We start from the raw sequence: 323,495 nt of genomic DNA, 5'->3' as shown, positions 1-323,495 counted from the left end.
TCACACCGGTTGTGACCGCAAACGCACTGTTCGTCGTCTCCATCGCAAATCTCGCCGTCGGTACCTGGCTGCTCATCCGCGCCCTCCGGCGTTCCTAGACCGGCCACGCCGGCGCACGCACGCCGGTCCGCCTACGCGCGTCGAGGTCTGCGGACACCGTCGCTCCAGCGGCCGCCCATATGGTGGCTTCATGATTCAGTCCGGACAAGCGTCTCTCGTGGTACTCGCGACAGAAACTGCGCCCGATGACGTATCCGTGAACGGGCACCTCGAGCTGGGCCTCTTAGCCGCTCGCTGGAGGACCCGCTCACGAGCTCGGTTGTTTAGGCGTTAGCCCATGCGCGGCGTTGACTGCAAGGCCACGGTTCGCGGTGCCTCAGGACTCGAATGGCAGAACGCTTGACTGAAGCCAAGTCTCATATTCGCCTTCAGGCCACGATTCGCCCGATTCAACGAATTCACGCTTCACCACTCCGTCGACGAGAGACATCACGCAGTGCTGTTCGCCATGACGCATGGCCTCGAACTCGACGGGGATCACCACAACCCAGCGTCGGTCAGCCGACCGTTGACCCAAGACGGCGCTGGCCTCGTCAAGCTTCACCGTCCCCATCTCCGCATTTCCGGCGCACGCGCTGACCAGATCTGCCCGCGCTTCCTCGCTGAGGGAACTCGTGCTCTCCGAGGGAGCTGTTCGTTTCGGGCTGGCTTCGGTCTCCGCCGCTGGCGTGCTCGGCGCGCATCCGGTAGCACTGATCAAGATCCCGGCACCGAGACCAAGCATCAATGCGCGGTATATGAGGGAACGGTTAGTGCGCATTTGCATCTCGAATCTGGGTGCTTCCGGTCAGGTGTCTGAACTATCCCAACCCTAGCCATCGCGCCGCGTTGCAAACCGGGCGTCTGACAGTACCGCCCATAGCGAACGACGCGAATCTCACCCGTGCAATGAATCGTCCAGCGCGCTTCCAACGCTGATTACAAAGATCTGCGGTTCCTGCCCGTGGGCTGCCAAGGAGATTCGTCCGGAACCCCGATAGTCCAGCTGGGCTCCGCGCTCAGCAGGGTCCTCAGCGAGGACACCGTTTACTCCCGGTCCTCCGCCGACTGCTGAGCTCATTGACTGTCATTGTCCTGGTCGAGGAATACCCCGACTCGATCACGGTCGAACACGAACTGGAGGGCGCTGCCTCTCGCATAGCGGGCGCTGAGTTTCTTCCGGTGCGCTGCTGTCGACAAGCAACTCGATTGTCGCCGGGAAGTCGCCAACCCGGCAACCCCAGGCGACGAGTCCGGAGAGCTCCCAGTTGTTCGGATCGTCGTCCTCTTCGTCGGGCACCTGGTCCGATGCGACGACGGTGAAGCAGTCGGTGCCGGGGCCACTGAATCCCGTCGCGGTTCCGAAGAGGGTCAAGCCGTAGAACTCGTAGACGACCGAGCTTGGTCCCGCGCCGAACCAGGTGCTGGGAACCTCGGCCGTCGCGGCCGGATTGAGCGTGGCGATCTGCACGGCATCTGAAGAGACCGATGCCGGCGCCATCCATGTCAAGGCGAACGTCGCTGCCGCCGCCAGCGCTGCCGCTGCCAGAACGGTCAGTACCCAGAGCCACTTTTAGCCATGGCGTCAGCACGCCTGAGCCGGAGAACCGCCCCTCATCCGCTCCATTCGTCGAAGGCTCGGCCTGCGGATAATCGGCTGGCGGTTGACGAGCCTCGATGACCGGCGCCGGCTCGGGTGATCGTTTCGGAACCCGAGGCTCTGGCGCCTTGCCATCGCCATGCGCGGCTTCCGCGCCGCTGGACGATGGCCGCGCATTGATCCGAGCTTCCAGCTCGAGCAACCTCGCAATCCGTCGGGATCCTGGTCGATGTCGGCCGAGGGGCCATACGCGCGCGCACGGAGCACTTGCAATTCGTCGAGAGTGGCGGTGTCCATCCGTTGCATCGTCTCACGCTCGCTCAGGACTACTCGCACACGACTCCCTGACCGCTCTCACCTCGCGGGGCACTTCCGACCGCATGATGCTGGGAAGAGCACCGCCTTTGCCGGGCGCCCGCCCGTCGGCCGACCGACTTTCGAACGGCGTGAGGCGTGCGGTTCATCCACCTGGTGCAGTGTTCATCTCCTCGGCAGGATGGCGTTATGCAGTTCACCGGAGTTCTCCCTGAGGATGCGCCCGACCCACGTCTTGAGCGCGAGCAGTTAGTGAAGACCATGCCAATCCCAGTCATGGAGTTCGCTCCTCAGGCCGCTTTAGAGTTCCCCGATTTCAGCGTGACCACGACCGGGAACGGGAGTGGTCTCGACGAGATGTCCGTGAGCATTTCTGCGACGCTGTGGCGCAACCCCGTCGACAAGTCTGATCCGGTGAACCTCGCGGAGCTCGATGACACCACCCGTCGGTCGATTGAGGAGATTCCGCCGTGGCCACGACCGGCCTGGCTGATCGAGCATGTCGAGCGCATGCGATACCCCGTGCTGATGGAAGCGGTCCAGACCACCTGGCAGCGCCAGGATTCCGAGCGCAGCACGCTCGACGCGCGGTTGGTGCACCACGCCAACCACATCCTCATGAACCAGTTCCGTGACGAACTCGGGCTCGGCGTCCACGACTGGGACTCGCCAGCCTTCACCTCCGAGCGGGTAGTCCGTCACGGCGTCCAGGTCCTGATCGACGGAGCGTGCTTGTCAGGTGCGGAGATTGACACCGATCCGTTTGTTTACGCGGTCGGCGCGAAGCTGCCGACCGGTGGCACCCTGACTGTGGTCGTTCCGCGCGAGCACCTGCCGCACCTCACTCTCGAGTTCGTCCAGCGCCCATCTACCTGACGGTCATCGAGACGCCCCGTAGTCCATCCCTCGTCGAGCTGAGTCAGGCGAGAGATCTCAGCAGCAGCCCGCGACTTCTACTAACCGTCCAGACGAGTACCCCTGCCAGCAGGAGCGATGTCAGCAGCGCCGTGATGTGTGTGATGAGTGAGAGTGTCCCGCGCTCGGGGAGTAAGAAACCGTAAGGCACCCAGCCGTCGGTGGCGCCCCGCAGTAAGACGACGAACAGCCAGCAGATCGGATAGGGCAGCACCAACCAGAGAGCCTGCCAGGGTTGCGGCCGACGATCTCCTACCAAGATCCAGTCAAGCAGCACGATGATCGGGAAAACGGCGTGAAGGAACGCGCTGACCCAGGCGGGCGCGCTGCCGGTGCCAGGGACGAGGGCGTTGTAGATGACTGCTACGACGAGGATGCACGCGGTCGCCACCGCTCGGGCAGTCGTTAGCCAACGTGGCACCTGCCGGCCGGACAGCATGAGAGCGCCAGTTGCTATGAGCACCACGCTCCCTAGCAGTGTGGTCAGGTTCGTGAAGTAGCCGAAGTAGTCGAATGGATTCCCGTCTCCGGCGGTGACACGAAGCGAGTAAGCGTAGAGAACAATCAAGGATGCTAGGAGGCCCGTCACGACGCGGCCCGACGCGACCGCGACCGCACTTGATTCACGCGTTTGGGTAACCATCACTTGAGCAGACTAATTGGCGTCGCCATGCGCGATAGCGGACCCAGGACCGGGCGTCGCCTGCGACCCATGCGGCCCTTGGGTCGGGGGTACTATGCGTCGGTGATGTTCGCGCCGAGCTACTCCTTGGTTCCCGCGATGTGCGAACTGTCCCAGGGGCGGAACCTCCGATGACTTATTCGGCGGCTAGCTACCAGGAGCTTCGCGATCGCATCGAAGCGGTGCTGATCTCAACCACGCAGTCGCTGCGAGCGGACACAGTCACGTTCGTAGTAGAACTCCTCGAAGCCAACGAATTGGGCGTTGCTCTCGAGACGATCGTGGAGGAACTGGCGGAGGCGGAAGCCCGATCCCGCGGGCGGTTGCAGCGGAACTGCGGGAGATCGCTTCCATAATGGCGATGGACTCCCACCCGGCCGGATTACTGGAGCCTTGGACGGTCGAGTAGGCGACGTCCTAGGACGGCTTGGGGTGACGGGCAAGATTTACCAACGGGCGATCGACGGCCACTGCGGACGGACTCATCGAGCCGTCTCATCAAGGGATCGTCTAGGCGCCCGATAGCGGACCGGCTTATGCGACGGAGTTTGGATGTGGCTCTTCCCAGCCTCGCGGCGGGAGGGGAATTGTCACTGAGATTGTTGCCGGAAGGACAATCGCCTCAGGGCGAATCAGTTCGTTCGCGATGTTCATGACGCCGTGGGTTGCTCGACGAGCTGGGGGCTGAGGGCTTCCCGCAGCTGACGTTTCGCGGCTTGGTAGCGACTTCGCGCGGTGGATTCGGGGATGCCGCACAGTTTCGCCGCATCGACCAGGCTGAACCCGTCCCAGTGGACGAGCCGGATGATTTCGGCGTGATGGTCGGCGAGTCTGTTGACGGCGTCGCGGACCTCGAGTCCGGTGTCGGCAGGAGGGCCGACTGTAGTCCCGGTCGCGAGCATGTCGCGCAGCCGATTGGCCAGCCGCACGCGCCGTCGGCCGCTTCGTTGGGCGTTGGCGAGGACGTTTCGGGCGATACCGAACAGCCACATGCGCGCCTCTTCGGCTGCGGCCGGCAGGTTGTTCGCATGCCGCCACGCCGCCGTCATCGTCTCCACGAGGAGATCAGGTGCCTCGTCGCGGCTCACGCGGTACTCGAAGTAGGCGAGCAGATCCCCGGAGGACTGAGCGATCGCGCGCACGACGGCCTCGTCGTGCTGACCGCGGCTATTCACTGTCGTCCGTACTGCAGTTGATCTGGCTCGACGCGGAGAAGCCGGCCTTTTGCAGCGCAGCCTGGTCGATGCCGCTGTCTGTCAGTCGCTCGAGCGCGTAGTCGTGTGCGACTCGGTTGATGGCGATCTCGTAGAGGACGGAGTCGGGTTGAACGTAGGGTTCGATCCCGTCGGCTCGCTGCTGCTTGTAGAAGTCCTCATGAAGCCGTCGTTCGCTTTCCACCGCTGCGGCGATGTCTGATTTGGCGAGGACCTGGTCCTGACCCTGCGCGTCACGGAGCGCACGCTCGATCTGTGGATCGTCAGACTCAATCCGTCCAACGCGGATCTCGCAGGTGTCGCCGGTGGGTGAGGTGAACAGGTAGACCCCGTCGGGTTCCTGAGCCCACCACGCCCAATCGTCGAAGGTGACGGCGGCCGCCGCGCCGACCGTGCCGAGGATGACCGCCGCAGAGACACCGATCCCTGCCAGCGCCCACCGTCGCGGCATCTTCCGCGTGCCAAGGGCCGGTCCGGTCGCGCGAGCAATCCGCAGGAACTCCTCCTCGATCTCGGTCGTGATCACCGTCCTGACCGGCGCGGACTGACTGATGAGTCTGTCCAACCCGTCGTGCTCGCCGCGTTCGTGATCATTCATAGCTGAGATCCTCTCGTGCCTTCCCTCATACCCCGCACATGTCCGGCCGATATCGAAACGTCCAAGTGAACCGACCAGAATATTTTGCTGGCTTGCTGGACGGCGTTTGGTACCACGGCGGTGCGGGGTCACTTTCGGTTGCTGTGCAACGATTCGAGCCGAGGCGGGAATGAGTAGTCGAGCACTGAGGAGGATGCATTGACCCGGATCGATCTCGACTGCGCACTCGAGTCCATGACGGAAACTCTGCCGACGCCGGCCATGGCAGAGGCCCTGCGACTAGCGGATGCCACGATGCCTTCGCGTATTAGGCGTGGACGAGCTCCGCGCGCGCGGTGGGTGCTCCCGGTGCTCGTTGGTGGCGCGATCGCACTGACCGCGGGCGCCGGGACGGCAACCGTCGCCATCTCCCACTGGGCTGGCGTGAGCATGCCCCTGGAGAACGTGCGCAACACGCAGCCCATCCCGGTGAACTGGACGACAGAGGCCGGCCACGAGGAGTCCTGCAGAGCATGGATCGAACTACGCAACCCCCAACCCGGCGACCGCGCCACCCTCGACGCGGCGATCGCCGCGCGCGACTGGTCAGGACTCGGGCAACGTCTCTACGACGAAGGCCTCGCGGTGTCCGGCGACCGTGACGGGGAGAGCCGTGTCGCTGAGGGGCTGACTCCAGAGCTACAAGCATTCGCCCAGGAGACGTTCCCTGGCATCGCGTGGTTTGGAGAGCACGTCACCGCAGACGGCCGAGCTGTTGACGCGACAGGGTTCACGTGCATCTCGGAGACGCCCTGATGCGCCCCGATGACCGTCGCGCCGCCCGTGTCGAAGCGGCCGTCAAAGCACACTCTCCTGACGTCCTGGCCTACTTCACCCGGAGAGTCGAACCCACGGCCGATGCTGCCGATCTCCTAGCCGAAACACTGCTGGTGCTGTGGCGGCGATCCGCGTCGCTGCCCGCCGCAGATGACGAAATCCGCCCATGGATGTTCGGGGTCGCCCGCAACGTGCTGATGCACCACCACCGCCGCTCCACACGACAACGAGCCGTCACAGATCGTCTCCGCGCCATCCTTTCGGTCTCCCCGACGCCGGATTCGCCGATCCCGCTGAATACGACGAACTCCACCAAGCCCTCGCCACGCTCCCCTCAATCGACCGCGACATCATCACGCTCATCCACTGGGAAGGATTCTCGCTGGTCGACGCCAGCCGCATCCTGCACATGAAGGAAGGCACCCTTCGGAGCCGATACCACCGAGCTCGAGCCGTGCTCCGTGCGCAGCTCGAAGACTTCACTGCACCCGCCGTGGCCGGACGATGACGCTTCGACCGAGTTCGAACAGAACCACCTAGCAGTCGCACTGACGGGGGTCCCCCTCCGGGCGCGATCCATCAGGGTAGGGCGTCCAAGATCAGCCGGTGGTCCCAATGGTCGCTGATGACGGAGGCCAGCCTGCTGTCCGGGCTGGTAACACAGTAGGGAGTTTCGTCGACGCTAAGTACTCGGAGTGAGACTGGCGTGCCGTAGAGCCCCCATGGCTGGACGACGTTCGCGAGTATGCCCTCGATTTGCAGGTCGGCATACTCCGGGGTCCACCACACTTCGAGAACGTGTTGCAGGTTCGCGGGGTCGAATCCAACCCAGACTCCGTAGGTCACCGTGTGGCCGCCGGTGAGCTGGACTGGGAGCAACGCACGAACGAACGCACCGACGCCCTGGACCTGCATCAGCACTGACTCATTGGCGTCCGTACCGCTCATCCACACATCTGGTGAATCAGTCGATGCGATTCGCAGGACGGGCTCGGGCTGAGTGAAGCGGATGTGGCGGTCGTGTACATCCAACGGCGCACCACACTTCGCGCACGTATCGATCGTCATTCCGCTGAACGTAGCAGCGCGTCGACATCGGTTCGAGCACCCCTCGTAGATGGCCCCTAGACCGGTCCATGATCGCGCGATCATTACGACTGGCGCAGATTCACGGCCCGTTGGTCAGGGCCTTGTAACGTAGCGGGTGATGTACTCGTCGAGTGGCAGAGCGGTCCGTCGCCTGACGCTGAATGCGACGCCGCCCCACAGTCCAATGCTTTGGTGGTTCGCGAACTCGGGGCCGGCTACCAACCGGCTCCCGTCAGCAGTCATCGCGGCTGTAGCCTCTTGGTCCTTCGACAGGCTGCTCGGAACGAGGACGAGGCGTTCGCGGAGACCGTTCGAACCATCCACGATGCCGCGGGCCGCCGTGAGCGATGGGTCGCGCGGCCGCTCGACGATGCCGTGCTCTCGCTGATATTCGGCCACCTCGAGACGGCGTCGTTCGAGGATGTCCCGATGTCGCAGTGACATGCTCGATTCGATCCGAACGGACCGTCCAAGCCGTCGCTCGAGGGCGTGAGAGCCGATCCAGATGACCTGCGGGGAATTGTCCGAGACCCAGGCCCAATCGAATGTCTTCGGGTCGGCATAGACCCTGAGGAAAGCTTCCTCTCCCTTTCCAAGTACAGCGCCGATGCTGTGGAGTTCGCGGGCAGCAGCGATCCCCGCCTTCTCGAAGGCATCCGCAAGCACCAGCGCTTTTCGGGCCGCAGTCTCTTCCCACCGGAGAATGAAGTCTTCATCCTGTTGAGCAAGGACGGACACTGCGATCTGTATCGTCCGGTCCCACATGCGACCGCCGAGAGAGTCGATCACAGGCCAGAATTCGTCGTCCTCGAGCGGTCGCAAACCGGAGACATCGATCACCTCCGCTGGAGGCTCTTCGCGAAACACGTTCCCGTCAAACCAGCTCCGCGGGTCAGCTTGAGCCTGTTCCGGAAGCGCGCCGTCCCACAGCATGATCGGCGCGTCCGAAGACCCGGCGAATGCCCCCTCCGCGACGACATCGCCATCGACGTGCTCTCGAGTGCTCGCAGGCCACGAAGGATCCTCATAGATCACCGTGAACTCTTCAGTGCGGGTTCGAGCGGTCGAAGTGACAGTCCTCACCACCGAGCCGCGAAGCGCGTAGACCAAGACGTCAACCACACGCACACTCTAGGGCTCAACCGGGCCTTGCTCTCTCCGATTCTGTGATGCACGAACACCGGTCCCTTTGCGGGCTTGAGTCTCCGTCGAGGCCGCGGTGCTAGTTGCGGCAGGCCTCTTCGGGGCAGCCGTTCCAGCGATCGACGAAATGCTTGACGATGGCGAGCCCGATTGACAGTTCGTAGTCGTCGGCGCACTCGCCGTTGACCATCGTGGCGGAGTCTTCGACCTGAAGAGTGAAGAACCGGCATATCCAGCCGTAGCCGATGAGGCGCTGCGCTACTTTCACGACCTGCTTGTGGGTGATGCGTTGGGGGTACTTACGCCGAAGCACGCGCCGTGCCATCTCGAGGATGTCCTCAAAGGAGCGGCCATCTGGCGTCGACCACACATCCGGCACGAGGTCCGGCGCGGTCGGCGCGAGTGGGGCTTCGATCGTGGATGGCACCCGCACATTATTGGTCTGCCACAAGATGTCAGGAGTCGTCCCGGCAGGGTCTGTGGATAACTGCCGCGTCCATCACCCGACCGGTGGGGCCATCGGCGGCTGGAGCGCCGCCTTGCAAACCTCAGCACCCAACAACGGCAGCGTCAGTTAGCCGGTCGACGAGGGCGCGGACTCCGGTCCCTCACCGAGCGTTGGTTTCCGGTACCAACGATTACTAATCGCGGATCCTCACTCGCGCCTCAGTAGGTGGGGTGCAGGACCTCGGCCCGCTCTCGAGGAGCGAAGTTCGCTTCGAAGTCGCGCTCGTTCGGGATCCAGACCTCCCGCCAAAGTCGCGAATGATCGCGCCCAAGCTCGGCGTCGCGTTTCATTCCTCGCGCTTGCGCTGTGGCCAAGTCGACGTCGCACCAGATGGTCAGGTCGAGGTAGTCGATTGCCTCCGGATGAAAAAGACCGACGAGGTCGACCACCATGACGTCGCCGAGTGGGACAGGCTCGGGCTCGCCGAGGGCTCGGATGCCCCAGTCGAAGCGGCGGAAGTTGCTCGCGGACCGCTCGCGAAACGGGAGGAGGACCTCGTCCATGAGACGAGTTCGTTCCACGCCATCCCAGTCAGTCGACCGCTGATGAGATCGCACGGGGTCAAGGAAGTCATCTCCTCGCATCCGAACACTCTCAGGGACGATCTCAACGAGTTCGCGGGCGAGAGTGCTCTTTCCCGAGCCGCCGTAGCCGGATACCCCGACAACTAACGGTCGCCCACACTCAGCAACGCGCTGGGCGATTAACTCGCCGATGCTGTGAAGTCCCATCGATCCACACTAGGGAACGCGCCCGGCCTCGCCGCACGCAACCGGTCCTGATCCGGGCACCCCGCCGGGGGGATCGAGTCATTTCCCTGGTGAGTCTCTTCGTGCCAGTGTGGGCCAGGTGATGGATGGACTGCGTGCGGGACTGATGTGGCCGGGGACGGAGGCGATGCTGTCCCTATTCGTCGTGCGTCGAGGTCCGGCCGATCTTGAACTCACGGTCGATGCAGCGCCGGCTCCGAGACCCGACACCGTCCGACAGTACGAGATGATGCCCGGCGACAGTGGTTCCACCATCGGTGAGGTCCGCGAGTACGACCTGCGGTTCAATGAACTCCCGCCGGACTTGACTGGTCTCGTCTCCGCGTGGTTGGAATCGGCAATCGGTGGTGGCGCCGAGGTTGCATGGTTCGGGTTTGAGGGATCGTTCTCCTATGAGGATCTTCTGAGTGATGACATCGCGAGCTCTATCTTCGCGGTGGCGTCCCGGTCGGGGATCTACCTCGCGCTCGATGACGACTTTCGGTCGAGCTCGGAGTGGGTAGAACGCCTCGGAGAGATCAGGCGTGAGCTTCACTGGCAGTGAGGGCACTCAACCATCTACGACCGTTCGGAAGCCGGTCCGCTGGCGCGCGAGCTTGCTGCCTATACGCCCCGAAAGATGCCGTCCTCCGCTGCCGAAGCGAATTCCTCCCAGTCCATGTTGGCCAGGTTGAGATTGTTGTCGACAGCCCACAGTTCCGACGTCACGCATCGGAAGGGGTCGCGACGCTCCATTAGGTCGATGACGAGCGCGGGGTGGTCAGGCGCTGACAACGTGATCTCGTCCGCAGCGAACATCACCATTGGCGAATCGTCAGAGCGCGGTACCGCGTCGCGAAGGGCACCGCAGCTCACGCCGTACCAATCTGGATCATCGACGCATACGAGCCAGGGGCGGAAGCCATCGGAGTTCTCGGTTTCCACCTCGCTAGTCAATGTCGCCCACGCTTCGTCGTGTGTGGGTGAGAGGCGGACGAGGAGTGAATCTGATGTTGACGGGAGTTCAGCCATGCGCTCATTGTGGCGTGTAGTGCGGCCGTCCCGGCGAAGCAGCCACAACGCGCGTGGCTGACCGTCGACCGGTCCTCGAACGACCGTTTGAACGAGCTTCGGCGCTGATGGCTATTCGTCGCACTTCCCGCCCGCGGTGGGGAAGGTCAGAGACGCGGTGCCGCGGACGACGCGCTGTTGCCCGTTCACCTCATAAGTGAGTTCGACGGCAGTAAACCCTCCGGCAGCGTCCCCGGTGCGTTCCAGAGCGAGCGCGACGAACCATGTCTCGCCACCGTCATTTCGGACGACCGTGCCCTTGAGTGGGACGCGGGCATCCCACGCCTCGTCGCCGTCGGCGACGAAGGTCGACCCGACACCCAGGTGCGTGCCATCCGGCAGGAGTACTGCCCGCGCCGCGGCCTGTTCGATCACGCGTACGCCGTCAGCATTGACCAGGTCGGCACGGACGAGAGTGACGTCCGGCGCTCCTTCACTGAGCCGAAACGGTTCACCGTGCGTGATCGGCTGAGAGAAGTCGCTGAGACAGAGGGCGGTGCTCCCGCCCGAGTTCCCCGCGCCGAGAACGAGCTCAGGGCTTGGAGCGCACGCGGCCAGCAAGACCACGCCGCTCGCCACTGAAGCAGCGACCGCCATTGATCGCATCGAGGACAAGGGTTCCTCCTTTGTCGGTAGCGCCCGGCGCCGGCTCCTCGTCGCCCGTGGCATGGTCGCCAGGCGGATCTGCACGAGGCGCTCCATGGACGCACAGTATTGCGCGGCCACGGAGGGCGGCGTACAGCTGTGGATAAGGACAGCGCGACGCCTCAGTCCACCCTCACGGCTGTCAGAAAACGGGCGCTCGGAAGCGGGTCGCTGATCGTGCACCTCGTGAGTGACTTGTCTCGGGATACACCGGGCCGCCTAGCTTCGGCAGCTCGGCAGCTCGTGGCGAAGCGAGATCAGGGGAAGACGGTGATCGCTGCCACGAAGAGGACGATTACGGCGACAGTCGCGGCGATGATGCCCCAGTTGACACGCCGGATGATCGGTCCACGTGCCGAGTCGGGGGCATCCCGGACTCGTTCGCGAAGCTGCTTCGCCCAGCTCGAAGCAACGGACTGCGCGCCCGTGGAGATCCGCGCGTCATCGGCGTTTCGCACGAAGTGGCCGCCTTGGGTGGCAGCGTCGGTTCGGCGCCACGCCTCGACCGCGATGCCGTCGCCTGAGATGGCAGCGGCGGTCACGATACTGTCGTCGCTTAGCGAGAGGGTGAACTTCCGTCCGCTCTCGATGTCGGAGATCTCGTGCAACGGGACCCGCCAGGTCATCAGCGCGTTGCGCACCGTGATTGCCGTGTCGTCGATGTCCACGCGTGGCCAGCCCCAGATCGCCCAGGCGAGCCACGACGCTGCCGTGACCAGCCCGAACATCCGCCATGCTGACCATTCCGGCGGCGCGATCAAGGCAACGGCGAAGATCGCTGCGACTTCAAGCGGCAAGCCGATCGTGAGAATCGTCGAGACTCGGCTTCGCGAGCTCAGTTCTGAGTTCGCTGCGCTGCTCCGACTGCTCGTCATGTCGCCATCGTAGGGGGATCATCGGCCGAGCCAGTTGGCAGTGGGTGACCAACACTCCAGCGGTCCGTTGAATCCCGACCCCGGCGGGCGGGGTCACAAGCCGATTCCTCATTGCGACGCCGAGGGTAGGTTGCTCGTATGACTGAGTGGACCTAGGGACGTTCCATGACGGACTGGACGGATCAGTCGGAGGTGGAGAAGCTTCTAGCGTTGCTTCCCGTCCACGAACTGCATGCGCTCAGCGCGGCCGAGCAAACCGATCGCCGCATCGCCGCGTACAACCTGTTTGGCATCAAGGCTGTCGCCGACAGCGGAGGCGTCTCATTTGAGCCCGCTGTCGGTGTGCTCGATCAGCCGCTGCTGGCAGCGCTCGACATCCTGTTCACGCGGCGTTTCCCAGTTGCTCCCGCCACAGACTGAGGAGCCCGAGTGGAATCCGGAAGCCTTTCACGAACGCTTCCGCTCGCGACACCCGACGAGGCGCGCGAGGCCGAGTGCACGAATACCCCGCGCGATAACCTGCCCGATGAACGTGCGCTAATCGCGCGTGACCTTGGACGCGTCCATCCGCTTCATGAGCGCTTGCCGGCTCAACTTCGTGCGCGAGCTCAACGCGGCCCAACTCTGTCCGCTGCGCCGGAGCATCTGCACCAGAGCGTCGCGCTCTCTGAGCATCCGGGACTCCTCGCGATGGAGCTTCTCCAGATCTCTAGACAGAGTGCTCAGGCGAACCAGTGCTGCGCGTTCGGACACCCACTTGCGAGCGAGACGACGCTCGAAGGCTGCCTTCGATTCAGCTTCGAGCCGCGCTTCTTCCGCCCGCTCGAGCGCCTCGATCTCGCGTGTCTGAGCGAGTTCGCGCTTGGCACTACGGCGTCCGCGAGCCATGTAACCAGGTTGTCACGCGATCCCAGTGTTGCCAAGGGATCCCCGCGCCTCACTGAAGAGTGCCTGCGTGCATTGCTGTTTTCGCTCCTGGAGTTGGTCTGGATGTCGTTCGTCCTTGCTCCAGGGGGTGTCGCGCGCGCTTAGGGCGCCTCGGCGGGCATGTCATCGCACGGGCTAATCGGGCGGAGCGCGTTACGACACTGTGGAAGCGAAGGCCACGGTTTCGCGGCCTCCCAGCGGAGTGATGATTGCGCCATGGGTTCCGCTGGAGCAGTCGTAGGCGGGTCGACCTGAAAGCGAACGGAGTGGTTGCGTCAAGTAGGGCGTATCCGGGAAGGGTAGATGGATAACGTTGCGCCATGCCATCGGTAACGGACTGGATCTCGAGCATCGGCTCGCTTGTGGGTGCGCTGACAGGTGTGGGCGCATTGATCGTCGCGGTGCTGAGTTACCGGAAGTCGAACCGAGCTTTGGCTGCGGACGCGCGGACTAGGGACGCTGTTGGCTCGACCCTGGCTGCAGTTGAGGCACTGGGTCGCGCGGGACAGTTCGATGCGATGCTCGACGCGGCGCTGAAGCGCCGTTCCGACGCCGAGACACACGGCGTGGTCGTGGAGGAGGGGTACCTCATCAGTCGCGAGCGACCCGAAGGTGGAGAGAAGCGGGACGCATACGTGATCGCACTGGAGAGGGCACGGCGCGAGCTCGGTCTTGCTTAGCGGCGGCCCGCGGGCTTGCCCCGCACGCTGGCCGACGGCGAAACGACGCATGGCCCTGCCACTCTCGATCGATTACGTCGAAGCGATACGCGTTCGTATCGTCCTGCCCGTGTTGTCTTTCTGCGCCCTGGTCCATCGGCTACCTATTGGGGTTCAGCCGATGGAAGCCCCGGCTTCGGCGAAGCGGCGCGCCAGCGCGGTGAAGGCGTCCGCGAGCTCCGGCGGGCCTACCACCTCCACATCGGCATCGAATCGGCCGATCGTCGCCGCCAGACCAGCCCAGGACCACGCACCGAGGAACACCCGGCATCTACCATCCGGAAGCTCGTCCACCACACCATCATCGACATAGGGGAAGACGTCCCGGGCGGAGAGGTCGAGGATCACCTCGCCGATGCAGGGCCACACGTCCGCGCCGTTCGAGCCCTTGAACCGGCCCGCGACGAAGGCGCGAACATCTCCACCGGGCAGGTCGCGCGGCTCGAAGCGAGGACCGGTGTGGGTGCGCGGCGTGATCCTGTCGGCTCGGTAGATGCGCCAGTCCTCCCGATCGAGATCCCACGCCACCAGGTACCAGCGACCCGAACGAGTCACGAGATTGTGCGGCTCGACCCGGCGCGGCGGCCGCAGCGGACCATCAGCGCCAGGACGATCGGTGGCGTAGTCGAAACGCAATACTTCGCGCGTGCGAGCGGCGGCCCCGATGGCGACCAGCACGTCGGTGTCGACCGACTGCTCGTTCGTCCCACGTGATTCCGGGACCGCGGTGACCCGGAGGGCATCGATGCGGTGCCGCAGCCGGGCGGGCATCACCTGCCGCACGGTCGCCAGAGCGCGCGACGCCGGCTCCTCGAACCCGGTGCCCGCCACCCCCACTGTCTGCAGTGCGACCGCGAGAACGATGGCCTGATCGTCGTCGAAGAGGAGTGGCGGCAGCTCGGAGCCGGCATCGAGGCGGTACCCGCCATCAGGACCCTTTATGGCCCGGATGCGGTAGCCGAGCTCGCGAAGCCGGTCGACGTCACGGCGCACGGTGCGGTCGCTGATGCTCAGCCGCTCAGCCAGCAGCCGCGCCGGCCAGTCCCTCGGGGCCTGCAGGAGGGACAGCAAGGTGAGCATCCGAAATGACGTTGCCACTTCTTCATCATGCTCGAAGAACCGGACAGAAACTGACCGCCTCTCCTGACAGTGTCGTCACTGCACCGGGAAGCCTCGCCGGTGCCTCACTACAACAGGAAGTGGCTCAACATGACCAGATCACTCGCACCCCACCTCAACTTCGACGGCAACGCCCGCGACGCCCTCTCCTTCTACGGCACCGTTCTCGGCGCGGAGCCGGTCATCCGCACCTACGGCGAGTTTGGGATGCCCGCCGGGCTGCCCGACACCGACAAGGTCGTCTGGGGCCAGGTCGCCACGCGTGACGGCGTGCGGATCATGGCCTACGACGTGCCGACCCAGCAGACCGACAGGGCGGCCACCCAGCACGGTGCAACCCGCCGCGAGAACGGGCTCACCGTCACCGACCAGCCGTACTTCCTCGCCCTGAGCAGTGCCACGCTCGACGACGCCGCGGCGCTGTGGAACACCCTCACCGTGGGCGCTACCGTGCTCGAACCGCTCGCAGCCTCGGCCTGGTCGGCCGGCTTCGGGATGCTCACCGACTCGTTCGGCGTCACCTGGGTCATCGACGTACAGAGCGCCGACGACTACTCGTGACACTGTCGGGCCGGGCGTCTCCGCGGCGCCCGGCCGCCACGCTCCGCACCGTGTTCAGGGCCGGGGCAAGCCGCAGGTCCTTCCCGATGTATGTGTCCGAGCTGTCGGACGCCTTCGCTCCACGGCCCCGAGCCTGCGAACGCTCAGCCACCGGCTGCCGTTCAGCCTGTGTACGGCCGGACGGCGGACCATGCGGGGTCCTGTTCCGAGTGAACCTTCCCGTTTGACTTGTCCGCCCACGCAGTGATGGCATCGGCCGTGTTCTGGTCTTCGCCGTCGACGTAAACGTGGAACGCGCGGCGGCCCTGCGTGGTGTCATGTGCGATCAGGACTCCCCGCGTGTGAAGCACATCCTCCAGCCCGTCTTCCAACTCGCGTAGCGAATCGAGTGCTTCAGCGTCCGCGGGCAGGCCGTTGTCGGCGGATGTGAAGTGACTGGTGAGCGTCAGGTGCTGATCGAAGACGGGGTAGTCGATCCAGCGGACCCCCCTGCGGAAGCTCGCGAGGGAGGTATACCCGTCGGGATTCTGCCAGTGCGCCAGCACCCATTCATCCCGATCTCTTTGCTCCGTCAGGGCCGCGACCGCATCGAGGAGTTCGCTGCCGTCCGATGGTGTGGGCGGTGCGACCGTGAGTGCCTCGATTTCACCCAACCACCGTTCCACGTCGTCCTCGCCAAGGAGCCAATCAAGCAGAAGAAATGAGATCTGCATCCTCGCGGCTTCGGGTATGTCACCGAACTGAGGGTGATAGACCCCGACGTCGACACGCATGCGGTCGAGATGAGGTCGCACACGGAACCCGGTCGTTGACAGATTTACGCGCTCGTCGCCGATCTCGATAGTGCTGGAGAGCGCATCTGGTTGAGGTTCCTGGCTTGCACGGAATTCCCATGTTCCATCGGCGGCGGGTGCCGCCCGAAGCCACCGCTCGGCTAGGGGGCGGATTTCTGCTTGACCACCAGCAGACACAGTGAGCCGGTGCTCGGACTGTGAGCCGGCACTGAAGTGCCAGGCGAGTCCATCGTTGATGGCCATGACTCGCCGGTTCAGTTCGTCGAGCATCGGAGATGCCGTGTGTGGGCTGACTGAGTAACCCTCGCGTCGCCACCATTCCCAAAATGCGTACACGGGATGCAGGGTGCCGGCAGGCGGGCGACGACGGAACAGTGGCATGCAGCCATGCTTTCATCTCAAAGAAACGACGACGGGCTGCTGTCCACAGCTCGCTAACGGACCCTGACGCGGGCGACGGAGATGAGAAGAGTCAGGGGCCGACAGAGGGGCCCGGCAAGGCGCTGAGTGACGAAACGCAAACGCCGACAAGCTCATATGATCACGACGTGGACGAGAACACCGCGCGATCGATGCTCGGTCTGACGAGCCAGCGACTGCTGACTACCGGTCGGGTCGAGGTGGCGTACGCCACCGCCCGTGAGCGGACTAGCGAAGTGCTGACCACAAGGTCTGATGGTGCGGCCTACCAAACGTGCGTATTGCGGCTCGGTGAGGCCCGCGCAGTTCTTCTGAACAAGGCAACCCGTTTGCCGCCGAGGGGAGACGCGCTCGTCATCCTCACGGTGATCCAGTTCTTCCTCGGTGGCTTCGTTCTCTTCGCCACCGCGCTCGCTCTCGTGGTGGGCTCCACCACGGATTACGACACCGCCTTGTCGATGGTCGGTTGGCCGATTGCCGCACTGGTCGTGGCGGTCCCGTCGATGCTGATCGTTCTACTGGTCGGGCTTCCGCTTCGGCTAGTTCCCGCCCTCAGAGCACGCTGGCTGAGAAACGGGGAGATTACGGTCGCCGGGGTGGTGATCGGCCTGATAGCAAGCATTGGCGTCATCGCTGCCGCCCCCGTGATCCCGGTGGTCGACGAGATCGGCTTATACGAGGCGAGGGACATCAACTGGTGGGCGCAGCTTGGCGCCTGGTTACTGTTCGCGTTCTCGATAGCCCACTTCGTCTGGCCGCTCAGATGGGTTCGACCAGTCTGAGTTCTCCCGACACGGTGGTTTTTGGTTGGCGCGCGTGATCGACCGACTTTGGAGCAACTAGCGCTCGGCTGTTACTCGCTCGATCTCTCGCCTGGTTCGGACGAAGGGTTGCGGGGCCCGTTGAGTGCGACCCAGTACCGCTCGAAGGTGCCGGACGTGTTCTCCAGAACCCCGCCCGCCTTCAAGATTGTTCGCCGGGATGCCGGGTTATCGGTCTCGCAGACAAGGAGGGCGTTGGCGATGCCCTGTTGCTGTGCATGATCGAGGCATAGCTCGAGCGCCGCCGTCGCGACGCCGCGACCGCGCGCGGAGGGTCGAATTCCGTATCCGACGTGGCCCCCGTCGGCGAGCAGGACATCGTTCAACTCATGGCGAAGGTGGATTGATCCGAGGACGTGAGAGGGCGCCGCGTCGTCCACGATCCACCACACTGTCGCCGGCACGAATCCGTCTTGGCCTTCGGTGCGCTGCCGGATCTCTCGGTTCAGCCATCGATCAAAGACATCGGGCAGGCGTAAGTGGAGGGGATCGAACCCGAACGTTGAGAAGCCGTGGAGAACCGCCCCGTCGAACTCATCGATCGCGTCGATCCATGACGGCCAGCGTGAGTGATCGGGCAGCACAAGCGAAACCATATGGAGAGCATATGGACGGCAGTGTCAGGGCGCCCAGCGGGACCCGCACTCGTGCGGTGGCGAACCGCATTGGCGGGCGAGGGTTCGCTTCTATCGGCAGGAAGCGAGGTATTCCGCGAACGGCTCTCCGGCGTACGCGGTGGCGTCGGCGACAGTCGTGAAGCCCCATCGTTGCCGCAGTCCAAGGCATCCCCGTGCGAAGTCCACCCAAATCTCAGCATCTCGTTGAAGGTCGCCGGGCGCGTTGGATGCCACGCGAGTGAGGAATTCCCGCCAGTCGCGGATGATCCAGTGCCGGTCATCATCTGGAAGGCGAACATCCACGGCGGGTGTTCCGTAGTCAACGCCCAGCAGTTGCAGGCCGATAGGGTCAGCGCCTGAGAAATCGACATCACTGAGTGCCCAGGAACCAGCCCCCTCCTCGACGCGGCGCGCACCGATGGTGAGGTTGTCGACGCGCCCGGCGAAGCGCACCCGGATGAGATCGGACCGGCCGAGGTCGGTGGCGCTGAACTTCGCGCGGCTCAGGTCGACGTCTATCAGCTCGACGTCGCCCACCAGGCGGCGGACATCGGCGCCCGACATCTCGATGCGCTGCCATCGCGATCGCGTATGCCCGCCGACCGTACTGCCGATCTGTGCCGACCGCAGCGACGCACGATGTGCGGAACAATCCGACACCTCGACGGCCCAGCAGCGGAGGTCGTCCAGCTGTGCGTCGTCGAGCACGCAATCCGCGACCTGAAGGTTGAACCAGCTCATCCCGGACAGGCCCGCACCGGTGAGGTCGAGAGCAGACCATTCACCTTCGCGCGCGGTGACCCGCTCTAGCATCGGATCGTGCGTGGCAGTCAACAGGTCCACCTGCAGGCCCCGGAGATCCACGCGACCTTCCACACGGCCGAAAGGCGAGACCGTCCGCAGGCGGCCCACTAGAAGCTCGGTGGCTATCTGTCGAGCAGCCGCCCGGGCCTCCGGCTGTTTCCACCGCTCACGCCAATTGCGCAACGCGTCCAACCGGCGCATCCGGCCCCCATTCTTCCGAACGAAGACTACGGCTACCCACACCATCAGACGAGCAGCGCCACCTCGATCGACCGGGCGCTGTCGGCCCGCTCATGGACTCGTTGCGTGCCGTAGCGCCGCCGACAGGTCCAGCTCACGAGGACTTGAGCGTTAGTGAGGACGTAGAGTGCCAAGTGTGGAAGCGGATCAGATAAGCGTCACTGTCGAGTCCGGAATCGATTGGGTGAGCTCAGTCCTGATCCCAGTGGCCGCGATCCTGGTCAGTTCCGGAATCGCGCTGTACCTAGCTAGCCGCGAAAGGCGTGCAAGTGAAAGATCTCACCTGCGGGCGGAGGGTGCGCGGCTCGTCGAGCATCTCACGGAACTGCAGCGGACGGCCGGGACGGGCGACCTCGCCGGAGCTCGGACGGCCTCGGCAGACTTTTCGGGCGCGCTCAACACCTTCACCGCCTACCTCGGAAAACAGGACATCGCCGTCGCGCAATTCCTAACGATCGTGATGAGCCGAGCAATCGCCACGGGAGATCTAGCAACCATTGGCCGCGCCGCTCTTTTCCTAACCAGCGCCGTCGATGGGTGGCTTCGCGACGAGGTCTCCACGAAGCATTTCGCTGACAACATGCCATCAGACACCGAAGAGGCCTGGGTATCTGGTACCGATCTGTCGGCATGGCCCTCGGTGTTGGACGGAAGCGATCCACGCTGGAACGGGTGACTCAGTCACTTGGGCCGATCGCGCGCCGGTGCGCGCCCGCCTGCCCGTAATAGGACCCTCGAAGGCGCACTCTCGTGCCCAACGCCTTGTCGCTAGCACTTCTCTGCTAGCGAGGCCGACCGGTCGAAACGCATCAAGCCTCACCGGATGGGCGATGCGCACACGGCGCAGGTCCCGTCGACGACCAGCTTGTGGCCGTTGATTGAACAGTCCCAGCCCAGCCCCGGAATTGTGGCCTGGCGAGCCGCGAGGGCGGTTCTGGCTCGCGCGCAGGCGCCGCAGGGATCAGAGGTACCGTCTGGATGCTTGCGGCAGAAAGGGGAGTCGGCGTTATGCGTGACGTCACGCTTTACGTAGGCGCTCTTGCCGTTGGCAGCAGATCTTAAGGAGCCTGAGCCTACGTCCGCCGTGACACTACCCGATGCGTTATGCGTAACGTCGTGCGACACCGACGATGCTCGAGGGATGGCGGTTGTCCCGGAGACATCGATGCCACGACGGCGGTCGCGGTGGGCCTTCTGGCGACGTCGGGAGGCTTCACGGTAGCGCTGCACCTCTTCGGCGGTGGACTGTCGCAGGCCGTCGGACCAGCCGACAAGCGTGAAGCCTTCATCATCCCGATGCCAAAGTCCCGCGTGCTCGAGCTCCTCGAACGCGGCGGTGTCATCGCCGTCGGGATGCAGGTACTTCGTGTAGCGGAGCGGAACTATTCCGTCGGTTCCCTGACCGTTGCACCACATGAGCGCGCCTGCGAGGACGCGAAACGCTCGATCGCTCAGGTTGTCGATGCGTATGCTCCCCAGCCACTCGGAGGGGAGCCGGGCGTCGACCATGATGCCGTTGCTGCGTACTCAAGCTTCGACAGCGAAGATCCGGAGCAACGCCGCACGGGGGATCATGCGCCGCGGGCCGAGCTGGACGCTGGGGATGGTCCCTCGGTCGACGCCGGCCTTGATCGTGCGGTAGTCGACTCCAACAAGCGTTGCAGCGTCCTTGAATGTGAGTGCGAGGGATGTATCTGACCGGTTCATCTTCCTGTCCAATCTCTGAGCCACCTATGTCAGCACGCGCCCACACCGTAGCACGGATGTGAGCCAGATGTGTCATGAATGTGTCATGACATGCCTTGTCCATCGTTTGGCGGCCTGAGATACTGCCCTCATGGTGGATCTTGCGGTGGCCGACGTCAGCGACAACCGAGTCGAGGTGGCTAGCGGGGTGCGAATCCCGGCAGCGTGGACGGCGATTCTCGAAGGGGAGCCCGATGTTCCCGGCACGATCCGCGTGGACATCACATTCGATCGGCAGCTCGGGCGCAGCGCTGCGGCTCTCGTCAGCGTCGGACGCAAGGCGGAAGGCGATGAAGTGACGAGCCTCACACTTCGCGAAGTACGGGTTCAGTGGGCAGTGCAGGCGACTGGCCTGATGGTTTCCACAGTGTCCACCGATACCGACCACTCCGAGTCCGGCGCGGCGTACCTTAAGCGCATGCGCGACCGAGCCGAGCGGACGACGGACGAGATGATCGCCGACGCGGCGACCATTTATCGCCTGGCGGCGGCGGTGAGCATGCCGCCTTTGAAGACTGTCGCCGACAATCTTCACGTGAGCCAGAGCACCGCGACACGGCTCATGAATCGCGCGCGCGTGGGCGGACTGGCGGAAGGCATCAGGTTGCCGAGGGTTGATGCCACCGGACCGGTCGTCGGCGCACCAGGGCCGACAGGGCCGTCGATCGGCTGAGGAGAAGCATGATGGCTCGACGGGTGAATCACGAAGGCACGCTGTCGCAGTACGCGACGCCCTCGGGGGAGATCCGTTACCGCATCGCCTACTGGGTCGTCCGTCCGGACGGCGAATTGGTGCGCCGCTTCCGCCGTGGTTTCGAAACCGAGCGGCTGGCGCGAGAGGCGCTGGCCGACCTTCAGGTCGACATCCGCCGAGGCGCTCACGTCGAGGAAACTCGCGAGACGCTGAACGCCTATTCGGCGAAGTACTTCGACGGGCTGCGGGTGCGTCCCACAACTCTCGCCGGCTACCGCAAGCACTACCGCGTCCACGTCGAGAATTCGTCGCTCGGGCGCACGCCATTGTGCGACGTGTCGAAAGACCAGCTCAACCGCTACTACCGGCAGCTCGAGCGTGACGGACGGAAGGACCGCGGGCATTTCGGCGAACCGCTGGGCCCTGCGACCATCCGCCACGTCCACGTGCTGGTGTCTCAGATCCTGCAGCATGCGCTCGAAGACGGTCTCATCAGGCTGAACCCGGCCAAGCGTGCGTCGCCGCCAACGAAGATCGATGCGGCGCCGCCGGAGATGATGACCTGGTCGGCCGAGGACGCTCGGCTCTTCCTGGAATGGTCCCAGTCCACCGGCGACTACCTCTGGCTCGCCTGGCTGACGCTGCTCGGCACAGGGATGCGCCGCGGTGAGATCCTCGGTGTCCGATGGAAAGACGTCGACCTCGAGAACAACGTCATCACGATCGCGCGAGCGATGTCGTACGTGAAGGAAGCGGGGAAGAAGCCGATCATCGACTTCCGTCAGACCAAGAGCGGTCGCGTGCGCAACGTCGACATCGACGCGCGGCTGGCTCACGCGCTGCGAACGAAGCGGGATCTTCTGCGGGCTGTCGCGCCCGAGCTCGCTCGCGGCGAGCAGCTGATCTTCTGCAACAGGTTCGGTCGGCCGCACAACCCCACCCAGTTCTCGCGGCAATGGCGAGAGCGAGTGAACTCAGCGGCTGACGCGCATCCCGATCTCGACCGGCTCCACCTCCACGAGCTCCGGCACACGCACGCGACACTGCTCCTGCGCGCCGGTGTGCATCCGAAGATCGTCTCTGAGCGACTCGGGCACGCCGACATCCAGACCACGCTCAACACCTACTCGCATGCGGTCCGCACCCTACAGCGCGGCGCCGCCGACCTCGTGGGGGAGCTGCTGGCCCCCGTTCAAGTCGAGGCGATCTCAACGACCTAGGTCCGCAGAGCCTCAGACGGGTCCTTTCTCCGATCTCAGCCAATCAGCGATCGGGCGGGGCGAAGTCCCGGGACCGTGGAATACCGGAGTCGCGAAGCGCCGAGGATATGCCGTCGAAAGCCCGGGACGCAGCGCTGCTCGATCGCTATCCTCTCGCCGCGGAGAAAGAGCCAGCGCGCGTCGGCGTGCTCGATTTCGACTCAGAGTCGTGTCCGAAAACCGCTAGCTCCAGTCGTGTCATGAGCCAGCCATGTCGCAACAGGCCAGTTCCACACGATTCGCGAACCGCGGAAAATCAGGCCTCTGGAGGGGCCGAAATCGGCGTTAACTGTGCCAGTAGGTGTGTCACGCGACCTGGACAGACGAAAAACCCCTTGAAAACACTGGGATCGGAGCGGCGGAGGATAGGGGATTCGAACCCCTGAGAGCTTTCACTCAACACGCTTTCCAAGCGTGCGCCATAGGCCACTAGGCGAATCCTCCGTGGCCCCGGAGGGCCGCAGACCATCCTACCTGGTCGCGGGAGCGCCTCCTGCGTACACGCTTCCCGGGCGGACGATGAGTGACCGGGGGGCGATCACGGCCAGGATGCGCCGGGCGGCGGGCGCGGTGGAGAGGAGCTCGGCGCGCACCTGGGTGGCGGCATCCAGTGCCGCGTCGCCCATCCAATAGTCGCGGCCGCCGGACGGAGCATACGACGCCCGTTCGATCGCGGTCGCGAGGGTGTGCATGGCGTCGGGCGAGACGCCGTGCTCGGCGATCAGGCGCTGGGCGAATGCACGCGGGCTCTCACTGGCCGGTACCGCGATGCCGACGTCGATCGCGGCATCCTGCACGATCGTCCACGCCGACGCCGCATCGCCTCCGCGCGCGGCGACCGTGAGCTGGCGGCGACGAAGCTCTCGTACGAGGAAGGGCAGGGCGAGCAGAAGCAGGATGAGCAGCACGACCCCGAGCGTGGGGAGCGGGTTCACCCCGCCGAGCGGCGTGCCGGGCAGTGCCTCGTCGCGCGGATCGATCGGTCCGTTGGGGCCGGCCTCGGTGCTCGCCGAGGGTGTCGGCGTGGCACCGGGTGTCGCCGAGTTCGGATCGTCGGGGTCGCCGGGCAACGCGGACGCGGGCGAGAACTGCGTCGGCACCCCCAGCCCGGCTGTCGGTTCGAACGGGATCCACCCGACCTCTTCGAAATAGACCTCGGGCCATGCGTGCAGGAGCGAACTCGACACGGAGTACACGGTCTGCTCCTCGAACACGTCGGTCGTGGCGACGCCGGGAAGGTACCCCACGACGATCCGCGAGGGCATGTGGAGCGTGCGCGCCATCAGTGCGAAGGCGGACGCGAAGTGGATGCAGTAGCCCTCCCGCCGATCGAGGAACTCCGCGACGGCCTCGGCGCCGCTGCCGTCGAATCCGTCCTCCACCGGTGCGTCGAGCGAGTAGCGGAATGCGCCGCCGCGGAACCACTTCTGCATCGCGATCAGCCGGTCGTAGTCGTTGGTGGCGTCTGCGGTCACCTCCGCGGCGAGCTGGCCGATGATGTCCGGAGTCCCCGGAGGCACCGACGTCGTCTCGTCGCGCAGCTGAGGACCGCCCGCGGTGTCGGCGCGGATCTGCTCGAGCGTCGGACGCGGCTGATGCGAGACCACCGTGTAGGTCTGGCCCTGTGTCGTGCCCGACTGAGAGATCACCGTCCGGTTGTAGGGCACCGCGCCCCACCGCCCGTCGAGCCCCGTGACCTCGACCGCCGGGTAGGAGATCGGCAGCCACAGCGATGCGAGGTTCACGACCTCCACATCGGTCGTGTACTCCGACACCCGCACGTCGTCGGTCACGCTCACGGCGCCGAGGCCGAACTCGCTGTCGAGGGGCACGGTGCGCACGCGGTCGGGCTCCCACACGCCGCCTTCGAATCGCGACAGCGTCGTGGCCCGGAGGTAGGGCGGCGCCGGCGCGTCGGTGCGCACCCGCAGCACCTCGACCTCCTCCGGACGACGCAGGTCGTCGCCGAGCTGGAGGGTCGCATCGATGCCCGGGCCCGGCCCCAGGCCGGCGCCGGCGCGCACGCCGGGCTGAGGGAGGAGGGGGGTGGCCACGACGGCGACGACGACGGCGATCGCGCCGATGCCGACCGCGGTGGCGGGGACGCCGGCGGTGCGCTCGGATGCCCGCTCCAGCGGGCGCTCGCGCGACCGCGTCTCCGCGCGGATGAGGAAGAGGATCGCGACGGCGAGGAAGACGAACGCCATGACGTCGACCTGGCGGGGAACCGCGATCGCCGGGATGAGGGACACCGTGACGATGCCGATCGACGCGAGGAGAGGCATCCGTGCGGTCAGCACGACGTGATCGACGATGATCGCGAGCAGCCCCATGGCGCCGACGATGAGGAAGGCGAGGGCGGGACCGTCGTCGAGCGGTGCGGCGCCGAGGATGATCTCGCTCATCGCGTCGTCGATGAGCTCGGGCACCGCCCGGATCGTCTCCGGCGTCGGCACCACCCACAGGAGCGCGGTGTCGCGCAGGAAGACGCCGGTCATCACGGCCACCCACACGCCGGCTTCGATGAGGCTCACCGCGACCGCCGGCAGGCGGAAGCGCCGCGCCCCGTAGCCCGCGGCGAGCACGAGTGCGGCGATCACGACGGAGCCCAGGAGCCACCCGCCGGGCTTGACGACCCGCAGCACCGGCAGGAGCGCAGCGATGAGGGCCGCCAGGAGCGCGAGCGTCAGCACCCGTTCGCCGCCGCGACGACCGGTGCGCGGATCCAGTGCGTCAGGCGCCGACATGGCTCACCCCCCGCCCGACGGCGTTGCCCCACGCCGCGGCCAGGTCGCCGTCCGGATCGATCGCGCCGACCCGCCAGCCGTGGTCTGCGGCGCGATCGAGCGCGTCTCCGATCGGAGACACGGAGAACAGCATCGGCAGGGTGCTGTGATGAGCGACCGGAGCGATCGCATCGGCATCGGACGGGTCGAAGCGCCCCACGATGACGATGACCGGGCCGGTCATGACGCCCGCGAACAGTCGCGTGAGCCGGGCGAGACTTTCGTCGCGCCGTGCCGTGAGCGTGGCGAAGTGGGTGAGCATCCCTTCGACCTCGGCCATGTCTCCGCCGTCGATGCGCTCGGCGAGCAGGGTGCCGTCGGAGTCGAGGACCTCGACCGCGTAGCCGTCGTGGACGAGCCGGGCGACAGCGGACACGCAGGCCGACACCGCCGCCTCGAAGCCCGGGTCGGTCCCCGGCGCCTGCATCGCCTCCGTCGCCCAACGCAGCACGCCGCGGTCGAGCACCACGCTCGCCTCGGGGGTGGACTCCTGCTCCTCCTGACGCACCATCAGCTCGTCGCGATGGGCGGTCGCGCGCCAGTGGATGCGGCGCATCGAGTCGCCCGGCGCGTACGGGCGCGCGACGAGATTGTCGGCGCCCTGGCCGAGCTGATTCGTGGTGGTGTGGAGCGTGCCGCCGGTCTCGCCCGCGAAGTCGGTGAGCGGGGGCAGGTCGACGAGGGCGGGTGCGACGGTGACGGGCGTGCGCTCGCCGAAGAGCGTCCGCCGCCGCGCGAGCCCGAACGGGTCGGTCGAACGCACCGACAAAGGGCCGATCGAGTGGATGCCGCGCCGGGCGCCCGTGAGCGAGTAGGACAGATCGACGACCCGCTCACCGCCGCGGAGACCCGAGCCGAGCGCCGGGAAGACGCCGTCCGCCTTGCCGCGAAGCCCCTTGGGGAGCGTGTCGTGCCAGGTGCCCGGAGGCGTCGGGACCGCCGTGCGGACGCCGACCCGGACGGTCACGGTCGAGTCGCGGCCGACGGTCACGACGTCGGGCGCCAACGAGCGGGTCACGACGTCGGAGCGACGGGTCAGATAGAGCGAGGCGATGCTCGCCCCGATCACCGCGAGCAGCAGGATTCCGAAGTACATCAGCTCCGCGATGCCGAACTCGTTCGCCACCACGAAGCACGCGATCGCGAGGATGAGCGCGCCCGTGCCGCGAACGGTCAGGGGCCACAGGCGTCTCATCAGGATCTCCGTCACTCGCCGGTCATGCCGGCCGTCACTGACGGGGCGCGATGGGCACGCGCACGCTGGAGGCGATCCGCTCGAGGATCGTGGCGATCGCGTCCGATGCGCCGCGGGCGCGGGCACCGCCGGCCGAGCGCGTCGGGATGAGCCGGTGCGCGAACACCGGGGCGAGGAGGGCGGTGACGTCGTCGGGGATGACGAAGCCGCGCCCGTCGAGCGCGGCCCACACCTTCGCGGCCCGCACGAGCTGGAGGGTCGCTCGGGGGCTCGCGCCGAGGCGGAGATCGGAGTGGATGCGAGTCGCGTGGGCGAGGGCGACGGCGTAGTCCTCGATCGGCGGCGCGACGTGCACGGACCGGGCCCACGTGACGAGGTCGGTGATCTGCGCGGCCGAGACGACGGCGGCGAGCTGGTCGAGCGGGTTGAGCGTGTCCCGCTGACGCAGCATGAGCGCCTCGGACCGCTGGTCGGGGTAGCCCATCGAGATGCGCATCATGAAGCGGTCCCGCTGCGCCTCGGGCAGCGCGTACGTGCCCTCCATCTCGAGCGGGTTCTGCGTCGCGACGACCAGGAACGGCTCGGGGACGTAGTGGGTGCGACCGTCGACGGTGACCTGACGCTCCTCCATCGCCTCGAGCAGAGCGGACTGGGTCTTGGGGGAGGAGCGGTTGATCTCGTCGGCGATGACGATGTTGGCGAAGATCGCGCCCTGCTTGAACTCGAACTCGCGCTCGACGGGGTTGAACACGCTCACCCCGGTCACGTCGCCGGGGAGCAGGTCTGGCGTGAACTGGATGCGGCGGACCGTGGCATCCACCGAGGCGGCCAGCGCCCGCGCCAGCATCGTCTTGCCGACGCCCGGAACGTCCTCGATGAGGAGATGCCCCTCGGCGAGGAGGCAGACCAGCGCGCTGCGGACCGCTTCCGGCTTGCCGTCGATCACGCTGCCCACGGCACCGAGGATCGCGTCCGTCGTGCGTGCGAAGTCCTCTGCGGTGAGCGCAGCCGAAGCCTCGGTCGTCGCGGTATCGGTCATCGCGCCCTCCCTGGCCGCCCGTTCGGGCGGGTGAGCCGGTCAAGCGGGCCACATCGCCCGCCCACCCGTTGATCGTAACAACGGACGGGCCGCCGCGGGCCTGGGAGATCACTGCATGGTCATCGCTGTCGGCGACCGCTCACGACCGGGTTAGACTGGTGTCAGCTCTCCGCGAGGCGGCATCCAGGCCAATTCCCCCAGGACGGAAACGTAGCAAGGGTAACCAGGCTCTGCCGGGTTCGCGGAGAGTCTTAAACTTCCGGGCGGAATGCCCGATCCGCGCGTCGGTGCGCGAAGGGGCCGTCCAGGACCGCCCACTGCAGCAGCATGATCGTCTTGGCGTCCTGGATGCGCCCGTCGCGGATCATCCCGAGCGCCTCCTCGATGTCGGGCTCGAGCAGCTCGATGTGCTCGCCCTCCTCGGCGAGTCCGCCGCTCTCGCCGGAGCGGGTCGAGCCGTCGTACGGCGCGGCGAAGAAGTGGATGCGCTCGGTCACGGACCCGGGGCTCATGAACACGTCCCAGACGTGCTCGAGCTCGCCGATCTCGACACCGGTCTCCTCGGCGGCCTCGCGCCGGATGGCCGTGGCCGCGTCGTCCTCGTCGAGCAGGCCGGCGGCGGTCTCGACCAGCATCCCGTCGGGATGCCCGTTGACGTAGACGGGGTAGCGGAACTGCCGCGTGAGCAGCACCGTGCGCCGTGCCGGGTCGTACAGCAGGACCGTGGCGCCGTTGCCGCGGTCGTAGGTCTCGCGCTGCTGCGTCTCCCACTCGCCCGAGGGGGCGCGGTACTCCAGCGTCGTGCGTCGCAGCACATGCCATCCCGCAGCGAGGAGCTCCACATCCGTCACCCTCACGTCGGGGTTGCGGTCGAGCGCGCGCCCCTCCTGATCCAGTCCCGTGCGGCCGCGGTGATCTGGCACGTCGATGCCGGGGCGAGGGGCGCTCATGCGGGTGAGCCTAGCCCGGCCGCCGCTATGGGCTTGCTGTGCGAACGGCCGTCGCCTGGCCGGGGCATCCTGCCGCCCATAGGCTGGACGCGTGGCGCACAGCATCTTCATCACGTCGGCGGAAGGCCACTCGGGGAAGTCCACGGTCGCGCTCGGTGTGCTCGATGCACTGAGCCACGCCACTCCCCGCGTGGGCGTGTTCCGCGCGATCGCGCGCTCCACCGTCGAGCCCGACTACGTGCTCGAGATGCTGCTCGACCACGACGGCGTCGACCTGCCGTACGACGAGTGCATCGGCGTCACCTACGACGACGTGCGCCACGATCCGGATGCCGCGCTCGCCGTGATCGTCGAGCGCTACAAGGCCGTCGAGGCGCAGTGCGACGCCGTCGTGATCCTCGGGAGCGACTACACCGACGTCGGCAGCCCCGCCGAGCTCGCGTACAACGCCCGGATCGCCGCGAACCTCGGCGCCCCGGTGCTCCTCGTGCTGGGCGGTCGCTCGGCCCAGAGCCAGACGCAGCCCGAGCAGCTGGGCTCGTCGCTCCCGCGCACGTCCGCCGAGATGGGGCAGATCGCCGACCTCGCGCTCACGGAGCTCGCCCACGGCCGGGCCGAGCTCTTCGCCGTCGTCGCGAACCGCGCCGAACCGGCCGATGCCGACGAGACGATCGCCGCGATCCGCCGCTCGGTCCAGGCGTCCGTCCCGCCCGAGAAGGCCGATGTGCCGGTGTGGGCGATCCCCGAGGACCGCTTCCTCGTCGCCCCGTCGATGCGCGGGATCATGCGCTCGGTCGGGGGCGAGCTGCTCTCGGGCGACCCGGACCGGCTCACCCGGGAGGCGCTGGGGGTCGTCGTCGCAGGCATGTCGATGGTCAACGTGCTGCCGCGCCTGCTCGAGGGCGCGGTCGTCGTCATCCCCGCCGACCGCTCCGAGGTGCTGCTCGCGACGCTGCTCGCGAACGCGTCGGGCACGTTCCCGTCGATCTCGGGCATCGTCCTCAACGGCGGCTTCGAGCTGCCCGAGCCGATCACGCGCCTCCTCGACGGACTCGGCTCCAACGTCCCGATCATCACGACCGACCTCGGCACGTACGAGACCGCCGCGCGCATCATGGGCACGCGCGGCCGGCTCGCGGCCGACTCGCAGCGCCGCTACGACACGGCGCTCGCGATCTTCGAGCAGAGCGTCGACACCGACGAGCTGCTCGCGGCGTTCGGCGTCGCGCGCGCGACCGTGGTGACGCCGCTCATGTTCGAGTTCCAGCTGATCGAGCGCGCCCGCGCGCAGCGCAAGCGGATCGTTCTGCCGGAGGGCGATGACGACCGCGTGCTGCGAGCCGCAGCGACGGTGCTCAAGCGCGGCATCGCCGACCTGACGATCCTCGGTGAGCCCTTCGAGGTGCGCGCCCGGGCGATCGAGCTCGGCATCGACATCCAGGGCGCCGAGGTGCTGTCGCCCCTCGACGCGGTGCACGTCCACAAGTTCGCCGAGGAGTACGCCCGGCTGCGCGCGCACAAGGGCGTCACGCTGTCGCAGGCCGCCGACACCGTGACGGATGTCTCGTACTTCGGCACGATGATGGTGCACCTGGGTCTCGCCGACGGCATGGTCTCGGGCGCCGCGCACACGACGGCGCACACGATCCGGCCGGCGTTCGAGATCATCAAGACGAAGCCGGGGGTCTCGGTCGTGTCGAGCGTCTTCCTCATGGCGCTCGCCGATCGTGTGCTCGTCTACGGCGACTGCGCTGTGATCCCGGATCCGACGTCCGAGCAGCTCGCCGACATCGCGATCTCCTCGGCGGCCACCGCCGCGCAGTTCGGGATCGACCCGCGCGTCGCGATGCTGTCGTACTCGACCGGGGAGTCGGGCTCGGGCGCCGAGGTGGAGAAGGTCAGGGATGCCACGGCCCTCGTGCGCGAGCGGGCGCCCGAGCTCCTGGTGGAGGGCCCGATCCAGTACGACGCCGCCGCCGACGCCGCGGTCGCCGCGGCGAAGATGCCGGGTTCCGAGGTGGCGGGTCGCGCGACGGTGTTCGTGTTCCCCGACCTCAACACGGGCAACAACACCTACAAGGCCGTCCAGCGGTCGGCCGGCGCCGTGGCGATCGGACCCGTGCTGCAGGGCCTCAACAAGCCGATCAACGACCTCTCGCGCGGCGCGCTGGTGGACGACATTGTGAACACGATCGCGATCACGGCGATCCAGGCGCAGGGAGAATGACGGTGTCGCTCGTCCTGGTCGTCAACTCCGGCTCGTCGTCGTTCAAGTATCAGCTGATCGACATGGAGGGCGAGTCCACCCTCGCCTCGGGGCTGGTCGAGCGCATCGGCGAGCCGATGGGCCGCGCGACGCACACCGTGGTCGCGCCGCCGTCGGACGGCCCGGCGCCGACCATGCTGAACGCCACTCACACGCGCGAGCTGCCGATCCTCGACCACACGGCCGGGTTCCAGGTCATGCTCGACGCGTTCGCCTCCGACGGCCCCGCCCTCGCCGACCGGCCTCCCGTGGCCGTCGGGCACCGCGTCGTGCACGGCGGCGCCCGGTTCTTCGAGCCGACCCTGATCACGCCCCTCGTCGAGATCAACATCGACGAGCTCTCCGTCCTCGCGCCGCTCCACAATCCCGCGAACCTCGCCGGCATCGTCGCGGCGAAGAAGGCGTTCCCCGACGTGCCGCACGTCGCGGTGTTCGACACGGCGTTCCATCAGACCCTCGCTCCGCACGTGTACACCTACGCGATCGACGCGGGGATCGCGGCATCCCACCGCATCCGCCGGTACGGGTTCCACGGCACCTCGCACAAGTTCGTCAGCGAGGCGGCGGCCGCGTTCCTCGGGCGCCCGCTCGAAGATCTGAGGCAGATCGTCTTCCACCTCGGCAACGGCGCGTCCGCGACCGCGATCGACGGCGGCCGGTCGGTCGAGACGTCGATGGGGTTCACCCCGCTCGAGGGGCTCGTGATGGGCACGCGCTCGGGCGACCTCGACCCGGCCGTCCTGTTCCATCTCGCGCGCCGCGAGGGCATGTCGATCGACGACCTCGACGATCTCCTCAACAAGCGGAGCGGGATGCTCGGGCTCGCGGGATCCTCGGACCTCCGCGACATCCGCTCGGCCATCGCGGACGGCGACGAGCAGGCCCTCCTCGCCTACGAGGTCTACGTCCACCGCCTGCGCGCCTACGCCGGTGCGTACCTCGCGCAACTCGGCGGCGCCGACGTGATCTCGTTCACCGCCGGCGTCGGCGAGAACGCTCCGCTGGTGCGCTCCGCGGCGCTGGAGACCCTCGGCTTCGCCGGGGTGGAGATCGATCACGAGCGCAATCTCGCGCCGGGCCGCGGCATCCGGATCATCTCGACGGATGCCTCGGCCGTCACGGTCCTCGTCGTCCCGACCGACGAGGAGCTCGAGATCGCCCGCCAGACCCTGAGCGTCGCGCGCTCGTAACCTGCCGTCGCTACCCTTTGGAGGTGCCCATGGACGCCCTGCCCGATCTGACCGCCTACGACGCCGTCCTGTTCGATCTGGACGGCGTCCTCACTCCCACCGCCGAAGTGCACATGCACGCCTGGCAGACGATGTTCGAGGAGCTCTTCGCCTCGTGGGGCATCGCACCGCCCTATACGGAGCGGGACTACTTCGACCACCTCGACGGCAAGAAGCGCTACGACGGCGTCGCCGGCCTGCTGCGCTCGCGCGACGTCGAGGTGCCGTGGGGCGACCCGTCCGATCCGGTGACCGCCGACACCGTGTGCGGCATCGGCAACCGCAAGAACGTCGTGTTCGAGAAGGTGCTCCGCGACGAGGGCATCGCCCCGTACCCCGGTTCGCTCGCCCTGCTCGACGCGCTCGCCGCAGCGGGGACCGAGGTGGCCGTCGTGTCGAGCTCGAAGAACGCCGAGGAGGTCCTCGCCGTGGCGGGCATCCGCGATCGGTTCCGCGTCGTCATGGACGGCGTCATCGCCGAGCGCGACCACCTCGCCTCCAAGCCCGCGCCCGACGTGTTCGTCGAGGCCGCGCGGATGATCGGGGTCGATCCCGCGCGCAGCGCCGCCGTCGAGGACGCGCTGAGCGGGGTCCGCTCCGCCGCGTCCGGGGGCTTCGGCCTCGTCGTCGGAGTCGACCGCGGCGCCGGTGCCCAGGCGCTGCGCGATGCCGGCGCGCACGTCGTCGTCGAAGACCTCGCCGAGCTCGTGCCCGCAGTCGGCGCGGCATCGGGCCCCTCCGTCCCCGGATCACCGACCAGCACCGAGGAGAGCACCGCATGATCGATCGCGACCGGTTCCCCGTCGATCCCTGGCGGCTCGTCGAGACGGAGTTCGATCTCGACGACACCGGGGTGACCGAGACCCTGTTCGCCGTCGGCAACGGCTACCTCGGCATGCGCGGGAACCACCCCGAAGGGCGGCACGCGCACGAGCACGGCACGTTCATCAACGGGTTCCACGAGACGTTCCCGATCCGCCACGCGGAGCAGGCGTACGGGTTCGCCGAAGTCGGCCAGACGATCATCAACGCGCCCGACGCCAAGGTCATGCGCGTGTACGTCGACGACGAGCCGCTGTCGCTCGACGTCGCCGATGTGCGCGAGTACGAGCGCGTTCTCGACATGCGCGACGGTGTGCTGCGCCGGCACGTGCTGTGGACCACGCCGTCGGGCAAGGACGTGCGGATCGAGTACGAGCGGATGGTGTCGTTCGAGGAGAAGCACCTCTCCGTCATGACGGTGGACGTCACCGTGCTGAATGCCGACGCCCCCGTCACGGTGAGCTGCCAGATCCTCAACCGCCAGGACGGCGAGGACGTCTACGGCGGCACGCCGACCGCTCCGAAGCGGGCCGGGTTCGACCCGCGCAAGGCCGACCGCATCCAGGAGCGCGTGCTGCAGCCGCAGGAGTACTGGCAGGACCGGCTGCGCTCTGCTCTGTCGTACCGGGTGACCGATTCCGGCATGACGATCGCCGTCGTCGCCGACCACCTCGTCGAGACCGAGAACCCGTACACCGCGCGCACGCTCATCGAGCCCGACATCGCCAAGAACGTGTTCCGCGTGCAGGCGAAGGCCGGTGTGCCGGTGCGGGTGACGAAGCTCGTCAGCTACCACACGTCGCGCGGCGTGCCGGCGCGAGAGCTCGTCGACCGCTGCCGGCGCACCCTGGACCGGGCCATGACGGTCGGCGTCGAGGCGGTGCACGTGGAGCAGCGCGCCTGGCTCGACGGCTTCTGGGAACGCTCGGACGTGCGGATCGGCGGACACGACGACCTGCAGCAGGCGACGCGGTGGTGCCTCTTCCAGCTCGCGCAGGCGTCCGCCCGCGCCGACGGACAGGGCGTTCCCGCCAAGGGCATGACCGGCTCGGGCTACAGCGGCCACTACTTCTGGGACACCGAGATCTACGTCCTGCCGTTCCTGGCGTACACGACGCCGCTCTGGGCCCGCAATGCCCTGCGCATGCGGTACCTGATGCTTCCCGCCGCCCGCAAGCGCGCGTTCCAGCTCAACGAGCACGGCGCGCTCTTCCCCTGGCGGACGATCAACGGGGAAGAGGCATCCGCCTACTACGCGGCCGGAACCGCGCAGTACCACATCAACGCCGACGTCAGCTTCGCGCTCGCGAAGTACATCCGGGCGACGGGCGACAGCGAGTTCCTCTACCGCGAGGGCGTCGACATCGCCGTCGAGACCGCACGCCTGTGGGCCACGCTCGGCTTCTGGCGCACCGTCGACGGCGCGGGGGAGGAGAGCTTCCACATCCACGGCGTCACGGGCCCCGACGAGTACACGACCGTCGTCAACGACAACCTGTTCACGAACGTCATGGCGCGCTTCAACCTCCGCTTCGCCGCCCGCACGGTGCGCGAGATGGCCGAGGTCGACGGCGAGGTCTATCGCAAGATGGTCGACCGCCTCGGTCTCGACCCGGCCGAGCCCGAGGGGTGGGAGAAGGCCGCCGAGGCGATGCACATCCCGTTCAGCCCGGCGCTCGGCATCCACCCGCAGGATCATGTGTTCCTCGAGCGGGAGATCTGGGACCTCGAGAACACGCCGCCCGACAAGCGGCCGCTGCTGCTGCACTTCCACCCGCTGGTGATCTACCGCTACCAGGTGCTCAAGCAGGCGGATGTCGTGCTCGCGCTGTTCCTGCAGGGCAACCACTTCTCCGACGAGGACAAGCTCGCCGACTTCGAGTACTACGACCCGCTGACCACCGGCGACTCGACGCTGTCGGCGGTGGTGCAGGCGATCCTGGCCGCCGAGGTCGGCTACCAGGACCTCGCGCTGGAGTACTTCCGGCAGTCGATCTTCGTCGACCTCGCCGACCTCCACCACAACGCCTCCGACGGCGTCCACGTCGCCTCCGCGGGCGGGGTCTGGACGGCGCTCGTGGCGGGCTTCGGCGGCATGCGCGACCATTTCGGCGAGCTGTCGTTCGACCCGCGCCTGCCCGCGGACTGGCCCGAGCTCTCGTTCGTGCTCCACTGGCACGGCACGCGGCTGCAGATCACGATCACGCGCGACGAGCTGACGGTCGCGGCATCGGACGGCGATCCGGTCGGCTTCAGCGTGCGCGGCATGGGCTACGTCGTCGGCGCGGGGGAGACGGTCTCGGTGCCGCTCGACGGGCAGGGCCATGTCATCCCGGGCCGGCCGACGCTCGGCCAGCTCACCGACGTGCGGCGCGAGGACGGCTCGTACCTCTCGGCCTCCGTGCCGACGGTGACCTCGTCGATCCCGATCATCGTCGGGGCGGCGGACGTCGAGCACGGCGCGGACGCGTGATCCGGGCCCAGCCGATGTCACACGCACGTCGTAGGCTGTGGGGGTGACCACAGCCCTCTATCGCCGCTACCGACCCGAGTCGTTCGGCGAGATGATCGGGCAGGCTCAGGTCACCGAGCCGCTCATGACGGCGCTGCGGAGCGATCGCGTCGGGCACGCGTACCTCTTCTCGGGCCCGCGCGGCTGCGGCAAGACGACGTCGGCGCGCATCCTCGCTCGCTGCCTCAACTGCGCCGAGGGGCCGACCGACACCCCGTGCGGGAAGTGCGACAGCTGCGTCGAGCTCGGGCGCGGCGGGGGCGGATCCCTCGATGTCGTCGAGATCGACGCCGCCTCGCACAACGGCGTCGACGACGCCCGAGATCTGCGCGAGCGCGCCGTCTTCGCGCCGGCGCGCGACCGCTTCAAGATCTTCATCCTCGACGAGGCGCACATGGTGACGCCGCAGGGCTTCAACGCGCTGCTGAAGCTCGTCGAGGAGCCGCCCGACCACGTCAAGTTCATCTTCGCGACGACCGAGCCCGAGAAGGTCATCGGCACCATCCGCTCGCGCACGCACCACTACCCGTTCCGGCTCGTCCCGCCGGGCGCCATGCTCTCGTACGTCGAAGAGCTCTGCACCCAGGAGGGCGTCGAGGTCGAGGCGGGCGTGCTGCCGCTCGTCGTCCGCGCCGGTGGCGGTTCGCCGCGAGACACGCTCTCCCTCCTCGACCAGCTGATCGCCGGGTCCGAAGAGGGCGGGGTCCGCTACGAGCGCGCGGTGTCGCTCCTCGGCTACACCCACGCCGAGCTGCTCGACGAGGTCGTCGACGCCTTCGCCGCCGGCGACGCCCAGGGCGCCTTCGCTGCGGTCGACCGGGTGGTCCAGACCGGCCAGGATCCTCGTCGGTTCGTCGACGATCTGCTCGAGCGCCTGCGCGACCTCATCGTGGTCGCCGCGACGGGCCAGGGCGCCGCAGCCGTGCTCCGCGGTGTCTCGGCCGAAGATCTCGTGCGCATGAAGGGCCAGGCCGACTCCTTCGGCACCGTGCGCCTCTCGCGCACCGCCGACCTGGTGATCGCCACGCTCGACGACATGACCGGCGCCACCTCGCCCCGCCTCCAGCTCGAGCTCATGGTCGCCCGGGTGCTCGCCAGGGGAGCGGATGCCTCTGCCCCCGCAGCGCCCGCCTCAGTGCCCCCGGCTGTCGCCGCGGCCGCCCCCGCTGCGCGAGCGGCCGAGGCGCCGACGCGCACGGTCGAGACGTCGACGCGCGGCACGGAGACGGTCTCTGCCGCACCCTCCGCGCCTGCCGCAGCCGCTGCTCCTTCCGCGTCTGTGGCTCCTTCCGCACCGTCGGCTCCGGCCACGGCTGCCGAGCCGGCGGCCGAACCCGCCGCGGCGACACCGGCCGCGCCTCCCGTCCCGGCCGGCCCCGTCACGCTCGCACGCATGCGCGACGCGTGGGCGGAAGTGCTCGGCCGCCTCGAAGACATCAGTCGAACCTCCTGGCTCCTCGCGTCCAACGCCGAGGTGGCCGGCCTCGACGACGACGTCCTGACGCTGTCGTTCGCGAGCCAGGCCGACGTCGCGAAGTTCAAGCAGCGTGCCGCCGGCGGCGGGCCCAGCGAAGACCTGCGCCAGGCGATCCTGGCGGTGCTCGGCATCCGCGTGAAGTACCTCGCCAAGTTCGACGGCGACGGCACCGGCGGTCCCGCGTCGGCCACCGCGCCGGCGGCTCCTCCCGCGCCCGCGCGCGCCATCGGCGGCGGATCGGCCCCGGCCCGCGCCGCCGCGCCGTCCTCGGCCGCACCGGTCACCGAGTGGGCTGTCGCGCCGATCCCGACCGACGCCGATGCGCCGCCCCCCGACCCCGGCCCGGCCGCGCTGTCGACCGCCGGCCAGTTCGCTGTCGACGACGAGCCTGAAGACGCCGCGCGGGCACGCATCGCGACGCTCGCACCCGTGCGCGAGGGCGATGTGCTTCGCGCCGCCGACGTCGAACCGTCGATCGAGCCCGACGACGAAGACGCCGCCGCGGCCGACCAGCCGGATGCCGCGGTCGACCGCCCGGTGCCGCCGGTGGTCGCGCCGCCCCTTCCGCCCGTGACCACCATGCGCAACGGCGGGGTCCAGCGCTACGGCGAGGCCGTCGTGCGGCAGATGCTGGGCGCGACGTTCGTGCGCGAAGAGCCGTACGAGCCGCCGACGAGGTTCAACTAGGCCATGTACGACGGCATCGTCCAAGACCTGATCGACGAGTTCGGCCGGCTGCCCGGCATCGGCCCGAAGTCGGCGCAGCGCATCGCGTTCCACATCCTGCAGACCCCGAACTTCGATGTCTCCCACCTCGCGACACTGCTCGCCGAGGTGCGCGACAAGGTGCGCTTCTGCGAGGTCTGCGGCAACGTCACCGAGCAGGACCGCTGCTCGATCTGCCGCGACCCGCGCCGCAACGCATCGCTCATCTGCGTGGTCGAAGACGCCAAGGATGTCGCGGCCATCGAGCGCACGCGCGAGTTCCGCGGGCTCTACCACGTGCTCGGCGGCGCGATCAGTCCCATCGCGGGCATCGGACCCGACGACCTCCGGATCACGCAGCTCATGCAGCGCCTCGCCGACGGCACGGTGCAGGAGGTCATCCTGGCGACGAACCCCAACCTCGAGGGCGAGGCTACGGCGACGTATCTGAGCCGTCTTCTGCACACGCTCGAGATCTCCGTGACACGACTGGCGTCGGGCCTCCCTGTCGGCGGCGACCTCGAGTACGCCGACGAGGTGACTCTCGGCCGCGCGTTCGAGGGTCGCCGCTCTGTCTGACGTCCGCCCTAGATTGGCGGTCGTGCGCATCGTGCCGGCGCGCCTCGCCCTCCAGCCTTGTCCCATGTGGGGAATGACATGAACGCCCTCGTCCCGCGCTTCGACACGCGCGCCTGGATCCTGTTCGGCGCGATGGCGCTGCTGTGGGGCATCCCGTATCTGTTCATCAAGCAGGCCGTCGACTCGTACTCTCCGGCGTCGGTGGTGGCAGGGCGCACCCTTCTCGGCGCGCTGCTCCTGCTGCCCTTCGCGCTGCGGCAGAAGGCGCTGCGCCCCGCGTTCGCGAAGGTCGGCTGGGTGCTCGCGTTCGGCGCGATCGAGATGGCCGGGCCCTTCCTGCTCCTCGGGCACGCCGAGCAGACGCTGCCGTCGGGGCTGACCGGGCTCCTCGTCGCGACGGTGCCCCTGTTCGCGGCGGTCATCGCGCTCGGCGGCGGCGACCGGTCGGTGCTGCGCCCGTCCCGCGCGATCGGCCTGTTCGTGGGCTTCATCGGCGTCGCGATCGTGGTCATGGGCCCCGGGCTCGCCGTCGAGGGCGGCGGTGGGCTCATCGCCATCGGCGAGGTGCTGCTCGTGGCGCTCTGCTACGCGATCGCACCGTTCATCGTCGCCCGCAAGCTCCAGGATGTCCCGTCGCTCGGCACCATCACGATCGCCCTTCTCGCGGTCGGGCTGTTCTACCTGCCGATCGCGCTCCTCACCCAGCACGAGGTGCCCACGATGCAGAGCACCGTCGCCCTCGTCGCGCTCGCGGTGCTGTGCACGGCCCTGGCGTTCATCGTGTTCTTCGCGCTGATCGCGCGCGTCGGGCCGGTCCGCGCGCCGCTGTTCACCTACGTGAATCCGGTCGTCGCCATCGTCCTCGGCACGATCATCCTCGGCGAGGAGATCACGCTGGGCCTGCTCGTCGGCTTCCCGCTCGTGATCCTCGGATGCTGGCTCGCCGCCACCGGGGGAACGATCCGCGTGCGTCCGGCGGCGGGCGATCTGCCGCCCATCGCCCCCGGCTGACGACGCTCCGCGTGCGCGCCGACACATGGCCAGCACAGCATGAGGGCGTCCGTAAGATGGATCCTCGGGCGCGGCATCCGATCGCGCCGGTGACACATGAGTGCCGCGCGGCGGCATTTCCGGGAGTTCGAACGTGGCGCTGATCGTCCAGAAGTACGGCGGATCATCCGTCGCAGACGCGGTGAGCATCAAGCGGGTCGCGAAGCGCATCGTCGACGCGCGCCGCGCGGGGCACGACGTCGTCGTCGCGGTGAGCGCCATGGGCGACACCACCGACGAGCTCCTCGACCTCGCCGCGCAGGTCGCGCCGATCCCCGCGCCGCGCGAGCTCGACATGCTGCTCTCGAGCGGCGAGCGCATCTCGATGGCGCTCCTCGCCATGGCGATCCACTCGATGGGCTTCGAGGCGCGGTCCTTCACCGGCAGCCAGGCGGGCATGATCACGGATGCCACGCACGGCGCCGCCCGCATCGTCGACGTCACGCCGATCCGCCTGCGCGAAGCGCTCGACGAGGGCGCGATCGTCATCGTCGCGGGCTTCCAGGGCTTCAACCGCGACACCCGCGACATCACGACGCTCGGCCGCGGCGGATCCGACACGACGGCCGTCGCGCTGGCGGCGGCCCTCGAAGCCGACGTGTGCGAGATCTACAGCGACGTGGACGGCATCTTCACCGCCGACCCCCGCGTGGTGCCGAAGGCGCGCAAGCTGAGCACGGTGTCGTCCGAGGAGATGCTCGAACTGGCCGCGAACGGCGCCAAGGTGCTGTACATCCGCGCCGTCGAGTACGCCCGTCGTCACGGGGTGCTCATCCACTCGCGCTCGACGTTCAGCTCGGGCGTCGGGACCTACGTGCTCGGCCCGGGGATGACGCTCCCCGACGGCGAAAAGGGAGAAGACATGGAAGAGCCGATCGTCGCGGGAGTCGCGACCGACCTCAGCCAGGCCAAGGTCACGGTCACCGGCGTTCCCGACGTGCCGGGCAAGGCCGCCGAGATCTTCAAGGTGGTCGCCAAGTCCGGCGCCAACGTCGACATGATCGTCCAGAACGTGTCGGCGGCGACCACGGGCCGCACCGACATCTCGTTCACCCTCCCGAAGACCGACGCCGCGACCGCGCTCCGGGCCCTCGCGGGCGACCAGGCCGAGATCGGCTTCGAAAGCCTCGTCCACGACGACCAGATCGGCAAGCTGTCGGTCGTCGGCGCCGGCATGCGGACGCACTCGGGCGTCTCCGCGACCCTGTTCGAGGCGCTGAGCGTCTCGGGCGTCAACATCGAGATGATCTCAACGTCCGAGATCCGCATCTCCGTCGTGGTGCGCGGCGACGACCTCGCCGAAGCCGCACGAGTCGTGCACACCGCCTACGGGCTGGACGGCGACGACGACGCCGTGATCCACGCCGGCACCGGCCGCTAGCAGTTCTGGCGCGAATCCTGCGCTGTCCGGCGGTCCACGGACGGTAACACCGACCGGACCGCGCGCCGTCGTCGGTAGAATCGACCAATCCCGCGCACCGATGGCGTCTGCGCGCCCGCTCCGCAGCAAGGATCGATCTCATGACCCGCATCTCCGATTCAGGACTCTCCGTCGCCGTCGTCGGCGCCACCGGCCAGGTCGGGACGGTCATGCGCGAGATTCTCATCGAGCGCGCCTTCCCGATCCGTGAGCTGAGGCTGTTCGCCACCGCCCGTTCGGCCGGCACCGCCGTGGAGTTCGCCGGCGAGACCGTGATCATCGAAGACATCGCGACGGCAGACCCTGCCGGCATCGACGTCGCCCTCTTCTCGGCCGGCGCGACCGGCAGCCGCGCCCACGCTCCCCGCTTCGCCGAGGCCGGCGCGCTCGTGATCGACAACTCCAGCGCATGGCGCATGGACCCCGACGTGCCGCTCGTCGTCAGCGAGGTGAACCCGCACGCCATCGCCGAGGCCAAGAAGGGCATCGTCGCCAACCCCAACTGCACGACGATGGCCGCCATGCCGGTGCTCAAGGTGCTGGATGCCGAGGCCGGCCTCGAGCGCCTCATCGTGTCGACCTACCAGGCCGTGAGCGGCTCGGGTCTCGCCGGCGCGCAGGAGCTCCTCGGCCAGGTAGAGGGGGTCCTGGCGCAGGGGCACACGCTCGACCTCGTCCACGACGGATCGGCCGTCGACTTCCCGCAGCCTGAGAAGTACGTCGCGCCGATCGCGTTCGACGTCATCCCGCTCGCCGGCAATCTCGTCGACGACGGCTGGAACGAGACCGACGAAGAGAAGAAGCTCCGCAACGAGAGCCGCAAGATCCTCGAGCTGCCCGACCTCCGCGTGGCGGGAACGTGCGTGCGCGTCCCCGTGTTCACCGGGCACTCGCTGTCGATCCACGCCGAGTTCTCGCGCGACATCACCCCCGACCGTGCACGCGAGATCCTCGCCGCCGCGCCGGGCGTGGCGCTCGAGGAGGTCCCGACGCCTCTCCAGGCGGCGGGGACCGACCCGAGCTACGTCGGCCGCATCCGCGCCGACCAGTCCGCGCCCGAGGGCAGGGGCCTGGTCCTGTTCATCTCGAACGACAACCTCCGCAAGGGCGCCGCGCTCAACGCGGTGCAGATCGCCGAGGTCGTGGCGGCCTCGCTCGGCGCACACGCCTGAGCGCGGTATCCGGCGCTTGCGGAACCGTCAAGAACCGCAGGTCTTTCGTGCGTGGAGGACGCCACCGGTCGGTGGCGCTTTCGCGCGCGCCTAGAATTGTCGGGTGACCGAAACGCCCGACGACGCCCTGCCCCATCCCGACGACAGCGATCTGCCCGCGGGCACGGTCGACGTCCTGCTCATCGGCGGCGGGATCATGAGCGCGACGCTCGGGACGCTGCTGCAGGAGCTGCAGCCGACCTGGAAGATCGCGGTCTTCGAGCGGCTCCACGACGTGGCGCTCGAGAGCTCGAACGCGTGGAACAACGCCGGGACGGGGCACGCCGCGCTCTGCGAGCTCAACTACATGCCCGAGGGCAAGGACGGGTCCGTCGACCCGGCGAAGGCGATCTCGATCAACGAGCAGTTCCAGCAGAGCCGTCAGTTCTGGTCCACGCTCGTCGACGAGGGTGTGCTGGATGCCCCGTCCACGTTCATCAACTCCGCGCCGCACATGACCTTCGTGCAGGGTGAGAAGGATGTCGCGTACCTCAAGAAGCGCTACGAGTCGCTGAAGCAGGAGCCGCTGTTCGCAGGCATCGAGTACAGCGAGGACTCCCGCGTCATCAACACGTGGGCGCCGCTGCTCATGCAGAAGCGCCGCAAGGGCGAGCCGTTCGCCGCCACGCGCGTGCCGGCCGGGACCGACGTCGACTTCGGCGCGCTCACGCGACAGCTGTTCGCGCACCTCGCCGAGAACGGCGCCGATGTGCGCACCAACACCGAGGTGCGTCGCCTGAAGCGCCTCGACGACGGTTCATGGCGTGTGAAGTACCGCCGGTCGATCGGCCGCACCCCGGGCGAGATCCGTGCCAAGTTCGTGTTCGTCGGCGCCGGCGGCTGGGCGCTCAAGCTCTTGCAGCGCTCGGGCATCCCCGAGATCTCGGGTTACGGCGTCTTCCCGATCGGCGGCCAGTTCCTCAAGACGACCAATCCCGCCGTCGTTGCCCAGCACAAGGCCAAGGTGTACTCGCAGGCATCCGTCGGAGCCCCGCCGATGTCGGTCCCGCACCTCGACACGCGCGTCGTCGACGGCGAGGCCTCCCTCCTCTTCGGCCCCTTCGCCACGTTCAGCCCCAAGTTCCTGAAGACCGGCTCGCTGTTCGACATCGTCGGACAGGTCCGCCCCGGCAATATCGGCCCGATGCTCAAGGTCGCGTGGGACAACCCCTCGCTCATCACCTACCTCGTCGGAGAGCTGCTGAAGAACCACGCCAAGAAGGTCGACAGCCTGCGCACGTTCATGCCCACCGCGAAGGACGAGGACTGGGAGCTCATCCAGGCCGGCCAGCGCGCGCAGGTCATGAAGAAGGACCCCGACAAGGGCGGCGTGCTGCAGTTCGGCACCGAGGTGGTCACCGGCGCCGACGGCTCCATCGCCGGCCTGCTCGGCGCATCGCCCGGCGCATCGACCGCGGTCTCGATCATGCTCGGGCTCATGAAGACCTGCTTCCCCGGGCAGATCGACGGGTGGGAGCCCCGCCTGCGCGAACTCATCCCGAGCTACGGCGAGACACTGAACGATCGCCCCGCGGTCGCCGACGAGACGCTCACCGAGACGGCGGAGACACTCGCTCTCACGGCGTGACGCCGGCGCCCCCTAAGGTGGGGGTCATGCGGGTCTGGGGGAGCTCGACGCGGCGCACATGGGTGCTCGCGGCAATGCTCGTGCTGGTCCTCGCCGCGGCCGCCGTCGTCGTCGCCGTGCTGCGCGCCGGTGCGGGCGCCCCGCCGTCGTTCGCTGTGCGCGGCTCCGATGCGGGTCGTGCGGCAGCCCAGCTGGCGGCCGACGTCGACGACTTCTCCTTCGACTCGTTCGAGGCCGACTACTGGCTGGTGCGCGGGGTCGGCGGCACCAGCAATCTGCTCACCACCGAGACGATCGTCGCGCGCTTCCCGGAATTCGACCAGAACAAGGGCATGGTGCGCGCCCTTCCACTCGTCGAAAGCGGGATCGGCCTCGGAACGTCCGTGCGCTCCGTCACCGGCGCAGATGACGCGCCGATCCCGTGGTGGACCGAGACCGACGGCGAGTGGCTCTACGTCTTGACGGGCGACGACTCCTACGTCCGTGGCGCGCAGACCTACGTGATCACCTACGCGATGCACGACGTCGTGCTGCGCTACGAGGACACCGACGCCGACGAGTTCTTCTGGGACACCGTGGGCACCGATCACGCTCAGCCCTTCGACGCCGTCACGGCACGCATCCATGTGGCCGAGGACGCTGCCGCCGGGCTGCTCGACGGTCGCGCGTTCTGCTATGTCGGCGGCGCAGGTTCGACGGAGCGGTGCGCCCTCGACGGTCCGCGGCAGGACGGACCGTGGCCCGCCGCCGTGACGGCGTGGGGGTGGACGGTGGGCGCGACCGCCGGTCTCGATCCGGAGGCCACGGCGAGCGGCGTGTCGTTCACGGCGGCCGAGACGGCGCTCGGCCCCGACGAGAACATCACCGTCGCCCTCGGCTTCACGCCGGGGACGTTCGCCGCGCAGACCCCACCGCCTCCGCCCCCGTATCCCTGGTGGCTCTGGATCCTGCCGGGCCTCGCGCTCCTGTCGGGTGCGGGCGGACTGCTCTTCCTCCTGAGCGTCAGGGTCGTCGCGCGACGCAATCCCGACGACGACCCCGTGATCGTCCAGTACACCCCGCCGGCGGACGAGTCCATCACGCTGTCGGCGGGCGTGCTCGACGTGCCGGGTCGCGCCCTCGCCGCGCACGTGGTCGACCTCGCCGTGCGCGACAAGGTCGAGATCCGCGCGACCGGCGACCGCGACGAGCCCGACGACTTCGAGGTCGTGCTGCGCGACCGCGCGGGACTCGGGCATGACGACAAGCGCGTGATCGACACGCTCTTCGGGAAGGAAGCCGGACCCGGCGCCGACATCGATCTCGGCGCGTTCGCGCGCAAGCCCCCGAGCCGCGCCGTCACCTATGTGCGCCGCATCGACGAGTTCACGAAGCAGCGCGGCTATCGCAGCGCCCTGCCGTCGTGGATCGGCGCGACGCGGGGCCTGTTCCAGCTCGGCGGCATCGCGCTCGCCTTCGCCCTGATCTTCTTCGGGGACGGGTTCTTCGCCGTGATGCCGGACGCCGGAGCCCTCGGCGGACTGATCTACATCGCCGCGATCTTCAGCGGATTCTTCGCGGGCTTCTTCCTGCCCTTCATCAGCCTGCCCGCGTCCACCCTCACGCGGGCCGGCGGAGCGCACCGCACGTACCTCGACGGGATTCGCGAGTACCTGCGGCTCGCTGAGGCCGACCGACTGCGGGCAGCGCAATCGCCACGCACGGCCGACCTGGTCTCCGCCGGGACGCGGCCCTACGGCGACGAGCCGAACACTCCGGACGCCGAGGTCGTCAACGTCTACGAGCGGCTGCTCCCTTACGCGGTGCTCTTCGGCATGGAGCGCGAGTGGGTCGACGTCATCCGCGCGGCGACGCCGGTCGCGGCATCCACCGCCCGTCTGTCACTGTTCGACGCGGTGACGTCGGACTCGATCTCGGATGCCTCGCGCTCGATCGGTCGACTCGCCGCAACGCCCGTCTCGAGCGGGCGCTCGAGCTCGAGCGGATCGTCGTCGAGCTCGGGGTGGTCGTCGTCGGGCGGATCGTCGGGCGGAGGCTTCTCGGGCGGCGGGGGAGGCGGCGGCGGGTTCGGCGGGCGGTGAGAGCGGGCGGGAGGGTGCTCGCGACGGGCTACGCTCGGCAGGTGGCAAAACTGTACTTCCGCTACGGGGCGATGAACTCCGGAAAGTCGACATCGCTGCTGCAGGCCGCGTACAACTACGAGGAGCGCGGCCAGCACGTGCTGCTGGCCAAGCCCGAGATCGACACCAAGGGCGCCGATCAGATCGACAGCCGGCTCGGAGTCCGGCGCACGGTCGACTTCCTCATCGCGCCCGACGCGGACCTGCGGGCCTTGTTCGCCGAGCACCGGGCCGCGGTGCGGTCGCGGGCCGAGGACGCCATCATCCCGGAGTCCGCCGCCACGGGCGCCGCGCCCGATGTGGCGTGCCTCATGATCGACGAGGCCCAGTTCCTCACGCGGGCCCAGGTGGACGACCTGCTGCGCATCGTCGTGCTGGATCGCATTCCCGTGCTGGCATACGGCATCCGCACGGACTTCCAGACCCAGGCGTTCCCGGGCTCGCGGCGCCTGCTCGAGCTCGCCCACTCCCTCGAGGAGCTGAAGACGATCTGCCGCTGCGGGCGCAAGGCGCTGTTCAACGCGCGTCTCGTGGGCGGCCGATTCGTGTTCGACGGGGACCAGGTGGCGATCGACGAGATGTCGACCGAGCGCGTCACCTACGAGTCGATGTGCGCGGAGTGCTATCTGCGCGAGTCCGGGGGTCGGGTCGGCTGACCCGCCGTCTCGGGCCGGGCGCGCGTCGCTCTAGGCTGGATGGCATGCGAGTCCTGCTTGCCGGCGGCGCCGGTTACATCGGAGCCCACACGGCCGTCGCCCTCCTCGAGGCCGGACACGAGGCCGTGCTCCTCGACGATCTCTCGAACACGTCCGCCGTCGCGGCGCAGCGGGTCGCGCAGATCACCGGCAAGGCGGTGCCCCTGGTCGTGGGCGATGCCGCCGACGATGCGGTCGTCGCTGCGGCGTTCGACGAGCATGGGCCGTTCGACGCGATCGTGCACCTCGCGGCCTTCAAGGCCGTCGGCGAGTCGACGCAGAAGCCGCTCGAGTACTACTCGAACAACCTCGACACGACGTACGCACTGCTCCGGGTGGGCATTGCGCGCGGCATCCGCTCGTTCCTCTTCTCGAGCACCGGCACGGTCTACTCCGACCCCGCCGACCTGCCCTTCACCGAGGACTCGAAGACGAGCATCGACCTCTCCAACGCGTACAGCAAGTCCAAGCGCATGAACGAGGTGGTCCTCGCCGACGTCGCGCGCGTCAACCCCGACCTCGACGTGACGGTCCTGCGCTACTTCAATCCCGTCGGTGCACACCCGAGCGGCCTCATCGGCGAAGACCCGACGGGCATCCCGAACAACCTCATGCCCTACGTGCAGCGGGTCGCGATCGGCGCGCTCGAGCGGGTCGGCATCTTCGGCGACGACTACGACACCCCGGACGGCACGGGCCTCCGCGACTACATCCACGTGGTCGACCTCGCGGCCGGGCACGTCGCGGCGCTGGAGAAGGGCGAGCCGGGCTTCGCGGTCTACAACCTCGGCACGGGCAAGCCCGTGAGCGTGCGTGAGCTGATCGCCTCGTTCGAGCGCGCAGCCGGCCGGGCACTGCCGACGGAGATTCTGCCGCGTCGAGAAGGAGACGTCGCTGCGACCTACTGCGACCCGGCGAAGGCCGCGCGCGAGCTCGAGTGGACGGCGAAGCTCACGATCGACGACGCCTCCCGCGACGCGTGGAACTGGCAGTCCCAGAATCCCGACGGGTTCGCGGGCGCCTGATCAGGCGGCTTCGGGCGCACGCCCGGAGCGTCGCCGGGGGAGGGGCACGAGCATCGATGTCGTGCGCTGGTACTCGGCGTAGGCCGGGTACTTGGAGGCGGTGATCGACTCCGTGAAGATCGTCGATCCGATGAACAGGATCGTCAGCAGCGCTGCGCCGAGGATCGTCCAGTTGAGCGCGCCGCCCCATACGCCCAGCCCGGCCGACACTGCGGCCGTCGCGCCGAGCGCGTAGAACGCCCACCACTGCGCCTGCTCGAAGAAGAAGTTCGGGTGACGGCTGTGGGCGAAGAGCCCCGTCGTGGCGAATCCGGGCTCGAGCGTCCCGCCCGCAGCCCGCTTGGCCTTGTGGAACTCCCACTGCTGCTGGTCGGCGATGAACTCACCGACCAGGAAGGCGGCGAAGAGCGCGGCGAACGCGGCATCCCATCCGCCGAAGGGGAGCGGATGCTGCCACGCGATGTAGGCGGGGAGCGTGATGAGCACGAGCAGCGCGTTCTGGTACAGCACGATGAAGAAGATGTTGAACAGCTGGAACTGCCACGGCTTCATCCGCCCGCGCAGGATCGCCCAGCGGTAGTCCTCCATGCCGGTATAGCCGCCCTTGCGGGCGAAGTTGAAGGTGAGCCGTGCACCCCACGCGGTGACGAGGACCGCCATGACGACCAGCCGCACCGCGTCGTCGCCCGCGGCGATGCCCGCGATCGCGAAGATCCAGACGTAGACGACCGGGACCACCGACCAGATCCGGTCGACCCAGGACGTGTCCTTCGTGATGAGCGATGCGATCCAGCAGAATGCGCAGGTCACTCCGAAGACGATGAGCACGAGAAGGAGGGGATCCATGGCCTCACAGTAGTGGTTGCATGTGGTCCGACCACACGCTACTGTGGTCTGACCATAGGAGGTGGCCGTGTCCGAGACCCGCGCGTGGCAGGTGGTCCTCGAGCGCATCGAATCCGACCTGCTCGAGGGAAGTCTGCGCCCCGGCGACCGCCTGCCCCCGGAACGCGAGCTCGCGTCGACGCTCGGCGTCGGCCGGTCGAGCGTCCGTGAGGCGCTCCGCGTGCTCGAAGTCATGGGGCTCATCCGCACCGGCACGGGTTCGGGGCCGTCGTCGGGCGCGATCATCATCGCCACGCCGCAGGGGGGCATGTCGGCCCTCCTGCGGCTGCAGGTGGCGGCTCAGGGGTTCCCGCTCGACGATGTCGTCCGCACGCGTCTCGTGCTGGAGTCCGCCGTGGTCGACGCCCTCGCTGCAGATCCGGCGCGCGACACGGGCGACGCCCGCGCCATCGTCGACGCGATGGACGCCGCGGACCTCACCCCGGCCGAGTTCCTCGCCCTCGACGCGCGGCTCCACCTGGCGCTGGCCGAGGCATCCGGCAATCTCGTCATCGCGGCGATGATGGCCGGCCTGCGCACGGCGATCGAGTCGTACGTGCAGGCCGGTGCGGAGGGCATCGCCGACTGGGATGCCGCGGCCTCCCGCCTGCGTGCCGAGCACCGCACCATCCTCGACGCCGTCGACGCGGGCGACGCCGGCCGCGCACGCACCCTCATCCACGACCACATCACCGGCTACTACGCCGAAGCGGGCCTCGCCCGCGCGAACGACTGACGGAGAACACACGACGATGGTCCAGCGACAGCTTCCCAACCCGGCCGAACTCCTCGAGCTGATGAAGTTCAAGAACCCGGAGCTCGACGGGCGCAAGCGCCGCCTCGACTCGGCGCTCACGATCGCCGACCTGCGAACGATCGCCAAGCGCCGCACGCCCAAGGCGGCGTTCGACTACACCGACGGCGCGGCCGAGGGCGAGCTGTCGCTGTCGCGAGCACGTCAGGCCTTCGAGGACATCGAGTTCCACCCCGGCATCCTGCGACCCGCCCCCGACGTCGACACGTCGGTCGAGATCCTCGGCGGACCGAGCGCCCTGCCCTTCGGCATCGCACCCACCGGCTTCACTCGCCTGATGCAGACCGAGGGCGAGGTCGCCGGGGCCTCCGCGGCCGGTGCCGCCGGCATCCCGTTCACCCTGTCCACGCTCGGGACAACCTCGATCGAGGGCGTCAAGGCCGCGAACCCCCACGGCCGCAACTGGTTCCAGCTGTACGTGATGCGCGATCGCGAGATCTCGTACGGCCTCGTCCGTCGCGCTGCGGAGGCGGGGTTCGACACCCTGCAGTTCACCGTCGACACGCCGGTCGCGGGAGCGCGCCTGCGAGACAAGCGCAACGGGTTCTCGATCCCACCGCAGCTGACGGTGGGCACGATCATCAACGCGATCCCGCGCCCGTGGTGGTGGTACGACTTCCTGACCACTCCGAAGCTCGAGTTCGCGTCGCTTTCGACGACCGGCGGAACCGTCGGCGAGCTGCTCAACTCTGCGATGGATCCGACGATCAGCTACGACGACCTCGCCGTCATCCGCGACCTCTGGCCCGGCAAGATCGTCGTCAAGGGCGTGCAGAACGTCGAGGACTCGGTGCGCCTGGTCGATGCCGGGGTCGACGGCATCATCCTGTCGAACCACGGCGGCCGCCAGCTCGACCGCGCGCCCATCCCGTTCCATCTCCTGCCGAAGGTCGTCCAGGAGGTCGGCAAGGATGCGACCGTCATGGTCGACACCGGCATCATGAACGGCGCCGACATCGTCGCCTCGATCGCGCTCGGGGCCAAGTTCACCCTCATCGGGCGTGCCTACCTGTACGGCCTCATGGCCGGCGGCCGCCAGGGGGTCGACCGTACGATCGCGATCCTCCGCAGCGAGATCGAGCGCACGATGCAGCTCCTCGGAGTCTCGACCCTGGCCGAGCTCGAGCCCACGCACGTCACGCAGCTGCAGCGGCTGGTGCCGGTGGCGACGGCCGCTCCGGCGCGGGCTCCGCGCGCCCGTGCGTCGACGAAGAGCTAGCCGGGTGCCGGCGGTCGTCGGGACTCGGGTTCCGGCGGCTGCGATCCGTCGGATCGACGCCGCTCAGTCGCGCCCGGGCAGCGTCGGGATGAGCTGCTCGAGGAACGCGGCGGTGTCCTCCCAGCCGTCGACGGCCTGGCAGTCGACGCCCATCGCCAGGACGGGGTAGTCGTTGCCGTCGGGGTCGAGGCGGTCGCCGATGAAGAGCATGTCGTCGAGGGGGATGCCGGTCTGCTCCGAGAGCTGACGCATGCCGTACGCCTTGTCGATGCCGCGGCGCGTGATGTCGACCGAGGTCGAGCCGCCGGAGCGGACCTCGAGGTCGGGGATGCGCTCCGCCACCGCGGCGCGGAGCGAGTTCTTCTTCTCGCCGGTGGGGTCCCACGCGGTCTTGGCGTCGAGCGGCGCGAGCTGGCCGAGTGCGGAGAAGGTGATCTGCGAGCCGCGGTCTTCGAGGATGTCGCCCCAGGTCTCGGCCTCCCACAGGCCGAGGCGCCGGGCCTCTCCCTCGACCGCGTCGAGGGCGCGCGACTTCTGGTCGTCGGTCAGCGCGTGGGCGTAGACGGTCGAGACGCCTGCAGGGGTGATCCGGTAGTACTGGGTGCCGCACGTCGGGAGGAGGTGGAGTCGCGAGAGCGCCTCGGGGGAGGCGGCCGGGAGCCTGTCGACGACCTGCATCGTGAACTGCGCGAGCTGGCCGCCGGAGATGATCGCGACCTCGACCCGATCGGCGAGGGCGACGAGCAGGTCTCCGATGCGAGGGTCGATCGCGCTCTTGGACGGCGCGAGGGTGTCGTCGAGATCGAAGGCGACGAGGCGGGGCGGGATGCCGGCAGTCACGGTCGGAAGCTCCTTGCTGGTCTAACGGAAGAGGCCCCGCCTTGCGGCGGAGCCTCTTCATGGTCGGGGTGACAGGATTTGAACCTGCGGCCTCGTCGTCCCGAACGACGCGCGCTACCAAGCTGCGCCACACCCCGTTTTGCAACCCTCCGAGTCTAACCGATTGCGGAGGGTGCTTCGAACCGTCGTCTGCGTCGGCACGAGAAGAGGGTCGCGCCGACGGTGAGGACGACGATCCCGACGCCTGCGACCGCCCGCGTTCCGTCGGCGGGCGCTCCGGTCCGCGCAAGTCCCTGCGGAGTCGGAGCGTCCTCCGTGGGTGGCGTCGGCGGTGTCGAGCGGCGGGGGACAGCGGCCGCAGGCGTCGACGCGGGCGTGGGCGTGGGCGTGGGGGTGGAGGCGGGCGTCGGCGGGGTCGTCGTCGCGGGCGTCGATGTGGGAGCGGGCGTGGGCGTCGGGCTCGGGACCGGTGCGGGGGCGCTCACGACCCGGGACGTCTCCTGCTCCACCCCGCAGACCCCGAGATGGACCACGGCACCGCCGACGTCGGCAGCGCGCTCCTGCCAGTAGTACGTGCCCGGTTCGGTGACGGGCGGCGATGCGACGGTGACCTCGCCGCGCTTCGTGACGCGCTGCGCGGGCGCTTCCCATACGAGGTTCTCCGCGACGCAGACGTCTGCCGCCGGGATCCCGTCGACGGCGCGGTACAGCGACGAGGAGATGTCGAGGCCGCGCGCGGGGACCGGGCCCTCGATCATGATCGTGTCGCTCACGGTCTCACCGGCATCTGCTCTGCGCTGCGCGCGGGACGAGACCGAAGGCACCATCGTGACCTGGTTCGCGACCCCGAAATGCTCGGACCACAGGTAGCGGCGGGGGAGCCGCAGCGCCCCTGGGTCGGGCTGTGCGTCGGCCCGGATCGTCCATACGGCGCTGTAGAAGCCGGGCTCATCCATCTCCCAGTCGGAGGACACCCGGTAGGCGGCCTCCGGACCGACGGATCGGTCGGTGACGAGTGAGAGCTCGCCCACGGGGACGGCGTCGGTCGGGATCTTCCGAGACGGCGCCGGTTCGTCGTCGGTGCGGTAGACGGTCGCCGAGGCGACCAGCGGGAGGTACCGGCCCTTGCCGTCGCGTGGCCACTCGCCGGAGTCGACGCGGAACGTGACGTCGTCGACGAACACGCCGCCGGGCGAGTACGCCGCCCCTGCCTGGGTCGTGATCGCCGGAACGAACCCCGCCGCCCGCGGTGCGGCATCCGCTCCCTTCGCGGCGAAGGAGTGCTCACCGCCGGGCCCGGCGGTGTCTTGCCCTCCGGGCGTCGTGAAATGGCGCACGGCGGCCGCCATACCGGTGGAGAAGCGGCCGGTTCCTCTCACGGTGTGCGGCCGCCCCGGCGCGGCGGTCGTGCGGATGTCGTAGGCGACCCCCGGCACGGCTCTCGTGAGCGTGGCCGTCCCCGACCGGACGAACACGGCGCCCGCGAGTGTGATCGATCCGGTCGCCTGTGCGCTCTTCGTGCGGAGCTCGACGGTTCCCGCGCGATGATCCTCGGCGTCGGTCGTGAAGATCAACTCTCCGCCGGCGGTGGTCGCGCCGGCTCGCCTCGCCTCGTCGTAGTAGGCCACGGCCCGCTTCTGAACGGCGATGTTGTGCTCGGGCGCAAGTGCGGAGAACGTCCAGTTGACCGCGCCGGCGAGCGACGATCCCCGGTATCCGTAGTGGTGGAGTGCGGCATCCCAGTCGGCGATCGCCTTCACCGCCCAGGCGACTCCTGCCGCCTGCACCGGGTCGCTCGTCTGCCCGTACTTCGTCACCAGGAGGTTGATGCCCGCCAGCTGTCGGGGACTGAGCCCGAGCACCGAGGAGCGGATGCCGTGGTCCGTCGTGGCGCCGGTCGGCGCGGCTGCACCCGGCAGGATGCAGTAGGTGTGGACGCCGTCGACGAGCATCGAGCCGTGCCAGCCGTACGGCGACACCGGCGCCCACGCGCCGAAGCCGGACCCGCGTGCGGCGGCGTGGGCGCCGGACACCGGAACGAGCACGGATGCCGCGAGCAGCGCGGCGACGAGCGCCAGGACGGCGAGGCGGATGCGGGGGAAGCAGGTTCGGGCGCCGTGCGGCATGAGGACTCCGATCGTCTCGAGACGACCACGAGCATCGCCCGCGCGCCACGAGTCCCGGGGGCAGCCCGGAGACTCTGTCGATCAGCGCCCGAGAGGGCACGCCTGTGGAGGAGCCGCGCAGCGCTGCCCACCTGGGCCGTCGGGCCTCGGCGAGACGGTGCGGACTCAGCCCGCCGCGGTGAGCGTGAGCAGGGATGCCTCGGGCCGGCACGCGAAGCGAACGGGCGCGTAGATCGAATGACCGAGGCCGGCGCTCACGTTGAGCGGGACGGTGCGTCCGTGGCTCCACTCGCTCAGCCCGCGGGCCTGGCGCAGCGGGATGTCGCAGTTGGCGACGAGGGCGCCGAACCCGGGAACGCGCACCTGACCGCCGTGCGTGTGGCCGGCGAAGATCGCATCCGCGCCGTCGTCGGTGAAGGCGTCCAGCACGCGTCGGTAGGGGGCGTGCGTGACGCCGATCGTCAGGGCGGGAGCCACGTCTCCGCGAAGCTCCTCGAGCAGGTCGGGGAGGGCGTCCAGCCGGTCCCAGCCGCGGTGGGCGTCACTCACGCCGAAGGCGTCGATGCGCATGCCCGCGGCATCGAGCGACCCCACGGCGTTGTTCAGATCCAGCCACCCGAGCTCGTCCGTGAGGTAGGAGTCGAGGGCTTGCGTGTCGAGGGGCTCCCAGCTCGGCTCCTCGCTCGCCTTCGAAGGCCCCACCAAGTACTTGAACGGATTGCGCGGCGAGGGCGCCGCGTGATCGTTGGAGCCGTGGACGAAGACGCCGGGGATGCCTCGCAGCGGGTCGAGCGCCGCGCGCAGGCCGCGAAGCCCCTCGGCGTGTCCCAGGTTGTCGCCGGTGTTCACGACGAGGTCGGGCTCGAGCTCGGCGAGCCGGGCGATCCACTGCTGCTTGCGGTGCTGCCACGGTGCCATGTGCGCGTCGGAAAGGTGCAGCACGCGGAGCGGAGCAGACCCGGCCGGCAGGATCGCGAGCTCATGCCGGCGGACCGTGAAGAGGTACCGCTCGACGCCGATGCCCCACACGGCCGCCGCCACGCCGACCGCCCCCACCACGCCGAGCGTGGTGAGGGCGGTGCGCGAAGTGCTGGGAGGCACTAGTCGTTGCCGCCGCCGTTGCCGCCCCCGCAGTCCCTGCTGACGTAGTTGACGCTGATCGCCGAGTTGCGGTTGGTGACCGTGCCCGCCTTGGGATCGGTGCTGCCCGCGGTGCCCTGCCGGTCGGCGTCGTCCCTCTGCTTGCAGTTACCGGGCTGGACGTTGCCGAATCCGGCCTGTCGGAGCTCGGAGATCGCGCGGTCGAGACCCATGCCGGACACGTCCGGCACCGTGAGTCCCTGCCCGTTGCTGGGGCTGATCGTGACCGGCGTGCCGCCCGCGACCCTCCCGGGCTCCGGACTCTGCGCGGCGACCAGGCCCTGCTCCATGTCGGAGTCGACCGCCGTTCCCTCGGTCACCTCGAAGCCGGCGTCCTGCAGGGTGCGCTTGGCCTCCTCCATGGACTTGCCTCGGACGTCGGGCAGCTCGGTGAAGACCTGGCGCGAGAGGTTGCTGTCGGGTCCGGGGAACTGGGCGCCGGGGTACAGCTGGTTCGCGAGTCGCTGGACGTCCTGAGCGAGGATGTAGCGCAGCTGATTGAGCGCGCGCCCGTTGTGCCAGGTCTTGGCCATTTCGATCGCGCCGTCGGCGTTGCCGAACCATGCCGCCGTGGCGACGCGCGTGCTCGACTCGATGAGCCAGGTCTGCGTCTCCTGGTGCGTGCCCGTCTTGCCGATGAGCGGCGTGCCGTCGTACGGGTTGCCCTGTGCTCCGGTGCCGCCGTTCATCACGCCTGCGAGCGCGTACGCCGCGGTCGCGGCGACCTTCGGGTCGATGGCCTGCGAGCAGGTGCGCTCGGGCTTGGGGAGCTCGTTGCCGTCCGAGTCGGTGACGCGGTCGATCGCCTGCGGCTGGCAGTAGATCCCGTTGTTCGCGACCGTCGCATACGCGCCGGCCATCGCGAGCGGAGACACGGCGTCGGAGCCGATGACCTGGTTCGCACCGGTCATCACGATGTCCTCGCCGGTGCCGAGGGTCACGCCCATCTTCTTGGCGGCCTTGCCGATGTCGCACAGGTCGAGCTCGGCGGCCATGCCGACGAATCCGGTGTTGAGCGACTGCCGCGTGAACTGCATGGGCGTGCCCGTGTAGCCGCTCTGCCGGTTGAAGTTCCGCGGCGACCAGTCCGCGTTGTAGTACACGCCGCCTTCGACACACGTGTCCTTGAACTGCTTGACGACGCGGTCGCGGCCGTTGACCACCTCGTTGACCGAGTGCCCCTTCTCGAGCCAGTCGATGAGGGTGAAGAGCTTGAACGTCGAGCCCGCGCTGAAGCCCGTGGACTCGCCGAACCGGCGGTCGCCGGCGTAGACGATCGGGGTGTAGTTGTTGTCGTCGGTGATCGACTCGCTGAACTTCGTGTTCTGCACCATCGCGAGGATGCGTCCCGTCGACGCCTCGATGCTGACGCCGGCGCCGCCGAACTTGCCCCCGGCGACCGACGTCGGCGCGATCTCGGTCATCGTCGACTGCGCCTCGTTCTGCAGGCGCATGTCGAGCGTCACGTAGACGTTCAGGCCGCCGCGACGGAGGTTCGCGAGGCGCTCCTCGTCAGTGGCGCCGAAGGCAGGATCACGTTCGATGACGTAGCGCACGTACTGGCAGAAGTACTCCTTGCCCTTCGCCGCCGCGCAGCCCACCTTGGGTTCGGTGATCTTGGGGGTGATGGGCTCGATGACCGCCGCGTCGTACTGCTCCTGCGTGATCTTCCCGTCGTCGAGGAGCCGGCTGAGCACGTAGAGCTGGCGGCCCTTCGTGGCGCTGTAGCCGTCCGCGGCGGCGAGATACTGCTCCTGCGTGATCGCGCCGCTGTCGAGCATGGTCGTGAGAGCCGCGATCGTCTTCGGGTCGACGTCGTCGATCAGACCGTCGGGCGCCTTGTTGTAGGTGTTGCCGTCCTTGTCGGTCATCGACCCCGTGGTCTTGTCGATGCGGTACGAGTTCGGGTTCTGCACGATGCCGGCCAGCGTCGCCGCCTGCCCGAGGGTGAGGTCCTTCGCGGCGACGCCGAAGTAGTACTTCGAGGCGGCATCGATGCCGTAGGTGGTGCCGCCGAAGTTCGCGATGTTGAGGTATCCGAGCAGGATGACCTCCTTGTCGTACTTCTGCTCGAGGGCGATCGCGTAGCGCATCTCCTGGAGCTTGCGCTGGATGCCCTCGTCGCCGACGGCGGTCGTCGCCTGCGTCCAGCAGTCGAGCTTCGCCTCCTCGGTCTCGGCCTGTGCTTCGCAGCGCTGCACGAGGATGTTCTTGACGTACTGCTGGCTGATCGTCGATCCGCCCTGGGTCTCGCCGCCGCCGCGGATGTTCGAGAGGACGGCGCGGGTGGTGCCGATGAGATCGACCCCGCCGTGCTGGTAGTAGCGCGGGTCCTCGCTGGAGAGGATCGCGTCGTACATCACCGGCGCGACTTCGTTGTACTCGACCGGCGAACGGTTCTGGTCGTAGAACTGCGTCATCTCGACGTAGCCCTCTTCGGTGGGGGAGTTCTTCACCCAGAGAGTCGTCGGCAGCATCAGCTTGTCGATCTCGAGGACGCTCGGCAGATTGTCGAACATCGTGATCGCGCTGCTCGCCGCGGCACCGGACAGGGCGATGGCGGGCGTCACCGTGGCGGCGATGAGCACGCCCGCGACTGCGCTGAGGCCGACGAGGCCGGTGAGTCCACCGAGCACACTCCTAGCCGTTCGATTGGTATCAGGCATAGGGTTGATCGTAAGGGAACTACCTGGGCGATTCCCTGACGGACGTGCGCCCACCAAGGTGTTTCTCAGCCTTCACCAGCCGATTCCGCTCGCCGACTCAAGGAGCCGCGATGACGACGTGGGAGTATCTCACCACGCCCCTTCTGATCCACAACACCGCTGCGATCCTCAACAACTGGGGCAAGCAGGGATGGGAACTGGTGCAGGTCGTGCCGGGTCCCGAGGGCGGCCTGGTGGCCTACCTCAAGCGCCCGAGCGGCGGTGGCCAGGCCAACGCGGGACTGGATGCCGCGGCCGAGGCCGCCAAGCAGTTCGAGGGGAGCTGATCCCATGACGATCTCCCAGAAGCTCGCCGAGCTCGGAATCGACCTCCCCGACGTCGTGCCGCCCGTGGCGGCGTATGTGCCCGCAAAGGCGCACGGCGACCTCGTGTTCACGGCGGGTCAGCTGCCGATCGTGTCGGGCGCCCTGCTCGCCACCGGCAAGGTGGGCGACGGTCACGGGCTGGTCCCGGCCGCCGACGCCAACGCCTACGCCCGCCAGTGCGCCCTCAACGCGGTCGCTGCGGCCGCGGCCGCCGTCGGCGGTGTCGACCGGCTCACGGGCGTGGTCAAGGTCGTCGGGTTCGTGGCATCCGTGCCCGAGTTCACCGGCCAGCCGGGCGTCATCAACGGCGCGAGCGAGGTGCTCGGCGAGATCTTCGGCGAGGACGGCCGCCACGCGCGGTCCGCGGTGGGCGTGCCGGTGCTGCCGCTCGACGCCCCCGTCGAGGTCGAGGTCGTCTTCTCCTACGCCTGATCGCGTCGCGCGCGATCGAGCGCGTCGACGAGGGGGCGCGGCATCCGCTCGATCGCCGTCGCGTCGACGAGGATCCGGGCGTAGCGCAGCTTTCGACGCGCCCCGCTCGACAGCCAGCGCCGCAGCTGGGCGTGGATGTCGCGTCCCCGCCACCCCGGCTGCTGCTGCAGCGTGCGGAACGACGGCAGGTCGCCCTGCTCGGTGAGGCACTGCTCGACGGCGTCGGGTCCGGCCGCGCGGAGGAGCTCGTCTTCGAGGTCGTCGACACAGGCGAAGAATCCCGCGTCCGCGGGAGGCGAGGCCGCGCCGATCAGGCCGAGGCCGGACAGCGCCCGCCGCACGACCTCGGACTCTCCCACGTCGAAGAGCCCGGCCAGGCGTGCCTCGGGGTGACGGGAGGCCAGGGCGCGCAGCATCCGTGCCGTCCCGTGCGCACCTCCCGTCGGGACGACCCGGATCCCGTCGGGCGCGAGGTCTCGTCCCAGCCGGCGCGCGACCGCCTCGACCGCGATCCGGTCGCTCACCCCCTCGACGAGGACGGCGCCGGCGAGATCGTCGATGTCGTCCAGCCCTGCAAGGGCGGTATGGGCGACGAGTGCGGCGGCGGGGCCGTCCGGATAGCCCTCGAGGGCCCGCCGGGCGAGTTCCCGCCGCCGCTCCCGCATCACCTCACCTGTGCGGAGATGACGCTCATGACCGCCGTGTCGGCGAGCGTCGTGGTGTCGCCGACCTCGCGCCCTTCGGCGACGTCCCGCAGTAGCCGCCGCATGATCTTGCCCGAGCGCGTCTTCGGCAGCTCACCCACGATGTAGACGTCGCGGGGACGGGCGATGGGACCGATCTGCTCGCCGACCCAGGCGCGCAGCGCCTGCCCGAGCCCTTCGACCGTGTGCACGTCGAGATACGACTGCTTGATGATGACGAAGGCGACGACGGCCTGGCCGGTGGTCTCGTCGGACGCGCCGACGACCGCCGCCTCGGCGACCGCCTCGTTGCCGACCAGCGCCGACTCGATCTCGGTGGTCGACAGCCGGTGGCCCGACACATTCATCACGTCGTCGACACGGCCGAGGAACCAGACATCGCCGTCGTCGTCGAGTCGCGCGCCGTCGCCCGCGAAGTAGTAGCCCTGCTTCCGGAACTTGTCCCAGTACGTCTCCACGAAGCGCTCGGGGTCTCCCCAGATGCCCCGCAGCATGCTCGGCCACGGCTCGGTGATGACGAGGAGTCCGCCGTTGCCGTTGCCGACGTGCGTGCCGTCCTCGTCGACGACGTCGACGGAGATGCCCGGGAGCGGCACCTGAGCGGCGCCCGGCTTGGTCTCGGTGACTCCCGGAAGGGCGGAGATCATCATGGCGCCCGTCTCGGTCTGCCACCAGGTGTCGACGATCGGGGCGGTCTTGCCGCCGATGATCTTGCGGTACCACATCCACGCCTCGGGGTTGATGGGCTCGCCCACCGAGCCGAGCAGGCGCAGCGACGACAGGTCGAACTTCTTCGGGATCTCGCGCCCGAGCTTCATGAACGAGCGGATGGCGGTGGGCGCCGTGTAGAGGATCGTGACACCGTGCTTCTCCACGAGCTCCCACCACCGACCGGGGTGCGGTGTGTCGGGGGTGCCCTCGTACAGCACCTGCGTCGCGCCGTTCGCGAGCGGACCGTACGCGACGTAGCTGTGGCCCGTGACCCACCCGATGTCGGCGGTGCACCAGAAGACGTCCGACTCGGGGTGGATGTCGTGCACGACCTTGTTCGTGAACGCCGCCTGCGTCAGGTATCCGCCCGAGGTGTGAAGGATGCCCTTCGGCTTCCCGGTGGTGCCCGAGGTGTAGAGGATGAACAGCGGGTTCTCCGACGGGAAGGCCCTCGCCTCGTGCTCGGGCGATGCCTGCGGCACGACGTCGTGCCACCACACGTCACGGCCCTCGGTCCATTCCACGTCGTTGTCGCCGCGCTTGACGACGAGCACGTGCTCGACGCTCTCCTGCACGCCGGTGCCGCGGTCGCCGAGCGCCATGTCGACGGCGGGCTTCAGCGGCGACACCTTCCCCTTGCGGTAGCCGCCGTCGGCGGTGATGACGAGCTTCGCGCCGGCGTCGTCGATGCGCGACCGGAGGCTGTCGGCCGAGAACCCGCCGAACACGACGGAGTGGATCGCGCCGATGCGGGCGACGGCGAGCATGGCCGCGATCGCCTCGGGGATCATCGGCATGTAGATCGCGACGCGGTCGCCGTGACCGATGCCGAGGCCCTCGAGGACGTTCGCGAGGCGCTTGACCTCGTCGGTGAGCTCGGCGTAGGTGACGCGGCGCTCGTCGCCGGGCTCGCCCTCCCACAGGAGGGCGACGCGATCGCCGTTGCCGGCCTCGACGTGCCGGTCCAGACAGTTGTACGCGACGTTGAGCTCGCCGTCGGCGAACCACTGGGCGAAGGGCGGATTCGACCAGTCGAGCACCTCGGTGAAGGGCTTGTGCCAGTGAAGGTCGCGCGCCTGATCGGCCCAGAATCCCGCGCGGTCGGCGGCGGCGCGCTCGTAGAGCTCTGCGGTCGCGACGGCGTTCGCGGCGAAGTCCTCGGACGGCGCGAACCGCCGGTCCTCGTTCAGCAGGTGATCGATCTGGCTGCTCATTGAGCGCGCTCCTTTGCGGGCTGGAGGGGATGCCGGAGGCTCCGGCGAGTCTGTCAGGAAATGTACTGAGCGGCCTGTGAGGTCACTACCCCCGTTAGTGGGTGGCGCGGAATTGTTCGACTCGACCGATATATGAGTGAGAAGGCTCTCATGAACTGTTTTGCGAGGACCCCTTCCTCGCATATGCTGTCGAGCGGCCGAACATCGATTCTGGCATTGCGGCACCCAAATCACCCCCCGAAGTGGTGTGTCGCGCGTGGCGGCATCCCATTCCCCCCATGGGATGCCGCCCCTGTCTTTCCCGGCCGATCGTCGGTTCCGACGGCTCCTCCCCAGGCGTCTCCCGACGCCGCAGGTCCCCGATGGTGCCGGCCCGCCGGTGCGACGCCGGGGCGCCTCCTTAGCGTCGATGCATGCCCGATCCGTTCGTCGTCCGCCCGCGGGCTTCGCCGCCGCCCGCAGACATCCGTTCCGCGCTCGTGCCGGCCCCGAGCGGGCCCGACCCGGACCGGGCGGGATGGATGCCGGTCCCGCCTCCCGGACGGCGGCCGGCGCGGCCGAGGCATCCGTCGATCGATTCGCTCGCGGAGTATCTCGACGACTCGCGCGTCACCGACCTCTTCCTCAACGGCGCCGCGGGGCTCTTCGTCGACCGCGGCGACGGACCCGTCCGCGCCGGCGGGTGGCAGCGCACCGAGGAGGAGGTGCGCGACCTCGCTGTCGCCCTGATCGGGCTCGGCGGGCGCCACATCGACGACGCGACGCCATGCGTCGACGTCCGCCTCGAGGGAGGCATCCGCGTGCACGCCGTCCTCCCGCCGGTGTCGGCCGACGGGACCGCGGTCTCGATCCGGGTGCCGAGGCTGGACCGGCCCGACCTCGACGATCTCGAGGCATCCGGCATGTTCGACGACTCGACGCGCGCGCGTCTGGACGACCTCGTCGCTCGGCGCGAGAACATCCTGGTCACGGGGGCCGCCGGCGCCGGCAAGACGACGCTGCTCGCGAGTCTGCTCAGCGCTGCTCCGGCGCACGAGCGGATCGTGACGATCGAGGACGTGGCCGAGCTGCGGATCGACCACCCCCACCATGTCCGGCTCGAGGCGAGGCAGGCGAACCTCGAAGGCGCCGGGGCCGTCGGGCTGGCCAGGCTCGTGCGCGAGGCGCTGCGCATGCGCCCCGACAGGCTCGTGGTGGGGGAGTGCCGCGGCGAAGAGGTGCGCGAGCTCCTGTCGGCCCTCAACACGGGGCACGACGGCGGCGCGGGGACCCTCCACGCGAACGGCCTTCGAGACGTCCCCGCACGGCTCGAGGCACTGGGGGCGCTCGCCGGTCTCGACGACCACGCCGTCGCGCGCCAGGTGGCCAGCGCGATCGGATGCGTCGTGCACGTCGAGCGCCGTGCCGACGGCGCGCGTCGCATCTCCGGCTTCGGGCGTCCGGTCGTCGACTCGTCCGGCCGCCTCGCGATCGAGGACTCGGCATGAGGCCGGCGGCGAGCCCGGCCGACGCCGGGGCGGCCGCGGCCGAGACCGTCCTCCGGCTCGCGGTGCTGCTGCAGGCGGGGGTCGCACCGGCGGCGGCGTGGGGGCACCTCTCCGACACGGGGGATCCCGCGGCCGCGCGCATCGCGGCGGCCTCACACGACGGGATGCCGCTGCCCGATGCCATCGCCGCGGCGGGTCCTGCACCGGGCCGTCCCGCCCGCAGATCGGGCGCCGCCGCAGAGGGGCCGGAGCGGGTGTGGGCCGACGTCGCGGCGGCGTGGCGAGTGGCCACGGGCGTCGGAGCTCCGCTCGCCGAGACGCTGCGCGCGGTGGCCTCCGCGCTCCGCGACGCGCAGGAGGCGGCCGACGACGTGCGTGTCGCCCTCGCCGAACCCGCGGGAACCGCCAGGCTCATGGGCTGGCTGCCGCTCGTCGCCGTCGGGCTGGGGGCCGCTCTCGGGTTCGACACGTTCGGCGTGCTGTTCGCACAGCCGTTCGGCATCGCCTGTCTCGTCGCCGGCGCAGCTCTCATCCTCGCCGCGCAGCGGTGGAACGCGGCGCTCGTGCGGCGGGCGCGTGCCGAGGGAGGCGTCCCCGGGATCGGGGCGGAGCTGCTGGCCATCGCACTGAGCGGCGGGGTGTCCATCGAGCGCGCGACGGCGATCGTGAGCGCCGCGGGCGCGCCGGCGGATGCCTCGACCGACCTCGTCCTCTCCCTCTCGCGCACCGCGGGTGTTCCGGCGGTCGAGCTCCTCCGCGCCTCTGCGGCGCTCTCCCGTCACCGCGCCCGCATCGAGGGCAGGCTGCGTGCCGCGCGTCTGAGCTCGCGGCTCCTGCTGCCGCTCGGCGTGTGCACGCTCCCGGCGTTCCTCCTGCTCGGCGTCGCACCGATGATGCTGAGCGTCATGTCGACGATGCCTCTCTCCTTCTGAGCCTCATCCATGCCACCGACCGTGCCCACCCACCGAATGACAGGAGTCGAAAGTGACAGTTCCCCCTCTCTCCCCGCGCCGCGCCGCGAAGCTCTTCGCCGACGTGCACGCAGACGACACCGGCGCGGCGACCGCCGAGTATGCGATTGCGACGATGGCCGCCGTCGCATTCGCGGGGCTTCTCGTCGTGATCATGCGCAGCGACGAGGTGCGCGGCATCCTCACCGAGCTGATCCGCCGCGCGCTCACGGTCGCATGACCCGCCGCCGACTCGGCGACGACGGATCCGTCGTCGCCGAGTTCGCGGTCGCGTTCCCCGCGATCGTGCTGGTGCTGCTGCTCGGCCTCGGAGTGCTCGGTGCCGGCGCCCGGCACGTGCGGCTGCAGGATGCCGTCGCCGATGCCGCGCGGCTCGCGGCTCGCGGCGAGTCGTCCGAGCGGGTCCTCGCCGCCGTCGCGGCCGTCGGGCCCGGCGCGACGGCCGCGACGCACACCGAGGGCGAGCTCGTGTGCGTCACCGGGTCCGTCCGCGCGGGCCTGCCGATCACGCTCACCGCGACCAGCTGCGCGCTGGCGGGCGGCCTCTGATGGCGGGAGCCGCCGTCGTGGTCGGCATGGTGGGAGGCGCCGCCGCCCTGACCGTCGCGCTCGCTGCGGTGGGATCGGCGGCCGTCTTCGGCCAGCGCCTCGCCGGGGCGGCGGATGCCGCAGCCCTCGCGGCCGCCGATACCGCCTCCGGTGCCGTGACGGGCGTACCCTGCGAACGAGCGGCCGAGGTCGCGGCCGTCGCGGGCGTCGCGATCGACGAGTGCGAGGTGGAGGGGCTGATCGCGACCGTGACCGTGTCGGCGCGCTTCGGCGCGTTCCCCGTCGCGGCGTCTGCGCGTGCGGGCCCGCCGTCATGAGCGAGGGCTCACAGCGACCACTCCGGGAAGACGCGTGTATGGTTTGCGTCGAAGAAAGGACGCCCCCGTTGGCAGAAGGCAAGAAGCTCGTCATCGTCGAGTCACCGACGAAGATGAGGTCGATCCAGGGCTACCTCGGCGATGGCTACGAGGTCCTCAGCTCGGTCGGGCACATCCGCGATCTCGCGGACAAGAAGGACATCCCGGCCGACAAGAAGCAGGCCTACGGCAAGTACTCCATCGACATCGACAACGGCTTCGACCCCTATTACGTCGAGAGCGAGCGCGGCCGCAAGACCGTCGCCGAGCTCAAGCGCGCGCTGAAGGGGGCGGACGAGCTCCTGCTCGCCACCGATGAAGACCGCGAGGGCGAGGCCATCGCGTGGCACCTTCTTCAAACGCTGAAGCCGAAGGTCCCCGTCAAGCGCATGGTGTTCCACGAGATCACCAAGGACGCGATCCGCGCGGCCGTCGACAACACCCGTGAGCTCGATCTCGCTCTGGTCGACGCCCAGGAGACGCGTCGCATCCTCGACCGCCTGTACGGCTGGGACGTCAGTCCCGTGCTGTGGTTCAAGGTCCAGCAGGGCACCTCGGCCGGTCGCGTCCAGTCGGCGGCGACCCGCATGGTCGTCGAGCGCGAGCGGGAGCGCATGGCATTCGTCTCGGCTTCCTACTGGGACATCGAGACGCTCGCGGTGAAGGATGCCGAGTCCTTCGCGGCTCGTCTGGCCCGCGTCGACGGCGCCGGACTCGCTCGCGGAACCGACTTCGACGACCGCGGTGTGCTGAAGAAGGCCGTGCTCGTCCTCGACGAGGATCAGGCGCGCGAACTGGCCGCCGCGATCGAGGCGGCGGCCGAGGCATCCGTCTCGAGCATCGAGGCCAAGCCCGGCACGCGCAGCCCGCGCGCCCCCTTCACCACCTCCACGCTGCAGCAGGAGGCAGGCCGAAAGCTCTCGATGAGCGCGAAGCACGCGATGAGCGTCGCCCAGCGTCTCTACGAGAAGGGCTTCATCACCTATATGCGCACCGACTCGACCGCGCTCAGCACGCAGGCCATCCAGGCTGCGCGCGAGCAGGCGGTCGCGATGTACGGCGAGAAGGCCGTGCCGCTCAACCCGCGCGTCTACGCCAGCAAGAGCAAGAACGCCCAGGAGGCGCACGAGGCGATCCGTCCGTCGGGCGACACGTTCCGCACGCCGGCATCGGTCGCGGGCGAGCTCGACCGTGACGAGCAGCGGCTCTACGACCTCATCTGGAAGCGCACGATGGCCAGCCAGATGTCCGACGCGAAGTACGAGACCACCACGGTCACACTCGCCGTCGATGCCGGCGACCGCCGCGCCGAGTTCACGGCGTCGGGAACGGTCTACACCTTCAAGGGCTTCCTCGAGGCGTACGAAGAGGGCAAGGACGAGAAGCGCGGCGACTCCGACAAGGCCGATGACCAGGCGCTGCCCGTGCTCGCCGTCGGCGACGTGCTGCGGCTCAAGGACGTCGAGCCCAAGGGGCACGCGACCAGCCCGAAGCCCCGCTACACCGAGGCGAGCCTCGTCAAGGCGCTCGAGGAGAAGGGCATCGGCCGACCGTCGACCTTCGCGAGCATCATCGACGTGATCCTCAATCGTGGCTACGTCACCAAGCGCGGTCAGGCGCTGATCCCGAGCTGGCTGGCGTTCAGCGTGGTCCGCCTGCTCGAGCAGCACTTCGCCGACCTCGTCGACTACGACTTCACCGCGGCGCTGGAGGACGACCTCGACGCCATCGCCCGCGGCGAGCAGAAGCGCGAGGACTGGCTGAAGGACTTCTACTTCGGCTCCGACGACCAGGTCGGCCTCCGCAACATCGTCGACAACCTCGGTGAGATCGACGCCCGCGCGCTCAACTCCACTCCGATCGGCGACGTCGCGACCCTGCGGTTCGGCAAGTACGGCCCCTACCTCGAGCTGCCCGATCCGGCGAACCCCGAGGGCGAGCCGCGTCGCGTCAACATCCCCGAAGAGCTCGCGCCCGACGAGCTCACGCCCGCCAAGGCGCAGGAGCTCATCGATGCTCCCGTCGCCGGCGACCGCGTGCTGGGCGAGAACCCGGCCAACGGCAAGCTCGTCCTCGTCAAGGACGGCCGGTTCGGCCCCTACGTGCAGGAGGCCGACCCGCCTGCGGCGGAAGAGGTCGACGAGGAGACCGGCGAGATCGTCGCGGCCCCCGAGCCCGCTCCGAAGAAGCGCGGCGCGAAGAAGGAGGCGGCGCCCAAGCCCCGCACCGCCTCCCTGTTCAAGTCGATGACGGTCGACACCATCGACCTCGACACCGCGCTGCGCCTGCTCGACCTGCCGCGCGTCGTCGGAGTCGACCCCGAGTCCGGCGCCGAGATCACGGCCCAGAACGGCCGATACGGTCCGTACCTGAAGAAGGGCACCGACTCCCGCACGCTCCAGAGCGAGCAGCAGCTCTTCGACATCACCCTGGACGAGGCGCTCGCCGTCTACGCGCAGCCGAAGTACGGCGCCCGCGGCGCCAGCAGCGCACTCAAGGAGTTCGAGGCCGACCCGGTCAGCGAGAAGCCGATCAAGGTGAAGGACGGCCGGTTCGGCCCGTACGTCACCGACGGAGTGACGAACGTCACGATCCCGCGGGGCCAGACGCCCGACGACATCACGTACGAGATCGCCGTCCAGATGCTGGCCGACAAGCGCGCGAAGGGGCCGGCGCCCAAGCGGACGACGACGCGGAAGGCACCGGCGAAGAAGGCCCCGGCGAAGAAGTGACCGGGAGTGAGGGCCGCCGCCGCGGGCTCTTCGTGACGTTCGAGGGCGGCGACGGTGCGGGCAAGACCACGCAGGCGTCGCTTCTCGAGGAATGGCTGTCGGATGCCGGCCGCACGGTGGTCCGCACCCGCGAGCCCGGAGGAACCGACGTGGGCGTGCTCATCCGCGACATCGTGCTGCATCACCGCGGCGGGGTCTCGCCCCGGGCCGAGGCGCTGCTCTACGCGGCCGATCGTGCGCATCACGTCGAGACCGTGGTCAGGCCGGCCCTCGAGCGCGGTGACGTCGTGATCCAGGACCGCTATCTCGACTCCTCGGTGGCCTACCAGGGCGCGGGGCGCGTACTCGGCCGCGACGAGGTGCGCAGTCTGTCGCTCTGGGCGGCCGAGGGCCTCCTTCCCGACCTCACCGTCCTCCTCGACCTCGACCCGGCGGTCGCGCGAGACCGCCTCGACGCCGACGACAAGCCGTTCGACCGCCTCGAGGCCGAGCGGGAGTCGTTCCACACGCGCGTGCGCGAGGAGTTCCTCGCGCTCGCCACGGCCGAGCCGGGTCGGTTCCTCGTGCTCGATGCGACGCTGCCCGCCGAGGACCTCGCGGGTGCGGTGCGCGCTCGCGTGGGCGCCCTGCTGGGCTGAGCTCGCTCAGGTACGGGTCGGTGGTCACGGTTAGGCTGACACCCATGGAATCCACGGCGACCGCGACTGCGACGACAGCGCCCGCCGAGGTTCCGTGGGGCGCGGTCTGGGGGCAGGACGACGCGGTCGCGGCGCTGCAGGACGCGGCATCCGACCCCGCAGCGCTCACCCATGCATGGCTCATCACTGGCCCGCCCGGATCGGGCCGCTCGACGCTGGCGTACGCCTTCGCAGCCGCCCTGATCGCCGAGCCCGGCGACGAGCAGGCGATGCGCCAGGTGCTCGCCGGCACGCATCCCGACCTCACGGCCCTGCGCACCGAGGGCGTGATCATCTCGATCAAGGACGCCCGTGCGCTCGTCGAGCGCTCCTACTTCTCGCCGTCCCTGGGGCGGCACCGCGTGATCGTGATGGAGGATGCCGACCGCATGGCCGAGCGCACCTCCAACGTCCTGCTCAAGGCCCTCGAAGAGCCGCCCGAGCGCACCGTGTGGGTCCTCTGCGCACCGAGCGACGCCGACCTCCTCCCGACGATCCGCTCGCGCGTCCGCACGCTGCGCCTGCGTGAACCGGACGTCGCCGACGTGGCGCGCCTGATCGTCGAGCGCACCGGCGCCGATCCCGCCGTCGCCGAGCAGTCCGCGCGGCACGCACAGCGCCACATCGGCATGGCGCAGCGACTGGCGACGGATGCCGCAGCCCGCGCCCGCCGCGACGACACGCTGCGTGCCGTCCTCCGAGTGCGAGGCGTCGGCGACGTCGTCGAGGTCGCCGGCCGCATCGTGCAGGCCGCGACCGACGACGCCAAGGCCCTCACCGCCGAGCGCGACGAGACGGAGCGCTCGTCGCTGCTGCGCACCCTCGGCATCGCCGAGGGGGCGGCCGTGCCGCCGGCCGTGAGATCGCAGCTCTCGGCCCTCGAAGACGATCAGAAGCGCCGCGCGACCCGCAGCCTGCGCGACGGCATCGACCGCGTGCTGACCGACCTCGAGTCGATGTTCCGCGATGTGCTGATGCTCCAGTTCGGCCGTGACGCCGAGCTGATCAACCGTGAGCTCGAACCCGATCTGCGCGCCCTCGCCGCCGCGTGGTCGATCGATCGCACCCTCGCGGTCGTCGACCGCATCGGCGAGACGCGCGAGAACGTCGAGCTCAACGCCGCACCGACCCTCGCCCTCGAGAGCATGCTCGTGACTGTCGCGAGCGGAAGGACTCCGTGAAAACTCCTCGTCGTGCCCGCCGCACCGTCGCCGTCGTCGCCGGGCTGCTGGCGGCATCCGTCGCGCTGAGCGGCTGCATCTCTGCGATGATCCTCGACTCCGGTGCTGCGCCGACCTCCTCTCCGGCACCCGACACCGAGGGCGTGTCGGCCGAACTGCTGCCCTACTACGAGCAGGGGCTCGACTGGACGGACTGCGGGGACGGGCTCGACTGCACCACGGTCACCGCGCCGCTGGACTGGGCCGACACCTCGAAGGGCGACATCGAGCTCTCGATCATCCGCAGCCGCGCGACCGGCGGTGAGCCGATCGGCTCTCTGCTCACCAACCCCGGCGGGCCGGGCGCGAGCGGCGTCGGGCTCATCCGCGACTCGCTGACGTATGCCGTGGGCGAGCCGCTGCGCGAGCAGTTCGACGTGATCGGCTTCGACCCGCGCGGCGTGGGGGAATCGACCGCGGTCCAGTGCTACGGCGCCGCCGACATGGACGCGTACCTCTTCGAGATCCCCGAGAACACGCGGGGGTCGGATGCCTGGACCGACGAGCTCGACGCTCGCAACACCGGCTTCGCCGAGGCGTGCGAGGCGAACAGCGACGGCATCCTGCCGTACATCACCACCGAGAACGCCGCTCGCGACATGGACCTCATCCGCGCCGTCCTCGGCGACCGCGAGCTGTCCTACCTCGGCTACTCGTACGGCACCTTCCTCGGTGCGACGTACGCGAAGCTCTTCCCCGACCGCGTCGGCCGTCTCGTGCTCGACGGCGCGATCGATCCGTCGATCCCCGGGCTCGACGTCGGCACGACGCAGGGGGTGGGCTTCGAGTCTGCGCTCCGGGCGTATATGGCGTCCTGCCTCGACGGGAGCGACTGCCCGTTCCGCGGCTCCGTGGACGACGCCATGGCCGACCTCGGCACGCTGCTGGCGTCGGTCGACCGCGACCCGATCCGCGCGGCGGACGGGCGGATGCTCGGAGCCGACGCCCTCATGACGGCGATCGTCGCGGCGCTGTACTCCGAGGACAGCTGGTCGTACCTGTCGATGGCGCTCGAAGGCGCGCTCGCGGGCGATGCCGAGACGGCCTTCCTGCTCGCGGACTTCTACTACAACCGCGAAGGCGGCGAGTACCTCGACAACTCGACCGAGGCTTTCCGCGCATACAACTGCATGGACTACCCGGCTGACGCCACCGATGAAGAGGTGGCCGCCGCCGAGGCGCTGCTCGCGGCGGAGGCTCCGACCGTCGCGCCGTACTGGGCCGGCCCCGACCCGTGCGAGGTGTGGCCGTACCCCGCGACGGGCATCCGCGAACCGATCGCGGCCGAAGGCGCCGCGCCGATCGTGGTCGTCGGAACGACGAACGACCCCGCGACCCCGTACGAGTGGTCGGTGTCGCTCGCGGAGCAGCTCGAGTCGGGCGTGCTCGTCACCCGCGTCGGCGAAGGGCACACGGGCTACAACAAGGGCAACGCGTGCGTCGACGAGGCCGTCGAGACGTATCTCCTCGAGGGCACCGTCCCGGAGGACGGACTCCGCTGCGAATAGCGGATGCCGCGTTCCGCCCGGTTGTGCGGGTGGGACGCAGCATCCGCTCGGCTAGCGGCGCAGCACGCGGCGGGCGAGGGCGTTCCCGAGGAACTGGACGCCCTGCACGATGATGATGATCACGATCACGGCCGACCAGGTCACCCACGGGTTGAACTGCTTGAAGCCGTAGACGATGGCGAAATCGCCGAGTCCGCCTGCCGCCACCGCGCCCGCCATGGCCGTCATGTCGACGAGTGCGACCACGATGAACGTGTAGCCGAGGATGAGCGGGCCGAGCGATTCGCGCGGGATCAGCCGGAACAGGATCCGCGACCGGCTGGCGCCCGCGGCCCGCGCCGCTTCGATGACGCCCGGTCGCACGGTCAGCAGGTTCTGCTCGACGATTCGGCTGATCGCGAAGAGCGAGGCGATGGAGATGACGAACACGCCGAAGTTCGTGCCGATGCCCGGGATTCCCACGCTCCGTGCGAGCGGCTGCAGCGCCGTGAGGAGGATGACGAATGGGATCGGCCGCACCGTGTTCACGACGACGTTGAGCGTGCCGAACACCGCCCGCTGCGGAAACAGGCTCCCGGCACGCGTGGCGTACAGCGCCACCCCGAGGACGAGCCCGCCGAGTCCGCCGAAGATGAGACTGAACGTCACCATGTACAGCGTCTCGGCGGTCGCCGCCCACAGCTCGGGAAGGAGGTCGATGAGCCTATCCACGGACGTCCTCCTCGATGAGCGGGGCGAACGCGGAGGCCGCGGTGATCGCCGCCGTGACGGCTGCGTCGTCGCCGGTGAGCGACAGCGTCAGGTGGCCGAACACCCGGCCGCGGATGTCGTTGATGCCGCCGTGGATGAGCTCGAAGCGAACGCCGTGCGCCGACAGGGCGGCGAACACGTCGGCCTGCGTTACGTCGCCGTCGCGGACGGTGAACGTGACGATCCGGCCCGGGTGACGGTCGCGGAGCGTGCGCAGCTGCTCGCCGGCGGGGACGTCCTCGATGATGCTCGCGACGAACCGGCGCGTGGATCCGTGCTGCGGCGCCGAGAGCACGTCGAAGACCGCACCGCTCTCGATGATCCGTCCGGCCTCCATCACCACGACGCGGTCCGCCAGGGTGCGGATCACGTCCATCTCGTGGGTGATCACGAGGATCGTGATGCCGAGCTCGCGGTTGACGCGCTGGAGGAGTCCGAGGACCTCCTGCGTCGTGTCGGGGTCGAGCGCGCTCGTGGCCTCGTCGGCGAGAAGGATGCGCGGGTTCGTGGCGAGGGCGCGGGCGATGCCCACCCGCTGCTTCTGGCCGCCCGACAGCTGCTCCGGGTAGCTGCGGGCCTTGTCGGCGAGGCCGACGAACTGCAGCAGCTCATCGACGCGCGATGCGATCTCGGCTCGCGACCGGCCGGCGATCTCGAGCGGATACGCGATGTTCTTGGCCACCGTGCGCGACTCGAAGAGGTTGAACTGCTGGAAGATCATGCCGATGTCGGAGCGCAGTTCGCGCAGCTCGCGTTCGCGGAGGCCGGTGACGTCGCGTCCGTCGATCTCGACCACACCCGAGGTGGGCGTCTCGAGAGCGTTGACGAGACGCAGCACCGTGCTCTTCCCGGCGCCGGAGTAGCCGATGATGCCGCACACCTCGCCGGCCGCGATCTCGAGGTCGACGTCGTCGACGGCGGTGACGGGGGGAACGTCCTTCGCGGGGGGCGGAAAGGTCTTGGAGACTCCGCTCAATCGGATGAGGCTCATGCTGCTTCCTGGAGACGTGCGTGTGCGGCCCGCTCGATCGAGCGGGCCGCACACGCCGCGGCCGTTGTCTGCCGGTGGTTACTGATTGGCGCGGATGTCGTCCTCGACGTCGGTGAGCGACGCCGCGAGGTCGGCGGCCGGGGTGTCGACGAAGACAGCGGTGCCGCCGGAGGCCTCCTGGACGCCGTCGAGCACGTCCTGCGAGTTCTGGTAGATCTCGACGAGCTTCAGGTAGGTCGGATTGTCGGCATCCTCGGCGCGCGCGGCGAAGATGTTGATGTACGGCAGCGCGTTCGGGTCGGTCGGGTCGTCGACGGCGATCGCGTCTTCGAAGGTCAGTCCGGCGTCGGCGACGAAGTCGTTGTTGATGATCGCGGCCGCGACATCGGGCAGCGACGTCGCAGTGAGGGCCGCGTCGAGGGCCTCGACCTTGACCTTCGACGACGGTTCGACGTCGGCGACGGTCGAGAAGATCGAGCCGCCGTCCTTCAGCTCGATGAGCCCGGCCGACTGCAGCACGAGGAGGCCGCGGGCCTGATTGCTCTCATCGTTCGGCACGGCGACGGTGGAGCCCTCCGGAATGTCCTCGACGGAGCCGTACTGCGTCGAGTACAGGCCGAGCGGGTAGATCGCCGTGGCGCCGATGGGCTGCAGGTCGTCGGAGCTCGCGACGTTGTAGGTGGCGAGGTAGATCACGTGCTGGAACTGGTTGAGATCGAGCTCGTCGGCCGACAGCGCCGGGTTGGGCTGCGTGTACTCGCTGAAGTCGACCAGCTCGACCTCGATGCCCTCCGCGGCTGCGGCTTCCTTGTAGGTCTCCCAGTAGGGGTCGCCGGCTCCCACGACGCCGATGCGCACGACCTCGCCCGCTCCGGACTCGTCGATGCTGCCGGAGTCCGCTTCGGCGCCCGCGCATCCGGCGAGGAGGAGAGCGAGGGGGAGGGCCGCTGCGGCCGCGATCGTGAACTTCTTGGACATCTGGTGCTCCTGTGTGCGTCAAGCCCGCGACGGGGTTCGACCACGAGCACGATCGCTCGACCGCGCTCGCTTCGTCGCGGTACTTCTTCGACGCTACGTTCGCCCCTGCGGGGGGCCGAATCGGTTCGTAACACGTCGACACCCGGCCGGTTCGCGAGCGCTCGCAGGACCCTGTAAGATCGTTCATCGTGCGCAGCGCAAGCTGAGCGCGCCACCTTAGCTCAGTCGGCAGAGCGATTCACTCGTAATGAATAGGTCAAGGGTTCGATTCCCTTAGGTGGCTCAACCGGAATCGAGGGTCGCGAAAGCGGCCCTCTTTCGTACCCGGACACGCGATGAGGACCCGATGGACTCCACGATCGACGCCGTCGTCGAGATCTTCTCGTGGGTGGGGTTCGGTCTCGGAGCCCTCGTCGCCGGAATCGCCCTCCTGATGTACCTGTTCGACGGCACCTGGCTGCCCACCCGCGGGGTCCTCGAAGACACCGAGCACGGTCGGATCGTGCGATGGTTCGACGAGGACGGCGGCGTCAACGAGGCGCACCTCTCGCACGAGCAGGAGAGGGCGCTCGCGGGCAAGCAGATGGCGGACATCTTCTACCGGCGCGGTGGGCGCGGACGGATGCGGCTCACGCAGGGCTCGCCGGCCGTGCGAACGGTGGCCCTCCTCGCTCTCGGGCTGATCGGCGTGGGGGTCGTCGCCCTCGTCGCATCGCTGGTGCTCCTCTTCCTGCGCGGCTGACCGCCGCCGCGGCGTCGACGCGCGCTCAGCCGAGGGCCAGCATCCCGCCGGCGACGAGTGCGAGGGCGAGTCCGACCCATTGGACGACGGCGACCCGTTCGCGCAGCACGATCGCCGCGAGCAGGATCGTGCCCGCGGGGTAGAGCGCGGTCAGGGCCGAGACGATGGAGAGGTCGCCCTCTCGCAGTGCGACCAGCATCAGCGCATTGGCCGCGGCATCCACCACCCCGCACACTGCCGCGAGCCACCACGCCCGCGCGAGCGACGGGACGCCCTCCGTCGCCGCGGTGGCCGAGGCGTGCTCGAGGTCGGCATGACCGGTCGGCGTCGCCCCGATCGTCGCTCCGGAAGGGGTGAGGACGGATGCCGCGCCCTGCCCGCGACGTACCGCGAGGATGGCGAGCAGGGCGACGATGACGAAAGTGACGGCGACCGTCGTCGCCCTGCTCATGACGAGCGGGACGAGACCGCTGTCCGATGAGGTCTGGTCGACGACGATGAGGAATCCGCCGATCGCGAGGCCTGCTCCGACGGCCATCAGGAGTCCTCGAGTGGTCGGACGCACGACCGTCTCGCCGGGGATGAAGCCGACGAGGACCACCGCGACGAGCGCCACGCCGAGTCCGGCGTAGGCCACGGGCGAGAGCGTCTCGCCGGCGACCAGCAGCCCCCAGAGCATGGGGGCGATCGCGGAGACGACGGCGGTGAGCGGCGAGAGGATGCTCATCGGGCCGATCGCCAGGCACGCGTACAGCAGCGCCACCGCGATGACCCCGAAGCCGCCGGCCAGAACGCCCCACGCGACGTCCGACGCCGACCACATCCCGCCGAGCAGGGGCTGCGCGACGGCGAGGGCCAGGAGCCCCGACAGCGCCGAGACCGCGGTGACCACGATCGACCGCAGACGCCTGGCGGCGAGGCCGCCGAAGAAGTCGGCGGCGCCGTAGACGAGGGCCCCGAGGAGTGCGAGAGAAGCGGAGAACATCGATCTCAGCCTACAAATGGTGCGAAAAGACTATTTCGCTAGATAAACTAGCGATATGGCGACCTCCCTTCACCCGCATCGTGAGCCCACCCGTTGGCTGCGGATCGGCATCCCGGCCCTTCTCGTCCTCGTCTGGCTCGTGGTGGGGTCGATCGGCGGACCCTACTTCGGCAAGGTCGACGAGGTCTCGTCCAACGACCGGTCTTCGTTCCTGCCGGAGAGCGCGGATGCGACCCAGGTCAACCAGCGCCTGCCCGACTTCCTCGGCGACGACAGCATCCCCGCGGTCGTCGTCGTCACCGGCGAGGGTGAGCTGACGGAGGAGCAGCTCGCCGACGTGCAGACGCTCGCCGACGACATCGCCGCGGTCGACGGCGTCCTCGAGGGGGTCTCGCCGCCGATCGTCTCCGACGACGGCGAAGCCGCCCAGATCTTCGTGCCGATCGACGCCTCGGGAGAGGTCGGCGACGTGGTCGAGGAGATCCGCACGCTCGTCTCCGACGATCTTCCCGACGGGATGGAGGGGTGGGTGACCGGGCCCGCCGGGTTCACCGCCGACCTCGTGGAGGGCTTCCTCGGCATCGACGGCCTGCTCCTCGCGGTCGCCCTCATCGCCGTGTTCGTGATCCTCGTGATCGTCTACCGATCGCCGATCCTGCCGATCCTCGTCCTGCTGACGTCGGTGTTCGCGCTGTGCGTCGCGCTCCTCACCGTCTGGTGGCTCGCCAAGGCCGACATCGTGGTGCTCAACGGCCAGGTGCAGGGCATCCTCTTCATCCTCGTGATCGGTGCGGCCACCGACTACGCCCTGCTCTACGTGGCGCGGTTCCGCGAGGCGGTCGCCGAAGGCGCGAGACGATGGGATGCCACGACCCGGGCGTGGCGCGGGTCGTTCGAGCCGATCCTCGCCTCCGGCGGCACGGTCATCGCCGGTCTCCTGTGCCTGCTCCTGTCGGACCTCGCGACCAACCGCGCCCTCGGACCCATCGCCTCGATCGGCATCGTGTTCTCGGTGCTGTCCGCACTGACGTTCCTGCCGGCGCTGCTCGCGCTGATCGGCCGCGCCGCGTTCTGGCCGTTCATCCCGAAGCAGCCGATCGCGTCCATCCCCGACGACCTCACGCAGCCGGTGAAGGGCCTCTGGCCGCGTCAGGCGCGGTTCGTCGCGCGGCACGCCCGTGCGGTGTGGGTCGTCTGCACCGTCGTCCTGCTCGTCGGTGCGTTCGGCATCACCCAGCTCAAGGCCGACGGGGTGCCGTCGAGCGACCTCGTGCTCGGGGCATCCGAGGCGCGTGACGGTCAGGACGTGCTCGCCGAGCACTTCCCGGCCGGGTCGGGCAGCCCGGTCTACGTGATCGTGCCCGAGGAGGATCTCGCCGAGACCGTCGACGTGCTCGACGCCTCCGCCGGCATCGAGTCGGTGGCCGTGGCATCCGACGACTCGCCGACCGGTCAGGCCGCCGTCGAGGTCGAGGACGGCGAGGCGGTGCTGACCGCGGTCGGCCCTCCGGGGACGGAAGCGCCTGAACCGACCGTCTCCGAGGGTGATGTGCTCGTGATCGGCACGCTGACCGACGCGGCCGACTCCGTCGCGGCCGAGGACACCGTGCGCGAACTCCGCACCGACCTCGACGACGCGCTCGGTGCGGGCACCGCGATCGTCGGCGGCGAGACGGCCACCGACATCGACTCGAACGACACGTCGATCCGCGACCGGACGGTGATCATCCCGGTGATCCTCGCGGTGATCCTCCTGATCCTGATGCTGCTGCTGCGGTCGATCCTCGCGCCGGTGCTGCTCATCGCGACGGTGATCCTGTCGTTCGCGACCGCGCTCGGCGTGAGCGCCCTGGTGTTCAACGAGGTGCTCGGCTTCCCGGGCGCGGATCCGGCGGTGCCCCTGTACGGGTTCGTCTTCCTCGTGGCGCTCGGGGTCGACTACAACATCTTCCTGATGTCGCGGGTGCGCGAGGAGTCCCTCGTCCACGGCACGAGACCGGGCATCCTGCGCGGGCTCGTCGCGACCGGAGGCGTCATCACCTCTGCCGGGCTGGTCCTCGCGGCGACCTTCGCCGCGCTCGGAGTCATCCCGATCCTGTTCCTCGCGCAGATCGCGTTCATCGTGGCATTCGGCGTGCTGCTCGACACCTTCGTCGTCCGCTCGCTGCTGGTGCCCGCGCTGTCGTACGACATCGGCCGGGCGATCTGGTGGCCGTCGAAGCTGTGGCGCAGCGGACCCGAGACGGTGGAGCGGATGCCCCAGTCCGCGGTGGAAGCGTCCGCCGAAGTCGCGCTGCCCGCCGACACCGATCCGGAGCTGGTCGACGGCGACGGGCACCCGCTGACCCGGGAGGAGTACCGGCGTACCCTCGAACCATGAGCAAGGCACTGTTCATCGTCGACGTCCAGAACGACTTCACCGAGGGCGGAGCGCTCGCCGTGGACGGCGGAGACGCCGTCGCGCAGCGCATCACCCGGCATTTGGAGGCGCATGCGGGCGAGTACGCCGTGATCGTGGCATCCCGGGACTGGCACGACGCCGAGGGCGATAACGGCGGTCACTTCCATCCCGAGCCCGACTTCGTCGACTCCTGGCCGGTGCACTGCGTGAGCGGCACGGAGGGCGCCGAGTACGACCCGGGACTCGACACGGGATCGGTGACCCATCACGTGAAGAAGGGGCAGGGCAAGCCCGCCTACTCGCTGTTCGAGGGAACCACCGATGACGGCGTGACGGTCTCGCAGCTGCTCGACGAGCACGGCGTGGTCGACGTCGACGTGGCCGGCATCGCGACGGACTACTGCGTTCGCGCTTCCGCCCTCGACGCGATCGAGCACGGGCGGCACGTGCGGATCCTCACCGACCTCGTGGCGGGCGTCGCCGCAGAGACGAGCGAGGCCGCGCTGGCGGAGCTTGCGCACGCCGGAGCCGAACTCGCCGAGTCCGGTGTCTGACGCCCAGGTCCGCCGTGTTCACGCGACCGACGGCGAGCGGCTGCGCGCGCTCCGGCTCGAGGCGCTGCGCGACCCTGCGGCGGGCATCGCGTTCCTCGAGACCCACGACGACGCCGCGGCGCACCCTCGGGACTTCTGGGACGCGAGGGCGATCGGCGCGGCGCTCTCGGGCTCGGCCGCCCAGTTCATCGCCGAGGTCGGCCCGTCGTGGGTCGGCACGGTCACCGTCCTCATTCCCGAGCCCGACGCCCCCGACTACTTCGGCCGCATCCGCGATGAGGGCACGGCGCTCGCCGTCGCCGTGTACGTGAGCCCGGCGCACCGAGGCCGAGGCATCCTCGACGACCTGTTCGCGGCGGCGTCGGAGTGGGCGCTGAACCAGGGCTGTCGCGAGCTCCTCCTCGACGTCCACCAGGACAACGCGCGTGCCCAGGCGGCGTACGCGCGACTCGGGTTCGTCCCCACCGGCGGCACGATCGACGGCCAGAACGGCCGCGAGCTCGAGATGGCACGGGGTCTCGCGGTTGGCTGAGCCGCTGACGGCGGCGTCGGTGCGGGCGGCGCTCGAAGCCGAGGCATCCGATGAGCAGCGCGTCAAGATCCTCGGGCGCATGACCGACGACGCCACCGAGGTGATCGGCGTGCGCATGGGCACCGTGTTCGACATCGCGAAGGTGAACGAGCGGATGCCGCTCCCCGAGGTCGACCTGCTGCTCGACTCCGACGTCTACGAGTTGCGGATGGTCGCAGTGTCGATCCTCGACTTCCAAGCCCGCGCGAAGGGCGTCGACCGCCGAGCGCTGTACGAGCTGTGGATGCGCCGGCTCGACCGCATCGACACGTGGGACTACATCGACCGCTCGGCGCCCCGGGTGGTCGGCTGGTACCTGCTCGACAAGCCGCGCGACGTGCTGTTCGAGCTCGCGCGGTCCGACGACCGGTGGCATCGCCGCACCGCGATCACCGCGGCGTTCTGGATCATCCGCGCCGGCGACCTCGACGACCCGCTCGCGCTGTGCGAGATCCTCGCGGACGACCCCGAGCATCTCGTGCAGACGAACGTCGGCGTCGCGCTGCGCGAGATCGGGCGAGTGGATGCCGCGCGCCTGCGCGCGTTCCTCGACCGGCGCGGCGACGACCTCAGCGCCCACGCGCGACGGACGGCGCGCAGCGCCCTGGCGTGAGAGCGTGCTGTCGATGCGCCGGTCGAGGAACGCCGACACCGGCTGGGCCTGATCAGCCTTTCGTCGCGCCGGCAGTGAGGCCCGAGACGACGTAGCGCTGCAGGATGAGGAACAGCACGACGACCGGGATCGCGGCCAGGACGGCGCCCGCCGCGAACACGCCCCAGGGGGCATTGCGCTCGTCGGAGCCCCAGTTGTACAGCCCGATCGCGAGCGTGAACTGCTCCGAGCGCTGCAGCACGACCCGCGCGATGACGAAGTCGCTGTAGGTGCCGATGAACGACAGCAGGCCGACGACGGTCAGGATGGGAGCAACGAGCCGCATGATGATGCGGAAGAAGATCTGCGTGTGCGTCGCACCGTCGATCGTGGCTGCTTCGTCGAGTTCGCGTGGGATGGTGTTGAAGTACCCGTACATCAAGAAGGTGTTCACTCCCAGCGCGCCGCCGAGGTAGACGCAGACCAATCCGAGGTGGGAGTTGAGTCCGAGTGCCGGGAACACATCGGTGATGGCCAGCAGCACCAGGAAGATCGCCACGAATGCGAGCATCTGCGGGAACATCTGCAGCAGCAGCAGTGTCGTCAGACCGGCCCGGCGCCCGCTGAAGCGGAAGCGCGAGAAGGCGTAGGCCGCGGCTGCCCCCATGAGGACGGTGCCGGCCGCGGTCACCGACGACACGAGCAGCGAGTTGCGCATCCACAGTCCGAACGGGCTCGCACGCAGCTCGGCGTAGTTCTCCGGCGAGAGCTGGCGGAACAGCTCGTACGAACCGGTCAGCGTCCCCGCGGGATTGAACGACGCCGAGAGCGCGTACAGCAGCGGGAAGACGCAGATCACGATCATCACGAGTCCGATCACGTGGCGCCAGCCGAGCTCGCTCCACCAGCGCAGCCCCTTCAGGCGCGTGTCATTGCTGATCTCAGAACTCATCTCAGAACTCCTCCAGACGTCGTGCACGGCGGAATCCGACCCACGAGATGATGCCCACCATCACGAAGATCAGAAGCGAGAGCGCGCTCGCGACGCCGTACTGCTTGCTGCCGCTCTCGAACGCGACGGAGTAGACCATCGAGATGAGGATGTCGGTGTGCCCCACGACGTACGGCGTGCCGACGAAGTTGGGACCACCGCCGGTCAGCATGTAGATGAGCGCGAAGTTGTTGAAGTTGAAGGCGAACGAGGAGATCAGCAGCGGCGCCACCGACATCATCACGAAGGGAAGGGTGACGTTTCGGAAGGTCTGCCATCGACCGGCTCCGTCGATGCGTGCGGCATCGATCAGGTCGGTGGGGACGGCCTGCAGCGCGCCGGTGCAGATGAGGAACATGTAGGGGAATCCGAGCCAGAGGTTCACCATGAGGACTGAGAACTTCGCCAGCAGAGGATCGGTGAGCCACGGCACATCGGCGCCGCCGAGCAGCACGACATTGATGTATCCGAATCGGTCGTTGAGCATCCCGGCCCAGACCAGTGCGGAGAGGAACCCCGGGAAGGCGTACGGGAGGATGAAGAGGGACCGATAGATCTTCCGCCCGCGCACGCGCGAATCGTTGAACACCACCGCGAGGAAGATCCCGAGGGCGAAGGTCGTGACGACGGACAGGAACGCGAAGACGAAGGTCCACACGAAGATCTCAGCGAACGGCCCCGCCATCCGCGGATCGGTGATCATCGTGCCGAAGTTCGCGAACCCGACGCCGACGCGCCACCCGGGGGTGAGGACCACTCCGTCGTCGGAGACGAAGTTGCCGGTGTCGCTGACGCGGTAGACGGTCCCGTCCGTGGTGTCGACGAACGTGTCGGTGGCCTCGTCGTACTGGAGGACGGGCACGGCGATGAAACCCGTCGAGGCGTCCTGGGTGCGGAGGGACCCGTCGGCAGGATCGTCGGACATCGGCACCCGCAGGGCGACGATCTCGTCTTGGCGCTGGGCGATGTCGGCGAACGTCAGTGTCTCCCACCCCGGGGATGCCGTGACCCGGCCGTCGTCCACGGTCGCGTTCCGCACCTCGTCGAGCGGCTGCCCGGACGTGCCGAGCAGCGCCGCTCCGTCGTCGACGATCGCGAAGGCGAGCTGGTCGCCCCGTGAGAGCACGGTGAGCGGGTAGGTCGGAGACCCGTCGACGCGGACTTCGTTCTGCTCGGAGATCTGCGCGATCGCGTCCTGTTTGGTCGAGTTGTGACCGTCGCCGTAGTTGGTGAACGCGACGTACCCGGTGAAGCCGATGACGAAGATCTGATACACGAACAGGAAGACGAGGCCCGGAACGAGGTACTTCGCGGCCACGGCGCGGCGCGAGAAGTACGCCCAGTTGACCAGCGCGAGTATGACGACGAGGGAGATGAGGATCGCCCATTGCCCGATCGCCCAGGCCGTCAGCATCCCGTACAGGCCGAGTGCATCGGCCAGTCCGACGAGGATGAGCTTGACGAAGAAGCCCACGCCGAGGGTGCGGCCGCGCTCAGCGCGGGCGGGAGCGGGGGGCGGGTCGGGGAGAGGCGAGGGAGCGGGAGCTGTGGAGGTGGGAAGCGCCATCGGTGGGTCCTTGGTGCATTGCGTATGCGGAGGGAAGGCTGCTTCCACCCGCCTGCCGATCGTTCGGGCAGGCGGGCGGAAGCGTGGCTCAGCCTTCGTCGATGGCGTCCTGGATGTTCTTCACGAGGGCGTCCCATCCTTCGATCGGGTCTACCTGGCCGTCGATGATCTGAGCCTCGGTGGTGCCCCAGAAGCCCCAGACCGCGCTCATCTCGGGGATGGCGGGCATGGGCGCACCCGCGGCCCCGGCGGCGTTGAAGCCGGCGATCACCGGGTCGTCGACCTTCTCCGCTGAGGCGAGCAGCGCCGGGCTGCGCTTGCTGGACTCATAGAGCAGGTCCTGCGCCTCCTCGGTCGTGAGGTAGTTCACCACGAAGTCGTTGGCCACCACCGGGCTCTTGGACTTCGCCGAGATGAAGATGCCCGACACACCGACGAACGGCTGTGCCGGCTCCCCACCCGCGCTGGGGACCGGGAGCACCGTGAAGTCGATGCCGGCCTCCTGCATTCCGGGAATGCCCCACGGCCCGGTGATGATGTAGGGCGACTTCCCGTCGCCGAAGGCCTGCCCGGCCACTGCGCCGTCGACGGCGATGTCGAGCACGCCCTCCGCTCCGAGCTTCGCGAGGTACTTCGCCCAGGCATGCCCTGCCTCGCCGCCCATCGCGAGCTCGGACGTGTACGAGCCGTCGGCGTTCTGCTCGAAGACAGGGGCGCCGAACGAGGTCTGGAGCGGGTACATGTGGTACGGATCGGACTGCTCGCCCTGCTGGATCAGCACCGGGAACTCGGTGTTCGCCGTCTTTCCCTCGGCGATCAGCTCGTCGAACGTCGTCGCGTTGGTCTCGGAGAGCAGGGCGTTGTTGCGGACGAGCGCGACGTTCTCCAGAGCCAGCGGAACACCGTAGTACTTGCCGTCGTAGGCCATCGCGGCGGAGGCGACAGGGGCGAAGTCCTCGACCTTGTCGCCCAGCTCGATGGGCGCGACGACACCGTTCTTCACCCACTCACCCAGGCCGTCGTGGGCCGAGATGATCATGTCGGGGCCCTCGCCGGTGGGAACCTGCGCCACGAAGTCGGGGCCGATGTCGTCCACCGCCTTCTCGACCAGCTCGATCTCGACGCCGGACTTCTCCTGGTACGCGTCGACGAGCGGCTGCATCTCCACGACCCGATTGGGGTCCACCCACAAGGTGAGCTTCTCGTCGGCGCCGCCGTCGCCGCCGTTGCCTCCGCTGGTGTCTTCGCCGGCGCCCGCGCATGCCGCGAGCGTCAGGGCGGCGCTGACGACGCCGATCATCATGATGCTTCGTCGCATCCTCATAGTCCTGTCCTTTCCTTTCCTGCTGTGTCAATCGTGGCGTCCTGGGGACGTTTCCTCCGGGTCCGCGCGCTCACAGGGCGAGCCACGCGGTGGAGTCGGGGGGCAGCAGCGCTCCGTCGAGCGGCACGCTGCTGAGAAGTGTCTGCCGGTGCGCCGGCAGTTCGATCGGCGTGGCGCCGAAGTTGGTGACGCTGAGGGTGCCCGCCCCGCGGGCGAAGGCGATGACCTCGGCGCCGAGGTCGAGCCACTCGACCGACTCGCCGCGCAGGTCGTCGCGATCGCGTCGGATGCGGAGGGCGGTGCGATACAGCGTGAGCATCGAACCGGGATCGTCGGACTGAGCCTCGACCGTGAGCGATCCCCAGTCGTCCGGCTGCGGCAGCCAGGAGCGATCGGGGGTTCCCGTGCCGAAGCCGAAAGGCGCCCGGTGGCCGGACCAGGGAAGCGGGACGCGGCATCCGTCTCTTCCGGGGTCGATCCCCTCGGACCGGAAGTGCATCGGATCCTGCAGTACCTCGACGGGCAGCTCCGCCTCGGGCAGCCCGAGCTCGTCGCCCTGATAGATGTACAGCGCGCCGGGGAGCGCTGCGACCAGCAACGCGGCCGCTCGCGCACGACGAGTGCCCAGCGCGAGGTCGGTCGGGGTTCCGAAGCGCTTGCGGGTGAAGGCGAACCCCGAATCGGCCCGCCCGTAACGGGTGACCGGCCGGGTGATGTCGTGGTTGGACAGGACCCAGGTCGCGGGCGCTCCCACCGGTGCGTGTTCGCGGAGCGTGCGCTGGATGGAGGTCTGCATCGCGACCGCATCCCACGGCTGCGTCATGAAGTCGAAGTTGAACGCCGAGTGCATCTCGTCGGGTCGCAGATATGCGGCGAACCGCTTCGCGTCCTCCAGCCACACCTCGCCGACCAGCACCCGCGGTTCGTCGTACGAGTCGGCGACCTCGCGCCAGGCGCGGTAGATGTCGTGAAGCTCGTCGCGATCCATGTGCGGATGCGCCCCGGGCCGCGCACTGGACAGCGGCGGCAGAGCGGGATCCTTCGCGAGGAAGGCGGCGGAGTCGATGCGGATGCCGGCGACGCCCCGATCGAACCAGAACCGCAGGACGTCCTCGTGCTCGCGCCGCACGTCGGGGTGGCTCCAGTTGAGGTCGGGCTGCTCCGGGGCGAACAGGTGCAGGTACCACTCGCCGGCCGTTCCGTCGGGGTTCGTGGTGCGCGTCCAGGTCGTGCCGGCGAAGCTCGAGACCCAGTCGGTCGGCATCTCGTCGCCGGAGGGCCCACCCCCCGGCCGGAACCAGAACCGTTCGCGTTCCGGCGATCCCGGACCTGCAGCGAGCGCCGCCTGGAACCACGCGTGCTGGTCGGAGACATGGTTGGGCACCACATCGATGATGGTGCGGATGCCGAGCGTCCGCGCCTCTGCGATCAGCTGCTCTGCTTCTTCGAGAGTGCCGAAGACGGGGTCGATTGCGCGGTAGTCCGCGACGTCGTAGCCCCCGTCGGCGAGGGGTGAGACGTACCAGGGGGTGAACCAGATGGCATCCACTCCGAGGTCGCGCAGGTAGCCGAGGCGCCTGCGCACCCCCGCGAGGTCGCCCGTCCCGTCGCCATTGCCGTCGGCGAAGCTGCGGGGATAGATCTGGTAGATGACGGCGTCGCGCCACCATGGATCGGCGACACCGGTGACGGTGTGACCGGCCTGGATGTCGTGGAGCTGATCGGTCATCGCGCGCACTCCACCCCGTCGAGCACGAAGTCCGTCGGCAGGGCGATCTCCTCGGCGTTCGCCGTCCCCCTGATCACGAACGACCGGGCGGCACCGGCCTTCACAGCGGCACCGTCCGGCGTCATCTCGACGCGGCCGCCGTTCTGCGACACGGCGGCCCCGCCCGCGTGGAGCACAGCCTCGCCGCTGCCGGCGTGCCACGACAGCGCTCCGAGGGGGAGCGGTTTCGTGCCGGTGTTGCGGAGCGTGACCCGTGCGGTGAACCCTCCGCCCTTCACGGGCCTCGGCGTCACCTCCACGGTGCACGTCGCGCTCGCCGCGGCCAGCAGGCCGGTGTTGCCGCCCTCGTCGATGAAGGTGCCCCAGAGGTGGTTGCGGCCGTCCGACGGCTGCGTCACTCCCGAGACCCGCACGTCGCCGAACCGGTGTTCGCCGCCTACGCGCGCAGCGACGGCGTACGAGCCCGTGCCCTCGATGGTGACGTCGCGCACCTGCAGGTCGTTCACCCAGTGACTCCCGCTGACGAGGATCCCTTCGTAGCCGGAGTCGATGATCCGCGTCTCGGTGATGACCACCGGGGTGGTGATGTGGCTGGTGTCGGCGAAGACCCAGATGCCGCCGAATGATGTGTTCCAGTTGGGTTCCCAGCCGCCGCTGCGGTGGATGTCGTTTCCGGAGACGACCGTGGTGCCGCTGAACGGAACCGGGTTGAATCGCGTGCTCACGGCGATGCCGGCGGGGGCGGTCAGCGTGTCGGCGATGACCGATCGCTCGATGCGGTTGGAGTCTCCGCCGTAGATCGCCGCCCCGTTGCCGAGGAGGGGCGATTGCACCGTGTTGTGCGTGAACACCCCGCGCGTGACTGCTCCGCCGGCCGACCACATTGCCATCGCGTCGTCGCCGGTGTTCCGCACGCTCGCGTGCTCGACACGGGCATCGCTGACGCGACCGTGCAGGTGCACCCCGTCGGCGAAGGTGTCGCGCACGCGCAGCCCGGTGATGAGGAGGCCGTCGGTGCCGGCATCCACCCACACCCCGGTCTTGGTGTGCGAGATCCAGACGTTCTGCACCAGCGAGCCCTGGCCGAAGTTGCCCTCGACGCCCGAGTCGAACTGAGCGTCGTTGCGGTGGCGCACGTCTCCCGCGACCATCAGGTCGGCGATCGTCACGCCCGTGCCCATCGCGTACAGCCCCCCGTGGTCGTCGCGGCCGGCGAGCTCGGAGTGCCAGGGCCCTGCGCCTCGGATCGACACGTCCGACAGCCGGACGAGTCCCGCGATCACGAAGCGCCCCGCGGGTACCCAGACTCCGGTGCCCGCCTCGCGCGCGGCATCCACAGCCGCCTGGATGGCGGCGGTGTCGTCGGTGCTGTCGCCGGCGGTCGCGCCGTGGCTGCGCACGTCGATGTAGTCGGCGGGCCGTGCGAAGGCCGCGGCGAGCACCTCGGTCTCGACGAGATCGACGGTGTAGGGAAGCGCGCCCGAGGCCGGGGTCTTCACGAGACGCAGCGTGGTGCCGGCCGGGAGCTCTGCGAACGTGGCTCGGCTCTCGTCGAAGAAACGCTGCGCGCCGCCGGTCGACGGGTCGTTGCCGTAGGGGTATCCGCCGTAGACCCACGAGTACGCGCTCGACACGGCGACGTCGGCGATCTTCTGCGTGCCGGCGTAGAGCGCGAGCGTGCCGGACTGCCCGGCGCCGTCGGCGCTGTCGGGGATCGATGCGCGCAGAACGAGCGCGTCGGCGGGCTCGGTCAGCGTCCAGCTGATCGCGTCGTCCGTATCGGCGAGCGTCACCGCCTGCCGTCCGGACGCCTCGGCGGCGAGTTCGCGGAACGTACGGCTCGGCGCCAGGATCTGTCCGTTCGTGAGCCCGTGCTCGGCCTCGTACACCGTGGTGCCGAGCGTCGCACCGCGTTCGGCGGGCGCCTCGCCCCGCTGAAGGCGGACTGCGTCGATCGCGACCTCGCCGTCGACGGCCTCATCGGTGCGCCGAAGCTCGAAGGTGCCCAGCCCGCTGCGCAGCGCCACCGGGACGGCGATCTCGCGCCAGGTCGCCGACGTCGGCAGGGTGATCACGCCGAGGGGGAGTCCGTCGGCTCCGGCGATCAGACGCACCGGCTCGGCGGAGGTGCTGCGGTAGCGCAGGGTGACCCGCTGCGAGCGATCGTCGGTGGCGAACGTGGTGACGACGAGGCGGGAACGTGCGGCCGAGACATCGACTGCCGTCGCTCCGTGGGTGTCGTCGGTCACCGCGCCGTTGGCGCCGAACCCCGCCTCCGCTTCGTACTCGTGGCCCTTCCTCGGTGCGGCCTTGACCGGAAGCACCTCGGTCACGTCGTCCCAGCGCGTGTCGGCACCCGCGCCGGGGACGTCGTCCGGGTCGGTCGCCCCGCCGCCGGGTGTCTCGAGGTCGCCGACCGTCGTGAGCGAGATGGCGTCGACGTTGACGTTGCCCGAGTCGTCGTCGTCGAACCGGAAGGTGATCTGCTGCGGACCCGCCGCCAGTTCGACGACCTCTTGGTGGATGAACCACTGGCTCCAGCCGGCGCCGACCGCGGACGGCAGCACGATCTGGCGATCCTCGTCGCCCACGACCTGCGACAGCGTCATGTCGGACCCGAGGCCGTTCGCATACCGCAGGTTGAGTCCGTACTCGCCCGCTTCGGGCACGTCGACGTCGAAGGTGACGCCGGCCTCGCCCTGGTGGTCGAGCACGAACCCGTCGACGAATCCGGCACCCGAGTAGCCGAGGTGGTTGTCGTTGACGCCGGCACCTCCGAACAGCGTGGCGGCTTCAGCCTCGTACTCGAGCGGCGCGGCGGCGGCAGCGGATGCCGGAACCAGCCCCGCCCCGACGAGCGCCGCGAGTGCCGCAGCGGCGATCACGACGCGGGACCGCGTCGGCGCAGACGTGTGCATGGGTCTCCTTCGACCAATTCCAGGGATACTTTATCGGTAAATCTGATGGAACGTTAGACCACACGTGTCTCGGCCGTCAAGCGCGCCATAGGATGAACGCGGAAGGTGGGCCAGTGACCGTCAAACTCAGCGACATCGCGGACGCGGCCGGCGTCAGCGTGATGACCGTGTCGAACGTCATGAACGGCAAGCGCGCCCGCGTCTCGGAGACGACCATCGCGCGCGTGCAGGAGATCGCCGACCGCCTCGGCTACGTCCCGAACATCCAGGCGCGCAGCCTCAAGGCGTCGCGGTCGCACATCGTCGCTGCGTTCGTGCCGGTGCGCGAGGAATCCAGCCTGCTCATGAGCCCGCACACCGTCGCTGTGATCGGCGGCGTGGAGCAGCACCTCCGGCACCGCGGCTACCACGTCCTGCTCCGCGGCATCGAGCATGCGGACGAGATCGCACAGACCATCCGGGGGTGGTCGCTCGACGGAGCGATCCTGGTCGAGTTCACGGATGCCGAGATCGACCGGATCGGCATCGACGGCGTCCCACTGGTAGCGCTCGACAGCTACTCCGCGAATCCGCGCACGATCGGCGTGCGCACCGACGACCACCGCGGCGGCTGGGTCGCCGGCGCGCGCCTGGCCGAGGCGGCGCACCGCCACGTGCTCTTCGCGGGTCCTCCGTACGAGGGCATGGGGGTGGTCGGGCAGCGCTTCGAGGGCTTCCGATCGGCCTGCGTGGCGGCCGGCATCGACGCGGGCTCGATCGAGGTCGAGCAGGTGCTGACCTCGTTCGAGGATGGGCGCGAGCTCGGCCTGCGTCTGCGCCGTGACCACCCCGCGGTCACGGCGGTCTTCGCGACCGCCGACGTGCTCGCGATCGGCATCATGGCCGGTCTGGTCGAGTCCGGCGCCTCGGTTCCCGGCGACGTCTCGATCATCGGCTTCGACGACTTCGAGATGAGCGCTTACACGTCGCCGGGGCTCACGACGGTCGCGCAGGACATGCCTTCCAAGGTGGCTGAGACCGCTCGCATCATCCTCGACGAGATCGAGGGCCGCGAGGGCCCGCGGGTGCCGGTGTCGTTCGGCATCGAACTGGTCGAGCGCGGGACCGTCGCCCCGCCCCGCGCCGACTGACGCGCCTCACTCGACTGGCCCGTGGAATCCGCCTCTTCCGCTTCACCGATGCGATCGGTATGGTGTAACGCTAAATCAGCGCGCGGCCACCGACGGCCGTCTCCCGAGCGCCGAATTCGATCGGAGTCGAAGATGACCATCCTGTCCAGATTGAGCCGGCGCACCCTTGCGCTGCTGACGTCCGTCGCTGTGCTGGGGGCCCTGCTCGTCGCGCTCGGTGCCGCTCCCGCGCACGCCGCGACCACCCGCCACGAGGCTGAGAGTGCGACCCTCACCGGGGGAGCCGTGCTCGCCACCGATCACATCGGGTACAGCGGAACCGCGTTCGTCGGCGGCTACACGGACGCCAACAAGGGAACCGCCGCTACGAGCTTCACCGTCTCGACGTCCACCGCTGGAACCCACACGCTGGGCCTGCTGTACGCCAACGGAACGGGGTCGCCGAAGACCTTGACGCTGGTCGTCGACGGGGTCTCGCAGCAGATCACGCTGGGCGCGACGACGAACTGGGACACCTGGGCGACCCACGGTGTCGGCGTGACCCTGTCAGCCGGGGCGCACACGATCGTGTACCGGTTCGGCGCCGCGGACTCGGGCAACGTCAACCTCGACGCGCTCGATGTCAGCACACCGACGAGCGGCAGCGGGTACGGACCCGGCCCCGTCTTCGAGGCTGAGACCGCGACGCTGTCCGGAGGAGCCGTCGTCGCCGACGATCACAGCGGCTACAGCGGCACCGGATTCGTGGGGGGTTACACCGACGGCAACAAGGGCAACGCGACCACGACCTTCAAGGTGCAGGTTGCGGCCGCCGGGTCGAAGACTCTCACCTTCCGCTACGCCAACGGCACCGGCGCGGCCAAGACGCTCACGCTTCTCGTGGGCGGGGTGTCGCAGGGTCAGCTGACGCTGCCGGCGACCGCGAGCTGGTCCTCATGGGGGACTGCGGTGTCGACCGTCACCCTCGCCGCGGGCGACCACGACATCGCGCTCACGTTCGGTGCCGGCGACTCGGGCAACGTCAACCTCGACCGGCTCGAGGTTGCGGCGAACGTCGCACCCGAGCCCGCCGGACCGGGTGAGGCCGAGCTCGCGTACTTCTCGGGCGGTGCCTCGATCGCGAACGCCACGACCGGATTCGCCGGCACGGGATACGTTCAAGGCTTCACCGCCACGGGAGCCCGCATGATCCGCACGCTCGCCATGCCTGCGGCGACGTCGGCGACCGTGACGATCCGCTTCCAGGCCTCCACCGCACGTACGCTCGACCTGCTGGTCAATGCCCGTAAGGCGGGCACAGTCACCCTCGCTGCCGGCAGCGGCTGGCGCACGGTCACGGCGAGCGTCCCGGTGCGCGCCGGCGTCAACACCGTGGGCGTCCGTGCCGGCGCGCCCGGTACGGATGTGCTGATCGACAGCATCGTGCTGTCGGGCGAGGGGTCGCTCGCCACACGAGGCGCGACCACGCCCTACCGCGAGTACGAGGCCGAGGCGGGCTCGACGAACGGCTCGGTGCTCGCGGCATCCCGCACCTACCGCACTGTGCAGGCCGAGTCGAGCGGCCGACGTGCTGTTCGACTGGATGCCGCGGGGGAGCAGGTGAGCATCACGCTCACGGCGCCCGCGAACGGCCTGTCGATCAGGTACTCGCTGCCTGACAACGCGGAGGGAACCGGCCGGACCGCCCCGATCGGCGTGTACGCGAACGGCACCAAGGTCACCGACCTGACGCTGTCGTCCAAGCACGCGTGGGTCTACGGCGCGTATCCGTTCGACAACGTCGTGAGCGGGGGACTGGCGCACCGCTTCTACGACGAGACGCGCGTGACGATCCCGGCCCAGGCTGCGGGTGCGGTGATCACTCTGCAGATCGACTCCGCGGTGGTGCCGTACATCGACATCGACCTGGTCGAGGCGGAGTCGATCCCGGCCGCGCTGACCGCGCCTGTCGGTGCCGTGTCCATCACGTCGCACGGCGCCACCTCCGGCGGCGGTGACGACACTGCCGCGATCAATGCTGCTGTGGCGGCGGCGAAGGCCGCCGGGGTTCCGGTGTGGATTCCGTCGGGCTCGTTCGACGTCAGCACGGCGATCCAGGTGTCCGATGTCACGGTCCTCGGAGCAGGACCCTGGTATTCGACGCTCGTCGGGGCAGGCAACGCCGGCGGCTTCTACGGCACGGGCGGCGGCGTCACCATCGCCGATCTGTCGATCCAGGGCGGCGCGACGCAGCGCGAGGATTCCGCCGGCCAGGCAGCCATCGAGGGCGACTTCGCCAGCGAGACGCTGGTGCAGAACGTGTCGATCCAGCACACGAAGGTCGCCCTGTGGGTGCGTCCTGGCTCAAGGGATGTGCTGGCTGTCGGTCTGCGCGTGCGCGACACGTATGCGGACGGCGTGAACTTCCGCGACGGCGTGCGCAACTCGCAGGTGATCCAGTCCACCTTCCGCAACACCGGAGACGACGGACTGGCGATGTGGTCGGACGGAAGCGCCGTGCAAGACAGCGTCTTCGCCTTCAACACCGTCCAGGCGCCCGCGCTGTCGAACGGCCTCGCGATCTATGGCGGAGGCGGGGGCAACCGGATCGAAGACAACCTCGTCGCCGACACCGTCGAAGCAGCCGCAGGGATCGCGGTGAGCACGCGGTTCGGAGTGCCGTTCACCGGGACCACGACCGTACAGCGCAACACGCTCACCCGCACGGGCAGCAAGGAGACGAACTGGCCCTCCGACCTGGGTGCGCTGTGGATCTACGCCGACGTGCATGCGATCGATGCACCCGTCGTCATCCGCGACGTCAGCATCGTCGACAGCACCTACGCAGGCGTCCTCATCTCGTGGCAGAAGTCGATCCAGCAGGTGTCCTTCTCCAACGTGAGCATCACCGGATCGGGCACGTACGGAATCGAGACGCACGCGAGCGGCAGTGCATCGTTCACGAACACCACCGTCACAGGATCCGGCACCGCCGGTCTGCTCAATGACGGCGGATTCGTGATCAACAGAGGCAGCGGCAACTCGGGCTTCTGAGTGGGATGCCGGGTCCGGACGGTGCCGTCGGCCGTCCGGGCCCCGTCCTGTGCCCGTGGAGCGACGGCAGCAGACCCGACTGGAAAGGACGGAACCCCCGTGTTCCCTGTAGTTGCCGGGAACACGGGGGTTCCTCTCGAGTGGGCCCCGTGGGGCTCGAACCCACGACCCGCGGATTAAAAGTCCGATGCTCTACCGACTGAGCTAGAGGCCCTCAGCCTCCCAGCCTACTTGGCACGAGGCATCCGCCGACCCCGCCTCTCGGTGTCAGCGGTCGTTGCCCTTACCCTTGCCCTTGCCGTTCCCATTGTTGTTGCCCGGGCCGCTGTTGCTGTTGCCGTTGCCGCCGGTGCTGCCCGACCCGCTGTTGTCGCCGGCGCCGTCGTCCTCGGCGGGCGCGGGCTCCTCCTCGGTGGGCGCGATGCTCGGGGCCACGCTCGGCTCGACCGACGGCTCCACAACACTGGGGGAGATCGGAGCGGGGGTCGGCGTTCCGGCGAGCGATAGCGACCAGGCGGTCACGGCGATCACCGCAGCGAGCGCGATCGCGCCGATCACGGCGCCGATGACCAGACGCCGCCGACGGCGGCTCTGAGCCGGTCGCGCCTGCGCGCGCCGCGTCGGCAGCGGGGGTGGAGGGAGCGGGGGCGCCGCGGCGACCGCATCCGCAGCCTCCGTCGCCGCCAGGGCGACGGTCTTGACGTCGGCGCTCACCGGCGCGGGCAGCACGGCCGTCGGACGCGTCTCGACGACCGCCGGCGACGTCACGGCGACCGGCGCCGTTGCGGTCGGCTCGCTCGTCGCGACCCCCGCGCTGTCGCCTTTGGCGAGCCGCGCGGCCGTGACGGCGACCTCGAGCGCGGTCGGCCGGTCGTCGGGACGGATCGTCGTCATGCCGCGGAGAAGGCCCTGCCAGGCCGGGTGAAGCGTATCGGGGATGGGAGGAGGCGCAGCGAGGCGGGCCATCACCGTGCCGATGCCCTCCGCCTCGGCGAAGGGACGGGTGCCGGTGAGCGCCTCGATCAGCATGATCCCCAGGGCGTAGACATCGGCTGGCGGCGCGGGGGTCTCGCCGCGAGCCTGCTCGGGGGCGATGTAGGCGACGGTGCCCACGGCCATGCCCGGCGTCGTCATCCGCGGGGAGTCGAGCAGGTAGGCGATCCCGAAGTCGGCGAGCTTGGCGCGCCACTGGTGCCCAGGGAGCAGTGAGCGCCACAGGAGCACGTTCGACGGCTTGATGTCGCGATGGACGACGCCGGCGGAGTGGGCGATGTGGAGCCCCTCCGCGATGTCCACCGTGATCGACGCCATGAGCGCGGGGTCGACAGGACCCCTCCCGATGAGGTCCCGCAGCGTCTCGCCCTCGACGTACTCCATGACCAGGTAGCTCGAATCGTCGGCCGAGACGTGGGCGTCGAACAGCGTCACCAGGGAGTGATGGTTGAGCGAGGCCAGCAGCGTCGTCTCCGACAGCGCCCGCTCGATGGACCCGACCTCGTCGATCGGTCCGCGCAGCACCTTGATGGCGACGGTGCGCTGCAGCGCGGCATCCTCCGCACGATAGACGCGCGCCATGCCGCCCTCGCCGATGCGCTCCATCAGCCGATAGCGGCCGTCCAGGATCTCGCCCGTCGAGACCTCGCCGGCTTCACGCAGGTCAGTCATGGTCCTCCCGCGCGGACGTCGCACCCCTCCGGCACGCCCCGCACGAGAGACAAACTAGGGGCATCGCCTGACGGCGACATGCCCCTTGACGCGGGGCGCCCTTCAGTGCATGCCTCCGAACGCGACGAAGCCGCCGGTGACCTCGCAGCACCGGCGGCACGCCGCCCCCCGGATCGCCGGCCGAAGCCGGCGCTGGGTCACTGAGCCGGAGGCATCAGGACCGCGTCGATGAGGTACACGGTGGCATTTGCCGTCTGGACCCCGCCGCAGATCACGTTGGCGCCGTTGACCATGAGCTCGTCGCCGCTGCCGGTCACCTCGACGTCGGCACCCTGCACGGTCGCTTGCGTGCCGACGATGTCGGCCGGCGCGACCTGGCCGGGAACGACGTGGTAGGTGAGGATCGACGTGAGGGTCTCACTGTCGGTCTTCAGCGCTTCGATGGTCGCCGGGTCGATCGCCGCGAACGCCTCGTCGACCGGTGCGAACACCGTGAACTCGTCCCCGTTGAGGGTGTCGACGAGGTCGACGTCGGGGTTCAGCTGACCGCTGACCGCCGCGACCAGTGTCGTGAGCAGCGGGTTGTTCGACGCGGCCGTGGCCACGGGATCGGCGGCCATGCCCTCGACCGAGCCGGCGCCGTCCGGGACGGCCTCGGCGTAGGCGGCACAGCCGGGGCCGACGAGGTTGGCGGCCGGGTCCATCTCCATGGGCTCCTCGGTCTCCTCCATCGCGGGCGTCGAGGGCTCGTCCGAGGGCTCGGCGGTGGAGCCGCCCATGGAACAGGCCGACAGCGCGAACGTGGCGGCGAGCGCGAGGGCCAGACCTGCCGAGACGCGCTTCCTGGTGATGCGAGACATGACTTCCTCCTCTGTGAGGTCCGTGTGGACCGTGATCTGCAGGTCCCCGGTTGGGGAGCGTGCCGCCGGAGCGGCTACACGGGCACTTCGGAGGACCCCGCCGAAACGGATTGGAAGAAATCCGAGTCGGATGCCGCACCCCTCCGATCCGAGGCATCCGCTGCGCTCGCTCGGCCGGCGCAATCCGAAGCGGTCCGCGATGCGAACAACACAGCGGGCGGCCCTCGCGGTGCGCACGGGGGGAGTAGGGCATGCTGGTGGACATGGTGATCGACGGGATCGACGTGCCGGAGGACGGCGCCGAACCCATCGACCATGCCGGCGAGCTGATCCAGCGCGTCGCGCGCGGCGACCAGGGCGCGTTCGCCCGGCTCTACGACATGCTCTCGCCGCGAGTGTTCGGTCTCATCCTGCGGGTGCTGGTCGACCGCTCCCAGAGCGAAGAGGTGCTCCAGGAGGTGTTCCTCGAGGTGTGGCAATCCGCATCGAGGTTCGCTCCGAACAGAGGGCAGGGAAGGTCGTGGATCTTCACGATCGCGCATCGTCGGGCCGTCGACCGCGTGCGGTCGTCGCAGTCGAGCACGGATCGGGATGTCCGCGCCGGCTTCCGAGACCTGGACGTCGCACATGACGGTGTGGCCGAGCAGGTCGAGCTGCGCATCGAGGGGGAGAAGGTGGCGGCGGCGCTGTCGAGCCTCCCCGAGGTGCAGAAGGAAGCGCTGACCCTCGCCTATTACGGCGGTTACAGTCAGAGCGAGATCGCGGCGCTCGTGGGCGCGCCGCTCGGAACGGTCAAGACCAGGATGCGGGACGGCCTGTCCCGGCTGAGAGCAGAGATGGGGGTGACCGCGTGATGGACGAACAGGAGTTCGCCGAACTGTCCGCCGGCTTCGTGCTCAATGCGCTGTCGCCCGCCGACAGGCAGGCCTTCGATGCCGCGCGCGCCCTGCACCCCGAGTGGGAGCACTGGATCACCGCGGATGCCGATACCGCCGTCGCACTCGCCGACGCCGTCCCCGACTCGCTGCCGCCGCTGACCCTGCGCTCGACGCTGCTCTCGCGCATCGCGACGATGCCGCAGCTGCCGGACGCCGACGCGGCCGAAGCAGCGGCGGCAGACCCCGTCGCGACCCGGCCCGAGGCATCCGTCTCCGCCGACGACCCCTCGTTCGTCGAACCCGCACCGACGACGTCCACCATCCAGGCCATCTCGCGACGCAACTGGACGCGCGGCCTCCTGACGCTCGCCGCGTCGATGGTGATCCTCGTCGTGCTCGGATTCGGCGCCGTCAGCATCAACCAGTACGTCAACAGGCCGCCGGCTGTCGCGGCGCTCGCCGAGATCGAGGCCGCGCCCGACTCCGAGTCGGCCACCACCGAGCTCGACGACGGCGGCACCGCCACCGCGCACTGGTCGGCATCGGTCGGCAAGGCCGTGCTCGTCTCCGACGGACTGCCCGAGATCGCCGACGACCAGAGCTACGAGCTGTGGTTCGTCCGAGACGGGGCCGCGGTGTCGGCCGGCACCTTCGAGCCCGCGGGCGATGACGCGGTGACCGCGCTCCTCGACGGGGCGATGGAGCCCGGCGACACGATCGCCGTGACCGTCGAGCCGCAGGGCGGATCCCCGACGGGCGAGCCGTCGTCGGAGCCCATCGTCACCATCCCCACCGCGTGATCGGCGGCGATCGCGCCGAGTCGGACGATCCCGGTACCGTGAAGGGGTGGCCGCCGCTCCGCAGACCCCGCAGACCCTCGCGCACCTCCGCCGTGCCCGCGACCTGATGGACCGCGACTACGCCGAGCCGCTCGACGTGCCCACGATGGCGGCGAAGGCGCTCATGTCGCCCGCGCACTTCTCACGCGAGTTCAAGGCGGCCTACGGCGAGACGCCCTACTCGTACCTCATGACGCGCCGCATCGAGCGGGCGATGGCGCTGCTGCGGTCGGGCACGTCGGTGACGGATGCCTGCACCGCCGTCGGTGCGACCTCGCTCGGTTCGTTCAGCTCGACGTTCACCGAGATCGTCGGCGAGACGCCGAGCGCGTACCGCAGCCGCCCGCACGACGCCGCGGAGGTCATGCCGCTGTGCGTCGCGAAGATCCTCACGCGTCCGACGCGCTACGCCTGACCGGCGCCGACGACCGAGCAGGATCGGAGAAGCGCGGCGCGTCCGGCCTGTTCTAGCGTGGCATCCATGACCACCACCGCACTCGCATACTGCCCCATCACCGTCGACGACGTGGAAGCAGCGATCCCGTTCTACCGAGACGGGCTCGGACTCGAGATCGTCAACGACGTCTCCTATGACGGCAACCGCTGGTTGAGCTTCGGCTTCTCGGGCCAGGAGGGACTCGCCGTCGTCCTCTCCGACCCGGCGGCCGGCCGCTCGCCCGAGGACGCCGATGCGCTGCAGCGGCTCGTCGTCAAGGGCTCGGGTCCCGGTCCGTATGTCTTCACCACCAGCGACATCGACGCGACCTTCGAGCGACTGCGCGCCTCGGGCGCCGAGGTGCTGCAGGAGCCGATCGAGCAGTCTTGGGGACCGCGCGACTGCGCCTTCCGCGACCCCGCGGGCAACCACATCCGCATCAACCAGGCCTGACCCAGAACGCCGTCTGCTCATGTGCCTGCCCTGGGAAGCCGCTGCGCGCCTCGCTGCGGCAGAGGCCGCGGCCGACGCGGCCGAGCGAGCGGATGCCCGTCACATCGCCGTGCGAAGCCATCCGGTCGTCTCCAACCGGCCTCCGGTCGAGCCGCTGCCGGTACCCTGGACCGGGTGAGCGACGAGTCCAGGGACTTCCACAAGCCCGTCAAGCGCCCCGCCGAGCTCTTCGATCGGCGGTTCGCCGCCGAAGACCCCGCGGAGGTCTCGCGGGTCGCGCATTCGACTGCGCACGCCCTCCTCGCACGCGTGCGCGAAGACCCCGACGGGCAGGTCGTCGACCGGCTTGTCGCGTTCACCGACGCGCACGGCATCGACGACATCGCCGAGCTGTGGTCGCGATCGCCGGCGAAGTCGCTGCCGGGGGCGCTCTGGCGCCTCTACCTGCTGCAGCTCATGATCCACGACGACGCGCGCACAGCCGCACTGCTGTACGAGCGAGGCCGCGCAGAGCTCGCCTCGGCGGACGTCGTCGTCGCGGGTGCGCCGTCGCCGGCCGGCCCGGACGAGCTGGTGGCCCTCATCGACCAGATCCTGCGAGGTCTCTTCGAGGGCGACTTCGCGGTCGCACTCGACCGGGCCGCGGCGTTCTGCCGGGTGCAGGCGTCGGGAGCGACCCACCTCGCCGACGACTACGACCGGACCGAGCCCGACCGAGCCTCGACCTTCACCACACGCGCACTGCGACTTTCGGACTACGCGGTCGACCTCGCCGCCTGCGCGGCCCTGTGGCGGCGCGAGGCGCTCACCTGAGGCCTCCGGGACGTAAGTGCCGGGCCGCAGAACGCCTCTCGGCGCGAGGCCGCTCGCGGCGGCAGAAGATGGAGCCCGGGGTTACTGCGGCCCGGCCGATCCAGTGTAACCGAGGCGACGTCTTCGGCATTCCCGACACCGTAGGCTCGGGGGCATGGCCTGGCGTTTCGCGCTCGTGATCGACCCCGCGGCATCCGACGATCCCCGCACCGACTTCGCGGAGACGTTCCGCGTCATCGACGCGTCCGCGCCCGCGCTCAGCGTGGGCGAGCTCAGCACCCAGCGCGGCGACGGCATCTTCGAGTCCGTCGGCGTCGTCGACGGACACGCGCAGGAGCTCATCGCCCACCTCGACCGGCTCGCGCACTCGGCGGCGCTGTGCGATCTGCCGGTGCCGCATCGCGAGCAGTGGCGCCAGGCCGTCGAGGTCGCTGCGGCGCACTGCCCGGCGGACGGCGAGGGAGTGATCAAGCTGGTGCTCAGCCGCGGCATCGAGCACGGCCCCACGCCGACGGCCTGGGTGACGGCGGCGGCTGCCGCCGACAACAGCGGTGTGCGCGAGCACGGCATCCGCGTGGTGACGCTCGACCGCGGATACGCGATCGACACGCCGGCGCGAGCCCCGTGGCTGCTCCTCGGCGCCAAGACGCTGTCGTACGCCGTCAACATGGCCGCGATCCGCGAGGCCAAGCGTCGCGGCGCCGATGACGCGATCTTCGTCTCGTCCGACGGCTTCGTGCTCGAAGCGCCGACCGCATCGCTCGTCCTGCGCCAGGGCGATCGCTTCGTCACCCCCGCCCCCAACGGCGGCATCCTCCACGGCACCACGCAGCTGAGCCTGTTCGAGCACCTCGCCGACCTCGGGCACGAGACGGCGTACGAGACGATCCCGGTGAGCGCGCTGGCGACGGCGGATGCCGCGTGGCTGCTGTCCAGCGTGCGACTGGCCGTGCCCGTGACCGCGATCGACGGCGCCGAGCTGCCGGTCGACGGCGAGCTGACGGCGTCCTTCAACCGGTACCTGCTGAGCCCGCGCGCCTGATCAGCGCGTCACCCCCGACAGCTCGCGCCGGGCGCGCGAGAGCATCCCGCGCATCAGCAGGGCGAGCGAGAGGCGCAGCGGCAGCGACCAGAGGCGTCCTCCGCGCCCCTTGAACCGCATCGCGGTGACCACGCGGACGAGGGCGCGCTCCTCGTCCACTCCGATGCCGACGCGGACGTCGACGCCGCGCGCGTCGACGGCGACGAGTGCCTCCTCACCCTCGACGCGACGCACCGCGAACGTCTCGCAGCGCGGTGCACGTCTACCGAGGAGGGACCGCAGCGCCAGCACGCCGGCGAGCCAACGGGGCAGCGCCGAGCTCGAGAACAGATTGCGCGCCCACGCCGCAGGGTCGGCGGTGGCATGGGCGGGGAGGACATCGAGCCAGACCTGCGTGTAGTCGGGGTCGACGATGTCTGCGAGTGCGAGCGACCAGAAGCCCGGCTGTCTCATCGGATCTCCACTTCGACGGGTCCCCAGCGAACCCATCACATACGCACCCGTATGGATGCGTGAGCGAGACTATACGGTACGGTACGGACATGGCAAGGCTGACCCGCGACGACTGGATCTCCGCCGCCTACGAGTGCTTCAGCGCCGACGGGATCACCGCCGTCGCCGTCGAGCCCGTTGCTCGCTCCGTCGGCGCCACCAAAGGCTCGTTCTACTGGCACTTCACCGATCGCCGGGCGCTCGTGGACGCGGTGCTCAAGCGGTGGAGCGACCTCGAGACCGAGCGCCTGATCGCGCAGGTGGAGAGGATCGAGCCGCCCCAGGCGCGGCTCGCCGGACTCCTCGAGCTCATCGCGCACCGCACCGGCGAGCGGTCGGGAGAGCGCACGCTCTACGCCGACGCCACGAGCGAACCGGTGCGCTCCATGGTGGCGGCGGTCACCGAGCGGCGCGTGTCGTACCTCGCGTCGCTGCTCGTCGCAGCAGGGGTCGGCCCGGACGAAGCGCGGCGCCGCGCGGTGGTCATCGTGTCCGCCGTCATCGGCTACCAGCAGCTCGTCTCGAGCGGGTGGGATGCCGCAGCCGACCCGCGCACGCTGGTCGAGACACTCCGCGGACTCGCCGCCGGGAACGACGAAGGCCGCCGCCCCTGAGGGCGACGGCCTTCGTGAACGGCAGGATCAGCCGAAGCGTCCGGAGACGTAGTCCTCGGTGGCCTGGACGGACGGCGTGGTGAAGATCGACTTGGTCTCGTCGTACTCGATGAGCTTGCCGGGCTTGCCGGTGCCGGCGATGTTGAAGAACGCCGTCTTGTCACTCACGCGAGATGCCTGCTGCATGTTGTGGGTGACGATGACGACCGTGTAGTCGTTCTTCAGTTCGCCGATGAGCTCCTCGATCGCGTACGTCGAGATCGGGTCGAGGGCGGAGCACGGCTCGTCCATGAGGATGACCTCGGGCGACACGGCGATCGCGCGGGCGATGCACAGTCGCTGCTGCTGACCGCCCGAAAGGCCCGAGCCGGGCTTGTCGAGGCGGTCCTTGACCTCGTTCCACAGGTTGGCGCCCTTGAGCGACTTCTCGACGAGGGCGTCGGCGTCGGACTTGGAGATGCGCTTGTTGTTGAGCTTGACGCCCGCCAGCACGTTCTCCTTGATCGACATCGTCGGGAACGGGTTGGGGCGCTGGAAGACCATGCCCACCTGGCGGCGCACGAGCACCGGGTCGACGTTGGCGCCGTAGAGGTCGTCGCCGTCGAGCAGGACCTCGCCTTCGACGCGCGCGCCGGGGATGACCTCGTGCATGCGGTTGAGCGTGCGCAGGAAGGTGGACTTGCCGCAGCCCGACGGGCCGATGAACGCCGTCACGCTGCGCGGCTCGATCTCGAGCGAGACGCCCTCGACGGCCAGGAAGTCGCCGTAGTAGACGTTGAGATCGTTGACTTCGATGCTCTTGGACACGATTCCTCTGATTTCGATTCGGGAAGAAGGGCGGCGCGTCAGCGGCCGAGCTTGGGGGAGAAGATCTTCGCGACGAGGCGCGCGATCAGGTTGAGCGCCATGACGATCACGATCAGGATGAGCGCACCCGCCCACGCGCGATCGTGGTACGCCTGAACCGGGATGCCCGCGTTCATGTACTGCGTGTACACGAAGACCGGCAGTGTCATCATGCGCCCATCGAACAGGTTGTAGTTCATCGAGGTCGCCACGCCGGCGGTGAGCAGCAGCGGGGCCGTCTCGCCGATGACGCGCGAGATCGAGAGCATGACGCCCGTGGTGATGCCGGCGATCGACGTCGGAAGCACGACCTTGGAGATGGTCAGCCACTTCGGCACGCCGAGCGCGTACGACGCCTCGCGCAGCTCGTTGGGGACGAGCCGCAGCATCTCCTCGCTCGAACGCACGACGACAGGGATCATCAGCACGGAGAGCGCGATCGACCCCATGATGCCCATGCGGATGCCGGGGCCGAAGAACAGCGCGAACAGGGCATAGGCGAAGAGACCGGCGACGATCGACGGGATGCCCGTCATGACGTCGACCAGGAAGGTGATCCCGTTGGCCAGCCGCTTGCCGGCGCCGTACTCGACGAGGTAGATCGCGGTGAAGATGCCGATGGGGATGGAGATGACGGCGGCCGCGAGGGTGATGAGCAGGGTGCCGATGATGGCGTGCAGCGCGCCGCCGCCCTCGCCGACCACGTTGCGCATCGAGCTCGTGAAGAATTCGGCGTTGATGCCGGCGATGCCGTTGACGAGGACCGTCCATGCCACCGATACGAGCGGGACCATGGCGATCGCGAAGGCGACCGTGACGACGCCGGTGACGAGGCGGTCGATGCCCTTGCGCCGCCCCTCGACCATCGAGGAGATCCCGGTGATCAGGAGCAGGTAGAGCAGCGCCGTGACGACGCCCCAGCCGGCGAGGTTGAAGCCCTCGCCGGCGGCCATCGCGATGATGCCGAACACGAGCGCGCTGGAGACGGCGCTCGCGACGAGGGTGCCCCACGGCGCCCACTTCGGCAGGTGGCCGCTGGTGAGGCGCTGGTGCTCACGGACAGTGGGCGGCGGTGGCGCCTGGGTGGGAGCGGTAACGGTGGTCATGTCAGTTGGCTCCCGAGAATTCCTTGCGGCGGCTGACGATCCAGCGGGCGATCGCGTTCACGGCGAAGGTGACGATGAAGAGGATGAGGCCCGTCGCGATCAGCACGTTGATGTTCGTGCCGTACGCCTCGGGGAACGAGAGGGCGATGTTCGCCGGGATCGTGTTCGGGTTCTCGGCGGTGAAGAGCTGGAGGGTGATGACGCCTGTGGCCGAGAGCACCATGGCGACCGCCATCGTCTCGCCGAGGGCGCGACCGAGGCCCAGCATGGAGGCCGAGACGATCCCGCTGCGGCCGAAGGGGAAGACGGCCATCCGGATCATCTCCCAGCGCGTCGCGCCGAGGGCGAGGGCCGCTTCCTCGTGGAGCACAGGGGTCTGCAGGAAGATCTCGCGGCAGATGGCGGTGATGATCGGGACGACCATGACCGCGAGGACGATGGCGGCCGTGAAGATCGTGCGCCCGGTGGCCGAGACCGTGCCGCCGAACAGCGGGAACCAGCCCATGTTGGCGTTGAGCCAGGTGTAGACGGGCTGCACCGCGGGCGCGAGGACGATGATGCCCCACAGGCCGAACACGACGGAGGGGACCGCGGCGAGGAGATCGACGACGTAGCCGAGGCTCTGCGCGAGCCGGCGCGGTGCGTAGTGCGAGATGAAGAGAGCGACCGACACGGCGAGCGGCACGGCCATGAGCAGCGCGAGGAACGAGGCCCACACGGTGCCGAAGGCGAGTGGCCAGACGTAAGCCCAGAAGTTGCTCGTCAGGATCGACGCGGTCTCGTTCGTGGCGGTGAGACCGGGGACCGACTGCACGATGAGGAAGATCGCGACGGCGGCGAGCGTCACGAGGATCATCGAACCCGCGGCCAGCGCGGTGCCCGAGAACCAGCGGTCGCCCGGTCGCTGCTTGACCTTGGCTGCCGGGGCTGCCGGAGCGGTGGTCGTCGTCATGGTGTCCTTCTGGTTCGGGTCGATATCAGGGCGAGACCCGGCCCGGCGCTGAAGCCGGACCGGGTCTCAATGGTCCTACTCCGTGACGATCGTGTCGATCGCCGCGTTGATCTGCTCGCGCAGCGCGTCCGAGATGGGTGCGCTGCCGGCGGCGGCGGCCGCCGCATCCTGACCCTCGGGGCTCGCGACGTACTGCAGGTAGCCCTTGACGAGCGGCGCGTTGGCCGGGTCGGCGTACTCCTGGCACGCGATCATGTAGCTGACGAGCACGATCGGGTACACGCCGGCCTCTTCCGAGGTGCGGTCGAGGCTGATCGCGAGGTCGCCTTCGGAGCGGCCCTCCTCGAACGGGGAGGCATCCACGATGGCGGCTGCGGCCTCGGGCGAGTAGCTGACGAACTCGTCGCCGACCTTGATGGATGCGGTCGACAGGCCCTCTTCAGCGGCGCGCGACGCATCGGCGTAGCCGATGGTGCCGTTGCCGCCGGCGACGGCAGAGACGACGCCCGAGGTGCCCTGGGCGGCCTCGCCGGAGCTCAGCGGCCACACGCCGTCGGGCTCGGAGGTCCACGCGTCGGGCGCGGCCTGGAAGAGGTAGTCGGTGAAGTTCTCGGTCGTGCCCGAGTCGTCGGCGCGGTGCACCGGCGTCACAGCGAGATCGGGAAGCTCGACACCCTCGTTCAGCGCGGCGATCGCCGGGTCGTTCCAGTTGGTGATCGTGCCCGCGAAGAGACCAGCGGTCGTCGCGGCGTCGAGGTTCAGCGTGTCGACGCCCTCGACGTTGAAGATCACGGCGATCGGGGAGATGTAGGTCGGGACCTCGATGATGCCGGAGCCCTCGACGCAGCCGTCGAACGGACCGGCCTCGAGTTCTTCGACGGTGAACGCGCGGTCCGAGCCCGCGAACGGGAAGGCGCCGGCCTGGAAGGACTCACGGCCCGCGCCGGAACCGGCGGGGTCGTAGGTCACGTCGACCTCGGGGTTGGCGGTCTGGAAACCGGCGGTCCATGCGGAGACGGCGACTTCCTGCGCCGAGGACCCGCCACCGGCGATCGCGCCGGAGAGGTCGGAGACGGGCGCCTCGCCGGTCGGGTCGCCCGCGGGCGTCTCGTTCGATGCGCAGCCGGCGAGGGCGAGGGCCGCGATAGCGGCGACAGCGCCCACCTGGGCGATGCGGGAGATCTTCACTGTGTGAATCCTTCACGTGTTCAGGGAAATGAGGCCCGGGGTGGGGGCTTCGGGTGATGGCCCGGTGCAGGGCTCGCACTGAAACGTAGGCGCGGACTCTTAAGAGAGTGCGCTCGGATGGTGAACGGAAGGTGAACGGGATGCCGACATCCATGCGAGCGGATGGACGTCCGTTCACCGGGGCCGCGGCGACCGCTCGCGGTCAGATCTTCGGGGCGTGCGTCTCGATCGCGACGATGCCCGAGCCGGGGTTGTCGACCGAGAGGTGCACGACCGAGAACGCCGCCGGCTCGAGCGCTGAGGCGCTGCCGAGGTACGACCCGCGGAGCGTCCCCGTCGCCAGGGCGATCTCGGTGAGGATCTCCGGCAGCACCGGGCCGTGGCTGCAGAGCACGGCGGGCTTGCGGGCGCGGACGCGCTGTCCGATGACGGTGCGCGCGTCGGAGGCGCCGTCCTCCCACGCGTCCTGACTGATGAGGGTCGACTTGTCGATCTTGCGGCCGAGAGCGGCCGACAGCGGTGCGATCGTCTTCACGCAGCGTGTGGCGGGGCTCGAGATGAGCTTGCGCGCGCCGAAGGCGAGGAGCGGGCCGACGATGGAGTTCGCCTGCCTGCGCCCGCGCGGAGCGAGCGGGCGCGCGGCATCCTTCCCCTCCCACTCGTCGCGGCCGAGCGCCTTGGCGTGACGCAGCGCGATGAGCGGGAAGGTGCGGAGCACTCCCTCGTCGACGAGATGCATGAAGGTCTCGAGTATCTCGACGTCGACGGGGTAGCTGAGGCGCGCGATCGCCTTCTTGGGGGTCACCCACTCGATGGCGGCGATCTCCTTGTTGGGCACGAACGCGGAAGCCCGGATCGCGGCATCCGTCGCCTCGGCCGCCCAGTAGTGCACGATCTTCTGCCGCTTGCTCGGCAGGCGGTAGCGCGAGACGCCTACGGGGACGCCCAGCGAGACCCGGATGCCCGTCTCCTCGAAGATCTCTCGCGCCGCGGTCTCGGCGAGCATCTCTCCGGGATCGACCTTGCCTTTGGGAAGCGTCACGTCGCGGTACTTCGTGCGATGGATCAGCAGCACGTGCAGCTTCTCGTCGACGATGCGCCAGACGACGCCGCCCGCGGCGTAGACGGCCGTTTCGGTCATCGCACCGCGCGTGCCCGCCGGCGGCGCTGCACGTTGGTCATGGTGCGGTCCTGCATGTCGACGAGCGGCCTTCCGTCCGCGTCCTCGTTGTGGCGCACCCATTCGCCGTCCGATCCGAGGTGCCACGACGTGGACGTGTCGCTCATCGCGAGGTCGAAGAAGTCGGCGAGCTCCTTGAGGTGTGCGGGGGCGACGACGCGCACGAGCGCCTCGACGCGCCGGTCGAGGTTGCGGTGCATCATGTCGGCGCTGCCGATGAACACCTGAGGGTCGCCGTCGTTGTGGAAGGAGAAGATGCGGGAGTGCTCGAGGTAGCGGCCCAGGATGCTGCGGACCGTGATGTTCTCGCTCATCCCCTCGACACCGGGCTTGAGCGAGCAGATGCCGCGCACCCACACCTCGACCTTCACGCCGGCCTGGCTGGCCCGGTAGAGCGCGTCGATGATCTGCTCGTCGACCATCGAGTTGACCTTGATCCGCACGTTCGCGGGCTTGCCCGCCAGCGCGTTGCGGCGCTCCTTGTCGATGAGGCGGAGGAGGCCCTTGCGCAGGTGCAGCGGTGCGACGAGCAGCCGCTTGAACTTCTTCTCGATCGCGTAGCCGCTCAGCTCGTTGAACAGGCGGGTGAGGTCGCGGCCGACCTGATCGTCGGCGGTGAACAGCCCGAAGTCCTCGTAGATGCGGCTCGTCTTGGGGTTGTAGTTGCCCGTGCCGACGTGGCTGTAGCTGCGCAGCACACCGCCCTCCTCGCGGATCACGAGCGCGAGCTTGCAGTGGGTCTTCAGTCCGACGAGACCGTAGACGACGTGCACTCCGGCCTTCTCGAGCTTGCGCGCCCACAGGATGTTGTTCGCCTCGTCGAAGCGCGCCTTGATCTCGACGAGCGCGAGCACCTGCTTGCCCGCCTCGGCGGCATCGATCAGCGCCTCGACGATCGGGCTGTCGCCCGACGTGCGGTACAGCGTCTGCTTGATGGCGAGCACGTGCGGATCCTTGGCCGCCTGCTCGAGGAATGCCTGCACGCTCGTGGCGAAGGACTCGTACGGGTGATGCACCAGCACGTCGCCCTTGCGGATGGAAGCGAAGATGTCGGGCCGCTCGTTGTTGTCGCCCGGCTGGAACGCCATCGCCGTCGTCGGCACGTGCGGCTTGAACCGCAGGTCGGGCCGGTCGATGCGCAGATCGAACAGACCTCGCAGGTCGAGCGGGCCGGGGAGGCGGTAGACCTCCTGCTCGGTGATGTCGAGCTCGCGGATCAGCAGGTCGAGGGTGACCTCGTCCATGTCGTCGGTGATCTCCAGGCGGATGGGCGGGCCGAACCGCCGGCGCAGCAGCTCCGCCTCGAGCGCCTGGATCAGGTTCTCCGACTCGTCCTCCTCGATCGCGACGTCCTCGTTCCGCGTGAGGCGGAAGGCGTGGTGGTCGAGCACCTCCATGCCGGGGAAGAGGTCGTCGAGGTGGTTGGAGATGAGGTCTTCGAGCGGCAGGTAGCGGAGGCGTCCCTCAGCCAAGGGCACCTCGACGAAGCGCGGGAGCATCGGCGGCACCTTCAGGCGCGCGAACTCCTGGCGCCCGGTGCGGGCGTTTCGGATGCGGATCGCGAGGTTGAGCGAGAGCCCCGAGATGTAGGGGAACGGGTGCGCCGGGTCGACCGCGAGGGGCATGAGCACCGGGAACACCTGTGCCTGGAAGTAGTCGTACAGCGCCGCGCGCTCGTCGGAGTCGAGCGACTCGTACGACACGACATCGATGCCGGCGTCGGCGAGTGCGGGCTTGACGAGAGTCATCCACCCTTCGGCGTGGCGCAGCTGCAGCCGGTGCGCCTCGGTGGAGATGTCGGCGAGCACCTCGGCGGGTGCGCGGCCCACGTTGGTCGGCACGGCCAGGCCGGTGACGATGCGGCGCTTGAGCCCGGCCACGCGGACCATGAAGAACTCGTCGAGGTTGCTGGCGAAGATCGCGAGGAAGTTGGCCCGCTCGAGAACCGGGATGTTGGGGTCCTCGGCCAGCTCGAGCACGCGCTGGTTGAACGCGAGCCAGCTCAGCTCCCGGTCGAGGTAGCGGTGCTCGGGCAGCTGGGCGTCCAGCTCCTCGTCCAGGTCGAAGTCATCGTCGTCCGCGTCGCCGAGCCCCGCGTCGAGCACCTCGTGTTCGATCATCCCTTCATCATTGCAGGCGCAAGTGACGAGAGTGTGAACGGGATCGCCCCCGAACACGTGGGCGGCGAGGGCTACGCGTCGGTGCGCTCGCGCGGGGAGGGCAGCTGGTCGTCCTCGTACACGTTGAAGCGATAGCCGACGTTTCGCACCGTGCCGATGAGCTGCTCGAGGTCGCCGAGCTTCGCGCGCAGGCGCCGCACGTGCACGTCGACGGTGCGCGTGCCGCCGAAGTAGTCGTAGCCCCACACCTCGCTGAGCAGCTGCTCGCGCGTGAACACACGCGAGGGGTGGGTGGCGAAGAAGTGGAGGAGCTGGAACTCCTTGTAGGTGAGGTCGAGCGGCTTGCCGTGCACCTTCGCCGAGTACGACGACTCGTCGATCGTGATGCCCGACGTCTGGATGCGCGTCGAGACCTGCTCCTTCGTCATCCGCCCGATCGCCAGGCGGATGCGGGCGTCGACCTCGGCGGGACCTGCGGCGACGAGGATGACGTCGTCGACGCCCCAGTCGGTGGAGACGGCCGTGAGACCGCCCTCGGTCACGACGAGCAGGAGGGGGGCGTCGAGGCCGGTGGTGTTGAGGATCTTGCAGAGCGACTTGGCCCCGACGAGGTCCACGCGCGCATCGACGAAGATGACGTCAGCACTCGGCGCGTTGACCAGCTGGGCGGGCTCGGCGGGGATCTGGCGCACGCGGTGGCTCAGCAGCTCGAGAGACGGCAGGACGGGGCCGCCTCCGTGCGTGGAGCTCAGAACCAGGAGCTGTGCCAAAGGATCGCCTTTCCGGCCCGAGGGGACGGGTCGTGATCCCCAGTGTAGGGCGTGGCGGAGAGCCGGTTCCGCGCTACGACATCGGGCGTCCGTGCGGGCCTCCGTGCGCGTTCGGCCGTCGTGGGGAAGAATGGGGCCGTGGTCGTCCCCGAGCTTGCTCCCCGCCGGACCTTCGGCGGCATCATCGCCGTCTGGGTGGTCGCCGCCGTCATCGGCGTGCTGGTCGGCCTGTTCGCAGGCGACGACTGGCGGGCGCAGTGGCTCGCCGTCGGACTGGGCGGATGCCTCATCCTCGCCTTCGCGGTGCAGCTCTGGTCGGGCCGCTCGCAGGGATTCACCGAGCGGGTCGCGGCGAGCGCCCTCGGCGCACTCGTGGTGATGGGCGTCATCAGCCTCGGATTCGGACTCGCCGCCATCGTCCCCGGCTAGCGCCGCCCGCCGCGAGGGCTCGGCGCCCGTCTAGACTGAGCCCATGGATCTCTTCGCGCTCGAGATGTTCTTCGTGGGTCTGCTCGGACTGGCGTCGCTCGCGATCGTCTTCGTGTCCGTGGTCGTTCTCAAGAACCTGTACCGCGGCCAGCGCTGATCGGGCGCGCGATGTTCGATCTGCCGACCGATCTCCCCGCCGATCTCGCGCCGCTGTCGTGGCTCGTCGGCGTGTGGGAGGGCACCGGTGTCATCGACTATGCCGACCACGCGTACAGCGGCGAGTTCAGCCATCGCGTGAGCTTCAGCCATGACGGCGGCGACTACCTGAACTACTCCGCCAGCGCGTGGCTGCACGGAGACGGCGACACCCGCATCCCGCTCGTGTCGGAGATGGGGTACTGGCGGCTCTCGCGTCCGGCCACCGACGCCGACGCCGGACCGGGACTCCTGCCGGCACTCGAGGCCGGACCCGCGCGCACCGCCGACGACGTCGAGCTGCTCCGCAATGCCGAGGGCGGCTTCGACATCGAGGTCGTCCTCGTGCACGCCGACGGCGTCAGCGAGCTCTACCTCGGCCAGATCAAGGGTCCGCGCATCGACATCGCGACCGACGCCGTGGTGCGCCCCGCCGGTGCGAAGACGTACGCCGCGGCCGCCCGCATGTACGGACTCGTCGACGGGCACCTGCTCTGGGCCTGGGACATGGCGGCCCTCGGCGAAGAGCTCGGCGCCCACGCCTCGGCCCGTCTCGCCCGGGCGGAATGATGGCTTCCCTGTTCTCCGCGCTGCCCGGAGCCGTCGTCGACGACGGCGGCCTGCAGCACGTCGGCAATCCCCTCGTCGAGCAGCGGGCGCTCGCCGCGGGCCAGGCCGTGGTGCCGCTCTCCGATCGGGCCGTGCTCGCGGTCCCGGGCGAGGACCGCCTGTCGTGGCTGGATTCGCTCACGTCGCAGGCACTGACGTCGCTCGCGCCCGGTGTGAGCACGGAGCTGCTCGTGCTCGACCCGCAGGGGCACGTCGAGCACGCGGCATCCGTCGTCGACGACGGCGAGACCACCTGGCTGATCGTCGACCGCGCCGATGCCGACGGCCTGCTGGCGTGGCTGCGCAGGATGCGCTTCCGGCTGCGCGTCGACCCGCGCGACGCGAGCGACGAGTACGCGGTCTTCGGCGGCACGGCCGCCGGGCTCGGCCGCGTCGAGGCCGCCCGGCCGGGGGCTGTGCCGCTCGTCTGGACCGACCCGTGGCCGCACATCGCCCCGGGTGGCTGGGGCTATGCCCCCGTCGATCCGCACCCCGGTGCCGGACGCGACTGGGCGGAGGCGCTCGTCACGCGCGACGAGGAGCGTCGGATCGCGGATGCCGCGGCCGGCGGCGACCTCGTGATCGCCGGCCTCGCCGCTGCCGATGCCCTTCGCGTCGCCGCATGGCGCCCCCGCTGGGCAGCGGATGTCGATGAGCGCGTGCTGCCGCATGAGCTCGACTGGCTGCGCACGGCGGTGCACCTGAGCAAGGGCTGCTATCGCGGCCAGGAGACCGTGGCCAAGGTGCACAACCTCGGCCACCCGCCCCGGCGTCTGGTCGCGCTCCAGCTCGACGGCAGCGGCAGCGTCCTCCCCGGGCGCGGCGCCGTCGTCCGCGTCGGCGACGATGCCGTCGGCGCCGTCACCTCGGCCGCGCTCCACTTCGAGGACGGGCCGATCGCACTCGCGATCGTGCGCCGCTCGACGCCGGTGGACGCGACGCTCCTGGTCGACACCGAGGACGGCCCGATCACCGCCGCGCAGGAGGTCATCGTGCCGCCGGAGGCCGGCGCGACGGCGAACGTGCCGCGGCTCACGAGGCTCTCGCGCAGGGCTCCCGCGAAGTGAGTCTGCGCCGGCGGAGCGGAGCGTCCGGGTGACCGGGCCGCCGACCACGACGGCGATCCCCACCGGCTGGCGCACGCGCTTCGATCCGCGACCGGCTCTGGTGCGAGTCCGCGACTCGGGCATCCCGATCGTGCAGATCGTCGTGGCCGCGACCGGCTCCTACGCCTTCGCCCATTACGTGCTCGGGCATCCCGCGCCGCTCCTCGCCGCCACCGTCACCGTCGGGAGCCTCGGGCTGGTGCGCGACGCGCGACCGCGCCGGGTGCTCGAGACGGTGCTCGGGATGCTCGTGGGCATCCTGGTCGCCGAGCTGCTCCTGATCGTGACGGGATCGGGCTGGTGGCAGCTCGCCCTGGCGCTGGGGCTGACGCTCGTCGTCTCCCGCTTCCTCTCGGCGCAGGCGAGCTTCGCGATCGCGGCGGCGATCCAGTCGCTGATCGTCATGGTCATCCCGGCCACGGCCCCGTTCCTGCGGCTGGTCGACGGGATCATCGGCGGCATCGCCGCGCTGCTCGTGACCGCCCTCATCCCGCGCAATCCCCTCCGTGACGCGCTCCGCGAAGGCCGGGCGGTCTTCGCGGCCGTCGACCGTACGTCGGCGGCGCTGGTGCAGGCGCTGCGGCGCGGCGACCGGCTGCGCGCCGAGCGGGGGCTCGAGAAGGCGCGGGCGCTGCAGCCGCTGCTCGACGAGTGGCGGTCGTCGCTCGAGTCCGGCCGGGCGATCGCGAAGATCTCGCCGTTCCTGCGCCGCCAGCGGTTCGACCTCGAGCGGCAGGACCGCATCCGCGAGTCGACGGAGCTGGCGACCCGCAACCTCCGCGTCGTGGCACGTCGCGTCGTCTACCTGTGCGACGACGGCACGGCGAGACCCGTGTCGGCCGATGTGCTGGCCGAGATCGTGCGCGGCGCCGGGTTCGTGTCGGACTCGCTCGACGACATCTCGCTCGAGCCGGCGGCGCGCGCGGCGCTCGTCGCGGTGGCGTCGCGCCTCGACCCCGCCGAGCTGATGCCCGACGCGTCGCTGGGCGACCAGAACCTGGTCGCGGCGATGCGCCCGCTCGTGGTGGACCTGCTCACGGCGACCGGGATGCCACCCGGCGACGCTCGCGCCGCGGTGCCGCGGATCTGACCGCGCCCGGCTCGCAGACGAGTGCGGTCAGGAACCGGGGGCGACGGCATCCCACGGCACGGTGACCTCTCCCAGCCGCCACCGGGAACGGTCGCGCAGCGGCCATCCCGATGACGCCAGCGCTCCGAGCGCGGTGCGCCAGCGCTCCACGGGTCCGAACGGCGACACGCCGGCCGCACGCTCCCACTCGGCGTCGAGGCCCGCCAGTAGGGCGTGGATGCGCTCGCCCGGCACGTTCCGGTGGATGAGCGCCTTGGGGAGCCGCTCCGCGGCGACCGACGGATGCTCCAGCCCCGCGAGTCGCAGCGAGACCGTGAGCGACCGGGGTGCGCCGTCCTCGCCGAGCGCGACCCACGTGGCGATGCGCCCGAGCTCGTCGCACGTGCCTTCCACGAGGAGTCCGCCGGGTGCGAGATGAGACGTCATCGATGCCCACGCCGCCGCGACCTCGTCCTCGTCGTACTGGCGCAGCACGTTGAAGGCCCGGATCACCGCGGGACGGCGACCGCCCGGCACGGGAACCTCGAATCCTCCGAGCGCGAACGAGACGGCGGCATCCGGCGCGAAGGAGGTTCCGCCCTCGCGGACCGCCGCGAGCTGCTCCGTCGCGCGGGCGACCCGTGTCGGATCGATCTCCAACCCGAGCACCTCGACGTCGGGACGGGTCCGGGCGAGCCGGGCGTGCAGCTCGAGTGCGGTGACGCCGCTCGCGCCGTAGCCGAGGTCCACCACCAGCGGATCGTCCGCCCGGCGGAGCGCGGGATGCCGCGCGATCCATCGGTCGATCCGCCGAAGGCGGTTGGTCCCCGTCGTGCCCCGGGTGATCCGCCCGACCCGATGGGACTCACGCCCCCGCTTCGCGGCGGCGTCGGAGGCGCGAGCGGAGCCCATGACCCCATGATGCCAGCCGTCACGAGCCGACGTCGGGGCACCCGGCGCCGATATCATTGGGCGCATGACCGCGCCCTACACGCTGATCCTCCTCCGACACGGCCAGAGCGAGTGGAACAAGACCAACCAGTTCACCGGCTGGGTCGACGTCCGCCTCACCGAGCAGGGCAAGGCCGAGGCCGCGCGCGGCGGCGAGCTGCTCGCCGAGTCCGGCCTCCTCCCCGACGTGCTCCACACCTCCCTCCTCAGTCGCGCCATCCAGACCGCCGACATCGCCCTCGACACCGCCGACCGGCTGTGGATCCCCGTCAAGCGCACGTGGCGCCTCAACGAGCGCCACTACGGGGCGCTGCAGGGCAAGGACAAGGCGCAGACGCTCGAAGAGTTCGGCGAGGAGCAGTTCATGCTGTGGCGCCGCTCGTTCGACGTGCCGCCGCCGCCGCTGCCCGCCGACGACCCGTACAGCCAGGTCGACGATCCGCGCTACGCCGGCATCGACGGCGAGGTGCCCCACACCGAGTCCCTCAAGCTCGTCATCGACCGCATGCTGCCGTACTGGCACAGCGACATCGTCCCCGACCTGAAGTCCGGCAAGACGGTGCTCGTGACGGCGCACGGCAACTCGCTGCGCGGTCTCGTCAAGCACCTCGACGGCATCAGCGACGCCGACATCGCCGAGTTGAACATCCCCACCGGCATCCCGCTCGTGTACCGGCTCGACGAGAACCTCGAGCCGCTCGGACCGGGCGAGTACCTCGACCCCGAGGCCGCGGCCGCCGGCGCCGCCGCAGTCGCCTCGCAGGGCAAGAAGTAGTCCGCTGACCACGACGAGAAGAGCGGATGCCTCCCCGAGGCATCCGCTCTCCTTCGTTCGTGGGCGCTACGACTGCGTGATGATGTCCAGCGCGTCGGTCGACGGCGTCCAGTCGCCCGTCGACAGGTAGGCGACCTTCTTCGCGACCGAGACCGCGTGGTCGGCGAAGCGCTCGTGATAGCGGCTGGCGAGCGTCGCGTCGACGGTCGCCGAGGCCTCACCCTGCCAGCTGTCGCTGAGCACCTTCTCGAAGACCGAGACGTGCAGGTCGTCGATCTCGTCGTCGGCGTTGCGGATGGACTCCGTGACGGCGAGGTCCTGCGTGCGCAGCAGTTCGGTGAGCTGTCGCGCCACCTCGACGTCGAGCTCGCCCATCTTGGTGAACGTGGACTTCAGGCCCTTGGGGATCGCCCTCTCCGGGAAGCGCATGCGCGTGAGCTGGGCGATGTGCTCGGCGATGTCGCCCATGCGCTCCAGCGACGCGCTCATGCGCAGGGCGCTCACCACGATGCGCAGATCGCGCGCGACCGGCTGCTGGCGGGCGAGGATCTCGATCGCGAGCTCGTCGAGCGCGACCGCCTTCTCGTCGATCACGGCGTCCGCCTCGATGACCTCCTCGGCCAGCGCGACGTCGCTGGTGCTGAACGCCCGCGTGGCCTTGTCGATCGCCACCGTCACGAGCTCGGCGATCTCGACGAGACGACCCTGGACGTCCTCGAGCGACTGATGGAAGACTTCGCGCATTCCGACGCACCTTTCCTGATCCGGGCAGGCATCCGCCACCGCGACCCTGGCGATTGTCGCCAGCGAAGGTTAACGGACGGTGCCGCCGCGGTGAATAGTACCCGGCGGTCCTCGCGGACTCCCCGCCCTGGTCGGTCCCCGCCGCTCGCGGCCCTCTACGCTGGTGCCATGGATACGACGCAGCTCGCGCTGCTCGCCCTCCTCACCGGAATCGTCATCGGGGGCTCGATCTCCGCGGTCGTCGCGACCTCGCTGCGTGCGCGGGACCGCGCACGGACGGAGACGTCGCTCGCGATTCCCGAGGGAGTGCGCGAGGTGCTGCACGGGATGGATGACGCGGCCGTCGTCGTCGACGCCTCGTTCACCGTGCTCGCCGCGTCTGCTGCCGCGGGCCCGTTCCACTTCGTCGAGGGCCGGTCGGTGCCCGACGACCAGCTGCGGGGGGTCGCCCGCGCAGCGCGCTCCGAGACCGCTCCCGCCACCGAGACCATGCGCCTGCGACGCGGCGCACCACCCGCCGAGCCGCGCCTGGTCGTCGTGCGGGCCACACGCATCTCGCCGCGGCTCACGCTCCTCGTGCTCCGCGACATCACCGAACGCGAGCGCGTGGAGCAGATGCGCCGCGACTTCGTCGCCAATACGAGTCACGAGCTGAAGACTCCGGTGGGCGCCGTGAGCCTGCTCGCCGAGGCCATCGAGTCCGCCGCCGACGATCCGCCGCAGGTGCGCATCTTCACGGCCCGGCTGACGGCCGAGGCCAACCGGCTCGCCCTGCTCACGTCGCGGATCATGAACCTGTCGCGCCTGCAGGCGTCGGACGAGCTGACCGAGGACCGAGACGTGTCGGTCGACGAGGTCGTCGCCGCGGCCCTCGACGCGCACGCGATCCAGGCGGACTCCGCCGGCGTCGAGGTGGTCAGGGGCGGCAAGCGCGGGCTCTACGTCCGCGGCGACGCCCAAGTGCTCAGCGAGGCCGTCGGCAATCTCATCTCCAACGCCATCGCGTATTCGCCGAAGGGGTCGAGCGTCGGCGTCGGCGTGAAGCTCGTGGAGGGCGTCGTCGAGATCGCCGTCACCGATCGCGGCATCGGCATCGCGGAGGGCGATCAGGACCGCGTGTTCGAGCGCTTCTACCGCGCCGACCCGGCACGCGCGCGCCGCACCGGCGGCAGCGGCCTGGGCCTGTCGATCGTCAAGCACGCCGTGCAGCGTCACGGCGGCGAGGTCCGGCTGTGGTCGCGTCCGGGCCGCGGGTCGACGTTCACGATCCGGCTCCCCGAGATCCCCGCACCCGTCGAGGACCACGCTCCCAAGCGCGGCCGCAAGAAGAAGCGCGCGACGGCGGAAGCCTCCCGACCCATCCCCACGAACGGAGAACCCGTATGACCCGCGTCCTGATCGTGGAGGACGAGCCCGACCTCGCCGACCCGCTGGCCTACCTGCTGCGCCGCGAAGGGTACGAGGTCGAGATCGCCGAAGACGGCCCCGCAGCGCTCGCGGCGTTCCGTGAGCGCGGTGCCGACATCGTCCTGCTCGACCTCATGCTGCCCGGGATGCCGGGGACCGAGGTGTGCCGGCAGATCCGCACCACCTCGACCGTGCCCATCATCATGCTGACCGCCAAGGACTCCGAGGTCGACATCGTCGTGGGGCTCGAGCTCGGAGCCGACGACTATGTCACGAAGCCGTACTCGGCCCGCGAGCTGCTCGCCCGCATGCGCGCCGTGCTGCGCCGCTTCTCGCAGGTCGACTCCGACCTCGACGACCGCGTGCTCGAAGGGGGCCGTGTCGTGCTCGACATCGACCGCCACACGGTCGCGGTCGCAGGGGGCGAGATCAGCATGCCCCTGAAGGAATTCGAGCTCCTCGAGGTGCTCATGCGCAACGCCGGCCGTGTGCTGACCCGCGGGCAGCTCATCGACCGCGTGTGGGGGAGCGACTACTTCGGCGACACGAAGACGCTCGACGTGCACATCAAGCGCATCCGCTCGCGCATCGAGGAGAACCCCAGCGCGCCCGAGATGCTCGTCACCGTGCGGGGGCTCGGGTACCGCTTCGAGGGCTGAGCCGCCTCGGCGCGAAGAAGCCCGCCTCCGCGATGCGCGGGGCGGGCTTCTCGTCGAGGGTCAGGGCACCAGTGGTGCGAGGTACGGCAGCTCGCCGTCGAGGACGGGCACCGACGTGAGCGTGCCGTCGCCGTCACCGGACTGGAAGTAGCCGGGGATGTCGGCGCCGGCCGGGGTGTCGAGGTTCTGGACGAGGATCGGGTCTTCGCCGTCGGCGCCGAGGCTGATCGTCGTGTTCGCCGGCACCCGTACCGTCAGCGGGATCGTGGACGACCCCTCGCCGAGCTCGATGCGCAGGGTGTGGGACTCGTCGGTCTGGTTCACGATGGCGGCGACGAAGTTGCCCTCGGAGCCGTCTTCGTTGGCCACGATGAACGCGTTGCGGACATCGAGCGGGCCGGCGTCGTAGACGTTCACGCCCTCGGCCGCGGAGTACTCGATCGTCGTCGCCTGCGGCGAGATCATGGCGCAACCGGTCGTGCCGAGGGCCAGCGCGGCTCCGACGGCGATCGATGCGATGAGGCGCGAGTTCACAGATCCTCCCAGGACGGATGACGGCTTCCTCAGCATTCTATGGGTTCGCCGTCACCGCCGCAGTGCGCTGTCCCGGGCCCCGGGGCGGAGAACCTTAGCGTATGTCGCCTGTGGTATCCTGGAGGTTGCCGAAAGGACATAACTCCATGCTTTTTGAGGTTGGCGAGACGGTCGTTTACCCCCACCACGGCGCGGCAACGATCATCGAGGTCAAAGACCGGATCATCAAGGGCGAGACCAAGAAGTACCTGAAGCTCAACGTCACGCAGGGAGACCTCATCATCGAGGTCCCCGCTGAGAACGTCGACCTGGTCGGCGTCCGCGACGTGATCGGCAAAGAGGGTCTCGACAAGGTCTTCGAGGTGCTGCGCGCCCCCTTCACGGAGGAGCCGACGAACTGGTCCCGCCGCTACAAGGCGAACCTCGAGAAGCTCGCCTCGGGCGATGTGATCAAGGTGAGCGAGGTCGTGCGCGACCTCTGGCGCCGCGATCAGGACCGCGGGCTCTCGGCCGGTGAGAAGCGGATGCTCGCCAAGGCGAAGCAGATCCTCATCTCGGAGCTCGCGCTCGCAGAGAAGACCGACGAGGAGAAGGCCAGCGTCATCCTCGACGAGGTTCTCGCAAGCTAGATTCATCGGGTGACCATCGCACCCGTACCCCGCGTCGGCATCATCGTCGTTGCGGCAGGCTCCGGCACGCGCCTCGGAGCCGGCGCCCCGAAGGGGTTCGTCGGCATCGACGAGCACACGATCCTGCGCCACGCGCTCGAGCGCGTGTTCGCCGGACCGTACGCGCAGGTCGTGGTCGTGGCCCCTGCGGGCCGCGAGGGCGACGCGCTGAGCGAGGCGCTCGACGCGTCGGGTGACCGCCGCGACGTCGTGACGATCGTCGTCGGCGGTGCGACCCGGCAGGAGTCCGTGCAGGCGGGCCTCTCCGCGCTGTGGGGCGACGTCGAGATCGTTCTCGTGCACGACGCGGCGCGGGCGCTCACCCCTCCCGAAGTCTTCGAGCGGGTCGTGGCCGCGATCGACTCCGGCCGTGCCGGAGTCGTGCCGGTGCTGCCGGTAGTCGACACGATCAAGCGTGTCGACGGCCCGCGGATCGTCGGCGCCGTCGACCGCTCCGAGCTGTCGGCGGCGCAGACTCCGCAGGGCTTCCGGCGAGACGTCCTCGACGCGGCCTACCGCACGGCGACGGGCGAATTCACCGACGACGCCGCACTCGTCGCAGACGCCGGACACGAGATCGAGGCGGTGGAGGGGCATCCGCTCGCCTTCAAGATCACCACCGCGGCAGACCTCGACCGCGCCCGTTCCCTCGTCGCGGAGCGGCCGATCCTGCCCGCCTCCGCAGGGCTCGAGCACCCCGTCGCGATCCCACGGGTCGGGCTCGGCACCGACGTGCACGCCTTCGGCGGCGACGGCACCCTGTGGCTCGCCGGTCTCGAATGGCCCGGCGAGCGGGCGCTGTCGGGACATTCCGATGGAGACGCGGTCGCCCACGCGATCGTCGACGCGCTGCTGGCCGCAGCCGGACTCGGCGACATCGGGACCCACTTCGGCACCGACCACCCCGAGTACGCGGGCGCGCACGCCGACGTCTTCCTGGCACGCACGCTGGGCCTCCTCGGCGAGGCGGGCTGGCGGGTCGGCAACGTGTCGGTGCAGGTGCAGGCCAACCGGCCGCGCTTCGCCGCACGCCGCGGCGAGGCCGAGGCGGCGCTGTCGGCAGCGCTCGGCGGCGCGCCGGTGTCGGTGTCGGCGACGACGACCGACGGTCTCGGCTTCACCGGGCGGAGCGAGGGCGTCGCCGCGTTCGCGGTCGCGCTCGTCGTACGCGCCTGACACGCCCGGCCCAGCCGGATCGGATCAGAGCGCGCGCGTCATGAAGATCGAGAACGGGTCGAGCACGTAGCCCTCGAACGGGCCGCACACCGTGAACCCCTCGCTCTCGTAAAGGCGCTGCGCGGGCAGGAAGTCGTCGGTGCTGCCCGTCTCGAGCCACAGGCTGGTCATGCCCCGTCCGCGAGCGTCGGCCATGATGTGACGCAGCAGCGCCCGGCCGACGCCGAAACCGCGGAACCGGTCGTCCACGCGCATCGACTTCAGCTCGCCGCGCGAGCCGTCGATCTCCTTGAGCGCGCCGATGCCGGCGAGATCGTCGCCGATCCACGCCGACCAGAACGAGACGGTCGGGTCCTGCAGGGCCTCGGCGTCGAGGGCGTGGACGCTCTCAGGCGGAGAGGTGTCGTGCATGCCCTCGAGGTGGAACGCGATGAGACGCCGCGTGGGGGCGCCGCGGAGGTCGTCCGGCCGGATCTGGATGGTCGCTTCCATGTCTCAGCCAGTGTGCCACCCGCGCGTTGCGTGCAGGTTTCGTCACGCCTCGATCGCGTACGGCTTCGGGTCGCGAGCCGAGCGCGAGCCCCACGCGAGCAGCGCGAGGCCGCCGGCGAGCACCACGAGGCCGACGATCGCCAGTGCCGACAGCCGCTCGTCGAGCACGGTGATACCCAGGATGCTGGCGGTCAGCGGCTCGCCGAGCGTCAGCGTCGCCGCGGTCGCCGCCGTGAGCCCGCTGAGGCCCCAGGTGAACAGCACGTAGGCGACCGAGATCGTCGCGAGGCCCAGCCAGAGGGCCATGACGAGCCCGCTCGTGGTGCCGAGCCAGGCGAGGTCCACGAACGGCACGGCGAAGGCGCACAGGACGGCGGAGCTCGCGCCCATCGCGCCCACGACGGTGAACGGGTCCCAGCCCTCGTCGAGCAGGCGTCGCTGGGCGTTGGCGATCACTGCGAACGAGGCGCCCGCGCCGATCGAGCCGAGGAGGCCGACCGGGTCCGTGCCGCCTGCGCCACCCGCCTCGCCGCCGAGTCCGAGCAGCACCACGCCGAGGGTCGCCAGCGCCGTCGCTCCCATCCAGGTGGGGGTGGGAATCCGTCGCGTGAGCGCCCATTCGAGGAGTCCGGCGAGGATCGGAGCGGACCCGAGCGCGACGACGGTTCCGACGGCGACGCCGTTGAGCGACGTGCCGAGGAAGAACAGGGGCTGGTAGATCGCGAGGCATGCGCCGGTCAGCACCATGAGCGACATCGGGCGGATCCCCGGACGTGGGGGAGCCGCGGCATCGACCGGGCGGCGGCGGGCGTGGCGGGCGGCCAGGAGGAACGCGATCACCGCGAGCCCGGTGCCGCCGATCACCATGCGCATGACGCCGATCGACAGGGGAGTGGTGCCCTCTGGGCCGAGCGCCTGCGACGTGCCGGTCGTGCCGAACAGGACGGCGGCGGCGAGGACGGCGAGGACGTGGAGCACCCTCCAGTTGTACCGGGAATCCGCAGGGTGCCGTCACACCCCGGTCGCACAGGTGGCCGCCGGTAGGCTGGTGCGGTGACGGTTCAGCTCTACGACAGCAAGGCGCAGGCCCTGCGCGACTTCGTACCCGTCGAACCCGGAAACGTGACCGTGTACGTCTGTGGTCCGACGGTGCAGTCCGGACCCCACATCGGTCACCTCCGGGGTGCCCTCAGCTTCGACATCCTCCGCCGCTGGCTCGCCCACCGCTTCGGTCGCGTGACGTTCGTGCGCAACGTCACCGACATCGACGACAAGGTCCTCGCGAACGCCCTCGACGGCGAGCCGTGGTGGGCCCTGGCCTACCGCATGGAGCTCGAGTTCACGCGGGCCTACGCCGCGATCGGCATCCTTCCCCCCACATACGAACCGCGCGCGACCGCGTCGATCCCGCAGATGCAGGAGCTGATCGAGCGCCTCATCGCCGCCGGGCACGCCTACACCGCGCCGGCCGGCTCGGATGCCGCGGGCGACGTGTACTTCGATGTGCGGTCATGGCCGCAGTACGGCGAGCTGACCCGCCAGAGCCTCGACGCGATGGAGCCGGCGGCCGACGCAGACCCGCGCGGCAAGCGCGACCCGCGTGACTTCGCGCTGTGGAAGGGCACCAAGCCCGACGAGCCGTCCTCGGCGACCTGGGAGTCTCCGTGGGGTCCGGGACGCCCGGGCTGGCACATCGAGTGCTCGGCGATGTCGCGGCGCTACCTCGGCGCCGAGTTCGACATCCACGGTGGTGGCCTCGATCTGCGCTTCCCCCACCATGAGAACGAGCTCGCCCAGTCCACCGCGGCCGGCGACGGCTTCGCGCGGTACTGGATGCACAACGGCCTTGTCACCGTCGCGGGCCAGAAGATGTCGAAGTCGCTGTTCAACTTCGTGCTCGCCGCGGACGCGCTGCGCGATCGAGATCCGCTCGTGGTGCGCTACGCGCTCGCCGCGGCGCACTACCGCTCGAGCCTCGACGTGTCCGACAAGGGCTTCGATGAGGCGGAGGCCGCGGTCGACCGCATCCGCACGTTCCTGCAGCGCACCGTGCGCACCCTCCAGAGCGGCGACGACCTGCGCATCGACGGTGCCGTCCCCGCGCGGTTCGCCGCAGCTATGGACGACGACCTCGGCGTGCCGCAGGCGCTCGCCGTGATCCATGAGACCGTGCGCGAGGGCAACTCCGCCCTCGACGCGGGCGACCGCGACGCCGTCGTCTCGGCGTTCGCCGATGTGGCCGTCATGACAGGTCTCCTCGGGATCGACCCCCTCGACCCTCACTGGACGTCGACGGATGCCTCGGCCGAGGCATCCGCTCTCGACGCCCTCGTGCAGACGATGCTGGTCCAGCGCGCCGACGCGCGGGCCGCGAAGGACTGGGCGGCGGCCGACAGCATCCGCGACGCGATCGCGGCGGCCGGCATCGCCCTCGAAGACGGGCCGGACGGCACGCACTGGAGTCTCGTCGGCGCCGAGCCCGGCGCACCGGTGGCCCGCGAAACGTTCGGCTCGCACTAGCGAGCCTGCCGGGCGGAGCCCGGCCGGAAAGGAAATCTCATGGCAAAGCCAGGACGCCCCGGCGCCGCTAAGGGCGGCAAGAAGCCCACGAAGGGCACCGGCGGCAAGAACAAGCGCTCCCTCGAAGGTCGCGGACCGACCCCCAAGGCCGAGGACCGCGCGTGGCACCCCGCCGGCAAGCGCAAGGCCGCCGCTGAGCGGTATGCCGCGGCCGGCGGCAAGGGCCGGCCCCCGGGGTCGACCCAGAACCGCGCTCCGCGGGCGAAGAAGGAAGACGACACCGAGACGGTCACCGGCCGCAACTCGGTGCTCGAGGCCCTGCGCGCAAAGATCCCGGCGACGGCGTTCTACATCGCCCAGCGCGTGGAGATGGACGACCGCGTCAAGGAGATGCTGTCGATCGCCACGCACCGCGACATCCCCGTGCTCGAGGTCACCCGGCCCGAGCTGGACCGCATGGCCGGCTTCGACGGCGTGCACCAGGGCGTCGCGCTCAAGGTGCCGCCGTACGAGTACGCCCACCCGCAGGACCTGCTCGAGAACGTGATCGAGTCGGGCGAGACGCCGCTGTTCGTCGCCCTCGACGGGATCACCGACCCCCGCAACCTCGGCGCGATCATCCGCTCCACCGCTGCCTTCGGCGGGCACGCCGTGATCGTGCCGCAGCGCCGGTCGGCGAGCGTCAACTCCGCGGCGTGGAAGACCAGCGCCGGCGCGGCGGCCCGCATCCCCGTGGCGATCGCGGCGAATCTGACGTCGATGCTCAAGGAGTTCAAGAAGCAGGGCGTGTTCATCCTCGGGCTCGCCGGCGGCGGCGATGTGTCGCTCCCCACGCTCGAGCTCGCCGACCGTCCCGTCGTCATCGTCGTCGGGTCCGAGGGCAAGGGCCTCTCCCGCCTGGTGACCGAGACCTGCGACCAGATCGTGTCGATCCCGATCTCGGGCGCGACGGAGTCGCTCAACGCGGGGATCGCGGCATCCGTCGCGCTCTACCAGGTCGCGACAGTCCGCGCCCAGAAGGACAGCTGACCGGATGCCGTCATCCGGCGCATTCATGGGAATGAATCGCCGACGGCCCGACTTGGGCCTGACGTATCCGTCGAAAGGGAGACCATGGCACGTATCGCCGTCATCGGAGGAACCGGCTACGCCGGCAGCAACATCGTCGCCGAGGCGGTGAGCCGCGGCCACACGGTGGTCTCGGTGGCACGGTCGGTTCCGGCCGAGCGGGTCGAGGGCGCGACGTACGTCGAGGGCACCCTCCTCGATGTGCCCGGCCTCGTCGCCGAGCTCGAAGGCGTCGACGTCGTGGTCTCCACCGTCCCGGCCCGCGGCGACATGCTCGGAAACGTCCGGGGCAACGTCGCCGAATTGGCGGCCGAGCTCCCGTCGACCGTGCGGATCGGCGTCGTCGGCGGCGCCGGCGGCAGCCTCGTCGCGCCCGGTGGCGAGCGCCTGGTCGACCAGCCGTCGTTCACCGAGGAGTACAAGCCCGAGGCGCTCGAGGCCATCGGCATCCTCGACGACCTGCGGGCCGGACCGGCGTCGCGGGACTGGTTCTACGTCCATCCGGCGGGCGGTTTCGGCGTGTGGAACCCGGGGGAGCGCACCGGCTCCTATCGCGACGGCGGCGACGTCCTCGTCACCGACGACAAGGGCGACTCGTACATCTCCGGCCCCGACCTCGCGGTCGCGATCGTCGACGAGATCGAGGAGCCCAAGCACTCGCGCGAGCGCTTCACCGTCGGCTACTGACCTGTGCGAAGGCGCGTCCCCGACATGGTCAGGGACGCGCCTTCGCCGTCGTCAGACCAGGTCGCGCCAGTCGATGTCGTCGTCCTCGTCGTCGATGACGGGCTGGCTCGCGGTGATGATCGACAGCGAGACCGTCTCGGTCGGCGGACCCATCAGCGTCGCCTCGTCCCGCCGGTGTCGGAGCACCTCGTCGATGTAGCTGGTGAGCACCTCGGCGAGGGGCACCGATCGCCCGCGCGCCTGCGACATGTACCAGCGGTGCTCGAGCACCTGGTGGAACACCTCGGCGGGCTCGAGCTTGGCGCGGAGATCCCACGGGATGGCCTTCACCACGGGCTCGAACACGCGGGTCAGCCACTCGTGCGCGGCCATCTCCTCGTCGTCGCCCAGACGCGAGATGCGCACCCGGAACTCGTCGAGGTCGTTGAGGAGCCGTCGGGCCTGGTTCTCCTCGACGTCGAGGCCCGTGAGCCTGATGAGCCGGCGCTGGTGGTGTCCGGCGTCGACGACCTTGGGCTGGATCGAGACGCGCGTGCCGTCCGCGGTCGTCAGGATCGACATCTCGCCGATGTCGAAGCCGAGATCGTTGAGGCGCTGCACACGCTCCGTGAGGCGCCACGCCTCGTCGACGCCGAACGACTCCTTGTCGGTGAGGGCCGCCCACAGCGAGTGGTACGACGACACGATGCCGTCGGCGATCGCGATCGCGTCGACGCCGCCCTCGAGTCGTCCGCCGGCCTCGAGGTCCATGATCTCGCCGGCGATGTTCGTGCGCGCCACGTCGAGGTCGTGCGCGCGCTGTCCCGGCGTGAGGCCCGTCTCGTGCAGCTCGCCGGTCTCGGCGTCGACGAGGTACGCCGCGAAGGCACCGGCGTCACGTCGGAAAAGGGTGTTCGACAGCGACACGTCGCCCCAGAAGAACCCCACGTTGTGCAGCCGCACCAGGAGAGCGGCGAGCGCGTCGACGAGACGCGTGGCGGTGTCGGGGCGCAGCACCTGCGTGAAGAGCGCCCGGTAGGGGAGTGAGAACTTGAGGTGCGCCGTCACCAGAGCCGCCGGAAGCGGGTCGCCCGCGGCATCCGTTCGCCCGGCGATGACCGCGACCCGCTGCACGCACGGGACGTCCAGGCGATCGAGGTTGCCGAGCATGTCGTACTCTCGCCGGGCCATCTGCTCGGTCGTCTCCTTGATGGCGACCACGCGGCCCGAGAGGTTGGCGAACCTGACCAGATGGCGCGAGATGCCCTTGGGCAGGTAGACGATGTTGCTCGACGGCCAGTCCGCGAGCGTCGTCGACCACGGCAGCGTCAGCAGGCCGGGATCGACGCTGCTGGCGGTGATGCTCAGCGAATCCGGCATGGCAACCCCCTGGAGATGCGCAACGGCGCGGGGGGAATCCTCCCACCCGCGCCGTTGCGACCGAAAACCGATTACGCCGAGGCGATGGCCCTGTCGGTGAGGCGGTCGCCCGACTCGACGTCGAAGACGTGCACGTGTCCGGGCACGGGGGCCAGGGTCACGGTCTCGCCGGCGTTCGGGTGACGACGCCCGTCGACGCGCGCGACGATGTCGGTGCGCTTGCCGTTGACGTCGGTGTGGCCGTACAGGTAGCCGTCGGCGCCGAGCTCCTCGACGAGGTCGACGATGACCGAGAGGCCCTTGCCGTCCTCGGGCGCGACCACGATGTCTTCGGGACGGACGCCGATGGTGACCTCGCTGCCGTGCGCCCGGGCCAGCGTGTCGGCCTCGATGCCCACGACCTTGTCGCCGAACTCGATGCCGCCCTCGGCGAGGTGGGCCGGGAACAGGTTCATGGCGGGCGAGCCGATGAAGCCGGCCACGAAGACGTTCTTCGGGGTCTCGTACAGGTCGCGCGGGGTTCCGACCTGCTGGAGGAGGCCGTCCTTGAGCACCGCGATGCGGTCGCCCATCGTGAGCGCCTCGGTCTGGTCGTGCGTGACGTAGACCGTGGTGACGCCGAGGCGGCGCTGCAGCGACGCGATCTGGGTGCGCGTCTGGACGCGGAGCTTGGCGTCGAGGTTCGACAGGGGCTCGTCCATGAGGAAGACCTGGGGCTGACGCACGATGGCGCGGCCCATGGCGACACGCTGTCGCTGGCCGCCCGAGAGTGCCTTCGGCTTGCGCGTGAGGTAGTCCTCGAGGTCGAGGAGCTTCGCGGCCTCGAGGACGCGCGCGGCGCGCTCCTCCTTGCCGATGCCGGCGATCTTCAGGGCGAAGCCCATGTTCTCGGCGACGGTCATGTGCGGGTACAGCGCGTAGTTCTGGAAGACCATCGCGATGTCGCGGTCCTTCGGCGGGACGTCGGTGACGTCGCGGTCGCCGATGAGGATGCGGCCGGAGTTGACCTCTTCGAGGCCGGCCAGCATGCGCAGCGACGTGGACTTGCCACAGCCGGAGGGGCCGACGAGGACCAGGAACTCGCCATCGGCGACGTCGAGGTCGAGCTTGTCGACAGCGGGGCGCGTGCCCCCGGGGTACAGACGAGTTGCGTTGTCAAACGTGACGGACGCCATGTTCTCTTCTCCTTCACCGGCAGGTACGTGCCGGACGATCCGTAGTGATGGAATGAGCGGGGGCTTCCCGCACGCCCTTCTTCGGGCGCGACTCCAGTATGACACGGCGCGCGTGGAGGCTCCGTCTGGGCATTTCCCAGGGTCGCTGGCTAGCATCGTCAACGGCCCATTCCCCCGGAGGGCCATGCCGATTCCCGGCCCGCTTCCGTCCCGAGAGGTTCCATGTCGAGCGACGAGTCACCGAACGCCGCTGCTGCCAGCGAGCGGCGTGACGCCGTGCGCGAGAAGGCGCAGCAGGTGCAGGCCCGCCAGTCGCGTGCTCGCGTGATCCGCGCCACGACGATCTCGGCCATCGTCGTCGCCGTCGTCGCGGTCGCCGCGGTCGTGGTGACCTGGGCCGTCTCGTCCGCCGCGTCGAAGCCGACGCTCAGCCCGGCCAACATCGAGGACGACGGGTTCGTCATCTCCAGTGTCACCGGCACCGGGCTCAGTTCCGACGACCCGTCGAACACGGGCACCCTCGAAGGCACCGCGTCGCCGACGCCGACGCCGACTCCGACCGTCGAGCCCACGCCGTCTGCGACGCCGACCGAGCAGCCCGACGTCGACATCCGCGTCTACGTCGACTACCTGTCGACCGGATCGCGCGACTTCCAGGTGGCGAACGTGCAGCAGCTGTCGAAGTGGGTCAGCGAGGACGCCGCCACCCTCACGTACTACCCGGTCGCCATGCTGACGTCGAAGTCCAACGGAACGAAGTACTCGCTCCGGGCCGCGGGCGCGGCCGCCTGTGTCGCCACGCACTCCCCGGACTACTTCTTCGCGTTCAACAACACGCTTCTCACGCAGCAGCCCGACGTCGACTCCGACGGCTACACCGACAGCGAGCTGGCCGCGATGGCCATCGCCTCCGGTGCCGAGGGGGCGAAGGTGGTTCGCTCGTGCATCGAGGACCAGGCGTTCACGTCGTGGGCCAAGACCGCGACCGAACGGGCGCTCGGCGGACTCCCCGACACCGACGACGTGGCGCTCACCGGAACGCCCATGGTGCTCGTGAACGGCACCCCCTACGTCGGCGCCTTGGACGATCCCAAGGAGTTCGCGCAGTTCGTCCTCACGGTCGCGAGCGACGCGTACTACGACGAGACTCCGACTCCGACTCCGACCCCCACGCCCTAGTCGCGCGGACCCCTCCCCGGCTCGCCGGTAGAATGGCTTCTCTGCCGGCTTGGCGCAATTGGTAGCGCACCTAACTTGTAATTAGGGGGTTACGGGTTCAAGTCCCGTAGCCGGCTCGATGACCGCCACTCCCTCGCGCCCTCGCATGCCCGTCTGGATCGCGCTCGGCGTCGCCGCGGCGATCGGCATGATGACCGCGGTGCAGGCGCGGGTGAACGGGCAGCTCGGCATCCGCCTCGACGACGGCTTCGTCGCGGCTGCGGTCTCGTTCGGATCGGGCCTCGCGATCGTCGGCGTCCTGTCGGCGGTCCTGCCCTCAGGGCGCGCGGGCTTCGGCCGGCTGCTCTCCGGTGTGCGCAGCGGGGGGATCCCCTGGTGGATGCTCGCCGGCGGCGCCGCCGGTGCGCTGACCGTCGCCACACAGGGCCTCGCTGTCGGACTCATCGGCGTCTCGCTGTTCACGGTGGGGATCGTCGCCGGGCAGACGGTGAGCGGCCTGCTCCTCGATCGCGTGGGCTTCGGGCCCGCGGGCGTCGTCGCCGTCACGGTGCCGCGTCTGATCGGCGGCGCGCTCGCCCTGGCCGCGGTGGGGCTCGCGCTGGTGGGCGACGGTCTGAGCGGCGTGCCGATGTGGATGCTCGTGCTCCCGCTCCTGGCCGGCATCGCGATCGCATGGCAGCAGGCGACGAACGGCCGTCTTCGACAGCGGGTGGGGACGCCCCTGACTGCGACGCTGGTGAACTTCACCGGCGGCACGATCCTCCTGGTCGCCGCGGCGGCGATCCACATCGCGTTCGCCGGCGCGCCCGCCGCGTTCCCGACGGAGGCCTGGCTCTACGTCGGCGGTGCGCTCGGCGTCGTCTACATCTTCCTGTCGGCGGCGATCGTGCAGTACACCGGCGTCCTGCTGCTCGGCCTCGGGACGGTCGTCGGCCAGCTGCTGATGTCGGTCGTGCTCGACGCGCTCTGGCCGGCGCCCGCGAGCCCCGGATTCGGGCAGGAGCTCGCGATGGTCACCGTCGCAATGGCGTCCGTGGTGGTGGCGGCGATCCCGTGGCGGCGGCGCGGCCGCTGACGCGCGACGCCCCTCAGTCCTGCTTCTTGGCCCGCGGCATCCGCGAGACGTGCCTGCGCGCCTCGACGCCCTTGCGTCGCCCGGGACGGGAGCGCACGGGCTTGCCGCCGACGTACAGCCAGCCGAGGAGCTCTTCGTTCTTCTCGAGACCGTGCGCCTTGGCGACGGGTTTGGAACGCGTGTAGCGGCCCGTGCGCCAGATGACGCCCCAGCCGGCCTCGTCGAGGAGCAGGCTGAGCACGTGAGCGACGCCGGACGCGACGGCCTCCTGCTCCCAGCGCGGCACCTTCTCGCTCTTGCGATAGCTCGCCACCACCGCGATCAGCAGAGGTGCGCGCATCGGCTTCGACGACGGGCTCTTGTCGCCCTCGGCCTTCGCGATCGCCTGCGCAAGTCGCTCGCGATCGGCGCCGCGCAGCTCGATGAGCCGCCAGGGTCGCAGCGACGAGTGGTCTGCCACGCGCCCGGCGGCGGAGACGAGCGTGAGGAGCTCGATGTGCGTGGGTGCCTCATCGGTCACCTTCGACCACGAGCGGCGCGCGCGCACCGCCTCCAGCGCACCGGTCACGCGGACTCTTCGGGCGTGAAGTTCAGGGAGATCGAGTTCATGCAGTAGCGGTCGCCCGTGGGGGTGCCGAACCCGTCGGGGAAGACGTGTCCGAGGTGCGAGCCGCAGTTCGCGCAGCGGACCTCGGTGCGCACCATGCCGTGGCTGGAGTCCTCGATGAGCTCGACGGCCTCGGGGCGGATGGACTCGTAGAAGCTCGGCCAGCCGCAGTGGGAGTCGAACTTCGTCCCGCTCTTGAACAGCTCGGAGCCGCACGCCGCGCACGTGTACAGGCCGGCGCGGCTCTCGTCGAGCAGCTCGCCGGTCCACGCACGCTCGGTGCCGGCCTGGCGCAGCACCGCGTACTGCTCCGGGGAGAGCTCCTCGCGCCACTGGTCGTCGCTCTTGTCGACGGTGTACGTCATGACTCCTCCGTGCCTTTGTGCGTGTGGGTCCCCTCCATTCAACCCCAGTCCGACGACCGCCGCTCCGCGAGGGCTGGGCGTTGCCCGCGAGAATGGGGGCATGGGACCGGATGCCGCAGCCGCCGTCGCCGAGCGCTTCGCACGCTTCGCGCGCGATGAGGCGCCCGGGCGCTCCGACCTCTACGCCGACTGGGCGGCGGGCGTGGCTGCGGACGCGGACGTGGCCGCGATCCTGGCCCGCATCCCCGAGACGCGGAGGCAGCCTCCCCTCGTCTTCGCCGTCAGCCGCATGCTCGGCGCGCCCGAGGCGCCGTTCGCGGCATGGTCGGAGTGGATGGCCGCGCACGCCGACGAGGTGGTGGCCGAGGCATCCCGCCGGAGTCTGCAGACCAACGAGCCGCAGCGGTGCGCCGCTCTCCTTCCGGCGCTGAGCACGGTGGACGGTCCGATCGCCCTCCTCGAGCTCGGCGCGAGTGCGGGCCTGTGCCTCTTCCCCGACCGGTACTCGTACCGATTCCGCGGCGGTCCCCAGCTCGACCCGGCGACGGGCCCGTCGCGCGTGGTGCTCGCCTGCGACGTGACCGGCGACCCGCCGCTGAGACTGCCCGACGTGGTGTGGCGCGCGGGGGTCGACCTCGCGCCCCTCGACCCGGGCGACCCCGACGACCGTCGCTTCCTCACAGCCCTCGTGTGGCCGGGGGAGCGCGGGCGCGCCGCACGCATCGAGGCAGCGCTCGACATCGCCGCCGCCGACCCGCCCGTGATGATCGCGGGCGACGCCTCCGATCCCGCGGTGCTGCGGGCGGCGGCCGACCTCGCGCCGGCGGACGCCACCCTCGTCGTGACCACGCCCGGTGTGCTTCCGCACATCCCCCGGGCGGGGCGCGAGCGACTCATCGCGGCCGTGCGCGAGCTCGACGCCGTCTGGATCTCGATCGATCCGCCGGGGCTCCACAAAGCGTGGGATCCGCCCGTCGATCCGGAGACCTGGGGCGGATTCGTCCTCGGTCGCGACGGCGTGCCCCTGGCCGCTGTCGACCCGCTCGGCGGCTCCGTGGAGTGGCGCGCCGGCGGGCCGTCCTTTCGCGGCTAGCGTGGGGGCCGTGCCCCTCTCCGACCGCGATCTCGCCATCCTCGCCTTCGAGGGGGAGTGGCGGCGTCACGCCGGAGCCAAGGAGGAGGCGATCCGCGCCGACCTCGGGCTCTCGCCCGCCCGCTATTACCAGCTGCTCGGCCGTCTGATCGACACTGCCGATGCCCAGGCCCACGATCCGATGCTGGTCAAGCGGCTCCGCCGGCTCCGCGACGCCCGTGCTCTGGCGCGCGTCGGCCATGCGGCGGGAGACCTGCACTGATGCGTCCGATGCCGGCTGTCCCGCCCGTCTGCGCGGGCTCACACGGCCTCTCCCGGTAGCATCGTCAGGTGCCGAAAACGACCTTCCCCCGGGATCGCTTCGACGATCTTCCGGACGCGGACCGCGTCGGCGCCCACCGAGCCGAGAACCCCCGGATGCGCGGCTGGGTCGTGCTGCTGTGGGCCGCCCTCGCGACGATCGTGCTGATCGCAGTGGGCATCTTCGGCACGCTCCTGGCCTCGGGTCGCATCGAGCTCTTCCCGACTCCGGCGCCCACTGCCGCGCCCACCGCCGAGGTGACCCCGGTCCTCGACACGTCGTACCAGGTCGTCATCCTCAACGCGACGCCGGAGCAGGGACTCGCGACGCAGATGAAGGATGTCGTCGTGGCGGCCGGCTGGCCCGACAGCGGCGTGCTGCCCAGCGACGCGAGCGCCGACGACTTCGCCGAGACGACCGTCTACTACCTCGCCCCCGAGGACCAGGCGGCGGCCGCGGGTCTCGCCGACGTGATCGGCGGCGCGCGCATCGAGCAGAGCGACGTCTATCAGCCCGCCGACCCCTCGACCAGACAGCTCACCGTCGTGATCGGGCTCGACCGCACGGCGGCCGGTCAGACCTCGACGCCGACTCCCTGAACGCCGGGCGCGGGGCGAGTGTTTCGCGCCGGTAAACACTTCTATTCCACCGTGTCAACAAGTCCCGGAGAGGACGCCTGGCGGTAGCGCGCCGTGCATACGATGATGCCTGTCGCACCAGCTACAGGAGATTCGCAATGACTCAGGGCACCGTCAAGTGGTTCAACGCCGAGAAGGGCTTCGGCTTCATCACGGCGGAAGGGCAGGACGTCTTCGTCCACTACTCGAACATCGACATGTCGGGCTTCCGCGTGCTCGAGGAAGGCCAGACGGTCGAGTTCACCGTCGGCACCGGCCAGAAGGGCCCGCAGGCCGAGTCGGTGCGCGTCGTCTGACCGCAGACGCCCGCACGTTCGGGGAACGGGATGCCGCGGCATCCCGTTTCTGCGTGTTGCGGCACCCTTCGCGGCGGCTTGCACTCCCTAGGGGGGAGTGCCAGAATGGATTAGCACTCCGGTTTGTCGAGTGCTAATCCATACGCCCCGTCCTGGGAGGACGAAACACACATGGCAAAGATCATCGCTTTCGATGAGGAGGCCCGCCGCGGCCTCGAGCGCGGCCTGAACATCCTGGCCGACGCCGTCAAGGTGACGCTTGGCCCCCGCGGTCGCAACGTCGTGCTCGAGAAGAAGTGGGGCGCTCCCACCATCACGAACGACGGCGTCTCCATCGCCAAGGAGATCGAGCTCGACGACCCGTACGAGAAGATCGGCGCGGAGCTCGTCAAGGAGGTCGCCAAGAAGACCGACGACGTCGCGGGCGACGGCACCACCACGTCGGTCGTGCTCGCTCAGGCGCTCGTGCGCGAGGGCCTGCGCAACGTCGCGGCCGGCGCCGACCCCATCTCGCTCAAGAAGGGCATCGAGAAGGCCGTCGCGGCCATCACGACCCAGCTGCTCGCCGACGCCAAGGAGGTCGAGACCAAGGAGGAGATCGCCGCCACGGCTTCCATCTCCGCCGGCGACCCCGAGATCGGCGCGCTGATCGCCGAGGCGATCGACAAGGTCGGCAAGGAGGGCGTCGTCACCGTCGAGGAGTCGCAGACCTTCGGCACCGAGCTCGAGCTCACCGAGGGCATGCGCTTCGACAAGGGTTACATCAACCCCTACTTCGTCACGGACCCGGAGCGCCAGGAGGCCGTCTTCGAGGACCCGTACATCCTCATCGCGAACCAGAAGATCTCGAACATCAAGGACCTTCTGCCGATCGTCGACAAGGTGATCCAGGACGGCAAGGAGCTCCTGATCATCGCCGAGGACGTCGAGGGCGAAGCCCTCGCGACCCTGGTGCTGAACAAGATCCGCGGCATCTTCAAGTCGGTCGCCGTCAAGGCTCCGGGCTTCGGCGACCGCCGCAAGGCTCAGCTGCAGGACATCGCGATCCTCACGGGTGGCCAGGTCATCACCGAGGAAGTCGGTCTCAAGCTCGAGAACGCCACCCTCGACCTGCTCGGCCGTGCCCGCAAGGTCATCATCACGAAGGACGAGACCACGATCATCGAGGGTGCCGGCGACGCCGGCCAGCTCGAGGGTCGCGTGACCCAGATCCGTCGCGAGATCGAGAACACCGACAGCGACTACGACCGCGAGAAGCTCCAGGAGCGTCTCGCCAAGCTCGCCGGCGGCGTCGCCGTCATCAAGGCGGGTGCGGCGACCGAGGTCGAGCTCAAGGAGCGCAAGCACCGCATCGAGGACGCCGTCCGCAACGCGAAGGCGGCCGTCGAGGAGGGCATCGTCCCCGGTGGTGGCGTCGCGCTCATCCAGGCAGGCAAGGTCGCGTTCGAGAACCTCGAGCTCACGGGCGACGAGGCGACGGGTGCGAACATCGTGCGCGTCGCGATCGAGGCTCCGCTCAAGCAGATCGCCCTCAACGCGGGCCTCGAGCCCGGCGTGGTCGCGAACAAGGTCGCCGAGCTCCCCTCGGGCCAGGGCCTCAACGCCGCCACGGGCGAGTACGTCGACATGCTGGCCGCCGGCATCAACGACCCGGTGAAGGTCACGCGCTCGGCGCTGCAGAACGCAGCCTCGATCGCCGGTCTGTTCCTCACCACCGAGGCCGTCGTCGCCGACAAGCCCGAGAAGGTCTCGGCTCCGGCCGGCGACCCGACGGGTGGCATGGACTTCTGATCCGGAAGCCCAGCCCGCGCAACGCGTAGCTGAAACGAAGGGCCCCTCCTCCGGGAGGGGCCCTTCGTCATTCCGGGGGCGGACGCCGGATCAGCGGAACAGGCTCGTCGTGGCGAGCTCGGCTTCTGCATACTGACGCCCGGCGGCGGCGAGGGCGATGTTGATCCCCGCGAGCGATTCCTCGACCTGGCGCTGGGTCGCCCGCCACTGGTCGACGACCGTGTGGAACGCGATCGACGCCGAGCCGGTCCACGAGGACTGCAGCTGCGTGAGCTGCGTCATCATCGCGTTGGACTCGGCCTGGAGCCGCTCGATCGTGCCCCGCACGGCGGTGGTGGTGGCGAGGACCGCATCGCTGTCGACGGAGAAGACGGCCATGATTGCTCCCTTCGTCGGGGCGACCGGATGCCGCGCCCGCGTGTGTCCGCCACGCTACGAGCCGTGCCGGCCCGCTCCCGGGCTGCGTCGCTCGGCGGTGGACTGGTCGCCCGGTGCGCAGTGCTGGGGAGGAGCGGTGGTCAGTCGGAATCGAGCCGGAGCCGCTCGATGGGCTGCGTCGCGATCTGCAGGTGCTCCGCTGCATCCCGAGACTCCGCGAGGGGGAACGACACCCGGAAGGTCGCACCGCCGCCGGGGGTGTCGGTGACCCCCACCGAGCCGTGAAGGGCCTCGACGATCGATGCCACGATCGACAGCCCCAGGCCGGAACCGCCGGTCTCGCGGGTGCGGGAGGTGTCTGCCCTCCAGAAGCGCTGGAAGATCTTGTCCTTGATCTGGTCGGGGACGCCCTCACCGTGGTCCACGATCTCGACCCACCCCATCGCCGCAGCCGCGTCGACGCCCACGCGGAGTTCGAGAGGGGAGTCCTCTGCGGTGAACCGCCGGGCGTTGCCGATCAGGTTCGTCACCACCTGGCGGACGCGGTTCTCGTCGCCGAGCACGACGGGGACGAGCTCGCCGGCTGCGGGAAGCGCCTCCGCGACGGGTGCGATCGGCGGCAGCTCGCGCGCGCCCGTCGCGCTGGTCGCCGGCACCGGCTTGGGTCGCCGGCGCAGCAGCGACAGCGTCGCACCTGCTCTGGTGAGCGCCGTGGGCGTCGGCCGGCGCTTCTCGGGCACGTCGTCGGCGGGCTCGTCGGGCGAGGGAGGCGCGACCTGATCCTCCGCGGTGGTGTCGATCACGGTCACGGGCCGCTGCGGCGCCGACGCACGCAGGTCGAGCGCGGCATCCCTCGCGATCGGACGGAGGTCGACGGGGGCGATGACCACGTCGCGACGCTCGTCGAGTCGCGCCAGGGCCAGCAGGTCCTCCACGAGGACGCCCATCCGGATCGCCTCCTTCTCGATGCGCTCCATCGACTGTGTGACGTCCTCGTCGCCCCGGATGGCGCCCATCCGGTACAGCTCGGCATACCCGCGCACGGTCACGAGCGGCGTGCGCAGCTCATGGCTCGCGTCGCCGATGAAGCGCCGCATCTGGCGCACCGTCGCGTCACGCTGAGAGAGGGCGGCGTCCACGCGATCGAGCATCGCGTTGATCGCGACCTTGAGGCGCCCCACCTCCGTCTTCGTGGGCTCGATGTCGGTCATCCGGAGGCTGAAGTCGCCGCCGGCGATCGCGTCGGCGGTCGTCTCGACCTGCCCGAGGCTGCGGAACGTGAGGGTCACCAGCCATCGGGTGGCGACGGCGCCGATGATCAGCGTGATGATGGCGAGCACCGTGTAGATGCCGAGGAAGGTCGCGACGACCTGGTTGACGGGAGCGACGGGCATCGCGACGAGCTGCGGCAGGAAGACCCCGCCCGGCACCTCCAGCGGGGCGACGCTGGCGCGGAAGCGCGCGCCGCTCTCGGCATCCGTCAGCTCGAAGGCGGCCTGCCCCTCGGTGTACGCCTTCTCGAGCGGGAACTCGAGCGGGAAATCGGGGGCGGGCTCACCGCCGCCGGCCGAGATGATGAAGGCGCCCGGCTGCGCGGACTGGTAGAGCGCGACGTGATACTCGCTCGGCGGCACATCGGGCTTCTGGGAGGCCGTCACCACGCCGTCGACGATCTCGATGTCGAACATCGTCGCCCCGATCTCGGTGGCGGCCACCTGCTCGACCGTGCTGTTGAGGTTCGCGATGAGGGCGTTGCGGAGGAACAGCGTCGCGCCGGCGCCGGTGGCGACCAGTCCGAGCGCGAGCACGGCGACCGTCACCCCGGTGACCTTCGCGCGCAGGCTGGTGCCGCGCCACCACCGGGTGATCGCGTCCGTCTTGTGCGCCAGAGCGGCTCCCTCGACTCGTCCCGCGGGCTACGCGGACTTGCCCGCCTTCAGCATGTAGCCGAAGCCGCGCTTGGTCTGGATGAGCGGCTCGCTCGAGTGCGGGTCGATCTTGCGGCGAAGGTAGGAGATGTAGCTCTCGACGATGCCCGCGTCGCCGTTGAAGTCGTACTCCCACACGTGGTCGAGGATCTGCGCCTTCGACAGCACCCGGTTCGGGTTGAGCATGAGGTAGCGGAGGAGCTTGAACTCGGTCGGACTGAGGTCGATGCTCGCCTCGCCGACCTGGACGTCATGGGTGTCCTGGTCCATCGTCAGCTCGCCCGCGCGGATCATCGACTCCTCGTCGGCCTGCATCGTGCGCCGCAGGATCGCCTGGATTCGAGCGACGATCTCATCGAGGCTGAACGGCTTGGTGACGTAGTCGTCGCCGCCGGCGTTCAGCCCGGTGATCTTGTCCTCGGTCTCGTCCTTCGCCGTCAGGAACAGGATCGGCGCGGTGTAGCCGGCGCCGCGGAGGCGCTTCGTCACGCTGAACCCGTTCATGTCGGGCAGCATCACGTCGAGGATGATGAGGTCAGGTTCCTCTTCGAGCACGGCGGAGATCGTCTGGGCGCCGTTGGACACGGCCTTCACCTGGAACCCCGCGAAGCGGAGGCTCGTGATGAGCAGGTCGCGGATGTTCGGCTCGTCGTCCACGACGAGGATGCGAGGTGCAGTCATGCCCTCATTATGGCGATGGATGCGTTGCGCTGTCTGGATATCACCCGGAGAGGCGTAGACGCGCCCTGTCAGGCGCTGATGCAGTCGCGCACTTCCTCGTCGACGACAACCCCGGCGAGGCGGCTCGGCGCATCGCCGCGTTTCTCGCGGACTGAGCGGCGGGCGCGCCTAGCCGAGAGTGCACGAACGACGACCGGACGGCCGGGGAGCTGTCGTTCGTGCACGCTCGGCATGGAGCGGGGTCGCCCACCGGCGCGATCAGGCGGCGATGCCGTCGGCGTCGAGGATCGTGTAGGCGTATCCCTGCTCGGCGAGGAATCGCTGGCGGTTCTGCGCGAAGTCCTGGTCGACCGTGTCGCGGGCGATGAGCGTGTAGAAGCTCGCGGTGTTGCCGGACTCCTTGGGCCGAAGCAGGCGGCCGAGCCGCTGCGCCTCCTCCTGGCGCGAGCCGAACGATCCCGAGACCTGGATGGCGACGGATGCCTCGGGCAGGTCGATCGAGAAGTTCGCGACCTTCGACACGACGAGCAGCGAGATCTCGCCGACGCGGAACGCCTGGTAGAGCTGCTCGCGCTCGTCGACGGGCGTCGCGCCCGTGATCTTCGGGGCGTCGAGCGCCTCGGCGAGCACATCGATCTGGTCGAGGTACTGGCCGATCACGAGGATGCGCTCGCCGGCGTGGCGTTCGACGAGCCTCCGCACGACCCCGATCTTGGCCGGTGCGGTGGCGGCGAGGCGGTAGCGCTCGTCGTCGGCGGCGGCGGCGTACTCCAGGCGGTCGCCTGCGGGCAGGTCGACGCGCACTTCATAGCAGACGGCGGGCGAGATGAAGCCCTGGGCCTCGATCTCCTTCCAGGGGGCGTCGAAGCGCTTGGGGCCGATGAGGCTGAACACGTCGCCCTCGCGGCCGTCCTCGCGCACGAGCGTCGCCGTCAGACCGAGGCGTCGTCGCGCCTGCAGGTCGGCGGTGAGCTTGAAGACGGGAGCGGGGAGAAGGTGCACCTCGTCGTAGACGATGAGACCCCAGTCCAGGGCGTCGAGCAGCGCGAGGTGCGCGTACTCGCCCTTCCGCTTCGCCGTGAGGATCTGGTACGTCGCGATGGTGACCGGCTTGATCTCTTTGGACTGCCCCGAGTACTCGCCGATCTCCTCGGGCGTGAGCGACGTGCGCTTGAGCAGCTCGTCGCGCCACTGCCGTGCGCTCACCGTGTTCGTCACGAGGATCAGCGTCGTCGTCTTGGTCGCCGCCATCGCTCCCGCGCCGACGAGCGTCTTGCCCGCGCCGCAGGGGAGCACGACGACGCCCGAGCCCCCGTCGGTGAAGATGTCGACCGCCTGGCGCTGGTAGGGACGCAGGTTCCAGCCGTCCTCCGCGAGATCGATCGGATGCGGCGTCCCCGGCGTGTAGCCCGCGAGATCCTCGGCGGGCCATCCGATCTTGAGGAGCTCCTGCTTGATGTGGCCCCGCGCCCACGCGTCGATCACGAATGTGTCGGGCGAGGGGCGGCCGATGAGCAGCGGCTGGATGCGCTTGTTCTTCGACACTTCGGCGAGGACCGCGGCATCCGTCGACCGCAGCACCAGCTCGCCCTCAGCGGTGCGCTCGATCACGAGGCGTCCGTACCGCCCGACGGTCTCGGTGATGTCGATCGACACCGAGGGAGGCACCGGGAAGCGCGTCCAGCGGTCGAGGGTCGCGAGCATGTCGGAGGCGTCGTGGCCGGCCGCGCGGGCGTTCCACAGTCCGAGCCGGGTGATCCGGTAGGTGTGGATGTGCTCGGGGGCGCGTTCGAGCTCGGCGAAGATCGCGAGCTCGTGCCGGGCGCTCTCGGCGTCGGGATGCGCGACTTCGAGCAGTACGGTGCGATCGCTCTGGACGATAAGGGGGCCGTCAGCCATAACGTGCCAGTCTACCGGGGCGGCGGCTGCGGCGGCGCGCTCACGCGGGTCGCACGCTGACGATGCTCGACACCGGCAGGGTCCGCTCGATGTCGGCCGCGCGGTCGCGGCCGCGGAGCCGCCCGCCGCCGAGCCCCGACGCCTCCAGCGTCATCGTGCGCTCCGACCCGTCGGGCATCCTCACCACGACCACGATCTCGGAGCGTGCGCGGACGGCCTGCTCGAGCTCGCGTCCGAGCCAGCCCTCTTCGCCCTCGGTGCCGTGTCCGCTGCGCAGGGCGGTGAGCAGGCGCGCGTAAGCCGCAGCGGGGGTCGTCGAGGATGATTCGACGGATCCGACCGCGCGCCGGCGGACGGGCTCGGGAGAGCCGTCGTCGTCGAGGGCGACCACCGGGTAACGTGCGTCGGCCAGAGCCCAGTACACGCCGTCGCGGGTGACCCGCGAGACCAGGCTGTCACCGTCCGACAGGAGGCCGAGCGGCCGCAGAGCCTGATCGATCGCGATGGTCTCGCGCAGCGACCGATCCGGGCTCTCGACCCTGGTGCGTCCCGTCGCGTCGTCCGACCTCACCCGCACGAGCCCGTGACGGGCGGCGGTGCTCTCGATGAGGTAGTCGAGCGGCTGCGGGATGCCTGTCAGCGAGATCTCCGCGAGGAAGCCGCGGATCGATCCCGCCGTCTCGCCGTCGGTCATCCCCGCGCCCAGCGACTCGGCAGTGAAGCGGTACGTCGAGGCCTGGGCGCGGGATTCGCGCACGGCGATGCTGCGCAGCCGCAGATCGAGGGCAGGTGCCAGCGGGCCGGGGGAGATCGCCGTCAGATCCGCCTGCAGATACACGCGGTCGATCTCGGCGGGAAGGTGCGCCGCGAGCCCGGATGCGTCCGCCGCCGCGCCGTCGCGCAGCGCCGCCGTCCACGTGAACTCCGCGCCGTCGGCGCCGAGGAGTCCCCAGCTCTCGCCGATCCGGCGGATCCGCGCCGAGCGCGCCGGCCAATCGGGGTCGAGGGGATATGCGGCGGGCCACGACGAAGGGTCGGCGAACCCGCCGTCGTCGGTGCGGAGGCCATCGGGGAGGGCGCTGCGGAAGCCCTCGGCGACGATGGCCCAGCGATCGGCGGTCGGCGACTCGAGCCACCGCTCGCCGGCCGCCGTCACGCTCCACAGTCGTTCCTGCGCCGATGCCAGACCGGCCGCCTCGGCTGCGGCGAGCAGGTCTTCGAGGTCGTCCGTCGCGCCGAGGGCGCCCGCGTCCGTGAGCCGCTTGCGCTCGGCGGCGCTGACCGAGCCGGAGCCGGTCCGCGCGAACGGCGAATGAAGGCACGCGAGGAGCACATCGGCGAGTGAGCCCGCCGTGCCGAACGCGCGCTCCGCCGCCGCGGCGGACGCGCGGTCGTCGGCCGTGATGCGCGCCGCGGCGGGCGGCTGCTGCTCGAACACGCCGGGATGGCCGGACACCAGGACGGCGACGCGGTCCTGGACGGCGTCGTACGGATGGCCCGACTCGGCGACGAGCGCGAGACGGGTGAGCTCGCCGTCGGTGATGGGGGTGCCGGACGCGAGGGCGGAGAGGGCGGTGCGAGGAAGCCGCACGAGGGCGCGGTCGAGGGATGCGGCATCCATCAGCGCCTCGGCGGCGTCGAAGAAGTCGTGCCAGGAGGACGAGGCGGGCACGCCGCGACCGGCGAGCGTCGCGGCCAGGGCGTGGTCGTCGCGCGCGGCCAACCAGGTCGCCAGGGCCCGCTCGTCGGAGACCACTCAGCCGCCTCGGTTCGCCCGAGCCCTCCGCGCGAAGCTCATGATGAGGACGGCCAGGATCATGGCGAACGCGATGACGGGCGCGATGTAGACGAGCACGCCGACGAGGGGCCAGATGCCGGTGCTCATGTCGGCGCCTGAGGCGGAGGCGATCATGATCGCGAAGAAGCTCACGATCGACAGCGCGAGCAGGCCCAGCGACATGAACGCCAGGATGCGGTCGATCCGCCGGACGGGGACGTCCTCGGCGGGAGTGTTCTTGCTCATCCGCTTCAGCCTAGCGGCTGGGTCCCCGGCGCGGACGCCACACTGCCCCTTGCCGTAGGCTGGGGGCCGGGATCTGTCGATCCCTGTTCCGTCATGCCCGCGTCACATCGGCGCCGTACACAGCGAGGTCTCCATGCCCACCGGCAAGGTCAGGTTCTACGACGAGGAGAAGGGGTTCGGCTTCATCGTCACCGATGACGGCCAGGACGTCTTCCTGCACGCCACGGCCCTGCCCGCAGGCACCCCGGCGCCCAAGGCCGGCGCCCGTCTCGAGTTCGGCGTCGCCGACGGCAAGCGCGGGCTCCAGGCGCTGTCGGTGCGGGTGCTCGAGGCCCCCGTCAGCCTCGCGAAGCGCTCGCGCAAGCCCGCGGACGACATGGCCATCATCATCGAAGACCTCGTGAAGCTGCTCGACGGGATCGGCGGCGACCTGCGTCGCGGCCGCTACCCCAGCGGAGCCCACTCGAAGAAGGTCGCGGCCGTGCTGCGCAAGGTCGCGGATGAACTCGACGACTGATCCGGCCGACGGCCCGCTCGACGGCGAGTCGCCGTCGAGCGACGCGCCGGAGGTCGATGAGAGCGAGGTCGCCTCGGTGACGGATGCCCCGTCCCCGGAGCCTGCCGAGGCTGAGACGGAGGCAGACGTCGAGGCTGAGGCTGAAGCCGACCTGCAGCCCGCTGCCGAGGCGAAGTCGACCGCGGAGCCGGAGACGGATGTCGAGCCCGGGGCCGGCGTGGAAGCGGAGTCCGAGTCGGGGCCCGAGGTCCAGATCGAGGCCGAGTCGGTCCCTGAGCCTGAGCCTGACGTCGAGCCCGACCCGTCGCTGTTCGAGTCGCACGACCTGGCGCTCGCGGCACTGCGGGAGATCACGCCGGCATCGACGATCGGTGAGGTCGCCGGCCACCGCGTCGAGCGCGGCGGTGTCGTCTCGCTGCGCTTCGAGAACCGGCTCCCCGGTTATCCGGGATGGTTCTGGACCGTGAGCCTCGCGCGCGTCGAAGACGCTGAGCCGACCGTGCTCGAGGTCGAGCTGCTGCCCGGCGACGGTGCACTGCTCGCTCCCGACTGGGTGCCGTGGGCCGTGCGACTCGCCGAGTATCAGGCCGCCCAGGCGGCCTTGGCCGAGACGCCGCACGCTGCCGCCGACGAAGAGCTCGATGAGGACCTCGAGGGTCTCGACGACGTCGACGACCTCGACGCAGCGGACTTCGACGAGGACGGATCGAGGATCCTCCACGCGGGCGACGTCGACGGCGTCGACATCGACGAGCTCGACGACGACGCGGACGACGACGAGTCGGATGACGACGACGACGAGGACGAGGACGAGTCGGACGACGACGAGTCGGACGACGACGAGTCGGACGACGACGCGGACGACGACGAGTTGGATGACGACGACGCGGATGACGACGACGAGTCGGATGACGACGACGAGTCGGACGACGACGACGAGTCGGACGACGACGAGTCGGACGACGCTGACGACGACGAGTCGGATCACGACGACGCGGACGAGGGCGACTCCGCAGGGAGTTCCGACGAGGGCGACGACGCGAAGGAGTGACTCGCCGCGCCGCCGCCCTCGGGGCTCAAGGGGTGAGCGCCGCTGCGACCGCCATCTCGACCGGGCGCTCGGCACCTCCTGCCGACACCGAGAAGCGCGCGCTCAGGAGCGCCTCGTCGCGTGACGACGGGCCCACCAGCAGCTCGAACTCCCCGGCCTCGACGACACGGCGGCCGGCGGCATCCACGATCGTGCAGTCGGCGACCGCGATCGCAAGCTCGACCGTCGCCTCGGCGCCCTGCTCGACGTCGACGACGGTGAACCCCTTGAGTTCCTTGTCGGCCCAGCTGACCGACGTCACACTGTCGCGCACGTAGGCCTGGACGACCTCGCGCGCCGGCCGTGAGCCGGTGTTGCGCACGGTGACGCTCGCGCGGACGGTGTCGCCCGCGCCCAGCACGGGCTCGTCGATCCGCAGGTCCGAGTACTCGACGCGTGTGTACGACAGTCCCTCGCCGAACGCGTGCGCGGGGCTCTGGGTGAGGTCGGCGTAGCGCGACCCGTGCTGCCCGCGCAACTGGTTGTAGTACGTCGGCTGCTGGCCGACGTGGCGTGCGAAGGAGATCGGCAGCCGGCCGGATGGCTCGATGAGCCCGAGCAGCAGTTCGGCGATCGCGCGACCGCCCTCCATGCCCGGGTTCGCCGCCCACACCAGGGCCGCGGCATCCGTCACCGACTGCGGCAGCACGAGCGGCTTCGATGCGAGCAGGACGACGATGAGGGGCTTGCCGGTCGCCGCGAGCGCCTCGAGGAGCGCCTGCTGGCCGCCGAGCAGTTCGAGGGTCGCGGTCGAACGGCCCTCGCCCACGAGCTCGACGCGGTCGCCCACCACCGCGACGACATAGTCGGCGGCTTCCGCTGCCGAGACGGCCTCGGCGATCAGTGCGGCGTCCGGGGTGACGGGCACGACGATCTGGGGCCGGGGCTGCCCGTCGGGGAAGAAGGCCCCTTCCGGATCCTCTTCGAGGGTGAGGATGTCGGCGCCGCGCGCGTGCGCGACCTCCCAGGTCGACGGGGCGTGCGCGCGCAGGCCGTCGAGCACCGTCGTGATGAGCTCGCGCGGCTGACCGTCGGGCAGCCAGTCGACCTGGCCCGACGAGCCGGCCCAATCGCCGAGCTGCGTCTGGGCGTCGTCGGCGAGGGGCCCGACCACCGCGATTCGGCGCGGCGTCTCGTCGACGCCGAGGGGAAGCGTGCCGTCGTTCTGCAGCAGCACGAGCGAACGGCGGGCGGTCTCGAGGTTGAGCGCGACGTGCTCGGCGCTGCCGATCACCGTCTCGATGCGCTCGTCGTCGGGAAGGCGCGGGTTCTCGAACAGGCCGAACTCGAACTTCAGGCGCAGGATGCGCGACAGCGCGCGGTCCAGATCACCCTCGGCCATGAGCCCCCGCTCGATCGCCATGAGCGCGCCGTGGAAGAAGCCCGGCGTGGTCATCACCATGTCGTTGCCGGCCTTGACCGCCGCGGCTGCGGCGTGCGGGTAGTCGGGCTGCACCTTCTGCTCCCACACCATGCGGCCGACGTTGTCCCAGTCGGTGATGAGGGTGCCGGTGTAGCCCCACTCGCCGCGCAGCACATCGTTGAGCAGCCAGTCGTTGACGGTGATGGGCACGCCGTCGGTGGTCTGGTAGCCGAGCATGAACGTGCGGCACCCCTCACGGGCGACGCGCTCGAACGGCGGCAGGAACCACGACCGCAGCTTGCGTCGCGAGATGTCGGCCTCGCTCGCGTCGCGCCCGCCCTGCGTCTCGGAGTACCCGGCGAAGTGCTTGGCCGTCGCGAGGATCGCGTCGGGATCGTGGAGACCGCCGCCCTGGTATCCGCGGACCATCGCCGAGGCGAGCTCGCCGATCAGGTGCGGGTCCTCGCCGAACGTCTCATCGATGCGGCCCCAGCGCAGGTCGCGCGCGATGCACAGGACGGGGGAGAACGTCCAGTGGATGCCGGTCGCCGACACCTCGGCCGCGGTCGCGCCGGCCACCTGCTCCACGAGCGCAGGATCCCACGTCGCCGCCATGCCGAGCTGGGTCGGGAAGACCGTGCCGCCCTCCCAGAACGCGTGGCCGTGGATGCAGTCCTCGCCGACGAGGAGGGGGATCCGCAATCGCGTCTGGAGCGTCAGGTCTCGGGCACGCAGCACGCGCGCGGGGGAGGCGTGCAGGATCGATCCGGCGTGCATCCGGAGTATCTGGTCGTCGAGGTCCTCGCGGGCGTCGAGCTGCAGCATCTGCCCGACCTTCTCCTCGAGGGTCATGCGACCCAGCAGATCGGCGATCCTCTCCTCGACCGGAAGCTCGGGGTCGAGATAGGGTGCGTCGTTGGTCACAGATTCTCCTGTCGGGATGTCGCGGGCGCGGTGCGGACGGCAGTGACGGTGTCGTTCACGCTCATGCCCTTCTTCTTGAGGGCGCGGGCTCGCTCGCCGGCGGACCGGAGACGGGGGTTGACGTACTCGTCGATGCCGAAGTTGATCAGCGAGAGCGCGACGCCGATCGCGGCGATGCACAGGCCGGGAGGCACGAACCACCACCACTGGCCCTGGCGGAAGGCACCCTGCGCGCTCGCCCAGTTGAGGATCGTGCCCCAGTTGTACGTCGTGACCGGGATGATGCCGATGTACGACAGGGTCGTGAGGCCGATGATCGCGGCCGTGACCGTGCCCACGAAGCTCGCGGCGATGAGCGCCATGAGGTTCGGGAGCATCTCGACGGTGATGATGCGGTGCAGAGGCTCGCCGTTGGCGCGGGCGGCCAGCACGAAGTCGCGGCTGCGCAGCGACATCGTCTGCGCGCGGAGCACGCGCGCGCCCCAGGCCCAGCCTATGAGGCCCAGGATTCCCGCGACGAGGATGAGCGGCGGGTCCTCGTACATCGAGGCGACGATGATGATCAGCGGGATGCCGGGAATCACGAGGAACACGTTCGTGAGCGCCGACAGGCCCTCGCTCCGCCAGCCGCGCAGGTAGCCCGACATCACCCCGACGACGATGGCGAGGACGGTGGCGATGATCGCGGCGAGGAAGCCGACCACGATGACCCCGCGGGTGCCGTGGATGACCTGGCTCAGCACGTCCTCGCCGATGTGGGTCGTGCCCAGCCAGTGCGCCGCCGACGGCGGCTGGAATCGTGCCGTGTTGTCGACTTTCGTCGGCGAGTAGGGGGCGAGCACGTCGGCGAGGATCGCGACGAGCACGAAGAAGCCGAGGATCGACAGGCCCGCAATCGACTTTCCGTTGCGGAACATCGCGAAGGCGGAGCCCAGCTTCGACCAGAACGTCGGCCTCTGAGGGGCGGCGGCGCCTCCAGAAGGCGACGGAGCACGCAGCGTGGCGGTCGCGGGAGTGTTCGCCGGACGCTGCGCCGCGGTGTCGTTGATGATCGTGTCCATGCTCAGGCCTCCGTCTGGCGCGTGCGCGGGTCGAGGAATGCGTAGGCGACATCGGCCAGGAGGTTCGCCAGCAGCACCGAGATCGTGAGCACGAGGAACACTCCCTGCATGAGGGCGTAGTCCTTCGCGTTGGTGGCGTCGAGCAGCAGCTTGCCGACGCCGGGATAGCTGAACACCACCTCCATGACGATCGTGCCGCCGACGATGAACCCGAGCGCGAGCGCGAAGCTCTGGATCTGGGGCAGCACCGCGTTGCGCGCGGCATAGCGCCAGAGCACCCGGTTGTTCGGCATGCCCTTTGCCTGCGCGACCATGACGTAGTCCTCGTCGAGCACTGTGAGCATCATGTTGCGCATGCCCAGCATCCAGCCGCCGAGGGAGGCGATGATGATGGTCGCTGCGGGCAGGAAGCCGTGATGGACGACGTCTCCGACGAACTCCCACGACCACTCCGGCGTGACTCCGACGCCGTACGCCTTGCCGATGGGGAACCAGCCGAGCGTCACCGAGAACGCCGAGATGGCGAGCAGGCCGAGCCAGAAGTAGGGGATGGTGCTGAGGAATGTCGTGATCGGGATGAGCGCGTCGAGCCGGCTGCCGCGACGCCAGCCGACGATCGCGCCGCCGATGGTGCCGATCGCGAACGCGATGAGCGTCGCGAAGCCGACGAGGCCCACGGTCCAGATCAGCGACTGGCCGACCACCTCGGTCACCGGGCGCATGCCGTGCAGCAGCGAGATCCCGAGGTCGCCGCGCAGGAGCAGTCCCCAGTAGTCGAGGTACTGCTGCCAGAGCGTCTTGTCGGTGTCGAGGCCGAGCAGCGCGCGCAGAGCCTCAGCAGCCTCGGGCGTGACGTTGCGATTGCGGGCGAGGTACGCGCTCACCGCGTCGCCCTTCATCAGGCGCGGCAGGAAGAAGTTGATCGTGATCGCGGCCCACAGCGTGAACAGGTAGAACAGGACGCGGTTGCCGAGGAAGCGCCAGGGGATGCGGGCGCGGGCTTTGACGGCGCCGGTCGCCGTCGTGCCCGCCTCGATCGCATCGAAGTCCGGAGTCGGCAGCTGGGGAGCGACGGCGCTCACTTCTCACCTCCGACGATGCCGGCTGCGTGAGCGAAATAGGTGTCCGGATCGGGGGACGCCGCGCGCAGCTCTTGGGTGTACGGGTTCTGAGGACGCAGGATCACGTCATCGGCGGGGCCGCGTTCGACCACTCGCCCCTGATTGAGCACGAGGATCTCGTCCGAGAAGTGGCGGGCGGTGGCGAGGTCGTGCGTGATGTAGAGCACGCCGAGCCCCTCCTCGCGCTGCAGGTCGGCCAGCAGGTTGAGCACGCCGAGGCGGATCGACACGTCGAGCATCGAGACGGGCTCGTCGGCCACGAGCAGTTTCGGGCGGGATGCCAGGGCGCGGGCGATCGCGACGCGCTGGCGCTGGCCGCCCGAGAGCTCGTGCGGCCGGCGGTCGATCACCGAATCGGCGTCGAGGCGGACGCGGCCGAGCAGACGCCGCACCTCATCCTCGATCTGATCCTTGGGGACGACCGCGTCGAGCTGGAGCGGCCGCTGGACGGCGTAGCGGATCGAGTGGTACGGGTTCAGCGATGCGAACGGGTCCTGGAACACCATGCGCAGCTGCTGGCGGTATGCGCGCAGGCCCTTGCCGCTGCGGGGGATCGGCTCCCCGTCGATGCGCACCTCGCCGCTCGTGGGCGACTCGAGCTGGGTCAGGATCTTCGCGATGGTCGACTTGCCGCTGCCGGACTGGCCGACGAGGCCGATCGTCTGGCCCGAGCGCAGCGTGAAGCTCACGTCGTCGAGGGCCTTCATCTGCCCGGACCCGCGCACCGAGTACACCTTGGTGACGGCGTCGAACTCGAGGACGGTCATCGGTGGACCACCCCTCTCTCTCCGGTGAGTCGTGGGAACGAGGCGAGCAGCGTGCGCGTGTAGTCGTCCTGCGGGTCGGTCCAGATCCGCTCCGCGGTGTCGAGCTCGATGATCTCGCCGTCGCGCATGATCGCGATCCGGTCGCTGATCTCGAGCAGCAGCGGGAGGTCGTGGGTGATGAAGATCACCGAGAAGCCGAACTCGTGACGCAGGTGCGAGATCTGACGCAGGATCTCGCGCTGGACGAGCACGTCGAGGGCGGTGGTCGGCTCGTCCATGACCATGAGCTGCGGGCGCAGCGCGAGCGCCATGGCGATCATGACGCGCTGGCGCATGCCGCCCGACAGCTCGTGCGGGTACGAGCGGTAGCGCTGCGCACCCACCTTGACGATCTCGAGCAGATCGACGACCGCCTCGCGCCGCTGCGAGCGGGAGAAGGCGGGTCGGTGGACCTCGAAGACGTCCTCCAGCTGAGATCCGATGGTGGCGACCGGGTTCAGCGAGTTCATCGCGCCCTGGAAGACCATCGAGATCTTGTCCCAGCGGAAGCGGCGCATCTCCTCGGCGCCGAGGCTGTTGAGGTCGACGTCCTCGCCCGTCGCGTCGTGGAAGACGACGGAGCCGCTGGTGATCACGGCCGGGGGCTTGAGCAGGCGCTGGACGCCGTAGGCGAGGGTCGTCTTGCCGCACCCGCTCTCGCCGGCGAGTCCGAGGATCTCACCCCGCTGGAGTTCGAGGGTGACGTTCTTGACCGCCCGGACCGGCGGATCGACGTCATAGACGATCGAGAAGTCGTGGACGGAGAGCAGCGAATCTCTCATCGGTGTGCTGGTTCGCTTTCGTGAGGGCTGACGTGCAGGCGGGGCGGATGCGGCAGCAACAGTGCTGACGTGCAGGCGGGACGGATGCCGCAGCAACAGTGCTGACGTGCAGGCGGGACGGATGCCGCAGCAACAGTGCTGACGTGCAGGCGGGACGGATGCCGCAGCATCCGTCCCGCCTGCGGTGCGTCAGTCGGCGGGCTGCAGCTCGGTCAGGATCTGCACGATCGCGGGCTGCGTCGGGTCGGCCGAGGCGTACTGGTCGTCCTCCGACGGCCATCCGACGTAGTTGCGCGTGTTGAACTCGCCCAGGAGCGGGTGCGCACCCAGCGGGATCGCCGGCACGTTCTCGACGAAGGCCGTCTGCATGACCTCGAGAGCGGCTTCACGGTCGGCGTCCGTCGCTGCGTTCGCGTACGTGTTCAGCGCTTCGGTGACCGCGGGGTCGTCGAAGCGGCCGAAGTTGAACGCCGCCTTGTCATCGACGATCCACTTCGGGTCCATCGTCGACGTGTACAGGCCGTACGCGTTGCCGGTGTCCTCGAGCCAGTGGATGATGGCCTGGAAGGTGCCCTCCTGGCGCGCGGCATCCCAACCGCCCCAGTCGGGCTGGTCGACCTTGACGTCGATGCCGAGGCCCTCCTTGAGCTCTTCGGCGATGAGCGCCTGCTCGGTGTTCCAGTCGCTCCATCCCGCGGGGACCGAGATCGAGAACGAGACAGCCTCGCCGTCCGGGTCGATGAGCGTCTCGCCGTCCCAGGTGTAGCCGGCGTCCGTGAGGACCTGGCGCGCCTTGTCGATGTCGACGGCGTAGTTCTGGCCGGCGTACTCGGGGATGACCTCGTCCTCCAGCAGCGCACCCAGACCGGTGACGCTCCAGACCGCCTCGCTCGCGCCTTCGCGCGCGATGTCGACGTAGGCCTGACGGTCGATCGTCCAGGCGAGGGCCTCACGGAGCGCGGGGTCGTTGAACGGCTTGGTCTGCAGGTTCATGAACAGCGTTCCGGCACCTGCAGTGGGCGAGACGAGGAACTTGTTGTCGGGGTCGGCCGACAGGTAGCTGTCTTCGATCTGCGGGATGAACGCCTGCGCCCAGTCCGCCTCGCCCGTCGCGAGCGCGGTCGTGAGGGCAGCGTTGTCGCCGTAGGAGACGTAGTGCAGTTCGGGTACGGACAGTTCGCCGCCCCAGTAGTCGGGGTTCGCCGTGAGGGTGACCGACTCGGTCGTCCACGAGTCGAGCACGTAGGGACCGGTGCCCACGACCTGGCCCTCGCCGGTGAGCGGGTCGGTGTTCGGGTCCTCGATGTCCGCCCAGATGTGCTCGGGCACGATCTGGAAGTGGAGGACGCGGGCCTGCTGGGTGTACTTCGAGCTGTTGAAGTCGATCGTGACGGTGTCGCCGTCGACGTTCACGCTCTTGATGTCGAGCGCGTTGGTGTCGTTGAGCTTGCCGTCGAGCACCTGGTTGAAGGAGAACGCGATGTCGTCGGCGGTGAAGTCCTCGCCGTCGCTCCACTTCACGCCGCTGCGGGCCACCGCGGTGAGCTGCGTGTAGTCGTCGTTCCACTCCACGGACTCGGCCAGCCACGGCGTTGTGCCGAGGTCGCCGGTCGGGTTCACGAGTGCGAGGGACTCGAAGATGACCTTGCCGTAGGCGTACTTCGAGGCGGATGAGTCGCCCAGGTACGGGTTGTTCGACTCTGTCGTGATCGCGCCGTCGGGCTTGGCGATGGTGAGTGCCGCACCGGGCTCGGAATTGCCGGAGTCCGTGCCGCCGGCTGCGCAGCCGGTGAGCACGATCGCCGCGGCGATGCCGACGGCGACGAGGGAGGACCTAAGCCTCATTGCTTCTCCTTCGTGATGTGACGTCGGCGTACTCACGTGAGTCACCACGACGTCGTGGGGGGTGATTGCGGGGATTAGGTTACAAGCTAGTAAGTAAGTAATGCAACCGAGTCGATCTGCGACCGCATCCGACTCGTGCGTAGACTCTTGATCCGCCGGATGAGTCGAGGGGGCGGAAGCCAGTGACCGAGCAGCGCAGACAGCCGCGTTCGCGACCCGAGACTCTCGCGCGCCGACGCGACATCCTCGACGCCGCGACCGAGATATTCGGGGCCAAGGGGTTCACCGGCGGCACCCTCCAGGAGATCGCCGACCAGGTCGGCATGACCCACGCGGGCATCCTCCATCACTTCGGCTCCAAGGATGCGCTGCTGCTCGAGGTGCTGCAGCATCGTGATGAGACCGATGTGGCCGACCTGGAGGAGCAGCACATCCCCGACGGGATGGATCTGTTCCGCCATCTCGTGCGCACCGCGTTCGCGAACGCCGACCGACCGGGCATCGTTCAGGCGTACGCCGTGCTCTCGGCCGAGTCCGTGACGCATGACCACCCCGGCCGCGACTTCTTCCAGAAGCGGTATGAGACCCTGCGGGGCGAAGTCGCGCACGCATTCGCCGTCGCCTGCGCCGAACGCGGCATCCGCGAGCCGGAGACGGTCGCCTACGCGTCGACGAGCATCCTCGCGGTCATGGACGGCCTCCAGGTGCAGTGGCTGCTCGACCCGACCGCGCTCGATCTGGGGCGCGCATCCGAGTTCGCGATCGAGGCGATCGTCACCGCGGTGCTCGCGCCCTCGCCCTCGCCACTCGTCTGAGCGCCGATGTCCCGGTGAGGCGCCGGATCAGAGGTTCTCGACCGTGTAGTCGATGCTCTTGATCAGCTGGCGGACGTCGTCGGGCTCGATCGAGACGAACGTCGCCACCCGCAGCTGGTTGCGGCCGAGCTTGCGGTACGGCTCTGTGTCGACGATGCCGTTCGCGCGCAGGCTCTTGGCGACGGCGGCCGCGTCGACGGCGTCGTCGAAGTCGATGGTGACGACGACGGGGGAGCGGTCGGCCGGGTCGGCGACGAAGGGCGTGGCGAAGGCGGATGCCTCGGCCCAGCGGTACAGCGCGCTCGAGGACTCGCGGGTGCGGGCATCCGCCCACTGCAGCCCGCCGCTGTCGCGGATCCAGTCGAGCTGGCGGTCGAGGAGGAACAGCGTCGCGAGTGCCGGCGTGTTCAGCGTCTGGTTCAGACGCGAGTTGTCGAGCGCGTTCTTCAGGCTCAGGAACTCGGGGATGTAGCGGCCCGACGCCGCGATCCGCTCGATCCGCTCGATCGCGGCGGGGGAGACGAGCGCGAACCACAGCCCGCCGTCCGAGCCGAGGTTCTTCTGCGGCGCGAAGTAGTAGACGTCGGCCTGGTGGATCGAGAAGTCGATCCCGCCGGCGGCGCTGGTCGCGTCGATCACGGTCAGGGCGCCGTCGTCGCCGGTGATGCGCTCCACGGGCGCTGCGACTCCGGTCGAGGTCTCGTTGTGCGGCCACGCGTACACGTCGACGCCTTCGACGGCTTCGGCGGACGTGCGCGTGCCGGCGGCGACCTCGCGCACATCGGGGGCTTCGAGCCACGGGGCCTTCGCGGCGGCGGCGAACTTGCCTCCGAACTCGCCGAAGACGAGGTGCTGGCTCCGCTTCTCGATCAGGCCGAAGGCCGCGGCATCCCAGAACGCCGTCGACCCGCCGTTGCCGACGATGACCTCGTAGCCGGAGGGGAGGCGGAACAGCTCGGCGAGTCCGGCGCGCACCTGACCGACGAGGTCCTTCACGGGCGCCTGGCGGTGCGAGGTGCCCAGCAGGGCCGCCCCTGGGCCCGCGAGGGCGGCGAGGTGCTCGGCGCGGATCTTCGACGGACCGCAGCCGAAGCGTCCGTCGGCGGGCAGGATCTCACGGGGAAGCGCGACGTGGGGCATGGCTCGATTCTAGGCTCGGGCGAGTGCGACGCCCGGGTCGCATGACGCGAGGTGACGTCCGGCCGCGCGGTCGTCAGTTGTCGAGTTCGCCCAGCAGCAGTCCGGTCTGCTCGGTGCGGCGCTCCACCTCGAGCGGGTCGAGGTCGGGCTCCACCGCGTGCCCGGCGACGATCGCCGTGGCGCTCTGCTCGGACAGCGGCACAGGGGTCGCTTCGCGGCGCAGCACCTCGTGCGCCTCATGCTCGACGAGGACGGGGACGAACTCCGTCACCTTGGCGCCGTCGAAGCGGTGCAGCTCCTCGTCGACGATCGCGGCGACGCGGTCGGGCGGGACGGAGGGGAACCGTTCCGTGAGCCGCTGGACGACGGCATCGATGGGCGAGTGATCGGCATTCGCGCTCATGCCTGAATCATGCGGCGGGACGCTCGTCGGCGCAAGAGCGCACCGGCGCCCGGTGTCGAGGGAATGGATAGGCTGTCCTCGCCCCTTCGACGAACGAGGACACCGCGAGATGACCGACCTGATCGACACCACCGAGATGTACCTGCGCACGATCCTCGAGCTCGAGGAGGAGAACATCGTTCCCCTGCGCGCGCGCATCTCCGAGCGCCTCGGACACTCCGGGCCCACGGTGTCGCAGACCATCGGCCGCATGGAGCGCGACGGACTCGTGGTCGTCTCCGAAGACCGCAGCCTCGAGCTCACCGGCTCCGGTCGGCAGAAGGCCGTCGACGTGATGCGCAAGCACCGCCTCGCCGAGCGACTGCTGTCCGACGTCATCGGCCTGGACTGGGCCTATGTCCACGAAGAGGCCTGCCGCTGGGAGCACGTCATGAGCGAGCAGGTCGAGCGTCGCCTCGTCGAGCTGCTGGGGCATCCCACCGAGTCGCCGTACGGCAATCCCATCCCCGGACTCGACCAGCTCGGCGATGTGCCGGCGAGTGGGTTCGAGCAGGGCGTGGTCGGACTCGTGCGTCGTCTGAACGAGGCCGGCGAGCCGATCTCGGGCACCGTGCGCCGCCTCGCCGAGCCCGCACAGGTCGACCCCGAGCTGCTCCAGCAGCTCAAGGGCGCCGGTGTTCTCCCCGGCAAGAGCGGCGACTACCGCTACAGCGAGGGCTACGTCCTGGTGCAGATGCACGGCAGCGACGAGGGGCTCGAACTGCCCATCGAGGTGGCGTCCCACATCTTCCTGGTCGACGAGCGCCGCTGAGCGATCGCGCAGCCCCATCAGGGAACTGCCAGGCGATGAGCGTGACAGATTCGTTACCTTCGGGTAGCCTCGAACAGTCCACTAGGCGAGAAGCCCGCCGACGGACCCCGCGCTGATTGCCTCCCTGGCTCGTCGTCGTCGCGGTGAAGCCCGCATATCGTGCCCCGACACCGAATGCCGACGAGCCAGCGCCGACGGCGCAGAGGCGCCGGAGGACAGTTTGGCTGAACAGAACGATTCGCTCGCGAACGAGCCCGAGCACGCCGCGACGAGTCTGACCCGTCGCACGCGTGTGCGGCGCCCGGTCGGCCGTCGCAACAAGGCCGTCGCGACCGTCGCCCCCACGCCCGCCTCGACTCGTCCCGCTCCATCCAAGGGCCCGAACCGCGTGGTCAAGCCTCTGCGCAGCCTGGTGATCCTGACGATGGTGGGCGGTCTCATCGCGACCGTCGCGCTTCCCGCGTTCGGTGCGTCGCTTCCGGTCGAAGAGGCCAAGACCGTCCAGCAGATGGCGGTCGACGACGCTCAGTCGCTCGTGATCGCCTCAGATGCCACCTCGACCCAGCTGAGCCGCGAGAGCTACTCCGCGACCACGGCCGAGGAGATCGAAAAGAAGAAGGCCGCCGAGGCGGCCGCGCAGCGCGCACGCCTCGCAGCGAGCGTCGCCTCGACCATCAAGGTCGACCTCAACATGGTGGCTCCCGGTTCCGGCGCGGTCCGCTGGCCGCTCTCGGGCTACACGCTCGGCGAGGGCTTCGGCACGCGCGGCGGCGCCCACATGGGCGTCGACATGCTCGCGCCCGCCGGCACGCCGATCTTCGCCGCCGCCGCCGGTGTGGTCAAGGTGTCGCAGGAGAGCTACGGCGGCTACGGCGTGGCCGTCACGATCGACCACGTCATCAACGGCCAGCGCGTCGGCACCCTCTACGGACACATGACCTACGGCAGCCGCCAGGTCGTCGCGGGTCAGACCGTCCAGGCCGGTCAGGTCATCGGGCTCGTCGGCAGCACCGGCCGCTCGACCGCGAACCACCTGCACTTCGAGACCTACATCAACGGCTCGAATGTCGACCCGTACGCGTGGCTGCAGGCCAACGCGGGCTGATCGACCCTGCATCTCGACGATCCCCTCGGCGCTCCGGCGCCGGGGGGATCGTCTGTTCGCCGACACGCCACGCGTCGTTCACCGCCGTCTGCGGCCCGTGCCGCACATACGTGCGTTAGCCTGAAACCCGACGCTGAGAGCAGCGGAGGGAGCCGAAGATGGGCATCACACCACGCATCCGCACCATGGATGCGCTCGGACGCCTTGTCCTTCGGCATCGTATGACCGGATGCCACGGCCAGACCGTGGCGCTATGGCGCTGTCAATAGACAGCGCCTTTTTTCATACCCCTGCGCCGCTTGATCGTCGCGCAAGTCGAATCACCGGGAAGCCGTCCCGGCCGTTCGAGAGGATGATCAATGCGCACTCTGGTGCTGAATGCGGGCTACGAGCCGCTCGCCGTCGTGTCGTTCAAGCGGGCCCTTGTGCTCGTGATGAATGAGAAGGCGGTCGTCATCGAGCACACCGACAACGATCCGGTCTGGGGCACGAGACGCGCCTACGATCGCCCGGCGGTGATCATCCTCACGCGGTACGTGAGGGTGCCCGGCGGACGCCGTGTGCCGGTGACCCGGCGCGGCGTGCTGCGTCGCGACTCGCACCGCTGCGCGTACTGCGGCACGTCTGCGTCGACGATCGACCACGTGCTGCCGCGGTCCCGCGGCGGCGGCGATTCGTGGGAGAACCTGGTGGCGTGCTGCCTCCGCTGCAACAACGTCAAGGGCGACCGCACGCCGCAGGAGATGAACTGGGAGCTCCGCTTCATCCCGCACCCCCCGCGCGGAGCGCAGTGGACCGTGCGGGGCACCGAGCGCACCGATCCGCGGTGGGAGCCGTATCTGGCCCTCGCCGCGTAGGTCAGCGCGCGTCCAGGACCTGCAGCCAGCGGCTGAGGATCGGCTCGAGGGCCGCGGCATCCGCCGATCCCAGTTCGGCGATCAGGCGGTGCTCGTTGGCGAGGTGCGCGGTGAACGCCCGGTCGATGAGGTCGAGACCGGCCGGGGTGAGTCGCACCAGACGGCGGCGTGCATCGGATGCCTCGGCCCGCCGTTCGACGAGCCCCCGGGCGGCGAGCCGGTCGACGCGCTTGGTCAGCCCGCCGGTGGTGACGAGCGTGTGGTCGGCGAGTTCGCCAGCGGCGCGCTCGTAGGGCGCTCCGGCGCGGCGGAGGGTGGCCAGCACGTCGAACTCGCCCTCGTTCAGGCCGTACTCGCCGTAGACGGCGACGAGTCGGTCGGTGAGCTCGAGGGCGATCCGATGCAGCCGGGCGATGACGCCCTGCGGTGAGGGATCGAGGTCGGGGCGCTCGCGGCGCCACGCCTGCTGGATCTCGGCGACACGATCGAGCGGTTCGCGGGCGGAAGCATCCATGCGCCCATCTTATCTTCCCGGTAAGATAAAGTGTCTTCCATGGAAGATAAAAGCTGGCGATGGATCGCCGTCACCGCGATCGCGCCGATCGCATGGGGCAGCACGTACGTCGTGACACGCAACCTCCTGCCGCCGGAGTCGCCGCTGTGGGGCGGCGTGCTGCGCGCCCTGCCGGCGGGGCTCCTCGTGCTGCTGATCGCACGGACGAGGCCCCGGGGATCGTGGTGGTGGCGGTCGCTGGTGCTCGGCACGCTCAACGTCGGCGGATTCTTCGTGCTCGTCTACATCGCGGGGCAGCGACTGCCCTCGAGCCTCGCGGCGACGCTGATGTCGGCATCCGCCGCCGGGATGCTGCTGTTCGCGTGGCTGCTGCTTCGGCGTCGTCCTCGTGCCGTCGCGGTCGCCGGAGCGGCTGTCGGGCTCGGCGGAGTGGTCGTGATGCTGGGATTCGACGTCGGCGGGGTCGACGTGTGGGGGGTCGCGGCGTCGCTCGGCGCCATGCTCGCCTCGTCTCTCGGGTTCGTCCTGACGGCGCGCTGGGGATCGGAGGTGCCGGCGCTCGCGATGACGGCGTGGCAGCTGGTCGGCGGCGCGCTCGTGCTGCTGCCCGCCGCGCTCCTCGTCGAGGGGGCGCCGCCCGCACTCACGCTGGAATCGGGGCTCGGCTTCGCCTATGTCACGCTCGTGGCGACGGCGCTCGCGTACGCCGCCTGGTTCGCCGGGCTGCGTCACCTCGCTCCGGGCGTGGTCGGCGTCGTCGGCCTGCTCAATCCGGTGACGGGCGTCGCGCTCGGGGTGGTCGTGGCGGGTGAGGCGTTCGGGCTCCCGCAGGCAGCCGGGGTGGCTCTCGTGCTCGCGGGGATCGCGCTGGGGGCACTGCCCGGGAGTGGGGCATCTCGACGGGCCGGCATCATGCTGCGCCCCGCGATCCGTCGGACGTAGAGTCTCGTGTCGGCATTCGCTCCTCGGTGGTGCGGATGTCAGAGATAAGAGTTATCTTCGATTCCTGCGATTGAAATACTAGAACATCAGTTCTAGTCTGTGGGAATGAGGGCGATCGTGCAGCTCACGGCATCGCATGGGCAGGAGCCGGTGTCGGCGAGCCCGGTGTCGGGAGACGCCGTGTCGGGAGACGCCGTGGCGGGAGGCGCCGTGGTGGGAAGCACCGTGGTGGGAAACACCGTGGCGCGGCTGCGTGCCCAGCTCGAGCGGGTGCAGGGGCGCAAACTCGATGCGCCGGTGCTGCCGGTTCATCCCACCCTCGCGTCCCTCCTCCCCGGTGGTGGACTGCGCCCGGGGGCGGCGTACTCCCTCCCGAGGTCGACGTCGCTGCTGCTGGCCCTGCTCGCACAGCCGTCGCAGTCCGGGTCATGGTGTGCGGCGGTGGGCCTGCCGCGGCTCGGCGCCGAGGCGGCCGAGGCGCTGGGGGTCGACCTCTCCCGGCTCGTGCTCATCCCCGATCCCGGTGTCCGGTGGCTCGCGGTGACCGCGACCATCGCCGAGGTGCTCCCCGTCGTCGCCGTGCGCCCGTCCGGTCGCGCGTCCGACGGCGAGATCGCGCGCCTGGCCGCACGCCTGCGTGACCGGGGCGGCGTGCTGCTCGTTCAGGGCCCCTGGCCGCAGGCCGAGGCCGTGCTCGAGGTGACGGATCCCGTGTGGGCGGGTGTGGGTCGCGGCCACGGCTATCTCTCCGCGCGCGAGGTCACCCTCACCTCGTCGAGCAGGCGATGGCCACGCTCCCGACGGGCGCGGGTGATGCTGCCGGATGCCTCGGGCCACGTCTCCGCCGCGGCCGAGACGGTGCGCGCCGTCGAGCCGGTGCGCGCGTTCGGCGACGAGCGCTTCGTGCCGCTCGAAGCGAGGGCGGTCGGCTGACATGGCGGTGGAGTCTCCTGTCCGGAGCCTCGTGCTGTGGTTCCCCGACTGGCCTGTGACAGCGTTGACGCGCGACGGCGGCGGCCTGGCGGGGGGCGTGCCGCTGGACGCGTCCCGGGCGGTGGCGGTGATGGAGCGCAACCTCGTGACGGCGTGCTCGGCGACGGCGCGGGCCGAGGGGGTGCGTCGCGGCCAGCGCCGCCGAGACGCGCAGGCGCGCTGTCCGGGGCTCACGGTCGTGCCGGCCGACGCCGCGCGCGACCAGCGGGCCTTCGCTCCCGTCGTGGCGCGCATCGAGGAGCGGGCTCCGGGGGTGCAGCTCGTGCGTCCTGGGCTGTGCGCCCTGCGGGCGCGGGGTCCTGCCCGCTACTACGGGGGCGAGATCGAGGCGGCGCGCGTGCTGCTCGAGACGCTGCGCGATCTCGGGCTCGGCGATGTGCGGGCGGGCATCGCCGACGGTCCGTTCACCGCCGAGCAGGCGGCAAAGGCGGGAGCGAGCGCGTCCGAGCCGGTGTTCTCGGTGCCGGCGGGCGGTGCCGCCGGGTTCCTCGCGCCGCTGTCCGTGGCGGTGCTCGACGCCTCCTCTCTCGGGGCAGGAGGTTCGGCGCCGGCCTCCGCATCCGCCGACCTCGTCGGACTCCTCGCCCGGCTGGGGGTCCAGACGCTCGGGGAGTTCGCGGCCATGGACGCCGATCGGGTGCGCGAGAGGTTCGGCGAGCGCGGCATCCGTCTCCACGCGCTCTCCGGCGGGCGCGACTCCCGGCCCGTCGAGCCGCGCATCCCGCCGCCGGAGCTGCACCGCGAGATCGCGTTCGAGCCACCGCTCGAGATCGCCGACCAGGTCGCGTTCGGCATGCGCGTCACCGCCGACGACTTCATCGGGGGGCTCGGCGCGATCGACCTCGTGTGCACCGAGCTGCGGGTCGAGCTCATCGGCGACCGAGGCGAGCGCAGCGAGCGGGTGTGGCTGCACCCGGGCTCCTTCGACGCGGCGGCGGTCGTCGACCGCGTGCGCTGGCAGCTCGCCGAGGACGTCGGGGAGCGCGGAGCCGGGGGAGCCGGGGGAAATGAGCGAGGAGGTCTGCGCAGCGGGGTCGCGGTGGTGCGGATCTCGCCGGAGGCGGTCGACGCGGCATCCCATCACGCCCCGGCGATCTTCGGCGGCGGCCCCGAGGAGCGCGTGCACCACGCCCTGTCCCGCGTGCAGGCGATGCTCGGGCATCGCGGCGTGCTCACCCCGGCGATCGGCGGCGGGCGGTGGCTGGTCGAGCGACAGGTGCTCGTGCCGTGGGGCGATCGGCACGCGGCGGGTGCCGACGGACTCGCCGCGCAGCGGGCGCGGCCCTGGCCGGGGAGCCTTCCCGATCCGCTGCCGGCGACCGTGTTCGCCGAGCCCGTCCCCGTCGACGTGCGCGCGCTGGGAGGAGAGACGATCGATGTCGATGACCGCGGCATCGTCTCGGCCGTGCCGGCGCTGCTCATCGAGAGCGGGCGCCGACGGGCGATCGAGGCGTGGGCGGGGCCGTGGCCGGTGGTGGAGCGGTCGTGGGATGCCGCGCGCGCGCGGCGGTCGCACCGGTTCCAGGTCGTCGACGCCGACGGCGGGGCGTGGCTGCTCGTGTGCGACGGCGACGTGTGGACCGCGGAGGCGACCTATGACTGAACGCACCCGGCGAGAGGACCGCCGCTGATGGGCTTCGACAATCCCTCCGTGCCGTGGTCCGAGATGGAGCGGCTGCTCAGCGACCGGCGTCGGCCGGGCGGCCCTCCCGCCGGCGCCGACGGCGGAGACAGCCCGGCATGGTCGCACAAGCGGGGGCCATACGTCGCGCCGGGCATCGAGCGTCCCGCCGACGCGATCCCGTACGCCGAGCTGCACGCGCATTCGTCGTTCTCGTTCCTCGACGGGGCGTCCTCGCCCGAAGAGCTCGCGGAGGAGGCGGAGCGTCTGGGGCTGCACGCCCTCGCGATCACCGACCACGACGGCTTCTACGGCATCGTGCGCTTCGCCGAGGCCGCCGAGTCGCTGCAGCTCAAGACCGTGTTCGGGGCCGAGCTCTCGCTCGAGCTCCCCAAGCCGCAGAACGGCGAGCCCGACCCGGCCGGCGCGCACCTGCTCGTGCTCGCGCGCGGCGAGGAGGGCTACCACCGGCTCGCGGGCGCCATCACCCACGCGCAGCTGCAGGGGGCCGAGAAGGGGCGTCCGGTGTACGACCTCGACGAGCTCGCCGCGCAGGCAGCGGGCGAGTGGGCCGTGCTCACCGGATGTCGCAAGGGCGCGGTGCGGCGCGCGCTCGCCGACGGGGGAGCGGATGCCGCGTCCCGCGAGCTCGACCGCCTCGTCGCCCTTTTCGGGCGCGACGCCGTGCACGTCGAGCTGATCGACCACGGCAATCCGCTCGACACGCGCGACAACGACGTGCTGGTCGGCCTTGCGCGCGAGCGCCGGCTGCCGCTGCTCGCGACGAACAACGTCCACTACGCGGTGCCGAGGCGTCAGCTGCTGGCCGCCGCGGTCGCGGCGGTGCGCGCGAACCGGGGGCTCGACGAGCTCGACGGCTGGCTGCCGGCCCACGCCGGCGCGCACCTGCGCAGCGGGGCGGAGATGGCGGAGCGGTTCGTGCGCCACCCCGATGCCGTGGCCCGCACCGTCGTGCTGGCGGACGAGCTCGCCTTTCCCCTCCGCCGTGCCAAGCCCGCGCTGCCGAAGCAGGAGGTCCCCGAGGGGCACACGCCGATGTCGTGGCTGCGTCACCTCGTGTGGGAGGCGGTGCCCCGCAAGTACCCCGACCTGTCCGAGAAGGACCGGGCCCGCATCGAGAAGGAGCTGGGGGTCATCGAGCTGAAGGACTTCCCCGGCTACTTCCTGATCGTCCACGGCATCGTGCAGGAGGCGCGGCGCCGCGGCATCCTGTGCCAGGGCCGCGGCTCCGCGGCCAACAGCGCCATCTGCTACCTGCTCGACATCACCGCGGTGGACGCGATCGCGTACGACCTGCCGTTCGAGCGGTTCCTGTCGAGCCTGCGCGACGAGGAGCCCGACATCGACGTCGACTTCGACTCCGACCGCCGCGAGGAGATCATCCAGTGGGTGTACGGGCAGTACGGGCGCCAGCGCGCCGCGCAGGTCGCCAACGTCATCCAGTACCGGCCCAAGAACGCCGTGCGCGACATGGCGAAGGCGCTCGGGCATTCGCCCGGTCAGCAGGATGCCTGGTCGAAGCAGGTCGAGGGGTGGGGTGCGAGCCTCCAGACAGGGCCGGGCCACGACATCCCGGATCGCGTCCTCGAGTTCGCCGGCGAGCTGCTGAAGGCTCCGCGGCATCTCGGCATCCACTCCGGCGGGATGGTGCTCACCGACCGGCCGGTGGGGGAGGTCGTGCCGATCGAGCACGCCCGCATGGAGAACCGCACGGTGATCCAGTGGGACAAGGACGACGCCGCCTGGATGGGGCTCGTGAAGTTCGACCTGCTGGGGCTCGGGATGCTGGCCGCCCTGCAGTACTGCTTCGACATGATCCGCGCCTCGACGGGCGAGGACTGGGAGCTCTCCACGCTGCCGAAGGAGGAGAAGGCGGTCTACGATATGCTGTGCCGTGCGGATTCGATCGGGGTGTTCCAGGTCGAGTCGCGTGCGCAGATGGGGCTCCTGCCGCGCCTGCAGCCGAGACGGTTCTACGACCTGGTGATCGAGATCGCGCTCATCCGCCCCGGGCCGATCCAGGGCGGCGCGGTGCACCCGTTCGTGCGGCGCAAGCTCGGGCTCGAGAAGGTCACCTACGCCCACGAGAAGCTCGAGCCCGTGCTCGAGCGCACGCTCGGCATCCCGGTGTTCCAGGAGCAGCTCATGCAGATGGGCATGGCGGTCGGCGGACTCAGCGGCGAGGACGCCGACCTGCTGCGGCGGGCGATGGGCTCCAAGCGCGGGGTCGAGCGGATCGAGTCGCTGAAGGAGAAGCTGTACGCGGGCATGGCCGAGAACGGGCTGGTGGGCGAGGACGCCGACGCGATCTACGCCAAGATCCAGGCGTTCGCGAACTTCGGGTTCGCGGAGTCCCACTCGCTGTCGTTCGCGCTGCTCGTGTACGCGAGCTCGTGGATCAAGCTGCACTATCCGGCGGCGTTCCTCGCGGGGCTGCTGCGCGCGCAGCCGATGGGGTTCTACTCTCCGGGCACGCTGGTGTCGGATGCCCGGCGCCACGGCGTCGAGGTGCGCCGCCCCGACCTGCATCTGTCGGGGGTCGAGGCGGTGCTCGAGCCGGTCGAGGGCTCCGATGCCGAGCCCGCGCCGACGGGTAGAGACGAGTGCGCCGCCCGCACCCAGCCACCGGTGGGGGAGTTCGACCTGCACGCTCCCGACGAGTCCGCCGCCCACCGCCGTGACAGGCGCTTCTCGGTGCGGCTCGGCCTCGCCGGCGTCAAGGGGATCGGGGCCAAGGTCGCCGAGCGCATCGTCGCCGCCCGTGAGGCGGGCGGGCCTTTCCGCGACCTCCGCGACCTCGTCCGACGCACCAGCGTGACCGCCGCCCAGCTCGAGGCGCTCGCGACCGCGGGGGCGTTCGACGCCCTCGGGCTCGCACGGCGCGAGGCGATCTGGCTCGCCGGGTCGGCGGCGCTCGACCGGCCGGAGTTCCTTCCCGACTCGCTCGTGTCGGTGCAGCCGCCGCTGTTCACCGATCCGACGAGCTACGAGCGGCTCGCCGCCGATCTGTGGGCGACCGGGGTCTCGACCGACGACCACCCGATGACCCACTACCGCTCCGGGCTCGACGCCCGCGGCGTGCTCACGTCGCGTGAGCTGCGCACCCACGACGTCGGACGCCGCATCGAGGTGGCGGGACTCGTGACCCACCGGCAGCGGCCGGCCACGGCATCCGGTGTCACCTTCATCAATCTCGAGGACGAGCACGGACTCGTCAACGTGATCTGCTCGGTGGGGGTCTGGAACCGCTATCGGCGGGTGGTGCGCGACGCACCGGCGCTGATCGTGCGCGGGATGCTGGAGCGCTCGGTCGAGGGCGTCACGAACCTCCTCGCCGACAGGTTCGAAGACCTGCGAGTGGGGGTGCACCACCAGTCCCGGGACTTCCGATGACGTGCGGCAGCCGGTCACCCGCGTTCCGCGTCGGCGCACGGACCTCCGCGCGTCAGACCGCCTTCGGCGCCCGCAGCCGCACGATCATCGCCCCGGTCTCCGCGACGTACTGGGCGAGACCGACCGAGCCGCCCTCCCAGCGCCGGGCGACGGCATCCAGCGGGAACACCACCGTCTTCTTCGCGTCGCCGTAGAGCGCCGGCCGGGTCCCGTGCTTGTCCACGACCGTCACCCATCGCAGTCCCAGCCGCTCGGCGAGGATCTGGCCGACTCCGGCGCCGACGAGGTTCACGAGCGGCGTGGGGTCCTGCGCGCCCGCCGAAGCGCGCGCCCGCTCGAGGTAGGCGTCGAGCGCGACGGGATCGAGGGCGACGTCGAGACGCTCCAGGGTCGCGACGTGACCGGCGACCCAGTCGGCCTCCTCCTCGGTGAGGTCGGTGATCTCCTTCATCGGTCCTCCTGCGCGGCGTCCGGCGATGCGGTGAACGGACACTACGCACCGCCGATGAACGCGCCGCGAACAGCGGGTGTCGACTCCGCCGCGCGAGCGCTTCGCGCGATGAGCGGATGCTTCGGCCCCCGGCATCCGCCCGTGCACTCCGCGTTCAGCCGCGGCAGGTAACCTCGAACAGTCGCTTCGGAACAGCGGTGCCATCGTGCCGCCCATCCCGAAGCCCGAGAAGGGAATTTCCATGAAGGTCGTCGCGTCCTCCGATTGGCGAGACGACCTCGCATTCGAGACCCCCACTCTCGTCGCCGAGGTCTCCCCGGGCGAGGCCACTCGCTGCTCGGTCTGCGGAGGCGACTCCGAGCCGCTGCCGCGCACCGAGCTCTGGGCGGTCAAGCACCGCCACCCGAAGCAGCACGGCGGCTACGTCCGGTTCTACTGCCAGACGCACCTGCCCGCGATCCCGGCGCCGAAGCCCGTCGCCGCGGCACCCGCCCGACGGGCGGCAGGCAGCAGCGAGCGTCGCACGACGGCTCCGCGCCGACCCACCTCGGTCGAGGATCGCCCGCGTGCGGTCTGCCCGACGTGCTGGGTCGAGGTCCCCTCGACCGGTGTGTGCGGGGTGTGCGGCGAGACCATCGTCTGACCCGGCGCGTCGACCCGGCGCGCGCCTCCCGGTGCGTGTGCACCCCGGCGATCGGGGTCAGTGCAGGAGCCGGACGGCTTCGCGGCGCGTCGACGCTCCGAGCTTGCGGTAGATCGCGCGCTGGTGGGTCTTGACGGTGTTCACCGAGATGCCGAGGGTGTCGGCGATCTCGATGACGGTCGCATCGGTGCGCAGGCGCTCGAGAACCGCCCGTTCCATCGACGTCAGCTTGCCGCGGATCGTCGGCGGCTCCTGCGGTGCCAGGAACGACGCGATGAGCTCCTCGTGCGCGGTGCCCCACCTGAGGTGCTCGCCGAGCATCCGGCGGATCACCGGGTCGTCCTCACAGAACGGCTTGCGGATGCCTTCGCGCGACGCCAGGCGCAGCGCCTCGTCGAGAAGGCCGTGGGCTCCGGTGAGGTCGTCGCGGCGCTCCTGAAGCACGGCCGAGGTCGTGAGCTGAGCGACGTGCACGTACGCGATGTCCGCGTATGCGCGCTGATTCTCGATCAGGCGCAGGGCACTTGTGACTTCGCCGCCGCGACGCAGGATTCCCGAGAGGGTGACCGCGACGAGGGGAACGTCGGTCGCCTCCGCCTGTGAGCGCGCCAGCGCCATCGCACGCGCCCGATTGCCGGCTGCCTCCTCGAGGACAGCGGATGCCGCGAGCCGGAACGCCGGCCAGGAGAGGCCGTGGGTCTCGATCTTCGGCATGGCGGCGAGCTCTCGCGCCGCGCGCCGCTGGACGAGAGGGTCGTTCATCGCCGCCGCTGTGAACGCGAGCATCATGCGCGCGATTCCCGCGAAGGCCCGTGCGGCGCCGCCACCGTCGATCACGCGCGAGAATTCGCGGTCGGCGTCTTCGAGGTCATTCGCCCAGTACGCGACGAATCCGGCGGCGGAGCCCGCGCCCTCACCGGCGTAGTAGCCCCACGGCCCCGGATCCTCTGCCGATCCGTTGCCGAGCATCGACAGCGTGGTGCGCGCGCGTTTCAGGTGACCGCCCCACGCCTGCGCGAAGGCGAGCTGGCTGGCGGCCCGACGGGCCAGGTGCACATCCCCGATGGCGTCCGCTTCGCGCAGGGCCGACTGCAGGAGCTCCACGATCGCGGCGGGGTCGCCGCGATGTCGGAGTTCAGCCCAGCCGAGCAGGTAGAGCACCGCCGCGCGGGTGCGACGGTGGCCGGGTGCCGCCGCGGACAGCCGTGCGCGGACGTCGGCGCTCGCAGCCGCGACATCCGCGCGCTGGTCCAGCAGGAACAGGCGGGTCAGCGCGAGCGTGCTGTCGTAGCGCGGGAGGGCCGGGCGCTCGGCCGCGGCCGCTTCGGCCTGAGCGAACAGGAGCTTCGCATGGGTGCTGCCGCCGAGCACGTCCTGCGCGCAGGCGCGGATGAGCATGACCCGCGGGTCGGTGCGCAGGGGAGCGGGCAGCTCGATGCAGAGGCGATCCAGTGCGGCCGCCTCCGTGCCGACGACGGCGGTGACCCATCCGTCGAGGAGCACCTCCAGTGCGCACTCCGCCTCGCCGGCCTCGAGCCAGTGGGCGGCGGAGGCGAGCGGGTCGACGTCGCTGAGGAAACGGGCGGCCGTCTTCTGCAGCAGCGTCAGGCGCTCGGGGTCGGTGGCCGCCAGGATGGCGCGGCACTCCTGGGCGAACACGGGGTGCCACCGGTATGCCGTGCGACGGCCCGAGCGGAAGCGGTCGAGGAAGAGCCCCAGCTTGACTGCCTGCTCGAGGAGTCCGCCGGCGTCGGGGCGACCCGACAGCGCCGCCGCCAGGCTCGCCGTGACGTCCGGGCGGACCGTGGTGGCCAGCACGAAGTCGGTGAGCTGAGGCGGCAGCGAGCGGAGGACGAAGTCGCGGACGTACTCGTGCAGGAGCCGCGGCCGGGAACCGGGTTCGAGCGCTGACGGGTACGCGCCGCCGACCAGCACCGCGCGGACGGCGATCGGCCATCCGCGCGTCTCGCGCAGGAGGGCGCCGTCGTCGTGCTCGAAGCGCGTACCGGCCGCCAGGGCGGCGATCTCGGTCGCGTCGAACGCGAGGTCGTCGGCGCTCACCGTCTTCGCGTACGTGCTCAGGATGTGGCGGGACAGGCTGATCTCGAGTGCGGGCGTGCCGACCAGGACGATGCGGAGCGAGTCCGGCGCCGAGTCGATGAGCGCACCCAGCAGGCTCTCGCTCAGCGCGTCGCCCGTCCGATGGGCGTCGTCGACGACCAGCACCGTCGTCCCCTCGATCTCGGCGAGGGCCTCGCAGAGCGCCCGATACGTGTCTCCGGTCACCTCGGCCTGGGGGTCGACTCCCAGCAGCGGTGCGACCGACGAAGGTCCGCGGCGGGCGGATGACTGGAGCGCCTCGATCACGCTCAGTCCGAGTTGCGCCGGGTCGGCGTCATACACGCTCAGGCTCAGCCAGGCGACCGGTTCGGGTCGGGACGCCGCCCACATGCTCACCGCGGAGGTCTTGCCGTATCCGCTCGGCGCCGAGACGACCGTGATGCGCTCGGACGCGACGGCATCGTCGAGGAGCGCCGTGAGTCGAGGCCGCGCGAGAGCGCCCCGCTGTGTCTCGGGCGGTCTGAATCGCGTCCAGGGGAAGGACGAGGTGGCGGCGAGCGACATCCCGGTGAGTATAAGGCGATCGTGCACGATATCCGAACACGCGCGAAACGCGGCGATTTCCGCGGACGGCGCAGACCTCATCCTCAACGGATGAGATTGGCCTCCAGCGGAGCGCTGTCCCTTGACGATCCGTTCTGCTCCTCGGGACGCTGGCCACGCCCCGGCGAGTTGGGCCAGGGGCGAGTTTCTTGGAGGGAGGGCCATGAGACGACCGACATCAGCGACGGCCCGCCGCCGAGAATCGGCCGCGCACCGCGCAGGCATCGCCGCCGCATCCGGCCCCGTCCTCGCTGCTCAGCCCGCCCGAGCGCCCGCGCGCGACGGACCGGGGGCGGGCGGCGCATCCGCCGCCGCCTCTTTGCACACCTGACCGATCCACCCGGGGGGAATGGACTTGGAGCTTTCTGCATCGCCTCTGACGCGGCATCCCGTTCCGTCGGCGCCGTTCGGCGTGCCTGCGGGAGCGAGGAGCGCCCGGCTCGTGCGGCGGATCGCATCTCGTCGGGGTGATTCGCGTAACAAGACCACGGGCGTGGACTCTCAGAGGTCAGCAGGACCCACGGCCATGCCCGGAACGAAGAGGTAGAGCAGTGAAGCGAGACCACGGATCAGCCCGCCCGACGACGGGAGCACCGCGCTCCCGAGTGCTCACGCTATGGACTCGACCTCAGCGAATCGGCGCCGTGCTCGCGGCGGTCGCCCTGGTGTTCGGCGTCGTCCCCGCCACGGCCGCCAGCGCCGCGGGTCCGGCTGTGGTGTCGGTCGTCACCACGATCACGGACGCCGCCGGGAACCCGGTCAGCACCGTGGATGCGCAGACGATGACGCACTACTACGTGAACGTCGCGTACAGCTGCAACGTCGCGGACTGCACGGGCACGAAGGTGGATCTCCCCGCAGTGGCTGTCGACCCGTTCTACGGGACGCAGCGCCGTGAGACCGCCACGTACATCTTCAACCCGCCGTACACGCCCGCTCCCGCTGTCACCGGCACGCCCGCGACCGGGCTGTCCGTGAACCTGGGGACCGTGGCTGCGGGTACCAGCGGGTCGTTCAGCATCGGCTACAACATCTTCTCCAACCCGGCGAACGCTCCTGCGCCGGGCTCGTACTTCCTGAACGGCTCGCCGGTGACGGCGTCTGCGACCATCTCGGCCGCGAATTCCGACAACCCCGCCACGAGCACCACGAACGCGACATGGAAGAGCACGGTCCCGAACCCGTCTGCGGCGCTCAACGGGAACTCGACCACCGTGGCAGCGGGCGCCGATGTTCAGGTGTGGCCCCACTACAGCTTCTCCGGATGCGGCACCTGGGACTATACGATCGCCAACTACCGGGGCTCGCCGTGGCTCACGTGCGCGCAGTCCTATGACGCGACGATTCAGCTGCCACCGAACGCGGTGTACGTTTCCAGCACCGGCGGGGTGTACAACCCGCTCACCCACACGGTCACGTTCGCTGAGACGGGTGTGAACGCTGCCGGCGGCGTGTGGAACGACCCCAGGACGGTCGTGGTGCGATTCCCGACGACGGCGTACCCGACGACCGCGCCGGGCTGTCTGGCGACGGAGACGTTCACCCTCTCGCACACCGTCACCTACCTTGACGGCCAGGTGAAGACCGCCAATGCCAGCCGGAACGTCCAGGTGGGCAACTGTGAACCATTCGCCAAGGCGAACATCACCAAGAGCTATTCGACCGGTGCGACGCAGAACATCCCGGTCGCCCCCGCTGCACCGACAACGAGCGGCTACTGGGGTGTGACCGTCAACAACCAGTCGAACGTGACCGGTGTCGGCACCATCGTCGACAACACTCTCAACCCACCGGGTTTGCCGACTCGCGCGATTCAGGTCAACGCCGGTGGTCCGGCAACCATCGACTACACGCTGGACAACGGCACCACAGGAACCGTAGTCGTCAACAACGGCACCTGGTACGCCGCACCGGCGGGGCGGACCATCACTGCTGCGACAGCCACATCGTCACCGCTCCTCCCGGTGAACACCTCGCCGTCAGGAACCGCGAACAGCCCTTTCACCTTGCTGTTCTGGACCACGCTGTCGTCGGGAACGTCGCCGGGGGTGCGGACCAACACTGCGACGGGTTCGATGGCGTACCCCACGACGCCGACGCTCACCACGACAAGCCTCGGACCGGCCAACGGAAGCGTCAACCTCGTGGACCCGGTTGTGACGCCGCCTCCGGTCACCTTCACGTCAGGCGCTCCCGCGGCGACGGTCACCGGCGGCGGCACCGCTGTCGTCGGCAGTGAGGTGACCTGGCGGACGACCGGCTCGATGACGAACGTGCCCGCAGGATCGACGATCCGGCCGCAGTACTCCTTCATCGCTCCGCTCGGATGGGAGATCCTCCCGAACGGGGCGTCTTTCGCCACCGCGGCCCCGGCGGGTACGACGTTCGACTACCGCACGGTCACCTACAACGGGACGCAGCGGCAGGCCGTCGTCGCGACGTGGCCGACGGCGGTGACGGGCACCATCACGCTGCCGCAGCTCGTGGTGCGGTCCACGCCGACCCTTGCCGCGCCCGCAGGTGTGAACACTCAGACGGCGACGGCACTGCTCGGTGACGCCGAGAACAGCATCGTCAACACCTACACGACCAATCGGTACAACGACGCCACCGACCTGGACGGTGACGGTGCGACCGCGGACGCGTTCGCCCGCGCGGAGGCGAACACGTCGCTGGCCGCCACCCGTGGGTTCGCGGTGACGAAGGAGATCTGCCGGCCCGAGACCTCCGCCGCTGACGGCTGCGACTGGATCTCCGACCCCGACATCAAGGTCGGTGTGCCGCCGGCAGCCACCTCGATCAAATACCGCATCACCGTCAAGAACACCGGCAACGCCGACCTGACCGGCGTGAACCTGTACGACGTGCTCCCGTTCATCGGCGACACCGGAACCTCCACAGCGACCGCCGGCGTGCCCCGCGGCAGCACGGTCAAGGAGACCCTCGCGTCCGTCAGCAACATCGACGCCGGTGTCACCCTTGCCTACTCCGCATCGACGAACCCGCCCCGCCCCGAGGTGTACTCGGGTGCGACGACGGGGGACTGGACGGCGTCGCTGGTGGGCGCCAGCGCGCTGCGCGCCACCATCGCCAGCCTGCCGTTCGCCGGTTCGAAGTCGTTCGTGTACGAGGCATCCCTCGTCGGTGGTTCCGCTGACCAGGTCGCCTGCAACTCCGTCGCCGGTGCTGCGAACCTGCTTGCGGCGATCGAGCCGCGCGCGGTGTGTGCCACCACAGAGGAGTCGGACCTGCGCATCGTCGCCGCGTCGCGCTTCCCGCTGCAGATCGGACGAGTCGGCGCAGTCCCCTTCACCGTCACGAACCTCGGTGGTTCGGCGACGGCGCCGGCGACCGCGGCGTTCGCGGTGCCCTCGGGGGTGGACATCGTCGATGTCGGCAACGCCGGCTGGGACTGCGATGCCGCCGACACCACCGGCCCGACGGTCGTCACCTGCAGGCCGGTCGCCGGTGATGGGGTGACCGCGCGCACACTTGCCCTGGACGCGCCGGAGACCCTCACGTTCGACCTGCGCCCGACCGCATCCGCGGCGAGCACCACCTGTGTCACGGGCGACATCGCCGGAATCTACAACGACCCGAACGCCGCGAACGACACGGCTGTGTCGTGCTCCACCGTGACGGCTGCGAGCCCGGAGATCGACGTCACCAAGACCGACGGCGTCGACACGGTCGAGGTCGGCGCGGAGACCACGTACACGCTCACCGCGACCAACGGGCTCACCGGCGAGGCACTGAACGGGGTGCTGGTCACCGACACCCTCCCCGCCGGTCTCGAGTTCGTCTCGGCAAGCCCGGGCATCACCGTGAGCGGTCAGGAGATCACGTGGAACGTCGGCTCGCTCACCGCGGCCGGCACCGTCGGTGACGGCACGGCGACCACCGGCGCCGCCGGGTCTTCCGCGCAGGCGACGGTGACGGTCCGCGTGCTCCCGGGCACGAAGGACACGGTCGTCAACACCGCCACGGTGGAGGCATCCGACCCCGCGGACGGCTCTGTGACGCTGAGCGACACGGCATCCGACACCGACAGCGTCGTGAACGTGTTCACGGCCCTCGACCCGGCGGAGACGACCCCGCAGAACACGGCTGTGACCACGGCGCTCGCCGACATCGTCACCGCCGCGGGTGCGCCGCTGGATCCGGCCTCGGCGACCGCGCAGACCGCTCCGCAACACGGCGCAATCACGATCGACCCCGCCACCGGTGCGGTGACCTACACGCCGGATGCCGGCTACGCCGGGCCTGACGCGTACGAGATCCGGGTCTGCGACACGTCCGCTCCCGTGCAGTGCACGGTGGCCGGTGCGACGGTCACCGTCGAGCAGAACACGGTGACCGCCGTGGACGACGACGCGACGACCTCGGTGGGCGCGGCGGTCACGACGGACGTCCGGGCGAACGACACGTCGGCGTCCGGCCAGTCGCTGGCCTTCCCGACGGTGACGGTCGCCGGTGCGAACGGCACCGCGACCGTCCAGGGCGACGGAACGGTCACGTACGCGCCGGACGCCGGATTCAGCGGTGCGGATGCCTACACCTACGAGGTCTGCGACACGTCGTCTCCGACCCCGGTGTGCGACACGGCCACCGTCGACGTGCTGATGCACAACGTGTTCGTCGACGGTCCTGCCGCCGACGCGAACGGCGGCATCGGCACTGCGCAGAACACGCCGGTCACGACGCCCCTCGCCGACATCGTCACCACCACGGGCGCGGCGCTCGACGCGACCACGGTCGCCGAGGTCGACGCGCCACGGCACGGCAGCATCAGCATCGACCCTGTGACCGGCGCCGTCACGTACACGCCGCAGACGGGGTACGGCGGCACGGACACGTACGAGGTGAGCGTGTGCGACACCGCTGCCCCGCAGGAGTGCCATTCGGTCATCGTCGGCATCACCGTGCCCCCGAACGTGGTCACGGCCGTCGACGACGACGCGCAGACGCTGACAGGCCAGGCGGTCACGACCGACGTGCGCGCCAACGACGAGTCCGAGAGCGCCCAGCCGTTCGCGCCCCCGACGATCATCACCGCACCGGACCACGGTGCGGCCGTGGTCAACGGCGACGGCACGGTCACCTATACGCCCGCACCCGGATACAGCGGCACCGACTCCTACCGCTACGAGCTGTGCGACACGTCGTTCCCGGTCGCATCCTGCGACAGCGCCACCGTCACGGTCACGATGGGCAACGTGTTCGTCGACGGCCCGGCGGCAGCTGCCAACGCCGGCGTCGACACGGCGCAGAACACCGCGGTGACGACCCCGCTCGACGACATCGTCACCACGCTCGGCGCTCCCGTCGATCCGACGGAGGTCACCCAGGTGACGGCGCCGCAGCACGGATCGATCTCGATCGCGGCATCCGGTGCGGTGACCTACACGCCGACCGCCGGATACTCGGGCCCTGACGCCTACACCGTGCACGTCTGCGACACGGCGACGCCATCGCAGTGCCACGACGTCACGGTGGGCGTCACGGTCGCCGCCAATGTGGTGACGGCCGTCGACGACCCCGCGGCGACCACGGCCGACCAGCCCGTCACCACCCCGGTCCTCGCGAACGACACCAGCGCGAGCGGGCAGCCGCTCGCCATCCCGACGGTGACCGCGCAGCCGGCGGGTGGCACCGTGACCGTGAACGGTGCCGGTGCTCTCGTCTACACGCCCGATGACGCGTTCAGCGGTGCGGACTCGTACGCGTACGAGATCTGCGACACGTCGGCGCCCACCCCGGTGTGCGACACGGCGACCGTCACGGTCGACGTCGCGAACGTGTTCGTCGACGGGCCCGCTGCGGCCGCGAACGACGGCATCGGGACGACGCAGAACGTCGCGGTGACCACGCCGCTGGCCGACATCCTCACCGCCGACGGGTCACCGGTCGACGCCACCACGGTCACCGAGGCGACGTCGCCGCAGCACGGCAGCATCGCGGTGGATCCGGCCACGGGCGCCGTCACCTACACGCCCACGCCCGGCTACTCGGGTGCCGATGCGTACACCGTCACCGCCTGTGACGGCGCGACCCCGCAGGAATGCCACGACGTCACCGTCGCCGTAGAGGTCGCGGACAACGTCGTGACGGCCGTCGACGACGTGGCGACCACCGAGGCGGGGCAGGATGTCGTCACCGACGTCCGGGGCAATGACACCTCCGCGTCCGGCCAGGCCTTCGCGATTCCGACCGTGACGAATGAGTCTTCGTCCGGAGCCACCGCCGTGAACGCGGACGGCACCATCACGTTCACCCCGGCCGCCGCATGGAGCGGAGCGACCTCGTACACCTACGAGGTGTGCGACACGTCCACCCCCGACCCCGTCTGCGACACCGCCGAGGTCGCGGTCACCGTCGACAACGTCTTCGCCGAAGGCACCGCAGCCGCCAGTCGCGACGGCATCACCGTCGCTCACAACGGTGCGATCACCGCGGTGCTCGCCGACATCGTCACGGCGTCCGGCGCTTCGCTCGACCCGACGACGATGGCGCAGGAGTCGGCGCCGTCGCACGGCGACCTGACCATCGACCCCGTCACCGGCGACGTCACGTACACGCCGACGGCCGGCTACGCGGGGCCCGACTCGTTCGCCGTCGAGGTGTGCGACACGGCCACGCCGCAGCAGTGCCGCAGCGTCACGGTGGCGGCGCAGGTCGAGCCGAACACCGTCTCCGCCGAGAACGACGCGGCGGCGACCGACGCGGGCCAGTCCGTCGCCAGCGACGTGCGCGCCAACGACACGTCCGCGTCCGGACAGTCCTTCGCGCTCCCGTCGGTGACCGCGCAGGCGGCGAACGGCGTCGCGGCGGTGAACGGCGACGGGACGATCACCTACACGCCGAACGCGAGCTTCTCCGGAACAGACGAGTACACGTACGAGGTCTGCGACACGTCGCACCCCGACCCCGTGTGCGACACGGCCACCGTCTCGCTGGAGATCGCGAACGTCTTCATCCACGGTCCCGCGGCCGAGGAGAACATCGGCGTCGAGGTCGCGCAGAACTCGAGCGTCACCACCCCGCTCGCCGACATCGTCACCGCGGCCGGCATGCCGCTCGACCCTGCGACGACCACCGAGGTGACCGCGCCCGAGCACGGCAGCATCACCATCGGCGCCACGGCAGGTCGGCTCGGGTTCGCCGCGCCGGCCGCCGGCGGCGGTGCGGTGACCTACACGCCGGCGCCGGGATACTCGGGTCCGGACTCCTACGAGGTGACTGTCTGCGATACCGCCACACCGCAGGAGTGCGACACGGTGGTCATCGCGGTCCGCGTCCTGCCGAACACGGTCGCGGCACCGGACCACGCCATCGCCACCCGTGTGGACGAGACGGCCGAGCCTCTGGACGTGCACGCCGGCGCGTCGTCCGCATCCGGTCAGCCGTTCGCCGCGCCGCCGGCGGTCACCGCCGAGCCTGAGCACGGAACGGTCGTCGTGAACGCCGACGACACGATCACGTACACGCCCGATGCGGGGTACGACGGCGCGGACGCCTTCACCTACGAGCTGTGCGACACGTCCAGCCCGACCCCCGTCTGCGACACGGGCGTGGTCAACGTGACCGTCGAGCCGGTCGCCGACCTCGCAGTGACCAAGACGCTCGACGTCCTGGCGGTGGTGGCGAGCAAGCCGATCAGCTACCTCATCGCCACGACCAACAACGGCCCGTCGGTGGCGACCGACGTCCGCACGGTCGACCCGATCCCCGCGGGCATCCTGAACCCCGTCGGCGCGCCCGACGATGCCGTGCCCGGCGCAGACTGCGAGACCCGGCCCACGCTCGCGAGCGATCTCGAGGGACTGGCGCCCGAGTACGGCCCGTACTCACTGGCGTCGCACCCGAACGTCGTCGAGTGCACGTATCCGGAGCTTCCGGTGGGCGTGACGATCTACGACACGATCGTGGGCACCGTCGACCCCGCGCTCGCCGCGGGTGCGGACGTCGTCAACCAGGCCGTCGCGCTCTCGGCGGCCTACGACCCGGTGCTCGCCGACAACCTCGCCGCAGCGGAGGGCGACGTCGTCGTCCTGCCTCCGGTGATCTCCGACCTTGCGACCACAGGCGGTGAGCTGCGGGCGTGGGTGCTCGTCGCGGGGCTCGCCGCGCTGATCGCAGGGGCGGGATGCCTCATCGTCGCCGTCGTTCGCAGCCGCCGGCGGTCGACGATCTGAGGCCGCACGGGCAGGCGGCGCCCCCTTCGCCGCCTGCCCGTGACATCGCCGCAGCGCCCCGGGCACGCGTCGGACGGCGGGCGATCTCGCGGCGTCAGCCGCGGGGGAGCCCTTCGGCGGCGTCCAGCGCCTCGCGGGCGGCGCGGCGGCCCTCCTCGATCAGGTTCGGCACGTCGGCCATCGACCACTGCGCCAGCCCTGTCATCTCGGGCTGGACGAGGACGATCGACGGGTCTTCCTCGAGTTCGGCGGTGCTGGAGACGACGCGCATCATGCGGACGTTCTCCCACTTCGCGTGGAGACGCACGACGATGATCCGCTCGGCGCCGAGCTGGCGCGTCGCGCCGACCGGCACGTTGTCGACCATGCCGCCGTCCATGAGCACCTGGCCGCCGCGGCGAACCGGCGGCAGGAGCCCCGGAACGGCGATCGTCGCCCGCAGCGCGAGGTTCAGCGGACCCCTGTCGATCACCACCGCCTGACGCGTGCGCACGTCGGTCGCGACGGCCGCGAAGCGTCGGGGAAGTTCCTCGATCAGCGGATCCTCGCCGAGGGTGCGGTGGATGGCGTCGGTCAGGGCGCCGGAGTCGAGCAGCCCGAGCCGCGGGGTCAGCGACATGCGGGCGATCGAGCTCCAGCGGAATGCGAGCGCGGCCTGCTCGATCGCGTCCTGCGGCACGCGGGCCGCATAGGCGGCCGCGACGAGGGCACCCGAACTGGTGCCGGCGACGATTCCGGGACGGATGCCTCGCGCTTCCAGCTCCTGCAGCACGCCGACGTGCGCGGCTCCGTACGCGCCCCCGCCGCTGAGCGTGAGGCCGAGGGTGGGATCGTCGCTCACCGTCGAACCCTCCTTCGCGTTCCGTCTCCGCGGCGGATCCGGCGGACGAGCCCGATATTAAGCCCGCCCGGCAACCGCGTCCATGCGCGACGCGGTCGACGTGCCCCGACGGTCGGTCTCCGATCTCAGCGGGACGCGGCGCCGATCCGGGGGAGGACATCCCGTCGGCGCGGGCGGGGTCGGCGCATCGCGTCGTCGACGAGGGCCTCGAGCAGCCGCGGGTACGGTGTTCCGGCAGCCGCCACCAGGCGGGGGAAGTGCGATTCGCGGCGCAGGCCGGGAATGGTGTTGATCTCGTTGAGGAGGATCCGGCCGGAACGGTCGACGAAGAAGTCGATGCGGGCGAGGCCGCGGCATCCGAGTGCCGTGAAGCACCGCAGGGCCGCCGACCGCAGCGCGTCGAGGGTGGACTCGGGGAAGGCGGCGGGGATCTCGAGCACGGCGCCCGCGCCCTCGTACTTGTGGGCGTAGGTGAATCCGCCCCCGTCCGCGTCGCGGGGGAGGTGGAGGAGCGAGGCTCCGCTCGCGCGCACGGCGCCCTCGGCATCCGTCCAGACGCCGACGCTCACCTCGTCACCGTCCACGAGCGGCTGGACCAGCGCGAGCGGCGCATCGGCGAAGGCGTCGGCGAGTGCGGCGCGCACCGGCGTGTGCCCCGGGACGACGTGGACGCCGATGCTCGATCCGCCGGTGTCGGGCTTGACGACAAGATCGCCCCCGAAGGTTCGCCGGATCGCGCCGGCCACGAGGTCGGGATCGGCGACGTAGCGGGCGCGGTCGACACACCACGTGGGGATGATCTGAACCCCGGCCGCCGCGCAGAGCCGGAGGGTCTCGCGCTTGGACAGGGCGCGCGCCGAAGCGACAGCGCCGCTTCCGACGAAGTGGATGTCGCGCTCCTCCAGTTCGCGCTGCATCCCGCCTCCCTCGCCCCAGCCGCCGTGGAGCACGGGGAAGACGACGGTGCCGGGGGAGACCTCGTCGAGCACGTCGGCGAAGGGCTGGGCGGGGGCGGCGAGGCTTCCGATGTGCCAGGCGCCGGCGCGGTCGACGTGCACGTCGATGACCGAGTGGCGGCCGGTCGCAGCAAGAGCCGCCGAGACGTCCCGTCCGGAGGCGACCGACACGTCGTGCTCGCTGCTCGCACCGCCCGAGACGACGACGACCTGCCGGATCACGAGCGGACGCCCTGCGCGACGACGCGAGCCACCCGCGGCCCGAGCCCGGTGAGCACCTCCTGCGGGATCGTGCCGAGGATCAGCGACCACTCGAGCAGCGACGGTTCGCCGAGCGCGGGCTCCCCGAGGAGCACGACGCGATCGCCCACCTCGACGACGGCGTCGCCGACATCGACGACGCACTGGTCCATCGAGACCGCGCCGACGAGCGGATGCCGGATCCCTCCGACCGAGACGGTCACACCGGGCCACGCCGAGCGGGGGATGCCGTCGGCGTAGCCCACCGGCAGCAGGGCGAGTCGGCCGCTGCGTGCGGTGCGGTACTGCGCGCCGTAGCCGACCGGATCGCCGGGGCCGACGTCGCGCACCTGCGCGACCGCGGTCTCCCAGCGTGCTGCGGGCTCGAGGCCGAGCGGCCGCGACCGCACCGGCTCGATGCCGAAGAGCGCTGCTCCGATGCGCACGAGGTCGAGGCGGGCATCCGGGCTGACGACCGCCGCGAGCGAGGCCGCGGCGTGACGACGGCGCGGCCGCAGGCCGGTGTCGCGGGCCGTGCGGAGGGCGTGCTCGAGCCGCGCGAGCGGACGCGCGAAGGCTCCTGCGTCGTCGTCGGTCACGCCGAAGTGGGTCCAGACGCCCGTCACGTCCACGAGTCCTCGCTGCTCCGCCGCGCGCGCCACGGCGCACAGGTCCGGCCAGTCCTGCGGCGGGCATCCCGAGCGGTGCATCCCGGTCTCGACCTCGAGCTCGACCCGCGCGCGGAGGCCGGTCTCCGCCGCGGCCGCCGCGATGAGCTCGAGCAGGCGCGGCGATGCGCACGACAGGGTGACGTCGGCCCGGATCGCGTCGGCAAGAGGAGCGCCGGGGTGCAGCATCCACACCAGAATGGGCGCGTCGATCCCTGCTGCCCGGAGCGCGAGCGCCTCGTCGCACGTGGCGACGCCCAGTTCGCCCGCACCGCCGGCGAGAGCGGCGCGAGCGACGGCGGTCGCGCCCAGTCCGAAGCCGTCCGCCTTGACGACGGCCATCACGGGCGTGCCGCAGAGCGCGCGGAGAAGGGCGGTGTTCGACGCGATCGCCGCCTCCGAGACCGTGACGACCGACGGCGCCCGATCTCGGCGATGAGAGGGACCGGTGTCGGGGGAGGGCGAGGGCATGCGTCGACCCTATGAAGCCGCGCATATCGTCTGCGTATCGAGACCCGCATACGCCGTCGCAACGCCCGTGCGAGTGGACTCGACGCATGTCCACGAGCAGTTCCCGAACCTCCCCCCGCCGCATCCGCCTGCCCTTCCTCGTCGTCATCACGACCGTCGTCGCCGTGGCGGTCGCCGCGATCGCCGGCATCGTCGGGAGCGCGTCCTCCACGGCGATCGCCGGGCCGACGACCGCGGACGCACCCGCACACACGCAGTCTGCGGACGCGACGGCGGGAGAAACCCGGACGCAGCCCGCCGCGCCGCCGCTCGACGGCCAGGTCGCTCTCGAGGACGGCGGTCTCGGCGACGGCGCGACGGTGTACGACGAGCTGCCGGCGATCTCGAACCTCGAGACTCGGCTGATCGACGCCGTCCGGCGCGCAGCGTCCGTGGCGTCTGCGGACGGGGTCGCGTTCTCGGTCAACAGCGGCTGGCGCTCCGCGCAGTACCAGGGGATGCTGCTCGACGACGCCGTCGCGGAGTACGGCTCGGCCGACGAGGCCGCCCGGTGGGTGGCGACACCCGAGACGTCGCCGCACGTGCGCGGCGAAGCGATCGACATGGGAGGGGATGCCGCGGCCTGGCTGTCGGCGCACGGCGCCGCGTACGGGCTCTGCCAGATCTACGCGAACGAGCCGTGGCACTACGAGCTGCGCGAGGAGGCCGTGGACGGCGGATGCCCGACGATGTATCCGGATCCGACGTACGACCCTCGCATGGGGTGACGGGCGGGTGCGGGGCGGTGTCCCCGGGCTCGTGAGCGGGTGCCCCGGCTCGGTGCGTGGCTACGCGACGACCTGGAGGGTCGCGAGGGTCGCGTCGGCGGCGTAGGCGATCCGTCCGCCGTCGGCGCGAGTCGCACGCAGCGCGTCGAGCGCCTCGGCGGTGACGATCTCGCCGGGCGCGAGGACGGGAACCCCGGGCGGGTAGGGCGCGATGAGCTCCGCGCAGACGCGGCCGATCGAGGCATCCGCTCGGACTGTCTCGTGAGGGGCGAAGAAGGCGTCTCTCGGCGAGATCGCCGTCTCGGATCGCACGCTCCACGCCGGCGAGGTCGCGATCCGCCGGGCCTCGCCGCGGTGGCGCTCGATCGCCGCCGCGAGCGACGTGACGAGTCGACGCACGGTCGTCTCGTCGTCGGCGAGCGTGATGATCGGCACGAGGATGTCGCGGTCGGCCATCTCGAGCGTCATGCCCTCGGCGAGGAGCTCGGCTTCGACGGCGTGCCCGTGGGCGCCGGTGCCGGCGAGCAGGACGACGAGCTTCGCGGGGTCCACGGCGAGGGGGCCTTGCGGGTGATCGGCTGGTCGGTCGACGAGCACCTCGAGCCCGTCGACGGCGGCGAGCTGCTCGCGTGCGGAGGCGACGAGGTCGACGAGCCGGCCCACCAGTGCGGCGCCGTCGCGCTGCAGCAGCGCGCGGGATGCGTCGGCGCTGGCGAGGATGGCACCGGCTGCGCTGGTGGTGGCGGATGCCTCGAACCCCCGCTCGAGCCGATCGGGGTCGAGCAGGCCGCCCGAGCGGGAGGTGCGCGCGAGGAGGAAGGCGGACTGGCTCCAGGCCGGGAGGGTCTTGTGGGCGCTGGTGATCAGGGCGTCCGCGCCGCGCGCGAGGGCGTGGGCGGGCACCTTCGGAGAGAACCCGAAGTACGCGGCCCACGCGGCGTCGACGACGAGGGGGACGCCGGACGAGTGCGCGGCCGCGGCGAGGTCTTCGATGCGGGAGAGCGTGCCGACGTATGCCGGGTCGCCGATGAGGACCCCGCAGGCGTCGGGGTGGGCTCGCAGCGCCGCTTCGACCGCGGCCACGGGAACGCCGCCCGGCAGGCCCGTGGCGGCGTCGATCTCGGGATGCACCCAGACCGGCCGCAGCCCCGCGAAGACCAGCCCGAGCAGCACCGACCGGTGGAGGGTTCGCGAGACGACCACGCTCTGCCCCGGGTGCCCGAGAGCGAGGATCGACGCCTGGTTCGCGTGCGTGGAGCCGCCGACGGAGAGCCGGCACCAGTCCACGCCCCACGCCTCGGCCGCGCGGGCTTCCGCCGTCGCCAGCAGCGCGTGGTCCTGCTTCATCGTGTCGAGGCCGGCGAGCATCGGGACGTCGCCGACGACGACGTCGCCCACCAGGTCGGTGCGGTGCTTGTGGCCCGGGATGCTGAAGGGCATCGTGCGACCGTCGCGCACGTCCCCGGTGAAACGCAGCCACGCCTCGAGGAGCGGCGCGTCGGCGGCGTAGCCGCGAGGGTCGCGGGGGTCGGGCGTGTTCATTCGTTCCCTCCTCGGGATCGCCGACGGCGTCGGTGAGAGCGACGGCGAACCGCTCCACCTGCGCCGCCTCCACTCACTCACATGCGGACGCCTGTTGTCGAGAGTTCGCCCGCGCTACCATTCGACCCAACATCACCTTTCTGGGGAACGGGGTGTGATGTGCCTGAGTTCGCGAACGGCCGAATTCCGGAGTCCAGACTGATTGCTCTGGGCAGGGGACGCAACGCCGACGGCACCTGGAAGCATCTTGCGCCGCCGGGAACGGCTGCGCGCTGGAATTGGCTCGTTGCCACGGGCAAGGCGAAGTACGGCGTCACGCTGCGAGTCACTCCGGGATGGAATCTCTTCCGCCCACTCGATGTCCAAGTCCTCTACCGACAGCGGCTGGGGATCATGGCCGCGCGTCCCGGGTTCTCCTCGCATGGCGGCGTCTTCCAAGGCAGAGACTGCATGGCGATCGATGTGCAGAATTGGGGCGACCTCGCCCCCGGCAACTCATTCACCGCGTGGGCACGGTTCATCGCCTTGTGCCGTATTGCCGGATTTCGGGTCGACTTCGTCAAGCCGCGAGAGACCTGGCACGTCGGTGACTTCGATCCCTGGAGGGTGCCGGACGCAGCCAAGGGCTTCCGTATCAATGCCATCACAGTTCGAGGTCTGGAGGACGACGATATGCCGATCATCGTAGTGCAACGAGAAAACAGCCAGCTTGCGAAAGGGCTGTTCGATACCACCACCGGAAAGCTCCGTCGAGAGATCTCGAAATCCGAGAACAACCTCTACCGCGCGGCGCAGAAGTCCAACCCCGCGTCGGTCATCTACGCCACCGTCAGCGACCGCGACTACGCCATCCTCCGCGGATAGCGTGACGCAGCGAGCTGTCTCGCGGCGTCACCTCGGGGCTGTTGCGCTCACGCCGGTGATCCCGGGATGCTGGATCCTGAGCTGACCGCGCACGGAGCGTGGCGAGGGTTGTTGGTGAGGATGAGATGCGCGACGATCCGCGGGTAACGCCTCGTCGGAGTCGCGGGGGAGGCTACTGCGTCTCCGGTCGAGCGAACCCTTGAGGTTATTTTGCCCTCCATTGGGCCGGCTTCGGGGTGAACGCTGGTCAGCGGGGTGAGTGGCACTCGAAACCGATTAACCGAATTCATCCTCCGACGCGAACCTGCAGAAACCGCGGAATTACGCGGGTTTTCGAGATTCGGGCCACATCTAGCGACGTCCGAAAACATCTAGGTGCGACCGGTTTGCGGGCAAAAAGCGGGCAAAATGGCTTTGCACTAGCGGTGAGACTACTCTTGCAGCCCGGCGTTGTCGAGAACTCGGGTCGGCTCGCCTCGGGCGAGAAGGGTTGAGCAGATCGCTCAGTGCGCCGTGGCGTCAAAGCTCCCGTCGCCAAGCACCTTACGGACATGCCTGAGCGCTATGTGGGGTCACCGGCCGAGCGACGGACCGGACGTGCCAGGTGCTTGGATGGGCGCCGTGAGAAGGTCCTCGGATGCGCGGATCCGGTTGTAGGTCTCACGAGTGATGAGGTCCTGCGCGAGGCCGGCCTCACGTGCCCGCGCCATCATCCGGGTCGCGGTGCTGACACTCACCCTGAGCCCGTCAGAGACAAGTTTCAGCGGCGCAAGATTGACGGTCGCCGCAAGACGGTACAGGGTCACGGCCTCACGGAGGTTCTCCGCATGCGAGCGGTCAGTTCGACTCCACAGCTGCGGAACGTAGTCGCGCAGCGTCGCCGGCCCCGACGCTCCATCCACCGTGGCAAGCTGGGTCGCCGACTGTTGGACGACCCACTGCACACGTACCTCGCGCAGCGAAACCGTCGTGACCTCGTCACCCTCACCGGATCGATCCAGCCGGACTGACGCGGCCGCTGCCCGGCGGAGTTGCTCGTCATAGACCACGTGGACCCTGATCGTCCCGGCAATGCCAGGCTCTTCCGCAGATACCGCATCCCAGGCCTTCGGAATGCGGACGCGATCGCCCAGTTCCACCCACTCAGGGTCGACCGCCTCGACCGCAATCTCACTCATGATGGTGAGTCTTCCACGGCGTCTCGACAAGAACAACGCGGCGTGAGGAATTGGTGTCGCGGATTGCTCGCGGCAGGAGTACTGTGTGGGCAAGTGCTGACGCGCACTGCTCATACGGGAAGGAGCGGGACATGAACAAGACAGCGAATTCGCTGGCGCTGACCATGAAGGATGCCGCGCGCCTAGTCGGCGTGGACTACCGCACGATCAAGCTCGGCATCGAGAACGGGACGATCCCCACCGTCCAGCTTGGGCAGAGACGGATGATTCCTCGCGCAGGCTTGCTCCGCGCGTTTGGAGTTGACAGCTAGGACGCGCAGCGGGTGACTTTGGAACCGTCCGCTCGAGCGGCCCGAGGGGACACACGCCGTTCTGAGGACCGTTTGGCGGACGAGCTTCGTTGGGGTCGATACCACGGCGCGCCACCCAACCCAGCTTGTACTCTGGTGCGATGCTGACGCGGTGATCTTCCTCCCCGCGTCCGTCGCCCCCTCGCCGACGCCCACGGCGGATCCGCTGCCTGTCCCGACAGTCACTGTGATTGTCCCGCCCCCGCCAGTAACGGTTAACCTCCCCGCAGGAGATCCCACCGTCGACCTCATAACTCTGATGGTCTCCGCCGCGGCAGCCATCGTCGGCGCCGTCGCCGCAGTAGCCGCTTGGAGAGCAACTCGGCACGCGGCAGGTGCCGCGGACGCAGCAAGACAGACGGCTGCTACCGAGCACGCGAACCTTGTGTTTCAGGTGGATTCAGCACGACGCGCGCAGGCAGAGCAAATTCATGTGACGTGGGGATCGACCTCCTCTGGTTCAGAGGGTTTGGAGGTGAACCTTGAACTCGTCAACAGGAGCGACGCTCCGGTGACGGACGTGAGGTACTACGGCATGTTCGACAAAGAGAAGATCACGGATGAAGCTCGCATGTCGCCGCTCGCACCTAGCGTGCAGTCGCCGTGGCTCCGCCTCTCCCGATTGCTGCCTCAAGCCTTCGAGCCGGGGAGGGGACAGGGGGTCATACAGTTTACTGACGCGAACGGAGTGCGGTGGGAACGACGCACGGGCACCGCGCCTGTCGAATTGGAGCGTGCACTGCCTAGTCAATCTGAAGCAGGGCAACGAGAAGAATAGCGACCGGTCTCTCAGCGGGACGCCGCCCGAAGCTAGTAGTAGGTCCTTGGCGCGGGGCGGTCGGCTCGATCAACAGTGGGCTCATCGCCAGCGGTCGAAATGGCATGCGCTTCCGCACTCAATGCCCGAGAACGGGTGAGTCCCGGGCGGGCAGGCAGCTCGATCTCTAGCGTCGCCGCCGACTCAAGCTGGGGGCCCAGCCCATTCGCTCCTGAGAGGGCGAGATCTTGTCCGGTTGCCTAGGCAAGATCGCCTGCAGCAATTGAATCGGTATAACCTCAGTCGCTTCCTAAGCACGAATGGATCTTGCATCAGGATCGAGCGGGGCGATATCGAGGGCTACTTGGGTGCACTGACGCGCGACTACTTCGCTCATCAAGACATGACCAGCCCTGCCCCAGTCCGCGCCCCAGCTATTGCGTAGGCACAGGAATCTGGCACCTGGTTCGGGTCCGCCCGGGATCGGCGGCCCGTCGTATATCGCGAGACCGATCGCCACGACAGCGTGCCCAGCAATTGGGCCGGTCCACGTCGTTATGACTGAGACGTCGGGATCGTAGAACTCCGGGGAGGTGAGGAGGCACATCACGACGGGCGTTCCGCCCGCGACCTTATCGATCGCTAGATCGAGGTCGAAGTAGGTCTCCGTCACCGCCCTGCGAAACGGACCGATCACTAGGCTCGACGGTGCGTACGCCGAGTCGGTGTCGTCGATCGCCGCGTCCATCGGCCATTGTGCCGAGGGCGGCTGGCCGGTAGTCGCTAGGGACTTCGCCACCGACCGAGGATGTCCGCGACCACCGTACCGTTCGGAATCCCAATGAAGGTACTCGGCACTCATGAGATCGTCGCGTGCGAGATCGTGAACGAACGTGGCTGATACGGCGAGACAAATGGACCGCATCCCTTGGTCATCCACCGGGCGGCTATCCGATCGCCCATCGAACACCCATCTGAGCACTCAGCTACCCACCCGTCGCGCGTAGGCACCGATTTGGGCCGCATCCATACCGACGACTTGATGCTCGGGTTGGACCACTACATTAAGCGGAAGCTCAGCCGCGGGTCTGGGCGATGCCTCCCACGGGCGTATCAGCTGCATCGATACCTCCGCCGGCCCTGGAGCCTCGAACTGAAAGTGCAGCCGGCTTCCGCCACCCGATTCGGGGGCGTGCCGGGCGACAAGTGGTTGCGCAGCTTGTGCCAGGGTACCCGCTCCATCCCAGACCAGCCCCGGCGGGAACGACCCCGGGAGCTGACCGTCCGCGACCCAGATGTAGCCCGAATCCCCGTGATTGGGGAGGTCCACCATTACGTGGTCACCGACGCGGCACAGCGCCAGGTCTTGGCGCTCGGCATCCACCTCCACCACTTCGCCGCGCCCTGGAGCAGCGAACGGCTGAATGAGAATGGCCTTGGCCTTTGAGGGCCCTTTTCGCGCCAGCTCCTTCGCAGCCGCCGGGGTCAATATTTCCAGGTCCACTAGCCGCCACACGGTTGCTGAAAAGCTCGTGTCCATCGTGCGTGCGAGACGATAGAGGTCGAGATCCGTGAGGCCGGATCGCCCGTTTAGGTCAAGCGTTCTCATTTTCCGATTCACGAGGCCGGGCGGCATCAGAAACGCCGATGCAAATGCCTGTGCCTCCACCTCAGCGAGTGAGGTGTCGCCTCCGCCACTAATGTGCCGTTCGAGGTCCAGCGCTGACTGATGGCCGAGCATGTGGTGCCCTAGCTCGTGCGCGCACGTCAGACGTTGGAGGGGCTCCGGATGCCGATCATTGAGGCAGATCCCGAATGTGCCGCCATCGGAGAGGTAGAACCCGAAGAGCGTCGAAGAGAGGTCACGCGCCGAGAGCCATACGCCAAGCTCACGGACCACCTCGAAGACATCAATTGGTATGGACATGTCCGTGCCGAGGCGGGCGTGCAGTCGAGCCGCTTCCATGCTTGCGCGCGATCGCGCTCGGCTCGATTCAGCGAAAGACGCCACGTTGGTACCTAGCCCGACTTGCCGACGTCGGGGGCGGCGCCCGCATGCCGAAGAAACTCCGCAAATCTGAGTACCTGCTCACGATCCTCATTGCTCAACTCCCGCGTGGTCCTGAAGAGCGCATCAGCCGTTGCGTCCCGCGGAGCCTCTGCGCCCATCAACCGATCTGCGCTAGTCCCGAACAGTTTGGCGAGGTGCTTCAGCTCGACACCTGACACGCGCCGACGTCCGGTTTCAAGCGCGCTCACAGCGGCCCGCGTGATTCCTAACACGCGCGCAACTTGGTCTTGACTGAGACCGGCGTAGGCTCGCTCCTGCCTGATGTTCTCGGCGAGTTTGCGGGCATCGTCGCTTATGGACTCGAGGTCATTCTCCGAAGTCATCCGCTTCCCCCTTCGGGATTGCCAAGGCGATCGCCACTGCCGCGCCGTCGTCTTCGCTCATCGTTATCGACCAGTCCCACTGGTGTGCCGAGAGTGGCCAGTCCTCGCTGGTCCCCCTTTCGACCAAAGGCTGGCCTTCCGGAGTTCTGTTGATTTGAATGTCGATCGGTCGAATGCCACGAAATCCGGTTCCGATCGCCTTCGAGACAGCTTCCTTGGCCGCCCACCGAACCGCGATCCTCGCCGGATCGCTAGTGATGTAGGTCCGTTCCACCTCGGTGAAGCGGGTCAGTAGGAATCTCTGTCCCGCCGGCCGCTCCATCAGGTGAGCAAAGTAGTCCACCGCAGCGACATCGATGCCAAGCCGCAAGCCATTTGTCATCGGGCCGCGCACGCCCTGCAGCATCGCGCCAACCCGTTGGGCGAAGTCAGCGACCACCACCGCCGCCTCCTCTGGGGAGCTCCAGATCGTCGACAGAGGCGCCGAGCGGACGGGCGCCGACTTCAATAGGTACCACCTCACGGGCTGCCTGCCGTGCTTCGCCATAGATCGCGTGTCGCTTAGATGTCTCCGCGAGGGCGTGCCCCGTTACGACCGTAAGTTCCCCCGGCTCTAGACCAGACTCGGCGGCGAGAAAGTTCAACAGGCGCCCGAGCCCGAGGAAGTTGCCGTACGCACGAGCTACGTAATGGTGTCGCCGATAGAGGGCAACCATGTGCACAACGCCGTTGAGCCTTGTCAGGCTTATGTGCGCAAGGCAAGGGTTCCCGATCGTGCGGGCGTCGTACGCCATGTCGGCGTGCGTACCCAAGCTGACTCCGGCGGAGTCAGGAGCGTAAGGCTCCCCGGGAGCGCCGATTGGGAGTTCGTACAGGTCAGACCAGGCTTTGTCGCGCGCGGACAATCGATCGATCGCGAGCTCGAGTTGATTCACCCGGGCGCCGGCTGGCGACGGATAGTTCGTTAGGCGGCCAATATAGGTGCCCCACCCCTTGCGACGACTGTGCGCACGTAGGCTCTCTGCACGCGCTACATTGCGGAAGAGTCGCTCCGCCGCCCCCGGTCCCGGCCGATAGAGGGCGACGGGAAAGATTGTGCTCGCGACAGTATCCATGCTTTGAGGGTTGCGGTGGTCTTTTCCGCCGGCCGTCTCGAAGTCCAGCAGCTTGCGCTCAATCACGCGGCGCACTCCGAGGTCCTCCTCGAGGGGACTCGCGATGTTGACCGTGAGATTGTGCACTTCTCCTCTCGGCAACAGTTGCTCGTATGCGTTCAACCATGCATCCCCGATGTCGGAGCCCCACACGACGGTCGCCACTACGCGGCTCCTGAAGCTTGATTTAGCTCGCGAACGATGAGTTCCAGGAGCGCGTTGACGGTTGCGAACTCTTCCCGCGGGAGGTCAGCCGGCGCGGGGAGCGTGACGCCGAACACCTCCTCCAGACCAGCGATCACTGACTCCGCGATCTTGCTTCGAAGCTGGAAGTCGCCGTCTTCGCCGGCAGCGGCGATCGCCTCGTACACCTCATCCGCGTCGACGCCCTCGACTTCAGCGATCATCCTCACTAGATGCTCGCGTACAGCAGCCGGATCGTACAGGTCCATTTGATCGCCCCCAGGGGTATGTGATCGATTTCCTCACAGACTACTCTTGTGGTGCTCGATTTTCAAGCAGATGGCGAATCAATCATGCAGATCCGGCGCTGCGCGGGCCCCGCGGGGGCCGCTGCGCGGGCCTCGCGGGGCCTACGCGGACACCAGTGCCCGAGCCGTCGCGGTCTCGAGACCCCACTTTGGCGGAAAGAAGTAGTCGATTGGCGTGGGTGTGGGCTCGAATTTCGACTTGATACGAGTCCGCGAGCTTGCGAGTTCCGGTAGCGCTTCCCGGCAGTACTTGTCCGTTTCGCACAACAGATTCTGAACATCGATTGCGTGCAGCGATCGCCCCCACAGCCCCTCGAACCGCAGATTGCGCGCCGCGAACTCTTCGTGCTGGCGCTCCACTAGCCAATTGATGAGGCCGGAGGGAGAGTAGTCGCCGAAGTCAGTGAACAGTTTGCGTAGACCGCGAACCGCTCCTGGACCTGGCACCGTGAAATCATTCTCAGAGAAATCGATTAAAGGCGAGTAGTTGAGGTCGATTGCGATCTGATACGACATGAAGTCACCCATCAAGGGGAATGCATGCAGAGCGAGGTACACCTCCTCAAGGCTTGATGCCTCGGATATGCGGGACGCCAAATCATCGTCCAGGAACATATGCTTGAAGAGTTCGACGTGATTGAGATGCTTGATCTTTCGCCCATATGCATCAGTCGCGCACAGAATAAATGCGCCCGTATACAGGCGCTCTCCGGCGTCGCGCATGTCAGTCAGGGCGTCCTCGAGAGCGCCGCTGGCCAGGTCTCGCAGCAAGGGCGCGTGGCCGAGTCGTTCGGATAATGAATTCCAGGATTCGATCCGGCTGAAGGTCCGCATCGCGACTATTTGGAACGCGAGATCGTCTGCTGCAGGCTGTTCGCGCTGGTAACACACTTCTCGAATCAGAAACTGGCTCACCCGGTCAGACGCGCGGTACACATTGCAGAACTTGAATCGCGCGAGAATAGTATCCTCGGTCCAGGGGGCCGATTCGCCACGCCACCGTCGTTCGAATATCGACTGTCGCTCCGCTGCGAAGCGCCAAAAAATGTCGTGGACGGCCTCCCGCGTGGCGGGAGCGGTTTGCGGATTCATGTCGACGATCTCCTAGTGAGCAGGACGACGACCAGGTCCCACGCGCTCGCGGCGAGATCCTCGGCAAGTCGAACCCGATCTGCGATAGGTAGCTGCTTCGTGACAGCGGTCCGTACAGCCGCTCCCGCCGCCATCACGTCCGAAACCGCTCGATCTGAAGACTCCCGCGGTCCGAACGAATCGTACTCATTCAGCAAGTACTCGAAGCCCTCCACGCCGTCGCTCCATCTGGACACGCCGTGTGGCAGGCCGAGGCCCTGTTGCTCGGCGAGAAATGTCCGGTACTTCAGGGCATACACGAACAGATCAACAGCGGTGTCGGACGCGGACTCAGCGTCCTCTGGTGCGATGCGATCGAAATTCCGTAGCCGGTCGATCTTGCGATCGATGTTCGGGAGTATGGATCCGACCTCTCCGTGTCGCTTCCAGCTATCGCCGTAGGTTGAAGTCTTGGCGCGATGCAACTCAGCTATTTCGAGCTTCAGGATCTCGCCCTCCGCAGACGCTCGATGCACGGCGCCACCGCCCGGTCTACGTTCAAAGAACTCGCGTGCCGCCCTCACCAGCTCCGGATCAGTTATTTCGTCGAGCCACGCCTGGGCGGCATCAGCGTCGACTCGTTGCTGCTCCTTCCGAGCGGCGAGCATCCACAGGAAGTCGCGCAGCAGCGGATCCTTGAATGCTCGAATCTCGGCTGCAGGAATCCCGCCGGCCCGTATCATGCCTTCAATGGCAAACCAATCCGAGAACGTGCCCTCTAGCTCGGAGAACGGCGTGGCGAAGTTCCGTTGTGCGGGTGTTCGTACGCCGAGTGCGATCGGCTGTGCCCCGCGCATGATCTCGAGAGCACGGGCGTAATGTCTCTCGTACACATGCAGCGATGAGATCCAGAAGGCCAGACCTCCAACGTCCGAATCCAACCAGAACGCAAGCATTTCCTGCATCACGCTCCACTCGAAGACGTTGATGCCGGAAAACCCCCAGAACAGGTCGTTGCTGCGCACAGCGACATCGATGTCGAGGCGGCCATGACGTATCGACACATTCAGCCAGTTCGTGCACGGAATGTCCTTGCTGACTTGAAAGTCCTCGGCGGGATCAAAGAGGACAATCGACCCGCGGCGCGATGTTGACTCCTCCGACAGGATCGCGACGACCTCCGCGAGCTGGTCAATTCCATTCCAGTTGCGAAGGCGCGGCCCGTAGCCGGCACGCCAGGTGCGCCCGTCGTCCGAGAACTCTCCTGCCCGAGGCAAGTACTCGCTGAGGAAGTCGACATCGTTACGGCCCGCCAGAACCCACACTGTCTCGGCGATGCTTGCGAATACATCGCCACGCCGCGACGGTACCGGAACATACCTCTCAAGCGGCCGCTCAATTTGGACCCCCACATGACGTAGCTCGCGCGTCTCGTAGCCCCGAACCGTCGTTCGTTCTCCACGTCGCATCACGCGCTCCAGCAAGTCAACGAACGCGGTCGCTTGATTGCGGTGCGAACTCATGGCGCATCCGCCGCCTGCTCAGCCACACATGAAGTGTAGGTGGCGATCCGGGGGACGGCCGGTTGCGCCCCGCGGCAATACAAACTCGCCCCCGACCGGACAGCTGGAATCGTTGCCAACCGGCCATGATGGGGACGTGGCTCGCATCCTGCATCTCTCCGACCTTCACCTCCACGGTGATCGCGAAGACGAACTGATTGCCGACAACAAACAGAAGGCTGTCCCAGCCTCGGCCCAGGCGTCGGCAGGGGACCGCATGCGCTCGACGCTCGAGGCGCTGGCTCGTGCCGTCATTGAGGATGAACTCGGGCTGGATTGCATCGTCATCTCCGGCGACATCGTTGACCGCGATGATCCGAAGGGTTTCGTTCGCCTGCCGGAGATCCTCGCGCCGCTGGTCCCTGACGTAGTCCCGCCCGAGAGGGTCGTTGTGGTCCCAGGGAACCACGACGTGCTCCGCGGAGCGCCGCCATCATCTCCCGAGCGCTATGAGGACTTTGTTCAGCTTCGCGAGCACGGCTACATCACGCCGCTGCTCGAAGGCATCGATCCACTAGAACAGACGGATGGAACTGCTGCGCAGACCACAACGCTGACGGCAGTGGATGAGTCATACATCATCGTCGCCATCAACTCGGCGGATCTATGTCAGACGGACCTACCCATCGAAACCGCTCTCGAGTCGCGCTTCGACCAATTGCAGAATGCAGGAAACCCAGCTGTCACAGAACTGCTCAGAGCCTGGGCGGAACGAGGAGAGGTCGATATTGCTTGGCTAGGGCAACACCAACTCCGGCATGCTGCCCAGGCGCTTGAATCCGCATCGACAGCGCTCGGGGCGCCATTGAGGATCGCCGTGATGCACCATCAGCTCATGCCGGTGGGTACGGTTCCCGAGATCAAGCCATACGAGTCGATCCTGAACCTCGGCGAGACACTCGACTGGCTTGCCATGCAGCGGATAGACATCGCGTTGCACGGTCATAAGCACGTCTCTCGGCCCTTCACATTGTCGCACCGCGGCCTCACATCGGTCGAGGCCGAGCAACGCATGCTGGTCGTAAGCGCCCCTAGCGCGGGGCAAGTCGACAACCAAGGCTCGCCTGTCGCACGACTTCTGACGATCGCGCCCGTGGCACCTCGGACGGCTGGCGTGACCATCGTCGATATCAAGCCCGTGGGCCCGGGGGGCACGATAGACATCGGAGTTCTCCCAACCGCGAAGTGGTTCCTAAACGACGACGCGGAGCGCGGACGCATAGTGGGCGCGACTGCCCAAGACGTGCACGAGAGGATCGTTTCACTCCCGACTCCGCACAACGCCGCTGCCCTTCCGCTGGTGTGCGTTGTCATTGACGGCAAGAGCGCCCTCAGTATTCCTCCGCTCTACCCAGATTTGCCATCAACAGAATCGGACCCGCAGGCCTGGTTCGATCGGACAATTGGGTGGTGGCAGTCGCCTCGGGCTGGCCGCGGAGCCAGCTTCAACCATGGGCAGAGAATTACCGCGTACGGATCGATCGACCCCGATTTGCAAACTGGTCATACTAATCAGCTCAAGGAGGCGGCGCGCGCGCTCGCGGACGACGCGGACACCAGCCGCGCCGTCGCCATTCTTGTCGAGCCGTCCGCGGACTTCTCGGGCGAGAAGCGCCTATTTCCCGCGTTCGTTCTCGTCCAGTTCCAGGTTCGCGCAGGGCTCGTGCATGTCACCGCATACTTCCGGAAGCAAGAGATGCCGCACTGGTGGCCGATAAATGTTGGCGAGCTCGCACACTTACAAGCCCGGCTCATCGATGACCTCGTCGCGCGAGGCAAGCATTACGATGCGGGATCGATTACAACAATCACCGCCCACCCAGCCTTTGGGCGCGGCACACCTCGCGTGCAGATTCCAGATCTCGACCGCCGAGCCGACAAGCCAATCCGACTCTTGGAATTGATCATGCCGCTCTACGGAGTTGGTGACGCCAAGAAAGCGCAGCAGGCATGGTCTGTTGCTCTGTCCGATTGGGCTCCCACCGAGAAAGCCCCCGCGGACGGCGACCCCGTTCCGGTCTTCGGTATCGGACAGTTGATTGAAGCACTACGTGAGGCCAGGGTAATCGGCAGAAACACGAACGACCATGGTGAGCTCGAAGAGCAGCTGGAGTCTTTACTAATGATCTGCGAGCGATACCTGAAGGCGACAGACGAGGATCGCGCGACTGCTCGACCACTGTGGCTGGCAGCTGTGCCGGGGCGACTAGACCGCATAGGCGAGGTTGTCGACCGCATTCTTGGACTCACACCGAACTGAGCCCATTTCGGCTCTCAGGCTCACGGACTGAACGGGCTTGCGCACCCTCGGAAAGGGCGGGGATACTCGGAGACCCGCCTCGGGCTGCCTCCCGTGTTGCTCTGCGCGCTCTTGGCGCTGCCTCACGTCGCTCCGCTTTCGACGTGTCCGGGGGCCCGGTCGGAATGCAGAGAATGCTGCTGGTCCGTCCACGACACCCACATATTCGCGGGTATACGCTTAGCCCGCTCACACGTCTCGAACCGCCCGGTGGATGGCATCGGCGACCAGGTGCCGTCCGATCCGGCCAAGCGGGTACAGGAGTGCGGGTCGCCCGCTGTAGATCGCGCTCGCGGGACGCCACAGATGCCGCCCTTCGGGTCGGCGCCAGGCTGGAAGATCGACGGGCCCTTCCCGCCTTCCAGCTCGCCCGCGCCGAATGCCGGGCGGAGATGCGCCGGGCCGGATGTGTCGTCGACCGCGTCCGGCCCAGCGTCGGTACCGAACTCTGGTGTTAGCCGCGGGCTACACGACCGTCCGTGCCCCCCAACAGAGGGCCCGATGGGTTCAGCGCAGGGGCGGCAACACGTCGCCCTGCAGCGCGAGGAACTCGTCGAGCATCGCGACCGCGCGGTTGTGGTTGTCGACGATGGGGTCGAGCAGGATCGCTTGCAGCAGCTTGGCCTTGGACTGCTCGACGTATGCCTCGACCAGCAGCTTGTGGATCGCTCCCTGCAGCTGCACCATCGCGAGGACACCCGTGGGCAGCGGTTCCATCTGCGCGGGGACGAGCGCGCCGTTCTCGACTCTGGCCGGCACTTCGACGACCATGTCGTCGGGAAGTCCGGGGATCGCGCCCCGGTTGGGGATGTTCACAGCGGGAAGGTCACGCTCCACGCCGCACGCGACCCACTCGATGATCGGGATCGCGAGCTCCTCCGACGACTCAACGGGGCGGTCCTCCAGCGACGCCTCGAGCGAGGCCGCAGGGTTCGGGGCGCGGAACGGCCGGTCGGTGTCGGCGAAGCGGATCTCGTAGTACCACTCCGGCGTCTCGGCGCCTTCGCGCCACGGCGACCCGTCGGCGGGGTCGTGGAAGTACTGCAGCTGCGTCGGCACGTAGTCGTCGGCCCATGAGATGTACTCGCCGAGATGGTTGGCGCTCGGCGACGGCCACAGACCGAAGCGGCGGAACAGGATGCGGGACAGCCCGATCTCGTGCCAATCCGAGACCCAGTTCGCCTCGTGTTCGAGTTCCCGCAGGCGCGGGTACAGGTCCTCGCCCGTCTCCTTGTCTCGAATAGCCTGGAACCACGTGAAGTGGTTGATACCCGCTGCGGGCAGCTCGAGACGGTCGGCGGGGATGTCGAGCAGCGCGGAGATCTGGCGCACGCCGTAGAAGTAGCCATGGCAGAGGCCGACGACCTTCACCGACGTGAGTCGCGAGATCGCCTCGCACACCTTGTGCTCGGGGTTGGAGAAGTTGAGGAAGAGCGCATCGGGCGCGAGCCGCTCGATCGCCCGTGCGATCTCCAGGAGCGGACCGAACTGCCGCAGCGCGTGGAAGAGTCCGCCGGGTCCGCCGTTCTCTCCGTACACCTGCTTGAACCCGTACTTCCGCGGCACCGTGAAATCCTGCGACCAGTAGCGGTAGCGGTCCCGCTCGATCGCGGTGATCACGAAGTCGGTGCCCGCGACGGCGGCATCCAGATCCGTCGTCGACGAGACGGATGCCGTGTGGCCAAGTCGCCCGACGAGGTGACGTGTGTACGCCTCCACCTCTGCGAGGGGTTCCGCGGCGATGTCCATCAGGACGATCTCGAGGCCTTTCTCGGCGATGGGCTGGCTCAGCAGAAGGTCGCGGACCATCTTGCCCGCGAACTCGCGGCTGCCGGCTCCGATCAGGGTGACTCTCATGTGCTCGACTTTCCGTTCTGGTGGGTGTGTTGGTGGTCGACGTCGACGATCCTGCGGGCGAGCCTGAGCGCGCCCACCACCGGGGGCTGGTCGAGGATCGTGAGTGCGACGTCGGGGTGGGTGCGCGCCAGTTCATGGCGGAGCGCTTGCTGCAGGAGCGGCTGATTCTCGATCACCGAGCCGCCGGCGACGACTGCGTCGGCACGGATGCCGCGGTCAAGGAGTCGATCGACGAGCCGAGCGAGCTCGACTCCTGCGTCGGAGATCACGCGGGTGGCGAGGGACGAGCCCTCGTCCTCGGCGGCGGCGAAGACTTCCGGCGCGTGGCGTCCCCAGTCGTCGGGCGATGTCGCCTGCGTGAGGGCGAGCGCCAGTTCGTCGCCGTCGCTCGCGCCGAATGCGGCCATGAGTCGCTGCCCGAGCGGGTCGATCGGGTGGCCGTCGTCGAGGTGGCTGAGCACCGCGCGGGTCGCCTCCCGGACGAGTGCGGGTGCACTTCCCTCGTCACCGAGGATCCATCCCCATCCGCCGGCGGTCACGAGTTCGTCGCGCTGGTCGCGCGCGGTGGCGATCGAACCGGTACCCACGACCATGCCTATGGCGCGCTCCGCACCCATCGCCGGCGCGATGAGTTCTGAGTCGTTCACGACGCAGACAGGCCCGATCAGATGGCGCCGGAGCGCCGACTCGAGCTCGCGGCACTGCGCCGTGTTCTCGCACCCGTGCGTCCCGACAGCTACCGCAGACCGCGCGAGGTCAGAGCCGAAGTGGTCGGACAGAAGCCGTGACAGGCCCGCGGCATCCGCTTCGAAATCACCCAGCGGGCCACGCCAGGACGATGAAGACACCACGATGTCTTCCATGGCTTCGCCGTCGATCGGCGCGCGCATCAGTCGTGTCTTCGTGCCGCCGACGTCGATTCCGACGACATAGGAGATGGATGCGGTGCCCGGGACCGCAGCATCCGCCGTCATCCGGCGTGCCCCTGTACGAAACGTGAGGTGTTCTCACCCATGAGCGCGGCGTCGGGGATCAGTGCCGGGAGCGACGGGTCGTCGGGGAGATCGATCGGCGCTGAGAGGCGGATGTCACGCGACGATGCTCCGACGTCGATGCGGAAGGATCCGCCCTCGCGCCGCCAGACGCCCTGCCGACCGTCGGGTCGCTCGGCAGCCGAATCCCAATAGGCGAAGTCGCGGTTCTCAAGGCGGAACTCGACTCGCACCGACTCGCCCGGCCCCAGCCGCTTCTTCTCGAAGCCCCGAAGCTCGCGCAGCGGGCGGTGCACCTCGGCATCCGGGTCGCCGACGTAGAGCTGCACGATCTCGTCTCCGGCGTGCTGACCCTCGTTGGTCACCGTGCAGGTGACGACAACATCCGCTGCCGACGCGTCGACGACGTCGACCGAGAGGTCGGAGTACCCGAAGGAGGTGTAGGACAGTCCGTGGCCGAACGGGTACAGCACCTCGCGGTGCAGCGCGTCGTACCAGCGGTAGCCGATGAACACGCCCTCGCCATAGAGCACCGTGCCGCGCTCGCCGATCCAGTTGGGCTGTCCCGGGGTGTCCTCGACGGCGAGCGGGAAGGTCTCTGCGATCTTGCCGCTCGGGTTCACCCGGCCGAAGAGCGCGTCGGCGACAGCGCCGCCGACAGCCTGGCCGCCGAGCCACGCCTCCAGCACGGCGTCCACGCGATCGTGCCAGGGATCCATCGTGACCGGCGAGCCGTTGGACAGGACGACGACAAGGCGGGCACCGGTCTGTTCGCGCACCTCGGTGAGGCGGGCGAGCAGCGCCACCTGGTCGGCCGGAAGCGCAAGGGTGTCCCGGTCGTTCGCCTCCTGCTCGAAGGCCAGCGGCAGCCCGGCGAACACGACGATCGTCTCCGCGCCCTCGGCTGCGGCGACGGCTTCGTCCTGCAGTCGCACCGCTTCGGGCGAGAGCCCGTTGCGTGTCGCTCGCTGCACGGCCTCGGCGAGCTGCAGCTCCTTGGCGAGCGTGGCTGAACGACGGGCGACCTTGGGTCGATCCTCGACGAACTCGACCCCGTGGGCGGCCAGGGTGGCGAGGTTGTCGTCCTGATAGGCGTTCTTCGGCAGGTAGACGTACCCGGGCGCATACGCGACGCGGTCGCCGGCAATCTCACGGATCGCGTCGAGCGGTGCGTCGATGCGGGTCGGGTCGACGCCCGACGACCCACCGCCCTGAATACGGGCGTGCTCGGCGAACGCACCGATGACCGCGATCCGGCCGACCCCGTCCTCCGCCAGCGGCAGTGCGGGGGAGCCGCCGACACGTTCGTTCCGCAGCAGCGTGAGGCAGGCCGAAGCCGCCTCTCTGGCGAGTGCGTGATGGTCGTCGGCGCGCAGCAGCGCGAGCTGCTCGGCACTGAGCCGATCACCCGCGGAGTGCCCGAGGTCCATGACCGGACCGTCGACGAGGTCCGCGCCGGGGTAGGCGCGGGTGACGAGCGTCAGCACCCTGCGCGCGGCGTCGTCGACGACCGACTCGTCGAGCTCTCCCGCCTGGACGGCCGCGACGATCTCTGCGTCGGTGCGACCGGCGGTTCCCGGCATCTCGAGGTCGAGGCCCGCCTTCAGCGCGGCGACGCGATCGTGCACCGCGTTCCAGTCCGACACGACCGCTCCCTGGAAGCCCCACTCGTCGCGCAGCACCTCGGTGAGCAGCCACCGGTTCTGCGAAGCGTGCACACCGTGCAGCCGGTTGTAGGAGCACATGACCGTCCACGGCTCGGCGATGCGCACCACCCGTTCGAAGGCCGCGAGGTACGTCTCGCGGAGGGTGCGCTCGTCGGCGATCACCGAGATCCGGGTGCGCTCGATCTCCTGATTGTTGGCGGCGAAGTGCTTCAGCGACGTCCCGACACCCGCCGACTGCACGCCCTGCACGTATGCGGCCCCGATCTCACCGGAGTGCATCGGGTCCTCGGAGAAGTACTCGAAGTTGCGGCCGCACAGCGGCGATCGCTTCATGTTCACGCCCGGTCCGAGGACGACCTGCACACCCTGGGCGCGGGCTTCCTCGCCGATCGCCACGCCGACGCGACGCATCAGATCGCGATCCCAGCTTGCCCCCATCGCGGATGCCGTGGGGAACGCTGTCGCGGGCACCCACACCATGTCGACCCCGGTCTCCTTGCGCAGCCCGTGCGGGCCGTCGCCGACCTCGATCGACGGCACGGGATCCGGCAGCCCCGGCCGGTCGAGCGGTTGGGTGTACCAATCGTCGAGTCCGGAGAGAAGAGAGGCCTTCTCCTCGATCGTGAGCTCGGCGAGGACGGTGTCGACATCGAATAGGGGAGGCGTCATGGGGTGCTTTCTGAGGTTCGGGGTGGCGATCGGCCGGGTCGCGGGTGTCATCCGTCCGTGCGTGGTCAGACCCGCACGGCCGCCGCGGCGCGATCGGCCAGGAAGGTCGGCTGTCGGCACTCGGTGACGATGGTGGCGGGCCACGCCGGGTCGTACTCCGTCGCAGCCGTGAGACGACGATATGCGTCCTGCTTGTGGTCGCCGCACAGCATCATCACGACTTCGGCCGACTGTCCCGCGATCGTGTCGACGCCGACTGTCACGCCATGCCGTGGCACCATCGCGAGGTCGGTGAAGTCGGGGAACGTGTTCATGTTGTCGCGGCGGGTCGCCTCGCCGAGCTCCACGATGTGGGTCTTCGCATCGCGCGGCGTGCCGGGCTGGTTGAAGGCCACGTGACCGTCGCTGTCGCCGGAGGCGAGCAGGAAGAGGTCGATGCCGCCGGCCGCGGCGATCCGGGCATCGTATGCCTCCGGATCGGCCGGATCGGCGGTCCAGATCTGTGCGGGAGGGGTCGTCCCCGCTTGCTCGGCGGCGGCCGCGATCGGCGCGAGGATGTCGCGCTGCGCGAATCCGAGGCACGAGTACGGCGCGGCGGGGTCGACGATTCGGAACACGCCCTCGTCGTCCTTCGTCACATAGTCATCCATCATCACGATGACCAGGCGTGATAGGTCGGCGCCGGCCGCAGCGTGTCGGGCGAGGGCGTCGTACACCGGCACCGCAGTGCGGCCGCTGGGGCATCCCAGAAGGAAGGGCATGTCACCCTTCGCCGCCATGCGGTGCAGGATGCCGTCGGCCACGGCAGTGCCGATCGCATCGCGGTCGGGCAGGATCTCGGGGGTCAGTTGCAAGGTATTGCCTTTGGGTTGAGTTTCGACGACCGGGGGAGTGGCGGTCATTCCTTGATCGCGCCTGCGAGCATCCCCGAGATGAACTTCCGCTGGAAGATCACGTAGAGGATCAGCACGGGCGCAGCGACGATGAGGCCACCGGCAGCCATCAGGTTGATCTGGGTCACGAACTTCCCCTGGAAGACGCCCAGCGCGACGGTCGCGGTCTGGTTGTCGCCGTGGAGGAACACGAGGGACAGGAAGTAGTCGTTCCATGTCCACATGAAGCTGAGCAGGATGAATGTGTAGACCGCCGGCATGAGGTTCGGCACCGCGATCGACCACAGCATCCGCATGGGTCCTGCGCCGTCCATCTCGGCGGACTCGAAGATTCCTCGCGGAAGGGCACGGAAGGCGGCCCGCATCCAGAACACGCCGAACGGCACGCCCATCCCGATGTGGATCAGGATGACGCCGAGCAGGGTGTCGGTGAGGCCGAGCGTGCGGAACTGGTAATACAGGGGCACGATGATGGCCTCGAGCGAGATCATCATGCCGACCAGGATCACCGGGAACAGCACCCTGTCTCCGACGACGCCGAGTACGCCGAACGCGTATCCGCCGAGGAGGGCAAGCACGGTTCCCACGAGCACGACGACCACGGTTATCGTCAGCGACACCGTCATGGAGCGGGAGAACTCGGCGTTCGTCCACGCGGTGACGAAGTTGCCCCACTGCAGGTCGGCCGACGGGCGGCCGGCACGGTCGGGGCTGAGTGCGGCGGCGATGAATGTTCCGACCGGCCACACCACGATCAGTGCCATGACCGTGAGGATGACGTAGTTCCAGAGCTTCTCGGAGCGCAAGGACATGTTCACTCCTTTTCCGAGACTCGGGTGATGACGACGGCGATGACGAGGCACAGAATGGCCATGACCACGCCGATCGCCGCTGCCTGACCGACGTCGGGGTTGACGAAGGCGGCCTTGTACAGGGCGACCGCCGGGGTGAGGGTCGAGGTTCCGGGCCCGCCGCGCGTCGTGATCCAGATCAAGTCGAACGCGCGCAGGGCGGCGGTGATCGTGAGCGTGAGCGCGACGGCGATCTGGCCGCGCAGGCCGGGGAGCGTCACGGCGAAGAACTCGCGGACGGGACCGGCCCCATCCATCCGCGCGGCCTCGTACAGTTCGGGTGCGATCGACGACGCGCCGGCGATGAACAGCACCATGCAGAAGCCGAACGTCACCCAGGTGCCGATGAGCCCGACGGCCGGCAGAGCCCAGGTGAAGTCGCCGAGCCAGTTCTTGGTCAGAGCGTCGAGCCCGACCGCTCGCAGAGCCTCGTTGATGGGACCTTCGGGGGCATACATCCGCTTGAAGAGCAGTGCGATCACGACGCTCGTGAGCACCTGCGGGAGGAAGAAGATCCACCGGTAGATCGCCATGCCGGGCCGCTTGCCGGCCGTGATCAGTGCGGCGGACAGCAGCCCGAGAGCGATGGGCAACACCGCGAAGAAGACGATCAGCACCAGCACGTTGCCGAGCGTCGAGCGAAGCACCGGGTCGGTGAAGAAGCTCAGGTAGTTGTCGAAGCCCACCCAGACCGCGGCGGTGATCCCGTCCCACTCGTAGAACGAGTACTGCAGCGACTGGACGAGCGGCCACAGAACGACGACGCCGTAGATCAGCAGTCCCGGCGCCGCGAAGAGCAGGCCGGCCATGCGCGCCCGGCGCCGCGCGTGCGACGTGCGCCCCTTGCGGTACCGGGTGATGATCGCCCCCGTGGCCGCGGAGCCGCCGTCATCTGTCTCCAGGGAGACGGCGGCTCCGGCTTGCGTGATGCTCACGGGGTCTCTCAGCCTGCCAGGAAGGCGTCGCGGTCGGCGTCGACCGCAGTGGAGAAGTCGGCAGGAGTGGTCCGGCCGGCCAGGAGCAGCTGCGTGTTCTGGCTCAGCACGTCGAGCATGGTCGGGCTCGCCCAGTCGAAGTAGGGAACGTAGCCGTCATCGGCGTCGAGCGTCGCGGTGGCGGCAGCCTCACCCTGCTGGCTACGCACATCGGGAGTCTCGACCTCGTGAAGCGCCGGCACGAGGCCCAGGTCTGCGGCCGTCTGGCTCGCCTCCTCCGACATCAGGAAGTCGAGGAACGCCGCAGCGACATCGGGATGCTCGTACTTGGCCGAGATCACCATGGCGCCGGGAGCGGCACCCACGCCGACGGTGGTGTCGCCGGCGGCCTGGGGCAGCTGGATGTAGCCGAACTGGTTCAGCTGATCCCCGCTCAGGCCGAGCGACCCGGTGTAGTCGAAGCGGAAGACGCCCTTGCCGTCGAGGTAATCGGCGAGCGAGGTCTGGTAGTCGATGCCCTCGAAGTTCGGGGTGAGCCAGCCCTTGGTGCTCCACTCCTGCAGAGTGGTCGCAGCATCCGTCAGTCCCGTGTCGGCCGCGGTCACATCGGGGTCGCCGTAGACGAAGTCGTTGATGTCGCCTTCGGTTCCGTAGATCGCCTGCAGGCCGAGCAGCGCGGCGGTGTTGCCGTCGAGGCCGCTGTAGCTGAAGGGCACCTCGCCGGCTGCCTTCACTGCGGCGGCTGCCGTCTCAAGCTCGTCGAGGGTCTCCGGCACGTCGATTCCGAGCTGGTCGAGCAGATCGGCGTTGTAGTACACGCCGATCAGCGATGCCCGAGCCTGGGGCGTGCCGAACCAAGACCCTTCTCCGATCGTCTTGAAATCGGTGGTGAACTTGTTCTGGCGCGCAATCGTGGTCGGCACAGTCTCGTTCCAGCCATACAGCTCGGCGTAGGCGTCGAGATTGAGCACGAGGTTGCCCTTGGCGAGCGTGCCCAGCGACGACCAGCCGTTGTTGGCGGTCGCGATGTCGGGACCCCCGGCATCCTGCATCTGGAGGTTGAGCGTGCTGGTCAGCTGGCCCCAGTCCTCGCGGGTGCGCTCGATCGTGACGTTCGGGTACTTCGTCTCGAACTGGTCGATCAGCGAGACGATCCACTCCTCCTCGGCCGCGCTCCAGAAGTCCGACAGCTTGAGAGTCACATCCCCGGCGGCCGCCACATCGTCCGACACCGTGGTGGGCTCGACGGGGCCGGCGGCAACGCCCCCAGGAGCGCATGCCGTTATCGCCACCATCGCAAGAGCACCGGTAGCCGCAACTGCAGCAACGCGCGCCTTCTTCACGTTCATTTTCACTCCATCGTGTTCGTGAGCTGCCGCCGGCCGAGCCGGCTGCGTCCATTCGCCTGGGCGGCCGGGGGACCGCCTCCTGCACGCTAACACCTGAGAACCAGTTAGTCCAGTTGATTGAACTAGGTCGCATTGGTCGACCAGTTTGGCAATGTGGTACGGTCTGACACACCATGAGCCTCTCGACCGCGGCCTCCCAGGCGTACGACCAGCTGACCCACGAGTTGGACGTTGGAGTGTTCGTGTCAGGCGCTCGCCTCCCGGGCGAACGAGAGCTTGCCGAACGGCTCGGCATCAGCCGGGTCACGCTCCGCGCGGCACTCTCCGCCCTCGAGAACGAGGGCCGGCTCATCCGGTCGGCGCAGCGCGGGTGGTTCGTGCCGGCGAATGTGCTCGGCGAGCCACCCAGTACGCTGCAGTCGTTCACCGAGATGGCTCGTGCCCGCGGCTTGCACCCCACGGCCCGCGTCTTGAATCAGGAGGTCCGGACCGCGACGCTCGACGAGGCTGAGCGTCTCCGCATCGCCCCCGCGTCACCGGTGATCCAGATCAACCGCTTGCGCGGCATGGACGGCACGCCGGTCTGCTTCGACGTCGTCGTCGTTCCCGAACAGCGCGCTCCCGAACTCGCCACCGCCGTCCTCGATGATGCATCCCTCTACGAAACGCTGCGCGAGCTGTGCGGGGTCACGATCTACCGCAGCGCCTACAGCGTCACCGCAGCGACAGCGGATGCCCCGCTCGCCAAACTGCTCAAGACCGCCGTTGGCGCCGCGATCCTCATCGGCGAGGAGGTCGCCTACACCGCTGAGGGCGTGCCCGTGCTGCTCGGGGTGAACAAGTACCGCGGAGACGCGTACCGATTCCAGGCGGACCTGTTCAGGAGAGCATGACCGAGCGAGTTCGCTCGGTGCCGAGCCCCACATTGCGGCCCGTCCCGGCGGCCCGGAGAGGGGCAGCATTGGGGGAGGGTTCGCCAGACGAGCACCCATACGAGGGGATGGGCGGCGATCGGCGCCGATGGCCGCTAGGCAGCCACGACAGACTGCATCGCGCCTGCTCGTTTCGCGAGGTGCGTAGCGCCGTGTGACGTCGCCTGCACCTCGTAGCCCGCCCGCGTATAGGTCAGCAGGTTCCGCGAGCTTCGCGCGCCCGTCGAGAGCTCGAATCGACGCGCCTCATCGGGCGCGTTCCGTTCGACCCACTCCAGGAGGAAGCGTCCGAGCCCTCGGCCCCGGAGGTCTGGCGCCACCATCAGGCGTCCGATCTGCCACGCGTCACCGACTGCACGAGCGCGCGCCGAGCCGACGAGCCGGGCCCCGTCGCGAACAACCCAGGTCGTGTACTCACGAATGCCCCTGACGATGGTCTCGAGGGGCTCATGAAGTGCGTGGATGTCGAGAGTGTCGTTTGCGATCGCTTCGGCGACCCAGCAGGCGCGCTGCAGCACGAGGAGCTCGGAGGCATCCCGCTCGTCCGCACGACTGAGGGTGAGGCCGTGCAGTCCCGGCTCCTCGATCGGGAGCTCATCCGCTCGGCGGAGCGGCGCGAGTGCTGCGGCGTACCGATGCAGCTGGTCTATCACGTGCCTGGCGGCAGCATCGCGGCGGGCGTCGGCGACGAGTTCCTCGCCCACGAAGGCGTCGCTCAGCCGGATGGCGACGGTCGAGGTGATCGGCACCATGCCCAGGGTGGTCGCCACGCTCTTCGCCGCGAGGGCGGCTCGGGTTCCGGCCGAGGTGTTGCCGTAGCTCACGAACGCGATCGGCTTGGCCCGCCATTCCTGCGACAGCGCGTCCATCGCGTTCTTGAGGGTCGCCGGCAGAGAGTGGTTGTACTCCGGGATGCACACGACGAAGGCGTCGGCACCGTCGACGAGCTTGCTCCAACGGCGCGTGTGGGCGTGAATGTACCGGCCCGTCGCCGGCTCGTCAGGCTCATCGAGGAACGGCAGGTTGATCTCGGCGAGGTCGGCAACGGTGAGGCTGACTCCCAGCTCCTCCGCGCGCACCCGCGTTGCCTCGAGGAACCAGTCCGCGACAGCGCCGCCCTTACGCCCCGGCCGCGTGCTCGCGACGATCATCAGCAGGCGAGTCTTTTTCGTTTCCATGTACATGAAATCGACCATACGGTAGGATCGTTGCCATGTCAACGAAACTCCCGGCTCCGTTCCCGCACGAACGCGGAACTCGTCGCTGGCTCTCCGAGGATGAAGAGCGGTCCTGGCGCGCGTTTCGCCGGATGATGACCGCCGTCACGGAGCGGACCGCTCACGACCTTGCTCCGACGGGCCTGTCGATGCCGGATTACGAGGTGCTCAGCACGCTCGTCGATCGTGAAGAGCATCGATGGGGCCTGCGAGACATGGCCGCGAAGATGGAGTGGTCACGAAGTCGCCTCTCTCGTCAGATCTCCCGCATGCAGGCGCGCGGTCTTGTCGACCGACATGCCGATGACAGCGACGGCAGAAGTGTCGTCCTGGAATTGACCGAGAGCGGCTATGCAGCGCTTCGCGCGGCGACCGCGACGCACCTGGCGTCGGTGCGGCGCCGGTTTGTCGACCGGCTCACCCCTGAGGAACTCGTTGTGCTGCGAGGACTCGCCGAACGGGTCTCCGCGCCTGAGTGATACGGGCGAAGCGGCGCTAAGTGAAACTCGCTACAACCCCATCCCACGCCCAGGGCTCGCCGGCCCGCCCCCCGGCGCCCTCCACATCTCCGCCTCTCGGTCCCGCGCGGCACGGCGCATCTCTGCCTTGGCCGCACGCACAGCATCCTGAATCGTCACCTCAGGCATGCCGCGTTGCATCGACTCGGCAATTCGCTCCCGAGCCACGCCATCCGTCCGCGCCACGACGATGGCGACATTGTGGATCCGGCCTCGGGTGAGGCCGACATAGAGCCCCGCGGCATCCACATCCGGCCCGACGACCGACGCGTCGGCTGTGTCGCCCTGGACCCCGTGCACGGTCGACGCGTAGGCGAGCTGCAGGTGTTCGCGCGCATACTCGAGGGGAATGTGACGCGCCTCACCGCTGTCGCAGATGGAAACGAGCGACATGAAGTCGTCGTAGATGCCACGCACGATCCACTGTGCGCGGTTCTCGACGCCGGTGAGCCGATCATTGCGGCGGGTCTGCACCGTGTCGCCAACGAGGATCCGCTGCTCCTGCATCCCCCACGCGACGAGACTCGAATCGAGCTCGCCCTGATCAACTCGGCGCTGCTGGATGGCGTCGTTGATGGCATCCGCTTCCGCGTTGGTCCCCGACACGAGCGTCACCCGCTTGCCGCGCGCGTGCCAGTCAAAGTAGGCGTCGATCATCCGCTCGCGCGCCGTGTCGTGATGATCGACCCGCTCGAGGTGACCGCACTCTGCCAACTCGCCGGCGACCTCAAGCGCGTGCTCCCGATCGCCCGCGTTGCGCAGTCGCAGCGTGAGTGCCGCGTACTCGGGGTCGCGAAACCGGTGCACGGTGTCCAGCTCGACGGATGCGTTGGCGTGCCGGATCGCGGATGCCATCGCCCCGGCGTGCCCGACAGGCAACGCCTGATGCGCGTCGCCGACAAACGCGAGACCGACCCGCAGTTCGAGCGCGAGTTCGGTGAGCGCGTTCGCGGTGTGAAGGTCGACCATGCCGGCTTCGTCGACGACGATCCGGTCGCCGGCACATAGCACCCAGTTGGCAGGACCGCTGTACTTAGCACCTACCGTCGGGTCGGTATCGCCGCAGGCAAGTCGTGCCCATACCTTCGCGCCGGCTTCGTCCGTGTTCCACCGATAGCCATGATCGAAGAGCAATGCATGGATGCTGGATGCCGAGGTCCCGATCTCTTGAGCCGCAACCGAGGCCGCCTTGCGCGTTGGAGCGACCACCAACATCCGTCGTCGCTGCGCGGTGAGGGCGTGGAATGCGGCACGCAGCATCGTGGTCTTCCCCGCGCCTGCGGGACCGGTCACCGTCACGAGCCCACCCGTTCCTGCGATGGCGCACGCCGCAACGTTCTGCGAAGCATCCAGAATCGACACATCCTCGTTCGACGCATGTCGATGCAGCTCAGCGGGTAGGAGGGATCGTCCGGGATTGGCGAGTGCGTCGAGGCGACCTGCGAGGCGCACCCTCGCGCGCATCGTCTCGGTCGCCATGAACGCCTTGACGTGCGCGGGAGCGTGTTCTGCAATAAGCCCGACGACGGCGGTTGCAGCGCGTCCCGCGATCTCGTCGATGACGCCATCGAGCCGGGCACGTTGCGCGACGATGCCCGCGCGGGAGAGCGCGCGCGTTGCGCCGGCCCGGATGTCGAAGGCACTGAACCGTCCACCGGATGACGTGGACCGTTCGTCGGCGTCGACGATAGCCATCCCGGCGAGGAGATCGAGATCAAGGGAGTCGATGTCTGTCGCGTTGACGTCGACGGGTGCTCGCTCGGCGACCAGGCTGGCATCGATCGCCGCGATCTCGCCTCGGACTTTCGCCTCCCACGACAGCTCGTCGAGATCGGCCGGCTTGTTCGGCCGTGACACCGCCCACGCACGGCGGTCGATCTGCTGCAGCACCTCGACGCTCGGCGCCGAACCCGCGTGCGCCGTCGACCACTCCGCGATCATGTGCGCGCGGTTGGCCTCGATCTGCGCCGACCGACGCGAGAGCGGACGGACGGCGCCGGCGAGTTCGGCGACCTCTCCCGCGTCATCGAGCGTGTATCCGTGGCGCGCGAGCGCGGCAACCCACGCCGGATCAGTGCGGGCGGCGAGGTCGCCCTCGGCGTTGACGACGGTGTGCAGTTTCATCGCGACGCGCGAGTCGACGTTCGACCACTTGCCATCCGCGCCGCGCACCTTGATGTTCAGCCAGAGGTGGCGGTGGATGTGCGGGTCGAGCGCACGCGAGCGGCGATGCTGCAGCTCGACGACTTCGATGCGCGTGATCTCCTCGCGGATGAGGCCGCCGTGCCCGCGCCGCGCATTGAGCTCGGTCTGCCAGGTGAGCAGGATCCGATCACGCAGACGGTCCTGGAGCGCTTCGAACTCGGCGGCAAGTTCGGGATGCAGCAGTGCGGCGATGCTGTATGACTTCGGGTGGTTGAGCGTGCCGTCGAGCAGTAGGTCGGCGTCGGGGCTCAGCCGCTGATGGCCGCGCTCTTCCCCCGTGACTGGGTCGTGTCCGGTGAGCCAGACACGAAGACCGCCCGCTGTGAGCTCGTCGGACGTGATGACGCCGTTGTCGACGATGAACCGCGAGACAGCCGAATGGGATGCTGCGCTGTATGCCTCGACTGCTCCGGTGCCGGTGGTGTGTCGCAGGTGTGCGTCGCAGGTGCCCTCGAGCGCGTACGACATCGCCTGTCGGACCCCGTGTGATTCGACGCCCCTCTTCCAACGCTCGAGACCGCCCCGCATGACGCCAGGCTAGGGCCGTTTCAGCCCGCTATCCAGGGATTTTTTCGCGTTGCAGGTACTTGTAGCGAAGTGGTTCTCAACGGCGTCGCCCACCCAGGGTGCCTGCGTGCATCGAGTCTTGGCTCTTGTCGGAAGGCGGGTTTCGCGGGTCGTCGGAGGCTGACAAGAGATCCGCCGGCCGACTCTTGAACCAGGCAATCTCGTCGTGGCCGGGCGTATCCTGAAGCCGCGATGAGGAGGGCTGCCGAGACTCACTCCGGGCGTCACTTCACCGACGATAGGCTCGCCGTCAACGACGACTTCCCCGGGAGTGCAATGGCGATCATCAGCAAGCTGGTTCAAGGACATCAGAACGTCCACGCGCATCCGACTAGCGTCGAAGCGTACGTTCAGATACTCCACGACGACGGGGGCCGTCCGCTGGTACATGTGAGTACGTGGGGCTCTGACAGCCGCAAGACTGTGCAGAAGCAGAGCCAGGTCATTCAGTTCGATTTCGGATCGGCGGCGGAACTGGTCAAGTACTTTGTGTCCGCCTTCGGCGAGGACGTATTGCCGTAGGCGGAGTCCCACCCGAGCCAGGCTGCAACAACTGTTTGTGCGACGGCTCGGGGGTCCTCATGCTCCCAGAAGCGCAAGACGGTCCATCCGCGGGCCTTCAGATCACTGGTGACTTGCGTGTCCCGTTCGCGATTGCGCGCAAGTTTTGGCCGCCAATAAGTCTCATTCGACTTCGGTTGGACTCCGTGGGTTGGACACCCATGCCAGAAACAACCATCGATGAAGACGGCGATCCGTCGGCGAGAGAACACGATGTCGGCGCGAGCGCGCAAGGGTGGTGCAGGCGGCGCGTCGACCGTATACCGCAACCCCGCCGCGTGGAGGAGTCTCCGCACCCGCAGTTCCGGCTTCGTGTCTCGTCGTCGATTAGCGAGCATGGTTCGCCGGGCTCCCTCGCTCGACGCCCAGGACTCGACCATCCAACTAAATTAGTCCACCGCTGTTCTGCGAGGCCTGGCCGGGACAAGCGTCTGCGATGTCGTCATGACCTCTCAGTAGGCGGAGTCCGGTATCAGGCCCTCTTGCGAGCACCGATCAAGGATGCGCGCTAGGCGGAGAGCCTGCCGATCGGTCGGCATCGCCTTCTTCATCACGAGCTGCACCAGCGCCGCGTCGGTCGGGCTGAGGACGCCGGCCCGTGTCCCCTCGGCCACCACCAGCTCCCAGGTCGCCTGCTTCACTGCTATCACCCGCGAGAGGGCCTCAAAGCCCGAGTCGATCTGTCGTTCGCGCTTCGCATCAGTCAGGCGACTGCGCTCCTCCGCCGCTCCCAGCAGATCCTGCTTGACATTGTCCGGAAGCTCAATGCGAAACTTCTTCGCGGACTCCCACGCTGCCGACTGCTTCGCCCACTGGGTGACGTTGGCTTGGGGCCTGTCGTCCGCAGTCAAGACAAGCTGCATCTGATGCGCGACCTCGGTCAAGGCCTCCCGACTCGCTGCCGAAAGACTCTGTCGACGCCATACAGATTCAAAGTCGTACTTCTGGTCGGGGAATCGAATCGACAGCTCAAACGCGAACCGGGACATCGCATACGTGACGATGTTCGCAAGATACCCAGTCTCGTACCAGTCAGACTCGAGTACCGCCTCGCGAACATCGCTGTACATGATCGCTTTGCCGACACCGATGCGAAAATACGCGTCGCCGACCTGATCCGGATCCCTCTCCCACAACTCCGATGCCACTTTCGCATACGACATGAAATTACTCTGCGCACCCTTGCTGACCTCGTGCGGTCTTTGCGACCAGCTGAATGCGAACTTCGCCCAGTCCGTCTTCGTGAGCCGCTGCTTCTTCGGAAACTCCGATTCAAACCGCTTCACCTCGGCGGGCGTTCCGGCATTTCGTTGGTTCTCCCATTGACCGCGCGCACGCTCGTAGAACCACTTCGTTTGGAAGACCTGACCTTCCTGCGCGGGCGCCAAGATCCGTCGACTGATCTGCTCGAGACGAATGTGGAAGGGGCTATTCGAAAAGAGGTCGGCCTCACTGACAGCATTCTGGCTGTTGGCAAATCGCGAGATCGACGCGACCATCTCGGAGGCGGTCTCGGGTTCGACGGTCACGAGCTTCATCGCTACGTACACATCGTCAACTTTGCGTCCGGCCCCGCGCATGAAATGAGCCAGCGACGCGGTCGTCTGCCCGCCATTCACGATCTGCCAGTTATGAAGGCTACGTATCCGTGTACCCCCAGGACCGTCGACCAGGTCGACACCAGTGGCTGTCGTCGTGAGACCGTTGTTATAGGCCAGAAACATGTCCGGCTGATTCGAGAGAGTCCCTTGGATCCCGCGATTGACCTTTCCTCGCGCGCTCAAGAAGGTGCGCACGTTCGACTCGAGCAGCTGGCTGCCATACTCGGCATACACGTCGGCCAGCAGCTGGCCGGGCAGGACGGCAAGGTAGGACTTCGCGCGTGAATCGCTCTCCGAGCCGACGAGGCAGGGCAGCCCATCGGGGAGCCACTTCGTCAGATCCACCTCGAACTCGTCCTGTCCTGACTCCGATCCTGCGAGCTCCTCGAAGCGACGGAGATCCCAGATGGAGTAGGAGGTCGGGCGACCGCAAACCTCGTCGCTCTGAATCGACCGCAGGCGCTCGCTCACGACTCCATCGGTGGCAAGGATGAACTTGAATCGCTCTACCCGATTGAGAGAATTCCGGTGCTCACGGGAGAGGAGCTCCCGAAAATACCGGGCGTGCTCCGCTTCGGCAGAACTGATCTCGAGTGCGTCGATGAGGTGGCCATCAACCGACTGCTCGATGAAAGCACGTGCGGACGCGAATGTCGCCTCCGCCTCCGTCTTCGTCAGGGTGTTACCCCGCGCGCCATAGAAAGCTGAACAGAGAACGATCAGCGAGCTGTCCGCGGCGTCCTCGGCATAGCCGAGCAAACGGAGCTTGCGGCGATTGCGGCCCGTGCACTGAAGTGCGATGACCGTGAGATCGAGAGCTACCTCGGCCTCCTCCAGTCGGTCCGCGACTTCCTCGCCGAAGGCCGTGAGCTGGAAGCCCGCATTCCCATGCGCCCGCAGGGTGATCGCGTTCGAGAACTCTTCATAGAAATCTGACAAGATCGCTAGTCCTCAATGCTGGTGTCAGGTGTCCAGAACGGCACGGTCGCGAACTGCTGGCACTGATCGATGTCGATCGCGTAGCGGACGCGTGTTATCGGCGGGGGAACGAATGCGGCCCGTACACGGGGGAAGTCTTCGAGGATGGCGTACCAATGCCACGAGCCGATATCGAAGCGCCACTGGCGGTAATAGGGGTCCGACAAGTCAATCCCGACGGCCGCAAGCGCTTGAGCGAAGAAGCCCTTCGCCTGCGGATCTACGCTGACCCACACCTCTAGCTCGTTTATTAGCGACTCAAGTGAGGTCCCCTCGCCGTCCACGCGGCGGTCTAGCTCCAGAACCGCAAGTCGAAGATCCTCGCCGCGCGGGTCTAGCTGATCGATGTTTGAGATCTGCAATCTGTGATTCTGGCGTCGGATCGACTTCACTTCGACACATTTCTCGTCCGGGAGGACGAAGTCTTTCGCGGCCCGGTAAGGCCCATGCCAGGCGGCCAGTGCGGTGGCTGGGTCAAACCCGGCGTCGCGGAGGTCGCGAAGGAGCACCAGCTCTGCGAACAGGCCTCGAACCGAGGACTCGCTGAGTTGCCCGTGGTCGCTCGCCAGCATTGCTTTGAACTCGTCGAACGTGTCCACCATGACGTCGAGTGCCGTTGCCGGATCCTTCGCATCGAGCGTCGACTCGAGCAGGGAATCGATCAATGCCTCGAACATCGGGGTCCGTCCGGACGCTACTGACTCAAATCGCACATACGTCTGGTCGTCGCCCGAACCATCGACGACAATCGCGACGCCCTTAGACCCTGCGATGTATCGGTCGACCGTGCCTTGTACGTCAACAACGATCGCTGGGCGGCCATCCACGTTCTGCGCGTACACGGTAAGCACCGGGTGGGCGATGGGAAGCAACTGGAGGCTCTGCTTGGTTAGCACTTCTGCGATGCGCGCATCCATCTAGGCGTCCTCATCTTCGTCTGCATCATCGTCGAGGCTCATTGACATGCCGAGCTGGCGTCGTGCATAGACGCGATTGACTTTCCACCGCACGCCGCGCCCATTGATGAGCTCGTCGTACTCCTCCTCGACGGTGAGCTTGGGAGTGGCCACGACCACGGCGATGAGCGGGTTGTCCAGCTCGATTCGGACGAGGCCCTCAGGCAGAGGCTCTTCATGATCCGTGTTCGCGACAACGGTGTACAGAAGCATCGTTGGTCGAGTCAGCGACTCTCGAGCGACGGCGCGATCACCTCTCAGGATCGGCTGCCCGTCATCGGACAGAATCCTGTTGTCACGAGGGATTACAGAGACCAGGTCCTGACCGGCAGCGACGCGTCGATTGGGAAATTCCACAGATGGACCGGATCCTGCAGTCGTGTAGACCTTGAGCTGATTGCGGACGCTCGCACTGTGGCCAATCGGGATGCCTTCGGATCGAACTTCTCCTCCGGATCCAGAGATGAGGGCGATGTCCCAACTGTCGCCATTCTTGATCTCCGCCAGGTTCTGAACGATCATTCCCCGTCCTCTGGCACTACCCCCGAAGTAAGGCTCATCAACGTAGCTCCGGAATGAGCTCAGGAACTCGGCAACGACGCGGCGGTCCACACCCTGCCAGAACGGATCGCCCACGCTTCTCTTGCCCTGGGTGCGGCCGGCCGGCCCTAGGACGCTGAGCAACGTGCGGAGTGCTTCCAAGTTGCGGCTCCGGTCCTCCGGCAGCCAGGACAGCGTCGTCGACTCGAACACTCGTCCGTTAATGGAGATGACTCCGTCGTGATCGACCGCGTCACGCATCTTTCGTGCGGCAGCTATCTGGAAACCCTCAGGGTGCCTTCGGATCTTGAGTCCGAACTGTGCCGGCGTAAGTCCAAGGCCCTTCATCTCTGACAGAGACTCGCGAAGCTCGGCAGAAATGTCAGCTGTCCAGCGGAACAGCTCAGCGGTATCGTCGTCAATCCAGAGACGGACAAGGTCCTCGTATCCCGGCCGGTAGCCGAACCAACGCCCCATCTGGAGGAGGGTGTCGGCCGCGGCAGCGCGCCGTGAGTAGTAGCTGACCTGGAGACCTTCAATAGTGAGCCCTCGGGCGAGCACGTCGCCACCCACGTAGATCGTGGGCAACAGCGACTCGGCGTCTCGCACGCTCTTCGGTGTTTCCCGGGTGTGCTTCTCTCGCTCCGCCTTCGTCTGCGAATTGATGAGCTGCACCTGGAACTCATCGGCGAACGATAGAAGCTGCCGGCGCACTGTCAGCCAGTTCACGTCCGAGCCGTCGAAGTGTTGCGCATGAGCCGCGTGAAGCAGCTCGCTGCGCTCGTTTCGTCCGCGGGCGCCTTCGGGGATGCCGAAGTCGCTCAACACCGTAGATACCAGTTCATCGACAAAGCGGCCGACGAGCTCGGCGACTCGTGACTGCACATCATTGAACCGACTGACGTTGATCAGCATTGACGCCGCCTTCGGCTGTCCATCACGCTCTCGCCTAATCGCGGTTCCGACGAAGAACGTCGCTATCGCCCGACGGATGCTGTCCGGGAGCTCACTCACCTGAAGCGTTCGCTTGTGCGAGTACGGGATCGCTGTAAGCGTGTCAGCAACATCGCTGACCAGCGCAGGATGGCTGGCGTCGGAGAAGTACTTGCCAACGCCTTGGTAATTGGAGGGACTCTCGAGCGCGAGTATGTAGTCGCGGGGAAAGATGTCCTCCTCCACTTCGTCATCTATGAAGACGTTCGCAAACGGGGTTGCGGTGATGCCCAGATAGCTGTTGCGATTTGAGGCCGCGAGGATGTCACGTATCGCCTGGTTCACCGCGGAGACGTCGTCGCGTGAGTTCACATTGATCGATGCCCAATCGGCCTCGTCGTCAATGACAATCAGCGGCGGTTGATTCGCCCAGTTCGGGATATGGGCGCGCAGATATGTGGCGAGGTTCTGCATCACCTTTGCGTTCTTTTTGATGACGAAGATAGTCGGGGTTTCGCCGCCGAGCGCGACATTGCCGGCCCGCTTGCTGTGCGCTGAGAAGTCCGACCGAGTCGTAGTCAGCACGTTCACGCTGGAGGAGAGTGTCTGATCCACCCGCCCGATGCCGATGCGGGCAACGTCTGTTTCGACGATGATGTTGTCGGCTAGGTAGGCCGAGTCCACTCCTGTCAGGTCCGAGTCCAAGCGGGCCTGCGTCTGCCGTCTCAGGTCCTCGGTGTGACCCCCGATGACGACGATGATCTTGTATCCGTAGTCGATCGCCTTGGCGAGGACTCCGATGTAGCTGCTGGTCTTGCCAGACTGGACCTCGCCGATGGCGAGTCCGCGTCTGCGCCAGGGCGCGGGCTTCTGCGGGTCGCCCACAAGATCGACAATTAGGTCGGTCTGCTCGTCGAGCGTCTCGACAACGTTTCCCGCCCAGCCACGGGACAGGAGGAGCTCCTGATACGCGCTGGATCGCCTGACCTCAGTGTTGGGACGACGCTGCTCGAGCCAAGGATCGTAGGTGTTCGGGTCGACAATCGCATCGCCGACCCGCAGCACGATCGCGTTCATCTCGACCGCCCGCGCGATGACCGTGTGGAACTCGTCGTCGTCGATACCGGCTGCCACGAATGGACGCACGCCCTCCGCGGCGTTCTTGAGGGCGGTGAGATCGAGCGCCTCGTCCTTCCGTAGCATCGCGTTGAGTGTCATCAGCAGTGTCTCGGCCTCGGCGCTCAGTTGCACGCTCATCTGTTCTCCTCCCAGACCTCAGCCACGAGTGACTGCAGATCCTCCACGTTGTTGAATGGCTCGACTCTGCGGAGCGCTGGCACGAGGGCGACCGGGTCGGCGAGTGCTCCTCCAGCGTCCCTAATCGCGCGCAGTCTCTCGCGCAGTTCGGCCTCGGCGAACTGGATCTCGATTCGTGGCTGGCTATCTGCCATTCGCACATAGAGGTCGGGCGCCGGGAAGTAGGTCGCGAGGTCGTCGAGGGTCTGCTCAAGCAGCCGGCGTTTTTCAGGCGGTAACTGTGTCTGGAGCCCCGCGATCATTGGATGTTCGCGATTGATCGCGTATCGGTAACCGCCGCGTTCTTCGATCGCCTGCCAGAGATACACGGCGTGCGGTGTGCTGGTAGCGCGCCCACGGAATCGATGCAGTCTCTTGCTCCCGCCTGTGACGTGCTCGATGATCTGACGGAACCGGCTGCGGAAAGCCTGTGGGGGTTCAACGCGGGACTTCTTTATGTCGAGCTGCCACTGACTATCGAGCTCTGGCGGTATCTCTACCCTTACCCTCGACTGCTTAGTGAGTTCGTCGAGCTTAGATAGCCCGAACCAGCCTCCGTGACTGATGAGGCGCTTGTTGCGGTACACGTAAAAGCCCTGGTGGTCCCTCATGCTCGGGCCCAAATCGCTGCGCTTTCGGTCACGGGAGCTCAGAGCGGAAGGATGCGGCAGGGTGAACGGGTCCACCACAACCGTGTGCCCGTCAATGACGACAGTTTCCCTGGGCCCGGCCTGGGTCTTCGAGTTGCCCTCCAGGAATGGGTCGACTGGTGCAACCACCACGCCGTTCACCTCGATGCGTACCGAGTCTCTTCCTTCAAGGAACCGCTGGAAGACGAGTCCTAGGTGATGGCGAAGATGCTGGAGCCGCTCGGAAATCTCAAGCGCCGGATCCCCCGCGCCGGCGAGGAGATAGTCGAGGGCCTGCCAGACGACCAGCGTCCCGTTCTCGTCAACGCTGAGGCGATCGGCTTGAGGTATGACGGCTAGATCCTGATCGTCAAGCACACGGATAGACCAGCTCCCGGTCTGACGGACATGATCGATGTCCCACTGCAGAGCGCTTCTGACTCCGTCCCGCACTGTCACGACGCTGAGTCGACGGCATTGAGACAGCGACGCCGTCTTGAGTCCGAGGCCGAATCGCCCGAGATCGGTCGTGGTTCGTTCGACTCTGCTGGTTCCGGCGAGCTTTAGAGCCTCGCGAGCTTTGTCGCTGGTCATCCCGTCGCCATCGTCGAGAAACGCGATGTAGCTGGCGTCGATTGAGTCCGCGACGATTTGAATCTTCCGCGCGCCGGCAGCGATGCTGTTGTCGACGATGTCGGCCACTGCCGCGTCGAACGAGTAGCCGACAGAGCGCATAGACTCGAGCAGCTCCACACCAGGGACAAGAATTTCGTCGTGCAATGCGCCCTACGTCTCTGAAGAAGTGCTCGAAGTGGCCGACTCCACTATCTCAGGCGAGCAGTCGCGACTGCAGGTTTGATTCGATGCTCGCGTACGGCGTTCCGCTGAATGATTTGAACAGCGCTTCGAAGATCCGCTGGGCTCCGAGAACGGGAACTGCCATTCCGACCTGCTTGCGCACGCTCTCCTTCGTCCCCTTGAACTCGAAGTCGTCGGGAAAAGTCTGCAACCGAGCCCGCTCGCGATTTGTTAGCGCGCGCGGTTCCTCCCAGTGGTAGCCGTGCGTGCCACCTCCGCCCGATCCCGTCATTGTGTAGGCGGGTTGGTTCGGGTGCAGTCGCCGATAGATGTGACTTAGTGTCACGCCTTTGATGTTGAGCCGCAGATCTTCAGGGATGTCAGCGTTGAATGCGTTCTGACCGGGCTCAATGTAGGAGAGCCTTTCCACGACGCGGGGGGATTGCCGCGTGCGCTCCTGGTTCTTTGCCCAACTGGGGATGCCAGCAAGTGCGCTTGACGCTGTTTCCCATGTGTCGGCGGTCGGATGCGACGGCGCAGGCACCCGGAACTCGACCCTAAGGTCATCTCGAACCCCGACGATGATGATGCGGTGGCGCCTTTGCGGAACGCCATACTCCTCGAATCGATACAGGTGAGGTGTCAGCGTGTACCCAGGCCCGGCAGCAGACATTGCGTCCAGAATCTGCTCAAAGTCGTTGCCGCCATTCGAGCTTCTTAGCCCAGTGACGTTCTCGGCAACGAACCACTCTGGCTGGTGGTGATCCAGCACATCGATCCCGTACCGATACAGAGGTCCGAACTCTCCGTTGAGGCCTAGGTTCTCACCGACGACGCTGTAGTCATTGCAGGGGAAGCCGAATGCGAAGCCGTCGATCCGCCGGAGGGCCTTAACGTCAAGATTCCGCACGTCTTCGCATCGAACTGTCTCTGGCGTAGCCCCGCGGATGTTGGCGAGATACGTACGGCACGTGGCCGGGTCATAGTCATTGGCCCAGCCGTGGCGAAGATCAACCCCCAGTCGCGAAGCTGCAAGATGCGCACCAGCAGCCATCCCACCCGGTCCGGAGAACAGCTCGCCCATCGTGAAGTTCAAGCCCAAGGCGCTCTCCAAATCAAATCAACAGCGCGGATCGTCGGGTTGCGATCACCTTCGGATCGCCAGCCGTCGTCTCGTAAGCAGCTTACCTGCTCGCGCACCCGCCAGCCGTGAGTCCACGACGTGTCGTAGACGCCAATGTATGGGGGATGTCAGACATCGCCTGTTCGGCGTGATCGCGAGCCATCCTTGCGGGGCTGTTCGTGCACAGGAAGCGGGCCGAGGCCACGCGCTCGCATCCACCCGGGAGATGAATTGTCATGGCCCATCGGCCGGGGCTCCAAGAGTCCTAATTCCGGATGGCCAACGATGACAACTCAAGCAACAGGTATCTTCGCCGCACGCGTCGCACTCGCTCGTCGTCGCCCCATGGTTCGACTGTGATCGCCAACAGCCCGAGCTCGACGAGCTCCTTGGTCGCTCGGGTCCAAGTGTCGTCCGACATCCCGTACTGGCGCTTGCGGAATCCGTCCATGACCTGCCCATCCGGGTGCTTGTTGCCGCCGAGCAGTTCGCGGAGCGCGACGTAGACGGCCAACGCCCGGCCGGACAGCGAGAATATCCACCCGTCGTCCCAGAGCTGGATCGGGAGTGTGACCCATCGCGATCCCCCCGTCGTTGTCCACTCCTCCCCAGATCCGTCCGGTTGAAGGAGCGCAATCTGTGCTGGCTTCCCAGGCCGGTCCTTGCGCGCGATGAGTTGCCGCGCCGTGAGCCATTTCAGGGCCTCGTTTACGCGTCGACTCCCCGGACCGTCTGGGAGGTCCAGAAGTCGTGCATACCCAGCCGAGGTTCGAGGGGTCACGTTCCGTGGCGGTCGAGTCGCCTGCATCGCAAGCGTGAGGTACAGCTTCAGGCGGACACTTCCACCCTGGCCACCCGCCATGAGCTGGGCCAGCATCGGAGGGTCGTCGTCCACAGACCGAACGAACTCGACTGGAAACTGCACAGTCGACGCGCGCTTGGATCGCGCTACGGCGGCCTTCATCGCAGCCACCGCATCTGCAGACGCCATCGTGACCTCCAAACTCATGTCGCTTGTAGCGGAGTGACATGGAGTCCCGGGGTCCACTGGGATCCTCGGCATCCATGCTCTTCTATATCACTCCGCTAGGACCGGCCCCCCACTGTCGCTACGACAGTAATCTATGCCCGCCAAGATGGTACTTGTCACGCCGCGGCAAACGAGCTTCGGCTCCGCTAGGAATGTACCCCTCGCTGCGTTGCGTCTTTTCGGCGCCCCGGCCACAGTGGGAATACACAACGAGCGATGCCCCTCTGTCGGATCAGGACAGAGGGGCATCAGGAAGAACGAAAGGAGCAACTCATGGGCCGCGGATTCCGCCTTACCATCCGTATCACTGTAGCCGGGCTCGAGATCACAATCGAGCCCTTGTAGGTGAGGGGGAGAGCGTCTTCGGCGCTCTCCCCCTCAACTTCAGCAGGGTCCATGCGGTCCAGTGGTGTGCGACAGGGAAGCCGCAACTCCGCGGGGCGGCGCGATGACGTCGGCGCTTCGGGTTCTGCTTGGCGACCGATGGTGAACGCGGTCCGGCCGGAGTTCGCGTTTGCAAGCGTCGCCTCGCACAGGTTCGGTAGCTGCCTCTAGTAGGCCCGGCCACCAGCGGCTACGGGTCGCCTCGACCGGCTGAAGCAGGACCGCGGAGACCGCTAGCGCCTTCATATTGCATGGGAGCTCACGTCAATCGTCGCCGTGGCTCCGACAATCAGCGATCATGCGGGCGGGGGTGGCGCAGTGCCCGGTGCGAGCGGTTGCTAAGCGCAGATCGGAGCGCAGCGGAGAGCGAAGTCTGCAAATAGCGAGCGGAGGGAACGAAGCCGTCAACGACCGCTACCATCACGTGGTCGGAGGAGGCGGCACTCGACAGCACGCTCAAGCCTGGAGGAGCACTAGTCAGGAAAGCCGGGATCGGAGCCGTGCCCGATCGCTACACTCTCGGCGTCGAAGCGAGGCGATCCCGTCCCTACCGACGACAGATCGCGACCTTCTTGCACAACGCCCTGCATCCCGCTCTGGAGCCGTTGACGGGGTCGTTTCGGTGTCCGACACTGGGCCGATACTGACCAAGTAGGCCGGAAACCAGTGAGGTCGAGATGGGCACGATCACTCCATACGAGTCGGCGAAAGGCCGCCGCTACCGGGTGCGCTACCGCAAGCCGGATCGCACCGAGACCGAGAAGCGCGGCTTCACGACGATGCGTGATGCGAAGCTGTTCCTCTCCACCGTCACGGTGTCCAAGGCGCAGGGCGACTACATCGATCCGGCGCTGTCGAAGGCCCCGGTCTCCGCGTTCGCCGAGGCCTTCCTCCGGTCTAGGCGCCCGCCGATGCTCAAGCCCTCGTCGTACGCCGCGCTCGAGCACTCGTGGCGCAAGCACGTGGAGCCGGTATGGGCCCATCGCGAGATCGCGTCCATCCGCCGGTCGGAGGTGCAGGAGTGGGTAGCCGATCTGGCGTCCCGCCGATCGCGCAGCGTCGTCCTTCGCGCGCTCGGGATCCTGGCGGGCATCCTCGACGTCGCGATCGACGATCGACGGCTGGCCAACAATCCGGCCCGCCGCGTACGCAACCTTCCGCGCCACGGTCCGGGCAAGCGCCGCGTCTACCTCTCGCATGAGCAGGTAAGCACGCTGGCCGCGTGCTCACCGCATCCGACCCTCGTGCTGGTCCTCGCGTACACGGGTCTTCGGTGGGGAGAGGCGACGGCGCTGCGAGTGCGCGCGGTCAACCGGCAGCGACGCCGGCTCAACATCGAGGAGAACGCCGTCATGATCCAGTACGAGATCATCGTCGGCACCCCGAAGACGCACGAGAAGCGCTCGGTTCCCTATCCCGCGGGGCTCGATCCGCTCATCGCCGCGGCCTGCGCCGGCAAAGGACCCGAGGGGCTGCTGTTCGGTGACGGGGAGCACCACATGCGCAACTCCGGGGCGGTGGGCTGGTTTGCCAACTCGGTGCGCCGTGCACAGGTCGTGGACCCGTCTATCCCGCGTCTCACCCCGCACGACCTCCGGCACACAGCGGCGTCACTCGCTATCAGCTCCGGCGCGAACGTGAAGGCGGTGCAGCGGATGCTCGGCCACGCGTCGGCCGCCATGACGCTGGACACCTACGCGGACCTGTTCGAGGACGATCTCGACGCGGTGGCGTCCAGTCTCAATGCCGCGATGACGGCCGCGCCGGAGCCGGTCGGCGCGCCCGGGAGCGCCAACGGCTTGATGTGAGCCTCGATTGAGCAGATTGCTCAGTGAAGCGAGCATCCGCCAATTCTCAAGAATGTAGCTTTTTGGCGTCCGCGGGCGCCGAAGGAAGGCCGATGAAGGGCGCTTCTCGAAAGAGAAAACGGGCAAAAAGCGGGCAAGAATCGGAAAATCTGTGGTCAGACCACAGATAAACCCCTGATCAGGCCCAACTTAACAAAGTGCCCCTGGAGGGACTCGAACCCCCAACCGTTTCCTTAGGACGGAACTGCTCTTCCATTGAGCTACAGAGGCTGGCCCCCCGAGTCTACCGGTCGTCCTCGGCCCGTCCGTCGGCCGACCGGGGTAGCGTCGCACCCGTGACGCCACAGCGGGCCGCGGCATCCCTCATCGCCGTTCTCGTCGCGGCGTCGACCTTGGTGGCGTGCAGCGCCGCGTCTCAGATCGTCCTGCCGCCCGCCGGAGCGGGGCCGGACTATCAGCTCGGCGGGTCGTACCCGCCGCCGCCCGGAGTCGAGATCGTGGCGCGCGACCGAACGCAGCCCCCGGCTCCCGACGTCTACTCGATCTGCTACGTCAACGGCTTCCAGACCCAGCCGGGCGAGCTCGGCCTGTGGCCCGACGACACCCTGCTCCATGACTTCGCCGGCGAACCCGTGTTCGATCCGTTCTGGCCCGACGAGGCGCTGCTCGACACGTCGACGCCGGAGAGCCGTGCCGCGATCGTCGAGGTGGTCGAGCCGTGGATCCGCGGCTGCGCCGACGCCGGCTTCGATGCCGTCGAGTTCGACAACCTCGACACGTATGCCCGCACCGACGGGGCGCTCGGAATCGAGGACAACCTGGCCCTCGCCGAGGCCTTCGTCGACGTGGCGCACGAGAACGGCCTCGCGGCGGCCCAGAAGAACGCCGCCGAGCACTCCGCCGCGCTGCACGAAGACGCCGGGTTCGACTTCGCCGTCGCGGAGGAGTGCGCGGCGTACGACGAGTGCGAGCTCTACACCGAGGTCTACGGCGTGAACGTCATCGCGATCGAGTACGCCGACCATCCCGACCTCGACTTCGACGCCGTCTGCCGGGAGAGCGACACTCCGCCGTCGATCGTGCTGCGCGACCGGCAGCTCGCGCTCCCCGGCGACGCCGACTACGTCTTCGCACTCTGCCCCTGACCCGCCCTCCGAACGGGCGACGGCCCCGATGCCGGAGCACCGGGGCCGTCGTGGACCGAAGGTCAGGCCTGCGTGCCGAGCGCGAAGCGCACGGAGCCGTCCTGAGCGAGTTCCGCGTCGAGCACGCGGTCGTCGAGGGCGCTCGCGGCGCCTTCGTCGAGGAACACGCGCGCGCCGTCGGTGACGACGACAGTGTCGAGCGGCAGCGGATCGGGCGCGACGCTGAGTTCGAACCCGGTGTCGCTTCCCGTGTCGCGGATGCGCACGCCTCCGTCTTCGGCCTGCGGAACCCGCGCGACGATCTGCTTGACGGCCTCTGCGGCGGTCTGGGTCATCGTGAGCATGATGTTCTTCCTTCCGTAGCGGACTGCGGACGGGCCACGATTCCGAGAATCCGAGCGCATCTCAAGGCGAGAGAGGCATTCGGAGGGGATTCCCACGAACGGGCAGAGCGGATGCCGCAGCATCCGCGTACGCCCCCACAGGGCTCAGTAGTCGCTGGCGCCGAAGAACCGCGCGATGTCGTCGTCGGTGAACGGCGTATCGCCGGAGGGACTCCGCACGGCCTCCGCCTTGCGCCGCAGCATCCCCGACAGCTCCTCATCGACGAGCTCTCGGGGGCTCCCGCCGTGATGGACCGAGTTGACCTCGACCCGCCAGCCGATCAGGATCTGCACACGGCGGATCACGCCGGAGGTGGCGACGAAGGGGATGTCGACGACCTCGGTGCGTCGCTCCTCGGCGAGTGCGCCGCTGTAGTCCATGACCGCGTCGGCGATCTCGTCGCCCGTCGAATAGGTTCCTGCGCGATTCGTCAGTGTCTTCATGAGCGTGTCGGTTCTGCATGATGGTTCTCCGCGCTGCGGAGACTGATATCGACGCGCCCCCCTGAACCCTGCGCGAGATTCGAACGATACGCCGCCGCCCGCCGATCGGCTGCAGGGGTTGACAAAGCGGCGCCGGCCGCGGAGGCACCGCACCGGTTTCGGGCCGGCGTCCACAACGATTGCGTCTCCACCTCGCCGGGGCGGGGCATCCCCTCGTTACGATTCCCACAGTGCCGCGACGCCGTCGTCGCGGAGGAGTGAGGGATCCGTGCCGGTCACCGTCCGCGTGCGCGCCGAACGCGCGCCAGGAGAGAAGCGCGTCGCCGCTTCGCCCGAGAGCGTCAGGAAGCTCGTCGCCGCCGGCGCGAGCGTCGAGATCGAGGCGGGGGCGGGTGAGGCTTCGCTGATCCCGGATGCCGCGTACCGCGACGCCGGCGCGAGCATCGTCGAGCGCGGCACGGCCGTGGGCGGCGGCATCCTGTTCCATGTCCGACCGCTGTCTGCCCCCGGGTTCGACGCGCTCCCCGCGGGAACCATCACGATCGGGATGCTCGACCCGTTCCAGAACGCGGCGGGAGTGGTGGCGGCCCAGAGCCGCGGGGTGACGGCGTTCGCACTCGACCTCCTGCCGCGCATCTCGCGGGCGCAGTCGATGGACGTCCTGTCGTCGCAGTCGCTGCTCTCGGGCTATCGCCTCGTGACCCTCGCCGCCGACGCCTTCGGGCGCATGTTCGGCATGACGATGACCGCCGCGGGCACGCTCGCTCCGGCACGCGTGCTGGTGCTCGGCGCGGGTGTCGCGGGGCTGTCGGCCATCGCCACGGCCAAGCGGCTCGGCGCGGTGGTGTCGGCGAACGACGTGCGCGCGGCGTCCGCCGACGAGGTGCGGTCGGTCGGCGGCACGTTCATCGACCTCGATCTCGGCACCGCCGATGCGGCCGGCGGCTACGCGAAGGAGCTCGCCGAAGACCGGGCGCGGCGGCAGCAGGAGCTGCTCGCCCCGCACATCGCGGCCGCCGACATCGTCATCACGACCGCGGCCGTGCCGGGCCGCGCCGCCCCGCGGCTCGTCACGGCCGCCATGGTCGCCGGCATGAAGCCGGGCTCGGTGCTCGTCGACCTGGCCGCCGAGTCGGGCGGGAACATCGAGGGCTCGGTCGCGGGGGAGCAGCTCCGGGTCGAGGTCGCGGGCGGCGCCGTCACCCTCATCGGCGCGCGCGACCTCCCATCCGATCTCGCCCCAGACGCCTCCAAGCTCTACGCCATGAACTGCGCGAACTTCGCCGCGCTGCTGCTGAAGGAAGGGGAGACCGTGCTCGACTTCGACGACGAGCTCGTGGCGGGAAGCGCCATCACCCACGATGGCCGGCTCGTGAACGAACGCGTGGCCTCCGCGCTCGGGCAGGAGGTGAGCGCCTGATGGACGGCTTCGCCCTGCTCACGATCACGATCCTCGCCGTGTTCCTCGGCTTCGAGGTCGTCTCGAAGGTCTCGAGCACGCTGCACACCCCGCTCATGAGCGAGGCGAACGCGATCCACGGCATCATCCTGCTCGGCGCCATCATGGTCGCCGGTCAGGCCGAGGACCCGCTCGCCCTGACGCTGTCGATCGTCGCCGTGCTGCTCGCCACGATCAACGTCGTCGGCGGCTTCGTCGTCACCGACCGGATGCTCGTGATGTTCTCCGCCAAGCCCCGCCGCGCGGAGGTGGCCTCGTGAAGCTGCTCCCTCCCGAGGTCGTCACCGTCTGCTACATCGTCGCCGCGGTGCTGTTCATCCTCGCCCTCAAAGGGCTCGGCAATCCCCGTACGGCTCGGCGCGCGAACCTGCTCGGCGCCGCCGGAGCGGCGATCGCCGTGCTGGCCTACTGCCTCAGCGTCGACCTCGACAACATCGTGTGGATCATCGCCGCCGTCGTGGTGGGCGCGGTCATCGCCGTGCCCGCCGCGCGTCGCGTGCAGATGACGCAGATGCCGCAGCTCATCGCCGCGTTCAACGGCGTCGGCGGCGGCGCGGCCGCCCTCGTCGCCCTCGTCGAGGTGGGGCACAGCGACAGCCCGTGGACCCTCGGCGTCGTCGCGTTCACGGTCCTCATCGGCGGCGTCTCGCTCACCGGCTCGTTCGTCACCTTCGGCAAGCTCCAAGGCATCCTCACCTCGAAGGCGGTCACGTTCCCCGGCCTCCGCGCGCTCATGGTGCTGCTCGTGGTGGCGGCGATCGCCGCGGGCGTCGCGCTCGTTCTCACCGGCGACGCGGTCTACGCGTTCGCGCTCGTCGGGATCGGCCTCGTGCTGGGCGTGCTGCTCGTGCTCCCGATCGGCGGGGCCGACGTGCCCATCGTGATCTCGCTGCTCAACGCCTTCACCGGACTCGCGGTCGCGGCATCCGGTCTCGTCCTCGCCAACGTCCTGCTGCTCATCGCGGGCACGCTCGTCGGCGCGAGCGGCACGATCCTGACGATGGCCATGGCGAAGGCCATGGGCCGCACCGTCACCGGCATCGTCTTCGGCGCGTTCCGGGCACATGTGGCCGGCGTCACCGGGGGAGGGGCGAGCGATCGCCCCGTCCGCACGATGGACGCCGACGACGTCGCCATCCTCCTCGACTACGCGCAGCGCGTCGTGATCGTGCCCGGCTACGGGCTCGCGGTCGCCGGGGCGCACCACGCTGCGGCCGAGCTCGCCGAGGTGCTGCGCGATCGCGGCGTCGACGTCGTGTTCGGCATCCATCCGGTCGCCGGTCGCATGCCCGGGCACATGAACGTGCTGCTCGCCGAGGCCAATGTGCCGTACGACGCGCTCATCGAGATGGACGAGGTCAACCCGCGGTTCAAGACGACCGACCTGGTGCTCGTCGTCGGCGCCAACGACGTCGTCAACCCGGCCGCGAAGACCTCGCCCGGGTCGCCGATCTACGGGATGCCGATCCTCACGGTCGCCGACGCGCAGCAGGTCGTCTTCCTCAAGCGCTCCCTGAACCCCGGGTTCGCGGGCATCGAGAACGAGCTGTTCTTCGACCCGAAGGTGTCGATCGTGCTCGGCGACGCCAAGCACACGCTCACGAAGGTGCTCGGGGCCGTCAAGACGACCGCGTGACCGCCGGCGGGGCGGCGTGCGTCAGTGCGCCGCCTCGTAGGCCTCGAGAACGGATGCCGGAACCCGGCCCCGCTCCGACACCTGGTGGCCGTTCGCCTTCGCCCACTCGCGCACCGCGCTGAAGTCCTGCTGACCGGAGCGACGGCGCTTGCGGGCGGCCGCCGAGCCGCCGCCACCCGATCGCGACGACGACGAGACGCTGCGCCCGGCCGCGACGAACGGGGCGAGGGCGTCGCGGAGCGCCGCGGCGTTGACGTCGGTGAGGTCGATCTCGTAGGCGACTCCGTCGAGCGAGAACAGGACCGTCTCGCCTTCGCCGACTTCGAGGATGGTGCCGTCGAGGTCGTCGACGAGCTGATGCACGATTCTGCGGGCCATGCGCACGACGATACGCCGAATTGCACCGAATTCGGCATTCCGGGGCAGCGACAATTCAATTCCCGGCGCGCGTCGCATCGAGAATTCCGCGTTCGCCGCTCCCTTTTCGAGCGAATGCGCATTCGCGCGCCTCAGGGAATTGTCGGCAGGGCGCGGACGTCTCCCGATGATCCGCCGTGCGCGCCGGAACGGCGTCGACTCAGGGGAGGAGGCCGGCGCGACGCGCCCTCGCCACCGCCGCGTGGCGGGTCGAGGCATCCAATTTCGCCATCGCGGATTGCAGGTACGACTTGACGGTGCCTTCGCGCAGGGAGAGCGTCTTCGCGATCTCGGCATTCGTCGAACCCAGCGCGGCGCACGCGAGAACGTCGATCTCGCGAGGGGAGAGCCGCACGTCGAGATCGAGCGGCGGTTCCTTCTCGGCGTGCGACAACGCCGCGAGCCGCTGCTCCAGCCGCGCCAGCCGGTCGCGGAGCGCGGGGTCTTCGACCACTGCCGCGATGCTGCGCAGTTCGGCGTACGTCTCGCGCAGCTCCTCGCGCGCCGCGGGCGCGAGAGCGGATGCCTCGGCCGGCGTGGGCGCGAGAGCCAGTCGCCGACGCACCTCTTCGCGGATGCGCAGCTCGCTCGACAGCTCGTCGGCCACCGCGAACGCGGGTCGGGCGACCACGTCGCCGACGGGAGCCGCGGCCCACGAGCCGCAGTAGATGACGCCGCGGGCGCGACTGCCGACGAGCACCGGCACCGCGAACAGCGTCGAGATGCCCTCGCCGAGCACAGCGCGGTCGTAGTCGTGCGTGATGCTCCGCGCCGAGCGGTAGTCCAGGGCGAGGCGGGGGCGCTTCTCGACGAGCGCGCGGCCGCCGAGGCCCCGGGATGCCTGCACCACGAGTCCTTCGAGGCTGCGGGTGCGCGCGCCGACGATGGAGGTGACGTGGATCGCATCGCCCTGCTCGAGGCCGCCGAAGGCGACCGGGAAGCGCGTGCGGCGGGCGAGGTCGGACACCGCGCGTGCCAGAACCTGCGCTTCGCTCTCGCTGCCGGGCAGCTGGTCGCTGCCGGATTGGCCGCCCACGCACTACCTACTTCCGGGGGTGACGGCGTCGTCGCCGCGTTTCGTAGCGTCGACCATACCACCAGGGTCGATCGCGAGTCCTCGGCCCGGAACCCCCCCGGCGCGATGACGCGCCTGTTCATGAGGCAAGGAGGCCACATGTCCGATCCTCGGATCGACACCGCCCCACCCGGCGGAATCGACTACATCGAAGTCGAGGAGTCGCCCCGGTTCACCGAGCTCAAGCGCCGCCAGCGCGGGTTCGTGTTCCCGATGGCGATCGCGTTCCTCGTCTGGTACTTCGCATACGTCCTGCTCTCGTCGTTCGCGCCGGAGCTCATGGCGCAGCGCGTGTGGGGTGACGTCACCCTCGGGCTGCTCTTCGGGCTCGGCCAGTTCGTCACGACGTTCGCGATCACGATGACCTACGTCTGGTACGCCAACCGCACCCTCGATCCCATCGCCGAAGAGATCCGCGACGAGCTCGAGGCGCGAGAGGAGACCGCGTCATGAACGACTTCTTCGGAGCAGTCCAGGCGGCCGTCGAGACGGTCGAGAACAACCCCATCCTGAACATCTCGATCTTCGGGGCGTTCGTCGCGGTGACGCTGTTCATCGTCATCCGCGCGAGCCGCAACAACAAGACCGCCGCCGACTACTACGCCGCCGGCCGGTCGTTCACCGGTCCGCAGAACGGGTTCGCCATCTCCGGCGACTACCTGTCGGCCGCCTCGTTCCTCGGCATCTGCGGGGCGATCGCGATCAACGGCTACGACGGCTTCCTGTACTCGATCGGATTCCTCGTCGCCTGGCTCGTCGCGCTGCTGCTCGTCGCCGAGCTCATGCGCAACACCGGCAAGTTCACGATGGCCGACGTGCTGTCGTTCCGCCTCAAGCAGGGCCCGGTGCGGATGGCGGCCGCGATCACGACCCTCGCGGTGTGCTTCTTCTACCTGCTCGCGCAGATGGCGGGCGCCGGGGGCCTCGTGTCGCTGCTGCTCGGCATCAAGGAGACGCTCGGCCAGTCGATCGTCGTCGCCGTGGTGGGCGTGCTCATGATCGTCTACGTGCTCATCGGCGGCATGAAGGGCACGACCTGGGTTCAGATCGTCAAGGCGTTCCTCCTCATCGGCGGCGCGCTGGTCATGACGGTCTGGGTGCTCGCCCTCAACGGGTTCAACTTCAACACCCTGCTCGAGAGCGCGGTGGCGGCATCGACGACCGACCCGCAGGACGCGATCCTCGGGCCGGGGCTGCAGTACGGCGCCAACCCGTGGGACTTCATCTCGCTGGCGATCGCGCTCGTGCTCGGCACAGCGGGCCTTCCTCACGTGCTGATGCGCTTCTACACGGTGCCGACGGCGAAGGAGGCGCGACGTTCGGTGGTGTGGGCGATCTGGCTGATCGGCATCTTCTACCTCCTCACCCTCGTGCTGGGCTACGGCGCCGCCGCGCTGGTGGGGCCGGAGGAGATCAAGGCCGCGCCCGGCGGCGTGAACTCCGCTGCGCCGCTCCTGGCGCTGCATCTCGGCGGGCCCATCCTGCTCGGGTTCATCTCCGCGGTCGCGTTCGCGACGATCCTCGCGGTCGTCGCCGGACTGACGATCACCGCGGCGGCCTCGTTCGCCCACGACATCTACGCGAACGTCGTGAAGAAGGGGAACGTCCCGCCGGACGGCGAGGTCAAGGTCGCCCGTCGTACGGTGGTGGTGATCGGCCTCGTGGCGATCGTCGGAGGCATCGGCGTGCAGGGACAGAACGTCGCATTCCTCGTCGCGCTCGCGTTCGCGGTGGCGGCATCGGCGAACCTCCCGACCATCCTCTACTCGCTGTTCTGGCGCAGGTTCACCACGCGCGGCGCGGTGTGGAGCATGTACGGCGGGCTCGCGGCGGCCGTGATCCTCATCTTCCTGTCGCCGGTGTTCTGGGGCACGGAGACGAGCGTGTTCAAGGTCGGCACGGCGATCTGGCCGCTCAACAATCCGGGGATCGTCTCGATCCCGCTGGGCTTCTTCCTCGGCTGGCTGGGCTCGGTGACTTCGACGAAGGCGGAGGACCGGCGCAAGGCCGCAGAGATGGAGGTGCGCTCGCTCACCGGCTTCGGTGCCGAGAAGGCGACCCATCACTAGCGGCGATGAGGATGCGCGACCCGGGCGGATGGACCGCCCGGGTCGCGCTGCGCGCGGGCGGCCTACACGCCCACGGGCCGTTCGAGGTCGATGAGGTACTGCTTGATGTCGGGGCGGCCGCCGTACTCGCCCAGCGAGCCGTCGGCGCGCACGACGCGGTGCACCGGCACGACGATCGAGAACGGAGTGGTCGCGCACGCCGTTCCCACGGCGCGCGCTGCGCGCGGGCTGCCGGCCGCGATCGCCACTTCGCCGTAGCCCGCCGTCTCGCCGTAGGGGATGTCGCACACCGCCTCGAGCGCGGCGCGGGTGAAGCCGCGCACGAGCCGCCAGTCCAGGGCGAGGTCGAACCCGCGGCGGTCGCCGTCGAAGTACTCGTCGAGCTGACGGGCGGCGTCGGCCGCGGCATCCGAATCGTCAGGCACCGGCATGATGCGCAGGGCGATCGCCACCCGCTCGAGCTCGGCCCCGAGTGGGCCCTCGAACGGATGCAGCGTCACGATGCCGTCGTCGGTCGTGACGATCAGGATGTCGCCCACGGGCGACGGATGGACGCGGAAGCGGGGCGGGTCCTGAACGGTCATGGGACCATCCTGGCGCGACGGCTCGCGACGAGTCGCCGAGGCCGTCCGGCTGTGCATGGTGGGGGAGGCGACCGGGGTGGGGAGGAAGCGCTGATCACTCGGCGTGTCCAATACCGCGAAACTCGGCCTCGCTGCAAGAGGCATCCGGACACGGGCGCTTAGTGTGGCTCGTGTGTGGCGAGCAGAAGGCAGCGTCGTGGCCGGCGCAGAAGACGCCGTGCCCGGGAGCGTCGTGACGCCGGGCGATCTCGGCCTCGCCGAGCCCGACGTCGTGGTGGCGCACATCGCCGACCCCGAGCGCGAACGGCTGCGGCTGCAGTCGGCCGACCTCGGCGGCCGCTCCACCCTGCTGCATTTCACCGACGCATCCGATGCGTCGATCGAGATCACGAAGGCGCATCCGGGCAGCCTCCCGCAGTTCATCACCGGGCGGTCGACACTGCTGTCGAATCTCTTCCGCGACGAGGTCGCTCTGCGCAACGCCCGTCTCGCCGCCGAGCGCATCACCGCGAAGAACCTCGAGCTGCGCACCACGCGCGGGCTCGAGCCCGTGCACCTCGCCGTCGGACTGGCCACCTGGCGGATCGGCGGCATGGACTGCTCGGCGCCCGTCCTGCTGCGCCCCCTCGCGATCCGCCGCCACCACGCGGACTTCGAGCTCAAGCTCCACGGCTCGTTCGTGGTCAACCCCGAACTGGTCCGGGCGATGCGCACGCACTTCAGCATCGAGCTCGACGGTGCGGGCCTGGCGGCGCTCGCACACGAGGGCGGGGTGTTCAAGCCGCAGCCGGTGATCGACCACCTGCGCGCCCTGACGTCGTGGATCGAGTCGTACACGGTCAAGCCGCGCCTCCTGGTGTCGAGCTTCGCCGATGTCGGGGGTGCGATGGCGCGCGACGCCGCCGACCTCGACCACCCGGTGCTCAACGCGCTCGCCGGTCATCCCGCCGACCGCGAGACCCTCACCGCGGGTCGCGAGGTCATCGAGCCCGCGAGTCCCGACGAGCGCCCGCCCGCGGCCGACATGCTCCTGCTCGACGCCGACTCCGAGCAGGAGCGCGTGCTCGCGCGCATCACCGCCGGGCAGTCGCTCGCCGTCCACACGCTTCCGGGCACCGGCGGCACCCAGACGATCATCAACGCGGTCGGCGCCCTCGTCCGCGACGGCAAGCGGGTGCTCGTGGTGAGCGCGCGCAGCTCGACGATCGACGGCATCCGGCACCGGCTCGCGGGCATCGGCCTGCCCGGGCTCGCCGTGTCGCCTCGCCGTCTGCAGCGCGACCTGATCCGCGCGATCGGCCGCAACGAGAAGGCCGAGCAGCCGAAGATCGCCGACATCGACGACGCGCTCGTCCGCCTGCGCGGAGTGCTCCGCGACTACCGGGGAGCCGTGACGGCGCAGCATCCGTCGCTCGGCGTCTCGGTGCTCGACATCCTCCGCTCGCTCGCCACGCTGTCGGCGCGGCAGCCCGCGCCCTCGACCGCCGCCCGATTCGACGGGGCCACCCTGGAGCGCCTCGCCGGCGGTCGCGCCGACGCGGCGGCGAAGCTGTCGGCCGCCGCGCGACTGGGCGAATTCCGCTTCGGACCCGACGACTCGCCCTGGTACGGCGTGTCGTTCTCCACCACCGAGCAGGCCCGTGCCGCGCACGCCCTCGCCGGCAAGCTGCACCGCAGCGACATCCCGAGCCTGCTCGAGCGCGGGTACGAGCTCATCGCCCAGACCCGGATGCGGCCGTTCCACACGATCGCCGAGCTCGGCGCGTACCTGCGCCTGCTGCAGGGGATCCGCGACTCGCTGGACCGGTTCAGCCTCACGGTGTTCGAGCGTCCGCTCGGAGAGCTCATCCAGGCGCACGCGCCCCGCCGCGACGCGCCGAACATGAGCGGGCCGAATCGGCGCCGTCTCCGCAGGCTGTCGCGCGAGTACGTCCGTCCCGGCGTGCACGTTCCCGACATGTACGAGGCGCTCGTGCGCATCCAGCAGCAGCGCACCGAGTGGCAGCGCTGCGTCGACGCCGGTGTCACGCCCGAGGTGCCGCTCGGACTGAGCGACGTCCATGTGGCGTGGGCACGGGTGGATGCCGAGCTCGGCGAGGTCGACGCGATCCTCGGACGCACCGGTCCCGACCGCCTCGCGACGCTCCCGGTGAAGCAGCTCGTGCGGACGCTCGCGGGGCTGGCGGCCGACTCCGACGTGTTCGACAACCTCAAGGAGCGCGCGACGCTGCGCACCGAGCTCGCCGGTCTCGGCCTCGAGCCGCTGCTCGCGGAGCTCTCCGTCCGCCACGTGCCCGAGGCGGAGGTCGCGGACGAGCTGGAGTACGCGTGGTGGCAGTCGGCGCTCGAGCTCCTGCTGCGAACCGACCGCGCCGTCCTGGGCGCCAACACCGCTGTGGTCGACCGCCTGGAACGCGACTTCCGGCTCGTCGACGAGGCGCATGCCGCGGCATCCGGACCCCTGCTCGCCGCCCAGCTCGCGACCCAGTGGCGCATCGGCATCGTCGACCACCCCGCCGAGGCGGGCGCACTCAAGCTCGCGCTGAAGAACGGCGCGGTGACGCCGACCGACCTCGCCGTCGTCGCCCCGGCCCTGACGCGCACCGTGGCGCCGGTGTGGCTTTCGTCGCCCTACGACGTGCCCGACATCCCGGCGTCGCCCGAGTTCGACGTCGTGATCCTCGCGGATGCCGCGGCCCTCTGCCTCGCCGAGGCCGCGCCCGCGCTGCGGCGCGGCCGCCAGATCGTCGTCTTCGGCGATCCCGTGACACAGAAGCCGACGCCGTTCCGCGTGGCCGCGGGCGTGCCGGGCGACGACGACGAGCCGGCCGAGCCCTTCGACCCGACGAGCGTGTTCGAGCGGCTCGCCGAGCTTCTTCCGGTCGAGACCCTCACGCGCAGCTACCGCGCAGGCGGCGAGGACCTCGCCGAGCTCGTCAACGACGCGTTCTACGGCGGCGAGCTCGTCTCGCTGCCGTGGGCGGGGTCGTACCTCGGCCGCGGCAGCCTCGGTGTCGACTACGTCGAAGGCGGCACAGGTGCGCCCGATCCGGTGACCGGCGCGGTCGAGAGCCCCGATGCCGAGGTCGCGCGCGTCGTGACGCTCGTCGTCGAGCACGCCGTCAACCGCGGCACCGAGTCGCTCATGGTCGTGACGGCCAGCACCCGGCATGCGGAACGCATCCGCGCGGCGGTGGAGGCGGCCTTCGCCGGCAGATCGGATGTCGCGGACTTCGTGTCGCGCGACACCGCCGAGCCCTTCGCCGTGCTGACGCTCGAGGAGTCCGTCGCCGAGAGCCGCGACCGCGTGATCTTCTCGCTCGGATTCGGCCTGACCAAGCACGGCCGGGTGCTGAGCGACTTCGGCGACCTCTCGACCCCCGACGGCGAGCGGCTGCTCACGGTGGGGATGACCCGCGCCCGCCGGTCGATGGTGATCGTGTCGTCCATCCGGCCGTCCGCGTTCGACGACGGACGGCTCGAGCACGGGGCGGCGACGCTCATGGCCATCCTCGGCGGGATCGCCGCGAAGGCGCGCGAAGCCCGCCTCGAAGACCTCGCCGATCCGCTCACCCTGGCGCTCGCGCGCGAGCTGCGTCGTCTCGGCCTGTCGGTCGACGTGCACTACCGCGGGCTGCTCCCGCTCGTCGCTCAGTACGACGGCAAGGCGGTCGTGGTCGAGAGCGACCCCGAGACGATCGGCGAGTCGCTGCGGGAGTCGCTCCGCCTGCGCCCCCAGATCCTCCGCAGGCTCGGGTGGCACTACGTGCGCGTGCACTCGTTCGACCTGTACAGCGACCCCGCGGGCGTCGCCCAGCGCATCGCCGCGATGCTCGGCGTCCCACCCGAGGCCCCGCGCGTCGAGACCGACACGCAGCCGATCGATGTCGTCGAGTAGGCGTCAGCGGATCGAGCGGGTCCCCGGGTCGCGGCGCGCGAAGCTCACCCCCGCGCCCGGAACCACCGCCGAGCCGGTCCCGGCCGACGAGCGGACGGCGGATGCCGAGCCCGCAGAGGGCGCGGCATCCGGAAAGTCGGCGGGGCCCAACGACGAACAGCTCCGCCGCGACGTCCCGCCGCACTACTGAGGCGAGCTCGTCAGACCTTGGTGGCCGGCGGCTGCGCGGCGAGCAGGTCGCGGATCTGCACGAGCAGCTCCTGCTCAGTGGGGAGCTTCGGCTCTTCGTCGGCCTCCGTGAGGCCGGCCTTCGCCGCGGCGCGCTCCTTGAGCTTGTTCATCGGGAAGACGAAGACGAAGTAGACCACGATCGCGACGGCGAGAAACGCGATGATCGCGTTGATGAGGTCGTTGATCGGGAAGTTGACCGGGCCCCACAGGCCCTGCACGGTGATCCCGAGCTCGCCGTTCTCATCGGGCTTCCAGAAGAGAGCGATGAAGGGCGTGATGATGCTGTCCACGATCGCCGTGACGACCGCCGTGAACGCCGCGCCGATGACCACCGCGACAGCCAGATCGATGACGTTCCCGCGGAGGATGAATTCCTTGAAGCCCTTGATCACGTGATGCTCCTCACTTGTCTCCGGCTTCCGCCGGTCACGACCCGGTCGAGGCGGGCGAGGTCTTCGCCTCGGTCTTCGATGATGTCGAAGATGACGATGAGTCGCCACCCGAGCTCGACGAGGAGGAGGTCGACGACGCGGAGGAGGAGGCATCCGTCGACTTCTTCTCGCCCGCACGGGAATCGGTGCGGTAGAAGCCCGAACCGTTGAACGTCACGCCGATCGATCCGTACTCCTTGCGGAGCGCGCCGCCGCACTCGGGGCACTCGGTGAGCGTGGGGTCGGCGAAGGACTGGACCGCGTCGAAGCGGTGACCGCACTGCTTGCAGGCGTAGGCGTAGGTGGGCATGTCTCTCTCGGACGTTCAGCGCCGGACGGGCGCGAGGACGATGGTCTGCGTGGGGGTGACGACGCCCGTCACCGGCTGGTCGTGCACGTCGCTCGGCACCTCGTCGACGACCTCCGTGTCGAAGACGACCGCGTAGACCGGCGGGCACCGGTCCATCGAGCCGATGGTCTTGTCGAAGTAGCCGCGGCCCCATCCGAGCCGCATGCCGCGGCGGTCGACGGCGGCGGCCGGGATGACGAGCAGGTCGACGTCGTTGACGGCGATCGGGCCGAGCAGCTCGCCGACGGGCTCGGGGAGCCCGAACATCCCCTCGGCGATGTCGAGGTCGGGCGTGGCGACCGACCAGTCGAGCAGCCCGTCGGCGCGGGTGACCGGCAGGAGCACGCGGATGCCGCGCTCCACCGCCGCTGCGACGAACTCGCGGGTGCCCGGCTCGGTCGTCGTCGAGAGGAAGCACGACATCGACGTGGCGCCCAGCCTGTCGACCAGCGCGTCGAGCTGCGCGCGGATGCCGGCGGCCGCAGCCTCGCGGGCATGAGGGGTCAGCAGCTGTCGCCGCTCTCTCAGTTCTGCACGGAGCGCGCGTTTCGCGTCGGCGATCGCGTCGGACATGCCCTCGATTCTAGGCGCCGCCCGTGCGAGACGGCGTCCGGGCCGCTCCCATGCGGAAACCCGTGACATGCGGCCCATAGAATGCAAGGCATGCCTCACACTTCCATCAAGGCGGTCATCCCCGCTGCCGGACTCGGCACGCGCTTCCTCCCCGCAACGAAGGCGATGCCCAAGGAGATGCTCCCGGTCGTCGACAAGCCGGCGATCCAGTACGTCGTAGAGGAGGCCGCACAGGCGGGCATCGACGACATCCTCGTCATCATCGGACGCAACAAGAACGCGATCTCGAACCACTTCGACTCCGTGCCCGAGCTGGAGGAGAAGCTGAAGGACAAGGGCGACGTCGATCGCCTGCACCGGGTGCTCGAGTCGAGCGATCTCGCCGACATCCACTTCGTCCGCCAGGGCGAGCCCAAGGGTCTCGGCCACGCGGTCCTGCGCGCCAAGGCGCACGTGGGCGACTCGTCGTTCGCCGTCATGCTCGGCGACGACCTCATCGACGAGCGCGACCCGCTGCTCACGACGATGATCGCCGAGCACGAGCGCACGGGTGCCACCATCATCGCCCTCATGGAGGTCGACCCCGAGCACATCCACATGTACGGCGCCGCCGCCGTCGAGCCGACCGACACCGACGGCCTCGTCAAGGTCACGGGCCTCGTGGAGAAGCCCAAGCCGGAGGACGCCCCGTCCAACCTCGCGATCATCGGCCGCTACGTGCTCACCTCGGAGGTGTTCGAGATCCTCGAGCGCACCGAGCCCGGCAAGGGCGGCGAGATCCAGCTCACGGATGCGCTCCAGGAGCTCGCGGCCGATCCCGACGGCCCCGGTGTGTACGGGGTCGTTTTCGGCGGTCGCCGTTACGACACCGGCGATAGGGTGGACTACATCAAGGCCATCGTGCAGCTCGCCGCAGATCGTGACGATCTCGGCCCCGAGCTGCGACCCTGGTTCAAGGAGTTCGCGGCGAGCCTCTGACGCCGCCCGTACGAGGGGGTCATGTGGACCTGACGGCTCCCCGCAGGCACGGCCCGGTGTCGATCCGGCTCGTGCGACAGCGCGACGCCCGGCTGCTGCAGACCGAGCTGCTGTCCAACCGCGACTGGCTGCGGCCCTGGGAGGCGACGAGCCCGGACGGCCCGGTGTCGTTCGACATGCGGCTCGGCGTCCGCCGGCTGCTGCAGCAGTACCGCGACGGCGCCGGGGTGCCCTTCGTCATGGAACATGAGGGCACCGTCGCCGGGCAGCTGAACGTGTGGGGCATCGCGCGCGGTTCGCTCGCGTCGGCGACCATCGGCTACTGGGTGAGCAAGCGGTTCGCGGGCCGCGGCATCACCCCGACCGCGGTGGCGATGGCCACCGACGTCTGCTTCACCGAGCTGCATCTGCACCGCATGGAGATCTGCATCCGGCCAGAGAACCGCGCGAGCCTCCGCGTCGTCGAGAAGCTCGGGTTCCGCTACGAGGGCCTGCGCCGGCGCTACATCCACATCGACGGCGACTGGCGCGACCACTACGCGTTCGCCCTCGTGCGTGACGAGGTGCCCGAGGGTGTGCTCCAGCGGTGGGTCGAGGGCCGCGCACCGCACGACGCGGCCACGGTGCCGCCGGCGGATCGCCTGCACGCATAGAGCGACACGCGACGGGATGCCCCGGCCGAAGCATCCGCGTCGCATACCGTGGACGACATGGGCGGGCAGGTGTTGGGCGGGGGCGTCATCGTTCTCGTCGCCGTGCTCCTGTGGCTCGTCTACCTCCTGCCCACGTGGCAGAGCCGACGCCAGTTCGACGCCGCCGAGCGCAATGCGGTACGGCTCAACCAGGCACTGCGCATCCTCGCGGAGACGAGTGAGACGCCGCAGGAGGTGCGGCTCGAACTCAACGCGCGCACGGCGATGGCGCAGCAGCGACTCGCCCGTCAGGCGCTCGCCGAGCGCGAATCCGCCGCCCTCGAACTCGCGAAGGCCGACCTCGAGCGCGCCCGCACCGAGCGCGCCGCCGCCGAGGCATCCGCCCGCGTCGATCTCGAGCAGGCCCGCCTCGAGCGCGCGGTCGCCGAGGCCGCGGCCCGCGCCGAGCTGACCGCCGTCCGTGCTCAGCCCGCCTCCCGCCAGGCCCGCGCCCGGCGACGGCTGCGGCTGTCGTCCACGATCGTGGCCTTCGTCGCTGTCGGCCTGGCCGTGTGGGGCGGGGTGGAGACGGCGATGGGCGGTTCACAGCTGCTGCTGTGGACAGGCGTCGCGGTGGCGGGCGCGGCCGGGCTGCTGCTGCAGCGCATGTCCCGCGTCGGCGCGCGTGCCGCGGCGCGGACCACGGACGTCGTCACCCGCGCGCCCGCGCACCTTCAGGACGTCGAGCTCGACCCGGAGGTCCGCGAGTGGGCGCCGCGTGAGCTGCCGAAGCCGCTCACGGCATCCGCCGGCTCCCGGGCATCCGCCGTGCTCGAGGCGGAGGCCGCGCGCGAGGCGCTGCGCCAGGCCGCGCGCGAAGAGGCGATGCGGGAGCGCATCGACGCCCAGCGCCCGCCGTCGATCGACACGGCGCGTGTGGCCCGCACCGGCACCGACTTCTCGCGCATGGGCTACGTGGACGACGCAGAGATCGAGGCGCACGTGCGCGATCTTCTCGCACGCCGCGCGTCGGGTCAGTAGCCCGCCGACGCTGCGCCCGCGGGCGGCGTCAGGCCTGGTGGAGCAGCCGGCCGCCGCCGACGACGACCGTGCGCGGGGGAGTGCGCACGAGGGCGTCCATCGCGTTCTCGGCGTCGAGCAGCACGAGATCGGCGCGGTCGCCGACACCGAGCGTGTTCTTCGCGAGCCCTGCGAACGGCGCGGCGGCCGTCGTCGCGAGGTCGACGACGCGACGCAGGTCCTCGTCGCGCACGAGGCTCGACGAGCGGGCGTACTGCCAGGCGATGCCGAGCAGGTCGCCCGTGCCGTAAGGGCTCCACAGGTCGCGGATGCCGTCGGTGCCGAAGCCGAAGCGCACGCCCGCCTCATCGAGTTCATGCAGGGGCAGCTGAGGGAGGCGGAGCGGAGCGACCGTGGTCAGGGAGACGTCCAGCTCCGACATCCGCTGCAGGAGGTCGCGCCTGCGCACGGCGTCGACTTGTGCGATCGCGAAGCCGTGGGCGACGTTGACCCGGCCGATCAGCCCGAGCGCCTCGGTGCGGTCGAGGATGAGGTCGAACTGGAACGCCCCGAGCTCGCTCGGGTCGTGCAGGTGGATGTCGATCCCGGCGCCGGTGTCGGCCGCGATCGCGAAGATCGCGTCGAGCTGGCCGACGGGGTCGCGGTCGATGCTCGCCGGGTCGAGGCCGCCGACGTGCTCGACGCCCGACTCGGCGGCGGCGCGCAGCAGATCGAGCACTCCGGGTCGCCGCAGGACGCCGTCCTGGGGGAAGGCGACGATCTCGGCGCGGATGGCCCCGTCGTACTCGGCGACGGCCTCGCGCACGATCTCGATGCCGCGCAGACCCAGTCCGAGATCGACGTCGACGTGCGTGCGGAGCGCGGTGGTCCCGTATCGCACGAACTCGGCGAGCACACGCCGGGTGATGTCGAGACTCGGGATGCCCAGCTCGTCGCGCCGCGCCCGCTCATGGCGGATGCGCCCGTCGGTGCCGCCCTCGCCGCCGTACGACCGCCACGGGTGGCCGATCCACGACTTGTCGATGTGCGCGTGGGCGTTGACGAGTCCGGGAAGGACGAGCAGGCCGCCGGCGTCGACTTCGCCAGGTTGGATCGGCGCCCCGGACGCGGGCGAGACGGAGGCGATCAGTCCCGTCTCGTCGATGTGCAGATCGTGGAGTGCGGCGTCTGCGCCGCCCGTCCCGAGGCGGGCATTCCGAACGGCGGACACACGTGCGGGCACGGGAGAACTCATGCTCCCATCCTCTCCCGCCGGAGCCGGTCCCAGCGCCCGGCGCCGGTTCGAGCCGGTCCGTGGAGCGTGATAATCTAACGGAGGTTCACGGGCCTGTAGCGCAGTTGGTAGCGCGCCTCGTTCGCATCGAGGAGGTCAGGGGTTCGATTCCCCTCAGGTCCACCACCACAGAGAAAGACCCCCGCTCGTCGGGGGTCTTTCTTCGTTCGCGTGGCGCTCAGAACTCCTCGGCGCAGATCGCGTCCATCTCGGCGTAGTAGTCGGCGAGCGGGGGGAGACCGGCATCCGCTCTCCGCTCGTCGACCGACTCCTCGTCGGCGATCGGCGTGACAGGTGCGGGTCCGTCGTCGCCGCAGGCGATCTGCGTGCCGTACGTCTGAGGTTCGCCGGCGTTCACGGCCACGCGATCGGTCAGGTAGGCGAGATTCCCCGGCGATGCGTCGTCCGCCGCGACCGCGGCCGTCAGGTAGTCCAGGGCGACCTGCTGCAGCGCGAGGTCCTGATCGGAGTGCTGCGCGATCGCCCACGCGGCATCCTCCGCCTCCTCGCCGACGAGCGAGTACGAGGGCCAGCCGTGCTCGGCGAGGATCTCCGCCAGGCGTGCCGTGCGCAGGGCGTCGCCGCCGAAGTCCGCGCCCTCGAGCCGCTCCGCCTGATCCTCCTCGAGGAGCTGGAGCAGCTCGTCCCGAAGCTCCTCGTCGACCTGCGACGCGATCGTGTGGACGATCGCGTCGCTGGTCGGCGTCGGCGTCGCTGTCTCCGCGCGCGTCGCGGCCGGCGCGCAGCCCGCCGAAGCGAGGGCGACGAGGATCGCCGCGAGAGCGGCGGTCGTGGCGGTGATGCGGCGGCCCATGGCCGGTCACACTACCGCCCTGTGCTCAGGCCGGCGAGGCCTCCGCTGCGGCGCGGGCGGCAGCGGGGAGCGCCTCGACGATCTGCGACACCGCCACGTCGTCGTGCGCGGCCGAGACGAACCACGCCTCGAACACCGACGGCGGCAGCGAGACGCCCTGGTCGAGCATCGCGCGGAAGAACGGCGGGTACCGGAACGCCTCCTGAGCCTTGACCGTGTCGTAGTCGTGCGGCGCGGTGCCGGAGAACTGGATCGAGAAGAGGTTGCCCGAGCGCTGCACGACGTGCGTCACACCGGCATCGGAGAGGGCGGATGCCGCGGCATCCGCGATCTGCGCAGCGGCACGGTCGATGCGGGCGTAGGCGTCGGCATCGAGGTGATCGAGGGTCGCGCGGCCCGCCGCGACGGTGAGCGGATTGCCGCTCAGCGTTCCGGCCTGATACACCGGGCCGAGCGGCGCGAGGAGCTCCATGAGCGCCGCCGACCCGCCGAGCGCCGCGAGCGGCAGCCCGCCGCCGACGACCTTGCCGAAGGTGATGAGGTCGGGGGAGAAGGGGACCGGATCGATGCCGTACCAGCCGGCCGTGCCGACGCGGAAGCCGGTGAGCACCTCGTCGAGGATCAGCAGCGCGCCGTGCGCGTGCGCGATGTCGGCGATCGCGGCGTTGAAGCCGTGCGCCGGAGGGACGATGCCCATGTTGGCCGGGGCGGCCTCGACGATGATCGCGGCGATGTCGTCGCCACGGGCCGCGAACACCTCACGGACCGCGTCGAGGTCGTTGTAGGCGATCACGAGCGTCTGCGCGGCGATCGGCGCGGGGACGCCCGCCGAGCCCGGCATCGCCAGCGTCGCCACGCCCGAGCCCGCTTCGGCGAGCAGTCCGTCGGAGTGTCCGTGGTAGTGCCCGGCGAACTTCACGATCAGGTCGCGGCCGGTTGCGCCGCGCGCGAGGCGGATCGCGGTCATCGTGGCCTCGGTGCCGGTCGACACCAGGCGGACGCGCTCGATCGGGCGGGCGCCGTCGCGCGTCACCCGGGCCTCGATGAGCTCGGCCAGCTCGGTCTCGCCGGGGGTCGACGCCCCGAAGCCGAGGCCGTGGGCCGCGGCATCCTGCACCGCTTTCACCACGGCCGGATGCGCGTGCCCCAGGATCGCGGGACCCCACGAGCCGACGAGATCGACGTACTCGCGCCCCTCGACGTCGGTGACGCGCGGGCCGGAGGCCGACACGAAGAACCGAGGCGTCGCGCCGACCGAGCCGAAGGCGCGCACGGGGGAGTTGACCCCGCCGGGCATGGCCGCGCGGGCGCGGACGAACTCGTCCTCGTTCGTGGTGTGCGTCGTCATCGGATCCATCCCGCCAGTTCCACGGCCCAATAGGTGAGCACGGCATCGGCGCCGGCGCGGCGGACGCCGAGCACCGACTCCTCGATCGCGCGGCGGCGGTCGATCCACCCGTGCGCGGCGGCAGCCTCGATCATCGCGTACTCGCCCGACACCTGGTACGCCCACACCGGGACGGGGCTGGATGCCGCGGCGTCCGCCAGAACGTCGAGATAGCTCATCGCGGGCTTGACCATCACGATGTCGGCGCCCTCGGCGACGTCGAGGTCGATCTCGCGGGCGCCCTCGCGGCGGTTCGCGGGGTCGAGCTGGTACGTGCGCCGATCGCCCTCCAGCGAGGACTGCACGGCCTCGCGGAACGGGCCGTAGAACGCGGAGGCGTACTTCGCCGCGTAGCCGAGGATCGGCGTGTCGGCGAAGCCGGCGCCGTCGAGCGCATCGCGCACCTCGGCGACCTGACCGTCCATCATGCCGCTCAGCCCGAGCAGGTGGGAGCCGGCCTCGGCCTGTGCGATCGCCATGTCGCGGTACCGCACGAGCGAGGCGTCGTTGTCGACTCGGCCGCTCGCGTCGAGCACGCCGCAGTGGCCGTGGTCGGTGAACTCGTCGAGGCACAGGTCCGTCTGCACCACCAGGGCGTCGCCGGCCTCGGCCACGGCGATGCGGGTGGCGACGTTGAGGATCCCGTCGGGATCGGTCGCGCCGGACCCCACCGCGTCCTTGTGCTCGGGCACGCCGAACAGCATGACGCCCCCGATGCCAGCGGTCGCGGCATCCGCCAGTGCGCCCTTGAGCGACTCCGTCGTGTGCTGCACGACGCCCGGCATCGACGAGATCGGCACTGGGGCGCCGGCGCCCTCGCGCACGAACATCGGGAGGATCAGGTCGGCGGGATGCAGGCGGTTCTCGGAGACGAGACGACGCATCGCGGGAGTGGCGCGGAGGCGGCGCGGTCTGCGCGGATGGGCGAAGGGGGAGGCGTTCACGGGCGTGCTCCCGTCAGTCCGGCGGCGCCGGCGTCGAGCAGCTCGCGCGCGACGGCCGCCGCGACATCGCTCGACGCGTCGGCGTCTGGCCATGTCGTGGCGTGCGAGGAGGTGAGGACGGTCGTGCCGTCGAGGCTGTAGACGCTCGCCGAGAGGAGGAGCAGCCCGGCGTCGACGACGGCCCGGGCTCCGAGCGGGGCGGAACAGCCGGCCTCGAGAATGGCCAGCACCTCGCGCTCGGCCTCGACCGCTGCCCGCGTCTCGGCGTGGTCCAGTCGCGAGACGAGGTCTTCGTCGCCGCGGCGCACCTCGATCGCGAGTGCGCCCTGACCCGGTGCCGTCGGCCAGCGATCGGCGTCGAGGTACTCGGTGACGACGTCGGTGCGGCCGAGGCGACGGAGTCCGGCGGCAGCGAGGACGACGGCATCCAGGTCGCCCGGAGCGACGCGTCCGAGACGCGTGTCGACGTTGCCGCGGATGTCGACGACCACGAGGTCGGGGCGCTTCGCGCGCAGCTGCGCCATGCGTCGGGGCGAGCCGGTGCCGACGCGGGCGCCTTCCGGCAGCGTCTCCAGCGTGAGGTCGTCGCGCGCGCACAGGGCATCGCGCGGGTCTTCGCGCGCGGGGATCGCGGCGACGACGAGCTGTTCGTGCGGGGCCGTGGGCAGATCCTTCAGCGAGTGGACGATGACGTCGCAGCGTCCCTCGACGAGCGCATCTCGGAGCGCGCCCGTGAACAGGCCCCCGCCGCCCGCACGCGACAGCGGCTCGTTCGAGCGGTCGCCGTCGGTCGTGATGGTGACCAGCTCGGTCTTGACGCCGGTCGCGTCGGACAGGTCGTCGGCGACCATGCCGGTCTGGGTGAGGGCGAGCGCGCTGCCGCGCGTGCCGATGCGGAGAGTGGTCACGCCAGCACCTCGGCGATCTCATCGAGCGCGATGCGGCGTCCGGTGAAGAACGGCACCTCCTCGCGCACGTGGCGTCGCGCCTCGGTCTGGCGGAGGTGCCGCATCAGGTCGACGAGGTCGACGAGCTCGGGAGCCTCGAGCGCGAGGATCCACTCGTAGTCGCCGAGCGCGAACGACGCGACGGTGTTCGCGAGCACCTGGCGGTACTCCGCGCCCTTGCGACCGTGGTCGGCGAGCATCTGACGACGCTCGTCGTCGGGCAGGATGTACCAGTCGTACGAGCGCACGAACGGGTAGACGGTGAGCCACGCCTCGGGGTCCTTGCCTCGCATGAACGCGGGGAGGTGGCTGGCGGTGAACTCCGCGTCGCGATGCACGCCCATGGCGTTCCACACCGGCGCGAGCGACGCGAGGGGTTCGGCGCGACGGAGCGTCCGCAGGCCGGCCTGCAGCGCCTCGGGCGCGACTCCCGTGCCGTGGAGCCAGACCATGAGGTCGGCATCGGCGCGCAGACCCGACACGTCGTAGAACCCGCGGACTGTGACACCTGATGCCTCGACCTCCGCCACCGCGGCCGCGAGGTCGCCGGCGGGCGCAGGACGATGCGGATCGCGGCGGAACACCGCCCACAGGGTGTAGCCGAGCGTCTCGCTCTCGGACACGGGGACAGCCGAGGTTTCGCTCATGGCCTCCATTCTTCCACCCCTGCGCCGACGGGCCGCCCGGAGGGATGGCCGGAGGTGGCCGGCACAGACTCAGGAGGCACACCGACGTGCACCGGTCGAGAGGCAGGGGTGCGCGGCGTGTCTCCTCAGCGTGTGCCGCGGCGGCGCGCCGCGGCCCCGGTCACCGACCGGCGAGCAGTCCGGCGGCGGTGCGCTCGGCATGCGCGACGATCCCCGCGAGGCCCGACCCGGCGACCGTCTCGCCGACGATGATCGCGCCGGACGGGGCCTCGGCGGGGGGACGGGTCCACGTCACGTGTGCCGCATCCACGACCACCGGCAGCGGAACCCCGAGGAGCGCCGCCGCGTCGGCGCGCCCCGTGCCGACGGGGTCGGCAGGCACCACGTCGTACGACAGGCGGAGCACGTGCATCCCGCCCGCGACGTCGCGCAGCCACTCCCACTTCGCGGTGGCATGGGTGAGGGCTCGTGCGGCGACCGGAGCGCCCGCGGCGACGAGCAGCCCGCTGCCGCGGGGTGCGGCATCCAATCGGTCCTGCTCGACGACCAGCGTCACGAGGTCGATGCGGCGTCCCGGCCCGGCGGCGGAGGCGACGCCGGGGGCGGCGATCACCACGACCCCGTCGAGGGCGTCGGGATCATCGACGCGGGTGCCGAGGCGCACCTCGCCGCCGTGGCGTTCGAGGTCGGCGGCGAGGACGGGGACGATCCGGTTGATCCCGCCGCGGATGCCGGCGACCGCCGACCCCGGGGGAGCAGCGGCACGCAGGCGCGACACCGCGCCCGAGAGCGAGCCCGCTTCGACGAGGGCCGTCGGCAGGCCGGGATGGGCACGCTCGACGGGCAGGTCGTCGGGGTGCATCGAGTGCACGCCGTGGACGACCGGGGCGACGAGCCGCTCGAGCACGGCGTCGCCGTGGCGGTCTCGCACGAGGGGTCCGAGCCTCGCATCGCCGGCGAGCGGCGAGATCGGGCGGGCGTCGAGCTCGGCCGCGCGCCGCGCCGCATCCGCTCCGACCACGCGCGCCACGTCGTCCGCGAGCAGATCGGCCGGGATGCCGAGCAGCGCCGTCGCCGGCAGGGGCACCGCCGGTCCGGCCATGGGCTGCAGCCACGCCGGGCCGGGCCGCGGCTCGACGACGTCCGCGGCCAGACCGAGCTCGGCGAGGAGAGCCGCCACGGCGCCGCCGCGCACGGCGAAGCTCTCCGCCCCGGCATCCAGCCCGATGCCCGCGACCTCGTGTCGCGCGACCGTGCCGCCGAGGCGATCGGATGCCTCGTACACCACGACATCCGCACCGGAGAGTGCGAGCCGCCGGGCCACCACGAGTCCCGCGACCCCGCCGCCGACGACGGAGAAGTCAGCCATGGGCGTGGACGAACTCCACGATGCGCGTGAGTACGGTCGGGTCGGTCTCGGGCGGAACGCCGTGGCCGAGGTTGACGACGTGCGCGCGGGCGCTGCGCCCGCGTTCGAGCACGTCGACGATGTGGGCCTCGAGCACGGGCCACGGCGCCGCCAGCAGCGCGGGATCGATGTTGCCCTGGAGCGGCACCCCGGCGCCGAGACGGCGCGACGCCTCGTCGAGCGGGAGGCGCCAGTCCACTCCCATGACGTCGACGCCGATGCCGTGCATCGCGGCGAGGAGCTCGCCCGTGCCGACGCCGAAATGCACCAGCGGGACGCCGAGCGCCTTCGCGCGCTCGAGCGCGCGGGCGGAATGCGGAGCGACGTGGGCGGTGTAGTCGGCGAGGCTCAGCGATCCCGCCCACGAGTCGAACAGCTGCCCCGCGGACGCGCCGGCCTGGAGCTGTGCCTCGAGGAACGCACCGGTGATCTCGGCGCACCACGACAGCAGCGCCGCCCAGGTCTCCGGGTCGGAGTGCATGAGCGCACGGGTGCGCAGCTGCTCCTTCGACGGACCGCCCTCCACGAGGTACGAGGCGAGCGTGTACGGCGCGCCGGCGAACCCGATCAGCGGAGTCCGGCCGAGCCCGGCCACGGTGAGGGCGACCGCCTCGCGGATCGGGTCGAGCGCCGCGGGGTCGAGCGGCGGGAGCGCGGCCACGTCGGCTGCGGATCGCACCGGGCGCTCGAGGACGGGCCCACGCCCCGCCACGATGCGCACATCGACGCCCGCGAGCTTGACCGGGATGACGATGTCGCTGAAGAAGATCCCGGCATCGACGCCGTGCCGGCGCACGGGCTGCAGCGTGATCTCGCTCGCGAGCTCGGGGTTCAGGCAGGCGTCGAGCATGTCCGTGCCCACGCGCAGCTCGCGGTACTCGGGCAGGGATCGCCCGGCCTGTCGCATGAACCACACCGGGGTCGTCTCGGGCCTGTCGCCGCGATACGCGCGGATCAGCGCGGGCGGGTCATTGCGGTGGACGACGGATGGGTGAGAGCTCGGCAGCGGCACACGTTAACATTAGAGTCGTGCTTCTCTGTCTCACCGCGAACCATCGGAACGCGAGCCTCGACGTTCTGGAGCGCCTCTCCGTAGGCGCTCCGTCGGCGACGCGCGCCCTGGTCGACGATGAGCTGTTCGTGGCCGGAGCCGTCGTGCTCGCCACGTGCAACCGTTTCGAGGCCTACCTCGACATCGACGAGCCGCTCACCGGGGGCGAGGCCGTCGCGGTCGAGTCCGTGGTCGAGGCGATGGCCGAGGCATCCGACATCCCGGTCGACAGCCTCCGCGCGTCGGTGACCGTGCACTCCGGAGCGGATGCCGCAGCCCACCTCTTCGCCGTGACAAGCGGACTCGAGTCCGTCGTCGTCGGCGAGGACGAGATCTCCGGCCAGGTGCGTCGCGCGCTCGACTCCGCCCGTATCGAGGGCACGACGAGCGGCGAGCTCGAGCGCCTCTTCCAGAAGGCCACCCACACCAGCCGTGGCATCCGCAACCGCACCGGACTCGGCGGCTCTCATCGCTCGCTCGTGCGGTTCGCCCTCGAGCTCGCCTCGAGCCGCGTCGCCGACTGGTCGGCCGCCCGCGTGCTGGTCGTCGGCACCGGGCGCTACGCCTCCCGCACGGTCGAGGCGGTCCGCGCCCGGGGCGCCGTCGACATCGGGGTCTTCTCTCCCTCCGGTCGCGCGGCGGCGTTCGCCGCGAAGCACGGCCTCCAGCCCGCGGCGGACTTCGCGGATGCCGCGGCCCACGCCGACGTCGTGATCACCTGTACCGCCGACGCCGTCGTCCACGCCGACGCGTTCACGTCGGGGCACCGCGTGCTCGTCATCGACCTGGGGCTGCCCCGCAACGTGGACCCCGCCGTCGGCCGAGTCGACGGGGTCGAGCTGCTCGACCTCGAGACGATCCGCCTGCACGCTCCGCTCGAGGAGTTCAGCGCGCACGCCGACGCCCGCAGCATCGTCGGCGACGCGGCGGCCGAGTTCACCGCCGATCGCGAAGCCGGACCCGCCATCACGGCCCTGCGCACCGAGGTGCTCGGCGTCGTCGAGCAGGAGATCGCCCGCGCTCGCGCCCGCGGCGCCGGCGACGAGACGGAGGCGGCGCTGCGTCACCTCGCGGGCGTACTGCTTCACCGCCCGTCGGTGCGCATCCGCGAACTCGCCGTCGACGGTCGCCTCGACGAGGTGACCGCCGCGCTCGAGACGCTTCACGGGCTGACCGTCGACGACCAGGGCACGGCCGAGGGCCAGGTCTGGTCGGCGTCCGCCTGATCCGCCCTTCCGCTTGACTCTCACGCTGTGTCAGGGTCGAACGTGGTCTCCACCATGTACACCATCGGAGAGTTCGCCGCCTTCGGGCGCGTGAGCGTGCGGATGCTGCGGCACTACGACGCGATCGGGCTGCTGCAGCCCGCGCGGGTCGACGACCGCAGCGGCTACCGGTACTACGAGACCGGCCAGCTTCGCGACCTGCTGCGCATCGTCGAGCTGCGCCAGCTCGGCTGCGGGCTGGACGACATCGCGGTCGTGCTCGAGGCCGAGGACGAGCGGGAGGCGCTGCTCGCGCTCCTCGTTCGCCGCAGCGCCGAGCTCGAGGCATCCGTCGCCGCCGACACCGCTCGCATCGCCCGCATCGGCGAACGGCTCCGGATCCTGGAAGGAGAGGTGGACGCCATGTCCGCACCCATCGAATACCGCCCGCTCGCGCCCGTCACCGTCTACGCCGTCGAGGGACGCGCACCGGGCGCCGGCCCCGAGAACGTCTCGCCCGTCATCGACCCGCTCCTCGAGCGCCTGACCGGGGCACTGCGCTCCGCGGGACGAGAGCTGATCGAGCCGGGCATCTTCTGGTACGACGACATCGAGGGCTCGGAAGAGCTCGGCGTGCACGTGTCGTTCACCGCCGACGACGTTCCGCAGGCGGCGGAGGGCTACGACGTCGTCGAGCTCCCTGCTGTCCCGCTCGCCGCCGTGGTCACCCATCGTGGCGACATGCCGAGCATCGGGGTCTCCTACGACGCCCTGATGACCGGGCTCATCGACGACGGGTACCGCATGGTCGGACCGTGTCGTGAGGTCTACCTCGTCGCCGAGCCGGACATTCCGCAGTCGGAGTGGGTCACCGAGCTGCAGGTGCCGGTCGAACGCGACTGACGCGCAAGTCCCGGCAAGACTTGCATGGACTTACGGAGACTGTGCAAGAATACGACAGATTCACGGCAATTCGCGACAAAGGCTTGATGTCGTCCGCTCGGTCCGCCTAGATTGGCGCCGAGCGGGCGACGTCGCCCGTGCCCCCGGATGAAGCGAGTCGACGATGACACGATCCAGAACCCTCGTCGCGGCCGTGGCCGCGGCATCCCTCACCCTCGGTGTGGTGGTCGCGGCCCCCGCAGCCTCCGCCGCTCCGCCGCAGGCAGGAGCGGCTCCGTTCGTCACGCGTGCGGCGCTCGCCCCCGCGCTCGTCGCCGGGCGCGGCGCCGACGTCGCGTTCCTCGAGCAGGAGGCCGAGAATGCCGTCACCAACGGCACAGTCATCGGTGCCGGCCGCGAGGCCTACACGGTCGAGGCCGAGGCGTCCGGCCGCAAGGCCGTGAAGCTGCTGCCCGGGCAGCACGTCGAGTTCACGCTCCCCGAGGCGGCGAACGCGATCACGGTGCGCTACAGCATCCCGGATGCCGCGGCCGGCGGTGGACTCACCGCGACGCTCGGCGTCACCGCCGGGAAGCAGAAGAAGTCGCTCCCCATGACCTCGCAGTACGCGTACCTCTACAACCAGTACCCGTTCTCGAACGACCCCGGGGCGGGTCTGCTGCATGCCGACTGGTGGGTCACCGAGTGCGCCTGCGTGCCCGCGGCGACCGCGCCCAGCCCGACCTTCGCGACGCCGTTCCGGCCGATGAAGTTCTACGACGAGGAGCGGATGCTGCTCGGCAAGACGTACAAGGCGGGGGAGAAGATCCGCCTCACCGCGCCTGCGGGCATCCCCTGGACCGTCATCGACCTCATCGACACCGAACTCGTCGGAAGGCCGTACGTCACACTCGCCGCGTCGAACGTGCTGGCGTTCGGCGCCGACCCCACCGGGCGTCGAGACTCGGCGAACGCGTTCGACCGGGCGATCGCGTTCGCGAAGAAGGCCGGGCTGATCGTGTACGTGCCGCCGGGCACGTTCCGCGTCGACCGCCACATCATCGTCGACGACGTGACCATCCGCGGTGCCGGTCACTGGTACACGAAGATCAAGGGATCCGAGGTCGCTCTCGACGAGCCCTCGGCGGACGGATCCACGCACACCGGAGTCGGCTTCTACGGAAAGGATGCCTCGGCCGGCGGCAGCCGCGACGTGCACCTGTCGGGCTTCGCGATCGAGGGAGACGTGCGCGAGCGCATCGACACCGACCAGGTCAACGGGATCGGCGGCGCCTTCCACGACTCGTCCTTCTCGGGCCTCCACATCCAGCACACCAAGGTCGGGATGTGGTTCGACGGGCCGATGTCCGATGTCGTGGTCGAGGACAACATCATCGTCGACCAGATCGCCGACGCGCTGAACTTCCACCTCGGGGTCACCGACTCGGTCGCGCGCAACAACTTCGTGCGCAACAGCGGAGACGACGGCCTCGCCATGTGGGCGGAGTCGAAGGGCGGCACGACGCCGACCAACGCGGGCAACGTGTTCGACCACAACACCGTGCAGACGCCCACGCTCGCGAACGGCATCGCGATCTACGGCGGCACCGACATCACGGTGTCGGGCAACCTGGTGGCCGACACCATCCGCGAGGGCAGCGCGCTGCACGCGGGGTCGCGGTTCGGAGCCCATCCGTTCGCGGGCACGCTGACCTTCCAGGACAACACGACCGCTCGCGCCGGCACGCGCGAGCTCAACTGGAACATCGGGCTCGGATCGCTCTGGATCTACGCCCTCGACGGCTCGATCTCCGGCATCCGCGTGACCGGCGACCACTACCTCGACAGCACCTACAACGCGATCATGCTCGTGTCGGAGTGGGGCGTGAAGGACCTGTACTCGCTGTCCGACGTGTCGTTCGCCGACGTCCGGATCGACGGCACGGGCACGTCGGTGCTGAGTGCCCGGATCGCCGGTGGTGCGTCGTTCGAGAACGTCGACGCCCGGAACGTCGGGGCGGTGGGCATCAACAACTGCGGAACGTTCCACTTCACGCCTGCGGGATCGGAGTTCTCGGTGACCGACCTCGGCGGCAACGACGGCGGCGGCACGACCGGTCCGTGGGCCGGCGCGTGGCAGCTTCCGAACACGATCACCTGCGACGACCGGCCGCCCGTGGTCGTGCCGCCGGCGCCCTCGCCATGGGTGCAGCCGTGACGCCCGGCTGAGTGAGCGAGCGGATGCCGCGTCCTGGCCGGGGCGCGGCATCCGGCGTTCTCGGGGGCGGGCATCCTGGGGGTGGGCGTCTCGGGGTGCGCGTTCGCGGGGGTGGGAGTTTCTGGGGTGGGGGTGGGGGTGGGTTCGGGTTCGGGTCGGGTTCGGGTTCGGGTTCGGGTTCGGGTTCGGGTTCGGGTTCGGGTGGAGCGCCTGCCGCGGCTCGGGGGGACGGGGCGTCGGCGGGGCTCGGGCTCGGGGGGACGGGCGTCGGCGGGGCTCGGGAGGAAGGGCCGTCGGCGGGGCTCGGGTGTACGGGCGTCGGTGGGGCTCGGGTGGACGGGCCGTCAGCGGGGCTCGGGCTCGGGTGGACGGGCGTCGGCGCGGCTCGGTGTGCTCCGCGCACCGGCTGCGTGTGCTCCGCGCACCGGGATGCCGATCCGCGTGTGCCGACGAATAGATCATCGCGACGGCGCCCGAGCAGGATCAATGTCGGAGGTATGTTCTAATCTCGAGACTATGAACCACCATCCCGAGCACGCGCCGGACGCGCCGGGCGAGTGGGTCGACTTCGTCGAGTGCGATGTGCCGGACGCGGTCGATCTCGTGGTGGAGGTCGCGTCGATGATGTCCGTCTTCGCCGCCCAGCAATTGGAACGGGTCGATGCGATGCGGCGCGAGGCGCTCGCCGATGCGTTCGGTCGGGGCGCGGGCGCGCGCGAGATCGTCGAGCGGGGAGTGCGCCTCGAGCTCGCGGCAGCGCTGCGGGTGACCGAGCACGCGGCCGGCGAGCTCATCTCGCGCGCGGAGTCCCTCGTGCATCGGTATCCGCAGATGCTTGCCGCGTTGAGCGGTGCGCGCACGACGGAGCGGCACGCGGCGATCTTCGTCGACGCGATGATCGGAGTCGAGCCCGAGTTCGCGGACCGGATCGTTCCCCGCGCGGTCGAACTGGCCGAGTCTGAGTCGGTCGGTCCGTTTCGGCGGTCTCTGCGGAAGCTGATCGAGACCGTGCGGTCGGAGACGCTCGACGAGCGCCATGAGGCTGCGCTCGAGAAGCGGCGCGTGATCGTCGATCCGGCCGACGACGGGATGGCGTGGCTGTCTGCGTTCCTCCCCGCCGTCGAGGCCCGGGCGATCCACTCCCGAGTGACCGCGATGGCGAAGGCGATCGCAGCGACAGACGACGAGGCGCGCTCGCTGGATCAGATCCGGGCGGATGTGCTGGGAGACCTGCTGGTCGAGGGCGAGACGACGGCTGTCCCTGCGGTGGCGCGCGGCATCAGGGCGTCTGTCGCCGTGACGGTGCCCGCACTGGCGCTGCTCGATCACGTCGCCGCCGGTGCGGAACCGCCGGTCGTCGAAGGCGTCGGACCTATCCCGCTCAGGACGGCACGAGACCTCTGCGCCGGCGCGGACGGCTGGATGCGCATCCTGACCCATCCCGAGACCGGGGCGGTGCTGTCCGTCGGCCGCGACCAGTACCGGCCGCCACCGGGGCTGCGCAAGATCGTGAAATGGCGCGCAGACCGGTGCATGGCTCCCGGATGCGGGATGCCGGCCTCCCGGTGCGAGATCGATCACACGATCGCGTGGGAGCACGGCGGATCGACCTCACTCGAGAATCTCGCGCCGATCTGCAAGGGGCATCACATCGTGAAGCACCATGGCGGCTGGGCCGTGCGCCAGATCGACGAGAGCGGTGGTGCGCTCGAATGGACGTCTCCCAGCGGTCGCCGATACCGCGTCGAGCCCGAACGGCGCGTGCCCACGTTCCGGCCTGCTGTCCATGGCGGTGCCGACCCACCGTGCTGACGGATCACGTCCGGGGGACGGCCATCCACCCGGGGACGGATCGACGCGGGACAGATCTGCTCGGGTATCGATCCGGCTGGGAGTGATCGACGCGGGGAGTGATCGAGCCGGGTGTCGATGCGGCTGGGAGTGATCGACGCGGGGAGTGATCGAGCCGGGTGTCGATCCGGCTGGGAGTGATCGACGCGGCTGGGAGTGATCGACGCGGGGAGTGATCGAGCCGGGTGTCGATCCGGCTGGGAGTGATCGAGCCGGGTGTCGATCCGGCTGGGAGTGATCGAGCCGGGTGTCGATCCGGCTGGGAGTGATCGACGCGGGGGAAGTTCGACCCCGGACCGATCCGCCTGGGGAACGAACGGGCTGGATCGATCGACCCACGACGACGCGAAGCCATCACGTCCTGGGGCCTCGGCGCTCTAGCATTCTTCGGTGATACATATGAGCGTGCGTCGGCTGAATCCCGAGATGCGAGCGTCCGTCGAGCACTGGCTGGGGGAGGTGAACGGTCCGCTTCGCAGCGAAGCGATCGAAACGCTGCGGGCAGAAGGCGTGTCCCACGAGACTGCGATCATCTTGGATACCAGCGACGGCCCGGTCATCGTCTACGCGATGGAGACCGACGACATCGATCGGGCTCGCCGCGTCGGCGCCGCGTCGACGCACCCCATCGATCGTCGACACCACGAGGTGATGCGCGCAGCCGACGACGGCCCGGCGCCCTTCCGAGTCGTGCTCGATCTGAGCTGACGATCGCGAACGCGCGAGAGAAGGCACTTCGCCGGCAGTTTCGGCGGTGCGCCGGTGCGCCGGTGCGGGCGGTGCCCCGCCGCGTATGCTGCTTCCGCCCATCAGCCGCAACGCTCAGGTGAGGTGGGTGTTCGGGCTGGAGTCCCTGTCGCGCGATTGGGTCTGGAGCTGGAGTGCCGGTCAGGCGAGGCGGGTGCTCGAGTGGGGTCCGTCTCCGGCTGAGGTGGTGCTCGAGTGGGGTCCGGGCTCAGGCGAGGCGGGTGCTCGAGTGGGTCCGTGCCCGGACGAGGTGGTGCTCGAGTGGGGTCCGGGCTCAGGCGAGGCGGGTGCTCGAGTGGGGTTCGGGCTCAGGCGAGGCGGGTGCTCGCGTGGGGGCGCGCGTGGGCGAGGCGGGTGCTCGAAGGGGGTCCGGGCTCAGGCGAGGCGGTGCCCGAGCCGGATCCCGGCTCGGACGAGGCTTGCGTGAGCCGGAGTCCTGGTCAGGCGAGCTCGTGCAGCAGGAACGCCGCCAGGAAACCGATCGTGGCATACAGCCCGGTGAGTGCCTGCTGCTCATCGAATGCCTCGGGGATCATCGTGTTGCAGACCATTGCCAGCAGGCCGCCCGCGGCGACGGTCGTGATGAGTGCGATGAGGCCGACCGGCGCGGACTGGAACGCGACGTAGCCGAGGACGGCGGCGATCACGGTCACGGCGGCGATGCTCGACCACAGCAGCGCGATCCTCCGCCCGCTCGACCCGCTGCTCTTGAGTGCTGCGGTCGAGCCCAGCCCCTCGGGGAAGTTGCTGATGGCGATCGCCGCCACGATCGGGATGCTGATCCCGCCCTGCAACACCGACAGGCCCATCACGATCGACTCGGGGATGCCGTCGATCAGTGCGCCGATCGCGATCGCGACGCCGGTGCCGCCGGCCAGCTTCGCGCCCTGGCGTCGGGCGACGATGTTCGCCGGTGTGGCCGGCCGCGGCTCCTTCGGTCGCGAGACCAGCCAGTCCGCCACGATGTAGAGGATCGCGCCGACCAGGAAGCCGATCGATGTCGGGATGAGCCCTCCGACGTCGGCGGCCTCCTCGACGAGCTCGAAGGCCAGCGTCGAGATCAGCACACCGGCGCCGAGCGCCATGATGCCCGCGACGACACGCTGCGGAATGTCGACGAACCAGGCGACGGCGGCGCCCACGAGCAGTGTGCCGCCGCCGATCAGGCCGCTCAGAGCGGCGAGCCACACGCCATCCATGGCGCCAACCTAGCCCTCGCGCGACGAGCGGACGCCGGGCCACGCGGGTCGAGGCATCCGCTCGCCGTTCGTCGCCGGGAAGCGAGGTCCCGACGACGAGTGCGCGACCGCAGGGTCGAGACATCCGCTCGCGCCGTTCGTCGTCGGGAAGCGGGGTCCCGACTTCAGGTCATGCGAGGTCAGACCGGTGCGACCTCGCGCGCCCGGAGGTCCTTGCGGAGGATCTTGCCGGCGCTCGACTTCGGGATCGCGTCGATGAACTCGACGCGACGCACCTTCTTGTGCGGGGCGACGTGCTCGGCGACGAAGGCCATGACCTCGTCCTCGGTGAGACCGGAGTCGGGAGCGGCGACGATGAACGCCTTGGGGATCTCCTGCCTGTCGTCGTCGAGCACGCCGATGACCGCGGCATCCATCACCTTCGGATGGCCGAGGAGCAGCGCCTCGAGCTCCGCCGGCGCGATCTGGTAGCCCTTGTACTTGATGAGCTCCTTCACGCGGTCGACGATCGAGAAGTAGCCGCCCTCGTGGTAGACCGCGACGTCGCCGGTGTGCAGGAACCCGTCGGCGTCGAGGGTCTCGGCAGTCGCTTCGGGCTTGCCGAGATAGCCGAGCATGACGTTCGGTCCCTTCACCCACAGCTCACCGGGCAGCGTCACGCCCTCGGCGCCCACCTCTGCGATCTCCTCGCCCGTCGCGGTGTCGATGAGCTTCGCCTCCTGATTGGGCAGCAGCACGCCGACCGAGCTCACCGGGATGTCGTCGCGCTCGAACGGCATCGCGTGCGAGACCGGACTGAGCTCGCTCATGCCGTAGCCCTGCATCATGCGGGCGTTGATCCGCCGACCCGCCAGCTCGGCGGTGTCGCCGTCGAGCGGCGCGGCCCCGGAGAAGACGGTGTGGACGCTCGATATGTCGAACTGGTCGACGATCGGATGCTTCGCCAGCGCGACCGCGATCGGCGGAGCGATGTACAGGTACGTGCACTGATGCTGCTGGATGTTCGTGAGGAACTCGACGAGGTCGAACTTCGGCATCGTGACGAGGCTCGCGCCCTGGCGCAGCGCCAGATTGAGCAGCACGGTCATGCCGTAGATGTGGAAGAAGGGCAGCACCGCGAGCACCCGATCCGTGTCGCGCAGATCGATGTTGGTGCGGCACTGCTGCACGTTCGCGACCAGGTTGCGATGCGACAGCATGACTCCCTTGGGGATGCCGGTCGTGCCCGACGAATAGGGCAGCACGGCGACATGCGTCGACGGATCGAACGACACCTGCGGCGCCGGCGCCTGCTCGGTCAGCAGCTCGCGCAGGTTCGGATGCCCGGCGGCTCCGTCGAGCACGATGACGCGCTCATGCGGGATGCCGACCGCCTCCGCGGCGGCCGCCGCCTGGGGGAGGAGCGGACGGACGGTGATGAGCCAGGTGGCCCCGGCATCCCGCAGCTGCTTCTCGATCTCGCCCGCGGTATAGAGCGAGTTGATGGTCGTCACGGTGGCACCCGCGCGAAGGATCCCGTGGAACACCGTGGCGAACGCCGGCACGTTCGGGCACAGCAGTCCGAGCACGGTCTGCTCGCCCTCGCCGGCCCCCGGACCGACTCCGCGAGCCGCGAGCGCACCCGCGAACGCGTCGATCTGAGCGCGGAGCACGCCATAGGTGGTCTCGGTCCCCGTCGCCGGATCGATGAGCGCGACCTTGCCCAGATCGTCGCCCTCGAGGCTGCCGAACAGGTAGTCGTAGATGCTCAGGTCGGGGATGTCGACGTCGGGGTACGCACTGGTGAACAACGGATCTCCTTCGATCGGGCGGCGCGACGCTGCGCCACTCTCATCCTGCCATCCGAACGGTCGGTATGGAACGGGATTCCGAAGGATGTGGGACCAAGTCCCACCGTGACTGCCACGACCGACGTCCCGGGGCGCCCTGTCAGGAGGGCGCCCCGGAACGGGTCAGCGGGCCAGGGCGTGCCGGTTCGCGCCGGCGGCGAGTCGCTCGGCGGCGAGACCCTCGGCGGCCTCGAGCGGAGTGACGCCGCGTCCCTCGGCCTCGTCGAACACCCGGCGCACGGTGTCGCCGATCTCGGCGACGCGCGCCATCACCTCGGCGCGCGTGCCGATCTTCTTCGCCTCGAGGTCGAGGTAGATCACGCCGCCCGCATTCACGACGAAGTCGGGCGCGTACAGGATGCCGCGTCCCGCCAGTCGGTCGGCGCCGCTCCGCGCGGCGAGAGGGTTGTTCGCGGGACCGCACACGGCCTTCGCGTCGAGCGCGTCGATCACGTCGTCGGTGAGGAGGCCGCCGATGCCGGCCGGGACGAACACGTCGGCGGGAACGAGGTGCTCCTCGCCGGGAAGGCTCCAGTCGGCGCCGAGCTCGAGGGCGAGGTCGCGCTTGGCGGGGTTGACGTCCGTCACGGTGAGGATGGCACCCTCGGCGGCCATGCGCACGGCGAGGCGGCTGCCCACCTGGCCGAGGCCGGAGACGGTGATGCGGCGACCCTGCAGGTCGGCCGACCCGGTCACGCGCTCGAGCGTGGCCCGCAGCGACTCGTACACGCCGAGACTCGTCGGGCCGGCGGGTTCGCCCGAGCCGCCGACGGCATCGGGGAGACCCACGACGTGCTCGGTGCGCTCGCTCACCACGAGCATGTCGTCGGTGGTCGAGCCGACGTCTTCGGCGGTGCGGTACAGGCCCTGCAGCGACTCGACGGCGTCACCGAGGTCGAGGAAGGCGGCGCGGCGACGCTCGGCGTCGAGGACGGTGCCCTGGGGCAGGGCGATGACGGACTTTCCGCCACCGGCGTCGAGCCCGGCCGCCGCGTTCTTCAGCGTCATCGCCGCCGACAGGCGCAGGGCGTCGCCGAGGGCGTCGCTCCAGTGCGGGTAGGTCCACAGGCGTGCGCCGCCGAGAGCGGAGCCGAGAACGGAGGAGTGCAGCGCGACGGTGATGAACAGTCCGCTTCGCCGTCCGGTGATCACCTCCACCCGCTCGTGCGAGAAGTCGGGCAGGGGCAGAGTGGGCATGGCGTGCGTCATCGCGTTCTTCCTTCGGCGGGCCTTGTGGGCAGTGCGCTGCGGACGCCGCGGCTTTGCGGCATCCACTTCTATTGGAACACCGTCTGGCGAAGTGTTCAACCGCCACGCGCGACGTGGCGCAGAATGCGACGTCATCGCGAGCCGTCGTCACATTCCTGCGCCAGAGTGCTCAGCGAGGTACTGTCGGCGCATGCCCGACCCGTACACCCACGGTCACCACGAGAGCGTCCTCCGAGCGCACCGGTGGCGCACCGCCGAGAACTCGGCGGCGTACCTCCTGCCGCACCTGAGGCCGGGTCTGTCCGTCCTCGATGTCGGCAGCGGCCCCGGTACGATCACCGCCGACCTCGCGACGCTCGTCGCTCCCGGCAGAGTCGTGGGCGCGGATGCCTCGGCCGACGTCGTCGACCAGGCCGCTGCCGATCACCGAGCGCCGAACCTCTCGTTCGCCGTCGCGGACGCATACGCGCTCGAGTACGCCGACGGCGAGTTCGACGTCGTGCACGCCCATCAGCTGCTGCAGCACCTCGCGCGTCCGGTCGACGCGCTGCGCGAGTTCGGACGCGTCGCCGGACCGGACGGAATCGTCGCCGCCCGCGACGTCGACTACGAGGGCACCATCTGGTTCCCCCGGCTCCCGGGCCTCGACGAGTGGCACCGCCTCTACCTGGCGACGCACCGGAGCGTGTCGGGTGAGCCCGCCGCCGGGCGACGCCTGAAGTCCTGGGCGATGGCGGCGGGGCTCCCCGACATCCGCTCCACCGCGACCCTGTGGCTGTTCGAGTCGCCCGCGGACCGGGCCTGGTGGGGCGGGGCGTGGGCCGACCGGGCGCTGCACTCCTCGTTCGCCGAATCGGCCCGCGCTGCCGGCGCCGACGACGGACTCCTCCAGCGGATCTCGGACGGCTGGCGGGAGTGGGCTGCCGCCGACGACGGCTGGCTGCTCATGCCGCACGCCGAGATCCTCGCGCACGGTCGGGTCGCCGACCCCTCGTAGGCTGGTCGGGTGACCGCGCCGAACGACCTCCCCGCCCGCAGCGTCCTCGTCCACGACTCCCTTCGCGCAGCCGGGATCTCCGGCGAGATCGTCGTGCTGCCGGATGCCGCTTCCACCGCCGCGCTCGCCGCGGCAGCGCTCGGCATCGAGGTGGGCGCCATCGCGAACAGCCTCGTGTTCTGGTCCGACGACGAGCCGCTCCTCGTCATGACGAGCGGGGCGCATCGGGTCGACACCGCGGCGCTGGCCGAGCGTCTCGGGCGCGAGAGCATCCGCCGCGCGACCCCCGAGCAGGTGCGGCAGGCGACCGGCCAGGCCATCGGCGGCGTAGCCCCGACGGGGCATCCCGCACCCCTCACGACCGTGGTCGACGAGGACCTCGCCGACTACGACGAGGTCTGGGCGGCCGGCGGCACGCCGCACACCGTCTTCCCGCTGACGTACGACGAGCTCGTCCGGCTGACCGGCGGGACCGTCGCGAAGGTCGACTGACCCGAAGCGTCAGCTGTCTCGGAGGATCTCGAGGCACACGACCGCCGCCGCGGCCGACCACGCCTGCGGTCGACAGGCGGCCGGGTACGGGGTCGGCACCGACGACTCCGTCGCAGGATCGCCCGCGTGCAGCTCGGGCACGCGATAGTCGAAGCCCTCGGCCGCGGCGAGGAGACCGCCCGCGACGGCGCGCGCCGCGTCGTGGAGCCCCGCCTGCCGCATCCCGCGCGCGATGATCGCGGTGTCGTGCACCCAGACGCTGCCGCCGTGGTAGGACAGCGGCCAGTATCCGTCCGCTCCGGTCGACATGGTCCGGATGCCGTACCCCGACGACATCGATCCCGCCAGCAGCAGCTCGGCGATCGCTCGCTCCTCCCCGGCGTCGAGGATGCCCGTGCCGAGGAGGTGGCCGATGTTGCTCGTGAGCGTGTCCACCGGCCGCTTCTCGCGGTCGAGGGCGATCGCGGGATAGCGCCCTTCGGGCGTCTCCACCCAGTACGCCTCGCGGAACCGCGCCCGCAGTGACGCGGCCCACTCCCGCAGCGCGCGCGGATCCAGAGCGTCGCCGTCGCCGACCCCGTCCTCGCGGACCCCGTCCTCGTCGCCGCCGAAGCGCTCCAGGAGCTCGGCGCCGGCCAGTGCCGCCTCGTACGCGTAGCCCTGCACCTCGCACAGCGCGATCGGACCTTCGGCCAGACGCCCGTCGCGCCACTGGATCGAGTCGCCCGAGTCCTTCCAGCCCTGGTTCGCGAGACCCCGCCCGCTGCGGTCGATGTAGTCGAGGAACCCGTCGCCGTCGCTGTCGCCGGACTCGACGATCCAGCGCAGGGCGCCCCGCAGGGCGGGGATCAGCGCGCGCACCTCGGACTCCGGCATCCCGGCACGCCAGGCGTCGGCCAGCAGGCACACCCACAGCGGTGTCGAGTCGACGCTGCCGTAATATCGCGGCGGCAGCACGACTCCTTCGCCCGGGATCTCGAGCGCCGACGACCGCAGCTCGTGAAGGATCTTCCCGGGCTCCTGCGCCGTCGCCGGGTCGTCGTCGACGCCCTGCACGGCCGCGAGAACGCGCAGAGTGGATGCCGCGACCCCCGCGTCGAGCGGGAGGACCAGACGCGCTGCCCACAGGGAGTCGCGTCCGAAGAGCGTGAAGAACCAGGGCGCGCCGGCGGCGAAGAACGCGTCGCCCTCGCCCTCGTCGCGATCCGAGGGGAGGGTCAGACGGAGGGCGTCGAGGTCGCCGAGGGCGACGTCGAGCCAGCGGTCGAGGCGCGGATGCGCGGTCTCGCCCGGGCGCGCGCCCACCCCGGTCCACGACGACGGCGCACCGTGGACAACGAGAGTCGGATCGTGGAGGTCGATCGTGAACGACGCCGACACCGTGCCTCCGGGTGCGACCGCGACCGGCCACGTCGCGGTGAGCGCGCCGTCGACCGTGCCGACGGCGGCGCCCGGCGCGGCCAGGACGAACGACTGATCGCCCGACCGGACGATGGCTGCGGCATCCGTCGTCTCGATGGCGAGGGGAGCGGATGCCGCGATCCCGGCCTTCACATCGTGGAGCGAGGCGAACTCCGGCTCGATCCGCAGCGTCAGCACCGTCTCGAGGCGAACGGGCAGGCGGGACGCGATCGTCCAGGTCTCGGTCATCCGGCCGTCGGCGACGCGCCGATCTCGCAGCAGACGCACCTTCGGATCGGGTGACGGGTCGTCGAGCCCGCGCAGCAGCCCGCCGAACACGACCCGGGAGGGGCCGTGCGGCGCGGTCGAGATCCACTCGACCTCGGAGTCCCGGCACTGCGCCGAGAGAGCGCGGACGTGCCGCACGTCGCCGTGATAGACGCCGTCGATGGGCTGCCCGCCGATCCCGCCGTCGGGACCCGACCAGACCTGGGTCGGCGCGCGCAGGACGACGATGGCGTCGTCGAACAGTGGTTGGAGGGGCTGGACCCTCTCATCGGCGGCGGTCATCCTTTGACGGCTCCTTCGGCGGTGTTCATGATGTGGCGCTGGAAGACGAAGAACATCACGGCGACCGGGATCGTCATGATGGCCGCCGCAGCGAGCTTGATCGGATACTGCGATCCCTGGCTGAGCTGACCCGAGGCGAGCGACGCCACGCCCTTGGTCAGAGTCGTCAGCTCGGGCGACTGGGTCGAGACGATGAAATGGCTCAGCTCGTTCCACGATCCCTGGAAAGACAGGATCACGATCGTGATGAGAGCGGGTCGCGCCATCGGCAGGACGACCGACCAGAACAGGCGGAACGCTCCTGCCCCGTCGATCCGCGCCTGCTCCTCGACAGACACGGGGATCGACTCGAAGAAGTTCTTCATGATGAACACGCCGGCCGCATCGACGAGGAGCGGGATGATCATGCCCGCATACGAGTCGTACATGCCGAGCTGATTGATCACGAGGAACTTCGGGATGAGCAGGACGACCGCGGGCACAGCCATCACGGCGACCACGGCTGCGAAGACGAGCCCGCGGCCACGGAACTGCAGGCGGGCGAGCGCGTAGCCCGCGAGCGAGACGAAGAACACGCGGCCGAGCGTCACGCAGATCGTCACGATCGTCGAGTTGGCGAACCACACCGGGTAGTCGCTGCGGCCGAACAGCCGTTCGTACGCGGCGAAAGTGAACGTCTGCGGGATCAGCGAGATCGGATCGGAGGCCGCCTCGGCCTCCGTCTTGAACGACGTCGCGACCTGCACCAGGAAGGGATAGATGTAGATCACCGCGAGGACGATGAGGAGGGCGTACAGCAGGATCTGCCACACGATCCGGCGCGAGAGGAGTCGCTGACGTGTGGGGGTCGGAGTGCGCGGCGCCTCCTGGTTGAGGAGCAGCGTCTCGGACAGCGTCGTGCCGGTCATCGCTCGTCCTCCTTCGTGGGGTCGGTCGTGGTGGGTTCGGGAACGGAGGGAACCCGTGCCGACGCGGCGACCGCGGGCGAGGCCGTCGACGGCCGCGAAGGCTGCTGGTACTGGCGGGCGCGACGCTTCGACACGGGGCGCTCGCGCAGCACCCACCTCTGGAACGCCGTGAACGCGACGATGATCGCGAAGAGGATGAACGCGATCGCGGCGCCCTGACCCCAGTCCTGCCCGAGGAAGGCGGACGTGTACGACAGGTACGCGGGTGTCATCGTGGTCTTGCCGGGGCCGCCCTGCGTGCCGGTGTAGATCTGGTCGTAGACCTGCCAGCACCCGATCAGGCCGAGCGTGATGACGGTGAACAGCGTCGGTCGCAGCTGGGGGAGGGTGACCCGCCAGAAGCGCTGCCAGCCGTTGGCCCCGTCCATCATCGCGGCCTCCTGGATCTCGCTGCCGATGTTCTGCAGGGCGGCGATGAAGAGGAGCATGAAGGTGCCGCTCGTCGTGAACACCGCCATCAGGATGAGCGCCGTCATCGCGACCGACGGCCCTGCCAGCCAGTCCCACCAGGACAGGCCGAGGAAGTCGTTCTCGGTGAGGACGGGCGGTCCCTGCGTGACGCCGACCGCGGCCAGCCCGTTGTGGACGATTCCGCTCGGGTCCGCCCACCAGTTCGGTCCGCTGATCCCGATCCAGGAGAGTGCTTCGTTCACGACGCCGTTCGCCGAGAACAGGAACAGCCACAGCACAGTGATGGCGACCGTGCTGGTGACCGACGGGAAGTAGAACGCCGTCCGGAAGAAGCCGCGGCCGCGCAGGATCGCACGGTTCACCAGCACCGCGAGGAACAGCGCGAGCGCCGTCTGAAGGGGCACGACGAGCAGCACGTACCACCCGTTGTTGCGCAGTGCCGTGCCGAAGTCCCGCGTGGGGAGACCGCCGTCGGTGGTGATGGCCGCGTAGTTCTCGAGGCCGACGAAGCTGACACCGCTCGAGAAGGGGCTGCCACGACCGGACCAGTCGGAGAAGCTCACCCAGAGCGCCATGACCACCGGGATGAGGAGGAAGACGCCGAGGATGATGAGGACAGGGCCCGTGAAGAGCCAGCCGGCGAGCGCCTCGCCGCGCCGGAGGCCCTTTCGGGCCTTTCCGGCGCGGCGGGGTGCGACTGCGGTCGCGGTCATCCGGATCAGCCCACGACGGCCTCGACGTTGGCCTGGACCGTGTCGAGGATCTGCTGCGGGTCGCCCGACTTCAGGCTTTCCAGCTGCGCATTGAAGTCGGTGATCACGGCGGCGATGCCGTCATTGGTCGGCACGCCGACCGCGTAGTCGGCGCCCGCGAGGAACGCAGTGAGCTCGGGGTTGTCGGCGCTCCACTGGTCGGCAGCCGACTGGATCGACGGCATCGGGCCGAAGGCCTCCGAGAACGCGAGCTGCGACTCGGTGCTCGTCAGGTACTCGACGAGCTCGAGGGCGGCCTGCTGGTTGGGGCTGTCGGCGGCCATGCCCCAGCAGTTCGTGAACTGCATGGTGCCCGGGCCGACCGGACCGGCGGGGAGTTCGGCGACGACGTAGTCCACGTCGGGGTAGTCGTTCATCATTGCCCCGGTGATCCAGTTGCCCTCGATCGTCATCGCGGCCTTCTGCGAGCCGAACGCCTCGCCACCCCATCCCGTGCCGATGTCGGTGGCGTAGGCGAAGCTTCCCGCTTCGAGGTGGTCCTTGACGTACGTGAGCGCCTCGACGTTCTCCGGGCTGTTCGCCACGGCCTCGGTCCCGTCGTCGCTGACGAGCGTGCCGCCGGCCTGCGCCATGAACGCCCCCACTCGCTGGTACTCGGCGCCGAAGGCGAGTCCGACGACGCCGTCCTTGGTGAGCGTCTGCGCCACGGTGTCGAGCTCCTCCCACGTGGTCGGGATGTCGTCGTCGGTCAGGCCTGCGGCATCCCACATCCCCTTGTTGATGACGAGCGCGAGCGTCGAGAAGTCCTTCGGCGCGCAGTAGAACTGGTCGTCCACGGTGAAGTTCTGCACGAGCGAGGGGTAGAAGTCGTCGGCGTTGGCGAGCATGTCGCCGTACGCGACGAGCGACCCGTTGCCGGCGTAGCCGGCCAGCGCCTCGGTCGCCAGGTAGAACAGGTCCGGCGGCGAGCCGGCGGCGAAGCCCTGCGAGAGCTGCTGCGGAAGGTCGCTGGCGACCTGCACGCTCGCCTCGACGCCGGATTCCTCCGACCATGCGGCGACGGCGGACTCGACGGCGTCGGTCTCTGCGTCGCCGGAGGAGCCGATGAGGATCGTGAGGGCGTCGTCGGAAGACGTGAGCTCGGTCGCGTCTCCCTCGCCGGAGCTTCCCGCACCTCCGCCGTCGTCGAAGCCGGAGCCGCAGGCGGTGAGCGCGAGGGCGCCCGTGATCAGGAGGGCTGCGCCGACGAGTGCGCGTGTCTTCTGCCGTGTCATGAGTCTCTTCTCCTTCGATGAGCTGTGACGGGTCACTCTTGACCCAGGGGTTGATCGTCACCCGCCGGGGAGCAAGTTTGAACGATCAAAGTTTCGTGCTGGAAGACACGTTAGGAAGTTCGTCACCGTTCTGTCAAGAGGCTCGACGCGCGCATAGGATGGCGATTCGAACGATCAATTCCATGGGGAGGACTCCGCGATGGCCAAAGCGCCCACCGTCGAGGACGTCGCCCTCGCCGCCGGCGTCTCGCGCCAGACCGTCTCCAACGTGATCAACACGCCGGGGATCGTCAAGGAGGCGACCCGCGAGCGCGTGGAGCGTGCGATCGCCGAACTCGGCTATCGCCCCCACATGGCGGCACGACGTTTGCGGACGCGCCGCAGCTCGACCATCGGCATCCATCTCGACCCCTACGCGGGCGGGATCTCGGGCGTCGTGCTCGACCGGTTCGTGCACGCGCTCACCGAACGGGCCGGTGACCGGGGGATGAGGATCCAGCTCTACGCCGCGCGGACCCCCGATGAGGAGATCGTGCGCATGGGCGAACTCACCGATGGCGGCGAGGTCGACGCCGTCGTCATCACAGGCACGTTCCACGGCGATCCCCGCACCCGCTGGCTTGCGGATCGCGGCGTGCCGTTCGTCGCGTTCGGGCGGCCGTGGGGCGACGACGACGTGGAATCGCCCGCCCACCTCTGGGTCGACGTCGATGGCGCCGCGGGCACCCGGGCCGCGACCGAGCACATCCTCGCCGTGGCGGGCCCGCGCGTCGCGTTCCTCGGCTGGCCGAGCGGATCCGGGACCGGCGACGACCGGGAACGCGGCTGGCGCGAGGCGATGGCCGCCGCCGGCGCGACCGGAGAGCGCGTCGCCTGCGAGGAGAGCGTCGGGCTGGCGCGCACGACGGCGGGCGATCTGCTCGCGCGCACGAGGGACCTCGACGGGATCGTGTGCGCGAGCGACTCGCTCGCCATCGGCGCGCATCTCGCCGCCGCCGCGGCGGGTCGTGCGGACCTCCCCGTCGTCGGCTTCGACAACACCCCGGCCGCCGAGGCGATCGGGCTCAGCAGCGTCGAGCAGCTGCCCGAGCAGGTCGCGGCCGGCGTGCTCGAGCTGCTCATGGGGCCGTCGGGAAGCGTCGTCGATCCCCGCCTCCTCGCCGCCGGCGAGGCCCACGTGCTGGTCGTGCCCCGACTCGTGGTCCGCTGAGAACACGACCGGATCGACGCCGGCGCACCTTCGGGTCAGACGCGCCCGATCCGCCGCTCGAGCTCGGACGCAGCCTCGGAGATGAGCGTTCCGAGCGTCGCCGCGTCACGCTCCGCGTCGACGGGCCAGGTGATCGCGATGGCCGCGGCCGGCCAGCCCGCATGGTCGCGCACCGCGACGCCGACCGAACGCAGACCGAGCGTCACCTCGCCGTCCTCGATCGCGTACCCGCGCTCCCTCACCTCCCGCAGGACATCGCGCAGCTCGCCCGGGCGCGCCGGACCCCGGCCGGTGCGGTCGGCGAAGGCCGAGGCATCCGGAAACAGCGCCCGAACCTGCTCGCGGGGGAGCGCCGCGAGCATGGCCCGACCCGTCGCGGTCAAGTGCGCGGGCAGCCGCACGCCCACGTCGGTGACGAGGGCCGGACGCCGGGGTGCCCGTTCCTCGACGATGTAGAGCACGTCGCGTCCGGTCATCACGGCGAGGTGCGCGCTCTCGCCCGCCCGGTCGGCGAGCGCGGCGACGAGGGGGCGACCGAGTCGGGCGAGGGGCTGCTGCCGGGAGTAGCCGCCGGCGAGCTCGAACGCTGCCGTGCCGAGTCCCCACCGACGCTCGGCGGGGAGGTGGATGACGAATCCGTGCGCCTCGAGCGCCGCCAGCAGGTGGTAGACGCTGGATCGGGGGATGCCGAGGGTCGTCGCGACGGTGCTGGCCGCGACCGGTCCGCGCTGGCGCGCGAGGAACGACAGGATCCGCAGGGTCTGATCGGCGGCGGGCACCTGCGGGCGAGAGCTCGAAGCCAGATCGTCGGGCGGCGGGCGAGAGCCGGTTGCGGGGGCGTGCGTGGCCGCGGTCCCCGCAGGCAGGAACGAGCGCGCGTCGCCTGCGGACGGAGTCTCTGTGTCTGGCATGACAGACACAGGATCCCACCACGACCTGTCGCGCGCCACCCCCGCGGTGTGGAATCGACGCATGACCACCGTCACCGACCTCCGCCCCGACGTCGTCACGGTCGGCGCGGCACCCCTGCGCCCCGAAGACGTCGTCGCCGTCGCACGCCACGGTGCGGCCGTCGAGATCGCCGCAGAGGCCCTCGCCCGCGTCGCCGCGACCCGCGCGCTCGTCGAGGGGCTCGCCGACGACCCCGACCCGCACTACGGCATCTCGACCGGCTTCGGCGCGCTCGCGACGACGTTCATCGCCCCCGAGCGTCGCCTGCAGCTGCAGGCCAGCCTCATCCGCTCGCACGCGGCGGGCACCGGCCCGGAGGTCGAGCGCGAGGTCGTCCGCGCCCTGCAGCTCCTCCGCCTGCAGACCCTCGCCACCGGCCACACCGGCGTCCGCCCCCTCGTCGTCGAGACCTACGCGGGCATGCTCAACGCCGGCATCACCCCGATCGTGCGCGAGTACGGCTCGCTCGGGTGCTCCGGCGACCTCGCCCCGCTGTCGCATGTCGCGCTCGCCGCGATGGGCGAAGGACCGGTGCGCGACGCCTCGGGCGAGCAGGTCGACGCGACGGACGCGCTGGCCGCGGCATCCCTCTCTCCGCTCGTCCTGCGCGAGAAGGAGGGCCTCGCGCTCATCAACGGCACCGACGGCATGCTCGGGATGCTGCTCCTCGCGCTGCACGACCTGTCGGTGCTGCTCGACACGGCCGACATCGCCGCCGCCATGTCGGTGGAGTCGCAGCTCGGCACCGATGCGGTCTTCGCCGCCGACCTGCAGGCGCTGCGCCCCCAGGTGGGCCAGTCCGTCTCTGCGGCGAATCTGCGCGCCGTGCTCGCGGGCTCGCCCATCGTCGCCTCGCACAAGGATCCCGCCGTGTGCACGCGCGTGCAGGACGCGTACTCGCTCCGGTGCTCGCCTCAGGTGCACGGCGCGGCGCGCGACACCGTCGACCACGCGCGCACGATCGCCTCGCGCGAGCTGGCCGCCGCGGTCGACAACCCGGTCATCACCGACGACGGCCGGGTCGAGTCCAACGGCAACTTCCACGGCGCCCCGGTGGCCTACGTGCTGGACTTCCTCGCGATCGCCGTCGCCGACATCGCCTCGATCTCGGAGCGCCGCACCGACCGGGCCCTCGATCCTGCCCGCAGCCACGGGCTGCCGCCCTTCCTCGCGCACGAGGTCGGCGTCGACTCCGGCCTGATGATCGCGCAGTACGCGGCGGCCGGGATCGTCTCCGAGCTCAAGCGGCTCGCGGTGCCGGCATCCGTCGACTCGATCCCCTCGAGCGCGATGCAGGAGGACCACGTCTCGATGGGGTGGGCCGCCGCCCGCAAGCTCCGCCGCGGCATCGACGGACTCGCCCGGGTGCTCGCGATCGAGGTGCTCACCGCCGCGCGGGCGCTCGACCTGCGCGCCCCGCTGCAGCCCGGACCCGCGACCGGCGCCGTGCGCGACCTCGTCCGCACCGTCGCCGACGGACCCGGACCCGACCGGTTCCTCTCGCCCGACATGGAGGCCGTGACCGCCCTCGTGGCGTCCGGCGCCGTGACCGCCGCCGCCCTCCCCGCCGCCTGACCCCGCGCTCCCCGCGCTCCGCGCTCCCCGCGCTCCGCGCTCCCCGCGCTCCCCGCGCTCCGCACGCTCTGGATTGTGTGGAGAAGGTTGCGGTATGCGGACGTCGTTTCCGCGACCTACTCCACACAAACCGATGTGGGATGGGGGAGGGGTCAGTCGGGGAGCGAGTGCGCCACGAGCAGCCACGGCACGGACGCGTCGGGACGCGCCGCGGCGCCGCGCGCGTCGCCGTCGCAGCGAACGACGACCGCCCAGTCATCGAGCGACGTCCCGGCCGCGCGCAGCCGCCGCACCGCCTTCGCGGAGGGGCGGCCGCGCACCGACACGTGCGCCATGTGCGTGGCGATGATGGCGGATGCCGCGCGCACGAGCGGCTGGGGGAGCCCGAGGCGTCGCCCGAGCGCGACGGCGATCTCCGCGCCGCGCTCCGCGTGCCCGTATGAGGTGATCCGGCCGTCGCGGCGCGCCGTCGTGTCGGGCTTGCCGATGTCGTGCCACAGCGCTGCGAGCACGAGCAGCTCCCGCGCGTCGGCGGAGGCATCCGCTCCGTCCGCGTGCAGCGCGGCGAGGTCGGCCGCCCAGAGCGAGTGGACGAGCACGTCGCCCTCGGGGTGCCACGACGGGTCCTGCGGGGTGCTCGCGAGCGCGGCGTGCTCGGGGATCTCGTCGACGAGCAGCTCGTCGCGAAGGCGCCGCGAAGGCACCCCGGGGCCGCGCAGCGACGCGCGCAGTCGTTCGCCGCGTTCGCGGTCGGTGCGGGAGGTGGCGGCGGACATGTCCCCATTGCATCAGTCGCCCCACACTCGGGCAACCGCGGGCGCTCGTCTGGTATGCCAGACACGAGCCCTGACGCGGGCGTTGTCGCGAGGGTCGCCGACGTGTGGAATCGAGAGCATGACCGACACCACCCACCCCGGCGCGACCGGCGCACGGACCGTCCGCGCCGCGCGCGGCAGCGAGCGCACCGCGAAGAGCTGGGGCGCCGAAGCAGCCAAGCGCATGCTCATGAACAACCTCGACCCGGAGGTCGCCGAGCATCCCGAAGACCTCGTCGTCTACGGAGGCACGGGCAAGGCGGCCCGCAGCTGGGAGGCGTTCGACGCGATCGTGCGCACGCTCGACGAGCTCGAACCCGACGAGACGCTGCTTGTGCAGTCCGGCAAGCCGGTCGGCGTGTTCCGCACGCACGAGTGGGCGCCGCGCGTGCTCATCGCGAACTCGAACCTCGTCGGCGACTGGGCGACGTGGCCGGAGTTCCGCAAGCTCGAGGAGCTCGGACTCACGATGTACGGCCAGATGACGGCCGGCTCGTGGATCTACATCGGCACTCAGGGCATCCTGCAGGGCACGTACGAGACCTTCGCCGCCGTCGCGCGCTCGCTCGGGCGCGACGACCTCACCGGCACGCTCACCCTCACTGCGGGATGCGGCGGCATGGGCGGCGCGCAGCCGCTCGCGGTCACGCTCAACGGCGGAACGGTCCTCATCGTCGACGTCGACGAGTCGCGCCTCGCCCGCCGTGTCGAGCACGGCTACCTCGACGAGTACACGACCGACCTCGACGCTGCGATCAGCCGCGTCGTGGCGGCCAGGGAAGCCGGTCAGGCGCTCAGCGTCGGCGTCGTCGGCAACGCCGCCGAGGTCTTCGGCGACCTGCTGCTGCGCAAGGTGCCGATCGACATCGTGACCGACCAGACCAGCGCGCACGATCCGCTCGCGTACCTGCCCGTCGGCGTCGCATTCGAGGACTGGAAGGCCGAGGCCGAGCGCGACCCGGAGGCCTTCACCGCCCGCGCGCGGGGCAGCATGGCCAAGCACGTCGCCGCGATGGTGGGATTCATGGATGCCGGAGCCGAGGTCTTCGACTACGGCAACTCGATCCGGCGCGAGGCCGAGCTCGGCGGGTTCGCGCGGGCCTTCGCCTTCCCCGGGTTCGTGCCGGCGTACATCCGCCCGCAGTTCGCCGAAGGGCGCGGACCGTTCCGCTGGGTGGCGCTCTCGGGCGACCCGGAGGACATCCGCAAGACCGACCGCGCCGTGAGGGAGCTGTTCCCCGACAACGCCGGGCTCGTCCGCTGGCTCGACAAGGCCGGCGACGCCGTGCACTTCGAAGGGCTGCCTGCCCGGATCTGCTGGCTCGGATACAAGGAGCGGCACCTCGCCGGACTGAAGTTCAACGAGATGGTCGCGTCGGGCGAACTCGCCGGCCCGATCGTCATCGGGCGCGACCACCTCGACTCCGGATCGGTGGCGAGCCCATACCGCGAGACCGAGGCGATGGCCGACGGCTCCGACGTGATCGCCGACTGGCCGCTGCTGAACGCTCTGCTCAACACCGCGAGCGGCGCGTCGTGGGTGTCGATCCACCACGGCGGAGGCGTCGGCATCGGTCGCAGCATCCATGCCGGTCAGGTCACCGTCGCCGACGGCACGGATCTCGCCGCCGAGAAGCTCGCGCGGGTGCTCACGAACGATCCCGGCACCGGCGTCATGCGCCATGTCGACGCGGGCTACGACCGGGCGAAGGAGGTCGCGCGCGAGCGCGGGCTGAACGTGCCGATGCTCGACCGCTGACGACGGTCGGTTTCGACCCGGGGTGGGGCCCGGCGGCGCCCCGAGCATCGTCCGTGTCCCGACTGTTCCCGGATTCCGGGGCGTGAGGCGGCGCAAGATGGGACATGAAGCGCAAGAATCGGGACACGACACTGCTCGAGCTGCTCAGAACGGCACAGACGGCACGGGACGGCACGGACGGCTGAGCACGGCACGAACGGCACGGACGGCACGAACGGCACGAACGGCACGGACGGGACAAACGGCACGGACGGCACGGACGGCACGGACGGCACGAACGGCACGGACGGCTGGAACGGCTGAGCACGGCACGGACGGCACGAACGGCACGGACGGCACAGCACTGCTCAGCACTGCTAAGCACGGCTCAGCACTGCTAAGAGCGACACAGAACGGAAGGGCGGGCGGACGATGGCCGCACTCATCACGAACATCGGCGAGCTGACGACCAACGTCTCCCGTGACGGCGACCTCGCCGGAACGATCACCGACGCCGCGGTGCTGATCGAGGGAACGCGCATCGCATGGGTCGGACCGGCGGCGGATGCCCCGGCCCCGGTAGCGGGCATGGGCACCGTCGACGCGGCCGGCCGGGCGGTGATCCCCGGCTTCGTCGACAGCCACACGCACCTCGTGTTCGGCGGCGACCGCGCCGACGAGTTCGAGGCGCGAATGACCGGCACGCCCTATGCCGCCGGCGGCATACGCCGGACCGTCGCCGCCACGCGCGGCGCGAGCGACGAGGCGCTGCGGGCGCGTCTGGCCGGATTCGTGACCGAGCTGCACGCGCAGGGAACGACCACGTTCGAGATCAAGACCGGGTACGGACTGACCGTGCACGACGAGGCGCGCCTCGCCCGACTTGCGGCCGAGGTCACCCCCGAGGTCACGTTCCTCGGCGCGCACGTCGTCCCTGCCGAGTTCGCCGAGCGCCGCGACGAATACGTCGACCTCGTGGTGGGGGAGATGCTGCGGGCCTGCGCTGCGCACAGCCGGTGGATCGACGTGTTCTGCGAGAGAGGAGCGTTCACGGCGGACGAAAGCGAGCGGATCCTCGCGGCCGGCGTCGCGCACGGCCTGCTGCCGCGGGTGCACGGCAACCAGCTCGGGCACGGCGAAGGCGTGCGGCTCGCCGTCGCGGCGGGTGCGGCATCCGTCGACCACTGCACCTACCTCGACGACGCGGATGTCGCGGCCCTCGCCGGGTCGCAGACCGTCGCGACGCTGCTGCCCGGCGTCGAGTTCTCGACCCGCCAGCCCTATCCCGACGCGCGGCGTCTCATCGACGCGGGGGTGACCGTCGCGATCGCGAGCGACTGCAACCCGGGGTCGAGCTTCACCAGCTCGATGCCCCTGATGATCGCCCTCGCCGTGCGCGAGATGGGGATGACGCCGTCCGAGGCCGTATGGGCTGCGACGGCGGGCGGCGCGCGAGCGCTCCGCCGCGACGATGTGGGCGCGATCGCGCCGGGGATGCGCGCCGACCTGGTGCTTCTCGACGCGCCGACGCGGGTGCACCTGGCCTACCGACCCGGTGTGCCGCTGATCGCAAGCGTCTGGAAGGACGGCGTCGGACTCTGACGCGCCGCCCGGGAGGCGACTCCCGGCGTGGAGCTGCTCCGTGCCCGCGGGTGTGGTTCAGTCCGTCGCGTCGATCGTGAAGGCCCGCTCGTCGACGGGCTCCGCCTCCCACGGCCGCTGCAGCACGAACACGACCTCGTGGGCACCGGCCGTCTCGGCGACGAGCGTGAAGACCACCCAGTGCGGCGCACCGGGCGGCGACCCGGCCTCCGGCGGGAGGCTCTCGCGAGCCTCGAGCCGAAGGCCGGGCTGATCGTCACGCAGCCGCCACTCGTATCCCGCTGCGCCGAACGACTCCAGCACGATGCGGAACGGTTCGCCCGCGAGGGCTGTGACGTGCTCCATCTGCTGCTCCGGTCAGATCGTCCACTTGTGGTACATGTGGCTGTCGGTCCCCATCACGAACGTGTCGATCCGGTTCGCGGCCCACGAGCTCGCGCCGACGCCCGAGCTGAGGATGCCGCCGAGGTCCTGCCAGTCGACCCATGCGCTGCCGTTCCAGGCCTTGTGGTACATGTGCGAGTCGGTGCCCCGCGCGAACACGTCCACACGGTTCGGCCCCCACGAGACGGCCCCGGGCGCTTCCGTGATGACCCCGCCGAGGCTCTCCCAGCCGCGCCACGCGGTGCCGTCCCACCAGAGGTGCCACATCGCCGAGTCGCCGCCGGCGGCGAACACGTCGAGACGGTTCGGACCCCACGACGCCACCGTCGGCGCGGACGTGATGTAGCCGCCCAGGCGCTCCCAGCCGCGCCACGCGGTGCCGTCCCACCAGAGGTGCCACAGCGCGTAGTCGCCACCGCGGGCGAACACGTCGATGCGGTTCGGTCCCCACGAGACGGCCGCCGGCTCGGACGTGAGGAAGCCGCCGAGGCTCTCCCAGCCGCTCCATCCGCCCTGGAACCACTTGTGGTACAGCTTGTGGTCGGTGCCGACCCCGAAGAGGTCGAGTCGCCCCGATCCCCAGCTGCTGATCGCCGGTCCGTCCTGGACGATGCCGCCGAGGCTCTCCCAGCCCTTCCACGACGAGCCGTCCCACCATCGGTGCCAGACGGCGGAGTCGGTGCCCCGCGCGACGACGTCGATGCGGTTCGGACCCCACGACTCGGCCTGCGGACGCGACGTGAGGATGCCGCCGAGGTCTTCCCATCCGCTGAACTGCGTGCCCGGCAGCGTGACGCCCGCGGCCCCGTGGAACGGGTACGTGGTGTCGATCCCGGCCTGGCCGTAGGCGATCTTGAAGTAGCCGCCGTCGCCCCATCCGGTGCCCCAGCTGTTCTTCGCGATCCATGCCTGCTCGGCCTCGGAGTACCCGATGACGAGCACGCAGTGAAGGCCTGCGAGGTTGCCGCTCGTGTGACGGTAGACGCCGCTCGCGTAGTAGAAGAAGTCGTCGTAGACCTCCAGCACCGCCGAGACGGGGCCTTTCGTCGTGAGGTGGTTCTTGCGATCGGCGGCGCTCGCCAGTGCGTTCCACGCCGTGATCTTCACGGCCCGCTTGTCGCGGTCGGGCACCAGCTTGCAGACCGGTGCGCCCCCGGCGCCGGTGAACGCGGTCGAGTACGGGAAGGCCGCTTCATCGGGGATGCCGCGAGCCTTGATCTCGTCGAGCGCCTGCGACGGCCACCACCCGCCGCAGTTCGCGCCGTGGTTCGAGCAGAAGTGGAGGTCTGCCTCGGAGAGGTCGAGCCGCTGCCCTTTCTCGATCGACGCCATCGACTCGACGAGTCCCGTCGTGCAGAACGAGACGCACGAGCCGCAGTTGCCCTGGTCCTTGGGCGGCGTCACGTGGTTCCCGTTGCGATTGCGCCAGTCGACCGCGGGATCGAACGCCGGAGGCGCCCCCGCGGCCGCGCGTGGCGCCATCTCCGCGCGGAGTGCTGCTTCGTCGACGACGACGCCCAGCATCCGCTTCTTCTTCTCCTCCGAGAGCGTCGCGACGACGTTCTCGCGCGCGACCCACGTGGGGTTGTTCGCGCGGATCGCCGATGTGAGTTCGGCGAGGTCCAGTCTGGCCATGGCGCTGCCTTCCTTCCCGACACAGGTGGTCGTGTGCTGGGGAGGAGGCCCACACGCGGGCGGCTGATACCGTGGCCGGCCCCGGGCGGAGGTCGGCGCGGCATCACGCGGGCGGCTGATACCGTCGCCGGCCCCGGGCGGAGGTCAGCGCGGCGTGTCGAAGGTCCAGTCGGCGGGGTCGAGCGCGGTCGCGACGTTCCAGTCGTCGGCGTCCCACGCGAAGGTCGCGACGGCGCAGGTCGGCATATGCGCGATGCCACCCCCCGACAGCCGCTCGGCGAGCACGCTCATCCCGGGATCGTGCGCCACGACCATGACCCACGACGCGCGCGACTCCACGGCGGCCTCGAGGATCCTCGACGCACCCGCACCATAGAGGGTCTCCTGGAGCTCGATCGCGACGCCGGTCTCCTTGCTGAAGAAGCCGGCCGTGGTCCTCGCGCGCGCCGCGGTGCTGGCGAGGATCACGGCGGGACGCCAGCCGAGTTCGGAGAACCGCGCCGCCATGCGCGGGCCGTCGCCGCGCCCGCGGTCGTTCAGTGGTCGGTCATGGTCGTCGAGTGACGCGTCGCCCCAGTCGGACTTGGCGTGGCGGACGAGCGCGAGCCGGATCATCGCCCGATCCCCATCCCGGCGGCGACGTCGAGAACGCACGTCACGACGGCGCCGGTCATGCCGCGACCGCCTTCCCGGCGAGGAGCTCCAGCACGCACAGCGCTGCGAGCCGCACCGTGCGGCCGTCGGGGGCGTCGGCGGTCGCGTCGACCTCGACGATGTCGGCGCTTCGCAGGCGCGGATCGGATGCCGCGGCCCGAACGAGCGCTCGCAGCTCCCACGCCGCGAGACCGCCGGGCACCGACGCGGGGCACCCCGGGGCGACCGAACGGTCGCAGACGTCGACGTCGACGTCGAGGTGGATGCCGCCGCCACCGCCACCGGCGATGTCGAGTGCCTCGGCGATGACGTCGGCGGCGCCCCGGCGGCGGACCTCGTCGAGGGACACCACCGTGATCCCCAGGTCGGCCGCGCGCTGCGCATACGCGACCGAGTTCGCGAAGTCGGCGATCCCGAGCTGCACGATCCGGCGCGGGTCGAGGCCGTCCTCGATGAGGCGTCGCACCGGAGATCCGTTGGAGACCCCGTCGCGAAGGTCGAAGTGCGCGTCGATCGTGATGAGCCCGGTCGCCTGAGCGCCCTGCGCGACCGCGTACGTCGCCGAGTTGTCGCCGCCGAGCGCGATCACGAGCCGGGCATCCGCGCTCAGCTCGCGCACCGCTGCGCGGACGGATGCCTCGCCCTCGGGTCCGTCGGGGGAGGCGATGTCGCCGGCGTCGGCGATCCGCAGCGCCTCGGACAGGTCTGTCGGCGGCGGGCCGAGCAGCGTCGGGCTGTAGCGCTGGAGCGCTTCGCGCACGGCTGCGGGCGTGGCATGGGCGCCGGTGGGCGAGAGCGAGGTCCGCCAGGCGGGCACGCCGAGGATCACGGCATCCCACCCCTCGGCGTCGCGGGGGGCGGGCCATCCTCCGGCGCGCGGCCAGAGCGGATCGTGCGAGAGCGTCACGGGTTCGACGCTACTCCCGTGGCGGCCTCAGGCCGAGACGTACACCCATGCATTCCGTCCGCTTGCGAGCACGACCGAGACGCGGCGGTAGAGCGCGACCTCGTACTCGTCGGAGGCGTCGAGCTCGTCCTCGGTGACCCACAGGGCTTTGCCGACCACTTTGTCGCGCGCACTGCCGGTCGCGCGGACGATCGGATGCACCGACAGACCGGAGAGGTCGGCGACCCGCGGATCCGCGATCTCGGCGTAGTCGACGGTGTAGCCGGGAAGCACGTCGTCCTCGGCCTCCAGGAGGCGCCCGAACGTGTCGAGCTGCACCTCGGGGTGCTGGAGCGTCCCGTAGCTGAAGAGGAGCTGGTCGGGCGAGTCGGCGGCCACGGCATCAGGGTAGCGCGCGAGCGCCGGTTCATCGCGGGCCGAGTCACGCGCGTTCACCGTTCGCGCGCCGGGATCGCCGTCCGAGTCGGTCGTGTGCCCGGTCGCGCACCGGACGCGGGGGCCGTGCGTCAGCGGGGCAGTTCAGTATCAGGGCCGTGCGTCAGCGGGGCAGTTCAGTATCAGGGCAGTGCGTCAGCCGAGCAGTTCAGCACCAGGGCCGCGCGGCAGCGGGGCAGTTCAGTATCAGGGCCGTGCGTCAGCCGAGCAGCGCCTGCGCGATCGAGAAGATCGCGAGCCCGGCGAGGGCGCCGACGATCGTGCCGTTGAGCCGGATGTACTGCAGGTCGCGTCCGACCATGAGCTCGATCTTCTCGGTGGTCTCGTCGGGGTCCCAGCGCTCGACCGTGTCGGTGATGATCGACGCGATGTCGTGCCGGTAGCGGTCGACGAGGAAGACGGCGGCGTCGGTCACCCAGGAGTCCACGCGGTGCTGGAGGGCGGCATCCGTCGTCAAGCGCTCGCCGATCTCGGCGAGTGCCGTGGCGGCGCGCCGGCGCAGTCCGCTCTCGGGGTCGGCGAGGGACGCGAGCAGTCCGGTCTTGGCCGTGTTCCACGCCTCCGCGGCGAGCTCCCGCACCCGGGGGCTGTCGAACACGGTCGACTTGGCGTCCTCCAGCCGGCCGATCGTGGCCGGGTCGTGCTGCAGGTTGTCGGCGAGCCGGTCGAGGTAGCCGTCGATCGCGTGGCGGGCGGGATGCTCCGGATCGGCCTGCACGGCGGCGACGAACTTGATCGCCTCGTTGTAGACGGTGTCGTCGACGAACCGGTGCGCGATCGAGGGCACCCAGCTCGGCAGCCGCCGCGACACCAGCCCCGTGAACGCCATCTGGTTGGCGGCGAGCCACGCCGCGATGCTGTCGAAGCCCATGTCGACGGCGCCGTGGTGGGCGCCCGACTCGACGATCCGTCCGAGCCACGCGCCGAGTGGCGGGCCCCATTCCGGCGCGATGAGATGCTCGCGCGCCAGGTCTTCGATGACGCTCTGCACGTCGTCGTCGCTGAGCGCCTGCAGGATGCCGGAAGCCATGACGGATGCTTCGGCCGCGACCCGCTCCGCGTGGTCGGGCTCGCTCAGCCACTCGCCGAGCCGTGCCGCGATCGCGGTCGCCTCGAGCTTCGCGCGCACGACGTCGCCGCGCAGGAACTCCGTCTCGACGAACTCGCCGAGATTCCGGCCGATCTCGTCTTTGCGGTTCGGGATGATCGCGGTGTGGGGGATCGGGATCCCGAGCGGATGCCGGAACAGCGCGGTGACGGCGAACCAGTCGGCGAGCGCGCCCACCATGCCCCCCTCGGCGAACGCGCGGACGTAGGCGAGAGCCGGGATCTGCTCCTGGAAGGCGAACGCGACGGCGAACAGGACGGCCATGAAGACGAGCGCGCCGAGCGCGACGCCCTTCATCAGCCGCAGGCCGCGGCGGCGCTCCTGGTCTGCCGGGCTCAGCAGTTCGGTCGGGGTGCTCGCCATGCGGTCATCCTCGCACGCGCGCACCCCGGGGAGCCGCGACAGCCCGTCGTGACGGTGCGCGTCCCGCGCCGGCGGTCACCGTCGACGGGTCGGGCGTGCTCCGTCCGGCAGCGCCGGACGCGGCATCCGCTAGTCCTCGATCGGTCCGAGCCACGCGGTCGCGACGGTCGAGTGCGCCGACTCGGGGTCGCTCGGGTGGAACACGCCGGCGAGCACGTCGCGGTACAGCCGCGCGAGCTCGTTCGACGCGAAGTACGACGCTCCGCCGGCCACGAGCACGGCCTCGTCGACGATGTCCTTGGCGGAGGTGACCGCGCGGTGCTTGAGGCCGGCGAGCAGGGAGAACCATCGGGGGCCGTGATCGGCGACCGTGTCGACGTCGCGGGCGAGCGCCTTCAGCTGCGGGGGCAGCGCGTCGTACGCGAGGGCCATGCCGGCGATGCGCCACCGGATGTCGGGGTCCTGGCTGTAGGGCTTCCCGGTTCGCTTCGACCTGCGCCGGCCGGCGGCGTCGACGGCGAGATCGAGAGCGCGACGCGCGATGCCCGTGTACACCGACGCCAGGAGGATCTCGAACACGCTGAAGATCGCGAACACGAGCGGGTCGGGGTTCGGACCGGGATCGATCCGGCGCGCCACGCGGGCGGCCGGAGCGACCGCTCCGCGCAACTCGGTCGTGCGCGACTGCGTGCCCCGCATCCCGAGGGTGTCCCAGTCGTCGCGGGTCACGACGCGACCCGCGTCCTCCTCCGACCTGGGAACGAACGCGTAGACCATCTTCGGACCGTCCGGCGAGCTCGTGTCGAGGCCGTGCAGGCCGAGCTGGGTCCACACCGGCGCGAGCGAGGTGAAGATCTTGGTGCCGGTGAAGGCGTAGCCGCCGTCGGCGGCGGGCGAGGCATCCGTCCCGCTCCCGAAGAGCACGAGGTCGTTGCCCGCCTCGCTGATCCCGAACGCGAAGACCTCGCCCGCGGCAGCGCCCTCCTGGACGAACCGCAGGTCGTCGATCCCGCGGTCGGCGAGCACTCGGGCGACGCCGGTCCACACCAGGTGCATGTTCACCGCGAGGGCGGTGGCGGGAGCGGCGCCGGCGAGGCGCTGCTGGAGAGCGGATGCCTCCGCCAGCCCGAGTCCGGCACCGCCCAGCTCGATCGGCACGAGGACGGAGAGGTATCCCGCATCCCGCAGGTCGGCCAGGTCGGCGACCGGGAACGTGTTCTCGCGATCGTGGATCGGCGCCCGCTCGCGGATGCGCTCGATCAGGTCGTCGGGCAGGTACGCGGTCGGATCGAAATCGCTCACCCGCCCATTCTCGCCGGGTTCCGTCGGATGCAGGGCGGTGCATGCCACGATGTTCGCAACAGCGATCGAGGAGCCGACATGTCGCGTCTCACCCAGACCCTCATTCCACCCGTTCAGCGCCAGTCGGCGGAGGAGCTCACCGACGCGCTCGACCTCGGGTACGGCGACAAGGTCAGCAAGCGCACCGGGTTCATGATCATGCTCACGCTGGCCGGCCTCATCGCGATCGCGGGCGTGCTGACGGACTCCACGGCCACGGTGATCGGCGCGATGATCATCGCACCGCTCGGCACCCCGATCCTCGGCATCGGCCTCGGGATCGTCACCGGCCACCTCAGCCTCGTCGTGCGCTCGATCCTGTGGGTGCTCGTGGGGCTCGCGGTCGTCGTCGTGCTCGGGCTGCTGTTCTCCCTCTTCGTCGCCACCCCACAGAGTCTCGCGACGAACTCGCAGGTGACCGGGCGCACGTCGCCGAGCCTCATGGACCTCGTCGCCGCGCTGGCGACGGGGTTCGCCGGCGGGTTCGCGATGTGCCGCAAGGACCTCAGCGCCGTGCTCCCGGGCGTGGCGATCTCGATCTCGCTCGTGCCCCCGCTCGGCGTCGTGGGCGTGTGCGCCGGTCAGGGACTGTGGGGCGACGCCCTGGGCGCGCTCGTGCTCTTCCTGTCCAACGTGCTCGCCCTGGTGATCGCGGGCACCATCGTGTTCACGATGGGCGGCTACGCGCGCGAGCCCGGGTCGTCGCGGACCGCCAATCGCCGCCGCGCCTACACGGTGGTGACGGTGCTCGCGATCGTCGTCGCGCTGCCCCTCGCGGCCAATTCCATCGCCGCCGTGGCCCTGGCGCGCTGGTCCGTGACCATCCAGACGCTCACGGCGAAGTGGCTGGACGACGAGGCCGGCGCCCGCGTGTACGACGTGACCTGGAGCGGGACGACCGCGACGATCGACGTCACGACCGACGACGGCGAGGCACCGCCGGTCGACGGGCTGCAGCAGTCGCTGTCGACCGCCATCCCGAGCTGGGTGGGCGTCGTCGTGGACGTCGGCCAGGGGAACGAGATCGTCGTCCAGTGACGCCGCGCCCGCAGTCGGCGGAGCGGCGGGCGGTCAGCGCCGGAGCGCCGCGAGCAGGTGCGCCACCGTGGCCTCGGGCTCGTCGCGGTGCGGCGAGTGCCCGGCGCCGGCGACGACCGACATCGAGATGCGCGGGTTCGCCGCCACGACCGACTCGGCGGGCTTCCCGGCGAAGATGCTGTAGACCTCCGGGTCGGATGCGATCACGTGCGTGGGCACGGCCAGGACGGCCGCGGCATCCGTCACGTCCCACACCTGGTTCTGGGCGCTCGTCTGCTCCACGGCCCAGCGGCCGGCCTGCTGCGCCGACAGCGACTTGAGCTCGACGTCCTGCTCGTGCCAGTGGGGGTGGGCCTCGCGTACGGCGTGCGTCGAGGGATCGGCGAACGACTCCTCCTGGCTCGCGCGCACGATCTCGCGGTCGCGATCGGTCAGGGCGATGGCCGGGTCGATCAGCACGAGCCGGTTCGCCCAGCGCGGGTCAGCGGATGCCGCGACCGACGCCGCCGCACCGCCGAGCGAATGCGCGACCACCAGGTCCCATGAGCCACCGTCGGTCGGCAGCGTCGCGGCGAGGTCGGTCGCGTAGGCGGCGATCGTGTAGTCGAGGGCACGCGGCGCGGTGCCGTGCCCGCGCAGATCGACGGCGTCGGCGCGCCAGCCGGCGTCGGCCAGCGCGACCCCGTATCGCCACATCAGCGCCCCGTTCGAGCCGAGGCCGTGGACGAGCAGCGCGCGACGCGTCGCGTCCGGAGCGCCCCATGAGAGGCGGGGGAGGGTGAGCGGGGCGGGCATGCCCCCAGCCTAGAAGGGCCGGACGTCCGACCGGTCCGGCCGCGCAGCCCTGCCGGCGACGGCGCCCGTGCGAGGTCATGGCCCGGACGCGCGACCGGTCCGGCCGCGCAGCGCTGCCGGCAACGGCGCCCGTGCGAGGTCATGGCCCGGACGACCGACCGGTCCGGCCGCGCAGCCCTGCCGACGACGGCGCCCGTGCGAGGTCATGGCCCGGGCATGCACCATCCCGCGCGATGATGGTCAGCATGATCTCGACCGAACTGGCGGGGGCGCTGCGCGACGCGGGCCTCGTCTGGCGCCCGCGATCGGGCGATCGGTTCCAGCTCGACGAGCCCGAGTTCGAGGCCGACGTCTTCACGGTGAGTGAGATGACGATCGAGCCGCGCGAGTACCCCACCGGGCGGATCCTCGCCTTCAACGGCACCACCGAATGGGCGCTGGACTCCGTCGCCCTCGAGGACGCGCTGTGGCTGCCCCACGAGAGTCAGCTGCGCGAACTGCTCGGCGGCGCGTTCCGGGCGCTGCGGAGGCTCCCCGACACGTACGAGGTCGAGATCGTGTTCGGCGGGGAGCGGCAGGTGTTCGACTTCCCGGAACCGGCCGACGCCTACGCCCTCGCGCTGCTCGAGGTGCTCCGCCGGATCACCTGACCCGGGCCGGTGGCCCGATCGTGGGCGCGCGTCTCGATCACGTGATGGTCGGCACCGGCTCGGTGTCGGGGATGGGGGCGGCGTCTCGACCGCGGAGGTCGGGGAAGCCCTTCACGAACGCCACCGCGACGAGGAGGCCCGCCACCGCGAACGCCGTCGCGGCGATGTAGGCGCCGGTCGGACCCATGTCGTCGATGAGGAAGCCGGCGATGGCCGACCCGGCCGCTGCGCCGATGAGCTGCCCGGTGCCGACCCAGCCGAAGGCCTCGGCGGTGTCGCTGAACTTCACGCTGGCCGAGGTCATCGCGAAGAGCACCGCGAGGGCGGGCGCGATGCCGATGCCGGCGAGGACGAGCGTGCCGCCGAGCCAGAACACGTTGAGCGACACGATCGTCAGCGCGAGGCCCACGGTCACGATGCTCAGGCGTCGCGCCATCGCCCACGGGCCGATCGGGATGTGCCCGAACGACAGGCCGCCGGCGAGGCTGCCGACCGAGAAGAGGGCCAGCACGATGCCGGCCTCGAGCCCTCCGTGGTCGAAGGTCGCCACGACGCCCGCCTCGACCGCCGAGCACGCGCCGATGAGGAGGAACCCGACGACGGTGGCCAGCAGCACCGGCGCCTTGGTGAGCACCTTGCCGATGCTGCGGCGGCTGCGCGGGATGCGGACGCGTCCGACCTCGGGGGAGAGGATGAACCACGACCCGCCGCCGATCAGGATCACCACGATGAGCAGCAGCGCCTGCACCGTGCCGACCTGTGTCGCGACGAGCGTGATGACGACGGGCGCGACGATCCAGATGATCTCCTGCAGCGACGCGTCCAGCGAGAACAGCGGCGTCAGCTGCTTCGAGGTCACGAGCTTCGGATAGATGGTGCGCGCGGCGGACTGGATCGGCGGCGTCGAGAGGCCGCTGACGAATCCGAGCGCCATGTATCCCGGCAGGGGGAGCTGGAGGAGCGCGATCGCCGTGATCGACACGGCGCAGATGACGAGCGTCGTCGTGATGACGGGTCGCATGCCCCAGCGGCCCATCCAGCGACTCGTGACCGGGCCGGCGATCGCCTGCCCGATCGAGGCCGCCGCGAGCACGAGGCCGGCGGCGCCGTACGAGCCGGTGACGAACTCGATGTGGAGCAGGATCGCGAGGCTCGTCATCCCGTTGGGGAAGCGCGCGGTCAGCTGCGCCGCGATGATGCGCCCGACACCGGGGGTGCGAAGAAGATCCCGGTAGCCCGCCACGCATCAACGTTATCGCGGGCTCCGACGGCGTCGATCGGGTGCGTGCGCGCTCGACACGCCGGGGGCTGTTCGCGACACGCCGCGACACGCCCAAACCGCTCTCCACAGGCGGATCGGATGTCGGAGCCCCCGCATAGCGTCCGACCTGTGGACAGCCGTGGGCGCGGCATCCGAAATCCGTGTGATTCAGGGATTTTCCAGGTTCGGAAACAGGGGTCGTCCTGTGGATGAAACGGTGGAGAACCTGTGTTGTACATGGGGAGAACGGTGGAAAATCACACGGATGTAACTACTAGCCCTTGTGGTGCTATCCAATGTCGGTACCCATATGTAGTATTGGACTCCCGGTGGGGGGCCTGCCGGAAAGATGAGCGGATTTGAGGGGAAAGACAGGATCAACATGGCGATCACGGTCTACACGAAGCCCGCGTGCGTGCAGTGCACCGCGACCTATCGAGCACTGGACTCGAAGGGTATTGAGTACGAGATCCACGACCTTTCGGAGGACCCTTCGGCCCTCGAGCAGGTCAAGGCGCTGGGCTACCTCCAGGCGCCCGTCGTCATCACCGACGAAGACCACTGGTCGGGCTTCCGTCCCGACAAGATCGACGAGCTCGCCTCGCGGCTCGCGTGATGCCATGGCAACCGCGATCGCACAGCGACACGCGGTTGCCGGGCGGGCGACCGCGACACCTCTCCTCGTCTACTTCTCGAGCGTTTCGGGCAACACCGCGCGCTTCATAGAGAAGGTCGGGGCGAGGGCGGTGCGGATCCCGCTGCATGCAGCGGATCCGGCCCTCGTGGTCGACGAGCCCTTCATCCTCGTCACCCCGACCTATGGCGGAGGCCAAGGCCGGGGCGAGGAGGCAGGGGCTGTCCCCAAGCAGGTGATCCGGTTCCTCAACGACGAGCGCAATCGGCGCCTGATTCGCGGAGTGATCTCCGCGGGCAACACCAACTTCGGCGAGCACTTCTGCATCGCCGGCGACATCATCAGCCGCAAGTGTCATGTGCCGCACTTGTACCGGCTAGAGGTATTCGGCACGCCTGAAGACGTGGAACGCGTGAGCGAGGGATTGGAACGATGGCAGACGCTGCAGTGACTGAGAAGAACTTCAAGACAGAGGTGCGCTTCGACGGGATGGACTACCACTCCCTGAACGCGATGCTGAACCTCTACGACGCGGACGGCAAGATCCAGTTCGAGGCCGACAAGCGCGCCGCGCGGGAGTACTTCCTGCAGCACGTGAACCAGAACACCGTGTTCTTCCACTCGCTGAAGGAGCGCCTCGACTACCTCGTCGAGAAGGAGTACTACGAGCCCGAGGTGCTCGCGAAGTACCCGTTCGAGTTCATCCAGCGGATCAACGACCTCGCCTACGAGCGCAAGTTCCGCTTCGAGACCTTCCTCGGGGCGTTCAAGTACTACACGAGCTACACGCTCAAGACCTTCGACGGCAAGCGGTACCTCGAGCGCTTCGAGGACCGCGTCGTCATGACCGCCCTGGGTCTCGCCGACGGCGACCAGGACCTCGCCGTCGAACTCGTCGAGGAGATCATCTCGGGCCGATTCCAGCCCGCGACCCCGACCTTCCTCAACACCGGCAAGGCGCAGCGTGGCGAGCTCGTGTCGTGCTTCCTGCTGCGCATCGAAGACAACATGGAGTCGATCGCCCGCGGCATCAACTCCGCGCTGCAGCTGTCGAAGCGCGGCGGCGGCGTGGCGCTGCTGCTGTCGAACATCCGCGAGGCCGGCGCCCCGATCAAGCAGATCGAGAACCAGTCCAGCGGCATCATCCCCGTCATGAAGCTCCTCGAAGACAGCTTCAGCTACGCCAACCAGCTCGGTGCGCGCCAGGGCGCGGGTGCGGTGTACCTCAACGCGCACCACCCCGACATCATGCGCTTCCTCGACACCAAGCGCGAGAACGCCGACGAGAAGATCCGCATCAAGACGCTCTCGCTCGGCGTCGTGATCCCCGACATCACGTTCGAGCTCGCCAAGAACGGCGAAGACATGTACCTCTTCTCGCCGTACGACGTCGAGAAGGTCTACGGAGTGCCGTTCGGCGACATCTCGGTCACCGAGAAGTACCGCGAGATGGTCGACGACGCACGCATCAAGAAGACGAAGATCAATGCGCGCGAGTTCTTCCAGACGCTCGCCGAGATCCAGTTCGAGTCGGGCTACCCGTACATCATGTTCGAAGACACGGTGAACGCGGCCAACCCGATCAAGGGCCGGATCAACATGTCGAACCTGTGCTCCGAGATCCTCCAGGTCAACACGCCGACCACGTACAACGAGGACCTCTCGTACAACGAGATCGGCAAGGACATCTCCTGCAACCTGGGGTCGATGAACATCGCCCTCGCCATGGACGGCCGCGACCTCGGCACCACGGTCGAGACCGCGATCCGCGCCCTGACCGCAGTGAGCGACCAGAGCCACATCGCGTCGGTGCGCTCGATCGAGGACGGCAACGACCGCTCGCACGCGATCGGCCTGGGCCAGATGAACCTGCACGGCTTCCTCGCCCGTGAGCACATCCACTACGGCTCGGCGGAGGGCCTCGACTTCACGAACATCTACTTCTACACGGTGGTGTTCCACGCGCTGCGCGCATCGAACCTCATCGCGAAGGAGCGCGGTCAGGTGTTCGAGGGGTTCTGGGATTCGAAGTACGCCACGGGCGAGTTCTTCGACAAGTACACCGACCAGGTCTGGGAGCCCCAGACCGAGCGGGTCGCGGAGCTCTTCGCCGGCATGCCGATCCCCACCCAGGACGACTGGAAGGCGCTGAAGGCCAGCATCCAGGAGTTCGGCATCTACAACCAGAACCTCCAGGCCGTCCCGCCGACCGGCTCGATCTCGTACATCAACAACTCGACGAGCTCGATCCACCCGATCGCGTCGAAGATCGAGATCCGCAAGGAAGGAAAGCTCGGCCGCGTCTACTACCCGGCGCCGTTCATGTCGAACGAGAACCTCGAGTACTACGAGGACGCGTACGAGATCGGCTACGAGAAGGTCATCGACACGTATGCTGCCGCCACGCAGCATGTCGACCAGGGCCTGTCGCTGACGCTGTTCTTCAAGGACACCGTCACCACGCGCGACATCAACAAGGCCCAGATCTACGCCTGGAAGAAGGGCATCAAGACGATCTACTACATCCGCCTCCGGCAGATGGCCCTCGAGGGCACCGAGCTCGACATGTGCGTGAGCTGCACGCTTTAGTTCTGAACGACCTCTAGGGAAAAGAACGATGACCCCCGAACCGCTCAAGCTCCTCTCGCACGTCCAGGCGATCAACTGGAACCGCATCGAGGACGACAAGGACCTCGAGGTGTGGAACCGCCTCGTGAACAACTTCTGGCTGCCCGAGAAGGTGCCGCTGTCCAACGACATCCAGTCGTGGAACACGCTGACCCCCGACGAGCAGACGCTCACCATGCGGGTGTTCACCGGCCTGACGCTCCTCGACACGATCCAGGGCACCGTGGGCGCCGTGTCGCTCATCCCCGACGCGATCACTCCGCACGAGGAGGCCGTCTACACGAACATCGCGTTCATGGAGTCGGTGCACGCCAAGAGCTACTCGTCGATCTTCTCGACGCTGTGCTCGACGAAGGAGATCGACGAGGCATTCCGCTGGTCGATCGAGAACCCGAACCTTCAGAAGAAGGCTCAGATCGTCATGGAGTACTACCGCGGCGACGAGCCGCTCAAGCGCAAGGTCGCCTCGACCCTGCTCGAGAGCTTCCTGTTCTACTCGGGGTTCTACCTGCCGATGCACTGGTCGAGCCGCGCCAAGCTCACCAACACCGCCGACCTCATCCGCCTCATCATCCGCGACGAGGCCGTGCACGGGTACTACATCGGCTACAAGTTCCAGAAGGGCCTCGAGAAGGTCGACGAGGCCACTCGCAACGACATCAAGGACTACACGTTCTCGCTGCTCTACGAGCTCTACGACAACGAGATCCAGTACACGCAGGATCTCTACGACGGCGTCGGCCTCACTGAGGACGTCAAGAAGTTCCTGCACTACAACGCGAACAAGGCGCTGATGAACCTCGGCTACGAGGCGATGTTCCCGTCGACGGTCACCGACGTGAACCCGGCGATCCTGTCGGCGCTCTCGCCGAACGCCGACGAGAACCACGACTTCTTCTCGGGGTCGGGTTCGTCCTACGTCATCGGCAAGGCCGAGGCCACCGAAGACGACGACTGGGACTTCTGACCCGCGGCTGCGATACGCGACGAGGGGGCGGATGCTGCGGCATCCGCCCCCTCGTTCGCGCTTGCGACTCAGCGCTCCTTGCCGAGCGCCTCGACGAGCAGGCCGCGCATGTCGGCGAGCTGCGTCTCGAGCGACTTGATGTGTCCGACGGTCGCGGCGTCCTGCTCGGCATCGCGCTCCGCGACGCGCTCGACGATCCACGACGCCAGCGTCGCCGTGACGACACCGAGCAGGGCGATGCCGCCGATCATCAGCCCGACGGCGATGAAGCGCCCCAGCTCGGTGACGGGTGTGTAGTCGCCGTAGCCGACGGTCGTCACCGTCACGAAGGCCCACCACAGGGCGTCGCCGAAGGTCTCGATGTTCGCGCCCGGCTGCCCGCGCTCGGTGTCGAGGACGGCGAGGGCCGCGACGAAGATGAGGAGGGCCGATGCGCTGCCGACGTAGATCGAGATGCGGCCGCGGATCGCCGTGCCCGCCGTGCGCTGGAGAACGCTGAGCAGCGTGACGAGTCGCAGGATCCGCAGCGGGCGGAGCATGGGCAGCACGACCACGCACAGGTCGAACCAGTGGGTGTAGAACCACCGCCACCGTCTCTCGCGGCCGATGAGGATCAGATTGGAGATGTAGTCGAGGAGGAACAGCCCCCAGGTGAGCCACATGAGCGTCTCGGCGAGGACGTTGGCGGGACCGGACAGGTCGGCGATCACCTGCCACGCATAGGCGACGAGGAAGATGGCGGAGGCGATGATGAGCGGCCACTCGGTGACGCGCTGCCAGCGGTCGTAGTTCATGGGCGTCATCGTAGGAGGATGCTCATGTGTGCGCGGAAGCCGCGCGATGTGCCGGATCATCCGCAATGGGTGAGGTCGCGCTGCCGGGCCTTCCCTACAGTGAGCCTCACGCCGCTCCGCGTCGAACCCCAGACGCGCTGGGGAGCGGCCGAATGGAGTCGCCCATGTCCAGCGAAAGCACCCCTCCGATCACCGAGCCGCCCGCGGCCGGCGCGGCGTCTCCGCCCGTCGGCGTGAGCCGCATGACGCTGGTGTGGTTCGGGCTCGCCATCGTCATCCTGGCCTTCTTCGCGGCGTTCCTCGGATCGTGGCTGGCGCGGTCGGTCGACACGACCGAGCCGATCGCCGCGGCGTCGCCCACGCCGACGCCCGAGCAGACGGCCACGGTCGAGGACTACGAGGCTGCGCTGGAGGAGATCCTCCCCGCAGGATCCGCGGTCCGCGCCGGTTCCGGCGTACCGGAGGAGGGCAAGGGCTCGGACGGCGACGTGTACATCGACGTCGCGTCCGCCGACGTCTACCTGTTCGACGAGGACTGGACGCTGGTCGGCAACATCCGCGAGTCGGCCGCGGAGAACCTCACCGGCGCGACGGGTGCCGCAGGCGCCCAGGGCGAGACCGGGTCCCAGGGCGAGACCGGGTCGCAGGGCGAGACCGGGTCGCAGGGCGAGACGGGTGCGCAAGGCGAGGCGGGCGAGTCGGGAACGCAGGTGACCCTCGGGGTCGGTGCGCCGGCTGAAGAGACCTGCGCGGCAGACGACATCTTCATCGACACGTCCGCCCCGATGTTCTACCAATGCACGGACGGCGCATGGGTGTCGTTCGCGCCGCCGACGTCGCCGGAGGAGTGATCCCGCGGGGACGGTCGCGCGCCGGCCGCTCGCCGGTGTGGCCGGCGTTCCCGCCCGTGCTCGTCGCCTGGGCGCGACGCACGACAGGCGGTGACGCGATCACCGCCGGGTCGACACCGTCACGGTGAACTTCGCGTTGCGCGCGACCTGACGCGTCGGACCGACCAGCCGCTCGAGAGCGGACCGGTACTGCAGAGCCGAGTTCCAGACGGTCCACAGCTCGCCGCCGGGGCGCAGCGCGCGGGCCGCGTCGGCGAACAGTCGCGGCGCGACGCCCTCATGGACGGCGGATCCGACGTGGAAGGGCGGGTTCAGCGCGATGAACGCCGCGCTCCCGTCGGCACGGCTGCGGAGCATGTCGTCGCGTGAGACCTCGACGCGCTCGGCGACGCCGTTCGCCTCGGCGGTCGCCCGCGCCGAGGCGACCGCAGCGGCGGACTGATCGCACGCGTAGACCCGCAGCGCGGGATGCCGCAGCGCGAGCGTCGCCGCGACGACGCCGGTGCCGCACGCCAGGTCGATCACCGCCCCCGCTGCACCGTCTGGGGCCGGGAGGTGCGCCAGCAGGAACCGGGTGCCGATGTCGATCGACGTGCCCGCGAACACCCCGCCGTATGCGCACACGATCAGCCCGTCGTGCTGCTCGCACCGCGGCTCGGGGTCTCGTCCGTCGTGCGGGCCGCGGGCGATGAGGACGCGCGACTTCTGACGCGCGTGAGTGACGTCGACCCGTTCGAAGTGCTCGCGCAGCACATCGTTCATCGCGGGGGTCATGTGCTTCACGCGTCCGCCGGCGAAGACGACGACCTCCGGCGACGCGGAGGCGGCGATCACGCCTGCGATGTCGCGGAGCGCGTCGAGCGACCGGGGGAGCCTGAGCAGCACGACCTTCGCGCCGCGCACCAGGTCCGCGGTGAGCGGCATCGACGCGAAGGTGCCGCCGAGCGCGAACTCATCGGCGTTCGCCGCGAGGGCCTGCTCGCCCGTGAGGGCGTCCTGATGGACGCGGATGCCTCGTCCTCCGTCGGCGGCGGCGCCCAGGGTGAGGGCGCCGTAGCCGTCGCCGATGACGACGATCTCGGCCGCGGCATCGGCTCGCGCGGTCGCAGACTCGTCGAGGATCAGTCGGTCCGCGGCATCCGACGCCGGAAGGCCGGGCCCCTCGACGTCGGGCCGGCGGCGGAGCGCATCGGGGGAGTAGTCCACCGCCCCACGGTAGCTCGTCGGTCCGCGCCGGCGCGGCGACGGCGCGAGCGAACCTAGGCTGGAAGCACCCCCACCCGAAGGAGAGCCGTGTTCCGCACGCCCTTGAATCTGTTCCGCGTGCTGGCGATCGCCGAGGCCGTCTCCTGGACCCTCCTCATCGCGGGGCTGATCGTCCGCGAGTCGACCGACCTGGCGATCGCGGTGACGATCGGCGGCGGCATCCACGGGTTCGTGTTCCTCTCCTACGGAGCGACGGCGGTCCTCGTCGCGAAGAACCAGCGCTGGGGTGTGTGGCCGACGGTCGTCGCGATCGGAAGCGCGGTGATCCCGTACGCGACCATTCCGACGGAGCTCTGGCTGCACCGATCGGGCAGGCTCGCGGGGAACTGGCGCCTCGTCGCGACGGAGGATCCGAGGGATGCCGCGTGGCACGACCGCGTCATGCGATGGTTCCTGTCTCGCGCCTGGCTGCTCGCGGGCCTCATCGGTCTCGCGGTCGTCGCCCTCTATGCGATCCTGCTGGTCGTCGGCCCGCCGGGCGGACGGGACTGACGCACACCGGTCAGTGCGCCTCGGCGGCATGACGCCGCGCGATGCCGTCGAGGAGGATGTCGAGGCCGAACTCGAACTCGGTCTGGTCGTCGCACCACCCGAGGGTCGACTCGGGGTCGTCGTGGACGACCTCCTGCAGCATCGCGGCGAGGTGGGGAACGAAGTCCGCCATGCGGGCGAGATCCTGGGGAGCGGGTGCGGTCGATCCGTCGCCGTCCAAGGTGAGCTCCTGGCTGAAGCCGTAGTGCCGGCTGCCCAGCGCGTGGAGCGAGTGGTGGATGAGGTCGTGCGACAGGCCGCCGGACCGCATGACGCCGACGTTGGCGTCGATGTAGCGCGCCATCGTGGGGACGAGCGTCGACCTGGACTCCATCACAGCGGGCACCCACGGATGACGCAGCAGCACGCGCCGTGCGCCGAGGATCCGGCGGCGGATGGTGTCCTGCCACGCCCCACCTGGGGCCTCGGCGGACAGCCCTCCGACCTCTTCGACGATCTCGGTGAACGTGCGCTCGAGGAGCCCGTCGAGGATCGCGTCCTTATTGGGGAAGTGGTAGTACAGCGACATCGCCTCGACGTCGAGCTCGTCCGCGAGGCGGCGCATCGTCAGCCGCTCGAGCCCGCCGTCGTCGGCGAGGGCCATCGCCGTGGCGACGACGCGGTCGCGCGAAAGCGCGGGCCTGTCGGCGACGCTGCGCTGCGGCATCCGCTCACCTCCTCCGACCTTCACCGTACAACGGAAGGCGACGGGCGGGACTCTGGACAGTCCGCGCCCGATGGCGTACCTTACGACGTAATACTTACAAGGTAAGGGGACATCATGACCGCCACTTCCAGGAGCGGGACCGGCACGCGTCGCCGCGTGACGACGATGCGAGCGGCGATGGCGGAGCGGTTCGGCGGGCCGGAGGTGGTGGTCGTCCGCGACGTGCCGGTGCCGGAGCCCGCCGCGGACGAGGTGCTCGTGCGGGTGCGCGCGTCGACGGTGAGCATCGCCGACCATCGCATGCGCGCGGCGGACCTGCCGCGTGGCCTCGGGTTCCTCCGTGTCGTCGCGCTGGGCGCATTCCGGCCGCGCAAGCCGATCCTCGGCATGGAGGCGGCGGGCGAGGTCGTGGCGGTGGGTCGCGACGCTGCCGGATTCGCACCGGGTGACCGCGTCATGGTCATGCGGGGGAGCCGCATGGGCTGCCACGCCCAGTTCGTCACGGCGCGGGCGGAGGGCGCCGTGGTGCGCATCCCCGACGCAATGTCGTTCGAGGATGCCGCGGCGCTCGCGTTCGGGGGATACACCGCCATCTCGTTCCTCCACCAGGTCGCCCTCGGTCCCGGGGTCGACGTCCTCGTCAACGGCGGTTCGGGGGCGGTCGGCTCGTCGGCGATCCAGCTCGCCGCCCACGCAGGCGCCCGGGTGACGGCGGTCACGAGCGGTCGCAACGCCGACCTCGTCCGGTCGCTGGGGGCCGATCGCGTGATCGACTACGAGCGGGAGGACTTCGCCGCCGGAGACGAAACCTGGGACGTCGTCGTCGAGTGCGTCGGCAACGCCCCCTTCACACGGGTCGAACGCGTCCTGAAACCTGGAGGCACGCTCCTGCTCGTCATCGCCGACGGTCCGGCCATGCTCCGCGAGAAGGGTCAGTCGCGCCGCTCGGGGCGCCGTGTCACCCACGAGGGGACGCTCTTCGGCAAGCCCGTCGTCGAGCGACTCGTCGAACTCGCCGCCGCGGGCGCGGTGCGCCCGGTGATCGACCGGACGTTCGAGCTCGACGACATCGTCGCCGCTCACCGGTACGTCGACACCGGCCGCAAGCGCGGCGCCGTCGTGCTTCGCCTGCCGTGACGGTCGCCCGCTCGCGACGACGCTCCGCTCAGACCCCGTAGTCGGGGAGCTCCTGCAGCGTCCAGGTGTTGCCGTCGGGGTCGTCGAACGTGACGAAGCGGCCCCACGCCTGCTCGTCGACCCCCTGCGCGTCGACGCCGAGCCCGCGCAGGTGCGCGAGCGCCTCGTCGGCGTCGGGGACGACGACTTGGATCGTGTTCTGCTGCCCGGGCTCGAGGTCGACCCCGAGGCCCGTCCCGAACGCGATCGAGCACGCCGAGCCCGGCGGTGTCAGCTGCACGAAGCGGAGCCCCTCGGTGGGGGTCTGGTCGTGGTCGGCGTGGAAGCCGATCTTCACGTAGAAGTCCTTGGCCCGGTCGACGTCGGTCACCGGCACGAAGATCAGCTCGATCTTCCAATCCATGGTGCTGCCTCCTGTGTATCGACGGACGCGCCCGCGCCCGCGACCGACGCTACGCGCGACCCCGGACACCGGGCGGCCGCGATCACCACCCCGTCGTCAGCACCCGGTCCAGCGCGTCGACGAGCGCGTCCGCGCTCTCTCTCGTGAAGCACATCGGCGGCTTGATCTTCAGGATGTTCTGATGGTCGCCGGTGGGCTGGGCGATCACGCCGAGCGAGCGCAGGCGCCTGCAGATCGCCGCGGTCTCGGCCGTCGCGGGCGCGCGACGATGCCCCACTGCTCCCGCGCCAGGCGCCCGGCCGTGGCGGCCGCGATGTCGGGAGGAGCGGGCTGCACCATCGGCGTCGCGGAGTCGGGCGTGCTGTCGGTGGGGCTGTCGCTCATGTCGGTCCTGTCGCAGAGGCTGGGACGAGGCTACCGGGCCAGGGGGCTCCCCGAGAGGGACGCGGCCCGGGAATACACTCCGCTGGGTGCGGTTTAAGTTGATACGGCTGTACTCAAGTTCTTAGACTTGACAGTCCTCCACTCAACTTCCAGGGAGAAACGGAATGCCCGAAGACTTCACCCCCTCCGCCGGCGCCGACGAGAACGGCGGCTCGTTCGACGAGTTCCTCGCCCGGTACCTGGCGGGGGAGCGCGCACGTGCGGAACGGTCGATCGACCTCAGCCGATTCCTCGGTGCGCGCACCCAGGAGCTGCTCCAGCGCGCCGGAAGGTTCGCGCTCGCGCGCGGCCAGCGCGAGCTCGATGCCCTGCACCTGCTGCGCGTCCTCGTCGAGGAGGCGCCCGCACGCGACGCGGTCGAGCACATCGGAGCCGATCCCCGGGCCATCCTCCGCGCCACCGACGAACGCCTCCCTGCGGCGTCGTCCGCAGCCGACGTCGACGGAGCGGTCATCACCCCGTCCGTTCAGCGCGCGCTGTTCCACGCGTTCCAGGTGGCGCGCTCGTCGGGATCGACCTACGTCGACCCCGAGCACCTCTTCTTCGCCCTGGTCCTTGCCCAGGACACCCCCGCCGGTCAGGTCCTTGCGCGCGCCGGCGTGACGGCCGAGGCCCTCACCCAGGGACTGCGCGAGACGGTCACGGCAGGCGGATCGTCGCCGACGGACGAGGACGCGGATGCCGCGGCATCCGACACGCCTCTGCTCGACACCTACGGCACCGACCTGACGGCTCTCGCCCTCGCCGGCGGGCTCGACCCGGTGATCGGACGCGCCGACGAGATCGAGCAGACGATCGAGATCCTGAGCCGTCGCACGAAGAACAACCCGGTGCTCGTCGGCGAGGCCGGCGTCGGCAAGACCGCGATCGTGGAGGGGCTCGCGCAGGCGATCGTCGACGGCGGGGTCCCCGAGCAGCTGCTCGACAAGCGCGTGATCGCCCTCGACCTCCCGGCGATGCTCGCCGGCACACGCTACCGCGGCGACTTCGAGGAGCGGCTGACGAAGACGATGGACGAGATCGCCGCGCACAAGGGCGAGCTGATCGTGTTCATCGACGAGGTGCACACGGTCGTCGGCGCGGGCGGCGCCGGCGACGGCGGCATGGACGCCGGCAACATCCTCAAGCCCCGGCTCGCGCGCGGCGACCTCCACCTGGTGGGGGCCACGACGCTCAAGGAGTACCGCGTCGTCGAGAGGGACCCCGCGCTCGAGCGACGCTTCCAGCCGGTCAGGGTCGGCGAGCCCTCCGTCGAGGACGCCGTGCTCATCCTGCGCGGGCTGAAGCCCGCGTACGAGGAGCACCACGGCATCGTCTACACCGACGAGGCGATCCGGGCCGCCGTCGAGCTGAGCGATCGATACCTCGCCGAGCGCGTGCTGCCCGACAAGGCCATCGACCTCATCGATCAGGCCGGCGCACGGCTCCGGCTCCGCCTGGGCGCGAAGGCCGACGTCAGCGGTCTGATCGAACGCCTCGCGACACTCGAAGCAGACAAGAACGCCGCGGTCTCGGCCGAGCACTACGAGGAGGCATCGCGCATCCGCGACCAGATCGCCGACGTGCAGGCCCGGCTCGACGAGGCCACGGCCCGCCCTGCGGCGGGCGCGGGGGTCGACGCGGTCGTGGACGAGCCCGAGATCGCCGCCGTGATCAGCCGGGCCACCGGCATCCCGGCGAGCCGCCTGACCGAGACCGAGCGCGAGCGGCTGTCGGCACTCGAGGACGAGCTGCACGATCGCGTGATCGGCCAGGATGACGCGGTCGCCGTGGTCGCGAAGGCCGTGCGCCGCAACCGCACCGGCATGGGCGACGCTCACCGGCCGGTCGGTTCGTTCCTCTTCCTCGGTCCGACGGGCGTCGGGAAGACGGAGCTCGCGAAGGCTCTCGCGGGATCGCTGTTCGACGACGACACCGCGGTGATCCGCTTCGACATGAGCGAGTTCGGCGAGCGGCACACCGTGTCGCGCCTCGTCGGGGCTCCTCCCGGGTACGTCGGCTACGACGAGGCCGGGCAGCTCACCGAGCGCGTCCGCCGCAACCCGTACTCGATCGTGCTGTTCGACGAGATCGAGAAGGCGCACCCCGACGTGTTCAACCTGCTGCTGCAGGTGCTCGACGAGGGGCGCCTGACGGACGGGCAGGGGCGCACCGTCGACTTCCGCAACACCGTGGTCGTCATGACGTCGAACATCGGCAGCGAGTTCCTCGCCTCGCGCGGCGGCGCCATCGGCTTCATCGCCGACGGCGGCGGAGCGACCGGGTTCGGCTCGGACCGAGACCTGCGCGACCGCGTCATGGGCCGGCTCCGTGAGGCGATGCGGCCGGAGTTCCTCAACCGCATCGACGAGATCGTGCTGTTCCGCAAGCTCGAGAAGCCGCAGCTGCGGCAGATCGTCGGGCTCCTGCTCGGAGCCTCCGAGGCGCGGCTGTCCAAGCGAGAGGTCGAGCTGACGGTCACGGATGCCGCGACCGAGTGGCTCGCCGAGCACGGCTACGAGCCCGAGTACGGCGCCCGCCCGCTGCGCCGCCTGATCCAGCGCGAAGTCGACGACCGCATCGCCGACCTGTTCGTGTCGGGCGCGCTCGTGGACGGCGGCTCGGTGACGGTGGACGCGGTGGGGGATGCGCTCACGGTGCACGCCGGCGTCTCTTTCACGATGGCCGCCTGAGCGATCCCCCGGAGGGCGCTGCGGAGCGATCCGCGGCGCCCTCGTCGTCCGCCCCCGACGGCCCGGAGTGTCGGTGGAGTCTGCCAGGCTGTGCCCATGACGCAGTCCCGCCGGATCGGTGCCATCTTCATTCCCGACCTCCCGCCCGAAGCCCTGCGCGCCTCCGTGCTCGCAGCCGAGGCCGCCGGAGTCGGCGAGCTGTGGCTGTGGGAGGACTGCTTCCGCGAGGGGGCCTTCTCGAGCGCGGGCGCCGCGCTCGCCTGGACCGAGCGGCTGCGCATCGGGATCGGAATCTCGCCGATGCCGCTGCGCAACGTGGCCATCGCGGCGATGGAGATCGCAACCGTCGAGCGCATGTTCCCCGGCCGGCTGATCCCGGGCGTGGGGCACGGCGTCCTGTCGTGGATGGGGCAGGTCGGCGCGCGGGTCGCGTCGCCGCTGACGCTCATGCGCGAGTACGTCCCCGCCCTTCGCGGGCTGCTCGCCGGCGAGACGCTCACGACGGACGGGCGCTACGTGCATCTCGACGACGTGACGCTCGACTGGCCGCCCGCCGTCGCCCCGACGATCCACGCCGCGGGCGAGGGGCCGAAGACACTGCGCCTGACAGGGGAGGTCGCCGACGGCACCGTGCTGACCGGCGGCACGTCACCCGCGCAGGTCGCCGCGGCGCGCGAGCTGATCGCCGAGGGTCGTGCGGCGGCGGGCCGCGAGGGCCGCAACGACATCGTCGTGTATGTCGCGGTCGCGTTCGGGGCGGATGCCTCGGCCCGCGCCGCGGCGCAGCTCGAGCGGTGGAACCTCGCCGGAGAGCCCGAGCGGATCCTGACCGGCGACGCGGGGCGGATCGCTCGCGGCGTCGAGGAGTACTACGAGGCCGGAGCCGACGCGGTGATCCTCCAGCCGCTGCCCGACGAGTCCGAGCTGAGCGGATTCCTCGGCGGCGTCGCCGAGGTCGCGGCACGGGTGGTCTGACTCGCTGACGCGCTGCGCCACGTCGACGCGCATCTGCGCTTCATCGAGACGGTCGCCGCGGCACGCTGACCGCGGCGACCGTCCCGATGGCGGAGCTCAGTGCCGGATGCGCGGGACCTTCACGTCTACCCACACCAGGCGGTGGTCGCTGCTCGGGAACGGGAACACCCCGGTGAGCGCGGAGAGCGGGTCGGCCTGCACGGGCCAGAACACGCCCGAGGCGACCGGCGGGAGCGTCCACGACGGCAGCACGTAGTCGGCCCGGAGGTTCCCGGGTGCGGCGTCGGAGAAGTCGGCCGTGTCGTACTTCGGGTCCCCCTCGTGCGTGAGGTTCGCGCCGCCCTGCAGCGTCGCGGCCTCGACAGCGCCGGCCGAGGTGGGCTTCGGGTCGCGGATCCAGCGGTTGTCGAGCAGCTGGTCGATCGCGGCATCCACCGAGTCTCCGTCCAGCGGGTCGGCGTTCTGGTCGCCGACGATCACGAACGACGACAGCGGCCGCAGACCACCGCGCGCGCCGTCGTCGTCGTAGATGTAGCGGCCCTTGCCGGGGGTGACGTAGTCGTCCCAGAAGCGGATCTCGTCGTGGTTGCGACGGCCGTTGCGGTCTTCCGCCCCGTCGAACGTCGGAGGCGTGGGGTGCGACGCGAGGACGTGAACGGTGTGCGCGCCCACCTTGACGGGCACGTCCCAGTGCGACTTGCTCGACAGGCGGAAGACGTCGAGCTCTTCGGCCGAGTACCAGTCCGCGGGCGCGGTGGTCGCCGGGTCGTCGGGGAGGAGGGCGCCGGGCATGTCCTTCCACAGGAACTTCTGGAACGTGCGCACGTCGGCCGTGACGATCGGATGCTTCGACAGCACCACCATCCCGTACTGGCCCGGGTAGAGGCCGAAGCCGAAGGCGTCGTCGCCGCCCCCGACCGTGCCGTTGTTGTTGAGGTCGAATCCGCTCGGGATCCCCGTGTTCGACGGTGCGACGAACGCATACGGGTACTCGACCGGGGCGGCGCCGTTCTGGCCGACCTCGAGGTAGTTCTGGCGGAAGAGGTCGACGGCGACCTCGCCCTCGACATAGTCGAACTCGTTCAGGAGCACGACGTCGGGGTTCGCGCGCTGGATGACCTCGGCGACGGTGCGCGCCTGCGCGTTGGCACCGGTGGAGAGATCGGTGACCAGCTGGCCGGCGGCGTTGCGGTTCAGCGACAGGTTGTAGGTCGCGACGCGCAGCGGCGCCTTCTGGAACAGCACGTCGCCGGCGGTCGTGGCGGGCGTGGCGGCGACGGCGGGCGAGACGGCGGCGGCGCCGACGAGCGCGGCCGCGGTGGCGACGGCGCACAGGGTGCGGACGGTTCGGATGCGGGGGGACATCGGTTCTCCTTGCGAACGACGGTGTTTCGTGGACGGCCGTCGCGGGCTCGGCGGCGCTTCGTGAACGACCGCCGTCCGGGACAGCGCCCTCCACGCTATGCGCCGGAGGTGACGAGGGGAAGAACGCGCGGTGTCGGGCGCGTCGTGGACGCACGGGTCCGCGCTGCGTCGGGTGGGGCGACGACCGGGGCGCGGGGCGTCGGGGCTGTTCGATGGCAGACTGTGCGGGATGACCCGTCGACCAGCGCCGCGCCGCGATTCCGTCCTGCGCGTCGGAGCCCGGCTCCTCCTTGCGGCGCTGCTGCTCGTGGCCGGGGCATCCCACCTCACGTGGGGGCGCCGCGGCTACCGCTTCGTCGTGCCCGACTGGGCGACCCGGATGCTGCGGACCGACAAGGACCTGATCGTGGTGGCGTCCGGAGCGGTGGAGCTGATGCTCGGCGGCGCCCTCGTCGCCCTGCCTCGGGAGCGGCAGCGGATCGGGTGGATCGTGGCCGCGTTCTTCGTCGCGGTGTTCCCCGGCAACGTCCATCAATGGCGCACCGGTCGGTCGGCGCCTCTCATGCGCACCGATCGCGCGCGGTTCATCCGGCTCCTGCTGCAGCCGCTCCTCGTCGCGTGGGCCTTGTGGAGCACGGCGACGCGCGGCGCGCGGCCGAGACGGCGGGCCCGGTGACCCGGCCGATCGCCGTCGTCGCGGGCGGCTCGGGCTTCGTCGGACGGGCGTTGCGGGCAGCGCTCGCCGACGAGGGCTACGACATCCGCCTCGTCGGGCGCGACGGGGCGGACGGACGTTGGGCCGATCCCGCGAGCGTGCATCGCGCCGTCGACGGCGCGGATCTGCTGGTGAACCTCGCCGGCAAGTCCGTGAACTGCCGGTACGTCGACGCCGAACGCGACGAGATCCTGCGATCACGGGTCGAGACGACGCGGATGCTCCGCGAGGCGGTGGCGGATGCCGCGTCCCCGCCGACGCTGTGGCTCAACGCCAGCACGGCGACGATCTACCGGTACGCGCTCGATCGGCCGCAGACCGAGGCGGACGGCGAGCTCGGCTCCGGATTCTCGGTCGACGTGGCGCGGGCGTGGGAGGACGAGTTCTTCGCGGGCGACCTCCCGGGCACGCGGCGAGTCGCGCTGCGGATGGCGATCGTACTGGGCGACGGCCCGGCGACGCGCACGCTCGTGCGCCTGGCCCGGCTGGGTCTGGGCGGTCCGCAGATCGACGGCTGGTGGTTCCCGCACCGCCGGTACCGCGGCATCGGTCCGCGGCCCACCGGCGACGGCCGTCCGCCGTGGCACCGATCGCACGGCCGGCAGAGGTTCAGCTGGATCCACATCGACGACGTGGTCGGCGCCGTCCGCTTCCTGCGCGACCGCCCCGACATCGCCGGACCGGTGAACCTCGCCGCACCGGAGGCGAGCGACAACGCAGCGCTGATGTCGACGCTCCGACGTGTGCTGGGCGCGCGGGTCGGGCTCCCCGCATGGAGGTTCATGCTCGAACCGGCGATGTGGGTGCTGCGCACCGAGCCCGAACTCGTTCTCAAGAGTCGGTGGGTGCAGCCGCGGACCCTGGTCAGCGCGGGATTCGTCTTCGCCCGGCCCCGCCTCGAGCCTGCTCTGCGCGACGTCGCGGCGGCACTGTCCCCAGCGAGCGTCCGAGATCATGGGAGCACTCCCAGCCTGGGCTAGAGTGCCAGAGTGCAAAGGGCGGCCGCGTGATCGGAGGATTCCGGTTCGCCCTTGCCCGGGCGCGTGCCGCCGCCGCGCCGCTGGTGACGCTGGCCATCGTGTCGGCGCTCGCCGCTCTTCTCGTGGTGGCCGTGATCTCGCTGATCGGCTCGGTCGAGACGCGCGAGGCCCGGGGCGCGCTCGCCGCGGCCACGGGTGAGCGCTCGCGCGTCGTGCTGACGGTCGAGCAGGGCGCAACGGCGGAGGCCGTCGCGGACGCTGCGGCCGAGGCCCTCGCCGCCGCCGGTTCGGGCGGGGCGCTCCACATCGAGGTCGAAGACGGCGACGTCGTGCTGACCCCGGATCTCGAGGCGATCACCGGCGCGCAGGCTCTGGCACTGGTCGACGGGCTGGCGGATCTCCGCGACGCTGTCGAAGCCGCGATCGGCGACCGCCCGCAGCAGTCGGGCGGACTGCGCGACACCCTCGCCGGCGTCCAGGACGGCATCGACGCGCGGCGTGGGCCGACCACGGTGGCACTCGGCCTCCTCGGCCTCATGACGGCGGTCGTCGTCGGCGCCGTCGCCCTCGAACCGGTGCGCGCGCGCGAGCTCGAGGGCAGGCTGCTCCGCGCGCGCGGCGCCCGCCGCCGCGATCTGGTCTGGCTCGGGGCGCTCGAGGCCGCTGTCGTCGCCGTGGCGGGCGCCCTGATCGGCGCGTTCGCCGGGTCTCTGATCGCGGGTCTCTGGTCCGGCGCCGCCGTGGAGCCTCTGCTGTCGCTCGCGGTCGGCGCGGGCGTCGCGGCCGTCGCGGCGGCAGTCGTCGCCGTCGCCACCGCCCGCGGCGCCGACCGCAGGTCCTCGCGCGCCCGCGCCGTCGCCGACATCGGCCTCGTCATCCTGCTCGCGGTGATCACCGGCCTGGCGGTCTGGCAGTTCGTGCAGGCCGGCACCCCCGTCGTCGAGCGCGGCGACGGGGGCGCCGTGATCGACCCGCTCGTCGCGATCGCCCCCGCCCTCGCGCTCGGGCTGGCGGCGCTGATCGCCGTCGCGCTCGCGACGCCGATCGCGCGCGCCGTCGCGGCGATGCTCGCCCCGACGCGTCGCGTCACTCCGGTCACGCCGCTGCGCCTGGCCTCGCGACGCCCCGCCCGGCACGCGCTGTCCATCACGGTGGTGGCGTTCGCGATCGGGACGCTGACCGTCGCCGGCGCCTATCAGGCGAGCCTGACCGCGTTGGGCGATGCCCCCGAGGCGCTGCGCGTCGGCGCGGACGTCAAGGTGGGCACCATCCCCGACGACGTGGCGGCAGCGGATGTCGCGGCCGCGGGGTCGCCGGACGCGTCGATGCTCGCCCGGCCCATGAGCGCGAACGGCTCGGACCAGCGGATCCCGATCCTGGCGGTCGAGGCCCCGCGGCTCGGCGAGGTGATGCTCGACGCCGGGGGCACTCTCGATCCCGCATCGCTCGGTGGGCTCATCGCCCTCCCGCCGACGGACGCCGCGCTCGCCGGCGAATCGCTGACGCTGACGCTGGTCGCCCCCGAGGCCGAGCCCGTCGAGTTCGACGGCGTGCTCTACGAGCAGGGCTCGCCCGCGTTCGAGGCGCGCGTGACGGTCGTCTCCTCGGACGGCGCGGTCGAGACGTTCTCGTTCACGAACGCCGACGTCTCGTCGATCGAGGACGACGACGGCAACACCTACTCGCAGCTGGATGTGCGCCCCGAAGAGACCGTGACGTTCGAACTTCCGGCAGGCCGGGAGTGGTCGCTCACGGCTCTGGCGCTCGCCTACCACCACGAGGGCTTCGCCCCGGGGGCGGGCGTGTTCACCGACATCACGAGCGGCGGCGAGAGCGTCGACCTGTCGACCTTCCGCCCTGCGCCGGGCACACCGGGGTCGGTGGAGGTCGCGCCGACGGCGATCACTGTCGTCCCGGAATCGCGCGAGGGCCAGCCGTTCACCCGCGCCGTCGCGCCGGGTACCCCGGCCGCGGTGCCCGCGGTGATCACGGCCGCGCTGGCGGAGTCGATGAGCCTCGAGGCGGGCGACACCATCGCGCTGGAGGTGGTCAAGCCCGATTTCGAAGCCGAGTTCGAGATCGTGGGCGTCGTGCCCGTGCTGCCCGGCACCGCGAGCGGCGAGGGGATGCTCGTCGACCTCGGCGCTGTGTCGATGGCGAGCCCGTTCGAGATCGTCCCCACCCAGGCCTGGCTCTCCACCGACGATCCCGGCGCCGTCGCGGAGGCGGTCGCCGAGCAGTTCCCGCAGACCGTCACGATCGTCGCGGATCCGCGGTCGGCGCAGAACGCGGCGGGAACGGCATCCGCCTTCTTCCTCGCCGCCGCCGGCGCCGTGGTGCTCGCCGGGGTCGTGCTCGTTCTCCGCCGCACCCGCAGCCGAGCCGACTCCCGCGAGATCGCGCTCTTCGCGGTCCTCGGTCTCGGGCGCCGGCGCGCAGCGCGACTGCGGGCGCAGGAGGACCTGTTCGCCGTCGCCATGGGAGCGGTCGGCGGGGTGGCCGCCGGAGCGGCGACGGCCTGGCTCATCGTCGCGCCACTCGTCCGCGCGGCCTACGGGAGCGTGCCGGACGCGTATCCGATCGTGCTGCAGGCCGAGCCCGTCCTCCTGGGCGGGATCGTCCTCGTCGTCGTGGCCGTCTTCTGCGCCATCGTGGCGACGGTCCGGGCGCCCGCTCGTCTGGCTCCGCTGATGAGGGAGGACGAGTGACCAGGTCCCCAGGCCTCTCCGCCCTCACCCGGCGCCGGTTCGCGACGCCCCGCAGCGCCGCGATCGTCATCGTCGCACTGATCGCCTTCGCCGCGTTCGTGATCGCCGCAGCTCCGCGCGCACTGGTCGGGGTCGTTCGAGCGGAGGTCGCGCACCAGATCTCCGACATGCCGGCGATCTCGCGCGACCTGTCGGCGAGCCTCATCGGCGTGCCGGCGCTCGGCATCGCGTCCGATCCGCTCGTGACCGAGGGCTGGGACGACGGCGCAGCCGGCGTCTTCGGCGCCGTCGGGCAGTTGATGGCGGACAATCGCGCGTCGCTCGAACCCGCGCTTGCGCCGCTCGTGGCCGACGTCGAGTTCGCCCTCTACGGGCAGCCGACGCTGGTCGTGCCGCAGGAGCTTCCGGCGGATGCTCCGTTCGGGCTCGTCCAGCTGCTCGCCGATCCCCGCCAGCAGCAGAGCCTCGTCCTCGTCGAGGGGGAGTGGGCGGACCCGTGGACGGGTGAGGGACCGCTCGAGGTCGTGCTGAGCGTCGAGGCGGCGCAGACGATGCAGTGGGAGGTCGGCGAGCAGCGAGCGGCCCCGGCCGACCCGGGTGCGCCGGTGTCGAGCGGCTGGGACGCGGAGGCTCCGGTGTTGGAGCTCGTCGGCACCGTCGAGGCGGGCGACCCGGATGCGGATCGCTGGGCGCACCTCCCGACGTCGCTCACGGCGACCGTCTTCGACGACGGCAACCAGCGCCCGCGCGCCACCTCGGTGGCATGGGTGCACCCCGAGACCCGGGCTCAGCTCGGTGAGATCGACGACCCCGAGATGACCCTGTGGTACCCCGTCGACGGCGGCGCCGCGATCGGCCAGGAGCCCGTCGCCCTCCTGTCGGCGCTCCGCGGGGCGACCTCGTCCAGCGTCCCCGTCGACGAGACAGGACAGCTGCGCGTCCGCTTCCAGAGCGAGATCGTCGATGTGCTCGCGACCGCGCTCGCCCGCGCGAACTCGGCCAGCGCGATCCTCGCCGTCGCCGCCGTCGGCCCCCTGGCGGTGAGCGTCGCGCTCGTCGTGCTCGCCGCAGCGCTCATGATCCGCCGCCGCCGCGCGGATCTGTCGCTGATGTCCGCGCGCGGTGCACCGCTCGCTCGCCTGCGTCGACTCCTCCTCGGTGAGGGACTGATCCTCGGCATCCCGGCCGCGATCGCCGCCGCAGTCGTCGCGATCGCCGTCACGCCCAACGACGCCGGGCCGCTGCCCACGGTCCTCGCCGTCGCGGTGGGCGTGGTCCCCGGGCTCGCTCTCGCGTTCACGCTTCGCCCCGCGCTCCTCGAGCGCGGCCGGGCGGACATGGACGCTCCGGTCCGCAGCAGGACGGTCCGGATCGTCGAGGCCGTGGTGCTGCTGCTCGCCGTCGTGGCCGTCGTGCAGCTGTTCGTCCGCGGGATCGGACCGGCCACCGACGGCATCGACCCGCTGGTCGTCGCCGCACCGCTCCTGGCGACCGTGGCGGTCGCGCTCATCGTCGTGCGCCTGCATCCGGTCCCCATCGCCGCCGCACTGCGGGTCGCCCGCCGGGGGCGCGGCGTGGTCGGGCTGGTGGGAGCCGCGCGCAACCTGCGCGACTCCGCGGCCGGCACCACGGCGGTGCTGGCGATGCTGGTCGCCGTCGCGATCGCCGTGTTCTCGTCACTCGTCCTGGCGACCGTCGACCGCGGCGCCGTGGTGGCCGCGCAGCGCGACGTCGGAGGTGACATCCGCCTCGCCGGCCCGTACTTCGACGAGGCCACGATCGAGGCGATGCTCGCCGTCGACGGGGTCGACGAGGCCGTCGGCGTTCTGCGGGGCGACTACGTCACGGTCACGGGGCCTGCCGGTCGTGACAGCGTGCAGGTGACCGTGACCGATGTCGACCGCCTTGCCGCAGTGCAGCGGGGAATGGTCGGCGCGCTGCCCGAGGGGCTCATCACGCCGGGCTCCGACCCGGTGCAGGTCGTCGAGTCCACCGCTCTGGTGGAGGACCTCGGCGAGGGTCAGGCATCCGTCGTCGACGAACCGGTCGACGTCGTCGGCAGCCTCGATCGAGTGCTCGGGATGTCGGGATCCGAGAAGTTCGTGCTGATGGACCAGGCCGACTACGCCGCGCTCACCGGCTTCGGGTTCTTCCCGCGCACGGTGATGATCGACGTCGCCGAGGGAGCAGATGTCGCGGCCGTCGTCGCCGAGCTAGACGGGATCGTCGACGGGGCGCACTCGGTGCGGGTCCTCGAGGAGTCCACCGCCGAGATCCAGGCTTCGCCGGCCGTCTCGGCCCTGCGCTTCGTGCTCTTCGCCGCGCTCGGGGTCGCGGTGGCGCTGTCGGTGGTCGCGCTGCTCCTGGTCGCCGGTGTCTCTCGTGACGCACGGTCGCGGGTCATCGCGCTGCTTCGCAGCATGGGCCTCGACCGCCGGCGCGCGCGCGGCGTCGTGGCGTGGGAGTTCGTGCCGCTCGGGATCACCGCGATCGTCGGCGGTGTCCTCCTGGGGGCGGTGCTGCCGCTGCTCGTGGTGACCTCGATCGACCTGCGCCCCTTCACCGGTGGCGGCGGACAGCCCGGCATCGCCGTCGACCCCGTCCTGAGCGGCGCCCTGATCGCGGTCGTGGTGGTCGCGCTGGCGCTGGCCGTCGTGGGCGGCGTCGTCAGCGCGCGCACGACCTCGATGGCGACCGTGCTCAGAACCGAGGAGGACTGATGACCGAACCCGACATCGTGTGCGAAGGTCTCGTGAGGATCTTCGCCGTCGCCGACATCGAGGTTCAGGCGCTGCAGGGCCTCGACCTCGTGATCGACCGCGGCGAGCTCGTCGCTCTGGTGGGCGCGTCCGGATCGGGCAAGTCGACGCTGCTGTCGATCCTTTCCGCACTGGATTCTCCGACCGCCGGCTCGGCGCGGGTCGCGGGCCGTGACCTGCCGTCGCTGTCGGCGCGCGACCGCGTGACGTACCGCAGGGAGGTGGTCGGCTTCGTGTGGCAGCAGACGGCGCGCAACCTCCTGCCGTATCTGTCGGCGCGCGAGAACGTGCAGCTCGCCCGTGCGATCGGCGGCGACCGCAAGCACCCCGAGAAGACGACCGCGCTGCTCGAGCTGGCAGGCGTCGCCGATGTGGCAGACCGTCGCCCCGCCGAGCTGTCGGGCGGGCAGCAGCAGCGGGTCGCGATCGCGGTCGCTCTGGCCAACGACCCGCGAGTGCTCCTCGCGGACGAGCCGACGGGCGACCTCGACGAGCACGCCTCCGCCGAGGTGCTCGCGACCTTCGAGACGGTCAACCGCGAGCTCGGCACGACGGCGCTGATCGTCACGCACGACCCCGCGGTGTCCGAGCACGTGCAGCGCACCGTGCAGATCCGCGACGGCCGCACGTCGACCGAGGTCCTGCGCTGGACCCACACCGACGACGAGGGCCGCGAGCACGACATGGCCGAGGAGTTCGTCGTGCTCGACAAGGTCGGGCGTCTGCAGCTGCCGACCGAGTACATGCACCAGCTGTCGCTGCGCGAGCGCGTGCGGCTCAAGCTCAACGCCGACCACGTCGGGGTGTGGCCGGGCGACGGACGGCAGGCGCCGCCGGTGGCGTCCGCATCGACGGATGCCTCGGCCGGCGACACCGCGCCGCAGACGCGCCGAAGCCGGCGCGAGGGCGCGCACGACGACGCAGACGCCGACCCCGGCGACCCCGCCCACGGCGCCGGCGGCCCCGGCGATCACGTCCAAGACGCCGGAGACGGCGCCGAGCACGTCCACGACGCCGGAGACCGAAAGGAGGGCGCTCATGAGTGAGCCCGTGCTCGAGGCATCCGATCTGTCGGTCGTGCACCGCACCCCCGCAGGCGAGGTGCATGCCCTGACGGATGCCTCGCTGGAGCTGCATCCGGGAGAGCTGGTCGTGCTCATCGGTCCGTCCGGGGCCGGCAAGACGACGCTGCTCCACGTGCTCGGAGGCATCCAGCCGCCGACGACGGGTCGTGTGCGCGTCGGCGACATCGTGCTGACCGAAGCGCCCGAGCGCGACGTCGATGCCGTCCGCCGCGACGACATCGGCTACATCTTCCAGTCGTTCGGGCTCATCGGCGCGCTGTCGGCCGAGGAGAACGTCGAGCTGCCGATGCGTATCCGCGGCACCGACCCGGCCGAGCGCTCGGCGCGCGTCGCGCACCTGCTGGAGCGCGTCGGGCTGGCCGATCACGCCAAGCAGCGTCCGGGCGAGCTGTCGGGCGGCCAGCAGCAGCGGGTCGGCATCGCCCGGGCTCTCGCCGGCTCGCCGCGCATCGTGCTCGCCGATGAGCCAACCGGCCAGCTGGACTCGCACACGGCGGCCACGATGATCGACCTCATCGCGTCCATCGCGCACGAGGACGGCGTCGCCGTCCTTCTCTCCACCCACGACCCGTCGATCGTGCTGCGCGCCGATCGTGTGCTCGAGCTCCACGACGGAGTCCTCCGGGCGGGGGCGGTGCCCGCTCCCGTGATCTGAGGATCGGGCGCGCGGATCCGAGATCCCGCCGGACGTCCGGTGTCGTGCCCGGGTGGAAGAATGCCCACATGCTGCTCACCGAGGTCGTCGAGGCCACCGAGACGGTCGCGGCCACGTCGTCGCGCCTCGCGAAGGTCGCGGCGATAGCGGCCGTGCTGGGCAGGCTCGACGCCACCGAGATCGGGCCGGCGATCGGCTTACTCACTGCGAGCCCGCGCCAGGGTCGACTCGGCGTCGGGTGGCGCAGCCTCGCATCGCTCGACACCGCACACGCCGCCGCGCCCGCGCTCGCGATCCTCGACGTCGACGAGGCGCTCTCGCGACTGGCCGCGACCGACGGGCAGGGCTCCGTCGCGTCGCGCCGAGCGGAGCTGGTGGCGCTCTCCGAGCGCGCGACCCCGGCCGAGTGGGACTTCCTGACTCGGGTGATGCTCGGCGAGCTGCGCACCGGCGCGCTCGAGGGCGTCCTGCTCGACGCGGTCGCGAAGGCGGGGGAGAGGGATGCCGCGGCCGTCCGCCGCGCCGCGATGCTGTCGGGCGACCTCGGCGCGACGGCGGTGATCGCGCTGACCCGACCCGCCGACGAGCTCGAGGCCGTCGGACTGGTCGTGCGCCGTCCCGTGATGCCGATGCTCGCCTCGACGGCGGGATCGGTGGCCGAGGCGCTGCAGGCGCTCGACGGCGAGGCATCCGTGGAATACAAGCTCGACGGGGCACGCATCCAGGTCCATCGCGACGGCGACGACGTGCGGGTCTTCACGCGCAACCTCGCCGACATCACCCACCGCGTCCCCGAGATCGTCGACGCCGTGCGGGCGCTGCCCGCCGAGCGCATCATGCTCGACGGCGAGACGCTGGCGCTCGACGAGGACGGCGGGCCGCGGCCCTTCCAGGACACGATGGCGCGCTTCGGCTCGGAGAGCGGCGAGTCGGTCGTTCTGCGCCCGTGGTTCTTCGACATCCTCCACCTCGACGGGCGCGATCTGATCGACGAGCCGCTCACGACCCGGCTCGACGTGCTCGAGCGCGTCGCCGGACCCTTCCGCATGCCGGGGATCGTCACCGCAGACCCCGAACGCGCCGAGGAGTTCTCGCGAGAGGCGCTCGCCGCCGGACACGAGGGCGTCATGGTGAAGGGGATCGACTCCGCGTATGCGGCGGGCCGGCGCGGCAAGAGCTGGCTGAAGGTCAAGCCCGTGCTCACGTTCGATCTGGTGGTGCTCGCCGTCGAGTGGGGGTCGGGCAGGCGCACCGGCCAGCTGTCGAACCTGCATCTCGGTGCGCGCGACCCCGACGGCGTGTTCGGCGAGCCGGGCGGGTTCGTCATGGTCGGCAAGACCTTCAAGGGGCTCACCGATGCGCTGCTGCGGTGGCAGACCGACCACTTCCCGACGATCGAGACCCACCGCTCCGCGTACGCCGTGCATGTGCGTCCGGAGACGGTCGTCGAGATCGCGATCGACGGCGTGCAGCGCTCGACGCGGTACCCCGGCGGGGTCGCGCTGAGGTTCGCGCGCGTCAAGGGCTATCGGCCCGACAAGCTGCCGCAGGACGCCGATACGATCGGGGCGCTCCGCGAGCTCCTGCCCGGCTGAGCCGACCTGAGTCCCGCCACCGACGCGCGACGATCGGCGAGAATCATCCCATGCGCATCGTCGTGCTCACCGGTGCCGGGATCTCGGCCGAGAGCGGGGTTCCGACGTTCCGCGACGCCGACGGACTGTGGGAGGGCCATCGCATCGAGGACGTCGCGACGCCCGAGGCGTTCGAGCGCGACCCCGCGACCGTGCAGGCGTTCTACGACGCGCGGCGGCGGGCCGTGGCATCCGTCGCCCCCCATGTCGCGCACCGCGCGCTCGCCCGCCTCGAGGGAGCCCTCGGCGACGAGCTGCTGGTCGTGACGCAGAACGTCGACGACCTCCATGAGCGCGCGGGCAGCCGCAACCTGGTGCACATGCACGGCGAGCTGCGTCGGGCGCTGTGCACGGCGTGCGGAGCGCGGCCGCGGTGGGACGCCGATCTCGCTCCCCGACCACCGTGCCCGGTCTGCGGCGAGCGGATGCTGCGCCCCGACGTGGTCTGGTTCGGCGAGATGCCGTACGAGCTCGACCGGATCGAGCAGGCCGTCGTCGCGTGCGACGTGTTCGTCTCGATCGGCACGTCCGGCGCGGTCTACCCGGCGGCGGGGTACGTCGCCCTCGCCGCCGCATTCGGCGCGCGCACCGTCGAGCTCAACCTCGTACCGAGCGACCCGATGATCCCGTTCGACGACGCACGTGCCGGCAGAGCCGGAGAACTCGTCCCCGTGTGGGTGGACGAGGTGATCGCGGCGCGCTCGTCGTGACGACGCCTCCGACAGGGGGAGCGGGAGGGGCGGCACGGATCGGAAGACGGCGAAAGGCGCCGGGGCGGTCGATGCCGCGCCCGGCGCCTTTCGTTTCGCGAGCCCGCTAGATCCGCACGCCGCCGGAGCGGATGCGGGAGAGGGCGTCGACGGTGGCGGCGAGGATGAGCACGCCACCGGTGACGAGCAGGTTGATGCCGGCGGGCAGGTTGAGCAGGCCGAGGCCGTTCGTGATCACGGCGATCACGAGTGCACCGATAGCGGCGTGCATGAGCCGACCGCGTCCGCCGAAGAGGCTGACGCCTCCGACGACGGCCGCGGCGACACCGCTGAGGACGATGTCGCGGCCGACGGTGGCGTCGACCGATCCGACGCGCGAGACGCTGAGCAGCGCGGAGAAGACCGCGAGGCTGGAGCAGATCACGAACGCCCACCATTTGATCCAGCGGACCTTCACGCCGGAGCGGCGTGCGGCTTCGGCGTTGCCGCCGATCGCGTAGAGGTACCGGCCGAACCGGGTGCGGTCGAGCACGAAGGTGCCGATCCACAGGATGACCAGCACGATCGGCACCACGTTGGGCACGCCCTGCACGGGGATCACGGACTGGCCGCGGTCCTGGTTGAGGATGAACACCACGGCGCCGCCGAGGACGGCGATGACGGCGAGCTTGATGAACACCAGGGAGATCGCCCGGTTCGGGACGCCGGCCCGGGTGCGGCGGGCGCGGTCCCAGAACGCGGTGGCGGCCGACACCGCGAGCATGATGGCGAGCATCAGCCAGCCGCCCCAGACGGGGAGGTTGCCGTTCTGCAGCGCGATCAGCTCGGGGACCTCGACGCGGAACAGGCCGCCGGGGCCGATGACGACGAGGGCGAGACCCTGCAATCCGAGGAACAGACCTAGCGTGACGACGAACGACGGGATGCCGACTCTCGCGACGAAGAAGCCTATGAGCGCGCCGATCAGGAACCCGAAGCCGAATCCGATCGCCAGCGCGAGCGGCCACGGCACGCCCTGCGAGGCCATCACGACGAACAGTGCCATCCCGACGCCGCCGGTGACGCCGGCGGAGAGGTCGATCTCACCGAGCAGCAGCACGAACACGAGCGCCATGCCGAGCACCACGAGCGTCGCGGCCTGGTTGAGGAGGTTCGCGAAGTTGCGCTCGGTGAGGAAGAACGGGCTCAGGATGGAGAACAGGATGCCGAGCACCACGAGTCCGCCGACGGCGGGGAGTGCCCCCATGTCGCCGCTGCGCACGCGCTGCCACCAGGCCTGGATCTGGTCGCCCAGGCCGCCTTCGACTCCGCTGCCGATGAGGTCGCTGGCGAGCGGATCCGGTGCCGCCTCCGTGCGGGTGTTGCTGCTCATTCCGCTCCTCCCTCGGTGCGAAGCGTGGACGTGTCGAGGATGTCGACGCCGGCGGGTGTCTTGGTGCCGGTGATGTATCCCACGACGTCGTCGCGGGTGGTCTCGGCCGTCGGGATCTGCGCCACCATCTGGCCGAGGTAGAGCACCGCGATGTCGTCGGCGACCTGGAACACGTCGGCGAGGTTGTGGCTGATCAGGATGACCGCGACGCCCTGCTCGCTCAGGCGCTCCACGAGGTTGAGGACCTGCTCGGTCTGCGCGACGCCGAGTGCCGCGGTGGGCTCGTCGAGGATGACCACGCGCGCCTTCTTCAGCACGGCGCGGGCGATCGCGACGGTCTGCCGCTGGCCGCCCGACAGGGACGACACCTTCTGACGGACCGACTTGACCGTCCGCACCGAGAGGGAGCGCAGCGTGTCGGAGGCGTCCTTCTCCATCCGGCCCTCGTCGAACGTGCCGGCGGACGTCTCCTCGCGGCCGAGGAACATGTTCTGCACGATGTCGAGGTTGTCGCAGAGCGCGAGGTCCTGGTAGACCACCTCGATGCCCAGGCCCGCGGCATCCCTCGGCGCGTGCAGGTCGCGGTGCTCGCCGTCGATGAGCACTTCGCCCTCGTCATAGGGCTGCACGCCCGCGAGACCCTTGATGAGCGTGGACTTGCCGGCGCCGTTGTCGCCCACCAGGGCGGTCACCTTGCCGGGGTACACCTTGAGGTCGACGCCCTTGAGGACGCTGACCGGACCGAACGACTTCTTGACGCCGACCAACTCGATGATCGGCTCTGTGGCTGTGATCGTCTCTGACATACTCGCTTCCTTGCAGAGTGTCGGTACGAGCGCGCAGAGGGCGCCGCGCCTGATGACGCGACGCCCTCGCGGCTCTGACCGATAACTTACTCGGCCGGGACTCCGAACTCCTCGCACGCGGCCAGGACATCCGGGGTGCAGACGTCGTCGTAGGAGGCGTCGCCGGCGGCGATGACGTCCTTGACCTCGTTCGGGCCGACCAGGATCGGCGTGACCTGGACGTACGGCGTGCCGTCCTCGAGCTCGGCGCCGGCATCGGGCGTCTCACCGTTCAGCAGCGCGACCGCGGTCGCGACGGCGGCCTCGGCCTCGTCGGCGACGGGCTTGTAGACCGTGGCGGTCTGCCAGCCGAGCAGGATGTTCTGCAGGCCCGCGACGTTGGCGTCCTGGCCGGAGACGGCCACGCCTTCGAGGTTGTTGTCCTGCAGGACCTTGATGACGCCGGCCGCGTTCGTGTCGTTCGCGACCCAGACACCGTCGACCTGACCGTTGAGCGAGGTCAGCGCCTGCTCGAAGTTGGTCTGCGACTTCGCCTGGTCCCAGACTCCCGGCGGCTCGGCGGCAGCGGTGATGCCCGCGGCCTCCATGACCTCGACAGCGCCTTCCTTGAACATCGCGGCGTTGCCGTCGGTCGGGTCGCCGCCCATGTACACGACGACGGCCTCGGCCGGGTCGACACCGGCGGTCTCGAGGCCGTTGAGGACCGTCTGGCCCTCCATGCGACCGACCTCGACGTTGTCGAACGACACGTAGTAGTCGGCGCCCGCGAACGGACGGTCGTAGGCGATCACCGGGATGCCCTCGGCCTTGGCCTTGGTGGCCACGCCTTCGGCGGCGCCCTGGTAGTCCACCAGGAGCATGACGCCGCAGCCCTGCGCGAGCTGCTGGTCGCCGATGGTGGCGTACTTCGCGACGTCACCGAGCGCGTTCTGGATGTCGGTCTCGAAGCCGGCCGCCTCCAGACCCTCCTGGAGGTACTTGGCGTCGAAGTTCTCCCAGCGCGGCGAGGATGCCGCGTCGGGAAGGATCACGCAGGCGCGGCCTGCCTCGGCGTCTCCGCCGCCGCTCTCGCTCGGGGTGCCGCCGGTACCGCCGGCACAGCCTGCGAGCATCACCGCAGCCGCACCCGTGAGGGCGGCCACGGCGAGGAGTGAAGACTTCTTCATCATTCGCCTTTCGTCATTGAAGTGCGCGAGCCCCAGGATCGTCCCTGCTGCACTTCGCGCTTGCACCGATCATTTCCGGGATGTGTTCTTGGCGTCAAGTCTTGAACGTAACGCTTTGGCAACGCCGGGGGAGCAGTTCATGCCGAGGCGGATGGTCGCGGCCCGCTCCGAAACTTTCCGTGCACAATGTCCTGGAATCGAGCGATTGGTGCGCAATACGCTCACTCGACCGTTCTTGGACATCGAATCGATACGACGGCGAGTTTGCCCTATGAAGGCACTCCGGTCAGGCGAGTCCGGTCGCCGCGCGCGCACGGCGTGAGATCGAGTCCACGATCACGGCGAGGACGAGCACGACGCCGGTGATCATGAACTGCACCGAGGAGTCGAGATGGAGGAGCGTCAGCCCCGACGAGATGGACTGGATGACGATGACGCCCAGCAGCGCCGAGAACGCCGTGCCGCGCCCGCCGAACAAGCTCGCGCCGCCGATGACGGCCGCGGCGATCGCGTTCAGGTTCGTGTCTCCAGTGCCCGAACTCTGGCTGGCCGACGCGAGGCGCGCGGCCGCGAGGATGCCGCCAACCGCGGCGAGCGTCGAGCACAGCATGAATACCGAGACGTAGATGCGGTCGACGCGGATCCCGGCGCGGCGCGCCGCCTCGACGGACCCGCCGACGGCGTACACGGCCCGCCCCCACCGCGTGCGGGTCAGAACGACGTTCATCGCCACCACGAGCCCGATGAAGAACAGGAACATCACGCCCACGCCGCGCCAGATGTTCAGATACCACGCGGCCAGCAGCAGGAACGCGAGCAGGGCACCCGAGCGGATGCCGATCTCGAGGTAGCTCTGGCTCACGAGGTTCGCCGCCGCGCGGCGCCGCGCGCGTCGCACGAGCACCCACGCGAACGCGCCGACCGACAGGGCGACCACGACGTAGGACGCCCACGCGGGCAGCACCATCTGCTGCGCGAACTGCACGATCCAGGAGTCGAACGGGATGCCGATGGTCCCGGTGTCGCCCAGCACCCACAGCTGCAGGCCGAGGAACCCGAGGAGTCCCGCGAGCGTGATCACGAAGCTGGGCAGGCCGAAGCGCGTGTAGAGATACCCGTACAGCAGGCCGACGAGGCCTCCCGCACCGATCGCCACCGCGAGCGCCGCCACCAGAGGCCACGAGAAGTTCACGAAGGTCACCGCCAGCATGGCGGCCGCGAGCCCTGAGACGGACCCGACGGACAGGTCGATCTCGCCGAGCAGCAGCACGAGCACCACCCCGAGCGCGATCGTGCCGATCGCGGCGCACTGCATAGTCAGGTTCCAGAGATTCTCGCTCGAGAGGAAGACCGGGTTCAGGAACTGGAAGATCAGCCAGATCACGGCGAGCCCCAGGATCACGGGTGCAGCGCCGAGATCGCCGCCGCGGATGCGTGCCAGCAGGCCCGCGAGTGCGGCGCGGATGCCTCCGACGCTCAGCAGACTTGCGTCGGTTGCGTCGTATGTGGCCGGCGTCGGGCGGTCGTCGCCGCTCACTTGCGACCTCGCGGATCGGTGGAGCGGCGCGAGCGTGCCGACGTCATGCGGATTATCTCGGCATCGCCTGAGTCTTGAGCACCCGCGTCGGCCTCTCCCTCGTCGGTGTCGGCCGGCGGTCGCTCCGACGCGTCGATCGTCGCGCGCACGGTCGTCGCCCGTCGCGTCACGGCGTTGTCGGCGGCCCCGGTGATGGCGGCGATGAGGATCTCGCTCGTGACCTCGGCGACGTTGTACACGCCGTTGTTGCGGCCGAGCCGCAGCACCACGACGCGGTCCGCGACGGCCATGACGTCCGCCATGTTGTGGCTGATCAGGACGACCCCGTGGCCGCGCTCGCGGAGTCGCTCGATGAGGTTGAGCACCTCCGCCGTCTGTGCGACGCCGAGCGCGGCGGTCGGTTCGTCGAGGATGACCACGCGCGGATCGCCGATGAGCGACCGCGCGATCGCGACGGTCTGGCGCTGCCCACCCGAGAGCGAGGCGACGGGGATCCGCACCGACGGGATCTTCGCCGACAGCTCGCGCAGCAGGGTCCACGTGCGCTGCTCCATCTCGACCTCGTCGAGCGCGCCGCCCTCGATGAGCTCGCGCCCGAGCCAGAGGTTCGCGACGACGTCGAGGTTGTCGCACAGCGCAAGGTCCTGGAAGATCGTCGCGATGCCCATCTCCTGAGCGTCGGCCGGGCTGTGGATGTCGACCGGCTCGCCGCCCCATTCGATGGTCCCGGCATCCGGGGCGTGCACGCCTGCCAGCACCTTCACGAGCGTCGACTTGCCCGCGCCGTTGTCGCCGACGAGTGCGACCACCTCGCCCTCGTTGACCCAGAAGTCGACGTCGGTGAGGGCCCGGACGGCCCCGAAGTGCTTGCCGATCCCGTGCATGGTCAGCACGCGCTGGCGCGAGCGTCCTGCCCGCGGCTGTGTCATCGACATCCCGTCATGCCCTCCTCGCCAAGGTCAGGACCCTACCTGATGCCCGCCGCTTCGCACGCATCGGCGTACTGCGGCGTGCAGATGTCGGAAACGCTCCAGAACCCGTCGGCCACGACCGTGTCGAGGATCTCGTCGACGGTAACCGCAACGGGGTCGAGCAGGGTGGTGGGAACGCCGTTCGTCTCCATCGGTGCCGTGACCTCCTCGCCGTTCAGGAGCGCGACGGCGACTTCCGCGGCGAGCTCCGCCTGCGGCTTGATCGCCTTGTACACGGTCATGTACTGGTCGCCCGAGACGATCCGCTGCAGCGCCGCGAGCTCGGCATCCTGTCCTGTCACGATCGGGAAGGGATCGACGTTCGCCGCCTTCAGGGCCGACACGGCGCCGCCGGCCGTGGCGTCGTTGGCGGCGTACACGCCCGCGATCTCGTCGTGGTACTGCGCGATCTGTCCGGCGACCCAATCCTGCGCCCTGTCGGGATTCCAGCCGGGGGTGTCGTACTCCGCGAGGACGCGGAGTCCGCTCTCGTCGATGACGCGGTGGGCTCCCTCGCGGAACAGCGCGGCGTTGCTGTCGGTGGGGGAGCCGTTGACCATGAGGATGCCGTCAGCGCCGCCGGCCGCCTCCAGGGCTTCGACGAACGCGGTGGCCTGCAGTTCGCCGACCTTCTCGTTGTCGAAAGAGACGTAGTACGCCAGATCGCCGCCGGCGATGAGCCGGTCGTACGAGATCACCGGAACGCCCTGCGCGTTGGCGGCCGTCACGATGCTGACCGCGGCGTTGGCGTCGACGGGATCGAGCACGAGCACGCCCGCGCCCGCCGCGAGGGCGGACTCGGCCTGCTGCTGCTGCTTCGCGGCGTCCGCGTCGGCGTTCGCGTACAGCACCTCGTAGTCGCCGAGCTCGGCGACGCGCGCCTGAAAGAAGGGACGGTCGAACGTGTCGTAGCGAGCTGTGTTCGCGTCGGGCAGCAGGAGGGCGACCGCGTCGCGGTCGGTGCGGGACGGCTGTGCGGGTCCGGCCGCGCAGGCGACGATCACGGTCGCCAGCACCGCCCCGAGCGCCGCCGCCGCAGCGACGCGCCCGATCGACTTCTCCAGAGCTTCTCGCCCGGATCCCGACATCGCCACGAGCTAGGCCGAGAACGGGAGTGCTTGCGCGTCCACCGTCACGTGGTCGAGGGCGATGGCGATGGCGCCGCGGGTCTCCGCCCACTCGCCGAACGAGGCGCCGACGATCTCGGGGAGCCCGCCGGCCGACGGCAGCGCCGTGCGCTCGAGCGAGTGCCGCATCGGGGCCATGAGGATCTCGCCCGCCTGGGCGAGCTCGCCGCCCATGATGATGAGCTCGGGGTCGAACAGGTTGCACAGGCTCGCCGCCGCGATGCCGATGTGGCGTCCGGCGTCGGCGATCACGCGTCTCGAGCTGCCGTCGCCCGCCTCGGCCGCCTGGAGCAGGTCGCCGAGACGCTGCATGCCCTCGCTCGGCGGGAACAGCGACAGCAGGGCGGGTCCGCCGGCATAGGTCTCGAGGCAGCCGCGGTTGCTGCAGCGGCAGATGGGGCCGTTCTCGTCGATCGTGACGTGCCCGATCTGGCCGGCCTTGCCGTTGACCCCGCGGAAGAGATCGCCGCCGACGATAAGCCCGGCGCTGATGGTGTGGCCGACGCGGATGAAGACCGACGACGATGCCTCGCGCCCGTTGCCCTCGCGCGCCTCGGCGAGCCCGCCGAGGTTCGCCTCGCTGTCGACGAACACCGGCCGTCCGATGCGGGCGGACAGGCTGGCGGCGAGGTCGACGCCCTCCCAGCCGCGCAGCAGGCCCGGCGTCGAGACCATCCCGGTACGGGGATCGATCGGGGCGGGAAGGGCGAGGCCGACGGCGAGGAGGTCGGACAGCGATCCGCCGAGCGACTCCATCATGTCGCCGAGCAGCAGGCTCAGGCGGTCGAGCTCGGCGTCGTGGCGGTGGTCCAGCGCGAGCGGGAGCGAGGACTGGGTGACGATCGCGCGGGCGGTGTCGGCGATCGCGATGTGAAGCTGCCGCGAGCTGAAGTGCACGCCCGCGACGAGCCCGAGCTGGCGTGCCAGCGACACGAGGGTGGCGCGGCGACCGCTGCGCGAGGTGAACGAGGTGTGCAGCAGCCCCGAGGCCGTCAGCTCCTTGACGATGTTCGACACCGTCGCGGGGGAGAGCCCGGTGCTGCCTGCGAGCTCGACCTGGGTCAGCCGGCCGTGGCGCTTGAGCGACTCCACCAGGCGCGCGCGATTGGCCTCGCGGAGCGAGGTCTGGGAACCCGGCGGCGGGTTACGGCGTGCCACAGACGACACTGTACCGGACGCCCGTTTTCCCGGGCTGGGCGTGGGATCGGGGCATCCGTCGCCTTCCTGCCGCCGCGGGGCGGCGGTGAGCGGATGCCCCGCCCCGGCGTGAGGGCGAGGCATCCGCTCGTCGGTCACACCGTGGCGCGATCGGCGTCCTTGTCGGCGGCGAGCCTCTCCTCGTCGACGCGGTCGAGGTCGTGCAGCGACGACCCCTTCGTCTCACGCATCGACACGACCGCCACGAGCGTGACGGCGGCGGCGAGGGCCAGGTAGATCGCGACCGGCTGCCACGTGCCGTACTCGGCGAGGAGGGCGGTCGCGATGATCGGGGCGAGCGAACCCGCGATGATCGAGGTCACCTGGTAGCCGAGGGAGACGCCCGAGTAGCGCATTCGCGTCGGGAACATCTCCGACATGATCGCCGGCTGCGGCGCGTACATGAACGCATGGATGACGAGGCCGAGGCAGATCGCGAGGATGACGACGATCGGGCTGCGGGTGTCGAACATCGGGAACGCGATGAAGCCCCAGGTCGCGGCGAGCACCGTGCCGATGAAGTACACGGGCTTGCGGCCGATGCGGTCCGCGAGCGCGCCGATCGGCGGGATGACCAGCATGTGGACGATGTGCGCGATGACGAGGTAGCCGAGGATCGCGGTCACGTCGAGCTGCAGCGCCGTCCGGAGGTACACGATCGAGAACGTCACGACGAGGTAGTACATGATGTTCTCCGCGAACCGCAGGCCCATCGCGGTGAGGACGCCTCGGGGGTAGCGCTTGATGACCTCGAGCACGCCGTAGCGCAGGTGCTTCTCGGCCTCGACCTGCTTCTGCACCTCGAGGAAGATCGGCGCATCGGTGATCTTCGTGCGGATGTAGTACCCGACGGCGACGATGACGACGGACAGCCAGAACGCGACGCGCCATCCCCAGGAGAGGAAAGCCTCGGGCGAGAGGACGTTGCTGAGCACGAGGAGCACGATCGTCGCGATCAGGTTGCCGAGGGGCACGGCCGCCTGCGGGAACGACGCCCAGAACCCGCGGGTGCGGTCGGGCGAGTGCTCGGACACGAGCAGCACGGCGCCGCCCCACTCGCCGCCGACGGCGAAGCCCTGGGCGAAGCGCAGGAAGAGCAGGAGCCCGACGGCCCAGTAGCCGATCTGGTCGAAGGTGGGGAGGCATCCCATCAGGAAGGTCGCGACGCCGACGAGGATGATCGCGAGCTGCAGCAGCTTCTTGCGGCCGTACTTGTCTCCGAAGTGGCCGAACACGATGCCGCCGAGAGGCCGTGCGATGAATCCGACGGCGTACGTCGTGAGCGCCGCGATGATGGGCGTGTAGGGATCGTCGGACGGCGGGAACATGATCTGGTTGAACACCAGCGTCGCGGCGGTGGCGTAGAGGAAGAACTCGTACCACTCGACGACGGTGCCGGCCATCGACGCGGTGACGACGCGGCGGAGACTGGACTGCTTCTCGGGGGATGCTGTGGCGGAAGCCATGCGCTGATACCTCCTTGTAGAGCGCGGGACACGGCGGTCGGTGCCGTCCGGCCGACGATACATGACGGCAGATTCAGGTTTCAAGGCGGCGCGTGTGAGAATCCCCTCACGTGCCGGCGTCAGCATCGGACTCGGTTCTGGCCGAGCACACACGCGGCGGCGTCGGCCGCGCTCGCGCCGCGGGGAGAGTCCGCCGTCATCGAGAACGACGGACACGCCGCCGACATCGAGCAGCCCAAGGCGTTCAACGCCGGGAGGCTGGAGTTCCTCGCGCGCGTCTAGCTGGAGCGCCGTCTACTCGCGCAGGCGCACCAGGCGCTCGTGGCCCGACTCCTCGAGCTCGGCGATGGATTCGCGCGCCTTCACGAAGTCGTTGAACGAGCGGTAGCCGAGGGCCTTCTCGCTGAACGACGGATCCATGCGCCGCATGTGCGTCTTCACCGCCGAGCTGTGCAGCCACTCCGAATCGTCGTTCTTGTCGTGACCGAGTCGCAGGGCGCGCTCCAGGAGCCGCGTCGCGGTCTCCTGCGGATCCTCGTCGGGCTCTTCGGCAGCCGGCGCCGGGTCCGGCACGGGCGCCTCGGCCTGCGCCTGCAGGCTCTTCGACGAGACCCGGCGGTTCGTGCGCTTCGGGGGCGTCGTGGCGGCGGGGGGCTCGGTGGGAGCGGCCTCGACCGCGGTGACGGAACCGGGCACGGCGCCCTCGGCCGAGCCGGACGCCGCGGATGCCGCGGACTCGGCGGCGGGGGAGGCATCCGCCTTCGCAGCCGCCTTCGTCCCGCCCCGGCGACCCCCCGACGCGGATGCTGCCGCTTCGGCGGCCCCCGCCTCCGCGCCCGCGTCGGCCGGTGCCGCTGCGGCGGCACGTCCCTTCGCCTTCGCGGTGCGCGTCTGCGAAGCGGCCTTGGCCGGAGCCTTCTCGCGACCCTTGTCGGGCGCGGCGTCGGTCGTCGCCTCCGTCGCGTCGGCCGGCCTGGCCGCGCGCGCCGGCACACGCACCACGCGAGGGACGCCGGGCAGCGAGTCGTACGCCTCGAACTCGTCGCACGCGGCGGCGAGGGACTTCGCGGTGGAGCCGGCCACCCCGACGCCGACCACGTAGCGGCCGAGGCGCTTGCACCGCTGCGCGAGCGGGACGTAGTCCGAGTCGCCGGCGACGATCACGACGTGCGTGAGATCGGGGAGGCGGAACATGTCCTCGACGGTGTCGACGGCGAGGCGGATGTCCGCCCCGTTCTTGGCGTACGCCGCGGCGGGGAAGAGCTGAACCAGGTCGACCGCGCGGGCGACGAGCTGCGAGCGGTAGACCGCGTTGACGGGCGACGACCAGTCGGCGTAGGCCCGCGTGAGGACCAGCGTGCCGAAGGACGCGGCGAAGTCGATGATCGCCCCGACGTCGATCGTGGCGGCCGTGAGACGCTCGCCGATCTCGGGGTCCGAGGCATCCGAGATGATCCTCTGCCGGTCGCGGGAGTAGGAGTTCTTCCCGTGGACGCGGTCGTACCAGCTCATGACGATGTTGTCGAAGTCGAGGTACACGGCAACGCGGGGGTTCTGCAGGTCGGGCATGTCAGTCCTCCTGGGGGTAGCGGACGCCGACGTGCTCGCGCACCTCGTCGAGGGTCGCCATGATCGCCACGGTCTCGTCGATCGGCAGGAGGTCGCTGTCGGTCAGTCCCGCGGCGATGATCCGCTCCGCGGCCAGCGCCTGGTACTGCATCCCGCGACCCTGGATGTCGGACACGTAGTCCTCGAGCACCTCGCCGTCCGGCGCGATCACGCGGAACGACGTCGCGCTGTACCAGACGCGGTCGATGTCGATCCGGGCCTCGGTGCCGACGATGTGGGCCGTGTTCGGACCGGCTGAGCGGGATGCCGAGATCGACGTCGAGAGGGCGCCCGAGACGTGCGACATGATCGTGGCGACCTCCGTGTCGGCGCCGGTCTCACCCAGGCGCGCCGACGCGGCGATCGTCAGCGGCTCGCCCAGGATGTCCCACGCGAAGGAGAGCGGGTAGATGCCGAGATCGAGGAGTGCGCCGCCGCCGAGTGCGAGGTCGTTGAGGCGGTGCGCGGGGTCGCTCGAGATCCGCTGGGTGTGGTCGGCCATCACGACGCGGATCTCGCCGAGCGTCCCGGCGGCGACGATCTCGCGGATACGGGCCATGTGCGGCAGATACCGCGTCCACATCGCCTCCATGGCCAGGAGCCCGCGCTCGACGGCGACATCGCGCACGGCGGCGGCCTCGTCGGCGGTGAGGGTGAAGGGCTTCTCGACGAGGACGTGCTTGCCGTGCTCGAGGGCGAGGATCGCCTGCTCGGCGTGGAACGGGTGCGGAGTGGCGATGTAGACGATGTCGATGTCGGGGTCGGAGACGAGGGACTCGTACGAGCCGTGCACGTGCGCGACATCGAAGTCCGCGGCGAAGGCGGCGGCGGAATCGACACTGCGCGATCCGACCGCCACGAGGTCGAGGCCGGCGGTCCGGAGGTCGGCGGCGAACGCGCGGGCGATGCCGCCCGGGCCGAGGATGCCCCAGCGCAGGCCGGGCGAGGGGGAGGAAGCGGACGTCATGTCCCGAGCGTAGCGACCGCCCCGGGCGTCCGGGGTCTCACGGGGTCGCCACGAGGCCGCGAACGGCGCCGCCGCCGCGGAATAGGCTCGGTGCGTGACCTCCCCCGTCGACCGCTTCCGTGAGCTCCTGCGCATCCCGACGGTGTCGCACGCCGACGAGTCCGAGGTCGACTGGGAGACGTTCGATGCCTTCCAGGCTGCGCTCGAGCGTCTGTACCCTGCCGTGCACGCGACGCTCGAGCGCGAGATCGTCGACGGTCACTCGCTGCTGTTCCGCTGGGCCGGGGCGGAGGCATCCGATCCGCTCGTGCTCATGGCGCACATCGACGTGGTGCCGGTCGTCGCGTCCGAGTGGGACACCGACCCCTTCGCCGCCGACATCGTGGGCGAGGGGGCGGATGCCTCGATCCACGCGCGCGGCGCGATCGACGACAAGGGCGCGCTCGTCGCCGTCCTCGAGGCGGTCGAGCAGCTCGCGACGGGGGGTTTCCGCCCGGCGCGCGACGTGTACCTCGCATTCGGACACAACGAGGAGACCGCCGGCGGCGGGGCGCGGGCGATGGTCGAGGTGCTGCGGGGACGCGGCATCCGTCCGGCGCTCGTCCTCGACGAAGGCGGCGCCGTCGTCGAGGGGGTCATCCCCGGCGTGACCGTGCCGACGGCGATGGTGGGGGTCGCCGAGCGCGGCGTCATGACCCTGCTGCTCACCGCGCGCGAGGGCGGCGGGCACGCGTCCACCCCGCCCGCGGTGCCGGCCACCGCCCGGCTCGCGCGGGCCATCGACCGCCTCCACCGGCATCCGTTTCCGACGCGGCTCGCGCCGCCGGTGCGCGCGATGCTCTCGACGATCGCGCCGCACGCGCCGCAGCCGCTGCGCTCGGTGCTGCGCAGCCTGGCGGTCACGGGCCCGCTCGTCGCGGCCGTCTTCTCGAGACTCGGCCCCGAGATGAACGCCATCGTGCGCACGACCGCCGTCGCCACCGAGCTGAGCGGCGCACCGGGCGAGAACGTGCTCGCGACCACGGCGAAGGCATCCGTCAACATCCGTCTGCTCACGGGCGACACCGTCGAAGGCGCCGCCGCACGAGCCCGGCGCGTGATCGCCGACCCCGCGGTGGAGCTCGAGGTGCGGCACGGCTCCGACCCGTCGCCCGTGTCGCCCTGGCAGGGCGACGCGTGGCGGCGCCTGGCGACCGCCGTCGGCGAGTCACTCGGCGACGACGTCGTGACGACGCCTTACCTGCAGCTGGGCGCGAGCGACAGCCGCTGGTTCACCGCGATCTCGGACCACGTGTACCGCTTCACCCCGTTCCACCTCACCCGCGCCGAGCGCGACGCGCTGCACTCGCACAACGAGCGCATCCGCGTCGACGTATGGCTGCGGGGGATCGGGTTCTACCGGGCGCTGCTCTCAGCCAGCTGAGCCGCGGCAGGGCTCCCGGCCTCCTCGGCCTGCGCGGATTCGTCGGCGCCGGCGTGAGCTGCGTCGATGGGGACGGACACGCCGGCGAGCGCCTGGGCGAGATCGGCGACGATGTCCGCCGGGTCTTCGAGGCCGATCGAGAGGCGCACCGTCGTCCACGAGATGCCGGCGTCGGCCAGCTGCTCGGCGTTCAGGTGACTGTGGGTCATCGACGCCGGGTGGGCGACCAGGCTGCGGGCGTCGCCGATGTTCGCGACCAGCTTGACCAGCCGGAGCCGTGCGATGAACGACTCGACCAGGGTGAAGTCGGATTCGGGATCGCCGGTGCCCGGCAGGTCGAAGGCGAACACGGAGCTGGCGCCGCGCGGGAGGTACTCGAGCGTCCGCGCGTGCCACGGGCTGGACTCCAGTGCGGGGTGATGCACGGCGGTGACCGCCGCATGGGCCTCGAGGAAGCGCGCGACCTCGAGCGCGCTCGCCGAGTGCCGCGCGATGCGGAGGTCGAGCGTCTCGATGCCCTGCAGCAGCTGGAAGGCGTTGAACGCCGACAGCGACGGGCCGAGGTCGTGCACGTACTTGGTCTTCACGAGTGCGATGTACGGCGAGCCGGTGGCGCCGAAGCGCTCGACGAGGCTGCCGCTCGGCACGCGCTGGTAGGTCTCGGTCAGCTGCGGCCAGCGCGCCGGCTCCGCGGTGAAGTCGAACGTGCCGAGGTCGACGACGACGCCGCCGAGCGAGGTTCCGTGGCCGCCCAGGAACTTCGTGGCGGAGTGCACCGAGATGTCGGCGCCGAGGTCCTTCACGCGCTGCAGGTAGGGCGTCGCGACGGTGTTGTCGATCACGAGCGGCACGCCGGCACGATGCGCGATGTCGGCCACGGTGCGCACGTCGAGCACCTGCGCGATCGGATTGGTGATGGACTCCGCGAAGAACGCACGCGTGGTGGGGCGCACGGCGGCGGCCCAGGCATCCGCGTCGTCCTGATCGACGAAGGTGACCTCGATGCCCCAGTCGGCGAAGGTGTCCTGCAGCAGGTCGACCGTGCCGCCGTAGAGCTGGCGCGCGGCGACGATGTGCTGGCCCTGCTTGGCGAGCGCGAGGAGTGCGAGCGCCACCGCCGCCTGGCCCGACGCGACGCCCGCCGCGGCGACGCCGCCCTCGAGCTCGGCGACGCGCTTCTCGAACACGAGCACGGTCGGGTTCGCGGCGCGGCTGTAGATGTTCCCGTCGCGGCGCAGGGCGAACAGATCGCGGGCTTCGCTCAGCGACCGGAACTGGAAGGCGTTCGACTGGTGGATCGAAGGGACGGCGGTGTTCTCGGCGATGCCGGAGTCGAACCCCGCCTGCACCTGCGCCGTCGCGAACGCGCGCGAGGCCGTGGCGGCAACAGGCTCGTGTGACATGCGTCCATTGTCGAGGCGGACGCCCCGGGTCGCCCGCCTGTGTCGAACTGTTGCACGGCGGGTGGGCGAGGATGGGAGGATGCCGCTGCTCGCCACCCCCGAAGATGTCATCGCCCTCCGCGCCGCCGGCGGTCGCGTGACCGTGCTCGACGTCCGGTGGCGGCTCGATCGTCCGGACGGGCGCCCCGACTACCTCGCCGGCCACGTCCCCGGAGCCGTGTGGGTCGACCTCGACCGCGAGCTCGCGACCCACGGCTCTCCGGATCAGGGGCGCCATCCGCTCCCGTCCCGCCGGACGCTGCAGGACGCGGCGCGACGCTGGGGTCTCGACGACGGCGACACCGTCGTGATCTACGACGACTGGAACTCGCTCGCGGCGGCGCGCGCGTGGTGGCTGCTGCGCGGCAGCGGCGTCGCCGACGTGCGCGTGCTCGACGGCGGCCTGCGCGCGTGGACCGACGCCGGCCTCCCGCTGGAGACGCGGGACGTGGTCCCTGCCCGAGGGTCGATCACGCTGACGGAGCTCGCCGACGGGGTCGTCTCGATCGACGACGCCGCGCGATGGCCGGCGCGCGGCGTGCTCCTGGACTCCCGCGCCCCCGAGCGATACCGCGGCGAGGTCGAGCCTCTCGACCCGGCCGCCGGGCACATCCCGGGCGCGCGCAACCTTCCTGCTGCGGCCGTGCTCGACGCGGGCCGGTTCCGTGACGCCGGCGCCCTGCGCACGGCGTTCGCCGAGGTCGGCGCGACGCCGGGCGTGCCGGTCGCGGCGTACTGCGGGTCGGGCATCACCGCGGCGCACACGGCGCTGGCGGGCGAGCTCGCCGGGATCGATGTCGCCGTGTATCCCGGCTCGTGGAGCCAATGGTCCAATTCGCCCGGCCGCCCCGTCGCGACCGGCGGCGCGCCCGCCTGAGCCCGGGTGACTCCCACCCGCCTGTCGCGATCGGGGCCGGGATCAGGCGGGGGGCCGTCAGGCGAGCGGACGGGCCGGCCGCCGGTGG

The 323,495-nt window shown here is 69.6% G+C and carries 288 protein-coding genes, 7 tRNA genes, 1 other RNA gene and 2 pseudogenes; 138 read left to right on the top strand and 160 right to left on the bottom strand.

Annotated features, from left to right (window positions below; genetic code table 11):
• Positions 1–376: 376 nt before the first annotated feature.
• The gene (locus tag EER34_RS15800) at positions 377–604 is read right to left on the bottom strand and encodes a hypothetical protein (protein WP_127476407.1); all 228 of its coding nucleotides are present in this window, start codon (positions 602–604) and stop codon (positions 377–379) included.
• Positions 605–1,159: 555 nt separating this feature from the next.
• Positions 1,160–1,540, bottom strand: a complete 381-nt coding sequence (locus tag EER34_RS15795; protein WP_127476405.1) for a hypothetical protein — start codon at positions 1,538–1,540, stop codon at positions 1,160–1,162.
• Between the two features lie 603 nt (positions 1,541–2,143).
• On the opposite strand from EER34_RS15795, the gene EER34_RS15790 reads away from it, so the two are divergent.
• Entirely contained in the window at positions 2,144–2,830 is a 687-nt protein-coding gene (locus tag EER34_RS15790) for a hypothetical protein (protein ID WP_127476404.1), read from the top strand.
• A 43-nt stretch (positions 2,831–2,873) separates the two neighbouring features.
• Here the strand turns inward: EER34_RS15790 and EER34_RS15785 are convergent, their stop codons facing one another.
• From EER34_RS15785 to EER34_RS15775, 3 genes are all read right to left on the bottom strand, one after another.
• Positions 2,874–3,512: a Pr6Pr family membrane protein gene (locus EER34_RS15785; protein WP_205791720.1), complete on the bottom strand. Its 639-nt coding sequence runs from the start codon at positions 3,510–3,512 to the stop codon at positions 2,874–2,876.
• 689 nt (positions 3,513–4,201) lie between these two features.
• A complete protein-coding gene (locus EER34_RS15780) occupies positions 4,202–4,693 on the bottom strand; it encodes an RNA polymerase sigma factor (RefSeq protein ID WP_240642421.1) in 492 nt (163 codons plus the stop codon).
• Between the two features lie 25 nt (positions 4,694–4,718).
• Entirely contained in the window at positions 4,719–5,363 is a 645-nt protein-coding gene (locus tag EER34_RS15775; protein ID WP_127476400.1) for a hypothetical protein, read from the bottom strand.
• A 198-nt stretch (positions 5,364–5,561) separates the two neighbouring features.
• Between EER34_RS15775 and EER34_RS15770 the strand changes: the two genes are divergently transcribed.
• From EER34_RS15770 to EER34_RS17795, 3 genes and pseudogenes are all read left to right on the top strand, one after another.
• Positions 5,562–6,158: a hypothetical protein gene (locus EER34_RS15770; protein ID WP_127476398.1), complete on the top strand. Its 597-nt coding sequence runs from the start codon at positions 5,562–5,564 to the stop codon at positions 6,156–6,158.
• Positions 6,158–6,391 (top strand): annotated as a pseudogene (locus EER34_RS17905) (RNA polymerase sigma factor); the annotation flags it as partial. The gene EER34_RS15770 and the pseudogene EER34_RS17905, both read left to right, overlap by 1 nt.
• Positions 6,346–6,687: an RNA polymerase sigma factor gene (locus EER34_RS17795; protein ID WP_127476394.1), complete on the top strand. Its 342-nt coding sequence runs from the start codon at positions 6,346–6,348 to the stop codon at positions 6,685–6,687. The pseudogene EER34_RS17905 and the gene EER34_RS17795, both read left to right, overlap by 46 nt.
• 71 nt (positions 6,688–6,758) lie before the next feature.
• Here the strand turns inward: EER34_RS17795 and EER34_RS15755 are convergent, their stop codons facing one another.
• The 4 genes from EER34_RS15755 to EER34_RS17790 form a co-directional block, all read right to left on the bottom strand.
• Complete coding sequence (locus EER34_RS15755) at positions 6,759–7,247, bottom strand: DUF2199 domain-containing protein (protein WP_164743585.1); 489 nt, start codon at positions 7,245–7,247, stop codon at positions 6,759–6,761.
• A gap of 114 nt (positions 7,248–7,361) precedes the next feature.
• Positions 7,362–8,390 carry a hypothetical protein gene (locus EER34_RS15750; RefSeq protein WP_127476390.1) on the bottom strand — a complete coding sequence of 343 codons (1,029 nt, stop codon included), beginning with the start codon at positions 8,388–8,390 and terminating at the stop codon, positions 7,362–7,364.
• A gap of 100 nt (positions 8,391–8,490) precedes the next feature.
• Entirely contained in the window at positions 8,491–8,838 is a 348-nt protein-coding gene (locus EER34_RS15745) for a hypothetical protein (protein ID WP_127476388.1), read from the bottom strand.
• 239 nt (positions 8,839–9,077) lie between these two features.
• Positions 9,078–9,422, bottom strand: coding sequence for a nucleoside/nucleotide kinase family protein (locus tag EER34_RS17790; protein ID WP_240642419.1), 345 nt, complete (start codon positions 9,420–9,422; stop codon positions 9,078–9,080).
• A gap of 346 nt (positions 9,423–9,768) precedes the next feature.
• Between EER34_RS17790 and EER34_RS15735 the strand changes: the two genes are divergently transcribed.
• Complete coding sequence (locus EER34_RS15735; RefSeq protein ID WP_127476384.1) at positions 9,769–10,233, top strand: hypothetical protein; 465 nt, start codon at positions 9,769–9,771, stop codon at positions 10,231–10,233.
• Between the two features lie 59 nt (positions 10,234–10,292).
• On the opposite strand, the gene EER34_RS15730 is transcribed toward EER34_RS15735, so the two are convergent.
• The 3 genes from EER34_RS15730 to EER34_RS15720 all read right to left on the bottom strand — a co-directional run bounded on the left by EER34_RS15730 (position 10,293) and on the right by EER34_RS15720 (position 12,259).
• Positions 10,293–10,700: a DUF6924 domain-containing protein gene (locus EER34_RS15730; RefSeq protein ID WP_127476382.1), complete on the bottom strand. Its 408-nt coding sequence runs from the start codon at positions 10,698–10,700 to the stop codon at positions 10,293–10,295.
• Between the two features lie 111 nt (positions 10,701–10,811).
• Positions 10,812–11,441 carry a hypothetical protein gene (locus tag EER34_RS15725; protein ID WP_127476380.1) on the bottom strand — a complete coding sequence of 210 codons (630 nt, stop codon included), beginning with the start codon at positions 11,439–11,441 and terminating at the stop codon, positions 10,812–10,814.
• 200 nt (positions 11,442–11,641) lie between these two features.
• A complete protein-coding gene (locus EER34_RS15720) occupies positions 11,642–12,259 on the bottom strand; it encodes a hypothetical protein (protein WP_127476378.1) in 618 nt (205 codons plus the stop codon).
• 165 nt (positions 12,260–12,424) lie between these two features.
• On the opposite strand from EER34_RS15720, the gene EER34_RS15715 reads away from it, so the two are divergent.
• Positions 12,425–12,679 (top strand): hypothetical protein, encoded by a 255-nt coding sequence (locus EER34_RS15715; protein WP_127476376.1) that lies wholly within the window; start codon positions 12,425–12,427, stop codon positions 12,677–12,679.
• Positions 12,680–12,796: 117 nt separating this feature from the next.
• Here EER34_RS15715 and EER34_RS15710 read toward each other — a convergent pair whose 3' ends face one another.
• Positions 12,797–13,147, bottom strand: coding sequence for a hypothetical protein (locus EER34_RS15710; RefSeq protein ID WP_127476374.1), 351 nt, complete (start codon positions 13,145–13,147; stop codon positions 12,797–12,799).
• Between the two features lie 359 nt (positions 13,148–13,506).
• Between EER34_RS15710 and EER34_RS15705 the strand changes: the two genes are divergently transcribed.
• Positions 13,507–13,866 (top strand): hypothetical protein, encoded by a 360-nt coding sequence (locus tag EER34_RS15705; protein WP_127476372.1) that lies wholly within the window; start codon positions 13,507–13,509, stop codon positions 13,864–13,866.
• Positions 13,867–14,019: 153 nt separating this feature from the next.
• Here the strand turns inward: EER34_RS15705 and EER34_RS15700 are convergent, their stop codons facing one another.
• Positions 14,020–14,985: a helix-turn-helix transcriptional regulator gene (locus EER34_RS15700; protein WP_127476502.1), complete on the bottom strand. Its 966-nt coding sequence runs from the start codon at positions 14,983–14,985 to the stop codon at positions 14,020–14,022.
• A gap of 129 nt (positions 14,986–15,114) precedes the next feature.
• Here EER34_RS15700 and EER34_RS15695 point away from each other — a divergent pair, with 129 nt between their 5' ends.
• The gene (locus tag EER34_RS15695; protein WP_127476370.1) at positions 15,115–15,585 is read left to right on the top strand and encodes a VOC family protein; all 471 of its coding nucleotides are present in this window, start codon (positions 15,115–15,117) and stop codon (positions 15,583–15,585) included.
• Between the two features lie 161 nt (positions 15,586–15,746).
• Here the strand turns inward: EER34_RS15695 and EER34_RS15690 are convergent, their stop codons facing one another.
• A complete protein-coding gene (locus EER34_RS15690; protein WP_127476368.1) occupies positions 15,747–16,649 on the bottom strand; it encodes a DUF695 domain-containing protein in 903 nt (300 codons plus the stop codon).
• Between the two features lie 278 nt (positions 16,650–16,927).
• Between EER34_RS15690 and EER34_RS15685 the strand changes: the two genes are divergently transcribed.
• A complete protein-coding gene (locus EER34_RS15685) occupies positions 16,928–17,581 on the top strand; it encodes a hypothetical protein (protein ID WP_127476366.1) in 654 nt (217 codons plus the stop codon).
• A gap of 71 nt (positions 17,582–17,652) precedes the next feature.
• Here EER34_RS15685 and EER34_RS15680 read toward each other — a convergent pair whose 3' ends face one another.
• On the bottom strand, positions 17,653–18,216 hold the full coding sequence (locus EER34_RS15680; protein ID WP_127476364.1) for a GNAT family N-acetyltransferase: 564 nt from the start codon (positions 18,214–18,216) through the stop codon (positions 17,653–17,655).
• A 90-nt stretch (positions 18,217–18,306) separates the two neighbouring features.
• The gene (locus EER34_RS15675) at positions 18,307–19,242 is read right to left on the bottom strand and encodes a pentapeptide repeat-containing protein (protein WP_127476362.1); all 936 of its coding nucleotides are present in this window, start codon (positions 19,240–19,242) and stop codon (positions 18,307–18,309) included.
• Positions 19,243–19,417: 175 nt separating this feature from the next.
• On the opposite strand from EER34_RS15675, the gene EER34_RS15670 reads away from it, so the two are divergent.
• A complete protein-coding gene (locus EER34_RS15670; RefSeq protein ID WP_127476360.1) occupies positions 19,418–19,957 on the top strand; it encodes a hypothetical protein in 540 nt (179 codons plus the stop codon).
• 140 nt (positions 19,958–20,097) lie between these two features.
• Here EER34_RS15670 and EER34_RS15665 read toward each other — a convergent pair whose 3' ends face one another.
• Positions 20,098–20,790 (bottom strand): hypothetical protein, encoded by a 693-nt coding sequence (locus tag EER34_RS15665; protein WP_127476358.1) that lies wholly within the window; start codon positions 20,788–20,790, stop codon positions 20,098–20,100.
• Between the two features lie 18 nt (positions 20,791–20,808).
• Positions 20,809–20,988, bottom strand: a complete 180-nt coding sequence (locus tag EER34_RS15660) for a helix-turn-helix domain-containing protein (protein WP_055966195.1) — start codon at positions 20,986–20,988, stop codon at positions 20,809–20,811.
• A gap of 130 nt (positions 20,989–21,118) precedes the next feature.
• Between EER34_RS15660 and EER34_RS15655 the strand changes: the two genes are divergently transcribed.
• Together EER34_RS15655 and EER34_RS15650 are read left to right on the top strand one after the other, a co-directional pair.
• The gene (locus EER34_RS15655; RefSeq protein WP_127476356.1) at positions 21,119–21,700 is read left to right on the top strand and encodes a hypothetical protein; all 582 of its coding nucleotides are present in this window, start codon (positions 21,119–21,121) and stop codon (positions 21,698–21,700) included.
• Between the two features lie 8 nt (positions 21,701–21,708).
• Positions 21,709–22,941, top strand: a complete 1,233-nt coding sequence (locus EER34_RS15650; RefSeq protein WP_127476354.1) for a site-specific integrase — start codon at positions 21,709–21,711, stop codon at positions 22,939–22,941.
• A 398-nt stretch (positions 22,942–23,339) separates the two neighbouring features.
• Here the strand turns inward: EER34_RS15650 and EER34_RS15645 are convergent.
• The 4 genes from EER34_RS15645 to EER34_RS15630 all read right to left on the bottom strand — a co-directional run bounded on the left by EER34_RS15645 (position 23,340) and on the right by EER34_RS15630 (position 28,000).
• A tRNA-Ser gene (locus tag EER34_RS15645) sits at positions 23,340–23,424 on the bottom strand.
• Positions 23,425–23,450: 26 nt separating this feature from the next.
• Positions 23,451–25,727, bottom strand: coding sequence for a transglutaminase TgpA family protein (locus EER34_RS15640; protein WP_205791688.1), 2,277 nt, complete (start codon positions 25,725–25,727; stop codon positions 23,451–23,453).
• Complete coding sequence (locus EER34_RS15635) at positions 25,714–26,961, bottom strand: DUF58 domain-containing protein (RefSeq protein WP_127476352.1); 1,248 nt, start codon at positions 26,959–26,961, stop codon at positions 25,714–25,716. Before EER34_RS15635 ends, EER34_RS15640 begins: the two co-directional genes overlap by 14 nt.
• A gap of 34 nt (positions 26,962–26,995) precedes the next feature.
• Positions 26,996–28,000 (bottom strand): AAA family ATPase, encoded by a 1,005-nt coding sequence (locus tag EER34_RS15630; RefSeq protein WP_127476350.1) that lies wholly within the window; start codon positions 27,998–28,000, stop codon positions 26,996–26,998.
• A 160-nt stretch (positions 28,001–28,160) separates the two neighbouring features.
• Here EER34_RS15630 and ffs point away from each other — a divergent pair.
• Positions 28,161–28,257: signal recognition particle sRNA small type (ffs, locus tag EER34_RS15625), an RNA gene on the top strand.
• Here ffs and EER34_RS15620 read toward each other — a convergent pair.
• Positions 28,252–28,950, bottom strand: a complete 699-nt coding sequence (locus EER34_RS15620) for an NUDIX domain-containing protein (RefSeq protein ID WP_127476348.1) — start codon at positions 28,948–28,950, stop codon at positions 28,252–28,254. The two genes, ffs and EER34_RS15620, sit on opposite strands and share 6 nt — an antisense overlap.
• Positions 28,951–29,041: 91 nt before the next feature.
• On the opposite strand from EER34_RS15620, the gene pta reads away from it, so the two are divergent.
• The 13 genes from pta (at position 29,042) to galE (ending at position 47,649) form a co-directional block, all read left to right on the top strand.
• A complete protein-coding gene (gene pta / locus EER34_RS15615) occupies positions 29,042–31,177 on the top strand; it encodes a phosphate acetyltransferase (RefSeq protein WP_127476346.1) in 2,136 nt (711 codons plus the stop codon).
• Positions 31,178–31,179: 2 nt separating this feature from the next.
• Positions 31,180–32,406 (top strand): acetate/propionate family kinase, encoded by a 1,227-nt coding sequence (locus EER34_RS15610; RefSeq protein WP_127476344.1) that lies wholly within the window; start codon positions 31,180–31,182, stop codon positions 32,404–32,406.
• A gap of 29 nt (positions 32,407–32,435) precedes the next feature.
• Entirely contained in the window at positions 32,436–33,227 is a 792-nt protein-coding gene (locus EER34_RS15605; protein ID WP_127476498.1) for an HAD family hydrolase, read from the top strand.
• Positions 33,224–35,740 (top strand): glycoside hydrolase family 65 protein, encoded by a 2,517-nt coding sequence (locus EER34_RS15600; protein ID WP_127476342.1) that lies wholly within the window; start codon positions 33,224–33,226, stop codon positions 35,738–35,740. The genes EER34_RS15605 and EER34_RS15600 overlap by 4 nt, the downstream gene beginning before the upstream one ends.
• A 43-nt stretch (positions 35,741–35,783) precedes the next feature.
• The gene (locus EER34_RS15595) at positions 35,784–37,943 is read left to right on the top strand and encodes a DNA polymerase III subunit gamma and tau (RefSeq protein ID WP_127476340.1); all 2,160 of its coding nucleotides are present in this window, start codon (positions 35,784–35,786) and stop codon (positions 37,941–37,943) included.
• Between the two features lie 3 nt (positions 37,944–37,946).
• Positions 37,947–38,540, top strand: coding sequence for a recombination mediator RecR (recR, locus tag EER34_RS15590; protein ID WP_127476338.1), 594 nt, complete (start codon positions 37,947–37,949; stop codon positions 38,538–38,540).
• Between the two features lie 78 nt (positions 38,541–38,618).
• Positions 38,619–39,551 carry a DMT family transporter gene (locus EER34_RS15585; RefSeq protein WP_127476336.1) on the top strand — a complete coding sequence of 311 codons (933 nt, stop codon included), beginning with the start codon at positions 38,619–38,621 and terminating at the stop codon, positions 39,549–39,551.
• Between the two features lie 133 nt (positions 39,552–39,684).
• Positions 39,685–40,971 carry an aspartate kinase gene (locus EER34_RS15580; protein WP_127476334.1) on the top strand — a complete coding sequence of 429 codons (1,287 nt, stop codon included), beginning with the start codon at positions 39,685–39,687 and terminating at the stop codon, positions 40,969–40,971.
• A gap of 140 nt (positions 40,972–41,111) precedes the next feature.
• On the top strand, positions 41,112–42,182 hold the full coding sequence (locus EER34_RS15575; RefSeq protein WP_127476332.1) for an aspartate-semialdehyde dehydrogenase: 1,071 nt from the start codon (positions 41,112–41,114) through the stop codon (positions 42,180–42,182).
• A gap of 151 nt (positions 42,183–42,333) precedes the next feature.
• Positions 42,334–43,809: a malate:quinone oxidoreductase gene (locus EER34_RS15570; RefSeq protein ID WP_276317255.1), complete on the top strand. Its 1,476-nt coding sequence runs from the start codon at positions 42,334–42,336 to the stop codon at positions 43,807–43,809.
• Between the two features lie 26 nt (positions 43,810–43,835).
• Positions 43,836–45,890: a DUF2207 family protein gene (locus tag EER34_RS15565; RefSeq protein WP_127476328.1), complete on the top strand. Its 2,055-nt coding sequence runs from the start codon at positions 43,836–43,838 to the stop codon at positions 45,888–45,890.
• Positions 45,891–45,931: 41 nt separating this feature from the next.
• A complete protein-coding gene (locus tag EER34_RS15560; RefSeq protein ID WP_127476326.1) occupies positions 45,932–46,585 on the top strand; it encodes a thymidine kinase in 654 nt (217 codons plus the stop codon).
• 44 nt (positions 46,586–46,629) lie between these two features.
• On the top strand, positions 46,630–47,649 hold the full coding sequence (gene galE / locus EER34_RS15555) for a UDP-glucose 4-epimerase GalE (RefSeq protein ID WP_127476324.1): 1,020 nt from the start codon (positions 46,630–46,632) through the stop codon (positions 47,647–47,649).
• On the opposite strand, the gene EER34_RS15550 is transcribed toward galE, so the two are convergent.
• On the bottom strand, positions 47,650–48,495 hold the full coding sequence (locus tag EER34_RS15550; RefSeq protein ID WP_127476322.1) for a DUF1295 domain-containing protein: 846 nt from the start codon (positions 48,493–48,495) through the stop codon (positions 47,650–47,652).
• A 67-nt stretch (positions 48,496–48,562) separates the two neighbouring features.
• On the opposite strand from EER34_RS15550, the gene EER34_RS15545 reads away from it, so the two are divergent.
• Together EER34_RS15545 and EER34_RS15540 are read left to right on the top strand one after the other, a co-directional pair.
• Positions 48,563–49,270 (top strand): FadR/GntR family transcriptional regulator, encoded by a 708-nt coding sequence (locus EER34_RS15545; RefSeq protein ID WP_240642417.1) that lies wholly within the window; start codon positions 48,563–48,565, stop codon positions 49,268–49,270.
• Positions 49,271–49,286: 16 nt separating this feature from the next.
• The gene (locus EER34_RS15540) at positions 49,287–50,567 is read left to right on the top strand and encodes an alpha-hydroxy acid oxidase (RefSeq protein ID WP_127476319.1); all 1,281 of its coding nucleotides are present in this window, start codon (positions 49,287–49,289) and stop codon (positions 50,565–50,567) included.
• Positions 50,568–50,630: 63 nt separating this feature from the next.
• Here the strand turns inward: EER34_RS15540 and EER34_RS15535 are convergent, their stop codons facing one another.
• From EER34_RS15535 to EER34_RS15515, 5 genes are all read right to left on the bottom strand, one after another.
• A complete protein-coding gene (locus EER34_RS15535) occupies positions 50,631–51,407 on the bottom strand; it encodes an HAD-IIB family hydrolase (RefSeq protein WP_127476317.1) in 777 nt (258 codons plus the stop codon).
• 60 nt (positions 51,408–51,467) lie between these two features.
• Positions 51,468–51,544 (bottom strand) — tRNA-Pro (locus EER34_RS15530).
• Between the two features lie 18 nt (positions 51,545–51,562).
• Entirely contained in the window at positions 51,563–53,533 is a 1,971-nt protein-coding gene (locus EER34_RS17665; RefSeq protein WP_127476315.1) for a hypothetical protein, read from the bottom strand.
• 165 nt (positions 53,534–53,698) lie between these two features.
• The gene (locus EER34_RS15520; RefSeq protein ID WP_127476313.1) at positions 53,699–54,634 is read right to left on the bottom strand and encodes a metallophosphoesterase; all 936 of its coding nucleotides are present in this window, start codon (positions 54,632–54,634) and stop codon (positions 53,699–53,701) included.
• Complete coding sequence (locus EER34_RS15515) at positions 54,634–57,339, bottom strand: transglycosylase domain-containing protein (protein WP_127476311.1); 2,706 nt, start codon at positions 57,337–57,339, stop codon at positions 54,634–54,636. The genes EER34_RS15520 and EER34_RS15515 overlap by 1 nt, the downstream gene beginning before the upstream one ends.
• 110 nt (positions 57,340–57,449) lie before the next feature.
• On the opposite strand from EER34_RS15515, the gene EER34_RS15510 reads away from it, so the two are divergent.
• Positions 57,450–57,665, top strand: coding sequence for a Sp36 family protein (locus EER34_RS15510; RefSeq protein ID WP_127476309.1), 216 nt, complete (start codon positions 57,450–57,452; stop codon positions 57,663–57,665).
• Positions 57,666–57,669: 4 nt separating this feature from the next.
• Positions 57,670–58,137, top strand: a complete 468-nt coding sequence (locus tag EER34_RS15505) for a RidA family protein (protein WP_127476307.1) — start codon at positions 57,670–57,672, stop codon at positions 58,135–58,137.
• On the opposite strand, the gene EER34_RS15500 is transcribed toward EER34_RS15505, so the two are convergent.
• Positions 58,128–58,802 carry a TOPRIM nucleotidyl transferase/hydrolase domain-containing protein gene (locus EER34_RS15500; protein ID WP_240642415.1) on the bottom strand — a complete coding sequence of 225 codons (675 nt, stop codon included), beginning with the start codon at positions 58,800–58,802 and terminating at the stop codon, positions 58,128–58,130. The two genes, EER34_RS15505 and EER34_RS15500, sit on opposite strands and share 10 nt — an antisense overlap.
• Entirely contained in the window at positions 58,802–60,766 is a 1,965-nt protein-coding gene (acs, locus tag EER34_RS15495; protein WP_127476305.1) for an acetate--CoA ligase, read from the bottom strand. The genes EER34_RS15500 and acs overlap by 1 nt, the downstream gene beginning before the upstream one ends.
• A gap of 521 nt (positions 60,767–61,287) precedes the next feature.
• Here acs and EER34_RS15490 point away from each other — a divergent pair.
• The 9 genes from EER34_RS15490 to EER34_RS15450 all read left to right on the top strand — a co-directional run bounded on the left by EER34_RS15490 (position 61,288) and on the right by EER34_RS15450 (position 70,266).
• A complete protein-coding gene (locus EER34_RS15490; protein ID WP_420845983.1) occupies positions 61,288–62,253 on the top strand; it encodes a TadA family conjugal transfer-associated ATPase in 966 nt (321 codons plus the stop codon).
• Positions 62,250–63,185: a type II secretion system F family protein gene (locus EER34_RS15485; RefSeq protein WP_127476301.1), complete on the top strand. Its 936-nt coding sequence runs from the start codon at positions 62,250–62,252 to the stop codon at positions 63,183–63,185. The genes EER34_RS15490 and EER34_RS15485 overlap by 4 nt, the downstream gene beginning before the upstream one ends.
• 52 nt (positions 63,186–63,237) lie before the next feature.
• The gene (locus tag EER34_RS15480) at positions 63,238–63,444 is read left to right on the top strand and encodes a DUF4244 domain-containing protein (protein ID WP_127476299.1); all 207 of its coding nucleotides are present in this window, start codon (positions 63,238–63,240) and stop codon (positions 63,442–63,444) included.
• Entirely contained in the window at positions 63,441–63,773 is a 333-nt protein-coding gene (locus EER34_RS15475) for a TadE family type IV pilus minor pilin (protein WP_127476297.1), read from the top strand. The genes EER34_RS15480 and EER34_RS15475 overlap by 4 nt, the downstream gene beginning before the upstream one ends.
• On the top strand, positions 63,773–64,090 hold the full coding sequence (locus EER34_RS15470) for an Rv3654c family TadE-like protein (RefSeq protein ID WP_127476295.1): 318 nt from the start codon (positions 63,773–63,775) through the stop codon (positions 64,088–64,090). The genes EER34_RS15475 and EER34_RS15470 overlap by 1 nt, the downstream gene beginning before the upstream one ends.
• A gap of 68 nt (positions 64,091–64,158) precedes the next feature.
• The gene (gene topA, locus EER34_RS15465; RefSeq protein ID WP_127476293.1) at positions 64,159–66,861 is read left to right on the top strand and encodes a type I DNA topoisomerase; all 2,703 of its coding nucleotides are present in this window, start codon (positions 64,159–64,161) and stop codon (positions 66,859–66,861) included.
• Positions 66,858–67,499 (top strand): dTMP kinase, encoded by a 642-nt coding sequence (gene tmk, locus EER34_RS15460; protein ID WP_127476291.1) that lies wholly within the window; start codon positions 66,858–66,860, stop codon positions 67,497–67,499. The genes topA and tmk overlap by 4 nt, the downstream gene beginning before the upstream one ends.
• Before the next feature lie 44 nt (positions 67,500–67,543).
• The gene (locus tag EER34_RS15455; protein WP_127476289.1) at positions 67,544–68,719 is read left to right on the top strand and encodes a DNA polymerase III subunit delta'; all 1,176 of its coding nucleotides are present in this window, start codon (positions 67,544–67,546) and stop codon (positions 68,717–68,719) included.
• Positions 68,716–70,266 carry an alpha/beta hydrolase gene (locus EER34_RS15450; protein WP_240642414.1) on the top strand — a complete coding sequence of 517 codons (1,551 nt, stop codon included), beginning with the start codon at positions 68,716–68,718 and terminating at the stop codon, positions 70,264–70,266. Before EER34_RS15455 ends, EER34_RS15450 begins: the two co-directional genes overlap by 4 nt.
• Positions 70,267–70,317: 51 nt before the next feature.
• Here the strand turns inward: EER34_RS15450 and EER34_RS15445 are convergent, their stop codons facing one another.
• The 3 genes from EER34_RS15445 to EER34_RS15435 form a co-directional block, all read right to left on the bottom strand.
• Positions 70,318–70,977: an ABC transporter permease subunit gene (locus EER34_RS15445; RefSeq protein WP_205791686.1), complete on the bottom strand. Its 660-nt coding sequence runs from the start codon at positions 70,975–70,977 to the stop codon at positions 70,318–70,320.
• Positions 70,970–72,007 (bottom strand): methionine ABC transporter ATP-binding protein, encoded by a 1,038-nt coding sequence (locus tag EER34_RS15440; RefSeq protein WP_127476287.1) that lies wholly within the window; start codon positions 72,005–72,007, stop codon positions 70,970–70,972. The genes EER34_RS15445 and EER34_RS15440 overlap by 8 nt, the downstream gene beginning before the upstream one ends.
• Positions 72,008–72,085: 78 nt before the next feature.
• On the bottom strand, positions 72,086–72,985 hold the full coding sequence (locus EER34_RS15435; RefSeq protein WP_127476285.1) for a MetQ/NlpA family ABC transporter substrate-binding protein: 900 nt from the start codon (positions 72,983–72,985) through the stop codon (positions 72,086–72,088).
• A gap of 210 nt (positions 72,986–73,195) precedes the next feature.
• On the opposite strand from EER34_RS15435, the gene EER34_RS15430 reads away from it, so the two are divergent.
• Both EER34_RS15430 and EER34_RS15425 read left to right on the top strand, forming a co-directional pair.
• Positions 73,196–73,268: transfer RNA gene (locus tag EER34_RS15430), tRNA-Thr, on the top strand.
• A 63-nt stretch (positions 73,269–73,331) separates the two neighbouring features.
• Positions 73,332–73,727, top strand: coding sequence for a hypothetical protein (locus EER34_RS15425; RefSeq protein WP_127476284.1), 396 nt, complete (start codon positions 73,332–73,334; stop codon positions 73,725–73,727).
• Positions 73,728–73,752: 25 nt separating this feature from the next.
• Here the strand turns inward: EER34_RS15425 and EER34_RS15420 are convergent, their stop codons facing one another.
• Positions 73,753–74,712, bottom strand: coding sequence for an EamA family transporter (locus EER34_RS15420; protein WP_127476282.1), 960 nt, complete (start codon positions 74,710–74,712; stop codon positions 73,753–73,755).
• Positions 74,713–74,767: 55 nt separating this feature from the next.
• On the opposite strand from EER34_RS15420, the gene EER34_RS15415 reads away from it, so the two are divergent.
• From EER34_RS15415 to EER34_RS15400, 4 genes are read left to right on the top strand one after another with little or no spacing between them, the layout of a single operon-like run.
• Positions 74,768–77,092, top strand: a complete 2,325-nt coding sequence (locus EER34_RS15415; protein WP_127476280.1) for an MMPL family transporter — start codon at positions 74,768–74,770, stop codon at positions 77,090–77,092.
• Positions 77,089–77,667, top strand: a complete 579-nt coding sequence (locus EER34_RS15410) for an isochorismatase family protein (RefSeq protein ID WP_127476278.1) — start codon at positions 77,089–77,091, stop codon at positions 77,665–77,667. The genes EER34_RS15415 and EER34_RS15410 overlap by 4 nt, the downstream gene beginning before the upstream one ends.
• Positions 77,660–78,199, top strand: a complete 540-nt coding sequence (locus tag EER34_RS15405) for a GNAT family N-acetyltransferase (RefSeq protein ID WP_127476276.1) — start codon at positions 77,660–77,662, stop codon at positions 78,197–78,199. The genes EER34_RS15410 and EER34_RS15405 overlap by 8 nt, the downstream gene beginning before the upstream one ends.
• Positions 78,192–78,851 carry a DNA alkylation repair protein gene (locus EER34_RS15400; protein WP_205791684.1) on the top strand — a complete coding sequence of 220 codons (660 nt, stop codon included), beginning with the start codon at positions 78,192–78,194 and terminating at the stop codon, positions 78,849–78,851. The genes EER34_RS15405 and EER34_RS15400 overlap by 8 nt, the downstream gene beginning before the upstream one ends.
• Positions 78,852–78,903: 52 nt before the next feature.
• On the opposite strand, the gene EER34_RS15395 is transcribed toward EER34_RS15400, so the two are convergent.
• From EER34_RS15395 to EER34_RS15375, 5 genes are all read right to left on the bottom strand, one after another.
• Positions 78,904–79,782, bottom strand: a complete 879-nt coding sequence (locus tag EER34_RS15395; protein WP_127476274.1) for a sugar ABC transporter permease — start codon at positions 79,780–79,782, stop codon at positions 78,904–78,906.
• A 1-nt stretch (position 79,783) separates the two neighbouring features.
• Entirely contained in the window at positions 79,784–81,388 is a 1,605-nt protein-coding gene (locus tag EER34_RS15390; RefSeq protein WP_127476272.1) for an ABC transporter permease subunit, read from the bottom strand.
• A gap of 88 nt (positions 81,389–81,476) precedes the next feature.
• A complete protein-coding gene (locus EER34_RS15385; RefSeq protein ID WP_127476489.1) occupies positions 81,477–82,706 on the bottom strand; it encodes a sugar ABC transporter substrate-binding protein in 1,230 nt (409 codons plus the stop codon).
• A gap of 76 nt (positions 82,707–82,782) precedes the next feature.
• Positions 82,783–84,441, bottom strand: coding sequence for a glycoside hydrolase family 13 protein (locus EER34_RS15380; protein WP_127476270.1), 1,659 nt, complete (start codon positions 84,439–84,441; stop codon positions 82,783–82,785).
• Positions 84,438–87,359, bottom strand: coding sequence for a CBM35 domain-containing protein (locus EER34_RS15375; protein WP_127476269.1), 2,922 nt, complete (start codon positions 87,357–87,359; stop codon positions 84,438–84,440). Before EER34_RS15375 ends, EER34_RS15380 begins: the two co-directional genes overlap by 4 nt.
• Before the next feature lie 113 nt (positions 87,360–87,472).
• Here EER34_RS15375 and EER34_RS15370 point away from each other — a divergent pair, with 113 nt between their 5' ends.
• Both EER34_RS15370 and EER34_RS15365 read left to right on the top strand, forming a co-directional pair.
• Positions 87,473–88,489, top strand: a complete 1,017-nt coding sequence (locus tag EER34_RS15370) for a LacI family DNA-binding transcriptional regulator (protein WP_240642413.1) — start codon at positions 87,473–87,475, stop codon at positions 88,487–88,489.
• Positions 88,490–88,621: 132 nt separating this feature from the next.
• Positions 88,622–91,522, top strand: coding sequence for a CBM35 domain-containing protein (locus EER34_RS15365; protein WP_164743584.1), 2,901 nt, complete (start codon positions 88,622–88,624; stop codon positions 91,520–91,522).
• Positions 91,523–91,663: 141 nt separating this feature from the next.
• Here EER34_RS15365 and EER34_RS15360 read toward each other — a convergent pair.
• The 3 genes from EER34_RS15360 to EER34_RS15350 all read right to left on the bottom strand — a co-directional run bounded on the left by EER34_RS15360 (position 91,664) and on the right by EER34_RS15350 (position 94,047).
• A tRNA-Lys gene (locus tag EER34_RS15360) sits at positions 91,664–91,736 on the bottom strand.
• A 53-nt stretch (positions 91,737–91,789) separates the two neighbouring features.
• Complete coding sequence (locus EER34_RS15355; RefSeq protein ID WP_127476264.1) at positions 91,790–93,187, bottom strand: serine/threonine-protein kinase; 1,398 nt, start codon at positions 93,185–93,187, stop codon at positions 91,790–91,792.
• Between the two features lie 197 nt (positions 93,188–93,384).
• Positions 93,385–94,047: a fasciclin domain-containing protein gene (locus EER34_RS15350; protein WP_127476262.1), complete on the bottom strand. Its 663-nt coding sequence runs from the start codon at positions 94,045–94,047 to the stop codon at positions 93,385–93,387.
• Positions 94,048–94,298: 251 nt separating this feature from the next.
• Between EER34_RS15350 and sigK the strand changes: the two genes are divergently transcribed.
• The 6 genes from sigK to EER34_RS15320 all read left to right on the top strand — a co-directional run bounded on the left by sigK (position 94,299) and on the right by EER34_RS15320 (position 98,508).
• On the top strand, positions 94,299–94,901 hold the full coding sequence (gene sigK / locus EER34_RS15345) for an ECF RNA polymerase sigma factor SigK (RefSeq protein WP_205791681.1): 603 nt from the start codon (positions 94,299–94,301) through the stop codon (positions 94,899–94,901).
• Positions 94,901–95,725, top strand: coding sequence for an anti-sigma factor (locus tag EER34_RS15340; RefSeq protein ID WP_127476485.1), 825 nt, complete (start codon positions 94,901–94,903; stop codon positions 95,723–95,725). Before sigK ends, EER34_RS15340 begins: the two co-directional genes overlap by 1 nt.
• A gap of 106 nt (positions 95,726–95,831) precedes the next feature.
• Positions 95,832–96,179 carry a helix-turn-helix transcriptional regulator gene (locus EER34_RS15335; protein WP_127476483.1) on the top strand — a complete coding sequence of 116 codons (348 nt, stop codon included), beginning with the start codon at positions 95,832–95,834 and terminating at the stop codon, positions 96,177–96,179.
• A 66-nt stretch (positions 96,180–96,245) separates the two neighbouring features.
• Complete coding sequence (locus tag EER34_RS15330; protein ID WP_127476260.1) at positions 96,246–96,653, top strand: VOC family protein; 408 nt, start codon at positions 96,246–96,248, stop codon at positions 96,651–96,653.
• 174 nt (positions 96,654–96,827) lie between these two features.
• Entirely contained in the window at positions 96,828–97,466 is a 639-nt protein-coding gene (locus EER34_RS15325) for a DNA-directed RNA polymerase subunit beta (RefSeq protein ID WP_127476259.1), read from the top strand.
• Between the two features lie 154 nt (positions 97,467–97,620).
• Positions 97,621–98,508 carry an aminodeoxychorismate lyase gene (locus EER34_RS15320; RefSeq protein WP_127476257.1) on the top strand — a complete coding sequence of 296 codons (888 nt, stop codon included), beginning with the start codon at positions 97,621–97,623 and terminating at the stop codon, positions 98,506–98,508.
• On the opposite strand, the gene EER34_RS15315 is transcribed toward EER34_RS15320, so the two are convergent.
• Positions 98,509–98,961 (bottom strand): DUF2867 domain-containing protein, encoded by a 453-nt coding sequence (locus EER34_RS15315; RefSeq protein WP_127476255.1) that lies wholly within the window; start codon positions 98,959–98,961, stop codon positions 98,509–98,511.
• Positions 98,962–99,050: 89 nt separating this feature from the next.
• Here EER34_RS15315 and EER34_RS15310 point away from each other — a divergent pair, with 89 nt between their 5' ends.
• A complete protein-coding gene (locus tag EER34_RS15310) occupies positions 99,051–99,614 on the top strand; it encodes a TetR/AcrR family transcriptional regulator (RefSeq protein ID WP_127476254.1) in 564 nt (187 codons plus the stop codon).
• A gap of 27 nt (positions 99,615–99,641) precedes the next feature.
• On the opposite strand, the gene pstB is transcribed toward EER34_RS15310, so the two are convergent.
• From pstB to EER34_RS15275, 7 genes are all read right to left on the bottom strand, one after another.
• A complete protein-coding gene (pstB, locus tag EER34_RS15305) occupies positions 99,642–100,421 on the bottom strand; it encodes a phosphate ABC transporter ATP-binding protein PstB (RefSeq protein WP_127476252.1) in 780 nt (259 codons plus the stop codon).
• A 38-nt stretch (positions 100,422–100,459) separates the two neighbouring features.
• Positions 100,460–101,566 carry a phosphate ABC transporter permease PstA gene (gene pstA, locus EER34_RS15300; protein ID WP_127476251.1) on the bottom strand — a complete coding sequence of 369 codons (1,107 nt, stop codon included), beginning with the start codon at positions 101,564–101,566 and terminating at the stop codon, positions 100,460–100,462.
• Between the two features lies 1 nt (position 101,567).
• The gene (pstC, locus tag EER34_RS15295; protein ID WP_127476249.1) at positions 101,568–102,518 is read right to left on the bottom strand and encodes a phosphate ABC transporter permease subunit PstC; all 951 of its coding nucleotides are present in this window, start codon (positions 102,516–102,518) and stop codon (positions 101,568–101,570) included.
• 75 nt (positions 102,519–102,593) lie between these two features.
• Positions 102,594–103,706: a phosphate ABC transporter substrate-binding protein PstS gene (gene pstS, locus EER34_RS15290; protein WP_127476247.1), complete on the bottom strand. Its 1,113-nt coding sequence runs from the start codon at positions 103,704–103,706 to the stop codon at positions 102,594–102,596.
• 202 nt (positions 103,707–103,908) lie between these two features.
• Complete coding sequence (locus EER34_RS15285; RefSeq protein ID WP_127476246.1) at positions 103,909–104,847, bottom strand: NUDIX hydrolase; 939 nt, start codon at positions 104,845–104,847, stop codon at positions 103,909–103,911.
• Positions 104,844–107,006 carry an RNA degradosome polyphosphate kinase gene (locus EER34_RS15280; protein WP_127476244.1) on the bottom strand — a complete coding sequence of 721 codons (2,163 nt, stop codon included), beginning with the start codon at positions 107,004–107,006 and terminating at the stop codon, positions 104,844–104,846. Before EER34_RS15280 ends, EER34_RS15285 begins: the two co-directional genes overlap by 4 nt.
• Before the next feature lie 71 nt (positions 107,007–107,077).
• A complete protein-coding gene (locus EER34_RS15275; protein WP_127476242.1) occupies positions 107,078–107,776 on the bottom strand; it encodes a winged helix-turn-helix domain-containing protein in 699 nt (232 codons plus the stop codon).
• A 138-nt stretch (positions 107,777–107,914) separates the two neighbouring features.
• On the opposite strand from EER34_RS15275, the gene EER34_RS15270 reads away from it, so the two are divergent.
• The 4 genes from EER34_RS15270 to EER34_RS15255 all read left to right on the top strand — a co-directional run bounded on the left by EER34_RS15270 (position 107,915) and on the right by EER34_RS15255 (position 111,205).
• Positions 107,915–108,205 carry a hypothetical protein gene (locus tag EER34_RS15270; RefSeq protein WP_127476240.1) on the top strand — a complete coding sequence of 97 codons (291 nt, stop codon included), beginning with the start codon at positions 107,915–107,917 and terminating at the stop codon, positions 108,203–108,205.
• A 168-nt stretch (positions 108,206–108,373) separates the two neighbouring features.
• Positions 108,374–108,970, top strand: coding sequence for a nitrobindin family protein (locus EER34_RS15265; protein WP_127476238.1), 597 nt, complete (start codon positions 108,374–108,376; stop codon positions 108,968–108,970).
• A complete protein-coding gene (ygfZ, locus tag EER34_RS15260; RefSeq protein WP_127476236.1) occupies positions 108,970–110,076 on the top strand; it encodes a CAF17-like 4Fe-4S cluster assembly/insertion protein YgfZ in 1,107 nt (368 codons plus the stop codon). Before EER34_RS15265 ends, ygfZ begins: the two co-directional genes overlap by 1 nt.
• Before the next feature lie 28 nt (positions 110,077–110,104).
• On the top strand, positions 110,105–111,205 hold the full coding sequence (locus EER34_RS15255; RefSeq protein ID WP_240642412.1) for an FUSC family protein: 1,101 nt from the start codon (positions 110,105–110,107) through the stop codon (positions 111,203–111,205).
• A gap of 27 nt (positions 111,206–111,232) precedes the next feature.
• Here the strand turns inward: EER34_RS15255 and EER34_RS15250 are convergent, their stop codons facing one another.
• Entirely contained in the window at positions 111,233–112,096 is an 864-nt protein-coding gene (locus EER34_RS15250; RefSeq protein ID WP_127476234.1) for a class I SAM-dependent methyltransferase, read from the bottom strand.
• A 64-nt stretch (positions 112,097–112,160) separates the two neighbouring features.
• Here EER34_RS15250 and EER34_RS15245 point away from each other — a divergent pair, with 64 nt between their 5' ends.
• Positions 112,161–112,910 (top strand): phosphoglyceromutase, encoded by a 750-nt coding sequence (locus tag EER34_RS15245; protein ID WP_127476232.1) that lies wholly within the window; start codon positions 112,161–112,163, stop codon positions 112,908–112,910.
• A 66-nt stretch (positions 112,911–112,976) separates the two neighbouring features.
• On the opposite strand, the gene phoU is transcribed toward EER34_RS15245, so the two are convergent.
• Positions 112,977–113,654 carry a phosphate signaling complex protein PhoU gene (gene phoU, locus EER34_RS15240; RefSeq protein ID WP_127476230.1) on the bottom strand — a complete coding sequence of 226 codons (678 nt, stop codon included), beginning with the start codon at positions 113,652–113,654 and terminating at the stop codon, positions 112,977–112,979.
• A gap of 168 nt (positions 113,655–113,822) precedes the next feature.
• Here phoU and EER34_RS15235 point away from each other — a divergent pair, with 168 nt between their 5' ends.
• Together EER34_RS15235 and EER34_RS15230 are read left to right on the top strand one after the other, a co-directional pair.
• Positions 113,823–115,040, top strand: coding sequence for a sensor histidine kinase (locus EER34_RS15235; RefSeq protein ID WP_127476228.1), 1,218 nt, complete (start codon positions 113,823–113,825; stop codon positions 115,038–115,040).
• Positions 115,037–115,720 (top strand): response regulator transcription factor, encoded by a 684-nt coding sequence (locus tag EER34_RS15230; RefSeq protein ID WP_127476227.1) that lies wholly within the window; start codon positions 115,037–115,039, stop codon positions 115,718–115,720. The genes EER34_RS15235 and EER34_RS15230 overlap by 4 nt, the downstream gene beginning before the upstream one ends.
• Before the next feature lie 60 nt (positions 115,721–115,780).
• Here EER34_RS15230 and EER34_RS15225 read toward each other — a convergent pair whose 3' ends face one another.
• Entirely contained in the window at positions 115,781–116,254 is a 474-nt protein-coding gene (locus EER34_RS15225; protein ID WP_127476225.1) for a DNA modification methylase, read from the bottom strand.
• Between the two features lie 146 nt (positions 116,255–116,400).
• Between EER34_RS15225 and EER34_RS15220 the strand changes: the two genes are divergently transcribed.
• Positions 116,401–116,883: a CarD family transcriptional regulator gene (locus EER34_RS15220; protein ID WP_127476223.1), complete on the top strand. Its 483-nt coding sequence runs from the start codon at positions 116,401–116,403 to the stop codon at positions 116,881–116,883.
• Positions 116,884–116,892: 9 nt separating this feature from the next.
• Positions 116,893–118,098: a 2-C-methyl-D-erythritol 4-phosphate cytidylyltransferase gene (gene ispD, locus EER34_RS15215; protein ID WP_127476221.1), complete on the top strand. Its 1,206-nt coding sequence runs from the start codon at positions 116,893–116,895 to the stop codon at positions 118,096–118,098.
• A gap of 24 nt (positions 118,099–118,122) precedes the next feature.
• On the opposite strand, the gene EER34_RS15210 is transcribed toward ispD, so the two are convergent.
• Positions 118,123–118,590 carry a GNAT family N-acetyltransferase gene (locus EER34_RS15210; protein WP_127476220.1) on the bottom strand — a complete coding sequence of 156 codons (468 nt, stop codon included), beginning with the start codon at positions 118,588–118,590 and terminating at the stop codon, positions 118,123–118,125.
• 42 nt (positions 118,591–118,632) lie between these two features.
• The gene (locus tag EER34_RS15205; protein ID WP_127476218.1) at positions 118,633–119,568 is read right to left on the bottom strand and encodes a DMT family transporter; all 936 of its coding nucleotides are present in this window, start codon (positions 119,566–119,568) and stop codon (positions 118,633–118,635) included.
• Positions 119,569–119,643: 75 nt separating this feature from the next.
• On the opposite strand from EER34_RS15205, the gene cysS reads away from it, so the two are divergent.
• The 3 genes from cysS to EER34_RS15190 all read left to right on the top strand — a co-directional run bounded on the left by cysS (position 119,644) and on the right by EER34_RS15190 (position 122,865).
• Positions 119,644–121,110: a cysteine--tRNA ligase gene (cysS, locus tag EER34_RS15200; protein ID WP_127476216.1), complete on the top strand. Its 1,467-nt coding sequence runs from the start codon at positions 119,644–119,646 to the stop codon at positions 121,108–121,110.
• A gap of 39 nt (positions 121,111–121,149) precedes the next feature.
• The gene (gene rlmB / locus EER34_RS15195) at positions 121,150–122,139 is read left to right on the top strand and encodes a 23S rRNA (guanosine(2251)-2'-O)-methyltransferase RlmB (RefSeq protein ID WP_127476214.1); all 990 of its coding nucleotides are present in this window, start codon (positions 121,150–121,152) and stop codon (positions 122,137–122,139) included.
• 84 nt (positions 122,140–122,223) lie between these two features.
• Positions 122,224–122,865 carry an NAD(P)-dependent oxidoreductase gene (locus EER34_RS15190; protein ID WP_127476212.1) on the top strand — a complete coding sequence of 214 codons (642 nt, stop codon included), beginning with the start codon at positions 122,224–122,226 and terminating at the stop codon, positions 122,863–122,865.
• 51 nt (positions 122,866–122,916) lie between these two features.
• Here EER34_RS15190 and EER34_RS15185 read toward each other — a convergent pair whose 3' ends face one another.
• Together EER34_RS15185 and EER34_RS15180 are read right to left on the bottom strand one after the other, a co-directional pair.
• Positions 122,917–124,224 carry a DUF4032 domain-containing protein gene (locus EER34_RS15185; protein WP_127476211.1) on the bottom strand — a complete coding sequence of 436 codons (1,308 nt, stop codon included), beginning with the start codon at positions 124,222–124,224 and terminating at the stop codon, positions 122,917–122,919.
• A 71-nt stretch (positions 124,225–124,295) separates the two neighbouring features.
• Positions 124,296–125,399, bottom strand: a complete 1,104-nt coding sequence (locus tag EER34_RS15180; RefSeq protein ID WP_127476209.1) for an ABC transporter ATP-binding protein — start codon at positions 125,397–125,399, stop codon at positions 124,296–124,298.
• Between the two features lie 222 nt (positions 125,400–125,621).
• On the opposite strand from EER34_RS15180, the gene EER34_RS15175 reads away from it, so the two are divergent.
• The 3 genes from EER34_RS15175 (at position 125,622) to EER34_RS15165 (ending at position 127,653) form a co-directional block, all read left to right on the top strand.
• A complete protein-coding gene (locus EER34_RS15175) occupies positions 125,622–126,578 on the top strand; it encodes a DsbA family protein (RefSeq protein ID WP_127476208.1) in 957 nt (318 codons plus the stop codon).
• Between the two features lie 43 nt (positions 126,579–126,621).
• Positions 126,622–126,694 (top strand) — tRNA-Thr (locus tag EER34_RS15170).
• A 2-nt stretch (positions 126,695–126,696) separates the two neighbouring features.
• Positions 126,697–127,653: a DMT family transporter gene (locus tag EER34_RS15165; RefSeq protein ID WP_127476206.1), complete on the top strand. Its 957-nt coding sequence runs from the start codon at positions 126,697–126,699 to the stop codon at positions 127,651–127,653.
• A gap of 13 nt (positions 127,654–127,666) precedes the next feature.
• Here the strand turns inward: EER34_RS15165 and EER34_RS15160 are convergent, their stop codons facing one another.
• Together EER34_RS15160 and msrB are read right to left on the bottom strand one after the other, a co-directional pair.
• Positions 127,667–128,221 carry a nitroreductase family protein gene (locus EER34_RS15160; protein ID WP_127476204.1) on the bottom strand — a complete coding sequence of 185 codons (555 nt, stop codon included), beginning with the start codon at positions 128,219–128,221 and terminating at the stop codon, positions 127,667–127,669.
• Positions 128,218–128,625, bottom strand: coding sequence for a peptide-methionine (R)-S-oxide reductase MsrB (gene msrB / locus EER34_RS15155; protein WP_127476202.1), 408 nt, complete (start codon positions 128,623–128,625; stop codon positions 128,218–128,220). Before msrB ends, EER34_RS15160 begins: the two co-directional genes overlap by 4 nt.
• A 100-nt stretch (positions 128,626–128,725) precedes the next feature.
• Here msrB and EER34_RS15150 point away from each other — a divergent pair, with 100 nt between their 5' ends.
• The 5 genes from EER34_RS15150 to groL all read left to right on the top strand — a co-directional run bounded on the left by EER34_RS15150 (position 128,726) and on the right by groL (position 132,744).
• Positions 128,726–129,718, top strand: coding sequence for a DUF2332 domain-containing protein (locus EER34_RS15150; protein WP_127476200.1), 993 nt, complete (start codon positions 128,726–128,728; stop codon positions 129,716–129,718).
• Positions 129,719–129,728: 10 nt separating this feature from the next.
• Positions 129,729–129,980, top strand: coding sequence for a DUF3263 domain-containing protein (locus EER34_RS15145; protein WP_127476198.1), 252 nt, complete (start codon positions 129,729–129,731; stop codon positions 129,978–129,980).
• A 68-nt stretch (positions 129,981–130,048) separates the two neighbouring features.
• On the top strand, positions 130,049–130,618 hold the full coding sequence (locus EER34_RS15140; RefSeq protein WP_127476196.1) for a LytR C-terminal domain-containing protein: 570 nt from the start codon (positions 130,049–130,051) through the stop codon (positions 130,616–130,618).
• Positions 130,619–130,755: 137 nt separating this feature from the next.
• Positions 130,756–130,953, top strand: a complete 198-nt coding sequence (locus EER34_RS15135) for a cold-shock protein (RefSeq protein ID WP_127476195.1) — start codon at positions 130,756–130,758, stop codon at positions 130,951–130,953.
• 171 nt (positions 130,954–131,124) lie between these two features.
• Positions 131,125–132,744, top strand: coding sequence for a chaperonin GroEL (groL, locus tag EER34_RS15130; protein ID WP_127476193.1), 1,620 nt, complete (start codon positions 131,125–131,127; stop codon positions 132,742–132,744).
• Between the two features lie 90 nt (positions 132,745–132,834).
• Here groL and EER34_RS15125 read toward each other — a convergent pair whose 3' ends face one another.
• The 6 genes from EER34_RS15125 to EER34_RS15100 form a co-directional block, all read right to left on the bottom strand.
• A complete protein-coding gene (locus EER34_RS15125) occupies positions 132,835–133,122 on the bottom strand; it encodes a WXG100 family type VII secretion target (RefSeq protein WP_127476191.1) in 288 nt (95 codons plus the stop codon).
• 140 nt (positions 133,123–133,262) lie between these two features.
• Positions 133,263–134,942 carry a sensor histidine kinase gene (locus tag EER34_RS15120; protein ID WP_127476190.1) on the bottom strand — a complete coding sequence of 560 codons (1,680 nt, stop codon included), beginning with the start codon at positions 134,940–134,942 and terminating at the stop codon, positions 133,263–133,265.
• A gap of 96 nt (positions 134,943–135,038) precedes the next feature.
• On the bottom strand, positions 135,039–135,731 hold the full coding sequence (locus tag EER34_RS15115) for a response regulator transcription factor (RefSeq protein WP_127476188.1): 693 nt from the start codon (positions 135,729–135,731) through the stop codon (positions 135,039–135,041).
• 258 nt (positions 135,732–135,989) lie between these two features.
• The gene (locus EER34_RS15110; protein WP_127476186.1) at positions 135,990–137,630 is read right to left on the bottom strand and encodes a DNA repair helicase XPB; all 1,641 of its coding nucleotides are present in this window, start codon (positions 137,628–137,630) and stop codon (positions 135,990–135,992) included.
• A 40-nt stretch (positions 137,631–137,670) separates the two neighbouring features.
• A complete protein-coding gene (locus tag EER34_RS15105) occupies positions 137,671–139,386 on the bottom strand; it encodes a helicase-associated domain-containing protein (protein ID WP_127476185.1) in 1,716 nt (571 codons plus the stop codon).
• Positions 139,387–139,653 carry a multidrug ABC transporter ATPase gene (locus EER34_RS15100; RefSeq protein WP_127476183.1) on the bottom strand — a complete coding sequence of 89 codons (267 nt, stop codon included), beginning with the start codon at positions 139,651–139,653 and terminating at the stop codon, positions 139,387–139,389.
• 133 nt (positions 139,654–139,786) lie between these two features.
• Between EER34_RS15100 and EER34_RS15095 the strand changes: the two genes are divergently transcribed.
• Positions 139,787–140,170, top strand: coding sequence for a cold-shock protein (locus tag EER34_RS15095; RefSeq protein ID WP_127476182.1), 384 nt, complete (start codon positions 139,787–139,789; stop codon positions 140,168–140,170).
• Positions 140,154–141,221, top strand: a complete 1,068-nt coding sequence (locus tag EER34_RS15090) for a DUF3027 domain-containing protein (protein WP_127476180.1) — start codon at positions 140,154–140,156, stop codon at positions 141,219–141,221. The genes EER34_RS15095 and EER34_RS15090 overlap by 17 nt, the downstream gene beginning before the upstream one ends.
• 25 nt (positions 141,222–141,246) lie before the next feature.
• Here EER34_RS15090 and EER34_RS15085 read toward each other — a convergent pair whose 3' ends face one another.
• The 6 genes from EER34_RS15085 to EER34_RS15060 form a co-directional block, all read right to left on the bottom strand.
• The gene (locus tag EER34_RS15085; RefSeq protein WP_240642411.1) at positions 141,247–143,547 is read right to left on the bottom strand and encodes an exo-beta-d-1,3/1,6-glucosidase; all 2,301 of its coding nucleotides are present in this window, start codon (positions 143,545–143,547) and stop codon (positions 141,247–141,249) included.
• Positions 143,544–144,608, bottom strand: coding sequence for an ABC transporter permease (locus EER34_RS15080; protein ID WP_127476178.1), 1,065 nt, complete (start codon positions 144,606–144,608; stop codon positions 143,544–143,546). Before EER34_RS15080 ends, EER34_RS15085 begins: the two co-directional genes overlap by 4 nt.
• A gap of 2 nt (positions 144,609–144,610) precedes the next feature.
• The gene (locus tag EER34_RS15075; RefSeq protein ID WP_127476176.1) at positions 144,611–145,690 is read right to left on the bottom strand and encodes an ABC transporter permease; all 1,080 of its coding nucleotides are present in this window, start codon (positions 145,688–145,690) and stop codon (positions 144,611–144,613) included.
• A complete protein-coding gene (locus tag EER34_RS15070; RefSeq protein ID WP_127476175.1) occupies positions 145,687–146,496 on the bottom strand; it encodes an ABC transporter ATP-binding protein in 810 nt (269 codons plus the stop codon). The genes EER34_RS15075 and EER34_RS15070 overlap by 4 nt, the downstream gene beginning before the upstream one ends.
• A complete protein-coding gene (locus EER34_RS15065) occupies positions 146,493–147,317 on the bottom strand; it encodes an ABC transporter ATP-binding protein (RefSeq protein WP_127476173.1) in 825 nt (274 codons plus the stop codon). Before EER34_RS15065 ends, EER34_RS15070 begins: the two co-directional genes overlap by 4 nt.
• A 189-nt stretch (positions 147,318–147,506) precedes the next feature.
• The gene (locus EER34_RS15060; RefSeq protein ID WP_127476172.1) at positions 147,507–149,162 is read right to left on the bottom strand and encodes an ABC transporter substrate-binding protein; all 1,656 of its coding nucleotides are present in this window, start codon (positions 149,160–149,162) and stop codon (positions 147,507–147,509) included.
• Between the two features lie 182 nt (positions 149,163–149,344).
• Here EER34_RS15060 and EER34_RS15055 point away from each other — a divergent pair, with 182 nt between their 5' ends.
• Positions 149,345–149,977 carry a TetR/AcrR family transcriptional regulator gene (locus EER34_RS15055; RefSeq protein ID WP_127476170.1) on the top strand — a complete coding sequence of 211 codons (633 nt, stop codon included), beginning with the start codon at positions 149,345–149,347 and terminating at the stop codon, positions 149,975–149,977.
• A gap of 27 nt (positions 149,978–150,004) precedes the next feature.
• Here EER34_RS15055 and serC read toward each other — a convergent pair whose 3' ends face one another.
• Both serC and EER34_RS15045 read right to left on the bottom strand, forming a co-directional pair.
• Positions 150,005–151,117, bottom strand: coding sequence for a phosphoserine transaminase (gene serC / locus EER34_RS15050; RefSeq protein WP_127476168.1), 1,113 nt, complete (start codon positions 151,115–151,117; stop codon positions 150,005–150,007).
• Between the two features lie 73 nt (positions 151,118–151,190).
• Positions 151,191–151,520, bottom strand: a complete 330-nt coding sequence (locus EER34_RS15045) for a three-helix bundle dimerization domain-containing protein (RefSeq protein WP_127476167.1) — start codon at positions 151,518–151,520, stop codon at positions 151,191–151,193.
• A 109-nt stretch (positions 151,521–151,629) separates the two neighbouring features.
• Here EER34_RS15045 and EER34_RS15040 point away from each other — a divergent pair, with 109 nt between their 5' ends.
• The 3 genes from EER34_RS15040 (at position 151,630) to EER34_RS15030 (ending at position 154,293) form a co-directional block, all read left to right on the top strand.
• On the top strand, positions 151,630–152,331 hold the full coding sequence (locus EER34_RS15040; protein ID WP_127476165.1) for an iron-dependent transcriptional repressor DtxR: 702 nt from the start codon (positions 151,630–151,632) through the stop codon (positions 152,329–152,331).
• Positions 152,332–152,551: 220 nt separating this feature from the next.
• A complete protein-coding gene (locus tag EER34_RS15035) occupies positions 152,552–153,436 on the top strand; it encodes a M23 family metallopeptidase (RefSeq protein WP_127476163.1) in 885 nt (294 codons plus the stop codon).
• Positions 153,437–153,795: 359 nt separating this feature from the next.
• Positions 153,796–154,293 (top strand): HNH endonuclease, encoded by a 498-nt coding sequence (locus tag EER34_RS15030; protein WP_127476161.1) that lies wholly within the window; start codon positions 153,796–153,798, stop codon positions 154,291–154,293.
• Between the two features lies 1 nt (position 154,294).
• On the opposite strand, the gene EER34_RS15025 is transcribed toward EER34_RS15030, so the two are convergent.
• Complete coding sequence (locus EER34_RS15025; RefSeq protein ID WP_127476160.1) at positions 154,295–154,807, bottom strand: MarR family winged helix-turn-helix transcriptional regulator; 513 nt, start codon at positions 154,805–154,807, stop codon at positions 154,295–154,297.
• Positions 154,808–154,846: 39 nt separating this feature from the next.
• Between EER34_RS15025 and EER34_RS15020 the strand changes: the two genes are divergently transcribed.
• From EER34_RS15020 to EER34_RS15005, 4 genes are all read left to right on the top strand, one after another.
• Positions 154,847–155,749: an EamA family transporter gene (locus tag EER34_RS15020; RefSeq protein WP_127476158.1), complete on the top strand. Its 903-nt coding sequence runs from the start codon at positions 154,847–154,849 to the stop codon at positions 155,747–155,749.
• A gap of 105 nt (positions 155,750–155,854) precedes the next feature.
• Complete coding sequence (locus EER34_RS15015; protein WP_240642410.1) at positions 155,855–156,682, top strand: hypothetical protein; 828 nt, start codon at positions 155,855–155,857, stop codon at positions 156,680–156,682.
• Position 156,683: 1 nt separating this feature from the next.
• A complete protein-coding gene (locus EER34_RS15010) occupies positions 156,684–158,345 on the top strand; it encodes a DNA polymerase Y family protein (protein WP_127476156.1) in 1,662 nt (553 codons plus the stop codon).
• Between the two features lie 27 nt (positions 158,346–158,372).
• A complete protein-coding gene (locus EER34_RS15005; RefSeq protein WP_127476154.1) occupies positions 158,373–161,777 on the top strand; it encodes an error-prone DNA polymerase in 3,405 nt (1,134 codons plus the stop codon).
• Between the two features lie 52 nt (positions 161,778–161,829).
• On the opposite strand, the gene EER34_RS17570 is transcribed toward EER34_RS15005, so the two are convergent.
• Positions 161,830–162,228 (bottom strand): DUF3806 domain-containing protein, encoded by a 399-nt coding sequence (locus tag EER34_RS17570; protein ID WP_164743583.1) that lies wholly within the window; start codon positions 162,226–162,228, stop codon positions 161,830–161,832.
• Positions 162,229–162,469: 241 nt separating this feature from the next.
• Between EER34_RS17570 and EER34_RS14995 the strand changes: the two genes are divergently transcribed.
• Positions 162,470–162,871 carry a glucose-6-phosphate dehydrogenase gene (locus tag EER34_RS14995; protein ID WP_127476151.1) on the top strand — a complete coding sequence of 134 codons (402 nt, stop codon included), beginning with the start codon at positions 162,470–162,472 and terminating at the stop codon, positions 162,869–162,871.
• Positions 162,872–162,928: 57 nt separating this feature from the next.
• On the opposite strand, the gene EER34_RS14990 is transcribed toward EER34_RS14995, so the two are convergent.
• Positions 162,929–165,496, bottom strand: coding sequence for a winged helix-turn-helix domain-containing protein (locus tag EER34_RS14990; protein WP_164743582.1), 2,568 nt, complete (start codon positions 165,494–165,496; stop codon positions 162,929–162,931).
• A 683-nt stretch (positions 165,497–166,179) separates the two neighbouring features.
• Between EER34_RS14990 and EER34_RS14985 the strand changes: the two genes are divergently transcribed.
• Positions 166,180–173,730 (top strand): Ig-like domain-containing protein, encoded by a 7,551-nt coding sequence (locus EER34_RS14985; protein ID WP_127476147.1) that lies wholly within the window; start codon positions 166,180–166,182, stop codon positions 173,728–173,730.
• A gap of 94 nt (positions 173,731–173,824) precedes the next feature.
• Here the strand turns inward: EER34_RS14985 and EER34_RS14980 are convergent, their stop codons facing one another.
• The 3 genes from EER34_RS14980 to alr form a co-directional block, all read right to left on the bottom strand.
• Complete coding sequence (locus EER34_RS14980) at positions 173,825–174,571, bottom strand: patatin-like phospholipase family protein (RefSeq protein ID WP_127476145.1); 747 nt, start codon at positions 174,569–174,571, stop codon at positions 173,825–173,827.
• A gap of 125 nt (positions 174,572–174,696) precedes the next feature.
• Positions 174,697–175,749, bottom strand: coding sequence for a D-alanine--D-alanine ligase family protein (locus EER34_RS14975; RefSeq protein WP_164743581.1), 1,053 nt, complete (start codon positions 175,747–175,749; stop codon positions 174,697–174,699).
• Entirely contained in the window at positions 175,746–176,906 is a 1,161-nt protein-coding gene (gene alr, locus EER34_RS14970; protein ID WP_127476142.1) for an alanine racemase, read from the bottom strand. Before alr ends, EER34_RS14975 begins: the two co-directional genes overlap by 4 nt.
• 86 nt (positions 176,907–176,992) lie before the next feature.
• On the opposite strand from alr, the gene EER34_RS14965 reads away from it, so the two are divergent.
• Positions 176,993–177,673, top strand: coding sequence for a M15 family metallopeptidase (locus EER34_RS14965; RefSeq protein WP_127476140.1), 681 nt, complete (start codon positions 176,993–176,995; stop codon positions 177,671–177,673).
• Between the two features lie 60 nt (positions 177,674–177,733).
• Here the strand turns inward: EER34_RS14965 and EER34_RS14960 are convergent, their stop codons facing one another.
• Positions 177,734–179,215, bottom strand: coding sequence for an aminotransferase class I/II-fold pyridoxal phosphate-dependent enzyme (locus EER34_RS14960; RefSeq protein WP_127476138.1), 1,482 nt, complete (start codon positions 179,213–179,215; stop codon positions 177,734–177,736).
• A gap of 159 nt (positions 179,216–179,374) precedes the next feature.
• Here EER34_RS14960 and EER34_RS14955 point away from each other — a divergent pair, with 159 nt between their 5' ends.
• Positions 179,375–180,079, top strand: a complete 705-nt coding sequence (locus EER34_RS14955) for a hypothetical protein (protein ID WP_127476136.1) — start codon at positions 179,375–179,377, stop codon at positions 180,077–180,079.
• Between the two features lie 572 nt (positions 180,080–180,651).
• Here EER34_RS14955 and EER34_RS14950 read toward each other — a convergent pair.
• A complete protein-coding gene (locus EER34_RS14950; RefSeq protein ID WP_127476134.1) occupies positions 180,652–181,257 on the bottom strand; it encodes a hypothetical protein in 606 nt (201 codons plus the stop codon).
• Positions 181,258–181,388: 131 nt separating this feature from the next.
• Here EER34_RS14950 and EER34_RS14945 point away from each other — a divergent pair, with 131 nt between their 5' ends.
• Positions 181,389–181,568: a helix-turn-helix domain-containing protein gene (locus EER34_RS14945; protein WP_240642409.1), complete on the top strand. Its 180-nt coding sequence runs from the start codon at positions 181,389–181,391 to the stop codon at positions 181,566–181,568.
• A gap of 1,106 nt (positions 181,569–182,674) precedes the next feature.
• Here EER34_RS14945 and EER34_RS14940 read toward each other — a convergent pair.
• From EER34_RS14940 to EER34_RS14910, 8 genes are all read right to left on the bottom strand, one after another.
• Positions 182,675–183,112, bottom strand: a complete 438-nt coding sequence (locus tag EER34_RS14940) for a C1 family peptidase (RefSeq protein ID WP_164743580.1) — start codon at positions 183,110–183,112, stop codon at positions 182,675–182,677.
• A 234-nt stretch (positions 183,113–183,346) separates the two neighbouring features.
• Positions 183,347–184,330: an ImmA/IrrE family metallo-endopeptidase gene (locus EER34_RS14935; protein ID WP_127476130.1), complete on the bottom strand. Its 984-nt coding sequence runs from the start codon at positions 184,328–184,330 to the stop codon at positions 183,347–183,349.
• 53 nt (positions 184,331–184,383) lie between these two features.
• Positions 184,384–184,758 carry a helix-turn-helix transcriptional regulator gene (locus EER34_RS14930; protein ID WP_127476128.1) on the bottom strand — a complete coding sequence of 125 codons (375 nt, stop codon included), beginning with the start codon at positions 184,756–184,758 and terminating at the stop codon, positions 184,384–184,386.
• Positions 184,742–185,200, bottom strand: coding sequence for a holo-ACP synthase (locus EER34_RS14925; protein WP_164743579.1), 459 nt, complete (start codon positions 185,198–185,200; stop codon positions 184,742–184,744). The genes EER34_RS14930 and EER34_RS14925 overlap by 17 nt, the downstream gene beginning before the upstream one ends.
• Complete coding sequence (locus EER34_RS17565; protein WP_164743578.1) at positions 185,187–186,077, bottom strand: thymidylate synthase family protein; 891 nt, start codon at positions 186,075–186,077, stop codon at positions 185,187–185,189. Before EER34_RS17565 ends, EER34_RS14925 begins: the two co-directional genes overlap by 14 nt.
• The gene (locus EER34_RS14920; protein WP_127476124.1) at positions 186,077–186,364 is read right to left on the bottom strand and encodes a hypothetical protein; all 288 of its coding nucleotides are present in this window, start codon (positions 186,362–186,364) and stop codon (positions 186,077–186,079) included. The genes EER34_RS17565 and EER34_RS14920 overlap by 1 nt, the downstream gene beginning before the upstream one ends.
• A gap of 141 nt (positions 186,365–186,505) precedes the next feature.
• The gene (locus EER34_RS14915; protein WP_205791670.1) at positions 186,506–187,495 is read right to left on the bottom strand and encodes a nucleotide kinase domain-containing protein; all 990 of its coding nucleotides are present in this window, start codon (positions 187,493–187,495) and stop codon (positions 186,506–186,508) included.
• A complete protein-coding gene (locus EER34_RS14910; protein ID WP_127476120.1) occupies positions 187,492–188,997 on the bottom strand; it encodes a thymidylate synthase in 1,506 nt (501 codons plus the stop codon). Before EER34_RS14910 ends, EER34_RS14915 begins: the two co-directional genes overlap by 4 nt.
• 136 nt (positions 188,998–189,133) lie before the next feature.
• On the opposite strand from EER34_RS14910, the gene EER34_RS14905 reads away from it, so the two are divergent.
• Entirely contained in the window at positions 189,134–191,296 is a 2,163-nt protein-coding gene (locus EER34_RS14905) for a metallophosphoesterase (protein ID WP_164743577.1), read from the top strand.
• Between the two features lie 546 nt (positions 191,297–191,842).
• Here EER34_RS14905 and EER34_RS14900 read toward each other — a convergent pair.
• The 7 genes from EER34_RS14900 to EER34_RS14870 form a co-directional block, all read right to left on the bottom strand.
• The gene (locus EER34_RS14900; RefSeq protein ID WP_127476116.1) at positions 191,843–193,192 is read right to left on the bottom strand and encodes a family 4 glycosyl hydrolase; all 1,350 of its coding nucleotides are present in this window, start codon (positions 193,190–193,192) and stop codon (positions 191,843–191,845) included.
• Complete coding sequence (locus EER34_RS14895) at positions 193,189–194,166, bottom strand: N-acetylglucosamine kinase (protein WP_127476114.1); 978 nt, start codon at positions 194,164–194,166, stop codon at positions 193,189–193,191. The genes EER34_RS14900 and EER34_RS14895 overlap by 4 nt, the downstream gene beginning before the upstream one ends.
• Positions 194,163–196,520, bottom strand: coding sequence for a glycoside hydrolase family 3 C-terminal domain-containing protein (locus EER34_RS14890; RefSeq protein ID WP_127476112.1), 2,358 nt, complete (start codon positions 196,518–196,520; stop codon positions 194,163–194,165). The genes EER34_RS14895 and EER34_RS14890 overlap by 4 nt, the downstream gene beginning before the upstream one ends.
• A 65-nt stretch (positions 196,521–196,585) precedes the next feature.
• On the bottom strand, positions 196,586–197,374 hold the full coding sequence (locus EER34_RS14885) for a 6-phosphogluconolactonase (protein ID WP_164743576.1): 789 nt from the start codon (positions 197,372–197,374) through the stop codon (positions 196,586–196,588).
• A gap of 44 nt (positions 197,375–197,418) precedes the next feature.
• Positions 197,419–198,225 (bottom strand): carbohydrate ABC transporter permease, encoded by an 807-nt coding sequence (locus tag EER34_RS14880; protein ID WP_127476108.1) that lies wholly within the window; start codon positions 198,223–198,225, stop codon positions 197,419–197,421.
• Positions 198,226–198,227: 2 nt separating this feature from the next.
• A complete protein-coding gene (locus EER34_RS14875; protein WP_240642408.1) occupies positions 198,228–199,199 on the bottom strand; it encodes a carbohydrate ABC transporter permease in 972 nt (323 codons plus the stop codon).
• A gap of 8 nt (positions 199,200–199,207) precedes the next feature.
• Positions 199,208–200,431 (bottom strand): ABC transporter substrate-binding protein, encoded by a 1,224-nt coding sequence (locus EER34_RS14870; protein WP_164743575.1) that lies wholly within the window; start codon positions 200,429–200,431, stop codon positions 199,208–199,210.
• Positions 200,432–200,721: 290 nt separating this feature from the next.
• Here EER34_RS14870 and EER34_RS14865 point away from each other — a divergent pair, with 290 nt between their 5' ends.
• A complete protein-coding gene (locus EER34_RS14865; RefSeq protein ID WP_127476104.1) occupies positions 200,722–201,441 on the top strand; it encodes a GntR family transcriptional regulator in 720 nt (239 codons plus the stop codon).
• A gap of 134 nt (positions 201,442–201,575) precedes the next feature.
• Here EER34_RS14865 and EER34_RS14860 read toward each other — a convergent pair whose 3' ends face one another.
• Positions 201,576–202,664 (bottom strand): GNAT family N-acetyltransferase, encoded by a 1,089-nt coding sequence (locus tag EER34_RS14860; RefSeq protein WP_127476103.1) that lies wholly within the window; start codon positions 202,662–202,664, stop codon positions 201,576–201,578.
• 29 nt (positions 202,665–202,693) lie between these two features.
• Between EER34_RS14860 and EER34_RS14855 the strand changes: the two genes are divergently transcribed.
• Positions 202,694–203,176: a MarR family winged helix-turn-helix transcriptional regulator gene (locus EER34_RS14855; RefSeq protein ID WP_127476101.1), complete on the top strand. Its 483-nt coding sequence runs from the start codon at positions 202,694–202,696 to the stop codon at positions 203,174–203,176.
• Positions 203,177–203,206: 30 nt separating this feature from the next.
• On the opposite strand, the gene EER34_RS14850 is transcribed toward EER34_RS14855, so the two are convergent.
• Positions 203,207–205,888 (bottom strand): AAA family ATPase, encoded by a 2,682-nt coding sequence (locus EER34_RS14850; protein WP_240642407.1) that lies wholly within the window; start codon positions 205,886–205,888, stop codon positions 203,207–203,209.
• 291 nt (positions 205,889–206,179) lie between these two features.
• On the opposite strand from EER34_RS14850, the gene EER34_RS14845 reads away from it, so the two are divergent.
• Positions 206,180–206,509, top strand: a complete 330-nt coding sequence (locus tag EER34_RS14845; protein WP_205791725.1) for a hypothetical protein — start codon at positions 206,180–206,182, stop codon at positions 206,507–206,509.
• Here EER34_RS14845 and EER34_RS14840 read toward each other — a convergent pair.
• The 7 genes from EER34_RS14840 to EER34_RS14810 form a co-directional block, all read right to left on the bottom strand.
• Positions 206,434–206,928: a very short patch repair endonuclease gene (locus tag EER34_RS14840; RefSeq protein ID WP_127476098.1), complete on the bottom strand. Its 495-nt coding sequence runs from the start codon at positions 206,926–206,928 to the stop codon at positions 206,434–206,436. The two genes, EER34_RS14845 and EER34_RS14840, sit on opposite strands and share 76 nt — an antisense overlap.
• A gap of 72 nt (positions 206,929–207,000) precedes the next feature.
• Positions 207,001–209,088, bottom strand: coding sequence for an AIPR family protein (locus EER34_RS14835; RefSeq protein ID WP_240642406.1), 2,088 nt, complete (start codon positions 209,086–209,088; stop codon positions 207,001–207,003).
• 5 nt (positions 209,089–209,093) lie between these two features.
• Positions 209,094–210,044 carry a PD-(D/E)XK motif protein gene (locus EER34_RS14830; RefSeq protein ID WP_127476094.1) on the bottom strand — a complete coding sequence of 317 codons (951 nt, stop codon included), beginning with the start codon at positions 210,042–210,044 and terminating at the stop codon, positions 209,094–209,096.
• Positions 210,045–212,813: a Z1 domain-containing protein gene (locus EER34_RS14825; protein WP_127476092.1), complete on the bottom strand. Its 2,769-nt coding sequence runs from the start codon at positions 212,811–212,813 to the stop codon at positions 210,045–210,047. It abuts the gene before it with no gap.
• Positions 212,810–214,234 carry an ATP-binding protein gene (locus EER34_RS14820; RefSeq protein ID WP_127476090.1) on the bottom strand — a complete coding sequence of 475 codons (1,425 nt, stop codon included), beginning with the start codon at positions 214,232–214,234 and terminating at the stop codon, positions 212,810–212,812. The genes EER34_RS14825 and EER34_RS14820 overlap by 4 nt, the downstream gene beginning before the upstream one ends.
• A gap of 76 nt (positions 214,235–214,310) precedes the next feature.
• Positions 214,311–215,381, bottom strand: a complete 1,071-nt coding sequence (locus EER34_RS14815) for a DNA cytosine methyltransferase (protein WP_240642404.1) — start codon at positions 215,379–215,381, stop codon at positions 214,311–214,313.
• Between the two features lie 286 nt (positions 215,382–215,667).
• Entirely contained in the window at positions 215,668–216,411 is a 744-nt protein-coding gene (locus EER34_RS14810; protein ID WP_127476088.1) for a hypothetical protein, read from the bottom strand.
• A 1,082-nt stretch (positions 216,412–217,493) separates the two neighbouring features.
• Between EER34_RS14810 and EER34_RS14805 the strand changes: the two genes are divergently transcribed.
• Positions 217,494–218,624 (top strand): tyrosine-type recombinase/integrase, encoded by a 1,131-nt coding sequence (locus tag EER34_RS14805; protein ID WP_127476086.1) that lies wholly within the window; start codon positions 217,494–217,496, stop codon positions 218,622–218,624.
• Between the two features lie 198 nt (positions 218,625–218,822).
• On the opposite strand, the gene EER34_RS14800 is transcribed toward EER34_RS14805, so the two are convergent.
• Positions 218,823–218,894, bottom strand: a tRNA-Arg gene (locus tag EER34_RS14800).
• A gap of 65 nt (positions 218,895–218,959) precedes the next feature.
• Here EER34_RS14800 and EER34_RS14795 point away from each other — a divergent pair.
• Positions 218,960–219,769: an endo alpha-1,4 polygalactosaminidase gene (locus EER34_RS14795; protein WP_127476084.1), complete on the top strand. Its 810-nt coding sequence runs from the start codon at positions 218,960–218,962 to the stop codon at positions 219,767–219,769.
• Positions 219,770–219,831: 62 nt separating this feature from the next.
• Here the strand turns inward: EER34_RS14795 and EER34_RS14790 are convergent, their stop codons facing one another.
• Together EER34_RS14790 and EER34_RS14785 are read right to left on the bottom strand one after the other, a co-directional pair.
• Positions 219,832–220,113 carry a Fe-S cluster assembly protein HesB gene (locus EER34_RS14790; protein WP_127476082.1) on the bottom strand — a complete coding sequence of 94 codons (282 nt, stop codon included), beginning with the start codon at positions 220,111–220,113 and terminating at the stop codon, positions 219,832–219,834.
• Between the two features lie 144 nt (positions 220,114–220,257).
• Positions 220,258–220,596: a hypothetical protein gene (locus EER34_RS14785; RefSeq protein WP_127476080.1), complete on the bottom strand. Its 339-nt coding sequence runs from the start codon at positions 220,594–220,596 to the stop codon at positions 220,258–220,260.
• Positions 220,597–220,864: 268 nt separating this feature from the next.
• Between EER34_RS14785 and EER34_RS14780 the strand changes: the two genes are divergently transcribed.
• From EER34_RS14780 to EER34_RS14770, 3 genes are read left to right on the top strand one after another with little or no spacing between them, the layout of a single operon-like run.
• On the top strand, positions 220,865–222,016 hold the full coding sequence (locus tag EER34_RS14780; protein ID WP_240642403.1) for an NAD(P) transhydrogenase subunit alpha: 1,152 nt from the start codon (positions 220,865–220,867) through the stop codon (positions 222,014–222,016).
• Positions 222,016–222,315: an NAD(P) transhydrogenase subunit alpha part 2 gene (locus EER34_RS14775; RefSeq protein WP_127476078.1), complete on the top strand. Its 300-nt coding sequence runs from the start codon at positions 222,016–222,018 to the stop codon at positions 222,313–222,315. The genes EER34_RS14780 and EER34_RS14775 overlap by 1 nt, the downstream gene beginning before the upstream one ends.
• Positions 222,312–223,691, top strand: coding sequence for an NAD(P)(+) transhydrogenase (Re/Si-specific) subunit beta (locus EER34_RS14770; RefSeq protein ID WP_127476076.1), 1,380 nt, complete (start codon positions 222,312–222,314; stop codon positions 223,689–223,691). The genes EER34_RS14775 and EER34_RS14770 overlap by 4 nt, the downstream gene beginning before the upstream one ends.
• Before the next feature lie 21 nt (positions 223,692–223,712).
• On the opposite strand, the gene EER34_RS14765 is transcribed toward EER34_RS14770, so the two are convergent.
• Positions 223,713–224,069 carry a histone-like nucleoid-structuring protein Lsr2 gene (locus tag EER34_RS14765; protein WP_127476074.1) on the bottom strand — a complete coding sequence of 119 codons (357 nt, stop codon included), beginning with the start codon at positions 224,067–224,069 and terminating at the stop codon, positions 223,713–223,715.
• A gap of 199 nt (positions 224,070–224,268) precedes the next feature.
• Positions 224,269–225,144 carry a helix-turn-helix transcriptional regulator gene (locus tag EER34_RS14760; RefSeq protein ID WP_240642402.1) on the bottom strand — a complete coding sequence of 292 codons (876 nt, stop codon included), beginning with the start codon at positions 225,142–225,144 and terminating at the stop codon, positions 224,269–224,271.
• A 138-nt stretch (positions 225,145–225,282) separates the two neighbouring features.
• Here EER34_RS14760 and EER34_RS14755 point away from each other — a divergent pair, with 138 nt between their 5' ends.
• The gene (locus EER34_RS14755) at positions 225,283–225,636 is read left to right on the top strand and encodes a DUF485 domain-containing protein (RefSeq protein WP_127476072.1); all 354 of its coding nucleotides are present in this window, start codon (positions 225,283–225,285) and stop codon (positions 225,634–225,636) included.
• Positions 225,633–227,252, top strand: coding sequence for a solute symporter family protein (locus tag EER34_RS14750; RefSeq protein WP_127476070.1), 1,620 nt, complete (start codon positions 225,633–225,635; stop codon positions 227,250–227,252). The genes EER34_RS14755 and EER34_RS14750 overlap by 4 nt, the downstream gene beginning before the upstream one ends.
• 62 nt (positions 227,253–227,314) lie before the next feature.
• On the opposite strand, the gene EER34_RS14745 is transcribed toward EER34_RS14750, so the two are convergent.
• Entirely contained in the window at positions 227,315–227,836 is a 522-nt protein-coding gene (locus EER34_RS14745) for a methylated-DNA--[protein]-cysteine S-methyltransferase (protein WP_127476068.1), read from the bottom strand.
• 196 nt (positions 227,837–228,032) lie between these two features.
• Between EER34_RS14745 and EER34_RS14740 the strand changes: the two genes are divergently transcribed.
• Together EER34_RS14740 and EER34_RS14735 are read left to right on the top strand one after the other, a co-directional pair.
• Positions 228,033–231,734 carry an AAA family ATPase gene (locus EER34_RS14740; protein WP_127476066.1) on the top strand — a complete coding sequence of 1,234 codons (3,702 nt, stop codon included), beginning with the start codon at positions 228,033–228,035 and terminating at the stop codon, positions 231,732–231,734.
• Positions 231,721–231,924, top strand: coding sequence for a hypothetical protein (locus EER34_RS14735; RefSeq protein ID WP_127476064.1), 204 nt, complete (start codon positions 231,721–231,723; stop codon positions 231,922–231,924). The genes EER34_RS14740 and EER34_RS14735 overlap by 14 nt, the downstream gene beginning before the upstream one ends.
• 10 nt (positions 231,925–231,934) lie before the next feature.
• Here the strand turns inward: EER34_RS14735 and mscL are convergent, their stop codons facing one another.
• From mscL to EER34_RS14720, 3 genes are read right to left on the bottom strand one after another with little or no spacing between them, the layout of a single operon-like run.
• Positions 231,935–232,357, bottom strand: coding sequence for a large conductance mechanosensitive channel protein MscL (gene mscL, locus EER34_RS14730; protein ID WP_127476062.1), 423 nt, complete (start codon positions 232,355–232,357; stop codon positions 231,935–231,937).
• A gap of 34 nt (positions 232,358–232,391) precedes the next feature.
• Positions 232,392–232,706 (bottom strand): FmdB family zinc ribbon protein, encoded by a 315-nt coding sequence (locus EER34_RS14725; protein WP_127476060.1) that lies wholly within the window; start codon positions 232,704–232,706, stop codon positions 232,392–232,394.
• Positions 232,707–232,721: 15 nt separating this feature from the next.
• Positions 232,722–233,318, bottom strand: a complete 597-nt coding sequence (locus tag EER34_RS14720) for a 5-formyltetrahydrofolate cyclo-ligase (RefSeq protein WP_127476058.1) — start codon at positions 233,316–233,318, stop codon at positions 232,722–232,724.
• A gap of 90 nt (positions 233,319–233,408) precedes the next feature.
• Here EER34_RS14720 and galU point away from each other — a divergent pair, with 90 nt between their 5' ends.
• From galU to EER34_RS14705, 3 genes are read left to right on the top strand one after another with little or no spacing between them, the layout of a single operon-like run.
• A complete protein-coding gene (gene galU, locus EER34_RS14715; protein WP_127476056.1) occupies positions 233,409–234,296 on the top strand; it encodes a UTP--glucose-1-phosphate uridylyltransferase GalU in 888 nt (295 codons plus the stop codon).
• 23 nt (positions 234,297–234,319) lie between these two features.
• Complete coding sequence (locus EER34_RS14710; protein ID WP_127476054.1) at positions 234,320–234,949, top strand: GNAT family N-acetyltransferase; 630 nt, start codon at positions 234,320–234,322, stop codon at positions 234,947–234,949.
• 57 nt (positions 234,950–235,006) lie between these two features.
• A complete protein-coding gene (locus EER34_RS14705; RefSeq protein WP_127476052.1) occupies positions 235,007–235,969 on the top strand; it encodes a large exoprotein in 963 nt (320 codons plus the stop codon).
• A 28-nt stretch (positions 235,970–235,997) separates the two neighbouring features.
• On the opposite strand, the gene EER34_RS14700 is transcribed toward EER34_RS14705, so the two are convergent.
• Positions 235,998–237,203: an amidohydrolase family protein gene (locus EER34_RS14700; RefSeq protein WP_127476050.1), complete on the bottom strand. Its 1,206-nt coding sequence runs from the start codon at positions 237,201–237,203 to the stop codon at positions 235,998–236,000.
• Positions 237,204–237,292: 89 nt separating this feature from the next.
• On the opposite strand from EER34_RS14700, the gene EER34_RS14695 reads away from it, so the two are divergent.
• Positions 237,293–237,368, top strand: a tRNA-Ala gene (locus EER34_RS14695).
• A gap of 52 nt (positions 237,369–237,420) precedes the next feature.
• Here EER34_RS14695 and EER34_RS14690 read toward each other — a convergent pair.
• The 7 genes from EER34_RS14690 to hemE all read right to left on the bottom strand — a co-directional run bounded on the left by EER34_RS14690 (position 237,421) and on the right by hemE (position 244,401).
• Entirely contained in the window at positions 237,421–238,056 is a 636-nt protein-coding gene (locus tag EER34_RS14690; protein WP_205791658.1) for a DUF6624 domain-containing protein, read from the bottom strand.
• 25 nt (positions 238,057–238,081) lie between these two features.
• Positions 238,082–239,404 carry a glutamate-1-semialdehyde 2,1-aminomutase gene (hemL, locus tag EER34_RS14685; protein WP_127476048.1) on the bottom strand — a complete coding sequence of 441 codons (1,323 nt, stop codon included), beginning with the start codon at positions 239,402–239,404 and terminating at the stop codon, positions 238,082–238,084.
• Positions 239,401–240,327 carry a porphobilinogen synthase gene (gene hemB, locus EER34_RS14680; protein ID WP_240642401.1) on the bottom strand — a complete coding sequence of 309 codons (927 nt, stop codon included), beginning with the start codon at positions 240,325–240,327 and terminating at the stop codon, positions 239,401–239,403. Before hemB ends, hemL begins: the two co-directional genes overlap by 4 nt.
• 56 nt (positions 240,328–240,383) lie before the next feature.
• Positions 240,384–241,295 carry a hydroxymethylbilane synthase gene (gene hemC, locus EER34_RS14675; RefSeq protein WP_127476044.1) on the bottom strand — a complete coding sequence of 304 codons (912 nt, stop codon included), beginning with the start codon at positions 241,293–241,295 and terminating at the stop codon, positions 240,384–240,386.
• Entirely contained in the window at positions 241,292–241,981 is a 690-nt protein-coding gene (gene hemQ / locus EER34_RS14670; RefSeq protein WP_127476042.1) for a hydrogen peroxide-dependent heme synthase, read from the bottom strand. Before hemQ ends, hemC begins: the two co-directional genes overlap by 4 nt.
• Before the next feature lie 160 nt (positions 241,982–242,141).
• Positions 242,142–243,350, bottom strand: a complete 1,209-nt coding sequence (locus EER34_RS14665; protein ID WP_127476040.1) for a protoporphyrinogen/coproporphyrinogen oxidase — start codon at positions 243,348–243,350, stop codon at positions 242,142–242,144.
• Positions 243,343–244,401 carry a uroporphyrinogen decarboxylase gene (gene hemE / locus EER34_RS14660; protein WP_127476038.1) on the bottom strand — a complete coding sequence of 353 codons (1,059 nt, stop codon included), beginning with the start codon at positions 244,399–244,401 and terminating at the stop codon, positions 243,343–243,345. Before hemE ends, EER34_RS14665 begins: the two co-directional genes overlap by 8 nt.
• Positions 244,402–244,418: 17 nt before the next feature.
• On the opposite strand from hemE, the gene EER34_RS14655 reads away from it, so the two are divergent.
• The 5 genes from EER34_RS14655 to EER34_RS14635 all read left to right on the top strand — a co-directional run bounded on the left by EER34_RS14655 (position 244,419) and on the right by EER34_RS14635 (position 251,304).
• A complete protein-coding gene (locus EER34_RS14655) occupies positions 244,419–245,666 on the top strand; it encodes a glutamyl-tRNA reductase (protein ID WP_127476036.1) in 1,248 nt (415 codons plus the stop codon).
• Between the two features lie 42 nt (positions 245,667–245,708).
• The gene (locus EER34_RS14650) at positions 245,709–246,548 is read left to right on the top strand and encodes a MerR family transcriptional regulator (RefSeq protein ID WP_240642400.1); all 840 of its coding nucleotides are present in this window, start codon (positions 245,709–245,711) and stop codon (positions 246,546–246,548) included.
• A 163-nt stretch (positions 246,549–246,711) separates the two neighbouring features.
• The gene (locus tag EER34_RS14645) at positions 246,712–248,745 is read left to right on the top strand and encodes a glycosyl hydrolase family 28-related protein (RefSeq protein WP_127476034.1); all 2,034 of its coding nucleotides are present in this window, start codon (positions 246,712–246,714) and stop codon (positions 248,743–248,745) included.
• A 516-nt stretch (positions 248,746–249,261) separates the two neighbouring features.
• On the top strand, positions 249,262–250,557 hold the full coding sequence (locus EER34_RS14640) for an HNH endonuclease signature motif containing protein (protein ID WP_240642399.1): 1,296 nt from the start codon (positions 249,262–249,264) through the stop codon (positions 250,555–250,557).
• 438 nt (positions 250,558–250,995) lie between these two features.
• On the top strand, positions 250,996–251,304 hold the full coding sequence (locus tag EER34_RS14635) for a DUF6176 family protein (protein WP_240642433.1): 309 nt from the start codon (positions 250,996–250,998) through the stop codon (positions 251,302–251,304).
• 479 nt (positions 251,305–251,783) lie between these two features.
• Here the strand turns inward: EER34_RS14635 and EER34_RS14630 are convergent, their stop codons facing one another.
• The 3 genes from EER34_RS14630 to EER34_RS14620 form a co-directional block, all read right to left on the bottom strand.
• Positions 251,784–252,542 (bottom strand): ZIP family metal transporter, encoded by a 759-nt coding sequence (locus EER34_RS14630; protein WP_127476030.1) that lies wholly within the window; start codon positions 252,540–252,542, stop codon positions 251,784–251,786.
• Between the two features lie 179 nt (positions 252,543–252,721).
• Entirely contained in the window at positions 252,722–254,332 is a 1,611-nt protein-coding gene (locus EER34_RS14625) for an AMP-binding protein (protein ID WP_127476028.1), read from the bottom strand.
• 162 nt (positions 254,333–254,494) lie between these two features.
• Positions 254,495–255,580 carry a Glu/Leu/Phe/Val dehydrogenase family protein gene (locus EER34_RS14620; RefSeq protein WP_127476026.1) on the bottom strand — a complete coding sequence of 362 codons (1,086 nt, stop codon included), beginning with the start codon at positions 255,578–255,580 and terminating at the stop codon, positions 254,495–254,497.
• A 190-nt stretch (positions 255,581–255,770) separates the two neighbouring features.
• On the opposite strand from EER34_RS14620, the gene EER34_RS14615 reads away from it, so the two are divergent.
• Entirely contained in the window at positions 255,771–256,577 is an 807-nt protein-coding gene (locus EER34_RS14615) for a methyltransferase domain-containing protein (protein ID WP_127476024.1), read from the top strand.
• Positions 256,578–256,586: 9 nt separating this feature from the next.
• Positions 256,587–257,069: a YbaK/EbsC family protein gene (locus tag EER34_RS14610; RefSeq protein ID WP_127476022.1), complete on the top strand. Its 483-nt coding sequence runs from the start codon at positions 256,587–256,589 to the stop codon at positions 257,067–257,069.
• Positions 257,070–257,078: 9 nt separating this feature from the next.
• On the opposite strand, the gene EER34_RS14605 is transcribed toward EER34_RS14610, so the two are convergent.
• From EER34_RS14605 to EER34_RS14590, 4 genes are read right to left on the bottom strand one after another with little or no spacing between them, the layout of a single operon-like run.
• A complete protein-coding gene (locus tag EER34_RS14605; protein ID WP_127476020.1) occupies positions 257,079–259,040 on the bottom strand; it encodes a glycogen debranching N-terminal domain-containing protein in 1,962 nt (653 codons plus the stop codon).
• Positions 259,037–259,948 carry a carbohydrate ABC transporter permease gene (locus tag EER34_RS14600; RefSeq protein ID WP_127476018.1) on the bottom strand — a complete coding sequence of 304 codons (912 nt, stop codon included), beginning with the start codon at positions 259,946–259,948 and terminating at the stop codon, positions 259,037–259,039. The genes EER34_RS14605 and EER34_RS14600 overlap by 4 nt, the downstream gene beginning before the upstream one ends.
• Positions 259,945–261,132 (bottom strand): carbohydrate ABC transporter permease, encoded by a 1,188-nt coding sequence (locus tag EER34_RS14595; protein ID WP_127476016.1) that lies wholly within the window; start codon positions 261,130–261,132, stop codon positions 259,945–259,947. The genes EER34_RS14600 and EER34_RS14595 overlap by 4 nt, the downstream gene beginning before the upstream one ends.
• Before the next feature lie 5 nt (positions 261,133–261,137).
• Positions 261,138–262,406 carry a sugar ABC transporter substrate-binding protein gene (locus EER34_RS14590; RefSeq protein WP_127476014.1) on the bottom strand — a complete coding sequence of 423 codons (1,269 nt, stop codon included), beginning with the start codon at positions 262,404–262,406 and terminating at the stop codon, positions 261,138–261,140.
• Positions 262,407–262,605: 199 nt separating this feature from the next.
• Here EER34_RS14590 and EER34_RS14585 point away from each other — a divergent pair, with 199 nt between their 5' ends.
• Entirely contained in the window at positions 262,606–263,616 is a 1,011-nt protein-coding gene (locus EER34_RS14585; RefSeq protein WP_127476012.1) for a LacI family DNA-binding transcriptional regulator, read from the top strand.
• Between the two features lie 35 nt (positions 263,617–263,651).
• Here EER34_RS14585 and EER34_RS14580 read toward each other — a convergent pair whose 3' ends face one another.
• Positions 263,652–264,395 (bottom strand): IclR family transcriptional regulator, encoded by a 744-nt coding sequence (locus tag EER34_RS14580; protein ID WP_240642427.1) that lies wholly within the window; start codon positions 264,393–264,395, stop codon positions 263,652–263,654.
• Positions 264,396–264,588: 193 nt separating this feature from the next.
• On the opposite strand from EER34_RS14580, the gene hutH reads away from it, so the two are divergent.
• On the top strand, positions 264,589–266,142 hold the full coding sequence (gene hutH, locus EER34_RS14575; protein ID WP_127476008.1) for a histidine ammonia-lyase: 1,554 nt from the start codon (positions 264,589–264,591) through the stop codon (positions 266,140–266,142).
• 152 nt (positions 266,143–266,294) lie between these two features.
• Here hutH and EER34_RS14570 read toward each other — a convergent pair whose 3' ends face one another.
• Positions 266,295–266,918 carry an HDIG domain-containing metalloprotein gene (locus EER34_RS14570; protein ID WP_127476006.1) on the bottom strand — a complete coding sequence of 208 codons (624 nt, stop codon included), beginning with the start codon at positions 266,916–266,918 and terminating at the stop codon, positions 266,295–266,297.
• A gap of 118 nt (positions 266,919–267,036) precedes the next feature.
• Here EER34_RS14570 and hutU point away from each other — a divergent pair, with 118 nt between their 5' ends.
• Together hutU and hutI are read left to right on the top strand one after the other, a co-directional pair.
• Positions 267,037–268,716 (top strand): urocanate hydratase, encoded by a 1,680-nt coding sequence (gene hutU, locus EER34_RS14565; protein ID WP_127476004.1) that lies wholly within the window; start codon positions 267,037–267,039, stop codon positions 268,714–268,716.
• Between the two features lie 411 nt (positions 268,717–269,127).
• Positions 269,128–270,297 (top strand): imidazolonepropionase, encoded by a 1,170-nt coding sequence (hutI, locus tag EER34_RS14560; protein ID WP_127476002.1) that lies wholly within the window; start codon positions 269,128–269,130, stop codon positions 270,295–270,297.
• Positions 270,298–270,354: 57 nt separating this feature from the next.
• Here the strand turns inward: hutI and EER34_RS14555 are convergent, their stop codons facing one another.
• The 7 genes from EER34_RS14555 to EER34_RS14525 form a co-directional block, all read right to left on the bottom strand.
• Complete coding sequence (locus tag EER34_RS14555) at positions 270,355–270,642, bottom strand: protease inhibitor I42 family protein (protein WP_127476000.1); 288 nt, start codon at positions 270,640–270,642, stop codon at positions 270,355–270,357.
• 12 nt (positions 270,643–270,654) lie between these two features.
• On the bottom strand, positions 270,655–272,316 hold the full coding sequence (locus tag EER34_RS14550) for a DUF8189 domain-containing protein (protein WP_127475998.1): 1,662 nt from the start codon (positions 272,314–272,316) through the stop codon (positions 270,655–270,657).
• A gap of 144 nt (positions 272,317–272,460) precedes the next feature.
• The gene (locus tag EER34_RS14545) at positions 272,461–272,931 is read right to left on the bottom strand and encodes a SixA phosphatase family protein (RefSeq protein ID WP_127475996.1); all 471 of its coding nucleotides are present in this window, start codon (positions 272,929–272,931) and stop codon (positions 272,461–272,463) included.
• A 55-nt stretch (positions 272,932–272,986) separates the two neighbouring features.
• Positions 272,987–273,877 carry an agmatinase family protein gene (locus EER34_RS14540; protein WP_127475994.1) on the bottom strand — a complete coding sequence of 297 codons (891 nt, stop codon included), beginning with the start codon at positions 273,875–273,877 and terminating at the stop codon, positions 272,987–272,989.
• Between the two features lie 27 nt (positions 273,878–273,904).
• Positions 273,905–274,255: a gamma-glutamylcyclotransferase family protein gene (locus EER34_RS14535; protein WP_127475992.1), complete on the bottom strand. Its 351-nt coding sequence runs from the start codon at positions 274,253–274,255 to the stop codon at positions 273,905–273,907.
• A 256-nt stretch (positions 274,256–274,511) separates the two neighbouring features.
• Entirely contained in the window at positions 274,512–275,783 is a 1,272-nt protein-coding gene (locus tag EER34_RS14530; RefSeq protein ID WP_127475990.1) for a DUF445 domain-containing protein, read from the bottom strand.
• A 129-nt stretch (positions 275,784–275,912) separates the two neighbouring features.
• On the bottom strand, positions 275,913–277,085 hold the full coding sequence (locus EER34_RS14525; RefSeq protein ID WP_127475988.1) for an acyl-CoA dehydrogenase family protein: 1,173 nt from the start codon (positions 277,083–277,085) through the stop codon (positions 275,913–275,915).
• Between the two features lie 78 nt (positions 277,086–277,163).
• On the opposite strand from EER34_RS14525, the gene EER34_RS14520 reads away from it, so the two are divergent.
• Positions 277,164–278,162: a TIGR00341 family protein gene (locus tag EER34_RS14520; RefSeq protein ID WP_127475986.1), complete on the top strand. Its 999-nt coding sequence runs from the start codon at positions 277,164–277,166 to the stop codon at positions 278,160–278,162.
• A gap of 33 nt (positions 278,163–278,195) precedes the next feature.
• Here EER34_RS14520 and EER34_RS14515 read toward each other — a convergent pair whose 3' ends face one another.
• The gene (locus EER34_RS14515; RefSeq protein WP_127475984.1) at positions 278,196–278,957 is read right to left on the bottom strand and encodes an alpha/beta fold hydrolase; all 762 of its coding nucleotides are present in this window, start codon (positions 278,955–278,957) and stop codon (positions 278,196–278,198) included.
• A gap of 245 nt (positions 278,958–279,202) precedes the next feature.
• On the opposite strand from EER34_RS14515, the gene EER34_RS14510 reads away from it, so the two are divergent.
• On the top strand, positions 279,203–279,607 hold the full coding sequence (locus EER34_RS14510; protein WP_127475982.1) for a pilus assembly protein CpaE: 405 nt from the start codon (positions 279,203–279,205) through the stop codon (positions 279,605–279,607).
• Positions 279,608–279,644: 37 nt separating this feature from the next.
• Here EER34_RS14510 and EER34_RS14505 read toward each other — a convergent pair whose 3' ends face one another.
• Positions 279,645–280,850 carry an MFS transporter gene (locus tag EER34_RS14505; protein ID WP_127475980.1) on the bottom strand — a complete coding sequence of 402 codons (1,206 nt, stop codon included), beginning with the start codon at positions 280,848–280,850 and terminating at the stop codon, positions 279,645–279,647.
• A 400-nt stretch (positions 280,851–281,250) separates the two neighbouring features.
• Here EER34_RS14505 and nrdH point away from each other — a divergent pair, with 400 nt between their 5' ends.
• From nrdH to nrdF, 4 genes are read left to right on the top strand one after another with little or no spacing between them, the layout of a single operon-like run.
• Complete coding sequence (gene nrdH / locus EER34_RS14500) at positions 281,251–281,484, top strand: glutaredoxin-like protein NrdH (protein ID WP_019181042.1); 234 nt, start codon at positions 281,251–281,253, stop codon at positions 281,482–281,484.
• Between the two features lie 4 nt (positions 281,485–281,488).
• On the top strand, positions 281,489–281,953 hold the full coding sequence (nrdI, locus tag EER34_RS14495; RefSeq protein ID WP_127475978.1) for a class Ib ribonucleoside-diphosphate reductase assembly flavoprotein NrdI: 465 nt from the start codon (positions 281,489–281,491) through the stop codon (positions 281,951–281,953).
• Positions 281,935–284,091 carry a class 1b ribonucleoside-diphosphate reductase subunit alpha gene (nrdE, locus tag EER34_RS14490; protein ID WP_127475976.1) on the top strand — a complete coding sequence of 719 codons (2,157 nt, stop codon included), beginning with the start codon at positions 281,935–281,937 and terminating at the stop codon, positions 284,089–284,091. Before nrdI ends, nrdE begins: the two co-directional genes overlap by 19 nt.
• 28 nt (positions 284,092–284,119) lie before the next feature.
• Positions 284,120–285,097, top strand: coding sequence for a class 1b ribonucleoside-diphosphate reductase subunit beta (gene nrdF / locus EER34_RS14485; RefSeq protein WP_127475974.1), 978 nt, complete (start codon positions 284,120–284,122; stop codon positions 285,095–285,097).
• A 68-nt stretch (positions 285,098–285,165) separates the two neighbouring features.
• On the opposite strand, the gene EER34_RS14480 is transcribed toward nrdF, so the two are convergent.
• Positions 285,166–285,900: a potassium channel family protein gene (locus tag EER34_RS14480; protein WP_240642398.1), complete on the bottom strand. Its 735-nt coding sequence runs from the start codon at positions 285,898–285,900 to the stop codon at positions 285,166–285,168.
• A gap of 155 nt (positions 285,901–286,055) precedes the next feature.
• Between EER34_RS14480 and EER34_RS14475 the strand changes: the two genes are divergently transcribed.
• The gene (locus EER34_RS14475; protein WP_127475972.1) at positions 286,056–286,742 is read left to right on the top strand and encodes a collagen-like protein; all 687 of its coding nucleotides are present in this window, start codon (positions 286,056–286,058) and stop codon (positions 286,740–286,742) included.
• 99 nt (positions 286,743–286,841) lie between these two features.
• Here the strand turns inward: EER34_RS14475 and EER34_RS14470 are convergent, their stop codons facing one another.
• Complete coding sequence (locus tag EER34_RS14470) at positions 286,842–287,948, bottom strand: class I SAM-dependent methyltransferase (RefSeq protein ID WP_127475970.1); 1,107 nt, start codon at positions 287,946–287,948, stop codon at positions 286,842–286,844.
• An 87-nt stretch (positions 287,949–288,035) separates the two neighbouring features.
• On the opposite strand from EER34_RS14470, the gene EER34_RS14465 reads away from it, so the two are divergent.
• Positions 288,036–288,500 (top strand): DUF3817 domain-containing protein, encoded by a 465-nt coding sequence (locus EER34_RS14465; protein WP_127475968.1) that lies wholly within the window; start codon positions 288,036–288,038, stop codon positions 288,498–288,500.
• Between the two features lie 10 nt (positions 288,501–288,510).
• Here the strand turns inward: EER34_RS14465 and EER34_RS14460 are convergent, their stop codons facing one another.
• Entirely contained in the window at positions 288,511–289,206 is a 696-nt protein-coding gene (locus tag EER34_RS14460) for a TetR/AcrR family transcriptional regulator (protein WP_127475966.1), read from the bottom strand.
• 114 nt (positions 289,207–289,320) lie between these two features.
• Between EER34_RS14460 and EER34_RS14455 the strand changes: the two genes are divergently transcribed.
• Complete coding sequence (locus tag EER34_RS14455; protein ID WP_205791656.1) at positions 289,321–290,343, top strand: NAD(P)-dependent alcohol dehydrogenase; 1,023 nt, start codon at positions 289,321–289,323, stop codon at positions 290,341–290,343.
• 28 nt (positions 290,344–290,371) lie between these two features.
• Here the strand turns inward: EER34_RS14455 and EER34_RS14450 are convergent, their stop codons facing one another.
• Both EER34_RS14450 and EER34_RS17560 read right to left on the bottom strand, forming a co-directional pair.
• The gene (locus EER34_RS14450; protein ID WP_127475964.1) at positions 290,372–290,746 is read right to left on the bottom strand and encodes a VOC family protein; all 375 of its coding nucleotides are present in this window, start codon (positions 290,744–290,746) and stop codon (positions 290,372–290,374) included.
• Positions 290,747–290,828: 82 nt separating this feature from the next.
• Entirely contained in the window at positions 290,829–291,023 is a 195-nt protein-coding gene (locus tag EER34_RS17560) for a hypothetical protein (RefSeq protein ID WP_164743566.1), read from the bottom strand.
• A gap of 271 nt (positions 291,024–291,294) precedes the next feature.
• Here EER34_RS17560 and EER34_RS14440 point away from each other — a divergent pair, with 271 nt between their 5' ends.
• Positions 291,295–293,862, top strand: coding sequence for an ATP-dependent Clp protease ATP-binding subunit (locus tag EER34_RS14440; protein WP_127475960.1), 2,568 nt, complete (start codon positions 291,295–291,297; stop codon positions 293,860–293,862).
• Between the two features lie 96 nt (positions 293,863–293,958).
• Positions 293,959–294,837 carry an LLM class flavin-dependent oxidoreductase gene (locus EER34_RS14435; RefSeq protein WP_127475958.1) on the top strand — a complete coding sequence of 293 codons (879 nt, stop codon included), beginning with the start codon at positions 293,959–293,961 and terminating at the stop codon, positions 294,835–294,837.
• A 96-nt stretch (positions 294,838–294,933) separates the two neighbouring features.
• On the opposite strand, the gene EER34_RS14430 is transcribed toward EER34_RS14435, so the two are convergent.
• Positions 294,934–296,202 carry an endonuclease/exonuclease/phosphatase family protein gene (locus EER34_RS14430; protein ID WP_127475956.1) on the bottom strand — a complete coding sequence of 423 codons (1,269 nt, stop codon included), beginning with the start codon at positions 296,200–296,202 and terminating at the stop codon, positions 294,934–294,936.
• 229 nt (positions 296,203–296,431) lie between these two features.
• Here EER34_RS14430 and EER34_RS14425 point away from each other — a divergent pair, with 229 nt between their 5' ends.
• The 8 genes from EER34_RS14425 to EER34_RS14385 all read left to right on the top strand — a co-directional run bounded on the left by EER34_RS14425 (position 296,432) and on the right by EER34_RS14385 (position 307,448).
• Positions 296,432–296,878, top strand: coding sequence for a DoxX family protein (locus tag EER34_RS14425; RefSeq protein ID WP_240642397.1), 447 nt, complete (start codon positions 296,432–296,434; stop codon positions 296,876–296,878).
• On the top strand, positions 296,875–297,897 hold the full coding sequence (locus tag EER34_RS14420) for an epimerase (RefSeq protein ID WP_240642396.1): 1,023 nt from the start codon (positions 296,875–296,877) through the stop codon (positions 297,895–297,897). The genes EER34_RS14425 and EER34_RS14420 overlap by 4 nt, the downstream gene beginning before the upstream one ends.
• A 26-nt stretch (positions 297,898–297,923) precedes the next feature.
• Entirely contained in the window at positions 297,924–300,605 is a 2,682-nt protein-coding gene (locus EER34_RS14415; RefSeq protein WP_127475953.1) for an FtsX-like permease family protein, read from the top strand.
• Positions 300,602–303,325, top strand: a complete 2,724-nt coding sequence (locus EER34_RS14410; RefSeq protein ID WP_127475951.1) for an FtsX-like permease family protein — start codon at positions 300,602–300,604, stop codon at positions 303,323–303,325. Before EER34_RS14415 ends, EER34_RS14410 begins: the two co-directional genes overlap by 4 nt.
• Positions 303,325–304,410 carry an ABC transporter ATP-binding protein gene (locus EER34_RS14405; protein ID WP_205791654.1) on the top strand — a complete coding sequence of 362 codons (1,086 nt, stop codon included), beginning with the start codon at positions 303,325–303,327 and terminating at the stop codon, positions 304,408–304,410. Before EER34_RS14410 ends, EER34_RS14405 begins: the two co-directional genes overlap by 1 nt.
• On the top strand, positions 304,403–305,104 hold the full coding sequence (locus EER34_RS14395) for an ABC transporter ATP-binding protein (protein WP_127475949.1): 702 nt from the start codon (positions 304,403–304,405) through the stop codon (positions 305,102–305,104). The genes EER34_RS14405 and EER34_RS14395 overlap by 8 nt, the downstream gene beginning before the upstream one ends.
• A gap of 68 nt (positions 305,105–305,172) precedes the next feature.
• On the top strand, positions 305,173–306,699 hold the full coding sequence (locus tag EER34_RS14390) for an ATP-dependent DNA ligase (protein WP_127475947.1): 1,527 nt from the start codon (positions 305,173–305,175) through the stop codon (positions 306,697–306,699).
• Positions 306,700–306,749: 50 nt separating this feature from the next.
• Positions 306,750–307,448, top strand: a complete 699-nt coding sequence (locus tag EER34_RS14385) for an NAD-dependent deacylase (protein ID WP_127475945.1) — start codon at positions 306,750–306,752, stop codon at positions 307,446–307,448.
• Positions 307,449–307,554: 106 nt separating this feature from the next.
• Here the strand turns inward: EER34_RS14385 and EER34_RS14380 are convergent, their stop codons facing one another.
• The 11 genes and pseudogenes from EER34_RS14380 to EER34_RS14330 form a co-directional block, all read right to left on the bottom strand.
• Positions 307,555–308,820 (bottom strand): sugar ABC transporter permease, encoded by a 1,266-nt coding sequence (locus tag EER34_RS14380; RefSeq protein ID WP_127475943.1) that lies wholly within the window; start codon positions 308,818–308,820, stop codon positions 307,555–307,557.
• Positions 308,817–309,626, bottom strand: coding sequence for an ATP-binding cassette domain-containing protein (locus EER34_RS14375; RefSeq protein WP_127475941.1), 810 nt, complete (start codon positions 309,624–309,626; stop codon positions 308,817–308,819). The genes EER34_RS14380 and EER34_RS14375 overlap by 4 nt, the downstream gene beginning before the upstream one ends.
• Before the next feature lie 86 nt (positions 309,627–309,712).
• Positions 309,713–310,792 (bottom strand): substrate-binding domain-containing protein, encoded by a 1,080-nt coding sequence (locus tag EER34_RS14370; protein ID WP_127475939.1) that lies wholly within the window; start codon positions 310,790–310,792, stop codon positions 309,713–309,715.
• Positions 310,793–311,078: 286 nt separating this feature from the next.
• On the bottom strand, positions 311,079–312,275 hold the full coding sequence (locus tag EER34_RS14365) for a sugar ABC transporter permease (RefSeq protein WP_127476454.1): 1,197 nt from the start codon (positions 312,273–312,275) through the stop codon (positions 311,079–311,081).
• A 50-nt stretch (positions 312,276–312,325) separates the two neighbouring features.
• Positions 312,326–313,258, bottom strand: a complete 933-nt coding sequence (locus EER34_RS14360; protein ID WP_420845982.1) for an ATP-binding cassette domain-containing protein — start codon at positions 313,256–313,258, stop codon at positions 312,326–312,328.
• Positions 313,259–313,296: 38 nt separating this feature from the next.
• Entirely contained in the window at positions 313,297–314,388 is a 1,092-nt protein-coding gene (locus EER34_RS14355; protein WP_127475936.1) for a sugar ABC transporter substrate-binding protein, read from the bottom strand.
• A 9-nt stretch (positions 314,389–314,397) separates the two neighbouring features.
• Positions 314,398–315,585, bottom strand: coding sequence for an ROK family transcriptional regulator (locus EER34_RS14350; RefSeq protein ID WP_240642392.1), 1,188 nt, complete (start codon positions 315,583–315,585; stop codon positions 314,398–314,400).
• Between the two features lie 134 nt (positions 315,586–315,719).
• On the bottom strand, positions 315,720–317,090 hold the full coding sequence (locus EER34_RS14345) for an MFS transporter (protein ID WP_127475934.1): 1,371 nt from the start codon (positions 317,088–317,090) through the stop codon (positions 315,720–315,722).
• 294 nt (positions 317,091–317,384) lie between these two features.
• Entirely contained in the window at positions 317,385–317,663 is a 279-nt protein-coding gene (locus tag EER34_RS17900) for an OST-HTH/LOTUS domain-containing protein (RefSeq protein ID WP_420845981.1), read from the bottom strand.
• A 422-nt stretch (positions 317,664–318,085) separates the two neighbouring features.
• Positions 318,086–318,659: pseudogene (locus EER34_RS17895) on the bottom strand (NYN domain-containing protein); the annotation flags it as partial.
• Position 318,660: 1 nt separating this feature from the next.
• Positions 318,661–319,665, bottom strand: coding sequence for a Gfo/Idh/MocA family protein (locus EER34_RS14330; protein ID WP_127475930.1), 1,005 nt, complete (start codon positions 319,663–319,665; stop codon positions 318,661–318,663).
• A 94-nt stretch (positions 319,666–319,759) separates the two neighbouring features.
• Here EER34_RS14330 and EER34_RS14325 point away from each other — a divergent pair, with 94 nt between their 5' ends.
• The gene (locus tag EER34_RS14325; RefSeq protein ID WP_127475928.1) at positions 319,760–321,088 is read left to right on the top strand and encodes a M20/M25/M40 family metallo-hydrolase; all 1,329 of its coding nucleotides are present in this window, start codon (positions 319,760–319,762) and stop codon (positions 321,086–321,088) included.
• Here EER34_RS14325 and EER34_RS14320 read toward each other — a convergent pair.
• Positions 321,061–322,491 carry an O-acetylhomoserine aminocarboxypropyltransferase/cysteine synthase family protein gene (locus EER34_RS14320; protein WP_127475926.1) on the bottom strand — a complete coding sequence of 477 codons (1,431 nt, stop codon included), beginning with the start codon at positions 322,489–322,491 and terminating at the stop codon, positions 321,061–321,063. The two genes, EER34_RS14325 and EER34_RS14320, sit on opposite strands and share 28 nt — an antisense overlap.
• A 79-nt stretch (positions 322,492–322,570) precedes the next feature.
• On the opposite strand from EER34_RS14320, the gene EER34_RS14315 reads away from it, so the two are divergent.
• Entirely contained in the window at positions 322,571–323,407 is an 837-nt protein-coding gene (locus EER34_RS14315; RefSeq protein ID WP_127475924.1) for a sulfurtransferase, read from the top strand.
• Positions 323,408–323,495 lie beyond the last annotated feature (88 nt).

Source organism: Microbacterium sulfonylureivorans (assembly GCF_003999995.1).
Classification (GTDB): Bacteria; Actinomycetota; Actinomycetes; order Actinomycetales; family Microbacteriaceae; genus Microbacterium; species Microbacterium sulfonylureivorans.
Note: the sequence above shows the minus strand (reverse complement) of the source record. Positions and strands in the feature narration are given on the sequence as shown.

Bases quoted from the DNA above. Each gene is read 5' to 3' on its own strand.
- EER34_RS15500 (WP_240642415.1), bottom strand. From the start codon at position 58,802: ATGCGGGAGCGGCGGCGGGAACTCGCCCGGCGGGCCCTCGAGGGCTAT.
- EER34_RS15280 (WP_127476244.1), bottom strand. From the start codon at position 107,006: ATGATCGAACACGAGGTGCTCGACGCGGGGCTCGGCGACGCGGACGAC.
- EER34_RS17665 (WP_127476315.1), bottom strand. From the start codon at position 53,533: ATGCCGCACGGCGCCCGAACCTGCTTCCCCCGCATCCGCCTCGCCGTC.
- EER34_RS14810 (WP_127476088.1), bottom strand. From the start codon at position 216,411: ATGAGTTTGGAGGTCACGATGGCGTCTGCAGATGCGGTGGCTGCGATG.
- phoU (WP_127476230.1), bottom strand. From the start codon at position 113,654: ATGCGCGAAGTCTTCCATCAGTCGCTCGAGGACGTCCAGGGTCGTCTC.
- EER34_RS15340 (WP_127476485.1), top strand. From the start codon at position 94,901: ATGGACGAACAGGAGTTCGCCGAACTGTCCGCCGGCTTCGTGCTCAAT.
- EER34_RS14825 (WP_127476092.1), bottom strand. From the start codon at position 212,813: ATGAGCGTGCAACTGAGCGCCGAGGCCGAGACACTGCTGATGACACTC.
- EER34_RS15640 (WP_205791688.1), bottom strand. From the start codon at position 25,727: ATGTCGGCGCCTGACGCACTGGATCCGCGCACCGGTCGTCGCGGCGGC.
- EER34_RS15790 (WP_127476404.1), top strand. From the start codon at position 2,144: ATGCAGTTCACCGGAGTTCTCCCTGAGGATGCGCCCGACCCACGTCTT.
- EER34_RS15115 (WP_127476188.1), bottom strand. From the start codon at position 135,731: ATGACTGCACCTCGCATCCTCGTCGTGGACGACGAGCCGAACATCCGC.
- EER34_RS15550 (WP_127476322.1), bottom strand. From the start codon at position 48,495: ATGGATCCCCTCCTTCTCGTGCTCATCGTCTTCGGAGTGACCTGCGCA.
- EER34_RS14330 (WP_127475930.1), bottom strand. From the start codon at position 319,665: ATGACGTCCGCTTCCTCCCCCTCGCCCGGCCTGCGCTGGGGCATCCTC.
- EER34_RS14805 (WP_127476086.1), top strand. From the start codon at position 217,494: ATGGGCACGATCACTCCATACGAGTCGGCGAAAGGCCGCCGCTACCGG.
- EER34_RS15715 (WP_127476376.1), top strand. From the start codon at position 12,425: ATGACGGACTGGACGGATCAGTCGGAGGTGGAGAAGCTTCTAGCGTTG.
- EER34_RS15365 (WP_164743584.1), top strand. From the start codon at position 88,622: ATGACCATCCTGTCCAGATTGAGCCGGCGCACCCTTGCGCTGCTGACG.
- EER34_RS14320 (WP_127475926.1), bottom strand. From the start codon at position 322,491: ATGTCACACGAGCCTGTTGCCGCCACGGCCTCGCGCGCGTTCGCGACG.
- EER34_RS14775 (WP_127476078.1), top strand. From the start codon at position 222,016: ATGGACGGCTTCGCCCTGCTCACGATCACGATCCTCGCCGTGTTCCTC.
- EER34_RS15135 (WP_127476195.1), top strand. From the start codon at position 130,756: ATGACTCAGGGCACCGTCAAGTGGTTCAACGCCGAGAAGGGCTTCGGC.
- EER34_RS15635 (WP_127476352.1), bottom strand. From the start codon at position 26,961: ATGAGACGCCTGTGGCCCCTGACCGTTCGCGGCACGGGCGCGCTCATC.
- EER34_RS15650 (WP_127476354.1), top strand. From the start codon at position 21,709: ATGATGGCTCGACGGGTGAATCACGAAGGCACGCTGTCGCAGTACGCG.
- EER34_RS15395 (WP_127476274.1), bottom strand. From the start codon at position 79,782: ATGAGTTCTGAGATCAGCAATGACACGCGCCTGAAGGGGCTGCGCTGG.
- recR (WP_127476338.1), top strand. From the start codon at position 37,947: ATGTACGACGGCATCGTCCAAGACCTGATCGACGAGTTCGGCCGGCTG.
- EER34_RS14520 (WP_127475986.1), top strand. From the start codon at position 277,164: ATGTCGCGTCTCACCCAGACCCTCATTCCACCCGTTCAGCGCCAGTCG.
- EER34_RS15165 (WP_127476206.1), top strand. From the start codon at position 126,697: ATGACCGCCACTCCCTCGCGCCCTCGCATGCCCGTCTGGATCGCGCTC.
- EER34_RS15505 (WP_127476307.1), top strand. From the start codon at position 57,670: ATGACGATCTCCCAGAAGCTCGCCGAGCTCGGAATCGACCTCCCCGAC.
- EER34_RS14405 (WP_205791654.1), top strand. From the start codon at position 303,325: ATGACCGAACCCGACATCGTGTGCGAAGGTCTCGTGAGGATCTTCGCC.
- EER34_RS14355 (WP_127475936.1), bottom strand. From the start codon at position 314,388: ATGTCGGGATCCGGGCGAGAAGCTCTGGAGAAGTCGATCGGGCGCGTC.
- EER34_RS15385 (WP_127476489.1), bottom strand. From the start codon at position 82,706: ATGCGACGAAGCATCATGATGATCGGCGTCGTCAGCGCCGCCCTGACG.
- EER34_RS15350 (WP_127476262.1), bottom strand. From the start codon at position 94,047: ATGTCTCGCATCACCAGGAAGCGCGTCTCGGCAGGTCTGGCCCTCGCG.
- serC (WP_127476168.1), bottom strand. From the start codon at position 151,117: ATGCCCCACGTCGCGCTTCCCCGTGAGATCCTGCCCGCCGACGGACGC.
- pstA (WP_127476251.1), bottom strand. From the start codon at position 101,566: ATGACCACCGTTACCGCTCCCACCCAGGCGCCACCGCCGCCCACTGTC.
- EER34_RS15440 (WP_127476287.1), bottom strand. From the start codon at position 72,007: ATGAGCCTCATCCGATTGAGCGGAGTCTCCAAGACCTTTCCGCCCCCC.
- EER34_RS15565 (WP_127476328.1), top strand. From the start codon at position 43,836: ATGCGGGTCTGGGGGAGCTCGACGCGGCGCACATGGGTGCTCGCGGCA.
- EER34_RS14895 (WP_127476114.1), bottom strand. From the start codon at position 194,166: ATGACGGCGGATGCTGCGGTCCCGGGCACCGCATCCATCTCCTATGTC.
- EER34_RS14480 (WP_240642398.1), bottom strand. From the start codon at position 285,900: ATGACGCCCATGAACTACGACCGCTGGCAGCGCGTCACCGAGTGGCCG.
- EER34_RS14855 (WP_127476101.1), top strand. From the start codon at position 202,694: ATGTCAACGAAACTCCCGGCTCCGTTCCCGCACGAACGCGGAACTCGT.
- hutU (WP_127476004.1), top strand. From the start codon at position 267,037: ATGACCGACACCACCCACCCCGGCGCGACCGGCGCACGGACCGTCCGC.
- EER34_RS14455 (WP_205791656.1), top strand. From the start codon at position 289,321: ATGACCGCCACTTCCAGGAGCGGGACCGGCACGCGTCGCCGCGTGACG.
- EER34_RS15310 (WP_127476254.1), top strand. From the start codon at position 99,051: ATGGCAAGGCTGACCCGCGACGACTGGATCTCCGCCGCCTACGAGTGC.
- EER34_RS14645 (WP_127476034.1), top strand. From the start codon at position 246,712: ATGACACGATCCAGAACCCTCGTCGCGGCCGTGGCCGCGGCATCCCTC.
- EER34_RS14435 (WP_127475958.1), top strand. From the start codon at position 293,959: ATGACGCAGTCCCGCCGGATCGGTGCCATCTTCATTCCCGACCTCCCG.
- EER34_RS14890 (WP_127476112.1), bottom strand. From the start codon at position 196,520: ATGACGCCTCCCCTATTCGATGTCGACACCGTCCTCGCCGAGCTCACG.
- EER34_RS14315 (WP_127475924.1), top strand. From the start codon at position 322,571: ATGCCGCTGCTCGCCACCCCCGAAGATGTCATCGCCCTCCGCGCCGCC.
- EER34_RS15005 (WP_127476154.1), top strand. From the start codon at position 158,373: ATGGGCTTCGACAATCCCTCCGTGCCGTGGTCCGAGATGGAGCGGCTG.
- EER34_RS14765 (WP_127476074.1), bottom strand. From the start codon at position 224,069: ATGGCCCGCAGAATCGTGCATCAGCTCGTCGACGACCTCGACGGCACC.
- EER34_RS14750 (WP_127476070.1), top strand. From the start codon at position 225,633: ATGAACGACTTCTTCGGAGCAGTCCAGGCGGCCGTCGAGACGGTCGAG.
- EER34_RS14550 (WP_127475998.1), bottom strand. From the start codon at position 272,316: ATGGCCAGACTGGACCTCGCCGAACTCACATCGGCGATCCGCGCGAAC.
- EER34_RS15125 (WP_127476191.1), bottom strand. From the start codon at position 133,122: ATGGCCGTCTTCTCCGTCGACAGCGATGCGGTCCTCGCCACCACCACC.
- EER34_RS14605 (WP_127476020.1), bottom strand. From the start codon at position 259,040: ATGACCGCCGCCGATGAGAGGGTCCAGCCCCTCCAACCACTGTTCGAC.
- EER34_RS15020 (WP_127476158.1), top strand. From the start codon at position 154,847: ATGGAAGATAAAAGCTGGCGATGGATCGCCGTCACCGCGATCGCGCCG.
- EER34_RS14720 (WP_127476058.1), bottom strand. From the start codon at position 233,318: ATGTCCGACGCGATCGCCGACGCGAAACGCGCGCTCCGTGCAGAACTG.
- EER34_RS14735 (WP_127476064.1), top strand. From the start codon at position 231,721: ATGTCGTCGAGTAGGCGTCAGCGGATCGAGCGGGTCCCCGGGTCGCGG.
- EER34_RS15755 (WP_164743585.1), bottom strand. From the start codon at position 7,247: ATGACGATCGATACGTGCGCGAAGTGTGGTGCGCCGTTGGATGTACAC.
- EER34_RS15040 (WP_127476165.1), top strand. From the start codon at position 151,630: ATGACCGACCTGATCGACACCACCGAGATGTACCTGCGCACGATCCTC.
- EER34_RS14585 (WP_127476012.1), top strand. From the start codon at position 262,606: ATGGCCAAAGCGCCCACCGTCGAGGACGTCGCCCTCGCCGCCGGCGTC.
- EER34_RS14940 (WP_164743580.1), bottom strand. From the start codon at position 183,112: ATGGACGCGGCGATCGACGACACCGACTCGGCGTACGCACCGTCGAGC.
- EER34_RS14860 (WP_127476103.1), bottom strand. From the start codon at position 202,664: ATGTACATGGAAACGAAAAAGACTCGCCTGCTGATGATCGTCGCGAGC.
- EER34_RS15435 (WP_127476285.1), bottom strand. From the start codon at position 72,985: ATGTCCAAGAAGTTCACGATCGCGGCCGCAGCGGCCCTCCCCCTCGCT.
- EER34_RS14395 (WP_127475949.1), top strand. From the start codon at position 304,403: ATGAGTGAGCCCGTGCTCGAGGCATCCGATCTGTCGGTCGTGCACCGC.
- EER34_RS14360 (WP_420845982.1), bottom strand. From the start codon at position 313,258: ATGACACAGCCGCGGGCAGGACGCTCGCGCCAGCGCGTGCTGACCATG.
- EER34_RS14960 (WP_127476138.1), bottom strand. From the start codon at position 179,215: ATGAACACGCCCGACCCCCGCGACCCTCGCGGCTACGCCGCCGACGCG.
- nrdH (WP_019181042.1), top strand. From the start codon at position 281,251: ATGGCGATCACGGTCTACACGAAGCCCGCGTGCGTGCAGTGCACCGCG.
- galU (WP_127476056.1), top strand. From the start codon at position 233,409: ATGCCTCACACTTCCATCAAGGCGGTCATCCCCGCTGCCGGACTCGGC.
- EER34_RS15695 (WP_127476370.1), top strand. From the start codon at position 15,115: ATGACCAGATCACTCGCACCCCACCTCAACTTCGACGGCAACGCCCGC.
- EER34_RS15080 (WP_127476178.1), bottom strand. From the start codon at position 144,608: ATGGACACGATCATCAACGACACCGCGGCGCAGCGTCCGGCGAACACT.
- EER34_RS14845 (WP_205791725.1), top strand. From the start codon at position 206,180: ATGAGGAGGGCTGCCGAGACTCACTCCGGGCGTCACTTCACCGACGAT.
- EER34_RS15265 (WP_127476238.1), top strand. From the start codon at position 108,374: ATGTTCGATCTGCCGACCGATCTCCCCGCCGATCTCGCGCCGCTGTCG.
- EER34_RS14430 (WP_127475956.1), bottom strand. From the start codon at position 296,202: ATGTCCCCCCGCATCCGAACCGTCCGCACCCTGTGCGCCGTCGCCACC.
- EER34_RS14850 (WP_240642407.1), bottom strand. From the start codon at position 205,888: ATGTCGTACGCGCTCGAGGGCACCTGCGACGCACACCTGCGACACACC.
- EER34_RS15655 (WP_127476356.1), top strand. From the start codon at position 21,119: ATGGTGGATCTTGCGGTGGCCGACGTCAGCGACAACCGAGTCGAGGTG.
- EER34_RS14345 (WP_127475934.1), bottom strand. From the start codon at position 317,090: ATGGCTTCCGCCACAGCATCCCCCGAGAAGCAGTCCAGTCTCCGCCGC.
- EER34_RS14590 (WP_127476014.1), bottom strand. From the start codon at position 262,406: ATGACACGGCAGAAGACACGCGCACTCGTCGGCGCAGCCCTCCTGATC.
- EER34_RS15700 (WP_127476502.1), bottom strand. From the start codon at position 14,985: ATGCTCACCTTGCTGTCCCTCCTGCAGGCCCCGAGGGACTGGCCGGCG.
- hemQ (WP_127476042.1), bottom strand. From the start codon at position 241,981: ATGAGCGAAACCTCGGCTGTCCCCGTGTCCGAGAGCGAGACGCTCGGC.
- EER34_RS15515 (WP_127476311.1), bottom strand. From the start codon at position 57,339: ATGCCTGATACCAATCGAACGGCTAGGAGTGTGCTCGGTGGACTCACC.
- EER34_RS14785 (WP_127476080.1), bottom strand. From the start codon at position 220,596: ATGAAGACACTGACGAATCGCGCAGGAACCTATTCGACGGGCGACGAG.
- ygfZ (WP_127476236.1), top strand. From the start codon at position 108,970: ATGGCTTCCCTGTTCTCCGCGCTGCCCGGAGCCGTCGTCGACGACGGC.
- EER34_RS15660 (WP_055966195.1), bottom strand. From the start codon at position 20,988: ATGAACCGGTCAGATACATCCCTCGCACTCACATTCAAGGACGCTGCA.
- EER34_RS14515 (WP_127475984.1), bottom strand. From the start codon at position 278,957: ATGCCCGCCCCGCTCACCCTCCCCCGCCTCTCATGGGGCGCTCCGGAC.
- EER34_RS14995 (WP_127476151.1), top strand. From the start codon at position 162,470: ATGAAGGTCGTCGCGTCCTCCGATTGGCGAGACGACCTCGCATTCGAG.
- EER34_RS15720 (WP_127476378.1), bottom strand. From the start codon at position 12,259: ATGACGAGCAGTCGGAGCAGCGCAGCGAACTCAGAACTGAGCTCGCGA.
- EER34_RS14865 (WP_127476104.1), top strand. From the start codon at position 200,722: ATGAGCCTCTCGACCGCGGCCTCCCAGGCGTACGACCAGCTGACCCAC.
- EER34_RS14450 (WP_127475964.1), bottom strand. From the start codon at position 290,746: ATGGATTGGAAGATCGAGCTGATCTTCGTGCCGGTGACCGACGTCGAC.
- EER34_RS15315 (WP_127476255.1), bottom strand. From the start codon at position 98,961: ATGAGACAGCCGGGCTTCTGGTCGCTCGCACTCGCAGACATCGTCGAC.
- EER34_RS14615 (WP_127476024.1), top strand. From the start codon at position 255,771: ATGCCCGACCCGTACACCCACGGTCACCACGAGAGCGTCCTCCGAGCG.
- EER34_RS15410 (WP_127476278.1), top strand. From the start codon at position 77,089: ATGAGCAAGGCACTGTTCATCGTCGACGTCCAGAACGACTTCACCGAG.
- EER34_RS14390 (WP_127475947.1), top strand. From the start codon at position 305,173: ATGCTGCTCACCGAGGTCGTCGAGGCCACCGAGACGGTCGCGGCCACG.
- EER34_RS17570 (WP_164743583.1), bottom strand. From the start codon at position 162,228: ATGAAGGAGATCACCGACCTCACCGAGGAGGAGGCCGACTGGGTCGCC.
- EER34_RS15175 (WP_127476208.1), top strand. From the start codon at position 125,622: ATGTCGAGCGACGAGTCACCGAACGCCGCTGCTGCCAGCGAGCGGCGT.
- EER34_RS14840 (WP_127476098.1), bottom strand. From the start codon at position 206,928: ATGGTCGAGTCCTGGGCGTCGAGCGAGGGAGCCCGGCGAACCATGCTC.
- EER34_RS14640 (WP_240642399.1), top strand. From the start codon at position 249,262: ATGAACCACCATCCCGAGCACGCGCCGGACGCGCCGGGCGAGTGGGTC.
- EER34_RS14910 (WP_127476120.1), bottom strand. From the start codon at position 188,997: ATGAGTTCGCACCGCAATCAAGCGACCGCGTTCGTTGACTTGCTGGAG.
- rlmB (WP_127476214.1), top strand. From the start codon at position 121,150: ATGGCAAAGCCAGGACGCCCCGGCGCCGCTAAGGGCGGCAAGAAGCCC.
- EER34_RS15390 (WP_127476272.1), bottom strand. From the start codon at position 81,388: ATGGCGCTTCCCACCTCCACAGCTCCCGCTCCCTCGCCTCTCCCCGAC.
- hutH (WP_127476008.1), top strand. From the start codon at position 264,589: ATGACCACCGTCACCGACCTCCGCCCCGACGTCGTCACGGTCGGCGCG.
- EER34_RS14370 (WP_127475939.1), bottom strand. From the start codon at position 310,792: ATGAAGAAGTCTTCACTCCTCGCCGTGGCCGCCCTCACGGGTGCGGCT.
- EER34_RS14530 (WP_127475990.1), bottom strand. From the start codon at position 275,783: ATGGCGAGCACCCCGACCGAACTGCTGAGCCCGGCAGACCAGGAGCGC.
- EER34_RS15250 (WP_127476234.1), bottom strand. From the start codon at position 112,096: ATGGGCTCCGCTCGCGCCTCCGACGCCGCCGCGAAGCGGGGGCGTGAG.
- EER34_RS15510 (WP_127476309.1), top strand. From the start codon at position 57,450: ATGACGACGTGGGAGTATCTCACCACGCCCCTTCTGATCCACAACACC.
- EER34_RS14510 (WP_127475982.1), top strand. From the start codon at position 279,203: ATGATCTCGACCGAACTGGCGGGGGCGCTGCGCGACGCGGGCCTCGTC.
- EER34_RS15375 (WP_127476269.1), bottom strand. From the start codon at position 87,359: ATGCACACGTCTGCGCCGACGCGGTCCCGCGTCGTGATCGCCGCTGCG.
- EER34_RS15680 (WP_127476364.1), bottom strand. From the start codon at position 18,216: ATGGTTTCGCTTGTGCTGCCCGATCACTCACGCTGGCCGTCATGGATC.
- EER34_RS15455 (WP_127476289.1), top strand. From the start codon at position 67,544: ATGGAATCCACGGCGACCGCGACTGCGACGACAGCGCCCGCCGAGGTT.
- EER34_RS14440 (WP_127475960.1), top strand. From the start codon at position 291,295: ATGCCCGAAGACTTCACCCCCTCCGCCGGCGCCGACGAGAACGGCGGC.
- EER34_RS14900 (WP_127476116.1), bottom strand. From the start codon at position 193,192: ATGAGAGTCACCCTGATCGGAGCCGGCAGCCGCGAGTTCGCGGGCAAG.
- EER34_RS14705 (WP_127476052.1), top strand. From the start codon at position 235,007: ATGGGCGGGCAGGTGTTGGGCGGGGGCGTCATCGTTCTCGTCGCCGTG.
- hemB (WP_240642401.1), bottom strand. From the start codon at position 240,327: ATGCGTCGTCTCGTCTCCGAGAACCGCCTGCATCCCGCCGACCTGATC.
- EER34_RS15470 (WP_127476295.1), top strand. From the start codon at position 63,773: ATGGCGGGAGCCGCCGTCGTGGTCGGCATGGTGGGAGGCGCCGCCGCC.
- EER34_RS15600 (WP_127476342.1), top strand. From the start codon at position 33,224: ATGATCGATCGCGACCGGTTCCCCGTCGATCCCTGGCGGCTCGTCGAG.
- nrdF (WP_127475974.1), top strand. From the start codon at position 284,120: ATGACCCCCGAACCGCTCAAGCTCCTCTCGCACGTCCAGGCGATCAAC.
- groL (WP_127476193.1), top strand. From the start codon at position 131,125: ATGGCAAAGATCATCGCTTTCGATGAGGAGGCCCGCCGCGGCCTCGAG.
- EER34_RS15485 (WP_127476301.1), top strand. From the start codon at position 62,250: ATGAGGCCGGCGGCGAGCCCGGCCGACGCCGGGGCGGCCGCGGCCGAG.
- EER34_RS15620 (WP_127476348.1), bottom strand. From the start codon at position 28,950: ATGAGCGCCCCTCGCCCCGGCATCGACGTGCCAGATCACCGCGGCCGC.
- EER34_RS15090 (WP_127476180.1), top strand. From the start codon at position 140,154: ATGAACTCGACGACTGATCCGGCCGACGGCCCGCTCGACGGCGAGTCG.
- EER34_RS14990 (WP_164743582.1), bottom strand. From the start codon at position 165,496: ATGTCGCTCGCCGCCACCTCGTCCTTCCCCTGGACGCGATTCAGACCG.
- EER34_RS14690 (WP_205791658.1), bottom strand. From the start codon at position 238,056: ATGGGCCGCCGCATCACCGCCACGACCGCCGCTCTCGCGGCGATCCTC.
- pstC (WP_127476249.1), bottom strand. From the start codon at position 102,518: ATGACGACGACCACCGCTCCGGCAGCCCCGGCAGCCAAGGTCAAGCAG.
- EER34_RS14595 (WP_127476016.1), bottom strand. From the start codon at position 261,132: ATGACCGCGACCGCAGTCGCACCCCGCCGCGCCGGAAAGGCCCGAAAG.
- msrB (WP_127476202.1), bottom strand. From the start codon at position 128,625: ATGACGTACACCGTCGACAAGAGCGACGACCAGTGGCGCGAGGAGCTC.
- EER34_RS15490 (WP_420845983.1), top strand. From the start codon at position 61,288: ATGCCGGTCCCGCCTCCCGGACGGCGGCCGGCGCGGCCGAGGCATCCG.
- EER34_RS15210 (WP_127476220.1), bottom strand. From the start codon at position 118,590: ATGGAAGCGACCATCCAGATCCGGCCGGACGACCTCCGCGGCGCCCCC.
- alr (WP_127476142.1), bottom strand. From the start codon at position 176,906: ATGCCCTCGCCCTCCCCCGACACCGGTCCCTCTCATCGCCGAGATCGG.
- EER34_RS15285 (WP_127476246.1), bottom strand. From the start codon at position 104,847: ATGACCGAAACGGCCGTCTACGCCGCGGGCGGCGTCGTCTGGCGCATC.
- EER34_RS14950 (WP_127476134.1), bottom strand. From the start codon at position 181,257: ATGAGTGAGATTGCGGTCGAGGCGGTCGACCCTGAGTGGGTGGAACTG.
- EER34_RS15380 (WP_127476270.1), bottom strand. From the start codon at position 84,441: ATGACCGATCAGCTCCACGACATCCAGGCCGGTCACACCGTCACCGGT.
- EER34_RS14380 (WP_127475943.1), bottom strand. From the start codon at position 308,820: ATGAGCAGCAACACCCGCACGGAGGCGGCACCGGATCCGCTCGCCAGC.
- EER34_RS14545 (WP_127475996.1), bottom strand. From the start codon at position 272,931: ATGATCCGGCTCGCGCTCGTCCGCCACGCCAAGTCCGACTGGGGCGAC.
- EER34_RS15355 (WP_127476264.1), bottom strand. From the start codon at position 93,187: ATGACTGACCTGCGTGAAGCCGGCGAGGTCTCGACGGGCGAGATCCTG.
- EER34_RS15030 (WP_127476161.1), top strand. From the start codon at position 153,796: ATGCGCACTCTGGTGCTGAATGCGGGCTACGAGCCGCTCGCCGTCGTG.
- EER34_RS14620 (WP_127476026.1), bottom strand. From the start codon at position 255,580: ATGACGCACGCCATGCCCACTCTGCCCCTGCCCGACTTCTCGCACGAG.
- EER34_RS15775 (WP_127476400.1), bottom strand. From the start codon at position 5,363: ATGAATGATCACGAACGCGGCGAGCACGACGGGTTGGACAGACTCATC.
- EER34_RS15025 (WP_127476160.1), bottom strand. From the start codon at position 154,807: ATGGATGCTTCCGCCCGCGAACCGCTCGATCGTGTCGCCGAGATCCAG.
- EER34_RS14555 (WP_127476000.1), bottom strand. From the start codon at position 270,642: ATGGAGCACGTCACAGCCCTCGCGGGCGAACCGTTCCGCATCGTGCTG.
- EER34_RS14790 (WP_127476082.1), bottom strand. From the start codon at position 220,113: ATGCTCACGATGACCCAGACCGCCGCAGAGGCCGTCAAGCAGATCGTC.
- EER34_RS14935 (WP_127476130.1), bottom strand. From the start codon at position 184,330: ATGGAAGCGGCTCGACTGCACGCCCGCCTCGGCACGGACATGTCCATA.
- EER34_RS15420 (WP_127476282.1), bottom strand. From the start codon at position 74,712: ATGTTCTCCGCTTCTCTCGCACTCCTCGGGGCCCTCGTCTACGGCGCC.
- EER34_RS14375 (WP_127475941.1), bottom strand. From the start codon at position 309,626: ATGTCAGAGACGATCACAGCCACAGAGCCGATCATCGAGTTGGTCGGC.
- EER34_RS15785 (WP_205791720.1), bottom strand. From the start codon at position 3,512: ATGGTTACCCAAACGCGTGAATCAAGTGCGGTCGCGGTCGCGTCGGGC.
- EER34_RS14920 (WP_127476124.1), bottom strand. From the start codon at position 186,364: ATGGACCTGTACGATCCGGCTGCTGTACGCGAGCATCTAGTGAGGATG.
- EER34_RS15675 (WP_127476362.1), bottom strand. From the start codon at position 19,242: ATGCGCCGGTTGGACGCGTTGCGCAATTGGCGTGAGCGGTGGAAACAG.
- EER34_RS14425 (WP_240642397.1), top strand. From the start codon at position 296,432: ATGACCCGTCGACCAGCGCCGCGCCGCGATTCCGTCCTGCGCGTCGGA.
- nrdI (WP_127475978.1), top strand. From the start codon at position 281,489: ATGGCAACCGCGATCGCACAGCGACACGCGGTTGCCGGGCGGGCGACC.
- EER34_RS15690 (WP_127476368.1), bottom strand. From the start codon at position 16,649: ATGCTCGACGAACTGAACCGGCGAGTCATGGCCATCAACGATGGACTC.
- EER34_RS17790 (WP_240642419.1), bottom strand. From the start codon at position 9,422: ATGGACGAGGTCCTCCTCCCGTTTCGCGAGCGGTCCGCGAGCAACTTC.
- EER34_RS15065 (WP_127476173.1), bottom strand. From the start codon at position 147,317: ATGAGAGATTCGCTGCTCTCCGTCCACGACTTCTCGATCGTCTATGAC.
- galE (WP_127476324.1), top strand. From the start codon at position 46,630: ATGCGAGTCCTGCTTGCCGGCGGCGCCGGTTACATCGGAGCCCACACG.
- EER34_RS15540 (WP_127476319.1), top strand. From the start codon at position 49,287: ATGGTCCAGCGACAGCTTCCCAACCCGGCCGAACTCCTCGAGCTGATG.
- EER34_RS15425 (WP_127476284.1), top strand. From the start codon at position 73,332: ATGGACTCCACGATCGACGCCGTCGTCGAGATCTTCTCGTGGGTGGGG.
- nrdE (WP_127475976.1), top strand. From the start codon at position 281,935: ATGGCAGACGCTGCAGTGACTGAGAAGAACTTCAAGACAGAGGTGCGC.
- EER34_RS15710 (WP_127476374.1), bottom strand. From the start codon at position 13,147: ATGGCTCGCGGACGCCGTAGTGCCAAGCGCGAACTCGCTCAGACACGC.
- EER34_RS15415 (WP_127476280.1), top strand. From the start codon at position 74,768: ATGGCGACCTCCCTTCACCCGCATCGTGAGCCCACCCGTTGGCTGCGG.
- EER34_RS15475 (WP_127476297.1), top strand. From the start codon at position 63,441: ATGACCCGCCGCCGACTCGGCGACGACGGATCCGTCGTCGCCGAGTTC.
- EER34_RS15605 (WP_127476498.1), top strand. From the start codon at position 32,436: ATGGACGCCCTGCCCGATCTGACCGCCTACGACGCCGTCCTGTTCGAT.
- EER34_RS15150 (WP_127476200.1), top strand. From the start codon at position 128,726: ATGGGACCGGATGCCGCAGCCGCCGTCGCCGAGCGCTTCGCACGCTTC.
- EER34_RS15705 (WP_127476372.1), top strand. From the start codon at position 13,507: ATGCCATCGGTAACGGACTGGATCTCGAGCATCGGCTCGCTTGTGGGT.
- EER34_RS15320 (WP_127476257.1), top strand. From the start codon at position 97,621: ATGGCCTGGCGTTTCGCGCTCGTGATCGACCCCGCGGCATCCGACGAT.
- EER34_RS15045 (WP_127476167.1), bottom strand. From the start codon at position 151,520: ATGAGCGCGAATGCCGATCACTCGCCCATCGATGCCGTCGTCCAGCGG.
- EER34_RS15245 (WP_127476232.1), top strand. From the start codon at position 112,161: ATGACCGCGCCCTACACGCTGATCCTCCTCCGACACGGCCAGAGCGAG.
- EER34_RS14600 (WP_127476018.1), bottom strand. From the start codon at position 259,948: ATGACCGGCACGACGCTGTCCGAGACGCTGCTCCTCAACCAGGAGGCG.
- EER34_RS15665 (WP_127476358.1), bottom strand. From the start codon at position 20,790: ATGGTCGACGCCCGGCTCCCCTCCGAGTGGCTGGGGAGCATACGCATC.
- EER34_RS14700 (WP_127476050.1), bottom strand. From the start codon at position 237,203: ATGAGTTCTCCCGTGCCCGCACGTGTGTCCGCCGTTCGGAATGCCCGC.
- EER34_RS15010 (WP_127476156.1), top strand. From the start codon at position 156,684: ATGGCGGTGGAGTCTCCTGTCCGGAGCCTCGTGCTGTGGTTCCCCGAC.
- EER34_RS17795 (WP_127476394.1), top strand. From the start codon at position 6,346: ATGGATGTTCGGGGTCGCCCGCAACGTGCTGATGCACCACCACCGCCG.
- EER34_RS14755 (WP_127476072.1), top strand. From the start codon at position 225,283: ATGTCCGATCCTCGGATCGACACCGCCCCACCCGGCGGAATCGACTAC.
- EER34_RS15235 (WP_127476228.1), top strand. From the start codon at position 113,823: ATGGATACGACGCAGCTCGCGCTGCTCGCCCTCCTCACCGGAATCGTC.
- EER34_RS15100 (WP_127476183.1), bottom strand. From the start codon at position 139,653: ATGAGCAAGAACACTCCCGCCGAGGACGTCCCCGTCCGGCGGATCGAC.
- EER34_RS15585 (WP_127476336.1), top strand. From the start codon at position 38,619: ATGAACGCCCTCGTCCCGCGCTTCGACACGCGCGCCTGGATCCTGTTC.
- EER34_RS15060 (WP_127476172.1), bottom strand. From the start codon at position 149,162: ATGAGGCTTAGGTCCTCCCTCGTCGCCGTCGGCATCGCCGCGGCGATC.
- EER34_RS14880 (WP_127476108.1), bottom strand. From the start codon at position 198,225: ATGTCCTTGCGCTCCGAGAAGCTCTGGAACTACGTCATCCTCACGGTC.
- EER34_RS15795 (WP_127476405.1), bottom strand. From the start codon at position 1,540: ATGGCGCCGGCATCGGTCTCTTCAGATGCCGTGCAGATCGCCACGCTC.
- EER34_RS14385 (WP_127475945.1), top strand. From the start codon at position 306,750: ATGCGCATCGTCGTGCTCACCGGTGCCGGGATCTCGGCCGAGAGCGGG.
- EER34_RS15575 (WP_127476332.1), top strand. From the start codon at position 41,112: ATGACCCGCATCTCCGATTCAGGACTCTCCGTCGCCGTCGTCGGCGCC.
- EER34_RS14930 (WP_127476128.1), bottom strand. From the start codon at position 184,758: ATGACTTCGGAGAATGACCTCGAGTCCATAAGCGACGATGCCCGCAAA.
- acs (WP_127476305.1), bottom strand. From the start codon at position 60,766: ATGAGCAGCCAGATCGATCACCTGCTGAACGAGGACCGGCGGTTCGCG.
- EER34_RS15110 (WP_127476186.1), bottom strand. From the start codon at position 137,630: ATGGCTGACGGCCCCCTTATCGTCCAGAGCGATCGCACCGTACTGCTC.
- hemL (WP_127476048.1), bottom strand. From the start codon at position 239,404: ATGACGACGCACACCACGAACGAGGACGAGTTCGTCCGCGCCCGCGCG.
- EER34_RS14745 (WP_127476068.1), bottom strand. From the start codon at position 227,836: ATGACCGTTCAGGACCCGCCCCGCTTCCGCGTCCATCCGTCGCCCGTG.
- EER34_RS15330 (WP_127476260.1), top strand. From the start codon at position 96,246: ATGACCACCACCGCACTCGCATACTGCCCCATCACCGTCGACGACGTG.
- EER34_RS15730 (WP_127476382.1), bottom strand. From the start codon at position 10,700: ATGGCTGAACTCCCGTCAACATCAGATTCACTCCTCGTCCGCCTCTCA.
- EER34_RS14630 (WP_127476030.1), bottom strand. From the start codon at position 252,542: ATGGATGGCGTGTGGCTCGCCGCTCTGAGCGGCCTGATCGGCGGCGGC.
- EER34_RS15015 (WP_240642410.1), top strand. From the start codon at position 155,855: ATGAGGGCGATCGTGCAGCTCACGGCATCGCATGGGCAGGAGCCGGTG.
- EER34_RS14570 (WP_127476006.1), bottom strand. From the start codon at position 266,918: ATGTCCGCCGCCACCTCCCGCACCGACCGCGAACGCGGCGAACGACTG.
- EER34_RS14665 (WP_127476040.1), bottom strand. From the start codon at position 243,350: ATGGCTGACTTCTCCGTCGTCGGCGGCGGGGTCGCGGGACTCGTGGTG.
- EER34_RS14635 (WP_240642433.1), top strand. From the start codon at position 250,996: ATGAGCGTGCGTCGGCTGAATCCCGAGATGCGAGCGTCCGTCGAGCAC.
- EER34_RS14725 (WP_127476060.1), bottom strand. From the start codon at position 232,706: ATGCCCACCTACGCCTACGCCTGCAAGCAGTGCGGTCACCGCTTCGAC.
- EER34_RS14830 (WP_127476094.1), bottom strand. From the start codon at position 210,044: ATGGATGCGCGCATCGCAGAAGTGCTAACCAAGCAGAGCCTCCAGTTG.
- EER34_RS15725 (WP_127476380.1), bottom strand. From the start codon at position 11,441: ATGGAGCGCCTCGTGCAGATCCGCCTGGCGACCATGCCACGGGCGACG.
- sigK (WP_205791681.1), top strand. From the start codon at position 94,299: ATGCTGGTGGACATGGTGATCGACGGGATCGACGTGCCGGAGGACGGC.
- EER34_RS15070 (WP_127476175.1), bottom strand. From the start codon at position 146,496: ATGACCGTCCTCGAGTTCGACGCCGTCACCAAGGTGTACTCGGTGCGC.
- EER34_RS14475 (WP_127475972.1), top strand. From the start codon at position 286,056: ATGTCCAGCGAAAGCACCCCTCCGATCACCGAGCCGCCCGCGGCCGGC.
- EER34_RS15095 (WP_127476182.1), top strand. From the start codon at position 139,787: ATGCCCACCGGCAAGGTCAGGTTCTACGACGAGGAGAAGGGGTTCGGC.
- hutI (WP_127476002.1), top strand. From the start codon at position 269,128: ATGGCCGCACTCATCACGAACATCGGCGAGCTGACGACCAACGTCTCC.
- EER34_RS15630 (WP_127476350.1), bottom strand. From the start codon at position 28,000: ATGACCGATACCGCGACGACCGAGGCTTCGGCTGCGCTCACCGCAGAG.
- EER34_RS15180 (WP_127476209.1), bottom strand. From the start codon at position 125,399: ATGGCGTCCGTCACGTTTGACAACGCAACTCGTCTGTACCCCGGGGGC.
- EER34_RS14915 (WP_205791670.1), bottom strand. From the start codon at position 187,495: ATGAATCCGCAAACCGCTCCCGCCACGCGGGAGGCCGTCCACGACATT.
- EER34_RS15190 (WP_127476212.1), top strand. From the start codon at position 122,224: ATGGCACGTATCGCCGTCATCGGAGGAACCGGCTACGCCGGCAGCAAC.
- EER34_RS14965 (WP_127476140.1), top strand. From the start codon at position 176,993: ATGTCCACGAGCAGTTCCCGAACCTCCCCCCGCCGCATCCGCCTGCCC.
- EER34_RS15220 (WP_127476223.1), top strand. From the start codon at position 116,401: ATGCTTTTTGAGGTTGGCGAGACGGTCGTTTACCCCCACCACGGCGCG.
- EER34_RS15335 (WP_127476483.1), top strand. From the start codon at position 95,832: ATGGACCGCGACTACGCCGAGCCGCTCGACGTGCCCACGATGGCGGCG.
- EER34_RS15185 (WP_127476211.1), bottom strand. From the start codon at position 124,224: ATGCCGGATTCGCTGAGCATCACCGCCAGCAGCGTCGATCCCGGCCTG.
- EER34_RS15230 (WP_127476227.1), top strand. From the start codon at position 115,037: ATGACCCGCGTCCTGATCGTGGAGGACGAGCCCGACCTCGCCGACCCG.
- EER34_RS14945 (WP_240642409.1), top strand. From the start codon at position 181,389: ATGAACAAGACAGCGAATTCGCTGGCGCTGACCATGAAGGATGCCGCG.
- EER34_RS14460 (WP_127475966.1), bottom strand. From the start codon at position 289,206: ATGCCGCAGCGCAGCGTCGCCGACAGGCCCGCGCTTTCGCGCGACCGC.